The organism is Williamsia sp. Leaf354, from assembly GCF_001424365.1.
Classification (GTDB): Bacteria; Actinomycetota; Actinomycetes; order Mycobacteriales; family Mycobacteriaceae; genus Williamsia_A.
The window spans coordinates 461,374-920,857 of record NZ_LMPL01000005.1; the positions used below are offsets into that span (position 1 = coordinate 461,374).

A 459,484-nucleotide genomic window follows, 5' to 3' on the forward strand; every position below is an offset into this window, starting at 1 on the left:
TCTCTCATAATTCTCGTTCTGAGCGGAGCGCGTGCATTAATCGGAATACCTTTGATAGCGGTCGCCTTCATCTACATAGAATTGAGGCGTCCTTCCATTCTTAAGGTGCTTGGGGCACTACTGGCTGGGTTGATGCTTTTTGGCATAGCTGGCCGACTAAGACTCGGTACGGCTGTAACACCTGATGCTGAGGTATACCTAAAGTCAAGAGGTCTCGACGGTTGGTTTGGATCGCTTGATCTGTCATTGCAGACCGGACCCCGCGTTTTTACGCGCGTCGCCAATACTGGAATTCACGCAAACGGGAGTTTCTTGTTCGGCGATCTTGGGAGTTTTCTCAAGCTTGGGTTTAGTCTCTCTGATCGATATGTGAATGAAATCCTTCAAGCGGGTTCCGCACAGCTGGGAGGCTTACCACCAACCCTATTCGGCGGCTTCTACTTGGACTGGGGCTGGCCGGGTGTCGTTATAATGTCGATTCTGCTCGGCGTTGTTTGCGCAGCAACGTTTGCTTGGGCGAAGCGCCGTCCCGGTTTGGGTTCGTATTTGTGGTTTGGCTATTTCGCAGCGTACTTGGTCACTTCGAGTTACAGCTATATCAGCGCGAAACCGACGTGGATTGTCGTGCTGCTAGTGGCGGTCTTCATCGACAGTAGGTCGACTCAGCAAGGTAACTACACCCTGAAAAAGATGACCAGGAGCCGTGGCGCTCCTTCGTCACCTGAAAGAATAAAGATGGAGTCTCATAAGTGGTGACGAGTGACCTGAGGGTTCTTATGGTGTCCAAGTTCTGGCACATTCAGGGCGGAGTCGAAGTTCACCTTCGCGAGTTGGCAAGCTCTCTTGTGTCGGAGGGCGCGTCTGTGTCCGTGTTCAGTTCCGAGGACATGGAGGGCCCCGACGCACCGGGGTTCGATTCGTCCGCTTCCGATCTCGGCGGCAAGATATCGTCCATTCGCTCTTTAATCTGGAACCGCTACGCGCGAGAGAAGTTGAGAGATCGTGTCTCCAAGTTTCAACCTGACATAGTTCATTATCACTCCATTTACCATCAGCTGAGTCCGTCGGTCTTGGGCGTAGCCGACGTCCCGTCGGTGATGACCCTTCACGACTTCAAGCTTGTGGCGCCCTGCTACACACTGGTTCGCGACGGTGCCGCTTGTACACGCTGCGTCACTTCTTCGACGAACTTCGACGCAGTCCGATTTCGCTGCATAAAGAATTCAATATTCGCGTCCGCGGTGTGTGCTTCCGAGACTGCCATGTTTCTCCCGCACTACGTTTCTCGCGTAAATCGCTTTATAGTTCCATCAAACTATTCAAAGCAGATCTTGACAAGTGGCGGGCTTCCTGTCGAGAAGATTTCCGTCATACCGTGGGGGATGGCGGAACTTCCTGCCGGGTCGGATCATCTCGGTCTGGGTTCTAGAGGGCGTTACTGGATATTCACTGGACGCCTACATCCGGCGAAGGGGGTCGAGCAGCTTTTAGATGCTTGGCAAGGCTTTCCTAAGCCCGAGGATTTGAGGCTCTTGCTCGCCGGCGATGGCGAATTGGCTCCTGTTGTACGAGCACGCGCTTCTTCGGACAGTTCAATTGTCGCCCTTGGCCATCTGGAACGGACTGACCTGAACAAGCTTATTCGAGGTGCTGAGTATTGTTTAATTCCTTCTATTCAGCCAGAGACCATGGGGCTATCTGCTATCGAGTCTCTTCAGGCGGGTACGCCCTTGATTTCATCTGGCGCGGGCGCATTAGACGATCTTAACGGGCCAGGAGTGCTAAATATCGGAACCGACACGAGCAGGTGGATTGACAAGTTGAAACCCCTTGCCTTCGATCCTGGTTGTGGAACGACGTCGCGACACGAACTTCGAACACGCGACCTGTCTCGATTCGAGCTCGGCCGGATGCGCGACGGTATTCTGTCGGTGTATAAACAAGTACTAGATGCCTGACACCTCAGACCTAGGAAAATCGGAGAGTGAATTTCTCATCCGGTGGCGCTCTCCTCGCGCCAACCAGCTTGCACCTAGCAACACTCCCACCAGATCGGCCCACACTGCTACTTGGGCTGGCGAGAACAGGTGACGACGTCGGAGTCTCACCGACGGTGTGGGAGATTCGAAACCGGTTCAAAGGTCTTTGGCAGTGAAGTTTCAGCGCCTAGGCAGGAAGTTGGGTACCAGCCCTTGCTTTGCGCAGGCCCGGCTATTGGAAGTACATTTCGCACTCCCTAGTGGTGTCCGCCATGCCGCCATGGCGGCACAGATGCTGCACAGGTGCAGGTATCAGAGGCCGTTTTGCGACTCTCTGCTTGCAGACGCTTTGCTTGTTCGCCTTCGGCCCTCCAGAGATCTCGGAGGTACATGACGGCGGTAGTCATCAAGTTGTTCTTCACCGACTTCGCGAAAACCGCTGTCAGTCTTGGGCCGTGCCGCGATGGCCTGCGGCGCGGCGTTGGCTGGTATTGACCGCCGTCGTAGCCGATGACACTCTATGCCGCCGCGAGCAAGAGGGATACCGGTTCGGGCGAGTTTTACGCTACGACGGCCGGTCGCGATTGCGGCTGTCGGTATCACTGAATAGCCGGTGGCTAACTGGTCTTCCGCCATGCACAGGCCGAACTGACGGAGCCTGTGCGGACTTTGCGTCTGTCGCAACACGACGACGCCACTACCGTCTCTTGAGGCTTGGCAGGCCTGAGCTGAGCGGTGAGTGCAATACTCGGATAGGTAGTTTGCGTCGACGAGCACGGCAACTAATCGCTGGGGCGGTAAGACTGGCGATATTTTTCTTGACGCGACCATCATCAGTCTTTCCGCCAGGCCGGAATGCGACACCGCCGCCACTTGGGCGCCACAACTCAGTCTTCGCTCCTCGCGCCTTCCGTTAGATCGCGTTGCGAATGATTAGGGCCGATGTGCGATCCTCACTTTCGTGAACAGAAGAGTGAATTGTGGATTAGAGTTTTCATAGTTATCCGTGACCGACACGGATCCCAGTGCACTGAAGGTCAAGCGCATGGACTCAGCACTCTTCGCCGATCGAGCGGTCTCCTCTGATGCCCGCGTGTATGTCGCCGGCCACCACGGGCTCGTGGGCTCCGCGGTGTGGCGGGCGTTCGAGGGCCGCGGCTTCACGAACCTGATCGGTCGTTCGCACGCCGAGCTCGAGCTCACCGATCGCGCTGCGGTTTTCGACTTCTTCGCCACCGAGCGACCCGACGTCGTTGTGCTCGCCGCGGCAAAGGTCGGCGGGATCATGGCGAACAGCACGTTCCCTGTCGACTTCATCAGCCAGAACCTGCAAGTCCAGGTCAATGTGCTCGATGCCGCTCTCGCGCAAGGGGTTGAGCGCCTGCTGTTTCTCGGCTCCACGTGCATCTACCCTAAGTTCGCGGAGCAGCCGATTCGCGAGGACGCACTCCTCACAGGCCTACTCGAGCCGACCAACGACGCTTACGCAATCGCCAAGATCGCCGGCATCCTCCAGGTACAAGCCGTTCGCCGGCAGTACGGGCTGCCATGGATCTCGGCCATGCCCACCAACCTCTACGGTCCGGGCGACAACTTCTCCCCCACCACCTCGCACGTGCTCCCGGCCCTGATCCGCAGGTACGAAGAGGCGCGACTCTCCGACGCCAAGCGTGTTGTCAACTGGGGTACCGGAACACCTATGCGTGAATTCCTCCACGTGGACGACATGGCCGCTGCGTGTCTGCATCTGCTCGACACCTACGACGGACCACAGCAGGTGAATGTCGGCAGTGGCAAAGACCTCCCGATCAAGGACATCGCCACCATGGTCGCCGAGGCCGTCGGCTACGTCGGCGCCACCGAATGGGACACCAGCAAGCCCGACGGCACGCCGCGAAAGTTGATCGACGTCAGCACTTTGCTGGGCAGCGGCTGGGAACCGACGATTGAACTGCGAGAGGGGCTTACCTCTACCGTTGAATGGTTCCGGCAGAACGAAGACGCGATCCGCGAGTAGCCCTCTTCAGATGTCGCCGGACCGTCGTTCCCGAAATCCGCTTATTCTTGCTTCGGGATCGCGAACGGTGCCGTTCAGGACGAGGCCGAGCACTCGCCCAGGCCCTTCGGAGAGTTCGGCGATCGTCTCGCCGAGATCGCCGAGTCGGGATACCCCCGATCGTGCTACCAACACCACGCCGTCGGCAACCCCGGCCATGATCGCTACGTCCGCGTCAGAATTCACGGCGGATGTGTCCACGATGATGAATTCGAAGTGGTCGCGCAGCGTGTGGAAGAACATCGCTGCGGTATCCGACGTCAGGATGCGCGCTTTGTCGACCACGTCGGTTCCTGCTGTCACCACCGACAGATTGGTGACAGGGGTCGACTGCACCGCAGCGAGCGGATCGTGCGTTCGAAGCGCGTCAGTCAACCCGCCCACGCGATCGATGCCCATCACCGCATGGAGGGACGGCCGCCGCAAATTCGCGTCGACCAGCGCAACTCGGTGCTCGCCGAGGGCAGCGAAGGCCAGCGCGAGGTTGACGGCGATCAGGGATTTGCCCTCCCCTGCTACCGCACTCGAGACGACAAGTAGACGAGGTGGTTCGTCCACCGCAGCGAAACTGAGTGCAGTACGAATTCGACGGACAGCCTCGATCACCGCAGTCGATCGCTGGGTGAAGTCCAACTCGACGTGGCCGGCCAGCGCTGGGTCGAATGGGACCTCGCCCAACAGGGCGATGTCGGGCAACGACGCCAGATCCTGCGGCCGCCGAATCCGGGAGCTCAGGCGATCCAACGCGACCGACACAGCGCAAGAGATCAGTAGAGCGGCCGCCATGGCCAGGGGAATCTGCACGGCGCGATCGGGAAACAATGCAGAATCAGGCGCCGCGGCACCATCCACCGGCACGATCTTGACCGTCGGACCGTCAGTCGAATTCTGTTCCAGAACAGCCACGTACGCCGTCACAGCCGACGCCACTGCATTGGCGAGTTCGACCGCTTGGCGTCTATCAGCTCTCCGCACGCTGAATTCGATCACGGTGGTTCCGGGATCCACGGCGGCCGACAACGCGCCTCTGGCCTCATCGATCGACATCGCAGGACGCACCCCGCGCACGGCACGATTCAACACCTGCTCCGACGACGCCAGACCCGCATACGAGCGGGCGCGTTCCACCGACGACAGCGAACCCGCGTACACGTCCGCGGCCGTTTGCGTCGACTGTTGCGTATCGACAGTCACATACACACTTGCGCGGGCCTCGTAGACCTTTTGCTGCTGACCCGTGAGGAGATAGGCCCCTACCCCACTCAGCAGGGTGAATATGAGGAGCAGGGGCCAGCGCCGGCGCATGTTGCGTACCAAGAGGTTCAGGACTGGATCGTTCGCAGGATCGCGTCGGCCTTGGAGGACCGGACCGCGCCGGCTGTAGGCGAACGTCATGACAACGCATACCGCCGATAGCGCGAGCGCATCAGTGACGGTCGTTCGGGATCGTCGCCGATCGTCCGCGACGATCCTGCGCCACCGGCGATCACCGTGGCGCGGAAGCCGAGTTCACGGGCATACCCGCCGTTGACCACTTTGCTCGCAACCCTCACACCGCGCGCGTATCGCGCCCGCCAAGGCCCGGGAGTGATCCCGAACTTCTCGTCGAGTGCCGCGTGCTCGCGCTGAACGAGATCGGCCAGCCGCGCGGACGCCTGCTGATCGTGCCGTGTGAAACCCGCGTGAGCTCGCCCCGTGTAATGAAACCGACCGCCCGCCCGAAGGATCTCGAGCCAGAGTTCCCAGTCCATCATTGTCTTGTTCTCAACGTTCCACCCGCCGGCACCTTCGATGAAAGACCGGCGAACGAAAGCGGTGCACGATGGCAGGCTCAAACCGAAGTGCTCCAGCACGATCGGGCGCATTGCGTGCTGGGTCACGAGGCGAATCACTCGATTTTCCGGGGTCACCTCGACGAAGTCCCCGTAGATCAGGTCGCATGAATCGCTTTGGATGATCGTCAGGATCTGTTCCAGCACACCATCGAAGTAGAACTCGTCACAGTTCAGCCAACCGATCCATTCGCCTGCGGCCATGTTCAGCGCGGTGTTGAGTGCATCGGATTGCCCTCGGTCGCGCTGCGAGACCCACCGAGTGTCGGTCCTCTCGAGGTACGCGAGCGAACCGTCCGACGAGCCACCATCGGCCACGATGTGCTCGACTCGCCCGTCAAGGGCGCTCGGTAACACCGAGTCGACGCACCGGGGGAGGAATGGCATGCCGTTGAAGGTCGGGGTGAGAACGGACAAGACCGGCGTGAGTGTCACGACCTGGCCACCGTTGACCGTCGTCGTGTTCTGCCGGTCCCGATCGGTCTGGGCAAGCGCGACCCCGTCGTCCCGCCGCCTGAAACTCGGAGCGAGCAAGGCCGCCGGATCACCACCAGGGCTCCGGCGAGGAAAGTGAAGATGATCGCACTCGACGTCGGATTAACCACGATGGGATTGACCAATCCTCCGAACAGACCCGCGTTCGCCACCATCACCATCACGACTGCGGCGCGAAACCGCGGGGCCGACACCATCGCCCGTGACCTCGAGACGGCGTACGTGGTCGCTCCGAAAACGCCCACGAACAATGCCGCGGCCACTACCCCACCACCCAGGTACATCGTGAGCACATCGCTGTGGGCCGGCACCACGCGACGCTCACCGGACAACACTGCGACGATGGACAGATTGTTGGTGAACAGCCTCGACACGATCGGGTTGTGCACTTCGGTGAAAACTTGATTGTAGAGATTCTCCCGAGTCACGGAGTTGTCGACTTTACCCACGGTCACGAAGTAGGACGAGCTCGCTTTTAGCAGGTAATCGACGTTGAAGGCCACGAGAAGAAGACCGACGACGAAGCCGCCCGACAGAAGCGCAGGCATCAGAGGACCCCGGTAACGGGGCAGCACAATGACGGCTGTCACTACCACCGAGATGACAACCAGCACGTATGTGCCGGCCGGGTTCTGGATGAACGCAAACAATGTCGCCAACACCCCGAAAGCAGTGAGCGAGGGCGATCGCGCAGCCAACCCGAACCCGATCGCCCCGACGAACACGATCGACTTCTCGTGGTTGAACACCAGGTCCGACACAGGCGAACCAGGCGTATACGCCAAACCCACCAGGATGATCAAGACCCCACACCCCGCACCCGCGTATTTCATCCACCGGCGGAACTGGTCTGGGGTCGAGGAATCGGCGACCGTGAACGGCACCGCGACAAGCAACATCGGAAGGAGCACGGGCAGTGCGGTGTTCGGAATTCCCGAGGCCAGCCGTCCCCACAGACTCCCGCCGATGCCGACCACGCACAGCACGAGAGCAAGGCCGCTGGGGAGTACAAAAGCGCTGGACAGTGCTGGGCGAAGCGCGAGCACCGTCGCCGCCACCGCGAACAACGCCAGATACTTGCCGCCGGGGAAGAGGAACACCGCGCCATTGAAGTTCGCAAACGTGCATGCAATGACAACGAGGACGAGTGCGAACACACAATGATTCGCAACCGCGTCAGCGCAGTACAGCCATGTGGCCCCGGCGAAGACAGCGCCTGCCACCGCCAGCGCAGCCAGAGCCGGCGACGACGCGACCACCGCGCCGAAGCCGAGGCCCGAGGCAACGAAGACGACGATCGCCGCAACGATTTTTGTGCGGCTGCGATGCGGATCAGGCTGAAGAACGAGCCGAATCTCCGATCGGAGGGACCGCGGATCGAAGCGATAGTTCTTCCGGCTCACGGTCTCGCGTGCATGCCGACCCCGAGGGGGCTGCGACCGGTCCGCCACGTCCCCCTTCCCGAACTCGAAGATCGGCGTCGCAGTCATCGCACAGTTCCGAAGGGGTCGCCGTGGCGGACCATCTTCCGCCCGAAACCGCGTCTCACCACGATCGACAGGAACACTGCGTTACCGATCAGGTAACGCCGCCAGAGGCGCCGCGGGTCGCTACCCAGGCGAAACGCCCATTCCAATCCGGAGTTCTGCAGCCACAATGGAGCCTCGGGCATGGTTCCAGCGAGAAAGTCGAACGCGGCGCCGACGGCGACGAAGGTCGCGTCCACGCGATCGGCCAAGCCCACCACCGCTTCGTCCTGCTTGGGTGCACCGAGTCCCACCCACACGACGTCGGCGCGCGACTGCGTCACCACCTCGGCTCCGTAGCGGAAGAACTCCTCATCGAGCGGCGCGAACGGCGGAGCCCACGACCCGACAATCTGCAGGCCCGGGTACGCGGTTTCCGTAGCAGTGATCAGCTTCGTCAGGGTCTCCGGAGTGGTACCGAGAAAGAAGTGCCGGACATCCATGGCTCGGCCCGAATCGAGGGCGGTTCGAAAGAGGGTGGCGCCGCGAACGCGATGTGCTCGGTGCCGGAGGGAACGAGAACGCAGTTTCATCACCCAGACAACCGGTAATCCGTCCGGGAAGTTGATACCCGGGCTTGCGAGCAAGTCACGGTAGGCGGCGTCTCGTGAGGCAAGGGCGACTTCCTTGGCGCCTACGAGCCGTACGGCCCAACCAGTACGAACACCGCCTCCGCGACATTCACGGCTCGTGAGGAATTGCGCCGCATCTGCGATGTCGGTGACCACCACCGGGACATCCCCGACCCACGCTAATTTCTGCCCACCGTAAGAGGGCTTTCCACTCTGCGGATGAAAGGTCTTCTCCATCAGGTCCCGTGGTTTCGAAGGGGTTTGTGGGCAGTCGCGCCTTTCACGATTTCCGGAAAGCAGACCACCCGAACATTACTCACCTGAACGCCTCCCTGGGGCGTCGAAAGCCGCAGAGTGTTCCCCGATTGACCAATATTGGCCGATGCCAGACACTGGGCGAATGCCACGCCTCCGCGAATCACCACGCGGAGTCATCGTCGCCTTTGCACTGCTGTCACTGGTTCTGTTCGCCTACGCGGCGACTGCTGGTTCCCCACTCCGTTTTCAAGACGAGCTGGATTACCGCGCTGTCGCGCACGCGATCGCAACCGGTAAGGGGTTCGCTTTCGAGGGGCACGCGAGTGCATATCGGCCTCCCACGTGGCCGCTTGTCCTTGCCCCCTTCATCGTCCTCGGACTCCCCATGCAGGCTCTGGTCCTCATATCGCCGGCGCTGCTCATCGCGGCGGGTGTCTTCGGTGCCGCCATCGGGCTGCACGTCACCGGGAATCGTTGGGGTTCGGTTGCGGGGATAGCGGTGCTGGTCTATCCGCTCAACGCCTACGCATCGGCAACGTTGTACCCACAGGCGCTGGCCACCGCCCTCGTCCTCGCATTGGCTCTCTTCGGCCTGACTCTCGACAGCAGGCGCAACGATCACGGCGGCGGCGCTGCGGTCATGGTCGGCCTGGCGGGTGCCGCGCTGACGCTCGCCGTGCCCGTGCTCGGTTTCACGGCCGTCGCCATGATCGCCGCGATGGCGTGGAGGCGCAGAAGCCGGCGAGCGCGTTTCGCCACCCTGTCCGTTCTCGCGTTCGCGCTACCGATCGCAGCGTGGACGACCCGCAACTGGATTCAATTCCATAAGTTCATACCTGTCAGTTCTTCCAGTGGCTTGAATCTTCTCATCGGCAACAATCCGGCGGCCACACCCACTTCCGGGGTCGATGTCGACATCACCAGCTATCGCGAACGCCTGTCTTCGATCTTTCCTGAGCGGTTCGACGACATCTCCGCAGACGGCCGGTATCAACACGCTGCGATCGAGTGGATCACCGGCCACCCAGGAGACGCGGCCGTCCTGTTCCTGGGTAAAACAGCCAACTACTTCGTCCCCTACAACGCGCCGGTGACCACAGCTCAGGGAAGCTCTCTTCAAGAGCTGATCGCCTACGCTGCTTTTGCCTTGCTGTTGGCAGGCGTCGCCTGCCGGATCGCTCTCCGCAAGTCGTTACCCGTCACGTTTCCCGAGAAGCTATGGCTGTGGCTGTTCGTGGCCAACGCGCCGGTGATGGCTGTCTTTTTCACCCGTGTTCGATTCCGCCAGCCGCTCGACGCGCTGCTCGCGGTCGAGTTCGCGGTCGGGATGGTTGTGCTGATCACGGCGATCAGAGCCCATCGGAGCGGGTCGGCGAAGGGCGGGCAACGTGCGAGTCACCTATGACGACCAGATTTTCGTCAGTCAGCGTCGCGGCGGGATCTCGAGATACTTCAGCGAGCTGATCGACCAGTTCAGCACACGTGAGGATTTCGGAGTCGAGCCGCTGTTGGATTTCCGCTTCACCGCGAACGAGCACCTCCTCGGAGTGCCCGGCACCGGGGTCCGATCAAGCCCGCTTCCCGCACGCCTCGACAAGGCGCGCCTGCTGCGCCAAGTGAACCGGTACACGTCGCGTCGGCGTCCAGCGGAAATCCTTCACCACACCTATTACATGCGCGACGCATTGTCCCGAAGCACCCCTCGCAGGGTGTGCACCGTCTACGACATGATCCCCGAGCTCTTCCCCGAGAACTTTCCGCAGGGAAACCCCCATCAGGCAAAGCGCGCGGTGGTGGACGCCTGCGACGCCGTCATCTGCATCTCGGACACAACGCGGCGTGATCTCGTCCGCATCTACGGCCCCATCGACAAACCAGTGATCGTCACACCCCTCGCCGTCGGGGCCGACTTTCACCTCGCAAGTCGGCCACCGCCTCCGCGTCCGCAGGTAAGGCCGTACGTGCTGTTCGTAGGCCAGCGCGGAACGTACAAGAACTTCACCGTGCTGGCGCGAGCCTTCCGTGACATCGCGCACGAGTTCCCACGGCTGGACCTGCTGTGTGTGGGAGGAGGCCCCTTCACCGCAGATGAGGCCGCCGGACTCGGCGAACTTCTCGTGAGCGGCCGAGTTCGGCAGACGCACGTGCCCGACGCCGCCCTCCCCAACATCTACCGCGACGCCCGCTGCTTCGTCTTTCCCTCTCGCTACGAGGGTTTCGGGCTGCCGGCGCTCGAGGCCATGGCAGCGGGGTGCCCGGTGATCGTTGCCGACAACGATTGCCTCGCCGAGGTCGTCGCCGATGCAGCGGTGCGATTCGACGCCGACGACTTCGAGGCGCTCGCCGAGTTGTTACGAGTCGCCGCCGACGACGGCCCGTGGTCGACGGCGCTTCGAGAGAAGGGCCGCTCCCGCGCGCGCGCGTTCACCTGGGAAGCCACGGCCCTGGCGACAGCAGAGGTGTATCGACGTGTTCTGTGAAGCCGGGTACCCCCCGTCACCCGCGGGCGACCTATGACCCGCGACGCGCCCGACCCTGTGGAACTACTACCCGGGGCGACCAGCTCGGGCGCGGTCAACCGCGCGATCGTCGCCGGATTCGGCGGCAAAATCGCCATGACCGTCCTCAACCTCCTCGTCGTCGCGATCGCCGCGCGATCGCTCGGTACGGCCGGATTCGGTGTCGTCGCCATCCTCACCGGCCTGGTCACCACGCTCGGCTTTCTCGATCTGGGGATCGGGAACAGCACCATCTCGACGATCTCTTCGAGTCTCTCCGCCGGAGACCTGTCCCGCGCGAGACGCGATATCGGCATCGCAGTGGTGACCACCGCGGCGATAGGGGCAGTGGTCGCTGTCGCCGGAACGCTGGTGGCACTCGCCGTACCCCGCGCGCTCCTCTTCGAGACTCCCGGCATCACCGATCTCGATCTACGGCTGTCGATCGTGGTGTTCGCCCTCGCGCTCGGCATCGCCATCCCGGGAACCCTGGGCTCGCGGATCTGTCTTGCCCGTGAACGCGGCGCGGTCAACAACTGGTATCTGGTCGCGGGGGCGGCCGCCGGCGTCGCAGCGACCGGAATCTGCGCTCTTCTCAACGCGTCGCTCTGGCTCTTCGTGGTCGCGACCGTACTCGTGCCCACCATCGCGTTGGCGGTTCAAACCGGCGTCTACCTGTCGGTTGCCGACGGTGCGATCTCGCCGCTCTGGGATGCGGTGTCGTGGAAAGCGGTTCGGGCCGTCGGTCATTCGAGTTTCTACTTCATGGTTCTCGGGGCCTGTTCAGCCGTGTCGTTCCAGACCAACACCCTTGTGGTGGCCTACGTACTGGATTCCCGAGCCGCAGGCATTCTGGGGATCGCAACTCGCGCGTACTCACTCGTATCGACGCTGTTCGTCGGGGGCCTTCAGCAGAGTTGGGCGAGTTCGGCGAGGGCGATGGCACAGGGAAACATCACGTGGGTACGCGTGAACTTCTGGCGCGTCTTTCGCGTCACCGGTATCCCCGTCCTCGTGATCTCCGCGGTCCTCGTCGTCATCGGTCGTCCGGTGATCGAGCTGTGGGCGGGCGGGGACTCGATTCCACCGCTCGCGCTTCTGGTCGCCTTGGCGGCGTGGACCTGCTACAGCTTCGTGATGACGCAGATCAGCTTCCTGCTCAACGCCGCTGACGTGTTGCGTCCGCAGGCGATCCTCTCTGCCGTACTGCTTGTCGCGACAATTCCACTGTCTGTCTATATGACCCGGCACTTGGGACTGGAGGGCTCCACATTGGCGATGCTCCTCGCGCATCTCTGCATCGCCGGGTTCCCCTTCGTTGTGATGGGCCGCAATGTCCTGCGCCGACCCGATGGTATTCCGCAACGAAACTCCTGGAGCGCCACATGACGAACCCCCCGGCGCTCGCGGCCGACCAACTCTGGCCCACCACCTCGACCGTGCGCGAGTTCATCAGACGCGACCGCGCCGCCAATCCGCGAGACCCGAAGGCGCAACTGGTACTCGTTTTCCTACGCGCCTGCCAGGTGGTGATGCGCGATCGCCGGAATCCGACACTGCCGGGGAAGGTGCTCAGCGCCGCGTATCGCGCGCTGACCGAGATGGTGTTCGGTATCGAATTGCGACCCAAGACCCGTGTGGGGCCGGGCGTGAGCATCTATCACGGCTACGGATTGGTAGTTAACGATCAGTGCGTCATCGGCTCCGACGTGAAGCTACGGAACGGCGTGACCATCGGACACGCACATGAGGGCGGACCGGTGCCGACCATCGGCGACGGTGTGTCGTTCGGCGCCGGCGCTATAGCCCTCGGAGGAATCACCGTCGGACGGGGAGCGACCATCGCAGCAGGTGCCGTCGTGGTCAAGAGCATTCCTGACGGGGCCACAGCAATCGGGAATCCCGCCGCCGTCCGGCCCTCGCCGATGCGATGATTCGCCAGGCCAAACTACCTATTCAGTAGCTAGAATCACGCGATGGCAGCGATCGTCGGTTCGGACAGACCACACATCCGGCATCTGACCGGGCTACGTGCCATTGCCGCTTTCGCCGTCATCACGGTTCATTATCAAGAGATCCTCTACGCCCTCGCACCCATTAGTCGGCACGCGACAAAACTGATCAACGGCGGAGGGCTGGGTGTGATGGTGTTCTTCACCCTCAGCGGTTTCATCATCGCCTATACCTATCTCGATCGACTCCATCCGTTTTCCTGGGCCGAATACGGCAGGTTCATGTGGGCGCGGTTCGCCCGTATGTACCCGATCCACCTCACTGTGCTGCTCGGGATTCTCGTGCTCTGGCTCGTTGCAGGTCATGTGGGTGTCACACTCCCCAACCCGGAGTACTACCGCGCGAGTTCTTTCGCCGTGAATCTGGCACTGCTTCAGGGGGCCTTCCCGGCGAACCCATGGAACGCGCCGGCGTGGACACTCACCTATGAGATGGCCGCCTACATTGCTTTCCCACTGCTCGCAGCACTACTGGTGAGGATCCGCTCGGTCTCCCAGGCCTACACGGGCGCCACGATCGTCGCACTCGCCGGCACGGGAGCGCTCATCGGCGCCTACAGCTATACCGGCAACCAGAACATCGGCGGTCCGATGTTCTGGATTCACGTCGCCACCGAGTTCGCCTGCGGCGCACTCATGTACGTCGGCTGGCAGAAGGCAGGATTTGGTGTGTCGATCCGGTGGGATGTCGCGGGCGTGATCGGAGCCGTCGCGCTTGCGGTGGTTCTGTGGGAACGCGGGGATTCGATCACCTTGCAGCTCGCGGTGGTTCCACTGGCCATCTTCAGCGTGATGGCGGTGGCAGGCTCATCCGGTCCCCTGCGTGGCTTCCTCAGCTCCCGCCCGCTCGAGTGGCTCGGGCGCATCTCCTTCTCGCTGTACCTTCTGCATGTGACCTGTCGTAGCGTTCTACGACAGCTCATCGACCCGAACGATTTCGTTGATTCGTCGCTGGTCGTGCGTCTGGGCGTCATCATTTTGTTCTTCGGCGCATCTGTGGTCTGCGGCGCTCTTCTGTACCACCTTGTCGAGGAGCCCGCCCGAAAGTGGCTACGGAACTGGCTGGCTCGGAGAACAGCCGCGCAGGCCGCCCCGGTTGACCGAGAAGCGACCGCTCAGCGGTGAACCACTCACGACCTGCCGGCGTCCTGATGAATCTCCTGGCGGCTGAGATTTCCGCATCAGATCGCGCGGTCGTGCGAAAATTGCTGCACCTTCTCCGGAGAACGGTTGTCAAACTCCATGATCCGCCGATCTCGTACCGCCTCGGCAGGGTCGACATCCTCATACCTCTGAGCCACGACCTGCCGATCAACCGGGCCTACTTCCCGAAGTATTCGGCCAACTTGGGGGTGGCCGCCGCCGGCATCAGCCGGGTCCGCAATTTGGACCGCCCACTGCGCGTCATCGATATCGGGGCGAACGTCGGCGATTCTGTCGCCATCATCGAAAGCCACACCGCAACAGAGGCTCTCTGCGTCGAAGGCGACCCGGTGTACCTCCCCTACCTGGCCTGGAACGCCTCGGCGTTTCGATCGGTGGCGATCGAGAACTGCTACATAGCCTCTGCAGATGTCGAACTCGCGACCACCTCTGTCAATCGAGGCGCCGGGACCGCACGACTGGTCACCGAGTCGACTGCTGCAGAGTCGATCCCCGTGCGCACCATCACCCAGATCCTGCAGGATCACGTGCAGTTCGCCGATGCCGATCTCGTGAAGATCGACACCGACGGACACGACGTCGGCATCATACGATCGATGTCGCCCTGGCTTAACGCGGCGCATCCTGTCGTGTTCTTCGAGTTCGACCCCCGGCTCACCGAGGAGGTGAGCGGACACGACGCCGCGGCGATCTTCCACGAACTCGAGGAGCTCGGCTATCCGGAGGTCGCCGTCTACGACAACCTCGGAGCGATGGTGGGCAGATTCGCCTCCGGCGACCCCAGTCTGCTCGAGATGAGCTCGACTCTCGGCAACCCCGGACAGCCGCCCTACTGGGACGTCGTGGCAGTGTCCTCGGTGGACCGTGGAGTCCTCGACACTCTCCGCTGAGGCCGGCTCACGACGCCCACGGCTGCGCGTCGATCACCGCGACAAGGCGGTCACGAAAGCTCTGTGCGCCGAATTCGCGCTGCGCCGTGGCGAACGCGTTGTCGGCCCGGGTGCGCGCGCCCACTGCATCGGTCAACACTTCACGCACCTTCTCAGCAAGGTCCTCGGCATCACCCGGAGCGAAGAGCAAACCGTTCTGCCGATCAGACACCACCTCCGGGATCCCGTTGATGCGACTGGCCACGATCGGCGCACGGGAGAACATCGCCTGCGATACCACCGTTGGCAGGTTGTCGTACCACTCGGAGGGAACGACGAACATCCCGGCAGACCGCAGTTCATCCCACACCTGCTCGCCGTACTGGCTACCCAGCCAGACGACGTTGCCCAGACGTAGACGCTCGGCATAGGCCTGCGCCTCGTCGAGATGGTCACCGACCCCGACGATCCGGAAAGTCACCTCTGGATCGCTCACCTGAAGTCGGCCGGCGGCGTCGAGCAGCGTGAAGATGCCCTTCTCTCGAACGATGCGCCCGACGAACAGAACTGTTCGGCCACGCCCGTTCGGGGCCGGGACGTCCTCGGGCGGTTTCGGCGCCCGCACCCGAACTGTGATGCGTGGATGCGCCGCCAGCCACGGACGAAGCTTCTCGATGAGGAAGTCTGTCGAGGGTAGGTATGTCTGGGCCCCCCACCGCCACAGCCCGAGCACCTTCCACAAGCGGAGACTCGAGGCGAGCAGCGCTGATTGGACCCGGCTCCCGCGGTAGCACCGATAGCGGACCGCGTTCGTGAAACTCCCACCGAGACAGCGCTCGCAGATCGAGCCCTCGGTGAAGAGGATGCCGTTGGCGCACATCACTCGGTAGTTGAGGAGCCGTTGCATGACGGGAACACGCGCGAGTCGGAGTGCGACGTACACCGAGGGTGACAGGAGCGGGAAGACGTTCTGCACGATCGCGACATCGGGGCCGAATCTTCGAGCGGCCCGGAACACTCGCACGAAGCTTGCCGGGTTGAAGTAGATGGACACGAGCAGATAGGGAGCGAACACCATGCGCCGCAGACGTGACGACGGGATCTCGTCGTTGTGTTTCGTCAACACCAACGTCTCGTGCCCGAGGTCGTCGAGTGCGGCAACAGTCTCCTCGAAGGCGTTGTCCTCTCCGGCGTAGAGCTGATAGAAGTTGTGAATCAACAGTATTCGCATCAGTGTGTCCGAACCTGCGCCGTGTCGGATTGCATCCAATTCCACACGTTCGCCACACCCGTCGAGAAAGGCGTATCGGCAACCATTCCGAAGTCTGTGGCCAGCCGCGAGCAGTCGAGAACCACGTGTTGAACGAACGAGCTGGGGACCGGCCTCCGGGTCAGTTCCGCCGAATACCCTGTCACCGCCTCGATAGCCGAGATCACCTCCAGCACAGTCATTCCCACGCCTGATCCGCAGTTGTACAGATCGTGCGGCAGATCAGGTGTATCGAAGATCGACGCCATGCACGTCACGAGGTCACGAACATATATGTAGTCGCGCACCATGTCGCCTTCGCCCATAACGGTGAGCGGCCGACCCGACACCAGCAGATCGAGAAAGGTGGGCACGATGCCGAACTGGCCGTTCTTGGAGGCCTGGCCCTCACCGTAGACGTTGGAGATCCGGAGGCTCAGCGAGTCGAGTCCGTGGCGAGCCCTGAAGTAGCGGAGGTAGCTCTCGATGGCACTCTTACCGATCGCGTAGGGCGACAGCGGCTCTATCCGATCCGTCTCGGAATGTCGTTCTCGCTGGACATCTCCATAGATCGCTCCGCCGGTGGACGCATAGATGACCCGTCTGACCCCTTGTTCGACGCATGCCTCCAACAACAGGACCGACATGCGAACGTTCGTCTCCACGTCGATGAACGGGTTCTCATCCGAGCTGGCGGGCGTGGTCAGGGAGATCAGATGGAAGACGTAGTCCGCTCCGGTGATCGCCTCGTTGATCGTGCTGCGGTCCAAGAAGTCGCCAACAACGTGCTTGAGTACGTCGGAATCCGGCTGTGGGGCACGTCGTCGTCCGAAGGTGGTCACGTGGTGGCCACGCGCGAGAAGTTCGTTCACGAGATGAGTTCCGATGAATCCCGACCCGCCCAGCACTGCGCACCGCGTCATCTGTGTCGTCCTCCGTTCGCCCATGCAGACGCCGAGTGATCCGCCAGCGCTTCGGGTGTTCTGAGGCTACGCGCCGGGTCTCCAGTGCGGCGCCCATCGGGCGCACCTCATCCGTGTGGTCTGTCCGATGGACAGTTTTCGAGATGTCGAACCGTGCTGCATAGGTGACGATTCATCCATGCGATCCGGCTTCCCCGCGACGAGATGGGCGTTCCAGCTCGCAGTGGTCGCCTGCGCTCTGGCCCTGCTCACGGGAGTCGTGGTCACGGAGGGTCGGGAGTTGAGTCCGACCGATCCTTCGCTCTCCGCAGCACAGATCGACGAGCTCACAGACCCCTGGGCCGGGCAGGTACACGCGCTGGCTTTCGGCGATTCGTACTTCACCGGTTCTGACGGGGTGACCCGGTCGCAGACGTTCGGCCGGATCGCGCTCAACGGACTCGGCTACACCGTCACCCAGTCCGGCCATGGGGGAACTGGATACGTTGTCGAGTCACGCGTCGACGGATGGCCCAACTTCGTCAGTCAGGTGAGCGACTCCGCGCTCGGCGAGTTGCCAGTGCCGCCGATCTCGGTGGTGTTGCTCGAAGGTGGGGTCAACGATGCTCTGAGCAACGTGCCTGCCGCTCTGATACGAACCAACGCGGCTTGGGTGATGGCCAGCCTGCGGGATCGCTACCCTCTCGCGAAACATGTCGTCCTCGGTGTCCCACCCGACCGTGCGGGTCGCCTGACCGGCCCCCGCGTCGCGATCAACGTCGCGATCCGCGCCGCGGCGCTCGCCACGCGATGGACCTTCGTCGACATGCGTTCGTTCATCACGCCCGCAACGGCGCCGACGATCATCGGACCGGACCGACTGCACCCGACTCTCGTGGGACATCAAAAGCTGGCGGCTCAGCTGTCCGCACAGCTTGCAAGGGCCGGCATCGGACCCGTCAGGGTTCCGCGATAAGCACCGCCTCGGACCGGTCGCGAAAGCGATGTCAGGCCCGGAAGATCGACCGCGGGAGCTCTCGATTGCGGCGATGGATCACCGCGATCGAATCGTAGAACTCGACCTTGCCCACGATGGTTGTCGCGAAGGGGACCTGAATCGCATTTTCCCGCTTCGCATCTCCCGCGTGGAAGAGTTGCTCCCCCACGGTCGAGAAATAGTGGGCGTGCATCGCGTCGATGAGCGATGTGGTGAAGTCGACGAACGTCTCCGGTTGGTCGGCATGTGTCCACCAGTAGTTGGCGTGGATGTCCTCCACCATGTAGGCCCCGCTGTCCGCCAACGCATTCGGGAACAGATAGGTGAACGAGTCGATGATGTGGGAGTTGACGTGTGAACCATCGTCGAGGATCACGTCGAACAGGCCGAATTCGTCGATCACACCCCGGAGGAATGCCGTGTCCTGCTGGGGGCCGATGCGCACGTAAATGTTGCGATCCGGGTCGTCGAACGTCGCACAGTCGGGATCGATGTCGACACCGACGATCAGCGACTCCGGGTGAAGGTACTTCCGCCACATCTCGAGCGATCCACCGCGAAAGACGCCGATCTCCAACATCCTGATCGGTCGATCTCGCAGCGGGGCGAGCACGGCGTCGTAGGCCTCGAAATACTGCGACCACTTGTGCACGTCATGCGACGACTCGAAGATCGCGGCGGTCTCCCCCACCAACGGATTGTCGGTGGCCTGCCACGAGACCGGGCGGCCGAGATCGGGCCCGAGAACGCGACGGAGCTTGCGTTCACGGAGTCGGTTGCGAGTCGCGACGCGGAGGAATGGGAGTGTGTTCCTGTCCATTCCGCGACCCTAGATCCGAGCGAGCTGTACGAAGGTACGTTTGAAGGACTCGCTCGTGGCGTTCTCGCTCAGCTGCCTGCGGAGGTCATCTCTTGGTACGTGCTGAACATTCGCCGACCGATGATGCGGCCTGCTTCGGCCGTGAAGTGGGGATCTTCTACGACGCCGGGAACACCGGGCGACCCGTTGAGCATGCCGTCGGGCGGCTCGACGAACCGCGCGTTCGGGTGTCGGTTGGGGGTGTCCTTGTGGACGGCGTCGATGCCGGCGAGTTTCGGCGGACCGAAACGCATGTACTCGGGGCTCAGGCCTCCGAGGATGAACGGTACCGGCCCGTAGCGGACCCGCAGCGTGGCGATCAGCAGGTCGAACTGCTCTTGATAGAGCTCCGCAGGCGTGAGCGGTCCATCGGATTCGCCCTGGTGCCACAGGATTCCGCTCAGCGGCTGGCCACTGAACTTCAACGCGGAGTCGATCTGCTTGCAGGCGTACTTGAACAGGTTCACGCGCACGTCGGTGTTCGCCGGGTTCCACGAGTAGCCGTTCTTCGGCCAGAACGACGTATCGCCCCGCGCCGTCGGCACCAGCAGCACCGGCTTGCCGGAGGCGTCGGCGAGCAGCGATCCGAACTCGGTCGCGAAGCCCACACCGTTGGTGGGCACCTCGTGCAGCAGCGGATCGACCGCCGCGAGTGGCTTACGCCCGCGGTACCGCCCGCACCCCGGCCACTGATGGACCCGCGGGTTCGGCGGCGTGGGCGTGGTCCCGCCGACCTCTTTGCCTGCGCCTGCCGCGTTCGACTGCCCGAGGACCGCTATCACCGTGTACGGCTCGTCGTACGGTTCCACCGGCGTGCCGGTCGCGATGGCCTTCTTGACGATGGTCTTCGCCCGCATCAGCATCTGCAGCTTCAGCGGATAGTCGCCGTGGATCGCGCGGTCCTCGTCGTAGGTGCGCAGTTCGGGGTCGAACGGTGACGGCATCGAGTTCCTTCGCGGGGTCGGGCAGTTGGCGTGACTAGCTGATCATCTCCTTCAGGAGACGGATCTGCTGAACGTTGGCGGCATGGTCGACATCCATCGGTGTGGCCAGGGCCATCGTGACACCGCCGGCCTCGAACGCCTGGACGCGGTCCTTGACCTCCGACGCCGATCCGATCAGCGAGATCTGGCGCACCAGGTCGTCGGGCACGGCGTCGGCGGCCTCTTGCTTCTTGCCGTCGAGGTAGAGGTCCTGGATGGTCTTGGCCTCGTCGACGTAGCCGTAGCGGACGGCGAGATCGTTGTAGAAGTTCTTGCCGCGGGCACCCATGCCACCGACGTAGAGCGCCACCTGGTGCGAGACCAGCGCGCGGGCGTTGTCCTTGGCGGTCTCGTCGTCGCTGATGAGCAGCGCGGTGGTCACCGAGATCTGCAGCTCCCCCAGCTCTGCGTCGCGCTTGGCCTTGCCGGCCTTGAGCGGCTCACCGAAGGCGGCGTCGACGTGGTCGGGGTGGAAGAAGATCGGTTGCCACTCCTCGAACTTCTCCGCGGCCAGCGCGACGTTCTTGGGTCCGATGGCGGCCAGGGCCATCGGGATGCGGTCGCGGATCGGGTGGTTGATGAGCTTGAGCGGCTTGCCGAGTCCGGTGCCGCCGTCTTCCTTGGTGAGCGGGAGCTTGTAGTACTTGCCGTCGTACTCGACGCGCTCGCGCTTCCACACCTTGCGGCAGATGTCGGCGTACTCGCGGGCACGACCCAGCGGGGCGTCGTACTTCACGCCGTGGAAACCCTCGATGACCTGCGGACCGGACGCACCGATACCGAGCACGGCTCGACCACCGGAGATGTAGTCGAGCCCGGCCGCGGTCATCGCGATGTTGGTGGGCGTGCGGGTGAACAGCGGCAGGATGCCGGTGGCGAGCTCGAGGGTTTCTGTCTTCGCCGCGATGTAACCGAGCTGGCTCACCGCGTCGTAGCTGTAGGCCTCGGGAACCGCGACCCGGTCGAGGCCGGCGGCCTCGAACTCGAGCAGGTTGTTGATGGTCTCGCTGAAATCTCCGGCGTAGTTGATGCCCATACCGATTCTCATGCGACTGCCCTTCCTCGACGTTGAGGTCGATGATGCCCGACGCTCCATCCGCGTCGATCGTCACCCGCGACCATAACTCGACTTATGCTCGATGTCTCGAGGTTCACCCGGTAGACAGTCCACATGGAGATTTTGAGTGCCCGCGTCCTTCTCCGTCCGCGCGATCCCGAGGCGACGTTGGCGTTCTATCGAGACACACTCGGCCTGGCGATCGCTCGCACCTATCCAGGCGGGGTCGTGTTCTTCGCCGGGTCGACACTAATCGAGGTCGCGTCGCACATGACCTCGGACAGCGACGAGTCGACCACCGCGTTGTGGCTGCAGGTGCGCGACATCGAAACGACACAGCGCGTCCTCGAGTCTGCCGGCGTCTCGATCGCCCGTGAAGCTCGCACAGAGCCGTGGGGCCTCCGCGAGATGCACGTCCCGGATCCCGACGGTCGTCAACTCATCTTTGTTGAGATTCCGGCGGATCACCCGTTACGCGCTGATCAGCGGGCGGTGAAAACCGAGTTCGTCTCGCGCACATAGCTCGCGTTATGCCGGCCGAGAAGACCGCCTTAACAATCTCCGAGCCGAACCCTCGTTGCTGCGCTTACGACTATCGTGGCCGTCATGCCTTACAGCGACAGTCCGGCGCTCCCAGACCTGCCGGATGACACCATCTTGTGGCGCTACCTCGACCTTTATCGATTGCTCGATTTGCTGCAGACTTCAGAACTGCATCTGGCGCGCGTCGGATAGATGGGAGGGTGCATCCAGCGCGGTCAATAAAGCGAGTCGCCCGTCGATGTATGGTGACGACTATGAGCTTATACGGGAGAAATTCCTCAGGTTTACGAATACCTTCGTCTACGAACTTTCTTAAACTGTTGGAACATTGGAGCGCATGAGTCGTACGCGCTGTGGAAACTTTACGACGCCGCGGGTAAAGATGTGGCGGTGCGGTCGACGGTCGGCAGACTAAAAAAAAGCGCTGGTAGGAACTAATTTATCGCCTCCGCGGCTGTCCAATATATAGGCTACAACACATCGCTTATACCCGAACGCAACGGGTTTGCTCCCTACATCTTCAAAAGGCTTAGCTTTCAGTACGAGAACGAATATCGGTTAATTGGGGGGCACGGTTTTCCGCTTCCGGGTGAGTCGATGGAAGACGGCAGCCATTTCGAAGACCCCCCGCAGTTCATGCGTGAGTCGGTTGATCTCGCAATTCTGGTCGAATCGATCTTCGTTTCGCCAGACGCGCCAGGCTGGGCGGCTAGCGCCGTTCGGAGTCTGGTTGCGGAAGTCCTACCGAGCGTGTCCGTTCCGCATTCCGATTTACGTTCAGATCCGATTATCTGATTTCGAGAGCGACGTCCCACGCGGCTTATGGTTTAGGACGACCGGCGGAGTCCAGGCGTCGTTCGAACGCGCGAACTCCGCGTTCTCGGCTGGTCACCGCAAGCAAACCTGTCCATCATCGCTCCATGACCGTCCGCACTCCACGGCAGATGACTCGCGACGTCCCGGTATCCATCAAGCTGCTGACGGCCTTTCTGTCGCTGGCGACGATTGCCTACGCGCTCAAGAGCGGTTACCCCTTGCGCTACATCGATGAGCGCGAGTACGTCGAGATCGCCCGGGGGCTTATCGACGGCAACGGGTATCAACTGAAAGGCGGGCCAACGGCTTACAAGCCACCCGCCTGGCCGCTGCTCCTCACTCCGCTGCTCGCGGTCGGGGCTCCGGAACGGCTGCTCCTACTGATTCCAGCGCTGCTGATGATCGTGGCGGCGGTGTGGGCTGGGAAGATCGCCTCAACTGTGTCGCAATCTCGCTGGGGGTGGGTTGCAGCTCCGCTCATGCTTGTCTACCCACTCAACCTCTACATCGGCACCACCCTATACCCGCAGGCCATCGCCACCGCGTGCCTGTTGGGACTGTGGCTCGCATGCAGTCATATAGACGAATCCCGATCGATGAGCGCCCAGCAGTGCATGGGTGCCGGCCTGATTGCCGCGGTCGCTGTCCTGTCGGTTCCGACCATGGTGTTTACGGTTGCCCTAGTCGGTGTGTGGATTGTCTGGAAAACGTCACCGGGGCGAAGGCTTCGGACGGCCGCGATTACCGGTGCTGCGTTCGTCGTCCCGCTGGCTGCCTGGGCCATTCGGAACGTCATCACACTCGGGACCTTCATCCTGCTCAGCACCAGTTCCGGAGGCAATCTCCTATATGGCAACAATTCGAACGCCACGCCCGACTCAGGCACGGCAGCAGACATCTCCACGTACACGTCCGCAGCTCGGGACATGTCCCCGATAAATGAGCAGAACTACTACAAATCGCAGGCGCTGCAGTGGATTCGCGAGAACCCACTCGACGCTTTACAGCTGTACGTCGGCAAAGTGGCAAACTACTTCAACGGGTACAACGCACCTGCCTCAGGGCAGACCGCAGGCACCGGCGCACTCCTTCTCGGCTGGTTCACGTTTATCGCCCTGGTAGCCGCCGTCGTCATCCGAATTATGTTGCGCAGGTATGTTGCGATTGCAGCTTCTGAGAAGCTGTTTCTCGCGATCTTTCTGCTCAACGCCCCCGTGATGGCGGTCTTCTTCACACGCACGCGGTTCCGTCAGCCGCTGGACGCAACCCTCGTAGTTGAAGCTGCAATCGCCGTTGCCGCACTCGTTGTCTACTTGGCTCAACGCCGTCGCGCCGAAGTACCCATCGAAACGCCATCCGGTCAGGTGTAGAGGTCGTCGTCCGAACGTTCGACATCCCCTGCGCTGGGCGTGCGGGCTGGTACCGATGTCCGGTTCAATGAACGCGTGACGAAACAGGGGCGGACCGCGGCGGTCGTTGCCATCCTCATCGGCGTTGTCGTGCTGGTGGCCGGGGTCATGTACGCGACCAGCTCAGACCGCAAGCCGGCCGACGAGAACACCACCGCCGGCCTCACGTTGCCGACGCTGTCGGTGCCCGCGGAGGCGGCGACAGCGGGGCGACTCAATGCTCAACGAGTCAAGGGCACGCTCACCACCCGGTACATCGGCGACTCCCTCACCGTGGGGTGGAACGCATCATCGGAGTCGTCAACGTATCGGGCGCTGATCGATTCGCGCATCGTGCAAGACGGGCCGATCGCCGACACCCAGACCTCAACGAAAGGCGCGACGCTCGCCGAGGTCGCCGCGCAGGTGAAAGCCCCCGCAAATCCGGGCGGTCTGCTCGTGATCGAGCTGGGCACGAACGACGTCAACAAGACCCCAGCGGCGACGTTCGCAAAGCAGTACCGGACGTTGCTCGACCAGCAGCAAGCGAAACGGTCGGTCTTGGTGTGCGTCGGCACCTGGCAGACCGGCACCACCGCGGGAATCGACCAAGCGATCGAACCCCTGTGTAGAGAGTACGGCGGCACCTTCGTTAAGATCGGCGACCTGCGCAAGTACCCGGCGAACGTCGCCCAGAACGGTCAGCCCGCCTACCCCGAGACCGCCGACGGCGCACACCCGAACGACCAGGGCCACAAGCAGATGGCGCAACGGATCCTCGCCGCGCTCGGCTATACCGACGCGATCTAAGCCAAACAGCGGGCGACGAAGGCCATCACGTCACGGGCATCGCCGACTGTGCAAAGAGGTGCCCGCTGGGGTGGGACACGACGCCGCACTAGGTGGCGACCGACGCGAATAAGGCCGCGAGCCCGATGCTGTTCGCGTCCGCGGCTTCACGATAAGACACCTGCTTTGCGGTTGGTGCGGTCGATGCCGAGGTTGCGCTTGCGCGCTTAGTAGGCGGTGATCTGGTGGTGAATCTCGTGGGTCAGCCGACCGCAGATCGCCATCACCGCGGCGATCTCACCCAACTCCAGCGGCGACAGGCCCGCGATGTCGCCACCGATGCCAAGACCGACCATGCTGATCGCCCCCTGCGAGACCGGCGTCGCGGCCATCCGCAGGATGCCGTCGGCTGAGTGCACACTCGGTCGACGCCATCATGGCCAAGAAGGCTTGCCACGCCCGTCGTTGGCCGGTCCCCGGCGCCGACACCGGTCGCCCCGGCGTTGACGTAGAGGCAGTTCGACGCGGGGTTGGTGCCCCAAATGGACCCGACTGGACGACGACGACCCGATCAGCCACCACTGCTAGCTCGCGGCGACCGGACACCACAGCGCGGCCTCGGTGCAGTCTTGGCTCGTGCGGGTGTTGCCGTCGGCGATACGGGAGATCGCGAGACCCCTCGGTCAGAGACGCACGGTGTCCGCGGTGACGTATTCGGTTGGCACCCACACTTGCCCATAGGTTTCCGAAGATGACCGTCTCGGCCTCACGCCGCTCCCCATAGCGCGGTGAGCACACGGTTACCGACTGCAGCCCACGACGTAACGCGGGTGATGCCGACTATTGGTCAACTGGAGACACCGCAGATCCCGACGGCGTGAAACGCGGTTACTCAATGCCGCACTGATCCGCAGGGGGATCCCATGCCCAATCTCTTCTCGCCCTACACGCTCAAAGGTGTCACCCTTCGCAACCGAATCGTCATGTCGCCCATGACGATGTACCGCTCCACCGACGGGAAGATGGACGACTTCCACGTCAGCTATCTCGGTGCCCGAGCCGCCGGCGGATTCGGTCTGGTGTTCCCCGAGCAAGTCGCCATCACGCCGGACGGTCGCACGTCGACAACCTGCTCGGGAATCTGGAAGGACGACCAGATCGAGGGTCACAAGCGCGTCACCGACACCATCAAGATGTTCGGCGGCGTCGCGGGCATTCAGCTCGGCCATACCGGCCGCAAGGGCAGCGAGGTGCCGAAGTACAAGACCATCGACGGGTACCCGGGCGGATCGCAGCTCCCACCCGACCACCCGCAGGGCTGGACCTGCCGCGCGCCGTCTGCGATCCCCTACGGCGGCGACCACTCGTTCCCGGTGCACGAGCTCACGAGAGACGAGATCAAGGATCTCTACAAGAGCTACGCGGACGCGGCTCTGCGCGCGGTTGATGCCGGCTACGAATGGCTTGAGATGCATTACGCACATGGTTATCTCGGGGCCAGCTTCTTCTCACCGCTGGCCAACCAGCGGACCGACGAGTACGGCGGCAGTCTCGAGAACCGGACAAGGTTCCACCTCGAGGCGCTCGACGCGGTACGTGCGGTGTGGCCCGACGAGTACCCGTTCACGATGCGTCTCGGGGCCGATGATCTGCACCCCGACGGCACCCAGTTCGAGGACGCGATCACAGCCATCGGGTGGATGAAGGAGCACGGCCTCGATCTCGCCGACATCTCTCTCGGCTTCAACACCGACGACATGCGCGACAACCCGATGGGCGAGCAGGCGTTCATGCTCTCGCGGGCCGAGCGCCTGAAGTCCGAGGTCGACATCCCGATTGCGACGAGCTGGAATCTCGGAGTGCCGGAGAAGGCCGATGAGGTCGTCCGGAGCGGGATCATCGATCTTGCCTTCCTCGGCCGCCCGGCGCTGTCGAATCCGCACTGGCCGGTATGGGCTGCTCGCGAACTCGGCTACGACAACCCGTTCGAGCTGGTGCCCGATGACTGGCGGTGGTGGCTGGAGAACTTCCGCGGCCACGAGCCCAGCATCGGACTACCCGCTGCCGCCGACATCACGCTTGACGAGGAGTCCGCCGCCTGACCGTTGACGCCACGAGCCGCCTCTCTCGTGCGATCTCGGCATCAGATGGCAGTGAGACCGAACGCCCGGTTGTACTTCTCCGTGGCCCAACGGATGTCGCTCCGCAGTGTCGACGCGAGGACCGCGAGCTCTGTTCGCTGTAGCGGTGGAGTGCTCGCCGAGGTCTGGAACTTCGTGCTGTCGGCGAGGTAGGTCGTGTGCGGGTGGCCGGAGATGTCGGTGCCGGCACGGAAGTCGCACACCGGATCCCTGGAGTGACAGACCGACATCCGCCGAACGTCGGCGAGGGCATAGAACGCGTCGGCGCTCCGATCATCGACACCGCTGACGAACGCACCGACCGGGTTTCGCCACACACCTTCGCCGCCGTCGCCTGTCCCCATGACCCCGTCGGCGCCGGGCTTCTGCAGGGGATCGCCCATCAACAACGCCGCCGCTACCGCTGAGCGTTTCGCCAGTTCGACCGCCACCCCGTGGGCGACCGCCGCGCCCTGCGAAAACCCGACGAGCACGGCCATCGGAGCGCACCCGGGGCTGCCCTCGGATCGCGCGGCGTCGTAGGCAGCGATTGCCGTCGCGACCCCGGATGCCACCGACCGCCCGAAGCTGCGGTGCCGGATCCCGTCCGCGGTGCCGACGGCCTGATACCCGCTGCCCACCGACAGGACCGGTACTGCGCGGATCGCCGTCTGATCGCGGTACGTCGCGGTGAGCAATCGGCTCAGCGTCGCGCCCTCCCAGCCGTCGGTCACCATGTCGCCGTACCGCTGCGGGCCGATACTGCCGTCGCCGCTCCCGCGAATCGGGATAACCACCGCCGGCGCGCACGACAGCGCGGTTGCCGTGGCCGGGGCCGCGGGAACAGCCAGGAGACACGTTGCGGAGAGCCCGGCCACAGCCGCCGCCCACAAACGAATCCTCCACCGCACCCCGCCGATGATGCCGCGCGACCGCTCGGCCAACCCACGCCTCAACTCGGCGACACAGCAGGCTGGATCACGCGTCGATCAGTCCCGGGTCCACGTGCAGGCCGCGCAGGTGCACTCGGGTTGAGGGGGCCGGCGACGCCGCCGTGGGACTCGGTCACCGTCGCCGACCCGCGGCGCGATCAACGCGGCCACCAGAGCAACGAACCGATGCACGAACATCCCTCCACAATCCTCCGTTCAACCGACAATTGCGAGTAACAAATCGGTCTCTCAGTAACTCTTAAGACCCGAGCGAGAGGCCGCCGTCCGCCCACTCGCCATCCGGTCAGATGAACAATCGGTAAACGGGGGTTGTAGTAAGCACAAAGAGCCAGGTCAGACCGTGAGTAACAGTCACCATCCCTTAGACATTCGCCCAGTCGTGACCCCACAATGAGCGTCATGAGCGCAGAGATGCTGATCCTGGTTTTGCTGGTCGTCACGGCACTGGGATTCGACTTCACGAACGGCTTCCACGACACCGGAAACGCGATGGCGACCTCGATCGCGACCGGTGCACTCAAGCCGAAGGTCGCGGTGACCATCGCGGCGGTACTGAACCTCGTCGGCGCCTTCCTGTCGGTTCAGGTCGCGGCCACCATCACCAAGGACGTCCTCAAGATCCAGCAGACCAAGGGCCCGAGCGCGGGCGACCTGGTCAGCGGTCTCGACGGCCAGAAGGCACTGGTCATCATCTTCGCCGGCCTCATCGGCGGCATCCTCTGGAACCTCTTCACCTGGCTGTTCGGCCTGCCCTCGAGCTCTTCGCACGCGCTGTTCGGTGGCCTGATCGGTTCCGGCCTCGCCGCCATCGGCACCTCGGGCGTCAACTGGGAGGGCATCACCCAGAAGATCATCATCCCGGCGCTGCTCGCCCCGGTGATCGCGCTCGTCGTCGCCGCACTCGGCACCTGGTTGATCTACGCGATCACCGCCAAGATCGCCGAGAACAAGAAGGACAGCGGTTTCCGCGCCGGCCAGATCGCGACCGCATCGCTGGTCTCGCTGGCCCACGGCACCGGTGACGCACAGAAGACCATGGGCGTCATCGCCCTCGCGCTCATCGCCACCGGCCACCTCTCGGCCGGCTCGGTCAGCGAAGGCCTGCCGGTCTGGATCGTGTTCTCGTGCGCCATCGCGATCGCCGCGGGCACCTACCTCGGCGGCTGGCGCATCATCCGCACCCTGGGCAAGGGCCTCGTCGAGATCAAGGCACCCCAGGGTCTCGCCGCCGAAGCTTCCTCGGCCGCGATCATCCTCACCTCGAGTGCCGCGGGCATGGCGCTGTCGACCACCCACGTCGCGACCGGCTCCATCCTCGGTTCCGGTGTAGGCAAGCCCGGCGCATCGGTGCGCTGGAGCGTCGCCGGCCGCATGGTCGTCGCCTGGGTCACCACCCTCCCGCTGGCCGGATTGGTCGGCGCCGCATGCTTCTTCATCGCGAACGCCATCGGCGGTGCCCCCGGCGCCATCGTCATCTTCGTGGTCCTGGTCGCGCTCTCGGGCTACATGTACTGGCGCGCACAGCAGCAGAAGGTCGACCACAACAACGTCAACGCCGAATGGGACGAGTCGTCGAACACGGTCATCCCGGCCGAGATCGCCGCCGAGTCGCCGTCCACTGTCGGCTCGCGCTGATCGCCGGACACACAGAGAACCAGGGAACCTGAGATGGAAACCTTCGAAGCGATCTTCAAAGTCCTCGTGATCGGCCTGATCCTCGGCGCCGGACTGCCCGCCGTCTTCGCCATCGGCCTGCGCCTCTATGCCGCCGGATCCGGCGACGTGAACGCCGACGGCAGCACGTCCGCCTCGAATCCCGCTCTGCGGGCTGCGGGTATCGCGCTGTTCGTGCTCATCGCCGCGGTGATCGTGGTCGGGATCCTGTGGATCACGCGCACTACCATCAACTACCACTTCGGGGTGAACCTCTTCCCGTTCGCCCCGGTGAAGTGAGGACCCGATGACCGAGAGCAACACCTTCGAATCAATCCTCGGCTGGTTGCGCGAGGGATACCCCGAGGGCGTGCCGCCCAAGGACTACTTCCCGCTGCTCGCGCTGCTCAAGCGCTCGCTCGACGAGGAGCAGGTCACCCGCGCGATCCTGACGGTGTTCAAAGAACACGGCACCGATGACCCGGTCACCGAGGACCAGATCCGCGGTGCGATCCACAAGGTGATCGAGATCGAGCCGAACCCCGAGGAGATCAACCAGGTGGCGTCCCGCCTGGCGTCGGTCGGGTGGCCGCTCGCAGTGCCTGCTCGGTGACGCCCCCGCAGCTCACGGCAGCTTCTTCAACGTGAGTTTCGCCTGTTTGCGCACCTCACTATCGGGGTCATCCAGGTACGGTTCGATCACCGGGCGCAGACCTGTCGGCAACGGCCGGAACTTGCGGAGGTGCTTGATCGCCAGAGGCCGAACCTTCGGGTCCTCGATCTCGCGGACCACAATCTGCAGCCCGTCCTCACGCCCCTGCTGAATCAACCAATCCAACAACGGCGACCGCCCGCCGATCGATCGATCCTGAGCCAGTCTCGCAATATCGTCGAAGTTCGACGGCATCGCCAAATACAGCAGCGCGTTCGACAATCCGTAAGAGTTGAAATCGCTCAACAGCGGATCGACCTTGTACTGCGTCAGCAGCAATGGAACCGCCTCAGTGCCCAACGCATCCAACGTCGTCAGAGCACGGTACAGCGATTCGCGCAGATCACCGAGATCACGCGGATCCGTCAACGAGGTCCGCTCGTCAACAGTCTTGACCCACTCGATCAGCACTGGAACAAGCGCCGGATACCGCTTCTGAGTGTTTATGAGTTCGACGAGTCTGCGGAACTCGTAACCCGCACGCTCGCTCACCGCTGCAATATCTGCGTTCACCAGAGCGAACGCGGCAAGCCGCTGTTCGGATGGGCCGGGCATCAGTTCAACTCCATTCGGGTGATTGAGAGGCCATTCTCATCGAGTAACTTCTGCAGTGGCCCACTCACCGTTGTCCGGCTGTCCACTACGAGTTCGAAGCGATATCCTCTCTGATTCGCAATATCGATCATGTCCTTGATTTGTTGTGTCGCGCTGAGCGAATTGACATTCTTCACTTCTTTGATGGTCATGGCTTGGGGGTCAAGTTCGTCAGGTATCCTGGTTCTACCATTGATCTCAATTGGCGTTTTGGGAACGTTCGGGTCGATTCCTGCCTTCAACTCACCGATGCGGCCACTCACATTGTTTCGCTGTCCTTGACTGGTGGCGTCTTTCAGTTCCATTCGGAGGAATCGAAGGATTCGCTGACTTTCAGATTCGATGTCAGCTACATGCTCGCCAGCCTTTTCGATCTTGCGGCCGCCGTTGATCTTGCGCACAGCCGACACCACGTTTTTGATCTTCTCGCCATAGCGCGCGACAGTGGCCGCCAGTTTTCCGCCGGCTACAAAACCCCCGAAACCGGCGGTCAAGGCAGTTATTCCGATGCTGATCACGGCGTCGACAGCCAGTTGTTTCGCCATGTCCTCGAGCAGGTCGCTCATCTGCGATCGGACATCGTCGAGGTATTTCTTGTGCTCGTTGACCGCTTCGACAAGTGCAGACGCGGCACCGATGTAGGAGTCGACCGCCGAACTCAGCTCTTCCAGGTCTTCGACGATGGCGTCGACCTCGACACCGTTGAGCTCACTGAAGGACTCCGACGCCGATTGCAGCTGATCGCGCGCCGCGGGGGCCTCGCCGCTCGCGACACGCGACAGCGCATTTGCCACAGCATTCAGCTTGTCGGTGTCTCCGTTCGGAATCGGGATTCCGGCGGCCTGTAGGAGCCCGATGACTTCCTCGAGGCCGTTGCCTACGCCACCTTTTGCACTCTGCACCGCCATGCACTGAGTGAGTGGCGAGCGACCAGGATCTGGAGGAGGGGCTGGGGGCGGTGGAGCACCGATGTTTGATTGTGCCTCCGCAGTGGCGTGGTTGATTCCGGCCTGCCGCAAAATGCATCCGTAGTTGTGCACGCCGTCGGCCAGATTCCGGCCCAGCGATTCGAAGGCACCCGCCAGTGAGTCGTACGCAGTCGCAAACTTGTCGCCGGTCTCATCCGTACCGGCCATCTCGCTCGCTCCCGCGATCGCACTCATTGTCGCCGAGTGGACGTGGGCGATGGAGGCGGCGGCGCCGATAACCGTTGTCGACGCGGCGCAATAGTTCTGGGGCCGGACTACATCCACCATGTTAGCGACCCAGCATCGACAGGTTGGCCGCCCGCGCCGCCGAATAGTTCGAATGCGCTGTCTGGGCGGCGAGCCGCATTTCCTCGAGCTCACCCCTCGCCCGCGACATGGCGGCCTCCCAACGGCTTTGGTGCTCGGTGAAGGCTTTCGCCGCGTCACCCGACCATGTCGTCGAGCACTGTTTCGCAACATCGCGTTCTACGTCGTCCACCAGGCTCGAGAGCTTGCCGAGGAACCGCGAGACCTCGGCGGTCGTCTCGTCCAAGAGCTGCAGGTCAACTGCATACCCGTCGTCCGGACTGCCGCCACTCACAGGTTGAGCCTCGGGCCCGGGGCATCGCGAATTGCGGCCGCCGTTCCTGTGTCGGTCTGCATGTATCGGGTCGCAGACGCTCCGAGCCCGTCGCCTATCGACGACAACTCCGAGATGATGAGCTCGACCGCCTCGTGGAGCTCGCGCCAACTCTCGCCGTACGAGGTCGCCGCGCCTCCCTTCCAGATATCGAGCAGATCGTCGACCTTTCGAGTGATCGCCGTCAGTTCAGTGTTCATCGAGTCCGCGTGTTGACGAGCAGCAGACGCCGCCGAGAGCTGAGCGTCGATCGATACGCGTAACGGATCCATTCACTCGACTCCCGGTCAGGTCCACACGAGATGCGTGGACTTTGCGGCTCTCATGGTTCCGAGGTTGAACGTGGTCGAATCGGGCATCTCATACGGGACGAGGATCTGGAGCGCGAATTCACGATGCTCGAGCAACACCTCGATCTCGGTGTCCTTCGAACCTTCCGGGATAACCTGCGATACGACAGCGACGGACCGAACCTCGTCTCGCAACGACGCCACCCGATCGACGACCCGATCGCGAATGGGAGTGTCTGACATCGTGACACCGTCGGCGTCGTCGTCAAGCGTGCCGACCAAGCCCTTTACCCCGCGCGCATCTACGACGAGCGCGAACGGCGTGAGGCCCCAGTTGGTCGCGATCCGCTCGGCGGCAAGACCGATCACCTCGTCGAGAAGCGAATCGAAGTCAGCCTGGCACTCTTTGCTGGTCTCATCCCTCCAACGCATTGCAGAACCGTACCGTTGAAAAGTGTCGACAGCACGATGGCACCGGTGTCTCGCGGGCCTGGTTCGCACGGCTCGGGGAGTCATCGATGTGGGAAGATTTTGGGGAGTACGTGGAGACCAACCGCCACGTCTTCAACCGCTTTGGGGAGGGACCCATGGACCGACCGCAACTGATGCGCTCGATCATGAACTGGCTGCGCGCCGGATACCCCAACGGCGTGCCGCAGCAGGACTATGTTCCGCTCATGGCTTTGCTACGCCGACAGCTCACCGACGACGAAGTCCACGAGATCGCCGACCTGCTCGTTGCCGAGTTCGACGCTGACCCCACCCACGAACCGATCAGCCGGATCGATGTGGGCGTCCTGATCACGAAGGTGACCGACGAGATGCCGTCGGATGCTGATGTCGAGCGAGTGCGCGCGCTCCTCGAGAAGGCCGGCTGGCAGTTCGACACCGACCACCCCGGCGAAGCTCCGGGTCCGTCCTGAGAACCCTCACCGCACTTCCCCTCGCGTCGGGGCCGTCGGTTCTCGACGTCGTCGACGACCTGCACGCCATCATCGACGGCTCGATCGCTGCGCTGCCCGTGCCCGCCGGCGATCCCCGCGAGATCGAACGACTTGAGTCGGCATTGGGCGCTGGGGAGCAGATCGATGACGACATCGCGTTGGTGATCGCCACCTCGGGCACCACCGGCGTCCCCAAGGGTGCGCTTCACACCGCCGCCACCCTGGCCGCGTCGGCGGCCGCCACCGACGCACGACTCGGCGGGCCCGGCGGATGGTTGCTCGCGCTGCCGGCCCACCACATCGCCGGCCTGCAGGTGCTGTTGCGGTGTCTGCGGGCCGGCTTCACACCAGTCGTCATCGACGTCGCCCGTGGTTTCGACCCGGCAGACATGATCCGCGGTATCGACACGATCGACGGTCCTCGGCGGTACACCTCCCTGGTGCCGACGCAGCTCATCAAGGTGCTCGATGACCCGAATGCGACTGCTGCGCTTCGCGAGGTCGACGCCGTGCTGATCGGCGGAGCCGCGACGCCACAGTTGTTGCAGCAGCGAGCGATTGATGCCCAGCTACCAATTGTGCGTACCTACGGGATGAGTGAGACCTGCGGAGGCTGCGTCTACGACGGCGTGCCGCTCGAGGATGTCGAGATCGTCCTGGACTCGGCGAACGTCGACGGTGTCGGACGGGTGCTCCTACGGGGACCGATGGTCGCTCGCGGATACCGGAACGTGCCGGACCACAGCGCGTTCGCCGTCCCAGGCGAGTACCGCACCGACGACCTTGGCCGCCTCGACGACGGCGTCCTGTCGATCATTGGCCGCGCCGACGAGGCCATCACCACCGGCGGCCTCACCGTGGTCCCCCAGGTCGTCGAAGCGGCCATCCTCAGCGATCCCGCGGTCGCCGAATGCGCCGTGTTCGGCCTACCCGATGAGCGCCTCGGCGAGAAAGTCGTTGCGGCAGTGGTCCCGTCGATCGGCGCCACCATCGACCCCGAACGCGTGCGCGCCGCGGTCACCGAAAGGCTCGACCGGTCTGCTGCGCCGCGCGATGTCCATATCGTCGACGCGCTCCCCCTTCGCGGACCGGGCAAGATCGACCGGGCAGCGCTGCGGCTGTCGCTGAGCTGACGCTCGAATGGTCGCTAGTGCACGCCCCCTGCGCGGATGCGCAGTACCTCGTCGACACCTGCGATCACATTGCCGCGATCGACGTTGCACAGCTGGTCGACGCACCCGAACGGTTGGGTACTGTGCGCCGCTGCATCGTCAAAGGTCAGGATGTGACCTGGTAGTTCGCCGTGCTTGATGCGGTCGTCGATTTCGGAAACGACCCGTTCGACCATCTCTGTCCATTGCCCATGATTCATAGAGCCCCTCTCCCCGGCCGCGATGATAGCGACCGAATGCCGCGATGGCGATCGCCAGAACCCGACATTCCACCCCGGGAGTTCTCATCAAGCACACTGGTCACATGCCCATCGACCCGGACTTCTTCTACGCACTGGTCGTCATGAACCTGCTGTTCGTGACCGCCGCGTGGTCGCTGGCACGACCCAGCGTGATCTCCTCGGCAATCCTGACAACCGTCGCGGTCGTGTGGGTGCTCGCGAACGGCCCCATCGAAGGCCACGTGATCCTCAGCTTCAATCTCCACCACGGCGTCACCGAATCGGACCTGTTGTCGGTGATCGCCGTTCTGATCGCCGGCGTCGGCGGCTGGAGAGTTCGGCGATCACAGAAGTAGCCGGCACGGCACATCGGGGGCGCGCACACGACAACGCCCGCGCCTGACGAGCAGACGCGGGCGTGTCGTTTTCGCGCTCGCCTAGCGGCCGGGCCAACTGGACGGGGCCATCGCCCATCCGAGATAGGTGCCGGAGCGCGCCGGGCTGGGCGAACTCATGTAGTTGACGGTCGGCCCTGGCATACCGCCGGAGACGTAACGCCCACCACCGATCGCGAGGGCGACGTGGCCGTACCCCTTGTCGAACGAGCTCTTCGAGAAGACCAGCGCGCCTGCGGGCGGAGTGCCGGTTCGAATCGCACCGGATGACCGCAGGGCGTTGAACATCTGGATCGCCGAGCCATAACGACCGCGCGTTCCGAATGCGTTCTCCACGAACTGCTGGCAGGCAAAGTTGTATGCCTGCGAACCCACCTGGCTGACCGCCCAGGAGATGGCCTTGCTCTCACGTGAGCCCGACGATTGCGCCGGAGCAGCAGGCGCGGGCTGTGACGACACACCGCAGGGCCCTGTCACGGTGTTGTTCGTGCCGGTCGAGATGTCGATGTCGGCGACGAAGCCGCCATCGTTCACCTGATACCAGATGTCGCTCTTCCCGCCCGGGACATACTTGCTGAACGCGCCCGAGACGGCCTGGCCGCGCTTGTAGCAAACCAGGGTGAGAGTGGAATTCTTGGCGTACCAACCGAGTTGGCGCGACTTGAGCGTGGCATCGGACATCTTCTGGGTTTGGACAACCGCGCGAGCGGTCGGGGCGGCCGCGGCCGTCCCGATGCCCAGCGTCGAGACCAGCCCCAAGCCGACCCCGAGTGTCACCACCGACACCGACGCCCGCCGAATGAGCCGTCTCGTCGAGAACTTCAGCATTGTGCCTCCGAATTGTTGCTGTGGGTCCCCTCTTCGACTCCGGTGGAATCGATCTCCCTTCAACCGGGGACAGCAAACGAAAGCTATCCGAGACAGCGCGCGATGACAGTCCTCCGATTTCACGACAGCTACGTCAAGCAATTGTGTAGCACCGCAAAGCAATCCGCGCACCAGAGCCCGTGGGCAGCGTTTGCTCATCGTGCTTCACACGTCGGAATTGGGCGCCGGCAAGCACTACGCCGACGAGTTCACCCTGCCGGCAGCAACCGCACCCTCCGCACCGCGTTTCGGGAGTTCGTAGACGCGACCCCGCGGCCCGGCGGTCACCACCGGTCGATGTGCCGGACCTCGCCCGCGTGAGCGCCCGGTGCCACTGTCGTGCGTTCGGGTGACGCTGAGCGAATGCGGTCGGAGTGACAATCGCGCAATGAGGAAGATCGCTGATCCGCAGGCACCGTCGTGGGGGTCACGCCTGGTCGGCATGGAAGGTCTGCGAGGGCTCGCGGCCACCACCGTCCTCATCCAGCACGTCAGCGTGAACCTTGCCGGGAGTGTCGACAAAGGGGCCGCCGACCCGCCGATCGCTCTGATGGACCAGGGCCTCACGCTCTTCTTCACCCTGTCGGGGTTCCTGCTGTACCGCTCGTTCGCGGCGGCGATCGTCACGGGCAGACGATTCCCCGTGATCGGAGGCTATTTCCGTAATCGCGCAGTGCGCATCTTTCCCGTGTACATCGTGATCCTGCTCGTGGCGTCGCTCGTGGTGGGCTCGGCCTTCCGTCGCGCGATACTCCCCGGCGATGGGCCCGAGGGCGTCCCCGACACCGTCGGCTACCTGACCGACCCGGTGAAGCTGCTCTCCAACCTCTTCATGGTGCAGACACTGTTCCCATCCACGATGAGGACCGGTCTGGGGGTGTCGTGGAGCCTGACGGTCGAGCTGATCTTCTACCTCGTGCTCCCGGTTCTCGCCTGGGTTGCGTTCCGACTGCGTCGCTCGAGACGCGGTGCCGCGCTTCTCGCCCTGGCCCCAGCGGTCGTACTGCTCTTGCTGGGTCTTCTCGGTAAGGCCGTGCTCGCGAAGGTGTCGAACCCGACATCGTTCGCCGACTGGTTCTACCTCGAATGGGGCGGCAGCTGGACGGCCGTGCTCGCTCGATCCTTCTTCGTCCACGCCGACCTGTTTGCATTCGGCATGCTGGCCGCGGTCATCGCGGCACTCTTCGCCGCCGACGTTCTGCCGCCCCATCTCGTCACACCGGCGCGCTGGACCGCGCTCCTCACCGGCGCCGTCGCGGCATGGCTGGCCCACGGGACCGTCCTCCAGAACACCGGCTTCGCCGTGTTGTTCGGCGCGGTCGTCCTTTTCGTAGCCCTACCTGCCGGTGCGCCGGGAGTGGCCGCGCGGGTGCTCGACTGGCTGCCGTTCCGGTTTGTCGGCGAGGTGTCCTACAGCGTCTACCTCTGGCACATGCCCGTCATCTGGACGCTGGCGCGCCATCACTGGGCTTTCCCCGCGACACTGCCCGGCTTCTACGCCAATGTCGTCCTCGTCTTCGTGGTGACGCTGCTCTTGTCGTCGGCGACATATCTCCTCATCGAGAAACCCGCGCAGCAACGATTCCGGCGCCGCACCGACCAGCAGACAGCACAGGGCGGTTCGGTACCCGCCACCGCAGTCGGTCGCGAGGTTTCTCGGAAGTAGTGTTCACCAGCGATCGATGTGGAGGACCTCGTCGAGCGAGCCGCGCGGGGCGGGCTTGAAGGTGTCGCCGGTGTAGAACGCGGTGGGCAGAAGGGCGCCCTGGTGGAAGCCCTCGGGAATCCCGAGGATCTCGGCGACCTCGGCTTCGCGATTGAGATGCAGTGTCGTCCAGGCTGTTCCGAGTCCCCGGGCGCGGGCGGCCAGGGCGTAACTCCACACCGCCGGCAGGAGTGATCCCCAGAGTCCCGCCTGGTTGCCGGCGGGCAACTCCTTGCCCGCCTTGATGCACGGGATCAGCAGCACCGGCACCCGACCCATGTTCTCCCCCAACACCTCCACGCTGGTGCCGACGCGGCGCTGCACCTGCGAGCGATCGGGGTCATCGGCGAACAACTTCGCCGCCGACGCCTGCGACGCCAGGTACTTCTCGGTCTCCTGCCGATAGATCTCCCCGACCTTCGCGCGCTGCTCGGCGTCGGTGACCACCACCCACTGCCAGCCCTGCCGGTTCGAACCGCTCGGCGCCTGCAACGCCACCTCGAGGCATTCGCGGATCAGCGCAAGAGGCACATCACGCTCGAGGTCGAGACGCTTGCGCACGGTGCGCGTGGTGGTGAGCAGCTCGTCGGGGTTCAGATCCAGAATCGTCATACGTCCACAGTGCCAGTCCGATCGCCGAGCCGGTCGGGCGCTGCGCGTACGCACGGTGCATCAGAATCCGAGTCCGGAACCCACTTCTTGTGAGAAAGCACAGAACCCATGTAGTTCGTTCTCACTACACCGGGGCCTCGTCGCCGGGTACAGCCGGCTTGTCGCAGGTCAGCGGGCGAGAATCGTCCGGTGATCTCGATGATGCGGCGCACTCGCGGCCGCCTGCGCACGCGCCTGCCCTATGAACACGCGATTGCCACCGGTCACCCCCGCTGTCACCCTCGATGCACGGCGGCAGGAGCGTCCGGGACAGGCACCCGATGACCGACAGCGCATCGGGAACTGCCGGTCAGCCCGCCCGGATCGGAGTCATCGATGATCACGAGATCGCCATCCTCGGGCTCAAGGCGATGATGGAGACCACCTCCGACCTCGCATTCGTCGGCGGCGGCGCAACGGTGAAAGAACTCCTCGCGATCACCACCGACCTCGATCTCGCGGTGCTCGACCTGCGCCTCGACGACGGCAGCTCCCCACGCAAGAACGTCGAGGAACTGCGCGCCCACGGCATCGAGTGCCTGGTGTACACCTCGGCCGAGGAGGCCTACCTCGTCCGGTCTGCCGCTGCCGCAGGCGTTCTGGGTGTGGTGCGCAAGTCACCGCGTGCGGTGGAGATCCTCGAGGCCATCCGCGCGGCCGTCCGCGGCGAGACCATCGCGACCATGGACTGGGCCGCCGCCATCGACGCCGACGAGGAGTTCGTGGAGGTCAACCTCAGCCCGCGTCAGCGAGAAGTGCTGGAGCTGTACGCATCCGGGGAGGCCAACGCCCGCGTGGCGAAGCTGACCGGCCTCTCGGTCGACACCGTCAGCCAGTACCTCGGCCGCATCCGCAGCAAGTACGCCGCGGCCGGACGTCCCGCCCCGACGAAGACCGACCTCTACAAACGCGCAGTGGAGGACGGATGGCTACCGATGCCTCGCCGGCCCCGCGACTGACCGACCGCTCGGCGCGGACCGGCGAACGAACACCCGGCGACGCCGAACTGCGCATCACCCGACAGTTCGCGATCTTCGTCGGCGCAGGCTACTTCGCCTACGGGGCGTTGTGTCTCGGCAACATCGCGAAATCGTTCGACTACATGGCCGGCTGGTGGGCGTTCGGTGCGCCGATCGTGGTGTTCGGCAGCGGCATCGCCGTCGGCGTCGTCGCGGCCGTCAACGCGCGACACCTGGTCCGCCCCGCCATCATCGTGGCCGTCATCGCCTATCTCGTCGCGGCCCTCCTGGTTCCGGTGGCGTGGAAGAACGGGACGTACAGCGACGAGCGGGGTCTGTGGTTCTCGCAGTTCCCGGGTCTGGTGGGTGTCGCGATCGGTGTCGGCTGGCCACGGGGACGAGCACTGCTGTATCTCCTCGTCCTCACCACCGTGGCCACGTTCATGTCGCGGGTCGTGCGTCCGTCCGACCTCGTCGTGCCGTTGGGACCCGACCTCGCCTTCGCCTTCGCCTACTCGATGACGTTCACCGCCGCGGTCATCATCGGTGCACGCACGGCGCGACTGCTCGACGAAACCCGCGCGGACGCCTTTCACCTGGCCGCACGCGCCGCCGCTGCGCGCGCCCGTGAGTCCGAACGCGCCCGCTTCGACGCTCTGACCCACGACGGCGTGATGACGGCGCTGCTGGGCGCGGCCCGGATGGGTAACACCGATTCCCTGCGGTCACTCGCCTCGAACACGATCGCCGAACTCGGTGTGGAACAGAGCGCCTCGTACTCCGTGCCCGCCTCCGCGGCCATCGCCCAGTTGCAGAGTGCCGTCACCGACATCGACGACACCGTCGCGTTCACCGACACGCGACACCCTCCGCTCGGTCTCACCACCTACCCCCAGGATGTGGTGCGCACGATGTCGGCGGCGATGGCCGAGGCCGTGCGCAACGCGCTCCGCCACGCCGGCGCCGATGCGGTCATCGCTGTCGAGGTCACGGTCTCGGCGAATCGGCTGAACATCCAGATCACCGACAACGGAGTCGGATTCGACCTCGGCCGGGTGCCACCGCACCGTCTCGGTCTCGCGGTCAGTGTGCGCGGCCGGATGGAGCAGCTCGGAGGAGGCGAGGCCACCATCGACTCCGCGCTCGGACGCGGCACGCGGGTCACCCTCACGTGGGCCCGGCCGTCATGACCATCGCCTCGAGTACACGACTGACCGCCGAGGATCTCCGCGACGCGGGTTCGCTCATCGGCCTGCACACCAGGGGAGCGAAACTTCTCACCGCGTTGTACATGGTGCTCGTATCGGCCGCGATCTTCTTGGTGTCCCCTGGCGACGCCACATCCGTCATCGGCACCGCTGTGTCACTGGTGGTGTTAGGGGCGGCGACGGCCGGCATCGTCGTGGCCCGCCAGGACCCGCTGCCGTTGCGCGCCGCGATCCCCATGGCCTGTGCAGGTGCTGTCGGCTGCGGTATCGCGCTGGCCACCCTCGATGTGTCCGCGAGGGCTGCCACCTTGAACTGGATGCACGGTCTGGGCACCGCGGTGCTCTGTTTCCTCTGTGTGCGTGGTCGAACGGCGCTCGCATGGGCCGGAATGGCTCTCATGCTGGCCGCCTACCTCGTGGCGGCGATCGTCGGACCGATGCGTGTCGGGGTGGGACCGCAGGTCACCCTGATCGACGTCGCGCCGCTGTCGATGGCGACGGTGTTCAGTCTGACGTTGCGCCCCAGCGCGACACTGATCTTCGATCTCCGGCGGTCGGGCGCACGGCGCAGCGCGGAACTCGCCGCCCAGACCGCCGCGGCGGCCGAGCGCGACGCGCAGCTCGCCGAACTCGACAAGCTGGCGCGACCGATGCTCGACCGGATCGCGGCCGGCGACGAGCTGACCCCCACCGAGCGGGAGACCTGCGAGCTGCTGGAGGCGCACCTGCGGGACCGGCTGCGCGCACCCGGACTCGCGACGCCGGAGGTGGCCGACGCCGCACGTGCGGCGCGCAGCCGAGGCGTCGAGGTGATCCTCCTCGACGACGACCCCCTGCGGTCGGCCTCGGAAGACGCCCTGGTGCGGGTACGTGCGGCGATCGTCGACGTCCTCGAGTCGGCGACATCGGGTGACGTCCGCGTGCGGCTTCTGCCGCCCCATCGATCGGCCATGGCGTCGATCGTGAGGCGCGACGGCGGCGACATGTACCGCCGCGATTTCGGTTCCGACGGCATCGAGATCGTGCGCTCGACGATCGACGTCGACGCCTGATTGTGTGCCCATCTAATGGTGACCCCGGTTTGGGGGACACCAGATGATGTGTCTGTCCGATGTCGGTACGGCTTATTACCGTTAACTCATCGCGTCGGAACCGTCGACGCCCCCGTGATCGGACACACCACCATGACCGCAGTTCTCGATCCCTCGCCTCTGCGAACCCTGACCCCTCCGGCGCTGAGTGACCGCGAGAAGGAGGTACTGCGCGCATGGGTTCTCGCCGACAGCAAGGTCGGCGTCGGCAAGCGGCTCTACATCTCCGAATCCACTGTCAACACTCACATCACGCGCATCCGCGCGAAGTACGCCGCCGTGGGGCGCCCGGCGCCGTCGAAGGCGTCGCTGCTCGCCCGCGCTCTCCAGGACGGCATCGTCGACATCACCGAGCTCTGACCGTCAGTTCACGCAGGGCACTCCCGACGCCGTGCTGACGACGGGCGCGCCCTGATCGGGAGCGGGATCCTGCGACGCCTGGCCTGCCGTGTCGGTGCTCGGGGTGTCGCTGCCCGAGGTGTCGGAGGTGGATTCGAGCTGCCTGGTGGTGGTCGCGGGCGGTTGCGGCGGGGTGATCCCGAACGCGGTCTGGACCTGGCTGCGGATCGCGGCCGGGTCGACGATGTTGACGTCCTGGTTGTCGACGGTGTCGTACCGGAGCACCGGCAGCGTCCGGAACGCAAGGTTCTGACCGGAGATGTCGCCGATGCGGTGCGCGTAGTCGACGATGTCCCAGCCCGATGAGAGCACGATGTCGCGCTGCGCCACCGTCACCAGCGCATTGAGTTTGTCGAGGTCGCCGAAGATGCCCGACGACTGCAGTGAGTGCGCCACCGAGATCAGGAACGCCTGCTGGCGGTGGGTGCGGTCGAGGTCGCCGTTGTCGAGTCCGTGTCGCTGCCGGACGAACGCCAACGCCTGCGACGCGTTCAGCGTGTGCACCCCGGCGCTGAAGCGGGCGCCCGAATAGCTGTCGGACACAGCATGATTGAGACACACCTTCACGCCGCCGAGGGCCTTGGCGATGTCGTAGAACCCGACGAGGCTGACCTCGGCGAACCGGTCGATCGGCACCCCGGTGAGTTCGCGCACCGTCTGCAGGGTCTCGGCGCGACCCGCATCGCGGCCGTCGGTCTCGAGCGTCGCCTGGTCGGTGACGCCCTCGTCGGCGAGCTTCTGTTCGGCCTGCGCCTTCATCAGGCCGTAGGCCTCTTTGATCTTCGCGTGGTCGTACCCGTCGATGCCGTGCACCGCGACGTAGTCGTCGCGCGGGATCGAGAACGCCACGATGTGCTGACCGTCGGCGGGCACGTGCACCAGGATCAGGGTGTTGGTGTTGTAGCCGCCCTCCTCCCCGTCGCCGGCGTGCAACGCGGAGAGCACCGACGCCGGCAGGTCGTTGCCGTCGCGGTCCTTGCGCGAGTCCAGCCCGATCAGCAGGATGTTCTCGGCGCTGCCCGTCGACTTCGGCGCCCCGGCGAGCACATCGGACGTGTGGAACCCGCCGCCGATGTGTTGTGCCTCGCCCCAGGCGAGCCCCGATCCGAGCAGCACGGCGGCCGAGGCCAGAGCCACGAGAGGACGCACGAGCCGACGGCGGGAGCGCCGCGGCGGTGCGGGACGTCGCGCCGGACGTCGGTGGTGTCGCGGAGGTACCCGGGCGATGACCTCGGTCGGCGCGTCACCGAGGTGACGACGGTGCGGAGAGGTGCCGGAGTATCTGCGTGAACGCTCGGGTGGCATGGCTGGTGTCCCACTGTCGATCAGGTGGCCCGATCCAGTGGGTCGGTCGCGTGCGAACCACCGAATGTATCGGAGGGATGGAACGGCGGCGACTCGCGCAAACACCGGATACGTTGCGAAACAGACGCTTCGGGCGATTCTGTAGCGGTCGCTGGTCACGCCCGACCCCCGCGTCGATCGGGCAACTATTCGCATCGATCGGGCAGTTGTTCGGATCGAGTGGGCACTTCGTCTCCACAGCCTGTGGATGGGCGCAGTGCTCGTGCCCATTCCTGTCGGAGCCATCCGCTAGCGTGGTGATCGGGGGCGTCGCCCACACGCAATCTGCATGTGCATCAACATAATTCGCAGAATTGGCCCTTGCGACGGTGTTCGAACGTGTGTACGGTCGAAGCATGACCGGGGGATCATTCATCGAACTCGTCGACCTGGTGGTCGACGAGTTCGGTTCACAGGGAACAGTTGTCGCCGATGTCGACTCCGAGATCGTCGCCGCCATCCGTGGCGCCGTCGCTCTCCGGGCGGTGGCCGATGGGATGCTGGCGCGGTTGGCGTCCCAGGCCGAGCGCGTCGGGGTCGCGACACACTGCGGGATGTCGTTGCGAGAACTGTTGATCGCCAACGGTGTCGCACCGGCCGTGGCGTCACGGTTGATCCGGCTCGGACGGGCCGTGGAGGTCCTGCCACTGCTCGCTCGCCACTCCCGTGACGGTGACCTGTCGGCCGAACATCTCGATGCGGTCGCGCGCGGAATCGAACACGTCGCGCGCCGCACCGGCGAATCACTCGATTCCGATGTGGTGTCGAACCTGGAGCAGCGGCTGATCGGGGCCGCGATCGCCGGAAAGAGTCCCGCGGAGATCGTCGACGACGCCCGCGCAGCGGCGATCGCCCACTCACCCGCCGAGCCTCCCGCGGTACCGGCCGCGGAAGACCCCGCCCTCAACGAACTGGGCTGGTCGCAGACCGGCGACGGCCGACTACGCGGCGAGTTCGACCTCGACGCGGTCACCGGCGAACGACTCATCACCGCCCTCGACACGGCGTCACGTCCCCGCCCCGAACCCGACGGATCGCCCGACCGGCGGACGGCGTGCCGGCGACGGGCCGATGCGTTCGCCCAGCTCCTCGAGGCCGGCACCCGCGGACTCGCACCCGAGGCCCTGTCAGGTCCGGCGTCCACCGAGTTGGTCGTCACGATCCCGCTCGAGGGATCGGACCCGCCGGACCCCGCGCGCCTGAACTGGCTCGGACCGGTCTCGGACCTGTCGGCACGACTCCTGGCCTGCGACGCGAAAGTCCTTGGGATCGGGGTCGACCTCAACGGCGCACCCGTCTCCGTCGCCGCCGAGAAGCGACTCTTCACCGGCGCGGCACGCAAGGTGATCCTCACCAGAGACCAATGCTGCATCAAGTGCGGCGCCCCGGCCTCGTGGACCGACGTCCACCACATCACCCACTACGCCGACGGCGGCAAGACCGTCGTCGACAACGGATGCCTCCTGTGTCGCCGCTGCCACGTCGCCGTCCACACCGCAGGCTGGGACATCGTCATGGGCCACGACCGACACCCCTACCCACGCCGAACTCCGTTACCCGCATACAACAGAAGAACTTTGACGGAGATGGAACCGGCCGCGGCATAGCCCCGTCAGAGAACCAACGCCCCGCACACCTGCGGGAGCGCTACGAACATTGACAACTCCACAGGGTGAATCGGGGCCGGGCGACAGGCCACGACAGTCCGCGACAGCGTCACGACAGAGCTGTCGCGGACAGTCGTCGGCATGACAACACCTCGCACCACCGACGCGCCGGCCATCGAGGCCCGCGGGTTGGTGAAGCATTTCGGCAACACCCGCGCGGTCGACGGTGTCGACCTGGTCGTACCCACCGGATCGGTGTACGGCGTGCTGGGCCCTAACGGCGCAGGCAAGACCACCACCGTCCGCATGCTCGCGACCCTCCTGCGACCCGATGCGGGATCGGCACAGGTCTTCGGCCACGATGTGGTCGCCGAACCTGTGGCGGTCCGGTCGTTGGTCGGGGTCACCGGTCAGTACGCCTCGGTCGACGAGGACCTGTCCGCTCGCGAGAACCTCATCATCTTCGCGCGGCTGCTCGGCAAGTCCCGTGCACAGACGCGGACCATCGCCTCCGACCTGCTCGAGGAGTTCGGGCTCGAAGAGGCCGCGAGCCGACCGCTCAACGAGTTCTCCGGCGGTATGCGACGGCGGCTCGATCTCGCGGCCAGCCTGATCTCCGCTCCCCCGCTGCTGTTCCTCGACGAGCCCACCACCGGCCTCGACCCGAGGACCCGCGCCCAGATGTGGGAGACGATCCGTCGCCTCGTGTCCGGCGGGTCGACGGTGTTGCTGACGACGCAGTACCTCGACGAGGCCGATCAGCTCGCCGATCGGATCGCGGTGATCGACCGCGGAGTAGTGATCGCCGATGGCACGGCCGACGAATTGAAGGACTCGGTGGGCGTCAACACCCTGCAGGTCCGTCCGACGTCGCCGTCGGATTGCATTGCGGCGCTGGAGATCGTCGAGCGGGTCACCGGGGAGAAGGGGTCGCTGAGCCCCGAGGCCGGGCGCGTCACGGTTCCCCTGTCCCGACCCGATGCGGTGTCGGACGTGATGACCGCCCTGGTGGCGGCCGACATAGCGATCCGCGAACTGTCCGTCGCCAAACCCAGCCTCGACGAGGTGTTCATGACCATCACCGGCAAGCCCGCCGACGGCACCGAAACCGGTTCCGCCACCGAGTCCGAGGAGGACGCAGCATGACCGCCCAGGCCCTCGATCGCCCCGCCGTCGCATCGCGCGACACACGGTCGGCCCCGCGTTCGGTCGGACTCGCCGACACAGTCCGTCAGTCGTTCACCATGGGCTACCGCGGAATGCTCAAGATCCGCCACAACCCGGAGCAGTTGTTCGACGTCGTGTTCCAGCCCGTCGTGTTCACGTTGATGTTCACCTACATCTTCGGTGGCGCGCTCGCCGGCAGTGTGTCGCAATACCTTCCGATCATCATCCCGGGCATCCTCGTCCAGACCGTGATCACCACCTCGGTGGTGACCGGCACCCAGCTCCGCGAGGACATGAACAAGGGCGTGTTCGACCGCTTCAAGTCGCTACCGATAGCGCGGACCGCGCCCCTGGCCGGCGCGCTGCTCGCCGACGTCGTGCGATACCTCATCGCCACGGTCATCACGTTCGTGGTCGGCATCGCGATGGGCTGGCGGCCCGACCCGCTGGGCCTGATCGGCGCCACCGTCCTGGTCATCATCTGCAGCTTCGCGGTGTCGTGGATCTGGGCGCTGATGGGCATGCTGGTGAAGAAGGCCTCTGCGGTGCAGGGCTTCTCGCTGATGATCCTGTTCCCGTTGACCTTCGTCTCGAACGCCTTCGTGCAGCCCGAGACGATGCCGGGCTGGCTGCAGGCGTTCGTGAAGGTGAACCCGGTGTCGAACCTGGTGACGTCGGTGCGCGAGCTGACCAACAACGGTCACATCGGTATCCACGTGCTGTGGTCGCTGCTCGGCGCGGCCATCCTCGTCGCGGTGTTCGCGCCGCTCACCGTCCGGGCGTACATGCGCAACGCCTAGGCGAGAGCACCACGCATGGTCTGCAGGATGGTCTCGGCGGCGTGCCGTCGGGACATCCTGCTGATCTCGGTGTCGAGTTCCTCCCAGACGTCGGCCGCGACCGCGCTCAGGGACCGGGCCGTGGTGACGGCGTGGTCGAGGATCGGGAAGTCGAGGCGGGCGCGCGAACGGACGCCGAGCAGGTGCAACCGCGCCGCGGTCACCGATCCGGCGTCGTGGCTCGTCAAGGCGGTGGCGAAGGCGACGGCGCAAGCGCCGATCTGCGGGATGTCCTGGTAGCCGGACGGTTCGAACTGTGCGGCCACGAAGTCGCCGAGCAACGGGAGCCGCTCGTGGGCGGCGCCACCGTTCCCGGTCACGGCCGCCATCGTCACCGCGGAGCTGAGGACGAGAAGCATCGTCGGGTCCGATGTCGCGCCCGCCATGCCGCCGAGAACCTGGTCGAGGACGCGCACCGCGATCGCCCCCGCCGTCGCGGGATCACCGCCGGCGTGGGCCACCTCGGCGCTGGCCATCATCAGCGTCCCGACCGCCTCGACACTGCCCGCCGGCACAGGTTGGTCCACCGTCCACCCATCGGAGAGTTCGGCCACGATCTCGCGTCCACGGTCGATCTCCCCGACGCCGATGAAGCTGCACGCGAGATAGATCCGGACCTGGACGACCTCGTCGACGGAACCGAGTTCGGTGAGCAACTCCACGGCCCGGGTGTAGCTCGCGATCGCGTCGCCGTACCGTGCGCTCTGGCCGTGGATGTTGCCGATCTCCATCGCGCCGGTCGCGGTGATCCAGAGATCGCCCCGGTAGACGGCCAGCGCCTGGGCATCCTGCGAATCGCGCAGTGCGCCACTGAGGTCACCGACGTTCTCCCGGGCGTTCGAGCGCACCGACAGTGCGATCGCCCGAACCAGCGGAACGGGGGACCGAGCACCGCGGGTGAGGATGCGTAAGCCGCTGTAGGTGGTGCGCGACAACAGGATCGCGCTCACGAAGTCCGCGGGCAGTGCCATCACCTCGTCGGGGTGGAAGATGGCGCGGATGGCGACGCGCGCCCGAGCCAACAACCGCATGTCGGGCGCGATCATGATCAGATGGCCGGCCACCATCAGGAGGGCGACCTGCCACAGCTCGCGTTGGTCGTCGGGGAGGTCGCGCGGCGGTCGGCCCAGCAGCCCGACGATGCGGGGCGCCCAGTTGCGGATCTCGACGTGCAGTCCGCGTGCCACCCACCCGGATGTCATCACCGGGAACACCGCGACCACGGCCGAGACGGCGTCGGCGGGCCGCTCGGCGACGTCGATCTCGGTGCAGCGTCGCAGGATCCACACGATGTTGTCGTTGTCGGCGACCACGTTCGTCATCGCGGCCGCCTGCTCGCCCGTGTCGTAGAGGGCGCGGGTGTCCTTCGCCCACCCGATGGCCCAGCGGATCATGGCCGCGTCGACGTCGTCCGCCTCGCCCGACGCGAGAAGTTGTTCCTCACCGAACTCGCGCACCATCTCGAGCATGCGGTAGCGGATGTGGCCGTCGACCTCGGTCACGGTGAGCAGCGACTGGTTGACCAGCTGTTCGAGGACGTCGTCGACCAGGGTGAGACCCGCGCCGCCGGAGACGACGACATCGGCTGCGGCGACGGTGAACCCGGCCGGGAAGCGGCACAGGCGCCGCAGGGCCGCCCGGGCATCGTCGTCGAGGAGATCCCAGCTCCACTCGATGACGGCGTGCAGCGTCCGATGCCGTCGGGGTGCGGTGCGATCTGCGGTGCGCAGCAGGCTGAGTCGACCACGGGCGAGGCGCTGCGACAGCAGACGGGCGATCTCCGGCACGCTCAGGGTGCGCACCCGCGCGGCGGCGAGCTCGATGGCCAACGGCAGGCCGTCGAGGTCGCGGCACAGTTCGGCGACGACGTCGAGGTCGATGGCCACGTCGGAGCGAACTGCTCGTGCTCGCGCGACGAACAGTTCGACCGCCGGTGAGTCGGTGACGTCGCTCGACAGCGGCGCCAAGCGGTGGATGACCTCGCCCGCCACCATGAGCGGTGCGCGCGACGTGGTGAGGACGGTGAGGTCGGCGACAGCACCGATGAGGTCGGTCACGACCTGCGCGCTGCCGTCGATGATCTGCTCGCAGTTGTCGAGTGCGAGAACGGCGTTGCGTCCGACGAGGGTGTCGGCGAGGCGGTCGGCCAGGTCGCCGACGGGGATGCGCGGCGCACCCGACGGGGTGAGCTCGGACTCCCCGACACCGAGGGACGCGGCGATGGCCGCCACGACGTCGTCGTCGTTGCGCACTGACGCCAACTCGACGAGGTAGATCGTCCGGCCCGCCTCGGCGATCCGGCGGCCGACGGCGTGCACCATGCGGGTCTTGCCGGCGCCACCGGGGCCGGCGATGGTGACCACCCGATGCTGATCGATCGCGGTGAGCACGGCGGCGATGTCGTCTGCGCGGCCGAGTAATTCGTTGGGTTCCGACCGCAGCCCGACGGCACGGGTGGAGACCGACGGCCGCGGGATCACCGTCGGCGGTGGCGTGAGGACCGGGGCGGGGGCCGGGGTGAGCAGCTCGCGATGCAGTGCCTCGATCTCGGCGCCGGGGTCGACCCCGAGTTCGGCCGACAGCGCGCGACGCAGTCGGGCGTGCACGGCGAGTGCATCGGCGGTGCGGCCCGACGCCGCCAACGCGCGCATGAGGAGCAGGTGCGCGGGTTCGTCGAGGGGATCGCGTTCGCAGAGGTCCCCGGCGATGCGGCGGGCGGTCTCGTGGTCGCCGGCCGCCGACGCCGCGGCGGCCCGCGCCTCGTCGAGGCGGCGACGCAGATCGTCACCGAGAGTGCGCAACTCGCCGGCGAGCGGGTCGCCGCCGGGGGTGTCGGGGCCGAGGTCGTCTCCGGGGACACCGCGCCACAGGGCGTCGGCCTCGGCCAGAGCCTCGGGGGTTCCGACTGCCGCGAGTGCTCGGGCCCGGTCGACGTCGAGGGCGTCACCGCTCAGGTCAAGGCGGTAGCCGGTCGCCGCGCCGGCGAGCATCCCCGACGGCAACACCTGTCGGAGACGGGAGATCTGGGTGTGCAGGGCGGCCTGCGGCGACTTGGGGCGGTCGTCGCCCCACACGAGGTCGATGAGGGCGGACGCCGACCGGACACCGCCCCGGGCCAGGGCGAGAGCGACGAGCAGTCGCCGGGCACGGACGCCGGGGACTTCGACCATCGCACCGTCGGCAGCGACCGCGACCGGACCCAGGAGGCCGATCGTCACCGCCGACGCGTCCACCGACACCTCACCTCTCCGGCCGTCTGTTCGGCGCAATCCGCTCGTGGCGCCCAGGTGTCCACAGTAGTGGCGACCACCTGCGACGACTCGTCGCCCGTACAGCGGTTCGGGCAAAACGGACCGCACGCGTCGGCCGCACATCGAACCACCGCCGAGTGACGCCACGGGGGTAGGTCAAGATTGTCGACATGGCTACCCCGAAGCAGTGGTTCGACGGTGCGCGGCCGCGCACGTTCCCGAATGCGATCGCCCCCGTGGTGGCGGGCACCGGCGCGGCGGGCTGGCTCGGCGACGCGGTGTGGTGGAAGGCGCTGCTGGCGCTCGCGGTGTCGTTGTCGCTGATCGTCGGGGTCAACTACGCCAACGACTTCTCCGACGGCATCCGGGGCACCGATGACGACCGCGTCGGACCGATGCGCCTCGTCGGGTCGAAGGCCGCCCCCGCGGTGGCGGTGCGCAACGCCGCGTTCGCGGCGTTCGGTCTGGCCGCGGTCTGCGGTCTGGTCCTGGCGCTGAGCAGTGCGTGGTGGCTCGTCGTCGTCGGCGTCGTCTGCATCGCGGGCGCCTGGTTCTACACCGGCGGCAAGAACCCGTACGGCTACGCCGGCCTCGGCGAGGTCGCGGTGTTCGTGTTCTTCGGGCTCGTCGCGGTGCTGGGCACACAGTTCGTGCAGGCCGAGCGGATCGACTGGGTCGGCGTGATCTGCGCGGTCGCCGTCGGTTCCTACTCGAGCGCCGTGCTCGTCGCGAACAACCTGCGCGACATCCCGTCGGACACCGAGTCCGGCAAGAACACGCTCGCGGTCCGCCTCGGCGACACGCGCACCCGCACCACGCACCTGGCGTTGGTGGCCCTGCCGTCGGTGCTGAGCCTGGTGCTGGTCATCGCGACGCCGTGGGCGCTGCTCGGGCTGGTCGCCGCACCGCTGGCGTGGCGTGCCAACGCACCGGTCCGCGGTGGCGCACTCGGGCCGGCCCTCATCCCGGCGATCGCGCAGGCCGGCATGGCGATGGTGGCGTGGGCCCTGGCGACCGCGGTCGCGTTGTTCCTCGCCTGAGCAGACGAGACGACACTGCGCCCGCGAGAAGCTCGCGGGCGCAGCATGGTCGGTCACGGATCAGACGGTGGCGCTCAGGGCGTCGCGCAGCTTCTCCGGGGTGGTGACCGACTCGATCAGTGCGCGGGAACGCTTGTCGTCGGTCTTGAGGATGCCGAGCAGCACGTGCTCGGCGGTGATCCGGTCGCTGTCCGACTCGCGGGCGATCTGCACGGCGTTGGCGATCGCGGCCCGCGCGTCGACCGAGAACCGCGGCCGACCGAACGGGCCGCCACGTCCGCGGGGCCCGCGCCGGCCCCGGCCGCGCTCCCACGGGCCGTCCGCGGTGTCGGGATCGCCCAGCGGGCCCCCGAAACCGCGACCTGGGAACTCGCCGCCGGGGAAGCCGGGGCGGCCGAAGGCGTCATGCGGGTGGCCGTGGCCATGGCCGTGTCGGTGACCGCGGTGGCCGCGGGGACCGGAGTCCTCGCCGCGTCGCGGTCCTCCACGTCCGCCCCGTCCGCGCCGGTCGGCACTCCGCTGCGACCAACCGTCGGTGATGTCGGTGCCGAAGGCGTTCTTGATGGCCGTGGCGACCTTGTCGAGGTCGATGCCGACGGACTTGAGGGCCTCGCGGTCCTCGGCGACCTGTGACGCGTCGGCGTCGTCGCTGTCGTCGGCGTCGCCGCGCACCTCGCGGACGGTGTCGCGGGCCGCGTCGAGCGTGAAGCCCTCGGCGGTGAGCCGGGTGAAGATCGGGGCGCGTGCGTTGCACAGCATCCCGAGGATCAGGTGATCGTTGCCGAGTTGGGTGTGCCCGAGGTCGGCGGCCTCCTCCATGGCGAAGGACAGGATGTGCCTGTTCTCGCGGGTGAAGTGTTCGAACATGGTGTGTCTCTTCTCAGTCGTGTGGTGGGTGTTGATTCAGTCCCTCTCGCGAGCCGAGTGCTTCTGATGCACGGCCTGGCGGCTGATCTGCAGGACCTCTGCGATCGCCTGCCAGCTCCATCCCTGCTCGCGGGCACTGGCCACCTGCACCTCTTCGAGGCGGTCGGCCAGAGTTCGCAGGGCGCGCACCGCGGCCAGTCCCTGTGCGGGATCTGTGCTCGCCGCGGCCGTGGTGATGGTGTCGTTCTGTTCGGTGTCCACGTCGTCGCTCTGCATGGTGTCAGGTTAAGTTGACACTCACGGTGTTGTCAACATTTATTGACGACCGATATTCCGCGGGCTGGCCGCTACTCGTCGAGAACGGCTTCGCTGATGTTCATCCGCGCAGCGCGCGCGGCGGGCAGGAAGGCGCCCGCGGTGCAGAGCACGAATGCGACGACGACGTAGAGGATCGTCGAGGCCTGGGGGTGGTAGCCGATGTCGACCGAGGTGGTGGTGCCGAGCACCCGATCGCTCACGATGTGCAGCAGTTCGCCGCTCGCGACGCCGAGCACCGCCCCGACCGCGGCGATCGAGGCCGCCTCGGCCAGCACCATCCGCGACACGAAGCGCCGTGACGCACCCATCGCGCGCAGCACCCCGAGTTCGCGGCGACGTTCGATCACCGACAGCAACAGCGTGTTGAGCAGGGCGATCGCGGCGACCAACGCCACGATCCACTGGATCGCGATGGTGAACGCGCCCGACTGCTTGACCGAGGCCCGCGTCGCGTCGAGGGTCTCGACGCCGCTGTAGACGAACACCGGGTGCGACGGGTCGGCGTCGATCTGCGCGGCCGCGTTCACCGCCCGACGCACCTGCGCGCCGTCGACCCCGGGGTCGTACCGCACCTGCAGGAAGGTGTTGCCGGGCCGCTGGAACCATTGCGACAGAAGCTGATCGGACAGCGCTGCGGTGCCCGAGTCGAGGGTCACGTAGTCGACGGTCTGCAGGATCGGCAGCTCGTGGAACCCGGTGGGCGTCGCGAGCCGAAAGCGGTCACCGACACCCAGTTTCAGCGTCCGCGCCAACACCTTCGACACGACGACACCCTCGCCCGCGAGGACTCGGCGCAGCACCTCCGGCGAGGTCTTCTTCACGTACGGGGCCTGGATCCCCGGCGCGAGACCCTGGACGAGGATGCGCGCCTCGCCGACGTTCACCGTCGCCCACTGGCCACCGACGACCGCCGCGACACCGGGTACCGCGGCGACACGTCCGGCGACACCCGAGTCGAGGATCGGCCCACTGGGGATCTTCTCGACCGGCTGCGAGGAGACGTAGAGGTCGGGGTCGGCGAGACCGTCGAGCGCACCCGACACCGACCCGACAAGATCGTTCATCGCTCCCGACGTGCCGACGCCGACCGACACCGCGACGGTGACCGTCATCAGCGTCGCCCAGGCCCGGCGTGGGGAGCGTTCGGTGTTGACCGCGGCGAGCGTCCCCGGGCCACCGAGCCGCGCGGCCAACGCCGTGACCGCACGGATCAGCGGTCCGGTGACCGCGAAGAAGAACAGGAGCGTCCCGATGCTGGTGAGCACGGCGCCGCCGAACACCAGGCGACCCTCGACGGTGTGCGCGATCACCCACCCCGCGCCGACGAGCCCCAGACCGCCGACCCCGGCGAGCCACACCAGCAGCCCCGGAGCGCGGTCACGGGCGAGCACCTCGCCGGGCACCATCGCCTCGATCGGCGACAGCGCGAACACCGACCGCGCGGCGAGCACGCTCGCCGCCACGCACGACACGACGCACGCGATGACCGCGATCGGCCCGACGTACCAGGGCAGGTGGTACCCGACCGTCGCGCCCACGGCATCCGACGACACCTCGGGGAGCCTGCCGACGATCCACCGGCCGGCGAGCACCCCGACCGGGATGCCGATCAGGCCACCGACCAGTCCGAACAGGGCGGCCTCGCCGATGAGGTCGCGCACGAGTTGCCCGCGGCGCCCACCGATCGCACGGACCATCGCCAGCATCTGTCGCCGCGAGGCGACAGCCATGTTCATGGTGTTGAACACGAGGAACGCCGCGATCACCAGGGAGATGAGGGCGACGAGCAGCGTCGAGTCGCGGGTCACCGAGCTCGCCGTCTCGACCTGACCCGCCCGATAGTCGGGACGGTTCACCGCAGCGCGCCCGGCGACCACCCGGTCGATCGAGGTGCGCAGCGCGGCCTTGTCGGCTCCGGGCGCGGCGCCGATGAGGATCGAGTCGAGGCGGCCCTGCTTGTCGGTGAGTCGTTGCGCGAGCGGCAGATACGCCGCGATGAACCGGCCACCGTTGATGGGTCTCGCCGCCGCGCTGTCGATGACATCGACCACCGTCAGCGCGACGCCGTTGATCGTCACCTTCTGCCCCGCGGTGAACCCGAGGCCCGGGCCGACGGCGATCGACGTCGACGCATCGGGGCGGTTCGGCGACAACGCCTGCCCCGCACCCGATCCCCCGGCGAGCACCTGGCGCAGGGCACCCCCGAGACCGAGGATCGACACGTCGGCACCGAGCACGGTGACCGGTTTCGCGTCGAGGTAGATCGTGTCCTGGATCAGCGGCGCGACGGTTGACGCCTGCGGCACCTGCGCACGGATCTCACCGACGAGCGACTCGTCGAGTCCGCTGTCGCCGACGGAGGTGACGTCGAGATCGGCGGTCCCGGCGACCGTCGCCGACAGCTCACGCACCGAGGCGGTGATCGACCCGTAGGTGCCGAGCACGGCGACGAGCAGCGTCGACGACACCGTGATCACCATCAGCGAGGTGATCACCCGCAGCCGGTGGCTGCGCAGCTCGCGCAGGTTGAGCACCCGCACCCGTGTCCACGTCGCGACCGGATCGAACCGACGTCGCGCTCCCCCGCCTCCCGACATCTACGCGTCTATCCGCCCGTCGCGGACGGTGACGGTGGTGTCGGCGAACTCGGCGGCTTTCGTGTCGTGGGTGACCATCAGCACCAGTCGCCCGGAGTCGTCGTGCGCCAGTTCGGCCAGCAGCCCGAGGATCGCCGCGCCGGTGTGCGAGTCGAGGTTGCCGGTCGGTTCGTCGGCCAGCACGATCCGCGGATCCATGATCAGCGAGCGCGCGATCGCGACGCGCTGCATCTGCCCGCCCGACAGCTCCGACGGCCGGTGACCGGCCCGGTTGCCGAGCCCGACACGGTCGAGCAGCGCGACCGCGTCGGCCTTCGACCGCCGCAGCGACGTCCCGTCGAGCAACCGGGGCAGCGCGACGTTCTCCCACGCCGACATCGTCGGCACCAGGTTGAAGAACTGGAAGATGAAACCGATGGTGCGCCTGCGGAACTCGGACTGCTCGTCGTCGGACAGCGACCCGATGTCGGAGCCCGAGACCACGATGCGGCCCGAATCGGGGGCGTCGAGGGCGCCGATGACGTGCAGCAGCGTCGACTTGCCCGCACCCGAGGGCCCCACCACCGACACGAACTGACCGCCGTCGAGGCGCAGGGTGAGTCCGTCGAGGGCGCGGACGGTCTCCTCGCCCATGCGGTATTCCCGCACGAGGTCGGTCGCCTCGATCGCGGGCGCGTTCACGCCGGCCACCGGCCGTGGGTCCAGAACCCGTCGAGCACGGCGCGCGGCTCGTCGAGCGACCAGCCGCACCCGGCGACCCAGTCGTCGTCGAAGTAGGTGTCGCCGTAGCGGTCGCCGCCGTCACAGAGCAGCGTCACCACGCTGCCGCCGGTACCCGCGGCGAGCATGTCGGCGATGACGGCGAACGCGCCCCACACGTTGGTGCCCGTCGACCCGCCGACGCGGCGGCCGAGGTGATCGGAGACCAGCCGCGCGGTGGCCACCGACGCCGCGTCGGGGACCCGCAGCATCGCGTCGATCACCTGCGACACGAACGACGGCTCCACCCGCGGCCGCCCGATGCCCTCGATCTTCGACCCGATCGCCGAGGTCGCCGCGCCGTCGCCGGTGGCGTAGGCCGGGTGGAACACCGAGTTCTCGGGGTCGACCACGCACAGCCATGTGGGGTGGCGGCGGTAGCGGATGTAGCGGCCGATGGTCGCCGAGGTGCCGCCGGTACCGGCACCGACGACCACCCACGTCGGGATGGGGTGCCGCTCGAGGCTCAGCTGCTGATAGATCGACTCGGCGATGTTGTTGTTGCCGCGCCAGTCGGTGGCACGTTCGGCCATCGTGAACTGGTCGATGAAATGCCCGCCGAGCTCGTCGGCGAGGGCGGCCGCGGCGGTGTAGACCTCCGACGGCGAGTCGACGAAGTGACACCGACCGCCCTGACGCTCGATGAGCGCGACCTTCGCGGTGGAGGTGCTGCGCGGCATCACCGCCACGAACGGCACCCCGATCAGCGCCGCGAAGTAGGCCTCGGAGACCGCGGTGGAGCCCGACGACGCCTCGATGACCGGCGTCGTCTCGGTGATCCAGCCGTTGCAGAGTGCGTAGAGGAACAGCGACCGCGCCAGGCGGTGCTTGAGCGAACCCGTGATGTGGGTGCTCTCGTCCTTCAGGTAGAGGTCGATGGCCGTGGGTTCACCGTCGGCACCGACGAACCTCGACCACTCCGGCAGCGGGAACCGCACGAGGTGGGTGTCGGCGCTGCGGGTGGCGTCGGCCTCGATCAACCGGATCGCGGTGTCGACCCACTCGCGCGACGCCCGGTGGTCGACCAGCGGGCCCCCCGGCGTCACGATCGGGGGTCGCCCGAACCGTCGGGACGCTGCGATCCCTGCAACCGTGCCTGCAACGCGTCGCGCTTGGCGCGGCGGTCGGCATCGACCGCGGAGATGGCGGAGTTGACGTCGGTGCGCAGTCGCTTGAACAGCAACATGCCCAGCGGCAGCGCGATCACGACCGCGAAGATCGCGGCGACGAGGATCGGCACGTCGACCCCGGCGAGGTGTCCCACGCCGTAGATGATCGCGGCGAGCACGACGACAAGGCCAAGGCGCGCAACGGTGTACAGGATCAGCGCCGTCGCGAGGCCGCGTCCGGCACCGACCTGGTCGGCGCCCGACGGGGCACCGGTGGGGCCCGGCGCAGGAGCGGAGGAGTCACGTTCGTTCACCCCGTCAGCCTACGTCGAGAGGGGCCTGCGCCCGCGATGCCCGATTTTTACCATTGATTTACCAACAGCTGACCGTTCGAACACCTTGCATTCTCGGTGTAATCATGTTGTCGGGCAGCGAAACAACAGTTTCATCGGTCACAGCCAGATCAGATGCCCACCACCGCCGATCCCGGTCGACGGTCACCGGGCCCAGCACGAGGAGAACGACACATGACTGCAGCATTCAACGCCATGCCTGGGGGCGCACTCTCGTCGTCCATGCCGATCACGCCGCGGGTGGCCAGTCAGCACACGCTGACCCCCGGACAGGTCGCGGCGATGTTCAACGTCAACCCCAAGACCGTGGCCCGCTGGGCCAGCTCCGGCCTGCTCGGCGCCATCCGTACCCCCGGTGGTCACCGACGGTTCCGCGAGGCCGACGTCGTGGCCCTGCTCAACCGCAAGACCGACTGAGCGTCCCAGCACCACTCGTCGAGCCCGCGGGCCGCACCCGGACAGCCCCCGGGTGCGGCCCGCGCTCGTCGTGACGGCCGGCGTCGGTCGCCCCGCGACCAGCGTCGACAGCCCGATTCGTCGGACTCCCGTAACGTGGACCTACTCATACGTTCGTGGAGGTTTCTCGTGGTTGTCGTCGTTGCCCTGGTCGTCGCGATAGGTGTCGCCTATCTCGTGTGGAAGGCGTTCGGGCCGGACACGACGACGCGTAGCGCACCGACGTCGTCGCGGCGCGGCCCCATCGGCCCCGACGACGACCCTGACTTCCTGCTCGATCTCGGCCACGATCGCCGCACCCCGCGCAGCCCTCGACGCGACACGAACGGCACCGATCCGACCGGCGACGACACGGCCACTCCCCCGACCCCCGATGCCGACGATCCGCGTCCCGGGACCGGTTCCTGAGCGATGTTCGGCTCGTAGTACCTGATGAACGACCACTAAAGGTAGAGTTCACCGAAGAAATAATTGCTAGGTGGACACATTGTTGTCCGCACGGTGAGTTCAATCTGCTGCGAAGGTGATCTGGTCGGTCATCTTCACTAGATCGGGGAGCACGAATGACCACGACGAGCGACGTTCACACAGCCCGGTCTTTTGCCGAGAGTCTCAATGAACTGTTCGACACCGTTCGCGATGAGAACGGAATTCCCTACACCGGGAAAAAGATCGCACTGAAGGCGAATCGACTCGGCTACACCCTGAGCGACGCCTACATCTCACAGCTGCGCACCGGTAAGGCGAAGACACCGTCTTTCCGCACGGTGGAAGCGATTTCGCGCGCCTTCGAGATCAGCGTGACCTACTTCCTGTCCGACCCGGACGAGGATCTCAAGCGGGTCGAGCAGCAGCGCGAATACGTCGCGATGGCCGCCGAGACCGGTGCTCACCTGGCTGCGTTCCGGCACGGCGAGCTGTCGGTGTCGACCATCGACACCATCATCGAATTGCTGAAGGTGGTTCGTCAGCAGAATCTCCGCGACGGAGAATAATTCGTTCGCTCGCACACACAATCACAGACAGGTGTGGCCCGGTCCGATGGACCGGGCCACACCTGTTTCGCTAGCAGCGCGAAATGATTTACAGCCCCGCGTAGGAATGGAGTCCCGACACCACCAGATTGATGATGAAGAGGTTGAACAGCATCGCCACGAAACCGGCGATGTTGATCCACGCCGCCGACGTGTTGCGCCAGCCCGCGGTCGCACGGGCGTGCAGGTAGGCCGCGTAGATGATCCAGGCGATGAACGAGACCGTCTCCTTGGGGTCCCAACCCCAGAAACGCCCCCAGGCCGCCTCGGCCCAGATGGCGCCGCAGATGACGCCCAGGCCGAACAGCGGGAACGCGAACACGACGGTCTTGTAGGCGAGGCGATCGAGCGCCTGCGCGCTCGGCAGCCGGTCGAGGATGCGCCCACCGATCCCGTTCCCCGCCTCGGGGTAGCGCAGCTTGATCAGGTACAGCGCGCTGGCGACGCCGGAGACCAGGAACACCCCGGATCCGACCGACACGATGGAGACGTGGATGGCGAGCCAGTAGGACTTCAGGGCGGGCACCACGGGTGCGGCCTGCGTGTAGAGCCACCGGCCCGCGATGAACATCAGCAGGGCGACCGGGACCAGCACGAACGACAGCAGCGGCCGGTTCTCGGGGCGGCGCAGCACCACGATGCCGGCGACGACACCCGCCGCGCACGACAGGCTGATGAACTCGTACATGTTGCCCCAGGGCATGCGGTCGGTCGCCAGACCCCGGATCACGATCGACCCGATGTGGGCCAGCGCGCCGACGATCACCACCGGGAACGCCATCTTCGCGATGCGCTCACCGAACGGGGTGCGGACCTGCGGACCGATCTTGCCCGGCATCCGGACGTCGGCCACGGGCCCCGGGGTGCGGACGTCGTTGCCGCCGCCCGCCTTGACCAGCACGTTCTCCTCGGCCACGGCCGGCGAGGCGGTCGCGGTGCGCGACGACGCGAGGGCGGCCAGGAACATGATCATCGCCAGCACGTACAGCGTGAGCGTGGTGCCGAAGAGGAGGTCGGAGTACCGGGACAGGTTCTCGTCGATGTTCACAGGTGTCACCTTTCGCCGGTGCGCGTGGAGCGTGCGCCGGGTGGGTCGATCTCGAGGAGTCTGCGGACGAGGTCACCGAAACCCTCGCCCCACCCGGCCTGATCGGTCCGGGCGAGACCCGCCATCTCTACTACTGTAAGTCGTTTGTCGGTCGCGGCGGAATCCAGGCGCGAGGAATCCGCGGGGGTGATCCGCGCCCACACCCGACGTCGCTTGATCAGCAGCGACACCAACAGCCCGACGAGCATGGCGATCGCCGAGATCAACACGTACTGCTGCGCGGGGTCGTGACTGACCTGCAACGACACCCACTGCTGGTAGCCGTCGAAGCGGACGGTGGTGCCGTCGTCGATGGTGCTCGACTGCCCGACCGCGAGATTGACCTGCGCCTTCTGCAGCAGCCGGCCCTGGTTGATGAGGTTCTGGTCGAGCGAGTAGACGTTCTGCGGGCGGCCGGTGTCGAGGCCGGTGTCGCCCTTGTAGATGCGGATCGCGACCTGCGGGTCACGCGCCTCGGGGAACGACGACGACAGCAGCGAGCCGGTCGCGCCGGTGAGCAGCGCGGTCGGTGCGAACAGGCCCTCCACGGCGATCTGGTTCTTGCGACGGACATCGGCGTTCGGGTACAGCCCGGCGGGGGTGTCGAAGCGCGCGGCACCCGACGACAGCAGCGTGACCGCCTCGTTCGGGGTGAACGGCACGGTCTGGGTGCGCTTCTCCCCGCCCGGGAAGGTGACGGTGAAGGTGGGCGCGTAGCCGTGGCCGAGGAGGTAGACGCGGTCGCCGGCGACACGCAGCGGGTCGTTGACCTTCAGGGTCGCCGACGTGGTGCGGTCGTTCTCGAGGTCGGAGCCGGCCTGGTAGTCGACGCGGGCGGAATACATGTCGGCCTGGCCGCTGGGCAGGTACTTGGCGGTGAAGTCGTCGACCTGCACGCAGAACGGCGCGAGGTCGGTGCCGTCGACGAGGTTGCCGCCGCGGAACGAGTCGTAGACCGCGGTCGAGGTGTTGCACAGGCCCTGCTGGCCGTCGGCGACGAGGATGCGGGTGCCCTCGTAGCCCCACATCTTCCCGGCGGCGATCGACACCAACAGCGCGAGCAGCGCGAAGTGGAACACCAGGTTGCCGAACTCGCGCAGGTAGCCCTTCTCGGCAGAGATCTCGATGATCTCGATCTGCTCGCCGTCGGGCCCGGTGACACTGCGGGTGGTCTGGGTGCGTCGCCAGCCGCGCAGGTTGCCCATCACGCGGTCGGCGATCTCGGAAGGCGCACCGTCGACCTCGTGGCGGTCGTGGCGGGGCAGGCGGGTGAAGTTGCGGGGCGCGGCGACCGGCGTCGCGCGCAGGGCCTTGCCGTGCTCGATGAGGCGCGGGGTGAGGCAACCGACCAGCGAGATGAACAGCAGCACGTAGATCGCGGTGAACCAGACGCTGGAGAACACCTCGAAGAACTGCAGTCGGTCGAGGATCCGGGCCGGCAACCCGTGGTCGTCGATGTAGGCCTCGGTCTTCTGCGAGTTCAACGAACGCTGCGGCAGCAGCGCACCGGGGACCGCGGCGAGCGCCAGCAGGAACAGCAACGCCAGCGCGGTGCGCATCGACGTCAGCGACCGCCACAGGTTGCGGGCGGGCCATAGGAGGCGTCGTTTCCACACCGGCGGCGGTGACGAGGCGGCGGGGGTCGCGTCGCGGACGATGGTGTCGGTCATATCGGTAACTCCGTGTTGGTGACGAACGCGTCGCGCACCCAGGTGACGAACGAGTCCCACACACCGGTGACGAGTGCGATGCCGACCGCGATGAGCAGCACGCCGCCGACGATCTGGATGGTGCGGGCGTGGCGACGCATGAAGCCCACGGCGCGCAGTGCGCTGGCCGACCCGAACGCGAGGATGACGAACGGCAGGCCGAGTCCGAGGCAGTACGCGATGATCAGCGTGACCCCGCGGACGGCCGTGGAACCCTCTGTGCCGCTGGCGGTCGCGATGACCGCGGCCAACGTCGGACCCAGGCACGGTGTCCAGCCGAGTGCGAACACCGCACCCAGCAGCGGTGCTCCGACGAGGTTCGACACCAGCCGCGGATGGAATCGGGCGTCGCGCTGCAACATCGGGACGAGACCGATGAACACCAGGCCCATCGCGATGGTCACGACACCGCCGATGCGTTGCAGCACATCGCGATTGAGCACGAACGCCGACGTGATGCCGAAGACGGTGGCGGTGGCGAGCACGAACACGACGGTGAACCCGAGCACGAACAGCAGTGCGGCACCGGCCACCCGGGCCCGACCGGTCGTCTTCGGTTCGCCCGCGCGCACCGGCGGTGCCTCGGCGCCGACGAGCCCGGCGAGATACGACAGGTAGCCCGGCACCAGCGGCACCACGCACGGCGAGGCGAACGACACCAGTCCGGCGAGCGCGCAGGCGCCGAGCGCCAGGAGGATCGGGCCGGTGCTGACGGTGGAGGCGAAGGTCTCGCCGATACCCGAGGCCAGCACCACGCTGCTCACGACGGCACCGTCGCCGTCGACGGCGCGGTCGACGCCCGGGGACCGTCGTACGGCTCGGCGGCCAGGCGGCGGACCAGCGGTTCGAGTTCCTCGGCGGAGATCGTCCGCAGGAACACCGCGGCCGCGCGGTGGTAGCGGTCGAGGACGACGGTGGTCGGGACGACCGAGGTCGGCGTGGTCAGGCGGACCAGCGTGCGGCCGGGGTAGTCGAAGATCGAGGGGTAGCTGATCTTGTTGTTGGCGATGTAGTCCTGCGCGTCGGTCTGGTTGTCGCGGAAGTTGATGCCGAGGAACGCGACGCCGAGGCCGCGGGTCCGTTCGAAGGTCTGCTCGAGGTCACCGACCTCGGCGCGACACGGCGCGCACCACTGTCCCCACACGTTGACGACCACGACGTCGCCGGTGAAATCAGACAGCGCGAGCGGGCTGTTGTCGACGACGTTCTCGCCGCGCAGATCGGCGACGCGTTTACGCGCCGAAGGCGGGTCGTAGGTGATCGAGGTCTGACCGTTCGGCGACACGAACTCGAAGGTGTCGCCCTGGGCGACGGCGTCGTCACCGGTACCGCAGCCGGCGAGGACCACCACCAGCGCCACGATGGCCACGAGCACCGCGCCTGTCTTCACAGCTGGGGTCACGCCCCCGTGGCGAGTGGGTCGGACGCGCCGGCCGGCTCGGAGTACACGATGTCGACGAGGGCGTCGCCGTCGTAGAGGAGGCTGGTCAACGAGGCCAGCGAGCACTGGCGGCGCCGCGGGTCGTGCCACAGGCGCTGGCCCTCGAGGAACCGGCGCAGCGTGTAGACGGGCAGCTGGTGGCTGACGCAGACGGCCTCGTGACCGCGGGCGGCGTCGCGGGCCTTGGTGGCGACGGCCAGCATGCGGTGCGCGAGCTGGATGTAGGGCTCACCCCACGACGGCGTGAACGGGTCGCGCATCTTCGGCCAGTGCCGAGGGCGGCGCAGGGCGCCGTCACCGATCGACACCTTCAGTCCCTCGAAGACGTTCTCGGCCTCGATGAGGCCCTCGTCGGTGATGATCGACAGCCCGTGGCGCGCGGCGATGGGGGTGGCGGTCTCCTGCGCGCGCTGCAATGGCGAGGCGAAGACGGCGGTGATGTCGTGGTCGGCGAGCTCGTCGGCGACGCGACCCGCCTGTCGGGTGCCGGTGGTCGACAACCCGAAATGCGGCAGACGGCCGTAGAGGATGCCGTCGGGGTTGTGCACCTCGCCGTGTCGCATCATGTGCACGATGGTGCGCTGCATCAGTGGAGCTCCTCGCCGGACGTGGCCGCGGCAGCCGCGGCGGCCGCCGCAGGCATCGCGTCGGCCAGGACACCGAAAGCATCCTCGTCGAGCGCTGCCGACACAAACCACGCCTCGAACGCGCTGGGCGGCGGGTACACCCCGCGTGCCAGCAGTGCGTGGAAGAACGGCGCAAACCGCCAGGTCTCGCTGCTCTTGACTGCGGCGTAGTCGGTGATCGCCACCTCAGGTATGGAGGTGAAGAACACACTGACCATGTTGGCCGCGTACTGCACGCGGTGACCGACACCCGCGGCGTCCAGCGCACCGGTGATGAGGTCGCCGAGGCGGTGGGAGTTGGCGTCGAGTGCGGCATACACGGCGGCGTCGGCGGTGCGCAGCGTGGCCAGTCCGGCGGCCACGGCGACGGGGTTCCCCGACAGGGTGCCCGCCTGGTACACCGGCCCGGCCGGCGCCAGATATCCCATGATGTCGGCGCGACCGCCGAACGCGGCCGCGGGCAGGCCGCCGCTCATCACCTTGCCGAAGGTGTAGAGGTCGCCGGCGACACCGTCGATGCCGAACCAGCCCGACGGACTCACCCGGAATCCGGTCATCACCTCGTCGACGATGAGCAGTGCACCGTTGCGCGCGGTCAGCTCTTTGAGTCCGGCGTTGAACCCGGGCGCCGGCGCGATGGCACCCATGTTCCCGGCGGCGGCCTCGGTGATCACGCAGGCGATGGTGTCGGGGTTCTCGGCGAACGCCGCCTCGACCGCGGCGAGGTCGTTGTAGGGCACGACGATGGTGTCGGCGGCCTGGGCGCCGGTGACGCCGGGTGAGGTCGGCAGGCCGAGCGTCGCGACGCCGGAGCCCGCGTCGGCGAGCAGCGCGTCGACGTGGCCGTGATAGCAGCCTGCGAACTTGATGATCTTGGTGCGGCCGGTGAAGCCGCGGGCCAGCCGGACCGCCGACATCGTGGCCTCGGTACCGGAGTTGACCAGTCGCACCCGTTCGACGGGGGCGACGCGTCCGATGATCTCCTCGGCGAGTTCGATCTCGGCCTCGGTCGGGGCACCGAACGACAGGCCGGTGGTCGCGGCGCGCTGCACGGCCTCGACCACGGTCGGGTGGGCGTGGCCCAGGATCATCGGACCCCACGAGCTGATGAGGTCGATGTAGGTGGTGCCGTCGGCGTCGGTCATGCGGCAGCCCTGCGCGGAGGTGATGAACCGCGGTGTACCACCGACCGAGGAGAAGGCACGCACCGGCGAGTTCACCCCACCCGGGATGACACCACTGGCCCGCGCGAACAACTCGGCCGAACGCGCGGTCGGGGCCGGCGAGCCGTCGGTGGTGGGTGCTGCGGACGAGGAGGAGGGCGGGGTCACCTCCCCAGTGTTCCAAACTTTTCTCCCCCGCCGCCGTGAGGCCGGTCTCCGCCCCGGCGAGGACACCCACTCGGCGGTGTCGGCGGAACATGCGATTGCGACACGCGCCGACGTGCACGTTCTTGCGCGACCGGTCGCCGACAACGATGATCAACAGTGGTTCGGGAGACCGGCTAGAGACAGGCGTGACCTGCGATGACCTACGACCACCGGCGCGCCGAGCGCGCCCTCGCGTCTCCGGTCGTGCCCGTGTTCCAGCCCATCGTCGACCTCCCCACCTCCACGATCGTCGGGTACGAGGCGCTGTCGCGCTGGCCCGCCGAACCCGACGTCTCCCCTCTCGAGGTCTTCGACCATGCGCGCAGCTCCGGGCGCATCGCCGAACTCGACTGGGCCTGCCGCCGGGCCGCGGTCGTCACGTCGCTGCGCGAGGGTCTCGTGCGCCCGCTCAGCGTCTTCATCAACGTGGAGCCCACGGCGCTGGGGACGTCACCGACGTGGCATTTCCCCGGGGACCGGTTCCGGGAGATCACCAGCAACGACCTGCAGATCATCATCGAGCTGACCGAGCGCGACGTCCTCGCGAACCCGGCCGCGGTGATGGCCACCATCGACTGGGCCCGCGAACGCGACTGCGGCATCGCCCTCGACGACGTGGGCCCCAACCCGGAATCGTTGGCGCTGCTGCCGCTGATCCTCCCCGACGTGGTGAAGCTCGACCGACGGATCATCACCGATCCGACCGCGCCCGGTTCCGATGACACCATCTCGTTCGTCATCGACTACGCCGCCGAGACGGGCGCCCGCATCCTCGCCGAGGGCATCGAGGACGAGGGCGACATCGCCGTGGCGCGCGCCGTCGGCGCCACCCTCGGCCAGGGGTTCCTGCTCGGACGACCCGGCATCCCGCCGGCCGACGCACCTCTCGCCGACGAACGACGCATGATCCGGCCGTTCACGGCCGGTCCGCCGCCCCTGCAGGCGCCGGTCGACATCCTCGACCGGCTGCCGACCCAGGTCATCGACTACACGACGATCATGCGGGTCTTCGACACCGTCACGTCGCTCGGTGATCAGTTGATCACCCCGGGGTGCATGGTCGTGGCGGTGCAGAACGCCGACGCCTTCCAGGCCCGGTTCGGGCACCAGTACGCCGAGTTCGCGCGCAAACACACCCTCGTCGGGGTCGTGGGGGCCGGTGAGTTCGACGTGCCCGGGGTGCGCGGACCGATCGGCCCGAACGTCGGCTTCCCGCGCCAATTCGCGTTGGCGATCCTGACCCAGAACTACGCCGCGACCATCGTCGCCCGCGATCTCGGCGACAGCGGCCCCCTCGCACAGCGTCGGTACGCCTGGTACTACACCCACGACCGGTCGGCGGTTCGCGACGTCGCGCGGTGCATCACCTCGCGCCTCGCCCCGCGATCGTCGCCCACCCCCGTCGCGGCCGCCCCGCAGGCCTGAGCCGGGTCAGTAGTAGACGGGACCGGGCACCCCGCCGCCGGCAGCGATCGCGTCACCGGTGATCGCGATGCTGCGGGGCGAGGCGAGGAACGTGACGACGTCGGCCACCTCCGATGCGTCGACCACGCGCCTGATCGAGTTGGTCGCGAGCCCCTCCTCGAGGCTTTCCACCGAGACTTGTTCTCGCGCGGCCTGTTCGGTGAGGCGGTCGACAAGCCGCTCGGTCCGTGTGAGCCCCGGGTGCACCACCGTGACGTTGATCCCCTGCGGCCCGAGTTCGTCGGCGAGGTTCTTGGTGAGCGCCGACACGCTGACGTTGCGGACCGTGTGTGCGATCGACGTCGCCTGTCGCGCACCGAGTCCGCTGATGTTGATGATGCGACCCCACCCCTGCTCGACCATGTGCGGTGTCACCGCCCGCGCGGTCCGCAGATAGCCGAGCACCTTGATCTCGATCTCGGCGCGCACCACGTCGTCGGTGATGGCGTCGAACTCGGTCGGCTTCCCCGCGCTCCACGGGGTCGCTGCGCTGTTGACGAGGATGTCGACTCCACCGAGTTGGGCGACGGCCTGTTCGACGAGGCGGTCCACCGATTCCTGGTCGGCGGTGTCGACGGCGATCGCGAGGACGCGTCCATCGGTGTCGCGGCCGATCTCCCCCGCGGCGGCCTCCAGACGCTGCGGTTCGCGTGCCGCCACGACCACGTTCGCCCCCTCGGCGGCGAGGCCGCGCGCGATGGCCTTGCCGATGCCACTGCTCCCGCCGGTGACGATGGCGCGCTTCCTGCTCAGCTGGAGATCCATGGGTCTCACACTATGGAGTTGTCAAAGTTCGTACCGCACCAGCGGTGAGGTGGTGCGTTGGTTCTAGGACGCCGTTATGCCGCGATCGGTTCCACCTCTGTCAATGTTCTTCTGTTGTATGCGGGTAACGAGGTTCGTTTCGGGTCGATGGCCGCCGGCGGGATGAGCCAGGGGTGTCGGTCGTGGCCCATGATGATGTCCCAGCCTGCGGTGTGGACGGCGGTGTGGCACGACCGGCAGAGCAGGCATCCGTTGTCGACGATCGATGTCCCACCGTCGGCGTAGTGGGTGATGTGGTGGACGTCGCACCATGAGGCTGGTGCTCCGCATTTGATGCAGCCTTGGTCGCGGGTGAGGACCACTTTGCGTGCGTGACCGGTGAAGAGGCGTGTGTCGGCGGCGACGGAGACGGGTGCGCCGTTGAGGTCGACCCCGACACCGAGGAGCTTCGCGTCGCAGCGCAGCAGTTTCGCCGTGAGGTCGCTGATGGGTCCGAGCCAGGTGAGATGCGAGGGTTCGGATCGGTCGAGGGGGACGGTGACGACGATTTCGGTGGATGGCGGCCCGGAGAGGGCGTCGGGCGACAGTCCGCGGGTGGCGAGTTCGAGTAGCTGCCCGAAGGCGTCGGCTCGGCGTCGCGCAGCGGACCGTTCGTCGGGGGTTCCGTCGGGCCGGGGTCGCGGTTTCGATGCCTTGTCGAGGGCGGTGATGAGGCGTTCGCCGGTCGCGACGTCGAGATCGAATGCGCCGTGGAGTCGCCCGTCGTCACCTTGGTGGTAGCCCACCTCGTTGAGCGCGGGGTCTTCGGCGACAGGGATCGCTGCTGGTTCGGCCGGGGTGTGTGTGATCGCCGCGGTGCGGGCAGCGTCGACGATCTCCGCCGGTGATGCACCTGACAAGGCATGCGAGATCAGCCGGTGTTCGAGACCGGTGATCAGATCTGATTCGAGAGTTTCCCCGGTGCGTCGTGCGACGTGGTCGATCCCGCGGGCGACGGCGTCGAGATGTTCGGCTGACATGCCACCGTCGCGGGAGTGCCGAGCCAGCGCCTGCAGGACTTCGGTGGCGCGCCCGAGGCGGATCAGACGAGACGCGACGGCCGGCGCGACACCGTTGTCGACCAACAGTTCTCGGAGCGTCATGCCGCACCGTTTGGCGACGCCGACGCGCTCGGCCTGCGACGTCAATCGCGCCAGCACCCCGTCGACCACCGCCCGGAGAGCGACGGCGCCACGGATGGCGGCCACGATCTCGGAGTCGACGTCGGCGACAACTGTTCTCTGTGTGCCGAGTTGGTCGACCAGTCGGTCGGCGTACTCGATGTTTGATCCCCCGGTCATGCCTTCACCGTACACACCGTGCGAATGCGAGCGCAAGGACAAATACCACGAATCATGTTGATGCACATGCTAATTGCGCGTGGGCGACGCCCCCGAGCTCCAGGCTACCGGATGACTCCGACAGGAATGGGCACGAGCACAGCGACCATCCACGGGCTGTGCAGTCGAAGTGCCCATTCGATACGAACAACTGCACGATCGACGGAGATACGTGCACGATCGGCGCTCAGGGCCGCTGCGCGGGCGGGCGGTCGCCGCTGAGGAGGATGAGCAGGAGCTCGGCACGGGTGCGGGCGTCGGCGAGATCGATGCCGAGAAGCCCTTCGATCCGGGACACCCTCTGCCGCAATGTATGTCGGTGCACACCGATGGCCGCGGCCGCCGACTCCCAGTGGCCGTTGGCCTCGAGGTAGCGGCGCAGCGTGGTCACCAGGTCGGCACCGCCGGCGGCACGTATCTCGAGCAGTGGTCGCAACCGGATGTCGTGGAGTCCGCGCAGCCCGTCCTGGACACCGTCGATGGCGAGCACCGATCGCGTCGTCACCAGGTCGACCACCTCGCCGTCGACGGCGGCACGTGCGGCCTGGCGTGCCTGCCCGGTCGATGCGGCGATGTCGCACAGGCCGACTGGATCACCGAGACCGGCCCGCATCCGTAGGCCCGAGGCGAGCGACTGTGCGGTCGCGGTGTCGTCGTCGCCCCGCAGGAGCACCACCACCTCCCGACCGTCGTGCATGCAGAACACCGGACGCCACCTCTGCTCGAGCGCCGACGCGAGATGACCCACCGCGTCGGCGGCCACCGCGGCCGAACGGAACTCGAACACCACCACCCGGACGAGACCGTCGTCGTCGGCGGCGCGGACGAGCATGGTCTCGGCGGTCGTGGGAAGGGTGTCGCCGCGGACCGCGAACCCGAGGACGTCGGCGTGCAACTGCGCCCGTTCGGTGGCCACGTCTCCGGCGCCGTTGTGCTGCAGCGTGATCAACGACGACGCGTGGCCGACCAGGACGCGCTGCAGATCGCCGAGCGGCCGGTCGCCGATCACCGCGAGATGCCCGACCACCGCACCGCCGGAGCTGATGCGCTGCACGGTGATGGTGTGGTCATCGGTGATGGTCACCCCGGCCGCCGACATCGCGCCCGAACGCCAGTGGTCGGGTCCGATGGCCCGGCGCACGTGCGTCATCGCGGCGGGGTCCGCCGCGCGCGGGCGACTGCACACGACACGGCCGTCGCGATCGATCACCACCACGGTGTGGTCGAGCGCGGCGGCAAGCTCACCGGCGAGAGCGGGGACACCACCGGCGATGACGGCCCGCGTCATCGCCGGTTGGCTGCGGGCCGCGCGGGTGAACTGCGCGTAGCGATCGTCGGCGACGCGGTCGAGCAGGGTGCGCGCGATCGCGGAGAACGGGATGGGCAGGGGCACCTCGAAGACCGGCAGCCCGAGGTCGGTACCGATGTCGACGAGGTCGTCGGGCACGGTGTCGTAACCCAACCCGGTCCCGAACCCGATCGCCGCGACGCCGGCGTCGGCGAGGCTCGTGAGGTAGCGCTCGCGGCCGTCGCGATCGTCGGGCAACCGCATTCCCGTGGTCAGCAGCAGCTCCCCTCCCGACAGCCAGTCGGCGGCGTCGACGAGTTCCGACGTCAGGGCGCAGTCGATGGGCCTGTCGAGTCCGAGGCCTCCCGTGCACGACCGGAGGTCGAGAGCGCGTTGATCGAGGAGCCAACCGACTGTCGTCGCCATCGGTTCACCCCCTCGAAGTGCGCGGATACGGCGACGCTACTCCGTTTCGTCCACCCGGGAGCGTGTTGTGTGGACAGACTGTCAGGGGCACCCCGCCACCCACACGGGAAACACTGATCGACAAGCCACCCATCGTCTTCCAGGAGGCCGCCACCCGCATGACCACACCGACCGTGCTGAAGAACTGGATCAACGGGGAGTTCGTCGACGCGACGGGCACCGACGTCATCGACGTGGTGAACCCGATCGACGAGTCGGTCGTGGCCCGGTCCCCCATCTCGAGCGCGGCCGATGTCGATGTGGCGATGGCGGCGGCGAAGGCGGCCTTCGTCTCGTGGGGCAGCACGACACCCTCGACCCGCCAGAAGGCACTGCTGCGGTTGGCCGACGCGATCGAGGCCAACTCCGATCGGATCGTCGCCGCCCAGGCGCGCAACACCGGACAGCCCGCGCAGCAGATCGCCGACGAGGAGGTCACCGTCGGCGCCGATCAGATCCGGTTCTTCGCCGGCGCCGCCCGCATGCTGGAGGGCAAGTCGGCGGGGCAATACATGGAGGGCTTCACCTCGCACGTGCGTCGCGAGCCGGTCGGTGTGGTCGGACAGGTGACGCCCTGGAACTACCCGCTGATGATGGCGCTGTGGAAGATCGGACCCGCGCTCGCGGCGGGCAACACGATCGTGCTCAAGCCCAGCGACACCACGCCGGAGAGCACGTTGGTGCTCGCCGAGATCAGCAAGGGCATCCTCCCCGACGGCGTCCTCAACATCGTGCTGGGCAACGGCGAGACCGGTGCCGCTGTGGTGAGCCATCCGACGCCGGCCATGGTCGCCATCACCGGCTCGGTCCGCGCCGGGATCGCCGTGGCGGTCGCCGCGGCCCAGAACCTCAAGCGCGCCCACCTCGAACTCGGCGGCAAGGCACCGGCGGTGGTGTTCGCCGACGCCGATCTCGAGAAGTCCGTCGCGCCCATCGCCGACGCCGCATTCTTCAACGCCGGCCAGGACTGCACCGCCGTGACCCGCATCCTGGTGCACGAATCCGTCCACGACGCCTTCGTCGACTCACTCGTCGCCTACACCGCCGGCGTCACCGTGCCGCCGCTGAACAACATCAACCACTTCACGAAGGTCACCTCGATCCTCGACTCCGTCCCGCCCCACGCCACCGTCGCCATCGGCGGGAAGCGCAAGGGTGACAAGGGATTCTTCGTCGAGCCGACCGTGATCACCGGTGTGCACCAGGACGACAAGCTGGTGCAGGAGGAGACCTTCGGCCCGGTGGTGACGGTGCAGTCGTTCACCGACGAAGCCGAGGCGATCGCACTCGCCAACGGCGTCGACTACGGCCTCGCCTCGAGCGTGTGGACCACCGACCACGCCACCGTGAACCGCATGTCGGCCGCCCTCGACTTCGGGTGCGTGTGGATCAACTGCCACATCCCGCTGGTCGCCGAGATGCCCCACGGGGGCTTCAAGAACTCCGGCTACGGCAAAGACCTCTCCGGTTACGGGGTGGAGGACTACACGCGCGTCAAACATGTGATGAGCTCGGTCGACTAGGACCGCCACGAACCCCGCCTGCGCGGTCGTAACCCGGCCGCGCAGGCGTGTTTTCCCTCCCACCCCCAGGAGTCACCACTCGTGATCGCCCATCCCCTCGATCCGCTCGACACCGACGAATTCCGCTCGGTGACCGACGTGCTCGCCGAAGCACACGACGTCGGTCCGGGGTGGCGGTACTGCTCGATCGAGATGGCCGAGCCGAGCAAGGCCGAGCTCACCGCATTCGAGGCGCACGGCACGGTGCCTGCCCGACGCGCCCTGGTCACCCTGCTCGAATCCGCACGCAACGCCACCTACAAGGCGGTGGTGTCGCTGACCGACTCGGCCGTGGAATCGTTCGACCACATCCCCGGCGTTCAGGCCAATTTCACCGTCGACGAGTTCGAGGAATGCGACCGGGTGCTGCGCGCGCATCCCGATGTGATCGCCGCCCTCGCGCGTCGTGGGATCACCGATCTCGACCTCGTGTTCATGGACACGTGGACCTACGGCGCGGCGGTGATGCCGCCGGAGTGGGCCGACCGCCGACTCGGATGGTCGGACACCTGGTTGCGGTCGGAGCCCGGCGCGAACCCGTACGCGCACCCAGTGTCGGGGCTGCACTGCGTGATCGACGTGAACACGATGGAACTGTTGCGCATCGAGGACTCGTTCGACGGACCCGACGGCGCGATCGACCCGCCGGAGGTGATGGGCGAGTACGTGCCGTCGCTGATCCCCGAGCGCGTGCGGGCGCAGTCGCGGCGAGAACCGTTGAAGCCGTTGGAGATCACCCAGCCCGAGGGGCCGTCGTTCACTCTCGACGGCAATCTGCTGCGGTGGCAGAACTGGTCGCTGCGGGTGGGTTTCAACCACCGCGAGGGCATGACGCTGCACACCGTCACCTACCGGGACGGCGATCGCGAGAGGTCGGTCGCACACCGGATGTCGTTCGCGGAGATGATGGTTCCCTATCGCGACCACTGTGACGACCACTACCGACGCACCGCCTTCGACATCGGCGAGTGGGGGCTCGGCTTCATGACGACGTCGCTGGAACTGGGGTGCGACTGCCTCGGCGAGATCCGGTATCTCGATGCGACACTGCACAACAGCGCCGGCGAGCCGTACACGATCACCAACGCCATATGCATCCACGAGGAAGACGACGCGGTGCTGTGGAAGCACGTGGATCATGACGCGGGCGCCGAGGTGCGTCGGATGCGCCGGCTCACCGTCAGCTTCCACGTGACCGTCGCGAACTACGAGTACCTCGTCTACTGGCGGTTCCATCAGGACGGCAACATCCAGTGCGAGGTACGCGCCACCGGCATCATGGTGACCACGCCGATCGCCTCCGGAGCCGATCACCCGCACGGCACCCTCGTCGACGAGCGCACGTACGCCCCGTTCCACCAACACTTCCTGGTGGCCCGTCTCGACCTCGACGTCGACGGCACCGACAACACCGTGGTGATGAGTGAGACCGAGGCCGAACCGATGGGTCCGGACAACCCGTACGGGCTGTCGCTGGTGCAGCGCAACACGCCGCTGCGCACCGAGTCGCAGGGACGGCAGGACATGAACTGGGCCTCGCAGCGGGCGTGGAAGGTGGTCAACACCAACACGGTCAACGGCCTCGGCACCCACCCGTCCTACAAATTGGTGCCGGGAGACGCGATCCCACCGATGTTCGCGCCGGAATCACCGATCTTCCAGCGGGCCACCGTCATCGGCCACACCCTGTGGGTCACCCCCAACAGTGCCGAGGAACGATGGCCGGCCGGGGAATTCGTCAACCAGTCGTCGGGCGACACCGGCCTCGGCGAGTGGACGAAGGCCGACCGCTCCATCGACAACACCGACGTCGTGCTCTGGTACGTGTTCGGCGTCCACCACATCACCCGTCCGGAGGACTGGCCGGTGATGCCCGCCGACACGGTCTCGTTCTGGCTCAAACCCTTCGGGTTCTTCGACCGCAACCCGGCGCTGGACGTAGAGGCCTCGCCGCACGCCTGTCACTGAACGGCCTGACCTCCTACGGCAACTCAGTCCATCCGCGGACGCAGTGCGGCGAAGGCCGCGTCGAACAACGTCGGCAGGGAATCGGCCCCGTCGGTGGCGACCCAGGCCCTCACGGCGGCCAGGTACGCGCCCATGCCCGCCGCCGCGATGACCGCGGCCTGCAGGTGGGTGGCGGACGCCTGCCGCGCGTGCACGACGTCGGCCAGGCTGGCCCGCCACCGGTCGACACGGTCGAGGTAGCGCGCGCGCAGCGACGGCGAGTCGTCGATGAGACGCAGCATCGCGACCGCACGGACGGGGTCGTCGTCGGCCCACCGCGTCATCGGGGTCATGCTGTGCCGTAACGCGGTCCAGATGTCCTCGCCGGCCGGCCTGGCCACGAAGTGTGCGCATCCCTCGACGGCGAACGTCGAGAACAGCGACACGACGACATCTTCCTTGCCCTTGTAGTAGCGGAAGAAACTGCGCCGAGACAGTCCGGCGGCCTCGCAGATCTGGTCGACGGTCGTCTCGTCGAAACCGTGGGCGACGAACAGCGCGACCGCGGTCTCGGAGACCTCGGACAGCACGCGATCCCTGATCCGCTGCTGCAACGGTTCTGCAGAGGAAGGAACACCGGTCATCCGACCACCCTAGCCAGCGACGACACCCGATGCTACGTTGGCACTCGAACTCAGTGTGGCACTCAGTGCCACCATGGCATCGGAGGGTGGACATGCGGGCAGTGCTCTGTACCGGAACGAACAGCTCGGAGGATCTCACGGTCGCCGAGGTCGCCGACCCGACGCCGGGGGCAGGTCAGGTGATCGTGGCCGTCCGGGCGGCGTCGGTCGATTTCGTCGACACGCTGATCATCAGCGGGCGTTATCAGGTTCCCGTGCCCCGACCGTTCGTCCCGGGGAACAACCTGGCCGGTGTCGTCGTCGAGGTGGGCCCCGACTGCACCCGGTTCGCGGTCGGCGATCGCGTGCACGGCATGGCGTTCGTCGGAGCGTTCGCCGAGAAGGTCGCCGTCGCCGAACGGCAGCTTCGTCCGACTCCCGACGGCCTGGACCCCGCCGCGGCATGTCTGACCGGTGCGCCATGGCGCACCGCCTACGACTCGATCGTGTCGAGAGGGGAACTGCGTCCCGGGGAGGACCTCGTCGTACTGGGCGCGTCGGGCGCGGTGGGCAGCGCCGCAGTACTGATCGGAAAGGCGCTGGGCGCCCGCGTCATCGCGTGTGCATCGACCCAGGAAAAGCTCGACTTCTGTGGAACTCTCGGCGCGGACGCGGGCGTCCTCTACTCCGCACCGGGCTTCAAGGAGGCGTTGAAGGCGGCCTGCCCCGGCGGGGCCGACGTCGTGCTCGACATGGTGGGCGGCGAATACTCCGAACCCGCACTGCGCGCGACCGGTTACGGCGGACGCTTCGTCGTCGTCGGATTCGCCGCCGGCGCGCCGGCGCGGGTACCGCTGAACCTGCCACTGCTCAAGGGATCACGCGTCATCGGTTACGAGATCGCGGACTTCGAGAGCCGCGAGCCCGAGGAGGCCGCGCGCAACCGCGACGCCCTCGAGACAATGCTCGCCGCAGGCACATTCATCCCGCCGATCACCGGCCGGATGTCACTGGACACCGCGATCGAGGCCATCCGACTCGTCGGAGGTCGCGACAAACTCGGCGCGACGATCCTGGAGATGTCGTGACCGACTCGACCCCCGACATCCGGTCCGTCATCGACACGCGTCGGTCCGACCGCATCCCCGACGACGCCGCGGACACGCTGGCGCATCTGCTGGCCGTACGCGTCAGCTGTCGCGCGTTCCACCCCGAGCCGGTTCCGCGGGCAACGATCACCGACATACTCACCACTGCGCAGCTCACCGCGTCGTGGTGCAACAGCCAGTCCTGGCAGCTGGCGATCACCAGTGGCGCAGGCACCGAACGGCTGCGGGCGGCGTTGAACGCGGCCGCGACGAGTGGCGAGGCGCAGACGCCCGACTTCGAGTTCCCGCGTGAGTACCGCGGCGTACATCGAGACCGTCGCCGCGCGAGCGGCTTCGCGCTGTACGAGTCGCTCGGCATCGAGCGCGATGACCACGCCGGCCGCCTGCGGCAGACGATGCAGAACCTGAACTTCTTCGGCGCGCCGCATGTGGCGATCGTCCACGTCGACGAGGCGCTGGGCCCCTACGGCGCGGTCGACTGCGGCGGCTTCGTCAGCAACGTCCTCCTCGCCGCCACCGCGCACGGAGTGGGCAGCGTGGCGCAGGCCGCGCTGGCGATGTACCCGGACACCCTGCGTGCGGAGCTGGGTCTCGGTGACGACCGACGGATCGTGTGCGGCATCTCGTTCGGCTATCCCGACGTCGATCATCCGTCCAACGGGTACCGGACCACGCGGGCGCCGATCGAGGAGGTCGTCGACTGGGTGACCGACTGACCCGGTCCGGTTGGGTCAGGGCGTGACGATCACCTTGAGGGCCTCGCGGTCGGCCATCTGTTGGTAGCCGGTCGGGACGTCGTCGAGACCCATGCTCACGTCGAAGACCTTGCCCGGCTCGACCTTTCCGTCGAGCACATCGGGCATGAGCTCCTCGATGTAGGCGCGAGCAGGCGCGACGCCGCCGGTGAGCGTGATGTTGTTCATGAAGAACTGACTGCCCGCGGTCACCTTGCTGTACTGCGGGACGCCGACACGGCTGACCGTGCCACCGGAGCGGACCGCGCCCAACGCCATCTCCATCGCCGCTTCGTGTCCGACGCACTCGAGCACCTTGCGGGTGCCGTCGCCGCCGGTGAGCTCGCGGACCATCTCGATACCCTCGTCGCCGCGCTCGGCGACCACATCGGTGGCACCGAACTCACGTCCGAGGTCGGTGCGCGCGGTGTGGCGACCCATCAGGATGATCTGCTCGGCGCCGAGGCGTTTGGCCGCGAGCACCGCCGACAGCCCGACCGCACCGTCGCCGATGACGGTGACGGTGTCACCCTCGGCGACACCGGCGGTGACCGCACAGTGGTGGCCGGTGGAGAACACATCGGACAACGTCAGCAGCGACGGCAGCAGTGCGGAGTCCTCGGCGACCGGCAGCTTCACCAGGGTGCCCTGGGCCTGCGGCACGCGAACCGCCTCGCCCTGGCCGCCGTCGACACCATTCATGCCCCAGCCACCTCCGTGGCGACAGGAGGTCTGCAGGCCCTCGGCGCAGAAGTCACAGGTGTTGTCGGCCCACACGAACGGCGCGACGACGAGATCGCCGCGCTTGAGATCCCCGACCTCGGAGCCCACGTCCTCGATGACGCCGAGGAACTCGTGACCGATGCGGGCGCCCTCGTCCGACGGCTCCTTCGACCCGTAGGGCCACAGGTCGCTGCCGCAGATGCAGGAACGGACGACGCGGACCACGGCGTCCGTCGGATCCTTCAGTTGCGGATCGGGGACGTTCTCGATCCGGATGTCGCCCTTGCCGTAGATGAGAGTTGCCTTCATGGTGATCCTCCGAACAGCACGGGTGAGCCGTGCGCGATGCGTGTGAGGGCTGGGGTCTTCGCCGACAGCCGCTCTGACCAGTCTACGGAAGACGCGGGGGTCGCTACTGTGATCATGTGCCCCGCCCGAGTACACCGCTGCTGTCGGTCGACCTCATCGTCGACACCGCGCTGCGATCGGTCGACTCGACCGGCGACTTCACGATGCCCGGTGTCGCTGCGGCACTGGGAGTTCGACCGTCGTCGCTGTACAACCACATCGGTGGCCGCGGCGAGATCATCGAACTGCTGCGCGACCGCGCCATGGCCTCGGTGCAGATCGACACGGCCGTCGACAAGGGATGGGCCGACACCGTGGCCGCCATCGCACGGTCGTATCGCGACGCCTACGCCGCCCACCCGCGCCTCATCCCTCTGCTGACCACCCACACTGTGCGCAGCCGCGCCGCGCTCGCCATGTACGAGGCGCTGGCTCGCGCCTTCGACGCCGCCGGCCTGACCGCCACACAGACTCTCGACGCGATCACCGTGCTCGACGCGTTCGTCCTCGGTTCGGCGCTCGATCTCGCTGCCCCGCAGCAAGTGTGGGCACACGACGACGTGACCGAACCCGCGTTCGCGCGCGCACTCGACCACGTCGACACCCCGGACCGCGCCCACCGCGCCTTCGAATCCGGCCTCGCCGCACTGATTGTCGGCTGGGGTACCTGACAAACGAACGAGAACGCCCCATATGTTCGTGAGCCGGGCAAAAAATTTGTGACGCTCATATATTCCGAGGAAACACCACGGAAACACCGATGGGTGCATAGTGAGTGAAGCAGTGGCACGCACCGTGATGGCCACCGACAGAAGGGGCTTGACAGACGGTGATCGGCTTTCTGTTCCGTAAGGCGCTGGGTTGGGTGGCCCTCATCGTGGTTGCCACCAACCTCGTCTTCTTCCTCGCCAGCGCGCTCCTCGAGCCGAGATCGAACTACCTTGCGCGACGTCCCCCACTGCCCGAGGCCGTCGTCGACTCGACGCTCGATCGCTACAACCTCAACGACAAGGTGTCGATCTTCGAGCGGTGGTACCACTGGATCTCGGGCATCGTGCTGCACTGGGACTGGGGACAGTCGCCCGTGGGCGATTCGGTGAACGGCCAGATCGGGTTTCGCGCCTGGACCAGCTTCCAGTTGGTCATCGGCGCCACGCTGCTGATGACCGTCATCGGTGTCGGTCTCGGGGTGTACGCCGCGGTGCGCCAGTACCGGTTGTCCGACCGACTCCTGCAGGTCACGTCCTCGTTCGCCCTGGTGGTCCCGGTCCCCGTCGTGGCTCTGGCACTGGTGATCCTGGCGATCTCGATCAACGAGTCGGCCGGCTCCACGATCTTCTACGTGACCGGATCGTCCGGCGTGGGCGTGACCGGATTCTGGTCGGTGGTGATCGACAAGGCTCAGCATCTGATCCTGCCGTCGCTGGTCCTGATCATCACGGGATACGCGGGGACTCAGATCCTCCAGCGCAGCCTGCTCCTGGACACCCTCAACAGCGACTACGTGCGACTCGCCCGCGCCAAGGGCCTCACCCGCGGGGTTGCGGTCCGTCGGCACGCACTGCGCACGTCACTCATCCCGGTGGCGACCAGTGTCGCGTTCGCCGTGCCCGCCGCGTTCACCGGAGCCGTGCTCACCGAGTCGATCTTTGCCTGGAACGGTATGGGCAAGTACTTCGTCGACACCATCGCCAAGAACGATGTCTACGGTGTGGTCGCCACCGCGGCCTTCGGCGCCGCCCTCACTGCTGTGGGCGCCATCCTGTCGGACTTCCTCCTCGTCTACCTCGATCCCAGGATTCGGCTGAACTGATGACTCGGAAAACCTCATGACACTTCCCGACAACACATCTCCGAGCACCAGCGGCTCGCTGGCCAATGCCGTTCCTGCCGTGGGAAACCCGGTCGGCGCGGAGACCACTGCCCTGGCCATCGAGGGGGCGGGTACCGACCGCAGCTCCGGCCGGAGCGCGGTGATCACCCGCCGATTCGCGCGGAACGGGACGGCGATCGTCGGTCTGATCATCCTGGTTGCGCTGATCGCCTTCGCCCTGCTGGGGTCGCTGTTCACCTCCTACGACTACAAGACGCCGGACTTCGCCGCCCTCGGCGTGTCTCCCGGTGGCGAGCATCTGCTGGGCACCAACGACGCGGGAGTCGACCTCTTCGCCTCCTTGGTCCACGGCCTGCAACGCTCCCTGGTGATCGCATTCGCTGTCGCGTTCGGGACCACGATCATCGCCACCGTCATCGGTACTGTCGCCGCGTACACCGGCGGTTGGGTCGAGCGGATCACGTTGCAGTCCATCCATTTCCTGCTCGTGGTGCCGTCACTGCTGATCATCGCGCTCGTCGCGAACCGGTACGGCGGCGACTGGAAGGCACTGATCGTGGTGCTCATCATCTTCGGATGGCCCTTTCAGGCCCGCGTCACATGGTCTCTGGCGCAGTCGGTGAGCGAGATGGACTACGTGCGCGCCGGAAAGTTCCTCGGGCTCGGTCCGTTCCGGATCTCGTTGCGCCACATCATCCCGAACATGTCGTCGCTCATCATCGTCTCGACGGTTCTCGGTGTGGTCACCGTGGTGCTCACCGAGACGTCGCTGTCGTTCCTCGGATTCGGCGTGAAGATCCCGGACGTGACGCTGGGGTCACTCATCTCCGACGGCCAGTCCACGATCACCTCGTCACCATGGCTGTTCTGGTACCCCGCTGCGGTGCTCACGCTGCTCACCATGTCGTTGTCGCTGATCGGTGACGGCCTGCGCGACGCATTCGACCCGGGATCGGCGGGCGGGCGACGGAAACGGCGCGCCCGCACCCTCCGTCGCGAGAAGGCAGCGCACGCATGACCGCCGGCGATCCGATTCTCTCGCTCACCGATCTACGAGTGTCGTTCCCCACCGAGTCCGGGGTCCTCGACGCGGTGCGCGGACTGGATCTGACCATCTCCGCCGGTCGCTGCACCGCGATCGTCGGCGAGTCCGGGTCGGGCAAGTCGGTGACGTCGCTGGCGGTCATGGGGCTGCTTCCCGACACCGCGGAGGTCACCGGTTCGATCCGCTTCGCCGGCACCGAACTCGCCGGTCTCGACGACCGCGCGATGTCGACCATCCGCGGGTCCGAGATGTCGATGATCTTCCAGGATCCGCTGACCGCGCTCACGCCCGTCTACACGATCGGCGATCAGATCGTCGAGGCGCTGCGCGCGCACTCGTCGACACCGAAAGCGCAGGCCCGCATCCGCGCCGCCGAACTGCTGGAGTTGGTGGGGATCCCCGACCCTGCGCGCCGGATGACGTCGTTCCCCCATGAGTTGTCCGGCGGGATGCGCCAACGCGTGGTCATCGCGATCGCCATCGCGAACGACCCGAAACTGATCATCGCCGACGAGCCGACCACTGCGCTCGACGTCACCATCCAGGCACAGGTCATCGATCTGCTCACGACCATCCGACGCGAGACCGGTGCCGCATTGCTGCTGATCACCCACGACCTGGGTCTGGTCGCTGGGACGGCCGACGATGTGGCGGTGATGTACGCGGGTCGGGTCGTCGAACGGGCGAGCGCGACAGACCTGTACGCCGGACCTCGGATGCCCTACACCGCAGGTCTACTCGCATCGATCCCACGCATCGACCGCGATCAGGCCGGGCCGTTGGTACCGATCCCCGGACAGCCGCCGGTGCTGATCGACGTCGCCGATGCCTGCCCCTTCGCACCGCGATGCCCGGCCGTCGAGACCGCCTGCACCACCACCGAACCAGCGCTCGTCGAGATCGGCACCGACCATCTCGCCGCATGCCACCGATCCGCCGAGATCTCCGGCGCCGGTCTCATCGACGGGTCCGCGATCTTCGCCGCGGACACACCCGGTGAGAAGATCTCCGATGCCGGGGTGTCGGATGCGGCACGCGATGTCGTGTTGAGTGTGCGCGGGCTGACCCGCGAGTTCCCCATCCTCACCGGACTGTTGCGCCGTCGGATCGGATCGGTCTACGCCGTCGACGGTCTCGACTTCGACGTCCACCGGGGCGAGACGATGGCGATCGTCGGTGAATCGGGTTCGGGCAAGACGACCACGTTGCTCGAGATCCTGCGGGCCGAGCCGGGCACCACCGGGACCGTCGAGATCGGTGGCACCGACTTCTCGACGCTGTCGCGTCGCGCGCTGCGGACGGCACGCAAGGCCGTCCAGATCGTATTCCAGGACCCGATGGGATCACTGAACCCCCGGATGACGGTGCGCGACATCATCGCCGAGCCGCTACGGGCCTACCGGGACACGACGTCGGACCTCGACGCCCGGGTGTCGGAGCTGATGCGCCTCGTGGGTCTCGACCCCGCCCACGCCGCACGCTTCCCGGCCGCGTTCTCCGGCGGGCAGCGCCAGCGCATCGGGATAGCACGTGCACTCGCGGTCAATCCCACACTCGTGGTGCTCGACGAGCCGGTGTCGGCACTCGACGTGTCGATCCAGGCCTCGATCATCAATCTCCTCGACCGACTCAAGCGCGAGATCGGCGTGGCCTACCTGTTCGTCGCGCACGACCTGTCGGTGGTGCGGCATCTCTCCGATCGCGTCGCGGTGATGTATCTGGGGAAGTTCGTCGAGATCGGCACCGTCGCCGACATCTTCGATCGACCCACCCATCCGTACACGCGGGCGCTGCTCTCGGCGATCCCCATCCCGGACCCTGCGCTCGAGCGCACACGCGAGCGGGTGGTGCTGACCGGAGAACTTCCCAGCCCGAGTGCACGGCCCGGGGGTTGCTCGTTCCACAACCGGTGTCCCCTGCGGCCCACACTGCCCGAACGCGACCAGAAGACCTGCATCAGTGAGGTTCCGGTGCTGCGGTCGGTCGACGCAGGGTCCGCCCACCAGCACGCCTGCCACTTCGCCGACACGGTCGTCCCCGTCCGTTCCTGATGCCCGCCAGCTCGTGACCATCCCTCGAAAGGATCACCCATGAAACGCCAAATGTTCGCCGTCGGCGCGATCTCGGTCGTCGCCACGCTGGCACTCGCCGGTTGTGGCGGGTCGTCGAGCTCGAGTTCGTCGGACACCAACGACTCGCTGTCGAAAACGGCCGCGCAGATCAATGCCCAACCGCGCGACAACATCGCCGACGGAGGGAAGCTCACCACGGCTCTGCCCGAGGTGTCCCCCCAGTTCAACCCGTTCCAGGCCGACGGCACGCTCTACACCACCACGCTCTGGCGGTGGAGCAACCCGTCCCTGTTCACCTTCAGCCCCGACGGCACCGCGTCGGCCGACCCGGATTACCTCACGGGGTACTCGAAAGCCGAGGTCGGCGGCAACACCGTGGTGACCTACACGATCAACCCGAAGGCGACCTTCAACGACGGCACGCCCATTGACTGGACCGCCTTCGAGGCGACCTGGAAAACGAACAACGGCAGTGACCCTGCGTATGCGGCGTCGAGCACCGACGGCTACTCCCAGATCGCGTCGGTGGTGCAGGGGACGAACTCCAAGCAGGCCGTCGTCACCTTCCGCGGCACCTACGCCTGGCCCGACAGCCTGTTCAACATCATCCTGCACCCGAAGGCCGCCAACCCGACGTTCTACAACACCGGCTACGTCAACTCCCCGCACCCCGAACTGGGCGCCGGGCCGTACGCGTTGAAGTCGTTCGACAAGACATCGGGCACAGTCATCTTCGAGAGGAACCCCAGGTGGTGGGGTGACGCCGGCAAGCTCGATCAGCGCGTGTTCCTGCAGATGGACAGCCAGGCATCGATCAACGCCTTCAAGAACGGTCAGATCGACGCGGTGTCGGCGCGGACGAAGGACCGGCTTGCCCAGGTCCAGGGGGTCGGCGGAACACAGATCCGCAAGTCCGCGACGCCGTCGCAGGACCTCGCGACCCTCAACTTGGCCTCGCCGCCGTTGCGCGACATCAAGGTACGCAGCGCCATCCTCAAGGCAATCAACCGGAAAGTCGTCGCCGATGTGCTCTTTCAGGGCCTTGGGTACAGCGAGACCTTGCCAGGGTCGTTTGGGCTCTACCCTTTCCAGAAGGGCTACGCGGACAACGTCAAGGGAGTCATCGACTTCGACACCAGCGCGGCCAAGAGTGAACTCGACTCCGCCGGATGGGTGACGGGTGGAGACGGCATCCGAACCAAGGACGGGCAGAAGCTGTCCTTGAGCTTCCCGCTCACCGGTGACGATCCGACGATCCTGAACCTGGCACGGGCCATTCAGGCCATGGAGAAGTCAGTGGGTGTGGATCTGCAGATCCAGCAGAAGTCGTCGAGTGAGTTCTCCGATGTCGTGACGAACAAGAAGTTCGACTTCTTCCTCTCCGGGGTGAGTTCGAGCGACCCGTTCGGCTACGCGTACTTCTGCCAGTTCTGGTGCTCGGGTTCTCAGCTGAATCAAGCCGGCGCAGGAACCCCCGAGTTGGACAAGCAGATTCGGGCCGTCGGCGAGATCGCCGATCCGGCCGCTCAGATCGCCGCAGGAAATACCCTCGAGCGCACGCTGCTGGCTCAGTACTCCAATCTCCCGCTCGACAACGGGCCGACCATTGTCGCCACCAAGGAAAAGCTGGCGAACTACGGCGCGGGCCTGTTCTACATCGGACGCGTCCAGGACATCGGCTACCAGAAGTAGCCGGCCTCGACCGTGAATCCGAACGCACCCCGGCCCAGCGCCGGGGTGCGTTCGGCATTGCGGGCCGAGGACTGCGGGGTTATCGTTTAACGAATAGCATTCGTTAAACTCGAAGGAGACCTGATGCGCACGATCGTCGCCCCCGCGGTGCCCGCGCCGCCGTGCCGGTACGAGGCGCCGACGCGCGATCCGTTGCGGGTCGCGCTGGTCCAGCATCGGTGGCACACCGACCCCGACGACCTGCGCGCCGAGCTCGCGGACGGGATCGCCGCGGCGGCACACGAGGGCGCCCGAGCGGTGTTCCTGCCCGAACTGACCCTGCGGCGCTATCCCGCTTTCGAACGCGCCGGCACCGACCCGGGCGCCGACGCCGAGGACCTGAACACCGGACCCACCGCGACGTTCGCCGCCGAGATGGCCCGCGCCCACGACCTCTTCGTCCACGCGTCGCTGTATCAGCGAGCGCCGGCCGACCCGAGCGGTGTGACCGACGGGCTCGGCCTGAACACCGCCATCCTGGTTTCGCCGCGGGGCGAGATCGTCGCGCACACCCACAAACTGCACATCCCGATCAGCTCGGGCTACTACGAGGACACCTACTTCCGTGCCGGACCGGCCGATGACCCGTACCCGGTGCACCGACCCGAGGGACTCGACGCGGCCATCGGACTGCCGACGTGTTGGGACGAATGGTTCGCCGAGGTGACGCGCAGCTATTCGCTGGCCGGAGCGGAGATCCTGGTCTATCCGACCGCGATCGGTTCCGAGCCCGACTTCCCCGACTTCGACACACAGCCGCTGTGGCAGCAGGTGATCGTGGGCAACGCGATCGCGAACGCGACGTTCATGGTCGTGCCGAACCGACACGGCGACGAGGGCGCGATCACGTTCTACGGGTCGTCGTTCATCTGTGATCCGTTCGGGCGCATCCTCGTTGCGGCCCCGCGGGACGAGTCGGTGACGCTGGTCGCCGATCTCGAACTGGATCAGCGGCGCGACTGGCTCGCACTGTTCCCGTTCCTCGCCACCCGTCGACCCGACACCTACGGGTCACTCACGGCACCGGTGACACCGTGACCTCCGCCGAGCGGAACTGGCGGATGCCCGCCGAGACCGTTGCGCAGGAACGCGTCTGGATGGCCTACCCGGTGGCGGGGTATTCCCTCGGCGACACCGAGACCGAACACGAAGAGGCACGGGCGACATGGGCGGCGGTCGCGCACGCGGTCGCCGACTTCGAACCGGTGACGGTGATCGTCGATCCCGGCGAGATCAGCCACGCGCGACGCCACCTGTCGAGCGAGATCACCCTCGTCGAGGCCCCGCTGGACGACGCCTGGGCCCGCGACATCGGCCCCACCTTCGTGCTCGACGAGAACGGGGCGCTCGGCGCGGTCGACTGGGTGTTCAACGGCTGGGGCGCCGCCGACTGGGCGACCTGGGACAGCGACCAGCACATCGCGACACTCATCGCCGAACTCTCCGGCGCGGAACTCGTCGACTCGCCGATGATCAACGAGGGCGGCGGTATTCAGGTCGACGGCGCGGGGACCGTGCTGCTCACCGAGACCGTGCAACGGGGCGAGGGCCGCAACAGCACCTGGACGCGTGAGCAGGTCGAGGCCGAACTCGCCCGTACGATCGGCACCACCACCGCGATCTGGTTGCCGCGCGGGCTGACCCGCGACAACGACACCTTCGGCACCCGTGGGCACGTCGACATCGTCGCGGCCTTCCCGACACCGGGCACGGTGCTCGTCCACGATCAGACCGACCGCGGCCATCCCGACCACGCCGTGACCGCCGAGATCATCGAGCTGCTCTCCGCCGCCACCGACGCCGCCGGTTCGGTGCCGGCGATCGTCCGGGTCCCCGCACCGCGGAACCTCAGAGACGCAGGCGGATTCGTCGACCACAGCTACATCAACCATCTCGTGGTCAACGGCGGCGTCATCGCGTGCGCCTTCGACGACCCGTCCGACGCGCCGGCGGCCGAGATCCTCGGCGCGGCCTATCCCGGACGCGAGGTGGTCACCGTCGACGCGCGACCGCTGTTCGTCCGTGGCGGTGGCATCCACTGCATCACCTGCCAGCAGCCGACACGGCGGTACCCGTGAGCCGCCCGGCTCACGGGTACCGCCCTGGGTGAGGGACTCGTCAGGTCGCCGATTCGGCCTCGATGGAGCGAGGCGAATCCTTCTGCCGCACTTCGATGGTGCGCGGCTTGGCACGCTCGGCGACAGGAATCGTCACGCTGAGGACACCGTTCTCGTAGGTGGCCTCGATCCCGGCGGCGTCGATGTTGTCGCCCAGGCTGAGCTGACGCCGATAGGTCCCGGAGAACCGCTCATTGGCCAACCACTGCACCGAGTCGTCCGAGCGCGCGGTGCGCTGCGCGGCGAGGGTGAGAGTCCCGTTGTCCACACTGACATCGACCGATCCCGGGTCGACGCCCGGGAGGTCGGCGGTCAGCAGAAAGTGATCGTCGACCTTGCAGAGGTCCATCGGCATGAACCTCGGGGTCCGCGTCGATCCCGTCGGCTGACCGTCGAGCAGACCGCGGGCGAGTGCGTCCATCTCGGTGAAAGGATCAAAACGAAGCACAGCAACCCACCTCCTGTGTCGCCGTGGCCCGTCCCGGTGACGAGCCCTCCATCACTGTGCGACACCGAATTTAGCACTCGATCATGCCGAGTGCCAGACCCGATTCTGAACTTTTTTGCCGAGTCACGCACCTGCACAGCAGCTTCGGGGTGAATCGGACAGCGCGCGGCTGTCGTCGTTATACTTTCGTTATCGAATCTCGATCGACCGCCACAAATCGACCGCAACTGTGACCATCAATGCAGTGTTGACCCCCCTACCGCTGAGTAACGTGGGTATATGTCAGTCACCGATAGGGCAGTAACCGAAGAAGTCACCCCGGACCCGAGTGAGACCGGCGCCGGCGACACCGCCGATCGTGAACTCCTGGTCGAGAATCTGCGGTACACGCTCGACGGCCGCTGGCGCGAGACGCGGCAGTACGCGCGCCGGAACATGGACCGCACCGACCTCCTGCCCGACCCGACCCTGACCATGCAGGAGTCGCGCGACCGGACGTTCGAGCACATCCGCGAACTCAGCGAGCTCGATTTCGCCGCCGCCGGTTTCCGCACCGAGCACGGTGGCACCGGCGATGTCGGCGCATCGATCACCGCGATCGAGATGCTCGGCTATGCCGACCTGTCTCTGATGGTGAAGGCCGGAGTCCAGTGGGGCCTGTTCGGCGGGGCCATCGAGAACCTCGGCACGAAACGTCACCACGACAGGTACGTGAAGCCGCTCATCGACCTCGATCTGCTCGGATGCTTCGCGATGACCGAGAAGGGTCACGGCTCCAACGTGCAGGCGCTCGAGACCGTCGCCACCTACGACCGTGAGTCCGACGAGTTCGTGGTGCACTCCACCACCCCCTCGGCGACCAAGGACTACATCGGCGGTGCGGCACAGCACGCGTCGCTGGCGACGGTGTTCGCCCAGCTCGTGACCGCGGGCCCGGGACAGGAGCCCGAAGACCACGGTGTGCACTGCTTCGTGGTGCCGATCCGTGACGACAAGGGCGAGACGATGCCCGGTGTCACCATCGAGGACGACGGCCCCAAGGGCGGGCTCGCCGGAGTCGACAACGGACGCCTGAGCTTCGACCACGTCCGCATCCCGCGGGAGAACCTGCTCAACAAGTACGCCGACGTCGACGACGACGGCAGCTACCACTCCCCCATCGACAACCCGAACCGTCGGTTCTTCACCATGCTCGGCACCCTGATCCGTGGCCGCGTGTCGGTGGCGGCCACCGCGGGCGCAGCCGGACGCAAGGCCCTGGCGATCGCCACGCGCTACGGGCTCGAGCGTCGCCAGTTCGAGGCGCCCGACTCCGACGACGAGATCGTGATCATGGACTACCTGGCACATCAGCGGAAGCTGTTGCCGCTCATCGCCAAGTCGTACGCGCTGGCCTTCGCACAGAACGAGGTGGTCGAGGAACTGCACGAGGTCCAGACGGCCAACCCCGAGGACACCGAGGGCGACGACTCGATGGCGGGCCGTCAACGCCAGCTCGAGAGCGCGGCCGCCGGACTCAAGGCGATGACCACCTGGCACGCATCGCACTCGATCAACGTCTGTCGTGAGGCCTGTGGTGGCAACGGCTACCTCGACGAGAACCAGCTGTCGATCATGCGCGGCGACATCGACGTGTTCACCACGTTCGAGGGCGACAACACCGTGCTGACGCAGCTCGTCGCGAAGGAACTGCTCTCGGCCTACGCCGAGGACGTCCGCGGGCTGAACACGGTGGGCTGGGCGCGCTTCATCGCCGACATGGCCCGCGACGTCATCCTCGAGAAGTCGGCCGCCCGCCAGGTGGTGCAGACCCTGCTCGACTCCTCCGGCGAGGATCCCGAGGAGTCGGAGCTGTCGAACCGCGCCACGCAGATCCGCCTGTTCCGCAACCGCGAGGATCACCTCCTGCGCACCTGCGCCAACCGGCTGCGCCGCGCGACGGCCGAGGACGCCGACGCGTTCGAGGTGTTCAACAACGCCCAGGATCACCTGCTGAAGGTGGGCCACGCCCACATGGAGCGCGTGGTTCTCGAGGCGTTCATCGAGGGCATCGAGAACTGCGACAGCAAGGCCGCCGCCGACCTGCTCGGCACCGTCTGCGACCTGTTCGTCTACTCCGCGCTCGAGGACGACCTCGACTGGTTCCTCATGCACCGCCACGTGTCGGTGGAGCGCGCCAAGGCGATCCGGCGTGGCGTGAACGAACTGTGCAAGGAACTCCGGCCGCACGCGCAGACCCTCGTCGACGCCTTCGGCGTTCCCGAGGCGCTGCTCACCGTGGCGATGGAGGGCTGAGAGCCCCTGCTCCCGTGTCGCCGCGGCGGCGCGGGAGCACCCGGGTGACCGCGACGTAGGTGGCGATCACGGCAGCGAGCACGCACGCCGTCGCGCCGCCGATCCTGTTGCCGCTATACGTCGTCAACGAATACGGGCCACCCACCGTGCGGTCGTCGATGGTCAGCGGCGGGTAGTCCGCGGTGGTGACCGAGGTGAGTGCCAGCCACACCGCCAGCGCCACGAACACCAGCGCGACGACCACCGCCACCCCGGCGACCAGATGTCGTCGGGCGTTCACGACGTCTCGTCGGAGTCGTCGAGGTCCGGCGTGGTGTCGGAGGGCTTCGTGAGGTCGGGCCCGCTCGGGTTGCGTTCAGCGCCGCCACGCGGGCCGAGGCCCATCTGCACCGCGAGGAGCGCCTCGGTCAGTTCCTGACGAAGGCGTCGGTGATCGCGAGCCCAGGCCTGGGTCAACTTCCCCGAGGTGAGGGTCAGGCCGATGCCGGTGCGCCGACGCGGCACACCCGACAGCTCACCGAGCGCCGAGGCGCTTTCCCAGTCCTTCGGATCGGGGGCGTTGTTCTCCGGGTGGATCTTCTCGATGTCGGTGAGCGGGATCGTCTTCACGCCCTGGCGCAGCGTGGTCTCGGTGAGGCACACACTGACGTGTTGGCGCGCGGCGTAGACCTGGATGAGCGCGAAACCCGTGAGCACCACGAAGAAGATCGACAGCACCGGCCAGTGGATCTGACCCGGGCCGGTCGCCTCGACCGCGACGACCGCCGCGATGAGCAGCGGCCCGATCGACACCACCCACCAGCTGCCGCCGTTCTCACGGAACAGCACCGTGCCGGCGTCCTCGTCGGATCCCTGGTCGGAGTCTTCCTTGCGGCCGGGGTGGCGCGGATCAGCCACCGATCGCACCCCCGCTGAACCACTTCTCGGCCGCGGGCCGGTACGCCATCATCGATCCGACGAGACCGACCAACCCGCTGACCAGCAGGAACGGGTCGAAGAACAGGACCGCGACCAGCATCCCGGCCATGGTGACCACGAGGGTCAGCACCGACACCGTCGACCGCCAGCGCGCGTCGGGCGTCGCGGCCCGGCGACCCAGGATGTAGACCGCTGCGGCGATCGCGATGCTGATGACGCCCAGGCCTATGCCGAATGCGCTCGCACTGCCGATGCCGATCCACAGGAACCACACCGCCGAGACCCCGAACAACACCGCCGAGGCCAGCCACAGCCGCGCGGCCCACACCGCCATCGTCGGGACGGCGACGTCACCGCCGCTCATCGACGTGACTCGTCGTCGGACGGGGCATCTCCGGACGGGGTGTCCCCGGATCGATCGTCGGGCGCGGACAGGTCGCGCTCGCGCACGTTCTCCCCCGTCGCCGGCCGCGCGGATGCGCGGTCGTCGGCGGGCGGTGACGGTGGCGACTGCTGATACGCCTGCGGATCGAACGTCCGGGGGTCATAGGCGTGCGGGTCGTAATACGGGCTCGGTTGCTGTCCCTGGCTGTGCTGCTGTCCCGGGTACGGCTGCGTCGGTGGCTGGTACCGGTTCGGGTCGTACTGCGGCGAGGGCGGGTACGGGGCGGGCGGGTACTGACCCGGCTGCTGCGCGCCCGGCGAGTGCTGGGCCGGTGGGTACTGGGCAGGCGGGTACGGGGCGGGCGGGTATCCGGGCGTGGGGGTGGCGCCACCGCGGCGGTGGACCGCCATGTCGCGGCAGTACTTCTCCGAGTCCTTCTGCAGCAACAGGTATCCCGCGCCGAGAGCCGCGACCCCGCTGATGACCGACGGGATGGTCGTCCACGCGGGACCCCCGTCACCGAAGAGCGAGAACACCGCCTGCACCACGAGGAAACCGCTGAGGAACGACAGCACCAGGCGCGCCCAGTTGTGGCCCGACCGCGCCAGCCACACCAGCAGCAACGACACCGCCGTCACGACCACACCGACACCCACGAACACCCCGACGATGAGACCGGTCGACGCCATGAGGTCGGACTGCTCGGTCGACGCCTCGCGCGCCGCCCTGCGCACCGAATCGGCCGCGGCGGAGTACTGACCGCCGTAGGCGATGGCCTGCATCACGATCACGACGAGCCACAGCTCGGTCCCGATCGCCATCGGCGTGGCCAGGGTCGGCTTCGTGTTCTGCGGACCGGACTCCGGATGGGTGCCCTGGTTCGGCGGCCCCGGCTGAGGCGGCCGCGGATTCGACGGGTACGACATGGCACACAGAGTAGTGCCCCACCCGCATCCGACAGTGTCCGCCCAGCTCAGGTGGCCGAAAGAGGGTCAGCCCAAGCGCTGTGCGACCTCGGTGGCCCAGTAGGTGAGGACGATCGAGGCGCCGGCCCGGCGGATCGAGGTCACCGACTCCATGATCGCGGCGTCGCGGTCGATCCAGCCACGCTCTGCCGCGGCGGTGATCATCGAGTACTCACCCGAGATCTGATAGGCCGCGATCGGTGCGTCGGTCGCGTTCGCCACGTCCCGCACGATGTCGAGGTAGCTCATCGCCGGCTTCACCATCACGATGTCGGCGCCCTCGGCGAGATCGAGTTCGAGTTCCCGCATCGCCTCGTCGCGGTTCGCCGGATCCTGCTGATAGGTGCGCCGGTCCCCCTGCAGCGTGGAGCCGACGGCCTCGCGGAACGGGCCGTAGAACGCCGAGGCGTACTTGGCTGTGTAGGCGAGGATGCCGGTGTCGGTGTGGCCGGCGTCGTCGAGCGCGTCGCGGATCACCCCGACCTGGCCGTCCATCATCCCGCTCGGACCGAGTAGGTGCGCGCCCGCGTTCGCCTGCGCGAGCGCCATCGACACGTAGCGGTCGAGCGAGGCGTCGTTGTCGACGCGACCGGAATGATCGAGCACGCCGCAGTGCCCGTGGTCGGTGAACTCGTCGAGACAGGTGTCGGCCATCAGCACGGTGGAGTCACCGAATTCGTCTCGCAACGCCCGCAATCCGCGGTTGAGGATCCCCTCGGGGTCATCGGCCCCGGAACCGGTGGCGTCCTTGTCCTCGGCGCGCGGCACACCGAACACCATGAGCCCCCCGACACCGGCGGACACGGCCTCGGCCGCGGCTGCGCGCAACGAATCGAGCGTGTGCTGCACGACGCCGGGCATCGACGAGATCGGCTGCGGCTCGTCGAGGCCGTCGGCCACGAACATCGGGAGCACGAGATGCCGTGGCTCCAACGATGTCTGGGCCACCAACCGACGCATGGCCGGAGTGGTGCGCAGCCGACGCGGCCGGATGTAGGGATGCGGGGTCATGAGATCAGGACCGGGAGCGCCGGGCCTTCTTGCGCGGCGGGGGCAGAGCACCCTCGGCACGCAGACGCGAGGCGTGCTCGGCGAGCGCGTCGACGAGATCGGGCACCGACGCCGACTCGGGCTGGACATCGACCCGCAGGCCGAATTCCGTTGCCGTCTCGGCGGTCTTGGGTCCGATGCACGCCACGATGGTGCGCGCGTGCGGCTTGCCCGCGATGCCGACGAGATTGCGGACGGTGGAGCTCGAGGTGAAGCAGACCGCGTCGAACCCACCGGTCTTGATCATCTCGCGGGTCGTCGCCGGCGGCGGTGCCGCCCGCACGGTGCGGTAGGCGGTGACGTCGTCGATCTCCCAGCCACGGTCACGCAGACCCTCCGAGAGGGTCTCGGTCGCGATGTCGGCGCGCGGCAACAGGATCCGGTTCACCGGGTCGAACACGTCGTCGTAGGGCGGGAAGTCGTCGAGCAGACCCAGCGACGACTGCTCGCCGCTCGGGATGAGTTCGGGGTTGATGCCGAAGGTACGCACCTTCTCCGCGGTGGCCTCGCCGACGCAGGCGATCTTGACGCCGCTGAACGCGCGTGCGTCCAAACCGAATTCGGCGAACTTCTCCCACACCGCGCGCACGGCGTTGGTGGAGGTGAACACCACCCACTGGTAGCGGCCGTCGACGAGACCCTTGACGGCACGTTCCATCTGCGCGGGACTGCGCGGCGGCTCGACGGCGATGGTCGGCACCTCCATGGGGATCGCGCCGTGGACGACGAGCCGATCGCTCATGTCGCCGGCCTGATCCTTCGTGCGCGGCACCAGAACGGTCCAGCCGTACAGGGCGCGCGACTCCCACCAGCTCAGCTTGCCGCGCTGGGCGACGACCTTGCCGATGGTGACGATGAGCGGTCCCTGCAGACCCGCGCCCTTGTCGTTGAGCGTGGCCAGCGTCGCCTCGATGGTGCGCTGCTGGCAGGTGGTGCCGTTGACGGTGACCGCGACCGGCGTCTGCGCCGCGACACCGTGCTCGGTGAGGGCGCTGGCCGTCTCGGCCAGGTGACCTGCGGTGGCGTGGAGCACGAGCGGGCCGGGGGCGGCCGCGAGCGCGGCCCAGTCGACCTCGCCGCGGACGTCGGCCTCGGTGTGCGACGAGCCCAGCGGCATGCCCGCGTAGCTCGGCACCGCGGCGGCGGCCGGGAGTCCGGGGATGACCTCGAAGCCGACCGAGGTACGGGCGACGGCGGTGACCTCGGCGAGAACGGAATCGGTGGTCAGCGGATCGCCGGAGACCAGGCGGACCACGTCGTCACCGGCCTTCGCGGCGGCGAGCAGCGTCTTGGCGACCTCGCCCGGATCACCGAGTGCCGGACGGATGCGTGCACCCGAGGGGTCCTGATCGTCCGCGGCGGGCGGGGTGTCGACGGGGGCGTCGTCACCGTCGACGGTCGCGTCGGCCGACGAGGGTTCGGGCCGGCGGACGACGGGCTCCTCGACCGGGATGTCGGCCCCGATGAGAGCGGTGACACCCGCGGGGACGTCGGCGTCGACGAACACGGTGCTCGCCGAGGCGATGGCGTCTCGGGCGCGAAGCGTCAGCAGTGCCGGATCTCCGGGGCCCGATCCGACAAACAGGATCCGACCCGGACTGGCCTTCTTCGTACGGCTCATTCGTGCGCTCTCCTGACCCGTGCGGGGGTCCGTTGCGTTCGGTGGCTACTGAGAACGCATGACCTCCGCGGCCCCGCGATCCAGCAGTTCTACGGCGAGTTCCCGCCCGAGATCGGCAGCGCGTTCGACCGGTCCCACCAGCGACGACCGGATCACATCGGATCCGTCCTCCGCAGCGACCGCAGCGCGCAGCGACAGCTCGGTGAAGATGCGCCCGTCGTCGTCGATCGACTCCACCACCTCGGCGATCGCTCCGACCGGGGCCGTGCAGCCGGCTTCCAGGGCTGCCAACACGGCTCGCTCGGCATCGACCGCCGCCCGTGTGGGGGCGTCGTCCAACTCGGCGAGAATGCTCACCAGTTCGGCATCATCGGAGCGGCACTCCACAGCGAGGGCACCTTGTGCAGGTGCCGGAAGCAACACGACCGGGTCGAACGCCTCGGTGACCTCATCGGCACGACCGATACGAACCAGCCCGGCACGGGCCACCACCACTGCGTCGAGTTCGCCGCTGGCGACTTTGCCCAACCGAGAATCTAGGTTGCCTCGTAGGGGGCGGATTTCCAAACCGAGACCCAGTGCGTTAAGCTGCGCGATCCTCCGCGGCGCCGAGGTCCCCACGGTCGATCCCGGTGGCAACTCGCCCAGCACCCGGCCACCCGACGCGACCAGCGCATCACGCGAATCCTCGCGCGGCGGGACGGCGGCGATCGTGAGCACCGGGTCGACCGCGGTCGGCAGGTCCTTGTAGGAGTGCACGGCGACGTCGATGTCGCGGGCGTGCAGGGCGTTGCGGATCGCGGTGGTGAACACACCGATACCGATCTTCTCCACCGGCTCGGCCGACATGTCGCCCGCCGTGGTGATGACGACGAGCTCCGCCTCGTGGCCGGCCGCGATCAACTGGTCACGGATGACCCCCGACTGCGTCGTCGCCAACAGCGATCCACGCGTTCCGATACGGATCAACGGTCGCTCCCCGTGACCGGCAGGCCGGTCTCGGGAGCCGACACCGATTCGGCCGCACCGGGAGTCAGTTCGAACAGCTCGCGCAGCGCCTCGGCGTAATGGTCACCGTTGGGGGTCGAGGCGAGCTGCTTCACGCGCACCGTCGGCGCGTGGAGCAGTTTGTCGACGACGCGCCGGACGGCCTTGGCGACCTCGTCGCGCTGGGGGTCGTCGAGTCCGGGCAGCCGGGTCTCGAGGCGCATGATCTCGGCCTCCACCATCTCCGCGGCGCGCTGGCGCAAGGCGGTGACGGTCGGGGTGACCTCGGCCTGGCGCTGCAGGGTGAGGTACTCGGCGAGCTCGCCGGCGACGATGGCACGCGCGGCGGAGGCGTCGGCGGCCGCGGCCTGGGTCGCCCCGTCGGCGCGCAGGCCCTCGATGTCGACGATGTGGACGTGGGGCAGCTTCGCCGCGGCGGGATCGACGTTGCGCGGAAGTCCGAGGTCGCAGATGACGAGCGGCGTGGTGCGGGTGCGCCGCGCCAGGGCCGAGTGCACCTCACCCACACTCACCAGCGAACCGACGGTGCCGGTACAGCTCACGAGGACATCAGCCTCGGCGACCGCGGCGGCCAGGTCGGACATCGGCACCGACGTCGCCCGCACACCGTGGTTCTTCGCGACGTTGGCCGCGAGGTGATCGGCCTTCTCGGCGGTGCGGTTGACGATCGACAGGTCGAGGACGCCATCGCGGGCGAGGTGGGCCGCGGCGAGCGCACCCATCGCGCCGGCGCCCAGCACGACCGCCGACCCGATGGTGCCTGGGGTCTCACGGGTGCCCAGGAGCGCGCGGGCGCGGTCGAGGGCGACCGACACCACCGACGCACCGGCGCGGTCGATACCCGTCTCGGTGTGCACGCGCTTGCCGACACGCAACGCCTGCTGGGCCAGTTCGTGCAGGACACGTCCGGCCGAGGAGTGCTCGTCGGCGCTGGCGTAGGCCGATCGGATCTGGCCGAGGATCTGCTGCTCGCCGACGACCATCGAGTCGAGTCCGGCGGCCACGGTGAACAGGTGCTCCACGGCGGCCTCGGAGTACCGGACGTAGGCGTGCTGCGTCATCTCGTTGACGGTCATGCCGGAGTGCTCGCCGATCACCGCACCCACCGCCTCGAGCGCGGGGTGGAACGCGTCGACGACGGCGTAGATCTCCACCCGGTTGCAGGTCGAGACCATCATGACCTCGGAGATCTGCGGGGTGTCGAGGAGTTGGTCGACCAACTTGGGTCGGTCACCGTCGGACACCGCGAGGCGTTCGAGCACCGAGACCGGCGCGCTGCGGTGGGACACTCCGAACAGGAAGATGCTCACACTGACACTGCTTTCTGGGTCGCTCCGCTCACGGCGTTCTCGGTCGACGAGTCGCGCCGCGAGGCGTTGAACGCGAGGACCTGGAGCTCGAGAGCCAGGTCGACGGGTCGGACGTGCACCGACGGCGGCGTGTGCAGCGCCACGGTCGTGAAGTTGAGGATCTGTCGCACGCCCGCCAGCACGAAGGTGTCGCAGGTCTGCTGCGCGATCGCGTCCGACGTCGCCACCACGGCGATATCGACGTTCTTCGCCGCGCATTCGGCGGACAGTTCGGTCATCGGTGCCACGACCATCTCAACGCCACCGGTACCGAATGTGGTGCCCACGAGGTCGGGATCAGTGTCGAACATCGCAACCACGCGGAAACCGCGTCCGAAACCCGTATGAGCGAGAAGGGCTCGCCCCAGGTGACCGGCGCCGGCGAGTGCGACGTTGTGGGTGTCGGACGTGCGCAACGCCAGCGCGATGCGGGCGGTGAGGCGACCGACGTCGTAGCCGACGCCGCGCACCCCGTTCGCGCCCACATGGGAGAGGTCCTTGCGGAGGATCGCGGGGTTCACGCCTGCCGCGGTGGCCAATTGCCCGCTCGACGCCACCACGACACCGTGCTCACTGAACGACCGCAGCACATGCAGATAGGCAGCCAACCGCGCCACGGAGGCAGCGGGGATCAACGATGTCACGTCGTCGTCGGCATGAGGCACGGATCGAGGGTATACCGCTTGTGAACGCGTTCACAAAGAAGGGCCGACTCACCTCGCGGCATCGAGGTCGGCCCGCAGTCGGGGCATGTCCACCTCGCCGTAACTGTGTTCGCGCTCGTCGAGCAGCACCACGGGCAGACGGTCACCGAACTCGGCGCGCAAGGACGGATCGTGGGCGGCCGCGGCATCGACGTCGACGATCTCCAACGCTGTGTCGTACTCGACAGAGATCGGCTGCAACTCCTCGAGCGCGCGGGCACACGCCGGGCAACCCGCGCGGGTCAGCAGGGTGATCACCATGGACACCGATTGTGCACCCGAACGCGCCGGGCCGATCGGATGTTGTGGGCCGGGTGCGGTGGGCGGGGTGCGCCGAGCGGGTGCGGCTAGGCTTGGAGGCCGAGGAGCAGGAGGCGATCTGGTGACCGATACGCCCGGCGACACCGACCCCGAGAGGTCGATGCACACCGGCCCCACCGGCGATGGTGAGCACGAGCCCGATGCCATCCCGCCGGTGCCCGCCGAACAGTCCGTCGACGCCGTGACCAGCACAGGTCCGGTCGGTGCCGAGGACCGCGAACCCGGTGGCACCGTCAGCAACTGGATCTCCTCGCGAGCCAACCGCTCGGCGCAGTCGGGACGGGTCGGCCGGTTCCGTCAGTCCGCCGCCGAACTGCGGCACTCGCTGGCCGGTGAGGCGAGCGCGCAGGCCGCCTACGCCACTCTCGAACGTCGCGGCCGACTCGCCGGACCCGTGCACGACGACGACGAGCCCGGCGCCCCCACCGACGTCCCACCCGACCTCACCGCGGCGGCCTTCTTCGACGTCGACAACACCCTCGTGCAGGGCGCGTCGATCGTGCACTTCGCGCGCGGTCTCGCCGCACGCGACTACTTCTCCTACCGCGACATGGCCGAATTCGCCTGGGCGCAGGCCAAGTTCCGCATCAGCGGGCGCGAGAACGCCGACGACGTCGCCTCGGGTCGGGAGAAGGCCCTGGCCTTCATCGCCGGCCGCTCGACGGAGGAACTGCGCAGGCTCGGCGAGGAGATCTTCGACGAGACCATCGCCGACAAGATCTGGCCGGGCACGCGCACCCTCGCGCAGATGCACCTCGACGCCGGACAACAGGTGTGGTTGGTGACCGCCACCCCGCTCGAACTCGCACAGACCATCGCCGACCGCCTCGGCCTCACCGGCGCCCTGGGCACCGTCGCCGAGAGTGTCGACGGGAAGTTCACCGGGCGTCTCGTCGGCGACATCCTCCACGGACTCGGCAAGGCCCACGCCGTGCGACAACTCGCCGTCCGCGAGGGTCTCAACCTCAAGCGCTGCACCGCCTACTCCGACTCCCACAACGACGTCCCGATGCTGTCGCTGTGCGGGACCGCCGTCGCGATCAACCCCGACGCAGACCTCCGCGACGTCGCCCGCGTGCGCGGCTGGGAGATCCGCGACTACCGCACCGCCCGCAAGGCCGCCAAGATCGGCCTGCCCACCGCGGTGCTGTTGGGTGCCGCCGGCGGCGGCGCCGTCGCCGCGGCCCGTCGCCTCCGCGACTGACCGCTTCTCGCGACCGTTTCGTGCTCGCGCGACCGTCGCAACGGTCGCGGGAGGTGCAACTGGTCGCGGGAGACGTGACGGGATCCGATCGGTTGTCGGCCGCGTCCAAGCTCCATGACCACATTTCCCGTCGACGACATGGGTCTCGTACACCGCGACTCCGTCCTGCGCGTCGGCCTCGCTGACAAACACCTCGCGGCCGCAGTCCGCGAGGGCCGCCTCAAGCGCCTGCGCGCGGGGACCTATCTCCTCACGACCCCCTCGTCGCCCGAGCACCGACACCGCTTGCGTGTCGTGGCATCGACGCAGCCCGACACCGTCGTCAGCCACCATTCGGCGGCGGTCCTGCACGGGTTCGCCATGCTGCGACCGGCATTCGAACGGGTGCACACGACGTCGGGTTCCTCGGCCGGCGGCCGGATCTCGCGCACCCGTCACATGCACGCGGGTCCGCTCGACGACGTCGACGTCGTCGGTCACGACCGACTCCTCGTCACATCCGCGGCGCGGACGGCGGTCGACGTCGCGTGCCACGGCGACTTCGATCAGGCGCTGGTCGTCTTCGACTCCGCACTCCGCGGCGGAGTGGAGGCCGTAGATCTGGCCGCCGAGGTGGCTGGCCGCCGCCGTCGCGGGATCGGCGTCGCTCGACGAGCCCTCGCCGTCGCCGACGGGTCCTCGGCATCGGTGGGCGAGTCGTGGAGTCGCGCCCAGATGATCACCGCCGGACTCCCCATCCCCGTCCTCCAGCGTGAACGCCGACTGTCGGGACGGCGCATCATCACCGATTTCGACTGGGACGACCGCCTGGTCGGGGAGTTCGACGGGCAGATCAAATACGGCCGGTTGCTCGCTCCGGGGCAACGTATCGAGGACGTGATCGCCGACGAGAAAGCCCGAGAGGACCTGCTGCGGTGGAGCGACCGGATGGTGATCCGATGGGTGTGGGCTCAGCTCGTCCGACGCGAGGTCGTCGGGCTCATCCGTCCGTGGCTCGATCGGCTGGAACGCGTGTGACCACGTTCCCGCGACCGACTCGGCCACCGGCGACCATTGCGACGGTCGCATGAGGCGGGAACGGTCGCGTGAATCGTGGAGTCAGCCGAAGTAGACCGAACCGCGACGGGAGAGCATGCGGAAGAGGGTCTGTTGGATCTCTTCGCGGACGTGGTCGGTGAGGTCGAAGACGACCATGGGGTCCTCGGCGGCCTGTTCGTCGTACTGGCTGGTCTCGATGGGCTTGCCGAAGTGGATGTGCCACTTCGAGGGCAGCGGCACCAGGCCGAGCGGGCCGAGCAGCGGGAACGTGGGCGTGACCGGGATGTAGGGCAATCCGAGCACGCGGGCGAGCGGCTTCAGATCGCTGAGCATCGGGTAGATCTCCTCCGACCCGACGATCGAGACCGGGATGATCGGCACGGCCGCGCGCAGAGCGGTCGTGACGAAGCCGCCGCGACCGAACCGCTGCAGCTTGTACCGGTCCTTGTAGAGCTTGCCGACACCCTTGAACCCCTCGGGCCACACCGCGGTCAGTTCACCGCCACGCAGGAGTCGTTCGGCGTCGGCGGTGCAGGCCAGGGTCGAACCGGTGCGGCGCGCGAGTTGCCCGACGAACGGTGATTCGAAGGCGAGATCGGCGGCGAGCATCCGGAGGAACCGCGCACGGGGGTGGTGATCGTGAACGGCGACCGAGGTCATCAGCGCGTCGATGGGGATGGTGCCGGCGTGGTTCGCGACGAGCAGCGCGCCGCCCTCGTCGGGGATGTTCTCGATGCCGGTGACCTCGACGCGGAACCACTTGTCGAACAGCACACGCATCGCGGGCAGGAACACGCCCTCGGTGAAGTGGGGGTCGAAGCCGAAGTCGTCGACCTCGTAGTCACCGGTCAGTCGCTCGCGGAGATAGCCGGCTCCGGAGACCACCGAATCGGCGACCGCGGACCGCAGTCCGGTCAGGCTGAACAGTGGGCTGCCGGTACGTCCGACGGGCAGCCCCGACGCGTCGAGGCGTGCGACGACATCGGCGTTGATCGGGGTGATCTCGGCGGTCGTGGCGTCGGCATCGGTCGGGGCGACGATGTCGGAAGACGTTGGGGGCGAGGGTGTTGCCGGCTTCTGCTGCGACGGATGACGACGACGGACCTGCTCACGACTGGGCGCGTCGGGTGGGGTCGCGTACAGCTGGATCACCTTGGCGGTCCGTGCGTCGGATGCGCCGTTGTTCTTGACCACTGTGCCGACACCCTTCCGCTAATCTCGCCGCGCTCTCCCCGACAACGTTTTCAGCCCCCGGCCGTGCAACCGCCTGCTCAGTGTAGAAGGTGCGGCAAGTCGATGTCGGCTCAGACCAGCGAGCGAGCGGTCTCGGCGATCCGCTGCTCGAGGCGATGCCACGCCCCCGCCGACACCACCGGCTCCAGGGGCCGGCGGGCGATGAAGTCGTCGAGCGTCTCGAGGCTCGAGTACTTCGGCGCGAAGCCCAACTCGGCGCGCATGCGCGCGGTGTCGAGGACGCGACCGTAGGTCAGGTACGACGCCTGGTCGCCGTGCAGCGTCGCCACGCGCATCCCGCGGAACACCCCCGCCACCGAGCCCAGGAGGTTCGCGGGCACCGGCAGTTCGACACGACCGGCACGACGGATCGCCTGGGTCAGTGTCACGACACCGTCGGCGGCGAGGTTGAACGTGCCGGGTCGGCCGAGCAGCGTCGCGTGCTCGAGCGCGGCCAGCGCGTCCTCCTCGTGCAGGAACTGCAGTCGCGGCTGGTAACCGATGACGACCGGGATGATCGGCGACGAGAAGTAGATGCTCATGCGGGTCGAGATCTTCGGGCCGAGCATGGCCGTGGGCCGCAGGATGGTGACGTCGATGTCCTGACGTCGGCGCGCCAGCCCGCGGGCGTACGACTCGACGTCGAGCAGGTCGCGTCCGTACCCGGTGGTCGGTTCGACGCGGGCGCGGTTGTCCTCGGCGAAGTGCGCGGGGTCGGCGGCGCTCGAGCCGTAGACCATGCCGGTCGACCGCAGCACCAGTCGCCGCACCGACGGTGCCCGCTGACACGCGGCGCACACCTGCATCGCGCCGATGACGTTGAGTTCCTTGATCGCGGGCGAGTGCGCCACGGTGTCCATCACCGACGTCGCCGCGTGCACGACGGTGTCGACGCGCGCGTTCTCGATGACCTTCGCGATGGTGGGGCGTCGGATGTCGGCGCGCACGAACTCGGCGCGCCCCATCCTGCGGATCATGTCCTTGCTGGGGACGCGCGCATCGACGGCCAGGACCCGTTCGATCGACGGGTTCTGCGCGAGGCGGGTGGTGAGATAACCGCCGAGAAAGGTCGACGCACCCGTCACCAACACCACCTTCGGTGCATCCGACCGTGCGTTGGCGTCGCTCATGGGGTCACCCTAGCCATCACGGGCGCCGGGCGCAGATATGAGAAAACCCGCCGACCAGCGGCGGGTTTCGTCATCGGAGAACTCGGTCGATCACTTACCGAGTTTCCTGCGCTGCACTCGCGTGCGACGCAGCAGTTTGCGGTGCTTCTTCTTCGACATGCGCTTGCGGCGCTTCTTGATGACTGAACCCATCGGGGCACCCTCACGATCTGACCTGGTGGTCCTTGCGGTCTGCGGACTGCACTCGTTCCGCAGAACCGCGGGGCCGATGGCCGTCGAGCACAACAATGGTCCACGTTACCGAACAGCGGCCCGGAGATGAAATCGCGGGCCTGCGACGACGGCGACCGTGGACTCGGTGGGCGCCGAACGACACGGAGGTCGCAGGCGCCCGGGGACGTCGGTGTCAGCCGACGTCGAAGTACGACGTCTCGAGGTAGTCGTGAACCGCCTTGGCGTGCACCCGGAACGAGCGCCCGACACGCACCGCGGGCAGCTCGCCGCTGTGGACGAGCCGGTACACGGTCATCTTGGAGACACGCATCAACGCGGCCACCTCGGCCACGGTCAGGAACTGGGTTCCCGAGCCGACAGCATTGAGTTGGCCGCCAGAGGCGGGAGTGCTCGAGCCGCTCGAGGCCGGGGTGACCGGTGACCCACTGGGGCCGTTCCGGTCGCCGGCATTACTTGCAGGCGCCATGAAATTCTCATACCTCCGGTGCACGCGTCGCGGCCGCGGGCTTCCCCTCCCGCGGACACCAGACACGCACGTGCTCCAGGGAGCTTAGCGTGGCGCGTGGGAAAGATGCGACGTGAGTGGGTAACCATTCTGAGATTGACCAGTTAGCGAACCGACATACGGCGTGTCGCGGCCAAACGTCGGCGTGGCGTGTGCAGACGCACGTGCCGCAGGGGTCAGTCGCGGTCGGAGATGTCCGATGTCGAGGGCCCGGAACCACCCGAAACGGGCCGCGCGTCGGCCGCGGCCATCGCCACACTCGCCGCGACGTTGGCCCGCATGGCCTCGTAGAACGCGTGTCGGAAGCCGTTCGCCTCGAGCTGACGGATCGCCTCGGCCGTGGTCCCGGCCGGCGAGGTGACGGCCGCGCGCAGGTCGACCGGCGACACCTTCGAATCGGTCAGCAGCACCCCGGCGCCGCGAATGGTCTGACCGGCGAGTTCGGTGGCGACGGCCCGGGTCAGCCCCAGCCCGACACCGGCGTCGATCATCGCCTCGGCCATGAGGAACGCGTACGCCGGACCCGACCCGGACAGCGCGGTGACCGCGTCCATCTGCTTCTCGGCCACGACGACGACCCGCCCCACCGACTCGAGCAACCCCACCACCGTCGCGACGTGGTCCTCGGTCGCATACCGACCGGGAGCGACCGCCGACATCGCCTCGTTGACGAGCATCGGCGTGTTGGGCATGACCCGTACGACCGGCGCTCCGGCGGGCAGGGTGTCCTCGTAGCGACGGGTGGGCAGGCCGGCCACGAGGGTGACGGTGAGCCGTTCCACCTCGGCGTTGTCCTCCACCGCGGCGACCTTGGCCACGACGGCGTCGACGTCGGCGGGCTTGATGGCGAGCACCACGATCGCCGCACCCTCGACGGCGTCGGCGACGTCGGTGACGCGGACGCCGTACTCCTCGACCAGTTCGGCCCGGCGCTCCTCCGATTTCTCCGCGACCACCAGGTCACGGGTCGGTCGGCCCGAACGGATCAGTCCGGCCAGCAGTGCCTCCCCGATCTTGCCGCCGCCGATGATCGCCACCCGCTGAGTCACACGCATCCCTCTCTGAACGAAGTCGGTCCCCAGCTGATCACGGCGCGCCCTCCGGGATCAACGCGAGCTGTCGCGACTGCGCGACGAGCGCACCGGTGGAGTCGATCACCCGATGATCCTCCTCGAACCAACCGGCACCGACCTCGCTGGTCGACGACTCGATCCGCAGCCACCCCGGTGCGGGTGCGCGACGCAGGTAGGAGGTGAGCTGCAGGGTCGGGGCCCAACCGACCAGGCCCAGGTTCATCACCACCGGCGCCGACAGGTCGCCGCACAGCACGGCGAACGGTCCGTCGGGATCCGAGCCGCTGGGTCGGGCCCAGATCCGCATCAGCGGCGCACCGGTCTCGCCGCGTGCCATGGGTGTGGTCGCGGGGTCGTAGGCCATGTCGATGGCCCCGGTCAGGTGCACGATGTCGGCCATCACCGAGTCCTTCGTCCACTCGACATCGGCGGGCGGTTCGACCGGCATCTCGGTGATCGCCTGCGGCGCGACGTAGTGCGGCTCGGCGGTGTCGGGGCGTCCGAGCGTGATCGACGACGACACCCGGGTGCGACCGCCCTGCACGATCTCGACCTCGACGAGCGAGATCCGACGCCCCCGTTTGCGGACCCACACCACGACCTCGACCTCGGCGGGGTCGGGGGCACCGAGGAAGTTGCTCGCAACCGCGATCGGGGCCAGGTCGGCGGGGATCTCAGCCCCATCGGGCGCGGTGTCGGCGAAGGCGCGCAGCGCCGCGTACGACGAGATGGCCTGCAGCGCACCGCCGTGCACCTTGCTGCCGATGGTGAACACCGGATCGATGGTGATGAGGTAGGTGCGGCGGTCGGCGGTGGCCTCCGCGGTGTCGCTGGGGCGTAGGTCGGCGAGCCGTTTCACCGGCGGTCTCCTTCAGGTCAGGTTCGGGCCAGATGCTCGCGCGCGAACGCGAGCGACCGGGCGAGGATCTCACTGCGTTCGGGTTTGGTGCGCGCCGAGCCCGTGGTGACCTCGAGCACCACTCCCCCGGCGAAGTCGCTCTCGGCGAGCCGACGGCACACCTCGACGCAGGGCTGGTTGCCGTCGCCGGGCACGAGGTGCTCGTCGACCGCGGCCCCGACACCGTCGGTGAGGTGCAGGTGGTTGAGGTTCGAGCCCATGCGTTCGAAGAGGGCCAGGGCGTCGACGCCGGCGGTCGCGGTGTGCGACAGGTCGAGCGTGTAGTGCGCGAACCCGTCGTCGGTGGGGTCGATGGAGGTGCCGAAGGCCGAGACGTTGACGCCCGGCCCGCCGCGGCGCTGCATCCGTTGCGCGGCCTCCTCGTACTTGCCGAAGACGCGGTCGGCGCGCATCGGGAACATGTTCTCCACCGCCACCGCGACACCGCTGTCGGCCTCGAGTTCGGCGACCAGGGTCGAGAACTGCTTCACGTACCGACGCTGCCACCGGAACGGCGGGTGCACCACGACGGTCGAAGCGCCGAGCTCCTGCGCGGCGGTCACCGATCGCGCGAGCTTCGCGATGGGGTCACGGCCCCACACCCGCTGCGAGATGAGCAGACACGGCGCGTGCACCGACAACACCGGCATGGCGTAGCGGTCGGACAGGTAGTGGACGTGGTCGATGTCCTGGCTGACCTGTTCGCCCCACACCATCAACTCGACGCCGTCGAAGCCCAGCTCGCTCGCGTACTGGAACGCGGCCTCGGTGTTCTGCGGGTAGACCGAGGCGGTCGACAGTCCGATGGGGATGTCGACCTTCACCGGCCCCCGTTCGGCCATCAGTTGCCCGAGGCGAGCAAGGCGAGGGGTCCGATGGTGACGACGAGACCGACGGCGAGCGCGAGCAGGGTGCTGATCAGGTCCTGGCTGCGGCGGACCACGTGCACGAACGTGACGAGTCCGAAGATGACCACGACGCTGAGCACGAGCGCGAAGTAGACGTTCCACCGCCACAGTTCGGTGAAGCCGAGGAACAGTCCGACCCCGATCACCAGACCGGCGAGGACCTGCAGGCCGAGGACGACCCACTGCCGTGTCGGTGACGCCTCCTCGGTCGCGGCGGCCCGGCGCGCGGCCCGGGTCGGTGCCGATGCGGTGTCGTCGACGGTGTCGGCGGTGTCGGTGTCCTCGATCGGGTCGAGAGACCTCGCGCCGAATGCCGCGGTGGGCGCGGGCGGCCGCGGGGCGACGGTGTCGTAGCCACCGAGCTGCGCCCGATCGAGATCGACCACCTCGGTGTCGGGGTCGTCGTCCACGCGGTCGTCGGCGAGGGCACGGGGCTCGATGTGGTCGTACGGCAGATCCGCGGGCGGGAGTTCGTCGAGATCGACGTGGTCGCGTTCGGGTTCGGGCGCGAAGCGGTACGGGTGATCGCGGGGTGCCTCGGCGACCGGTTCGGCCGGCATCTCGTCGGTCGGTGTCGCGTCGGCGATCGGGGCGGGCTCGGCGGGGGCACGGTCACCGCTCAGGCGACGCAGCACGCCGCGCAGGCCACCGGTCTTCGCCGGCGGCTCGACCTCCTCGGCGGGGATGTCCTCGAAGTTGCGGTAGCGCTCGAACGCCCGCTCGCGTTCCTCGGGCGACAGGTCGTCGAGGTCCTCGTCGGCGGGCAGCGTCGGCCACGCCACCAGCGGGCCGTCGGCGTAACGCGGGATGATCCCGGTCGCCTCCTCGCCTGCGGGCGGGTCGGCGTCGAGTCGGTCGCGGACCGCACCGGCACTGATGTCGCGGGTCGCGGGGTGCACGGGGCGAGCCGACCCGGGACGGGCGGAGTCGGGGGCGGACCAGCGACCGGTGTCGGCGGCAGGCGGGCGACCCACGGGAGGCTCCGAGCGGGGGTACGGATCGGGGTCGGCGGCCGGGCGCGGCGCCTCCGACCGCGGGAACCGGCTCGCGCGCGGTTCGTACCGGGGAGTCCCCGACGGCGCGATGCGCGCCTCGCCGGGGTCCGGGACGAACGAGGACTCGGCGGCCAGGGTGGCGTCGTCGGGTACGGCGTCGCCGCTGGTCACGTCGCCGAACGCGGTCGCACGGTCGATGGCGGCGAAACTGCCGGAGTGCGCCGAGCCGCCGCCGATGCGGGGCTGCTCGCCGGTCAGTTCCGACACGGAGAACGAGCCGGCGCCACCGCGACGTCGGCGCCCACTGCCCGAATCGGCGGCGTTCGACGTCGCGGCGTCTGTGTTCGCGGCGTCAGCGGCATCCGCCTCGGCCCGCCGGGCGAGGATCTCCGCGACCGAGATCGGGCGCGAATCCGGATCGGGTTCTCTTGCCATCACGTACTGCCCTTTCTCACGAGCGAGATCAGCGTCATCGGGTGCCGGGCGCCCGCGGATCACCGACAGGTGCCATCGGCTCCACGTCGAGCCTGCGCAGGATCACACCCTCGCGCAGGGCCCACGGACAGATCTCGAGGGTATCGACCGACAACGCCCGCATCGACGCCTCGGCCACCAGCGCGCCCGCGACCAGCTGCCCGGCGCGGTCGTCGCTGACCCCCTCCAGTTCGGCGCGGTCGCGCACCGACATCCGCGAGATGAACGCGATGAGCTGGCGCAGGCCGTTGCTGGTCAGGGTCCGGGTCACCCGCGGACCCGCGCTCGACGGCGCGGCGCCGGTGAGTCGCGCCAGCGACCGGAAGGTCTTCGAGGTCCCGACCGCGAGATCGGGGGCGCCGGCGTCGGCGAGCGCCTTGGCGGGGCCGGCGAGTTCGGCGTCGAGCCAGTCGCGCAGGACCGCGACCCGTCGTTTGCCGGGCGGGTCCTCGGTCAGCCATTCACGGGTGAGACGCCCGGCGCCCAGCGGCAACGACAGCGCGACGTCGGGTTCCTCGTCGACACCGTTCGACAACTCCAGCGACCCGCCGCCGATGTCGAGGGCCAGGATGCGGCCCGCGCTCCAGCCGTACCAGCGTCGGACCGCGAGCGACGTCAGCCGCGCCTCGTCCTCCCCGGTGAGGACCTCCACCTCGACGCCCGTCGCGGCGGCGACCTCGGCGAGCACGTGGTCACAGTTGGTGGCGTCGCGGACCGCGGATGTCGCGAACGCCATCACCTGTTCACAGCCCGAGGTGCGGGCGATCGTGGTGAACTCGTCGACCGCCTCGACCAGCGCGCGAGCGCCGCTGTCGGACAGGCGGCCCGAGCTGTCGATCTGCTCGGCCAGGCGCAGCGTCGATTTCGTGGAACTCATCGGCGTGGGGTGCCCACCGCGATGAGCATCGACCACCAGCAGGTGGACGGTGTTGCTTCCCACGTCGAGAACTCCTAAGCGCACGCAGTACAACCTAGTGCGTCTACCGTTGGCTGTTGTGCAGGCAGCCACCGACAAGATGACACCCGCTCCCGAGGTCGAACTCGACTTCCCCCGGGAATGGTTCGATTTCTTCGATCCCGACGACCCCGAACACCTCATCAGCGCCGACCTCACGTGGTTGCTGTCGCACTGGACGTGCGTGTTCGGGACGCCCGCGTGCCAGGGCATCATCGAAGGGCGAGAGAACGACGGATGTTGCAGCCACGGGGCGTATCTCTCCGACGACGACGACCGCAAGCGGCTCGAGCACGGGATGTCGATGCTGACGCCGGCCGACTGGCAGTTCCACAGCAAGGGCACCGGCAAGGATCCGCTCGGAAAGCGCGGGTACCTCGAGGAGGACACCCTCGACGACGAGCCGGCCATCAAGACCCGGAAACACAAGGGCGCGTGCATCTTCCTGAACCGTCCCGGCTTCGCGGGCGGCGCGGGGTGTGCGCTGCACGCGATGGCGCTGCGCAAGGGGCTCGAGCCGCTCACCGTGAAGCCCGACGTGTGCTGGCAGTTGCCGGTGCGCCGCGAACAGACCTGGGTCGACCGCCCCGACGGCACCCAGATCCTCAAGACCACGATCACCGAGTTCGACCGTCGCGGTTGGGGTTCGGGTGGCGAGGACCTCGAGTGGTACTGCTCGGGCTCACCCGACGCCCACGTCGGTGCCACCCAGGTCTGGCAGTCGTACGCCCCTGAGCTGACCGAACTGCTCGGCCAGGCCGCCTACGACGAACTGGCCGCGGCCTGCCGTCGCCGTAACGGACTCGGCCTCATCGCCATCCACCCCGCCACCGCCGCGGCCACCACCCGCCGCGACACCGACATCAAGTACGTCGAACTCGACGCCGAATAGGTGCCGCTGCTGCTGAGATCGTCCCCCTGACGGGTTGCCGAGGGCATATCGCCGCCGGACCCCGCTCACGGGGACGATCTCGGCAGGACGTCGTCGGAACCGTCCGGTCCTCTGGCCCGTCAGAGCGAGATGACCAGCGGCGTCCACTCCCGAATCCGCCTACTCGCGCAGGGTCACACCGACTCCGACATCCGGCGGGCCGTGCGCTCGGGGGATCTGATCCGACTCCGACCCGGTTGGTACGCGACGACGATCGCCGACCCCGACACCGTCGCGGCGGTGCGCGCCGGCGGCGTGCTCGGGTGCGTGTCCGCGCTGAGGTTCCACGATCTCTGGATCCCACCCGGCCACGAGGGACTGCACGTGCGGACCAGCAAGTACGGGAAGCGACGACGGCCGGGTTCGTGCCAGGGCGTCGGGCGGCCACTCCCCCTCGACGACGCCGTCGACTCGATCCCGGTCGCACTGCACTGCGCGGCCGACTGCCTGCCCGACGACCACTGGGTGGTGGTCTGCGACTCGGCGTTGAACTCGAGGTCGGTCACCACCGACGAACTTCGAGCGTTGCTGCCGAAGGCGACACGTCGGATCGACGACTTGTTGGCGCGATGCGACCCGCGCTCCCAGTCCGGCACCGAGACACTCGTCCGTCTGCGACTGCGCGCCGCGGGGTACGAGGTCCGCGTCCAACCGCGCATCCGCGGCGTCGGGAAGGTCGATCTGCGCGTAGGCCGTCTGCTCATCGAATGCGACTCGGTGTCGCACCACACCGGTCTGGCCGAGTACCGGAACGACCGCAGACGCGACCGGAAAGCCCTGGTGGGTCGATGGCTCAAGCTGCGGCTGACCTACGAGGAGGTGATGTTCGGCTGGGAGGAGGTGTTCGCCGACATCAGGGCCATCACCCGGGCCGACCGTCACCGTCGACGCGGCCGACATCGTCCCCGTGAGGGGTGACCGGCGGCGATATGCCCTCGGTGACTACTCAGGGGGACGATCTCAGCAGAGGTCGACGCCGCCTACGGCTCGAGCTTGTAGCCGAGTCCGCGGACGGTGACGAGGTGTTCGGGGTTGCCCGGGTCGGATTCGATCTTCGATCGGAGGCGCTTGACGTGGACGTCGAGGGTCTTGGTGTCGCCGACGTAGTCCGCGCCCCACACCCGGTCGATCAACTGCCCGCGGGTGAGCACCCGACCGGCGTTGCGCAGGAGGTATTCGAGGAGGTCGAACTCCTTGAGCGGCAACGTGACCGGCGATCCACCGACCTGCACGATGTGGCGGTCGACATCCATGGTCACCGGCCCGGCCTCGAGCAGGCCGCCGTCGATGCCGAGGTCGTCGCCGGTGTCGACCCCGCGTCGCAGCACCGCGCGGATGCGGGCGATGAGCTCGCGGGCCGAGTAGGGCTTGGTGACGTAGTCGTCGGCGCCGAGTTCGAGACCCACGACCTTGTCGATCTCGCTGTCGCGCGCGGTCACCATGATGACCGGCACGCTCGACTTCTGCCGCAGCGCCTTGCAGACCTCGGTGCCCGAGACGCCGGGCAGCATGAGGTCGAGCAGCACGATGTCGGGCGACACGCGTTCGAACTCGCCGATGGCCCGGGTCCCGTCGTTCACGACGGTGGTCTCGAAGCCCTCCTTGCGCAGGAGAAATGCGAGCGGATCGGCCAAAGACTCCTCGTCTTCGACAATCAGGACATGCGTCACCGGTGGGATTCCTTTGTCTCGAGAACCCGTGTGGACGGGTTCGGGGTGTGGCTGAGGGCCGAGCGGGCGCGGGCGGCGGGTCCGTGTGAGGAGGCGTCGCCGACGCGGGGTGTGGACCGGCGCGGTGCGCGGGCCATCGGCACGGCGAGGGTGAAGGTCGAGCCGGTGCCGGGCTTGCTCCACAGCGTGATGGAGCCGTCGTGGTTGGCCGCGACGTGTTTGACGATCGCGAGTCCGAGCCCGGTACCGCCGGTGGCACGCGACCGGGCCTTGTCGACCCGGAAGAACCGTTCGAAGACCCGCTCCTGATCACGCGGGGCGATCCCGATACCGCGATCGGTGACCGCGATGGCGACCATGTGCTCGTCCCCTGCGACGACGCGTCGGCTCACCGACACCGGCGAGTTCGCCGGCGAATACGCGATGGCGTTGGCGATGAGGTTGTTGAGCGCGGTGAGCAGCAGGGTGCGGTCGCCGCGGACCACGAGGCCGCTCGGCGGGTCGGTGGTCAGCGCGATGCCCGCGGCCTCGGCCCCGACCTGCGCACGGTGGATGGCCTCGTCGACGAGGTCGTCCACGTCGACGTCGTCGGCGTCGGGCAGCTTCTCGGCACCCTGCAGCCGGGACAGGGCGATGAGCTCGTTGACCATGTTGCCCATGCGGATCGACTCGGTCATCACGCGCTCACCGAAGTGGCGGACGGCCTCGGGGTCGTCCTGCGACTCGAGCAGCGCCTCGGTCAGCAGCCCGATCGCCCCGACCGGGGTCTTCAGTTCGTGCGACACGTTGGCGACGAAGTCGCGCCGGGTCGCCTCGAGTCGCACGTTGTCGGAGTCGTCGTCGCCGTAGACCACGGCGTAGCGCTCGTTGCCGTCGGTGACCAACCGGATGATGCACCGCACCGCGACGGGTGGGTTGATCGCGCGTCCGGTGGAGACGAAGCCGTTGATCGGGTGGTCGGGGACCAGCTCGACATCGCAGTCGGTACCGGTGTCGAGGACCGTGCGCGCGGCCTGCCACACGTGGTCGTCGAGGAGGTGGTCGTGGACGAGTCCGAGGGCGTCGGCGCGCTTGTTGAACAGCACGACGTCGCGATGCTCGTCGACGACCGCGATCCCGGTCTCGGTGGACTGGACGATCAACGCCAGCAACGCGGCCTTCGACATGCGTCCGTCGACGATCTCGGTGCCCGGCTCGAGGAGCTCGGCCGGACTCGCGACCTGGTTGCGCAGGTCGGCGTTCTCGCCGGGAAGGATGGCCTCGGGTTCGCTGCTCGTCGCGCTGCGCAGTGTGCTCACGGCGTCGGCGGTACGCGCGCCACCCCGCCCGATCCGCCAGCCCACGTACGCGGCCACGCACACCGCGACGACGGCGACCACGATGACGACCACCGATGCGGTCATGTCACCCACCGTGCCCGCCGGGCGGCGAGCTCACTCCTGGCTGAACACGACACTCCGCAAGAATGCGTGCTGCGCCCGTAGGTAACAAGCCAGGTGGACCTTGTTGGGATGGTGTTCACCGTGATTTCGCCCTCCCGCCCTCGCTTTCCGCCGCGAGGGGGGCGTCGGCGGCCGCACGGGCGACGGTCAGGCCGAGGCCATCATCGGCGCGTACGCGGGGTTGTCGTGCACGAAACCGCGGACGAACGTGCAGACCGGCACCACCGGGCGTCCGGTGCGCGCGATGTCGTCGAGCACGTGGCGGACCAGGGCCGCCCCGAAACCGTGGTGGGTGTAGCGGTCGAAGATCACCGTGTGGGTGATGACGACCTGGTCGACCTCGCTGAGATAGTCGAGATACCCGACCAGTTCATCGTTGCCGTGCGCATCGAGGACGAACGCCTCGTAGCGCTCCTGGGCGGGCGAGTGTGCGAACCGGACCTGTGGGGTGTCACCGGCACCGGACGACGGGGTTGTGATCTGGGCCATATCCCAGGGTACCGCCGAATGCCCGGATCGTGGCTACTTCTTGTCCCCCTGGGCCTTGACCGCGGCGGCGCCGGCCTCGGCGGCCTCGGGGTCCAGGTAGGCGCCCTCGCCGATCGGCATGAGGTCGTCACCGAGGTTGTAGCGACGCGGGTTCCCGGTGGGGATGTCGAGCCCGGCGATGTCGGCGTCGGAGATCTGCTCGAGGTGCTTGACCAGCGCCCGCAACGAGTTGCCGTGCGCGGCGATCAGAACGGTCTTGCCCGCCCGCAGGTCGGCGGCGATGACCTCGGTGAAGTACGGGATCATCCGCTCGACGACGTCCTTGAGACATTCGGTCAACGGCACCTCGGCGAGGTCGGCGTACCGCGGGTCGGCCGACTGGCTGTACTCGGCGTCGGGCTCGATCGCCGGCGGCGGGGTGTCGTAGCTGCGGCGCCACAGCATGAACTGCTCGTTGCCGTACTTCTCCTTCGTGGCCGCCTTGTCGAGACCCTGCAGCGCGCCGTAGTGCCGCTCGTTGAGGCGCCAGTCACGGACGACGGGGATCCAGTGCCGATCGGCGGCGTCGAGGGCGATCTGCGCGGTGGCGATCGCCCGGCGCAACAGCGAGGTGTAGAGGACGTCGGGCAGCAGGTCGTGCTCGACGAGCAGTTCCCCGGCCCGCTTCGCCTCGGCGCGACCCTTGTCGGTCAGCGCGACATCCACCCACCCGGTGAACTGGTTGGACTCGTTCCACACGCTCTCGCCGTGCCGCATCAGGATCAGGGTTCCGGTAGCCATGCCGAGCAGTTTTCCACATCGAGGCCACGCGCTCGTGCCCCCGAAACCGAGCGCACCCGGTGGCGCCGCAATATTCCCGGTTGTCCGCTTTATCCGTATGTAGACGTCGTCACACGATTTCGGATTGATTGCGCTCCACCACTACGTGCATGATGCAAGTAATGAGTACTTTACGCCTGGAGCCCACGCGCAAGCCCTCCCCGACGATGCTGATCGCGGTGCTGTGCTTCGGCGGCCTGTTGGCCTCCTACATGCAGACCCTCGTGGTCCCCATCGTCGGCCTGCTGCCGACGTACCTCCACACCTCCGCCGACAACGCGTCGTGGGTCATCACCGCGACCCTGCTCGCCGCCGCGGTCGTCATGCCGATCGCCGGTCGCGTCGCCGACATGTTCGGCAAGCGGTCGGTGATCCTCGCCAGCATCGGCCTGATGGTCATCGGCTCGGTCATCAGCGCCGTGTTCGACTCGCTGATCCCCGTCATCATCGGTCGCGGTCTGCAGGGCATGGCCATGGGCGTCATCCCCGTCGGCATCAGCCTCCTGCGTGACGAGCTGCCGCCGAACAAGATCGCCGGCGCGATCGCGACGATGAGCGCCACGCTCGGTGTCGGCGGCGCCATCGGTCTGCCCGTCGCGGCGTGGATCTCGCAGAACTTCAGTTGGCACGTGCTGTTCTGGACCTCGGCCGCCCTGGGCACCGTCGCGTTCCTGCTCGTGATCACCCTCGTGCAGGAGTCGCCGGCCCGATCGGGCGGCACGTTCGACAGCGTCGGCGCCGTCGGCCTCACCATCGCGCTCGTCTGTCTGCTGCTCGCGCTCAGCAAGGGTCGGTCGTGGGGCTGGACGAGCGACCTCACCCTCGGACTCGTCGCGGCCGGACTCATCGTGTTCGCCGCGTGGGTCGTCTACGAACTGCGCACCAGCTCACCGATGGTCAACATCCGGATCTCGGTGACCCCGCGCGTGGCGCTGACCAACATCGTCTCGGTGGTCATCGGGTTCGCGCTCATGGGCATCAGCCTCGCGTCGCCCCAGCTCCTGCAGCTCCCCCACATCCCCGGCGTCCTCGACTACGGCATGGGCCGCAGCATCATCGAGGCCGGCCTGTGGATGGCTCCGGGCGGACTGATGATGATGTTCCTGTCGCCGGTCTCGGCCCGCCTGAACGTCACCATCGGACCGAAGTTCACCCTCCTCATCGGCACCGTCGTGATCGCGCTGGGCTACGGCCTCGCGATCGTGGCCGCCGCCGCACCGTGGCAGGTCGCCCTCGCGGTCATGGTCACCAGCTCCGGTGTGGGTATCGCGTACTCGGCCATGCCGTCGCTGATCATGTCGGCCGTCCCGCTGAGCGAGACCGCGTCGGCGAACGGGTTGAACTCGCTGATGCGCTCGATCGGTACGGCCATCGCCTCGGCGCTGCTCGCGACGATCCTCGCCAGCTCGACGGTGAACATCGGCTCGACGAGCGTGCCCGACCGCTCGGCCTTCCAGATGGTGTTCATCATCGGCGCCGTCGCGTCACTCGTGGCCGCGGCTCTCATCCTGCTGATCCCGGGCGACACGAAGAGCTCGTTGCCGGGCAACCAGCCCGTCGACCTGCCCGAGCACAAGGACCGTGCCGACGAGTCGATCGCCGAGGAGATCCTCGGCGGCGAGCTGCCGGTCGACGGCAGCGCCGACTACGGACGGCACGCCGCGCCCGCCGCTCGCTGACACCTCCCCAATTGCCACCGAGCAATCGATCGGTCAGGCTGTCTGCGTGACAGGTGCAGCCGAAGTGGAACGCCGAGTGCGTCCGGGCCTCATGGTCGCGGTGTTGTGCTTCGCCGGTGCGGTGTCCTCGTACTCTCAGAGCGTCATCCTGCTGCCGATCGTCGGGCGTCTCGACGAGTACCTCGACACCAGCGCCGACAACGCCGCCTGGGTCATCACCGCGACCCTGCTCGTCGCCGCCGTCGCGCTGCCGACCGGTGGGCGTCTCGCCGACCTCTTCGGCAAGCGCCGGGTGATCCTCGTCGCGCTCGGCTCGCTGCTGCTCGGATCGGTCATCGCGGCACTGTCGGACAGCCTGGCGCCGCTCATCGTCGGACGCGCGCTGCAGGGCGCGACCCTGGTGGTGATCCCGGTCGGGGTCAGCCTGCTGCGTGACCTTCTTCCACCGGAACGCGTTCCGGGCGCGATCGCGACGATGGGCGCGGCGCTCGGCCTCGGCGGAGCAGTCGGTCTGCCGCCCGCGGCGTGGATCCCCCAGCAGTTCGACTGGCACATGCTGTTCTGGGTCTCGTCGGTTCTGGCCGCCCTGGCACTGCTGGCGGTGCACACGCAGATCCCCGAATCGGCGCGCCGATCACCCGGCACCGTCGACGTCGTCGGGATCATCGGGCTGACCATCGGTCTGGTGTGCCTGCTGCTGGTGATCAGCAAGGGCCGCGTCTGGGGCTGGGGCGACCCCGAGACCATCGTGACCGGCGTCGTCGGTGCGGTGACGCTGATCGCCTGGGCCGCATACGAGTTGCGGCGCGCCTCGCCGCTGGTGAACCTGCGCCTCGCGGCCCGCCCGACGGTGCTGGTGACCAATCTGGTGTCGGTGCTCATCGGGTTCACCCTGCTCGGGATGCTCCTGGTGTCACCGTGGCTGATGCAGGTCGAGATGGACCAGACGGTGCTGTCGGCCGGATTGTGGGTCGCACCGGCGGGTTTCGCGATGCTGGTGATGTCCCCGGTCTCGGCGCGGTTGGTCACCGCGTTCGGCGCGCGGTCGACCCTGCGCGGTGGGACCGCGGTGATGGGCCTGGGCTATCTGTTCGTGATCGTGTGGATGGACTCGCCGTGGCAGGTCATGGTCGGGGTGACCATCACCTTCGCCGGCCTCGGCGTCGCCTACGCCGCGATGGTGGGACTCATCATGGCGTCGGTGCCGCTCGGCGAGACCGCGGCCGCCAACGGACTCAACTCGCTGATGCGGTCGATCGGCACCTCGACGGCGTCGGCGGTGATCATCGCGGTGCTCGCCGCATCGACGGTCACGCTGACGACGGACGGCGGGATGCGCACCGTGCCGAGCCGCTCCGCGTTCGAGCTGGTCTACGTCATCGGTGCGATCGCCGCCGTCGTCGGGGTCGCGCTGATCACCGCGATCCCGCGGGTCAGCTCCGCGTCCGCAGATCCTTCCGAAGAATCTTCCCCGACACCGACTTCGGGATCTCGTCGATGAACTCGACCTGACGGACCTTCTTGTACGGCGCCACCTTGCCCGCGACGAACTCCATCACGGCGTCGGCGGTGACCTCGGTCCCGCTCTGGCGCACGACGAACGCCTTGGGGATCTCCTCGCCCGACTCCGCGTCCACGACACCGACGACGGCCGCGTCGGCGATCTCGGGGTGGCTGAGCAGCAGGGCCTCGAGCTCGGCCGGCGGCACCTGGTAGCCCTTGTACTTGATGAGCTCCTTGAGCCGGTCGACGATGAACACGCATCCGGTCGGATCGACCTGCGCGAGGTCTCCGGTGTGCAGGAAGCCGTCGGAGTCGATGGTCTCGGCGGTGGCGGCATCGTTGTTGAGGTAGCCGGCCATCACGTTCGGGCCGCGGAACCACAGTTCGCCGGTGTCACTGAGACCCTCACTGGGCAAGGGGATCTCGTCGCCGGAGACGGGATCGACGAGCTTGCTCTCGGCGTTGGGCACCGTCCAGCCCGACGAGCTGAGCTTCGCGTTCTCGCCGTCGAGCAACGACTGTCCGCCGTCGAAGGGGATGACGTGGCTGACCGGGCTGAGCTCGCTCATGCCGTAGCCCTGCACCATGCGGCACCCGATGCGCTTCTCCACCGCGTGGCCGAGTTCGGCGTCGAGCGGCGCCGCACCCGACATGATCGTGTGCATCGACGACAGGTCATAGGAGTCGACCAGCGGGTGCTTGGCCAGCGCCACGGCGATCGGCGGCGCGATGTAGCCCATGGTGCACTTGCGATCCTGGATGTTCTCGAGGAACTCCGTGAGATCGAAGCGCGGCATGATCACCAGGCTCGCGCGGGCGTGCAGCGCGGCGTTGAGCAGCACCGTCATGCCGTAGATGTGGAAGAACGGCAGCACCGCGAGGATCGCGTCGTCGGCGGTCATGCCCTGCAGCGGGCGGATCTGGCAGACGTTCGACACCAGGTTGCGATGGGTCAGCATCACGCCCTTGGGGTTGGCCGTGGTGCCCGAGCTGTACGGCAGCACCGCGAGGTGCGTCGCGGGATCAAAGCTGACCTCGGGGGCAGCGTTGTTCTCCCCCAACAGATCTGCCGCGTTGGGGTGTCCGCTGGCCTCGAGGCCCTCACCGTCGAGCACGATGAGGTGGTCGTCGGCGATCCCGAGCTTGTCGATCGCCTCCTTGGCGCCGGGCGCGAGCACGCTCACCGTCACCAACATGGTCGCCTTGGCGTCGGTGAGCTGCTTGGCGATGTCGTTCGGCGTGAACAGCGCGTTGATGGTGGTGGCGGTCGCGCCGGCACGCAGGATGCCGTGGAAGGCGATCGCGAAGGCCGACGAGTTGGGCGAGAGCAGTCCCACGACGTCGCCGACGCCGATGCCGCGCGCGGCCAGCGCACCGGCGAACGCGTCGATGCGGCCGACGAGGTCACGGTAGGTGGTGGTGACGTCGGCCTTGGCGTCGATGAGTGCCGGGCGATCGAGGTCGGAGTCCGTGATACCTCCGAAAAGGTAGTCGTAGACGGTCGTCTCGGGGACGGTCACCGCGGGGAACGGACTCGCGAAACTCATGGAACCTCCGTTGATCGGCACGACCGGAGACGTTGGTGAAACCGGCCGTCACAGCTAGCTGCCGCCCAGACTAGCAACGGCCACAGTGCGCCGAGGCGGGGTTCACCCAGATACCGCGGTCGAACCCTCGCTCTCCTGCGCACGCTCGGCGACCGGGGTCACGGTCTTCTCCGGGGCGATGTACGGCAGCGATTCCTCGTCGATGAGGTGCTCGAACGCGAGGAGGTTCTTCAGTGACTCCCCGCGCGACACCCGCCACGCCCATTCGCGCCGGATGGAGGTGTAGAAGCCCAGCTCGAGGAGGGTGTTGAAGTCACCGTCGGCCGCCTCGAGCACCTGCCCGAGCACGCGGTCGAGTTCGTCGGGGGTCACCGACTCGGCCGAGAACCGGCCGACGAGGTAGATGTCGCCGATGTTGTCGATCGTGTAGGCCACGCCGTACATCCGTCGGTTGCGCTTGAGCATGAACTTGTAGACGCCCTCGTGGTTCTCGTCGGGGCGACGACACACGAACGCCTCCACCCGCACACCGGGTTTGCCGACGGTGAGCAGGACGGTGGTCTTCAGCTTGCGTTCGCCGGGCAGCTCGATGACGAGGTGCTCGGTGTCGGCGCCGCCGGAGTTCTTGAGCGCGAACGTGACCCCGCGTTCGCGCAACGCCTTCTGCAGCGAATCGGACTGCTCGACGATGCCCGGGGGGCGCACCTGCTGGCTCATGCTCGTACTCCTGACCGGCGACGTGACCATCGCCGAGTTCCACGGGTGGACGGGGTGGGGATCTGTTCGGGGCGCGAGACGGCACCGTCGTAGGTGGCCACCGCGCGGTGGTAGCTCTCGAGGAGCTGGTCGGCGGTGTGGTCCCACGAGAAGCTCTGCGCGTGGGTCACCGCGGCCGCGCCCATCTCGGTCAGACGCCGCGGATGGGCGAGCAGGCCGTCGATCGCCGCGGTCCAGTCGTCGATGCGGTGGCCACCGACGAGCAGCCCGGTCACGCCGTCGGCGACCGCGACGCCGAGCCCGCCCACGTCGGCCGCGATGACGGGCACGCCGCTGGCCTGCGCCTCGATCGCGACGAGGCCGAAGCTCTCCGAATAGCTCGGGACGGCAACGAGATCCGATGCGCGGTAGACCGTCGCCAGCATCTCGGGTCGCTGCGGGGGCAGGAAGGTGACCGCGTCGGCGATTCCCAGTTCGGCGACGAGGTCGATGAGTGCGGTGGGTCGGGCGAGGCCCGAGCCCGACGGCCCGCCGACCACGAGGACACGCACCCGGCGGCCCGATGCGCGCGCACGGTCGATGATCGGCGCCGCCGCGCGGATGAGCACGTCGGGCGCCTTGAGCGGTTGGATCCGGCCGACGAAGGTCACCACGACCTCGCCCGCGTCGAGGCCGAGCTCGGCGCGCGCGACGTCCCGCGGTCCGGGCCGGTAGGTCGTGAGATCGACTCCGGGCGTCGCGACGTCGACGCGGTCGGGGTCGGCGTGGTGGATCGAGATGAGCTGCTGCGCTTCGGCATCGGTGTTCGCTACCAGACGGTCGGCCTCGGCGACGACCTGCTGTTCGCCGACCTGACGGAGCATCGGCTCGGGTTCGTCGCCCGCGGCGAGCGCGAGATTCTTGACCGCGGCGAGGGTGTGGGCGGTGTGGACGAGCGGCACGCGCCAGCGGTCACGGGCGAGCCAGCCGACCTGTCCGGACAGCCAGTAGTGCGAGTGCACGAGGTCGTAGTGACCCGGCGGGTGCATCGCCTCGGCGCGCAGGACACCCGCGGCGAAAGCGCAGAGCTGCGTGGGGAGATCGCGTTTGTCGAGGCCCTCGAAGGGCCCGGCGACCACGTTGCGCACCAGCACCCCGTCGGCCGCGCGCACCGAGGGCGCGTCGGTCGACGACGTCGCGCGGGTGAAGATCTCGACGTCGATGCCCCGCTGGGCGAGCGTCCGGGCGGTCTGCCACACGTAGACGTTCATGCCGCCCGCGTCGCCGGTGCCCGGTTGCGCCAGTGGCGAGGTGTGCACCGAGATCAAGGCGATACGGCGCAGTTCCGGTCGCTTCATACCGTCGCCCCCACGTCCGAGCCGATCGATCCGGTGAACGCCAGGACCGACTCGGCGAAGCGATCGGGGTCCTCCAAGAACGGCGCGTGCCCGGCGTCGTCCCAGAGATCCACGCGCGCATGGTCGACGAGGTCGGCCGCGTGTCGGGCCGCGGACACGTCGACGACGGCGTCGGCGGTGCCGTGGACGATCAGCACCGGGATCGTCAGATCGCGCAGCATCGGATCGTGGTCGGCGGTGCGGGCGAAGAGCCCGGCGCGGGCGCTGGGCGCGGTGGCGAGCGAGGTGCCGAACAGCTGTTGGCTCACCGCGCCGAGGTCGGGCCGGTGGGCCGGGACGAGCGCGGTGCCGAACGACCCCAGCGCGCGGATCGCCGTGCGCGGGTCGGCCGAGCACGCGTCGGGCAGGGCTGCGCGCATGGCCGGACCGATGCGTCCGCCGGCCGCCCCGCGACCGAGCGAGCTGATCGCACCGACGAGGACGAGGCCGACGACATCCCCGACACCACCGGTGTTGTCGAATCGGGCGGCGAGGACGTCGCACGACACGAGGCCGCCGTAGGACCAGCCGGCGAGCACGACACCGGCGTCGGCGACGGCAGGCCGGTCGAACGCCGACGTCGTCGGGGACGCCTCGGCCGCCAGAACCGCCTCGATGTCACCGGCGAAATCCTCCGCGGAGTACGAGACACCCACGGCCTCGCTGCCATGCTGCGCGGGTACCGCCGAGGCCCCGTGTCCGCGGAGGTCGACGGCGATCACGCGATGGGTCTCGGCGAGACGGTCGAGGAGACCTGTCCCCCAGGCCGCGGCCGACTGCGCCCAGCCGTGGATCAGCACCAGGGCGGGTGTCGACTCGGCAGGCGGCGCGCTGACCCGGTAGGCGATCTCGACACCGCCGGGGCCGGTGGCCGAACGCGTGCGGAAGTGCGTCATCCACTCAGCGTATCGCCGGAACAAATCGGACCGCGGTCCGGTTACATGGGCATACGATCGATCAGCACGAGGAGGACACGATGCCCGCGATCACCGCAGACACTTTGACCCTGGACCGGTTGGCACAGGCCGCCCCGTCCGACACCGAACGCCCCGTGCGTGCGGTGACCACCGGACCCCGCGGCTACGAGGGCGAGGGCTTTCCCGTCGTCCGTGCGTTCGCCGGCGTCAGCAAGGCCGATCTCGACCCGTTCATCCACATGGACCAGATGGGCGAGGTCGATTACGAGCCGGGCGAACCGCGTGGCACCAGCTGGCACCCGCACCGCGGGTTCGAGACCGTCACCTACATGATCGACGGCCGCTTCCAGCATCAGGACAGCCACGGTGGCGGCGGCCTCATCGAGAACGGCGCCACCCAGTGGATGACCGCCGGCTCGGGCATCCTGCACATCGAGACCCCGCCCGCCGAGCTCGTGGCCAGCGGCGGCGTGTTCCACGGCATCCAGCTGTGGGTGAACCTGCCGAAGTCGGAGAAGTTCACGACACCGGCCTACCAGTCCATCGAGGGCACACAGGCGACACTCGTGTCGTCGTCCGACGGTGGCGCGCTGGTGCGGATCATCGCCGGCGACATCGGCGGTCACCACGGGCCCGGGTCGACCCGCACGCCCATCACCCTGGCCCACGCCACCATCGAGCCCGGTGCACAGCTCAACCTCCCGTGGAACCGCGACCACAACGCACTGGTCTACGTGTTGAGCGGCGACGGGACGGTGGGGCCGCTGCGCAACCCCATCTCGGGCGGTCAGCTCGCGGTGCTCGGCCCGGGCGACCGGATCAGCGTGAGCGCCGACGGAACCCAGGACTCGAACCGCCCGGCGATGGAGGTCCTCCTGCTCGGTGGCCGGCCCATCCGCGAGCCGGTGTTCGCCTACGGCCCGTTCGTGATGAACACCAAGTCGGAGGTCATCGCCGCGATCGAGGACTTCAACGCGGGCAAGTTCGGCGTCATCCCGCCCGATGCGCTGATGCCGCACACGTGATCTGACCAGCCCTCGGCGACGCAAGGTGTGATGGACCACAGCTCTGACGCTGTGACATCTCCCAACATCGGGCGTCGCTGTTCGGTGCCCGGACCAGACTTGAGGTCTTTTCTGTCGCTTGGGAAACAATTTAAGGTCCCTTTAACAATCGCTGGCTAGGTTGACGCCCATGCACATGCCAGCCGCACTGACATCGATCAACGTCCGCGACGTACTGCGGTACGACGTACCGGCGTCGCTCGTCGTGTTCCTTGTCGCACTGCCACTCTCGTTGGGCATCGCCATCGCCTCCGACGCCCCGGTCATGGCGGGTCTCATCGCCGCCGTCATCGGCGGCATCGTCGCCGGCGCACTCGGAGGATCGATCCTGCAGGTCAGCGGCCCGGCCGCCGGCCTCACCGTCGTGGTCGCCGAGTTGGTCGCCACCTTCGGTTGGAAGGTGACCTGTTTCATCACCGTCGGCGCCGGTGTCCTGCAGATCGTGTTCGGCCTGAGCCGGATCGCGCAGGCCGCGTTGGCGATCGCGCCCGTGGTGGTCCACGCCATGCTGGCCGGTATCGGCATCACCATTGCGCTGCAACAGATCCACGTGCTGCTCGGCAGCGACTCGCAGAGCTCCGCGTGGGAGAACCTCAGTGCCATACCGGGTTCGCTCATCGACATGGACTGGCACACCGTCGTCATCGGCGGTCTCGTCGTCGCGACCATGCTGGCGTGGCCGTCGCTGCCCGCGCGCTACCGCAAGGTCCCCGGCCCCCTGGTCGCGATCGTCGGTGCCACCGTCGTCGCCTTGGCCGCCGGCTTCGACATCGACAAGATCTCGTTGGACGGCAACTTCTTCGACGCCCTCGCCCTCCCCGAACTGCCCAGTGGCAACTGGGGTGCCGTCGTCCTCGGCGTCATCACCGTCGCGTTGATCGCGAGCGTCGAATCGCTGTTGTCGGCGGTCGCCGTCGACAAGATGCACACCGGTCCGCGCACGAACTTCAACCGCGAGATGCTCGGTCAGGGCAGCGCGAACATCCTGTCGGGCATGGCCGGCGGCCTGCCGGTGACCGGTGTGATCGTGCGCAGCTCCACCAACGTCGCCTCCGGTGCCCGCTCGCGCGCCTCGGCCGTCCTCCACGGCGTCTGGATCCTGGTGTTCGCTGTGCTGTTGACCTCACTGGTGCAACAGATCCCGATGGCCGCGTTGGCCGGACTGCTCGTCGTGATCGGCATCCAGCTCGTCAAGACCGCGCACATGAAACTCGCCCTGCGCACCGGTGACCTGTGGGTCTACGTGATCACAGTGCTCGCCGTGGTGTTCCTGAACCTGCTCGAGGGTGTCGGCATCGGTCTCGCGGTGGCCGTCGCGATCGTCGTGGTCCGGGTGGTGCGCGCCAGCATCACCTCCGCCCCGTTCGGCACGCCCGGTTCGCGCCAGTGGGAGATCCGCATCCACGGATCGTTGAGCTTCCTGATGCTGCCGCGGCTGAACAAGGCGCTGGCGAAGGTGCCCGCCGGCGCGCACGTCACCATGCACATCGACGCCGACTTCCTCGACAACGCCGCCTCGGAGATGATCGCCGACTGGCAGTGGGCGCACGAGGCCGTCGGCGGCACCGTGGTCATCGAGGAGACCGGGCACGCGTTGCTCGTCGACGCCCCCAAGGCGCCGCCGCGCCGCCACCAGGTCGCCACGCGCGTGCTGGGTCTCGCACCGTGGAAGGCGCAGGCGTCGAGCCGCGGCGTCGACACCGACGAGTCGCCGACCCTGCGGTCGATCAAGAGCGGCGTGCACGAGTACCACCGGCTCACCGCCGACGCGTTGCTCGAACACATGGAGGGACTGAGCGATGCGCAGGATCCCGACTCGCTGTTCCTCACGTGTTCGGACTCGCGGGTGGTGCCGAACGTCATCACCGCCAGCGGCCCCGGTGACCTGTTCACCGTCCGCAACATCGGCAACCTCATCCCGACCGCGCCCGGCGCCGACATCTCGGTCGAGGCGGCACTCGAGTTCGCCGTCGACACCCTCGGCGTCAGCTCGATCGTGGTCTGCGGACACTCCTCGTGCGGCGCGATGAAGGGACTGCTCGCCCCATCCGGTCCGGGTGGCGCGGTCGGGACGTGGCTCGAACACGCCGCGCCCAGCCTCTCGGCGTTCCGCAGCGGGCACCCCGCGGGTCGCAGCGCCGCCGAAGCGGGCTTCTCCGAGGTCGATCAGCTCGCAATCGTCAACGTCGCGGTGCAGATCCAGACGCTGCAGCGCCACCCGCTGGTGGGTCGCGCCGTCGCCGACGGCCGACTCCGCGTCGCCGGGCTGTTCTTCGACATCGCCACGGCGCGGGTCATCGAGGTGTCCAGCACGGCGGTCACCGTCCCCGCCTGATCGCGTCGGCGACGCTCGAGTTGGTGGGTCTTTTCGATAACGGTTACCATTTGCGTCGCAGTTGTCGAGGAGTGGAGTAGGCGATGAGTTCGAAGACCGTTCGTGGGGTGTCAGCCCGGGTTGCGGGGCTGGCCGCAGCAGTGATCGCCGCGACGGTGGTCGCCGGGTGTTCGGGCGACACCACCGAGTCCGCAGGCGCCCCCGGGGAACCTGTCGTCGTCGCCTCCACCGACGTGTGGGGTGCGGTCGCCGCCGCCGTCGCGGGCAAGGACGCCGGCGTCACCTCGCTCTACACCTCACCCGACGGTGATCCGCACGAGTTCGAGGCCACCGCACGCGACACCGCGAAGGTGTTCGACGCCGACGTCGTGGTGCTCAACGGCGCCGACTACGACGCCTATATGGAGAAGGCGCCGAAGAACCCCGACGCCAAGGTGATCAGCGCGTACGACGCCTACAAGAAGATCAACCCGAGCGCACCCACCGGCGCCGGCGAGGTCAACGAGCACTTCTTCTACGACTTCGACGTCGTGAAGGCCGTCGCATCCGACATCGCCGACGCCTTGGCCGAGAAGTTCCCCGCCGACAAGGACGCCTTCGCCGCCAACGCGAAGCAGTTCGAGGACAAGGTCACCGATCTGCAGACCACCTTGGCCTCGATCAAGGCCGCCCATGCCGGCGCGAAGGTCGCCCAGACCGAGCCGCTCGCGGCGTACCTGCTGGCCGAGGCGGGCCTGGTCGACGCGACGCCGTCGTCGTTCACCGACGCCGTCGAGGCGGGCAACGACCCGCCCGCCGCCGCGGTCGCGACCACCGAGGACCTGGTGCGCAACAAGACCGTCTCGGCCCTGCTCTACAACACCCAGGCCGTCGACGAGACGACCAAGCGCCTGCTCGCCGCCGCCGACTCCGACGGTCTCCCCGTCGTGAAGTTGACCGAGACCCTGCCGTCCGGAGTCACCGACTACGTGGCCTGGCAGAAGGCTACGGTGGATGCGATCGCGGCCTCCCTGTCGCGCTGATCCATCTCCACTCGCCACTTCTCGACACCGGAGCATCGCCATCACCGCCAGCGTCCCTGCCATCGACATCCGTGGTGCGCGACTGCGCTTCGGTGACCGCGTGCTGTGGTCGGATTTCGACCTGACCGTCGCCCCCGGCGAGTTCGTCGCGGTTCTCGGGCCCAACGGGTCGGGCAAGACCTCGCTGCTGCGGACCCTGCTCGGCCAGTACCGGCTGGACGCGGGCACCATCTCCATCGACGGCCGCAACGGCACCGACCGGTCGAAGATCGGGTACGTGCCCCAGCAGCGCCCGCACGACGAGGGGGTGCCGCTGCGCGGACGCGACCTCGTGGGCATGGGTGTCGACGGCCGCGCGTGGGGTGTGGGGTGGCGCAACCGTAAGGCCCGAAGGGCCGCAGTCGATCTCGCGATCGATCAGGTCGATGCCCGCGCCTTCGTCGACGCACCGCTCGGCCTGCTCTCCGGTGGCGAGCAGCAACGGATGCGGGTGGCCCAGGCCCTCGCGAGCGACCCCGTCGTGCTGCTGTGCGACGAGCCGCTGCTCAGTCTCGATCCGGCGAATCAGGCACGCGTGGCGCAGCTGATCGACCGGCGACGTCGCGCGGCGGCGACCGCGGTCGTGTTCGTCACCCACGAGATCAACCCCGTTCTCCCCTACGTCGATCGCGTCGTCTACCTCGTCGACGGCCGGTTCCGGATCGGCACCACCGACGAGGTCATGAACTCCGCGGTGCTCAGCGAGTTGTATCGCACGAAGGTCGACGTGCTGCGCGTGCGCGACCGCCTCGTCGTGGTGGGTGCCGACGAGGCCGCCTGCCACGGCGCCGAGGCGCTGTGAGCACCGTCGACTGGGGCAGTTTCTTCGACGTCGGTCTCGCAGGAGACCTGCTCGCGCGGCCCTTCGTGCAGCAATCGCTGCTGGCGTTGGCGCTGCTCGCGCTGCTCGGTGGCCTCCTCGGCCCGACGGTGGTCGCACGCCAGATGTCGTTCGCCGTGCACGGCACCGCCGAGTTGTCGTTCACCGGCGCGGCGTTGGCCCTGCTGCTCGGCGTCAGCGTCAACATCGGCGGCGTGGTGGGTTCCATCGTCGCCGCACTCATCTTCGGGTTGCTCGGCAGCCGTGTGCGCGAACGCGATTCGGTGATCGGCGTGGTGATGGCGTTCGGACTGGGTCTCGGTGTGCTGTTCATCGCGACCTACGGTCGTACCGGCACCGGGTTCGCCCTCTTGACCGGCCAGGTGGTCAGCGTCGGGGCCGACGGTCTGACAGCCGTCGCGATCACCACCGTCGTCGTGGTCGCCGTGCTCGCGGTGATCTATCGCCCGCTGCAGTTCGCGAGCACCGACCCCACGGTCGCCGAGGCGCTCGGGGTGCCCACGCGCACACTGTCGTTGGTGTTCGCGGTCCTGCTCGGCGCCAGTGTCGCGCAGGGGGTGCAGATCATCGGCGCCCTGCTGGTGATGTCGCTGTTCATCACCCCCGCCGCCGCGGCCACCCGCGTGACCTCCACCCCGACCACGGTGGTGCTGCTGTCGATCCTGTTCGCCGAGATCGCCGCGGTGGGCGGACTGATCCTCTCGCTCGCACCCAACCTGCCGGTGTCGGTGATGGTCACCACCATCTCGTTCGCGATCTACGTCGTCTGCCGCCTCGTCGGTGGCCGCAGACTCCGCTCGGCCGGGCGTCGCTGACCGTCTGCCGTACGCTCGTCCCGTGCATCCGTACGACGGCCCGGAATGGGCGGCCCCGTTTCCCGACCTCGCACATCACACCCTCGTCGTCCTCGGCAACGCGACGGTCGAGGATGTGTACAGCGCGCTCGGCGAGGACTCGACCTTCGCGTCAGCCGGGTTCGCGACGACCGGCATCGACGGATTCCTGGCCTCGGCGCGGGCGGCGCGCCGCGAGGGCGGCACCGCGTTCGCGGTGGTCGGGATCGGTGACGCCGTCGGCATCCTCGCCGCGGACGCGAGCGCGATGCTCGATCCACTGTGCGAACGCACGGCCGCCGAGCACCCTCTCGTCGCCTACCGCATCGGTGATCGCGCGGGCGACACAGCGCTGATGTGGTCAGACGGTGGCGGCCTGTGTTCCGAGCACGATGTCGCCGGGCCCGACGACACCGCGGCCCGCGCCACCGGCCTGACGAGCCGCGTGATCGGCGTCGGCCTCACCTCGACGATGCTGCGTGAAGCCGACTTCCGAGTCGAGGTCCTCTACCCGGCACCTGCCGTGGAGCACACCCTCAACGGTCTACGGGCGCCGGTCTCACGACGTCTCCCGAACCCGCGCGGCACCTCGTTCGATCGTCGGCCGCCCCCGGACATCCCACGCCGGCATGGCTGGACCGATCACGAGCCGCTGCTCGCCGACCACTGCACGACGATCATCGAGAGCGCGACCGTTGCCGAAGTCGTGTCGGCACTCAACGTGGCCGGCCCACCGATGACGTTGGACCTCGCCGAACTCATCGCTCACGATTCGGAGGTCCGCGCACACCACGGCGCGTCGGTGGCGGTGGCGGCGATGTTCGAGATCGACTCGTGCACGGTCATGTTCGAGTTGTCGGGTGGGGCGGGGCTCCTGCGCGAGGTGATCGTCCCACTCACGGTGGGCCGCGATGTGGTCAGCTGCGCCCGCACCATGGCGACGTCGCTGTCACGCGTCGTACATCATCGTGATGGCGTGGTCCGGACGTCGGTGTCCGGGCAGTATCCGACCATCACCCACGGCTCGGTTCCCGACGGACTCCGTCCCGAACTCGAGGCCCTCGGGATCATCCCGCCCCACCACGACGACACCACCGAACGCGACACCCCGACGAGTGCACTGTTCGACCTTGCCGCATCGCTCACCGGTATCGACCTGTCGCGAGAGATGCTGCTGAACAGGCAGTTCACCGTCGTCGACATCGCACTGCGCTCACCGACCGGCGACGGCTTCCACCTCGAGACCATCGTCGCCGCCGGCGACATGCCGCCGAGAGCTCCGTTGCGGCTCCGCTGCGCACCGCGCCCGATCTCGGACTTTCTCGAGTTCGCGGATCCGCGTGCCGATCCCGATGTCAACCCGTACGACCATCCCGGAGGGGCGACCATCACGGTCATCCTCGACTGCACCGTCGACGACGTGCTGACCCTCATCTCACCGACCCCTGTGATGACCGACATCGATCACGACCGTCTCTGCCGCGAGGTGTGGGACGAGGATCAGGACATGATCGCGATGGGGATTTTCGCGGTGAACACCCACACGGGTGGCGCCGCCACCATCCTGTACGAGATCAACGGCTACCTGGGTTGCGACTCAACCTTTCTCGGGCCGTTGACGACGGGCCGAGAGGCTGTGTCGGTCTACCTCAACGGCCGCGGCGGTGACGCATCGATGCTGTGGATGGACGACGAGAAGGTGCGGGCCGAGGTGCTCTCGCTGCCCAACCAGGGAGTCAGCGGTCCGGACGCATCGGCGCTGATGCCGCTGCTGTGTGCGCTCGGGGACTGCGAGCCCTACGAACTCCCCCTGAGTTACCCGTACGGGTCGCGCGACGAACAACACTCGCGGCACACGACCGGCCTCGCTGTCGTCGAGGCGCTCGCCGGAGTCCGCCTCGACGTCGACCTGTTCTTGTCGGCGCGGTTCACCGTTGCCCTGCTGCCCTATTCGTGATGCCCCGGGTAGGCGTGCACCTGGGCGGTGGCCAGGCGCGGGACGCCGTCGATGAGTGCGTGTTCGGCGCGGTGGGCGAGCGCGTGGGCGTCGCGCAGTGCGGTGTCGGGCGCGACATCGAGATCGGCCTCGGCGTGCAGGGTGTGTCCCACCCACCGCATCCGTAACCCGGCCACGCCGTCCACGCCGGGCACCGAGGCGAGTACCTCCTCGGCCGAGCCGACGATCTCCGGGTCGACGCCGTCCATGAGGCGCCGGAACACATCTCGCGCCGCGCCGACGAGCACCATGAGGATGGCCGCGGTGATCACCAACCCGACGATCGGGTCGGCGATCGGGAAGCCGGCCGCCGCACCGGCGGCGCCGACGAGCACCGCCAGCGACGTGAACCCGTCGGTGCGTGCGTGTTTCCCGTCTGCGATCAGCGCGACCGATCCGATGCGACGGCCGATGGTGATGCGGTACCGCGCGACGATCTCGTTGCCGACGAACCCGATGGCACCGGCCGCGGCGACCCACGGCAGATGCGACAGGGGCGCGGGCTCGATGAGACGCCGCACCGCCTCGACCCCGGCGACCACCGCCGACGCGAGGATCATCAGCACCACGAACAGCCCGGCGAGATCCTCCGCGCGGCCGAACCCGTAGGTGTAGCGCCGAGTCGGCGCGCGGCGCCCCAGGACGAACGCGATCCACAGCGGCACCGAGGTGAGTGCGTCGGAGAAGTTGTGGATCGTGTCGGCGAGCAGTGCAACCGACCCCGACACCACGACCACGGCGAGCTGCACGACCGCGGTCGCCAGCAGCACCGCCATGCTGATCTTCACCGCACGGATGCCCTGTGCGCTCGACTCCATGGCGCTGTCGACCTTGTCGGCGGAGTCGTGGCTGTGGGGCGTGAACGCGTGTGTCAGTGCATGCCGCCACCCACCGTGGTGGTGATGGTCGTGATCGTGGTGATGGTGGTGGGAATGGTCGCCGGTCATGCGCCGCCGGCCTTCTCGGACGCCACGATGGAGATCGGGGCGTCGACGTGGGCGTCGGGACGGTGATGCCCGGGGGTGCCGGGTCCAGCGTGTTCGGCGTTGAAGACCGCGTCGACCACCATCTGCCGCACGTGGTCGTTCTCGAGGCGGTAGAAGACCGAGGTCCCCTCCTTGCGGGTACGCACCAGGCGCGCCATGCGGAGCTTGGCGAGGTGCTGACTGACCGACGGGGCCGGTTTGCCGACCTTCTCCGAGAGCTCGTTCACCGAGCACTCGCGGTCGACCAGCGCCCACAGCATCTGCACACGGGTGGCGTCGGAGAGCATGCGGAACACCTCGACCACCAGGGCGACCTGGTCGTCGGCGAGTGTCCGACGGCAAACACCCTTATCTGCATTCATACGCAGATAGTAGCGTTCACTCCTCGGCGCCACCAGGGTTGCAGCGGTCGTCGATCATCTGTTGGGCGCTGACCACCGGACGCCACGGTTCGAGATTCCAGCTCGGTTTGTCCGGCGCGACGATGCGCGCGAACGTCCAGTGACAGTCGAACTGCGCGCGCATCCCTGGGGTGTCGGCACCGGGATCGTCGGCGAGCACCTCGGCCCAGGCGACGGCGTTGTCGCCCGTGCCCTGCGCCGCCCGTCCCGACGCCGTCGGGTACACCTGCACGCTTGTGCCCGAGGGAAGCCGAACGACCTGCACCCGGGCGATGAAGGGCGGCACCGCCGGGGCCTGCGAGGCGGTGATCACCTCGGGCGTCGTGCTCGGTGGAGGTGTCGACACCGCCGCGTCGGTGCCACTGTCGGTCGAGCATGCCGACGCCGCCATCGCGGCGCCGAGGACCAGGACGCAGGCGGCGCGGTGGCGTCGAGTTGACATCGATTGAGCCTCGTTTCGGTGATCGCGGCACCGCCTCTGCGAGCATGGGGCGCATGTCCAGCCTGTCCGGTGCCGACGATACGCACACACTGCGACCGGTCGATGGGGGCGAATACATCGACGTCGCCGGTCATCCCGTGTGGCACTTCGTCGACGGCGAGGGCTCCCCTGTCGTGCTGCTGCACGGCGCGTTCGCCGGGGCGTCGTCGTTCGGCGCCCAGATCCCCGAGATCCTCAAGGCCGGGTGGAAGGTCTACGCACCCGAGCGGTGCGGGCACGCCCACTCCCCCGACACCGACGCCGCCTTCAGCTATTCGACGATGGCCGACGAGACGATCGCCTACCTCGAGGCCGCGATCGGCCGCCCGGCACACCTGGTGGGGTGGAGCGACGGTGCCGTGGTGGCCCTGCTGGTCGCCCGGCGCCGCCCCGACCTCGTCGACCGGATGGTCCTCGTCGGGCAGTACTTCAACAGTTCCGGACGTGTCGCCGACGGCATCACCGACGGACTCCTCGCCGACAGTTCCGCGATGACTTTCCTGCGCGCCGAATACGATTCGGTGTCGCCGGATGGTCCGGAACACTTCGAGACCGTCTACCGCAAGACCATCGACATGATCGCCGCAGAGCCCGAGATCGATCTCGCATCACTCGCGTCGGTCACCACACCCACCCTGGTGGCCCAGGGTGACCGCGACGAGGTGACCGTCGCGCACAGCGTCGACGTGGTGGCCGCGCTCCCCGCGGGACGCCTTGCGGTCCTGCCCGGCACGCATCTGTTGCCGTTGGAATCGCCCGACGTGTTCAACCCGCTGATGCTGTCATTCCTGGCCGGGGATCCCCCCGCCCAATGGGACCTCTGAGAACTCGCGGTAGCGGCTCCACGCCTCACGGCGCTGCGCGTGCGGATCCAGTTCGATGCGACTCGGATCGTCGATGACCTTCACCGCACGCGTGGTGGTCTCGTAGCGACGCCATCCTGATCGGGGTGCACCGGTGGCCGCGAACGACGCCCAGTCCGACTGCATCTCGGCGGTCACCCGGCGCGCCGAGCGGCGGTCTCCGGCGAACGTCAGCAAACCGCCGACACGGGAGGTGAACAAGCCGAACACCGCGAACAGTTCGATGCCGTGGGTGGCACCGAATCCGCTGATGTCGAGCAATCGGGTGGAGTAGTCGAACCGATACATGTAGGTGGGCGCGTGGGCACTGTGCCCGTCGGCGATCGCGACCGACGGCGCCCAGAAGATCATGTCCGCCATGATCTGTCGGCAGGCCTCGGGTTCGGGGTAGTCCGGGTAGGAGTCGAGGATCGCAGCGCGTGCATCAGGATCGGCGCCGGCGAGCACCCGCTCGAGTGCCGAGGGCGAGGTGGGCAGCACCGGGAACACCTTGGCGAACAGGTTCGCCTCGGCCAGGTTGCTGCCGAGCAACAGCGGCACCGCGTGGGTCTCGCCGCGATCGGCGGCCTCGATCGGGTCGATCGGCAGCAGCTCGCCGTCGACGGTCGGGCCGAAAGGCAGTGCACCGGGGATCATCCTCGAGACGCGACGCGACAGCTCGTCACCCGCGCGGCCCAGTTCGGCGGGGGTCGAGGTGTGCAGGGCCGCCACCGGGTCGTCGTGGGTCTCGCCGAGGATGTCGACGAACGTCGACGCGAACTGGGTCGCCCACTCGGTCTTCAACGTCAGCGCAGGAGCCGAACTCTCGGCGATCGCCTTGTGGAACAGGCCTGCCGCGGAGGGGACGGCGAGCAGGGTGGTGATGGCGTTGCCCCCGGCACTCTCACCGAAGATGGTCACGTTGCCGGGATCGCCGCCGAACCCCGCGATGTTCCGCTGCACCCACTGCAGTGCGGCGATCTGGTCCCGAAGCCCGAGGTTGCTGTCGAAAGTGCGGGTGTCCGAGGAGTATTGGCTGAGATCGAGGTAGCCGAGGGTGCCCAGCCGGTAGTTGATCGACACGTAGACGACGCCGCCCGCGCGGACCAGGGAGTCGCCACGGTAGGTGAGCGACGAACCCAGGATGTAGGCACCGCCGTGGATGAACACCATCACCGGCAGCGGCCCGGACCGCTTCGCCGGCGCGAGCACGTTGAGGGTCAGGCAGTCCTCGCTGACCGGCTGGTGCTTGTTGATGCCGATCGTCGTGTACCGACGCGCCTGCGGGGCGGCGTTGCGGAAGCTGTGTGCGAGTCGGACACCCTCCCACGGCGTGGCCGGCTCGGGCGCGCGGAACCGCCGATCACCCATCGGGGGCGCGGCGTAGGGGATGCCGCGCCAGCTGTGCAGACCGTCGTGATCGACACCCTCGACGACGCCGTCGGTGGTGGTCACGCGTGTATCGGAGTGGGACATCCCACGACATTAATCGCTACCCTCGGCTGATGACATCGTCGGACACCCGTGTCGATCTCAACGCCGATCTCGGCGAGGGGTACGGGGTGTGGCGTCTCGGCGACGACTCCGCGATGCTCGAGGTGGTCACGAGCGCCAACATCGCCTGCGGGTTCCACGCCGGGGACCCCACCTCGTTGCGGGAGACTTGTGCCGCGGCGGTCTCGGCCGGGGTCTCGATCGGAGCGCAGGTGTCCTACCCCGACCGCGTCGGTTTCGGGCGCCGCTTCCTCGACATCGCCCCCGGGGATCTCACCGCCGACGTGATCTACCAGATCGGCGCCCTCGACGGCATCGCGCGCTCGGTCGGCGGCGCGGTCTCCTACGTCAAACCGCATGGGGCGCTGTATAACAGCATCGTCTCCCATCGGGCGCAGGCGCAGGCGGTGGTCGATGCCGTCGTCGCGCTGGACCGCGATCTGCCGCTGTACGGGCTGCCCGGATCGGTGTCCGCGCGCCAGGCGGAGGCCGCGGGGCTCGCCACCGTCGCCGAGGCCTTCGCCGACCGCGCCTACCGCCCGGACGGCTCGCTGGTCCCGCGATCCGAGCCGGGGTCGGTCATCACCGACACCGCCACGATCTGCGCCCGGGCGTTGCGGATGGTCGTCGGCCACGAGATCGTCGCCGACGACGGCACGGTCGTGGCGGTCGTACCGTCGACGCTGTGTCTGCACGGTGACACCCCCGGCGCGGTCGAGCACGCGCGAGCGGTCGCCGCAACCCTGCGTGAGCAGGGTGTCACCGTCGCTAGAGTGACGTGATGGCCGGTCTCGACACACCCCTGACCCCACTACGGTTCCTCGAGCGTGCCGCCGAGGTGCACCCCGACGCGATCGGGATCGTCGACGGTGACCGCCGGATGACCAACCGCGAGTTCGCCGATGCGGCGCAGTCGCTCGCCGCGGCGGTGCGTGCCTCGGGTGTCGCTGCCGGCGAACGGGTGGCGTTCCTCGCCACCAATCGCGCCGAGCTGCTGATCGCCCACTTCGGTGTGCCCCTCGCGGGCGCGGTCCTCGTCGCCGTGAACACCCGCCTGTCGCCCGACGAGATCGCCTACATCTGCGAGCACTCGGGCGCGAAGATCCTCATCGGCGAATCCGACCTGCTCGCACCGCTCGCGGATCTGTCCGTCGACGAGGTGATCGACCTCGATTCGGGGTACGACGCGTTCCTGGCCCGCGGTGACGGAGCAGCGCTGCCGTGGGAGGTGGACGACGAGACCGCCACGATCACCATCAACTACACCTCCGGGACCACAGGCCGTCCGAAGGGCGTGATGTACACCCACCGCGGCGCCTATCTGAACGCACTGGCCGAGGTGGTGCATCAGGGCTTCGAGCACGCGAGTCGCTACCTGTGGACGTTGCCGATGTTCCACTGCAATGGCTGGTGCACCACGTGGGCGGTGACCGCGGTGGCCGGTCGGCACGTCTGTCTGCGCGCTGTGCGCGGCGACGACATCTGGCGGCTCATCGACACCGAGGGCGTCGACCACATGTGTGGTGCGCCCACCGTTCTGTCGACTCTGGCGACCGCACCCGAAGCCCATCAGCTCGAGGGACCGCTGACCGTCGTGACCGCCGGGGCACCGCCCTCGCCGACCGTGGTGGGCCAGATCCGTTCCCTCGGTGCCACTCTCGTGCACGTCTACGGACTCACCGAGACCTACGGTCCGTACTCGATCTGTGAGCCGCAGGATTCGTGGGCCGACCTCGACTCCGACGAGCTCAACGTCGTGATGTCACGGCAGGGCGTGGGGATGGTGACCGCCGATCGTCTGCGCGTGGTGCGCCCCGACGCCGCCGACGACGGATCGCTCGTCGATGTCGAGCCCGACGGAGTCGAGATGGGCGAGATCGTGATGCGCGGGAACTGCGTCATGAAGGGCTATTTCGCCGATGACGACGCGACCGCCGAGGCCTTCGCCGGCGGCTGGTTCCACAGCGGGGATCTCGGGGTGATGCGCCCCGACGGCTACGTGAAGTTGCTCGATCGGGCGAAGGATGTCGTCATCTCCGGTGGCGAGAACATCTCCACGATCGAGGTGGAACAGGCCCTCGCCAGTCATCCCGCCGTCGCCGACGTCGTCGTCATCGGTGTCGCCGACGACAAGTGGGGCGAACGCCCGAAGGCGTTCGTGGTCCTGACCGATGGCGCCTCGGTCGAGGCCGCGGAACTCACCGCGCACGTGAAGACACTCCTCGCCTCGTTCAAGGCACCCCGCGACATCGAGTTCACCGACGCCATCCCCCGCACCTCCACCGGCAAGGTCCGCAAGAACGAGCTCCGGGACGCCGAGCGCGCGAGGTCGTGAGGCCGGCCGAGGTCTACGACCTGCTCAATCCGTGGGATGCCTCCGACGAGTTCTATCTGGAGCTGGTCATGGCGTCCCGGATGGTTGTCGACATCGGCTGTGGCACCGGCACTCTGCTGCATCGGGCGCGCACCGGCGGCCATGTCGGACGTCTCGTCGGCGTCGATCCGGATCCCGACATGCTCGCAGTCGCTCGAGCGACATCTGACGATGTGGAGTGGGTCCGGGCCACGGCCGCCGAGGTGGGCGCAGTGGGCGCGGATCTCGTCGTGATGACCGGGCATGCATTCCAGACGCTGGTGACCGACGACGACATCGCCACCTCCCTCCAGGCAATCCGGCGCGCACTCATCCCCGGCGGCCGCTTCGCCTTCGAGACTCGCAACCCGCGAGCCACACCGTGGCTGAGGTGGGACGGCGAAACGCTGGTCAACCATCCGACGGCCGGTGTCATCAGGCTGACTCGACGAGTTCGGGAGGCGACGTCGCGTGTGGTGACCTTCGACGAGACCTTCAGCGGCGCTGGGATTCCTGACGCGATCACGGTGTCGAACACCTTGCGCTTCTGCAGCCGGTCCGAACTCACCTCACTGCTCGGTGACGCGGGATTCGCGATCGCAGAACAGTACGGTGATTGGTCTCGGTCACCGGTCACGGCGTCGTCGCCGGAGATCATCACGATAGCGATCGCTCGGTGAAAGATAGTGCAGTGCAACATTTTCCTTGATCTCAAGGCCTACGTTCGATAGACTCGAACGTAGATTCGATCCGGGAGGATTCCAATGAGCGCAACGACTGACGACGTGGGTGTCGTTGCGGTGCAACAGATGCTGTCCGCACTGAGCGAGATGGCACCCGCCTCCAGCGAGACGGACACCATCGATCAGATCGCCGCACTGGAATCCCTGAAGGCGGCATGTGCTGCAACGCAGGCGAAGCAGACCATCCGTCTCGAGGAACTCCGCGTCGAGGCCGAGTCCGCGGCGGGTGTTCCGGTCGCGAGGCAAGGACGCGGATTGGCCGCCGAAGTCGCACTGGCCCGCAAGGCCTCCGGGTCCGCCGGCGGCCGGTATCTCGGGTTCGCACGCGCGGTGATGCGCGAGATGCCACACACACGAGCGGCGTTGGCCGCAGGTGTCCTCACCGAATGGCGGGCGACGATCCTCGTGCGGGAGACCGCGCACCTCACCCCGCATGATCGCGGAGAGATCGACCGTCGTCTCTGCGCTGACGTGTCGGTGCTCGAGGGTGTCGGTGATCGGGCGTTGGACGCCGAGGTGAAGCGGCTCGCCTACGAACTCGATCCACAGGCTGTAGTCGACCGGCACGCGCATGCGGTGAAGGATCGCCGGGTGTCGACCCGGCCCGCGCCCGATGGGATGGTGCGCCTGTCGGCATTGCTGCCGTTGGTGTCCGGGATCTCGGTGTACGCGGCGCTGAAGAAGCACGCCGACGCCACCGTCGGGGCCGACGACCGCACGCACGCGCAGGTCATGGCCGACGCCCTCGTCGAACGGGTGACCGGTGTCGCGGACGTCGATGCCCTGCCGGTGGCGGTGAATGTCGTGATGTCCGACGAGGTTCTGGTCGGCCACGGTGGTGCAGCCGCCCATGTCACCGGGTACGGCCCGGTCCCCGCCGCCACCGCCCGCGACATGGTGGCCACAAGTCTCGACGCCGACGCCGCCACCACGTTGCGGCGGCTCTACAAGGCTCCGTCGAGTGGAGCGCTGGTGGCGATGGACTCGACCGCGAGACTGTTCCCGACCGGACTCAAACTCTTTCTCGACCTGCGCGACCAGTCGTGCGGCATCCCGTACTGCGATGCACCGATCGCCGAATACGACCACGCCGATCCACACGCACAAGGCGGCGACACCTCAGCCGCCAACGGCGGCGGAATGTGCCTGGCCCACAACCGGGCCAAACAGAACCCCGGCTGGCGGATGACCACCGCCGATCACACCGACACCGCTCGCCATACCGCGACCGTCACCACACCCACCGGGCACAGCCACGTCTCCCGAGCCCCGGCGCCGCCAGGTCACCACGACGAACCCGTCAGCCTCATCGAACGACGACTCCGCGCTCTGCTCGACGCCGCCTGACCTCGACGCCGGCATAATCGACGTCACCATGCGCGAACTCGTCTACTACGTGGCCGTGAGTCTCGACGGCTTCATCGCCGACCCCGACGGTGGATTCGACGCCTTCCCCATCGACGGTGATCACGCGGCGGTCGTGTTCGAGGAGTACGCCGATGCATTACCCATCCACGCGATGACGGCACTCGGGATCGAGCCGCCACGAACACGATTCGACACCGTCATCATGGGGTCGAACACCATGGCACCTGCCCTGGCCATCGGGATCACGAGCCCGTACCCGCACCTGCGGCAGTTCGTCGCCAGCAGACGAGCGCCTGATCACGACCCTGCGATCACCGTGACCGACGATCCCCTCTCCACCGTTCGGGAACTGAAGGCGCACAACGGCCTCGACATCTGGTTGTGCGGCGGCGGTGAACTCGCCGGCGCACTCCTCCCCGAGGTCGACCGTCTCGTCCTGAAACGACAGCCACTCGTCTTCGGCTCCGGTATCCCGCTGTTCGGACGCGCGCCCTACAAGCCACGCGCCTTCACCCGAATCCGAACGCGCCCGTTCGAGTCCGGTGTCGTCGTGGAGGAGTACGCCGCTTCCAGGCCTCGTCACACCTGACGGCGCCCCGTGGAGAGTCCGATCGAACGTCATCTCGCGGCACTGCTCGCTGCCTGACAGCGGCCGGCACAACGGCCGCGGCGCAGAGACTGGCCGCGAGCACGAAGGCCGCCGCGTATCCCAGCGTCCCGACCATCCCACCCAGCGCCGCCGAACCGACCGCCTGTCCCAGTACCAACGCGACGAACAGCAACGCCGTCCCCTGCGCCGCGCCGGCGCGATCGATCCTCGCGCTCCAGGCGATGAGCGATGACGTGGCTGCCGTGAACCCCCAGCCGAAACAGGCACACGCCACGAGCGCTGTCACGATCTGTTCACGGCCCACACCCAGCGCCGCGACCGAGACCACCAGCACCCCGCACGTCACGATCCACGCAGACCTCGGCGCGAGACGGCTCATGGCACCCGACGTCGCGATCACCGTCGTCGCACCGATGCCCAACAGCACCCACGCGCCGACACTGCCCCGCTCTCCGACGACACCCGCATCGACGAGAACACCACGCCCGTACGTCCACACCGCGCTCGACCCGGCCCCCATGAGGACCGCGGCCACCGCGGGTGCTGCATGAGCGCGCAACCATGCCGAGTTCATCCGCGTGGAGACCGTCGCAGGCGCGGACCCCGTTCCGCGATCGGCCGCGAGCAGCGCCACGGCGATCACCGTCGTCACTGCACCGACCACCCACCACGCCGTCCGCCACTCCGGCAGCACGACCAGCGCCAGGACACCGGCACCGACCACCCCAGGCCCCGTTCCCGCATTCACCACCGACTGCGCGCGACCGACGCGACCCACCGCCACCGATCGCCCGACGATCGTGACCAGCGCAGGCGACGCCAGCCCCGCACCGGCCGATCCGACGATCGCGGCCACCGCGAACCAGACGACGTCACCGGCCACCGCCATCCCCCACACGCCGACAACCGCCGACACGGCCGCGGCGGTGACCTGACGTCGCACCCCACGGCCGCCGAGCAGAAGACCCACGAGCGCGGCACCGCAGTAGACCAGCGACGACCCCGACGACACCATCCCGGCCAGGCTCGCCGACAACCCGAGGGCGGCCTGTACGTCGGGCAGGAAGAGCCCGTACGCCAGGCGCACCAGTCCGTACGTCGCGGCGATGAACCCGACGCCCGCGACCACGACCGACGTCTCGGATACACTCACAAACGAAAACGATCGTTTCATATCTGCGAGCCTAGTCTGAGAGGCGTGCCCATGCGCAAGAGCTCCGAGCAGAAACTGCTCGACGCGGTCGACGACCTGCTGTTCACCCGCGGGATCGAATCGACCCCCGTCGACGCCGTGCTCGCCCGCGCCGGCGTCTCGGCAGCAACGCTCTACCGCGGCTTCCGGAGCAAGGAAGCACTCGTCGCGGCGGCACTGGAGCGGCGCCACTCACGGTGGCGGGACGAGTGGGAACGCGCAATCGACGCGGCACCCGACGCGCAGGGGCGCGTACTCGCGGTCTTCGACGCGCTCGAGGCGTTCCGTGGTCGAACCGACAGCGCGCGCTGGTGCGCCTTCCTCGGCGCGGCCGCCGAATACTCCTCGCCCCCCGACGAACTGGCCGAGGCGATCGGCCGCGACACCGACCACTTCCGCACCCGGCTCCACCAACTGATCACCGCCGCCGGGTGCAACGAATCGTCAGAACTGACCGAGGAGATACTCCTCGTGATCAGCGGCGAACTCGCCATGCGCTTGCGGGAGCCGAAGGGATCCGCCGGGACCGGCCGCCGCGTCGCGACCGCGCTGGTTCGCGCGTCGCTACCTGCGGCGCCCTAGACCGCTCGGCGCTGGCGGGCGAAGTCGGCGAGCACGACACCCGCGGCGACCGAGGCGTTGAGGCTCTCGACCGGGCCGGCCATGGGGATCGACAGGATCGAGTCACAGGACTCGCGAACCAGACGCGAGAGGCCCTTGCCCTCCGAGCCGACCACGATCACCGTCGGACCAGTGCCGTCATAGGAATCGAGCTCGGTGTCGCCGTCGGCGTCGAGACCGACGAGCTGTGCACCCTCGGCTGCCCAGTCCTTGAGCGTACGAGTGAGATTGGCGGCCTGCGCCACCGGCAGACGCGCCGCCGCACCGGCACTGGTCCGCCACGCCACCGCGGTCACGCTCGCACTGCGGCGCTGCGGGATCACGACTCCGTGCCCACCGAACGCGGCCACCGAACGGATCACCGCACCGAGGTTGCGGGGATCGGTGATGTTGTCCAGGGCCACCAGCAGCGGCGGGGTGCCACTGTCGACGGCGAGCTGCATGAGATCGGACGGGTGGGTGTAGCGATACGGCGGCACCTGCAGGGCGATGCCCTGATGCAGCCCGTTGGTACTCATGCGGTCGAGCTCGGACTTCTGTGCCTCGAGGATCGCGATCCCCTTGTCGCCGGCCATCTTCACGGCCTCCGACACCCGCTCGTCGGGCGTCCCGCCGATCATCACGTACAGCGCGGTCGCGGGGACCCCGGCGCGCAGACACTCGACGACGGGGTTGCGACCCAACACGTACTCGGGGCCCTCCTCGTCACGACGCTTCGCCGCGGTCGACCGTCCACGACCGGCACCGGTCGCCGACGCGCTCGCGGCCTTCGCCCGCTTGTGCGCCGCGTGGTAGGGCCGGTCCACCGCCTTGGGCGTCGCGCCACGGCCCTCGAGACCACGACGACGGTTGCCGCCGGATCCGGCGACCTGCCCCTTCTTCGTGCCGTCCTTGCGGACCGCACCCTTACGTTTCGAGTTGCCTGCCATCAGTTGCGCCCCTTCAGATTCCACTGGGCGCCGTCGGCGGTGTCGGTCACGTCGACACCGGCCTGGGCCAGTCGGTCGCGCACCGCGTCCGCGGTGGCGTAGTCCTTGTTTGCGCGCGCCGTCGCCCGGCGATCCAGTTCGGCGCGGATCAACACGTCGAGAGCCGAGATGGCCTGCGAGTCGTCGTCGGCGGTGTGCCAGCGCTCGTCGAGAGGATCGACCCCGAGGACACCCATCATCGCGCGCACCGACGACGCGGCCGCCCGCGCGGTGTCGCTGTCACCGGCCTCGAGGGCGGTGTTGCCCGCACGCACGGTGGTGTGGACCACGGCCAGCGCGGCGGGCACCCCGAGATCATCGTCGAGCGCCGCGGCGAAATCTGCGCCCACCTCGCCGACGACAACCGGTCCGAATCGCGAATCGACGCGCTGCACAAAGGATTCGACGCGGCGATAGCCGGCCGCGGCCTCGTTCAGCGCACCCTCGGAGTACTCGAGCATCGACCGGTAGTGCGCACTGCCGAGGTAGTACCGCAGTTCCACCGGACGCACCCGCTGCAGCATCGCCGGGATGGCGACCACGTTGCCCAGCGACTTGCTCATCTTCTCGCCACCCATGGTGACCCAGCCGTTGTGCAGCCAGTACTGCGCGAAACCGTCTCCGGCGCCGTGACTCTGGGCGATCTCGTTCTCGTGGTGCGGGAAGATGAGATCCATCCCGCCACAGTGGATGTCGAACTCGCCACCGAGCAGCGACGTCGCCATGGCCGAGCACTCCAGATGCCATCCGGGGCGACCCGGTCCCCACGGCGTGGGCCACGACGGCTCGCCGGGCTTGGCGGCCTTCCACAACGTGAAGTCGCGGTCGTCTCGTTTGCCGGTGCCCGCGCTCTCACCCTGGTGCACGTCGTCGAGGCGGTGACCCGACAGGGCGCCGTACCCGGGGAGGCTGCGCACATCGAAGTAGACGTTGCCGTCGGAGGCGTAGGCGTGACCGCGGGAGATGAGACGCTCCATGTACTCCACCATCTGCGTGATGAAGCCGGTCGCGCGCGGTTCGGCCGACGGCGGCAGCACACCCAATGCGTCGTACGCCGAGGAGAACGCGCGCTCGTGGGTGGCCGCCCACTCCCACCACGGACGGTCGGCGTCGGCGGCCTTGGTGAGGATCTTGTCGTCGATGTCGGTCACGTTGCGGACGAACAGCACGTCGAGACCGGAGTGCAGCAGCCAGCGCCGCAGGATGTCGAACGCGATGCCGCTGCGGACATGGCCGATGTGCGGGACGCCCTGCACGGTGGCGCCGCAGAGGTACACCGATGCCTGTCCGGCGTGCAGCGGTGCGAAATCACGCACGTCACGCGCGGCGGTGTCGTACAGGCGAAGGGTCACGACGTGCGATCCTACTCAGTCGGCGACGAGCAACAGTGCGGTGGCGACCGCGGCGACACCCTCGCCGCGCCCCGTCAGGCCCAGTCCGTCGGTGGTGGTCGCCGACACCGACACCGGTCCCCCGGCCAGATCCGACAGCAACCGCTGCGCGGCCTCGCGGCGAGGACCGATCTTCGGACGGTTGCCGATCACCTGGACCGCGGCGTTGCCGACGGTGAACCCGGCGTCGGACACGAGCCCGCGCACATGGGTGAGCATGGTGGCGCCGTCGACGCCGTCCCACTCGGGACGGCCGGTGCCGAAGACCGCACCGAGGTCGCCGAGCCCCGCCGCCGAGAGCAGCGCGTCGCACAGGGCGTGTACCCCGACGTCGCCGTCGGAGTGACCCTCGCACCCGTCGTCGTCGGGGAAGTGCAGGCCCACCATCCAGCAGGGTTTACCCGGCTGGACGGGGTGGACGTCGGTACCGATCCCCACGCGCATCTACCGGACTCCTGTCGACTCGAGCAGCATGCGGGCTATCCGCAGATCCCACGCGGTGGTGATCTTGAAGGCCATCAGGTCGCCGGGCACCACGTGGACGGCGTAACCGGCGGCCTCGGCCAGGCCGGCGTCGTCGGTGGCGTCACCGGCCGCGGCGTGAGCGCGCCGCAGCGCCTCGGGACGAAAGCCCTGCGGGGTCTGTACCGCGCGCAGCGGTGTGCGGTCGACGGTGGCGACAACGGTCTCGGCGGCCCCGGACTGCTGTGGATCGACCCGCTTGAGGGTGTCGGTGACCGGGACGGCGGGGACCACGACGTCAGAGCCCTGGGTCACCGCGTCGATCACGCGGGTGAACACCTCGGGTGGGGTGAGGGCGCGGGCGGCGTCGTGGATCAGCACGACATCCGAGGCGGATGGACCGACCTCGGCGAGACAGGCTCGTACGGAATCGCTGCGCACCGACCCGCCGACCACGACGTGGACACGCGGGAGCATCGAACGGGTGGTGTCGAGCAGTGCGGCCGGGACAGCCACGACGACCTCGTCGACACCGGCGGCGAACACACCGTCCACCGATCGCTCGAGGATGGTGCGGCCGCCGAGGTCGACGAACGCCTTGGGCATCCCCGCACCCAAACGGGTACCGGACCCCGCAGCCGGGATCAGCGCGACGGTCGTCACGGGTGGGGGATGAGCGGCCTAGGAGGCCGCTGCGAGAACCTCGTCGAGGATGATGGCGGCCTTGGCGTCGTCGGTGCCCTGGGCGAGCGACAGCTCGTCGACGAGGACGCGACGGGCGCGGGTCAGCATGCGCTTCTCACCCGCGGACAGACCGCGGTCCTGCTCGCGACGCCACAGGTCACGCACGATCTCCGAGACCTTGATGATGTCGCCGGAGATGAGCTTCTCCTGGTTGGCCTTGAAGCGGCGGGCCCAGTTCGTGGGCTCCTCGGTGTGCGGGGCACGCAAGACGTCGAACACCTTGTGCAGACCCTCCGAGCCGACGACGTCGCGGACACCGACGTACTCGAGCTTGGTGGACGGGATCTGGACGGTCATGTCGCCGTCCGCGATCTTCAGGACGACGTACTCGACCTGTTCTCCCTTGATGGTGCGGATGACGATGTCTTCGACCTTCGCGGCACCGTGATGGGGGTATACAACGGTGTCACCGACTTTGAAATTCAATGTTCCAAGCCCCTTTCGATTTGCCCAGTCTAACACGGGGCTGTTTCCTTCATCACACAACAGTGCAGGTCAGCGGCCTACCAGCAGCGATCACCCGTGAAGTGTCGATGATCGGTCCACAGCACACCCGTGGTGGCCGCCGCCAATTCGCCACCCGAACGCGCTCGAAGCGGTCACGGCCACTACGCTCCGTAGTGCAAGATCGGCGCGACCCGTCAGGGTCGACGAGGCAGAAGAGGAAACCCGGTGTCTGTGCTCACTCCCGCGAAGGTCCCCGCTCGCATCCACGGCCATCGCGCAGCGCGCGTCGTGGCGATCGCGGCGCTGGGCGGCGCACTGGCACTCGGGGTCTCGGCCTGTGGCGCCGGCCAGATCGCGCAGACCGCCAACCAGGCCGCGGCCGTCAACGGTTCGTCGGCGACGCTCGGCGACATCGCCCTGCGCGACGTCCACATCGTGTTCCCGAGCCAGGGCACGCAGGCCTTCGCCAACGGCAGCCCGCTCGAGGTCGCGTTCCTCATCTCGAACAACAGCCCGTACAAGGACGACAAACTCGAGTCGATCACGCTGCCCGGCGGCGGGAGCGTCTCGTTCTCCGGCGCCACCGACATCCCGGCCACGAAGTCGCTGCGCGCGGGTCAGCCCTCGCAGCTGCTCGTCGCCGCCGAGTCGTCGGTCACCTCGGCCTCGCCGACCAGCCCGTCCGCCCCGGACAACAACGCGTCGGACCCGAGCGAGACCCGCATCACCGTCACCGTGAGCGGATACGGCAAGCAGATCACCCCCGGCCTCACCGTGCCCATGGAGTTCACGTTCGCCAAGGCCGGCAAGACCACCGTCCGCGTCCCGATCGACGCCGGCTCCGAACTGCAGCGTCGCGCCGACCAGCTGCTCAACCCCGAGCCCGCCGAGGGCGGCGAGGGCTGATCCACTCGGCACTCGCCCCACCCACCCCTGTCACACCCCGCATCTAGGGTTCACGAGTGGCCAAACCCCGCTCGTCGTATCGCTGTCGCTCGTGCGGCCATCAATCGGCCAAGTGGGTCGGCCGCTGCCCGGAGTGCGGCGAGTGGGGCTCGATCGACGAGGTCGCCACCGCAGCGAGCGCGAGCCGTGGATCGACCGCCGTCGCACCATCGTCGCCGGCCCGCCGCATCACCGAGATCGACCCGACCGCGGCCGCGGCGTTCCCCACCGGCATCGGCGAACTCGATCGTGTCCTCGGTGCGGGTGTCGTGCCTGGCTCGGTGGTCCTGCTCGCGGGTGAGCCCGGCGTCGGCAAGTCGACGCTGCTACTCGAGGCCGTGAAGCGCTGGGCCGAACAGGGCAAGCGGTCGCTCTACGTGACCGGCGAGGAATCCGCGGCGCAGGTGCGTCTGCGCGCCGAACGGACCGGCGCTGTCCACCCCGAAGTGTTCCTCGCCGCCGAGTCCGATCTCGACACCGTGCTCGGCCACGCCGAACAGGTCGGGCCGACGCTCATGATCGTCGACTCGGTGCAGACGATGGTCGCGTCGGGGTCCGACGGCGTGAACGGCGGTGTCACGCAGATCCGTTCGGTCACCACGGCACTCACGTCACTCGCCAAGAACACCGGCATCGCGATCGTGCTGGTCGGTCACGTGACCAAGGACGGCGCCGTCGCCGGCCCGCGATCACTGGAACATCTCGTCGACGTCGTGCTGGCGTTCGAGGGCGACAAGCACTCGTCGCTCCGCATGGTCCGCGGCATCAAGAACCGCTTCGGCGCGTCCGACGAGGTGGGCTGCTTCGAGCAGCGCGGCGACGGCATCCACGAGGTCCCCGACCCGTCCGGGCTGTTCCTGCACCACCGCGACTCCGACGTGCCGGGCACCGCCATCACCGTGGCGATGGACGGCAAGCGGCCCATGGTCGGCGAGGTGCAGGCGTTGGTCGCGCCGACGCAGAACGGCTCGCCGCGGCGCGCCGTGAGCGGCCTGGACTCGCAGCGGGTGGCGATGATCCTCGCCGTCCTCGAGGGGCGGATCGCGGTGAAGGTGTCCGACGTGGAGGTCTACGTCGCGACCGTCGGCGGCATGAAGCTGACCGAGCCCGCGGCCGATCTCGCGGTCGCGCTCGCCGTCGGGTCCATCGTCCGCAAGAAGGCCCTGCCCCGATCGACGGTCGCGATCGGCGAGGTCGGTCTGGCCGGCGAGGTCCGACGGGTCTCCGGCGTCGGCCGACGGGTCGCCGAGGCCAAACGGCTGGGGTTCCGACACGCGATCGTGCCGGCGGGCTCACCCGACCTGCCCAAGGGCATCAAGATCACCGAGGTCGCCGACCTGCACGAGGCGGTACGCGCGGCACTCGTGACGAGCGTGGACACCTACACCTTCTGACCGAGATCTCGCGTCGGACCGAAGTGTGCGTGCGGGTCGACGATCACGAACAACCCGTGGGCACCGGCAACGGGTTCCCCGGCCGCGCCGTCGGCACCGAGGACGGTCGCGGTCGCCTCGGCGTAGACCTGGCGGCGTCGGGTCCCGAGCACGCGGGCGTCGAGACGCAGTCGGGTACCGATGGGAACGGGTCGGGCGTAGTCGATGTCGAGGACCACGGTGACCGCGGTGAGGCCCATCAGCATGAGTCCGAGGCCCATCGACTCGTCGAAGACGCTGGCCAGGATGCCGCCGTGGATCACGCCGGGGCCACCCTCGAATCGCGGCTCCACCAGCAGTTCACCGGTCGCGGTGACGCCCTCGCCCGCGGTCATCGACAGGTGAAGACCGTGCGGCGAGCGCGGGCCGCAGCCGTAACACATGGGGTTGTGCGGGGGGATCGTGTCGCCGGGGGCGACGACGTCGCCGCCGCGGCGGGGGGCGTCCAGATCGTCGGGCACGACGAAGGTTGTTCTCACCCGCAGTTAATCTAGTGCACGGTAAACACCCGTAACGAAAGGCTGTCGCGATGGTGGACACGGCGCACGGCGATCTCCTGCGCGCCACGATCGGCCGGGTGGCACCCGGAACCGGTCTGCGCGACGGGCTCGAACGCATCCTGCGCGGACGCACCGGCGCGCTGATCGTGCTGGGGTACGACGAACTCGTCGAACGCATCTGCGACGGCGGTTTCCACCTCGACGTGGAGTTCGCACCCACCCGCCTGCGTGAGCTGTCGAAAATGGATGGGGCGGTGGTCCTCTCGACCGACGGCACCCGAATCCTGCGCGCCAACGTGCAATTGGTGCCCGATCCGTCGATCCCGACCGAGGAGTCGGGCACGCGCCACCGTGCCGCCGAACGCACCGCGATCCAGACCGGGCACCCGGTGATCTCGGTGAGCGCGTCGATGTCGATCGTGAGTGCCTACGTCGACGGCATCCGACACGTGGTGGAGGGGTCCGATCCGATCCTGTCGCGTGCCAACCTCGCGGTGGCGACGTTGCAGCGCTACAAGACCCGACTCGACGAGGTCAGTGCCGCGCTGTCGCGCGCCGAGATCGAGGACTACGTGTCGCTGCGGGAGGCGATGACCGCGGTGCAGCGCATGGAGATGGTGCGTCGGGTGTCGGTGGAGATCGAACAGTACGTGCTCGAACTCGGCGCGAACGGACGCCAGTTGTCGTTGCAGCTCGAGGAACTCGTCGGCGACAACGACTCGATGCGCGAACTCGTGGTGCGCGACTACTACTCGAGCCCGGAGCCCGCGACCATCGAGGAGGTGCGTCAGGCGCTCGAGGCGATCGAGGCCCTCAACGACACAGACCTGCTCGACTCGACGCTGCTGGCCGGGGCATTCGGCTACCCCACCACGCTCGACGCGCAGGACACCACGATGAGTCCGCGCGGCTACCGCCTGCTGGCTCGCATCTCCGGGCTGCAGTTCGCGCACCTCGACCGCCTGGTGCGCAGCTACGGGACGTTGCAGTCGTTGCTCGCGACGAGCGCGTCGGACCTGCAGGCCATCGACGGCATCGGCGAGATCTGGGCCCGACACATCCGAGAAGGACTGTCACGCCTGGCCGAGACGACCATCGAGCGGTTCGACTAGCCCCGGTTCTACTGGCGCGGCGGATCGGCGAAGTTGAACGTGATGGGGGCGCTCAGCTTCTCCCCCAGCGATCCGACCGCCTGGTACGGCCCGGCCGCGGCCACACGACGCGGGGTCTTGCACCCCGGCGTGCTGGTGGTCCCCGACCACACGATGGTGTCCTTGAACTGCTGGGCCGGCTTGAGTAACTGGTTGTTGATCGTGTTGATCGGTGAGCAGTCGGTCGCCGACCAGATGTAGCGGGTGCCGTCGAGACTGCGGACGGTCACGTTCTGCATGTCCTTGCCGACGTCACGGGTGCACTCGGCGAGGCCTGCGTTCGTGATGACGATCGTGAAGACCGGCTTGTCGCCGACGGTGTACGTGGGCTTGTCGGTGTAGAGGACCGCGGAGATGTTCTGGTCGGGGCACAGGCCGCTCGCGGGCACCGCAGTCGGTGCGGCCGACGAGGACGAGGATGCGCCGGGCACCACGCCGGAGGCCGCCGAGCCCGACGCCTGCGTCTGGCCGGGCACACCGTTGCCGCCCGAACCGGATCCGCCCGACCCGCCGGCGATGCTCTCCGAGGCGTCGGCGCTCGAGGGCACCGAGGTGAGCGACGGACTCGAGGAGGCGCTCGCGCTGGTGTTCCGAGGGGACTCGTCGGAACCGCCGGAGGCCCAGATGATCAGACCGATCACGACAATGAGGGCGAGGACGACCACACCGACCGCGAGCGCGCGCCGACGCCAGTAGATCTCGGGTGGCAGCGGGCCCTGCGGTTCCAACACACACCAACGCTAACGGTCGAGTGGTCCGCCCCGTCCGACCCGCGGCGGCGTGTCGTCGCCGCGGGTGCACATCACACCTTCTGCAGGGCGTGATCGCTGTCGGGCTGATCCTCGATCTCGCCCACCGATTCGCGGAGGTGTGCCTTGCCCTCGGCGAGGCTGTAGGTTAGGCCCACGATGCCCAGGGTGCCCGCCTCGATCGCGTCGGCGATGATTTGGCTGCGTTCGGTGAGGAGCTTGGTGGTCTCCTGCACGTGTCGCGCCTCGAACTCGTCGACGCGGGTCAGGCCCTCGGCCTTGCCGGCCAGGACGCTGGGCGTCACCTTCTCGACGATGTCGCGGATGTAGCCGCCGGGGATCTGCGCCTGGTCGACGGCCTTGATCGTGGCGCCGACCGCGCCGCAGCTGTCGTGGCCGAGCACCGCGATCAGCGACACCTTGAGCACGGCGACCGCGAACTCGATCGACCCGAGGACGGCGGAATCGATGGCCTGCCCGGCGGTGCGGACGACGAAGAGATCCCCGAGCCCCTGATCGAACACGATCTCGGCGGCGACGCGGGAGTCCGAACAGCCGAACAGGACGGCCTTCGGGGCCTGCCCGCCGGTGAGCCGGGTCCGGTCGTCGATACCCTGACTGGGATGTTTGGGTTCACCACCGACGAATCGGTCATTGCCTTCGCGCATCTCGCGCCACGCCTGTGCGGGAGTCATGGTTGTCATGGCTGACATTGTGCCGAATTCGGACGTGACGCGCCGCCTGCTGTCGTGGTTCGACGACCACGAGCGCGATTTGCCCTGGCGCGCAGAGGGAGTCACACCCTGGCAGATCCTCATGAGCGAGATCATGTTGCAGCAGACACCGGTGGCGCGCGTCGCACCGATCTGGCTCGAGTGGGTCGCGCGGTGGCCGGTGCCGTCGGCGATGGCCGCCGCCGGGGTCGGCGAGGTGGTGCGCGCCTGGGGCAAACTCGGCTATCCGCGACGCGCGATGCGCCTGCACGCCTGTGCGACGGTGCTCGCCCAGGAGCACGGCGACGTGGTCCCGTCCGACGTCGGCACCCTCCTCACCCTGCCGGGTATCGGCGACTACACCGCGCGGGCGATCGCGTGTTTCGCCTACGGCCAGTCGGTGCCGGTGGTCGACATCAACGTCCGCCGCGTCATCGCCCGCGCCCTGCACGGCCGCGACGCCGGCAACCCGACCCGGTCGGACATGGACGACGCGGCCGCCCTGCTCCCCCGGGATCGGACAGTCGCGCCGCGCTTCTCGGCGGCGCTGATGGAGCTCGGCGCGCTGGTCTGCACCGCGCGCAACCCACGGTGCGGGGATTGTCCGCTGCCGCACTGTCTCTGGAACGAGATCGGCCGGCCCGCGCTCGACACCCCGCGCAAGGTCCAGAAGTTCGCGGGCACCGACCGTCAGGTCCGCGGCCTCATCCTCGACCAACTCCGCGCCGCCGACGGTCCGGTCGGACGCGACCGCATCGACGCGGTGTGGCTCACCGACATCGGCCAACGCGAACGGGCCCTGGACTCACTGCTCGCCGACGGTCTCATGGAGACCACCTCCGACGGCCGCTTCTGCCTCGCCGGCGAAGGCGGCTGACCCCGACCCGCTGCGGCCCGCTCAGTCGAACATCGACGACAGGAACGCCTCGACCGCGCCGCGGTACATCCCCGGTCGGTCGTCGTGGGCGAGGTGCCCGGCTGCCGGGATCACGAGATGGTGTGCACACGAGTTCATCTCGGCCATCGTCGCCATCTGACCCGGCGGGGTGACCCCGTGTTCGGCCTCGAGCAGAAGGGTAGGCACCTCGACCTGACGCCACTGCGACCAGAAGTCGCGGCCACCCCACTCCTGGGCGATGGCGGCGAAGATCTCGACGTCACCGTGCAGGCGACCGTCGTCGAAGGCCTCGTAGAAGTAGCGGCCGGCGATCGGACCGAACATGTCGTCGGCCGCCGACCGGGAGGCGAACCGCTGCGGCCACGACGCGAACCACGGTGTCCAGTCCGCGGTCGTGCGGCCGCGGAAGTCCGGTGCCATGTCCTCGATCACGAGCGCGGAGACCAGTTCCGGGTACTCCGCGGCAGTGCACCAGGCGTGCAGGCCACCCATCGAGTGGCCGATCAACACCGCCGGTCCACGATCGATCCAGACCAGGGTCTCGGCGACGTCGGCCACGAAACGTTCGGTGGCGATCTCGTCGGCGGCCACGTCGTCGATGTCGAACCCGGCGTCGGCGCCGGTGTGGAAGGCCGCGTCGACGGTGAACACACGCCCGTGTCTGCGCAGCCAGGGGATCTGACGTCGCCAGGTGCGTCCGCGCCCCATGAGCCCGTGCAGCAGGACGATCGTGGGGGCGTCCGCCCCGAGGTCGGAACCGTGGTCCCGCAGGCCCGTCTCCGCCCACCGCTCGTCGGCTGTCACGACCGATACGATAGCGACCATGGCCGTGGTGAAGATCAACGCGATATCAGTGCCCGAGGGTGCCGGACCCGAACTCGAGAAGCGGTTCGCCAACCGAGCACACACCGTCGACGGGACGCCGGGCTTCCTCGGCTTCCAGCTGCTGCGCCCGGTGAAGGGCGAGGACCGCTACTTCGTGGTGACGCAGTGGGAGTCCGACGAGGCGTTCGAGGCATGGTCGGGTGGACCCGCTCGCGCGGCCCACGCCGGCGAGCGCGCGAACCCGGTGTCGAGCGGCGCCGACCTGCTCGAGTTCGAGGTCGTCCTCGACGCCAAGCCGAGCTGACCGTCGTTACGCCCACGTGCCGATGACGAACCCTTGAGGGTGTCGATCGCCGGCGCGTGGCTCCCGCTCGGAACCCGACAAGGACGCAGCCGCCCGGGCTCAGCACCCGAGCGAACTCGGCGAGAGGGGCATGACGATCCTCGGGCGCGGTGTGGATCACACCGGATACCACGCGAGGACTCAGTCGAACGCGTGATCATCACAGGTGGATCCGCGCGATGTCGCCCTGGTCGACGCGACACGTCGGGTGGCGGCTCCGTGAGATGCGCACCACTTCCTCGGACACATCGATCCCACGGACATCCAGGTCGCTCGGAGACTCGAACGAGCTGTCGGGCAGCAGTTTCGCGTACGAGTCGGCGACCACGTCGTAGGCCGCTCCGATCGCCGCGCGTGATGACCCGTCCATGTCGATGACTCAACCAGAAATTCTCGGCGCGCGACGGGAACCGGATCGAGGTTCGGAACGTCCAAGTAGCGGCGACACTGGGATCTGCGAATTCAACTGTCCCCCAACATTTTTCATCTTCAGAGGCCTTGCGCAACCACTCTGACGCATATACGATCGAATGCATGTTCGGGGGAACTCTCACAGAATTCGCGACCTCTCTGGTCGATGACATCGCCACACGCGAGACCGTCGTGGCCGATGTCGACGAGGACATCGTCGACGCCATCCGTGGCGCGTTGTTGCTGCGATCGGTGGTCGATGACGCACTCGCACGACTGGCGGCGCAGGCCGCGCGCGTGGGGACCGCCAAGCGATCGGGAATGTCCGAGCGTGAAGTGTTGTGCCGCAACGGCGCCGCGCCCGCAGCGGCATCGCGATACATCCGCGTCGGTCGCGCGATCGGAGTGGTCGAGGGACTCACCCGCCTCAGTCGCGACGGGTCGCTGTCGTCGGAACACGTCGATGCGATCGTCCGCGGCATCGATCACGTCGCGCGGCGGACGGGCGAACCGATCGGATCAGATCTCATCGACCGGGTCGAACGCAGCCTCACCGCCACGGCGACGGCCGGCGCGAGTCCGGCAGAAGTACTCTCCCGTGCTCGCGCCGCCGCGATCGAGCACACCGCCACCGCGGACCCCGAGGACGAGTCGATCCCGGTCGCCGAGAATCCGGTGCTCAACGACATGGGGTACACCCGAACTGCCGACGGTCGACTCCGCGGCGAATTCGACCTCGACGCCGTGACCGCCGAACGGTTGGTGTCGGCGATCGATGCGGGGTCGAAGCCGCGCCCGGAGCCCGACGGATCGGACGACCCGAGGCCGGCCGCGCTTCGACGCGCCGACGCATTCGCCCAGCTCATCGAGTGCGGGACACGGAACTTCGCGGTGGAGTCCGCGCCCGCGCCACCTCGGTCGGAACTGATCCTCACCATGCCCGTCGGCGTGGCGGATCTCGATTCCGAGAGCACCGCCGCACGGTTGCAGTGGATGGGACCGATCAGCGACTTCGCCGCGAAACTGGCCTCCTGCGACGCCGCGGTGACCGGAATCGGTCACGACCTCGACGGCGCGCCGCTGGACATATCGGCCACGAGGCGACTGTTCACAGGCGCAGTCCGGAAACAGATCGAGTGGCGCGATCAGTCTTGTGTGAAATGCGGAGCGCCCGCGTCGTGGACCGATTGCCACCACATCGTCCACTTCGCCGACGGCGGGCCCACCACCGTCGACAACGGCTGCCTGCTCTGTCGGAGCTGCCACACCGCGGTGCACCACTCCGGCTGGGACGTCGTCATGGGGCACGACCGCCACCCGTGGCTGATCCCACCCGCCTCGATAGATCCATTCCGACGACCCCTACCCGCGTACAACCGGCGAACCCTGCAGCTCGACGACCGGCTCACCGCCGCCTGACATCTCGGCCCGAAAGTGCACTCGGACAACGAGATGCACTCGAACCTTGACAACTTCACAGTGTGACTTCTCGCAGGTGGGTTACTCGAAGCGGCGAGCAGGTCTACCGTTGACCCATGGCAGTGTCACCCGGTTCGCCGACGCCGATGTTCCCACTCGGCATGGCGCTGCTGCCCGGTGAGATCCTGCCGCTGCAGATCTTCGAGCCGCGCTACCGCGAGATGCTCGCCGAATGTCTTCGCTCGGACAATCCCTCGTTCGGCGTGGTGCTGATCGAGCGTGGGCGTGAGCTCGGTGGTGGCGACGAACGGCATTCGGTGGCGACGGATGCGAACATCGTCGAACACCACATCAAGGACGATGGCCGCGCGTTACTGCGTTGCGTGGGCACCGACCGCGTCCGCGTCCTCGAATGGCTGCCCGACGATCCGTACCCCAGGGCGATCGTCGAGGACTTCCCCGACGAGGCGATCACGACCGTCGGTGACTCGGAGAGCCTGGAGGCGCAGTACACCGAGGTCGCCGCGAGCATCCGGTCCCTCTTCGAGCTGGTGCGTACCGCGGGTCGATCCGACGCGGTGTTCGACGACACCGTCTACGGAGACGTCGACCGGTCGTTCGGCTGGGCGGGTCAACTCCCCCTCGGGCAGGCCGACCGGTACGCGATCCTCGCCGCGCCGTCGCCGCTCGAGCGGATCGCCGTGCTGTCGGAGGCGGTCGAATCGGTGTCCGCCGCGATCCAGTTCCAGTTGATGGACTGACCCGGGACCAGAAAACTGGAACGTGTTCTAGTATCGGTGTGAGCAGGACCACCCTCGACCGCACTGGAGCATCCCGCAATGACCGACACCGTCGCGACCGCCCCGTCTGATCCCCGCGCCGATTCCGCGCACGACCACGACACCCTCTACATCGGGGGAACGTGGACTGCACCGCACTCGACGGCCACGCTCGACGTGTACTCCCCCGCGACCGGTGAGCGGGTGGGTCGCGCGCCCGACGGCGACGCCGTCGACATCGACGCCGCCGTCACCGCGGCAAGACGCGCCTTCGAATCCGGTGTGTGGAGCCGACGGTCGCCCGCAGAACGCGCCGACGTGCTCGACCGGGTCGCGGACCTGATCGACGAGCGCGGCGAGGCGATCCAGGCACTGGTCTCCGCCGAGATGGGCGCGATGCCCTCCGACGTCGGCATGCTGCAGCAGCTCCCCGGCACCGGTGTGCTGCGCGCCTACGCCGCCGCCGCCCGCGAGTACCCGTGGGTCGAGCATCGCACCGGCCTGTTCGGCACCACCCGCATCGAGCGCGAGGGCGTCGGGGTCGTCGGCGCGATCACGGCGTGGAACGTGCCGCTGTTCCTCATGTGCAACAAGCTCGGTCCCGCGCTCGCCGCCGGTTGCTCGGTGGTCCTCAAACCCGCACCCGAGACACCGATCTCGGCGCTGTACCTCATCGAGATCTTCGCCGAGGCCGGCGTCCCCGAGGGTGTCCTGTCGGTGGTCACCGGCGGCGTCGAGACCGGCAAGGCGCTCGTCGAGCACGCAGGCGTCGACAAGATCACCTTCACCGGCTCCACGGCGGCCGGCCGCGTGATCGGGTCGCGCTGCGGTGCACTGCTCAAGCGCTGCCAGCTCGAGCTCGGCGGCAAGTCCGCAGCCATCGTGCTCGACGACGTGAACGTCGACGAGATCGCCGCGATGCTCGCCTTCTACGGCCTGTTCAACACCGGGCAGGCGTGCGTCGCACAGACCCGCATCCTGGTGCCGCGCTCACGCCACGACGAGATCGTCGACGCCGTCGTGGCCGCGGCCGCCGCCATGACCCCGGGCAAGCCGGGCGACCCGGAAGCGCGACTGGGACCGATCATCACCGAGAAGCAGCGCGACAAGATCGAGGGCTACATCCGCACCGGCACCGAGGAGGGCGCCACGCTCGCCCTCGACGGCGGGCGGCCCGAGGGCCTCGAGTCGGGCTACTTCCTGAGCCCGACGGTGTTCACCGGCGTCACCAACGACATGACCATCGCGCGCGAGGAGATCTTCGGGCCGGTGCTGTCGATCATCGACTACGACACCGTCGACGAGGCCGTCGACATCGCCAACGACTCCGAGTACGGGCTCGCCGGGGCGATCTGGACCGCCGACGTCGAGCGCGGCATCGAGCTCGCCGGACGGATCCGCACGGGCACGCTCGGCATCAACTGGTATGCGATCGACCCGGCGTCTCCGTTCGGCGGCTACAAGAACTCCGGCATCGGCCGCGAGAACGGTCGCGAGGGACTCGAGTCCTACCTCGAGCACAAGTCGATCATCCTGCCGATGGGCTACACCCCGGAGAGCTGAACCCCTCCGCTGCGCTACCGTCGCAGGCGACATCTGATCCTGCGACGAAATGGACATCCCTGTGCGGCGAAGTGTGACGATCTCGAGTTCGGTTCTCGCAGCGTGTGTCGCGATGGGCGTCCTCGCCGGGTGTGGCGACGACTCGTCGGACTCGGCGTCGGCCTCGTCCACCGCGGCGACATCGGCCACCGAGACCACCGCCGCGTCCGACGGCGGCACGCAGGCGACCACCCCGGCCGCGGCACCGCGCAGCGGCACCCCCGGGTCGGCCGGCATCCCGGCGATCACCGAGAACGCGACCGACACCTCCAAGGAGGCGAAGATCGCGGCCGGCACCGGGACACCGTCGTCCGATCTGCTGATCGCCGATCTCGTCGCGGGTAACGGCAAGGTCGCCGCGTCGGGCGACACCGTCAACGTGCGCTACACCGGCGCCCTGTACACCAACGGCGAGGTGTTCGACGCGTCCTGGAAGAGCGGCGACGCACCCGTCGAGTTCCCGCTGAGCGGCGTGGTTCCCGGCTTCGCCCAGGGCATCGAGGGCATGAAGGTCGGCGGCCGCCGCGAGATCGTGATCCCGCCCGCACTGGGCTACGGCGCCTCGGACTCCGGGCCCATCCCCGGCGGATCGACTCTCGTGTTCGTGGTCGATCTGGTCGGCATCAGCTGATCGCCGGCGACGCCGTGCACGATCTCAAGGTCTGTTACGACGCCGAGCGCGGCGTCGAGCGATGGTTGCGTCGCGGTTCGGCGGACGGCCAGGTCCCCGATCTCTGGCCCTACGGGCTGAACCAGTTCGCCGACCTCGGCGTGGACGTCGTCCACAAGGACAACGCGCCGCTGTCGGCCGGCGAGGAGATCCGCCAGCTGATCGCGCCGACCACATCCACGCGCACCGGCGATCCCACCGCGCGCGTGTCGATCGCCTGGGACGAGGGTGCGGCCAAGCGCCTGCTGATGCGCGACCGGTCCGAGCGCAACCACTGCGGGGCCATCTGGGTCAACGACATGATCAAGCGGACCGACCCTCCGCTGGTGTGGGCGGCCACTCGGGTCCTGCGTCAGATGGACTCGATCTTCGTCAACTCCCGGGCACAGGTCGATCCGCTCGAACAGATGCTGCCCGGTGTGCGTGTGGACTTCGTGCACTTCGGTATCGACGCCGAGTTCTTCACGCCGACGCCGTATCCCGATGCGCAGACCGTCGTCAGCCTGGGGGTCGATCGTCACCGGGACCCCGACGTCCTGTTCCGCGCCCTCGACCGAGTGCGCGACAGCCATCAGCACAGCGAGTTCCTCATCCAGAGTCGTGCGACGGAGACCCCGGACTGGCTCGAGTTGGTGCCGATGATGAGTGCCACCGAGGTCCGCGACCTCTATGCGCGTAGCGCCGTCGTGGTCGTCAGCACGACACACAACGTGCACGTGTCCGGTGTGACGGTCGCGATGGAGGCCATGGCGTCAGGACGCCCCGTCGTCATCACGCACACCCCCGGCCTCGAGGACTACGTCATCGACGGCGTGACCGGCACGATGGTCGCCGAGGGGGACGACCGCGGGCTCGCGCAGGCGATCGGGCGATACCTCGACGACCCCGCACTCGCCGCCGAACACGGTCACAACGGGCGTCGCCGCGTCGAGGAGCTCCTCAACACCCGGCGGATGGTCGGCGACCTCTACCGCGTCCTCGAACTCGATCGGGTGCTCGGCAGCAGCTGAGTCCGGGACCTCAGGGCGCCGGGGCGGGCGCGCTACTCGACGGTGCCGGGGTCGGGGCCGACGAGGTCGAGGGCGGCGGGCCGAGATGGAGCTTGTCGCGCAGCGAGTCGTCGGTGATGACGGCGATGTCGTCGATCAGCCAGCGGTCGCCGGACTTGCGCATCGAGTACTGCACCCGGCTCGGCTCGACGCGCACCAGCTGGGTGTCGCCGCGCACCACCGACTGGTTCATGAAGATCAGCACCACGGCGCGATTCGCGTCGGCCGACACCACGCCGGCCTGCTGGATCGAGACCGTCGAGTTCACCTTCTGCTTCTTCACCTGTGCAGACAGGTCACTGCCGGCCATGATCTGGTCGTAGGTGGTGCGGGCGTTGCCGACCAGGGCGCTCTTCGCGGCCGCGACGTTGGCGTCGACATCGGCCGGGGTGAAGCCGAACATGACCGTCGCATAGCGCTTTCCGGCGTCCAGCGCGGAGGTGCGTGCGTCCCGGTCGTCGACGGCGGACGACCATCGCAGACCCAGCACCGTCGTGGCGGCCGCGGCGGCGATGATCAGGACCACCATCACGCCGGTCACGATCCGCGCCCGCGTCGACCGCAACACCTGCGGTGCCATCACGTCACCCACTCGATGTCGGTCAGCTTCATCGCGCCGTTGATCTTGGTGACGACCACCTTCCAGCGGAAGGTCTGCACCACGGTGTCGTCACCCGTGACCGGCGGGACCGACGAGCCCTGAGCCGGCGTCGGATTCTGCTGGGTGGGATTCTTCATGGTCCAGCCCGAGACGATCAACACGGTCGCGGAATCGGCATCGCTGTCGACGACCGCGTCGGAGAGGATCGTGCCCTTGGTGCTGACGCCTTGGGTCTTGATGAGGTCGGTCGTCTGCTGCATGGTGTCCTGCAGCTGCTGCAGGGCCTTGCCGCTGGTGTCGTTCTGGAACGTGTCGACGGCGGTGTCGATGGTGGTGGGGCTCAACGAGGTCAGGTTGACGATCATCTGACGCGCGAACGCCGCGTACTGCGCCCGCTGCGTCGACGCCTCGTCGATCGACGAGGTGTTGACCGCGAACAGCGTGGAGGCGACGACCAGCGCGACGAGGACGACCGCACCGAGACCACCCGCGAGGAGCAGTCCGAGTCGAGACCGGTCGATGCCGCTGCGGGCCGTGGTGACCGCCGTGCGGCGCTGCCGGTAGCCGAGCGCGGCACCCCGCGTCGTGGTCACGGCCGACTCCGCGACCGCCGGCGCCGTGGCCACCGGAGCGGTGGCCGCGGGTGTCGCTTTGCGCAGCTTGCCGACGGGCGAACTCTTGCGCGGCACCGTCGTCGACGACGGACGCGCGGTCGGGGCGGTCATCGTCGATCCCGGGGCGCCGCCGACGGGCGGACCCGCGGGCCGTCGCACCCGGCGTCGGGTGCGTGAACGGTCGGCGTCGTCGCTCATCGCTGCACGGTCCCGGTGATGAGGCTCTGCAATGTGGCGCTTCCTCCCTGCGACGATGTCCCCGCGCCGAGTCCACCGACGGTGTAGGTCTTGCCGTCGGGACCGATCGCGGAACCCGACCCCGGATCGTACGCCGCACCGTAGACGGCTGGAGCGCCGTCGAACGACGACGGCGTCGCCGGGGTGAGCTGTCCGTTCGGCAGTCCGGTGACACCGGGGATCCCCTTGGGGAACGGCACGTTCTCCGCGAGCGGCTTGTACCCCTCGCGGCATTCCTCCGGGGTCGACGCCCGGCGCCCGGGGAACTCGACGCACGGGAAGTTGCGGCTGCCGCGCACCGCGAGGTTCGAGTCCTGCGGCACCCGGCACAGCAGCCCCGGCGGCAGATCCCGCGACGTCATCGTCGAGGCCGGGCGGCGGTCCTCGGCGGGCAGGAAGCCGACGGTGCACACACCCGGGTCCTGGAACCCCAGGGCGAAGTCGACGTTCGCGCCCTTGCGGGGGTCCTCGGTGTTGATGGCGGTGATGAGCGCCTGGATCAGTCGCGGGTACAGCACGAGCACCTGCTGCAGGTTCGGCAAATACACGGCGAGGGTGCGACCGGCGGTGGCGAGGTTGTCGAACAGCAGCGGCAGGCTCTGGTCCATCGAGGCGAACAGTTCCTGCGCCTGATCGGTGACGCCGGGCCCCTTCGCGAGGATGTCGCGCAGCTGGGGGTCGTTCGCCCGCAACTGGTCGGTGAACCGCGCGACGTTCGACGTCCACTGCCGGATGGCGCCGACGGTCGCCGTCTGTGTCTCGAGGAGCGGCGCGGCCTGTTCGACGAGCTTCGCGGTCTGCTCGGAGTTCTTGTTCGCCTCGTCGGCGAACAGCGTCAGCGAGTCGAGCAGGCGCTGCAGATCCTCGCCGGAACCGTTGAAGGCGTTGAACGATTCGTCGAGCACCCGTCGCAGCTTGGTGCTCTGCACCTTCGCCAACAACGCGTTCGACCGGTCGAGCAGCGTCGACACCTCGGTCGGCACCTGGCCGTCGCGGACCACCGACCCGTCGACGAGGTCACGCGAGTCCCCCGACGCGTCGGCGTCGGGCATGAACTGCACGAACTGCTCACCGACCGCCGAGACGCTCTGCACCGACGCCGTCGACGAGACCGGGATCTTCCGATCGCTGTCGATCGACAGCTCGGCGCGGACCCCGGTCGAGGTCAGCGTCACCGACGACACCTTGCCGACGGTGACACCGCGATAGGTGACGTTGGCGTTGGGATAGATGCCGCCTGTGCTCGGCAACTCCACGGCCACCGAGTAGCGGCCGATGCCGAACATGGCGGGCACCTGGATGTAGAAGAACCCGACGACGACGAGCGAGATCACGGTGATGATCGAGAAGATGATCAGCTGCATGCGTACGAATCGTGAGATGGTCACCGGCCCTTCACCTCCGGCGCGTCCTCTCGCAGAGGTGCGGTGAACGGGTTCGCGCCTCGCTTGGCCGCGCCCGCCGGGCTGCCGAGCACCGCCTCGGGTCCGTAGACGGCCGACGGTGCCGCCGCGCCGATGCTGGCGAACACTCCCCGCGAGAGCCTGCCGTTGGTGAGGTCGAGATTGATGACCGCGTTGACGTAGTCGCCCTTGACGATCTTCGGGATCACCGATTCGGCGAACGGGAAGGTGACGAGGATGTTCAGCGACTGCGTCAGCGATTTCCCGCTGGCCTGCAGCTGATCGAGCACCGGCACGAGGTTCTTCACGATCGTGGTCAGGTCGTCGCCGTTGGCCTTGAGGATGTCGTCGGTGTTGCGGCTCAGGCGCCCGACCGAGGCCAGGGTGTCGGTGAGGTGGACCCGCTGGTCGACGAGCACCTTGAGGATCCGCGGACCGTCGGCCAACGCCCGGTCGATGGTGTCGCTCTGGGCGTTGAAGCTGCTGCTCAGTCGATCGAGTCCCTCCACCGCGCTGATGATGTTGCCGCGCTGGCGATCGAGGTCGGTCACCAGTGTCGTCAGTCGCGGTATCAGTGCCCGGATGGTCTCCTGACGGCCGCCGAGCGTCGCGTTGAGTTCGTGGATCACGTCGCCGATCTGCGAGAGACCGCCACCGTTGAGCACCACCGACAGCGAGCTGAGGACCTGCTCGACCGTCGGGTAGGTGCACTGGGCGACCTGCTGCGCGGAGGTGATGTCGGCGACCGGCTTCGCGGTGGTCGGCGCGGCGATGTTGTCCTGCGTGGGGCACTGCGAGGCGGGGATCTCCTGACCGTCGCGCAGGAAGCCCTGCGTCGGCGAATCCGGTTGCACCACCTGCAGGTTCAGCGATCCGAGGACGCTGGTGATCCCGACCATGACATGCGAACCGACCGGGATGCGCGTGCCCTTGTTGAGCCGCAGCGTCACCAGGGCCTTCCAGTCGCGCACGGTGATGGCACCGACACTGCCGACGGTGGCGTCGTTCATGAGGACCGGCGCGTTCTGGACGAGGTTGGCGGCGTTGGGGATCAGCGCGGTGACACGGAACGAACCGTCGCCGGTGCCCTGCGCGCCCGGGACGGGCAGCGAGTTGAGGCCCTGGAACGAGCACGCCGACGTGGCGAGGACGGCGGCACACGACACCGCCACGGCGAGACGGCGCATCACAGCGCCCCGCCGCGTCATCCCTGGCCCCCGAACGGGACAAGCAGGTTCGCCAACCCGACGTTGCCGCCGTAGGAGCGTCGCGTCGCCGCGTCCTGCTGGACGATCCCCTGCTGGGCGCGCGCCTTCACGCTGGAGTTCTGATATTGGATCTGGTTGGGCCGGGCGTTGATCCCGCTCACCGGGTTGATCAGCGCCGGTGGGTAGTTGATCGAGATCGACGACAGGATGGGCCCGAGCACGTCGACGCATTTCGTCACGTCGGCCTGCGATGTCCCGGGGCGGTCGTTGCCGGCCAGGGTGCCGCACAGGAGGTCGACGAGGTTGCCGAACTGTCCGAGACCGAAGACGCCGCTGAGGGAACCGGTCAGCGGGTTGTAGATGTTGTAGAAGTTCGACAGCTGCGTCGGTGCCGAGTGCAGCAGACCGCGGATCTGTTCGTCCTTCTGCGCGAGGATCGACGTCGCGTTCGACAGCCGCCCGACCGACTCGCTCAGTTTCTGGCCGTTGGTGTCGATGAACGACTTCAGGTCGGTGAGCGCGGAGTCGAGGTTGGTGAGCGCGCCGTCGAGATTGGCCGTGTTGTCGGCGAGCACCTGGCTCACCGACGCGATGCGGCCGTTGAACTGCACCAGGTCCTCGTGGCTCTTCGAGAGCGCATCGGTGAGCGTCTGCAGGTTGCGGATGCTGGCGAAGAGGTCGCCGCGGCTGTTGGCCAGTGTCGAGGCGAGGTCGGACAGCTGCGCGACCGAACCGCGGATCGCGGTGCCGTTGCCCTCGAGGTTGGCGTCGGCGGTGTTCACCAGTCGCGCCACCGACCCCTCGTCGGCGCCCTTCGGGCCGACGGCGGTGGTGAGCTGGGTGAGCTCGCGTTTGATGTCGTCCCACTCGACCGGCACCGCGGTGCGGTTCATCGGGATGTCGGAGCCCGTGGCCAGCTGCGGCCCGCCCGCGTACACCGGCGAGAGCTGGATGAACCGGCCCGTCACCAAGCTGGGCGCCACGATGACCGCCGAGACCGTGCGCGGGACGTCGACATCGCGGTCGACGTCGAAGCGCACCTTCACGTCTCCCGACCGCGGCGTCACCGAACCGACCGTGCCGACGTCGACACCGAGCACCTTGACGGGATCACCGGGATAGAGGTTGTTCACCTCGGTGAAGTACGCGGTGTAGCTCTTGTAGAAGGCCTTCTGGTAGCCGATGTAGCCGGCGAGGGCGAGCACGACGATGATCAGCAGCGCGATGGCGATCTGCCACAGGCGACGGCCCGGTAGGTACCTGCTCATGACGGACCCCCGTCCCGTGGGGTGCCGTTCTCGGGGATCGACCGGTCCGGGTCGCTCTCCTGATCGGGGCGCAGGAACAGCTTCGGCGGGAAGAGCCCGGTGTAGCCCAGCGCCTTGGCCGCCTCGGGGTACTTCTGCTGCAACAGGTTCAGGAACAGCGAGGTGTAGTCGCCGAAGCTGGGCACACCGACCAGCGACGAGAAGTAGGGGCCGCTGGAGACGGCCTCACCCAGGACGTTGGCGTAGGGGCCCAGCCGATCGAGGGTCTGCTTCAGGTTGTCGCTGTTGTCGGTGAGGATCTTCGTCACCCCGTCGAGCTTGGTGAGCACGGGCGTGAGCTGCGCGTTGTTGTCGGCGATGAACCCGCTCACCTCGGCGGTGACGTTCTTGATCCCCTGCAGCAGTTGGCCGATCGCGAACCGGCGGGTCTGCAGTTCGCCGAGCAGCGCGTTCGCGTCGACGAGCAGCTCGTTGATCTGACCGCTGCGCTTGGCCACGACACCGGTCACGCTGTCGGCGCGCGAGAGGAGTTGGCGCAGTGCGTCGTCGCGGTCGTTGATCGACTTCGACAGCCGCGCGACACCGTCCACCGCGCCCCGCACCTCGCCCGGGGTGTCGGCGAAGGCCGCCGACACCGTGTTCAGCGCATCGTTGAGCTGCGCGGGGTCGGTCTGTTCGAGAGTCGTCGTGGTGTCGTCGAGGGCGTCGGTGAGCGAGTACGGCGCCACGGTGTTGCGGTTGGGGATCTCGCCGCCTGGTTCGAGGCGTCCCGACCCCCGTGGGGTGATCGTGAGATTGCGGCGGCCCAGCACGGTCTCGGTCTTGATCGACGCCTGGCTGTCGAGTCCGACCGCGACGGTGTCGCTCATGCTGAAACTGATCTTCGCCTTGGTGCCGTCGCGCGTCGAGGCGAGACCGATGCCCGCGACGGTGCCGACATCGACACCCGAGACCACCACCACGTCACCGGTTCTCAGGCCACCGGCGTCGTCGAAGTAGGTGGTGTAGACGCTGCCCGTCGACAGATAGGGCAGCTTGTCGACCTGGAGCGCGACGATCACCACCAGGGCGGTGACGACCACGCCGATGATGCCGATCCGGGCGCGGGAACGAGGGGTGTCGAACTTGCTGACGGTGGTCATTTCGGGGTCGCACACCTCCCGCCCGGGTTGACGTTGTTGCCGGTGTTGTCCAGCGAACGGTAGACGATCTCCTTGTGGTCGGGACCGGTGAAGAAGATGTCGACGCGGCACAGCCAGATCTGCAGCCACGCACCGTAACTGCCGAGATTGCTCAGGGCCTTGAAGTCGCCGGGGAACCGTTGCAGGAGCCCACGGACGAACGGCTCGTCGGAGAGCACCTGCTCGGACACCTGACCGGTCTCGGACACCACACGTTTGAGGTTCGGGCGGTTGGTGTCGAGCAGGCCCGCGAGGTCGTTGGTGAGCGCCGAGGTGTCGGTGATCGCCCGACCGACGGTGTCCCGCTGCGACGACAACCCGGAGATCAACTGCTGCAGCCGATCCAGCGAGGTGTCGAGGCCGGACTTGTCGTCGTCGATCGTGCCGAGTGTCGCGTTGAGGTTGTCGACGACCTCGCCGATCAACTGGTCGCGGTCGGCGAGGGTGTTGGTGAACGACGCGGTGCTGGCGAGGAGCTGGTTCAGTGCCGGCCCCTGCCCCTGGAACACCGCGATGAGCGATCCCGACAGTTGGTTGACCTCGGCGGGCTTGAGGGTCTTGAACAGTGGCTTGAAACCGCCGAGCAGTTTGTCGAGGTCGAGTGCGGGTTCGGTCTGCGACTCGGGGATGTGGCCACCGTCGGGCAACAGCTGCGAGGGGTTGCCGGTGCCCTCACCGAGTTCGAGATATCGGTCGCCGGTGAGGTTCTCGTACCGGATCATCGCCTGCACCGAGGTCGGGAGACGGTACTGGCGGTCGACGGTGAAGTCGACGTTCGCGGCGTTGTCGCGGGTGAGGGTCACGTCACCGACGGATCCCACCTCGACGCCCGCGATCCGCACCTTGCTGCCCGGCTTGATCTGCGAGGCACTGCTGAAGGTCGCGCTGTAGCCGTTGGTCGACCCCGACCGGTACTGACTGAACACCACCACCAGACCGACGAAGATGAGCAGCATCACCACAGCGAACACACCGAGCTTGATCGCGGTCGCACGGAACACGCGGTCACGCCGCGTCCGGTACTCAGCCACGGGGCACCGGTCCGAACATGATCTGGAACAGCTTGCGCGGGTCGGCCTTCGGCGTGGTGCGGGGCTGGTAGGGCTGCGGAGCGGTGTCGCCCACGTAGAACGGGGCGTGGGCGGTGGCGTTGATGTCCGACAACCCCAACGCGCACGTCGGCGGGCCCTGCACGCCCACCTTCGGCAGGTCCTCGGGGTAGCGGTAGGGCTCCTTGCCGGGCAGCACGCCGGCGTTGAGCGAGAGGTAGCCGGTCTTGTCGCCGAAGATGGGCAGCGCCTTGCGGCCGGCACCGTCGGTGGCACGCAGGAAGCAGGCGAGTCCCGGCGAGTAGTAGCCGAGCAGCTGCGACACCGGGTCGAGGTTGCTCAGCGCGGTCATGATCGTGGCCTTCTTCGGCGCGACGATGCCGTTCACCGTGTCGGCGAGGCCGGTCGTGTTCACCAGCAACGCATCGAGGTTCGTCGAGCGATCGGCCAGGGTGTTGCCCGTGCGGGTCAGGTTGTCGATGACGCGGGACAGGTCGGGGAAGGCGTCGGCGTAGGTGTCGGTGACGGTCGCGGTGGCGCGGATGGTGCGGTTCAGTTCCGGCAGGGTCGGATTCGTGCGCTGCAGCAGCTTCGACAGGTCGTCGAGCCCTTGACCGATCTGATCGCCCTTGCCCGACAGCGCCGTGTCGATGGCGCCGAGGGTGGCGTTCAACTTCTCCGGCTGCAGTTTCGCCAGCACGTCCACGAGCCGCGCGAACACGGTGTTGAGTTCCACCTGCACCCGGTCGGCGGCGATGGTCGACCCGGCCCGCAGGCGTGCCGGCGACGGATCGGCGGGCAGGGCGAGATCCACCGATTTGGCGCCGAACACGGTGTTGGAACGGATCTGGGCCTCGACGTTGGCGGGGACCTTGTTCAGCTGGTCGGTGTCGATGTCGAGGTCGAGCTGCACGCGATCGCCCTGGGGGCTGATCCGCGTGACGCGCCCGATGGTCACCCCGCGCAGTCGCACCTTGGCGTCGGGGTTCATCACGAGCCCGGTGCGGTCGGCGGTCAACGTGACACCCGACGTCGAGCGGAAGGTGTTGTTGAACTGCATGACCGCGAGCGCGAACGCCGCGACGATGACCGTGACGAGGACCAGTGCACCGATGCGGCGCTGCGTCGTCGAGTGCTCGGTCCTCATGCGCGAGGTCCCGGCGCCGGCGTGGGGTGTGTTGTCGTCATCATCTGCCTACCCCGAGAGGTTGAACTTCCCGTCGGCGCCGTAGATGGCGAGCGAGAGGAGCAGGGTGATCACGACGACGACCACGAGCGAGGCGCGCACGGCGTTGCCCACCGCGATGCCGACACCGACCGGGCCGCCGGAGGCGTTGTAGCCGTAGTAGGTGTGGATCATCATGACCGCCACGGCCATACAGATCGCCTGCACGAAGGACCACAGGATGTCCGAGGGTATGAGGAACGTCGAGAAGTAGTGGTCGTAGACGCCCGAGGACTGGCCGTAGATGAACACCGTCGCGAACCGGCTGGCGAGGAACGAGGCGACCGAGGCCAGCGCGTAGAGCGGGATGATCGCGATCAGGCCCGCGACGATGCGTGTGCTCACGAGGTACGGGATCGACGAGATCGCCATCGACTCCAGCGCGTCGATCTCCTCGCTGACGCGCATGGCGCCGAGCTGCGCGGTGGCCCCGGCCCCGATCGTCGCCGCGAGCGCGATCCCGGAGATCACGGGCACGGCGATGCGCACGTTGATGAACGCCGAGAAGAACCCGGTGAGCACCTCGACGCCGATGTTCGACAGCGAGCTGTACCCCTGCACCGCGATGGTGCCGCCGGTGAAGAGGGTGAGGAACCCGACGACGACCACCGTGCCGCCGATCATCGCCAGCGCACCTGTGCCCATGGAGATCTCGGCGATGAGACGCAGCGTCTCCTTCTTGTACAACCGCACCGCGCGCGGGATCGCCGCGATGCTGTCGTAGTAGAACATCGCCTGGTCGCCGATGCGATCCCACTCACCGGTCGCGCGTGCGCTCGAGCGCGAGGCGCGCACGAAGATGCTGTGTCCCAGGACCATGGCGCTACCCCGTCGCCTTCAGGCCGACGGCGGTGACCACGACGTTGACCACGAACAGCGCCATGAACGAGTAGACGACGGTCTCGTTGACCGCGTCGCCGACGCCCTTGGCGCCGCCCTTGACGTTGAGGCCGCGGTAGCAGCCGACGAGGCCGGCGAAAAGCCCGAACAGGGCCGCCTTCACCATCGAGATGACGAGCTCGCCGAATCCGGTGAGCAGCGTGAGGTTCGCGATGAAGGCACCCGGGTTCACATCCTGCAGATACACCGAGAACACGAAGCCGCCGCCCAGACCGATGGTGCACACCAGGCTGTTGAGCAGCACCGCGACGCCGGTGGAGGCGATCACTCGCGGCACCACCAGACGGTGGATCGGGTCGATGCCGAGCACCTTGAGGGCGTCGATCTCCTCGCGGATGGTGCGGGCCCCGAGGTCGGCGCAGATGGCGGTCGCGCCGGCACCGGCCACGATGAGCACGGTGACGATGGGGCCGATCTGGGTGATGGTGCCCAGCGCCGCGCCGGCACCGGAGAGGTCCTGCGCGCCGATCTCGCGCAGCAGGATGTTGAGGGTGAAGCTGACGAGCACGGTGAAGGGGATCGCGACGAGGACGGTCGGCACCATCGAGACCCGGGCGATGGCCCACGACTGCTCGATCGTCTCGCGGGTCTGGAACGGTCGCCGCGGCAACTCGCGGGCGGTCGCCACCGCGAGGGCGACGAAATCGCCGACTCCGACGAAGGGAGCCGCCAGGCGTGCGTTCACCGACTCTCCTCACACAACGGTGTACCGCGGGACGTACCCCGGATCGGCCCCGCTCCGCCTGAGGTCCGGCAACTATAACGTGTTCTAGTTACGTTCATGACCGTTTTCCGATTGCCGCCGATAACGGCCTGAACTGCAGTGATCGGCGCATCGTCGCGATCGACGATCTCCGACGAGCTGAACTTAGCATGCGTCCAATTGGTGGCCGGGCGGTTCACCGGCTCACTGCGCAAGAGCCTGGGCGGCGGAGAAGGTGACGCCGGCGTCGCGGCCGTCGAAGTACCGCCCGACCGTGGATGCGAGATCGTCGGGATCCCACGCCGCACCCGGTGCGGTGAACGTCTCGGCGACGGTCGGCGCGGCCATCAGGGTCACCTTCGGGCCGTAGACGACGAACACCTGTCCCGACACCGACGCCGACTCGGGGCCGGCGAGGAAGCCGACGAGGGAGACCACGTGGTCGGTCGACAGGGGGTCGACCTCGCCCTCGGGCGCCTCCCCGAACACCGCAGCCGTCATCGCGGTGCGGGCACGCGGACAGATGGCGTTGGCGGTGGGGCCGTACTTCGCGAGGACGCGCGAGGCCGACAGCGTCAGAGCGGTGATGCCCGCCTTCGCGGCGCCGTAGTTGGCCTGCCCCTCGGGACCGAGCAGCCCGGCCTCCGACGAGGTGTTGATGATGCGCCCGTACACCGGGGCGCCCGCCGCCTTCGAGGCCGACCGCCAGTGCGCGGCGGCGTTGCGGGTCAGCAGGAAGTGCCCGCGCAGGTGGACCGCGACCACGAGATCCCAGTCGTCATCGGACATGTTGAACAGCATCCGGTCGCGCACCACACCGGCGTTGTTCATGACGATGTCGAGCGCGCCGTTGTCCTCGACGGCGACACGCATGATCTCCGTCGCGGTCGCCGAGTCGGAGATGTCGCCCGCGACGGCCACGGCCTTGCTGCCGTGCGCCGCGATCTCGTCGACGACGTCGCTGGCGTCCAGCGCCCCGGCGAGGTCGTTGACGATGACGGTGGCGCCGAGCGCGCCGAGCCCGATCGCCTCCGCACGGCCCAGGCCGGCGGCAGCGCCGGTGACAACAGCTACGCGTCCCTCGAGTGCACCCACGGGCTAGAACCTGTTCTAATTTCGCCCGAATGTCAAGCGTCTGGGGTTGCGTCGCCCGGTCGCGGGCAGCCCTGAGACGTCACTCGATCGACAGTGCCGCCTTCGGGCAGTTGGCGACCACCTGACGCATCTCGTCGAGACGGTCCTCGGGCACCTCTTCCTGCAGGATCACCAGGTAATCGTTGTCATCGAGATCGAACACGTCGGGTGCCATCCCGACACACACGGCGTTGGACTCACAGAGGTCGAAATCGGCCTTGATACGCATCTTGTTCAGACTCCTCGGATCACGGCGCGGTGTTGACGCGCTACGCTGACAAACGCTAGAACGTGTTACAGAACTGCGCACACTCAGGGCTGGTGACCGCAGTTGGAACGTCCGAGTCCAATCGTCTCATGGAGCACCGATGCGCATCGCCTATACCGAGGCACAGGAAGAGCTCCGTCGCGAACTGCGGACCTACTTCGCCGCACTGATGACGCCGGCGCGGCGCGCTGCGCTCGCGTCGGACTCCGGAGAGGTCGGCGAGGGCGACGTCTATCGCGAGGTCGTGGCCCAGATGGGCGCCGACGGATGGCTGGCCCTGGGCTGGCCCACCGAGTACGGCGGCCAGAACCGGCCGATGATGGATCAGCTCATCTTCACCGACGAAGCCGCCATCGCCGGTGTCCCGGTGCCGTTCCTGACCATCAACTCCGTGGCGCCGACGATCATGAACTTCGGTACCGACGAGCAGAAGTCGTACTTCCTCCCCCGCATCGCCGCGGGCGAGCTGCACTTCTCGATCGGGTACTCCGAGCCAGGGGCCGGCACCGACCTGGCGTCACTGCGCACCACCGCCGTCGCCGACGGCGACGAGTTCGTGATCAACGGCCAGAAGATGTGGACCAGCCTCATCCAGTACGCCGACTACATCTGGCTGGCGTGTCGTACCGACCCTGACGCCTCCAAGCACAAGGGCATCTCGATGCTGATCGTGCCCACCGACGCCGAGGGCTTCGGTTACACTCCGGTGCACACGATGGCCGGGGTCGACACCAGTGCCACCTACTACTCCGATGTGCGCGTACCGAAGTCGGCGCTCGTCGGCGAATTGGGCGGCGGCTGGCCGCTGGTCACCAACCAGCTCAACCACGAGCGCGTCGCACTGTGTTCGGCGGCACCGATCCAGCAGGCACTGCTCGAGACGCGACGCTGGGCGCAGGAGACCAAGCGGGCCGACGGTCAGCGGGTCATCGACGCCGAGTGGGTGCAGCTCAATCTCGCACGGGTCCACGCCAAGGTGGAGTTCCTCAAGCTCATCAACTGGAACATCGCCTCGGAGGCGACCCAGGGAGGTTCGCCGTCGCCGGCCGACGCGTCGGCCACGAAGGTGTTCGGCACCGAGTTCGCCACCGAGGCCTACCGATTGCTGATGGAGGTGCTCGGTCCTGCCGCGACCCTGCGGCGCGGGTCACCGGGCGCGGCGTTGATGGGACGGATCGAACGGTTCCACCGCTCGTCGCTCATCCTCACCTTCGGTGGCGGCACCAACGAGATCCAACGCGACATCATCGCGATGCTCGCGCTCGGCCAACCTCCTCAAAAGCGTTAGGGCGCAACATGGATTTCCGACCCACCGAGGCGAGTACCGATCTCACCGGCCTCGCCCGCGACATCGCCGCGAAGATCTCGACCCCGGAACGGATCGCCGAGCTCGAGACCTCGGGCGCCGCGGTCGACGACCAGCTCTGGCGCGCACTCGCCGACGCCGGACTCCTCGCGCTGGAGGCGACCGAGGACGCCGGGGGTGCCGGACTGGGTGCGGCCGAGAACGTCGCGGTCGCCGAGGAGCTGGGCCGGCACCTCGCCGTGGTCCCGTTCGGTCCGCACTCGATCGCGGCGCTGCCCGCGGTGGCGGCCGCCGGCGGCGCGCTCGCCGACCGCTGGCTGAGCGGTATGTGCGACGGGACCACCGTGGTGACCGTCGCGATCGACGACGAACTCGCCGACGATCCCCTGGCCCCGACGACCTCGGCCCGCCGCCAGGGCGACCGGTGGGTGATCGACGGGTGCAAGGTGTCGGTGCCGTTCGCCGAGACCGCCGCGGCGGTCATCGTCACCGCCGCGAGCGACGACGGCCTCGTCGCGGTCATCGTGCCGACCGACGCACCGGGCGTGACGATCAGTGCGGCGCGCACCACGGGACTGGTCCCGACGGCGTTGATCGAGTTCGCCGATGTCACCCTCGGCGACGACGCGGTCCTGGGTCGGCGTGAGGCCGTGGTGGCGCTGGTGGACCGTATGACGTTGGCGCAGTGCGCCGAACAGGCCGGTGTCGTCGCAGGCGCACTGGATCTCACCGCCACCTACGGCCGGGAACGCACACAGTTCGGGCGACCGATCGGCTCGTTCCAGGCGGTCGCGCAGCGTCTCGCCGATGCCTACATCGACGTGCGGGCGGCGAAGCTGACCGTCGTGCAGGCGGCGTACCTCGTCGGCGAGGGACTGCCCGCCGAGACCGAGCTCGCCACGGCGAAGTTCTGGGCCGCCGACGCCGGACACCGGGTGGCGCACACCGCGGTCCACGTCCACGGCGGTGTCGGCATCGACACCAGCCACCCGTTGCACCGCTACTTCCTGCGGGCCAAGCAGAACGAGTTCGCACTCGGCTCGGCCACCGCGGCGCTGCGACGCATCGGTCACGTCCTGGCGGCGGAGCCGGCCTGACCACGCCCACCATCGCCGACCTCCTCGCGCAGCTCACCGACACGGAGACCTCGGGCGTCTGGTTCGAGGGCGAGTTCACCTCGTGGCGTGCCCATCTCGCGCAGGCTCGCGTGTGGTCGCGTGCGGTGCGGGCGCGTCTCGACCCGGATCGACCGCCGCATGTCGCCGTGTTGCTCGACAACGTGCCCGAGTTCGGACTGTTGCTGTGTGCGGCCGCCCTCGACGGCCTCGTGCTGGTCGGGCTGAACACCACGCGACGCGGCGCGGCGCTGCACCGCGACATCGTGACCGCCGACTGCGGGCTCGTCCTGCACTCCCCCGACACCGCGCATCTGCTCGGCGACATCGACCTGGGGCCGTCGGTGCCGGTCATCGACATCGCCTCTCCCGCATGGGCGCATCGGCTGCATCAGGCTGCGAACACACCGGCGGATCGCCGCGATGCAGCACCGGCGCCCGCGGATCTGTTGATGTTGATCTTCACCTCGGGGACCAGCGGTGAGCCGAAGGCGGTGCGCTGCGACCACAGCAAGTTCGCCGGTGCCGGGGTGATGCTGGCCGAGCGGTTCGCGCTCGGTCACGACGACGTCGTGTACCTGTCGATGCCGATGTTCCACTCGAACGCGATCATCGCCGGCTGGAGCGTCGCGGTGGCCGCGGGAGCGTCGATCGCCCTGCGACGTCGGTTCTCGGCGAGCAATTTCCTCGACGACGTCCGCCGCTACGGCGTCACCTACGCCAACTACGTGGGCAAACCGCTGAGCTACATCCTCGCCACCCCCGAGCGAACCGATGACGCCGAGAACCCGCTGCGCGTGGTCTACGGCAACGAGGCCTCACCACGGGACATCGTGGAATTCGAGCGCCGTTTCGGGGTGAGGGTGGTCGACGGTTTCGGGTCGACCGAGGGTGGCGTCGCGATCGCGCGGACCCCCGACACCCCACCCGAGGCACTGGGCCCCCTGGTGGCGCCCGTCGCCATCGTCGACACCGAGACCGGGACACCCTGCGGCACAGACGAGATCGGCGAGATCGTCAACACCTCCGGACCTGGACTCTTCACGGGGTACTTCGGAGATCGCGATGCCTCCGACGAGCGGATGCGCGGCGGGATCTACCACACGGGCGATCTCGGCTGGGTCGACGCCGCGGGCTACATCCACTTCGCCGGCCGTCTCGGCGACTGGGTGCGCGTCGACGGCGAGAACCTGGCCACCGGACCGATCGAGCGAATCCTGCTCCGCCACGACCGGATCCGGCTGGCCGCGGTCTACGGCGTGGGCGCCGACGTCGGCGACGAGATCGTCGCGTCACTGGTGGGCGACGCACTCGACCCCGACGACCTTGCGGAGTTCCTCGCCTCCCAGACCGATCTCGGCCCCAAACAGTGGCCCCACCACGTCTGTGTCGTCGACGAGCTACCGCGCACCGCGACGTTCAAGGTCCTCAAACGGGAACTGGCCGGTGCCGCGATCGACCCCACGTGGACGCTCGACCGCGGCACCCGCCGCTACCACCCGTCAGGCGGGTGAACGCTCGGCGACCGTGGTCGACAGGCGCGCCACGGTCTGCTCGTACTCGGCGACGAGTCCGTCGATGAGTTCGGCGACCGGCGTGATGGCGTTCATCCGCCCCACGATCTGACCCGCCGGCATGGCCACGACGCTGGCGTCGTCGGCGGCCGAGATCCGGGCGTGGGCCTCGCTCACGAGGATGTTCTGCAGCGGCATGGGCAGCGGTTCAGGCGCATCGGCGGCGTCCCAGGCGTCGGTCCATTTGGTCTTGAGCAGGCGTGCGGGTTTGCCCGAGTAGATGCGGCGGCGCACCGTGTCGTGTGATGTCGCGGCGAGCAGCGCCTCCTGGATGACGGTCGGACCGTCTCCGTGGGCGCCGAGTCGGTACTCGGCCGCGGTCAGCCAGTACGAGCCCATCCACACACCCTGGGCACCCGAGGCGAGTGCGGCGGCCATCTGCCGTCCGCTGCCGACGCCACCGGCGGCGAGGACCGACGCATGGCCCTCGACCGCGTCGACGATCTCGGGCCACAGCACGATCGAGGTGATCTCGCCCGTGTGGCCGCCCGCCTCGTATCCCTGGGCGATGACGATGTCCACCCCCGCGTCGACGTGATGCAGCGCATGGGCTTTCGCGCCCGCCAGCGCGGCGACCGACACCCCGTGGTCGTGCGACTTGTCGATGACGTCCTTGGGCGGTGAGCCCAGAGCGTTGGCGATGAGCTTGATCTGGCCGTAGCGGTCGGCGTGCTCCATCGCGATGTCCACATGCGATCGGGCCACCGAGTGCAGCCACCCGAGGACGCCGGCGTTGACCCGTTCTTCGCCCGGCAGTCGCGGCACCTTCAGTTCGTCGAGCGTGCGCTCGACGAACGCGCGGTGCTCGTCGGGGATCATCGAGTCCAGATCGACCTGTGTTCCCTCGGTGGGGATCTTGGCCGGCATCACGATGTCGACACCGAACGGCTTGCCGTCGGTGTTCTCGTGCATCCACTCGAGCACGCGGTTGAGTTCGTCGGCCTCGTTGAACCGCACACACCCCAGCACACCCATGCCACCGGCTCGACTGATCGCCGCGGCGACGTGCTCGGACGGGGTGAACCCGAAAATCGGGTACTCGATCCCGAAGCGTTCGGTCAATTCTGTTCTCATCGTGGATCTCTCGTTTCGTTGATACGCGGTCTAGACGCGGGTCGAACTGACCGCGAGGGTCTCGTCGGCCTCACGCGATTCGGTGATCCCGGTTCCCCACCGATAGTCGGGTTTGCCGGCCGGTGAGCGCTTGATGGTGTCGACGAACCAGACGCTGCGAGGGCACTTGTATCCGGCGATCTCGGTGCGGGCGACCTCGTTGATGCTCGCCAGAGACGGTCGGGCGCCGTCACGCGTGGCGACCACCGCCGACACGCGCTGGCCGTAGCGCTCGTCGGGAACGCCGACGACGACGGCGTCGAACACGTCGGGGTGGGCCTTGAGTGCCTGTTCCACCTCTTCGGGGTAGATCTTCTCGCCACCGGAGTTGATGGACACCGAGCCGCGACCCAGCATCGTGATCGCGCCGTCGGACTCGTACCGGGCGAAGTCGCCGGGGATGGAGTAGCGGACACCGTCGTAGACCTTGAACGTCTTGTCCGACTTCACCGGATCGTTGTAGTAGCGCAGCGGGATGTTCCCGGTGCGGGCCATCACGCCGACCTCCTCGGAGCCGACCGGGATCACCGTGCCGTCTTCGCGCAGCAGCACCGTGTTCGGGTCGGCCTTCACGCGAGGTCCACCGGCGTGGTCGGCCCCCTTGGTGATGGCGGCAAGGCCGCCGAAGCCGGTCTCCGACGAACCGATCGCGTCGATGATCATCGCGTTGGGGAACCTGTCGACGTACTGGTCCTTGACGCTCTGGGAGAACAACGCCGCCGACGAGGCGATCGAGAACACCGAGGACGTGTCGTAGTCCTTCTCCAGCAGCGCGTCGATCATGGGACGCGCCATGGCATCTCCGGTGATGAAGATGACGTTGACCTTGTGGCGCTCGACGATCTCCCACGTCTGGTGGGCCCCGAACTCCGGATAGATGATCGCCTTGCCGCCGCCGTAGAGCGCCTGGAACACCGCCCACTGCGATCCACCGTGGATGAAGGGCGGGATCGGGAAGCGCACCAGCTGGCCGCCGGCGGCGCCGTCGTTGGCGAACTTCCACTCGTCGTCGATGGGGACGCCGTTGAACCAGTCGGTGCCGCCACCGAGGACGCGGTAGACGTCCTCCTGGCGCCACACCACGCCCTTGGGGTGTCCGGTGGTGCCACCGGTGTAGAGCATGTACAGGTCGTCGTTGGAGCGTTCCTCGAAGTCGCGTTCCGACGAGTTGTTCGCGATGGCGTCGGTGAACTCGATCGCATCGGCCGTCAGGTGCCCGTGGTTCAGAGCATCGGCGATGTCGGGGCTGACGCCGTCCTCTATGACGATCAGGTGCTTGAGCTTCGGCGCCTTCGGCAGCACCTTGGCGACCTTCTGCGTGAACTGGCGCTCATAGATGAGCACCTTCATCTCCGAGTCGGTGAAGATGTGCTCGAGTTCGCTCTCCACGTAGCGGAAGTTGACGTTCACCATCACGGCACGCGCCTTGAAGATCGCGACCATCGCCTCGACGCATTCGAGGGTGTTGCGGCTGTAGACCCCGACGGTGTCGCCGGGAGCGATACCGAGGGCGCGCAGCTGGTGGGCCAGCGCGTTGGCGTCGGCCTCGAGCTGGGCATACGTCCGCGCATCACCGTCAGTCTCGAGCGCCGTGCGCTCGGGCATCAGGTCGACCGCGTGCTCGATGAAGTCGGCGATGTTGTAGGCCATGACCACAAAACTAGAACGTGTTACCGTTTTGGGCAAGCGTCCGATCACCCACGTTGCCAGCGGGAAGAAGTGAGCATGTCCGTGTCGACACCCGAGACCCCGACCACCGCGACAGGCGGGGCCGACGCGCAGCCCCACTGCCTCGTCGAGCAGCGCGGACACACCCTGATCGTGACCATGAACCGACCGCAGGCCCGCAACGCGCTCTCGGGCGAGATGATGGAGATCATGGCCGACGCCTGGGACCGCGTCGACGCCGATCCGAGCATCCGCACCGCGATTCTCACCGGTGCCGGCGGCTACTTCTGCGCGGGCGCCGACCTGAAGGCCATGAACAAGCGCGCGCCCGGCGACGGCTTCGCCTCCGGTGGCTGGGATCTCACGAAGATGCCGGCGCTGCTCAAGGGCCGGCGCCTCACCAAGCCGCTCATCGCCGCGGTCGAGGGCCCGGCCATCGCCGGCGGCACCGAGATCCTGCAGGGCACCGACATCCGCGTCGCCGGCGAGAGCGCCAAGTTCGGTGTCTCCGAGGCCAAGTGGGGCCTGTTCCCCCTCGGTGGCAGCGCCGTGCGCCTCGTCCGCCAGATCCCGTACACGATCGCGGCCGACATCCTGCTCACCGGCCGCCACATCACCGCGACCGAGGCGCTCGACTACGGACTGATCGGCTACGTCGTCCCGGACGGCACCGCCCTGGACAAGGCGCTGGCCATCGCCGACCTCATCGCCGCCAACGGTCCGCTCGCCGTGCAGGCGATCCTCAAGACCATCCGCGACACCGAGGGCATGCACGAGGAGGAGGCGTTCACCGTCGACGCCGAACTCGGCAAGCAGGTGTTCATGAGCAAGGACGCGAAGATCGGGCCGAAGGCGTTCGCCGAGAAGCGGACCCCGGAGTTCACCGGGGAGTGACGTCGCGCTCCGCGAGGATCTCGCGCAGTCCCTCGGGGAGGACGTCCGGCGAGAGTCCGGCGACCGCACCGAAGAACGCCGACATGCACATCGCCATGACGTCGTCGGTGCGGACGCGCTTGTCGGACAACATCTCGTAGCTCGCCGCGCGCAGCAGGTAGATCCAGCTGCGCAGCGCCACGAGCACCATCGGCGCCGGATCGTTGCCGCCGCCGGTCGCGACGAGAATGCGTTCGACCTGACGATCGATCGAATTCGCCACGATCGCGACGATCTCGGGGTCGCTGCTCACCGCGCCCCGGAACACCGCCCGCACGCCGAACTCGTGTCGCACGCAGTAGTCGAGAAAAGCGTCGACACCGTGGCGCAGTTGCTCCACAGGTGTGAGTGCCGGGTCGGGCGCGGTCTCGTCCAGCAGGGCCGCGTCCTCACGGACCAGCATGGCGACGAAGAACTCCCGTTTGCCGGGAAAGTAGTGGTAGAGCAGCCCCCGCGAGACACCGGCGAGCTCGGCGACGCGTTCGATGTGGACCTCGTCGTACGGGTGCGACGCGAACAGCTCAGCACCCAGATCGAGCAGCTGATCCCGACGTTGCTCGGGGGTCATGCGTGTACGGGTGGCCACCGTGTCGAGCCTAGTCCGCCCGGGGATCCGACTACTTGACACGGGTTCAGTAGCGGAGCATCCTCGGGTCGTGGTCTGGAGAATTCGCAACAACTGGTCCGGTCAGCAGTTCCCGCATGCCGGTAGGCGCCTCCCCCTGGTCGGTGATCTGCTCACCTTCCAGCCGAGCCGTCCGATCCAGAGCATGCTGGAGAACTCCGTCGGCCTCGGACCGATCTTCGAGTTGCAGGCGTTCCGCCAGAAGATCGTGTTCGTCGGCAGTGCCGAGCTCGCCGCGGAGCTGTGCGACGAGACCAGGTTCGGCAAGGCCCTGCCGCCGGCGGTGGAGGCGCTGCGCGACTACGCCGGCGACGGTTTGTTCACCGCACACAGCGACGAGCCGAATTGGCAGCTGGCGCATGAGCTCCTCATGCCGGCGTTCACGAAGTCGGCGATGGCGTCGTATCACCCGATCATGGTGGAGACCGCGACCGAACTGTTCGACTACTGGCGCCCTCGGATCGCCGACGGCCCGGTCGACATCTCGCGGGACATGACCAAGCTGACCATGGAGACGTTGAGCCGCAGCGCGTTCAGTCACGACTTCGGTTCATTCAGCACGGCCAAGCCGCATCCTTTCGTGAAGGCGATGGTGAGTGCTCTCGAGAACGGGCGTCGCAAGGGGGCGTTCCGAGCGATCCCGGGCGGTGAGGTGCTCGCCCGCCTCGCCGATCGCCGGTACGCGCACCATCAGGCCTACAACGACCGGATGCTCGACGAGTTGATCGCCGCGCGCGACGGTTCGACCGACCAGCACGATCTCCTGGGCATCATGCTGAACGCCGCCCATCCGGAGACCGGCGAGAAGCTGTCGCCGGTGAACATCCGACACCAGATCCTCACGTTCCTCGTCGCAGGCCACGAGACGACCTCGGGCGCACTGTCGTTCGCGTTGTACTTCCTGGCCCGCAATCCACACTGCCTGGCGCGCGCCCAGGCCGAGACCGACGAGATCCTCGGCGACGACCCCGCGGCGATGCCGTCGTTCGAGCAGGTCAGCAAGTTCCGCTACATCCGGCGGGTTCTCGACGAGTCGCTGCGGATCTGGCCCACGGTCCCCGGTTTCGCCCGCAGTCCCCGCGAGACCACCACGCTCGCCGGCAAATACACGATGCGGCCACAGGACTACGCCGTCGTCTCACTCGGTCTCGTGCACAAGGATCCCGCAGTGTGGGAGAACCCCGACGAGTTCGATCCCGACCGCTTCCTCGCCGTGAACGTGAAGAAGCGACCGGCGCACAGCTACAAGCCTTTCGGTGCCGGAGCGCGTGCCTGCATCGGTCGCCAGTTCGCCATCCACGAGGCGGTGCTGGTGCTGGCCTCGATGCTCCACCGGTTCGACCTCAGCGGCGATCCCGACTACCAGCTCGACGTCGACGAGCGTCTCACCATGCTGCCCAGGGGTTTCGAGCTCAGCCTGCGAGCGCGCTCGCCGCAGATGGCCGAGTCGACGACCTCCTAGGCGGCGTCGAGCAGCGCTCGGAGTTCGACCTCCTCGTCGTCGGTGAGCCCAGCCGGTCGGGCGCCCGCTCGCTGGTGCTCGTATCGCAATGCTGCCGCGAGTGTCTCGCGCAGTGGCCTCGACTCGAATCCTCGACTGCGGGCGAGGTCGGAGTTCAGCGTCGCCACGAAGCGCATATCGGGATCGGGAACCCACAGGGGTAACGATCGCTGCCCCGCCCAAGGGGCGACTCCCTGCGCGAGCAGGGCATCGTCGGCGACCGACCGAACCCGGGCCGGCGAACCGACGATCACCCGACAGGTTGCGAACACCCCCGCGAGATCGGTGGTGCGACCCGCCACGTTGAAGATTCCGCGGTCGGAGCGCGATGCGCAGAGAAGTAGCCACTCCGACAGATCGTCGACGTCGACGAGAGCTGTGGGGAAAGCCCCGTCGGGGACCAGGACATCCGCGCCTGTGGGGTTCGCGAACCGCCAGGGGTAATAGCCGGACCGACCCGACTGGTCCCCGAACCCGCCGATCAGTGCGGGACGGACGATGGTCGACGACTCGCCCGCGTCGGCGTAGATCTGCTCGCACGCGGCCTTTGCGGCGCCGTAGTCTTCGAGGCTCGTCATCACTCCGCTCGCCAGGGGTCGGTGTATGGGTGCCGACTCGGATCGGTCCGGCACGTTCGACTGCGCGTACACACTGCTCGACGAGACATAGACCCGATGCCGCGCTCGGACGTCTCGCACCGCTCGTCTGGCGTGCACCGGTTGTGAGGTGAGGTCGATGACGGCATCCCACGTCCGGTTCGAGACCGCTGACAACCCGTCGTCCCGGTCGCGGTCGGCGCCGACGAAGCGAACACCGGGGCGCGGTGGTTGTGTGCCTCGGGCCAAGCAGGTGACGTCGTGGCCGAGATGCTGGGCGCGGGCGGCCAGTGCGCGCCCGAGGAAGCCGGTTCCACCGAGGAAGAGCAGCTCCATCTCTCGACTGTGACAGCGTGAACGTCTCGCTGACCAGCACTTACGCGCAGAGCGAAGCGATCACCGGCTGTGGTCTAGGCGGCGTCGAGCAGCGCTCGGAGTTGTCGTTCGATGAGACTGACGGGTTCGTCGTGGTGACCCGGGGGCGCCGGGGCTCGGGAGACATGGCTGTGGCCGGTGGGTGTGGTGACGGTCGCGGTATGGCGAGTCGTGTCGGTGTGGTCGGCGGTGGTCATCCGCCAACCAGGATTCTGTTTGGCCCGGTTGTGGGCCAGGCACATGCCGCCGCCGTTGGCGGCTGAGGTGTCGCCGCCGCGGGCGTGGGGATCGGCGTGGTCGTATTCGGCAATCGGTGCATCGCAGTAGGGGATGCGACACGATTCGTCGCGCAGATCGAAGAAGTGCTTCAATCCGGTCGGGAACAGGCGCTCGGTGGAGTCCATCGCCACCAGCGCTCCACTCGACGGGGCCTTGTAGAGCCGCCGCAATGTGGTGGCCGCGTCAGCATCGAGGGAGGTGGCCACTATCGCGCGGGCGGTGGCGGCGGGGATCGGTCCGTAGCCGCTCACGTGCGTGGCGGCCGTGCTGTCGCCGAGGAGAACGTCATCGGGCACAACCAGATTGACCGCCACCGGCAGGGCGTCGACTGTCGCGGCGCCGGTGACACGTTCGACGAGGGCGTCGGCCATGACCTGCGCGTGGGTGCGGTCGTCGGCGCCGACGGTGGCATCGGCGTGCTTCTTCAGCGAGGCATAGACCGAGATCCCGGACACCAGCGGCAGCAGCGCCGACAGGCGCACCATCCCGTCGGGCGCGGGTCGGGTCGACACGCGGCGGTCCTTCGCTGCCTGGGCGTGCCGGTCGACTACAGCCTGCGGATCCAGTTCGTAAGCAATCCGTTTCACCTCGGCGTCCAACGCGCGGTCCCCGACACCCTCAAGCACCGACACATCGGCGCACAGGCGGCGGTCGATCTCTCCGCGATCGTGCGGGGTGAGGTGCGCGGTCTCCCGGACGAGGATCGTCGCCCGCCATTCGGTGAGGACACCGGCCGCCAACGCCGCTCGTGTGTGTGGCATCTCGCGCATCACCGCACGCGCAAACCCGAGATACCGACCACCAGCAGAGCCGGACGCTTTGCGGGCGAGTGCGACCTCTGCGGCCAATCCACGGCCCTGGCGCGCCTTCGGTACGCCGGCGGCGGACTCGGATTCGACGCGGAGTTCCTCGAGTCGCATCGTCTCCACGGCCTGTGCCGCAGCGCATCCCGCCTTGATCGCCTCGAGGAGCGAGATGCGTTCGACTGCTTCGGACTCGGTGGAAGCGCTACCCAGATCCCGCAACGACGACACCACGCGCTGCAGAGCAGCGACATCGGTCTCGCCGAGCGCGATCATGAATCCCCCCGGATCTCGAATACATGTTCGAGACTACCGAACACGTGCCAGCATGTCCAGTAAGTGGTTGTCATACAACATGTTTGAGCGAACATGCGTGATCGCGCACATCACGGTGATGACACCCGGGACATACCGAACAGCTCAGTAGCCGTGTCCGGACCGCTCTCCGTCATGCTCGACGCGAATGCCCGGTAGGTACCCGAATCGGTATCCGGCGCGAAGTAGCTTGCGGCGTTTCTTGTTCTCGGACCAGCGGCGGCGGGGCCAGCCGGCGGCGAACACCGATCCCCGCCACACGGACGGGTTGCCGGTGAAAGTCGCCGTGTGTTCGATGACACCGTCGACCTCGCGGAACTCGTGGCCGTCGGCCTGGAGCGCTTCGATCACCCCGCCGTGCTCGTGCTCCACGGGGAAGTGGGGCCCGCGGAGCAGTGCGAGCTGTGCGAGGTACGGCCGGCGGGTGAGGATCTCGGCCATGTGATCGAGGTCGATGTCGGTCACGGCGGTGAAGTCCTCTTCCCACCACAGGGACATCTCCCCCTCGGCCGCGGCACAGGCGGCCCTCATCGCGCGTCCGTAACCGGATCCACCGGTCTCCACGACCGTGCCGAATGTCCGCAAATAGTCGGCGTTCTCACGGTCACCGGAGTCGTCGATGAAGACGAACTCGGTGACACCTGCGACGTGCGCGCGGAGGGAGTCCAGCGCACGGTCGATGTACTGCCGTTTCCGATACGTTCCGATGATCGCCTTCATCGGACTCGTGAACCCATCTGAGCAGACGGGCCCTGAGCCCTCTCGACGATGGACATCTCTCGGCGTCGTTGCATCAGGGCCGAGCCTGACATGTGTACGACGGGCGGTCAAGGGAGCAGGGCCCACTTCGGGGTTACCGCGTCACCGTGGATCGTCGTCCGCGACGATCGAGGGAAGACCCGATCCGACCGGGTCGAGGACGGCGCGGGCTCGCGCCCCCCACCGTTCGTGCGCCGACTGACGACTCATCCCGGTCGCCCGACCGATGGCCGCCCACGGCGCGCCCTGCACCCGGAGCACCACCACCGTCTCGATCCCGTCGAGTCCGGCGGCGACCTGAATGCGCAGGCTCAGCAGGTGCCAGGCGATCGACCTCTCAGCAGGCGTGGCGGTGGCCTGCTCGGCATCCCACTCGGGGGTGCCGGGGAGAGGGCCGGTGCCGATGACATCGTCGGCACAGCGACCCGCTTCGATGGCCGCCGCCGACGTGACCGCTCGGACGTGAGCGGCGACGTCGGCATCGCAGGCCGTGTCGATGTAGGACATTGCTGATCTCCTTCGTGTCAGGTTCAGCCTGACGCACGAAAGGGACCTCTGTCAAGCATTGCCTGACAGTCAGATGGCGCGTTCGGCGCGCTCCCAGTACGGGTCGCGGAGCTTGCGCTTGTACAGCTTGCCATTGTCGTCGCGGGGCATCTCGTCGACGTAGTCGATGGAGCGCGGGAGTTTGAACTTCGCCAGGCGTGCGCGGGCGTAGTCCATCAGCTCCTCGCTCAGCACGTCGTCACCGACCACGCCGTCGGCGGGCAGCACGACGGCCTTGATCTCCTCACCCCAATCGGAGTGCGGGACACCGAACACCGCGACGTCGGCGACCTTCGGGTGCACCACCAGCTCACCCTCGATCTCGGCCGGATAGATGTTGACCCCGCCCGAGATGATCATGTCGTTCTTGCGGTCGAGCAGATAGAGGAAGCCCTCGTCATCCATGTACCCGATGTCGCCGGTGGTGAACATGTTTCCCACCCTTGCCTTCTGGGTCTTCTCCTTGTCCTTGTAGTACTCGAACGAGGAGCCCTTCATCTCCATGTAGACCTGTCCGCTCTCGCCGCGCGGCACCTCGTTGCCGTCGTCGTCGAGAACCTTGACGATCGAGTACGACCACGCCTTGCCCACCGAGCCGGGGTGGGTGAGCCACTCGTCGCCGAAGATGGTGGTCCCGCCGCCCTCGGTGGCCGCGTAGTACTCAGTGACCACCGGGCCCCACCACTCGAGCATCTGTTGCTTCACCTCACGCGGACACGGCGCGGCTCCGTGGATCATGTTGCGCAGCGACGAGACATCGTATTTCGTGCGCACCCCCTCGGGCAGCGCGAGCAGGCGGCGGAACTGGGTCGGCACCATGTGGCTGTGGGTCACGCGGTGCTCCTGGATCAGTCGGAGCATCTCCTCGGGATCCCACTTGTCCATCAGAACGACGGTGTGGCCCAACTGGATCGAGATCATCACGAAGTTGACGACAGCCGTGTGGTAGAGCGGGGATCCACAGATGTGCACGTGGTCGTCGTGGGGCACGAGTCCCATCACGCCGAAGAAGCCGATGCCGCCCATCGCCGCCTGCTCGGGTGCGACACCGGGCAGCGGTCGCCGGACACCCTTCGGTTTGCCGGTGGTACCCGAGGTGTAGAGCATGGGCGCACCGGTGGTCCGGTCGGAGGGTTCGGAGTCGTCGACGTCGGTGACCAACTCGTCGAGATCACGGAACCCGTCGATGGACCCGTGCGCGAAGAGGTCTGCGGCAGCCATGCCGGCCTCGCGGGCCGCGATGACCGCGGACTCGGCGAAGCGCTCGTCGGCGACGAAGATCTTGGCCTCGCTGTCGCCGAGGATGTACGCGATCTCGGGTCCGGTGAGGTGCCAGTTGACCGGCGCGAGGTAGAGCCCGATCTGCAGAGCGGCGAACTGTAGGCACACCGTCTCGATGCAGTTGGGCATCGCGATGACGAGGGTGTCGCCGGTCGACAGACCGTGCGCACGCATCCCGTTGGCGAGCCGGTTGGCCCGCGAGACGAGCTCGCCGTAGGAGATCTGCGAGCCCGACGGATCGATCAGAGCGACCGCGTCGGGTGTTGCGCGAGCGATGTTCCACAGACCGATCGGAGCTTCGTTGTCCGCCATCTGCGACCTCCAAAATGAGAACGTGTTCTACCTGTCGGGGTCAGAGTAGACCAGAGCACCCAACTCGCGAACAAGGTCGACCGAGCGGGCGGTCACCATGAGCATCGAGACCCCCGCCGATTCCCACCGACCGATCTCCGCGCGCACCTCGTCGGCGGTGCCGACGATCATGGTCTCGCGCACCATCTCGTCGGGGACCGCGGCGACGGCGGCCTCCTTCCGACCGGCCCGGAAATGGGCCCCGATCTCGTCGACGGCGTCGCCGTACCCCATCCGCCGATAGACCTCGGCGTGGAAGTTGAGCTCCTCGGCGCCCATACCGCCGACGTACAGCGCGGTGCTGGGCTTGTAGCGCGCGATCGCGGCCGGCACGTCGTCGGTGATCTCGACCTGCACCGTTGCCGCCACCTCGAACTCGTCGCGGGTGCGTCGCGCACCCGGGCGTGCCATGCCCTCGGCGAGGCATTCCTCGTAGTGGTCGGCCAGTCGCGGGGTGTAGTAGATCGCGAGCCACCCGTCGGCGATCTCGCCGGTCAGAGCGATGTTCTTCGGTCCCTCGGCCCCCAGCCAGATGGGGATGTCGCTGCGCAACGGGTGCGTGATCGGCTTCAGGGATTTGCCGAGACCCGTCGACCCGGGCGCATCGGCCGGGTACGGCAGCCGGTAGTGCGGGCCGTCGTTGACGACCTTGCCCTCACGTGTCAGGACATCGCGGATGACCTGCACGTATTCGCGCGTGCGGGCCAGCGGCTTCGCGAACGGCTGGCCGTACCACCCCTCCACGACCTGCGGACCGGACACACCGAGGCCGAGGATGTGCCGGCCACCGCTGAGGTGGTCGACGGTGAGCGCGTGCATGGCGACCGACGTCGGCGGCCGGGCCGCGATCTGTGCGACGGCGGTCCCGAGCCGCACCCTCGACGTGGCGCTCCCCCACCACGCGAGCGGGGTGAAGGCGTCCGACCCCCACGACTCGGCCGTGAACACCGCGTCGAACCCCGATTCCTCGGCCGCGGCGATGAGCTCCGGGGCGTTGTCGATCGGGCCCGCGCCCCAGTAGCCGAGTTGGAGTCCGAGCTTCATGTCCGACCGTCTTTCCGTCGAGGCGAGGGCGCTTCCTTGCGCCCAATTCTAGAACCTGTTCTACTCCATTGGTGACCATCAGTGAGACCACGCCCGGGTACGTCGCCGCGGCGAGAGCAGAGGTGCCTCCACCGGCGACACCGGTGCTCTCCGCGCCGTTGAGGAACAGCTTCGACTACACCCGCTCGCTCGGCCCGGTGTTGACGAGATTCGCCGAGGGACTGCTCGCCGGCGAGATCGTCGGCGGTCGGTCCGCGGACGGTCGCGTGATCGTCCCGCCGAGCGAGTTCGATCCGGCGAGCGGCGCCCCGACGACCGATTTCGTCACCGTCGGCCCGGCCGGGGTGGTCACGACGTGGTCGTGGCAACCCGAACCGCTGCCCGGGCAGCCGCTGTCCGAGCCGTTCGCGTGGGCGCTGATCCGCCTCGACGGCGCCGACACCGACGTCCTGCACGCGGTGCGGGTGTCCACACCCGACGAGATCACCTCCGGCGCGCGGGTCGTCCCCGTGTGGTCGGAGCAACGCACCGGCCGCATCGACGACATCTCGTGGTTCGTGCCCGGCGACACGGCCACCGACGCCCCGGCGAACGCCGGCGAGGGCCCGGCCACACCGGGCATGATCACCACCCCGATCGGCCTCGCGATCGACCACACCGCCACCGTCGAGGAGAGCTGGTACCTCGAGGGCCTCAAGAACGGCAAGTTGTACGGCAACCGCACGGCCGACGGCGTGTACTTCCCTCCGCGACAGGCGAGTCCGGCCACCGGCGAGCCCGCGGGTGAGCGGGTGGAGTTGCCGGACCACGGCATCATCACCACGTTCTGCATCGTCAACGTGCCGTTCCTCGGTCAGCAGATCAAGCCGCCCTACGTCGCCGCGTATGTGCTCCTCGACGGCGCCGACATCGGCTTCCTGCACCTCATCCTCGATGTCGAGGCGAGCGAGGTGCGGATGGGGATGCGTGTGCAGGCGGTGTGGCGTGACGAGTCCGAATGGGACCACACGCTGCGCAACATCAGTCATTTCCGTCCGACCGGGGAACCCGATGCGGACTACGACTCCTACAAGAGCCATCTGTGAGGACGCGACCGTGACCATGCCCCGTATCGCGATCATCGGTTTCGCGCACAGCCCCCACGTCGAGCAGACGTTCGGCACCACCAACGGCGTCGAGATGTTGATGCCCTGCTTCGCGAAGCTCTACGCCGAGCTCGGCATCAGTCGCACCGACATCGACTTCTGGTGCAGCGGATCGTCGGATTACCTGGCGGGACGGGCCTTCTCGTTCATCTCCGCCATCGACTCGATCGGCGCGGTGCCGCCGATCAACGAATCACACGTCGAGATGGACGCCGCGTGGGCGGCGTACGAGGCGTGGGTGAAGATCGCCACCGGCGAGGTCGACCTCGCCCTGGCCTACGGTTTCGGCAAGACCTCCGCCGGCACCATGGATCTCACCCTCGCACTGCAGACCGACCCGTACACCGTCGCGCCTCTGTGGCCCGACGCGCGGTCGTTGGCCGCACTGCAGGCCCGCACCGGACTGGAGTCGGTGGCCTGGACCGAGGCCGACATGGCCGCGGTCGCCGCGCGCACCACCGGCGCCTCGGTCGACGAGCTGCTCGCCGCTCCCCTGGTCGCCGATCCGCTTCGTGCGCACGACCTCTCGCGCTACACCGACGGCGCGGCCGCGGTGATCCTCGCCTCCGAGGACCGTGCACGCGAACTGGTCGCGAACCCGGCGTGGATCACCGGATGGGACCACCGCATCGACTCGCCCAACTTCGGTGCCCGCGACCTCACCGACTCCCCGTCGACGAGGCTGGCGGCCGACGCCGCGCTGGGTGACCACCGCGCGGTCGACGTCGCCGAGATCTACGCGCCGTTCACTCATCAGGAGCTGATCCTGCGCAGGGCGATGAAGCTGCCCGACTCGGTGCGGATCAACCCGTCCGGCGGCGCCCTGGCCGCCAACCCGATGTTCGCCGCAGGACTCGAGCGGGTCGGTTTCGCGGCCTCGTCCATCCTCGCCGGCGAGGCGAACACCGCGGTGGCCCACGCCACCAGCGGTCCACTGCTGCAACAGAACATGGTGGTGGCGCTCTCGAGCGATGCTGCTGCGGGAGATGAGAACTGATGGGGCGCAATCGCGCGGCGGTCATCGGGACCGGCCAGACCAAGTACGTGGCCAAGCGACACGACGTGACCATGGCCGGGATGTGCCGCGAGGCCATCGACGCCGCGCTCGCCGACTCCGGCTACACGATGGACGACATCGACGCCGTGGTGGTCGGCAAGGCGCCCGACCTCTTCGAGGGCGCCATGATGCCGGAGCTCGCGATGGCCGAGCACCTCGGTGCCGTCGGCAAGCGACTCATCCGCGTGCACACCGCCGGGTCGGTGGGTGCGTCGACCGCGGTGGTGGCGTCGTCGTTGATCAGCAGCGGTGTGCATCGCCGGGTGCTCGCGGTGGCGTGGGAGAAGCAGTCGGAGTCGAACGCCATGTGGGCGTTGTCGATCCCCGTCCCGTTCACCATGCCGGTCGGCGCGGGGGCCGGCGGGTTCTTTGCTCCCCACGTGCGCTCCTACATCCGGCAGTCCGGCGCACCCGAGCACATCGGCGCGATGGTGGCGGCGAAGGATCGCCGCAACGGCGCCAAGAACCCCCTCGCACATCTGCACCAGCCCGACATCAGCGTCGAGTCGGTGATGGCCTCGCAGATGCTGTGGGACCCGATCCGCTACGACGAGACCTGTCCCTCGTCGGACGGCGCATGTGCGGTGGTCATCGGCGACGAGAAAGCCGCCGACGACGCCGTCGCGGCGGGGACTCCGGTCGCGTGGATCCACGCCACGGCGATGCGCACCGAACCGTTGTCGTACGCCCACCGCAACCAGGTGAGCCCGCAGGCCGGTCGTGACGCCTCGGCAGCTCTGTGGAAGGCCGCCGGTATCACCGACCCCCTCGAGGAGGTCGACACCGCCGAGATCTACGTCCCCTTCTCGTGGTTCGAGCCGATGTGGTTGGAGAACCTCGGTTTCGCCGAGCAGAACGAGGGGTGGAAGCTCACCGAGAAGGGCGAGACCGACTTCGGCGGACGCATGCCGGTCAACACCTCCGGCGGCGTCCTGTCGTCCAACCCCATCGGGGCGTCGGGCATGATCCGCGTCGCCGAGGCGGCGATCCAGGTGCAGGGCAAGGCGGGCGATCACCAGGTCCCCGACGTCCGCAAGGCCTTCGGCCACGCCTATGGCGGTGGGTCGCAGTACTTCTCCATGTGGCTCGTGGGTGCGGAGAAGCCGTGATGATGTCGACGACGGAGTTTCGGAGCAGCCCACGACTCGATGTCACAGTGGGTGCGGAGAAGCCGTGAGCAACGAAGCAGCGAACAAGCCCGCCTATTTCGACATCGATCGCGAGAACAACCCGGCCGTGGTGGCGGGCAGGATCTCGCGGGAGATGGTCGCCGTCCGCGACAAGCAGGGGTGGCTGGACAACTTCGCCGACGACGCCGTGGTGGAGGATCCCGTCGGCCCGTCGATGTTCGACGAGCACGGTGCCGGCCACCGTGGCCGCGACGCCATCTCGGCGTTCTGGGACATGACGATCGCGACCACCGAGCGGCTCGATTTCGAGTTCGACGAGGAGATCATCTGCGGCGACGAGGTCGCCTACATCGGGCGCATCGTCAGCCACATCGGCGGCCATGTCACCACCTCGCGCGGTGTGTTCACCTATCGCGCCGATGCGAGCGGCAAGCTCGTCGCCCTGCGCGCCTTCTGGGAGGTCCAGAAGACGATGGAGTCCCTCCGGCCCGAGTGAGAGCCTTCAGGCGGCGCGCGCGACGAGCGACGCCACCCGGGCGATCACCGTGTCGGCGGCCGTGGCGTCGGGGACGTCGCGGGCGTTGCGGGTCTGCACGACCAGCAGGATGCGTCGGCCGCCTGGTCCGATGAGGAGTCCGGCGTCGTCGGCGCTGCCGTAGTCGCCGGTCCCCGTCTTGTCCGCCGTGGTCCACCCTGCGGGCAGATCGGCTCGGAACCGCTTGTCCGACGTGCGGGTTCCGCGCATCCACCCGACGAGTGTGGTGCGATCCCGCGGATCGAGACGGGTGCCCACCATGACCGCCCGCAGGCCCGCGGCCCACGCCTGCGGGACGGTGGTGTCGCGCACGTCGCCGGGGAACGCGGTGTTCAGTGCCGTCTCCTGTCGCACCATCAGCGTGGCCGGGTCGCCGGTACTGCGGGCGAACGCGGTCAGCGCGCGCGGGCCGCCGATCGCGGCGAACATGAGGTTCGCCGCGGTGTTGTCGCTGAGCTGCAGTGCGGCGACGGCGATCTCGGGATAGGTCATGGTCCCGCCGACGTGCTTCCCGGTCTCCGGCGAGTTGGCGACGATGTCGCTCGCGCGTACCGGTACCGGCCTGGTCAGCAAGAGGCGTCCGTGGCGTGCGGCGTCGAGGACGGCCGCGGCGAGGTACACCTTCGACATCGACAGGACCGGGAACCGCTCACCGGCGTTCACCGCCGCGATCACCCGACCCGTCCGCAGGTCACGAGCCCACACCCCGATGGTCGTCTCGGCCCGCTTCGCCGACGCCACGATCTGCGCGTCGATCGAGATGGGTTGCGGCGCCGCGCTCGCCGACGCGGCGAGCACCCCTGAGATCAGGGACACCGAGACGAGGACGACGGCGAGACGACCGAACATGCGCATGGCGAACAATCTGCCACCGCACCGGCGCGGTGTCGAGGCTCAGGTGTAGCGGACCTGCATCTCCTTGATGCCGTTGATCCATCCGTGGCGCAGGTAGCGCGGATCGGTGACCTTGGTGATGTCGGGCATGTGGTCGGCGATGGCGTTGAAGATGAGGTTGATCTCCATGCGGGCCAGGTTCGCGCCCACGCAGTAGTGGGCGCCGTGGCCGCCGAACCCCACGTGCGGGTTGGGATCCCGGGTGATGTCGAAGGTGAACGGGTCGACGAACACCGCCTCGTCGTAATTGGCGGAGCCGTAGAACATCCCGACCCGCTCGCCCTTGCGGATCTGCACGCCCCCGAGCTCGAGATCGCGGCGCGCGGTGCGCTGGAAGCAGTTGACCGGCGTGGCCCAGCGGACGATCTCGTCGGCGGTCGTGGTGGGCCGCTCGCGCTTGAACAGCTCCCACTGGTCGGGGTGGTCGAGGAACGCGTCCATGCCGCGCGAGATCGCGTTGCGGGTCGTCTCGTTGCCGGCGACGGTCAACATGATGAAGAAGTAGCCGAACTCGATCTCGTCGAGGGCGAGACCGTCCATGTCGGCGTGCACGAGCTCGGTGACGATGTCGTGCATCGGGCAGGCCTTGCGCGCCTCGGCCATCTGGTAGGCGTAGCCGAGGATCTCCGCGGCCGCGATCTGACCGTCGTCGGCGAACTCGGGATCGTCGTAGTTCATCATCGCGTTCGACCACGCGAACAACTTCTGCCGGTCCTCCTGCGGCACGCCCAGCAGATCGGCGATCGCCTGCAGGGGGAGCTCGACGGCGACGTCGTGGACGAAGTCGCCGACCCCGCCCTTGGCCGCGGCCTCGGTGACGATCTGACGCGCCCGGTCGGCGAGGCCCCCCTCGAGCGCGTGCACCGCCTTCGGGGTGAACGTCTTCGACACCAGCTTGCGCAGACGCGTGTGCTCGGGCGGGTCGTGGTTGATGACCAGCGCCTTGGTGATCTCGAGCTGTTCGGGATCCATGTCGTCGTCGTACCGGATGATCACGCCGTTGTCGTTGGCCGACCACAGCTCGTTGTTCTTCGAGATGGCACGGATGTGTTCGTGTTTGGTGACCACCCAGTAGCCGCCGTCGCGGAACCCGCCACCCTTGCCGTCGGCCTGGGCGTTCCACCAGATCGGCGCGGTCTGGCGCAGCTGCGCGAACAGCTCGGCGGGGATCCCCTTCTGCAGCAGGTCGGGGTCGGTGAAGTCGAACCCGTCGCCGAACACGGGACAGGAATTCTGTGTGCTGGTCACTGCGACCACCTCTTCAGGTCTGGGTGAACGTGTTGCAGTTTCGATTGAAACACTGTTTGCCCAGCTTGACCATGGGTTGGCGGCGCCGAGATGGACTCGAATGGAAACTTGTTCTAGTTTTGCCAGACAACCGATACAGAGATGATCGAGAAGAGGATCCACGATGGGCGTGCCGGTGATCGTCGAGGCAGTACGGACCCCGATCGGGAAGCGGGCCGGGTGGCTGTCGGGGCTGCACGCCGCCGAGATCCTGGGAGCGGCCCAGCGCGGCGTCATCGAGCGTGCGGAGATCGACCCGGCCCTCGTCGAGCAGGTGATCGGCGGGTGCGTCATGCAGGTCGGCGCGCAGGGGAACAACATCACCCGCACCGCCTGGCTGCACGCCGGACTCCCGTGGCAGACCGGCGCCACCACCGTCGACTGCCAGTGCGGATCGGCGCAGCAGGCCAACCACCTCGTGGCCGGCCTCATCGCCACCGACACCATCGACGTCGGGATCGCCTGCGGCATCGAGGCGATGTCGCAGGTCCCGTTGGGCGCCAACGTGATGCTCGAGGGTGCCGGGGAACGCCGTCCCGCGTCGTGGGACATCGACATGCCCGATCAGTTCACCGCCGCCGAGCGGATCGCGGCCCGCCGCGGCATCACCCGCGCCGACACCGACGCCCTCGGCGAGCGCAGCCAACGGCTGGCCAAGCAGGCCTGGGACGAGGGGCGGTTCGACCGCGAGGTCATCGCGATGAAGGCACCCGAACGCGCGAAGTCGGGCGAGCTGACCGGCGAGATGCTCGATGTGACGCGCGATCAGGGGCTGCGCGACACGACCCTGGAATCGCTCGCGAACCTCAAGCCCGTCATCGACGGCGGGATCCACACCGCGGGGACGTCGTCGCAGGTGTCCGACGGTGCCGCGGCGGTGCTGCTGATGGACGAGAGCAAGGCCCGGGCCCTGGGTCTCACACCGCGCGCCCGCCTGCGGGCGCAGGTCCTCGTCGGCGCCGAGCCGTACTACCACCTCGACGGCCCGGTGCAGGCGACCGAGAAGGTGCTCGCGAAGGCGGGGATGTCGATCTCCGACATCGACCGCTTCGAGGTGAACGAGGCGTTCGCCTCGGTGCTCCTGAGCTGGGCGTCGGTGCACAAGCCCGACATGGACCGCGTGAACGTGAACGGCGGGGCGATCGCACTCGGACACCCGGTCGGCAGCACGGGATCGCGACTGCTCACCACCGCGCTGCACGAACTCGAGCGCAGCGACTCGCAGACCGCGCTCATCACCATGTGCGCCGGCGGGGCCCTGTCGACCGGGACGATCTTGGAACGAATCTGAGAGACTGTTCCAATGAGTGCCGAGAACCGCAGTAAAGACACGCCCCGCGCGAAGCCCGATGCCCTCGACTCGGCGGCGGTCGGGGCGATCCTCAAGTGGGGATCGAGGGCCAACACCGCCCTCTACAAGGCGACCGGCGGTCGACTCGGCGCGAAGTGGCGCATCGGTGGCGGCTTCCGGAAACCGGTACCGGTGTGCCTGTTGACGACGACCGGCCGCAAGACCGGCGAGAAGCGCACGGTGCCGCTGCTGTGTCTGCGCGACGGTGACGCGGTGGTGTTGATCGCCTCGCAGGGCGGCCGGAAGAACAACCCGCTCTGGTACCTCAACCTCGTCGCCGACCCGGACGTGACGATCCAGATCAAGAACGACACCCGGCGGTACATCGCACGCACCGCCGACCCCGCCGAACGCGAGCGACTGTGGCCGCGATACGCCGAGATCTACGCCGACGTCGACCAGTATCAGGAGTGGGCCGACCGCACGATCCCGCTGGTGATCTGCGAACCTGCGGGCTGAATCCGACAATGTTCGTCGTGGCCGATCGTTTCGGTCACACGTTGCGGAAACCACGTCGGCGTCGTCGGGGAACGGCCACAATGGCACGGGTGAACTACATGCCACCGACAGACGCCATGTTCCTGCTGGCCGAATCACGCGAGCACCCGATGCATGTCGGTGGACTGCAGCTGTTCACCCCACCCGAGGGCGCCGGGCCCGATTACGTGATGAACATGATCAGCGAGATCCGGTCACGGACCGAGGTCTCGTCCCGTTTCGCGATGCGCCCGGCCGACCCGGTGAGTTCGGTGGGCAACCTGTGGTGGGCGCAGAACGAGACGATCGATTTCGACTACCACATCCGACACTCGGCGGTCCCCCGCCCGGGCCGCATCCGCGAGCTGTTCCAGCTGACCTCGCGCTGGCACGGAACCCTTCTCGACCGGCATCGCCCCATGTGGGAGATGCACGTGGTCGAGGGCATCGAGGACGGCCGGTTCGCGGTCTACACCAAGGTGCACCACTCGTTGTTCGACGGCGTCTCGGCGCTGCGCAACATGCAGAACACCCTCACCGAGGACCCGAACGACACCGAGCTGCGCGTGCCGTGGACCCCGAAAGAACGTCGCCCCAAGCCCTCCGGCGGCGGTTCGCGGAACCCGCTCGCGCTCGTCGGCGATGCGTTCTCCCTCGGCACCACCGCCGCGGGTCTCGTACCCGCCGGCCTGAAGATGCTGCGACAGGCCCTCGGCGACCACAACTTCACCACCCCGCTCGACGCCCCGCGCACGATCTTCAACACCCCCATCGGCGGCGCCCGGCGCTTCGTCGCGCAGTCGTGGGAGATCGAACGGGTCAAGGCCGTCGGCGACGCCGTGGGCGCGACCCTCAACGACGTCGTGCTCGCGATGTGCAGCGGCGCACTGCGCCGCTACCTCACCGAACTCGGTGAGCTGCCGGAGAAGTCGCTCACCTCCATGGTCCCGGTGTCGTTGCGGCCGGGTGAGTCCGCCGACGGCGGCGGCAACGCGGTCGGCGCCGTCATCGCCTCGTTGGCGACCGACGTCGACGACCCGGTCGATCGCCTGATGGCGATCCGCGAGTCGGTGCAGGCCTCGAAGAACCTGATGAAGGAACTGAGCCCCACGCAGATCCTGTTGTTGAGCGCGGTGAACATGTCGGCGCTGGCGCTCTCGCCGGTGCCGGGGTTCGTGAGCCTCACCAAGCCGCCGTTCAACGTCATCATCTCCAACGTGCCCGGTCCGCAGAAACGCATGTACTGGAACGGTTCTCGTCTCGACGGCGTCTACCCGGCGTCGATCGTCCTCGACGGTCAGGCCCTCAACATCACGTTGACGAGCAACGACGATCAGCTCGACTTCGGGATCATCGGATGCCGCCAGACGCTGCCCAGCCTGCAGCGCCTCATCCATCACATCGAGGACTCGTTGACCGAACTGGAGAAGGCCGTCTCCGCCTGACGCGACACCCCTCTGCGTCCGGTGCCGCTGATCTACGATGACGCCATGACCGATCACGATCGTGCCGCGACCCGTCGCGAGATCACCACTGCCCTGTCGTCCGCATTCGAGCGTCGCCACGAGGTGCTCGACGCCATCGTCGACGCGCCCGACCGCGCCGCGTCGGTGACCGCCATCGCCGAGCTGTTGTCGGTGTCGGCCCTCGGCGCCGAGGCCGTGATGGGAATGTCGTTCGAGCAGTTGACCGTCGAGGCTCGGCGCGCCAACCAGGCGGAGCTCGAGGATCTCGACAGCCAGCTCACCTTCACCCTCACCGAGCGTCCCGCGGCGACCGGCGACTCGGTCACGCTGCGGCAGTTCGACACCTCGGCCGACGCCGATCTGTTCTCTGCGCGCACCGCCGAGATCGGCGCAGCCGGCGACGGGTCGGGCAAGCCCGCGGCCGGCCTCGACGACGAGATCGCCTCCGCCTCGGATCGCATGTTCGCCGAGGAGGCGGCGTGGTTCGTCGCGCACGAGGGCTCGGAGAAGATCGGCCTGGTGTTCGGCGAGCTCGTCGACGGCGAGGTCAACGTCCGCATCTGGATCCGCCCCGAGCACCGCAAGAAGGGTTACGGCACAGCCGCTCTGCGCGCGTCGCGGTCGGAGATGGCGTCGCAGTTCCCCGGCGTCCCGATGGTGGTCCGCGCACCGGGCGCCCAGGCCTGACGTGCCCGTCGCCGCCGCGGTCTTCGCGGCCCTGGCCGCGGTCCTGCACGTCGCCATCTTCGTGATGGAGTCCGTGCTGTGGACACGACCGGCCGTGTACCGCCGCTTCGGCCTCGCCTCCGCCGACGAGGCCGCGGCCACCCAGTCGATGGCCTACAACCAGGGCTTCTACAACCTCTTCCTCGCCCTGGGCATCGTCATCGGCATCGCGGTGGGCGGCAGCGTCGGTACCGCGCTCGTGGTCTTCTGCTGCGCGTGCATCGTCGCGGCGGCGGCAGTACTGCTCACGACAGGACTGTCGTATCTGCGCGCCGCCGCGACGCAGGCGGTGTTCGCCGTCGTCGCACTGGTGCTGTTCGCGGTCCTGTAGACCCGATCAGCCCTTCACGACGTCGTAGCGGTCGGACATCATCACCTTGTCCCACACCGCGACGAAGTCGTGCACGAACCGCTCCTGGCCGTCGCTGCCGGCGTAGACCTCGGCGACCGCGCGCAGTTGCGAGTTCGACCCGAACAGCAGGTCGCTGCGCGACGCCTGGAACCGGGTCTCACCGGTGTCGCGGTCGTCGACGGTGAACGCCGTCGGACCCGACGCGCCATCGGACCCCGCGACGGGATTCCACACGTAGTCCATGCTCGTCACCGCGTCGAAGAAGTCGGTGCTCAGCGTCCCGACGCGGTCGGTGAAGACACCCGTCGACGAACCGTCGTGGTTGCAGCCCAGGACCCGGAGACCGCCGGTGAGTGCGACCCACTGCGGCGCCGAGAGATCCAGGAGCGCGGCGCGGTCGAGGAACATGCGCTCGGGCGCCACCGACGACACCGAGTGGTACTCGGGCAGCACGTAGTTGCGGAACCCGTCGACGACCGGTGCGAGCCACGCGAACTGCTGCGGGTCGGTCTGTTCCTGGGAGGCGTCGACACGTCCGGGGGTGAACGGGACGGTGACCGTGACCCCCGCTGCGGCCGCGGCCTTCTCGACCGCGACGCAGCCGCCGAGGACGATGACGTCGGCCAGGCTGACCGGCGTCGGGCTCGAGTCGGCGATGCCGCGCAGCGCGGCGACGACATCGACGGTGCGGGCGTTGACGGCCCAGTCCTTCTGCGGCGCCAACGCCAGGCGGGCACCGTTCGCGCCGCCACGCTTGTCGGAGATGCGGAAGGTGACCGCCGACGAGAACGCCGTGTAGGCGAGGTCGGACACCGACAGTCCCGACGCCTCGATGGCCTGCTTGAGGGCGGCGATGTCGGAGTCACCGAGGGCCGGGCCGTCGGCGGCGGGCAGCGGGTCCTGCCACGAGAAGTCGTCGGCGGGGACCTCGGGGCCGAGGTAGCGCGACTTCGGTCCCATGTCGCGGTGGGTCAGCTTGAACCACGCCTTGGAGAACTGTTCGGTGAAGTAGTCGAAATCGGACAGGAACCGTTGGCAGATCTCGCGATACACCGGGTCGACCTTGAGGGCGATGTCGCTCGTCATCATCATGAGCGGTTCGCTGCGACCCTCGATGTGGGCGTCGGGGGTCTTCGGGGCGTTCGGGTCGACCGGCGTCCACTGCAGGGCGCCGGCCGGGCTCTGGGTCTTCTCCCACTCGAATCCGAAGAGGTTCTCCAGGTACGTGTTGTCCCACTGCGTCGGGTTCTGGGTCCACGAACCCTCGATGCCGTTGGTCATCGTGTTCTCGCCGTTGCCCGCACCGCGGGGGTTGTGCCATCCGAGACCCATGGCCTCGATGGGGGCGATGTCCGGCGGCGCGCCGATCTCCTCCGACGGCACCTTGCCGTGGCTCTTGCCGAACGCGTGTCCGCCGGCGATCAGCGCGACCGTCTCCTCGTCGTTCATCGCCATGCGGCCGAACGTGATCCGGATGTCGACGGCCGACGCGGCGGGGTCACCCTCCTGATTCGGACCCTCGGGGTTCACGTAGATCAGGGCCTGGTGCGACGCGGCGAGCGGCTGCTCGAGCTCGTAGTCGGCGTCGCCGGGCTGCCCGGTCCAGCGCTTGCTGCGGTCGACCATGGCGTCGTACGACTCGGGGCTGGTGTTGTCGATCCACTCCGCACCCCAGTAGGTGGCGTCGTCGGCCTCCCACGCGTCGCGGCGACCGCCGCCGAAGCCGTACGTGGGGAAGCCCATGATCTCCAGCGAACAGTTGCCGGCGAGGATCATGAGGTCGGCCCACGACAGCGCGTTGCCGTACTTCTTCTTGATCGGCCACAACAGGCGACGGGACTTGTCGGTGTTGCCGTTGTCCCACCAGCTGCTGATCGGCGCGAAGCGTTGCAGCGCCTGCCCGGCGCCGCCGCGACCGTCGGCGATGCGGTAGGTGCCCGCGGAGTGCCACGCCATGCGGATCATCTGCGGGCCGTAGTTGCCGTAGTCCGACGGCCACCACGACACCGAGGTCGTGAGGAATGCCTTGATCTCGGACTTCAGCGCCTCGAGGTCGATGGCGGTGAAGGCGGCCTCGTAGTCGAAGTCGCGCAACGGGTTCGCGGCCGGGCCGTCGGCGTGGAGCTGCTCCACGCGCAGGCGGTCGGGGTACCAGTCCGACAACGTGGGCTTCGAGGTCTCTGCCCCGCCGATCGTGTTGCCACCGAAGGGACACTTCCCCTCGAGGACCTCGGAGTATTCGGAGTAGGTGGTCATGGCGCGGACCTCTCGTCGAGCGATGGTGTGCGGGGGCTTGCCTCCATTCATACCCATCCGCGCGCGAGGGGGTGAGGAAAGTTGCGACCCTGTGCCCGAGGTATCGGTTCGGACACAGCGCCTAGCGGCGGCGCGGCGTCGAGATGCGTGCGGTGATCCGGGTGATCGCGCCGCCGGCGTCGAGATCGAATCGTTCACGCACCCGCGCGGCGAGTCCGAGTGCCACGACCACCCGGAAGTCGGCGTGCACCGCACGATCGCGCTCCACGATCTCAGCGATCTCGACACGCTTGATCACCCGATATTTCCGGCTGCGGTCGAGATCGCGGATGATCGCGGGCCCGCTCGATCCGGTGGGGATGCCGTTCTCGACGCGACGACACCCGTCGGCGAGACGGACCGCCGACACATCGTGACTGGCCAGCGCCTCGATGTAGGCGCGTGCCGCATCGACCGGGGTCGTCGAGGGCATCGTCACCGGGCTCCGTACACCGGGAACGGTGTCGGCGCCTCGGCGAGGATCTCCGCGATCACGGGACCGAGTTCGGCGGGATCCCACCGGGAACCCTTGTCGCGCAGTGCGCTGCGTTGCCATCCGTCGGTGACCGACACCGTGCCGCCCTCCACCTCGAACACGCGACCGGTGACGTCGCGCGACTCCGGCGAGCCGAGCCACACGACGAGCGGCGAGACATTCGCCGGGTCCATGGTGTCGAACGAGCCGTCGATCGGCGGGGCCATCTGGGCGGCCATCGCCTCCCCGGCACTGGTGGTCATACGGGTGCGGGCCGACGGCGCGATCGCGTTGACCGTGATCCCGTAGCCACCGAGTTCAGCGGCGGCCTGAATGGTCATCTGCGCGATCGCGGCCTTCGCCGCGGCGTAGTTGCCCTGTCCCACCGAGCCGTACAGGCCGGCCCCCGACGAGGTGTTGACGATGCGTGCCTCGCGCTGCGCGCCGGCCTTCGACTGTTCGCGCCAGTGGGCCGCGGCGTGGCGCAGCATCGCGAAGTGTCCCTTGAGGTGGACGCGGATGACGTCGTCGAAGTCGTTCTCGCTCATCGACACCAGCATCTTGTCGCGCAGGAAACCGGCGTTGTTCACGAGGACGTCGAGCGCCCCGAACTCGTCGATCGCCTGGGCCACCAGGTGGGCGGCGCCCTCCCAGCTCGCGACGTCGTCGCCGTTCACCACGGCCTCACCACCGGCCGCGATGATCTCGGCGACGACCTGCTCTGCGGGGGACTCCCCTGTTCTGCTGCCGTCGAGGCCGGCGCCGATGTCGTTGACGACCACCTTCGCGCCGCTCGCGGCGAACGCGAGTGCGTGTTCGCGGCCGATACCGCGGCCGGCGCCGGTGACGATCGCGACGCGTCCGGAATTGATCGTGCTCATGGTCTGGTCTGTTCCCATCGGTTGTCGGTGGTGGCGGCGTCGAGGAACGCGGGGCGCTCCCCTCCGCCGTGCACGGTGAGGGTCGATCCGGTGATGTAGTCGGCCATGGGTGAGAGCAGGAACGCCACGGCGCGGCCGACGTCGGCGCCGGTCGCCATCCGGCCCATGGGGATGGTGGCGCCGACCGCGGCGATGCCCTCCTCGTCGCCGTAGTGCAGCGCGGACTGTTCGGTGCGGACGGGACCGGCGATCACCGAGTTGATCCGCACCCGTGGCGCCCACTCGACGGCGAGCGATCCGGTGAGGCTGTCGAGACCGGCCTTCGCCGCGCCGTAGCCGGCGGTGCCGGGTGACGGGCGGTGGCCGCTCACGCTGGACACGTTGACGATCGAGCCGCCCTCGTCCTGGTAGCGCATCACGCTGTAGGCGGCCTGCGCGACCACCAACGGCGCCAACATGTTCAGCTCCACGATCTTGCGGTGAAAGTTCGGCGAGGCGTCGGCGGCCGGCGCGAAGGGTGAGCCACCCGCGTTGTTCACGACACCGTCGAGTCGGCCGTGGCGTTCGGTGATGCGGTCGATCATCGCGTCGACAGCGTCGGGGTCACGCACGTCGCACGAGACGAACTCGACCGCGCTGTCCGCATCGTCGGCCGTGCGGCGGGCGCAGGCGATCGGGACCGCCCCCAGTGACGTGAGCACCTCGCAGATCCCGGCGCCCACACCACGGACACCACCGGTCACGACGACCACCTTGCCGGCCAGTCCGATGTCCACGCAGTCTCCGATCGTCGCTCTCACCGCCTGCTACGCTACCAAGCAAGTGTTTGGTTGGTAACCACCAGCCGAGCCACAGTATGCGAGAGAGGACGTGGGAGCGCACATGCCGATCACGACATCGACGATCGAGCCGGGCGTCGTGGCCGTCACGGTCGATTTCCCGCCGGTCAACGCCCTGCCCAGCGCCGCATGGTTCGACCTCGGCGACGCGATCATCGCCGCGGGCGCCGACCCGACGACCCACGTGGTGATCCTGCGGGCCGAGGGCCGGGGCTTCAACGCCGGTGTGGACATCAAGGAGATGCAGGCCACCGAGGGGTTCGACGCCCTCATCGGCGCCAACCGCGGCTGTGCCCACGCCTTCGGTGCGGTGTACGACTGCGCGGTGCCGGTGATCGTGGCGGTCAACGGGTTCTGCGTGGGCGGTGGCGTCGGCCTCGTCGGCAACGCCGACGTGGTGATCGCCTCCGACGACGCCGTCTTCGGACTCCCCGAGGTCGACCGCGGCGCACTCGGCGCGGCCACGCATCTCGCCCGATTGGTACCGCAACACCTCATGCGGACGCTGTACTTCACCGCCCAGAACGTGACCGCGCAGCAACTCGAGCACTTCGGTTCGGTGTACCGGGTGGTGCCGCGCGAGGGGCTGCTCGACGCTGCACTCGAGGTCGCCCGACTCATCGCCGCGAAGGACACGCGGGTGATCCGCGCGGCGAAGGAGGCCATCAACGGCATCGACCCGGTCGACGTGAAGACGAGCTACCGCCTCGAGCAGGGCTACACCTTCGAACTCAACCTCGCCGGTGTCGCAGACGAACACCGCGACGCCTTCGTCACCACAGGAAAGGCCCGCGCATGACAGCGGCCGTGCGGACGCAGACCGACAAGAGTTGCTCGCTCGAGGAGGCCGTGGCCGAGATCTCGAGCGGGATGACGATCGGGATCGGTGGATGGGGATCGCGGCGCAAGCCGATGGCCCTGGTGCGGGCGCTGGCCCGGTCGGGGGCCACCGACCTCACCGTGGTCACCTACGGCGGGCCCGATCTCGGGTTGCTGTGCGCCGCAGGCAAGGTCAGCAAGGCCTACTACGGGTTCGTGTCGCTGGATTCGCCGCCCTTCTACGATCCGTGGTTCGCCCATGCGCGCACCACGGGCGCCATCGAGGTCCGCGAGATGGACGAGGGCATGGTGAAATGCGGGCTCGAGGCGGCCGCGTCGCGACTGCCGTTCCTGCCGATCCGTGCCGGCCTGGGATCGTCGGTGCTCGACTTCTGGGGTGGCGAGCTGCGCACGGTCGCCTCGCCCTATCCCGACGCCGACGGTCGCGTGCAGACGCTGATCGCCATGCCCGCCCTCGACCTCGACGTCGCGCTGGTGCATCTCGACATCGCCGACGTGCACGGCAACGCGGCCTACACCGGTGTCGATCCGTACTTCGACGACCTGTTCTGCGGGGCCGCGCGGCGACGCCTCCTGGAGGTCGACCGGGTGGTCGAGACCGCCGAGCTCGTCGACGAGGTTCCCCTGCAACGCATGCTGCTCAACCGCATGAACGTCGACCGGGTGATCCACGCGCCGGGCGGTGCGCATTTCACCTTCGCCGGCGACTACGGCCGCGACGAGGCCTTCCAGCGTTTCTACGCCGAATCGGCGGCCGACCCGGCGTCATGGGAGGCCTTCTCCGACCGCTTCCTGCGGGTCGACGAGGCGACATATCAGGAACGGGTGCTCGAATGGGCGGCCCGGCGAGACGCCGAGCAAGCGGGAGGAAAAGCATGAGTGACGTGACCCGCGCGGAGATCTGCGTGATCGCCTGCGCCGAGATCTTCAGCGGCGCAGGGGAGATCATGGCGTCACCCATGGCGACGACCCCGCTCATCGGTGCACGCCTGGCGCGGCTGACCACCGAACCCGACCTGCTGATCACCGACGGTGAGGCGTTGATCTTCGCCGACACCCCGGCCGTGGGACGTTCGGCGCCCATCGAGGGGTGGATGCCGTTCCGCAAGGTGTTCGACGTCGTCGCATCGGGTCGGCGTCATGTGGTGATGGGCGCCAACCAGATCGACCGCCACGGCAACCAGAACCTGTCGGCGTTCGGGCCGCTGCAGCACCCGACCCGCCAGATGTTCGGCGTGCGTGGGGCTCCCGGCAACACCCTCAACCATCCGACGAGCTACTGGGTGGCCAAGCACTCGTCGCGCGTATTCGGCGGCGAGGTCGACGTGGTGTCCGGGGTGGGCTACGACCAGGTCGACCCGAACAACCCGGCGTACCGATACCTCGACATCCATCGCGTGGTCACCAACCTCGGTGTGTTCGATTTCGGCGGGCCCGACCACACGATGCGAGCGCGCTCACTGCATCCGGGTGTCACGGCCGAGGAGGTCGCCGCGAACACCGGCTTCGAGATCGCCGACCTCGAGTCGGCGGGCGTGACCCGCGAACCCGACGCGGACGAACTCGAGTTGATCCGCACGGTGATCGACCCGAAAGGCCTGCGCGAGCGAGAGGTCAAGCCGGTCGAGGTCAGCCGATGACCGGTCGGGCGGCGCCGATGCGGACCGCCTTCACCGAGCTGGTCGGATGCGACTACCCGATCGTGCAGACCGGCATGGGGTGGGTGTCGGGGGCATCGTTGACCTCGGCGACGTCGAATGCGGGGGGGCTCGGGATCCTCGCCTCGGCGACCATGACCTTCGACGAGCTCGAGATGGCCGTGAAGAAGACGAAGTCGTTGACCGACAGGCCGTTCGGGGTGAACATCCGTGCCGATGCCACCGATGCGGGCGAACGGATCGACCTGCTGATCCGCGAGGAGGTGCGGGTCGCCTCGTTCGCGCTGGCGCCGAAGAAGGACCTCATCAGCAAGCTCAAGGACCACGGCATCGTGGTGATCCCGTCGATCGGCGCGGCGAAACACGCGGTGAAGGTCGCCTCGTGGGGTGCCGACGCGGTGATCGTGCAGGGCGGCGAGGGCGGCGGTCACACCGGTCCGGTCGCCACCACGTTGTTGCTGCCGTCGGTCCTCGACGCTCTCCAGGGAGGAATTCCCGTCGTTGCGGCGGGTGGGTTCTTCGATGGTCGTGGTCTCGCCGCCGCACTCTCCTACGGCGCGGCCGGTGTCGCGATGGGCACCCGCTTCCTGCTCACCTCCGACAGCACCGTGCCCGATTCGGTGAAGCAGGAGTACCTGGGCCGCACCCTGAACGACACCGTCGTGTCGACCAAGGTGGACGGCATGCCACACCGGGTGCTGCGCACCTCGCTGGTGAACAAGCTCGAGGGCGGCAACCCGGTCAGCGCGCTCGTCGCCGCCGCGCGCAACGCCAACGAGTTCAAGCAGATGACCGGCATGAAGTGGACCGCGATGCTCACCGACGGCCGCAGCATGCGGAAATCCGGCGAGCGCAGTTGGCAGCAGATCATCATGGCCGGCAACACCCCGATGCTCCTCAAGGCGGGTCTGGTCGACGGAAGCACCGACGCCGGCGTCCTCGCCTCCGGTCAGGTTGTCGGCATGATCGACGACCTCCCCAGCTGCGAGGCACTGATCCAGTCGATCGTCGGCGACGCCCGTGACCGGATCGCCGCACTCGCCCGAATCGACTGATCGAGCGCGGCGACCCCCTCGCGCCGCTGGTTACGCTGGACGCCGTGGCCGACTCCGATCCCCTGTACGCACAACGTGATCGCGCGGATTCGTTCGGTGCGGTGGCGCGCGCCTACGACGCCCACCGCCCCCGATATCCCGATGAGGTGATCGACGACATCGCGGCCGCGGCCGGAGGTGGGCTCGTACTCGACGTCGGGGCGGGCACCGGCATCGCCTCGGCACAGCTCGCCGATCGCGGACTCGAGGTTCTCGCGCTCGAGCCGGATGCGGCGATGGGGGAGGTGGCCGCGGCCAAGGGGATCGCGGTCGAACAGGGCACCTTCGAACAGTGGGACGCCGCGGGACGGACGTTCGATCTCATCCTGTTCGCTCAGTCGTGGCACTGGGTCGACACCGCCGTCGCCATTCCCACGGCGATGTCGCTGCTGAACCCGGGCGGTCGGCTCGTGTTGTTGTGGCACATGACCAATCCCGAGTCGCCGTCGGCCGAGGAGTTCGACGCGGTTTATCGGCGGTACACCCCCGCCACCGCTCCGCGCAGTTCGAGCGACGACGTCTCGCTGGCCGACGCGTTGACCGCGGGCGGCTTCACCGTGACGGAGAAGACGTACCCGGTACGCGCGGAGTACACGACCGACGACTGGCTCGACATGGTGTTCACCTTCTCCGCGCAGATCGTGCTCCCCGACGCCGACAAGGTCTCGCTGCGCAGCGATCTCGCCGCGCTCGTCGGTCCCGACGGGGTGACCGTCGCCGGCGTCGCCTACGTGGCGACCGCCACCGCACCGACTCGTCCGGTGCACACCGATCGCAGGCTCGCCCTGAGTTTCGGGGCCGAGGCCGACAACTACGAGCGGCATCGACCGGACTTCCCGGGCGAGATGATGGACGCGGTCGCCGAACTGGGTCCGCGGGTGCTCGACGTCGGGACCGGCACCGGGAAGGCCGCGGCCGCACTCGTCGCGCGGGGATGCGAGGTGCTCGGCGTCGAACCCGATCCGCAGATGGCCGCGATCGCCCGCGCGAAAGGTGTTGTCGTCGAGGAGGGTACGTTCGAGCAGTGGGATCCCGACGGTCGGCAGTTCGACCTCGTGGTGTTCGCGCGGTCCTGGCACTGGGTCGATCCCGAGGTGGCTCTTCCGCGGCTCGCCGCGATCGTGCCGCCCGGCGGCCACGTGGCGCTGCTCGCGCACGAGGCGAGTTGGCGCTCGTTCGACGATCCCCGGATACGGGCGGTGATCGAGCGTGTGATGCCCCTCGGCGACACCGCCGCCCGCCGCGCGACCGACGAGGTGGTGGGGCGGTTCACCGCAGCCGGATTCGACGTGCGCACCGAGGAGTTCCCGATGACGCAGTCGGTGTCGACCGAGGAGTGGCTCGACTCGGTCTTCACCTACTCGCGGTTCCTCGTGCTCGAAGAGACCACGAAGATCGATCTGCGCCACGAGCTGATCGACGCCGTCGGCGCGAGCGAGATCACCGTCTCCGGCACCCCCCGCGCCATGATCGCGCGGCGACGCTGATGTCAGTCGACGTCGTCGGTGCGGTGCGCGAGTCCGATGGCGATCTCGTGCAGCACCGGCAGGGCATCGGCGACCGCGGTCAGTTGCGCGGTCGTGAGCCCGGACAACACCGTGTCGATGAGCACCGAACTCGCGCGGTCGTACCGCTCCAGCAGATCGCGCGCATGGTCGGTGGGCGCGATCCACGCCTGGCGCATGTCGTCGGCCCCGGGCAACCGGGTGACCAGACGGGCGGTGGTCATCGCCCGGAGCACATTGCTGATGGTGGGGCGGGCCAGATTGAGGCCGGCCGCGAGTTCCCCGGAGGTCTGCGGTGATCGTTCGGCGAGGGCGCGCAACACCTGGATGTGGGCGTCGGGCAGGTCGGGAAGGCCTTCCGCCGATCGCGCGGACCGCAGGATCGCGCGCCGCAGCGGGCCGATGACCCGACCGAGGTCGGTCGCGATCTGCGACGTCGAGGGTGCCGATGCGTCGCCGTTCACCGCTGTTCCACTGCCGGACACGTCAGACCTCCCCTGGTGAGGAGACAGTAGCCATCGCGAAGGACTATTGCCACAGGTAATGATTTTGTGACAAAATTATCGACATGACCACCACATCCGTTGCGCACCCCATCCCCACCCAGGACCTGTCCGCCATCGTCGGGCACCGGTTCATCTACACCTACGCGAACTCGTGGCAGTACGAGATGTATGTGAAGAACGCGACGACGATCGACTACCGCATCCACACCGGCATGGTCGGCGGCCGCTGGGTGAAGGACCAGGGGGTCGATCTCGTCGCCCTCGACGACGACGTCTTCAAGATCTCCTGGAACGAGCCGACCGGCACCTCGGTCGTGGTGAACGTGCTCCCCGGCAAGCGCCGACTGCACGGCACGATCTTCTTCCCGAAGTGGGTCGAGGACGCCGGTTCCAAGACCGTCGTGTTCCAGAACGACCACCTCGACGAGATGCGGACGTTCCGCGACGCCGGGCCCACCTACCCGATCTACGTCGTCCCCGAGTTCGCCTACATCACGCTGTTCGAGTTCGTGGGCGCCGACGACGAATCGGTGATCTCCGTCGGTCCGTCGGACCTGCCCGAGGGATTCGCCGACCGCACCAACTGATGGTCACCCGCTCCGCACCGCCCCTGGAGTTCGTCGCGCACCTCGCGATCGACGTGGGGCCGGCGATCGATCTCGGCGACCTCCCCGACGGCCATCGGCGCATCGTGCCGATCCTGGGTGGATCCGTCACCGGCCCGCGGTTGCGCGGGCGGGTGCTGCCGACCGGCGCCGATCACCAGTACCTGCGCTCGGAGCGGGTCACCGAACTCGACGCGCGGTACGCCCTCGAGACCGACGACGGCGCACGTGTCGCGGTCGAGAACGTCGGTCTCCGAGTGGGCAGCGCGGACGACGTCGCCGCGCTGCTCCGCGACGAGCCGGTGGATCCGGATCGCATCTACTTCCGCACCCAGCCACGCCTGTCGAGCGCCCATCCGGAGTACGCCTGGCTCGGCGACACCCTGTTCGTCGCCACGGGGGAACGCACACCGACCACGGTCGAACTGGACGTGTTCGCCGTCGGGTGACCGGTGTTCAGTGCAGGACCTTCAGTCCCACAACACCTCCCACGATGACCGCGAGGAGGACGATCTTCGTCCACGAGGCCGACTCGTCACCGGTCAGCATGGCGTAGGCGACGGTGAGCACCGCGCCGATGCCCACCCAGACCGCGTACGCGGTGCCGATCGGGAGAGCGCGCATCGCGTAGGCGAGACCGGCCATGCTCGCGACGAGCCCGATCGCGAAGACGACGGACGGCGTCAGACGACTGAAGCCCTCGGACTTCCCGAGCGCCGTCGCCCAGATCGCTTCGAAGACACCGGAGATGATGAGAACCAACCACGCCATGACGGACTCCTGAGCACCGTCTTGTCGCTGGTCGGGTACGGCGCGCTCGTCCGAGTGCCGTTGTGACTGCCGTCCACGGTAGCAAATCCGGGGTCGGGGCCGGTCTCAGCGATCCAGCCAGTGGTCGACCGTCAGATCGGTCCCGGCGGCGAGAGCCTGGGCCTGCGCGCCGAACCCGACGATGTCGGACCCGTCGGCGAGCTCGATCGATCCCAGCAGCATCGGCGACGGCAGCTCCGCGAGGAAGCCACCCAGTGCGGCCGACGACAGCACCCACTTCTCGCCGCGGATCGCCCGCCCGTCGACATCGTCGCGGACCAGTCCGGGTTTCGGCGGCGTCGTGTCGAGTGCGACGAGACGATAGGCCGGTGCGGTGAGCAGCTCACCCGCCCACCGGGCGCCGCGATCGATGAGCTGATGATCGAGCGGTTGCCCCCGCAGGTGTGCGCCGAACACGGCGAGTTCGACCGTGTCGCTGACCTTCTCGGCCCAGCTCGCCTCGGTCACCGCCCCGGCGATACGGCGGGCGAGATCGACGAGCACCGCGTCGCGATGGGCCCCCGAGAGCAGCGTGACACCGAACTGTGCGGGCCCGGCCGTGCCGGCGGGGACCGCGAGGGCGCACATGTCGAAGAGGTTGCAGAAGTTCGTGAACGTGCCCATGCGCGAGTTCACGCCGACGGGGTCGGCGGCCACCTCGGCCAGCGTCGGATGCGCCGGGGCGGTCGGGACCACGAGTGCGTCGACGCCGTCGAGGAGTGCGAGTGCGGAGGCCGCGAGATCGGCGACGCGTCTGCGGTCGGCGAGCAGGTCGGTTGCCGAGAACCGTGACGCCGCACCGATGATGCGCGCCACGGTGGGATCGAGATCCGGTGCACCCGTCCCCACGAACGCACCGACGGCATCGTGGCGTTCGGCGACCAGCGCACCGTCGTAGAGCAGCGCGGCCGCGGCGAGGAAGTCGCTCATGTCGATCTCGCGGACCGAACAGCCTGTTGCCGCTGCTGTCTCGACGAAATGTCTGAACGCCGCCCGCCACTCCGAGTCGAGCATCGACAGGTCGGCGGGAACGGCGATCACCGGATCACGGGTCGCGGCGAGTGCCGTGTCGGAGGGGAATGGCCGCGGGCCGGCCGCCGTCGCCATCACACCCATCGCCCGGTCGGCGGTGTCGAGGTCGGCGGCGAACACCGTGACGCAGTCGTAGCTGGCACACGCCGGCACGACACCCGCGGTGGAGACGACCCCCACCGTGGGCTTGATCCCGACGATGCCCTGCAGACCCGCGGGCACCCGACCCGAGCCGGCCGTGTCGGTGCCGATCGCGATGTCGGCGAACCCGAGGGCCACCGCCACCGCCGACCCCGAGCTCGAGCCACCGGAGATGTGATCGGGTCGACGCGAATCCCGCACAGCACCATAGGGGCTGCGCGTCCCGACCAGACCGGTCGCGAACTGGTCGAGGTTGGTCTTCCCGATCACGACCGCACCCGCGGCACGCAGGGCGGCCACGGCCGGCGCGTCGGTGTCGGCGATGCGCGCGAACGACGGGCACCCGGCCGTGGTCGGCAGGCCGGCCACGTCGACGTTGTCCTTGACGGCGAGCACGACACCGGCGAGCGGTCCGGCGGCGGCCACCGATGCGGCCAGCTCGGCCTCGACCTCACGTTCGGGGCGCAGGTGGATGAACACCTCACCGCGCCCGGTGCGTGCGATCTCGGCGTGGATGTCGGCGATGCGGCCGGTCGCGACGGTCGCGGTCACGCGACACGCTCCCGGGCGACGGAGACCTCGCCGCCGTCGGACCAGCGCAGGCGTTCGAGCGCGCGTGCGGCCTCCATCGCCGCCCGCGATGCCGCGATGTCCTCGGCGTTCGCGTCGAGGAACGCCTGGTGCTCGGCGATGGAGAACCGCCCGTCTTCGATCCGGATGTGGCCGCGACCGGCGGCGGTGTCGGCGCGCATGTCCAGCAGTTCCTCCGCGCTCACCGGGTACCAGCGGATGCGGTCGAAGAACCGCAGCAGCCAGGGGTTCTCGGGATCGAAGCCGACGGTGGCCTGCGGGTGACGGTGGTTCCAGACCTGCGTGGTGCGACCCACGAACTGGTAACCGCCGGGACCCTCCATCCCGTAGACACACAGGTACGCGCCGCCGATGCCGACGGCGTTCTCCGGCGTCCACGTGCGGGCGGGGTTGTACTTGGTGGTGACCAGGCGGTGTCGCGGATCGGTCGGGACCGCGACCGGCGCACCGAGATACACGTCTCCGAGGCCGAGGACGAGGTACTCGGCGTCGAACACCACGCGGTATACGTCGTCGACCGACGGAAGTCCGTTCATGCGTCGGATGAACTCGATGTTCCACGGGCACCACGGCGCATCGGCGCGGACGCCGTGGATGTAGCGCTCGGTGGCCTCGCGCGTCGCCGGGTCGTCCCACGACAGGGGCAGATGCACGGTGCGGCTCTCGACGACGAGATCGGTGACCGACGGGAGTTCGGCCTCGCACTCACGCAACCACGCGAGCACGGTCTGCTGCCCGATGCGGGACGGATCGAACTTGACCTGCAGCGAGCGGATGCCGGGTGTGAGATCGACGAGGCCTGCGGGACGGTCGTGCTCGATCCGTTCGGCCAGCGCGTGCACCCGTGCCCGTGATGCGAGATCGAGTGCCATGTCGCCGTATTCGACGAGCACGTTGTCGTCACCGCTGCGGCGGTAGGTGACGGTGGATCCGCCGTCGACGGTGTCGGCGGTCGCGAGCACGCCGTGGTCGTCGTCGCCGCCGGTGGAGACCACCGGGATGTACTGCGAGCGTCGCGATCCGCCGATCGACCGCGGATCGGCGGCCTCCGACGCGCGCACGGGGACGAACCGCACGCGGTTGCCCGGGGCGATCTGGCCCAGCTTCCATCGGTCGGCAGTGGTCACGGTCACCGGGCACACGAAACCGCCCAGGCTGGGGCCGTCGGGGCCCAGCAGGATCGGGGTGTCGCCGGTGAAGTCGAGGGCGCCCACCGAGTAGGCGGTGTCGTGGATGTTCGACGGGTGCAGGCCCGCCTCTCCCCCGTCGTCGCGCGCCCATCGCGGCTTGGGCCCGATCAGGCGGATGCCGGTGCGGTCGGAGTTGAAGTGCGCCTCGTAGTCGGTCGCGTACAGGGTCGCGATGTCGTCGTCGGTGAAGAACTCCGGTGCACTGTGCGGACCGACGGTGACCGCGAGCTCCCAGCGCGACCCGATGGCGGGTTCCTCCTCGTACTGGATGCGTCGCGCGGCACCCGCGGGGGCGTGATCGGCGACGGTGAGCTGATCGCCGTCGCGCAGGGAACGTCCGTCCTTGCCGCCGAAGCGACCGAGGGTGAACGTCGCTGCGCTGCCGAGGAACTCCTGTGCGGCGAACCCTCCGGCGACGGCGATGTACGCCCGCATGCCGAGGGTGACCGCGCCGACCGCCAGCACCGATCCCGCCGTGACGGCGATGGGGGCGCACTGCGCGACCGGCTCGCCGTCGAGGGTGACCGGTGCCGGGGCGCCGGTCACGGCGACGACGGCGTCGCCGGTGAAACGCAGGGTCGGGCCGATCATGGTCGCCTCCAAGCCCGGCGCGCCCTCGGGATTGCCGACGGCGATGTTGGCGAGCCGGAACGACAGGTCGTCCATCGGCCCCGACGGCGGCACGCCGACGTCCCAGTACCCGATCCGACCCGGCCAGTCCTGCACGGTGGTCATCGGTCCGGCCCGGTCGACGACGATCGTCGACATCAGCCGGCCTCGGGACGGGTGACGATCACACGCACGGCGGTCGGGTCGAATCCGTTGCAGGGGTTGTTGATCTGCGGACAGTTCGAGATCAGGACGAGGGTGTCGACCTCGGCACGCAGGGCCAGTCGCTTGCCGGGCGCCGAGAGACCGTCGACGATGCCCAGCGCGCCGTCGGGATCGACCGGGACGTTCATGAAGAAGTTCACGTTGCCGACCATGTCGCGCTTGCCCAGGCCGTGCCGTGCGCCCTCGATCAGGAAGTTCTCGACGCACGCGTGCTGATGCTTCGTGTGGTGGCCGTACCGCAACGTGTTCGACTCCTGCGAGCAGGCGCCGCCGAGGGTGTCGTGATTGCCGACCTCGTCGGCGACGATGGTCATCAGCGGGTTCGACTCCTGGTCGCGGATCACCGAACCGGTCGTCAGGAACACGTTGCCCTGCGCGCTGATCGTCGCCTGCGCCGAGTAGCGGGCCACGGGATCGACCGTCCCGCCGGCGGTCACGCCGTAGAACAGGGTGTCGACGGCCTGGTTGCCGTACAGATCGACGATCGTGAGGACGTCACCGGCGGCGACGACCTGCGACCACGGGCCGCGGGGGTCGACCTCGGAGTCGGTGATGACGGTGCCGGGGACCAGCGCCTGATCGGCGGCGGTCGCTACAGCGGGGGCAGACATGGTGAGCTCCTCTGGTCAGGACGCGGCGAGGGCCGCGTCCTCGGAATTGGCCACGGCGCGTCGGTATTCGGGATCGGCGTCGGCGGCGCGGGCGATCAGGTCGGCGAGGTCGGCGTGGGCACGCCAGGCCAGCACCTCGAGCGGACCGGTGTCGAACTCCGGCGCCGGGTCGACCGGGTGTGCGGTGTTGGCGATCGCGACGATGCACGGCAGGTGCAGGACGAGGTCGACGCACTTGTCGAGTCCGGCCGACCCCTTCGAGGTGAGGTTCCCGTCGGATTCGACGACGACCCCGTGGAAGAACGACACCGACGGCGCGACGTCTGCGGGGGTGAGTCCGTGTTTCGCGGCGGCGACAGTGAACAGCTCACGCCCGGCCGGGCTCTGCGAATGCAGTTGTCCCGAACCGTACTTCGCCGCGTTGCCGGCGAGGGTGGTGGTGCCGCAGAGGGCGTCGTGGTGGCCGGAGTCGTCGGCGACCACGGTCGCGAGCACCCGACCCTGGTCGCTCAGCAGGGGGTGACCCTCGCCGAGGTAGGCCTGCCACGGCACCTTCACGGTGTCGGCGACGTTGAGTCGCTCCCACGGGGCGTCGGCGCGCCACAACAGGATGTGCGCGCACGCGCTGCCGGTGACGTCGCGCAGACGCAGGCGGGTCCCGCGGGCGAGGACCTTGGTGGCGTAGCGACCGCCGGGAACGGTCTCGGCCCAGGTCATGGCGTCGGGCGCGACACCGCTCGGAGGCTGCGGCCAGCGCGACGCAGGCACCACCGGCATCGAGTCGGTGATCGCACCCTCCTGCGCGCGTGCGTGGGCCTTGGCGCCGGTGGTGGAGGCGGTGGGCGCGCTCATCGCGACCGCTTCGCGCCGACGAGGGCGTCGGTCGGGACCGGTGCGCCGGGGAGGTTGCGGACCCGCAGGTAGGCCGCGGCCCCGACGACGAGGGTGAGCGCCACGAAGATGATCGCGAAGTAGTGCAGGAACCACGACGTGCCGTCGGGGTCGTACACCTCGGCGCGTGGCCAGGCGATGTTGATCATCAGCAACGTGCCCATCACCACGGCGATGACGTTGACGAGGATCCCCCATCGACCCAGGTCGAAAACCGGGCGACCGAAGCTGAGGCTGGTGCCGCGGAGCCGGTGGATCAGTGCGGGGATCGTGACCATCAGGTAGGCGATGTAGACGATGACCACCGAGACGCTGGTGATGGCGGCGAACACGCTGGCCTGCCCGAGGTTGACCAGCAGGACCGCGATCGCCAGTGCGCTCACCACGATGCCGGTGTTGACGGGGGTCCCGGTGCGGGAGTTGACCTTCGCCAGGAACGAGCCGAACGGGAGTCGGTTGTCGCGGGCCATGGAGAACATGACGCGCGACGCCGAGGCCTGGATGGCGAGGGTGGCCGAGAAGATGGCGATCGCGACGATCGTCAACAGCGTCTTCCCCATCCACGTGTCGAGCTGGCTCGTGATCACCCAGGCGATGCCGTCGGCCGACAGCTCGGGAGCACCCAGCGAGGGGGCCGCCATCAGTGCGCCCAGGATCATCAGGCCGCCACCGATGAACGAGACCAGCAGCGCGTTCACGATCGCCTTCGGCGCGGTACGGCGCGGGTCGCGGGTCTCCTCGGACAGCTCTGCGGCAGAGTCGAATCCGTACATCACGTAGGCGGCCATCAGCATCGAGGTGAGGAACCCGGGCAGGTAGCCCAGACCCGTGCCGTGACCTCCGGTGTCGAGGACGGCCTGCGCGGGCGTGCGCTCGGAATGGACGAACATGAGCACCACGAGCAGGACCACACCGATGATCTCGATGGTGACGCCGATGATGGTGATGCGGCCCATGAACGACACACCCACGGCGCTGATGACGGTGCACAGCGCAATCGTGATGCTGCCCAGGATGATCGCGTTCGTCGCGCCCGAGACCGAGGCGAGTGCGGTGTCGCTGCCGACGAGTTGGAAGCCCGACCAGATCGACGGGAGCACACTCTGCATCGCGATCGCCAGCGCCGAGACGCTGACGATGTAGCCGATCAGCATGAACCACCCGGCGAACCAGCCGACCCCGTTGCCGGCCAGACGCCGCGACCACTGATAGATGGCGCCGGCGACCGGGAACTTGCCCGACAGTTCGGCGAACACCAGGCAGACACAGAACTGGCACACGAACACGATCGGCCAGGTGAAGAAGAAGCTGGGCCCACCGAGCCCGAATCCCAATGCGAACAGGGCGAACACGGTGGTGAGGATGGACACGAAGGAGAACCCGGAGGCGAAGGCCGCGTATCCGCCGATGCCTCGGTGCAGCTCCTGGGTGTAGCCGAGTTGCGAGAGGGCCTCGGCGTCGGCGGCCGAGGAGTACTGCTGGTTGCCGTCGTCTCGCGTGGCCATGGTGGGTGGTTCGAGGGCGGTCATGTCAGCACTCCTGTGTCTCGTGCCCGCTGCATCACCGGAGCGGTTTTCTATCGGATGATCGAAATGTAACGACCTCCGGGTTTCCGGCGGTTTCGCGTCTGTGAACACCGTGTCAACGAGTGCTCACCGCCGAGACGAGGGCTGTTCGGCAGTAACCTCGGGCGGGTGAGCATCCGTCAGCCCGCCACGACGGGACCCGGTCGACCGCGCCTGGTGGCGCAGCGCCGCGTCGGCGGCAACCCGCGCGAGGAGATCCTCGACGCGGCCGGGGAACTGTTCACCACACAGGGTTTCGCGGGTACGTCGACCCGCGCGATCGCCGAGGCGGTGGGACTACGCCAGGCGTCGCTCTACCACCACTTCGGGACCAAGGAGGACATCCTCGCGGCACTGCTACAGGAGACCGTCTCCCCCACCATGGACTTCGCGCTCGCGCTGGATCCCGACGCCGACGCGCGGGACCGGATGACCGACCTGGTCCGCTTCGACGTCGACCAACTCGTCACGTCGCGATGGAACCTCGGTGCCCTGTACCTGTTGCCCGACGTGCGCGGTGAGCGGTTCGAGGACTTCCGGTCGGCACGCCTCGCCCTGCGCGACGTCTACGCGGCGATCGCCGGCGAGATCGTGGGCCACGACGACCCGCGCACCGCGGTGCCGTTCCGCCTGGTGGAGTCGGTGATCGCCCTGCGGTCCGACGGGGAGCTGGGCGCGAACGAGCCGGCCGGTCGTGCCGCCGTCACCGATCTCGTCGTCGGCGCGGTGCTGCGGATCCTGCGCTGAGCCACTCGCGCCCCACGCATCCGCGCGACCGGTACGTTCGAGGCGAAGGTGTCGGCGCCCGCCGAGACCTCGAGCGCGAAGGAGCGTTGTCGATGAGCGATCTGCATGTGGTGGCGACCATCCCGGCCAAGCCCGGTTTCGAGAAGGAGGTCGGAGACGCACTCGCCGAGCTCGCCGCCGCCACCCGCGAGGAAGCAGGGTGCATCTCCTACGACCTGTACGAATCACAGGCCGAGCCGGGCACTTTCGTCACCGTCGAGCTGTGGAAGGCGCAGTCCGATCTCGACGCCCACATGTCCTCGCCGCACCTGACCGCCGCCATGGGCAAGGTCGGCGAGCATCTCGGCGCACTCAAGATCCACCCGCTCACCGCGAAGTAGCACCGCGGCCCGCTGATCGGGCGACCAGCGATCGATCAGCGCGGGACGAGTCCGTGCAGGACGACGCCGAGATACTGATCGGCCACCGTCTGCGCGGGCATCGTCCCGCCCGGGCGGTACCACCGCACGGCCACCCACACGGTGTCGCGGAGGAAGCGGTAGACCAGCTCGACGTCGAGATCGGCCCGAAAGGTGCCGTCGCGTACGCCCTTGGCCAGGATCGTCTCCCACAGTCCGCGGAACTCGCGGTTGCGTTCGGCGATGTAGCCGAACCGTTCCAGCGACGACAGGCGCTTGGCCTCGTCCTGATAGATGGCCACCGCATGGTGGTCGCGATCGATCGACTCGAACGACGCGACCACCAACCGGGTCAGGGCCTCGTCGGCGGGCGGATCGGCGTCCACGATCTCGTGATAGCGCGCGAACAGGTCGTCGAGGAACTGCCGCAGGATCTCGTCGACCATCGACTCCTTGGAATCGAAGTGGTGATACAGACTGCCCGACAGGATCCCCGCCGCGTCGGCGATGTCGCGGACGGTGGTGGTGCGCAGACCCTGCTCGGCGAACATGCGCCCGGCGAGGGCGAGCAGCTCGTCGCGTCGTGACGAGGCCACGGGCGGCCACCTTCCCGATCGAGGGTCGATCGCATCGACCCTAGCAAGCGCTCGGTTTGGTGACCTGCCCGTCAGCGGTCAGCGGTTCTTGCGCGTCGCCCGTCGCGTGATCCACTTCCACATCGACAGCTGCAGATTCGTCGATCGGCTGTCCATGGAGGTGAACGGCGCCGACATCAGCTGTCCGAAGCTGATCGGCATCCGTGAGTGGGTGACCGCGCGGGCATGCGAGAACGTCGCGAAGCCGAATTTGCCGTGATAGCTGCCCATTCCGCTGCCGCCGACACCGCCGAACGGGAGTTCGGCGCTGAGCAGGTTGAGCGCGAAGTCGTTGCCGTTCACCGATCCCGAGCGTGTGGACCGCTGCAGCGCCTCGTACCGCTCGTTGTCGGGGCCGAACCAGTAGATGGTCAGCGGGTGTCCGTGGCCGTTGATGTGGTCGACGGCCTCGGAGAGGTCGCGGTAGGGATAGAGCGTCAGCACGGGCCCGAAGACCTCGTCCTCCTCGATCTTCATCCCCGCCTTCACACCGGTCAGCACGGTCGGCGGGATCTTGCGCGCGTCGGCGTCGGGCAGCTTCTCACCCGGCGGGACGACCTGTCGCTTGGTGGCGCCGAGGCTGACGGCGTCGTCGATGAGATCGACGATGCGCGTGTAGTTCTTCTCGTTGACCGTCGAGGTGAACTGCTCGTTGCGCAGGATCGAGGGGTAGTTCTGTCGCCACCGCGCGACGATGAGATCGGTGAAGCGCTGCAGGTGAGCCTCGGGCACGAAGGCGTAGTCGGGGCAGAGGCAGACCTGGCCGCTGTTGACCATCCGGGCGTCGGCGAGACGCTTGGCCGCATCATCGATGTCGGCGTCGATGTCGATCACGACCGGGTTCTTGCCGCCGAGCTCGAGGGTGACGGGCACCAGGTTGCGGCCGGCCTCGGTGGCGACCGAGGCGCCCACCCCGGGCGAACCGGTGAAGAACATGTGGTCGACCTTGAGCTTCGCGAAGTCCGAGCCCGAACCGTGTGCGCCGGTGAGGACCGCGAACTCCTCCAACGAGAAGTAGTCGGGCGCGTGCTTCGCCAGCACCGCGGTGGTGCGGGCGGTCACCGACGATGGGCGCATCATCACGCGGTTGCCGGCGGCGAACGCCGAGCCGGCGGGGACCACGGTCAGCTGCAACGGGAAGTTCCAGGGGCCCATGATGCCGACGACTCCGAGCGGATCGTGCCGGATGCGCTGCGAGAACCCGGCGGCGCCCATCGCCTTGGCTACCTTCTCGGTGCGCATCCACTGTGCGACGTGCTTGCGCTGATGGGCGAGGTCGATCATGCAGCCGGCCACGTCGGTGGCGATCGAGAGGTCGCGCGGTCGGGTGCCGAAGTCGGCGTCGAGCGCCTCGGCGATCTCCTCGGCGTTGTCGAGCAACAGGGCCGACAGACGGTTGATCCGGTCGATACGGGTGGCCGCGTCGGGGATGCCGTCGCGCAGGAAGGCCGCGCGCTGCAGTTCGAGGAGCTCGTCGAGCGACCGCTCGTCGGCCGACCGGAAATGCGCGGCCGGGGCCTTCTGCGTGCTGGGTGTGCTCATGGGGGTCGATCTCCTTCGATCGTCAATGACACAAACTCATCGATGTGTTGCTTTGCAGTATGCGCCACATCACACCTCCCGCGCCACCGGGTGGACCCGGACCGTAGAGTTCGGCCTCATGAGAGACCTGCTCCCGGTCATCGGTCTGTGGTCGCTCGCCGTCGGCGCGCTGTCCGGCTTCGCGATGGTGCTCGTCGTCGACAAACCGCAGTGGCTGCACAAGGTCGGCATCAAGCACCACCGTCGCGTGTTCCAGACGCACCTCGACTGGATCCTCATGGGCCTGCTGCTGATCGCCGTCGGACTCGTCGCGACCGACACCCCTGCGTGGGTCCTGGTGCTCGTCACCATCGGCGCGATCGTCAACCCGCTGCTGTTCGTGCCGCTGGCCTTCGAGGAGAAGATCCAGGAGACGCTCGTCTACCGCACCGCGTCGGGGCTGTCGTTCGTGTCGCTGTCGGCAGGCCTCGTCGCCGTCGCCATCGCGCAGACCATCGCCTACTGACAGCGCACGGCGACTGATGGTGCCGAGTGCGTGAGCCACAGGTGCTGACTGTGACAAAACTCGAGTCGAGTGTGCAGACAACACAGCGCTCGCCGAAAGCGAAACGACGCACACTCGGCGAAGAGTTTCGGCACAGTCACTGCGCGACATGAGCCGGAGATGCTGACTGGACGGAAACGGCCGTCGAGTGTGCAGACCGCGCAACGCGGGACGACGACGAAACAACGCACACGCGGCGCCTGGCTTCCGCCCCGTCAGCGACAGGAGAAGACGACCACACCGCGACGGGAGTCGAAGTGCCGACTGTGCTTGGTGCCGAAAGTCGGGTCGAGTGTGCAGACAACACAGCGCTCGCCGAAAGCGAAACGACGCACACTCGGCGAAGAGTTTCGGCACAGTCGGCGGTAGTAGACGGCAACCGAAGAACCCCAAATATGCTCACAGCGAACAACATTCGCGAAAATCAATCTAGCACACCTCGAACACGCGTGCTAGAATAGACGTACAGTCACACCTGGGGAGGGGGCAGTCCGTGAGCGATCTCGTGGCGAAATACGCTGCCCTGCAAGCCCTGGTGAAGGAGATCGCCGAAGAGACCGCAGACGCCCACGACGACGAGACCGTCGCACAACTTGCTATCGACCACCACACCGTTGTCCGCCAATTCGAATCCATCGGCAACCAGCGCATCCTCGAGGTCTCCGACCGCGACGCCCACCGGACCGTGGGATGCGTGACCGTCACCGAGTTCCTGCAGACGAAACTGCGGATCAGTCAGCCGAAGAAGCGGTTACAGGCCGTGCAGGCGTTGGAGCCGATGCACGCGATGACCGGTGAGAAGCTGCCACCGGTGTGCCCGAACACGGCTCGCGAGTTGGCGGCCGGTTCAATCGGGCCAGATCACGTGCACGCGGTGTTGGACGTAATGAAGAAGATCCCCTCGGCCGTCGATGTGGAACAGCGAGCGCGGGCAGAGGAAGTCCTGGCCGAATTCGCAACCACACTGACCCCGAAAGAGATAGGCGCCGCCGGTGTACGGATCTTGGCTCACCTCGATCCCGACGGCACCCTCACCGACGATCGCGACCGCGCACGCAACCGGAAACTGAACCTCGGTTGCCAAGACTCGCAGCTGATGTCGAAACTGACCGCAACGCTCGACCCGATCACTCGCGCACTGTTCGACGTCGTCCTCGCCAAATGGGCCGCGCCCGGGATGAACAATCCCGACGACGATCAGTCACCGAAAGGCGATCACGCCGACGCCGACCCGCAGTTGCTGAAAGAGGCAGCTGACCGAGACTGCCGCAGTCAGTCCCAGCGCAACCGTCGGCTAGGTGCGCGACGATGCGCTGACCGTGCCGAAAAGCGCGATCGAGCGTGCTCTGTTCGGAGGTGACCTGCGCGTGTTCGAAGCACGCTCGATGTCGCTTTTCGGCACGGTCAGCGGTTTTTCAGAACCAATGACGTCATCAAGCTCGCTGCTGAAGCGCAAACCCACCCCGCGGTGTTCAGCGACGTCACGAACGAGCCCCTGTTCTTCGGCCGCGGCCGGCGTCTCGCGTCGCAGACGCAGCGCTTGATGGCGTTCGCCCAGTACAGGGGATGCAGCAAGGACGACTGTCGTGTCCCGTTCGCCCACACAGAAATGCATCACGCGGAAGCTGATTGGGCCGACGGCGGACTCACCGATGCGACCGACATGGCACCCGCCTGCGGACGCCACAACCGGGCCGTCGGATCCGAACCGCATCAGTGGAGCACCGAGAAGATCACCGAAGGCCCCGACCGCGGCCGCTACGGCTGGCGCCGCAACACCGACCCACCGGAAAAGCTCCGCGCCAATCACCTACACCGCATCGACGAACTGCTCCAACAGCATTCGACGAGTAGTGACCCGTGGGTCGAACTTCCAGACATCGAAGGACCATCGCCACAGGTCATCGATGTCGAACACCAGCGTGCGCCACGCATCGACATCACGTGGCCAGACGCTCCGCTGTACCCCGCGGCCTAGCGGTCGACCCGTTCTGTACGACAGTACGATCGGATGTCGTGAGAAAGCGCCCACGTTTCCTGTCGGCAGACCCGGCCGAGAGTCCACGGTGGAACCACAACATCCACTACCACCGGCTGATCCTCGACACCGTGCCGGCCGATGCTCAGACCGCACTCGACGTCGGGACCGGGAACGGGCTGCTCGCTGCCGACCTCGCCGAGATCGTCCCCGAGGTGACCGGGATTGATGTCCACGCGCCGGTCGTCGAAACGGCGAAGGCCGAGAGTTCCGACGTGCAGTGGATCGTCGACGACGTGATGACCCATCCGTTCGAGCCCGGGTCGTTCGATGTGGTGGCCTCGATCGCGACCCTGCACCACATCCCCGACGTCGATGCGGCGCTGCGACGGTGCGCGGAACTGACCGCCCCGGGCGGGGTGGTCGCGATCGTCGGCCTCGGTCGCACGTCACGGCCGAGGGAGATGGCTTTACACGTCGCCGGACTCGTGCAGCACCAATACCTGTCGCGCCGACGAGGACTGTGGGAACACACCGCGCCGATCGTCTGGCCGCCTCCGCACACCTACACCGAGATCGACGCTGCCGTCGCGCGCGTCATGCCCGGCGCGACCTTTCGCCTTCTCCCCATGTGGCGGTACATCGTCGAGTGGCACAAACCGAGATAGTCACATGCCCAACTGCGGGCGTTACCTGCCCAACTGCGGGCGTTACGTGCCCAACTGGCGTCAGAGGCGTTCGATGATGGTGACGTTGGCGGTTCCGCCGCCCTCGCACATCGTCTGGAGGCCGTAGCGGCCGCCGGTGCGCTCGAGTTCGTGCAGCAGGGTCGAGAAGAGTTTCGCGCCGGTGGCACCGAGGGGGTGACCCAGGGCGATGCCGCCGCCGTTCGGATTGACCCGGGCGGGATCGGCGCCGGTCTCCTTCAACCAGGCCAGCACGACCGGAGCGAACGCCTCGTTGATCTCGACGACATCGATGTCGTCGATCGACAGTCCGGTCTTCTCGAGCGCCCACTTCGTGGCCGGGATGGGCGCCGAGAGCATCATCACCGGGTCGTCACCGCGCACCGACAGGTGGTGGATCCGGGCGCGCGGGGTGAGGCCGTGCTGCTTCAGCGCCGCCTCCGACACGACCAGCGTGGCCGCGGCGCCGTCGCAGATCTGTGACGCGACAGCGGCGGTCAGCGACGATCCCTCGGCCAAGACCTTGAGCCCGGCCATTTTCTCGAGCGAGGTCTCGCGGGGACACTCGTCGACGACGCACTCCCCCAGCGCCACGGTCTCCTTCTCGAAACGACCCTCGGCGATGGCGGCCAGCGCACGCTGATGCGACTGCAGGGCCCACCCCTCCATGTCCTCGCGGCTGATCTCCCACCGCTTGGCCATCATGTCCGCACCGGTGAACTGCGAGATGTCGGCGTCGCCGAAACGTTCGGCCCAGCCGTTCGATCCGCTGAACGGGGTGTCGAACCCGTACTCGCGCCCGGCGAGCATCGCCGACGAGATCGGGATGGCGCTCATGTTCTGGATGCCGCCGGCGAGCACCACGTCCTGGGTTCCGCTCATCACCGCCTGGGCGGCGAAATGGATTGCCTGCTGCGATGATCCGCACTGGCGGTCGACAGTGGTACCGGGTACGTCCAACGGCTGACCGGCCGCCAGCCACGCCGAGCGGGCGATGTTGCCCGCCTGCGGTCCGATGGTGTCGACGCACCCGAAGATGACGTCGTCGACGACATTCGGATCGATGCCGGTGCGCTCGAGGACGGCGTTGATGACGTGGGCACCCATGTCGGCGGGGTGCGTCTTCGCCAGCGACCCGTTGCGTTTGCCGACCGGGGTCCGGATGGAGTCGACGATGTAGGCCTGCGGTTGTGACATCGAGAATTCCTTTTCGCTCAGGCGCGTTGGCTGGAGATCGAGACGATCTCGCCGGTCAGGTAGGTGGTGTAGTCGCTGGCGAGCATCGCGATGGTGGCGGCGATCTCCCACACCTCCGCGGCCCGGCCGTAGGCCTCCCGGGAGGCCAGTTCGTCGAGCAGTTCGTCGCTGGTCACCTTGGCCAGGAACGGGTGCTTCGCGATCGACGGCGCCACGGCGTTGATGCGCACGCCGTACTCGGCCGCCTCGATCGCCGAGCACCGGGTCAATGCCATCACACCGGCTTTCGCTGCGGCGTAATGGGATTGACCCTTCTGCGCCCGCCAGCCGAGCACCGAGGCGTTGTTGACGATGACACCACCGTGGGGCACCGAGGCGAAATACCGCAGCGCCGCGCGGGTGGCGCGGAAGGTGCTGTTCAGCGTGATGTCGAGGACGCGGTCCCACGCCTCGTCGGTCATCTCGACGATCGGCGTCTCACCACCAAGGCCGGCGTTGTTGACCAGGACGTCGATCCGGCCGAGTTCGCGGGCCGCGACAGCGATGAGCTCGTCGACCTGGCTGGTCTCGGAGACGTCGCAGACCGCCTGGGCCACGGTCTGATCCGGGAACTCGCCCACGAGTTTCTCGACGGTCTCACCGAGCCGGCGCTCGTGGAAGTCGCTGACGAGGACGTCGGCGCCCTCGAGCAGCGCACGACGTGCGGTGGCGAAGCCGATGCCGGTCCCCGCCGCTGCGGTCACCACGACCTTGCGGCCCGCGAGCAGTCCGTGGCCGGGGATCTCCGCGGGCGGCTGCGACAGATCCACGGGCGACAGATCAGAAGTCATGGTCGCGCCTCTCGCGGCAGGCCGAGCACCCGTTCGGCGATGATGGTGCGCTGGATCTCGTTCGAGCCACCGTAGATGGTGTCGGCGCGGGTGAAGAGGAACAACCGTTGCCAGGGACCGAGTTCGACACGTTCGGGGGTGGTGATGTCGTTGACGACGCCCTCGCTGGTGTGGTCGGGGGCGATGAGCGCCGGAGCCCCCGAGATGGCCATCGCGAGTTCGCCGAGATCGCGATGCCAGTTGGCCCACAGCAGCTTCGACACCGACGCCTGGCCGCCGGCGCCTCCGGTGTCGACCGTGGCGAGGGTGCGCAGGGCGTGGGCGCGCATCACCCGCAGGCCCACGTGCGCGGACACGAGTCGCCCGCGGATGTCGGGATCGGACGCGGCGCCGGTGGTCTTCGCCAGGTCGATCAGTCGGTCGAGTTCCCGGGCGAAGCCGACCTGCTGGCCGAGGGTCGAGACGCCGCGCTCGAACTCGAGGAGCCCCATCGCGACCTTCCACCCGTCGCCCGGTGCACCGACGATGAGGTCGGCGTCGGTGACGGCGTCGTCGAAGAAGACCTCGTTGAACTCCGATGTGCCGGTGAGCTGTTGGATGGGTCGCACGGTGATGCCGGGCTGGTCGAGCGGCACCAGCAGGAAGCCGAGGCCGTGGTGGCGCGTCGACCCGCGCTCGACGCGACACAGCACGAACACCCACTGCGCGACGTGGGCGAGTGAAGTCCAGATCTTCTGGCCGTTGAGGACCCAGCGTCCGTCTTCGAGCCGTGCGGTGGTGGACACGTTCGCGAGATCGGATCCGGCGCCGGGTTCGGAGTATCCCTGGGCCCACAACTCGGAGACGTCGGCGATCGGTGGGAGGAACCGTTCCTTCTGGGCGTCGGTGCCGAAGGCGATGAGCGTGGGACCCAGTAGTTCCTCACCGAGGTGGTTGACCCGGGCCGGGGCGTCGGCGCGGGCGTACTCGGTGTGGAACGCGATGCGCTGGGCGAGAGTGGCGTTGCGGCCGCCGTGTTCGGTCGGCCAACCGAGGCAGGTCCAGCCCGCGCGGGCCAGGTGCCGGTCCCAGTCGAGGCGTCGGTCGAAGAACTCGTGTTCGCTTCCCGGTCCGCCACGTCCGACGAGGGACGCGAACTCCCCGGTCAGGTTCTCGCGTAGCCAGGTGCCGACCGACGACGCGAAGTCGTCCACCGATCCCGGATGTCGACCCAGGTCGACACCTCGGTCGGCAAGATTGGTCGCAGTCATGAGCCCTAGCGTAACCTACCAAGCACTTGCTTGTTTTTGCTGTCTCGTGACCCGAAGGAGAGCCGCGTGACGAATCACCAGACCAGCGTGGCCGCACTGCGCGCGGTCGCCGCCGAGCACCCCGACGGTGTCGCGATCGTCGACGACCAATGGGGCGAGGACGTCACGCTGACCTGGTCGCAGTTGCTGGCGGCGGTCCGCACGTTCGCCGGAGCGCTCGTCGAGAACGGTGTCGCAGCGGGCGATCGGGTCGCGATCTGGTCGCCCAACAGCGTGCACTGGCCGGTCGCGGCACTCGGGGCGCACTACGCGGGCGCGACACTGGTCCCGCTGAACACCCGCTACACCGCCACCGAGGTCGTCGACGTGCTCGTGCGCACCCATACCCGCGCCCTGGTGGTGGCCGGGACGTTCCTCGGCACCGATCGGCTCGCCGAGCTGACCGAGCAGGTCGACCTCGCCGTCGACACCGACGTGCGGGTCGCGGTCCGGATCCGACTCGACGACGAGCCACACGCCACGGTCGACCACAGCCGCGGCGCGGGGATCGACTGGGACGACTTCCTGGCCGGCGCGACCGACGGGTCGCGTGCGCAGGCCGACACCCGCGCCGACGCGGTCGCGCCGGAGGACCTGTCCGACATCCTGTTCACGTCGGGCACCACCGGGCGCAGCAAGGGCGTGTTGGCCGAGCACCGCCAGTCGATGGCCGGCGCGTACGCGTGGGGCGCCAACGGGCGACTCTCCCACGACGACCGCTACCTGATGGTCAATCCCTACTTCCACACGTTCGGTTACAAGGCCGGCATCCTCGCGTGCACGATGTTCGCGACCACGATGGTGCCGCTCGCGGTCTACAGCGCCCAGGCGGCGATGACCGCCGTGGAGCGACACCGGGCGACGGTGTTCCCGGGAGCGCCGACCATCTTCCAGACCATCCTCGACGACCCCGGTCGGTCGGCCGCGGACCTGTCGTCGCTGCGGCTGGTCGTCACCGGCGCGGCGATCGTGCCGGTGGTGCTCGTCGAGCGCATCCAGCGCGACCTCGGCGTCGACACCGTCATCACCGCCTACGGGCTGAGCGAGGCGAGCGGGTTCGTGTCGACATGCACCCCCGCCGACGACGACCTGACCGTCGCCACGACGTGCGGCCGGGCGTTCGAGGGCATGGAGATCGCACTGTCGGATGCCGGTGAGGTGCTCACCCGCGGCGCGATGGTGATGCGGGGTTACCTCGACGACCCCGTCGCGACGGCCGAGACCATCGACGCCGACGGGTGGCTGCACACCGGGGACATCGGCACCCTCGACGACCGGGGCAATCTGTCGATCACCGACCGACTCAAGGACATGTACATCTGCGGCGGATTCAACGTCTACCCCGCCGAGGTCGAACAGACCCTGACGCGCATCGCCGACGTGACCGAGGCCGCCGTCGTGGGGGTACCCGACGAACGACTCGGAGAAGTGGGGCGCGCATTTCTCACGGTGCGATCAGGAGCGACCATCGACGTCGACTACGTGATCGAACACTGCCGTTCCACTTTGGCGAATTTCAAGATCCCACGCAGCGTGATCGTGATCGATGAATTCCCGCGTAACGCAGCCGGAAAGATTCTCAAACGCGAACTTCTCGGCGGGACGGCGAATTCGGGGGCGAAATAGCCCGGCCGAAAGAGGGGGTCAGTGGGCCGCGTTGTAGAGCTCGACGATGTCGCTCGACACCCGGCCCCGGGCCGACACCCCGTGTCCGTTGCGCCGTGCCCATTCGCGGATCGCGGCGCTGTGGCCTGCGTCGACACCGGTCGATGCGGACGACGAGCGGCCTCGGCGCTTCCCGCCGACCCGGCGCGCGTGCTCGACCCACGTGTCGATCTCGGCGCGCAGGCGTGCCGCGTTCTCGGCGGAGAGATCGATCTCGTAGCTGATGCCGTCGATGCCGAATTCCACGGTCTCGTCGGCCGATGCGCTCTCGTCGACGTCGTCCACCAGGGTGACCGTCACCTTTTTCGCCATCTTGCTGCCCCCACCATGAATTGTTCGACTCGTGCATTGCCGCGGGTGGTCAGGGAGAACACTCGTGAGTGCCCCCGGTTACAGCCCCCCGGCCGAAACCCACTGTAACCACATATTCCGGGTACGACAATTGTCACCGGGTAATGACGACAGAATTCATTCGTTCGGCTTCACGAACGGAAACAGGATTGTCTCCCGGATTCCCAATCCCGTCAGCGCCATGAGAAGTCGGTCGATACCCATTCCGGTACCGGTGGTCGGCGGCATTCCGTGTTCCATCGCGGTCAGGAATTCTTCGTCGAGGACCATTGCCTCGTCGTCCCCCGCCGACGCGAGTCGCGCCTGGTCGACGAACCGCTCCCGCTGGATCACGGGGTCGATCAGCTCCGAGTAGCCCGTGGCCAGTTCGAACCCGCGGACATAGAGGTCCCACTTCTCGACCACGCCGGGGATCGAGCGGTGATCGCGGGTGAGCGGCGAGGTCTCGACCGGGAAATCGCGGACGAAGAACGGGCGGTCGATGTGTCTACCGACCTGCTCCTCCCACAGTTCCTCGACGAGCTTGCCGTGCCCGTAACCCTTGTCGCGCGGGACGGCCAGGCCGACCTTCTCGGCCAGTGCCAACAGGGTCGGCACCGATGTCTCCGGGGTGATCGCGGTACCGACCGCCTCCGACAGCGACGGGTACATCGAGATGGTGAGCCATTCGCCGGACAGGTCGTAGACCGTGCCGTCGGCGAGCGTGGGGGTCAGGGTGCCCAGCGCCCGCTGCGCCACGTCCTGCACCAGTTCACGGGTCATCACCGCCGAGTCGTCGTAGGTGCCGTAGGCCTGATAGGTCTCCAGCATCGCGAACTCGGGCGAATGGGTGGAGTCGATGCCCTCGTTGCGGAAGTTGCGGTTGATCTCGAAGACGCGCTCGAGCCCGCCCACCACACAGCGCTTGAGGAACAACTCCGGCGCGATCCGCAGGTACATGTCGATGTCGAGGGCGTTGGAGTGGGTGACGAACGGGCGGGCCGCTGCGCCACCGTGTTGGGCCTGCAGCATCGGCGTCTCGACCTCGATGAAGTCGCGCTCGGCGAGAGCCGCACGGAGCTCGCGGATCACCGCGACCCGGGTGCGGGCGGTCTCGCGGGCGGACGGACGGACGATGAGGTCGACGTATCGCTGGCGGACGCGCGCCTCCTCGCTGAGTTCCTTGTGCGCGACGGGCAACGGCCGCAACGCCTTCGAGGCGATCTGCCAGGCATCGGCCATCACGCTGAGCTCACCGGTGCGCGAGCTGATCACCTCGCCGTGGACGTAGACGAAGTCACCGAGATCGACATCGCTCTTCCACGCCGCGAGCGCCTCCTCGCCGACACCGTTGAAGCTGATCATCACCTGCAGCTGGGTCCCGTCGCCCTCCTGCAGGGTGCCGAAACACAGCTTTCCCTTGTTGCGCACGAACATCACGCGCCCGACGACGCCGACCTGCGTCCCGGTGGCGTGGTCGACGGGCAGGTCGGGGTGCTCGGCGCGCACCTGCGCGAGTGAGTGCGTGCGCGGGATCGACACGGGGTACGCCTGGCCGCCGTCGGCGAGGATCCGGGCACGCTTCTCGCGTCGGATGCGCAGCTGCTCGGGCAGGTGGTCGATGTTGTCGGGCGAAGTGTCGGTCACCCGCACGACCCTATCGGCACCGGAATCAGTGGGCCGAGATCACCGCGAGGTCGCGGCGCTGCGATGCGCTCAGCGGTCGATGACCGAGGTCACGGGCGCTCCGCAGGGCACGGTGACCACCGAGCAGGAACCGGGCACCCGGTACCCCACGGGCGTGCAGGTGCCAGGTGAGCCACTCGGCGTCGTGCCCGTCGGCGCCGACGAGCAACCAGCGGGTGTCGGCGGTGACGCCGCGCAGCGATTCGGCGGTGTCGGGGACGAGGCGGTCGACGACGATCGCGGCGTCGATGGCCAGCGCGCCGGCGATCACGCCGTGGGTGTCGCGCTCACGCTGATCGCGGATGTCGACGACGCGGTGACCTGCGGCGACGGCTGGCAAGAACTCGTCGACGCGGAGCGACAACACGCCGATACGACGCGTGGTGACGGGGTGGGAGATGTGCGCACGGGGTGCCAGGACAGGCATGGGATACCTCGAGGTGAGATGTGGGGACAGCAGGAGTCGATGAGGGCTTTCTCAGCCCCGACAACACTCCGCGCCACGACACGTCTTCACGGGGCAGAGTCTGCCACAGGTCCCCGCTTGCGCGCACGCGCAACGTCGTTCTGCCGTTCGAACACCAGCCGTAGTCCCTCGAGGGTGAGGTGGCCGTGGTGGACGTCGAGGGTGCGGCACTCGTCGAAGACGAGCGGCGCGAGGTAGCCCGTCGCGACCACGGTCACCTCGTCGGTGTCGGCGAAGCCGGGGATCTCGCGACGGACCCGGGTCACCAGCCCGTCGACCTGCCCGGCGAAGCCGTAGAGGATGCCCGACTGCAGCGCCTCGACGGTGTTCTTGCCGACCACGCTGCGCGGCGGAAGCAGTTCGACGGTGCGCAGGGTGACGGTGCGGGCCGCGAGCGCGTCGACGGCGAGGTCGATGCCGGGGGCGATGGCCCCACCGAGGAACTCCCCCTTCGCCGACACCACGTCGACGAGAGTCGTGGTGCCGAAATCGACGACGATGCAGGCGGTCCCGTAGGTGGCGTGCGCGGCCAGCGCGTTGGCGACGCGGTCGGTCCCGACCTCTTTGGGGTTGTCGACGAGCAGTGCGACACCGGTGCGCAGCCCCGGCTCGAGAAGGACATGCGGGCCCGGTCCGAAGTACTTGCCCACCACCACACGCATCTCGCGCAGCAGCGACGGGACCGTGGACAGACCCACCACCGACACGACGCGGTCGACGTCGTCGCCGAGCAGACCCCGCAGGGTGAGAGCGAGCTCGTCGGCGGTCATCCGCGGTTCGGTACGGATCCGCCAGTCGCGCACCAGATGTGCGTGGTCGCCGCGGCCGGCGAACACACCGAGGTGGATGTTGGTGTTGCCGACGTCGAGGGCGAGGAGCATCTGACGCTATCCGACGAGTTCGCGGGGATCGAGCAGGCCCGACCCGGCCGGCGCGTGGGCCGGGTCGGCGCCGGAGGAGACGATGCGGTTGTCCTCGTCGACGAAGACCACGTGGGGACGGTACGTGGTCAGTTCCTCGGGGCTCAACACGCCGTAGGCGATGATGATGACGAGATCGCCGGGGTGGACGAGGTGGGCTGCGGCCCCGTTGATCCCGATCACACCGCTGCCCCGGGGCCCGGCGATGGCGTAGGTCTCGAGGCGGTTGCCGTTGTCGATGTCGACGATGGTGACCTGCTCGCCCTCGAGGATGTCGGCGGCGGTGAGCAGATCGGCGTCGATCGTCACCGAACCGACGTAGTGCAGATCGGCCTGCGTGACCCGCGCGCGGTGGATCTTGGAGGTCATCATGGTGCGGAACATGGTGTCTCAGTGCCCTTCCGGGTGATCGGCCGACACGGTGTCGGGGTCGCCGCTGCCGCGGTTGAGGAATCCGGTGCCGACCGCGACACCGACGTTGTCGAGGAGTCGGGTGGTCCCGACGCGGGCGGCCACGAGAAGTCGGCCGTCGCCGTGCTCGGGTGGCGGACCGAGGTCCACGCCGCGCACCTCGAGGTAGTCGACGTCGATGTCGGGACGCTCGGCGAGCACGCCGCGGGCCGTGGACAGGATGGCCTCGACCCCACCGGCGGCCGCGTAGGCCCCGGCGACCAGGGCCGCCGACAGCGCCGTCGCCGATTCTCGTTGCGCAGGTGTGAGATAGCGGTTGCGGCTCGACATGGCCAGCCCGTCGGACTCGCGCACCGTGGGCACCCCGACGATCGCGATGTCGAGGTTGAGGTCGGTGACCATCTGCCGCACCAGGACGAGTTGCTGGTAGTCCTTCTCGCCGAAGTAGGCGGCGTGCGGCGCGGCGATGGCGAGCAGTTTCGCGACGACGGTGAGCATGCCCGCGAAATGCGTGGGCCGGGAGGCGGCCTCGAGTTCGGCACCCGCCGGCCCGGGGTGCACGGTGGTGCGGGGGCCGTTGGGGTACATGTCGGCCGCGGTGGGCGCGAACAGCAGTTCCACACCCATCTCCTCGCAGATCGCACGGTCGGCGTCGAAGGTGCGCGGGTAGGCGTCGAGATCCTCACCGACCCCGAACTGCAGGGGGTTGACGAAGATCGACACGATCACGACGGTCGGCCCCTGCGCCTTCGCCGCGCGGATGAGCTCGCGGTGGCCCGCGTGCAGGGCGCCCATGGTCGGCACGAGGACCACCCGTTTGCCGGTCGATCGCAGCGCCCGGCTGATCTGGGTGAGCGTCGCCGGGTCGCGGTGCACGGTGAGCGATCCCGCGACGTAGGGGCGTCCGGGTGTCGTGGAGGCGGGCGGAGCGGGCGGGGTCACAGGTCACCTCGAGGTGGGGTCGAACCGGTCAGGACGTCGATCAACGCCGACGGGGCGTCGGTGCGGGCGGCGGCGCGCAGCGACATGGCGCGATAGGTCTCGGCGAGATCGGGATCGGCCGCGCCCAGGGCGGCGAGGTGCGCGGCGACCGCGGCGGCATCCCCCCGGGCGACCGGCCCGGTGAGAGCCGACGGGCCGAGTTCGAGCACGTTGGCCAGCGCCGCCGACACCAGCGGACCGAGGATGCGCTCCGGCACGCCGGACGCGAGTGGATCGGAATCGATGGCGGAGAACCCCTCGCCCGCAGACTGTTCCAGGGCGATGCGCAACGCGGCGACGGCGTCGGACACCAGCGCCACAACATGATTCGCGCCGTGGGCCAGCGCGGCGTGGTAGAGCGGGCGGGCCTGCTCGGCGACGGCGACGGGTTCGCCGCCCATCTCCAGCACCAGGGAGGTTCCGACGGCGTGGCCGATCTCGTCGGCAGCGGTCACACCGAAGCAGGCCGAACGCAGTCGGGTGATGTCGTCGTCGCTGTCGACGAAGGTCATCGCCGGGTGCAGGGCGAGCGGCGTGGCGCCGAGTGCGGTCAGGGGTTCGAGGATCGCGACGCCGCGCGCGCCGGCGGTGTGAGCGACGATCGTGCCCGGGCGGACCGCGCCCGATCGTGCGAGATCGGCGATCACGGTCGGCAGGGCGGCGTCGGGCACGCTGACGATCAGCAGTTCACTGCGGGACGCGACGGCGGCGAGGTCGAGGACCTGCGATTCGGGCAGGCGGCGGGCGGCACGCGATCGGGACTGCGGTGAGCGGGCCACCACCGCGCCGACCACGTGGTCGGCGCGTTCGAGGGCTGCACCGAGGGCGGTGCCCACCCGACCGGCCGACACGATCCCGACGGTGAGTCGGGCCGGCGCGGGCCAGTTGGCGATACCCGGTGAGGTCACCGATGTCCTCCGATGCTCGTTCCGGTCCCAGCGATCGGGTACCGGACGTTCCTGGGCGAGGATAGGTCGCCGACCACCTCAGCAGCCAACGCGTGTGAGCGGGGTCACCGCCCCGACGGTGTCGTTCAGTCGCGACGACGGCGGCGACCACCGGGGGTGGGCGCACGGAACTGCTCGATGAGTTCCGACACCGACCGACCGTTGGCGTGCGCGCCCGGCTCGGTCTCCGGTGCGCGGTGACGATCACGACCGCGGGTCGAGGCCGAGGTGTCCCACGCGGCGGTGGTGTCGGCGACGGCCTCGGGCTCGGGCTCCGACGCCGTCTCGGGCGCGACGACCGGCTGGGGTTCGGGTTCCGGCGCGGACCCGGGGGCCGATGCGGCGACCGCGGCGGATCGACCGTGGCGACCGCTGCTCGCGGCGGGGGTCTCGACCGGCGGGGTGGTGACCGGCGGCTGGGGAGGGCGCGGGGTCGCGACCGGCGGCGGCTCCGGGGCCGCGGTCGGCTCGGGTGTGAGCGGCGCGGGAACGGACGGGGCGGGAGCGGACGGGGCGGGAGCGGACGGGGCGGGAGCGGACGGGGCGGGGGTGGCCCACTCGTCGGTCGGGGTCTCGTCGGTGAAGACAGGGGCCTCGGTGAACGCAGGGGCCTGGGGTGATCGGGACGCGGGCGTCTCGGTGGGTGCGGTGCCCGCGAAGTCCCGCTCGGCCACGACGCTGTCGTCGAGGATCGCGGTCTGCTGCTGGGGTCCGCGGGTGCGCTCGAGTTCGGGGTAGCGCTCCGTCGACAGGGCGACCCGCTGCTCGGGCAATTCGCCGACCAGCAGCTCGAGGCTCGACCGCAACGCCGCGACCTGTGCCTGGAGCTCGTGGAGTTCCTCGTTGGTCTCGGCGCGCACCTCTTTGCGGATCTGGGCCTCGACGCCGAGTTCGTACTGCCGACGCGCGGTGATCTCGCGTTCGAGCTGCAACTCGTAGACCAGTCGCAGGTCGCGGGTCTTCGCCTCGGCCGAATCGGCCTGGCGGCGGAACTTGGTCACCAAGATCGCCCCGATCACCGCGGCCCACAGCGCCGCGATGACCGCGAGACTCGCGACGATGCTGCGGGTCGGGCTGAAGATCATCGCGACGCTCGCACCGATGGCGAGGGCGAGCAGCAGACCGAGCAGATACTGGGCCGGACCACGGCGCTGACGGCGTGCGTCGGCCTTGCGGCCACCGGAGGTCGTCATGGGCGTCAACATACCTGCGTTCTCGTGACGGTTGTGCGAGGTCGATCGGTGGTTCCCCGACCGAAGTTCACGAGGAGTCGAACCGGAGGGTCAGACCGCGGGTCCCGAGACGCCGGCGTCGGTCGGATCGTCGGGTGTCCGACAGCAGTATTCGAGCCACAGGGCCGCTGCGCCGAGCGCCACCGCACCGACCAATCCGACGACCGCCGACGGGGTGTCGTGGTCGGCGGCCGAGGAATCGTTCTGCGCGAGCAGGTATGCCAGCAGTCCGACCCACACGCCGAGCGCGAGTGCGGCCAGCAGCGCCGACGATTTGGCCAGCGCGAGCACGCGGGCGGCGGTGATCGGGTGCAGTTGTTCGCGGCTCGAGCCGACCTGTGCCCGCGCCACGCGGGATCGGACGACGAATGCAATCACCACCTCGAGGGCGGCGAGGACATACAGGATGAGCCCGGCGAGCAGCGGCAGCGGCGGCAGTTCGCCGTAGCTGACGCGGACCAGCAGCCACACGACGACCGCGACGACGGCGGCGACACCGAGCAGATCGCGGACGCGAGTGGGCTTGAGGCCGGGTTCGTCGGGGTCGTCACCGCGACGGTTGCCGCGAGGCCCGGGGCCGCGGGTGGTCACGAGACACCCCGCACCGTCGTCGACCACGCCTCGACCTCGCGGCGACGGACACCGTCGCGGTCGGCGGGATCGAGGGCGGCGGCGAGGTCGGTCACCGCGCGCACACCGTCGGGGGTCCACAGTGTGGCGTCGGGATCGGCGTCGAGCCACGGGATGAGCACGAACGCCCGCAGGTGTGCGCGTGGGTGCGGGAGGGTCAACACGGGGTCGTCGCTGACGACGACATCGCCGTCGACGCTCGCGGTGATGACGTCGACGTCGAGTGTGCGCGGTCCCCACCGTGTCTCGCGGGTGCGTTGGGCGGCGCGCTCCAGGGCGAACCCGGTGTCGAGCCAGTCGGCCGGTGACCGGTCAGGGTCGTCGACCACGAGCACGGCGTTGTCGAAGTCGTCCTGGGCCACCGGACCCCACGGAGGGGTGGAGAACACCGCCGAGACCGCCAGGAGGTGATCGGCCAGGTCGTCGCGGACCGACGTCAGCAGCTCGAGGCGGTCGCCCATGTTCGACCCGATCGACAGGACCGCCCGACTCATCGGTCCCCTCGCGGTGAGCGCGAACGCCGCGCGACGACGGCGACGTCGGCGAAGGTGAGCGGGATGGGCGCCGACGGCTTGTGCAGCGTGACCTCGCAGGCTGCCACCCGGTCGTCGCGCATGGTGTCCTCGGCGATCTCGGCGCTCACCGTCTCGATGAGGTCGCGCGGTTCGCCCGCGACGATGTCATGGGCGCGCTGCGCGAGACCGCCGTAGTCGACGGTGTCGGCGAGGTCGTCGCTCGCGGCGGCCGGGCGCAGGTCGAGCCACAGCACGATGTCGACGACGAAATCCTGTCCGTCGCGACGCTCGTGGGCGAACACGCCGTGATGACCGCGAACGGCCAACCCGCGCAATTCGATCCGGTCAGCCATCCACTCGCCCTCGCCGTCCACCGTCGTTCCATGCCGTCGCGACGGCGATGGCGTCGCGACTCGAGACCACATCGTGCACACGCACGCCCCACGCCCCGTTCATGGCGGCCAGCGCACTGATCGCCGCGGTGGCGACCTCACGACCGGCCGGCGGGCGGGGGTCGGCGTCGCTGCCGAGCAGCGCACCGAGGAACCGCTTGCGCGATGCCCCGACGAGCACCGGGAATCCCAGACCGACCAGCGTTGGCAGGGCGTGCAGCAGAGCCCAGTTGTGTTCGGTGGCCTTGGCGAATCCGAGCCCGGGGTCGAGGATCACCGATCCGGGGTCGACCCCCGCCGACACCGCGGCGTCGACCTGGGAGAGCAGCTCGCCGCTGACCTCGGCGACCACGTCGCGGTAGCCGCCGACGTCGTCGACGCGGTGGGCGAAGCGTTGTTCGCCGGTGCGGTCGACCGCCGGTCGCCAGTGCATGAGGATCCACGGCACGCCCGCGTCGGCGACGACGCGCGCCATGTCGGGGTCGGCGCGGCCGCCGGACACGTCGTTGACGATCTGGGCGCCTGCCGCGACGGCGGCCTCGGCGACCGGGGCGTGCATGGTGTCGACGGAGACGATGATCCCGTCGGCCGACAGCGCGCGGACCACGGGGACGACTCGGGCGATCTCGGTCTCGGGATCGATGCGGACGGCGCCCGGGCGGGTCGATTCCCCGCCGACGTCGACGAGGTCGGCGCCCTCGTGGGTGAGGCGGCGCCCGTGCGCGACGGCGGCGTCGATGTCGAGGTAGCGGCCGCCGTCGGAGAAGGAGTCGGCGGTGACGTTCAGGACGCCGATCACCCTGGTCCGACCGCCGATGGTGGCGATGGACGCACGACGTGCGGGCTCCGGTGACACCCGGTCAGCGTAGGCGAGGGACACCGTCGTGCGGCTCGGTGGGACCGGGGAGCTAGCGCACCGCGGAGCGGCGTGCGATCAGGTCGAGTGCCTCACCGCGGCTCACCGCGCTCGTCTTGAAGATCCCGCGCACCGCGGAGGTGGTCGTCGAGGCGCCGGGCTTGCGGATGCCGCGCATCGCCATGCAGAGGTGCTCGGCCTCGATCACGACGATCACCCCGCGAGGATCGAGTTTGCGGACGAGGGCGTCGGCGATCTGGGTGGTGAGGCGTTCCTGCACCTGCGGGCGCTTGGCGTAGAGGTCGACCACACGCGCGAGTTTCGACAGGCCGGTGACCTGTCCGTCCTTGCCGGGGATGTACCCGACATGGGCGACACCGTGGAACGACACGAGGTGGTGTTCGCAGGTCGAGTACATCGGGATGTCCTTGACGAGGACCAGCTCGTCGTGACCGACGTCGAAGGTCGTCGCGAGGACCTCGTCGGGTTCGACGTGCAGACCGCCGAACATCTCCTGGTACGCCCGTGCGACCCGCGCCGGCGTCTCCTTCAGACCGTCCCGGTCGGGATCCTCACCGATCGCGACGAGCAGTTCGCGCACCGCCGCCTCTGCGCGGGGCTGGTCGAAAGGTGCGATGGCAGCACGGTTCTCTTCGGTTCTGGTCATCAGGAGCTCGCTCTTCTGTGAGTGCCCGGGGTGAGAGTGTTCGGGTGAGGGGTGGATGTGCGATGCGTCGCCGGCCACGGTGGGCCGACGACGCATGACGGTCATCGCGGCGGCTGGGATCCGTTGCCGTCGCGCGGGGGCCAGCCGGGAGCCGACCAACCGTCCGGGGCGCCGTAGTCGGGACGCGTCCCGCCATGGGGTTGGTCCGGGCGAGTTCCGCCGTTCGGGCCGGTGTCTGGCGCGGGGTACCCCGGGTTCTGCTGGCGCGGAACGGGTTGCGGCTCGGGCTGGTGGCCGGGGTTGCCGTATCCGGGTGCCTGGTAGCCGGGGGCGGGATAGCCCTGCGGGTACCCGGGGTAGGCCTGACCCTGCCCGTTGGGCTGGGGCTGACCGTTCGGCTGGGGTTGGCCATAGCCGTTCGGGCCGTAGCCGTTCTGGCCGTAGCCGTTCGGGCCGTTCTGCCCGTAACCGTTCGGCGCGTAACCGCCGCCGTTGTGGCCGTTGCCGTTCTGTCCGTTGCCGTTGTAGCCGTTCGGCGCATAGCCGGCCGTGACCGGCTCCTTGCGGAGATCGGGCGCGGGCTCGGGCGGCCACGGCTCGCCGCGTTCGATGGCGAGCTCGCCCGGCGTCTTCACCGGCGGCTTGTCGCTCGGCGTGCGGTCGCCGAACTCGTTGAACGTGGTGATGCGCGGACGCTTCTCGACGTTCGAGAAGATGACCTCGAGGTCCTTGCGGGTCAGCGTCTCCCGCTCGAGGAGCTGGGTCGCCAGCTCGTCGAGGGTGTCGCGGTACTCGTTGAGGATCGCCCACGCCTCGGTGTGTGCGGCCTCGATGAGGCGGCGGACCTCGTCGTCGATCTCGGCGGCGACCTCCGAGGAGTAGTCGCTCTGCGCGCCCATCGAGCGGCCGAGGAACGGGTCGCCCTGTTCCTGGCCGTAGCGGACGGCGCCGAGCTTGGCGCTCATGCCGTACTCGGTGACCATCGCGCGGGCGATCTTCGTCGCCTGGTCGATGTCGGACGAGGCGCCGGTGGTCGGCTCGTGGAACACGAGTTCCTCGGCGGCACGGCCACCCATCGCCATCACGAGGCGCGCGATCATCTCCGAGCGCGTCATGAGGTCCTTGTCCTGCTCGGGCACGGCCAGCGCGTGACCGCCGGTGCGTCCGCGGGCGAGGATGGTGACCTTGTAGATCGGGTCGAGATCGGGCATCGCCCACGCGGCGAGGGTGTGCCCGCCCTCGTGGTAGGCCACGATCTTCTTCTCCTGCTCGCTGATGATGCGGCTCTTGCGACGCGGTCCGCCGACGACGCGGTCGACCGACTCCTCGAGCAGCTCGGCGGTGATCGTGGTGCGGTTCTCGCGCGCGGCGAGCAGGGCCGACTCGTTGATGACGTTGGCCAGGTCGGCACCGGACATGCCCGGGGTCCGCTTCGCGAGGCCGTCGAGATCGGCGTCGGGGTCGATCGGCTTGCCCGCGGCGTGCACCTTGAGGATCGCCTTGCGGCCGGCGATGTCGGGATTGCCGACGGGGATCTGCCGATCGAAGCGGCCGGGACGCAGCAGGGCCGGGTCGAGGATGTCGGGGCGGTTGGTCGCCGCGATGAGGATGACACCGGAGCGCTCACCGAAGCCGTCCATCTCGACGAGCAGCTGGTTGAGGGTCTGCTCGCGCTCGTCGTGTCCACCGCCGAGGCCGGCGCCGCGCTGGCGGCCGACCGCGTCGATCTCGTCGACGAAGATGATGCAGGGGCTGTTGTTCTTGGCCTGCTCGAACAGGTCACGGACGCGCGATGCACCGACACCGACGAACATCTCGACGAAGTCCGAACCGGAGATCGTGAAGAAGGGGACGCCCGCCTCGCCGGCGACGGCGCGCGCGAGAAGCGTCTTGCCGGTACCGGGAGGGCCGTAGAGCAGCACGCCGCGCGGGATCTTCGCGCCGAGGGCCTGGTAGCGCGCGGGGTTCTGCAGGAAGTCCTTGATCTCGTAGAGCTCCTCGACCGCCTCGTCGGAACCGGCGACGTCGGCGAACGTGGTCTTCGGGTGGTCCTTCGAGAGCTGCTTGGCCTTGGACTTGCCGAAGCCCATGACCCCGCCCTTGCCGCCACCCTGCATGCGGCTCATCACGAAGAAGAAGAGGCCGAACAGGATCAGCATCGGGAGGATGAAGATCAGGATCTGCCAGAGGGCCGATTCCTGGGTGACGTTGGTCTGGTACTTCGCACCGGACTCGCGGACGGAGTCGAAGACGAACTCGCTCCCCCGGGCCGGGTACTTGGCGCTGATCTTGGTGGTGCCGTCGACCGGGTCGCGGAGTTCGAGACGGAGCTGCTGCTCACGGTCGTCGATCTCGACGTTCGACACGTTCTTCGTGTTCAGCTGGGTGAGGGCGACAGACGTGTCCACGCTCTTGTACTCGCGATCACCGTCGCGCAGGAAGGTCCACCCCCAGATCGCGAGCACGATGACGGCGACGATGGCCAAATTGCGGAATACAGTCTTACGGTTCATCACGTCCCAGCCGGCGCCGGCGCGTCCCTTCGATGTAGGTACACCTGAACTGTCAGGCTACCTGTCAACGTCGCGGCACGACGCAGCGTTCCCGGACGACGGTACGACCTTCCGGCGAAGCGGACTCGCAGGTCAGCGGTCGGCCGCGGCACCCACAGAGCCCGTCGGGCCGACCGGAGGAGACCCACCACCCATGACCGGACGCCGCATCGACGTGGTGACGATCCCCGGCGACGGCATCGGCCCCGACCTTCTCGCCGGCGCCGTCGCGGTGATGCGTGCGGCGGCGGCACAGGTCGGCGTCGCCCTCGACATCGAGACCATCGACGCAGGTGCGGAGGTGTTTCGGGCGACCGGCTCGGCGTTTCCCGCCGATCGTCTCGACCGGTTGCGCGCTGCCGACGGCGTGCTGAAGGGGCCGGTCGGGCTGCCCGAGGTACGCCACCCCGACGGCACCGAGGCGGGCGTGCTCGGCGGGATCCTGCGCCCCGAACTCGACACCTACGCCAACGTGCGACCGGTGCGGCTGCTGCCCGGGATCGCCGGCGCGACGCGGCATGCACCCGGTGAGATCGATTACGTCATCGTGCGCGAGAACACCGAGGGTCTCTACCTCTCGCGCGGCAACGGCGTCGCCACCGCCGAGGCCGCCGTCGACCAGTTGATGGTGACCCGGGTCGGCGTCGAACGCGTCGCGCGGTTCGCGTTCGAGCTCGCCCGCACCCGCGCCGGTGCACCCGCCGACGGCGTGCGCCGGGTGACCTGTGTCGACAAGAGCAACGTGCTGCGCAGCTACGCGCTGTTCCGGTCGGTGTTCGACAGCGTGGCCGCGCAGTACCCCGACATCGCCGCCGAGCACCTCTACGCCGACGCCGCCGCCCACGACCTCGTGGTGCGCCCCGGGCGGTTCGACGTCCTGGTGATGGAGAACTTCCTCGGCGACATCCTCAGCGATCTCGGCGCAGGGACGGTCGGCGGTCTGGGGATGTGCGCCTCGGGCAACATCGGCGAGCACGCCGCCTACTTCGAACCGATCCACGGCAGCGCACCCGACATAGCGGGCACCGACCGCGCGAACCCGATCTCGCAGATCCTCAGCGCCGCACTGCTGTTCGACCACGCCGGTGTCGGTGACGCCGCCGATCTGATCCGGACCGCCGTCGTCGGGGCGCTGGGCGAGGCGACGCTGCGGATCGGTTCCGACGGATGCCCGGTGGGCGGGACCGCCGCCGCGGTCGCCGAGATCCTGCGCCGCATCGACGGCTGAGCGGCGCGCCGGTCGCTACCGTGGTGTCGTGGCCAGAAACATAGCGACCAACGAGTTCGTCGAGCTCGACGAACTGCTCGACTTCGTCCGCACCCGACACAACCTCGTCCTCACGACGACCCGTTCGGACGGCACCCCGCAGATGTCGCCGGTGACCGGCGGTGTCGACGCCGAGGGACGCATCGTCATCTCGACCTATCCGGGTCGGGCGAAGACCCGCAACGCCGAGAAGCACCCGGAGGTGTCGGTGCTGGTCCTCTCGGCCGAGTTCAACGACGCCTGGGTGCAGGTCGACGGGACCGCCGAGGTGCTGCACCAGCCCGAGTCGCTCGAGGGACTCGTGGAGTACTTCCGGTCGATCTCCGGCGAACACCCCGACTGGGACGAGTACCGGGCGGCGATGGCGACGCAGAACAAGTCGCTCATCCGCGTCACCCCCACCCGCTGGGGCCCCATCGCGACCGGCGGCTTCCCCCAGGACGTCGCCGACAAGCTCGACGCCCAGGACTCCTGACCCCCGATCGGGCACTTATCCCTATCGATCGGGCAGTTACGCACGTCGATCGGGCAGTTACCCCCGTCGAACGGGCATTTCCGCACGTCGAACGGGCACATATCCGCATCGAGCGGGCAGAAACTCAGGAGCAGGGGATCTAACTGCCCGTTCGATCGATGTAGGTGCCCGATCGACGCACTTAAGTGCCCGATCGACGCGTATTAGTGCCCGATCGACGCAGTTAAGTGCCCGATCGACGGGGTTTACTGCCCGGTCGGCGGGGTGGGCCAGCGGTCGGTGAAGAGGAGGTCGTCGAGGGGGCGCTCGGTCGCCCATCCGGTCTCGACGAGCATCGGACGCTCGTAGAACTCCTCGACCGGTCCGAGGCACAGGATCGCGACCGGCTCGGCACCCTCGGGGAACCCGAGGAGATCGCCGAGTGCGGCCGGGTCGAACAACGACACCCAGCCCATCCCGTACCCCTCGGCGCGCGCGGCGAGCCACAGGTTCTGGATCGCACACGACACCGACGCGAGATCCATCTGCGGCATCGTGCGGCGACCGAACACGTGTCGTTCGCGGTGGTCCCCGAGCGCGACGACGAGCACCTCGGCGGCGTCGGATATGCCCTCGACCTTCAGCGCCATGAAATCGTCGGACCGCTCCCCCAGCGCGTCGGCAGTACGCATCCGCTCGTCTTCCACCAGGTCGCGGATCGACGCGCGGACCTGTGCGTCGGCGATGCGCACGAATCGCCATGGCTGCATCAGCCCGACGCTGGGCGCGTGGTGCGCGGCCGCCAACAACCTCCCCAACACGTCGTCGGGCACGACACCACCCGCGAAATGCCTGATGTCACGGCGCTTCTCGATCACCCGGTAGACCGCGTCGCGGTCGGCGGGCGGGAACCGATCGCACGGTCCGGGAGCGGTCACAGCCCGTCGAAGCCGGGTGCGATGCGGGGCCACGGTCGGGCCTGTTCGATCTGCGCGGCGAGTCCGAGCAGGGTCGCCTCGCTGCCCGGTCGGCCGAAGACCTGCACGGCCATCGGTGTCTTCGACGCCGGGTGCACACCGAACGGCACCGACATCGCCGGCCACCCGAGCAGGTTGATCAGTCCGGCGAACGGCGCGTAGCCGATGTTGGCGTACATGTTCGCGAGCCAGCCGCGCTCGCTCCACCGCGCGGCGTCGATCGGGGGTCGCGCGAGCATGGGGGTCATCGCCACGTCGGCACCGGTCTCGTCGAGGTAGCGCTCCACGCGGGCCACGGTCGCGGACTTCTGCTGCTCGGTGACGAGTCCGCGCCGGTTCACGATGCGACCCAACGCCGTGTGCCGGCGGCTGCGCTTCTGCAGCTTGCTCAGGTCGCCACCCTGCCCGGCGATGTCGTCGGCATCGGCGGCCGCACCACCCACCCACCGCAACATCAGTGGTGCGGGGTTCGTCGGGTACGGCAGGTCGGCGGTGGTGATGTGGTGACCGATCTCTGCGGCGACCTGCGACGCCGCGGTCAGTGTGGCGGCCCAGTGCGGGTCGGTCGACCCGATCGCGAGGGGGAAGTTGTCGGCCACCACGATGCGCAACGCGGAGGCGTTCGACCCCGTCGCGGCGGTGGCCAGGGACATGTCGTCGGCCATCACCGCGAGCATCAGCCCGGCATCGGCGACGGTGGTGGCGAGCGGGCCGTTCTCGGCCATCCCGTACCAGCCGTTGCCACCGACCTGCGGCGGGACGACGCCCGACCCGGGTTTGATGCCGAACAGTCCGCAATCGGCGGCGGGGATGCGGATCGACCCGAGACCGTCGTTGCCGTGCGCCAGCAGCACCTGCCCGCTGGCGACCGCCGCGGCCGAGCCACCCGACGACCCACCCGCGGTGAGGTTGCGGTTCCACGGGTTGCGGGTGATCCGATCCGGGCTGTCGGTCGCGCCGAACAGACACAGTTCGGGCACCGCGGTGATCCCGACGACCACCGCGCCGGCGGCGGTCAGCCTCGACACGATCGCGTGGTCGGCCGGTTGCGGATCGTGCACGGTGGCAAGGGATCCGATGGTCATCGGCTCACCGGCGACGGCGACGTTGTCCTTGATCGCGATCGGCACACCGGCCAGCGGCAGCGAGCCCAGGTCGGTCCGTCGGGAGAGTGCGGCGGCCTCGGCGCGGACGGCGTCGGCGCGCACCCGGACGAATGCGCCGACGTCGGAGTCGCGGGCCGAGATCCGTGCGAGCGCGTCGTCGACGGCCTGCTCCGGACGGACCCGACCGGCGGCGACGTCGGCGGCGAGAGCGATCGCGGTCGTCATGGCCATGCCGCTCAGCCCTGGTAGACGTTCGGGTTCAACCGGCCGATGTAGGGCAGGTCGCGGTAGCGCTCGGCGTAATCGAGTCCGTAGCCGACGACGAACTCGTTGGGGATGTCGAAACCGACCTCGGCGATCTCGACGTCGCGGCGCACGGCGTCGGGCTTGCGGAGGAGCGTGCACACGGCGATCGACTTCGGGTGCCGTGCGCTGAGGTTCTTCAGCAACCACGACAGGGTGAGGCCCGAATCGATGATGTCCTCGACGATGAGGACGTCGCGACCGGCGATGTCGCGGTCGAGGTCCTTGAGGATCCGGACCACACCCGACGACGACGTCGCCGAGCCGTACGAGCTGACGGCCATGAACTCCATCTGCGACGGGATCGGGAGTGCACGTGCGAAATCGGTCATGAACATGATCGCGCCCTTGAGGACACCGATGAGGACCAGGTCGTCGTCGATGTCGGGGTACCGGGCAGCGATGGCCTGCGCCAGCTCGTGGGTGCGTTCGGCGATCTGCGCCTCGCTGATCACCACGGCCTCGATGTCGTCGCCGTAGGGATCGATCCCGTAGCGGTCGCGGTTCTCGGTCACCCGTCAGCCCTCTCGCCGTCGACGCGCTTCTCGCCGTGGGCGCGTTCGAGGACAGCTTGTCACGTCCTGCCGTGAGGGCTGCAGACGAGGCCGGATAGTGGATAAGCTGCCCATCACGAGACGATCACGAGCAAAATTCGGGTTGGTACAACAGCGTGAATTTGCTGCAGCTAATATCGAATTTCTCCGACACCCCGGACGAACGCACGAGAACGCAGCTCTCGTGAGAAACCTCAACGGAGAGAACGCGAGATCGACACCGGAACACGTGTCGACCGAACGCTCGACAAGTGAACGGATGCACGGCCATGAAGATCAGAACCGCACTCGTCTCCGCAGCGGTGACCGTTGCCACCGCGACCGGCGTGGTGACCGCGACACCGGCGAACGCAGCTCCCGCAGCGACCCCGCGCGTCGATGTGTCGATCGCAAAGCAGTCCGTCTCGCTCTCCGCGAAAGACGGTTCACTGCGAACCAAGGACGACATGCTCGAGGTGCTGAACACGAACGGGCGCGTCGTGCGCTCGATGCCGCTGAAATTGACGATGAACAACGTGTCGACCCCGGTCAAGACCTCGATCAAGGGGCGCACCGCGACGCTGACGCCGCAGATCCCGGGGCGCGTGAACGCCAACGCCTACTTCAGTGATCCGCCGCGCACGCGCAAGCAGCGTGACGACCAGGCGCTGGCGACCCTCGCCGACAACCTCGGTGTCGCGACCGGCGTCGGCGGACTCGTCGGGTCGATCATCGGAGGCGGCCTGGGCTGCGTCATCCTGATCGCCACAGGTTGTCTACCCGGCCTCGTGACCGGTGCAGGTATCGGCGGCACCATCGGATCGCTGTCCGCCGGTGGACCGGTCCTGATCGGCAACATCAACGAGTACTTCAAGACCATCCGGTCGCCGTTCACCCCGCCGCCGGCCACGCCCGCGCCGGGGCGGCCGAATCCGGTGCCGCCACCCACGGTGCCCCGCCCGATCCGCTGACGCACTCCGCGATTCAGGTCTGATCAGCGCGGCGTCCGTTCGACGGTCAGCTCGACACCGTCGGCGACGACGCTGAGGCGGTGCGCGCTGTCGCCGCCGATGGCGACCGCGGCGTGCGGACGCGGGTCGAAGACGAGGTCGTCCACGGCCAGGATCAGTCGTTCCGTCGGTTCGGTCGCACCGACCGAGATCATCCATCGGCGGACCACCCTGCGCCGGATCGCCGCAGGTAGTGCCGCCAACACCGTGCGGTCGAGACCGTCCGTGCCACCACCTGCGTCGACGTCGTCGGCGAGAGCGTCGAGCACCTCGGCGTCCTCGCGGAGGCGGCGCGCGGTGCGCGCCAACGCGGGCGCCACACCCCCACCGAGGATGTCCTCGAGCACCGGCAGCACCTCGGCGCGCAGCCGGGCACGGGCGAAGCGCGGGTCGGTGTTGTGGGGGTCGTGCCAGGGTTCGAGGCCGAGCTCGTCGCAGGCGGCGTGCGTGACCGACCGGCGCAGCGCGAGGAGCGGCCGACCCCAGGGCGACGCCCACGCGACCATGCCCGCGATCGAGCGGGGCCCCGAACCGCGGCCGAGGCCCAGCAGCACCGTCTCGGCCTGATCGTCGAGGGTGTGGGCCAGCAGCACCGGCGCACCGTCACGGGCGTCGTCGAGGGCGTCGTGGCGTGCGCGGCGGGCCGCACCCTCCGGACCACCCCTGGTCGACACCGACACCCCGATCACCTGAGCCCGGGCACCGAGGCCGCGCGCCTGCTCGGCGGCGCGGTCGGCGACGGCACGCGAATCCTTTTGCAGCCCATGGTCGATGACGAGGGCGGTCACGGCCAACCCCGCCGCGACCGCGCCGGCGGTCAGCGCCAACGAGTCGGCGCCGCCGGACAGACCGACGCAGACCTCGTCGCCGATCGGGTGGCTGTCCGCGAGATCGACGACGGCGCCGACGATCTCGCGGAGCGGGCTCACAGGACCCGGTCGATCCATCGTCTCGGTTCGTCGATCTCCTCGGGGAGCGGCATCGTGTCCGGTCCGGTCCAGATCGCGTTGAAGCGCGCCATGCCGACCGTCGCGACGACCTCGTCGGTGAACGCCTTGCCCCGGATGTACTGCGCGAGTTTGGCATCCATGCCGATGAGCGACCGCAGCAGTTTCTGCAGCGGGTTCTGGGGACGCTTGCGGCGCTGGTCGAAGGCCGCGCGGATGCGTTCGACGGTGGGCACGTGGCCCGGCCCGACGGCATCCATCACGTGGTCGGCGTGCCCCTCGAGGAGGGTTCCCAGCATCATCAACCGGGTGAAGGCGTCGTACTGCTCGGGCGTCTGCAGCAACTGCATCGCACCGAGAACGCCCTTCTCCCGCGGCTTCTCGGACTTCAACGCCGCCGAGATGCGCGCGACCATCTCGCCGCCCGACTCCCCGTTGTCGGCGCTGATGAGCGCGATGTTGTCGAGCATGTAACCGCGCAACCAGGGGTTGGCCGAGAACTGGACCCGGTGGGTGACCTCGTGCAGGCACACCCACAGCCGGAAGTCCGACGGCACCACCTTCAGTGACCGTTCGACCGCGATGATGTTGGGCGTCACCAACATCAGCACCCCGTCGTCGCCGGTGCGCGGGTCGGGCGAGAAGGGGTCGTACTGGCCGAGGATCGCTCCCGACAGCAGCGCGAGCAGTCCACCCGCCTGCACGCCGCCGAGACGGCCCGCGAGGTTCAGACCGCCGGGCGATCCGGGTTGGCCGCCGCCGAGCATCGACGACATCGACCGGGCGGCGGCGTCGATCCACTGACCGCGATCGAGCACCGACGCGGTCGGGACGGGCAGGCCGTCGGCGAGACCGGTCACCTCACGCACCGGGGCCTCGGCGGCGACGGCGGCCGAGGCCAGCTCCGACCGCGCCGCCTCGAGGGTGTAGCGCGTGGTCAGCGGGCCGGGCCGGGCGATGCGGCGACCGATCCCCGCGGCCACGCCCCAGTCGATCTGCGCGCCGGGCGGCCGGGCATCGGGCGACGGGGCGGCGGACGCGTCCGGGGTGCTCACCGGCAGCCGCAGTCGCGCAGGCGGGTCACGACGGCGTCGAGGGCCGGGCGGGCCCGGTTCGCGTCGGTCCCGTTGGACAGCAGGGCGAAGGTGAGCACGCGGTTCTCCCGTGTCTGGACGATGCCGGCGAGGGTGTTCACGTCGGTGAGGCTGCCGGTCTTGGCCTTGATCCATCCGGCACCCGACCGGGCGCCGTTGCCGAAACGGTCGGCGAGCGTGCCGGTGGCGCCGGAGATGGGCAGCATCTCGACCAGCGGACGCAGTTTCGCGTTGCCGCTGCCGGCGGCTGCCCGCAGGATGCCGTCGAGCACCGCGGCCGAGAGGCGATCGCGGACCGACAGCCCGTTGGTGTCGCTCAGCGAGACCCCGGCGGTGTCGAGTCCGGCCGAGGCGAGGGTCGACTGCACGGCTGCGACACCACCGTCGAGGCTCGAGGGTCCGCCGGTGGCCTGGGCGACCTCGATGGCGATGGTCTCGGCGAGCACGTCGTCGGAGTCGACGAGCATGTCGCGCAGTCGGGTCTCCAGCGGTGCCGAGCGCACCGAGGCGATCTGCCGGGCACCGGCCGGGGCGGTCGCCTCGGTGACCGCGCTGCTCGGCACGCCGAGATCGGCGGCGAGCGCCTTGCCCGCGGCGACGGCCGGCGTCGCGCTGCGCGGGGAGTAGAGCGCGGTCGGGTCGATGCGTCCCGAATCGGCCATCACCGACTGGATCGGCGCGATGCTGCCGCCTGCGATGTCGGCGGTCTCCCACGACGGCGCGAACGACGTCCCGGTGTAGAGGCCGGTGTCGACGGCGACCGAGGTGACCCGGACGCCTGATCTCTCGATCTGCGCGGCGAGGTCGGAGATGCGGGCGGCGTCGGTGAAGAAGCTCGCGGTGCCGTCGGGCTGCACCGACAGGGTCGGATCACCGCCGCCGACGAGCACCACCTGACCGCCCGACCCCACCACGACCGAGGTGGTGATCTGCTTGTCGAGCGGAAGGGTTAGCAGCGCGGCGGCCGCGGTGAGGACCTTCGTGGTGGAGGCGGGGATGAACGACCGCTGCGGTGACGCCGACCAGAGCACCTGGCCGGTGACGGCGTCGGAGATCTGACCGCCGAGGTCGCCGAGCGCCGGGTCGGCCGCAGCCGACGCGATCTGGGCGGTGATGCCGGCGCCGGTGGGTTCGGGCGCGTTCGCCGCGACCGGTTGCACCACGGGCGAGACCGTGACCAGCGCGGGACGGGTGGGGACGTCGGCCGACGACGTGCTGCTCTCGGAGTCGACCGACAGCGCGACCACGACGACCACCGCTGCGACGACCACCACGGCCAGCAGAGGGATCACCGTCCACCAGACGTTGCCGCGCCTGCCCGCTCGTGCGTTCACACAACTCCTCATCGCGTCTCGCGGGCGACACCGCTCGCCACGGCCGATCCCGCCCTCGCCACACCTGCGACCAACAGTATCGTTGTCGACGTTTGCAGACGCCGGTCGACAGTGGGCCGGGTCCGCGCGCAGCGCAATCCGCCGGAACCGACCGGCGATCCCCACCGGAGAGGACACCAGTCGTGGAGTTCGACGTCACCATCGAGATCCCCAAGGGCGCACGCAACAAGTACGAGGTCGATCACGAGACCGGCAAGGTCTATCTCGATCGCTACCTGTACACCGCGTTCGGCTACCCCGCGGATTACGGCTACATCGACAACACCCTGGGCGAGGACGGCGACCCGCTCGACGCGCTCGTGCTGCTGCCCGAGTCGGTCTACCCCGGCGTGATCGTGCGCTCACGCATCGTCGGTATGTACCGGATGTCCGACGAGGCCGGTGGCGACGACAAGCTGCTCGCCGTTCCCGCCAAGGACGTCCGCTGGGATCACATCCAGGACATCGGCGACGTCTCGAAGTACGAACTCGACGCCATCTCGCACTTCTTCGAGCACTACAAGGACCTCGAGCCCGGCAAGGAGGTCACCCCGGGTGGCTGGACCGGCCGCGCGGACGCCGAGAAGATCGCCGAGGAGGCCATCGCGCGCCTGGCCGAGCAGCCCGATCACGCGAACGATCCCTCGCGCGGCTGACACCGTCCCCACCTACGACTCGACCCCGACACTCGCGTGGAGTGTCGGGGTCGAGTCGTCTGTGCGATCGGAGGGCCGCTCAGGCCTCGTGACGACCGGAGTGGTCGTTCCCGCCCAGCGGCGGCACGTTGTCGGCGCCGGGCGCGCGTCCCACCTCGTGACGGCCCGGTCCGGCCGCGTCGGCCTCGTGGCGGCCGTGGTCGGCGGCCGGTGTCGCGGCGGCCACCGATTCGGCCGGTGAGACCTCGACCGGCGCGGATTCCGCGTCGAGCGCCTTGGCGTCGGCGAGATCCTGTGCGGCGGCCTGCGATCCGGAACCCGAGCGCAGCGGCACCTCTTTCCAGGTGAACACCGCGATCAGCGCGATGATCGACATCAGCGACACCGACAGGAACACCAGGTCCATCGAGTCGGCGAAGCCGTCCTTGATGGGCGCGGCGATCGCACCCGGCAGCTTGGCGATGATCGAGGTGTCGTTGAGGACCCCACCCGAGGCGCCGGTGTTGCCCGACGCGAGGCCCTGACCGAACTGGGCGACCGACGGGTCGGAGCTCGCGGCGGCCTGGGCGATGCCCTGACGGAACTCGGCCGAGGGCGCCACCTTCTCTATCTGGTCCTTGATGTTCGGCCCCATCGCCGAGAACAACACGGAGAAGAACACGGCCACACCGAGCGTGCCACCGATCTGACGGAAGAACGTCGCCGACGACGTCGAGATCCCCATGTCCTTGGCGGGCAACACGTTCTGCATCGCCAGGGTCAGCGGCTGCATCAGATTGCCGAGGCCGAAGCCGAGGAAGAACGCCATCAGCATCACGAGCCACAGCGGCGTGGCGACGCTGACGTAGTGCATCAGGAACGTGACCACCGTGATCAGCACGACGCCGATCATCGGGAAGATCTTGTAGCGACCGGTCCGCGAGATCGTCTGGCCGGAGATGATGGAGGCGCTCATCAGGCCCACCACCATCGGCAGCAGCTGCAGGCCGGCGATCGTCGGGCTCGACCCGCGGATCACCTGGAAGTACTGCGGCAGAATCGAGATGGCGCCGAACATGACCGCACCGATGACCACCGAGATGACGATGCCCTGGCTGAAGATCCGGTTCTTGAACACCCGCAGCGGGATGATCGCGGCCTCGCCCATCGCCTTCTCGACCGAGATGAACGCGGCGATGCCGACGATGCCGATGATGTAGCAGACGACGGTCTTGTAGTCGCCCCAACCCCATTCGCGTCCCTGCTCGGCGGCGATCAGCAGCGGCACCACGCCGATGGCGAGAGCCAGTGCGCCCCACCAGTCCAGGCGACGACGCTCACCCTTGATCTGGTTGTAGTCGAGGACCTTGAACACCACGACGAGCGCGATGAGACCGATCGGCACGTTGACGAGGAACACCCAGCGCCAGCCGGTGATGAACAGGATGCTGTCCTGGCCGGCGAACAGGCCACCGAGCACCGGGCCGAGCACGCTGGAGGTGCCGAACACGGCGAGGAAGTAGCCCTGGTACTTCGCGCGTTCCCGAGGGGGCACGATGTCGCCGATGATGGTCAGCGCCAACGAGAACAGGCCACCGGCGCCGAGACCCTGCAGGGCGCGGTAACCGGCGAGCTCGTACATCGACGTCGCCGTGGAACACAGCAACGATCCGATGATGAACAGCGTGATCGCAGTCATGAAGAACGGCTTGCGGCCGTACATGTCGGAGAGCTTGCCGTAGAGCGGCGTGACGATCGTCGAGGTGATCAGGTAGGCGGTGGTGACCCACGCCTGGAGTGAATACCCCTGCAGGTCGTCGGCGATCGTGCGGATCGCGGTCGAGACGATCGTCTGGTCGAGCGCGGCGAGGAACATGCCGATCATCAGCCCACCCATGATGGTGAGGATCTGACGATGGCTCAGGCCACCGGGTTCGGTGGCGTCTGCTGCGCCCGCCTTCGGCTTGGCGCCGGAGATGGCTGCGTCGTGACTCATCGTGATGCCTTTGCGTGTCGTGACCGTGCAGCGAGATCGTCTGTCGTGTCGTGAATGTCGGAATCTGTGGTGGTCGTGGTCGGGTGGTCGGCGGGTGCGCCCACGGAGATGATCTGTTCATCATCGACCTGACCGGCGAATTGTTCGGCGGCATCGACGAAACGCGTCATGAGGCTCGCGAGGCTCCCGATGTCCCCGTCGGAGAACTCTCCGAGCATCGAGTCCATTCCGCTCATCCGATGGGCGCGGACCGCCTCGACCTGTCGACGACCCGAGTCGGTGAGGACGAGGATCGTGGCGCGGCCGTCGCGGGAGTCGGCCTCGCGACGGACGTATCCGAGCCCGACCAACGAGGCGATGTGCCTGCTGACCGTGGAGGGATCGGCGAAGAGCCGTTCGGCCAGCTCCCCGGAGCGCAGTGGCCCGACAGCGAGCTCGAACAGGCACTGGAACGCCGCGGTCTCGACCGTGCCGTCGGGCGTCCTGAGCTTGGTGACGACGAGACGCTCGCGGATGCGAGCCCACCGACCCAGCACCGCGATCAGCTCGTCCACGTTCTCGGGACGGGACATACTTCTCACCTCGAAAGAGTTTCATGCCGCAACTACTTGAACGGTGCAAGTATGCCAACGCACGGCGGAGCGCGCAAACGAGCTGCCGGCGCGGTACGGATCGGGCAGTAATCTTGGCGCTCGTGACCGACTCCACACCCCCCGCCGCGTTCACCGCGATGCCCGATCTCGCCCTGCGCAGCCTCGGCGGCGCCGTGATCACCAGGACCGACGCGCTGTTCGCCGAAGCGGAGAACCTGATCGTCCCCGCGGCGTCGGAGTACCGACCCGCCACCTTCGGGCACGTGGGCCAGATCTACGACGGCTGGGAGACACGGCGACGCCGACCGGGCGGCTCTGCGCCGGACGCGTCGGCGGTCGACCGCGCCATCGTGCGACTCGGTGTGCCCGGCGTCATCCACGGCGTCGTCGTGGACACCTCGTGGTTCGTGGGCAACTTCCCGCCGACGGTGTCGGTGGAGGCCGCCGTCGTCACCGGCTTCCCGCCGGCACACGAGGTCGTCGACGCGGACTGGCAGACCATCGTCGAGCGGCAGCCCGTCGCCGGCGACACGGCCAACCCGATCGAGGTCGCCTCCCGCGACCGGTTCACGCACGTGCGGCTGTCGATCTACCCCGACGGCGGTGTCGCCCGACTGCGCGTGCACGGACGCGGTGTCCCCGATCCGCAGTTCCTCGACCACGGGCCGTTCGATCTCGCCGCGCTCGAGAACGGCGCCCGGATCAGCGCCTGCTCCAACATGTTCTACGGCTCACCGAACAACCTGCTGATGCCCGGGCGGGCACGCTCGATGGGCGAGGGCTGGGAGACCTCACGACGCCGTGACGACGGCAACGACTGGGTCGAGATCGACCTCGCCGCCCAGGGCGTGGTCTCGCTCGTCGAGCTCGACACCAGCTGGTTCCTCGGCAACGCGCCCGGGGAGGCGAGTGTGCGCGGGCGCGACGGGGACGACGGCGAGTGGTTCGAGATACTCCCCCGCACCCCGCTGCAACCCGACACACGACACCGCTTCACCGTCGACGTCGATCGCCCGATGACGCAGGCGCGCATGGACATCCACCCTGACGGGGGCATGGCGCGGTGTCGGCTGTACGGCACCGCCACCGACGCCGGCCGCGCCGATCTGCACCGCCGATGGGATCACGGCGAGACACGCTGACTGTGACGACAATCGAGTCGAGTGTGCCGACAGCGCACCGCGAGCCGACGACGACACGACGCACACTCGACGACGGGTTTCGGCACAGTCGGCGGCACTGAGAGGCGAGCGGTCAGGTTATGTGCGAGAGACCAGATCGGCGAGCGCGGCAGTGAGACGATCGATGTCGTCGGACCCGGTGCCGACGCCGAAGCTGACCCGCACGGCGCCTTCGGGGTGGCCCAGGTGGTGCAGCAGCGGGTGGGCGCAGAAGCGGCCGTCGCGGACCCCGATGCCGTGGGCGTCGTTGAGGTGTTCGGCCACCGCGCGCGGTGAGTGACCGTCGACGGTGAACGCGGCGATGCCGACGCGGTCGCGGCTGTCGGACCAGATGGAGAGTCGCCTGACGCCGTCGATCGCGTCGAGCGCGTCGTCGAGACGGGTGCGCAGTCGGTGCTCGTGCAGCCCGATCCGCTCGAATCCGAGATCGTCGATCGCGACGCATGCCGCGGCGATCGCGATGGCACCCAACACGTTCGGGGTTCCGCCCTCGTGACGTGCGGGCCCGTTGCGCCAGGCCACCTCGACGGTGTCGTCGGTGGACGGATCGGTCGGGGGCACGTCGGCCGTCGCGCCGCCGCCGGCGAGGTAGGGCTCGGCGGCGTCGAGCCAGTCGCCGCGACCGACGAGGACGCCACATCCGAAGGGCGCGTACAGCTTGTGGCCCGAGAACACGAGGTAGTCGATGCCGTGTCCGGCGACGGTGATCGCGCGATGCGGGGCGAGCTGGGCGGCATCGACGAGGATGCGGGCACCCGCGTCGTGGGCGATGTCGGCGAGCTTCGCCAGGGGCAGCACCTCCCCGGTCACATTCGATGCGCCGGTGACGGCCAACAGCGCCGCGGGAGCACGGTGGAGTTCGGCGGCCAGCGCGTCGAGCGTCTCCGCGACGGTGGGTCGGCAGGTCACCACGCGGCACGTTCGGTCCAGCTCCGGCGTCGCCTTCGTGTCCGCCCCGGAACGCTGCCACGGCAACAGGTTCGCGTGGTGCTCGACATCGAGGACCACGGTGTCGCCGGGGACGGCACGGGCCAGGAGGTTGATGCCGTCGGTGGTGTTGCGGGTGAAGATCACGTGGTCGTCGGCGCGGGCACGCACGAACCCGGCCACGACCGCCCGGGCGTTCTCGTAGCGCGCCGTCGTGAGCTGCGACAGGTGCCCGGCACCGCGGTGCACGCTCGCGTACTGCGGCAGCGCCCGGGCGATCTCGGTGGCGACGGCGGTGAGGGCGGGTGCGCTGGCGGCGTAGTCGCCGTTGACGTAGCGCACGCGACCGGCGGCACAGTCGACGGTCTCGTCCGCACCGACGACGTCGGCGATCGGGTACACCGGCGCGAGCGCGGCGGGGGCGGGTGTGATGTCGGTGACAGACATGGTGGTCCTCGTTCTCGTCAGAGGACTCCGTGCGAGGAGTCCGCGCTTGCACACGTCCACCTCGGACGCGGCCTGGTCGTCACCCGGAGCACCCCACCGCGGTTGGAGGGTTGCCGGTCAGCAAGCCGGGGCTGTGCGCTGACACTCATGACCTGGCGACGAGAGTGACCGTCGGCCGCACCCGGTGTCAATTGCACTGTGGCGCGCGACACACCGCGGCGACCTCACGACGGCGTCGTGGTGGGCGGAATTGCGGTCACGGTGATCGCAATGCCCCCGGGTAGCGTTGATCGCGTGTCCTTCCATCTGTCCCGCCCGCACGGTGCCGTGCACGCGGGCACCCCGGTGGCGCGATTCGCCGACGCCGCCGACGCCGTCGCCGCGATCGCCCGGGGCCGCCGCGACGGCACCCCGATCGCGGTGGTCGGGGCCATCGCGTTCGACGAGGCCGCACCCGACGCGCTGATGGCCGTCGACACCCTCGAGCACCGCGAGCCCGATGCCGGCTCGGCCGCTGTACACGCCGTACCGGTCACCCTCACCGCGACGATCCCGACACCAGGGGTCCACGTCGCCCGCGTGGCCGCGGTGATCGACCGGATCGCCGCGGGCGCGGCCGACAAGGTGGTGCTCGCCCGGGCCATCGAGTTGTTCGCCGCCGCGCCCGTCGACATCGACGCGGTGGTCGCCGCGCTGGCGGCGGGCAACCACGAACACAACGCCTTCCGGGTCGACCTCTCGGCCGCCGGCGGCGACTTCGTCGGGCGCACCCTGGTGGGTGCGAGCCCGGAGTCGTTGGTGCACAAGACCGGTGACCGGGTGACGTGCCGTCCCTATGCAGGTTCGGCGCCACGGTCGAGCGACCCGGCGATCGACGCCGCCCGGGCGGCCGCACTGCTCGACTCGGCGAAGGACCGGCACGAGCACCGGATCGTCGTCGACTACCTGACGTCGGTGTTGGGACCGCTGTGCACGACGTTGTGCGTCCCCGACGAACCGATCCTGCTGAGCACGGGCGAGATGTGGCACCTCGCCACACCGATCGAGGGCGTGCTGCGCGACCCCACGATGACGTCGTTGGATCTCGCGCTGCGTCTGCACCCGACCCCGGCCATCTGTGGCACGCCGACCGCGGCGGCTCGCGATCTGATCCTCGTCACCGAGGAGCCCCGCGACTTCTACGCCGGGGCCGTCGGCTGGTGCGACACCGCCGGCGATGGCGAGTGGATGGTGAGCATCCGCTGCGCCGAGATCGCCGCCGACCGTCGGACGATCCGCGCGTGGTCAGGGGGTGGCGTGGTGGCGCAATCCGATCCCGAGGCCGAACTCGCCGAGACCACCGCCAAGTTCGGCACCATCCTGCGCGCTCTGGGCGCGATGGATCTGCTCACGGTCGACGACTGATCGCCCCAGATCACCGGGGCTGCGGGAGCAGGCGGATCAGCATCTCGTCACGAATGGCGGGCCGACTGGCGCAGACCGCGCAGAACAACGCCTCTCGGACGAGCCGAGCGGGCGTGGATCCCGTCAGCACCGAGCGACTGCCCGTGGCGGCGGCGACCGACGTCGCCAGTCGCATGGCGAGTTCATTGGCGGCGGCGCGATGTCGGTACAGCGCGTCGCCGTCGTCCATCGACGAGTCGAGATCGCGACGGATCCGCGACAACTCACGGTGGCCGGCGGCGGCGGTGTCGGCGAACTCACCGCGGCGCGCGGCCACCGCATCGAACTCACGAAGCGCCGACCGGCAGATGCCCAGCGCCAGCGCGGCATTGAGCCGGATGGTGATGTTGGCACCGCGGGGGCGCCGGTCGGCGGGCATGGAGGTGACGAGATCGTCGGCGCCGACCGCGACCTCGTCCCAGGCGAGGCTGACGGTGTTGCTGGCCTGGGCTGCGGCGAGATCGAGTGGCGTCGCGGCGAGACCCGCCGACGTCTCGGGACGCTCGATGGCGAACAGGTGCACCTGTCCGGTCGACTCCTCGTACGCCCAGACGCCGATCATGTCGATGATGCCCCATCCGGTGACGAGGGCCGACGACCCCGACAGCACGTACCCGGCATCGGCTCGGCGGGCGCGCAACGTCTGTCCGTGTGAGGCCATGCCCGCGTAGCTGACGCCGGCGATCATGTCCCCAGACCTCAACGCGGGGAGGAGATCGGTGCGTGCGCTGCCCGCCACCGCGAGCGCGACACCGTGGTGCTGCGCCCACACGAACCCGGTGGCCAGGCAGCCGGAGATGACGGTCTCGGCGACCTCCGCGAGGTGCGCACGGTCGTCGCCCAGCGCGACACCGAAGAGCCCGGCGCGGGCGAGTGCCTCGAAGTGGCCGGCCGGGATCGTGCCCGATGCGTCGACCTCGCCGGCCGCGGGAACCAATCGGGAGTCCACCAGCTCGCGGGCGGCGTCGATGCTACTGGGCATCGCCAGAGGATAGGGCATTCCGGTTGCGCCACCAGGCGATACCGACGTAGACCAGCACCGCTGCACCGACGATGAGTCCGCCGTAGAGCAGCAGTCGCGCACCGACGGCGGCTCCCACCAGATACCCGATCATCCCGACCGCGATGACCCAGATCAGTCCACCGATGACGTTCGCGGTCAGGTACAACTTCACGGCCATGCGGCTCATCCCGGCGACGAACGGCGTCAGCGTGCGGACGTATCCCACCCAGCGGGCGGCGATCACCGCAGGGATGCCCCTGTGCTGCACCGCGTGGGCGACCTTGTCCCACCGCTCAGCGCCGATGCGCCGCCCCAGTCTCGACTCGAGCATCCGCGGCCCGAAGTGCCGGCCGAGCGTGAAACCCGTTGCGTCGCCGCTGATCGCGGCCACACATGCGCCCGCGATCAGTACACCGATGCTGGTGTCGCCGACCGCGGCGGCCACCCCTCCGGTGAGCAGCGCGGTCTCACCGGGGAGCACGAGACCCACCAGTGCGGCGGACTCGAGGTACACCAGCGCCCACACCAGCAGGTACACGACCCAGGGCGGTGTCGTGGTGATGATCTCGACGATCCAGTCGATGACCGCCTGCATGAGGTGCGTCCCGCGGCGGCGGGTTACAGCGCCCGGTCGAGGTCGGCGAGCAGGTCGTCGACGCCCTCGAGGCCCACCGACAGGCGAACGACCCCGTCGGACAGGCCGATCGCCGCCCTGCCCTCGGGGCCCATCGCCCGGTGGGTGGTGGTCGCCGGGTGGGTGATGAGCGACTTCGCGTCACCCAGGTTGTTCGAGATGTCGATGATCTGCAGACCGTCGAGGACCTCGAAGGCGCGCGCCTTGCCGCCGATCCCGGTCGGGTCGCTGAGCTCGAAGGTGACCACGGTGCCACCGCCGGTCATCTGCGACGTCGCCAGCTCGTGCTGCGGATGTGATTGCAGGAACGGGTATTTGACCCACTTGACGCGCGGGTCGTCCTCGAGGAACTGCGCGATGCGCAACGCCGAGGCGACCGACGCGTCGACTCGCAGACGCAGGGTCTCCATGCCCTTGAGCAGGGTCCACGCGTTGAAGGGGCTCATAGCGGGTCCGGTATGCCGCATGAGGGTCTGCACCGGCCCGTCGATGTACTCCGTGGAACCCAACACCGCGCCACCCATCACCCGGCCCTGGCCGTCGATGTGTTTGGTGCCGGAGTACACGACGACGTCGGCGCCGAGATCGTGACCACGCTGCAGCAGCGGCGTGGCGAACACGTTGTCCAACACCACCTGCGCGCCGGCGGCGTGCGCCATCTCCGACACGCGCGCCACGTCGACGAGGGACTGCATCGGGTTCGACGGTGTCTCGAAGAACACCGCGGTGGTCGGCACCGACAACGCCTCTTCCCACTGGTCGAGGTCCTCGCCGTCGACGAAGACGGTCTCGACACCCCAGCGGGGCAGGATCTCGTTGCACACCACGAAGCACGATCCGAAGAGGCTGCGCCCGGCCACGAGTCGGTCGCCGGCCTTGAGCAGTGCGCCCAGGGAGACGAACACCGCGGCCATACCGCTGGCGGTCGCGAAGCACGCCTCCGACCCCTCGAGCAGGCGCAGTCGTTCCTGGAACATGGCGACCGTGGGGTTGCCGTAGCGGGAGTAGACGAAGCGTTCGTCCTCACCGGTGAACGCGCGTTCGGCGGCAGCGGCCGAGGAGTACACGTAGCCGGAGTTGAGGAACATCGCCTCGGAGGTCTCGTCGAACTGCGAGCGCATCAGCCCGCCGCGCACCCCGATGGTCTCTGGTGAGACGCCTTCGGGCAGTGGCGATCCCCCGCCGATCACCGTTGCGCGCCTGTCACGACCGACGCCCCGTCACGACTGGCGCCAGGGCAGGCCCTGGGCTTTCCAGCCCACGACGCCGCGTTGGCCGTCGGGGCCCAGACCGCCCTCGAAGCCCTCGGAGATGTTGTACGCCTGGGCGACACCGTCAGCGGTCGCGGCCTCGGCGGCACCCACCGAGCGCTGGCCCGACCGGCAGAGGAACAGGACCTGCTGGTCGTCGGTCACGCCCGCATCGCGGAGCTGGGAGACGAAGTACGGGTTGCGCTGCCCGTCGGGGAAGCCGACCCACTCGATCAGCACGACCTGCTTGCCGATCTCGGACAGCTCGGGAATGCCCACGTAAGACCACTCGGCGCGGGTTCGCACGTCGACGAGCACCGCGTCGGCGTCGGAACGAAGGATGTCCCAGGCCTGCTGGGGGGTCAGATCACCTGCATAGCTCACCGGAGAAGCGTTGCACACACCGCACCCGTCGCGCATCCGGGCACCGACCTCTGCCGGGTCGATCGGGTCACGGTCCCTTCGCGCCGCAGACCTTCCAGTCCTCGCTCGCCTTCACCAGCGTGATCGGCAGCACCTCGTCCTTCGGGTTCTTGGTGTAGCGCCAGTGCATGTTGGCCGTCGCCGACGACCCGGTGACCGCGGTCTCGGTGATGTCGGTGATGGTGATGTTCCCGTGCTCGGCGCGGGAGGCCTGGCCGCTCTTCTCGAAGGCCTCGTCGGTCGGGAACGAGGGTTGCAGCAGGTCGGCGGGGCAGCTCAAGGTGCGGAACTGGTCGTAGTTCACCGCGTTCTTCGCCGTGTAGTAGACGTTGATCGCCCTGGTGACCTTGGCGCTCTCGGTGAGACGCTCAGAACCGGGCTTGATCACGTGGAACAGCGCGATGGTCCCCACTGCGAGGACCACGATCACGACGGCCACCAGGAACGGCCACGCCGCCTTCCACCCGGGGTCGTCGGACGCGCCGGGATCGAGGGACGGCGAGGGAGTGTCGGTCGAGGCCATGGCAGCGATCCTATCGACGCGGCGGGCACGGCGGATTTGCCCGGATCGGCTCGCACCTGTCACTGTGGAGGTGAGGCTATCCTTAGGAGATTCGATGCACCGCCGCCGCGTACTCACCCCGCTCGTCGCCACTGCCACCGCTGTCGGTCTCGCGGTCGCCATCGGGGCGTGCTCGGCTCCGGACGACTCCGCGGCCCCGAGCAGCTCGATCTCGGCCGAGCCGAACGCACTGCCGGTGACGATCGACCACCGCTACGGCGACACCACCATCGACGCCACGGCTGCCCGCATCGCAACGCTGGGCCCCGGCGACGGCGACACGCTGCTGGCGCTGGGCATCACCCCGACCACGATGGTCCCGTTCTCCGACCCCACGGAGAAGACCGTGATCGCGCCCTGGAACGAGAAGATGCTGGAGGGCAAGGAGCCGGTGGTGCTCGGACAGGGGTCCCAGGACCTCTCCTCGGCCATCCCGAAGGCCCTGGCCACCGACCCCGACCTGATCCTCGCCGTGAACAACGCGGTGACGCAGTCGCAGTACGACAACCTCGCGAAGGTCGCGCCGACCGTCGTACGGCCCGCGCAGTACCAGGACTGGACGGTGCCGTGGACGGCGTCGACCACCGAGATCGGCCGGGCCGTGGGCAAGCCCGCCGAGACCGCGAAGCTCATCAGCGACACCCAGAGGGGTTTCGCCGACGCCAAGGCCGCGAACCCGCAGCTCGCCGGTCGTACCGGTGCGGTCGTGATCGGTTCGGCCGGCGGGGGCCTGAGCATCTACAGCCCCGGCGACGGTCGCGGCCAGATGCTCACCAACCTGGGCCTCGAGTTCCCCGCGTCGCTGCAGCCGAGCATCACCAACGGGTTCTACGGCTCGATCTCCGACGAGAACCTCGGCCTACTGGGCGGGCTCGACAAGCTCGTCGTCGTCGACTGGCAGGGCTCGACCGACGCCCTGCGTGCCAACCCCGCGTTCATGAACCTCGACGTCGTCAAGCGTGGTGACGTGGTCTTCCTCGACCAGGTGACCGGCAGCGCGATGTCGGTGCCGACCGTGCTGACCATCCCGTGGGTGCTGCAGAAGCTGGTGCCGCAGCTCGCGAGCTGAACCCCTCGACCGCAGGTGATTGGCACCGCACGCCGCCCGACGCCTACCGTGGAGGGCGATTGTCGGCCCCGGAAGAATGCGGCCCCAGCAGAACGAACAGAAGGTAAGCCCGAATCATGAGCGCAGACACACGTCCGTTGCGAGTCGCCATCGTCGGCGCCGGACCCGCCGGGATCTACGCGGCCGATGCGTTGATGAAATCCGACACCGCTTCCGAGCGGGGTGTGTCGATCGATCTGTTCGAGCGGATGCCGGCGCCGTTCGGCCTGATCCGCTACGGGGTGGCTCCGGACCATCCGCGGATCAAGGGCATCATCACCGCCCTGCACAAGGTCCTCGACAAGCCGCAGGTCCGACTGCTCGGGAATGTCGACTACGGCACCGACATCACCCTCGACGACCTACGCAGCTTCTATGACGCGGTGATCTTCTCCACCGGCGCCACCGACGACCGCGGAATGCAGATCCCCGGTATCGACCTCGACGGCTCCTACGGTGCCGCGCAGTTCGTCGCCTGGTACGACGGGCACCCCGACTTCTCCCGCACCTGGCCCCTAAACGCGGAAAAGGTCGCCGTCATCGGCGTCGGCAACGTCGCACTCGACGTCGCACGAGTCCTCGCGAAAACCGGTGACGAGCTGCTGCCCACGGAGATCCCGCCGAACGTCTACGACGGACTTAAGGCCAACAAGGCCGTCGAGGTGCATGTGTTCGGGCGTCGCGGACCCGCCCAGGCCAAGTTCACCCCGCTCGAGCTCAAAGAACTCGACCATTCCCCCAACATCGAGGTCATCGTCGACCCCGAGGACATCGACTACGACGAGGGCTCCGCCGTCGCGCGGCGCGGGTCGAAGATCACCGACCAGGTCGCCACGATCATCGAGAACTACGCCATCCGTGAACCCGGTGACCGCCCCCACAAACTGTTCCTCCACTTCTTCGAGAGCCCCGTCGAGATCCTCGGTGAGGACGGCAAGGTCGTCGGGTTGCGCACCGAACGCACCCAGTTGGATGGCACCGGGAATGTGAAGCCGACCGGGCGCACCACCGACTGGGAGATCGGCGCGGTCTACCGCGCTGTCGGCTATCTGTCGGACAACCTGCCGGCGATCCCGTTCGATGACCAGGCCGGGGTCATCCCCAACGAGTCGGGCCGCATCTTCGACGAAGGCCGACATTTGACCGGGCTGTACACCACGGGGTGGGTCAAACGTGGACCCATCGGGTTGATCGGGCACACCAAGGGTGATGCGAACGAGACCGTCGAATGCATCCTCGACGACATGAAGGCCGGGGCGCTCAACACCCCGGCGAGCCCGTCCGAGGCGTCGGTGGTCGAGCTCCTCGAATCCCGCAACGTGCCGTTCACGACGTGGGACGGCTGGTACCGCCTCGATGAACACGAACGCAAACTCGGCGAAGCCGAAGGCCGCGAACGCATCAAAGTCGTCGAACGCGAAGACATGCTCGCCGCCGCCGAACCCGACAAGGTCTGACCCCGCCAGTTGGGCACGTAACGCCCGCAGTTGGGCACGTAACGACCGCGGTTGGGCACGTAACGACCGCAGTTGGGCATCGGCCGCCGAGTAGTCGGCCGAAAATCACTGTCGCCGGGCGACATCGAGCCGCTAGCGTCTCGCATCATGCGCTCCACACTTCGAGCTGACCTGCGTACCGCACTCGCGGCCGGTGATCGGACAGCCGTCGCCGCACTGCGATCGGCGATTGCCGCCATCGACAACGCGCAGGCCCCCTCTCTCGACGGGACGGCGTCGTCGGGTCCCGCCGGGCCAGGCGGTGTCGGTGTGGGTTCGACCGAGGTCGACCGCCTCGAGCTCGACGACGACGAGCTGCGATCGGTGCTGCGCGCGGAAAGGGACGAGAGCCTCTCGGCGGCGGCGCAGTTCGACGCCCTCGGCCGACCCGACGATGCCGCGGCGATGCGAGCGCGCGCCGACGTCGTCGGACGCTATCTCGCCTGAATCCTCACCGCGACTGCCCAACTGCGGGCGTTACCTGCCCAACTGCGGGCGTTACGTGCCCAACTGCGGTCTTTACGTGCCCACCTGGCGGACGAGAACGGCGGTGACCCCCAAGGGGATCACCGCCGTCACGTCGGTCGCGGTCGGGACTCAGTTCGTCCAGTAGCCGAAGTTGTCGAACACGTTCTCGCGGATGTCGGAGATCGTGTATCCGGCGATCGACGACGGGAAGCACCCGCGCTGCTTGGTGGTGATGTTCAGGGTCTCGCCGGGCTTGAGGGCCGGGGAGAAGCGACGCTGCCCGTTGATCTCCTGCAGCGTCGTGTTGCGCATGGTCACGCCACCGACGTTGCGGGCGGTCATCGAACGGACCAGTGTCGGGACGAACTCGGTGCGGTCGCAGTACACGGCACCGGTGATGCGCAGCTCCGGCGGCGCGACGGCGTTCGCGGGTCCGGCCGCGATCATGCCCGCGGTACCGATGGCGGCAGCCGCCAGAACCGTGGCCGCCGCGCGTTGTGTCGTCTTGCGTGCGTTCTTCATCGAATCCCACTCTCTCGGCCTGGCCCGCTCGTGGTCGAGAGCAGGCGATGTGGACGGCCGGCTCGTCTCCTCGACCGGTCGCTGCTGACAGTTCACTGCCAGGCTGCTGTGTTCATCGCCACATCGTCCGTTTCGGTTACCAAATGTTGCGCTTTGGTTATCGAACCCTCCTGGCGACCGCCGAGCGGAACGCCGAATCGACTTAGGCTATCCTTGCCATACTGATGATCGATGTGGTCGAGGAGGGTCCGGCGGCGGTGGTGTCCCCACGCGCGAGGCGCGGTCGTGACCTGACCGTGCTGCTGGCCTTCGTGGGACTGCTCGCGGTTCTGGCCGTCGCGTCGATCGCGATCGGCTCGCGGGCACTCTCCCCGGGCATGGTCGTCGACGCCCTGTTCTCCCCGTCGTCGGCCCCCGCCGACGTCGTGGGCATCGTGCGCGACCTCCGCATCCCGCGCACCGTCCTGGGCATCCTCGTGGGGCTGGCCATCGGGGCGGCCGGCGCGCTGGCCCAGGCCCACACGCGCAACCCCCTCGCCGACCCCGGTCTCCTCGGCGTCAACGCGGGTGCGGCCTGCGCCGTCGTCGCCGGCGTCTACCTGCTGGGGATCACCGCCCCCATCGAGTACATGGGCTTCGGACTGCTCGGGGCGATGATCGCCGCGGGTCTGGTGTTCGGGACCTCGGCACTCACCCGCGGCGCCTCTCCGCTGACCCTGGTGCTCGCGGGCACCGGACTGTCGGCGATGCTGCTGGCCATCACCTCGGCGATCGTCCTCACCGACACCGCCTCGCTCGACGCCTGGCGCTTCTGGAACGTCGGATCGGTGGTGGGGCGCGGCACCGACGTCATCTGGGCCGCGACACCGTTCATCGCCGCCGGCCTCCTGCTCGCGCTCGGCAGCGGATTCTTCCTCAACGTGCTGAGCCTCGGCGACGACATGTCGCGGTCGCTGGGGTCGCGGATCGTGACCGTGCGCATCGTCGGCATCGCGGCCATCACCCTGCTCGCCGGCGCAGCGACCGCCGCCTGCGGACCGATCGTCTTCCTCGGCCTCGTGGTGCCGCACCTCGCACGCGCCGTGGTGGGCCCCGACTACCGGTGGATCGTGCCGTATTCGGCTGTGCTGGGGGCGATCCTGCTCGTCGCCTCCGACGTGATCGGACGGGTCATCGCGCGACCGGCCGAGATCCAGGTGGGCATCGTCCTCGCCGTCGTCGGCGCACCGATGCTCATCAAGCTCGTCCGCTCACGACGTCTGGTGGCCGTATGACCGAGACCCTCAGACACCCCGTCACGACGACGGCGACCGTCCGTCGACGCGGTGTGGTGCGCCTCGGGTCGTTCTCGTTCCTGGTGGCGCCGCGGACGGTCTTCGTCGGTGTCGTGGTCACCGCGCTGGCGCTGGTGCTGTTCGCCGCGGGCATCGGTGTCGGCGACTACCCGCTCTCGGCCATCGACGTCGGCCGGATCCTGCTCGGCGGCGGCACCCGCGTCGAGAACGTCATCGTCTTCGACGTCGGTCTGCCGCGGGCGCTGGTGGCGTTGCTCGTCGGCGTCGGACTCGGGCTGTCGGGCGCGCTCACCCAGACCATCGCCCGCAACCCGCTGGCCACGCCCGACGTCCTGGGCATCACCGCCGGCGCCAGTGCCGCAGCGGTGTTCGGCATCGCGTTCGGATCGGGTTGGGGGTCGTGGTTCGCCGACGTCGGCACCCCGATATCCGCGCTCGTCGGTGCGGGCATCGGCGCGCTGCTCATGTACCTGCTCGCCTGGCGCGGCGGCATCGACGCGTTCCGGCTCGTCCTCGTCGGTGTCGCCCTCACGTGGGTGTTCCAGGCGCTCGTCGCCTTCGGGCTCACCCGCGCGCGCATCAACGATGTCGGTCGCGCCCAGCGGTGGCTCATCGGATCGGTCTCCGACGCCACGTGGGCCTCGGTCACCACGCTGAGCGTCACGCTCGTCGCCGCGGTGATCGCGGTGACGGCCGTCCGACGCGGCAGCGGGGTGCTCGGGCTCGGCGAGGATCTCGCCCGCGGCCTGGGGGTGCGCACCTCGGGTGTCACCGCCGTCGCGCTGATCGTGGCCGTCGTGGTCGCGGCCATCACCGTCTCCGCCGCCGGACCCATCGCCTTCGTCGCGCTCCTCGCACCGCAGATCGCGCTGCGACTCTGTGCCACGCCGGCACCGCCACCGATCATCTCCGGCATCGTCGGCGGTGTCCTTGTGGTCGGCTCGGACCTGCTGTGCCGCAGCCTGTTGCCGCCCGGCCTGTCGGTGGGTGTCGTGACCGCGGGCATCGGCGGCCCGTTCCTGATCTATCTGATGATCGCCGTCTCGCGAAAGGCGTCCGCATGACACCCGCTGCCACCACCGACGCGCGGCTCACCTCGCCACGCCTGTCCGCGACCGGCCTCACCGTCGGATACGACGCCGACCCCGTCATCTCCGGTCTCGACGTCGCCATCCCCGACGGGCAGGTCACCACCGTCGTCGGGCCGAACGGTTGCGGCAAATCGACCCTGCTGCGATCGCTCGCCCGATTGCTGCGTCCACGGTCGGGGACGGTGCTGCTCGACGGCACCGACATCGCCGGCCAGAAACCGCGCGACGTCGCCCGCACACTCGGTCTGCTCCCGCAGAACCCCATCGCGCCCGAGGGCCTGACGGTGGTCGATCTCGTTGCGCGCGGGCGTCATCCGCATCAGAGCTGGTATCGGCAGTGGTCGGCCGGCGACGAGGAGGCCGTCGCGACGGCGATGGCGATGACCGGCACCGACACCCTCGCCGACCGGCCGGTCTCGGCGCTGTCGGGTGGGCAGCGCCAGCGGGTGTGGATCGCGCTCACCCTCGCCCAGGAGACCGACCTCCTGCTGCTCGACGAACCGACGACGTTCCTCGATCTGGCACACGCCGTCGACGTGCTCGACCTCGTGCACACGCTGTGCGCCGAGCACGGCAAGACGATCGTGATGGTGCTGCACGATCTCAATCTCGCCGCCCGCTACAGCGACCGGTTGATCGTGATGCGCGACGGCAACGTCCTCACCGAGGGATCGCCCACCGACGTGGTGACCCCCGAGCTGCTCGAGGCCGCGTTCGGACTGCGGTCGATGGTGCTCACCGACCCGGTGTCGGGCGGTCCGCTCATCGTGCCCCTGGGTCGACCGCACGCCGCCTGACCCCGCAGTCGGGTCGTCATTCCTCGCCGTGGGAAACGAGGGCCCATCTGGCGGGTGGGATTACAGGGCGATGGCTCCGGTGAGCCAGGTGCCGGCCGCGAACAGCGATGCGGTGAGCTCGATCCCGATCGCGACGACGGCGGCACGGGCCGCGGCGATCGCACCACGACGTCCGGCGGTGACGCTGCGGGCCGGGGCCCACTCGGCGGCGAACGCGCCGGCGAGGAAGCCGATGGGCAGGCCGATCACCGGGATGACGAAGAACCCGACGATGCCGACGAGACCGCCGATCATGATGGTGCGGTTGGAGATCCCCGACTTCTTCATCGACGAGCCTGCGACGAGGTACTTGAGCACCGCGGCGGCCACGATCAGCACGACCGCGACACCGGCGACAGCCCAGGCCCATCCGCCGTCGAAGGCTGCCCACACCACGATCGCCAGTCCCACGAGCGAGGGCCCGGGCAGCATCGGGATCACCGTGCCCACGAGGCCGATGGCGATCACGAGCGCGACGATCAGTTCACCGGCGACCGGCATCTACTTCTCCGCCGGTGTGTTGCGGCCCGACGGTGCCGGTTCGCGCGCCTCGGCGGCGGTGTCGAACAGGGCGGTCGTCGGCGAGTCCGCGTCGGGGCGATCCTGCTGCCCGTCATCGGATCCCGTTGCCTGCGTGTCGTTCTCGTCGGCATCGGGCCGCGCGAGCGGGCTGCGCTCGGTGTCGACGCCCACCGACGACACACCTGGGACATCCGGCGCCGGAGTCGCCGGTATCCGATCGGTGGTCGGCCCGACGGGCGGACCGTCGAGGACGGACGGCGCGGGGGGCGGTGGGACCGAGACGAATGGGGTGGCCGCGGTGCTGACCGGACGCACCAGTGCCGCAGCGTCGTTGGCGCGGCGACGCGCGCCGGCGATGTCGTCGGCCGTGGCCACCACGACCCCCATCCGCCGGCGGGTGTAACTCTCGGGTTTGCCGAACAGGCGGATGTCGGTCTCGGGGATCGTCAGTGCCGCAGCGACGTTCTCGAATCCGATGGCCGCCTCGTCGCGTCCGCCGTAGATCACCGCCGACGCACCCGGGCTCGCGAGGGTGACGTCGACGGGCAGTCCGAGGATGGCGCGGGCGTGCATCTCGAACTCCGAGAGACGCTGGGTCGCCAAGGTGACCAGGCCGGTGTCGTGCGGGCGGGGGCTCACCTCGGAGAAGTAGACGTCATCGCCCTTGACGAACATCTCGACACCGAAGATGCCTCGGCCGCCGAGCTTTCCGTCGCCCAACGCGGTGACGATGCGCGCCGCGATCGACATCGCCGCGCCGTGCGCCACCGGGCTCATCGGCTGCGGCTGCCAGCTCTCGACGTAGTCGCCGCGTTCCTGGCGATGACCGATCGGCGCGCAGAAGTGGGTGGTGAGGGTGCCGGTCGCGGGGTCGACCGCGCGCACGGTGAGCAGCGTTATCTCGTAGTCGAAATCGACGAATCCCTCGACGATCACGCGGCCCCCGGCCACGCGCGCACCCGACGCCGCCGTCTCCCACGCCGCGGCCAGATCCTCGGGACCCCGCAGCATCGACTGGCCCTTGCCCGACGACGACATCGTCGGCTTCACCAGACACGGGTACCCGACGCGATCGGCGGCGACGGTCAGCTGCTCGAGCGAATCGGCGAAGGCGTACGCCGACGTCGGCAGGCCCAGCTCGGAGTCGGCGAGGCGACGGATGCCCTCGCGGTTCATGGTCAGTGAGGTGGCGCGGGCGGTCGGGATCACCTCGGTGATCCCGCGACGCTCGGCCTCCTCGAGTGCACTGGTCGCGATGGCCTCGATCTCGGGCACCACGTAGTCGGGGCGCTGGTCGATGATGAGCCCGAGCAGCGCGTCGTGGTCGGTCATGTCCATCACGAAGCCGTGGTGGGCGACCTGATGACCGGGCGCATTGTGATAGCGGTCGACGGCGATCACCTCGACGCCGAGGCGCTGGAACGCGATCACGACCTCTTTGCCGAGCTCGCCGGCACCGAGCAGCATCACCCGCGTCGCCGAGGGCGAGAGCGGCGTGCCGATCCGCGGCGAGCCGGCGGGCACGGGCCCGATCGCGGCAGGCGGGATCGGCGCGGGCGGGGTGCCGGGCCGCTGCGGAACCGGGCCACGGCCGGTGGGCGGACGCGACACCGGCGGACGAGGGGGCGCACCGGGGACGGGCGCGCCGGGGCGCGGGGTGGGTCGCGGGCCGGGGGAGGTCATGGGTTTCTCGTTTCTCGGGCCGGCTCTAGCCGAGCTCGGCGTGCACGTAGCACCAGCGCCAGGTCTCGCCCGGCTCGGCGGAGCGCATCACGGGATGCTGTGAGCTCGCGTGGTGGGCGGTCGCGTGCTTGCGGGGGCTCGAATCGCAGCACCCGATGTAGCCGCAGGTCAGGCAGCGACGCAGATGCGCCCAGTGCTCGACGCCCTCGGCCTCACAGCCCTCGCATTGATCGGGGCGGCCACGCACGGGGTCGCCGGTGGGATCGGCCGAGGTCGCGAGCAGGTCCGCGCACGCCTCGGGTTCGGGCGTGCCGGAGGCCACATCTGACGGGCCGATCAGTCGGTGCATCACCGATCGTCGTATAGATCGCACCTGCACAGTGTCCCGTATCCGAAGGGCATTCGGCCACCTGGTCACCGAACGAGGTCCGGGCGAGAAGATCTCGGCGAACGGATACTGTCAGCCCTCATGGACGCCTCGATCCTCGTGGTGGTCGTCGCCGCGCTGGCTGTCGCGGCACTGGCCCGCCGCTATCAGCTCGCCTCACCACTCATCCTGGTGCTCGTCGGCCTGGGCATCAGCTGGATCCCCGGGCTGCCGATCGTGGGCCTCGATCCCGACGTCGTGCTGTTCATCATCCTGCCGCCGCTGCTCTATTCGGCGGCCCAGGACAGCTCGTATGTGGCGTTGCGCCGCAACGTGCGTGCCATCGGCCTGCTGGCGGTGGCGCTGCCGCTCGTGACCACCGTAGTGGTCGGATTCGTCGCGTACTGGTCGCTGCCCCAGCTGCCGTTGGCCGCCGCGCTCGTCCTCGGTGCGGTCGTCGCGCCACCCGACGCCGTCTCGGCCACGGCGATCGGCCGTCGACTCGGGCTGCCCCGCAAGGTCACCACGTTGCTCGGCGGCGAGAGCCTGCTCAACGACGCGACCGCACTGACCGCGTACCGGCTCGCGCTCGGTGCGGCGGTCGGGGCCACGACGAGCGTGTGGGGCGGCATCGCCCTGTTCGCCGAGGCCGCCATCGGCGGTGTCGTGGTGGGCCTCGTCCTCGGCGTGGTGGTGTCGAAGATCCGTCAGTGGCTCACCGACCCGCCGATGGAGACCGCGCTCGGCATCGTCATCCCGTTCGCCACCTACTTCGTGGCCGAGGAGGTGCACGCCTCGGGGGTGATCGCGGTCGTGGTCGTCGGGCTGTACCTCGGCCAGCGCTCGGCCCGCGAGGGGTACGCCACCCGCCTGCAGGACAGCGCGGTGTGGCGGTCGATCGACGTGATGCTCGAGTCGTTCGTGTTCCTGCTCATCGGGCTGCAGCTCCCCGAGGTCATCCGCGGTCTGCGCGGGCACTCCGTCGGCGCCATCATCTGGGCGGCCGTCGCCGTTCTGGCCACGGTGATCGTGGTCCGCATGATCTGGATGTTCCCGGCCACCTACCTGCCGCGGATGTTCTCCGCGACACTGCGCGAACGGGAGAGTGCCCCGCCGCCGGGCGCGGTGTTCGTCGTCGCGTGGTCGGGGATGCGTGGGGTGGTGAGTCTGGCCGCGGCGTTCGCGATCCCGCTGACCACCGACGACGGCTCGGCGTTCCCCGCACGCGACGAGATCATCTTCCTCACCTTCGTGGTGACGGTCGGCACGCTGCTGCTCCAGGGCACCACCCTGCCCTGGCTGATCCGACGGCTGGGTGTGCAGGGCAACGAGCGACGGTCGGACCTCCTCGCGCTGGCCGCCGCCCAGGATCGCGCCGGCCGTGCCGCCGGGGCCCGGTTGAACGAGTTGGCCGAGGAGATCCCCGAGAACGACGCGATGCACGAGCAGGTCGAGATCCTGCGCCGCTGGTTGCGGTCACGCAAGAACCTGGCCTGGGAGGAACTCGGCCGCGGCGAGGACGAGTTGGGCGAGAGTCCGACGGTCGCGGTGAACCGCATCCGCACCGAACTGCTGCAGATCCAGCGCGAGGTGTTCATCGCCGAACGCGACGCCGGACGCATCGACGACGAGGTGATGCGCCGCGTGCTCAGTCAGCTCGACCTGGCCGAGGGGCTCTCCGACCGCCGGTCGCGATCAGGCGAGTGACTCAGCCGAGCAGCGTCTTGCGGTCGGTGTGGAAGAACGTCACGAGCGTCGCCGCTCCACACAGCGCGGCCGCCCCGAAGAGCAGGTAGCCGCTGTCGATGATGGTCCCGACGATGCCGCCGAACACCGCGCCCGCGATGAACCCGGCGTAGAGCAGCGCGTAGCCCAGCCAGTCGTAGACGGTGCCGCCGCCGCGGAAGTGCCGTTCCATCCCCTGGCCGAGCTTCACCAGTGTCCCGGTGACATAGCTCAGCGGTATCGACACCTCGCCGTTCTTCACGAACGCCGCGTTGAGTGCGCCGACGGAGAACGCGACGATGATGATCGGCCAGTAGGTGACGTTGTTCTCCTTGAACCCGCTGAGCACCAGATCGGCCATCCCCGCGACGAACAGACCGATGGTGGTGAGCACCGTGGTGCCGTGCGGGTGGTTGGTCCAGAAGCGGCGGCGGCAGTACATCGCGACGAACACCCCGGCCACGAAGGCGACGATGATGAAGCCCGCGTTCAGGGCAGTGGGGCCGATCACACCGCGCGCGCGGGTCGTCTCGAACCCCTGGAGCGCCATGCGCTCGGTGTTGCCGGTCATGAACGTGACGAAATATCCGTCGGAGTCGAGAAACGCTGCCGCCCCGATCATCCCGGCCACGGCGGCGAGGACCCACGACAGCCGGGCGTCGGCGCCGACTGCATCTTCTTTGCTGATCATCAACCCGAATCTAGGACACTTCACGCGCTCCGGCACCACGGCCGGACAGCATCACAAAGTCAGACCGATGCGGCTGTGGAGGAGTCGATGTCCCCGTCGTCCGTCGCTGCGGCAGGGGGTGTCGCGGCGAAGACGATCGTCTCCGCGGTACGGCCCCGCAGGCTCACCGATTCCTGTTCCTCCCAGTGCCCCGACTCCGCGTCGGCGGCGCGCACCGCGCGTTCGGACGCGAGCGGTCGGGTCGGGTCGCGCTTGGCGAGTTCGCTCAGGCGGGCCGACTCGTTCACGGCGTCGCCGATGACGGTGTACTCGAATCGCTGGATGGCACCGACGTTCCCGGCGACCACCGGGCCGTAGCTGACCCCGATACCCGCACTCAGCTCGGGGACCTCCTGCGCCAGGCGCTGCGAGATCGCGCGGCTCGCCGCGAGCGCCGCGCCCGCGCAGTCGTCGAGGTCGATGGGCGCTCCGAAGACCGCGAGGACGGCGTCGCCCTCGAACTTGTTGACCAGGCCGCTGCGCTCCTCGACCTCCTGCACGATCACCGCGAAGAAGCGGTTGAGAATCGAGACGACCTCCGACGGTGAGCGTTCCGAGGCCAGCGTGGTGGAGCCGATGACGTCGACGAAGACCACGGCGACGGTGCGTTCGGTACCGCCGAGTTCGGGGTCGCTGGTGAGTGCCGCCTCGGCGACGTCGCGTCCGACGTGACGGCCGAACAGGTCCTGCAGACGCTCCCGTTCCCGCAGTCCGGTGACCATCGAGTTGAACCCGGCCTGCAGCTCACCGAGCTCGGTGCCGTCGAAGATGACGACCTCGACGTCGGTCTTGCCGTCGCTGACCTTCTTCATGCCCGCGCGCACACTGCGGATCGGGGCGACCACGTGCGTGGTGTTGAGGATGGTGAGCAGCAGCCCGGTGAACAGGGCCGTCGCCACCAGCACGGTGACGCCGGTGAAGATGTCGACCTTGTCGGTCTCGGAGCGGAACAACGAGAACCCGGTGACGAGGAAGATGCCGACGATGGGGATGCCCGACCCGACCGACCACGAGATCAGCGCGCGGGTACGCAGCGCGCTGCGCTTGCGACGCAGCTTCACGTCGGCGTTGATGACCTGCGCGGCGATGGGCCGCAGCGAGAACTCGCTGAGCAGATACGAGATCGCGCACACCACCGTGCCGGACAGACCCACGACGAAGAAGATCTTCGGGATCAGCGCGGGGTCGAGAACCCCGTAACAGATGGTGAACATGATCAGCGCGCCGATCCAGAACGACGCCTGCAGAGCGGTCAGCTTCCACGGGGTGCGGCGCGCGCGGCGGGCCTCCTTGCGGGTGGGCTCGCGGTCTTTGATCGCCCAGCGCAACTGCCGCACGATCGCGGTGGTGCCGATGATGACGCCGAAGACCAACGCGGCGAGAACGTAGATCGGCAGCGCGATGAAGTTGACCCACCAGAACTTCGACTCGAACACCGACGGTTCGGGGATGCCGACGCTCGCCAGCACCACGGCCATGATCGCGCCGATCGTGTTGGAGATGACGATCGACCCGGTCAGCAGGATCTGGATGCGGATGCGCTGTTTGCGCGGGCTGTCGTCGACCGAGCCCAGGATGACCGACCCGAAATCGGCGTTCCGGCGGTTGCGTCCCATGGCTCCCTGTTCCGACGTCCACCGCAGGCATCCGCCGGGGTGGCTTGGGAGCAATCTACCCCGGCGAGGGGCTACTCCCGGCGGATATCGGTGCGGTGCAGAACGCGACCACTGGTGTCACACAGGTCGACGGTCATGGTGGTGCCGAACCCGTCGATGCGGACCTCACCGAAATGCTGGAACTCCGTGGTGATCGGCGAGACGTTCGCGGTCGTCGGTGCATGGACGAACACCTGGTCGACGCCGAAGGTGCCGTCGAGCTTCCCGGCCGGGAACGCACCCGCGTGCAGCGGTCCCGAGACGAACTCCCAGAAGGGATGGAAGTCGGTGTAGGCCGCGCGCGACGGGTCGTAGCGGTTGGCCGCGGTGTAGTGCACGTCGGCGGTCAGCCACACCACGTTGCGTACCTTCTTGGTGCGCGAGAGGATCTGCGCCAGTTCGGTTTCCCGGCCCAGCGGCTTGCCGTTGTCGCCCTGGGCGACCGCCTCGATGCCGTCCTTGTCGCCGTAGGTCGTGTCGGGGACGACGATGCCGAGCGGCAGGTCGTTGGCGACGATCTTCCACACCGCACGCGACGAGTTCAGTCCATCGGTGAGCCAATGCGCCTGGCGTGCTCCCAGGATGTGGCCGGAGGTGTTGCGGGCGTGGGAGTTCGAGTCCTTGTAGCTGCGCATGTCGAGGATGAAGATGTCGAGCAACGGACCGTAGGACACCTTGCGGTACACGCGGCCGTCGACGGCGTCGACCGGGGTGACCGGCTGCCACTCGTGGAACGCCTGCAGTGCGCGACGCGAGAGGACGTCGGCGCGGCGCTCCTGCGTGTAGGCCGGGTTCGCGACGATCTCGCCGGGGAACCAGTTGTTGAACGTCTCGTGGTCGTCCCACTGCACCAACTGCGTGGTCGTGGCGGCGAACCGGCGGTAGTTGGTGTCGGACATGTTGTAGCTGTGGTTGCCGCGGAACTGCTCGAGGGTCTGTGCCACATCGGATTTGGCCTCGGTGACCACGTTGCGCCACACGCGTCCGTCGTCGAGGGTGACCGTCTCCTTCAGGGGGCCGTCGGCGTAGACGGTGTCGCCGGAGTGGATGAACAGGTCGGCGTTGCGGTCGGCGAGGGTGGAGAAGCCGTGCAGGCCGCCGATGGCCTCGTTGATACCCCAGCCCTGACCGACGACGTCGCCGGACCAGTTGATCGTGATCGCCCCGGGCAGGACGGGCGCGGTGCGGAAGGTGCCGGTGAGCGGCTGCGACCGGGTGCCGCGGTCGGATTCGAGGGTGACGCGGTAGTGGATGGTCGCGCCGGCGGGGTGCCCGGTGACCCGGACGCGTCCGGTGCCGTCGGTGGCGGGCGTGACCATCGGGCCCACGAAGCGGCGCGCGAAGGTGAAGTTCTCGAACAGCGACGTCTCGACGATCATCCGCGCCGGGGTGTCCGACCGCGCCCAGATCAGGGCGCCGTCGGGTCGCGGGTCGCCCGAGGCGATGCCGTGGGTGAGCGTCGGCCGGGCGCGGATCAGGGCCGGGCTCGCGGCCGCCTGGGGCGCGAGCAGTCCGGCGGCGGGGATCAGCAGGCCCGCGGCGGCGGAAGAGCGCAGGAACGTACGACGTGAGACAGACACGCTCGAATCCTTCCCCGGTGACACGAACACCGGGTTACAACCTGGTGGCCGCTGATGCTGACCGTGCGGAAAGCCGAGTCGATCGGCGGTGCTGACGGCGCGGAAAGCCGAGCCGAGCGGCGGTGCTGACGGTGCGGAAAGTCCAGTCGAGCAGCGGTGCTGACTGTGCGGAAAGTCGAGTCGAGTGTGCTTACCGGCTCACGTGAGCCGACATTCGGGCAGCGCACACTCGACGCCGACTTTCCGCACAGTCAGCGGCGGTAGAACGCAACCACCTACGAGGCAGCCAAATGCAGCGGCACCCGCGGCCAGGTGACATCCAGTCGCGGAGCACGAGGGAGCCGCTCGGCCGCGAGGTGGGCGAGCTGGTGTTCGATGTCGCTGACCAGTGGTGGTGGTTCGACGACGTCGGGCGGGTCGACCCACGGGTCATCACTCGTTGAATCCCGGTGCAGAAACTCGTCGATACGGTGAAGGTGATTGGCGCGCAGTTGATCGGGTGGGTCGGTGTTCGGTCGCCAGCCATAGCGGCCCTTGTCGGGGCCGTCGAGGATCTTCTCCGTCGTCCACTGGTGAGACTCCGGCCCTACAGCCCGGTTGTGGCGTCCGCAGGCCGGGGCCAGGTGAGGGGAGTCGGTGAGCCCACCGTCGACCCAATCGGTTTCGGCGTGATGCATCTCGGTGTGCGCGAACGGGACGCCGCAGTTGTCTTTGCTGCAGCCCTTGTACTGGGCGAAGGCCATCAACCGTTGCGCTTGAGATGCCAACCGCCGGCCGCGGCCGAAGAACAGGGGCTCGTTCGAGACGTCGCTGAACACCGCGAGGTGGGTTTGCGCTTCAGCAGCGAGCTTGATGACGTCCGACATCGGGAGGTCGGCACCGGTGGCGGTACGTGCGATGCCGGCATGCTCGCGCAACTGTCCGTCGGTGATGGAGACGATGATCTGCGGCGGCAACCCGCGATAGGTTCCACCGAGCAGTCCACCGTTCACCGCGGCATCCAGCAAAGCCTTGAAGGCGTCATGATTCCGCTGACTCTGGCTGCGGCAATCCCGATCAGCGGCATCCTTCAGCAACTGCGGGTCGGCATCGCCGTGATCACCCTTCAGCGACTGATCGTCGTCGGGATTGTTCATCCCGGGAGCCGCCCATTTCGCCAACACCACATCGAACAGAGCACGAGTGATCGGATCCAACGTGGCGGTGAGTTTCGACATCAACTGGCTGTTCTGGCAACCGAGGTTCAGTTTCCGGTTGCGTGCGCGATCACGGTCGTCGGTGAGGGCGCCGTCGGGGTCGAGATGGGCGAGGATTCGCACGCCGGCGGCGCCGATCTCTTTGGGCGTGAGTGTGATTGCGAATTCGGCCAGGACATCCTCTGCCCGCGCTCGCTGTTCCACATCGACGGCCGAGGGGATCTTCTTCAACACGTCCAACACCGCGTGCACGTGATCGGGGCCTATCGTTCCGGCGGCCAACTCGCGAGCGGTGTTCGGGCAGACGGGTGGCAGTTTCTCACCGGTCATCGCTTGCAAGGGCTCCAACGCCTGCACCGCTTGCAAACGTTTCTTGGGGTGGGTGATCCGCAGTTTCGTCTGGAGGAACTCGGTGACCGTCACGCATCCGACAGCCTTGTGAGCGTCGCGGTCGGAGACCTCGAGGATCCGCTGGTTGCCGATGGATTCGAATTGGCGGACAACGGTGTGGTGGTCGATCGCCAGTTGCGCGACGGTCTCGTCGTCGTGGGCGTCTGCGGTCTCCTTGGCGATCTCGTCGACGAGGGCCTGCAGGGCAGCGGATTTCGCCACGAGATCGCTCACGTACTGCCCCCTCCCCAGGTGTGACTGTACGTCTATTCTAGCACGCGTGTTCAAGGGGTGCTGGGTTGATTTTCGCGAATGTTGTTCGTTGTGAGCATATTTGGGGTTCTTCGGTTGCCGTCTCCTACCGCCGACTGTGCCGAAACTCTTCGCCGAGTGTGCGTCGTTTCGCATTCGGCGAGCGCTGCGCTGCCTGCACACTCGACTCGACTTTCGTCACAGTCAGCCCAACCAACACCTTCTCGACGGCCGTTTCCACACAGTCAGGCAACCGTTGCCCACGCACTCGACAGGAGCTAGAGGATCTCGCGGCGCACGATGGTCTGATCGCGTCCCGGGCCCACGCCGATGCACGAGATGTGGGCGCCGGCAAGCTCTTCGAGGCGCAACACGTAGTCCTGCGCGGTCTTCGGCAGATCCTCGAAGGTCCGGCAGCCGGAGATGTCCTCCCACCAGCCGGGCATCTCCTCGTAGATCGGCTTCGCATGGTGGAAACCGGTCTGCGTCATGGGCATGTCATCGACACGCTCGCCGTCGACGTCGTAGGCGACGCAGATCGGGATGGTGTCGAGGCTGGAGAGCACGTCGAGCTTGGTGAGGAAGTAGTCGGTGATCCCATTGACACGCGTTGCGTAGCGGGCGATCACGGCGTCAAACCAGCCGCAGCGACGGGCACGGCCGGTGGTGACACCCACCTCGCCGCCGGTCTTGGCGAGATACTCGCCCCACTGGTCGAACAGCTCGGTCGGGAACGGGCCAGACCCGACGCGGGTGGTGTAGGCCTTGAGGATTCCCAACACCGTGGTGATGCGGGTGGGCCCGATACCGGAACCGACCGAGGCGCCACCCGACGTCGGGTTCGACGACGTGACGTACGGGTAGGTGCCGTGGTCGACATCGAGCAGGGTGCCCTGCGATCCCTCGAGCAGCACGGTCTCGCCGCGTTCGAGTGCCTGGTTGAGCAGCAGTCGGGCGTCGGCGATCCGGTGCGTGAAGCCCTCGGCCTGGCCGAGCACCTCCTCGACCACCTGCTGCGGATCGAGTGCACGCCGGTTGTAGATCTTGGTGAGGATCTGGTTCTTGATCTCGAGAGCCGCCTCGACCTTCTGGGTGAGGATCTTCTCGTCGAGGACGTCGGCGACACGGACACCCACGCGGGCGATCTTGTCCTGATAGCAGGGACCGATGCCGCGACCGGTGGTGCCGATCTTGTTGTTGCCGAGGAATCGCTCGGTGACCTTGTCGATGGCCACGTGATACGGCATCAGCAGATGCGCGTCGGCGGAGAGGATCAGGCCAGAGGTGTCGACGTCGCGGTCCTCGAGGCCGCCGAGCTCGGTGAGCAGGACCCCCGGATCGACCACGACACCGTTGCCGATCACGTTCTTCACACCGGGCGTCAGGATGCCCGACGGGATCAGGTGTAGGGCGAACTTGTCGCCGTTGGGGAGGACGACGGTGTGGCCGGCATTGTTGCCGCCCTGGTACCGGACCACCCACTGCAGCTTCTCGCCGAGCAGGTCAGTGGCCTTGCCCTTACCTTCATCGCCCCACTGTGCACCGATCAGTACGATCGCAGGCATCTCCACGTGCTCCTTCCGGTTCGGGCATACCCGAACCGTGGGGTAACCCTACTGGCTTTGTACGGCAGATACCGCCTCGTTCGTCGCGCGTCCGCTGACGCCGACCACCCGCGAGGCGCTCGCTCCGACGTCCGAGAAGGCGACCGACACCCTCATGACCATCAGCGTGATGTGCGCGAACGATGCCGACCTGCCGGATGCGCTGGCACACCTCACGGTCACCCGGGCCGGCCTCGACCGCGACACCCTGCGCGCCGGTGTCGCCAAGGCCATGGCGCCGCTCGACGTCGACCGGGTCATCGTGGTGGGCGGCGCCGAGCTCTCCGACGCGTTCTGTGGTGGCGTGGTGTCGCGGCTGATGATCGCCGAACGGCTCGACGTCGAGATCGCCTATGTCGCGCCCGCCGCGACCCCGGGTACCGCGGCATGGGGCCTCCCCCACGGCTCGGCCGCGGTCGACCTCGCGCTCACCGGCACCGCCGTCGGCGTCCCGCTGATCCGTGACGACGCCGCGGTCGTGATCATCGGTGGCGCCCGCCACCTCGGCGAGAACGGTGCGCCGTTCACCGGCGAATCGATCGTCGACAGCGAGCGATTGGCCCTGGGTGAGATCACGACCGTGCTGATCCGTCCCACGAGGGCGGAGCCCGGTGTCGAGGGCGCGCTGCAGAAACGGTTCCGGCAGAAGTGGATCGCCGGACGCGCGGTGCAGACCGGTGGCATCGACATCGTCGTGGAACGCGACGGCGTGCGCGCAGACCTACCGGTGAAACGCTCCACCATCTATCGCCACCACGAGGACTGGAAGCTGGTGTCCCCATGAGCACGACGACCCAGATCGCGCGGGCGGTCCGCCCCGGGCCGGTGTTCCTCGGCGTGGTCGCCGCGACCGTCGCCGGTGGTGTCGTGCTGGCGAGTTCCGACCCCGGCCGCAACGCCACATCGATCATCGGCGCACTGCTGCTGGTCGTCGGCGGTTGGGTGATCTCGTTGTGCCTGCACGAGTTCGGGCACGCGGTGACCGCGTTCGCGTTCGGCGACGCAGGCGCCGAGAACCGTGGTTACCTCACCCTCGATCCGCGCAAGTACGCCCACCCTGGATTGTCCATCGCGTTCCCGCTCGTGCTCATCCTGTTGGGCGGCATCGGTTTTCCCGGCGGTGCGGTCTACGTCAACCAGGCCGGGTTCACGAAGGCGCAGCGGACGATCGTGTCGTTGGCCGGGCCGTTCGCGAACATCGTGGTGGCCATCGCTCTCCTGGCCTACATCCGGTCGCAGGTGGAGACGATCGACCAGTCGAGCATCAACCTCTACTCCGCGCTCGGGATGCTGGCCTTCCTGCAGATCACCGCCGCGGTGCTCAACCTCATCCCGATCCCGGGCCTCGACGGCTACGGCGCGATCGAGCCGTACCTGTCGATGCAGACCCGTCGCTCGATCGCACCGATCGGGCAGTACGGCTTTCTGGTCGTCTTCCTCATCCTCCTGCTACCTCCGATCAACCGGGCATTCTTCGACCTCGTCTACTGGCTCTTCGAGTTGTCGGGGGTCAGTTCGACACTGGCCTCCATCGGCTACGACCTGGTCGTCTTCTGGCGCTGAGTTCCCGCCACCAACACGCGAACCCGCCTCGTGTTGGAGGCGGGTTAGCGTGCTCGGGGCGGGTTTGGGAGTGTTGTCCGCGCTACGCGTCGCTTCCGGACGCGTCGGCAGTCAGTTCTCCCCGACGAGCCTCCGGACCGAGTCCGGCGGTTCATCTCCTGTCGAGGTGATCGGTGGGTCGTAGGCGATTCGAGCAGGCACCACGCCCGTCCACTGCGACGGGTCCTCGGGTTCGCCCGGCGGACCGCTGCGAGCCTTGGTGATCCACTGGCCCTCCCGGATCGGCAACGCCAGGACCGCGGTGGCGGCCATCTCCTTACCGGTGTGCGTACGCACCTCGTCGGGGCGACCCGGAATCAGCTTGTCCGACAGCACGTCCAGCGCGTGCGAGGGATCGACGTCGACCTCGTCGAGAGTCCCCCGCACAACCGCCGAGCGGTAGTTTGCCGAATGGTCGAACAGCGTGTCGGCGATGACGAGGCCGTCGAGGACGAAGGCGGTCAGCGTCACCGGCGCGCCGGTCGCGACGTGTCGCAGCGCGCCTGCGCCGGTCGATCCGTGGATCAGGATCCGGTCACCGTCGCGGGCGAACAACATCGGCACCGACCACGGCAGGCCGTCGATGACCGTCGACAGCGTGCCGACCTTCACCTCGTCGAGGATCTCGTCGAGCAATGCGCGGTCACCCGCGCGATCGGGCTTGCGGTGCAGGCGGGTCAGCGCGTCGGTGCTCATGGCGAACATCTTCGTGGCCCGCGGTCACGACCGCCACCGAGTTACCGCGGCCGCCCCGGATCACCAGGTGAGGTCGCGGTGGCAGCGCTTCTGGATCTCGATGGGGTCGACCTGCACGGTGGCGTGGTCGAGGCCGTGACGTTCGAGGACCTCGCGCGCCGCGGTGAGGACCTCGCCGTTGGGGTGGTCGCTGCCGAGGTGCACGGTCGTGACGTCCATCCCGGTGGTGAGCGTCCAGATGTGGAGGTCGTGCACGTCGTGCACCTGCGGCAGCGCCTCGAGTTCGGAGCGCACCGCCTCGACGTCGACATGGGCCGGAGCGCGCTGCGACAGGATCCGCAGCGCGTCGAGCGCCAGGCGGATGGCCCGCGGCGCGACCCACAGCGCGATCAACACGGCGACCACGATGTCGGCGTAGCCCCATCCGGTGGTGAGCGCGATGATGCCGGCGACGAGCACGCCGACGCTGCCGACCGCGTCGGCGAGCACCTCCATGTAGGCGCCGCGCACGGCAATACTGTCCTGCGAGTCACTGCGGAGCAGTTGCATGACAACGAGGTTCGCGGCCAGCCCCGCCAGTGCCACGATGATGAGCGTGAGCCCGGGGACCTCCGGATCGGAGCCGATTCGCTCGAACGCCTCGTAGAGCACGAACACCGCGACACCGATCAGCAGCACGGCGTTGGCGACGGCGGTGAACACCTCGGCGCGGTGCCATCCGAAGGTCTTCTCACCATCGGATTTCCCGTGGCGCGCCAGCAGCAACGCGACGAGTCCCATCGCCATCGCGACGACGTCGGTGAGCATGTGCCCCGCGTCGGCGAGCAGCGCCAGCGAGTTCGCCCACACGCCGGCGACGACCTCGACGACGAAGAACGTCGCGATGATCCCCATCCCGATCGCCATCGGCCAGAGTCGACGGGCGCTGCCGTCGGCCGCGGCCGGCGCGTGGGAATGACCGTGTCCATGACCCATCGCGCCAATATATGCGTGATTGCGCATATATGACAAGTGGGTCAGGCCGATCCGACCGCCGACCGCGTCGTCGTCCTTCGTGCGAGCAGGTCGGCGCCGCCCACCGCCGCCAGCGACACGACACCCAGGACGAGCCAGAGGATCGTCGATCCGGCCGACAACAGCGCCGTGAACAGCACCGGGGCCACAGCCATGCCGAGGTTCCACGAGAGTTGGAAGACACCCTGATACCGGCCGGCGATCTCGGGGCGGGCCAGGGACACACTCAGGTCGCTGATGGGTGGCGTCGCCACCACCTCGGCCAGGCTGTAGACCACGATCGCCACCAGCGCGAGCACTGCCCCGGCCACGTACCCACCGCCGGGCAGTGCCCCCGCGGCGGCGAACACCGCGTAGCCCACCACGTTCACCCCCGACGCGACCGCGATGACCCGTCCGGGCGCGAACCGTTCGGCGAAGCCGGCGATCGGGTTGTTGAGCAGGGCGACCATCGCGGTGTTGATCACCACGAGCGCCCCGGCGTACCAGGCCGGCGCCCCGATGGTGTCGGTCACGTAGATGGTGACGACGAGCGGCAGGACCATCGCCGCGAGGACGAAGGTCAGATTGATGCCGAGCAACAGCACGTAGTCGGCGTCGGTGACCACCGTGCGGAACCCGCCCCGCGAGGGTGTGCGCGCACTATCCTCGCCGACCGCGGCACCGTCGCCGTCGGAGGTGGTGGGTGGCTTCCACCGGCTCAGGAGGATCGCCGCGAGCAGGAACGCCGCACCGCTGGTCGCGACCACGACTCGCAGAGTGGTCGGCGATCCGAAACTCACGAACAGCGCTGTGATGGCCGATCCGAAGCCGGTGCCGACATTTCGGAGGGCGCCGAGCAGCGCGTACCAGCGACGTCGCGCCTCTCCCGCCGCGGCGATCTCGACCAGTCCGCGACTCGCGGTCCAGTAGGCGGTGATGCCCAACTGGGAGAGGAACTGACCCACCACGATCTCCGGGGCGTGCGCTGCGAACGCGCACACCACCAGTCCCGCGAACGAGACCACGTTGCCGATCATGACCACGCGACGCGGACCGATGCGATCGATGACGACGCCGACGAGTGGTGGGGTGGGCATCGCCAGCAGGCGTCCCACGGTCAGCGCCGCTCCGATGTCGACCAACGACAGGTCGGTCACCCGCTGGAAGTAGATGATCAGGAAGGCGAACACCAACCCCGCCGCCAGGCTGTCGACAACCGTCGAACCGACGAAGAGCCGACGACCCGACAGCGGCGGCAGGCCCAGGACATCGCGCCGGGTGGCGGTGGTGGTCATCGGATCCCGGAACCGGTCCGCGGGCCCCGACGAGGTGCGGCGTCGCCGCGGCGGCACACTAGGCGGCCCCCCGCACCAGCATCATCGCGCACGTCAGCGCCGACCTGGCCTCCATGCTGACCTCGGTCCGGATCTCGGAGGTCTCCGTTCCGCCGGCGATCATCTCCGCGGCGGATCGGGAGCATTTGATGAGGTGCAGCAGCGCCGACATCTCCGGCGTGTCCGACTCGTCCTCGACGATGCGCAGAGCGTCGGCCAGCAGGACCACCACCCTGTCCGCGGTGTCGATCATGTCGCCTCGATCAGGGTCGGGCGCAACCGGGGCTCATCAGCCACCAGCCGCGCGACAGCCGCGAAATGCGTTCGCAGGAACGACGCCTCGGCATCGGACAGGTCGAGACCGAGGTAACCCGGATCGTTCTGCTTCCACCGCCGCAGCAGGTATTCGGCACTGGCGGTACGCAGATCGGACGGCCGCATCTCGTTGATCACCTCGACGATGCGGCCGCGGCTCACGTCGTCGAGGAACATGTTGTAGGCCACCAGCATCAGACCCGCATCGCGCAGGAAGGCGTCGCTCACCGATCCCAGCTCGGCGATGGCCCGTCGGTGGTCACCGGCGCGGGCGGCATCCTCCACCGCGAAGACCGTGGCGAGATCGGCATCGAAGGCCGCGACCGTGTCCGAGGTGACCGGGAGGTGCTCGACGCCGAAGTCGTAGACGCTCGTCCCGCGGACCGCCTCGGCGATCTGCCACGCCTTCGAGTAGTGCCTCTCGTAGATGTGCAGCGATCCGGCGAACCACGAGAGGTTGCCGACGCTCGAGCCGGTGACGTTGGCCATCAGCTCGTGCAGAACACTCCACTCGAAGTAGTTGATCCCCGAGAATCCCCAGAAGGCGTCGTTGGCCCGCACCGACACGTTGAGGTGGAGGTCGATGCCGCGTCGGATGAAGTGCAACCAGTTGTTGCAGGGGACGTCCTTGGTGTCGGTGTAGTCGACGGCGGGGTCGAAGATGCTCATGACGGCGCGTTTGGTGTTCAGGTCCTGGCCGATCCGGTCGGCGACCGCGGTGACCTGATCGACCTCGCCGTTCCAGTTGCGCAGCCGCGGACCGTATCCGGCACGCCAGGTCCGGCCGTCGTCGGAGAACTCCGCTGCCCGGGGAAGGTAGCGCGACAGGTAGGCGATGTCGTTGCGGCCGTGCAGGACCCACAGGGTCTCGGCCACCTGTGCGAACACGTTGTTGTTGCGCACCGGGATGATCATCACGCGTTCGTGGGGATGGCTGATCGTCAGGAGTTGGGACAGCAGCTCTTTCTGATGCTGACCGCGGGCGACGACGTTCGTGCCCTCGGTGTGGATGCGCGCGACCACGTCGACGAATGCATCGGTCAGATTCCTATACATGGGCCAACTCCTGCGAGAAGTAGTCGTCGATGATGGTGAGGGCTTCGCTGATGTCGGTGTAGAAGTGGGTCGTCACTCCCCCGCTGCCGGCGATCATGGCCGACAGGTCTCCCTGCTCGCCGCGGTGCAGCGCGATGACCGGGATCCCGTGGGCCGTGGCGAGGGCGATCTCGTACCCCACCCCCAGACTGGGGACGGTGGTCTCGGCGATCACGACCTGCGACGAGAGCAACCACTCGACGTCCCGGTCGTGGATGAAGGTGTCGCTGAGCACGTGCTGCCCCTTCACCGAGAGCCGGTAGTCGCCGACGTGCTCGGTCAACACCTCGCCGTACCCCTTGATGCGACTGATCAACTGCTCGTAGACGGGCACGTCGTCGCGACCCGCACGGATGGATCCTGCGAAATAGACCTTCATGGTGGAACTCCGTTCTCTCATCGGATGATCGGCCTCGCGGCCGATCGGGTTCATGTCATACGGGGACGGGGATCGGTGACATCGAGTCCCACAGCGCGGCGATCTTCTCCAGCACGTCGTCGGCAGACCGGGAGTGCGGCCTCGTGTCACCCCGACACCAACCGGCGAAGTCATCGACGTGCCCGTGGTCGACACGCAGCAGCGTGTTCGCGTAGTCGAGGCCGTCGACCGAGAACGCGTTGTCCCGCAGGACCTCGACGTACGTCGGCAGGGCGAGCGGGTGCAGATCTGACGGCGATAGCGGGATCTGCCACGCCACATGCGCATTCGACCGGCTACCGGGGGCATCCCAGCGACCGTCGAGTCCGATCCGCGCGAGTTCCCAGTAGGTGTTGACTCCCGAGGCCGCGATCGACATGCCCGTCGAGCCCGACACCCGAGGGTTGACCTCGATGCAGAAGAAGACACCGCCGACCTCGATGAACTCGAACTCGAGAACGCCGTACACGGCCTCGGCGGCGCACAGCGTCGCGATACGCAGCTCGAGCTCGGCCACCTGACGTTCGAGTCCCGACGGGACGACACCCGCGATCCGCAGCTGCTCGAAGGCGAATTCCGGCCCGGCAGTGGTCGATCCCTTCCAGACCAGTGGTTGGCAGTGCACCGATCCGTGAGCCGCGATCACCTCCATCGAGCACAGACGCCCGTCGAGGCATTGTTCGAGGAGCACGTTGCCCGGAATGGACGACGACGTCAGGGCCTCGGCGAGCTGCGCCCGATCGGAGAGCACCGACATCCCGTTGGCGAGGCAATCCCAGATCGGCTTGACGATCACCGGGAAGCCCGACTCGGCCACGCGATGGACGATCGCCGTCGCGTAGTCGTCGTAGGCGGGTGAGCGCCCGTTGAGCAGATCGCCGTCGACGTAGACCGATGCCGGCGTGGCGATCCCGTATCCGGCCAACAATGCCTTGGTCTCGTGCTTGTTGGCGAACGTGGCGGCGAGGTCGACGGTGTGGGCGACGACGTCGATCGTGTCGCGGGCGCTGCTGATCTCACGCACCGCCGCGTCGCGCAGACTGCTGTTGTCGGGGATCGAGATCGACACCGCCACATCGACACCCAGGTCGCCGAGGGTGTCGGCGAGACGCTCGGACCGGATGCCGGGATCGAGGCGCAGCGCCTCCCCGGCGAAGTCCTCGGGTCCGACGTCGCCGTCGGTGTAGAGGAGGACAGGGGTCACCCCCGTGCGGGCGAGTCGCTCGCTCGCGAGACGGAGGAACGGTCGCGCCTGCTGGGTCTCGATCGACCGGATGTAGGCGAGCCGGGTCATCGCAGCTCCACGGTGATCTCGCCGAGGAGATGCTCGGCGCGTGTGGCCAGCGCGTCGGGGTCGTCACCGCGCAGCACGAAATGGCCCAAGCGCGACACGTTGTCGCTGACCGCGGCGATCTGGTCACCGGGCTCCTTGGCGAACACCGCGGTGACGACCTCGCTTCCGGTCGGCAGGTTGTCGAGCCTGGCCACCACTCCCTCATGCGGCGGAACGATAAAGCGCACGAGCGACGCCGTCGACGCATGCGGCTCCCGCGTGATGGACGGGCGTAGACCGGTCGCGGCGGCCACGTAGGCGTCGAGCAGGTCGACCTCGCCGGCCAGGTGCACCAGCACCGGGATGAGGTCGCCGCCGGGCCGCACGCCCGTCTCGATGATCCACGCCTCCCCGTCGTCGACCTTGACCTCGGTGTGGGCGACGCCGTAGCGGAACCCGACCGCCCGCAGCGCCGAGGTCACCTCGGCGACGATCCTCTCCCGGACATCGGGTGCGACCCGCGCCGGAACGAGGTGGCCCAGTTCGGCCCGGCTCGATCCCGTCGTCGTCAGCTTCTCAGTCACCGCGACGTGGTGGAACTCCCCGTCGAACGCCACGCTCTCGACGCTGTATTCGGATCCACCGACATAGGACTGCACCAGCACATCGGTGTCGAGGGGGATGTCGTGGGGGAACTCCGTCGGCCACGATCGCGCCCGGCGGATCGCGTCCGGCAGCTCGTCGAACGTCTCGACCACCGATACACCGCACGATCCGGCGTTGTCGGCGGGCTTGACCACGACAGGGAAGTCGAGCCCGGCCGCAGCGATGTCGATCGCATCGTCGGGACCGACGACGGTGGTGCGCGCGTGACGGACGCCGGCGTCGGAGAACGCCTCCGCCATCGCCTTCTTGTTGCGCGCCGCGAGAACCCGCGACGGATCGTTGGCGGGCAGCCCCAGGCCGTCGGCGACCACGGCGGCGAGCGGTGTGAAGAACTCCCACCCCGTCACCACCCCGGCGATGTCGACGCCCGACGACCGCTCGATCAACGATGCGGCGATGTCGGCCGCGCGGTAGTCGACCTCCCAGAACTCGTCCACCGCAGCGATCACCGCGGGAGAGAAGGAGTCGATGAGCGAGCGATGCGAGGCGACGATGACGCGGTGTCCGGCTCGCTTGACGGCGTCGATGATCGGCGGACCGTTGACACCGAAAGCTTCCAGTACGAGGACGTTCGACACGGGATCTCCTGAGCCAGTTGGACTGTTGTTCGGGGACCCGCCGAAGCTAGCGCTGTTACTTCGGCGAAACATACAGTTAGGTTCCGCGTGAACATAAGCGGGATGAACTCTTCGTCCGATCGAGCGCGGAGGCGTCGGTGCTGGTCGTCCGCGACGCCGTCACCGTCGTGTCGAACGGCGTTCCCCTCATCGTCGGCAGGACGACATGCCGGGGTCACCGGCACGCAGCACAGCCGATCCTCGATGTGGACGGCCGGTGCTAGCATCGCAGATTTCATCACCCGCACGAGCCGCTGTGAACGCCACACCACCGGCGTCGCAACAGGTTCCGACCAGTCGCCGCCACACGGTGGCCGAGAGGAGAACGAACCCGATGACCGCGTACGTCGAACTGTCCGATCCCGTCCTCGAGTACCTCCGCACGGGCACGCGCACAGCGCATCTGGGCTACCTCGGCTCCGACGGGCGGCCGCTGGTGGCCCCGGTGTGGTTTGTCATCGTCGACGACACCGTTGTTTTCGCCACCGGACGGACCACTGCGAAAGGCCGTGCGCTCGCACGCGATCCGAGGGTGACCGTATCCATCGACGCACCACACGCGCCCTACAGCTTCGTCCAGATCCAGGGACATGCCGAGTTCGACACTCGACCCGACCACGTCCTCGCCGTCACCACCGCGTGCGGGGCCCGCTACATGGGGGCAGCCAGGGCGCAGGAGTTCGGCGATCGCAATGCCGACGAGAACGAGGTCGCGATCCACATCCGACCTGTGCGTGTGCTGTTCAACCCCGACGTGACCGCCTGATCGCGGCCGCACGGCCCCGTCAGCGCAGGGTGGCGATCGCCGATTCGCGTTGGAGGCCGGCGACCATCAGCAGGTCGACGAGAATCGACCGCAACTGACCGAGGATCACCGTCTCCGACAGACCGCTGTCGGCGACGAGTTCGGGCTTCGCCTTGCGGGCGATGGTGCGCAACACGCGTGCGGCGTCGGCGGCGTCGGGCTTGTCCCCCGGGTCGGCCAGCAGCATCTGCCGAACGACATCGAGCGCGCCCACCACCTCGGCGAGGACGTCGACGACGTCGTCGTGCATGGTCTCGCCGTGCTGGATCCCCGAGAGCGCGCGTCGCGCCATCACCCGAATGTTGCGCACGGCGTTGTCGATGGGGTCGGCCGTCGCCTCCAACCGCGACAACCGGTCTCGCGAGTTCCAGTACAGCGGCGAGATGTGGCTGATCTCGCGACCGCCGCTCATGTCCGAGCGCATTGTGTCGATCGCGCCCTGCGTTCCGCGGGCGCGGGTCAGCGCCTCGGAGATCAGCTGGGCGTCGGAGGCGCGCAGACCGTCGACGACGCCCTGGACCACGAGACCCATCGTCGCCAGGACCGACGCGGCGTCACGACGGGCACGCAACACCGGATGGGTGGGTATCAGCGCGACGATGACCAGTCCGACCAGTCCCCCGATGAGCGCGTCGATCATGCGGTTCACCCCCGCCGGCCCACCCGGCGGCAGCAGGGTGGCGACGAGCACCGCCGAACTGGCGGCCTGGATGGGAACCAGCGGACCGCGGTCGAGGGAGACCGCGACCGTCATCGCGAGAGCGACGACCACCGTGATCTGCCAGGCGCCGGTGCCGATGACGCTGATGATGAGGTCGCCGACACCGATGCCGACGGTGACACCGCCGACCATCTCCACCGCCCGCCGCCAGCGCTGACCCAGCGACAACCCGAGCGACAGCACCGCCGCGATGGGTGCGAAGAACGGGCGCGAGTGGCCGACGAGGTCGAAGGCGATGAACCAGGCGACACCCGCGGCGATCGAGCACTGGGCTATCGGCAGCAGCGAGTACCAGACCCGCCGCGTGCGGGTACGGATCGCGGGCGGCAGCCGGTTGTGACGGGTGCGCAGCGATGCCGCAACAGCGTCTCGACTCGCCGCACCGGAGGCGCCGCGATCGGCGCGACCGGGATCAGGCGAGGCCGAGTTCGGCTGCCGCCGCCGGGTCACTGTCGTTGAGCAGGTCGAGGCAACGCAGGTACTCGTCTTGTTCACCGATGGTCTGGGCGGCGCGCGCGAGGACGGCCACGCAGCGCAGGAAGCCGCGGTTGGGCTCGTGGCTCCACGGCACGGCACCGAACCCCTTCCATCCGTGGCGACGGAGCTGGTCGAGTCCGCGGTGGTAGCCGGTGCGTGCGTAGGCGTAGGCGGTGATCGTCTCGCCCGAGTCGATGGCCGCCTCGGCGAGGTACGCCCAGGCGATGGAGGCGGTGGGGTGTGCGGCGGCGACCGACTTGGGGTCGGTGCCCGCGAGCAGGTCCGATTCGGCGTCGTCGTCACCGGTGAGCAGGGTGGGCTGGGGGCCGAGGAGATCTCCGAAGGACGTCACCGCCCCATTGTGCACACGACGCAGCTGGTCGGGGTACTCCGGGACCTCACGATCACCGCGTCCTTCGATAGGGTGAGCGACGCGGTCGACACCTCCCGGCGCGCGGTGCGTCAGGAGAGGCGACCCGACACGCGAGCGTGATGACGAAGGCGAGGCAGCACGGATGTCGCATCCCGATGACACTGGTTCCACAGGAGTCGGCAAGGCCCTCTCCGCTCTGCGACGACTGCGCCGCACCCCGTCCGAACCCCCCGTCCCCACCCCGAAGTCCGAGCAGGGGGTCCCGTCGACGCCGCGCGCCCAGGCCGAGGACGCCTCTGCCGTCGAACCGGAACCCTCCGACGTCGACCACGCGCCGCGGGCCGATCACGAGGACGCCACCGGGACCGACTCCGATGACGAGGACGCCGACCCCGACGACGCGGATCCGGTCGCGAAAGATCCCGTCGAGCCCGAGTCCGAACCCGCCGAATCCGCGGCTGCCGGTGGCGAATCCGAGGCCGATGCCGGGTCCGATGACGATGTCGAGGCCGATGACGACGCGGTGACCGACGAGCCGGAAGCCGCGGCCGAGCCGGACACCGACACGGATTCAGAGCCGGAGCCGGAGCCGACACCCGCCGACGAGCCGCCTACCGAGCCGGAGGCCACCCTCGTCACGGAGCCGGAGGCGACCGACGACGCGGAGCCGGAGGCAACTGTCGACACCGAGCCGGAGACGACCGCCGATGAGCCCGTGGCGACCGTGGAACCGGAGCCGACCCCTGAGCCCGAGAGCGACGCCGAGTCGAAGCCGGAACCCGAGCCCCAGCCCGAGCCCGAGACGCAGGCGGCGCCGACACCCGCGCCCGTGGACCAGCCGGAAGCCGTACGTCCCGACGACGGGCCGTGGCGATCGGACACCGTTGCGCCGCAATACATCCCGCCGTCGACGACGCCGAAGCCGGAGAGCAACACCGGCCGTTCGCGGCGGACGTTGCTGTGGGTGTCGTCGATCGGGGTGATCGTGGTCGCCGTCGCGGCGGTGGTCATCGCGGTGTTCGCGACGCGGGGCGAGCCGAGTGAGCCGCAGGCCGATCGTGCCGCGTCGTCGGCGATGAAGTACGCCACGGCGCTGGGCGACGGCGATCTCGCCACGCTGCGGTCGGTCACCTGCGGTGAGCGCAAGCAGTTCTACGACGGTGTCGCCGACGACGCGTTCCGCCAGCAGTTCGAGACGCAGAAGGCGAACAACGAGCTGATCGTGGTCCGGAAGGTGCAGGCGTCGAAGATCGTCGATCCGAACACCGCGGTCGTCGAGCTCCTCGCGGCGAGTGCACGCACCCCGAACACGACCACGCCGGTCTCGGTGCGGCTGCGCAACGAGAACGGCGACTGGAAGGTCTGCACCGCAGGCTGATCCGCCCACCCCACGCAGAACGCGGCCCCCGATCGGATCGATCGGGGGCCGCGTCGCGTCGTGCGGGAGATCAGGCGCTGATGGACTTCCCGGCCGACTTGAGGTCGTTGCAGGCCTCGATGACGCGCTCGGTCATCCCGGCCTCGGCCTTCTTGAGGTAGCTACGTGGGTCGTAGACCTTCTTGTTGCCCACGTCGCCGTCGACCTTGAGGACGCCGTCGTAGTTGGCGAACATGTGCCCGGCGAGCGGACGCGTGAACGCGTACTGGGTGTCGGTGTCGACGTTCATCTTGATGACGCCGTAGCTCAGCGCCTCCTCGATCTCGCTCTTCAGCGAGCCCGAGCCGCCGTGGAAGACGAAGTCGAACGGCTTGTCGCCGGCGCCGGAGCCCAGCTTCTTCACCGCGACCTCCTGGCCGGTCTTGAGGACCTCGGGCTTGAGCTTCACGTTGCCCGGCTTGTAGACGCCGTGGACGTTGCCGAAGGTGGCGGCCAGCAGGTAGCGGCTGCCCGCGTCACCGGCGCCGAGCGCGTCGACGGTCTTCTCGAAGTCCTCGGCGGTGGTGAACAGCTTGTCGTTGATCTCGTTCTCGACGCCGTCCTCCTCGCCGCCGACCACACCGATCTCGATCTCGAGGATGATCTTCGCCGCGGCCGACTTCGCGAGCAGGTCCTTGGCGATCTCGAGGTTCTCCTCGAGCGGCACGGCGCTGCCGTCCCACATGTGCGACTGGAACAGCGGGTTCTGACCGGCGTCGACGCGCTCCTGGCTGATGGCGATCAGCGGGCGGACGTAGGTGTCGAGCTTGTCCTTGGGGCAGTGGTCGGTGTGCAGCGCGACGGTGACGTCGTACTTCGCGGCCACCACGTGGGCGAACTCCGCGAGCGCCACCGCGCCGGTGACCATGTCCTTGACGCCGAGACCCGAACCGAACTCCGCGCCACCGGTCGAGAACTGGATGATGCCGTCGCTCCCGGCGTCGGCGAAGCCCTTGAGGGCCGCGTTGATCGACTCCGAGGAGGTGCAGTTGATCGCGGGGAACGCGTAGCCGCCCTTCTTGGCGCTGTCCAGCATCTTCGCGTACTGCTCGGGGGTGGCGATGGGCATCGGGGTCGTCCTCCAACCGGTAGGTCTTCGTGGTGCTCGCGTAGGTCTCGCGTCCGCAGACAGTATGGCAAGTCACCTGCGGTGCGGTGCAGGTCCGGTGGACACCGGCACCGCACGCACAGCGTTTCCTCAGGCCCGACCGGCTATCGTCAGGGCCGTGAATTCCACCGCGCTCGCCGATGCCGCGAGCACCACCACCGTGAACACCGCCCTCCTCCCGGGCTTCCTGGACCCGATCACCCTCCTCGGATACTTCGGGACCTGGGCGTTGGTGGGGTTGCTGGTGGTGATCCTCATCGAGTCGGGCGTGCTGTTCCCGGTGCTGCCGGGCGATTCGCTGCTGTTCGTCGCCGGCCTGGTCGCCGCGGGCGAGTCGGCCGAGGTCGAGAAGTTCGCGTCGCTGTGGCAGCTGCTGCTGTTCATCCCGATCGCGGCAATCATCGGCGGGCAGATCGGCTACTGGATCGGTCGGTACGCCGGCACCGCGATGTTCGCCGAGGGCAACCGCTTCCTGAAGAAGCGCTACATCGACGAGGCGCACGCGTTCTTCGAGAAGCGCGGACCGGTCACCATCTTCCTGGCGCGTTTCGTGCCGATCGTGCGCACCCTGGCGCCCATCGTCGCCGGTGCCGCCCGCATGAACGCGGCCCTGTTCACCGCCTACAACGTGCTGGGCGCCATCGTGTGGGGCTGCGGCATCACGCTGCTGGGATACTGGCTCGGCCAGTTCGAGATCATCCAGAAGCTGATCGAGCCGATCTTCATCCTCATCGTGCTGGTCTCGATCGTGCCGATCATCTGGGAGTACTACAAGCGCCGCAAGGCCTCCGGTCCCCCGCCGCCCGTCGAGGCCGACGCCCCCTGATCATCGGCCGCTGACCGAGATCGTCCGAATACAGCCGAGGTTCCGGCCATACGCCGGAACCGACGCTGTGACCGGACGATGTCCGTCGATCCGCGGCTACCAAGCCTGGTCGAGATCGGCGTGCGCGCGGATCCAGCCGTGCATGGCGATACCCGCTGCGACGCCGGCGTTGATGCTGCGGGTCGACCCGAACTGCGCGATCGAGACCGTCAGGTCGGCGGAGGCGTGCGCCTCCGGGCTGACGCCGGGGCCCTCCTGGCCGAACAGCAGCACGCAGTCGCGCGGGAGGTCGGTCGTCTCCAGCGGAATCGAGCCGGGGGTGTTGTCGACGGCGACCACCCGCAGTCCCGCCTCGTGCGCCCAGGCGATCAGCGATGCGACATCGGCGTGGTGCGAGATGTGTTGGTAGCGATCGGTGACCATGGCGCCGCGTCGGTTCCAGCGCTTGCGACCCACGATGTGCACGGCGGCCGCCCCGAAGGCGTTGGCGGTGCGCACGACGGTGCCGATGTTGGCGTCGTGGGCGAAGTTCTCGATGGCGACGTGGAACGGGTGGCGACGGGTGTCGAGATCGGCGACGATCGCCTCGCGCCGCCAGTAGCGATACCGGTCGACCACGTTGCGGCGATCACCCTCGGCGAGCAACTCAGGATCGAAATGCTCCTCGGTCGGGAGCGGCCCGTCGCGCTCGATCGACCACGGTCCGAGCCCGACCTCCTCATCGGCCGCGGTGGCCCATTCGGTCGGTCCCTGCTCGTCGGTGGGACCCGACTCAGGCGAGTCCGATGTCATCCAGGCCCAGCAGTGACCGGTACTCGACACCCTGCGCCTCGATGACGGCGGCGGCACCGGTGTTGCGATCGACCACCGTGGCGACACCGACGACCTCGGCCCCGAGGTCACGCGCTGCTGCGACCGCGGTCAGCGGGGAGTTGCCGGTGGTGGTGGTGTCCTCGACGATGAGGACGCGCTTGCCGACGATGTCGGGGCCCTCGATCTGTCGTTGCATCCCATGGGCTTTCGCGGCCTTGCGCACCACGAACGCGTCGATGTCCCGCCCGGGGGCGTGCATGATCGCCGTCGCGACGGGGTCGGCGCCGAGGGTGAGACCACCCACGGCCGCGAAATCCCAGTCGACGGTGAGCTCACGCATCAGCACACCGATGAGCCGAGATGCCTCGTGGTGCAACGTCGCTCGCCGGAGATCGACGTAGTAGTCGGCCTCCTTGCCCGAGGACAGCGTCACCCGACCGTGGACCACGGCGAGTTCGGCGACCAGTTCAGCCAGTCGCTGCTTGCTCACTCGCGTCACTCCGATCGGTCGTCGCGAGAGAAGCCCTCGCGGGGGATGTCGCGATCGGGATCGACGCGACGACGCACGGGCATCGGCTGGACACCGCGACGCGGGGCATCGGACGACGGCGCAGCCGCGCGCGGCCGGTCCGCCTCAGCCGCCCGCGGCTGGGGACGGGGCGGGAGGGTTCGCGGCGGGCCACCGGCGACATCGACCGGCGAGACCGGCCGTCCCGCAGGCGCTTCGGTACGCGCGTTCTCGGCCCGCACTCGGTCACCGCGGGGACCCTCGGGGCGAGGGCTGTCGACGCGAGGACCATCGGGACGGGGAGCAGCGGCGCGCGCACCCGCGGTGGCCTGGAGCTGTTCGCGCGCAATGGCTTCGGTCTTCGGCTCCGCCAGTCCACGACGTGCACGTCCGGTGGGGCTCGAGGGATCGCGCGGGTCGGGACGCGGCGCCGGATCGGTCGAGGGCGGCAGCACGCGGAGCAGATCGGTGAAGCGACGCACCGTCTCCAGCGCGGTGTCGAGTCGGTCGGGATCGTTGGTCAGCGGCATCGACGCGACCGACCAGTTGCCCTCGTTCCAGATGATCTCGATGTAGTCGGGGGCGTTGGTCGCCAGCGCGATCATGCGGCGGTCGCAGACGCGGCGGGCGATGTCGAGGTGGGTAGAGAACATGACGCGTCGACCCATGGCGCCGAGCAACTCGACGTCGTCCTCGGCGGGGGCGAGCACCTTCTCCTGCCGCACGTCGATCACGACCGACGACGCGACCGACCGGCGCACGGCGACGATGGTGCCGATGTCGACGAGATCGAACACGACGGCCTCGTCGCCGAAGTAGCGGCCGTGGGTGATGTCGACGATCTCGACGTGCTCCTCGATGTCCATCGCGGCTCGGTGCAGCTCCGAACGGAGGTCGCGCACCTCGTCGGGCGCGGCGCGCTCGGTGGCGACGAATCGGAACCCATGGCCGTCACCCCACACCGCGCGCTCACGACGGACCACCGCGGCACGACGGCGGTCGAGCCACAGGAGTACGGCCGCACCGGCGAGGGCGAGAGCGGCGATCACGAAGTAGACGGCGGTCATCGCGCTACAGCCTAGTCACTGGTGACCGCGGAGGTCAGTTTCCCGGACGCGACGCGGTCACGCGTCCGTCGACCACGAGATCGGCGACCATGCGCTCGCCGTCGATCAGCACGTGGACGACCACCAGATCGCCGAGCTTCAACGGCGAGGCGGCGGCCTTGTCGGCGGTCTCGTAGTGGGTCGAGTCGGTCAGCGCGATGCGGTGTCGCCGACCGTCGCTCATGTGGATGCCCATCTCCGACGTCGACAGGCTGTCGACCGTCCCGAGCAGCATCTTCGAGCGGCTGATGGCTGTCGGGGTCACACCGCCGGCCGCGCTGCCCGAGGCGGGGGGTTCGACGGGCGCGGGGCCCACCGTGTCGGGGACGGCCGGGGTGGAGGTGGGCGGGCCGATGAACTTCATCGCCGCGGCGGAGGTCGATTCGGCCTCGGAGTCCTCACCTCGATCGGCACCGAGATGAACGCAGTAGGCCAGGCCGATGCCGGCGACCATGAGACCAGCCACACACAGCAGCGTCGTGCGGGTTCCGCTGTTCGGTTTCCAGGTCAGTCGCAGTCGTCGCTTCATGACGCGCTGACCTCCTTCTCCATGTCCTCCGGGATACCGCCCCGAGGCTAGGAGCCGAGCCTGAGATACGTCTGTGAATACGCCTCGAGCACGGCGCGTCGGCGTGCCCGGCGGTCAGCGCACGTAGCCGCGTTCCTTGTCGACCGGGTGGTCGGGAGCCTGCCCCGCCGCGTAACGCCGCAGATGCGCGAGAAACTGGTCGGCGAGTTCATCACGCCAGCCGACGACGTCACCGCTCATGTGGGCCGAGATCGCGACCTGTTCGAGGTCCCACAGCGGGCTGTCTGCCGGCAGCGGTTCGGTCTCGACGACGTCGAGCGACGCCGCCGCGATGGCCCCGTCCCGAAGGGCCTCGATCAGATCGGCCTCGACCACCAACTGCCCACGTCCGACGTTCACCAGATGCGCCGAGGGCCTCATCGCGGCCAACACTCGCGCGTCGACGAGTCCGGCGGTCTGCTCGGTCAGCGGGGCGATGAGGACGACGTTGTCGAAGGCGCCGACGTGCTCGGTGAGGTCGTCGGTGTCGATCACGGTGCCGAAGTCGGCGTCGTCGGTGCGCGCGGTACGACCCGCGCCGGTCACCTGCAGACCCGCCGCGCGCAGCAGTCGGGCGACGGCGCGACCGATGGCACCGGTTCCGATCACCAGGGCACTCGATCCGGTGGTGCGCCGCGTCTCGCGCCACACCCACCGGTGCTCGCGCTGCAGTGCACGGGACTCGTGCAGGGATTTGTCGCGGGCCAGGATCGACGCGAGGACGAACTCGGCGATCGGGCCGTCGAACACGCCGCGGGCGTTGGTCATGACGACGTCGGAGGTGCGCAGCTCGTCGAAGAGCATGGCGTCGACGCCGGCGGCGCACACGTGGATCCATCGCAGCGCCTCGGCGTGCGGCCACGCCTCTCGGAGGGCCGCAGAGAAGTAGTCCCACAGCATCAGCACGTCGGCCCCGGCGACGGCGTCGGCGAGGTCGTCGGCGGTACACAACCGCACCTGAGCCAGCTCGGCGATCGCGTCGAGGTTGTGCGGGTCGGCGAGCCCGTCGCGGGTCAGGACGGCGACGCGGATGGGGCGGTCCGCCGGGGTCGCTTCTGGGGTCGGATCTGCGGTCACGCCGCCCACCGTAGACAACGCCCCGGCCCCGCCCTGAACCGGATAGTCCAATTGTTGACAATCCGACCATCCAACGGTCACCGTGTACCCATGACCTCCACCCTGGGCACCGTCGCGCACACCTCGAGCGGCGACAACACGACCGAGATCCACCGTGCTCGCGCCACTCTCAGTCCGGCGCTGAAGCAGGCCACGCCGGTCGTGGTCGACCACGCGACGGGGTCGTGGATCCACGGCACCGACGGGCGTTCCTACCTCGACTTCACCACCGGCATCGGCGTCACCAGCACCGGTCACTGCCACCCCCGCGTGGTCGCCGCCGCCCAGGAACAGTGCGGCAAGATCATCCACGCCCAGTACACGACCGTGATGCACCAGCCGCTGCTCGAACTCACCGATGCCCTCGGCGAGGTGCTCCCCGACGGCATCGACTCCGTCTTCTACGCCAACTCGGGTTCCGAGGCGGTCGAGGCGTCGATCCGGTTGGCGCGCATGGCCACCGGCCGCCCGAACATCGTCGTGTTCCAGGGCGGGTTCCACGGCCGCACCGTCGCCGCGGCCAGCCTCACCACCGCGGGCACCCGCTTCTCGGCCGGGTTCTCCCCGCTGATGAGCGGCGTGCACATGGCGCCCTTCCCCTACGCCTACCGCTACGGGATGGACACCGACACCGCCGTCGATTTCGCGCTGCGCGAGCTCGACTACCTCTTCGCCTCGCGGGTCGCCCCCAACGACACCGCCGCCATGCTCATCGAGCCGGTCCTCGGCGACGGCGGCTACCTGCCGACACCCCCGGCCTTCCTCGCCGGCCTCCGTGAGCGCGCCGACCGCCACGGCATCGTGCTCATCGTCGACGAGGTGCAGTCCGGCGTCGGACGCACCGGCAAGTTCTGGGGTCACGAGTTCTGCGACGGTCTCGTCCCCGACATCCTCATCACCGCCAAGGGCATCGCCTCGGGCTTCCCGATCTCGGCGATCGCCGCACCCACCGAGCTGATGGCCAAGGCGTGGCCGGGTTCGCAGGGCGGCACCTACGGCGGCAACGCCGTCGCCGCGGCCGCCGGTGTCGCGACACTGGCCGTCCTTGCCGAGGAGAACCTCGTCGACAACGCCCGCGAGCGCGGTGATCAGCTGCTCGCCGGTCTGGCGACCCTGGCCGAGCGGGTCCCCGCCATCGGCGACGTCCGCGGACAGGGCCTGATGGCGGGTATCGAGTTCATCGACCCCGATGCGTCGGGCTCCGTGCCGACCGCGAACGCGGCCGCCGCGGCCAAGGTGCAGCAGGCGTGCATCGATCAGGACCTGCTGACGCTGACCTGTGGACCGCTCGGCAACGTCGTGCGACTCATCCCCGCGCTGGTCGTCACCGCCGACGAGATCGACTCCGGGCTGGCCCGATTCGGCGCGGCGGTCGACGCCGTGCTGGGCTGAACCGCGCGGTGACCCTCACCCCGCACCGCGAGACCACCGGGGACGCCTCCCGGACCGCCACCGCGCTCCGGGGGCTCGGCCTCGACGCCGACGACTCGTCGCGTCGCCGGACCGAGTACTCCTACGACGCCTCGAATTACCGGCTGTCCCCCCTGTGTGTCGTGTTCCCGCGCACCGACATCGACGTCGCGACGGCCGCTCGCTGGTGTCACGAGCACGGTGTGCCGATCATCGCCCGCGGCGGCGGGACGGGTATGGGCGGCAACGCCATCGGCGAGGGCGTCGTGATCGACTTCTCCCGACACATGGACGTCGTCACCTCCGTCGACGTCGAGGGGCGCACCGCCGTCGCCCAGTCGGGCGTCGTGCTCACCGCCCTGCAGAAGCGGGTCCGCGAGATCAGCGGCGGTGCCCTGACGTTCGCGCCCGATCCATCGAGCCAGTCGCGGGCCACCGTCGGCGGCGCGATCGGCAACGATGCCTGCGGTAACCACTCGGTGCGCTACGGCCGCACCACCGATCACGTCGTCGCGATCTCGCTGGTGACCGCGGACGGGGTGCGCCTCACCGCCACCAGAACGGGCTTGACGGCCACCGATCCCGCTGACAGCGCCGCGGTCCGCCGCGCCGAGGATCTCACCGACGCCCTGCGTGATCTCGTCGGCGACAACCTCGCCCCGCTGCGCACCGAACTCGAACGCATCCCACGACAGGTGTCGGGCTACCACCTCGCACACCTGTTGCCCGAGCGCGGTTTCGACGTGGCCCGCGCGCTCGTCGGCAGCGAGGGCACCTGCGCGATAGTGGTGTCGGCGACGGTGTCGCTGGTGCCCGTCGCGGCGCACCCGCAGCTGCTGTGCCTGGGGTACCGCGACGTCGTCGACGCCGCCCGCGACGTCCCCACCATGCTGAGCTTCTCCCCCTCGGCGATCGAGGGCATCGACGAACGCATCGTCGCCACGATGCGGGCCCGGCGCGGCCGGTCGTCGGTCGAAGGCCTGCCGGACGGAAAAGCCTGGATATACGTCGAACTCGACGAGTTCAGTGCCGGCGATGTCCCCGCGGCGATCTCGGATCTGCTCGAGAAGTTGCGCGCGGAGGGTCGTCTCGTCGACGCGCGCACCGTGAGCGATCCGACGGCGCGTTCGATGCTGTGGCGTGTGCGCGAGGACGGCGCCGGGCTCTCGTCACGTCTGGTCGATCTCGACGACCCGGATGCGGGCAGCGGATACGAATCGTGGCCGGGTTGGGAGGACTCGGCCGTCGCACCGGAGAACCTGCCCGAGTACCTCGAGGGTTTCCAGGACCTGCTCGCCCACCACGGCCTCACCGGCGTGATGTACGGCCACTTCGGCGCCGGCTGCATGCACGTGCGCATCACCTTCGACCAGCGCACCGCATCGGGTCGGGAGACCATGCTCGCGTTCTGTCGCGACGCCGCGCACCTCGTGGTGGCCCACGGCGGATCGCTCTCGGGCGAACACGGCGACGGCCGCGCACGGTCGGAGCTGCTGCCGATCATGTACTCGCCCACCATGATGTCGATGTTCGCCGCGTTCAAGGACATCTGGGATCCGGCGCGCGTGCTCAACCCGGGCAGCATCGTCGACCCCGACGCGATCGGCGACCACCTCGCCCTCGACGGCATCCCGGCCCGCAACTGGACCACCGCGTTCGATCTCGGCATCCCCGGTCCCGGGGACAACGGTCGCGCCGATCACCCGCTCGAGGCCCCCGGACTCGATCCGTTCGTCCATGCGACACAGGCCTGTATCGGCGTCGGTCGGTGTCGCTCACACTCCGGCGGGGTGATGTGCCCCAGCTACCGGGCGACGCGCGATGAGAAGGACTCGACCCGCGCCCGCGCCCGGGTGCTGCAGGAGATGACGCGCACCGCCCCCGACATCAAGAGCGGGTGGCGCTCGAAGGACGTCCGCGAGTCCCTGGACCTGTGCCTGTCGTGCAAGGCGTGCTCCACCGACTGCCCCACCGGTGTCGACATGGCGACCTACCGGTCGGAGTTCTTCTCCCACCACTACCGCCACCGCCTACGGCCGATGTCGCACTACGCGTTGGGGTGGATGCCGGCCTGGCTACGACCCGCCACCGCCATGGCCCCGATGATCAACGCCGTTCTGGGAAGCCGGTTGTCGGTACCCGCCGCGCGTGTCGCCGGCCTCGACGCGCGGCGATCGATGCCCCGTTTCGCCCGCCGGAAGTCGGTGCGGGCGGCTCTGGCACCCCTGGTCCGCCGCACCGACGCACCGGTCGTGTTGTTCCTCGACTCGTTCACCAAGGCCTTCCGGCCCGACGTCGCCACCGCCGCCGCCCGCGTCCTCGGCGGCGGTGACACCGAACAGGTCAGCTGCGAGAAGGACAACTGCTGCGCACTGACCTGGATCTCGACCGGCCAGCTCGATCACGCGAAGAAGGTCCTGAACCGCACGGCCACTGCTCTCGACGACGGCACCGACCGACCGATCGTGGTGCCCGAGCCGAGTTGCGCTGCGGCACTGCGCAAAGACCTCCCCGAGCTGGTCCACACCGACGCCGCGAAGCGAGTCGCGGCGCGCGTCCGGAGTTTCGCCGCGCACGTCGGCGAGATGCTCGACGACGGCTACACCCCGCCGCCGATGCCCGAGTCGGTGACGGTGCAGACCCACTGCCACGAGTACGCGGTGTTCGGTCCCGCGACGCAGGTGTCGGTGCTCCGGCGACTCGGTGTCTCCGAGGTGACCTCGGCCGACGGATGCTGTGGCGTAGCAGGCAACTTCGGCTTCGAACGCGGACACTACGAGGTGAGCATGGCCGTCGGCGAACAGGCGTTGGCTCCGGCGCTGCGGGCACGCTCCGACGGCGCCCCCGTGCTCACCGACGGTTTCAGCTGCGCCATGGCCGTCGACCACCTCTCGGGCGTCGACAGCGCGATCACCTCGGTCACCGGAACCCATCTCGCCCAGCTCCTCGATCCCCGTACCGATACCCTGCGCCCCGACCCCCTGCGCACCGCACCCTCACGAAAGGATCCGACGTGACCGACCCCCGTGCCGCCGAACTGATCGGTAAGCTGAACACCGGACTGTTCATCGGCGGCAGCTGGAGCGCCGCCGAATCGGGCGCCACCTTCGCCGTGGAGAACCCCGCGACCGGCGAGCAGATCGCGACCGTCGCCGACGGCGGGGCCGCCGACGCGCAGCGCGCCATCGAAACCGCCGCGGCCACCCAGAAGAGCTGGGCGGCCACATCTCCCCGGTCGCGCAGCGAGATCCTCTACCGGGCACACCGGTTGATCCTCGAGCGCGCCGACGATCTCGCGTTGATCATGACCACCGAGATGGGCAAGCCGCTCGCCGAGGCCAAGGGGGAGGTCGCCTACGGCGCGGAGTTCTTCCGGTGGTTCGCCGAGGAGGCCGTCCGCATCGGGGGCGACCACACCACCACCGGCGACGGTGCCAACCGCATCGTGGTCACCAAGGAACCGGTCGGGCCCTGCGTGCTGATCACGCCGTGGAACTTCCCCCTCGCGATGGGCACCCGCAAGATCGGCCCGGCGGTGGCCGCCGGATGCACGATGGTGTTCAAGCCCGCCGAGCTGACCCCGCTGACCGCGCTCGCCCTGGCCGACATCCTCACCGAGGCAGGGCTTCCCGAAGGCGTGCTCAACATCGTGACCACCAACACCCCGGGTCCGGTGGTGACCACCTGGATGGACTCGGGACTGGCCCGCAAGCTCAGCTTCACGGGGTCGACCCAGGTCGGCAAGCTGCTGCTCGAGCAGGCGTCGCACACCGTGATGCGGACGTCGATGGAACTCGGGGGCAACGCCCCGTTCATCGTGTGCGCCGACGCCGACATCGACCGCGCCGTCGAGGGCGCGATGGTGGCCAAGATGCGCAACATGGGCGAGGCCTGCACCGCCGCCAACCGGATCTTCGTCGACCGTTCCGTCGCCGAGGAGTTCGGCACCAAACTGGCCGAGCGCATGGGTGCGCTCGTCGTGGGTGACGGTGTCGTCGAGGGCACGCAGGTCGGCCCGCTCGTGGAGGACAAGGCGCTGACGAAGGTCCGTGACCTCGTCGCCGACGCCGTCGAGCGCGGCGCGACGGTCATGTGCGGCGGTACCGCACCCGACGGCCCCGGCCACTTCTACCCGCCGACCGTGCTCAGTGGCGTGAGTCCCGAATCGGACCTGATGGCGACCGAGATCTTCGGTCCGGTGGCACCGCTCATCCCGTTCGACAGCGAGGACGAGCTGATCGCCATGGCCAACGACACCCCCTGGGGACTGGTGGGATACCTCTTCAGTCAGGACATCGACCGCGCGCTGCGACTGTCGGCGGCACTCGAGGTCGGCATGGTGGGTCTCAACACCGGCCTGGTCTCGAACCCGGCGGCGCCGTTCGGCGGCGTGAAGGAGTCGGGCCTGGGCCGTGAGGGCGGCCGGGTCGGCATCGAGGAGTTCCTCGAGACCAAGTACCTGGCCATCCCCAAATCTGCTCCTGTGTCGGGCACCTGAGAGGCGAGAACCCGTGTACCTCGGATCCCAGCTCTTCACCGACGACGAATACGCCACCCGGCTCCATCGTGTGCGCGAACTGATGGAACAGCAGGGACTCTCGGCCGTCATCGTCACCGACCCCGCGAACATCTTCTACCTCATCGGCTACAACGCGTGGTCGTTCTACACGCCGCAGATGTTGTTCGTGCCCATCGAGGGCGAGATGGTGTTCTTCCTGCGCGACATGGATGCCCATGGAGCGCACCGCACCACGTGGCTCCCGGCCGACCAGATCGTCGGCTACCCGGAGAGCTACGTGCACCGGCCGCACGTCCACCCCTTCGACTGGGTGGCATGGGCGCTGCGCCAACGACATCAGATCGCCCCGGCATCGCGGCAGGGCTCGGTGGGCCTCGAGATGGACTCGCACTTCTTCTCGCCCAAGGCCTACCGGGCGCTGTACAACGCGATCCCCGAGTGGAAGCTCGTCGACAGTTTCGAGCTCGTCAACTGGGTGCGGTCGGTGAAGTCCGACGCCGAGATCCAGCTGATGCGACAGGCCGGGATGGTCTGCTCGCAGGCCATGCGCGCCGCGATCGACACCATCGACGTCGGTGTGCGGCAATGTGATGCGGCGGCTGCGATCTCGCAGGCACAGATCACCGGCACCGACGACTTCGGCGGCGACTACCCGGCCATCGTGCCGATGATGCCGACCGGCGCAGCGGCCGACACCCCGCACCTCACCTGGCACCAGGGCACGTTCAACGACGACGAGGCCGTCGTGATCGAGCTGACCGGCGCGCACAACCGCTATCACTGTCCGCTGGCGCGCACGGTGTCGCTGGGGACGCCGAACAAGGATGTCGACTACGTGGCGGGCGCCACCGCCGAGGGCCTGAACAACGTCCTCGACGCGATTCGCCCCGGCGTGCCCACCCGTGAGCTCGCCTCCACGTGGAACTGGACGCTGGCGAAGTACGGGCTCGAGAAGCCCTCGCGTCTGGGCTATTCCATCGGGATCGGCTACCCACCCGACTGGGGCGAGCGCACCATCAGCATCCGCACCGAGGACGAGACGATCCTCGCCGAGAACATGACGTTCCACATCGTGTGCGGGATGTGGATGGACGGCTACGGATTCGAGCTGTCGGAGTCGGTTCGCGTGAGTGCGACCGGCGTGGAGACGTTCACCAGCTTCCCGCGTGAACTGATCCGCAAGTGACCTGATTTCTCTCTCGATCGAAGGAGCACGCCATGACCGCCACCGAGATCGCACGGACCGCCCCCACCCTGCCCCTCGCCGGACGGGCGAAGGACCTGGTGGGTTCGATGATCGACTCGTCGACGTCGCTGCTGGCGGCGCAGACCCACGACATCGTGCGCTTCGCGATGGGGTCGCCCGCCGACGAGGCGGTGCCGTCGGAGGAGTTCCGCGAGATCGCCGGGACGATCCTCGACGCGTCGTCGTTCACCTACGGCGCCACCGAGGGCGAGCCCCGTCTGCTCGAGCTCTTGGTGAAATACCTGGCGGGAACGCCGGATCCGTCGAGCGAGGACCGACTCGTCATCACCACCGGCGGGATGCAGGGCCTCGACCTGGCGTGCAAACTGTTCATCGATCCGGGTGATCTCGTGGTCGTGGAATCGCCGACCTACACCAACGGCAGCGCCACGGCGTTGTCGTACGGGGCGCAGCTCCTCGAGGTCCCCGTCGACGACGAGGGCATGCGGGTCGACATGATGCAGGATCTGGTCGCCCACCACCACCGGCCGCCGAAGGCGATCTACACGATCCCGACCTTCCAGAACCCGTCCGGCGTCACGATGTCGCTCGAGCGGCGGAAGGCGTTGCTGGAGTTGGCGCATCGGTGGGGCTCGGTGATCATCGACGATGACCCGTACGGCCTGCTGCGCTTCTCCGGGCAGGACATCCCGACCTTCCAGACGCTCAGCCCGCAGGACCCGCTGCTGTTCTCGGTGCGCACGTTCTCGAAGATCCTCGCGCCCGGTTGGCGAGTGGGGTGGGTCGATGCCGATCCGTCGATCCGGCAGCTGCTCATCAATGGCAAGCAGGCCATGGACACGTGTACCAATGTGCCCAACCAGCACATCGTCGCCGAGTACATCGCGCGCGGCGGCCTCGACGATCACCTCGCGTCGATCCGGGTGCTCTACCGCGAGCGCAAGGACGCGATGCTCGACTCCATCGCGCGACATCTCGGCGATCGGGTGACCACCACCAACCCCGAGGGCGGGTTCTTCCTCTGGTTGACGCTCGCCGGCGAGTTCGGCGAGATCGACACCCGGGAGCTGTTCGAGGTCGCGTTGGCCGACGGTGTCGCGTTCATCCCCGGTCCGGCGCTCTCGCCCGGCGGGCGTTTCCGCAACGCCCTGCGGCTGTGTTTCGCCTCGAGCACCCCCGAGCGGATCGACGAGGGCATCAAGCGGCTCGCCGGAAGCCTTGAGAAGATGGTGGCGTGACCGACGCGCTCCCCCTGCTCACCGCACAGAACGAACGCGAACGCGCGGTGTGCGCGACGATCACCGCGGAGTCGATCGTCGAGCTCACGCGCGCGCTCGTCGAACAACCCAGCGTCAACCCCGGCGGCACCGAGGCCTCGACGGTGGCCGTCCTGGCCGAGGCCGCCCGTGGCGCGGGTGCCTCGGTCGACGTCGTCGAGGTGGCGCCCGATCGCCCGAACCTGGTCGCCACCCTGCCCGGCGGGGACGGGCCGGGACTGATGTTCCTGGGCCACTCCGACGTGGTACCCACCGGGCCGGGCTGGACCGCCGATCCGTTCGTGTCGCGCGTGGTCGACGGCAGGATCATCGGCCGCGGGGCCACCGACATGAAGGGCGGGCTCGCCGCGATCGTCGTCGCCATCAACGCGTTGCGCGACGAGACGCTCAGTGGCCCGGTGCGTCTCACGTGCACGGTCGACGAGGAGGAGCACGGGATCGGTGTGCGCGACCTGGTGTCGCGGCCCGACGGGGTGTCGTTCCTCGGCTGCGTGGTGGCCGAACCCACGGGCCTCGACACCGTGATCGCGTGCCGCGGAGCGTCGTACATCTCGATCGAGATCTGCGGGCGGGCAGCGCATTCCGGTAGACCCGCCGACGGGCGTAACGCCATCAACGCCGCCGCGCGCATCATCGAGATCATCCGCGCCGACCACGACGCCATGCAGACCGAGCTCGACCCGCTGCTCGGCGCGGGCACCTGGAACGTCGGGACGATCACCGGCGGTCAGGGCATCTCGGCCGTCGCACCCGACGCATCGATCGGGATCGACCGACGACTCATGCCCGACGAGGACGCCGAGGCGATCGCCGCCGCGTTGCGCGAGCGGGTCGCGGCCGACGGCATCGACACCGACGGCATCGAGGTCGACATCGCGGTCACCATGCAGATGCCGGGCTTCCGCACCGCCGAGGACCATGCATTGGTGACCTCGGCCGTCGACGCCGTCCGCGACGCCGGCGGCACCACCTCGATCGGCGGCTGGACCGCGGCGTGCGACGGCGGGTTCGTCACCCGCGACCTCGGGATCCCGTGCATCGTCCTCGGTCCCGGCGACATCAACACCCAGGCCCACCAACCCGACGAATCGGTCGTCATCGACGACCTCGTCACCGCCGCGCGCGCCTACGCCCTCATGGCCCTCCGCCTGCTTTCCTGACCCCCACCCGCCAGTTGGGCACGTAAAGCCCGCAGTTGGGCACGTAAGGCCCGTCTGTCGGGCCGACGTTCGGCGCCGGGTCGCTACCCGACGACGATCTCCGGCAGGTGTGCGATCGCGACGTTCACCGATCGCGCGATGAAGCACATTCGACCGACGTCGTCGTGCAGCGCCAACGCGGTCGAGGAATCCGACGACGGACTGACCGTCACGGTCGGTCGCAGTGTGATGGCCGTGAATTCGCCCGAGCCGTCAGGGTTCACCCCCATCGTTCCCGTCGGATGGTCTCGGTAGTCCGTCACCACGACCCCCGCCCGAGACGCCAGGTGGAGGTACCAGAGCAGGTGACAGTTCGCGATCGACGCGAGAAACAGTTGTTCGGGGTTCCACCGCGAGGGATCACCCAGGAAATGCGGGTCCGCGGACCCCATGATGGCGTCGGTGAGGGGCGAGCTGACGATGTGGTCCCGCCCGTATGCACGGTAGCTCTCGGTCCCGAGACCGCGATCACCCGTCCACAGCAGTTCGAGCTCGTAGCTGTGTTCTGCCATCGTCACCCCATCCCGTCGTCACCCGCCGACATGCCATTCATCCCGGACATGTCACATACTGGTCGATTCACGACACGGTCCGCGATGTGTTTTCGCCGGCGGGGGTCCGCAGCTGAGCGATACCCGGTGAACGATTCGAAGGGGCCCGAACAATCTCGGGCAGACTGGAACCATGAGTTCATCGAGCGACCGCATCGTGCACGATCCCGCCACCGTCGATCCGGGCGATTTCTACAAGCTGTTGACCGCGTCGGTCGTCCCGCGGCCGATCGCGTGGGTGTCGAGTCGTAGCTCCGACGGCATCGACAACCTGTCGCCGTACAGCTTCTTCTCGGTGTCGTCGACGAGTCCGCCGGTCGTGCAGTTCACATCGGTCGGCGGCGCGAAGGACAGCGCGCGCAACGCCATCGACACCGGCCAGTTCGTGATCAACATCGTCTCGACGTCGTTGATGCACCTCGCCAACGACAGTTCGGCCGGGTTCGATTCCGACGTCGACGAATTCGTCGAGGCGGGCATCCCGTCCACACCGGCGACCGTGGTCGATTGTCTGCGCGTCGCCGACTCCCCCATCGCGATCGAGTGCCGCCTGCACAGGTCGATCGAGGTCGGGAACAGCGTCGTGATCATGGGCGAGGTCGTCGCGCTGACCGTCGATCCCGCGATCGTCGCCGACGACGGACTACCCGACTACGACAAGCTCGCCGCCGTCAGTCGCCTCGGCCGCATCGAGTGGGGTATGCCGGGCGAGACCGTCGACCTCGACCGCCCCCACTAGGGCCCACTCGACGCGAACGTCCGCCCACCTGCGGTCGTCACGTGCCCAACTGCGGTCGTTACGTGCCCAACCGCGGGCGTTAGGTGCCCAACTGGCGGGGGTCAGGCGTGGGTGAGGGCCTTCTCGGCGTCGGACTCCTCGCCGGGGATCTCGGTGCCGCGGATCGAGCATCCTGCGGTCTCGCGCAGGAACAACAGGGCGACCATGCCGATCGCGCAGGCGATCATCATGTAGCCGGCCGGGAAGAGGTCCCAGCCGTCGTTGTTCTCCACGACGGCGTCGTTCACGAGCGGCGCGGTACCGCCGAACGCCGCGGTCGCGACGTTGTAGGAGATCGCGAAGCCGGCGTAGCGCACCTGGGTGGGGAACATCGCCGGGAACGTCGCCGAGATGGTGGCCAGCTGCGGGATGTAGAGCACACCGAGGACCACGAATCCGATGATGGCCCAGACGAATCCCTGACCCATCAACCAGAACATGGGCAGCGCGAACACGAACAGACCGATCAGCGACACCCACCACATCGGTTTGCGGCCGGTGCGGTCGGAGAGCCGCCCGACGAACGGGATCAGCGCCATCATCACCAGCTGACCGATCAGCATGGTCACGGTGCTGTCGTTGCCCTCGAGCCCGATGGTGTTCTTCAGGTACGTCGGCAGGTAGGCCAGCAGCGTGTAGTTCGCGACGTTGAGCGCGATCACCATGCCGAACATGATGATGATCGGCCGACGGTAGTCACGGAGGAGATCGACGAAGCGCGTCCACGCGGTGCCCTCGATCTCGCCCTTCTGTTCCATCTCGCGGAACACCGGGGTGTCCTCCATCTGATTACGGAGGTAGAGACCCACGAGACCCAGTGGCAGCGCGAAGAAGAACGGGATGCGCCAGCCCCAGGTCTGCATCTGATCGTCGGTGAGGTTCAGTTCGAGCACCAGCACGAACGCGGTACCGAGCACGAAGCCGGCGAGCGTCCCGAACTCCAGGAACGATCCGTACTTGCCGCGCTTCTTGTCGGGGGCGTACTCGGCCATGAACGTTGCCGCGCCGCCGTATTCACCACCGGTCGAGAAGCCCTGCACCACACGGAGAACGATCAGCAGGATCGGCGCCCACACACCGGCGACGGCGTGCGTGGGCAGCACGCCGATGAGGGCGGTGGCGATCGAGATGAGCATGATCGTCATGGCCAGCACGGCTTTACGGCCGATCCGGTCGCCGATCGGTCCCCACACCATGCCACCCAGCGGTCGCAGCGCGAACGACACCGCGAAGCCGAGCATGGTGCCGATGGTGCCGAGATCGCCCGGGAAGAAGGCCTGCGTCAGGTAGGTGGCGGTGGCGGCGTAGACGCCGTAGTCGTACCACTCGGTCGCGTTGCCGATCGCCGATGCGCCGATCGCCTTGCGGAGCAATTTCTTGCCCTCGGGGGTCTCGGGATCGGGCAGACCGGGAGCATCTCCGGCGTTCGCGGTCTTGGTGGTCATGTGGTGCCTCCGGCGTCGGGAACTACGCGGGTCGATGTGGGCGCTCGGTGTGCGCTCTCGTTGTCGGTGCGCGTTGTTGCACACCCGAACAGGTGAGGCAACGGTAGCCGGTTCGCGGTGCTCACGAGGCGGATACCCCCGTCCTCGCAGGTAGATCGACCGCCCACGACGGCGTGGCGCCACCGATCACGGTGCGTGGCCCGGCGGAACGGTCTGCGCGACCACCGCGGACTCATCGGGCATGAGGCGCGCCAACCCGTCTCGCATGTGCGCGATCATCAGTTCGTCAGCGGTGGCGAGGTCGCCGGTGACGATGGCGTGGACGATCTCGGTGTGTTCGTCGATGCGCGCCTGCGCCGACGCGTAGGTTCCACGCATGGCGCCCAGGCACATCCGTGTCTCGACCAGGATCGTCTCGTGGATGCGCGAGAGTCGTGGACTGCGAGCACATTCCACGAGCTTGGCGTGGAAGGCCATGTCCGCGTCGGCGATCTCGCGGCCGTTCGGGTCGTCGGCGAACGCCTGCATGTGGTCGATCGTCGCCTCGAGAGCAGTGATGTCGGCGGGATCTCGCCGCGCCACCACCTGCGCCAGCGCCGCCCGCTCGATCGCCGAGCGGGCCACGTACATGTCGTTGATGTCGTCGTCGTCCATCGAGATCACGAAGAGCCCGCGATTGCGGTAGCTGACCAGCAGCCCTTCCTGCGTGAGACGCTGCATGGCCTCACGTAGAGGACCTCGGCTCACACCGAGGTCGGCGGCGAGGCCGGACTCGGTCAGCTGGGTCCCGGGCGCGAAGTCTCCCGCCGCGATGGCCGCGCGCAGCTTGCGCGCGATGATCGCCGGCGTCGACTCCTGCACCAGCGGGTCGAGGACCCGTTTGCGGGTGCTCGGCCCTCCCTCGAGGTCAGTCATGGCCCGTCACATTCATGCACCGATGGTGCGAGCTGAATCGGTAGATTGTCAACAATCTACGTCGTGGACGCCCGCGGTGCTCACGGGGGCTCGGCGACAGCGCCTCTATATTCGAGCGATGAGTGGATCGCACCGCCGCCACGCCTTCACCGACGACGCCCTCGGAGACCTCGACGCCACCGGGGTGGCCGCCGCCATCGCCTCAGGTGAGATCTCGTCCGCCGAGGCCGTGGCCGCCGCCATCGCACGCGCCGAGGCCGTCAATCCGCACCTCAACGCCATGCAGACACCCGACTACGACCGTGCGACGGCCTTCGCGCGCAGTCCGGGCACCGGGGTGTTCGCCGGCGTCCCGACGGTGATCAAGGACAACACCGACGTCGCCGGACTCGCGTCGAACCAGGGATCGCTGGCCGTGAACGCCACTCCCGCGAAGCGCAACGCCGCCGTCACCGACCAATACCTCTCGACCGGTCTCATCAGCCTCGGCAAGTCGACGATGCCCGAGTTCGGGTTCAACGCAAGCACCGAGTACGAGGATCTGCCACCCACCCGCAACCCGTGGGACACCACGTTCTCGGCCGGTGCGTCGTCGGGCGGATCGGCCGCGCTGGTCGCCGCCGGGGTGGTGCCGATCGCGCACGCCAACGACGGCGGCGGCTCCATCCGCATCCCCGCCGCGGCGTGCGGACTCGTCGGCCTGAAGATGACGCGGGGGCGCGAACTCCCCGACGCCCACGCGAAGGATCTGCCGGTCAACCTCGTGTCGAACGGCGCACTGACACGGTCGGTACGCGACACCGCGCACTTCGCCGCACAGATCGAGCGGTACCGACCCGCGCCGTCGCTGCGGCCGATCGGCCTCGTGGAGGGTCCGTCGCCGAAACGACTGCGCATCGGTGTCGTGAACCGCTCGCTGAGCGAGTTCCCGGTCGACGCGGCCACCAGCGCCGCCGTCACCGAGACCGCCCGGCGCCTTGCCGATCTCGGCCACGACGTCCGCGAGATCGGACTGCCGCTGCCCGAACGCGATCTCACGCGGTTCAAGGACGACTTCATCCACCTGTGGGGGCTGCTGGCGTTCGGCGTGCAGAAGTTCGGGTCGCGGGTGATGAGTCCCGATTTCGACGGCGACCGCACCGAGTCGCTCACCCGCGGACTGTCGAGCCAGTTCCTGCGCAACGCCTGGCGTACACCGACCGCGCTGTGGCGTTTGCGAGCCGCTGAGGCGAAGTACCACACCAGCTTCGCCGATCTGGACGCGATGGTGTCGCCGGTGGTCGCGCACACGACACCCGAACTCGGATACCTCTCCCCCGCCAACGGTTTCGACGTCCTCTTCCCGCGTTTGATCGCCTACGTCGCCTTCACCCCACTGAACAATGCCGCCGGCGGGCCGGCGATCTCGTTGCCGCTGGGCCGCACCGCCGCGGGAATGCCGTTGGGCGTGCAGATCTCGGCCGACCACGGCGACGAACGGACGCTGCTCGAGCTCGCGTGGGAACTCGAGGCGGACCGGCCCTTCGCCCGGATCCAGGATCCGGTGTCCGAGGGGGCTTGACCCTCACACCGTGTGAGGGCTCAGCGTGGACAGCGTCATGATCACCATCGGAGACCTCGCCTCACTCGCCCGGGTGTCGGTGCGGATGTTGCGGCACTACGACGCGATCGGGCTGCTCACGCCCGCACACGTCGACCCACACACCTCGTACCGGTACTACGACCTCGATCAACTGCGTCGGCTCAACCGGATCGTCGCGCTGAAGGACCTCGGGTTCACCCTCGAGGCCGTCGGACGCATCGTCGACGACGAGCTGACCGGTGACGATCTGCGGACCCTGCTGCGCACGCGGCAGGCCGAGATCGCCGCCTCGATCGCGGCCGAGGAACACCGCCTGGCGCGTGTGGCGGCGCGGATCCGCATCATCGAGAGCGAGAACGCAATGACCACCGCACACATCACCACCACCGTCGTCACACCGGTCCGCCACGTGGGGCTGACCGCCGTCGCCGAGAGCGCGACGAGCGAGGCCGTCGGGCCGGTGATCCAGCCGATGTACCCGCGGATCATCGAGGCGTTGACCGCGGCAGGCGCGACGCCGACCGGGCCCAGCGTCGCCTACTACCGACCCGAGCCGACCGCCGGAGAGGAGGCGGTCCGGGTGCACGCCACGTTCCCCGTCGGCGACGTCGACATCGCCGGCCTGGCGACCATCGACCTCCCCGGCGGTGAGTACGCGTCGATCATCCACACCGGCTCGATGGACACCGTCGACTCCGCCTACCAGCAGCTCAACCGCTGGGTCACCGATCAGGGACTGCACCTCACCGGCGAGGGCCGCGAGATCTACCTCGAGATGTCGGACGACCCTGCCGACTGGGTGACCGAGGTGCAGGTCGCCTTCACCCGCTGAGGCCAGCGGTCACTTCTTCTTCGTGCCCGGGAGGACCCCGGCATCGATGACCGCCTTCACGAACGGTCGCGCCGAGGCCATGAGGTCGTCGAAGTCGTCGACATCGGCCCATGCTGCGGCCGCGGAGTCGTCGGTGATCTCCTCGATCTCGGCGTAGAGCGCGGCGCCGGCGTCGGTGAGGGTGTCGGTCACCTTGCCGGCGTCGTCGGTCGAGCGCGACAGCAGTCCGCGGTCCACGAGGCCGTCGGCGGCGGTGTCCCACTGCTCGTCGGACCAGCCGCGCGTCAGCTGCGACATCCGACGCCCGAGTCCGCGTTTGCGGATCGCCGGGTCGGGGTGTCGGGCCTCGTGGAACACGACGGCCTCGAGCCGGTCGAGGGTCGCGCCCACCAGTGCGGCGATGTGGCCGTCGCCGCGCCATTCACGCAGGATCGCGACGGCGTGCCACAGCGCGACGGCCGGGTCGTCGGGGCGCGGGACGTGCGCCCACGCCGAGGCCAACGTGCGACCGGCCATCGGTGCGCGGGCGGCGATCGCATAGAAGCGGTCGGCGAGTGCGGTCAGTGTCGCGGGGTCGGCGGCGTCGCCGTAGACGTGTGCGAGCGACTCGGCCAGCATCGCGTCGCGGCGTCGCGCCACGTCGTCGAGTCCGACCGCCTTCGCCGCCTCCCAGCCGGGGTGCACGATGTCCTCGCTGAAGTTGTAGAACGCCGCCGAGACCACCGACGGCACACACTCGCCGAGCGGCGCCCCGCGGGCACCCACGTAGAAGGCGTAGGCGTCGAGTCCGGTGTCGGCCTGGGCGGCGCCGAGCCCCGGGTTGAAGTAGCACAGCACGTGCATCGGTTCGAGCGTCTCGTAGGCCGTGCGCGCACGTGCTCGCGCGGTCGCGTCGAATCGGTGCGCCATCTGCAACTCCTCGTGCCAGCATGAGTGGGAACCATCTCACGGTAGCCACACCGCCTGCCGCGACGCGCTCGACCTCACACGAAGGGCCTTTGTGACCACCACCCCCACACAGCCCGCCTCTCTCGGCGCGAACCTCAAGCCGCGTCACATCACGATGATCTCCATCGCGGGCGTGATCGGCGCGGGACTGTTCGTCGGGTCGGCGACGGCGATCAAAGAGGCCGGCCCCGCCGTTCTCATCTCCTACGGCCTCGCCGGCACGCTCGTGGTCCTGGTGATGCGGATGCTGGGCGAGATGGCGACCGCCAACCCCGACACCGGTTCGTTCTCGGTGTATTCCCAACGTGCGCTGGGTCGTTGGGCCGGCTTCTCGGTCGGATGGCTCTACTGGTGGTTCTGGGTGTTGGTGATCCCGGTGGAGGCCACGGCCGCGGCCGACGTGCTCAGCCGACTGATCGGCAGCGAGCAGTGGGTGTGGGCGCTGGCCGTCACACTGCTGCTCACCGCCACGAACCTGGTCAGCGTGGGCAACTACGGCGAGTTCGAGTTCTGGTTCGCGCTGATCAAAGTCGTTGCCATCGTGGCGTTCATCGCGATCGGCCTCGTCGCGATCCTCGGCATCTTCCCGGGCTCCGACGTGAGCGGGGTGAGCAACCTGTGGCAGCCCGACGGGTTCTTCGCCAACGGCTACTCCGCGATCGTCGCGGCCATGCTCACCACGATGTTCTCGTTCATGGGCACCGAGATCGTGACCATCGCCGCCGCCGAGTCCCCCGATCCACGCAAGGGGATCAGCCGCGCGGTCAACTCCGTGATCTGGCGGATCTTCCTGTTCTACATCGGCTCGATCTTCGTCGTCGTCGCGCTGGTCCCCTACGACCGCCTCGACGACGGCTCGTATCAGACGGTGTTGCAGGCCATCGGCATTCCCGGTTCGGCGCGCATCATGGACATCGTGGTGCTGACCGCCGTCGCGTCCTGCCTGAACTCGGCGCTCTACACCGCCTCGCGGATGCTGTTCTCGTTGGGCGAGCGCAACGAGGCGCCGTCGGTGGTCCGTCGCCTCACCCACAACGGTGTGCCGTGGGTGGCGGTGCTGGCGTCGATGGTGGTGGGTTTCCTCGCCGTCATCGGCAACTATGTGTTGCCCGACAAGATCTTCGGATACCTGCTCGCCACGAGCGGCGCGGTGGCGCTGTTCGTCTACCTCGCGATCGCGGCCAGCCAGTTCGTGCTCGGCCGGCAGATGCGCGCCGCGGGTGACCTCCCGCCGGTGCGCATGTGGCTCTTCCCGTATCTGACCGTCGTGGCGATGGTCTTCATCGTGGCGGTGCTGGTGCTGATGGTCTTCGACGACAACCAGCGTGAGCCGATCTTCTTCTCGGTGATCTCGGCGGTCGTCATCGTCGCGATCGGTGTGTGGCATCACCGCCGCTCCGACGCCCCGAAGGATCTCGTGTCGGGGTCGACCCGTGGCTGACCCCGACGCGCGGCCGGTACACCGCTACGTCAGCGGCGACCCCCGACGGTTCCTCACCGACGCCCTCGCCGGCTTCGTTGCCGCGCATGACCACATCGCATGGGAACCCGACCCAGGCTTCCTGTACCGGACCGATCGCGAGGGCGGCGGGGTGGCGCTGGTGTCGGGCGGCGGATCGGGTCACGAGCCGATGCACTCGGGACTGGTCGGCGCCGGCATGCTCGACGCCGCCTGTCCCGGACTGGTGTTCACCTCCCCGAACGCACTGCAGGTCGCCGCGGCGACACGGCATGTCGATCGTGGCGACGGTGTGCTGCACATCGTGAAGAACTACACCGGCGACGCCATGAACTTCCGTGTCGCCCGCCGACTCGTCGACGGTGACGTCGAGACCGATCACGTCCTCATCGACGACGATGTCGCCACCGACTCCGATCACGACGGTCCCGGTCGCCGCGGTACCGGTGCCACGGTGATCGTCGAGAAGGTCTGTGGCGCAGCCGCTGCGCGCGGCGACAGTCTCTCCGCGGTCGCCGATCTGGGTCGCCGCGTCGCGGCGGGTGCCCGCAGCTTCTCGGTGGCGTTCGCGCCGTGCACCGTCCCGGGCGCCGACCGTACGAGTTTCGACCTCGCTCCCGACGAGATGGAGTACGGGGTCGGGATCCACGGCGAGAGCGGGGTCGACCGGATCCCGCAGCAGCCCGTCGACGAGCTGGTCTCCGGCATGCTGGGGCGCATCCTCGACGCGTTGGCACCCGACGACGGTGAGCCGCTGATCGTGTTCGTCAACGGGTTGGGATCGACCCATCCGCTCGAACTCGGCGTGGTGTTCGACCAGGTGGTGCGACAGCTGACCGCGCGTGGTCTCGAGGTGCGGCGCAGCCTCGTCGCGACGCTGGTGACCGCGCTCGACATGGCCGGCTTCTCGCTCACCGTGGTGCGCTGCGACGACGAGGTCGTCGAGCTGTTCGACGCCCCCACCGACGCCCCGGGATGGCCCGCGCGCACCGCCACGACGTCGGCGCATCCGGTCGATGTGGCGTTCGCCGAACCCGACGACGCCGCCGACGACGGGCCCGAATGCGGTTGGCTCAGTGCGTTCGTCGAACGTGTGCAGGGCTCGATCGACGAACTCACCGACCTCGACCGCCGCGCCGGTGACGGCGATTTCGGCGCGAACATGGCTGCGGCGCTGGATCATCTGGATCTGCCGTTGCGCGGCTCGGAGGCATCGGTCGCTCGGGCATTGAGCACGTCGTTCCTGGTGCGTTCCGGTGGCACCTCGGGAGCGGTGTTCGGCACCCTGTTCGCCGAACTGGCGACCGCCGCTTCGGATTTTGGCGGTGCCGATGTCCTGGCGAACGGCGTGGCGAACGCCCTGCGCGAGATCACCGACCTCGGGGGTGCACGCGTGGGCGACAACACCCTGGTCGACGCGCTGGCGCCCGCGTCCGATGCCCTGGCCTCCGGGGCGTCGCTCGACGATGTCGCCGCCGCGGCCGAGGCCGGTGCCGAGTCGACGCGGGACCTGGTCGCGTCACGGGGGCGCGCGAGCTACGTGGGCGACCGGGCGCGCGGCGTGGTCGATCCCGGTGCGCTCCTGATCGCCTGGCTGTTCCGCGCCGCCGCCGACCACCGGTGAGGCCTCGACCACGGACCGGGGGCGATCCGGTCCGCGTCGCGGCATGTCTGTGGCTTGTCGGCGGGGTGGTCTACGTCGTGTCCGAGGTGCTCGCGGTGGCCGCGTATCCCGGCTTCAGCCTGACGCGGGACTACATCAGCGCACTCGGCATCCCCGGCGACTCCCCGCGGGCGACGACGATGAACGTCGGTGCGTTCATCGTGCACGGTGCCCTGTTCGCGGTCGCCGGTGTCGTCGCAGCCCGCGGTCTGAGCGGAACGCGGCGCGCGCGTGTGGCTTTCGCGGGGCTCGCGGTGACGAACGGTGTCGGCAACGTTCTCGTCGGCGTGTTCCACTCGGGGACGAGTCCCCTGCACGGAGTCGGCGCGTTCCTCGCGATCGTGGGCGGCAACGCGGCGATCATCGTCGCCGGTGGGCTGTTGCGGACGTGGGATGCCCCCGCGGTCCACTGCGTGGCGAGCCGCGCGGCGGGTGTGATCGGCATCGGATGCTTCGTCGCGCTGCTCGCGGTGAGCGGGGCCGACACCGGGATCGAGGGCGCCATCGAACGCGGCAGCGTCTACACGATCATCGGGTGGGACCTCGTGACCGGTGTGGTCCTGCTGGTCAGCGGGCGTCGAAGCCCATCACGGGTTTCGGCCGCCGCACGACGGGGCACTATGGAGAGATGACTGATATCTCGGGCAAGGTGTACGTCGTCGTCGGTGCCAGTGGAGCCCTCGGTTCGCGGATCGCGCGGTCGCTGGCCGAGCAGGGTGCGACGTTGACGATCAGCGGCCGGTCGACCGAGACGCTCGACGGGCTCGGCATCGACGGCGCCCACGTGGTGGCGGCCGATCTGCGCGAACCCGATGCCGCGCGCACCGTGATCGCCGAGGCGAAGGCGAAACACGGTCGCATCGACGGCGTCGTGAACGCGGCGGGTGTGGCCGCCTTCGGTCCCGTCGCCGACATCGACGACGACACCGTCGACGATCTCGTGCTCATCGATTTCCTCGGCCCCCTGCGCCTCCTGCGTGCCGCGCTCGGCGAGATCGAGGAGGGCGGTGTCATCGTCGGGATCAGCGCCGTCCTCGCCGAGCAGCCCGTCGGCGGGATGGCGACCTACTCGGCGGTGAAGGCGGCCGCCTCCACCCTCTATGTCGCCGCGGCAAAAGAGGCGCGGCGCAACAAGATCCGCGTCGTCGACGTCCGGCCGCCGCACACCGAGACCGGCCTCGCCGACCGCGCCATCGCGGGCGATCCGCCGAAGATGCCCGAGGGCTTGAGCCCCGACACCGTCGCCGACCGCGTGATCGCGGCGATCACCGGCGGCGAGCGCGAGGTCGCCAGCTCCGACTTCAGCTGACGTCTACCTCCGCAGCGACGACCGTGCGACGGGGAAGTCGAAGTAGGTTTTCGGGAACCGTTCGGGTTTGTAGGTGAAGTGCCACCACTCGTAGGGATACGGGGCGAATCCCTGCTGCACCAGTCCGTTGAGGAGCAGGACGCGGTTGCGCAGCTGCTGCCCCTGGACGCGGGAGTCGAGTGGCCACGCGAGGGTGTTGAAGCAGTCGAAGCCGGTGCCCATGTCGATCGAGTTGTCTCCGAATCGTTTCGCCTGTGGCGCCGTGCAGTCGACGAGCCGCTGTCCGCGGACGTACGGCGGGGTGGGCCGGGCCGGCAGGCGGACGAGGGTGAGGTCCATGGTGCTGCCGCGACTGTGGCCGGATTGCTCGGCGATGTAGCCGTCGCGGAACAGGTTCGACTTGTCGACGCCGGTGTAGAAGTCCGCCTTCATCCGTTGATCGTCGAGACGCTTCGCCCACGCGACGAAGTCGTTCACCGCGCGCTGCGGGCGGTAGCAGTCGTAGACCTTCAGCGAGTAACCCTGCAGGAGGAATTGCAGCTGCGCTCGGTGCAGTCCCTCGGCGGCCTCGCGGGTGAGGATGCACATCGGCGCGCGGTAGCCGTCGACCGGATCACCGGTGAAGTTGTGCGGCGTGAAGTACCGGATCTCCTGCAGGATGGTCGGATCGACGTCGCTCAGCGCGACGAAGTCGCTCGGCGCGCGCGTGGTCGAGGGTGTCGCGGGAGCGGCCGCCGCGGTCGGCGCCGCCAGGGAGAGCGCGACGAGAACGGCGGCGCCGAGGCCGAGGAGTCTGGATCTCATACCTCCGATTACCTCACGAACGAGGTGGTGGGCGCCGACTTCGGCCGAAAACTGCTCCGAGACCGATGCCCGAGGGGAATGGTCCCTCGGACCGTCGACTGGGGGCAGATTTCAGTCGAAAGCCGGCAGCACGTCGGTGATCGGGGTGTTCTGACCGGCGGCGAGCCACCACATGCCGTCACGGCGGACGAGCACGTACATCGCCATCTCCGAGAAGGCGCCGTTGATGGCACGCCTGTGGATCTGCGCGATCACGACGTCGTCGGTGGGTACCGACGCCTGCGCGAGTTCGAAGACCGAAGCCGGAGATGCCGGCGTCCTTGTCAGCTGGGTGTGATGGATGGCGTTGAGGCTCGCGAAACCCTGCAGAACCCGGCCTTTCGGCGAGCCCCAGAGGACGTCGCCGGCGAACACAGCGTCGTAGGTGTCGGCGTCCCCGGTGTCGTGACCACGCTGGAGGTGGTCGATGAGGTCTGCGATCGCGTCGCGGTGTTCGCCGCTGTCGAGCGTCGGGCGGAGGGTTCGGTCGTTGTCGATGTCCATGGTCGAGACGGTAGGACCTCAACCTTACTTCGGGTCAAGAAGGCCTTTGACCGATGAGTTCCGGTAGCCCGGCGAGTCGATACATGGGTACCCGTTCCCCAGCGAAAGGCAGACCCATGTCCATCGAGCATCTGCTCGCCGTCGTGCGCGTGACCGACCTCGCGGCCGCGAACAGCTGGTACGAGAAGCTATTCGGCCGACACGCCGACAACAACCCCATGCCGAGCCTGGTCGAGTGGCAGGTCGTCGACCACGCGTGGGTGCAGGTGTTCGTCGACGTGGACCGCGCCGGATCGAGCCTGCTCAACCTTGCCGTCGACGACATCGACACCCACATCGCCGAGCTGGCCGATCGAGGAATCCATGCCGGCGAGGTCCAGACCGTGACGAAAGGCGTTCAGCTGTCGAACATCAGCGATCCCGACGGCAACGCGATCACCCTGATCGGCCGGTTTCGTGTGGCCTACTGAGACTCAGATGTCCTTGACCGCAACGCGGAACGCGTCGTAGGTCGACTGCAGCGCCTCGGCGCGCGCGGCCTGGCTGCCCACCTGCGAACCCGCACCGCACAACTTGTCCATGGCGAGGTGCATCAGCGACAACCACACGGTCGCGATGACGCGGACCTGCATGTCGTCGGTGCTCGCGCCGGTGCGCTCGGCGATCTTCTCGCTCAGGCGGCGGAACTTGATCTCACCCATCTCGGCGCTGCGGCCACTCACCGACGGCGACGACTGCGCGATGCGGTTCATCACCTCGAAGCGGTTGAGGTCGACACTGGAGATGTCCGGACACCCGCCGCACATCACCGACAGGTGCGCGTCGAGCAGGGCCTGGAACTCGTTGCCGGTGCGCGGCTGAGCGTCCATCGCTGCCGCGACCGCGGCGACCATGTCGTCGATGGGGGCGAGGATGACGTCCTCTTTGGTCGCGAAATAGCGGTTGAACGTGCGCGGTGAGATGTCGGCGGCGTCGGCGATCTGCTCGACCGTGGTCGCGTCGAATCCCTGCGAATCGCACAGTTCGAGCGCGACATCGATCAACCGAGCCCGCGTCTGTACCTTCTTGCGCTCACGCAGACCGGCTCTGGCCTGCGGATTCTCGGTCTCCACCACTGTCACGAGCCCCATCGTACCCGTCCGCTCGCGACAAGCGCCGCAAACTGCCAAATGTCACACGGCGCCTTCTGTCGCTTGACGCCAAGTGTCTGGCTCTGCCACTATTGCCGAGCGCCGCCCGGCACACCCTCTCCAGATTCGAGGAATCGTGGCAATCACCAGTCCCCCAGAAGTCGACAACACAGAACTCGACCGCACCGACCTCGTCGACACGACGCAGGCCGGCACGTCGACCAGCAACCGCAAGTGGTGGGCCCTCGGCGTCATCGCCCTGGCCCAGCTGATGGTCGTGCTCGACGCGACGATCATCACCATCGCTCTCCCCTTCGCGCAGACCGATCTCGAGATCTCCGACGCCAACCGCCAGTGGGCGCTGACGGCCTACACGCTGCTGTTCGGCGGGCTGCTGCTGCTCGGTGGCCGGATGGCCGACTACCTCGGGCGCCGCAAGATGTTCCTCATCGGCCTCGCCGGCTTCGCTTTGTCTTCTGCCGCAGCGGGTTTCGCGTGGAACGGCGCCTCGTTCTTCGCCGGCCGTGCCCTGCAGGGTGTCTTCGCCGCGATGCTCGCACCGGCCGCCCTGTCGCTGATCACGGTCACGTTCGTCGAGCAGAAGGAACGAGCGCGCGCACTCGCCGTGTACGCCGGGGTCTCCGGCGGCGGTGCTGCGATCGGCCTCATCGCCGGCGGCGCCCTGACCGAGTTCTTCTCGTGGCGGTGGACGTTGCTCATCAACACACCCATCGCACTCGTCGCCGCCATCGGCGGACTGTTCCTCGTCGTCAAGGACAAGCCCAGCGCTCGCACCGGTGGGTACGACCTGCCCGGCGCGGTCACCGTGACCGCCGCATTGGTCAGCCTGGTCTACGGCTTCACCAAGGCTGCCGAATCCGGTTGGGGCGCAGCGTCGACGGTGTCGCTGCTGATCGCCGGCGTGGTGCTCCTCGCGGTGTTCATCGCCATCGAGATGCGGGTGTCGAACCCGCTGCTGCCGTTGCGTATCCCGGGTGAGATCAACCGCGGTGGCGCGTTCCTCATCTCGTTCATCGTGCCCATCCCCATGTTCGCGATGTTCCTGTTCCTGAGCTACTACTTCCAGAAGACCCTCGGCGAGACCCCCTTGCGCACCGGCGTCCTCTTCCTGCCGTTCCCGATCTTCATCGTGATCGGTGCGGGCGTGGCCAGTTCGCTGCTGCCGAGGTTCGGTCCGCGTGCACTGCTGGTGGGTGGATCGGGACTGGCCACAGCGGGCCTGCTGTATCTGGCCCAGCTGGACGTGGACTCGACGTGGTTGGTGGACGTGCTCCCGGCGATGATCCTCATCGCCGCGGGCATGGGACTGGTGTTCGTCTCGATGCAGACCGTCGCACTGCACCGTGTCGACGCCGACGACTCGGGCGTGGCCAGCGCGTTGGTCAACACCACCCAGCAGATCGGTGGCTCGATCGGCCTGGCGCTGTTGAGCACGATCGTGGCGCAGGTGTTCGCCGGACGGCCGAACACCGACACCCCGGCGGGCCTGAAGGAGGCGGACATCTTCAGCTACGACGTCGCCTTCTACTCCGGAGCGGGATTCATGGCCGTCGCCCTGGTGGTCGCGCTGTTCACGATTCGGATGCGCAAGGAGGATCTGGCCGACGAGTCACCGGATCCCCTTCTCGTCGGCTGACGCCGCGGCCACCCGCACTGCTGAGAACTGCCCCGAGAGCGACGTGCGAGGGAACATTCCCCTCGGACGTCTGCCTCGGGGCAGTTTTCGGCAGATGGGCTACTCGACGTGCGGCTGACCGGTCGAGGCGCTGGTTCCGCCGTCGACGGTGAGCATGGTGCCGGTGATGTAGCGGGCGTCGTCGGAGGCCAGGAACAGCACCGCGGGTGCGACGTCGTCGGGCTCGCCGGGGCGGCCCAGCGCGATGCGGTTCACGAACGGCGCCAACGCCTTCTCATCGCGGCCCATGCCCTCGGTCATCTCGGTGAGGGTGAAGGCCGGACCGACCGCGTTGATCCGCACGCCGCGGCCGCCGTAGTCGAGGGCCAGGGATTCCACGAACCCGTTGACCGCGTGTTTGGTCGCGTTGTAGGCCGCCTGTCCCCAGTCGCCGGCGATCCCGGACACCGACGACACCGCCACGAGGTTGCCGCCGGTCTTGACCAGTTCGGGCAGCGTCGCCTGTGCGACGTGCACGAAGCCGTCGATGTTGACCCCGCGCAACAGCGCCCAGCTGTCGTCGGACATCTCGGTGATGTCGCCACCGCCATCGTGGACGCCGGCGTTGCTCACCACGATGTCGATGCGGCCGAACCTGTCGAGGGTCGCCGCGACGAGCGCGTCGACGTCGGCCCGCTGTGCCACGTCGGCGGTGACGACGAGGGCGCGGTCATCGCCGGCGTCAGCGACGGCCTCGTCGAGGGGTTCGCGTCGGCGGCCGGCGGCCACGACCTTCGCGCCGTTGGACAGGAACGCGCGAGCGATGGCGCGCCCGATACCGGTTCCGGCGCCGGTGACGACGACGACCTTGTCGGCGACTGCGTAGGTGTTGTTGGTCATGCGCTGCGTGCGCCTCCCTCGACGTGGATGGTCTCGCCGCTGACGAATCCGGCGGTCAACAACCATGTTGCCGCATCGACGATGTCGGCCGTCGCGCCGACGCGGCCGGCCGGGATGCTGCCCGCGACGCCGTCGAAGAGTGCGGCGCGGTCGGAGTCGGGCATACCGTCCCAGGTGCCGGAATCGATGATGCCCGGCGAGACGGCGTTGACCCGGATGGGTGCCAGCTCCTTCGCCAGGTGGCTCGCGGTGAACGACACCGCGCCGTTGGTGATGCCCATGATCGCCTTGCCGGGCGACGGCTTCCACGCCGCGACCCCGGAGAACAGGACGATCGAGCCCGACGCAGGCATCGACGGCGCGAAATGCTTGGCCAGCAACAGCGGACCGATCACCTTCGCCTCGAAGGCGGTCACCGTGCGGTCGTGGTCGAGATCGGCGACGGCCACGTTATGGTGCGCCGCGGCCAACGACACGATGTGGTCGAGCGCGCCGAGGTCGGCGGCCGCCGAGGCGATGGTCGCCTCGTCGGTGACGTCGATCGCGATGCCACGGGCGCCAGGCAGGGAGGCGGCCGCCTTCTCCGCAGCGTCACCGTCTCGGGCACCGATCACCACGTGTGCCCCGAGTTCGGCTGCGCGCGTGGCGATCGCGAGTCCGAGATTCTTCGCACCGCCGACCACCAGGACGGTCGCTCCGGTCAGGTTGTCGCTCATGGGTGTCCCCTGTCGATGTCGTCGTAGACTTGCACGAGCAACGGTATGGATTTGATACCGGTATCTACAACGAAACCGACTCCCACCAGGAGGGACACCATGTCGAAGGCCTACACCGTGATGGCGCCGACCTGTCCGAGCCGCGTGGTGCTGCACCGCATCGGGGCGCGGTGGACGGTCTTCGTGGTCACCGCACTGGCAGACGGCCCGATGCGTTTCACCGAGCTCAAGGCCCACATCCAGGGCATCACCCCGAAGGTCCTCACCGAGACCCTGCGGGCGCTGCACCACGACGGGCTCCTCGAGCGCACCGATCTCGGTGGTCAACCACCCCACGTGGAGTACGCGCTCACCGACCTGGGCCGCTCGCTGCTCGAGCCGTTGGCCGCCGTCCGGGAGTGGGCAGAGACCCACGTCCCGGACGTGCAGGCGGCCAACGCCCGACACAGCAGCTAGCCCAGAACCAGACTCTCACCGTCGGCGGAGACGTTCACCGGCACGACGTCGCCGTCGTGGATGTCGCCGGCCAACAGGCCGCGGGCGAGCGAGTCGCCGATCGACTTCTGCACCAGCCGTCGCAGGGGCCGAGCACCGTAGAGCGGATCGAATCCTCGTGCGGCGAGCCACTTCTTGGCGTTGTCCGACACCTCGAGGTCGAGGCGTCGCTGCGCCAGCCTGGTCTTGAGCTGACCGATCTGGATGTCGACGATCGATGTCAGCTCGTCGGGGTCGAGCCCGTCGAAGATGAGCACGTCGTCGAGCCGGTTGATGAACTCCGGCTTGAACGCCGAGCGCACCGCCGCCATCACCTGCTCCTCGCTGCCACCGGCACCGAGGTTCGAGGTCAGGATCAGGATCGTGTTGCGGAAGTCCACCGTCCGCCCCTGGCCGTCGGTGAGGCGACCCTCGTCGAGCACCTGCAGCAGGATGTCGAACACGTCGGGGTGGGCCTTCTCGATCTCGTCGAAGAGCACCACCGTGTAGGGACGGCGGCGCACCGCCTCGGTGAGCTGGCCACCCGACTCGTAGCCCACGTAGCCCGGAGGGGCACCGACGAGCCGTGCGACGCTGTGCTTCTCGCCGTACTCGCTCATGTCGATACGCACCATGGCGTGTTCGTCGTCGAACATGAACTCCGCCAACGCCTTCGCGAGCTCGGTCTTGCCGACACCCGTCGGTCCGAGGAACATGAACGAACCCATCGGACGGTTCGGGTCGGCGACACCGGCACGCGAACGTCGGACCGCGTCGGACACGGCCTCGACGGCCTTGCGCTGACCGACGACGCGCGCACCGATCTCGTCCTCCATCCGCAGGAGCTTGGCGACCTCACCCTCGAGCATGCGGCCGGCGGGGATGCCGGTCCACGCCGAGACGACCTCGGCGACGTCGTCGGGGCCCACCTCCTCCTTGAGCATCACCGATTCCCCTGCCGGGGTGCTCTTCTCGGCAGCGACCGCGAGTTCCTTCTCCAGGGCCGGGATCTGGCCGTAACGCAGTTCGGCGGCCCGGCCGAGATCACCGTCGCGTTCGGCGCGATCGGACTCACCACGCAGCGCCTCGAGCTTCTCCTTCAGATCACGGACACCGTCGATGGCCTGCTTCTCGCCCTGCCACCGCGCCGAGAGTTCGTTGAGCTTCTCGCGCTGATCGGCCAGTTCGCGACGCAGCTTCTCGAGCCGCTGCTTCGACGCATCGTCGGTCTCGTTCGACAGTGCGACCTCCTCGACCTCGAGACGGCGCACGATGCGTTCGACCTCGTCGATCTCGACCGGACGCGAGTCGATCTCCATGCGCAGACGCGATGCGGCCTCGTCGACGAGGTCGATCGCCTTGTCGGGCAGGAACCGCGACGTGATGTAGCGGTCGCTGAGCGACGCCGCGGCCACCAGGGCCGAGTCGGTGATGCGGACACCGTGGTGCACCTCGTACCGCTCCTTGAGTCCACGCAGGATCCCGACGGCGTCCTCGACCGAGGGCTCACCGACGTAGACCTGCTGGAACCGGCGCTCGAGGGCGGCATCCTTCTCGATGTACTTGCGGTACTCCTCCAGCGTTGTCGCACCGACCAGCCGCAGCTCGCCGCGGGCGAGCATCGGCTTGATCATGTTGCCCGCGTCCATCGCCGAATCGCCGGTCGCGCCGGCACCCACGATGGTGTGCAACTCGTCGATGAACGTGATGACCTGTCCGGCAGACCCTTTGATCTCCTCCAGGACGGCCTTCAGTCGTTCCTCGAACTCGCCGCGGTACTTCGCGCCGGCGACCATCGAGGACATGTCGAGGCTGACGACGGTCTTGTCGCGGAGGCTCTCCGGCACGTCGCCGGCGATGATGCGCTGGGCGAGGCCCTCGACGATGGCGGTCTTGCCGACGCCGGGCTCGCCGATGAGCACCGGGTTGTTCTTGGTACGACGGCTGAGCACCTGCACCACGCGGCGGATCTCGGTGTCGCGGCCGATGACCGGATCGAGCTTGCCCGCGCGGGCCTGCGCGGTGAGATCGGTGGAGTACTTCTCCAGCGCCTGGTAGGTCGACTCGGGGTCGGGTGAGGTGACGCGGGCATTGCCGCGCACGGCGACGAACGCGTCACGCAGGGCCTGCGGGGTGGCGCCGACATCGGCGAGGAGCTTCGCGACGTCACCGTCGCCGGTCGCGAGACCGACCACGAGGTGCTCGGTCGAGACGTACTCGTCGCTGAGCTCACCGGCGAGCTGTTGCGCGGCGGTGATGGCCGCGATCGTCTCGCGGGTGAGTTGCGGCGCGGAACTGCTGCCCGATGCCGTCGGCATCCGCGACACCAGGTTCGCGGCCTGGGCCTTCACCGACGCGGGATCCACGCCGACCGCGCGCAGCAGCGGCGCGGCGATGCCGTCGGGCTGGTCGAGGAGTTCGACCAGCACATGGGCCGGTCGGACATCGGGGTTGCCGGCGGCGGTGGCCGCCTGCACCGCGGCCGACAGCGCGGCCTGGGTCTTGGTGGTGGGGTTGAACCCGCCGGAGTTGGGGTTGGTCATGGGCTCACCTTTCTTGAGTGAGGTTGGTGCAAGTTTGTAAGTCTGTCGGGCTTCTGTGGCCCGTCATTGACCTCAACGCCTTTTCACTTGAGTCTGTTCCGCTCAAGTATGCGGATCTGGCCCTGTTCGTGCAACCACGCCCACCGCACCTCGATCAGCCCGCCGGCGATCGGATCATTTCGATCCGCGTGCCCACTTCATGCCCCACCCGTAAGCCTCGTCGAGCTTGCGCTGGCCACCGTTGATGTAGCGGACCTCGCGGGTGATGCTCAGCTCGCCGTCGCGGACCTCGAGCATCGCGATGGCACAGGTCATGGCGGTGTTGTCGGCGCTGTCGAGGCGGACCTCGACCTCAGCGCCTCCCGGCGGGAACAGCGTGACCACGCCGTCGGCGGCCGACCAGTTCGGCGTGCCCTCGTAGATGAACGCGAACACGAGGATCCGACGGAACTCGGCGAGGCGGGACAGGTCGATGAGGAGGTTCTCGCCGCCGGACACGGTGCCACTGCGGTCGTCGCCGTCGAGCAGGATCCAGGGCGGTCCGTTCAGGCTGCCGAAGGAGTTGCCGAGCGCCTGCACCACGCTCTTGCTGCCGTCGGCGAGTTCGTAGAGGCATCCGAGGTCGAGATCGACGCCGGTCTGTTTGCGGAAGAGCCCGCCCTTGGCCGCGCCGCGACTCCAGTTCAGGTTGATGCGCATGGTGCCGCTCGGTTTGTCGCGCACCTTCGCCAACGAGATGGTCGGTGCCGACTTCGTCAGCGTGATCTTGCCCAGGTTCACCGGCGGTGTCGCGGGAGGCGGGCTTGCAGGAGGCGGGGCCACCGGTGGCGCGGTGGCGGCGGGCGCGTCGTCGACGCTGACGCCGTGCTCGGTGACCAGGGCCGTGAAGCCGGCGTCCCAGCCGGCGGAGACGTTGCGGACCTTCCACGCGTCGCCGCGCCGGTAGATCTCGGTGAGGACGGCCGCGCGTTCGGTGGTCAGGCCCTCGGCGGGCAGGTCGAGGGCTCCGATCGCGACCGACAGTCCGCGTACGTCGGCCAGCGTGCCGGGCGCCGAGTCGTCGAGAACCACGGCCAGTCGCAGTGTGTGCACGTCGGTCGGCACAGCGGTGAGATCCACCTCGACGGCGTCGGTTCCCGCGAGTCGTACCGCACCGCCCGGCGCCACCGGGTTGTTGAAGAACACGAAGTCGTCGTCGGAGCGGACACGGCCGGCCTCGGTCACCTGGAACACCATGAGGTCGCACGTCCCCGCCGACGGTCCCGACACCGTCGCCCTGAAGCGGCGATCGCTGAGTGGGGCATTGGCACCGCGGCTCAGCGTCGTCATGTTTCGACCGTAGCCGCTTCGGTCAGGTGCGCGGGGCGGCGGACGGGCGACCAGGGCGAGCGGGAACGTGGGGGTGAGCGCGAGCGGTCAGCAACCCCAACCGCAGACCGCGACACCCTTGATGGTGCCGTCGAGATGCGTCACGAGATGCGAGTCGATCCCGATGTCGTTGACGCCCATCCAGATCTCACCGCCGTCGTCGCCGCCCACGGTGACGCGGAACTGCTCGCGCGCGGAGTTCGCGGGGGTGAGCCGCAGACGCGCAGGCGCCGAGGCTATGAGCGACACCACCTTGTCGACGTCGATGCGGGCGAGATCGACCGGAGCGCTCGAATTGCTCACCGCCAGGCCGCCGTAGAAATCCGGCGAGTAGAACTCGCCACCCGGGGAGTAGTCGTACTGCGTGCTGCCGTTGGGTGATGCGGGATCGAACACGTTGAGTACGGCGCGGCTGCCGTAGAGATGGATGCCCTCGACGGTGGTGGTGTGGAAGCGATCTCGTGTCGCCTTCACCACCCCGCGGATACCGTCGGCGGTGAACATGCCGCCCGCGAGCATCGGATCAGCGGCGATCGCCGCGGCCGGCGACGGCGAGTCATCGCCGGGCACCACGACCACCACCCCGACGACGACGGCCGCGACCACGGCGACGACACCGGACCCGATGAGCACGCGACGGCGTCGCCACCACGACTGCGTCACGGCCGCGTCGGGGACCCGGTCCACTCGTTGCAGATCCGCGGCCAGGGCCGCGAGCTCCCCGAGGGTGGTGGCCGACTCGGCAAGAGCGACGCGTCGGCGGTACTCGATGAAGTCGATCTGCCCGTCTGCGAGGGCATCGTCGAGGATCGCGAGGTGCGAGACGCGATCGACGTCGCGGGCACGGGTCCGATCGTCCGGGCCGGTGGTCATCATCGGGTCGCCTCACTGTCGCGGGTAACGGGCCGTACCGGGTAGTCGCGCAGGTGGCGGCAGGCGTTACGGCCGTTCGTACGTCACGGTAACGGAGATGTCGTGGTGTACGACACAGTCGGTACAGGATCGTTCCACCACCGTCACGCCCCCGGAGGCACCGTGAACTCTCGCGCCATCGCACCCGTCATCGTCGGCCTCGCGGTCGTCGCTCTCGCGGGATGCGGATCATCCGACGACAGCGCCACCACCGCGACATCCGCGGTCACCGTGACCCGCACGGTCACACCGTCGGCCCCGTCCACCACCGTGCCGACGCCGGTGGTCACCGAGACGGTGACGAGCACCGAACAACCCGCTCCGGTCACCACCGTCGCGGGCGGCGGGACATCCAGTTCTTCCTACGCCGGCAAATACGGGCGCCACGAGAGCCTCATGACCCTCAATGCCGACGGCACCGGCGACACCGTGCAGGGAGCGAACGCGGCCGACGTCGAGGACTGGGCCATCACCTGGCAGCCCGTCGACTCGGGTATCGCCATCACCTATCGAACGCTCACGAAGTCCTACGGCAAAGGTCTCGAGGGCTACCTGTATCCCGGACTGCGGTGGCTCGCCCACTTCGACACCGGCGAAACCGGCAATCGCGTCCTGAACGTCACGAACTCCGGTCCGCGACCACTGATCTGGTGTCTTCCCGGCGTCTCGTCGCCCGAGTGCGGGGCCTGACGGAGAACCTCAGGCGGGCACCTGATCCGCGGTCTCGGCGCGGCGCGCGGTCACGGCGTCGACGACGGCGATGAGCAACCCGACGCCGACGAGCGCGGCGGCCACCGACAGGCCGAGCTGGAAGGCCGGCGCGAAATCGCCGCGTGAGTCGGCGATCTGGGCGAAGAACACCGCACCGACGAGGGCGATACCGGCGGCCGACCCGATGCGCTGACCGGTCTGCAGCACGCCCCCGGCGATGCCTGCCTGCTTCACCGGCACGTCGTCAAGGGTGAGGGTGACGTTCGGCGAGATCACGAAACCCGAACCGACGCCAGCGATCAGCAGCGGCACCGCGGCCGCCCAGCCGACACCGGACCCTGGGACGATCACCGACGCGACGACCGCGCCGATCATGCCGACGAGCACCATCGCCAGCCCGACGGCGACGAGGCTGCGACCGAATCGACCGACGATCGCACCTCCTACGCGCGCCGACACCGCCGACCCGATGGCGAACGGCGTCACCGCGAGACCGGCCTGCAGGGCCGAATAGCCCAGGCCCTGTTGCACATACAGCGTGTAGACGAAGAAGATCGTGGTGAACCCGGCGAAGTAGACGGTGCCGATGACGCATCCGAGGGTGTAGGAGCGCATCGAGAACAGCGAGAGATCGACGAGCTGCTGGTGCCCGCGTGTGCCCTGGCGCCGCTCCCACAGCACGAACGCCGCCAACAGCAGTGCGGCCGGGATGAACAGCAACCACTTCGCCGACCCCTGCCACTGCTGCTCCTGCACCAGCGGCAGCATCACCGCGAGCACACCGAGGCCGAGGAGCACGACGCCGACCGGATCGAACGACGACGCGCGCAGCGGCTGCAGGGACTCGGCGTCACGCGAGGGCAACAGCTTGACCGCGGCGACGAGTGCGACGGCGCCGATGGGCACGTTCACCATGAACACGTAGCGCCATCCGTGCTCGACACCGCCGAGTTCGATGAGCACCCCGCCCAGCAGCGGACCGACGGCGGTTGAGATCCCGATGGTCGCGGCGAACAGACCGAACGCCTTGGCGCGCTCAGCGCCGCGGAACAGCTGCTGGATCAGACCCGACACCTGCGGGCTGAGGATGCCGCCGGCGAGGCCCTGGACGAGGCGGGCGATCACCAGGGTGAGCGGGCCGGTCGCCAACCCGCACGCCGCCGAGGCGACCACGAACAGGATCAGTCCTACGATGAAGGTGGTCTTGCGGCCACGCGCGTCGCCGATGCGACCGGCCGGCACCAGGAACAGGCCGAACGCGAGCGCGTACCCCGACACCACCCACGACAGGTCGGCCGAGGACGCACCGATCCCCTTCTCGATCGACGGGAGCGCCACGTTCACGATCGACACGTCGAGCAGGGTCATGAAGCCGACCGCGAGGCAGACCGTCAGGGCGGTCCACCGCCGCGGATCCGGTTCGTAGTCCTCGGCGGGTGCGGGTCGGGAGGTCATGGTGTCGTGCAACACCGATGTCCGTTCTGGTCTTCCCGACCACTACTGCACGGCTCGAACGGCGGGTCACATGGTGGTGCGGCCGTCGATGCTCTCGCGGATGATCTCGGCGTGGCCGGTGTGCTGGGCGGTCTCCGACACCAGGTGGATCAGCACCCGGCGGATGCTCCACGACGCACCCGGGGTGTTCCACGGCGCCTCGGGCAGCGGGGTCGACCGGGACAGATCGCCGGCGGAGGCGATGACGTCCTCGGTGCGTGCCGCGACGGCGGCGTACTCCGACAGGATGGATTCGCGCGAGTCACCGGGCAGCATCTGGAATTCGTTCTGACGGTCGATCGCCCACTGCGGGTACGTGTGCGCAGTGCCCGACATCAGGTCGTCCCAGGTCACACCGTCGGGCAGCACGAGCTCCATGCCGGAGGTGCCCTCGACGACGAACCTCGTCCACGCGGCCTCGGTCGAGGCGACATGCTTGATCAGCCCGCCGAGGCAGAGCGCGCTCGCGGTGGGCGTCAGGCCGAGTTGCTCGTCGCTGAGGCCCTCGACGGTCCCGATGAGGAAGGCCCGTGCCTGCGCCAACTCGGCAAGCAGTTCGCCGCGCTCGTCGATGGTCGTGGCGGTGGTGTCGGTGGTCATGGTGGCTCCCTGCGTCTCGGTGATGATCATGGTCTCGGTGGTCGTCATGGAGAGAGCTTCACAGCCATTGCGGACAGCTACGGTCCTCAACTCTCACGCGGTGTCGATCGACTTCTGTCGGGCGCCAGACGGGTCAGCAGCGCGACCGCATCTCGGCTGCCGACGGGCGCGAAGAAGTCGTGATCGATCGCCTCGACCACGGCGACGGCCTCTCGCGCCAGTCGCTCGCCGGACGGGGTGGGTCGCACCGACCTCGCCCGGGCGTCGACCGGATCGGGCCGACGCTCGACGAGGCCCCGCGCCTCGAGTGCGCGCAGCACCTGCGACGTCATCATCGCGTCGGTGCCGGCGTGATCGGCGATGCGACGCTGGGTGGGCGGCACCGACTCGTTCTCGGTGAGCCACCACGTACTCGCCAACAGTACGAACTGCACGTGGGTGAGGTCGAGGGGTCGCAGCGCGGCGGTGATGGCGCGCTGCCAGGCGAGCGTGACCCGCCACAGGAGCAGTCCCGGACTCTCCGCGGGAGGGAGGCTCGCGCTCACCGGCCCTCGACGATGCGTGCGAGACCATCGATCACGGCACCGAAATCCTCCGACACCCCGGCCCCGACAGCCGCGCAGGTGTCGTCGTCGGCGCCGGTGACCTCACACCGGTAGGTGATCCGCGTCCGGTCGCCATCGGGTTCGGCGGTGTGTCGAACCCGGACCGCGACACCGGCGTCGGGGATCTCGGTCAGGTCCTCGTACCCGCGACCGGGCTCGACCCAGGTGATCTCGAACGGCAGCGACGAGCCGTCGCCGAACACCATCTGCGCCCGCGCCCCGGGCGCGAACGCATCGGTCATCTCGATGCGCGCGACGTCGTCGTTCCACTCCGACCAGGTACCGACATCGGCCCACCGTGCGTACAGCGCATCCGGGGACGCCGTGCTCTCACCGGCGATCTCGACACTCCACATGACCGCTCCTTCGTTCGGCAGTTTAGTATGCGCGCATACTATAACGGACTTCGCCGACACCGCATTCCCGTCGCAGGCCTCAGGGCGCACAATCGCCGACATGACCGATCGCGACACCGGGGACCGTCACCTGAGCCGGCGCATCGAGGCCGAGGCACTGCCCGCCTGGCGTCGCATCACCGAGGGCGAGCCGCGATGGGCGGCCGCGGCGGCCATCGTCGCCGTGATCGCCCTGCAACTCGCACTGCCGCAACGACTGAACCTGTCGTCGCGCTATCTGCTGCCGGGGATCGAGCTGGCGCTGCTGGCAATGCTGGTGATCGCGAACCCACTGCGGATCGACCGGGCATCGCGGCCCCTGCGTTCGGCGAGCCTCGCACTGATCGCCGTCGCCAGCCTGGCCAACGCCTACGCGGCGGTGCGGCTGGTGACCGACATCATCTCCGGCGACCACAAGGTGTCGGCCGCGGCGCTGCTCGCCACCGGCGGGGCGGTGTATCTGACCAACATCATCATCTTCGGGCTCTGGTACTGGGATCTCGACCGTGGCGGACCGGCCACCCGTGCCACGGGCACCCGGCAGTACCCCGATTTCCTGTTCCCCCAGATGACGACGCCCGACGTCTCCGATCCCGACTGGGAGCCACGCTTCGCCGACTACCTCTACGTGTCGTTCACGAACGCGACCGCCTTCAGCCCCACCGACACGATGCCGCTCAGCCGCTGGGCGAAGCTGGCGATGATGATCCAGTCGGTGATCGCGCTCGCCACCGTGGCGATGGTGCTCGCCCGCGCGATCAACATCCTGAACTGACCGGACTCACCCGATCACATAGACCAGCCCCGAGTCGGCATCGGCGAGTGCGCACGCGAATTCCTGCGCGGCCGCCAGGTACCGGCCCACGTAGTCGGCCTCGAACAGGACGCGCTCGGGGCGTCCGGGGACGGCGATCGGAGGCTCGATCAGCACCACGTCGCGGGCCACGTCGGCGACCTCGTCGGGATCGAGGACCCCGAGCCAGGGGTCGTACTCGAAGCCGTTGCCGCACATGGTGACCTGGCCGCGCACCAGCGCCGCGCAAGGGCGGTCACCGAATAGTTCCTGCAGGGCCCGCCACGCCTTGTCGAGATAGAGCATCGGTGGACGATCGCCGGGATCACCCCATGCGTCCATCAGCGGGTCGTCGGAGATGAACAGCCGAGGATCGGAGCGTGCGTGCTCGATCAGTTCGGCGCGGACCGGATAGGCGTAGTAGCGGATTCCCATGCACGCCAACGTCGCAGTGGGCACCGACCGCGCCGTGACGTGACCGCCGCCGAACCGGGAGTTGTGCACAGGTAGGGGGTGATCCCCAAAGATCAGATCTCGATGACCGTGCCCGGGGTCGGCTGCTCCAGCGACACCTCGGTGAGACCGTCGGTGCCGAGGAAGTTGTCGGCGAGACTCTTGCCGACGTCGGACAGCAGCATCTCGTGGATCGCGATGGACCGGCGCGGCGCCACCGCGCGGATGAAATCGGCCGCCTCACCGATCTTCATCCACGGTCCACTGATCGGGACCAGCAGCACCTCGACGTCGGCCTCGGGCACCTCGTAGGAGTCGCCCGGGTGGAAGATGCGCCCGCCGAAGAGGTAGCCGACGTTGTCGATGACGGGGATGTCGGGGTGGATGACGGCATGGCGCTCGCCGTGCACGGTGACGTCGACGTCGCCGACGGAGAAGGAGTCGCCCGCGGTGACCGTGGTGATGCGGTCGGCGTGGCCCTCGATCAGACCGGCGATCGACGGCGGACCGTAGAGCGGTAGGTCGGGTCGCGCGGTGAGGGCATCGCCGATCTTCTCGACGTCGAGGTGGTCGAAGTGCTCGTGGGTGATCACCACGGCGTCGGCGGTGGCGAGCAGGTCGGCCGATTCCGATCCGAACGCACCGGGGTCGACGAGGATCGTCGCCGATTCCGACTCGACGACCACACAGGCGTGGGTGTGTTTGGTCAGCTTCATTGCGGGCTCCTGACTCGGGCAGCGGTTCTGAGATGGGGCTGATCACGAACCTACACACGGCTCCGACGGATAACGGGTTTGTCGCATTCGGCGAAGGCGCCACACCGCTGGGCGATACTGATGGCCGCCGTCGAGATCCGCCGGCGACGACAGATGTGGGGCACACATGAAGAAGCTGATCTTCGCCGCGATCGCCGCGAGCGCGCTGGTCCTGGCCGGATGTTCCGACTCCGACACCGGCAGTGCCGCCGACTCGGCGACGAGCGCCGCCAACAATGCCGCCGACGACATCGGCAGCGCCGCCTCGAAGGCCGCCGACTCGGCAGGCAACGCCGCATCGAACACCCGTGACGCCGGATTCGTCGCCGCACTCGGTGTCGCGAACCTGAAGTTCGGCAGCGACGACGACATGGTCGACGAGGCCAAGGACGTGTGCGAGGACCTCAAGGGCGGCAAGAGCGCCGCCGAGGCCGCCGACAGCGTGAAGGACAAGTACAACGACGACGCCGGCAAGGCGCTCAACTTCGTCCGCACCGCGGTTCCGCTCTACTGCGCCACCGAGACCGGCAAATTGATCGGCTGATCGACCCACGCTCGAGGCCGTCGCCTCACCCGACCATGGTCGCCATGGTGTCGCGGAAGGCGACGGCCGCCGGCGGGAGATAGCGGTCGCCGATACACCCGACCCCGATCACCCGCACCACCCCGGCGTCGCCCAGCGGGATCTCCACCACGTCGTCCCGCGGCGCAGGCGCCGACGGCAGGAGCGCCACCCCGAGTCCACCGCCCACCAGTCCGCGCAACGTCCCGATGTCGGTGCCCTCGAACGTGATCCGCGGCGCGATGTCGAATCGGGCACACGCCGCGTCGAAGACGTGGCGCAGTGTGTGTTCGCCGTCGAGGGCCACGACGGCCTCGTCCGCCAATTCCGCGAATCGCAGTCGCTTCCGGGTGGCGAACCGGTGTCCGCGCGGGACCACCACGAGCAACTTCTCGGTGTAGAGCGGCGTCCACGAGACGTCGAGCGATTCGTCGAACAGTCCCGGCACACTGATGCAGAGGTCGGTCACCCCCGCGGCGAGATCGCTGATGACGTCGCGCCCCGACCGTTGATGGAGTTCGAATCCCACGCCGTCATGCGTGCGGCGGTGCTCATGGATCGCCCTCGGGACAAGGGTCGCACCCAGCGAGTGCAGGAACCCGACCGAGACGGTGCCCGCCGCGACCCCGGCCAGTTCACGGACCGCCGACACCCCGATGTCGATGGTGCGCGCGACATCTCGGGTGGACTCGCGGAACGCGGCCCCGTAGCGGTTCAGTTCCTTGACGCGACCGCGACGGGTGAACAGCGGCACCCCGATCTCACTCTCGAGCGCGGCGATGGCCCGACTCACCGCGGACTGTGACACCACGAGGTTCTCGGCGGCCGCGCGAAGGCCGCCGAGATCGGCCACCGCATGGAAATACCGCAGTTGGTACAGCTCCACGGCACCCCCCTTTAGTTGCGTTTCACGCAAGCATACGATGCACAACTATCGATGGACGCGACAGTCCGGCCGGTCGTAGCGTCGACGTCATGACAACGAACCGGCAATCCCCCACCCTTGGGATCCCGACCTCGTGGCTGTTCACCCCGGGCACCGATCCCCGCCACTTCGACATCGCCGAGCGGGTCGGTGCCGGTGTCGCCCTCCTGGATCTGGAGGACGCCGTCGCCCCCGGCGACAAGGATCGCGCTCGCGCACTGGTGGTCGACGAGCTGACGGCCCTGCGCGACAGGGACATCGACACGCGACGTGCCGTCCGGATCAACACACCCGGGTCGACTGCAGGTCTCCGCGATGTCCTGGCCATCACCGAGAACAACCGGGCCCCTCACTATCTCGTGGTTCCGAAGGTCGAATCGGCTGCGACGGTGGATCTGATCGCGGACGTGTTCACCGAGGCAGGGGTGGTCGCCGATCTGGTCGTGATGATCGAGTCCGCCCGCGGGGTCGTCGACATCGCCTCGATCCTCGGCGATGGCCGAGCACCCATAGCCGCAGTGATGTTCGGGGCCGCCGACATGGCCGGCGATCTCGGGGCCGAGCAGACGAGCACCGTCGTGGCGCAGGCGCGGAACACGGTCCTGCACGCGGCCGCGGCCGCCGGGGTACCCGTCATCGACAGTCCGTTCTTCGACATCGGTGACGCCGACGGACTCACCCGGTCGGTCGACGACGCCGTGCGCAGCGGCTGCGCGGCGAAGGCGGCCATCCACCCCGGGCAGATCGCGACCATCACCGCCGGCTTCACGCCGCCCGCCGAGCAGATCGCATGGGCCACCGAGGTTGTCGACGTCGCGTCTCGCGGCGTGGGCACCGTCGACGGCCAGATGATCGACGAGGCCGTCGCACGCCGCGCACGCCGGATACTCGCCCGCGCCGGGCGCTGACATCACACCCACCGCATCACAACAGCAAGGAGTAGCACATGGATCCGATCCTCGCCGCGTATCGGGAGACCGGCCCGAACACCTATCGCGAGACCTCTGGTCTGTTCTTCGAGGACTTCGTGGTGGGCGACACCTTCGAGCACCGCCCGGGTCGCACCATCACCGACACCGACAACATCTGGATGACGTTGTTGACCATGAACACCCAGCCGGTCCATTTCGACGCCGCCTACGCCGCGGCGACCGAATGGAAGAAGATGCTCGTCGACTCCACCCTCACGATCGCGATGCTCACCGGGATGAGCGTGCGCACCGTGAGCGCGAAGGTGGTCGCGAACCTTGGGTGGGACAAGGTGCGAGCCACCCATCCCGTGTTCGCCGGCGACACCCTCTACGCGTCGAGCACCATCCTCGCCACGCGGGAGTCGAGGAGCCGCCCCACCCAGGGCATCGTCACCGTCGAGACGACCGGCACCAACCAGGACGGTGACGTGGTGATGACGTTCGAACGAACCATGTTGATCCACAAGCGCGGTCACGCGCCCGAAGAGGAGGCGAACTACTGATGACCACCACGACACCCGGACGGACAGCCACCGTGTACGCGTCCAAGCTCACCGACGCCCACACCGCGGTGGAGCAGGTCGAGAGTCGGTCGACCGTCGCGTTGGGCCAGGCCGCCGGACAGCCACCCGCATTGATGCGCGCGCTCGCCGACCGCGCCCGCGCCGGCGAGATCGACGAGGTGAAGCTCTACTACTTCCACGCCGAACAACCCATGCAGGACAGCCTGCTCCGCTATGAACTCATGGGGGCGCTGCGTCCGCACTCGATGTTCCTGCAGCGCGCCGAGCGGGAATTGATCGAGCAGGGCGATCGCGACGGACGCAAGGTGGTCTCGTTCGTGCCCACCGCGTTCAGCCAGTCCATCCGCCTGTTCGCCGATGCGATCCCGGTCGACACCTTTCTCGTCACGGTGTCGCCGATGGACTCCAACGGCTACTTCACCTTCGGGACCAACAACGACTACACCAGTTCGGTTGCCCGACAGGCGAAACGACTCGTCGTCGAGGTCAACTCCCACATGCCGCGGGTGTTCGGCGCCTCGGCACTGCACGTGTCGGAGGTCGATGCCATCGTCGAGCACGACGAGGATCTCCCCGAACTGCCGCAACGCCCGATCGGCGACATCGATCGCACCATCGCACGCCGTGTCGCCGAACTGGTGCCCGAGCACGCCTGCCTGCAGATCGGTGTCGGTGGACTGCCGCAGGCGGTGTGCGAGGCACTCTCCGATCGAACGGATCTGGGTATCCACTCCGAGGTGCTCACCCCCGCGCTCGCCGGGCTCATCGAATCCGGCGTGGTGACCAACAGGTACAAGACCACCCACCGGGGCACGTCGGTGTTCACCTTCGCCATGGGGGACAAAGCCTTCTACGATTTCCTCGACGACAACCGGGGAGTGGAGAGCCACCCCGTCGACCACGTGAACGACCCCGCGGTCATCGCCCTCAACGACAACGTCGTCTCGGTGAACTCGACCCTGGAGATGGACCTCACCGGTGCCTGCAACTCCGAGTGGATCAACGGCCACCAGTACAGTGCGGCCGGCGGTCAGGTCGACTTCGTGCGCGGTGCCTACAACTCGACGGGCGGCCTGTCGGTGATCGCCTTCGCCTCGACCGCGCGCGGCGGGACGATCAGCAAGATCGTGCCGCGGTTGTCCGGACCGGTGACCACCGCACGAAACGACGTCCACCACGTGGCCACCGAGTACGGCATGGTCGATCTCAAGGGGCTGTCGTCCACCCAGCGGGCCCAGTCGCTGATCGCCCTGGCCCATCCCGATCACCGCGCCGAGCTCACCGGGGCCGCGCGCGAACGCCACCTCATCTGATGTATCGCCGATCCGAAGGAGCCACCTTGCAGATCGAAGCGCTCGACCATCTCGTCCTCACCGTCGCCGATCCCGCCGCGACCGTCCGGTTCTACACCTCGGTTCTCGGGATGACCGAGCACACCTTCGGCTCCGGTCGCACGGCACTGACGTTCGGTCGGAGCAAGATCAACCTGCATCAGGCCGGCCACGAGTTCGAACCGAAAGCCGACCGGCCCACCCCGGGTAGCGCCGATCTGTGCCTGCTCGTCTCGACACCCATCGACGAGGTCGTGTCCGAACTCCGCGCGGCCGGTGTCCCTGTCGTCGAGGGTCCGGTGGAACGGACGGGCGCGACCGGGGCGATCCTGAGTGTCTACGTCCGCGACCCGGACGAGAACCTGATCGAGCTGTCCCACCCGATCTGACCCGCACCCCCATCTGATCCCGACCACGAGGAGCGCACCATGGCGACCACCATTGCCGACCAACTCATCTCCGGCCTCATCGACGCAGGTGTGACGCGGATCTACGGGATCGTGGGCGACAGCCTCAATCCCGTCGTCGACGCCGTCCGCCGATCCGGCGGCTCGGCCAAGGGCGGCATCGACTGGATCCACGTCCGCCACGAGGAAGCGGCGGCCTTCGCCGCCGCCGCCGATGCGCAGACCACCGGGCAGCTCGCCGTCTGTGCCGGATCGTGCGGCCCCGGAAACCTGCATCTCATCAACGGTCTCTACGACGCCCACCGCTCCGGTGCACCCGTGCTCGCCATCGCCTCGCACATCCCGAGCAGCGAGATCGGCTCCGGCTACTTCCAGGAAACGCATCCGGACCGGCTCTTCGGCGAGTGCTCGCTGTTCAACGAGCTGATCCTGACCACCGATCAGGCGCCGCGGATGTTCCGGGCCGCGATCCAGTCCGCCGTCACCGGCAACGGTGTCGCGGTGCTCACCCTGCCCGGCGACATCGCCGAGGAATCGGCCACCGCGGCCATGGATCCCGTATCGATCCCGGCGACGCCGACCGTCACCCCGCCGACCGACGTCATCGAGAAACTCGCCGACGCCATCAACGCCGCCGAGAAGGTCGCGATCTTCGCCGGCTACGGCGTGAAGGGCGCCCACGACGAGGTCGTGGCGCTGGCGGAGAAGATCGGTGCACCGATCGGACACTCCCTGCGCGGCAAGGAGTTCATCCAGTACGACAACCCCTTCGATGTGGGCATGACCGGACTGCTCGGGTACGGCGCCGCACACGCGGGCATCCACGACGCCGACCTGCTGATCCTGCTGGGGACCGACTTCCCGTACGCACAGTTCCTCCCCGACGTGACCACCGCGCAGGTCGACATCGACCCGACGAAGATCGGTCGACGCACCGCGGTGACGCTGCCCGTGTGCGGCGATGTGGGTGCGACGGTGCGCGCGCTCGAACCGTTGGTGACACGCAAGACCGACCGTCGCTACCTCGACACCTGGCTGACCAAGCACGACCATCTGATGAACAACGTGATCGGCGCGTACACGACGAAGGCCGAGAAGCTCGTCCCGATACATCCGGAGTACGCGGCGTCGATCCTCGACGACCTTGCGGCCGATGACGCCGTGTTCACCACCGACACCGGCATGTGCAACGTGTGGACCGCGCGGTTCATCAACCCCACCGGGCGACGGAAGTTCATCGCGTCGATGCTGCACGGATCGATGGCGAACGCGCTGCCCCACGCGATCGGTGCGCAGAGCGCCGCACCGGGTCGTCAGGTCATCTCGATCTCCGGCGACGGCGGCCTGTCGATGCTGCTCTCGGAGATCCTCACCGTCGCGATGTACAAGCTCCCGGTGAAGATCATGCTGTTCGACAACGCGACCCTGGGCATGGTCAAGGCGGAGATGCTGGTGGACGGCCTCCCCGACTTCGGCGTCGACGTCGCGCCGGTCGACTACGCGGCCATCGCCAACGCCGTCGGCATCCACGGCCGACGCGTCACCGAGCCCACCGACATCTCCGGCGCCATCGCCGAGGCCCTCGCACACGACGGCCCCGCCCTGGTGCAACTGATCACCGACCCGTTGGCGCTGTCGGTGCCGCCGAAGCTCACCGGTACACAGCTGAAGGGCTTCGCGCTCGCGATGAGCAAGGTGGTGCTGAACGGCGGGGTGGGCGAGGCCATGAAGATGGCGAAGTCGAACCTGCGCAACGTGCCGCGCCCCTGATCATGCCGCTGTCGTCGTCCACCGGCGAGAATCGGCGCTTGACCCTCACGTTGCGTGCGGCTCTAGCGTCGATCTCCTCGGCCACACCCGGTGGCCGACTCAGGAGAAGGTGACGGGGGAGAAGGTGTTCGGAAATGGGTGAGTCCGAGAAGCTCTATCGCGTCGGACAACTCGCGGAGCTGACCGGACTCACGGTGCGGACCCTGCACCACTACGACGAGATCGGGCTGTTGAGTCCGTCGCGCCGCAGCGGTGCGGGATATCGCCTCTACGGCGGCGAGGACGTCACGCGGCTCTACGAGATCCTGGCGCTACGGCAGCTCGGGTTGTCGTTGGACCAGATCAGTGACGCGATCAACGGCGAGACATCGCTCGAGGCGATGCTCGTCGCGCACGCCGACCACGTCGATGCGCAGCTCGTGGCGATGCAGAAACTGCAGACCCACATGGCGACCGTCCTCGCGACGGTGCGTCGACGCACCCGACCCACCGACACCGACCTCCTCGACCTCATCAGGAAGGTGATGACAGTGGATGCACGAGTGGAGAACTATTTCGACGCCGACCAGCTCGCAGCGTTGGCGGTCCGACGAGAAGAGTTGGGCGAGGACCAGATCCGCGCGGTCGAGAACCGGTGGCCGTCGCTGATCGCCGAGGTGGACGCGGCGATCGCGGCCGGGATGGACCCGGCGTCGGAGAAGGCCGGCGCGTTGGCGGCCGAGTGGATGGGACTGCTGGAGCAGTTTCACGGCGGCGACCCCGGACTGCGCGACGGTATGTACCGGATGCAGGAGGAGAACACCGAGGAGATCCAGAAGAACTTCGGTGGCCCCACCCCGGAACAGATCGATTTCATCCGCCGCGCGAACCAGGCGGACTGATCGACAGGTAACGTGGTACGGGTCGGTACCGATAGGGTCGGTGGAGAGAACCCCACCGCCTCGAGGAGACCGCATGGCATCGTCACCGAACGCCCTGATCCGCACGATCGCCGCGACCCTGACCGTGGCCGGTGGTCTCGTCGCTGCCGGAGCGGGTCCCGCTTCGGCAGCGCCGGCGTATGTGTCGCATCCGATCCGATACGACTTCTTCGGCGGCGAGATAGCGGCCGCCCACGTCATCGTGGACGCTGCGACCAACGGGACCGGAACGGTCCGGTTCACCGTCGGCGCTCTACGCGCATCGTTCGACCGGTCCGGACGCACGTTCGGAAATCGTCGAGAGACGGTGTCGTGGCTCAACGTCGCCAACGGTCGTGCAGGTTCGGCCCGGGTCGGCGCAACCCCGACAACAGCAGTCACCGGTCGCGGACCGGTGGTGGTCACGGTGACCGGGGAGTTCGGTCTACCCGCGGTCGGTGTGGTCGATTCCTGACGAGGGACGCGTATCGGTCGGGTGGTCCACCTCGGCGATGTCGCGCGCGGTGCGGGCCACCCGGTCGAGGTGTGACAGGTCGTGCGCGACGAGCGCCGTTCCGAAGTCGGCGGCGACCACGAGCCGAAGCCGGTCGACGGTCTGCTGGTCTGCGATTCCCGGCACGGTGGCGAGGGTAGTCGGCACCCCCGACACTCATGGACCCCTCAGGCGCCGTCACCGAGGAGTTCGGTCAGCGCGCCCGATGCGATCCCGAACCGGGCGAGCCGGTCGAGGGGCATCGAGCCCATGATCTTCACGATGTCGGTGCCGAGCGCATCACCGCCGTCCGACGCTCCGGCGGGCATCATCCCCGCGATGGCCTTCCCGATCACCGGGTCGGTCAGGGCCTCGGCGAGGGTGGACTGCCAGGTGATCGGGACCGAGTCGTCGTCGCCCATGATGTGCACGGTGTCGGTGACGCGGAGGTCGCGACTCGATGCACCCACGGCGACAACGTAGTCGCCGTCCTCGACGGTCCAGTCGTCGCGGCGCACATCCCAGTAGGCGAGGTCGGAGCGGTCGATCCGTATCGAGACGCGCTCGGACGCAGCGGGTTCGAGGAGGGGCGTGGTCGCGAAGCCCTTCAGTTCACGAGGTGGCCGGGTCACCCGCGAATCGGTTGTCGTGACGTAGACCTGCACCACCTCGCGTCCCGCCCGGTCACCGGTGTTCGTGACGGTGACGTCGACGTCGATGCCGGTGTCGTCGGCGGTGACCGACAGGTCGGTGTGGTCGAAGTCGGTGTAGGACAACCCGTGTCCGAAGGGGAAGGTGACATCCAGCCCGCGGGCGTCGTACCCGCGATAGCCGACGTGGATTCCCTCGCCGTACCGGACGTGCGAGTTCTCGCCGGGGAAATCGAGGTACGACGGGCAGTCCTGCAGGCGGACCGGCACCGTCTCGGTGAGGCGCCCGGACGGGTTGACGGCGCCGAACAGCACGTCGGCGATCGCGCCGCCACCGGCCTGGCCGAGCAGGGCGCCGTCGAGGATGGCCGGGACGACCTCGGCGATCGGCGCCAGGCGCAGCACGCCACCGTGAGCGAGCACCACGACGGTCCGCGGCTGCACCTGCACCACCGCGGAGACGAGTTCCCGCTGATCGGAGGGGATCTCGATGTGTTCGCGGTCGAATCCCTCCGACTCCTGGTCATCACCCAGACCCAGGAACAGCACCGCCACCTCGGCGTCGGCCACGGTGCGGACCGCGTCGTCGCGCAGGGCCGTGGCGTCACCGGACCCGTCGGTGGTGAAGCCGGGCGCGAAGGTCACCGCGTCGGTCCCGGCCTGCGCGCGGATCTCGTCCAGGGGGATGTCGAGACGGGTCGGGTTCACATGCGAGCTGCCGCCACCCTGGTAGCGGGGTGACTGCGCGAACGCGCCGAGGACGGCGATCGAGGTGCCCGGAGCAAGGGGCAGCAGGTCGGTGTCGTTCTTCAGCAACACGATGCTGCGGGCGGCGGCCTCACGGGCGAGGCGGTGATGGGCGTCGAGGTCCGCGGCGACCGAGTTCTCCCGTCCGCGATGCACCCGGTGCGCCAGTCCGGCCACGGCGGCAGCGGCACGGTCGACCGCGTTCGGAGACAACTCACCGGCACGGACCGCCTCGACCACCTCTGCATCCGCCGCGGTACCCGCTCCCGGCATCTCCAGGTCGAGACCCGCACGGACCGCGGCGACGCGGTCGCGCACCGCACCCCAATCGCTGACCACGGCACCATCGAAACCCCATGTCTCACGCAGGAGTTCGGTCAGGAGCCACGGGTTCTCGGCGGCGTAGACGCCGTTGATGCGGTTGTAGGAACACATGACCGTCCACGGGCGCGCGGTCCGGACGACGTGGGCGAACGCACGGAGATAGATCTCGTGCATCGGACGCGGGTCGATGTCGGAGCTCGAACGCATCCGATCTGTCTCGGCGTTGTTCAGGGCGAAGTGCTTCAGCGACGTCCCGACACCGACGCTCTGGACGCCCGTCACCCACGCGGCCCCGAGGACACCGGCGACCACGGGGTCCTCGGACAGGTATTCGAAGTTCCGGCCGCAGCGCGGATCGCGTTTGATGTTGACGCCCGGGCCGAGCAGGACGTCGACGCCGAGCGCCCGCGCCTCCCGGCCGAGCGCCTCCCCCACCCGGTGGACCAGATCGGTATCCCAACTCTGGCCGAGTCCGACCGCGGGCGGGAAGCACGTCGCGGGTTCGCTGCCCGCGAGACCGAGATGGTCACTCGCGCCGGTCTGTTTGCGTACGCCGTGTGGGCCGTCGGTCAGCATGAGCGACGGAACCGACCCGACCGCCTTGGTCGTCCAGAAGTCGGCGCCGCTCCCGAGGGCGGCCTTGTCCTCGAGTGACAGGTCAGACAATGCGGGTTCGGTCATCAGGGCACCTCCACCTGCAACCCTACGGACGGACCCGTGTCGGGACCTGGTACGTGGGGTGGTGAACCCGGCGACGTCAGACGCCCAGTCCCGAACGCACCGAGTCGTCGATGGTGGAGTTGACGCCGCCGACGCGGTAGGACGCGCCGCGGTGACGATCGGGTAGCCGATCCCCCTCGCCGAACAGCTTGTGCCGCAGTGTTCCCGGGGTGTACTCGCGCTCGTACGCGCCACGACGCTCGAGCGCCGGGATGACGTGCTCGACGACATCGCGGAAGGTGCCCGGGGTGACGGCGTAGGCGAGGTTGAAACCGTCGACGTCGGTCTCGTCGACCCAGCTCTGCAGCTGGTCGGCAATGCTCTCACCCGACCCGACGAGCACAGGGCCCATCCCACCGATACCGCCCCACGCGGCGATGTCACCGACGGTCCACTCCTTGCCGGTGTCGGACGCCTGCTGGAACGACGCGACGGCGGACTGGATCGCGTTCGACTCGACGTTGCCGATCGGCTCGTCGAGGTCGTAGCTCGACAGATCGATCCCCATCCAGCCCGACATGAACACCAGCGACCCCTCGGCGCTGGCATAGCTGCGGTACTCGGCGGCCTTGGCCTGCGCGGCCTCCTCGGTGGCGTCGGTGATGATGGTCAGCAGCGTGTAGATCCTGGCGTCGTAGGGCTTGCGCCCGGCGTCGACGAGTGCGGCGCGGACCCTCGAGACCGTCTCGCGCAGCAGCGGTTTGGTGGGAGCCGCGACGAAGATGGCCTCGGCATTGCCGGCGGCGAAGGCGAGTCCCCGCGGTGAGGCGCCGGCCTGGTAGATCACCGGCGAACCCTGCGGCGACGGCTCGGAGACATGGATGCCCGGCACGGAGAAGTGTTCTCCGCGATGGCCGATGTGGTGGACCTTCGCCGGATCGGCGAACACCCCGGCTTCGCGGTCGCGACGCACGGCGTCGCGTTCCCACGAGCCCTCCCACAGCTTGTAGAGCACCTCGAGGTATTCGTCGGCGTGGTCGTAGCGGGCGTCATGGGCGAGTTGGTCGGTCTCACCCATGTTGCGGGCCGCCGACGGCAGGTAGCCGGTGACCACGTTCCAGCCGATCCGGCCCTTGGTCAGGTGGTCGAGTGTCGACATGCGGCGCGCGAACGGGACGGGATGCTCGAACCCGGTGCCGGTGGTGATCCCGAACCCGAGGTGTTCGGTCGCGTACGCCATCGCCGACACCAGCAGCAGCGGGTCGTTGACCGGGGTCTGCGCGCCCTGGCGGATGGCGGCCTCGTCGGTGCCGGCGTAGACGTCGTAGGTGCCCAACACATCGGCGATGAACAGTCCGTCGAAACCGCCGGTCTCGAGCAGCTTCGCCAGCTCCACCCAGTAGTCGAGGGTGGTGTAGTCCCAGGATCGGTCCTGCGGATGGCGCCACAGACCCGGCGACTGGTGGGCGACACAGTTCATGTCGAAGGCGTTGAAACGGATGGGACGCGACACGGACGACTCCTCGATAGACAGACCTGGGTCCATCGTCGCGGCGATCATCGTTTCGCACCACGATTGCGCTCAGCGTGGGTCGGAGGACTCCTCATCGAGGCGGTACACCCGAACGGCGTTGTCGCGGAACACCTTGCGCAGCAGTTCCGGGCCACGCGGGGCCAGCACGTCGAGGAGCGTTCCGACGATGGTGGCGACACTCGCGTTGGGCTTGTCGATGGGGAAGTTCGATCCGAACATCAGTCGGTCGGGGCCGAACAGGTCGGTGGTGTGGGCGATGAGCGGCCCCATCATGTCGGTCAGCGTCGCCTGACTGCCGATGTTGCCCGACGACTGGTGGCCGTACCCGAGGAACGAGAAGGCGACCCCGGAGTGCTTCGCGACAACGTTGCGGCAGGCGGCGACCTCGGCCATCCCGTCGCGCCACCGGGCGAGGATGTCGGCGCGGGCGGCGGCGGTGTGACCGGTGCGGGCGCCCATCGGACCGAACACACCGACCGGGGTGGCGTAGTGGTCGAGGACGATCGTCGCCTCCGGGTACTCGCGCGCCAGCACGGCGACGTCGTGCAACTGATGCGAGTAGACCCACGCCTCGAAGGACAGACCGCGCTCGGCGACCCGCGCGAAGCCGTGGAGGAAGTCACGCGACGCCAGCAGGTGCGGGGTGTCGGTCCAGTCGCGCACCTTCGGGTCGGGGTGGTGCGCCGCCATCGTGCGGATCCCACGGAACGGCGCCCGCTGCGCCGAGCGTTCGTGCATCGACAGCAGCGCCCCGAGGTGGGAGTCGCGGGGTTGCGCGTGACCGACGATGGCCGCGAGGGCCGGGGCGCCGGCGACGCCGAAGGGCAGCGCGTCGATCCAGCGGGTCTCCCCGGCGGGCGCCATCGGATCCGACCCCTGCCACGACGCCTCGATGTGGACCGCCGAGGAGATCGGTGCGCCGGCGGTGGCCTCGACGTCGGCGACGTCGCGCAGATAGTGCTCGGGGAGATAGGGCCGCAGCAGGAAGCGCGGGGTGAGCGCCATCTCGCGATCGGCCTGGTTCGCGAGACGGAAGAGTCGGTCGCCGACGGCGGGCGCAAAACGGTAGACCCGCGCCACGCGGTTCGACTCCCGCGGGGTGGTGACCGGGTCCCACTGGTGCATGTGTGCGTCGACGATGCCCGACACCACACCGGCGAGTGCACCGCGTCCCGAGGTCGCCGACGCGCTATCGTCCACCGACGCAAAGGGTTCCGAGACGCCGGTCGCGTGCTCGGTGTCGTCGTCGGATGGCTCCATGATGTGACTGTACTAACGTGGTGACGGCCCACGCGCGGTGGGCGCGGCGAGATCTGCGGCGAGAGACGACGAAGGGCGAGTTCGGCGATGGGTGGTCACACGCGCCGGGGACTGGCGCTGGTGCGTGAGCGGATCGAGGCCGAGCCCGACCGTTTCGTCGCCGACTTCTACACCCGCCTGTTCACCATCCGCCCGGCCCTGCGCGACCTCTTCGGAGCCACCATGGCCCACCAGCGCGCAGCCCTGTTCGGCGTGCTCGACCACGTGCTGGAGGTCTTCCCCGACACGGCCTCGCACGAGGATCTCGTCGCGCTCCTGGCGCAGCTGGGTCGCGACCACCGCAAGTACGGGGTCGCGCCGGCCGACTACGACGTGTTCTGCAACGCCATGCTCGCCGAGATCTCGGCGACGATGGGCGACGACTACGACCACGAACTCGCCACCATCACCACGCAGGCCCTGATGCTCACCACCGGCGTGATGCGCGGGGCGGCGCAGACCGCGCCGGGGCCGGCGACCTGGACCGCGCGGGTGGTCGAGAAGTTCCGCATGTCGCGCGACCTCGCGGTGGTCCGACTCGTCGCCGACCATCCGCCACCGCACGTGGCCGGCCAGTACCTCGAGGTGTCGATCCCGCAGTGGCCCCGGATGTGGCGACACCTGTCACCGTCGACACCGCCGAACCCGCACGGCGAACTCGAGTTCCACGTACGGGCGATCCCCGGCGGGACGGTCAGCTCGGCGATCGTGGGCGAGACCGCCGTCGGTGACGTGTGGCGGTTCGCCCAGAGTCACGGGACGCTGACGATCGACCCCACACGCGAATCGGTCCTGGTCGCCGGCGGCACCGGCATCGCGCCGATCCGCGCGTTGCTGTTGCAGATGGCACGCCGCGCCGACACCCCGCCGACACGGCTCTACTACGGCACGCGCTACCCCGGCGAGCTCTACGAGGCACCGAACCTCGCCAGGCTGGCCGGTACCAACCCGTGGCTGTCGGTGACGGTGGTGTCGGAGGAGGACACCAACCCGTGGTGGCTGACCCGCACCATCGACGCCGACGCGCTGCACATCCGCCATCGGATCGGCCGTCTCGACGACGTCGTCGGATCGGAGGTCGGTGCCGCGCTCGACGCGGGAGCACCCCCCGACACCCAGGTGGTGATCGCCGGATCGGCACCGATGATCGAGAACACCCGTCGCACCCTGATCATCGCCGGGATACCCGGACGCATGATCGATCACGACCCGATCTGAGCTGAACTGTTACTGCTGAACGGCCGATTCGCCGACCGGCGGCTTGGGCGACGTGGTCGTCGTGGACGTTGTCGTTGATGTGGTCGTGGTGGTGGTCGGCGGGGTCGTGGTGCGGGTGATGGTCCGCGGGGGCTGGGTGACGGTGACGGTGTCGCGCGGGGGCGGTGCCTGCTCGGCGGTCTCGGGGACCTGCTCGACGGGTGCCTCGGCGGTCGTCGTGGTGGTCGAGGGACGTCGCGAGGTGCTGCTCGGCGTCGACGACGTGGTGGTCGGCGCGCTGACCGTCTCGCTCACGACGGCCGGTGTGGGCGAGTCGTCGCCACCGGAGAGCAGCACGACGGCCACCACGATCGCGGCGAGTACCGCGGCGGCGGCCGCCGCGGCGCCGAGGATGAGCCATCGGTTGCGGGCACCGGCGCCCGTGCCGCGGTTACGTCCGTGCAGGGCGGCGCCGTGGGCCGCCGAGAAGGTCGGCTCGTCGGCGATCTGTACGGGCAGCTGCGTCTCGTACTCCAGCGCCGGACCGACACCGGCGAGCGACGCCCCCGGACCCACGACGAACACGCCGCGCCGACCGGCGTCGGTGGTGGGCAGCAGATCGAACGCCGCGGCCACGGTGGCCGCACCGGTCGGTTCGGTGACCGGTTCGCGCTCACCACCGGCCGGCAGTTGCACGGCCCCGACCACGCTGGCCGATTCGGTGTCGACCGCCGCGATGGACAGTTCGTTGAACGGGATCGCGTTCTCGGCGAGATCGATGACGACGACCACGCCGCGCTGATCGGATTGTGCCGCAGCGACATTGGCGAAAGCGAACGGGGTGTCGGTGATGGTGGTGCGGGCGTACCAGTCCGGGGCGCCTGCGGTACCGCCGGTGATCGTGTTGTGCAGCGCGACCTGCATGCTGCGGCGCGCACACGCGACGGTGATCGACTCGACCTCGAACGGGGCGGTCTCGACGAGCTGCGAGATCGCGTCGAACACCGACTCAGGCGAGTCGTCGGCGAGATCGACCACGTTGCGGGCCAGCACGTTGCCGGTGGAGACCTCCATGACCACCGAGGCGATCTGGAGATCGGTGACCGAGACTCCCAACACCTGAGCCATGACCGGGGTACCTCGTTCTCATCGGTGATCTCACCGTCGGTTGCGGCCGACGCTGCTTTCCTGCGCAGACCCTATCGTGATGCCGTGTCGCGGCCGCGGCACATCTGTGGCGTCGTTACGCTCAGGTGATGTCCGACGTCCGCGATGAGCCCGACCACCCGGGTGCGCCCGACGACCGTCGGCCCGCGATCCGCCCGTCGACCGCAGCGGGATCCCTCGGTGACCGATCGCGTGGGGACGAGGCGCCCCGTCCGCAGCGGCCGCAGGTCGCCGTCACGCCGATGCGCGCCCCCGTCGACGACCGCCGACCGCGGGTGATCGACCTCGGCATCGTTATGTGGGTGCTCGCGCTCGTGGCGTTGGCGGCCACGGCCGCCCTCGTCGCCCTCGACCAAGGCCCCGCACGGTCTGAGCTGCGCCGATCCCTGGCCTCGGACAATCCGACGACGGCGCCGCGCGACATCGCCAACACCGTCGACATCGCGATGGTCGCCGCCGGCGGTGTCTGCGTGATCGTGCTGCTGCTGGTGATCTACGGATCGATCCGTCTGCGGGAACGCGTGATCGGCGGTCGCGGGACACTGACGACGATGGGCGTCATCACCGTCGTCGGGTCGATCGCGTTCTGGACCGTGCTGTCGCCCGCGCGCGACGTGCTCAACCCGGCGGTGACGTTCCTGCCCTTCGTGGTGGCCGTGCTCGCGGCGGTCGCGACCGGACTCATGTTCACCGGCGACGTCACCCGCTGGTTGAAGGCCGCGCCGACACGCTGAAACGCTGCATCGATCCCGGGTCAGCGGTCTGTCGGCAGCGCGGCGAGCACACCTTCGGCGCTGCGTGCGGCGACACCGCAGGCCAGGGCGGTGGGCCGGTCGAGCAGGGGGTGCGTCGCGCGCGCCCGCCACGTCCGGATCACGTCGAGCGCCGCGGTGCGCACGGCATCGGTGCCCGCGTCGGGATCGAGACCGAGCCGCACCACCGGATCGATGCCGACACCGCCGACGACGCGGGTCAGCTCCTCGAGGTGGTGCTCCGGCAGGTGGATGGCCCCGGCGCGTACCCGCCCGAGCAGACGCAGCTCGGTGAAGCCGTGGACGTCGGCGAGCATCCGGTGGACGTCGGCGGCGATGGCCGCGGAACCGGGGGCGTCGCTCCCGTCGAGGATGCGCCCGAGGGTGACCAGCGCGGTGTGGCTCTTGAGCTGGTCGGTGCGCTGACCGAACTGCACGTCGATGACCGCGCGGAGTTCGTCGAGCCCGCTGCGCTCGACGAGTTCGGCGGCCAGCGTGGGGCTGTCGGGGCTGCCCAGCCGGATCAGCGTGACCGCCATGCGGACCCCGAACACCCCGAACCGGTCGAGCAGGGCCGCGCGGATCTCCGCCGCGACGGGCAGGTCGGTGGTCGGCGCGGAGAACCGGTCGGCCGACAGCATCGCCAGGGCGAGGTCGTCGGGCGCGACGCCGGCGAGGGCCACCAGGGCGCGGTACTCGACCTCGCGCAGGGTGCGGGCGCCGAGCGCCAGCAGTCCGGCGACCGGGACGACCGCCTGACACAGTCCGGTCCGTTCGAGTTCGGAGGCGAAGCGAGCCGCGACGTCGCGCGCCGACATCATCGCGTCCATCCGGCCGGCACCGATCTCGTCCGCCCGGGACACGACACCCACCACGCCCAGCGGACCCGATTCGCGGCCGATGGCCTGGCCGATGCGTCCCAGCATCGCGGTGTCGGTGTGGGTGAGCGAACGCAGCAGGTAGACGACGGCGTCGGCACCCGACTCCCCGTTGTCCGGGGTGAGCATGTCGACGGTCTGCGCCGAGACCTTCCGCGACAGCGATGCGGTGCCCGGCGTGTCGATGATGGTGGTCGACTGCAGGGTGCGGGCGGGCCACGCGACGTCGAGGCGGTCGACGCGATCGGCGGTGAGCGACCCGAAGTCGAAGGTGAGCCGACCGTCGGGCCGCAGCACGGGGATGTCGATCCGGCGATCACCGTCGTAGGTCGCGGTGACCGTCGGTGTGGTGCCGCGGCGGTACCAGGTGACCACGCGGGTGCACTCGGTCGCGTCGGTCGGTGCGATGTCCTGGCCGACCAGCGCATTGAGAAGCGTCGACTTGCCCGCCTTCAGCGAGCCGGCCAGCGCCAGGCGCAGCGGTTCGTCGAGGCGGTCGGCGCACTCGGTGAGGCTGCGGTCCATCCACGGGTCGTCGTGATGGGCGGCGCGTGCGGCCTCGATGAGCGCTCGCGTCCGGTCGAGGGTGCTCACTGCTTGCGGTGCCGCGCGATCGATCGCGTCGGTGTCGGCTCCGGTTCGCCCTGCGCGACCGGCTGGGCCCGTTCGACCGGGCGGGTCTGTTCGACCGGCCGGGTCTGTTCGACCGCGATCGCACCGGGCGGGGGTTCGAGCTGGTTCGCGACGGTGCGCAGGGCACCGACGGCGTGCAGTTGCGCCTCGAGTTCGGCCATCCGCGTGGTGCGGCGCGCGCTCTGCGCCGAGGCGGCCTCCTGTGCCGACCTCAGCGAATCGTTGACCGATCGCGCGGTCTGGTCGGCGACCGCGGCGAAGTGGTCGCGCAACGCGCGCTGGGTGTGGCGCAGTCGGTCGCGTGACTCCTTGCCGACCTGGAAGCTGACGTCGTCGGTGAACTTGCCGATGGCCTGGCGCGCCTTGGCCCGCCGGCCCTCGATGCGGCCCTCCTTCTCGTCGCGATAGGCCTTGGTGCCCAACAGGACTCCGGCGCCGACCGAGATCGGGTTGATGAGGGTGAGCCCGACGACGGTGGTCAGCAGACCGAACATGAGCACGCCGCCGTACGACCCGCGCATGCCGATGAGCATCTTCTGACCGATGCCGATGCGGCCCGATTCGAGGTCGGAGAGTTCGGTGACGGTGTCGAAGACGCCGTCGAGATCGGAGATGTCGAGATCGGGCAGCACCACCTCGCCCGCGGCCGCGAAATGGTCGGCGACACGCTGCGCGAGCCACACCGTCCGCTGTTGCGCCCACACGAAGTTGTCGCCGACCGCGAGCCCGATCTGGTCGGCGAGCCAGTCGCTCAGCTGCGGCCAGTCCTTGCCGGGATCGCCTTCCTCGACGGCCTTCTCGGCCTCGCGGGTCACCGCGCGCAACCGGTCGCGCAGGTCGTGGTCGATGTCGGAGGCGAGGTCGCCGATGCCGTCGGCGAGGGTCTGCTGCCACAGCGCCGAGGTGGTCTGCATCTGCGCCGCCGCGGCCTGCGCGCGCTGCAGTCCGGCGACCGCGGCGGCCGCGGTCTCGGGGTCGCGCAACGCGGCGAGCTCGCTGCCCAGGGTCAGTGCCAGGTGCTCGGACACCGACCGCAGATCCGACGCCACCGAGGCCCGGGTCATGGTGTCGGCGTGGGCGACGACCCGCTCGCGCAGGTACGCGTAGAGATCCGCGAAACCCGATTCGGCGTTGAGAGCATCGTCGTTGCGGCGCAACGCATGTGACCGCAGCACCGACGAGATGGGCAGCAGGGGGACGTCGATGCCCTCGCGCTGCAGGTGCGCTCGGTCGGCGTCGACGACGGCACGCCAGTGCGGGTACAGATCGGTCTTGCTGATCAGGCACGCCACCGTGGGGCACAGCGCGGTGACCTGCCGCAGGAAGGCGACCTCGGGTTCGGTGAACTCCTGACTGGCGTCGGAGAGGACGAACACCGCGTCGGCGGTCGGGATGAGTCCGAGCGTGGATGCGGCGTGCGGGTTGCCGTGGCCGCCGACCCCGGGGGTGTCGACGAGGACGAGTCCATCGGCGAGCAACGCGCTCGGCGCGGCGATCTCGAGTCGCAGGACGGTGCGGCCGCCGGCGAGCGGACTGCGCGGCGTCACCGCGTGGATGTCGGCCAGCGGGACGGGCACCCGGATGGGCTCGTCGGTCCCGCTGTCGAGGACCAAGTGCGCGGCGGGTTCCGCCGCGTACGACACCAGCGTCGGCACCGCGGTCGTCTCGTCGTCGCCGACCGAGCAGACGTCGACGCCGAGGAGCGAGTTCACGAACTGGCTCTTGCCCTGTTTGAGCGGTCCGACGACGACGATCCGCAGACGCGGGTCGGTGACGCGGGTGCGGGCACCCGCGAGACGCTCGGCGAGGTCGTGGCGATCGACCCCGATCGCGATCTGGGCCATCTGCCCGAGGAGGTCACCCAGCTGCGCCCCCGACGCGTCCTGCTGCGCCGCTGCTCCGTCGGAGCCGGTCGGGATGACGTGCATGGGGAGTCGACGACCTCAACCTGTCGCGTCCACCGGCGGTGCCCGACCGCCGCATGGCCTGTCTGATCTGGGAGTTTGTGGTGCTGTCGGGCCCGCGAACCGCATCGGCCCCGCACGCAAGCGTACGGGGCCGACGCTGTCACACGGTCGTGGGCGGCAGTTCGGGGCAACCGCCCACCGTCGGTGACGAGCTCGCGGTGGTCTCGGTCAGGGCAGCAAGCCGTGTCCGAGGTCCAGATGGTGGTTCTGTGTGGCGGCGGCGTCGGTGTGCGACGCGGTGTCGGCGGTGCCGCCCAGTCCGGTCGACAGACCGTCGGTGAGACCGCCGGTCAGACCCGAGTCGTGCAGGGCCGACCCGTGCGCGCTGCCGTCGGCCGCGGTGGACGAGGTGGTCGCCGCGCCGAAGGTGTGGTCGGCGTCGAGACCCGACCAGCCCTGGTGCGCGGTGAGACCGCTCGTGGCGCCGCCCGTGAGGCCCGCCGCGCCGCTGCCTGCGAGGCCGGCCGTGGTGCCGGTGAGACCATGCAGCGCGCCGTCGACACCACCGGTGCCCGCGGCCGCGCCGGACGCGTCGCCGGTGAGCCCCGCGGTCCCGGTGGTCGAGCCCGCGGAGAGCGAGTGCACCGAATCGAGTGCGCCCTGCAGATTCGCGGTGGCGTCGCCGCCGAGTGCGCTCTGGACACCCGATCCGAGCCCCAGCCCGCCGGCGAGCGATGTACCCGCCCCGGCGAGACCGTGCAGACCGGAGGTGGCCCCGGCGGCGCCACCGGCGTCGAGCGCGGTGGTCGCCGCTCCGCCGATGGCGCCGTCGATTCCTGCGCCCAGGTTCGGCGTGGGGTCCGATCCTGCGAGTCCGAGTCCGCTGGTCAAGGATCCGGCGAGTCCGGTGTTCAGCGATCCGGCGAGGCCGGTGCCGAGCGACGCGGCGCCGGCGAGGCCGGCACCGGGGTCGGCGAGTCCCGCGAGCCGGCCACCGAGATCGCCGCCGAGGTCGCCGCCCGCGGCGAGGGCCGTGGTGAACGCGGTGCCGAGGCCACCCGCGGCGTTCCCGTCCAGCGACAGGGCGCCGCCGAACGCCGAGCCGAGCACACTGCCGGCGTCGAGTCCGCCACCGAGGCCGGCGAGGAGGTCGGTGCCGAGGCCACCGGCGAGCGAGCCGCCGAGCGAACCCCCGAGGGATCCGTCGAACGCCGAGCCGACGACCGCGCCGAGGGATGCCCCGAGGGCGGCAGCGCCGCCACCGCCGAGTCCGAGTGCCGCACCGAGCGCGCCGCCGAGGTCGGCGGTGCCGCCGAGCACACCGGCGAGATCGACGGAGCCACCGAGCGCGGTGGTGAACGCCGCACCGAGCTGCGAGACGAGCGCCGGGTCGACACCGAGTCCGGCGGTGAGCCCGCCGGCGAGGACCGAACCGACGTCGAGACCCAGCGACGGGTCGATCGCACCCGCGGCCACGGCCGCGGTGACCGCGCCACCGAGGGCGGTGCCCAGTCCGGCGGCCGCGGAGCCACCCGCACCGAGGGCGGTGGCGAGCGATCCGGACAGGTCGGCGGCGAGGCCACCCGAGACGAGTGCGGTGAGGTCGGTGGTCGCGAGGCCGCCGACACCGAGCGCGGCGACGAGATCGGTCCCCAGCTCCGCGGCCGCGCCGAGGCCCAGGGCGCCGGTCGCGTCGAGTCCGACGGCGCCGCCGAGCACGGTCGACAGGGCGGTCCCGAGGTCGAGACCGCCGGAGAGGAGACCCGAGACCTGCGCGCCGAGCGAGCCGGAGAGCGCGGTGCCCAGGACGGCTCCGAACGATGCGCCGAGGTCGGCACCGAGGGCGCCACCGGCGCCGAGCGCGGTGCCGAGGATCGCCGACAGGTCGGTGGTGCCGGCGAGAACGCCGGCGAGGTCGACGCCGCCGCCGAGGATCGCGTCGAGCGCCCCGCCGAACTGGCCGATCACGAGGCCGTCCACACCGAGTGCGGCGCCGAGGCCCGCGGCGAGCGTCCCACCCACGCCGAGTGCGAGCGCGGGGTCGATGGTCGCGAGACCGCCGAGGCCGGCCGCTGCTGTCAGCACCGATCCGAGTGATGCCCCCAGGCCGGCGCCGAGTGTTCCACCGGCCGACAGCGCGGCACCGAGGGCGCCGGAGAGCTGGGCGGAGATGTCGCCACCGAGGACGGCCGCGAGGTCGGTCGACAGGACGCCACCGGCGCCGAGGGCTGCGGCGAGGGCGCCACCGAGGTCCACGCCGCCCCCGAGACCCAGTGCACCACCGAGGACGGTCGACAGGGCGGCGTCGAGTCCGACACCACCGGCGAGCAGGCCGGACAGCTGGGCGCCGAGGACGCCGGTGAGCCCGGTGCCGAGCACCGCGCCGAGGGTCGCACCGAGATCGGCCGCTGCTGCGCCACCGAGACCGACGGCGCCGCCGAGCGCCGCTGCGAGGTCGGTGGTTCCCGCGAGCACCGCGGCCACGTCGACGCCCGCGTCGAGCAGGGCGTCGAGGGCGCCGCCGAGTTGGCCGACGAGGAGTCCGTCGAGCCCCAGTGCCGCGCCGAGCTGGCCGGCGAGTGCGGCGCCGGCGGACAGTGCGACGCCGCCGTCGAGCAGACCGCCGACGGTGACGAGGCCACCCAGTGCGCCACCGAGCGCGGCGCCGAGATCGGCGGCGACCGCACCACCGGCGCCGAGGGTGGCTCCGAGCGCGCCGGAGAGCTGCGCCGCGAGACCGGTGTCGAGCAATGCCGCGAGATCACCGGTGAGCAGACCGCCGGCGCCGAGGGCCGCGGCGAGCGAGCCACCGAGGTCGAGGGCACCGGAGAGGTTCAGCGCCGAGGACAGATTGAGGGCCGACGACAGGTCGAGGGCACCGCCGAGGACGGTCGAGAGGGCCGCACCAAGACCGACACCGCCGGCGAGCAGGCCCGACAGCTGGGCGCCGAGGGCACCGGAGAGGCCGGCCGCGCCACCGAGGGCTCCGCCGAGCACCGAGCCCAGCGCGAGACCGAGGTTCGCCGCGACCGCACCGCCGGCACCGAGAACACCCGACAGGGCCGTGCCGAGCGCCACACCGAGGTTTCCGCCTCCGGCGAGGATCGCGCCGAGGTCGATGCCGCCGGCTGCGGCCAGCGCGGCGTCGAGGGATGCCGCCAGGGCTGCGGTGATGCCGCCACCGAGTTCGAGCGCGCCGGTGAACGCGGCGGCCAGGGCGCCACCGGCTCCGAGGACGGCGCCGAGGTCGAGCAGTCCGGTCACGTCGGTGACCGCGCCGAGCGCCGCTCCGAGGGCGAGACCGAGGTCGGCACCGAGCGCACCGCCGGCACCGAGCGCCGCGGAGAGAGCGCCCTGCAGCGAGGCGGTGAGTCCGCCGACGAGTCCCGCGACGACCGAGGCGTCGAGCAGTCCGGTCAGTGCGCCGCCGAGGCCGGCGGTGACACCGAGGGCCGACCCGAGAGCGCCGCCGAGCTGTGCCACGACACCGCCGAGCAGGTTCGCACCGAGGCCGAGCCCGCCACCGAGGACCGCGGCCAGGGAGCCCGCGACACCGAGTCCGGCCGACAGCGCACCGGCGAGATCGGCGGCGAGCGCGCCACCGACACCGACGGCACCGCCGAGCGCCGCCCCGAGGGCTGCGCCGACGTTGGCGGCCAGCGATCCGCCGACGGCCAGGGCGCCGCCGAGCGCGGCACCGACGGTCGCCGTGCCGCCGGCGACCACGACACCGGCCGCGCCGAGCGCCGCGTTGATCGTGCCGGCCAGCTGCACACCGAGACCGGCGGCCAGGCCGAGTCCACCGGTGAACACACCGGCGATGGTGGCGCCGATGTTCAGGAGGCCGTTCGCGTCGAACACGGCGCCCAGACCGCCACCGACGGCCAGGGCCGCGTCGACGAGGGCACCGAGTGCGACTCCGAGTGCGGCCGCGATGTCGCCGCCGACGGTGAGTGCGCCGGCGAGAGCGGCGGCCAACGCGGCCGACAGCTGCGTGCCGATGGCCAGGTCACCCAGGGCCAGGCTGCCCAGCGAGAGGCTCCCGAGGCCCAGGTCGATGAGGTTGTTCGCCGAGATGAGGTTGCTCAGGTCGATGCCACCGAGCGCGATCCCGCCGAGATCGATGTTGCCCAGCGCGAGCGACCCGAAGTCGATGCCGCCCAGGTTCAGTCCGCCCAGACCGCCGACGTTGATGCTGCCGAAGTCGACGCTGCCCAGGTTGATACCGCCGAGGTTGACGCCACCCAGTCCGACCGCGACCCCACCGAGTCCACCGAGGGCCGCCCCGCCCAGGCCGCCGACGGAGATCCCCCCGAGGCCGCCGCCCAGTCCACCGAGCCCACCCGCGGCGGGGGTTCCCGCACCGACGATGGACGCCAGCCGCGATCCCCCCGGGAACAGTCCCGACTCGGCGACCGCCGGCGCCGCGGCGACGATGTCGGCCGGGCAGAGATCGCCCAGGCCGGCGGTGTCGAGGGCGCACTGCGGGTCACTGAGGTACGCCGCGGCGGCCTTGTCGTCGCGCAGCAGGTTGAGGATGAAGTCGAGAACGGCGTTCGTGGGCATCGGGGCTCCTGGATCATTCGAGGCGGCGGTCGACGCCACCTGACTGCTGACCACGCTAGGGACGGCGACCCCCGGGCCCAACGGGGTGAAGCCCCCTGTCTCGTCGGGGGCATTAGGGGATGCCCCCGCGACCTCCCCGAGGGGCGCCGGAGGGGGTAACGCGATGGGCCCCGATGGCGACATGCGGGAGAAGAATCGGTGGGGTCACGACCCCACCCCAGCGACGAACGGGAGTCGACCTCATGGCCGGAGGCCACCACAATTCCACTGCCGGAGGCCACCACATGTCCACAGCAGACACCCGTCGGCCGTCGGGCCTGGGTATGAAGATCGGCGCCACGATGTCGGTCGCCGTCTCGTCCACCCCGTCGGGTACCTACGACGCGCTGGTCCGGCCCACCGCACTCGATGTCGCGCCCGGTCGTGAACCGGTGCTGGCGTCGGCACGGCAGGGCGCCGGCGCCGAGGGATCGGCCCGACTGTCCGGCTTCACCGAGCGCGTGGGCGATCCGGTGGAACTCGTCGCCGACGACGGCCGTCGTTTCAGCGGCGAGGACCTCTACGCGACGGCGCTGGCGTGTCTGGCCGCCGAGTCGCGCTCGGACGCCACCAGCATCGTCGTGACCTGCCCGAACGGGTGGCAGCCCTACACCGTCGACGTGGTGCGCGCCGCAGCCGACGCCCACGGCCTCTCCGACGTCACCTTCGTGCCCGAGGCCATCGCGAGCGTCGCGGCGGCGCAGGCCACCGGCCGTGACCTGCCGTCCGACGTCGTCGTCGTGTTCGACCTCGGCGGGTCGGCACTCGACATCACCGTCGTCCGCACCGGCGACGAGTCGCAGATCCTGGGCCGACCGACACGGTCGGAGGAGATCAGCGGCGACGCGTTCGATCAGCTGCTGCTGGCCCACGTGCTGCAGTCGGTCGACGCGGTCGACTCGATCGATCCGTTCGAACCCGCGACGATCGAGGCGCTGACCGCACTGCGACGGCGCTGCACAGCGGCGAAGGAGACGTTGTCGGTCGACACCGACACCACCCTCACCGTCGATCTGCCCGGGCTGCACACCGAGACCCGGCTGGTGCGCTCGGAGATCGAGTCGCTGCTGCACGACCAGATGTTCGCGGCGGTGTCGTTGCTGCGTGACGCGGTCACCGCCTCGGGCCACAGCCTGCGCGACGTCGGTGCTCTGCTGCTCACCGGCGGCGGCGCGGCGATGCCGCTGGTGACCGAGATGCTCTCCGGTGTCCTGCGGATCCCGGTGGTCGTCGATGCCGACCCCGCCACCACCTCGGCGTTCGGGGCCGCCATCCTGGCCGCCGAGATCGACGCCGCACCCGGGGTCCTCGACGCCATGCCCGCCAACGCCGCCGCGGCCGCGGCCGAGGTCGCGGGTGCCGCGTCGAACGCCTCGGCCGAGACGGTCGTCTCCCGGACGGTCTCCCCCGCCCCGCGGACGCCGGTCGCCGCGACGTCGACCTCGGGTCGAACCCGTCGACTCGCGATCATCGGTGGTGTCGCGGTGGCGATCGCGCTCATCACCGCGGGCGGGTTGTCGGTCGGTACCGCCCTGAGTTCGTCGGAGAGCCCGGCCGCGACGCCCACCACGGCCACGACACCCTCGGTGTCCACGCCGTCGTCGTCCCCGTCGGCCGCGGCTGCGCGATCGAGTGCGCCCGCCTCCGGGGCGGCGACGTCCGCAGCGGACGACGCGGGGTCGAACGGCTCGGCGAACGGGACCTCACGCGGCTCCACCTCCGGAGGCACCGGTTCGGGTTCGACGGGCTCCGGCTCGGGCGGAACGCGGTCGGGGGGCTCGTCGACGGGCGGCTCCACATCCGGCGGCACCTCGAACGGCGGCTCGGGCGGGGGCACGACCGGCGGCGGATCGACCGGTGGTGGATCGACCGGTGGTGGTTCGACGGGTGGCGGATCGACCGGTGGATCGACGGGGGGCGGTTCGGGTTCCGGTGACACCGGTTCGGGTGGCGACACCGTGCCGGAGCAGACCTTCAACCCCATCCCCACCGTTCCCTCGCTGCCGACCGTGCCCGGCCTCGGCGGCCTGCTCGGCCGCTGAGCACGCCACACGGCCAGGGCCTGCGATGACCGCGGATCGAGACCTTCTCCGCCGCGGCGAACTCGCCGCAATCGGTGGCGAGCGGTAACGGAAGGGTGTTCGATGGCGACTAGGAAGATGACCGTGGAGTCACGACCGGCCGGGGGGTCGTCGTCGATACGTGCTCCCCAATCGGACGGAGCGACCCCCATGGCTGCTGGCCTCGGTGTGAAGATCGGTGCGACCACCTCGGTCGCGGTGTCGGCGACGCCGACGGGCTCCTACGAGGCCCTCGTCCGCCCGACACCTGCGGACGCGGCCTACGCGGCCGCGATCGTCGACCTGGCCGACGAGTCGGGCGCAGACGCGAACGACGTCGTCGTCGCCGGACCCAACGAATGGCAGGGCGCGGAGAACGACGAACTGCGCGACGCCGTCGCGGCGCACGGCCTCTCCGACGTCCGCGTCGTCCCCGAGGCCCTGGCCAGCCTCGCCGCCGCCACCGCTGCGGGCGGCGAACTCGATCACGTGTCCGACGGTTCCCTGGTCGTCGTCTACGACCTCGGCGCCACCGCCCTCGACATCGCCGTCGTCGAGACGGGCGCGGACCCACAGATCATCGGTACGCCCACGCGATCGCACGAGATCAGCGGCGACGCGATCGATCAGCTCGTCGTCGACCACGTGCTCGCGGCATCCGGCGCGAGCGCCGTCGACCCGTCGGACCCCACCGCGGCTGCCGCGATGGCACGCCTCCGCACCGACGCGCGAGCAGCGAAGGAATCGCTGTCGACCGACACCGACGCGTCCGTCGCCGTCGATCTGCCCGGCGCCGCGCCGCGGGCGACCCTGAGCCGTTCCGAGCTCGAATCGCTCGTACAGAACCAGATGTTCGCGTCGATGACGATGCTGCGCGAGGCGGTGACCGCGTCCGGACACCGCTTCCGCGATGTGGGGGCGCTGCTCCTCACCGGCGGCGGGTCGGCGATGCCCGTTGTCGCCGAGATGCTCTCGGGCGTGCTCCGTGTTCCGGTCGTCGTCGATTCCGACCCGGCCACCACCTCCGCCTACGGTGCGGCGATCCTCGCGTCGGGGTCGGGGGCAGCGGCGGTGCCCGCCAAGGCGGCCGCGGCGGCCGGTGGCGCCGCGATGGCGAGCCGAATCCACACCGTGCCCGCCGCGACACCGGCGCCCAGCGCCGTCGATGCGATCGAGAACTCCGGCCGCCGGAAGCGGTTGGCACTCATCGGCGCGTTCGTCACCGTCGCCCTGCTCTCCGCGGGCGGACTCGCGGTCGCCGCCTCGTTGAACTCGGGTTCGGATCCGGCCGACGATGCCGTCGCCACCGCGATCAACCCGCTGGCCGGTTCCAGCTCGTCGACCTCGGCGGCGGCAACGGTCGGCGTCCCGACCATCGTCGAATCACGGATCACCACCACGCCATCGGCCGGACGCACCGATGGCGGCGCGCAGGCTCAAGCTCAGGCCCAGGCACAAGCCCAAGCGCAGGCTCAAGCCCAGGCCCAGGCGCGGGCGCAGGCCCAGGCGCGTGGCGGCAACGCCGCTCCGGCCCAGACCGCCGCGCCTGCCGCACCGGCCGCGCCATCCACCGTGGCGCCGAACCCGCTGCCCAGCAACCCGCAGACCGTGGTGCCCACGGGACGCGGGACCGGCCCGGACCCACTCGACGTCCCGAAGATCACGATCCCGAAGCTGCCCAACCTGCCCGGGATCCCCGGTCTGCCCTGACCTGTCCTCGCCGATGATCGATCACGCCGTGCACGGCGTCGCCCTTGTGGGCATGCCCGAAGCCGGGGCTCTGCTGTCGGCACTCGCCGCCGACGAGCAGCCCGCGCACATCGGGATCAGTGCGGTGGCCGGGGGCGGCAAGACCCTCCTGTTGTCCGCGATCGCCGACCGCCACCGCAGTGCCGGCAGAGCAGTGATCACCTCCGTGTCCGCGGCAGCGGACGCCGGGACCGCGCTGGTGATCGACGACGCCCACGATCTCGACGACACGACGCTCGCACGGCTGGCCTCGATCGCCGCGACCGGCGAGGTGACCGTCGCCGTCGCGGCCGAGCCCCGCGATCACCGACCACTCCTGCGAGATCTGTTCACCGCGATCGGTTCTCACGGTCGGGTCGTCACCCTGTCCGCTGTCACCGCGACCGGGGTCGTCGAACGATCCGGGCGGCGACTGTCACCTGCGGTGGCCACGGCGATCGCGCGGATGAGCGGCGGGAACCGAGCCGCGATCGACGCCGCGATCTCCGCGGTCACCGCGCACGACGCGACCGACTCCGAGCCCCGAACGATGATCGACGTCGCGGCGGAAGCCATCTCGGCGTATCACCACCGCACACTGCGGCGTCTCGACCGGGCCACACTGGGTGTCCTGACCGTCGCCGCCGCCGGTTCCACCCTCGATCCCGACACCGTCGCCCAGACATGCGATCTCGGCACCACGGCCGCGACATCGGCGATCGACGCCTCTCGCGGATCGGGCTTCCTCGGCGACTCCGACACCTTTCTCGCCGATGCCACCCCGGCGCTGACCGCCGTGGTCGGCGCGCACCAGATCGCGTCCACCCACACCGCACTCGTACGGGTACTGCTGGCGCACAACGCACTTCCCCTCGAGCGGGCGCTGGCCGCGGCTGCCGACGGGATGGTCGACCCCGCCCTGGCCGAGACTCTCGTCGACCACGCGCGCGCCGCACGCGGTCACCGGGCGGTCACGATCTGGTCGGCAGCGCGTGCGGCCGGCGCCGACAGGTCGATCTGCGATCGGCCGCTGGCCGCTGCAGCGCTGGGATCCGACGATCTCGACGCGGCCGACCGCATCGCCGACGAGGCGCTCGGCGCCGATGACCGGGCCACGGTGGCGACGGGCGTCCGCATCGCGGCATCGGTCGCGGCCCGCCGCGGAACCTACTCTCGCGCAGCGCAACTCTTCCGCTGGTTGGGATCCGACAGGGCCGGAACGGACGCCGCCGCCGGGGCCGTGGCACTCATCGCCGCGGGTGACCGACCCTCGGCCGAGGACTTCCTCACCGTTGCCGAACAGGCGCCGCCCACCACCGACAACACCGCGGCCGCACATTTGGCCGCCGGTCTCCTGGCCTCGGTCACGGATTCGCCCGCGACAGCGGTCGGCGCGGTGCTGCGATCGGTGTCGACCGCCGCCGACAGCGATCGCATCGAACTCGAGTCCGCCGCCGGCGTCGCCGTCCTGTTGATGCTGCACACCGGGGATCTGGCCGGCGCGACATCGGTCCTCGCCCGGCGCGAGGTCAGGGCCGACGGGGCCGGCGACGCCCGCGGTGACGCACGACTGCTCCTCCTCGACGCCTGGACCGCCATGACCGCCGGCGACCTGTCCCGCGCGGCCGCGCTGGCGTCGTCGGTGACCGTGGGATGCCACCGTGAGCGCCTCCTCGCGCACGCGCTGCGCGCCGGTATCGCCCGTCGCCGAGGCGATTCGGGTGCACTGGCCGGCGCGTGGCGCGACGCGCAGCCGGCGGTCGCGGAGGCAGAGGCCGACCTGTTCGCCCTCCTGCCACTGGGCGAGCTGCGGTTGGCCGCGGTGCGCTGCGGCGACACCGATCGCTTCGCACACCTGGCCGCCGAGGTCGACGGACTACTCGCCGCGCTGGGCGATCCACCGATCTGGGCCGCGGCGTGGCACTGGTACGGCGTACAGGCGGCCATCCTCGCGGGGACCCCGGATGCGTTGGTGCCGCACGCCAGAGCACTCGGGACGGCTGCCGATGCGCACCCCTATGCCGCGGCTCTGGCGCGGGCGGGTCGGGTGTGGCTGCGCGTGCTGCAGGGCGACGACGCCGATCCCCCGCTGTCGGGCGACGAGATCGACCTCGCCGCACACGATCTGCATCGCATCGGTCACGGGTTCGACGGTGCTCGGCTCGCTGCGGAGGGCGCACTGCGCGTGTCCGACACCCGCTCGGCCACCTCCCTGCTGCAGACCGCGCGCACCATCGGGGGAGCACCGTCGGCAGGCGCGTCCGCGGGTCCCGAGGCGCCCGCCGTCCCGGCACCCGGTGCGATCGGCCTCGCCACCCTGTCCGAACGAGAGGCCGAGATCGCCGAGAAGCTCGTGCTGGGCCTCACCTATCGCGAGATCGGGGCGGCGTTGTTCATCTCCGCGAAGACCGTCGAACACCATGTCGCACGCATCCGCCGTCGGCTCGGCTCGACCTCGCGATCGGAGATGCTCTCGACTCTGCGCGCCGCCGGGTACGGCGCCACCGCCTCACAGCCCTGAGACGCGCCCCTCGAGCGTCAACTCCGAGCGTTACTCGACGCCGCGTGATGCCGGTCGTCGCAGACCCGACACCCGCGGGGAGCCGACGGGGTCCTGCGCGAATCCCGAGCACTCGTCACATTCGCTGATCAGGTCGTGTCGGCACCCGATCACGTGGGTGAGGAACTGTTCGGCGCGGGACAGGCGTCGTTGCTGTTCTCTGAGGTGGTGGAGTTGCTCGTACAGCACCCTTGTGCGGTCGGCAGACCCACGATGGAGCACCTGCCGGATCTGCGACAGGCTCATACCGATGCGCTGACAGGCGCGCACCACCTCGACGCGTCGGAGGTGCTCGTCGGTGTACCGCCGGTGGCCCGACGCGGACCTGTCGGCCACCACGACACCCTGGGCGTCCCAATGCCTCAGGACGTGCTCGGCGATTCCGACATGCTCGGCGAGCTCCCCGATCCTCACCCCTACAGTCTCGCAGCTTGACCTCAGGTCGACCTGAAGTTCTACGTTCTCCGACCATGACCACGCAGATCCCGCACCTGCCCGACCCCGTCCACGTCACCGTCGACGGGACATCCATCGCCACCTACGTGCTCGAGAACCGTGGACGCGCCCCCGTCGGGGACGTCGTCTTCTGTCACGGCACGCCGTGGTCCGCGCAGGTCTGGGCCGAGGTCGGCCGGGCGGTGAGCGGGCGTCGACGAGTGTTCCTGTGGGACATGCCCGGATACGGCCACTCGCAACGGGACACCGACGTCCGGATCGATCTCCCGGCGCAGATGTCCCGTTTCGCGGCCCTGCTCACGACGTGGGGGCTCGCCCGCCCGCATGTGATCGCCCACGACATCGGCGGCGCGGTCGCTCTCGGTGCACACCTGCTCCACGGAGCCGAGTACGCGGGCCTGTTCCTCTGGGACGTGGTGACGCTGCACCCCTGGGGCTCAGCATTTTTCGAGCTCGTACGGGCACACGGCGACGTGTTCGCCCAGCTGCCCGCACCGCTGCACCTGGCGTTGGTGGGCGAGTACATCGCGGGTGCCGCACACAGCCACCTGTCCGACGAGTGGAGCAGCGTGCTGACGCGAACCTGGTCGGGACCGTCGGGACAGAGATCCTTCTACCGTCAGATCGCCTCGCTGCATCCGGAGGACACACGACCCGTCGCAGAACGGCTCCACACCGTCCGATGTGCCACCGCAGTCGGGTGGGGCGCTGACGATCCATGGATCCCGGTGGAGCAGGCGCATCGTCTGAGCGAGCTCCTGCCGGGCAGGGGATCGCCGGTCATCCTCGACGACACAGGACATCTCGCGCCCGTCGAGTCACCCGCGCGCGTCACGTCCGCGATCGACGAGTGGCTCGACGCCACCTGAGCGAGGGGTCAGCGAGTGCGTTTGCTGCGGGGTTGCCAGACCACGAGGGCGCTGGTGCGCGGTACGGGGACGAGTTCTCCGCCGTGCCCGCGATGACGCAGATCGTTGCGGGCCGAGGCGAGTTCGCTCTCGAGTTCGCGGACACGCTGCGCGAGGGCGTCGACATGGTTGGTGAGATCGATGATGCGTTTGATGCCCTCGAGATTCACGCCCTCGTCCTGCGAGAGACGCTGCACCTCGCGCAGCAGCTCGACGTCACGCGCCGAGTAGCGCCGGCCGCCGCCGGCGGCGCGCTGCGGACGCACCAGGCCCAGACGGTCGTAGGTGCGCAGGGTCTGGGCGTGCATGCCCGCGAGTTCGGCGGCGACGGAGATCATGAAGACCTCGTCGTCGCCTCCGCCGGCCGATCGGCTCATCACTGATCACCCCATCCGTCCCTCGGCCGGAAACCACTGGCGCGCTCGGCATCGGCGTACTCGCGGAGCTTCTCGACGGCGGCGTCGTCGAGCTTCTTCGGCACCGCGACCTTCACCGTCACCAGCAGGTCACCGGCACCGCCGGCCCGCTTCGTGACACCGCGGCCGCGCACCCGCAGCGTCCTGCCGTCGGCGGTGTTCGGCGGGATCTTCACCCCGACGGTCCCCTCCAGCGTCGGCACCGACACCGTCGCGCCGAGCACCAGTTCGCCGAAGCTGACCGGCAACTCGACCTTCAGGTCGTTGCCGACACGGGTGAACACCGTGTCGGGGCTCACCGTGACGGTCACGTAGAGGTCACCCGACGGCGCGCCACGCAGACCGGCCTCACCCTGTCCGGCGAGACGGATCCGTTGCCCGTCCTCGACGCCGACCGGGATGCGCACGTTGATGGTGCGCGTCCGTACGGTGACGCCGTTGCCCGAACAGTCCGAGCACGGCTCGTCGATGCGCGAACCGGTGCCCTGGCAGTCGGTGCAGGGCTCGCTGAACCCGAACGCACCCTGGTTGCGGCTCACCACGCCGGCACCGTTGCAGGTCGAGCAGACCTTCGGACTGGTGCCGGGTTTCGCGCCGCTCCCGTGGCATGTCGTGCACGGCGACGGCGATGTCAACGACAACGACACCGTCGTGCCGAGCGCGGCGTCGCGGAACGACAACGTCGTCTGCGTCTCGAGATCGTTGCCCCGACGCGGTCGTGTCGCGGTCCGGGGCGCCCGGTTGAACAACCCGCCGAACAGGTCACCGAACGCGCCGTCGCCGCCCGCGGTCGTGCCGGCGTTGCCGAACAGGTCACCGACGTCGAATCCGCCACCGGCGCCGGGTGTCGCCCGACCGCCGCCTCCGTTGAAGCCGCCGCCGAAGCCTCCGCCCGCGCCGTTGCCGCGGAATCGTCCGCCGGCGAAGGCGCTGCGCGTCTCGTCGTACTCCTTGCGTTTCGCGGGATCGGACAGCACGCTGTGCGCCTCCGACACCCGCTTGAATCGCTCCTCCGCCGCGGCATCGCCCGGGTTGGCGTCGGGGTGCAACTCCCGGGCCAGCTTGCGGTACGCCTTCTTGATGGCGTCGGCCGAAGCGTCCGAAGCGACGCCCAGATCCTTGTAGAAGTCGTGTTCCAACCATTCCCTCTGTGGAGCCATAGGGCGTCACCTCCTCTTTCGTGAGAATCGTTGCCCCTGTTGGGGCGAAAAGTTCTGTGTTCGTCGTGATCATGCCCCGAAACCGGACCTCGCACCGCCGAGACGGACCCGGTGGGGGTCGTCGCGGCGGCGCGAGGTCGGTGTCAACTGCTCAGGCGTCGGCCGGGGTGCCGTCGGTCACGGTGACCATCGCGGTCCGCAGCAGGCGGTCGCCGAGGCGATATCCCTGTCGGTAGACCGCCCCGATCACCGGGCTCGCGCCGTCACCGTCGTGCTGCACGGCCTCGTGCAGCGCCGGATCGAACGCATCACCCTCGGCGCCGAAGGCACTGAGCCCCTGCGCCGTCAGCGTGTCGACGATCTTGTCGGCGACACCGCGCAGCGGCCCGCTCTCGAGATCGCCGTGGGCACGGGCCCGGTCGAGGTCGTCGAGCGTGGGCAACAGCGCGTTGATCAACGTCGCCTTGCCCTGTTCGACCGCACCCTGGCGTTCCCGCTCGGCGCGGCGCCGGTAGTTGGCGTACTCGGCCTGCAGTCGCTGCAGGTCGGCCAACAGCTCGGCCTCCTTCGCCGACGGTGACACAGAATTCGGCTCCGCCGAGGCCTCCTCCGGTGTCTGCTCGGCACCGTCGGCCTCACCGGCCTCGGCCGGATCGGCGTTCGCCGCGGCCTCGGCCGCTGCGGACACGTCCTCCGGGTTCACCTCCCCGAGGTCGACCGGATCGCCCGGCTCCTCCTGCGGTGTCCCCGGCTGATCAGCCGTCACTTCTTCTCACCGTCGGTGTCGGTGGGCTCGTCCACGACCTCGGCGTCGACGACGTCGTCGGCACCGGCCGATGCACCCGGAGCGCCCTCGGCGCCACCCTCGGCCGCGGCGTTGGCGTAGATCGCCTGTCCCAGGGCCTGCGACTCGGTGGACAGGGTCTCGACCGCGGTCTTGATCGCGGCGAGATCGGTGCCCTTGAGCGCCTCGTTGGCGCCGGCGATCGCGGCTTCGACCTTCTCCTTGGCGTCGGCGGGAACCTTGTCCTCGTTCTCCTTCAAGAACTTCTCGGTCTGGTTCACCAACGACTCCGCCTGGTTGCGGGTCTCGGCCTCTTCCTTGCGCTTGCGGTCCTCGTCGGCGTGCGCCTCGGCATCCTTGATCATGCGGTCGATCTCGTCCTTCGAGAGGCCCGAGCCGTCCTGGATCCGGATGGTGTTCTCCTTGCCGGTGCCCTTGTCCTTCGCGGTGACGTGCACGATGCCGTTGGCGTCGATGTCGAAGGTCACCTCGATCTGCGGGACACCCTGCGGCGCAGGCGCGATGCCGGCCAGCTCGAACGATCCGAGCAGCTTGTTGTGCGACGCGATCTCACGCTCACCCTGGTACACCTGGATCTGCACCGACGGCTGGCTGTCCTCGGCCGTGGTGTAGGTCTCCGACCGCTTGGTCGGGATGGTGGTGTTGCGCTCGATCAGCTTGTGCATGACGCCACCCTTGGTCTCGATACCGAGGCTCAGGGGCGTGACGTCGAGCAGCAGAACGTCTTTCACCTCACCGCGCAGCACACCGGCCTGCAGTGCGGCACCCACGGCGACGACCTCGTCGGGGTTGACGCCCTTGTTGGGCTCCTGTCCACCGGTGAGCTCCTTGACCAGCTCGCTGACCGCGGGCATACGGGTGGAACCACCGACGAGCACGACGTGGTCGATGTCGCCGACCGAGACGCCGGCGTCCTTGATCACGGCCTGGAAGGGCGCACGGGTGCGCTCGAGCAGATCCGAGGTGATCTTCTGGAACTCGCTGCGGCTCAACTGCTCGTCGAGGAACAGCGGGTTCTTGTCGGAGTCGACGGTGATGTAGGGCAGGTTGATCGAGGTGGACTGACCGGACGACAGTTCGATCTTCGCCTTCTCGGCCGCCTCACGCAGACGCTGCAGCGCCATCTTGTCCTTGGTGAGGTCGATGCCGTTCTGCGCCTTGAACTTGTCGACGAGCCAGTCGACGACGCGCTGGTCCCAGTCGTCGCCACCGAGGTTGTTGTCACCGGAGGTCGCGCGGACCTCGACGACACCGTCACCGATCTCGAGCAGGGACACGTCGAACGTGCCGCCACCGAGGTCGAAGACGAGGATGGTCTGCTCGGACTGGCCCTTGTCCAGGCCGTACGCGAGTGCGGCCGCGGTGGGCTCGTTGACGATGCGCAGGACGTTGAGGCCGGCGATCTGGCCGGCTTCCTTGGTCGCCTGACGCTGCGAGTCGTTGAAGTACGCGGGGACGGTGATGACCGCCTCGGTCACCTCGTCGCCGAGGTAGCTCTCCGCGTCGCGCTTGAGCTTCATCAGCGTGCGGGCGCTGATCTCCTGCGGGGTGTAGTCCTTGTCGTCGATCTTCTGCGACCAGTCGCCCTCGCCCATGTGGCGCTTGACCGAGCGGATGGTGCGGTCGACGTTGGTGACGGCCTGGTTCTTCGCGGGCTGACCCACGAGCACCTCGCCGTTGCGCGCGAACGCCACGACCGACGGTGTGGTCCGCGAACCCTCGGCGTTGGCGATGACGGTGGGTTCTCCACCTTCGAGAACCGACACCACCGAGTTGGTGGTGCCGAGATCGATACCGACAGCACGTGCCATGTTTGTTGCCTCCTTGACGATGCCGCGCGGGGCGCGGCGTTGCTTTCTCCGTTTGCCGAAACCGGGATGAGCGTGCACCCGGATGTCCGTGAACCTCAGCGCGGATGACTCAACTACTACCTGTCGTCAAACTGGTCGTCAACTCAGTTGAGTCGATCTCACTCAGGTTTCGAAGTGTCCAACGGCGCGGACGCGAGATCTGTTCCCGACACCCGCGCCGCCCCGCCGGTATCGTCGGCGCCGATGATCGGTCCCCGTCTCCGCAGCCGCCGGCCGATCGTCGACCCGCGGGGCTTCGTCGCACTGTGCGGCGTGATCGCCCTGGTGGCCGCGATCGCGGTCGTGGTCGCCCTCCCTGTGACCAGCCAGGACGGTCGACATCGGCAGATGAGCCCGGCGTCGGCGGAGGCGTCGCGCACCGCGGCGGCACCGGCCCTGGCCGCGATGAACGCGGTCACCGTGCGCCGATACGTCTACCTCGACGCCACCGCCGGCGACCCGGGTCAGGACTACGGCGACCTGTTCCTCCCGCCCGGACCGCACGCCCGGGGATCGCTCCCGTTGGTGGTCCTGGTGCACGGCGGTGGATGGAACTCGCGGTACGGCGCGGGGACGTTCGTACCGTTCGCGCGCACCCTCGCCGCGCGCGGGCTCGCCGTCTACAACCTCGAGTACCGCAGGCTGGGATCCGGGGGCGGATGGCCGACGACGTTCACCGACGTCGCCGCCGGTGTCGACTTCGTCCCGACCGTGCTCGCCGACAACCCCGCCATCGCCACGGCCGACAGCACCATCGTCGGACACTCGGCCGGCGCGCAGCTCGCGGTGTGGGCGGGCACGCGGCGACCGAGCACGACGCAACCCCCACCCGTCCGCGCGATCTGGCGCCCGACCCGCATCATCTCCCTGGCCGGGCCCCTGAACATGCGGGCCGCCGCCGACACCGGCGACCGACGCGTGATCCGCGCTCTCGGGGGCACGCCGACGCAGGTGCCCGACCGGTACCGAGCCGTCGACCCCATCGAGAACCTCGACCCGAGCGCGTCGATCACGGTGGTGCACGGCACCGCCGACACCGTCGTGCGTCCCAGCCAGTCGACGACCTACGTCGAGGCACTCACCCGCGCCGGCGGCCGTCCGCGCCTCGTGCTGCTGCCGAGACAGAGCCATTCCGCGCTGGTCACCTCGACCTCGTCGGCGTTCCCCCGTGTCGTCGACCTCATCGTCTCGGCCGCCCGGCCCGTGCCCTGAACGAAGCGAACGGGCACTGTTCTGACAGCTCGTTCACAGGTCCGCCCGCCATCCTGGAGACCATGACATCAGCCGACGGGATGCACTCGTGGCCCAGATCACGATTCTGGGTCTGTTCCGATGCCACTGGTAGCGTCGCGGCGATGCTCACCCCCGCCATGCGAGCAGATCGATGACGTCGACGCTCGCCGACGCCGCCCACCGACAGGCGACCGCACCGGTCGCCGAGTCGGCGCCGCGTGGTCGCCGGGGACACCTCCACCAGCTCGATTTCCTGCGCGGGAGCACGTTCCTGCTGGTCATCTTCTGTCATGTGTTGACGAACACGAACGCGTCGGACACCTCGTTCGCGACCAACGCGCTCGGCATGTGGGGGCACTTCACCCGCAACGCCTTCTTCTTCCTGACCGGGTTCGTGCTCATGTTCGGCAACTACGACAAGGCCGATTTCGCGTCGATCCGGTTCTGGCGACGCCGCCTGAAGCTCGTCGCGATCCCCTACCTCATCTGGTCGGTCGTCTACTGGGCGTTCTCGGTCGTCGCGGCGAGCGGGTGGTCGCAGCTGCCGTTCTCGCTCGACACCCTGTGGAGCGGTCTGGCGTGGGGCACCGCGGGCTTCCACCTCTACTTCCTGTTCGTGATCATGCAGTTCTATCTGCTGTTCCCGGTGATCCTGTGGATCGTCCGGGCCACGCGGGGACATCACCTCGCGTTGCTGATGGTCAGCGGCGCGGCGCAGCTCGCGATCCTGTGGTCGCTCAACCACCTCAGCGCCCCGGAGGGCAGCTGGCTCTACGTCAACTGGTGGCACGCGTACTCCACCTTCATCCCGTACCAGTTCTTCGTGTTCCTGGGCGGGGTGGCGGCGGTGCACCGCGACCGCGTCGACGCCTGGGTACGCGCCCACGGGTGGTGGATCGTCACCGGTCTCGTCGCGAGCGCCGTCTTCGCCTACGTCACGTACACCCAGCGCGTCGACAGCGGGCAGACCCCCGTCGATGCTGGCTTCGCGCTCAACCCGACGCTGCAGCCCTTCATCTTCTTCGCCATCACCGCGCTCTACAGCGTGGCCGTGCGCTGGTCGGATCGCCGTGACCGCACGCCGCGGTTCAATCGCGTCGTCGCCTACGCCTCGAACCGCTCGTTCGCGATCTTCCTCGCCCACGTCCTGGTGCTGCAGCTGCTGATCCTGCCGCGCATCGATGTCACCTCGAAGGGCTGGTTCGAGCAACACCTGGGCGTGCCGTGGGCCACGATCGTGGTCTACGTGCTGACCGTCGCGATCACGCTCGTCGTCGCCGAGGTGTTGCGGCGCGCACCGTTTGCGCTGTATCTGACGGGCCGCCCGAGAATTCCGTTTCGCCGTGATCGCGCGTCGGCGGCGGCGGAGCGGAAGGGTACCGAGCGAGCGCTCGAACCTACTCGCGGGTAACCAACATCACCCCAGGTGAGAACTTAGGTGAACCTTCGCTGCGCGCACCGGCCACCAGGCCTTAACGTTTAGGCAAGGACACCTGGGCATCGGCCGCGATCGCCCTGGAGAGAAAGGCCCCTCGCCTTGAGCGCCACGACGATCACGATCGGCTCCATCGCCGCACTCATCAGCCTCGGCTGCTGGGCTCTGTTCTTCTCGGGTGTGTGGAAGATGATCCGCACCATCGCCCAGGGACAACGCGACACCACCCGGCTGACGCCGGTCATCCCCCGCTTCAAGCAGATGATGATCGAGTTCGTCGCCCACACGCGGATGGTCAAGTTCCGCACCGTCGGCTGGGCGCACTGGCTGGTGATGATGGGCTTCGTCGTCGGTTCGCTGCTGTGGTTCGAGGCCTACGGTCAGACGTTCAACCCGGAGTTCCACTGGCCGCTGTTCGGCGACACCTTCGTGTGGCACCTGCTCGACGAGCTGCTGGGCATCGGCACCGTCGTCGGCATCGTGACCCTGATGATCATCCGCCAGCTCAACCACCCGCGTGTGCCCGAGCGGCTGTCGCGGTTCGGTGGGTCGAACTTCCGCGCGGCCTACTTCGTCGAGGCCGTGGTGCTGCTCGAGGGCCTCGGCATGATCTTCGTCAAGGCCGGCAAGATCGCGACCTTCGGCGACGGGCACGTCGGCTCGGACTTCTTCACGATGCAGGTCGCGAAGCTCCTGCCGGAGAGCCCGCTGCTGGTGTCGATCTTCGCCGCCATCAAGCTGCTGTCGGGCATGGTGTGGCTGGCCGTGGTCGGCCGTCGCATCACCTGGGGCGTTGCGTGGCACCGTTTCTCGGCGTTCTTCAACATCTACTTCAAGCGTGAGGACGACGGCGGCGTCGCGCTCGGCGCGGCCAAGCCGATGATGTCGCGCGGCGAACTGCTCGTCATGGAGGAGGCCGACCCCGACGTCGACGCCTTCGGCGCCGGCAAGATCGAGGACTTCACCTGGAAGGGCTGGCTCGACTTCACCACGTGTACCGAATGTGGTCGCTGCCAGAGCCAGTGTCCGGCGTGGAACACCGGTAAGCCGTTGTCGCCCAAGCTGTTGATCACCTCGCTGCGTGACCACGGCTACGCCAAGGCGCCCTACCTGCTGGCCGGTGGACGCACCGATTCCGCCGGCGACGAGGTCGGACTCGTCGACGCCGACGGCAACGTCGACCAGGCCCGACTCGACAAGATCCCGGCCGCCGCGCGCGCCGAGGCCGCACGTCCCCTCGTCGGACCCAGCGAGGGCGAGGGCGCCGGCGGCGTCATCGACACCGACACCCTGTGGAGCTGCACCAACTGCGGTGCCTGCGTGGAGCAGTGCCCCGTCGACATCGAGCACGTCGACCACATCATCGACATGCGCCGCTACCAGGTGCTCATCGAGTCCGACTTCCCGTCCGAGCTCGCCGGCCTGTTCAAGAACCTCGAGAACAAGGGCAACCCCTGGGGTCAGAACTCCAAGGACCGCACCAACTGGATCGACGAGATCGACATCGACATCCCCGTCTACGGACAGGACGTCGACACGTTCGAGGGCTTCGAGTACCTCTTCTGGGTCGGTTGCGCCGGCGCCTACGAGGACCGCGCGAAGAAGACCACCAAGGCCGTCGCCGAGCTCCTCGACATCGCCGCGGTGAACTTCCTCGTGCTCGGCGAGGGCGAGACCTGCACCGGTGACTCGGCGCGCCGCTCGGGCAACGAGTTCCTGTTCCAGATGCTCGCGCAGCAGAACATCGAGACGCTCGGCGAGATGTTCGCCACCGCACCCGGTCAGCGCAAGAAGATCGTCGTCACCTGCGCGCACTGCTTCAACGCCCTGGGCAACGAGTACCCGCAGGTGGGTGGCGACTACGAGGTCGTCCACCACACCCAGCTCCTCAACCGCCTGGTGCGCGACAAGCGACTCATCCCCGTGGCCCCGGTGGCCGAGGACGTGACCTACCACGACCCCTGCTTCCTGGGCCGGCACAACAAGGTCTACGAGGAGCCCCGCGAGCTGATGGCGGCGTCGGGGTCGGCGCTGCGCGAGATGCCGCGCCACGGCGAACGTTCCATGTGCTGCGGCGCCGGTGGCGCCCGCATGTGGATGGAGGAGTCGATCGGCAAGCGCATCAACCTCGATCGGGTCGACGAGGCCCTCGAGACCCTCGACGGGTCGGGCGAGAAGAACCAGAAGATCGCGACCGGCTGCCCGTTCTGCAAGGTGATGCTCAGCGACGGCACCACCGCCAAGACCAGCGGCACCGACCTCGAGAACAAGGTCGAGGTCGTCGACGTGGCGCAGCTGTTGCTGGAGTCGGTCACCCGCGGCGCCGCCGAGATCAAGCGTGGCGGACGCTTCCTCGGCCCCGCCCTGAGCGGAGCGAGCGTCAACGCCACGGTCGGTACCGCGACGCTCGACAAGACCGACGCGAAGGCGGAGGCGGTGACCGAGCAGACGACCGCGGCCGAACCCGCCGAGGCCGCCGCGCAGGCGACCGGCACCGCCGTGAAGGAGAAGCCGAAGGTCGGGCTCGGCATGGGCGGCGGCATGAAGCGTCCCGGCCAGGCCGCCAAGGCCGACGCGCCCGCCAAGGACACCTCCACGGAGTCGAAGGCCGCGCCCGCCGAGGCGTCGTCGACCGTGGCCGCACCGGAACCGAAGGCCAAGGGCTTCGGCATGGCCGGCGGCATGAAGCGACCGGGTCAGGCCGCGAAGGCCGCACCGGCCGCCGAGTCGACGGCGCCGGCCGAGACATCGGAGGAAAAGGCAGAGCCCGCAGCCGATGCGTCGGCGTCCGCACCGGAGAAGTCGGAGTCGGTGGCCGCACCGGAACCGAAGGCCAAGGGTTTCGGGATGTCCGGCGGGATCAAGCGCCCCGGTCAGGCCGCCAAGGCCGCACCGGCCGCGAAGGCCGAGTCGACGGCCACGGAGCCGCAGGCCGAGCCCGCCAAGGCCGAGTCCGCAAAGACCGAGCCCGCAGAGACCGACTCGGCGGCGGCCGAGCCTGCGAAGGCCGAGTCCGCACCGAGTGATTCCGCGTCGGCCGAATCCGCGGCTCCCGCACCGGAACCCAAGGCCAAGGGCTTCGGGATGGGTGCGGCGAAGCGTCCGGGCCAGGCGGCGAAGACGTCGGCTCCGGCCGCACCGAAGGCCGAGGCCACACCGGCCGAACCCGAGAAGACCGAACCCGAGAAGACCGAGCCCGAGCAGACCCAGCCGGAGAAGACCGAGCCCACCAAGGCCGAGTCGAACGGGGCCGAGTCGAACGGGGCTGAGTCGAACGGGACCGCCGAGTCGAACGGGAACGCCGAGTCCAACGGCACCCCCGAGTCGAACGGGAACGCGGAGTCCGCGGGGAACGGCAGCTCGTCCGGCGACGCGAAGGTGATCACCGAGACCGGCGCGTCGAAGGCGGCGGGGTTCGGTATCGCGGCGGGGAAGAAGCGCCCCGGCGCCTGAGACCTGCGCTGTCTGTTTCGGGACAGACGTCGTGTTGTGAGTAACACCAAAAGGTGACGCCAGACGGTGGTCCACCGCATAGCGACCGAGACCGGCCGGTGCACGCGCCCGCGTGCGCCGGCCGGTCTCGTCGTCGGTGGGGTGATGGCGCACCGTGTCGATGACCGCGATCACGACACCCGGCCGCCGCGTCGCCGTGAATCGTTGCCGCCCAACGTCTTCGGAACTCCCGGCGCACCGACCACCCGACTGTCGCGGATGCGGACGGACATCGCCACGATGCACCCGGACCCGCTCCCGACCGCACGCACCCCGACGGCCACGTCGAGCGTGGTCATCACCACATTGCGTCGATCTGCACGTTTTCGGAGGTCCGCAACACGACACGCCTGGCTATCATTTCGCGGTACGTTCGATCGACAGCGGGTGTCGCTGTCGTCATCGCGATCGACGAGAGGGGCGCCGCGTGTCAGCGCAGCACGGCGTGCCCGGTTCCTCCGAATCGGCCCCGACTCCCGTCGACCCCGGCGCGGACGCCGATCTACAGCAATCGGCCGTCTCGATTCCCGATGAACATCTCGCCGTGGTGGCGATCCGCATGGAAGCCGCCGACCGCATCGCCGCGGCGTTCGGTCCCGGCGCCGGATCGGCGGTGCGTGGGGCCACGATGACCGCTCTCGCCGAGCTCGTCGGCGACCGCGGCGCGGTCCTGCGGGCGACACCCGATCACGTCGCGATCCTTGTCGACTCCTCCACCGCCGACCTCGACGACCTGGTGAAAGCGCTGAGCCGGCGCCTGGCCACCACCATCGACGTCGACGACGTCTCCTACTTCGTGCAGACCCACATCGGTGTGGCACTCCCCGGTGACGTCCCGCTGGACTCCCCCACCTCCCCATCGAACGGCATCGACGCGATCGGATCCCGCCGGGCCGACGACCTCATGCAGGCGGCCATCGCGGCCGTCCACTCGGCGTTCACCCGCGGAGCCCATCTCGCCTATGCCTCCGAGGTGTCGATCACGAGCCTGCAGCGCGAGGTCGAACTGGCCGCCGAACTGGCGACGGCGGTCGGCGAGGCGTTCACGCTGCACTATCAGCCGATCGTCACCGTCGACGGCCTCGAGGTGGTCGGCTACGAGTCGCTGCTGCGGTGGACCGTCGACAACCGCGTCCGTCTACCGGGCACGTTCCTCGACGCCGCCGAGGAGACATCCCTGATCGTGCCGATCGGCCGGTGGGGGGTCGCCGAGGCCATCCGACAGCTCGCCGTCTGGCAGGCCCAGACCGGCAACCCACGGTTGTTCATGTCGGTGAACTTCTCGTCACAGCAGCTGTTCGACCGCGACCTCGCCGCGCACATCTCCGCCATCCTCGCCCAGCACTCCGTCGCCGGCGAGACCCTGTGGATCGAGGTGACCGAACGCGACATGATCACCACCGACTCCCCCGCGTCGGCGACGATCCACGAGCTCGCGGCGCTGGGCTGCATCATCTGCGTCGACGACCTCGGTACGGGATACGCCGCGCTGCGCTACATGGTCGATCACCCGATCAGCGTCGCGAAGATCGATCGGTCGCTGGTCGCCGACATGGGCGACGACCCGACCAAACGGAGCATCGTCGAGACGGTGTGCCGCCTGTCCGACGAGCTCGGCATCGTCAGTGTCGCCGAGGGCGTCGAGGACCGCTCCCAGGTGGCGTTGCTGCGGGAGGTCGGGTTCACCCACGCGCAGGGATACCTCTTCGGCCGTCCGCAGCCCGCTCCGGCGATCACCCCGCCCGCCGCACGCGTCTGACCGACCACGCCGCCCGTGGCGTTTATCGCGTTGCGCGGGGTGCGATCATGGATCGGTGAGCAGACCGCGCGTACCCCACGTCACCACCACCCTCAAGCCACTCGAGCAGTCCGCGAAACTCCGCGACGTCTGCTACGAGATCCGTGGACCGGTGCACGCCCACGCAGCACGCCTCGAGGCCGAGGGACACCGCATCCTCAAGCTCAACATCGGCAACCCGGCCCTGTTCGGCTTCGCCGCCCCCGACGTGATCATGCGCGACATGATCCACGCGATGCCGTACTCGCAGGGCTACTCCGAATCGGCCGGCGTCCTCTCGGCCCGACGTGCCGTGGTGACGCGCTACGAGACGATCCCCGACTTCCCGTACTTCGACGTCGACGACGTCTTCCTCGGCAACGGCGTCTCCGAGCTCATCACGATGACCATGCAGGCGCTGCTCGACGACGGCGACGAGGTCCTCATCCCGGCGCCGGACTATCCCCTGTGGACGGCCATGACCGCGCTCGGCGGTGGGAAGCCCGTGCACTATCTGTGCGACGAGGCCAACGAGTGGAATCCCGACATCGCCGATCTCGAGTCGAAGATCACCCCCCGGACGAAGGCCCTGGTGGTCATCAACCCGAACAACCCGACCGGCGCGGTGTATTCGCGTGAGATCCTCACCCAGCTGGTCGATCTCGCTCGCAAGCACTCACTGCTGCTGCTCGCCGACGAGATCTACGACAAGATCCTCTACGACGACGCCGAGCACATCAACATCGCGTCACTGGCCCCGGATCTGCTGTGCCTCACCTTCAACGGACTCTCGAAGGCGTACCGGGTGTGCGGCTACCGCGCGGGATGGGTCGCGATCACCGGACCGAAGGACCACGCGAAGGGGTTCATCGAGGGCCTCTCCCTGCTCGCGTCGACCCGACTGTGCTCGAATGTGCCCGCCCAGCACGCGATCCAGGTCGCACTCGGCGGGTACCAGAGCATCGACGACCTCGTGAAACCCGGCGGCCGCCTGCTCGAGCAGCGGAACGTGACGTGGCAGAAGCTCAACGAGATCCCCGGGGTGTCGTGTGTGAAGCCGATGGGTGCGCTGTACGCGTTCCCGAAGATCGACCGCGAGTACTACGACATCCACGATGACGAACTCTTGGTGCAGGATCTGTTGTTACGCGAGAAGATCCTGGTCGTGCAGGGCACCGGGTTCAACTGGCCGACACCGGATCATCTGCGGATCGTGACGCTGCCGTGGTCGCGTGATCTCGTCGACGCCGTCGAACGACTGGGCAACTTTCTCTCCGGGTACCGGCAGTAGCGCAGGCGGCGATCCCGGGTCGCGGCGCGTCAGTCGCCCGTGCACGCGCATCACGAAACGGATCGGCGCCGGGATGTGTTGCCGGAGAACGGCGTGTTTGCGCACGTAGACCGGTATCTCCCACAGCGCCCAGGTCCCGGCGGCGAAGACCGCGGAATCACCGGGGTGCAGCACGCGTGAGGGGCAGCCGGGGGCCGAGACACGTACCGCACCATCGATGATGTGCACGGTCTCGTCCGCCGGGAAGTACCAGTCGAAGACACCGGCCGTGCAGTCCCACACCCAGGTCGTGGTGCTGCCGTCGCGGCTCGAGTCGCACCGCGCCTCGCGCGCGACGGGTGACCCCGAGCGGATCCACGCCGGATTGACCGGGGAGACAACCATGTCGACGTCGTCGGGTGTGTAGGCCCTGATCGCAGGTACGGCGGTCGGGTGTCGGCGGGGCATCGCGGCTCTCTCGGTTGTCGAGGACGGGAGGGTACGCCACGGTATCGGATAAATCGGACGTCGGAAACTTCTGTGGTGTGTTCGTACTCCCGGGGCGAGTCATGCACTTCACTCCACACTGGACATTCTCACTAGTGAATCTGTGCCAAGATGTACTCGGTAACGCGGTTCGTGTGGGGACACGTGCGTTCCAGGGGGAAGGTGATCCGCGTCGTCGGGTCACGGAGTTCCATGTTTTGGGGGAGTCATGAGCGTCAGGAATTTTCGTGGCGTGGCCGAGGTCACGTCGCCACCGCGACGTGTCCGTCGTGTGGCTTTCGGCCGCCAGCGCATCGACGCGTTCCTGGTCGCGCTGGAACTGGTCATCGTCACGATCCTGCTCGCCACCGCCACGCAGCAGCGGTGGCCCATCCCCGAGGCGGCGGTCTTCGTCGCCCTGCTGGGCACCGGTGGCCTCTACCGTTCGCGCCTCAACGCCTCTGCGCTGGAGGTACTTCCGCGTCTCGCCGGCTTCTGCGTGCTCGCCACCCTCGCCGTCGTCGTGGTGTTCGATCCCACGACACCCATCCTGCGCGCGGGCATCGAGGCCCTCGGTGTCGCGTCGGTGCTGTTCGTGCTGCGGGTCCTCTACTACGCGGTCGTGCGGGCGAGACGCCGCAGCAGCCCCGCCATGCGTTCGCGCACCGCGATCGTCGGCGGCGGCATGGTCGCCTCGAAGATCCTGCAGAACCTCGAGCAGCACCCGGAGTTCGGGCTCGAACCGGTCATCGTGGTCGACTCCGACCCCCTCCCCGAGATCGTCGAGTGGGGGACGCCGGTCACCGACGGTGTCGAGAACCTGCGTGAGATCGTGATGCGTCACGACGTCGAGACGGTGATCGTCGCGTTCAGTCGCACCACCGATCAGAACTACGTGTCCCCGCTGCGCCAGTGCGACGACCTCGACTGCGAGATCTTCATCGTCCCGCGCCTGTTCGAGTTCGTCCATCTCACCAACGACATGGACCGTGTGCACACCGTCCCACTCGTCCACGTCCGCCGCAGCGCCCAGCGCGCATGGTGTTGGCACGCAAAACGTCTCGTGGATCTCGTCGTCTCGTCCCTGGCCCTCCTCCTGGTGTCCCCGGTCCTGCTCGTGTGCGCGCTGGCCGTCGCGGTCACCGACCGCAGCGGGCCGATCATCTTCAAGCAGCAGCGCACCGGACGCAACGGAACCCTGTTCAACCTGTACAAGTTCCGGTCGATGCGACCGGTGTCGGCGGCGACCTCCGACATCGACTGGAGTCCCGACCGGACCCTGCGACTCACCGCCGTCGGACGCTTCCTGCGCAAGACCTCGATCGACGAGTTGCCGCAGCTGTGGAACGTGGTGCGCGGCGACATGTCGCTGGTCGGTCCGCGCCCCGAACGGCCGCACTTCGTGGAGCAGTTCGAGAGCACCGTGCCGTCCTACCAGCACCGCCACCGTGTACACGTCGGTCTCACCGGCTGGGCCGCGATCAACGGGCTGCGCGGCGACACGAGCATCGACGACCGCGCGATCTACGACAACTTCTACATCGAGAACTGGAGCATCTGGCTCGACGCCAAGATCGTGCTGCTCACCTTCAAGGCGATGCTGCGCGGTACCGGCTCCTGACCCCTCAGTGGGTCTCGGCCAGCACGACCGCCATCGCGTGACAGTCGGTGTGCGACAGGGTGAGGACGATCTCGCCCCACCTCTGCGCCCGCGCCCGACGCGCCATCTCACCGTGGAGTCGCAGCGTGGGTGCGACACCGGCTCCGACGACCTCGATCTCGGTGGGCACCGTCGCCTCGTCGGTGACGGCGAGCGCCTTGATCACCGCCTCCTTGGCCGCGAACCGCGCCGCGAGTCGCGCGGTGTCACCCCCTGCCGCGGCGAGCTCACCCGCGGTGAACACCCGTGTCAGGAACCGGTCACCGAACGCCTCCACCGATTCGACGATGTCGGACAGGGACACGAGGTCGCATCCGAGTGCGTGACTCACCGCGCCACCGAGTCGACCAGGGTCCGCATGGAACGCCGGAAGGTGCTGCGCGAGAACATGTCCGCGTGACGGGCGATACCGGCAGGATCCAGGGCGCCGTCGTCGAACGACGCCATCGCCTCGGCGAGACGGGCAACGACCTCGTCGTCGGAGCCGCCCGGCACCAGGACACCCGAGACGCCCGGCACCACCGTGTCGAGCGCACCACCGTCGGCGAGGGCGATCACCGGGGTACCGCTCGCCATCGCCTCCACCGGGACGATCCCGAAATCCTCGACACCGGGCATGACGAGGGCGCGCGCGGTCTGCTGCAGCCGCGTCATCTCCGCGTCGTCGACACGTCCGAGGAACGTGGTCTCCGGTCCGGCGAGGCTCTCGCACAACGCCTGCCAGCGCCCGGACCCGGCGACGACGAGACGCACACCGGCGAGGCGGGCGGCACGGACGGCGAGATCGGGGCGCTTGTAGGGCACGAGGCGGCCGGCGAGCAGGAAGAAGTCACCCCGCGTCGCGCCGGGGTCGACGGTGAAGCGCTCGGTGTCGACCGGCGGATGGATCACCACCGCCTCGCGACCCCACCACCGTTCGATGCGGGTAGCGACCTCGGTGCTGTTGGCCACGACCGCCGTGAGCCTCGGCGCCGCGCCGGATTCGGCCCGCCGCGCCACCGCCGCGAGGGCGGCCAAAGCAGTCCGTCCCGCCGGACCCGAGGCCTCTCCGGCGCGCATCTCCCGATCCCAGGCCCACCGGGCCGGGGAGTGGACGTAGGCGATGGTCGGGATGTCGCCGGCGGCATGCGCGGCCGACACCGCGAAGGCGTGGTGGCTGATGACGACGGCATCGACGTCGGCGAAGGAGCTGCGGCGCAGTGCTGTCGGGACGAGCGGCAGCAGCGGCGCGTAGGTGCGCCGACCGATCATCCGGTGGACCGCATCGAGTCGGGACACGTCGACACGTCCCCGTAAGACGTCGACGACGGCGTCGGGGTCGGAGATCGGCACCCGCAGCTGCGCGTCGGGCCATTCGACGGCGAGTTGTTCGACGACGTGTTCGCTGCCCGCTATCTCGGTGAGCCGCTCGTGGACGAGGGCGATCCGCGACCCGCTCACGTGGACACCGCGACGGTCACCGGCGCCGAGAGGTCGAGGCTGTGGACGCGCCCCCGGGGACCACGTACGACGTCGGTCCCGTCTGCGGGGGTGAGCGTGACCTCGTAGGGTCGGCCGGCGGCGAGATGGAAGACCGAATCGGCCGGAGTCCATCCGGGGCAGTCGATCTCGACCCATCGTGCGGTGACCGACGACTCCAGCCGCACCGACCACCCTCCGTCGACGACGAGGGCCGACGCCTGCAGTGTGCCCGCGGGGATCACGACGGTCTCGGTGGCGGGGCGCACGGCGAACACCTCGCGGCACCGCGGCGCGCCGTCGACGCCGAGCACCACCTCCACGGCGTCGGCGGTGCGCGGCCCGAACCGATGGGCGTCGGAGAGGTCACGGAAGACGCCGGTGATCTCGCTGTCGTACAGCCGCACCGACCCGTGCGGGCCGACGGTGACCTGCGCGACGCCCTCGGCGACCACCGATCCACCGTCGGTGGTCGCGCACAGCGACACCTCCCCAACCACCGGCGCCCCGGTGTCGTTGAGGACGTCGATCACGATGCCGGCGAGTCCCGCGTCGCGCACGAGCACCGTCACCGGGGCCCACACCCGACGGAGAACCGACAGCGGCAGTTTGGGGTCGCCGTCGACGTCGATGAGGCCCCATCCCGCGCCGGGCGTGGTGTCGGCCGCGGTCAACACGAGCGCACCGCCGCAGCGGGGGTCGGTGCGCCAGTGGGCATGACAGGCGGCCATCGCCTCGGCGATCGCGACGCGACCGAGCTGCAGGTGACGCTCGTGGTCGCGGCTGCGCACCGCCGACGGATCGACGCCGAACAGTGCGGCGACGTAGTGGTCTCGGACGTCCTCGAAATCCCAGGTTGATCCGCGGTCACGGGGCACCGCGGCCTTCCACTCCGGGGTGTGCCCCGCGGCCGCCGCGGCGCCGAAGTGCCGCTCGATCGCCGCGGGCGACGGTGGGATGGAGAACGCGAGACACTCGGCGGCGAAACGGACGTCGGCACCGACGACGTCGGCGACCGGGCGTCGGTACCCGCCCACGCCGAACCAGTGGCTGACGCCGGTGTCGGGTCGGAGCGGGAACGCGTCGCTGCCGGGCGGGGCGCTCGGCGACGACTCGACATAGGGCAGACCGTACGCGGCGGCCCGCTCGGCCAGCGTGGTCTCGATCAGGGGCATCGTCCGGCCCTCACGCGGGAGTCCGAGCATCACCGGTTGCTGCACCGTCTCACTCCCGCCGCTGACCACGGCGATCGACGGGTTCCCCGACACCGCGCGCAGCATCGCGTCGAGTTCGGCGGCGACGGTGTCGTCGAGATCGGGCGGCGGGTCGAAGGTGGCGAGCATCGCGTCCTGCCAGATGAGCAGTCCGAGTTCGGCGCAGGCGTCGGCGAACTCGGCGTCCTCGGGCAACAGCCCGCCCGGTATCCGCACCATCGTCGCGCCCGCGTCGGCGAGCAGGTGCAGCCGCCGCCGGATCGCGGCGGGGACGTCAGGCACCGCGCCGGGGCGCACCGGGGTCCACACGGCGCCGCGGGCGAAGATCGGGACGCCGTTGCCGACGAGGGTGAAGCCGCCGTCGGTGGTGTCGACGGCGAGTGTGCGGAAGCCGACGGTCCTCGTGAGACCCGGATCGTCGGCGGTGGCCGCCGTCAGCCGGTAGAGGGGCTGCTCGCCGTACCCGTGGGGCCACCAGAGTCGGGGCCGCGCCACGGTGAGCGTGGTGGAGAACGTCCCGTCGGTCACCACGGCGGTCGACTCGATCGCCTGACCGTCGGGATCGACCAGACGCACGGCCACGGTCGCGGCGTCGGCGTGGTTCCCGTCGGTGTCGAGGCAGCGACCGCGCACGGCGACGACACCCGTGGTCGGGTCGGCGTGGACGTCGAGATCGGTGACCGCGGGCGCGTCGGCAAGCGTGACGCCGCGCCAGAAACCCACCGGCGCGGGCACATCGCCGTAGACCTTCGCGCGACCGAGCAGCGTGGTGCGCGCCCAGCGCAAGCCCTGGGTCGCCACCAGCGACGACCGCCAGCGGCCGCGGGGGCGCCGCGTCGACGCCCACGCGGTGAGCGACCCGAAGCGCACCACGATCCGGTGACGACCCGGACCGACCGTGGTCGCGACGGGCAGGAACATCGACGCCGCGGTCGCCACCTCGACGCCGTCGACGAACACCGAGGCCGGAAAACTCAGTCCCTCGAACACGATTCGTGTGGTCGCCGCGACGTCGGTGTCGGTGACGAACCACCAGTCGACGTCGTCCACCGAGGCGTCCGCGGCGCACAGCGAGCGCCATCCGTCGACCGCGTCGACCACCGTCGGCCGCGGCATCGGTACCCCCGCGGTGAGGACGTCACCGGTGAGGCCGGCGGGGTCGATTACGGCGCCGGCGGTGGTCGCCACCAGCAGACCGCCCGGCAGGGTCGTCGCGACGGCGCTCACCCCACGGAGGTGTCGACGATGTGCAGCGCCGCGTCCCACGCGGTGGCCATCGCCGCCAGCGTCTCGCTCGGGTCGACCGCACGGCCGCGGGCGGCACGCGCCATCCGGAACTGCACCGACTTGGCCCCGGATGCCACCTCCAGGAACGGATCCCGTGCCGCAGCCGCGCCCACCGCGCCCTGCGACTCGAGCCACACCACCACGTCGGCGGCGAGCTCGGCGGTCGAACCGCACTGGCGCAGGGTGGCGAAGGCCCATCGGTGGAAGGTCTCGAGGCCGGCGTCGGGCAGCCACGCGACGGCGTCGCGCACCGAGTCCGCGAGCCGGTCGACCGGGTTGCCCGGGGCACGCCGATCGAGATGCGCGCGTACGAGTTCCAGCGCACGCTCGGGCGCCGCGGGAGTGACGGTGCGGCGGATCTGCTCGGTGTAGGGCGGCAACTCGGGGTGCACACCCGGCCCGAGGCCGAACACGCCGTCGAAGTCCTCGCCGGCGAGGCGGTGGGCTCCGGCGTTGTGCAGGTACACCATCTCCCGTGCGGCGCGGTCCACCGACAGCGGGACGATCGTGGTCTTCACGTGGCCGCTGCGGTAGTCACTGCCCGCGGTGTCGGGCAGCCACCAGCTGTCCACCTCCACGGTGTGCATCAGCCCGCGCTCCGGTCCGCTCTCGACGGTGTCGAGCACCGGACGCCACAGGGCCTCCTCGGTGACCTCGATGCCGTAGAGGACACGCAGGTCGTGCTGTTCGGGCTTGATGAACGTCCACTGCCCGCCGTCGTGGTCGGCGGCGAACACCGAGATGAGCGACGGCACCGGGTCGTGGCCGAGCAGATGCAGGGCCTCGACCCACAGGTCGACGTAGCAGTTCGTCTCCGGCCAGATCCGTTCGGCGTCGGTGTGGATCCGGTGCGCCACATGATGTTCCGGGTCGGCGATACCCGCCGACATGATCATCGGCGCGGCGGTCATGCCGGGACCAGCCTCCCGACGACCGCGGCGAGGCTGTCCACTGTCGCGAATGTCGACTTCTTGAGATCGGTGTCCGGGAATTCGATGTCGAACTCGTCCTCGAGCGCGAGCATCACGTTCACACTCGCGTGCGAGGTGAGACCCAGCTCATAGAGATCGACGGAGCTGTCGACCGACATGGCGTCGACGGCCATCTTGCCGTGCGACACGAGAATACGACGGATCTGGTCCTGCATCGTGCACTTCCCCCTGAATCAGTTGTTGCCGTGAGAACTGTTGCCCGGCCGGGTCTTCCGACCGGCGCGGTGTGACGTCGGGACTCCCCCGCCCCGTGTGACGTCGATCCGGTCGCCCAGTGTGCCGATTGCCTCACCCTCGATGAGGCATCTGCAACTCGTCAAACCTCGACCTTTGCGATACCGTACCGAGGAACGTACCGCAGCACCACGCGTCGGGTCCACGCGCGCTGAGGAGACGTTCACCATCGCCGGGGTCGTTGCCGATGTCGCCGATGCGCACGGCCCACAGATCAATATTTCCGATCACCCGGGGGGGTAAGTTCGGTGACAATCACCGCTGTACGCACGTCCGAAGCCGTCGAGGCACCCGATCCGACCAGTACGGTCGCGGTCGCCGCCGCACACGCCGACGATGTCGATCGCAACGCACGATTCCCGTTCGAGGCCGTCGACGAGATGCGCTCGTCGGGACTGCTGTCCTGCTCACTGCCCGTCGAACTCGGCGGACGCTCCACGTCGATCACCGACCTGTGCGCCATCGGCCGCAAGCTCGGCGCGGTCTGCAGCTCGACGGCCATGATCTTCGCGATGCACCACACCCAGGCACTGTCGCTGCGCTTCCACGCGACCTCGGGTGCGGCCGCCGAGCTCACCCGTGTGATCGCCGAGTCCGACGCGCTTCTGGCCTCGGCGACCACCGAGATCACCACCGGTGGTGACGTCGGCAGCTCCACCTGCGCGGTTGTCGTCTCCAGGGACACAGCCGGGGGCGACACCGTCGTCCTCGACAAGAACGCACCGGTCATCTCCTACGGCGAGTACGCCGACTACGTCTTCGCGACGGCGCGACGCACCCCCGACAGCCCGAGCACCGACCAGGTGCTCGTCGCGTGTCCGCGCGCCGACACCCGGCTCGAGAAGACCGGCACCTGGGACGTTCTCGGCTTCCGCGGCACCTGCAGCCCCGGCTTCCAGCTCCACGCGCAGACCTCGGCCGCCCATGTGCTGCCCGTCGACTACGCCACCATCTCCGCGCACACCATGCTGCCCGCGTCGCACACCCTGTGGGCGTCGGTGTGGCTCGGCATCGCCGACGCCGCGATGACCAAGGCCCGTGCCCAGGTCCGCTCGGCCGCGCGCAAGTCGCCCGGCGGATCGCCGCCGCCCCAGGCGGTGAAGTTCGCCGACCTCACCGTGGTGCACCAGCGCTTCGTGTCGTCGGTGACCCGCGAGATCGACCGCTATGAGGCGTTTCTCGCCAGCGGCGAGGAGCACACCACGGTCGGCTTCACCCTCGCGATGAACAACCTCAAGCTCGACGCGTCGACCACCATCGTCGACGTCGTCATCGGTGCCCTGCAGCTCTGCGGCATCAGCGGATACCGCGAGGACCACCCCGCATCGATGGGGCGCCTGCTCCGCGACGCGTTCGGCCCGCAGCTGATGGTGTCCAACGACCGCATCCGCGCCAACAACGCCCAGCTCGTGCTGGCCTACCGGGGGTGACGGACATGACCGTGATCACCGAATCGGGGACCGCCGAACCCACCACCGCCACAACGGCTCCGCCCGTCAGCGAGCTCGACCGGGCGCGCGCACAGTTCCGTGACGACCTGATCGACGCGGGGCTCCTGGTGCCCTCGGGCATCGACGGCCTCTACGGCCGCGGTGCGATGTTCGAGGACGTCATCGACGCGATCGACGAGGTCGTTGTGGCGGCCGGCCGCGCCGCGCACGCCGACGCGCCGCGCCGACTGCGGTTCCCACCCGTGTTCCCGCGTGAGTCGTTCGAGAAGACCGACTACATCGCGTCGTTCCCGAACCTCACCGGCGCCATCTCCACCTTCACCGGCGACAACAAGGCGCACCGCGCGCTGCTCGCCGACCGCGAGTCGGGTGCCGACTGGGACCACCATCTCGCCTCGGCGGGAACGATGCTCGTCTCGGCCGCATGCCATCCGAGCTACTCCACGCTCACCGGCACGCTGCCCGACGGCGGTGTGCTGATGGACGTCTACGGATACTGCTTCCGGCACGAGCCCGCCGTCGATCCCGCCCGCATGCAGGCGTTCCGCATGCACGAGTTCGTGATCGTGGGGACGCCGCAGCAGGCCGAGAACCACCGCGACAGCTGGGTGCCCCGGGGCCTCGACGTGCTCGATCAGCTGGGCCTCGCCGCTCGCGACGTCCCCGCCAACGACCCGTTCTTCGGGCGCGCGGGAAAGATGCTGGCCGCCAACCAGCTCGACGAGAACCTCAAGACCGAACTCGTGGTGTCGCTGTACGGCGATCTCGACGACGGGACGGCCGTGGTGTCGTGCAACTGCCACCGCGACCACTTCGGTGAGACGTTCACGATCGCGACCGCCGACGGCGATGTCGCACACAGCGCCTGCGTCGGCTTCGGCATGGAGCGCATCGCCCTGGCGATGTTCGCCACGCACGGTCTCGACGTGTCCGCCTGGCCCGCGCAGCAGCGCGGCCTCATCGCCTGACCCGCGCCCACGGAGTCGAGACGAGACTCCGATGAGCCTGCCCGACGAGACCCGACCGACGATGGCGCCCGTCGCCACGACACGGGTGACCGCTTCCCAGTTCGAGTCGCGCATCGACGCGACCCCGGCCGAAATGACCACCACCGCCATGACTTCTGCACCGATCTCGTCCGCCACGACCTCCTCCACCCCTCGCCTTCTGCCGTCCTCGGCGACGACGTCGCCGCGCCGGCCCCTCACCAGCCGAGCCGCGGTGTCCACCCCGGCGCCCCGGGCGACCGACGTCCACGACGTGGTCTTCGGGGCACTGGCGCTGCGGCCCGGCGGCAGCGGGGTACAGACCTACGCACGCGAACTCGTCGCGGCGGCAGCCAGCCTCGCACCGGAGTTGTCGATGGCCGCGGTCGTCCAGAGCGACGCCGTGGGCGAGCTGCCCACCTCGGTCGAACCGCTGACCCGACCGGTCAGTTCCGGTGTCCGTCGGGCGCTCTCGGGTCTGCGGCCGGTGCACACACCCGGCCGGGTCTTCCACTCCCTCGACGTGGACCTGCCGCTGCTGCGCGACGGGATCACGGTGTCGACGGTGCACGACCTGTCGGTGTTCGACACCCCGTGGGCGTCGTCGGCACTGCGCGCCCGCGGTGAACGGGCCCTGCTGTGGCGGGCGCTGAACCGCGCCGACGTGCTCATCGCGGTGTCGTCGTTCACCGCCGAGCGGATCGCCGACATCTTCGGTCGCGGCGCACACGTCATCCCGCTGGCCCCCGCGTCGTGGGCGACCCCGCCGAGCGCCGAGGCGGTCGCGGAGGTCCGCGATCGTCTCGACCTGCCCGAGCGCTTCGTCCTGCAGGTCGGGACGGTCGAGCCGCGCAAGGATGTGGCGCTGCTTGCCGAGGCCTGCGCCGAGGCCGACATCCCGCTGGTGCTGGCCGGCGCCGGCTCGACCGGACCGGACGCACCGGCGTCGGCCCACGGTCTCGGATACGTCGCGACCGCCGCCCTCCCCGCGTTGTACGCCGCGGCGACGGTCACCGCGTACTGCTCGCGCTACGAGGGCTTCGGTCTCCCGCCGATCGAGGCGATGGCCTGCGGCGGCGCCGTCGTCGCCAGCGCGGTCGGCGCCCTGCCCGACGTCGTCGCCGACGGTGCGCTGCTCGTCGCCGGCCATGGCCCGCTGGCGTGGGCCCGCACCCTGCGCGAGGCCGCCGACCCCGAGACAGGAGCCCATCTGCGTGAGCGGGGCCCGATCGCGGCCGGCGCGCTGAGCTGGGAGGCCACCGCCGCCGCGACACTCGAGGTCTACGAGAGCACCCGGTGACCGCGACCCTCGACACCCGCCCGGGAGCCGCCGGTGCGGCTGAGGTGTCCGCGGTCGACCCGGGGGAACCGGGTTCGGCCACCCCCACCCCGAAGGGCTCGATCGCCCGCAACATCGGCTCGATGTTGTTGGGACGCTTCTTCGTCGCCGGACTCGGGTGGGCGGGCAGCATCGCCATCGCCCGCTCGCTGGGCAGTGAGGAATGGGGTCAGTACTCGTTCGTCTTCGGTCTGCTCGGGTTGCTCAGCGTCATCACCGACCTCGGCGTCGGCCGTGTCGTGCTCAGCCGCCTCGTCGGCGACAGCGAGAGCGAGACGCGTCTCGTCGCGAGCTCCTTCATCGCCCTGCGCCTCGGACTGGGGCTCATCGGGTACGCCGCTGCCGTCGGATTCGTCGTGCTCGCGCACTACCCGGGCGTGGTCGTCACCGCCACCGCCATCGCGGGGCTCGTGGTCGTCATCGCCACACCGAGCCACTCGCTCACCGTGCTGTACCAGAGCCGCCTGAAGCTCACCGTCGTCTCGGTCATCGAGTCGCTGAGCCAGATCGTGCAGCTCGCGGCGACCGTCATCGCGGTCATCGTGGCGCCGGTCCTGCTCGTGGTCGTCATCCCGGCCGTCCTGTTCGAACTGGTCTCCCTCATCTCCAAGGGCGTTGTACTGCACCGCGGCGGGCTCGGCTTCCGCCCGGCCAAGCGCATCGAGATCTGGCGCTGGTCGGAGATGCTGCGCGAGGCGTTCCCGCTCAGCGTCGGTTTCGCACTGACGGTGCTGCTGACCAAGATCGACATCCCGCTGCTGTCGAAACTCGACTCGTTCGACGCCGTCGGGCACTACGCGATCGCCTACAAGTTCTCCGATCTCGTCTCGATGATCGGGATCGCGGTGACCACCCCGTTGGTGACGGTGCTCGTCGCCAGCTGGCCCGAACGGCTCGAGGAGTTCCGCGGTCGCATGCGCGACGCCGCCGTCCTCACCACCCTGCTCGGCGGCATGGCCGTGATCGGCATCTGGCCGTCCGCGGCACCCCTGGTCCGACTGCTCTACGGCCCCGACTACGCCGACGCGGCCACCGCGACCCGGTTGCTCGTGCTGGGCGCCGGCCTGAGCAGCTTCACCCTGCTCGGCGTCATGACCCTGGTCAGCACCGGACGCCTGCGCACGTTCCCGGTCATCGCCGCATTCGGGTTGGTGCTCAACGTGATCGCCAACGTCGTGTTGATCCCCCGGATGTCGTTCGAGGGATCGGCCGTCGCGACCGTGGGCACCGAGATCGTCGTCTGCGTGCTGATCTGGGCCACGGTCCTGCGCGAGGTGGCCATCGGAGATCTCTTCCCGTGGCGCACCATGCTCGGGCTGGTCGGGCTGATCGCCGTCCTCACCGCCGCCGTCGCGCTGCTCGCCCCGGCCGACTCGGTGGTCGGCATCGTGCTCGGCGTCGTCGGCGCCCTGGCCCTCCCGGTCGCCGCGCGTGTTGTCGGGATCACCGACAGCATCGACCCGCGCCGCATGCTCTCCGGCCCCGCCCCGACCGATTCGGGGCCCGACCCCACCGGTTCCGGTCCCGACGGCGGCGGCCCCCACGGTGATGGCCCCGACACGGTGGGACCCGACCTCGTCGACACCGCGACCGTCGTCGAGCCGACCTTCTTCGGCCCCGCGTCGACCCCGCTGTTCGGCACCGTGCACCGTCCGGTGTCCGGGGTGGCCCGGGCCGGGGTCGTGATGTGCCCGCCGCTGGGCAAGGAACAGATCGACACCACCCGCGGGGTGCGGATGCTCGCCGAGGACCTCGCGCTGTCGGGGATGGTCGTGTTGCGGATGGACCATCTGCACACCGGTGAGTCGTGGGGAGAACAGGATTCGCCCGACGCGGTCGAGAACTGGCTCGCCGGGATCGGTCATGCCGTCGACCATGTGCGTGGCACCGGTGTCGGCGAGGTCGTCCTCGTCGGTCTCCGGGCCGGCGGTCTGCTCGCCACCGCCGCCGCCGAGCGCATCGACGGTCTCGCGGGTCTCGTGCTGTGGGATCCGGTGCTGCGGGGACGGACCTTCGTCCGGGGCCAGACCCAGCTGTTCCGGATGGCCGTCGCCGCCGACTCGGCCGGGTCGTCGCTGCGCGGCCACACCGACGACGTCGTCGACATCGTCGGGGCCGGCTGGCACCGCCACACCGCACAGGCGTTGTCGGCGATGTCGATCACCCTCGAGTCGCTGCCCGACTGCCCCGTCCTGCTCGCGACATCGGATGCCGATCTCGCATCGGCACCCGCCCGCGCCCTGCTGCACGACGAACGCCCTGCCGGGCGCGTCGAGGTGGTGCGCACGGTCGACCCGACCGCCTTCGTCACCCCGCCGAGCTTCCTGGTGGAGCTGCCGCACGAGTCGGTCCACGCGATCGGCGCCTGGATCGATCAGCTGCTGCCCACCGAACCCCTCGTGGTGCAGCACCGGACACGGTCGTGGGCCGTCGTCGACGGCGAACCGGCTGCGCCCGGCTCGACGTCGGTGATCACCGAGATCGTCACCGCCCCCGACCGTCCGCTGGTGTGGATCACCCGCCCGGCCCACGGCGTCGCCCACAGCGGGCTCGTCGTGCACTCGACGGCCGCCGACATCCGCACCGGCCCCGCCCGACTCTGGCGCGATCTCGCCGTCGAGGCCGGACGGCTCGGCGCGGTCACCGTGCGGTACGACCGACGCGGTGTCGGCGAGAGCGGACGTGTCCAGCGTGCCGACGACTTCGCACCGCTGCACTCCCCGACGTCGATCACCGACGCCCGCGAGGTCCGCGATCTCGCGCGGTCGCTCACAGCCGGACCGCTCACCCATGTGGGGATCTGCTCCGGGTCGTGGTCGGCGTCGCGTGTCGCCCTCGACGTCGCCGACGACACACCCGAGCACCTCGACCGGGTCGTGCTGGTCAACCAGCTCACCTGGCGGCGTGACGCCCCGGTGCTGGGCGGCGACGCCCCCTTCAGCGCCGAGGTCGCCGGCACGACCGTCGACACGGCACCGTCGCTGCGCGGTCGGCTCAAGCCGATCGTGGCGCGCTTCGCGCCGTACCCGCTGTTCGACGCGGTCGCCCGACTCGGCGTCATGCAGAGCCCGCGCCTGCTGCTGCGTCCACTGGCGAAGGCCGGGATCGAGACGCACCTCGTCTTCGGTACCCGCGACTACGAGCACTTCCTCAGCCAACGCGGCCTGCAGGCGCTGAGCAGCGTCAGCCGCAGCGGTCGGGGCCCTTCGGTCCACGTCGCCCCGGGCGGCGACCATCCCGGATTCCATCCGGTGGTCCGCGAGGCGGTGCTCACCGAGTGCCTCCACGCGGTCGCCCTCGACGGTCGGGAGCAGTCATGATCGACAGTGGTGAATCGGCCGTCTCCGACAGCATTCTCTTCGTGACACATTCGCCGCAGCGCTCGGGCGCGGAGTCGGTGATGCTCGATCTCGCCGCGGAATGCCACCGGCGCGGGATGTCGGTGTCGGTGGCGTGCCCGGTCGGTCCGCTCTCGGAATCGTTCCCGCCGTGGGCCGTCCACGTCGAGATCCCGCACCTCGGTCGCGACCACGGTCGTCGCACCCGCGCCGGCGCGGCGTGGGGGATGGCCCGGTCGATGGTCGTCGCCGCGCGGACGCTGCGGGCCCACCGCGGCACCGCGATCGTCGCGAACTCGGCCCACACCCTGCCCGCGCTGCGGCTCGCCGGCGTCCGGTCGGTCGCCTGGCTCGTCCACGACCACCTCGTGAGCCGGAAGACACGCGTGTTCATCGGCGCGGGCCGCCCACTGCTGCATCACGTGGTCGCGGTGTCCCCGACGACCGCGTCGGCCCTCGACGGTCTCGTCGACCACGTCGCCGTCGGTCGCCTCGGCGTCGACATCCCCGACGACGCACCCACGGGCGCCCTGCCGACCGGACCGCTGCGGGCCGGAACCCTGTCGGTGCTCACCCCGTGGAAGGGCGTCGACGTCTTCCTCGAGGCGGTCGCCCGACTCGACGACGCGACCGCGGTCGTCGCGGGTGAGGCCTTCCCCGGCGACGTCGGGTACGCCGCGCAGCTGCGCGAGCGTGCCGGACACCCTGATCTCGCCGGGCGCGTGACGTTCCCGGGTCGGGTTCGTGCCGCCGACGCGCTCGCGCAGTGGACGGTGCACGTCTCGGCGAGCATCGCGCCCGAAGCCGGCCCCCTGACGGCGATGGAGGCGATGGCCGCAGGCGTTCCCGTCGTCGCCACCGACCACGGGAACCCGCGAAACCTGTTGGCGGACCGCCGCGGGGTGTTGGTACCCCCGGGCGATCCGGTCGCCCTCGCCGACGCCATGTCGTCGATCGCCGCCGACCCGCACGGCACCGCGGCGATGGTTCGCCGCGCGTACGCCCATGTCGCCGAGCACCACGATCGCCGCGAAACCGTTCCGGCGCTGCTCGACCTGCTCCTCGGCACGACATCCTCGAGCGCTCCGGCCGCACCCGCCGACGCCGTCGCGGCACCGTCGCGCGGTGGGGGCGGGTCCCGATGAACCCCGCCCTGATGAACGCGGCGACCTACGGTGTCGCCGGGATCGTGGGACTCGCTGTCGCGGCATGGATCCTGATCCGACCGCAGCGCGGCGTCCTGTTGTTCGCGGCGATCTCACCGCTGCACTACATCCTGATCTTCGCGCTCGGCGCCGGCTTCCCCAACGGCTGGAAGGAAGGTCTGCTGGGCTTCACCGCCGTGTGCGCGGTGATCCGGACACGCTGGTCGGCGGTCCCGCGCTTCACCCAACCGTGGGCCTACCTGTTCGCGGCGTTCGCCGTCATCGGGATCGTCAGCGCCCTGGTGACCCTCCCGGTGAATGTCGCGCTGTCGCCGATCAAGATCACGTTCTTCTACGGCCTGGTGTTCCCGATCATCATCTGGCTGCGTCCGCTCGACGCCGGCGACCGCGATCACCTGATCACGATCATGATGGTGCTGGGTCTCGGCACCGGCCTCTATGGCATCTACCAGCAGTTCGTTGGCGCCGACGCCCTCGCCGCACAGGGATTCGCCTACAACACCGACATCCGTTTCGCCGGTGGGCTGTTGCGATCGTTCAGCACGTTCGGTCAGCCCTTCCCGTTCGCGCTGTTCATGATGCTCGTGCTCCTGGTCTGCGGATCGGTCGCCGTGGCGCAGCCACGGCGCCCCCGCAACCTGGTGTTCCTCGTGCTCACCCCGATCTACCTCGCCGCGATGTCCACCGCCGTGGTGCGCGCCGCGTTCCTCGGGTTGCTGATCGGCCTGCTGTGGATAGGTTTTCATCGCTACCGGAAGCTGTTGACCGCGCTCGGGATCGGCGCCGTCGTCGCCGCGGCGATCACCGCCGTCTTCTCCGGTCCGGTGCTCTCGACGTTCCTGTCGTCGAACAGTCTCGGGGAACGCGGGACCGGGTGGAGCGACTCGATCACCTCGATCCTCGGTCATCCCTTCGGGATCGGGCTCGGTACCACGGGCTCGGCCGCCGAGGTCGTGGCGATTGCGACCCGATCGTCGTCGGCGCCGTATCAGCCCGACAACTACTACATCAAGGTGGCGATCGAGTTGGGTCCGTTGGCCCTGTGGGTCTTCGTCGGCGTGATCGTCGTCGCGGTGCTGCACACCGTGCGCGCGTCGCGCGTCGCGACCGACCCGGTGGATCGCAATCTGTGCGTGGGTGTCTCGGCGGCCGCGGTGGCCGTCGCCGCCGCCGCAGTGGTCTCTACGTACTTCGAGATCTTCCCCGACGACGCCTACTTCTGGCTGCTGCTCGGCGCCGCGGCGTCGACGGTGGTCGCGCCCCGCCGTGACGCGGAGAACGGCGAACTCCGGGCCGGGGATCGCCACGACGCAGACTCCGCACCCGTCGACGCCCCGCCCGACACCACTACCCTTGTGCGGTGACCCGCAGCAGATTCGGGGTCCGTCGACTGATCGCCACCACGCGACGACGGACCATGGTGATCGGTGCGCTGGTCGTCGTCGCCCTTCTCGCCGTGGCCGTCGGGCTCACCGTCGCCGTGATGCCGGCTCCGCTCGCCCGGGTTCTGGGCATCCATGACACCGGGATCGACCACACGTGCGTAGCGGCGACGCCACAGACCCCGATCGGGGTCGCCGCGGGCAGCGGACTCCTGTCGCTGTCGGACGCCGATCTCGCCCGGACCCTCGACTTGACCGTCGCCGGAGGCATGCGGTGGATCCGGTTCGACGTGCCGTGGAGTTCGGTGGAGGCCACCCGCGGCCAGTACGACTGGGCCGCCACCGATCGTGTGGTCGACGCCGCGCGTGCCCGCGGTCTGACCGTCCTCGGCATCGTCGACACGACACCCACGTGGGCGCGGCTCCCGGGCGCGCTCGACAAGGAGTTCTCCCTGCCGAACGACACCGCCGCGTTCGGGAACTTCGCCGGGCTCGCGGCGCGGCGCTACGCCGACCGGATCACCGCCTGGGAGGTGTGGAACGAGCCGAACATCGTCAACTTCGCCGCGCCCGCACCCGATGTCGCGGTGTACGGCCGGATGCTGACGGCGGCGTCGATCGCCATCCGCACCAACGCCGCCCCGGGCGTCACGATCGTCACGGCCGGGCTCTCACCCGCGGTCGACGAGGGCGGCAACATCGCGCCCACACGGTTTCTGAGCACGCTCTACCGCGTCGCCAACTCGTCGACATGGGACGCCGTCGGCATCCACCCCTACAGCTATCCCTATCTGCCCCTGGACTCCTCGTCGAAGTCGTTCAACGCCTTCGCGCAGTTGCCGGCGCTCTACGCGACGATGCGGCGCAACGGTGACGGCGCCAAGAAGCTGTGGGTCACCGAGTACGGGGCACCCACGGGCGGCACCGACAAGCAGAAGGTCTCCGAGCAGTTCCAGGCCGATTCGCTCTTCTCGGCCATCATGTCGACACGGTCGCGCGGACACTTCGGACCGTTCTTCGTCTACAGCCTGCGCGATGCCGGTACCGATCGCTCCGACGCCGAGGACAACTTCGGGTTGCTGCGCAATGACTTCAGCCCCAAGAAGGCCTACGACGAGGTACGCGCCGCCGCCGACTGCCGCTGAGGCGGTGGTCCGCTGCTGAGAACTGCCCCGAGAGGACAGTCCGAGGGGAATGGTCCCTCCGACTGTCGCCTGGGGGCAGTTCTCAGCAGCCGAGCCTCACCGTTGCCGCGGATCGCGAGGTCCACACAGACGACCGCCGCTGAACCGACAGGCGGCTCAGCGGCGGTGGTTCGCTCGGTGTCTCCTCAGCTGTGCGCCGACTGGGGCGTGCGCTCGGACTCGTCGATGCTCTCGGAGTCGGCGTCGGTGTCCATGTCGGCGTTTACCTCGATGTCGGCGTCTGCGTCATCCGAGAAGCTCTCGGCCGCAGCCTCGTCCGGCCACTCGGCGTCGTCGGATGCGGTGTCCTGATCGGCCTCGACGTCCCGCTCCGACACCGCGTTCTCGTCGGGCACCTGGTCCTCGACGGACGCCACGTTCTCGTCGGCGCTCGGCTTCTCGTCGGGCGCTGCGTTCTCGTCGGGCACTGCGTTCCCGTCGGCCGCAACCGGTTCCGACTGCTGAACCGGCACCGGCTGCGCCGAACCCGCATGCGCCTGGGCACCGTTGGTGGCGCGGGTCGGCACGGCGGACATACCGCCCGCACCCTCGGCGGCGAGGGGCCGGTAGGGCAGATATCCGGCGGCGGGATCGTTCGGGGTGATCGGCGGGGGCGGTGTGACCGGCGCGGGCGCGGGCGCCGGGGTCTGCACGGGCGCAGGCGCGGCAACGGAGGGACGCACCGGCGCCGCGGCGTCGGAGGGCTTGCGGAACGCGACCGCGAGACCGCCTGGCAGGCGGAAGCTTCCGCGACCGCTCGGCGCGACCACGAGGATCGACGGGATGTTCCACGCCGCGAGCGTCTCGAGCGCCTTCGCCACGCGTGCGCGCTCGACCTGACCGTCACGGACCACCACGACGGCCAGCGAATGGTCGCGCTCGTCCGGGGTCCAGTCGTCGTCGTCGATGTCACGACCGTCGACCCGGCCGTGGACGTGGGCGACGATGCGTGCCACGACACCGCGTACCTGCTCGGAGGCGACGATCAGCACCGGACCCGAGACACGCGCCACGGCGGCCAGCGTCGAGGTCGAGATCTCCTCGCCGCGACGCGGGATGTCGACGACGGCGTGTGCGCGACGACCGATGCGACGCGACCACTCGCGGTTCACCGAACGGCCGAGGAACGACCGGGCGAACACGAGCAGTTCGGCCGAGAGGATCAGTGCGAGAAGCCCGGCCACGCCGGCGATGGCGATCGGCGGGATGCTCGCGGCCTTCGGACCGCCGGCCGGCTGCGACAGCAGGATGAGACGTTGGGTGGCGGCGGTGATCGGCTGTGTGGCCGAGGCCGCGGTCTGCTGCTGCTGCCGGAGCTGGTCGATCTGCGACTTGAGTGCGGTGAGGATCCCCGCGGCCGGTCCGTCGGCGGTGATGACACCGTCGAGTTGCGAGGTGAGCGACTCCAATTGTGTGGTGAGCGCCTGTAATCCGGTACTCATGCCGTTGCTCGCCGGGGCCGAGGCAGCCGACTGCTGGCGTTGCACGTAGGTCGAGTCGAGCGTGGAGACCACGGCCTTGGCCAGGGTCGAGGCGTCCTGCGCCGAGTCGGCCTCGGCGGTCACGTCGACGATGCCGGGCACCGTCGACGCGGCGACGACGATGTCGGCCGACAGCTGCGACGGGTCGAGGCGCAGGCCCGAGGTCTTCGCGATCTGTTCGAGAACCTGCTGGTCGGAGGCCAGCGCGACGAACGGGCCGGCGGCAGTCGCGGCGTCGGTGGAGGTCGGACCGGACTGGCCACTGGCCGCGGCACCCGGCGTGACGATCTGTGCGACGACAGACGCCTGATAGCGCTGCGCGGCGACCGATTGGTAGCCGAACACGCCCAGGGCCACCACGATCGCGACGACGATCGCGACAGGTGCGACCTTCAGCAGTCCGCGCAGGTGTCCGACGAGATCTACGGTGGGCTCATTGCCCATCGACGGCGTGCGTGTGTTTTGCTTCATGCGAACATCAACTCCCCCTGCAACACGCCTCCCCAGCGGTTGCTCCCCGTGCCCCCTCCCCGAGGGCGATCGGTCATGCCGATCCACATGCTACTGCACGCTGGCGAAGGGGGCGTTCACTCCAGTCGTGTAGTGCCTCCGACCGCCGATGACGCGGGCGGCGAACAACTTGTCCAACACCACGATCACGCACGACAGACACGAGGACATGATGCAGCTCACACTTCGATCACGCTGGATGCGACTGGTGATGACCGCGGCGACGGTCGTCGGCGTCGCCACCACCGCCGCGGCCCCGGCCGCCACCGCCGCCGGATGCGCGACCACGGTGGGTGTGTCCCCCGGCGCGTCCATCTACGGATACTCCGACGCCGACCTGAACCAGACCTTCGCCCAGATGCGCGCGCTCGGCGCGACCTGGACCCGCATCGACATCGCGTGGAGTTCGATCGAGGCCGACCGCGGCGTGTTCACCTGGGGCACCACCGACCGACTGGTGAACGCCGCACGCGCACAAGGCCTCAAGGTCCTCGGCATCGTGGCCTACACCCCGCGATGGGCGCGCGCGGCGTCGCCGGTCGACTCCGACAAGGTCGTACCGGCCAACCCGGCCGACTTCGGGGCGTTCGCCGCACGCGTGGCCTCGCACTACGGGAATGCGCTGTCGGCGTACGAGATCTGGAACGAGCCGAACCTGCAGGCCTTCTTCATGCCCCGCGTCGACCCGGGACGCTACGTGCAGTTGCTGGCCGCGGCGAGCACCGCCATCCGGAGCGTCAACGGCGGTGCGCTCATCGTCGGTGGCGGTGTCACCGGCGCGGGCAACGGCGGCGGCAACATGAACCCGGTCGATTTCGTGCGGGCCATGTACGGCGCGGGCGCCGCGCCGTTCCTCAACGTCGTGTCGGTGCACCCGTACAGCTATCCCATCGATCCGTCCGACACCCGACCGAACCCGTACAACTACTTCAACGCGATCCCGGCGGTCCACGCGACGATGGTCGCCGGCGGCGACGGCGCCAAGCCGATCTGGATCACCGAGTTCGGTGCGCCCACCGGGTCGGGTTCCAACGCGGTCAGCCCCGCGGCGCAGTCGGCGATGATCGTCCACGGCGTCGCCCGGGCCAGGCAGTTCGGCTACGTCGGCAACGTGTTCGTCTACTCGCTGCGCGACGCCGGACCGAACGTCTTCGACCGCGAACAGAACTTCGGACTCCGCTACTCCAACGGCAGCCCGAAGCCCGCCTACAACGATCTGCGCGCCTACCTGGCCCGATGCGGGGCGCCGCGCTAGCGCGGGTTCTCCGGCACGATTCGTGCCCCAAGTACCTGTAACTGGGTGTAACGTGCAGATCCGTGGAGTCATCCGAACGTGATCTGTGGCGGCGTCGCACCGTCACCCGCGACGGTGTGCAGCTGGCCGTCTTCGAGGCCGGCGACGCCGACGCGCCGACCGTCGTGCTGGTCCACGGGTGGCCCGACACCCACCACCTGTGGACCCACGTGGCGCCGATCCTGGCGCAGCGCTACCACGTGGTCGCCTACGACACCCGCGGCTACGGCGAGAGCGACGCACCCTCGGGCGATGCGCCGTACCGGCTGGCCGAGCTCGCCGCCGACCTGTTCGCGGTCATCGACGCCGTCTCCGACGTTCCCGCCCACGTGGTCGCCCACGACTGGGGTTCGGTGCAGACGTGGGAGGCGGTGACCACCGCGGGCGCCGATGACCGGATCGCCTCGTTCGTCTCGGTCTCGGGCCCCAACCTCGACCACCTCGGCACCTGGGCGCGCGAGAAGCTCGCACACCCCACCCCGACGGCACTGAGGCAGGCGCTGTCGCAGATCGCATCGTCGGCCTACACCGTGATGTTCCAGCTCCCCGTGGTGCCGAAGGTGTTCTTCGGCGCGCTCGGGTGGGCGCCGGTGTGGCGGCAGTTCCTGCACCGCGTCGAGGGCACCGCACCCGGCGACGTCGCCGTGGGACCCACGCTGCACCACGACATGATCTCGGGCCTGCGCTACTACCGGGCCAACATCCGCGCGCACCTGTTCTCGCCGGACGCCCGGTCGACGACGGTGCCGACCCTCGAGATCGTCAACACCCGCGACATCGCGCTGCGGAGCGCGATCTTCGACAACACCCCGCGCTACACCGACGGCCTGTGGCGGCGCGACCTGCCGACCGGACACTGGCTGCCGTATTCGCGCCCGGAGCTGTTGGCCGAGAACGCGATCGACTTCATCGAGTCCATCATCAGCGGGGAGCCGAGCGCGACCGTGGCCCGCGCCCGCGTCACCGGCGACAGCCGCGGCGCCGTCGAGGGGACGCTGTCCGTCGTCACCGGCGGTGGCAGCGGGATCGGGCGCGAGACGGCCCTGCTGCTGGCCGCCGAGGGTGGCGAGGTGGTCATCGCCGACATCGATCTCGGCGCCGCCCAGAAGACGGCCGACGAGATCACCGGCTCCGGCGGCACGGCCCGCGCCTACGCCCTCGACGTCGCCGACAGCGACGCCTTCGCCCGGTTTGCCGCCACCGTCGCCGAGACCCACGGCGTCCCCGACATCGTCGTCAACAACGCCGGGATCGGCTTGGCGGGCGCACTTCTCGACGCCACCGACGCCCAGATCCGACGCCTGGTCGACATCAACCTCGTGAGCGTGGCCACCGGCAGCCGCGAGTTCGGCAGGCTGATGGTCGCCCGCGGACTCGGCGGCCAGATCGTGAACCTCGCCTCGGCCGCCGCGTTCACCCCGCAGCGCGGGCTCGGCGCGTACGCGGCCACGAAGGCCGGGGTGCTGCTGCTCAGCGAGTCGTTGCGCGCCGAACTCGCCGAACACCACATCGGCGTCTCGGCGATCTGCCCCGGCATCGTCGACACCAACATCATCTCCGCGACCGAGTTCGCCGGCGCCACCGGCGACAACCAGGAGCGTCTGCGCGACCGGATGAACGGCATGTACCGACGCCGTGGATTCACCCCGGACCGTGTCGCGGTGGAGATCCTCGACGCCATCACCCGCAACCGTGCCGTCGTCCCGGTGACCATCGAGGCCTCGGTGGGATACCGCGTGTACCGATTCCTGCCCGCACTCTCGCGCCGTATGGCGCGGACGTCGTTGTTCTAGAGGAGTTCGCCATGACCGATCTGTCCACGCGGGTCACCCACGACCCCCACGACCCCCACACCGACCCGGGCCCCGTCACCCTGCACGCACGCGACGTGGCGTTCGACTTCGACAAGACGCCGCTGCACTGGATCCCCGGTCACCCCATGGCGTCCAACGTGATCAGCATGCTCAACCTGCTGCTCCCCGAGGGCGAGCGATGGTTCGTCGCCACCTACAACGAGGCGTTGCCGCTGGTCGCCGACGAGGAGCTCGCCGCCACCATGCGGGGGTTCATCGGTCAGGAGGCCATGCACGCCGAGGCCCACGACAAGGTGCTGTGGGACTTCCTCGACCGCCACGGTCTCGACCCGCGTCCGTTCCAGCGGCAGATGCAGTGGCTGTTCCGGAAAGTGCTCTCCCCCAAGACCTCGTGGACGCCCGACGCCCAGCGCAAGGATCTCGTGGAGCGGCTGTGGCTGATCGCGGCCATCGAGCACTACACCGCGATCCTCGGCGACTTCGCGCTCAACAACACCTGGCGCGCACACGGTTCCGACCCGGCGATGACCGACCTGTTCACCTGGCACGGCGCCGAGGAGGTCGAGCACCGCTGCGTCGCCCACGACGTGGCCGCCTACTTCGGTGACGGCTACCTCCGCCGCGGGCGCGCGATGTTCATGGCCCTGTCGGGGCTGCTGCTGCTGATCCATCGCGGAAGCCGCTTCATCGCCAAGAGCGACCCGTACCAGAAGTACTCCTACCGACGGATGTGGACCGAGTACGCCCGTGGTGCCCGCGCCGGTGTGCTGCCGACGCTGCGGTCGATCGTGTTCGCGACGTTCAGCTACTTCAAGCCGACGTTCTATCCCGACCAGATCGGTTCCACCGCACAGGCCGTCGCCTACCTCGCCGCCTCCCCGGCGGCCCGCGGCGCGGGACGGTGACCTCCGAGCGCGCCGGGCGCATGGAGGTCGGCGATCTCGAGCAGACCCCGGCCCACCTCTACGGCCGATACCGCCACGATCCGGCGATGAAGGCCGTCGAGATCCTCAGCCGCGCATACCCGTTCTTCGTGCGGTTCATGCGTGAACCCCACATCCCGCCGCCCGACGCCGGCATCACGACGGTGCGGATCACCGAGCGCACGGTCGTCGCCGAGGACGAGAACGTCGTGTCGCTGCGGTTCGAGTCGCTCGACGGCGCCGAGCTCACCCCCTGGTACCCGGGCGCGCACCTCGACCTGCTGTTGCCGTCGGGGCGCATGCGGGAGTACTCGCTGTGCGGCGATCCCACCGACCGCACCCACTACCGCATCGCGGTGCGTCGCATCCCCACCGGTGGCGGCGGGTCGATCGAGGTCCACGACACCCTGCGCGTCGGCGACACCCTGGAGATCAAGGGGCCGCGCAACGCCTTCCCGCTGGCCCTGCCCGGCCGCGGATCCCCCGCACAGCGTCTGAGGTTCATCGCCGGCGGCATCGGCATCACGCCGATCCTGCCCATGGTGGCCGCCGCCGACCGGCTCGATCTGGACTGGTCGATGATCTACACCGGCCGCAGCGCCGACTCGCTTCCCTTCATCGAGGCGCTGCGCAGCCACGGTGACCGTGTCACCATCCGCACCGACGACGACGGCGGGATCCCGACGGCCGACGAACTGCTCGGGCCGATCGCGCCGAAGACCGCGGTGTACTGCTGCGGGCCCGTCCCGATGCTCGAGGCGATCCGTACCGCGATGCGCGATCTCGACGACACCGAACTGCACTTCGAACGGTTCAGTCCACCTCCGGTTCTCGACGGGCACGCGTTCGAGGTGACGTTGTCCTCCACCGGCGAGCGGGTTCCGGTCTCGGCCACCGAGTCGACCCTCGCCGCGCTGCGACGCACGCGGCCCGCGGTCCCGTACTCGTGCCAGCAGGGGTTCTGCGGGACCTGTCGGGTACGCGTCACCGAGGGTGTTGTCGACCACCGCGACACCCTTCTCACCGAGCCCGAGCGGGCGGCGGGCTGGATGCTCAGTTGCGTCTCCCGCAGCGACGGAACCGATCTCACTCTCCAGATGTAGTCGCGCGCTCGCGCAAGAACCATCCGCAGACCGGTGCGGCGATCAGTGCGGTGCCCACCGCGACCCACACCGACTGGTGCAGACCGTCGACGAAGGCGTCGCGTACCGCGGCGAGGACCGGCTCGGAGAACTGCGCGGGCACACCCCGCGCCACCTCGACCCCGGCCATCACCGAGGTCTCGGCGGCGGCGCGGACCGGTTCGGGGAGCCCGGCCAGCGTCGGTGAGTCGACGACCGCGGCGGCATAGACACTCGACAGCGCCGAGCCCAGCACCGCGACGCCCAGGGCGCCGCCGAACTCACGGGTGGTGTCGTTGACCGCGGCACCCGCGCCGGCCTGCGCCGGGGGCAGCGCGTTCATCACCACGTGGGTGCACGGGCCGGAGATGAGGCCCAGGCCCGCGGCCATCAGGCTCATCGACCAGACGATGAGACCCCAGTAGGAACTGTCGATCCCGGCCGCGAGCACCAGGGCGAACCCGCCGCCCATCATCACCGCGCCGGTGGCGGAGACCACCGCGACCCCGAGGCGGCCGACCAGCACCATCGCCACCGGCGAGACCACGGCCAGCACCACGGCGAACGGCAGGGTGTGCAGGCCGGCCGAGAGCGTTCCGTATCCCTTGACCGCCTGGAAGTACTGCGTGACGAGGAAGATGAAGCCGAACAGGCCGAAGAACGCCAGCGCGATCATCGCCGACGCCGCCGAGAACTGCCGGTTCCGGAACACGCGGACGTCGAGAATCGGATGGGCGGAACGGGATTCGCGGCGCACGAACACCGCGACCAGAGCCACTGACACGAATATGCCGCCGAGGGTGCGGATGTCGGCCCACCCGTGGTTGGGCCCCTCGATGACCGAGTAGATGAGCAACCCCATGCCCGCGATCGACAGCGCGAGACCGATGACGTCGAACGCACCCGGCTCGCGCGCCGATGCGCCCGCGGGCACCAGTGCCACCACGGCGACGGCCACCAGGGCCGCGAACGGCAGGTTGACCCAGAACACCGACGCCCACGAGTAGTGCTCGAGCAGCCATCCGCCGAGCACCGGGCCGATCGCGACCGCGACACCGGTGATCGCCGCCCACACACCGAAGGCCGCGGCCCGCTCCCTCGCGTCGGCGAAGATGCCGGTCACCAGGGCCAGCGTCGCCGGGAACACCAGCGCGGCGAACACACCGAGACCGACGCGGGACGCGATGAGCATCCAGAGCGACGTCGACTCGGCGGCGATCACCGACACCACCGCGAAGCCCGCGACGCCGACCAGCAGGGCACGCCGGCGGCCGAACCGGTCGCCCAGGTGGCCGCCGGTGATGAGCAACCCGGCGAACGCGAGGGTGTACGCGTCGACCACCCATTGCAGACCCGAGTTGCTCGCGGAGAGATCGCGACTGATGGTCGGCAGCGCCACGTTCACGATCGTGTTGTCGATCATCACCATGAGGGTCGCGAGACACAGTGCGCCCAGCGCCCACCAGCGGCGGGAGGATCGGATCGGGGCGGTTGCGTCCCGGTCGAACTCGGGGATCACCGCGATGGACGGGGACGAGAGTGCATCGGCCATGGCCGCCTCCTGGTACGTCGTGCCATTGTTGTAGTACATCGTTCTATCTAAGAAGAACACTGTTCTAGTAGGCTGTCAAGATGGTTGCCAAGCGGACCCCGGCCGCAGATGTCCGGGCCGCACTGATCGCCGCGGGTCATCGCGTTCTCGTCGAGCACGGCGTCGCGGGCCTCACCGTCCGCGCGGTCGCCGCGGAAGCCGGCGTGGCACCGATGGGTGTCTACAACCACCTCGACGGCAAGGACGGGCTCGTCGGGGCGATCGTCTCCGACGGGTTCGACCGGCTGCGTACGTACCTCACCGCCGTCGTCGACACCGACGCCCGCACGCGCTTTCGCGCTTCCGGTCGCGCGTATCGCCGCTTCGCGCAGGACAATCCGACGCTCTATCGCCTGATGTTCTCGCCCGACTGCGATCTCGGCGGCGAGGCCGGGCTCCTCGCGTTGTCATCGCTCACCGAGATCATCCGGTACGCGCAGGCGTCCGGGATCGTGCGTGCCGACGACCCGTTCGAGCTCACCCTGTCGGTGTGGTCCTGTGTCCACGGCGCCGTGAGTCTGGAACTCGATGCGTCGTCACCGATCCCGGTCGACCGGGACGCCGTCTACGAATCGATCCTCGACGTCATCGAGCGGGGCGTCGCGCCGACCTGAGGGCTGCACCCGGCCCGGTGTCGGCGGTCAGGGCAGCAGGATGGGCGGCAACCCCGGGATGGGGTTGGGGATGCTGCGTCGACGCGGAGGCGGCGGGGCCGCACGGCGAGTCGGTGCGCTGCGTTGCGCGGTCTGCTGGTCGGCCGTCGGCGGCGGCGGTGGTGTGTAGCGCAGCAGCGGGGCCTGGGCGGCACGGGTGTCGAGCGGTGGCCGCGAGGTGGGCGCGGGACTCACCGGCACCGTCGAGGTCTGGGCGACCATGCCCTGCGCAGCCGCCGACGCCGGGCGCTGCGCGTCGCTGTCGCCACCGAGCCAGGACAGCCCGATGATGAGGCCACCGACGACGGCCGCCCCGATGACCGCGGCGACGCCGAGGAGTACGCGGCGGTGGTCCGCTCGGGAGCCCTCGGTCATCGCGCGGGTCTGGTGTGCGGGCGGCGTGTAGTGCCGCGGGCCGGGTGCATGCATCACGTCACGATTTTCCTGTACGGGGGCCGGTGTCCGCTCGCCGAGATCGGCGGAACGGTAGACGTCCTGTTCGCCGGTCGCTCCGGCCAGGGCGTACGGGGACGGGTCCGGGAGGAAGCTCCCGGTCGGCAGGCGAGCCCCGGACACGAGGCTGTCATGGGCCTGTTCTACCGCATGACCACGGTGTCCGGACGGCGCGGGTAGGACCTCGATCGGCGGCGGGACGGCCGCCACGAACGGGGCCGGGGGAGCGGTGGGTGCCGCCGGGACGGGCAGCGGGGCCGGCGGCAGCGGGCTCGGCATCACCGGTGCCGGCGCGGGGTCGTGGTCCGGTGCCGCCGAGACGGGGACGGCGGCGGCGTCAGTCGGTTCGTCGTCCTGGTGGCGCCGGGCGCCGACCGCGGGGACAGCGGTGTCGGGCCCGGGGTCGCGCAGCGCGACGGCCGGGATCGGGGCGAGGTGCGACAGCGTCGGGAACAGCCCCGGCCACTGCTCGTGCTCCGGCATGAAGACCAGCGCACCGACCGGCGGCGCGGAGTTGAGAGCGACTGCCTGCCACAGGCTCTGGGCCGCGAGCAGGTGCGGCTGCAACCCCGCGTAGTAGTCGCGCCGCGACACCCGGAACATCGCGACGTGGCTCGCACCCATCGCGAACGCGCCGTCGGTGACCGCCAGCCGCGCGCGGACGTCGGGCATCAGGTCGATCAGCTCGGTCGCCCAGTCGAACGATGCGGGACGCTCGACGCGTCCCGAACGCACCAGGTGGTCGGCCATCGACAGATCGAGCATCCGCGGGCACAGTTTGCCGTCGCCGCGCTCGACGAGACTCGCACCGGTCGAGCTGTCGACGACCGCGGTCCGCAGACCACCCTCGTTGAGCTCGACCAGCACGAAAGCGGCGCAGTCGGTGATGCCCGAGGCAGCGAGCGTCCGCTGCACCTCGTGCAGCAGCGACTCGTCGAGCATGACCGCACCGGAATGCGGCGCGCGTTGCGCAGTGGACATTTCCCCCCCGAGACACGACCGTCGCCATCCCCACGGCGCCGATCGCGTTCGAGATTATCACTCAGACGCGCGACGCCCGGGCGTGCGATGCGCGCTCGCCGAGGGCGACCGCGGTGAAGTCCGTGGTGAGATCGACCCCGCGCATCTGTGCGACGTACTGGGTGGCGAAGCCCGGGTACATGGTCGCGTTGAAGCCGTCGTCGGTGAGATACCAACTGCTGCATCCGGAGTTCCAGGTGGTCTTCGTCAGGCGACGCTGGATGTCGGCGTTGTGCCGGTCCTGGACGTCACGTCGCACGTCGAGCACCGCGAGTCGCCGTCGCAGCACCGTGGTGACCGCCATGACTATCGCGTCGATCTGCGCCTCCATGTACACCAGGGCCGAGCTGTGCCCGGGGCCCGAATTGGGGCCGAAGGTGAAGTAGAGGTTCGGATATCCCGACACCGCGAAACTCCGGTAGGCGTAGGCGCCACGTGCGAACTCGTCGCCGAGCACCCGTCCCTCGCGACCTGTGATCGGGATGGGCGACCCCTGCTTGGACACCTCGAAGCCGGTCGCGAACACCAGGCAGTCGAACTGGTGCTCCACACCCTCCACCGTGCGCACGCCGCGCTCGCTGATGCGGGCGATGGGCCAGGTGATGAGGCGGCAGTTGTCCTTCTGCAGTGCGGGGTAGTACTTGCTCGTCATCAACAGACGCTTGCATCCGGCGCGGAAGTCGGGGGTGAGCTGGCGTCGCATCCACGGATCGCTCACCTGCGCGCGCATATTCGCCTTGGAGACCGCCTCGACGACCCGGGTGAGCGGCGAGTTCCACACGACACCCAGTGCCACCGACTCGTGTCCCCAGTACCAGGCGGTGCGTGCCGCCGACTGCAGCAGCGGGATCCGCTTGTAGGCCTTGCGGGTTCGGGAGCTGACCGCCGGGTTGAGGCGCGGCAGCACCCAACCGGGGGTCCGCTGGAACACCGACACCTGCGCGGCCTGCTCGACCAGTTCGGGGATGATCTGCACCGCGCTGGCACCGGTGCCGATCACGCCGACCTTCTTGCCGGTGAAGTCGTAGTCGTGGTCCCAGTCGGCGCTGTGCATGCGCTTACCCGTGAACTCCTCGATCCCGCGGATGTCGGGGTAGCCCGGCGTCGACAGCGGACCCGACGCGACGACGATCGTGCGCGCGAAGACGGGTTCGGCGCCGGAGATCGCCACCTCCCACACCCCGTTCGGCTCGTCGAACACGACGCCGGTCACGGTCGATCGGTAGCGGATGCGGCGGTCGAGATCGTGATCGGCGACCATGCGGTCGATGTAGCGCAGGATCTCCTCGCTGCCCGAATAGGTGTGTGACCAATCGGGATTCGGCGCGAACGAGAACGAGTAGAGCCGGGACGGGATGTCGCACGCCGCGCCCGGGTAGGTGTTGTCGCGCCACGTGCCGCCCGGTCGGGTGTCTCGTTCGATGAGCACGAAGTCCTCGACTCCGGCCTGCTGCAGTCGGATCGCGGCACCGATGCCGGCGAAACCCGCGCCGATGATGACCGTCTCGTAGACGGGTGAGTCCACGAGGTCGCGGGGACGGGTGGTGGGATCGCTGGCCATGGTGGTCACGCTCCTGGGGCGGTGGTCGTGGATGTCGGATGTGCTGCTCCCGCGGTCGGCGCCGTGGTGGGGGCGACGGCCGGAAGCAGACGGTTCAGCAGACCCGCACCGGCGGTGTAGGTCCGGGGCAGATGGCGTTTGGCGGCCCAGATGGCCTTGGCGTCGAGCTGCGGCACGACGTAGAGCTGTCCGCGGTCGTGGGCGTCGAGGGTGCCGCGGGCGACGCGCTCGGGCGACAACCCGGTCCAGCGCATGAGCGTTCCGGCCAGTCGGCCCGCCTCGGCGGTGATGCGGCCGTCGACGGCGACGTTGGTCTTCACGAACGTCGGACACAGCACGGTGACCGCGAGGCCCGTCCCGCCGAGTTCGGCGGCGATGGTCTCCGACAGCGCCAGGACCCCGGCCTTGCCGACGTTGTAGGCGGCCATACCCGGGGCGGCCGAGAAGGCCGCGGTCGAGGCGACGTTGATCAGGCCGCCGCGACCCGCGCGCCGCAGCTGCGGGACGAACTTCTCCGAGCCGTAGACCATGCCCCAGAGGTTGATCCCCAGCGCCCACTGCCAGTCCTCGAGACCGATCTCCCCCACCGGCCTCCCGCCGATGCCGACGCCGGCGTTGTTGATCATCAGCGAGGTCGGTCCGCCCAGCAGTTCCTCGGCGCGCTCGGCGAGGGCATCGATGTCGTCGGTGCGAGAGACGTCGCAGAACACCGCGTGCGCCGTTCCCTGCCCTGCTCGCTCGATCATCTCGACGGTCTCGGCGATGCGGTCGTGATCGATGTCGGAGCAGACGACCTGCCCGCCGCGGCGGGCGAGTTCGAGGGCGAAGGCGCGACCGATGCCGCTGCCCGCGCCGGTGACGACCGCGCGCGCCTGTCGCGTGCGGGGGATGGTTCGACCCATGTCATGCACTCCGTCGGTTGCCGGTGATCGAATGGTCGCGTCGTAACGCGGTGCGCAGGAAGACCGCGGCCGCGGCGACGGCACGGTCGGCCTCGGGGATCAGGCGGTCGAAGGCCTGGAAGACGTGCATCTGACCGGGCCAGATCTGCAGTTCGCACCGGCCGCCGGCCGCGGTCACGACCCCGGCGACCCTGCGCGCGTCGGCGCTCAACATCTCCGCGCCGCCGGCCTGCACCAGCATCGGCGGCAGCACCGACCCCTTCGCCAGGTCGAGCCGCAGGCGCGGGCCGTCGTGATCGGCGCCGCGCGTGTAGTGGCCGACCAGGCGGGCCGCGGCGTTCGCGGAGATCATCGGGTCGCGGCGTACGCGTTCGCGTTCGGCGGCCAACGCCAGGGTGAGATCGAACAGCGGCGACATCATCACCACCGCCCCGGGCTGGGGTGCGTCCTCGCGGGCGTTGCAGGCCAGCAGGTCGAGGATGAGGTGACCACCGGCGGAGTCTCCGGCCAGCACGATGTCGGCGGGCTCGTGCCCGGTGGCGATCAGCCATCGGTAGGCCGCGGCGACGTCGTCGGCGGCGGCCGGGAAGAGATGCTCGGGGGCCAGGCGGTAGTCGACGCTGAACGCCGCGAGCCCTGATGCCTTCGACAGGCGTGCCACGAGCGCGCGGTGGGTGGCCGCCGAACAGATCGCGTACGCCGAGCCGTGGACGTAGAGGATGACCCGGCGGGTGTCGGTGACGCTGCGGTGGCGCACCCACTCGCCGCGGATCGGTGACCCGTCGTCGGTGGCGGTCCGGACCCGGTCGACCTGGGTGCCGGCTGGCACCCGTCCACCGAGTCGCATGGTGGTGGCGACGAGTCGTCGGGTGAACCGGACGCCCTGCGGTGTGGCGGGGACGCGCTCGGCGAGCGGCGGCAACCACAGCGCGGTCGAGGTGACCAGGACGCGTGATCGGAGGGAGCTTCTCACGCCGACGAGATCACCACAGATGGTGACACTTGTCAATGTCACGGTTTTCCATGAGACAAAGACAAATGGCAGTGACGAACCTGGCGGTATGCTTCTGCGCTGATGACTGAGTATCGGATCGACGACCTGGCCCGCGCCGCCGGGACGACCACGCGCAACGTGCGTGGCTATCAGGACCGGGGGCTGCTACCCCGTCCTGCGAAGCGTGGTCGGATCGCGATCTACACAGACAACCATCTCGCGCGGCTGACCCTCATCAACAACCTCCTCAAGCGCGGCTTCACCGCGCGCCACATCGCCGATTTCATCCGCGGGATGCAGCGTGGCGACGGCCTGGCCGAGGTGCTCGGCATCGAGGAGATCCTCGCCGAGCCGTGGGCGAAGACCCCCACCGAACGGATCTCGGCCGAGGCACTGGAGTCGATACTCGGTTCCTCCGAGGCCGCCGACTACGCCGCCATGGTCGATCTGGGCCTCATCGAGCGCGACGGCGACGACTACATCCTGCTCGACCGCGACACCGTCTATGGCATGGGCCGACTCATCGAGCTGGGTCTCGCGCTGCGATCGCTGGTCACGGTGTTCGGCAAGCTCGACGAGAACCTCGACGGCGCCGCACAGACCCTGATCTCGGCGGCGCGCGACGAGTTCGTGGCCCGCCGCGGCGACGGATGGATCCCGCGCGGCGACGAGGAGTCGGAGTGGGCCGCGGTGCTCGTCACCGAGATGCGCGCGGTCGCCACCAAGACCGCGCACAACGCGCTCAACCGTGCGCTCGACCGCACGCTGAAGGAAGAACTGAAGGACTACCTCGGGAGCTGAGCGGTCAGCGGGTGTGCGAGGTCGGCGCGACGACGCGCGGTGTGCCGCCCAGGCCGTGGTACTCCCACCCGGCGTTCATCCACACCGCCGGATCGAGGCAGCGCCGCCCGTCGATGATCACCTTCTTGCGCACCACCGGCTCCAGGTCGGCCGGCTTCAGTTCGAGGAACTCCGCCCACTCGGTCAGCACCAGCACCGCATCGGCGAGGTGGCACGCCTCGCGCGCCGTGTCGGTGTAGTCCAGCGTCGGGAAGAGCTTGCGCGAGTTGGCCATCGCCTTCGGGTCGTAGACGCTCACCGCGGCACCCTTGAGCTGCAACTGTCCCGCAACGTTGAGGGCGGGCGAGTCGCGCACGTCGTCGCTCTCGGGTTTGAACGCCGCGCCGAGAACCGCGATGTTCGACCCCAGGAGGCTCCCGCCGCACGCCATGGTCGCCAACTCCACCATCGCCGTACGGCGGCGCATGTTGATCGAGTCGACCTCACGCAAGAACGTCAACGCCTGCGACGCACCGAGTTCACCGGCACGCGCCATGAACGCCCGGATGTCCTTGGGCAGACATCCGCCACCGAAACCCAAGCCCGCGTTGAGGAATCGGCGTCCGATGCGCTGGTCGTACCCGATGGCGTCGGCGAGGGTCGAGACGTCGGCGCCGGCGGCCTCGCACACCTCGCTCATCGCGTTGATGAACGAGATCTTGGTGGCCAGGAACGCGTTCGCCGACACCTTGACCAACTCGGCGGTCGCCAGATCGGTACGCAGGAAGGGGGTTTCGGCCGCGAGGATCGGCGCGTAGACCTCCTCGACCTTCGCCACGACGGCATCGGGGTCGCCGTCGGGGTCGAGTCCGAGCACGATGCGGTCGGGCCGCAGGGTGTCGGCGACCGCGAAGCCCTCGCGCAGGAACTCGGGGTTCCAGGCGACGGAGATGTCGGCGGAGGTGCCGGTTGCGGCGATCCGCTTCTTGATCTCCACGGATGTCCCGACGGGCACCGTCGACTTGCCGATCAGCAGGTGCGAGCCCGTGAGGCGCGCCGCGAGTTCGTCGACCACCGAGAACACGTACTTCAGATCGGCGGCGTACTCACCGCGCTTCTGCGGCGTACCGACGCCGAGGAAGTGGACGTCGGCGAACGCGGCGGCCTCGTCGAAGTCGGTCGTGAAATGCAGCCGACCCGATTCGAGGCTGCGGGCGAGCACCTCCGGCAACCCCGGCTCGTAGAACGGCACCTCGCCGCGGGCGAGCATCGCGACCTTCTCGGCGTCGACGTCCACACCGAGGACGTCGTGGCCCAGCTCGGCCATACAGGCGGCGTGGGTGGCGCCGAGATAGCCGCACCCGAAGACAGTCATCCTCATGAACCGCGACTGTACAAGGCGAAACTCGTTGGTCGCCAACCCAACAGTGCGGTGTGGAACGTACGCGTGAACGCGGTCCGACGCCGGCGTTACCGGCGTGTGTCATCGGGTCAGGAATTGCCGAAGTTCAAGTACGCCTTCGACGGGGTCGGGCCGCGCTGGCCCTGGTACTTCGATCCGACCGATGCGCTGCCGTACGGGTTCTCGGCGGGGCTGGAGAGTCGGATGAGGCAGAGCTGACCGATCTTCATCCCGGGCCACAGGGTGATCGGCAGGTTGGCGACGTTCGACAGCTCGAGAGTGATGTGTCCGGTGAAGCCCGGGTCGATGAAGCCGGCCGTCGAGTGCGTCAGCAGTCCGAGGCGTCCCAGCGACGACTTGCCCTCGAGGCGACCGGCAAGGTCGTCGGGAAGGGTGCAGACCTCGAGGGTGGAACCCAGCACGAATTCGCCGGGGTGCAGCACGAACGGTTCGCCCTCGGGGGGCTCTACGAGGCTGGTCAGCTCGTCCTGGCGCTGCGCCGGGTCGATGTGGGTGTAGCGGGTGTTGTTGAACACCCGGAAGAGACCGTCGAGGCGCACGTCGACGCTCGACGGTTGCACCAACGCCGGGTCGTAGGGGGCGAGCGCCAACCGGCCGCTGTCCAGCTCGGCACGGATGTCACGATCGGAGAGCAGCATGCGCACGAGGTTAACGCAGCGGTTCAGGTGACCCACGGGTCGCGCCGTGCGGGGCCGGCACGGTCGTCGCAGACGCGTTCCCACGCCTGCGCGAGCAGCTCGTCGGGGTGATGGGCGTGGTTGATGCGCGGCCGTCTCTCGGGGTCGATCGAGGCGGGCGGGATCCATGCGACCCGGCCGCGGTATCGCCCTTCGGTGACCAGCTCGGTGCGCCACTGGTGTGGCGCGTCGCCGGCCATCGGGTGGTGGTCGAAGCACGCGGCACCGAGGTTCGTGAGGTCGGTGGGCCCGCCGTTGCGCCACTCGTCGAGGTGGTGGGCCTGCGTTCGGGTCTGTGCCACCCGGCACCCCGGGAAGGTGCAGCCTCGCGATCGCAGCCACTCGGCGATCCGCTGGGCCACCGTGGCCAGTCGCCTGTGCGACCGAGGTAGAGCGGCATCCCTGTCGGGTCGAGGATGCCGAGCAGCGCGTTGTTCTCCTTCGCGAGGTCCACGAGGTCCTCCACCGGCATCTGCGACGCGGTCATCGTGTCGGCGACACCCGACATCGCGATCAGTTCGTCGAGTGTCATGGTGGCGACGACCTGGGCGGGCGAACCGCCGTGCGAGCCGAGCGTGCCGGTCGCGATCACGCGGGCCAGCATGGCCGAGAGCGCATCGTGTCGGCGCTGCGGGGCCGAGCGGGTGTCGCGTCCGGCGGCGGCCTCGGCCAGGTCGCGATCGGTGTCGGGGTCGGTGCGCGATCCGGCCGGTGACTCGGGGTCGTCGGGGTTGTTCATCCCGGGCGCGGCCCAGGCATCGAGGAGGACGTCGAGCATCGCGCGGGTCGCGGGATCGAGGGTGGCGGTCAGCTTCGACATCAGCGCGGCGTCCTGCTGCGACAGCGACAGTCCACGGTGCCGCGCGCGGTCGCCGTCGCCGGTCAGCGTGCCGTCGGGATCGAGGTGGGCCAGCAGTCGGTCGCCGACACCGCTCACCTCTCGCGGCGAGAGGTCACGGGCGAGCTCGACCATCGTCGCCTCGGCGGACGCACGGACGTCGTCGTCGACCGCCGAGGGGATCTTGTCGAGGACGGTCAACACCGCATCGGCGCTCTGTTCCGACAACGCGCCGTCGTAGACGCCCATCGCGACATCGAAGTGTCGCGGTTCGGTGACCTCGCCGGTGATACCGGTCGTGGGGCAGGTCGCGGCGGCCACGCGGACGCGGCGATGCGCCTCGGACGGGGACGGGTGGAGTTCACCGGTGAGCATCGATGTCACCCTGCGATAACCCCATTCGGAGTACGAGCCCCGCGAGGCGACCTCGGTGACCACGTTGTGCGACACGACTCCGAGCTTGCGTCCCACCCGCTCCACGCCGTGCATCAACTCGCGCAGCTCGGCGTCGGTCAGGACCGACATCGATGTCGACTGCATCTCCTCGACCGTCTCCTCGAGCGCGCGGAGCATGTCCGAGACCGCGAAAGGTTCGACAGGCCAGGCGATCACCGACATCTGTCCATCCCCTCTCGACCGGAACCGCTCCCCCGAGCGACTCCCATCAGTGTAGAAGAGGGGTCCGACAACGCCCGAAAACCGTTGCCCAGCCTGTGGACAACGCCGATCGGTGCACTACCGATCCGACGCCCACTCGAGTACCCGTTCCACCGGCCACGTGGTGACGATGCGCTCGGCCGGGATCCCGTGCTGCTCGGCCCGTTCGCATCCCAGCGACTTGAAGTCGAGCTGCCCCGGTGCGTGGGCGTCGGAGTCGATGGCGAACAGGCACCCGAGGTCGCGGGCGATCTCGATGAGGTCGTCGGGTGGGTCGACGCGCTCGGGTCGGGAGTTGATCTCGACCGCGGTGCCCGTCAGCGCGCAGGCCTCGAACACCACGTGCGGATCGAAGCGGGATTGCGGACGCTGGCCGCGACCGCCCGTGACCAGGCGTCCGGTGCAATGGCCGAGGACGTTGACGCGCGGGTCGCTCACCGCGGTCAGCATGCGTCGGGTCATCGGTCCGCGATCCATCTTGAGGTTCGAATGGACTGATGCGGTGACGATCTCGAGGCGGTCGAGCATGTCGTCGGTCTGGTCGAGGGCGCCGTCGTCGAGGATGTCGACCTCGATGCCGGTGAGCAGACGGAAGTCGTCGTCGCGGGCGGCGTTGATGTCGGCGACGACCTCGATCTGGTGGGTGAGCCGCTCTGCCGAGAGCCCGTTGGCCACCCGCAGCCGCGGTGAGTGGTCGGTCAGGGCCATCCACTCCTGGCCGAGTGCCGCTGCCGCATCGACCATCTCGTCGATCGACGCTCCCCCGTCACTCCAGTTCGAGTGGGCGTGGAGATCGCCGCGCAGCGCCTCGTAGAGATCGGCACCGCCCTCGGCCAGTGGGGCGGTCTCGGTCTGCAGGGTGTGCAGGCGAGCCGGCACCTTCCCGCGTATCGCCTCGTTGATCACCGTCGCCGTGGACGTGCCGATCCCGCTGATCTCACCGATCGCGTGACGCTCCACCCGCGCGCGGGTCTCGTCGAGACCCAGCTGCGCCACGATCCCGGCCGCCTTGCGGAACGCCTCTACACGGTAGGTGCTCGCACGGGCACGCTCCATGTGGAACGCGACCCGCAGCAGCGCGTCATACGGCGTCATGGGGGCGGTCAGGTCGGAGACGGGCCTCATGCGTCCAGTCTCCCACCGCCCTCAGACGCGCTGTGCTGCCCTCGTCCGGGGATTCACGCTCCCCAGACCCCGCAGTGGTGCAGCGCGTCGAAGCCGGTGCGCATCGACGACCCCGAGGTGTCGATCGAGAGGAATCGCCGGTCGGGCGTCCACGAGGGCAGACCGGCACCGGTGGGCCGGCCTGTCCGGGCGAAGGTCGTCCACTGCGCCTTCATCTGTCGGGCCAGCGCCGCCGAGGCGCCGGTCCACGGGATCGGCACCCCGCCGAGGCGCGAGAACAGGAACGGGATCTCCGAGGCGTGGAACGCCCCGGACAGCAACGGATTCGACCGTCCGAAGGGCGCCGCGGTGAAACGGTACTGCCACACCGTCGCGCCGCCCGCGCGTGCCGCCGCGGTGGTCGCCGAGGCGGCGCAGGCGAACAGGGAGTCGGTGTAGACCGCGGCCAGCGCGTCGGCCGGTGTGCGATATCGCGAGAGCGGGTAGGCGGCGAGCACGGCGTCGGTGCGATCGGGGTACACCGTGCGCACCGTCGAGCGGAAGCTCTCCGCCGTCGGGATACGACCGTTCGCGTAGTCGAACAGCGCCACGAACAGACGGCCCTCGTCGGCATTGCTGCCGATGATCAGCGGTATGTCGGCCGCGGCGCCTTCGCGCAGTGCCTCGTCGGGGGTCTTCGTCAGCACGACGTCGTCGATGAACGGCGTCCACGTGGCCAGCGGTGAGTCGAACTTCGTCGTGGGCGAGTCGAGGAGCTTGTCGATCGGCAGCGAGCGCAGGCATGCGAGGCGGGTGCGCGCGTCGGCGCATCCCATGCTCGCCGCGTACTTCTCCGACCGCTGGTAGCCGATCTCCTTGCGGGGCGGCACGAGCGGGCTGCGCACGCACGGCCCACTCTCGATGATGGCCTTCTGGAACAGTCCGCGCGATCCGGGCGCCGAGATCTGGGTGCACACGCTCATCGCACCGGCCGATTCACCGAAGATGGTCACATCGTTCGGATTGCCACCGAAGCGGCCGATGTTGTCGCGCACCCAGCGCAGCGCGAACTGCTGGTCCTGGGTGCCATATGTGCCGGTGGCGCCGCCGGATTCGGCTGCGAGTTCCGGTAGGGCCATGAAGCCGAACGGTCCGAGACGGTAGTTGGGGACCGCGATGATGACGTTGCCGGTGCGGGCCATCTCGGCCGGCGAGTCGTACTGCTGGTTGGAGCCGAGTACGTAGGCGCCGCCGTAGAGGTAGACCATCACCGGGAGTTGCTGCGTCGCCGCCGAATCGGGGACGTAGAGATCGACGCTGAGGCAGTTCTCGCTGTTGGTGAACGGCGACAACGCCGGCGGGATGCCCCCCGGAAGCGACTGCGGGCACTGTGCGCCGTGGGTGGTGGCGCGCCTGACCCCGGGCCACGGCGCCGCAGGGCGCGGTGCGGAGAAGCGGGCCGCCTGGGCGAACGGCACCCCGAGGTACTGCGTGATGCCGTCGACGCGCGCGCCGCTCACCGCGCCTCCGGCCACCGACACCACCGGCGTGCGCGCGGATGCCACCGGCGCGACGAGAAACGAACAGATCACCGCGCCCACCAGCGCGAGACAGAGTCGAGTACGCATGCTGCTCCCCACGTCGAGTGCGACCATCAAGCCACGGCAGGCGTGCCTCAGGGAATGGTTTTGTCGTGAAACTACTACCGGTCACACATCGACGAGCGGCGCTTGTCACATCGCACAGTCGGCTCGAGCCGCCCGCCTGAGCAGCGCGATCGCCGACGCGCACCTCGGGCTTTGCTAGGCTTTCACGGCGCGGTCACCGCGCACGCCGATGTAGTTCAATGGCAGAACATCAGCTTCCCAAGCTGAATACGCGGGTTCGATTCCCGTCATCGGCTCCACGTTCACCCGGGCTACCTTCGCCCCGGCCGCCGCGAGATGCTGCGTCACGGTTCATCCGCGAATCACATTCCGCGTCCCGATCACGAACGCGATCCGCCTGTTCTTCGTCACGGCTCACAGACCGCCTTCCCCACGGATGTCATCCGAACGCGTTAAACGCTCTGACCGCCGCTTTCGCCGGTCATGCGTGTATTTCGATTTTAGGTACTACCGCGTACTAACGGTGCTACGTTCCGCTCGCCCCCCAGGTCAGAGCGAAAGGTCCCCCTCCCCATGTCTGCCATCCTCCGAAGCCGTAGGACACTCGTCCCCCTTGCCGCCGCAGCTGCCGCCGGCGCCATCCTGCTGCCCGCCGCGATCCCCGCATCCGCCGCCAGTGGGTTTGCCACACAGGTGGTTTCCGAATCCCAGGCGCTCGTCGGATCGGCGACCAACACCGTCGTCACGTCGGCGGCGAGCCTCCTCGCCGAGACGCCCACCCTGCTCCGCACACTCCCCCTCAACGACACCGCGAGCATCGTCGCCGCGCCGGCGAATCGCGCACTGCTCGGACCGGCCCTCGCAGCCGCATCCGATCCGACGGCCGACCTGATCGCCGCACTGCAATCCGCGATCACCAAGCTGGGTACCGCGCTGTCGGACGCACCGCGCAACCTCATCATCACGGGAGGACAACTGCTCGACGGCAACGTCCGGGCCGCGCTGCAGACGTTCTCCAACATCCTGATCCAGCCGCTGGTCCTCATCGGCCTGCTCGACCTGCCCAACATCGCCTCGGCGTCGGCGCAGCTGAACCCGTTCCTCGCACCGGTGTTCAACGCGCTCCCCAACATCGCGATCAACATCGTGGTGACCGCGATACAGCTGTTCACCAACGCCCGCGAAGGTGTCGCCACCATCTACGAGGGCATCCGCGACGGACTGAAGGCGGGCGACATCGGCGCTGCGGGCGCAGCCATCACCACCGGGATCTCGAACATCCTGGCGCAGGGCAACACCGACCTGTTCGGTGAGAACGGCGTCATCGCCGCCCTCAAGCAGTCGGGCGACGACTTCCTGAACGCGCTCGGCCAACTCGGCAAGCCGGCACCGACCGACACGAACACACTGCGCGCCGCGAGCACCGCCGCCGTCGCACCGTCCGCTGAGAGCACGACCCCGGCGACAGAAGCGTCGGCGCCGACCGAGATCGGATCGACGTCGTCGAAGGCCGCTGCCACGTCGACGGTGACCGCGCCTGCCACCACCGCACCCGCGGCGACCACGCCGGCCACGTCGAAGCCCGAGACCTCGACGCCCGAGACCACCACACCCGCTCCGTCCACGTCCGGCGCGGCAACCACCGAGAGCACCTCGACCGGCAGCGCGGCAGGCTCGACCCCCGTTGCGACCCAGTCGGACACGGCGGGAACCACATCCGGCACGGGAACATCCGGCGCCAGCGCGACGGGGTCCACCGCCACGGCGACCTCACCGGAGTCGGCCGCACCCGCGGCGTCGAAGGCGGGGGCTGCCGCACCGGCGGCCGCATCGGCGTCCGAGTGACACCTCTCCGTCTGGGCTGACACGACCCGACACCGGACGCGGCGTCGTCCGCCTGCGTGGGAACCTCCCACGTCAGGCGGGCGACGCCGCGTTCGTTTTGTGACCAGTGCCCAAGCGATCTCGAGAACCGCTGTTCGTCGCCACGAACCAGCACCGGTTCCTCGATGACAGGCCACACACGGACCGTGAGCCTGTCTTATAGTCAGCGCGAAATCTGAGACCGCTGACAATGTGAGGGCCACACCATCGTGACCGACGATCGACTCCTGCTCCGACGAGCACGCACCGCATGCCTGGCCATCGTGACCGCGACCGCGCTCACCACAGGCGTGGCGGGCGTGGCGCAGGCGGCTCCGGCCCCCGCACCCACCCCGGCCGCCTCGCCGGTGAACGACTCCTTCTACACCCCGCCGAGCCCGCTCCCGGCGGGCAAGCCCGGCGACATCATCCGGTCGGAGAACCTGCCGACCGCGATCACCCTCCCGAGTCCCGAGGGAGCGGTGCCCGCGAAGGCGACTCGCATCATGTATCTGAGCATCGATGCGAACGGCGACCCGATCGCGGTCACCGGGTACTACCTGCAGCCGGTGAGCGAATGGAAGGGCCCGGGCCCACGCCCGGTCGTCGCCTACGCGGGAGGCCTGCACGGCCAGGGTGACCAGTGCGCCGCCTCGAAGTTGCTGCAGGAGGGCGTCACCTTCTCCTTCCCCGGCGGGCCGATGGCCGAGATCGAACAGATCGTGACCCTGAACCTGGTGAAGCTGGGCTACGGGGTCGTCTCGAGCGACTACATGGGTGGCGGCACCCCCGGCACCCACACCTTCGGCAACCGCGTCGATCAGGCACACGCCGTCATCGACGCCGCGCGTGCCGCCCTGCATCTGCCCGAGGTGTCCCCGGACGCGAAGGTCGCCCTGGCCGGCTACTCCCAGGGTGGCGGCGCGACCGCTGCCGCAGCCGAACTCGTCGGCACTTACGCCCCGGAGCTCCCGCTCGTCGGCATCTACACCGGCGGCGTCCCGGCCGACCTTCTGCGCGAGATGAACTACCTCGACGGCAACCGACTCGGCGGTGTCATCGGCTACGCGCTCAACGGCGCGAGCTACCGCTACCCCGAGTTCAAGGAACGCGTCTCGACCGTGCTGAACGACTACGGCAAGCAGACCATGGCGCAGGTGTCGGGGGAATGCATCGTGTTGACCTCGGCACGCGGCAAGCCCAGCACCCGTGACTGGACCGTCTCCCACAAATCGTTCGGGCAGCTCGTCACCGAGGACCCCATCCTCAGCAAGTACGTCCACATGCAGGACATCGGAAACCTGAAGCCGACCGTGCCGGTGCTGCTCACAGGCAATCCCGACGATCCGACCGTGCCGATCGTCCAGGAACGCGAGCTGTACTCGAAGTGGTGCGCGAAGGGCGCGACCTCGCTCCGGTACGAGGAGATCCCCTTCCCCGTCCGACTGATCGGCGGCTCCACCTTCGGCCATGTCGCCGGCGGCATCAGCGGCTTCCAGCGCGCGGTGTCGTGGCTGTCGGATCGCTTCGCCGGCAAGCCCGCGGTCACCGGCTGCTCGCGCGGCTGACACCCTCCGAAACCTCGCTGACCGACCTGGGACCCGTCGACCTTCGACCGGGTCCCAGGTCGCGATCGTTAATCGGCGTGATCACTGGTTCGGCGCGAGAAGCCCGCGCGCACAAGCCTTCCCCCGTTCGGCGGTGTCGGCTCCAGCCGGCGGAAAGTCCTGCTACATTCTCGCCGGGAACGGACACGGGGTCCGCTCATCGCAGTCGGGAGCGCACGTGGCGTCGTCAGTGTCACCAGGTAAGAACCGTCGACCGAAGGGACGTCACCGCGTTCGCACGCAGTCGACCGCGGTGACCGCCGCGGCGTCGGCCGCCATGGTCGCCGGGCTCGTCTCCGGGGGTGGGACCACCGCAGCGGCTGCGCCCTACCAACTCCTTCCGCAGGACTGCATCGCGGGCAGCAACGCGGTGAAGTCGAACGTCGACTGCTCCGGATCGACCGCACCCGTCATCGGCACGCTCGTCAAGCAACTGGTCCCCTCGCAGGTGTCGCAGGTTCTCACCGCACTCGGCATCGGCGTCGACAGCAAAGCCGTCGTCGTGGCGGGCAACGGCACCGCCTCGATCAAGGGCGGCGGCTTCACGATCGCCGCGAACACGCTCTCGGGCTTGCTGTTCCCGTCGGGCGGAGCCGCGAAGGCCACCGCTGTCGACCCGTTCAGCGGCGCCGTCGCCATCAGCACGGGCAGCGGAAACGCCACGTCCACCGGCATTCTCGGCGTCGCGATCACCGCGGCGAGCACAGGCCAGACCGCCGACGCGTTCGCCCTCGGCGGTCTCGCGAGCGCCATCAACGTGAGCGTTCCGCTGCTCTCGCCGGTCACCAACGTCAGTTGCCTCGCGGTGTTCGGCCAGGCGAGCGCGAGCGGCGTCGGCAGCTGCACCAGTGTGCTGTTCATCTTCACCCAGAAGAACGCCGCAGGATCGCCCATCACCTACTTCTCGATCGCGGACCCGACGTCGTTCACCCTCGGCGACGGCGTCATCCCGATCCCGCGCTTCACCCGAGATCTGGTCCGCATCGGCGTCGGCGGCCCGAACGGCATCACCGTCGAGAGCGGCCTCGCCCCGCAACTCGGCACCGGCGGCGGCACGCTCGTGCCGTCGATCCCCGGACTGCCCGGTCTCCCGGGCTTTCCCGGATTCCCGGGCTTTCCCGGATTCCCGGGACTTCCCGACTTCACGACCGTGTCAGCGAAGCAGGCTCTCGCAAAGACGGCCTCCACGAACCTCCGGACGGCCATCGTGCCTGCGGCGCACACGGATCCGGCGCCCGACGACGACTCCACCGCGTCGACCGACACGACCACCGAGACCGGTCCGGTCATCACGACACCGATCACGCCCCCTCCGGCTCAACCGTCGTCGATCACCCCCGGGCCCGGGGCGGGCACCATCACCACCACGGAGACAACGGACTCGACGACGGGCAACCACCGCAAGCCCGACACCGACACGTCGACGGGCTTCACCATCACTCCCCCGAGCACCACCCCAGGACCAGTGACAGCGGGCAGCACCTCTGCCGCAACGGGTTCGGACACCACCGGCGGCACCTCGACCACCACCGCGTCGGCGTCGCAGGCCCCGGCCTGATCAGCCGACGCCGGTGAAGGTGCGTCGGTAGGCCGACGGCGACATACCGATGCCACGACGCAGGTGGTGGCGGAGGTTGTCGCCGCTCCCGAGCCCCGCGAGAGTCGCGACGGCGTCGATCGAGAGGTCCCTGCGCTCCAACAGCTCACGGGCGCGGTCGATCCGGCGTTTCCGGACCCAGGTGCCGGGTGCGTCGCCGGTCTCCTCGCGGAATCGCCGGTTGAAGGTGCGGGTGCTCATCTGTGCGTGCGCGGCGAGTTGGGACACGGTCAGGGGTTCGGTGAGGTTCGCCAGAGCCCAAGCGCGCGTCGCGGCGGTCCCCTGGTCGTCGGCGTCGGGCATCGGCGCCGAAATGAACTGCGCCTGACCACCTTCCCGCCAGGGCGGTACCACGCAGTAGCGCGCGACATCGTTGGCGACGGCGCTGCCGTGGTCGGCGCGGATGATGTGGAGACTCAGATCGATGCCGGCGGCGAGACCCGCCGAACTCAACACGCGACCGTCGTCGACGAACAGGACGGCCTCGTCGAGCTCGACGTCGGGATAGACCGCGCGGAAATCGTCCGCGGCACGCCAGTGGGTGGTCGCGCGGCGACCCGCGAACAACCCGGCCGCGGCCAACACGAACGCGCCGGTGCAGATCGACACGATCCGCGCGGTGGACGGGATACGGGCCAGAGCCGCACCGAGTTCCGGGGAGAGGACGCCGTCTCGGCGCGCCGAGGGATAGCGCGTCCCCGGGACCACCACGGTGTCCGCGGTCGCCAGCAGCTCGGCACCGCCCGTCGGCACGAGACCGTATCCGGTGGTGGTCGCCACCGGACCCTCGTCGAGTCCACAGGTCACCACGTCGTAGAGCGGATGACCGGACGCGTCGACCGCCTGGCCGAACAGCGCCGAGGGGATGGTCGCGTCGAACCCGACCGCAGGGGCGAGAAGCAGGACCACCACGCGGTGCGGGGTCGGCGGATGTGTCGGGACAGCCATGGCACGATCTTCACACATTGTGGCATTGCTGCCAATGGCGCGCGGGAGGACCGGGCGCATATTTGTCCGATGACAGTCACTCCGCGACACTCGATCGCACCGGGCCGACCCCGCCTGCACCGGGCGTGGATCGTCGCCGCGGTCAGTTTCGTCGCCATCCTCGGTGCCGCGGGCTTCCGCGCGGTCCCCAGCGTGATGATGGACCCGCTGCACATGGAGTTCGGCTGGTCGCACGCCACGGTGGGCGCCGCGATGTCGGTGAACATGATGCTGTTCGGTCTCACGGCACCGTTCTCGGCGGCGTTGATGGACCGTTTCGGGGTACGACCCGTCCTCGCGGCCGCACTCGTGCTGATCGCGACGGGCACCGGGGTCGGCACGCTGATGACGGCGAGCTGGCAGATGCTGCTGCTGTGGGGCGTGCTGGTCGGCCTGGGCACCGGATCGATCTCGATGGGCTTCGTCGCGACCGTGTCGACGCGGTGGTTCGTGGAGAAGCGCGGACTGGTCACCGGCATCCTCACCGCCGCGAGTGCCACCGGCCAGCTGATCTTCCTGCCTGTGGTGGCCGCGGCCACCGACCGCTTCGGCTGGCGCTGGGCGTCGCTGATCGTCACCGCAGCGGCACTCGCCGTCGTCCCGCTCGTGCTGGTGTTCATCCGCGACCGACCGGGTGACGTCGGGTTGCGCCCGCTCGGCGCGACCGCCGACGACGTGCCAGCACCGCTCGCGGCGGGGACCTTCTCGGCGGCGTTCGGCGGACTTCTGCGCGGTGCGCGGGTCCCGGTGTTCTGGCTCCTGGCAGGCAGTTTCGCCATCTGCGGCATGACCACCAACGGCCTCATCGGGACCCACTTCATCCCCGCTGCACACGATCACGGCATGCCCACCACCGTTGCCGCCGGTCTCCTCGCGACCATCGGCATCTTCGACGTCGCCGGCACCATCTTCTCGGGCTGGCTCACCGACCGCGTCCGACCGCAGGTGCTGCTCGTCGTCTATTACGTGGGCCGCGGGGTGTCGCTGATGCTGCTGCCCTCGCTGTTGTCGCCGCACGCCGAGCCGAGCACCTGGGTCTTCATCATCTTCTACGGACTCGACTGGGTCGCGACGGTACCGCCGACCATCGCGATCTGCCGGGCCTACTTCGGCGACGCGACGCCCGTCGTCTTCGGGTGGATCTTCGCCGCACACCAGATCGGCGCCGCCATCGCGGCTTTCGGGGCCGGCGCGATCCGCGACGCCCACGGGAACTACGACCCCGCGTTCTGGGTGGCGGCCGGGCTGTGCGTGGTGGCCGCGGCCCTGTGCCTGGCGATCCGCCTGCCGAAGGACGATGCGACAGGCCCCCACGATGTCGGGGAACCAGGTCCCCCGAAAGCTATGTATCGCTCTACGTTGTCACGTTAGGGTGACGCATGGTCAGTGGACACAGCAGTATCGACATAGCAGCCCCGATTCCCGAGATCCTCGACGCGATAGCCGATCTCGACTCCTATCCCTCGTGGTCTCCGATCCACAAAGAGGTCGAGGTCCTCGAGCGCGACGACAACGGGCGCCCCGCCAAGGCGCGGATGACGGTGTCGTTGATGGGTATCAACGACGAGCAGGTGCTCGCCTACACATGGTCGGACACCGGTGTCAGCTGGGATCTGGTGGAGGGCACCCAGCAGAAGGCGCAGCACGCCGAGTACTCGCTCACCGAGTCCGACGGCGGCACCCACGTCGAGTTCGAGATGAGCCTCGACCCGAAGATCCCGGTGCCCGGCTTCCTCATGAAGAAGGGCAAGAAGACCATCATCGACATGGCCACCGTCAGCCTGCAGGAGCAGGTCGCCGCCCGCGCCTGAACCAGGATCTGCCCCGGATCACACTTCGACACACCAGTTCTCCGTAGACGGTCGTCCCGCCCCGCCGATCAGGGGACCAGGGCGACCGTCTTCGTCGTCGTGGGATCGACTGTCGTGGTCGACGAGCGTGTGCCGGAGGTCGTCGAGGTGGACGAACCGGTGGTCGCGGCACTCGTCGACGGCGACGTGGGAGTCCCCGAGGTCGTCGTGTCCTCGCCGCTCGGCGAAGTGGTGGTCGACGAGGTCGAGGTCGTCGCCTCGGTGGTCGAGGTCGCCGGGGTGCTCGGCGCGGAGCTCGACTCGTCCTCCGTGGTGGGCGACTTCTTCTTCGGCGTGGACTCCGGCGTCGCGGACGTGGTGGTGGCCGACACCGACGACATCTTGCGCGCCGCGGTCACCGTCGAGACCACAGGCACCGAGCGGTCGTAGGCCTTCTCGATCTCCGAGCGCAGGAAACTGTCGAGCCCGGTCAGCAACTGCGGCGGGATGCCGAGTCCATAGAGCCCGGCCAGCAGCGGCAACGAACTCTTCAGCGTGATGTACCGGGTGTTGTTGTCGACGTAGTCACTGACGATGTTGTCGGGATTCGACGGATCGGCGTCGTCATAGAAGCCATGCAGCGTCACGATGCCGATCAGCGCGTTGGCGACCGCGAGCAGGTTACGGGTGTCCTTCGGGAAGTCGGCGTAGCCGTCGTACTGCCAGGCGATGTCGGTGACCTTGTAGTTCGAGGGGGCGCTCTCACCGTCGAAGGTGATGCCGAACGGGAACGGGATCTGCGTTCCGGCGAAGCGGCCGAGCAGACCACCGTTGGGGCGGTTGGGGTTGCCGAACACCAGGAAGCTGAGGTTCTCCGGCGACGGGGTCCCGGACTCCCCACGCTCGGCCTGCAGCTTGCGGACCAGCTTGGTGACGACGTTCGCGCTCGAGGAATACCCGACAACGACGATCTGACCCTCGGGGTCGGCCGCGAGGGTGCGCGCGATGGCGGCCGAGATCTTCTCGAGGCCGTCGGCCTGCGAATCGTCATAGGTCTTGCCACCGAACAGCAGGGAGACGCCGCCCGACGTCGCGGTCCACGGGACTGTGGTGAAGGTATAACCGGGGTACGCGGAGTTCGGCTCTCCGGAGAAGTAGCCGCTGAGCTTCTTCTCCATGTTGGCGCCACTGCCGTTGTCGTTGCCACCCATGATCAACAGGGTGTCGGCGCCGGCGGTCGCCCCGAGCAGTGTCTGCAGTGCGAGGAGAACTGACGCGGCCAGTGCGACGAGCGCCAACCCAGCTGTCCGTACGAGTCGCTTCATCGGTTTCCCCCACCGTTTCGGTCACGCGCGACATCAACGATGCGTCGCGACTGATCGAATATGCCACAACTCGGGCCTGCTCATGTACGTATGAGCAGGCCCGAGCCGTGAATGCGTGCGTTCAGGGGACAGATGGAGCGTCAGGACACCGGGGTCGTGGTGGCCACCTTTCCGGAGGTCGACGTGGCGGCTGTCGACGGCGCACTCGTCGACGGCGTGCCCGTGGACGTGGTCGTCGAGGGCGAACCGGTCGCGGTGGTCGACGCGGAGGTCGACGAGGTGGTCGCCGGCGGTGCCGATGTCGTCGTCGCCGTGGTGGTCGGCGACGAACCGGAACGCTGCTCGGTGGTCGCCGCGGTGGTGGGTGCCACCGAGGCGGTCGTGCTCGGCGGGGTGGTGCCCGCCGGTGCGGTCGACGACGAGGGTGCGGTCGAGGACGTACTCGGCGAGGACGTGCTCGGCGAGGTCGTCGCGGTGGAGGTCGCGGCGGTCGTCATCGTCGACGCGATCGCCACGGTGTTCGCGGCGGCGACGGTGGTGGCCGGTGCGGCGGCCACGGTCGCGGTCGGCGGTGCGAACGCGGCGGCGAAGGCCGCTGCGAGCGCCTGCAGCCACTGCTGCAGTGCCGCACCGAGAGCCGCGGCCAGTGCGTCGGCCGGATTCGCCGGCGGGGTCACGACCGGCGGCGTGGTCGGGGTCGTGGGGTGCGCGGCGATCCAGTCCTTCACGACCTGCGCGGCGGGCTTCATCGTCCAGTCGTCGCGGTAGAGGCCGAACGTCGCCTCACCGTCGGTGGTGTTCGACGAGGACCGGTCGACCGTCGAGTACAGGAAGGCCTTGCCGGCGTACGACAGCTGGTTCCAGGCGTCGAGGAAGTCCTTGATGTAGCTCGCCTGCTGGGCCTCGGCGACGGGCATGCTCGGGTTGATGGTGCCGGTGGGCAGGCCGTACTCGGTCGCCCAGATCTGCTTGGCCGCATCACCGTTGCCCTGCATGAGGGCGCGGATCGCGTTGAGCTGGTTCAGCGGCGACTGACCGAGAGTGGCTCCCTGCGAGAACGGCGTCGTGTACTGGTACGGGTGGAACGACAGGGCGTCGAAGTAGCCCGCAGCACCCGCGGCGTACATGCCCTTCACGAAGTCCACCGGGTTCACCGAGAAGCCGCCCCACGAGATGACCGAGCCGAGGACGCCGCCGATGACAGTCGCCTTCGAGTCCGCGGCCTTGATCGCGGTGTAACCGGCCTTGAGCATCTGGGTGTAGAGCGCCGGGTCGGGGTTGCTGAGTCCGAGCGCCGAGTTGGGCTCGTTCCACACCTCGTAGGCCGAGACCTGGCCGGAGTAGCGCTTGGCCAGGACCGACATGAAGTCGCCGTAGTCGGAGATGTTGGCCGGCGGCGCGTAGTAGTCGCCGTACCAGGTGGAGGGACGAGCCCATGCGGGCGTGGTCGTCACGACGCCGAGGATGGTCATGCCCCGCGCCTTCGCGGCGTTGACCATGTTGTCGATCGACGACCAGTTGTACTGATTGTTCGCCGTCTCGGTCAGGCCCCACGGGATCACGATGCGAACGTCGTTGACGCCCAACGCCTTCATCTGGTCGAGGGACTTGGCGACCTTGGCGGGATCCTGCGCCTCGAGGAAGAGGTCGGAGTCGGAGATGCCGACGGTCATCGACACCTGTTTGATGGCCGCTACCTCGACGCCGGTGTACCGCACCTCCGACTTCGCGAGGAACGCGACCGAGGTGAAGGCACAGACCATGGCGGCGAGCACGACCAGAACCGTGAGTTCCAGCCGGGACATCCGGACCGAGGAGAGAATTCGACGTCGCACTGTGTTTCTCCGTTCATCGACGTCGGACAAGGCTGATCGCCGCGTCCGGATTCCCCCCGGTTGCGTTGTTCAGGTCATCAAAAGCGCACGATTCGTCGGAAGAACCCTCGACAACTCGTCATGAACGAGCGAGCCGAACGGTTGCCCCGTGAACCGTTGGAAAGGTGTGTCGGCGTGCGTGAAGAGCCGCGCCTGCGAACGCCTTGCCGCTATTTCGACTCTATAACGCTCGCTGTGGGGAATCGTAACCACAAATTCCATAACTCGGCAAACAATGGCGAAATTCGCCCAGACTCCATGGAATGACTTCTCTGTGATTCGTTACGCGGTCCGGCGAACGCCGAGTCCCTGAACTGGGTCGAAACCCGACATCTGACGCCGTTTTACGTGGCAATGGGGGATCAGCGATCGCTTACACAGCCCCTGCCGTGCCGAATTCGACAATGCCCAGCGGCACATCACGACGCCACTCGCGATGCAATACATCTGAACGATTGGAGGCATTGTTGATCTTTTGCTCAGTCCAAATTTTCGTTACACGAACCGTTACACAATTCATTACAGACTGGAATGTAATTGACGGTTCGAGTTCCGTCTGATTCCCGGACGTGCGCACGACATTCCCGACTCACGATGTCGCGGAGAGACCGATCAGTGATCGATGTCGCGACCGTCGGAGAGGTCGCCGCATTCGACGTCGACGACATCTCCCCGCCCGACCAGGAATGCCCCGGCACCCCGGTCGCCGGCGAGGCCGGCACGCACCGCTGCGAGGTGGCTCGCCCCGAGGTAGACGGGGTGGCCGGGCCGGCCATCGAACACTGCTCGCGCCAACGACTCCGGGTCGCGGCGCGAGGCGGCGAGCACCCGGCTCACGTGGTCGGCCCGTGTGTCGGGGGTGTCAACAACGAGTAACACCACACCGGCATCCGCACCCTCGGCGACGGCGGCATCGAGCCCCGCACGCACCGACGCCGACAACCCGTCGGCCCAGTCATCGACCACCACGGACATGGCCGGATGGGGCACGTCCACCACCGCCGCCCCGAGCGTCACCACCACATGGTCGCAACCCCCGACGACCAGCGCATCGACCGCCGAGCGTAGCCACAGCCCTTCTGCGGCAAGCACTTTCGGACCGCCGAAGCGTGTACCGGCGCCGGCGGCGAGGACCACGCCGACCACCCGTTCGACGCCGTCGCCTCGGCGCCCGGCTGCTCTCACACCGACACCGCGCGGCATCGACGTCGGCACCGCCGAGGCGTTCGCCGCGCGCCTCCACGGCGAGTTAACACGCGGGGCGTCCATGACAGGACATTGTGCCGCCCACCGCGCGCGGACGGGGTGATCGGTTCATCCTGATCTCGGAGTCGAGGTGACGTCAGGGGTGCGCCACCAGATCGGGAGGTACGACCATGACCAGATCCGGTGCCGGGACGAAGCCGACCGCGCGCACGAAACGCGTCCACCCGGTCGACCAGGTGCCCCCCGCGGGCAAACTGTTCACACTCGGCCTGCAGCACGTCATCGCGTTCTACGCGGGCGCCGTGCTCGTGCCCCTGCTGATCGCCAACGCGATCGACCTCGACGGCGAAGCGCTGACCATGCTGATCACCGCCGACCTGTTCACGTGCGGCATCGCCTCGTTACTGCAGGCGGTCGGTATCTGGAAGATCGGCGTGCGACTCCCGCTGCTGCAGGGCATCACGTTCGCGACCCTGGCGCCGGTCATCAAGATCGCCAACGACCACGGCGGTGGCCGCGTCGGTCTGCTCACCGTCTACGGCGCGGTGATCTCGGCGGGCGTGTTCACGTTCCTCATCGCCCCGTTCTTCGCCCGACTGATCCGCTTCTTCCCGCCGGTGGTGACCGGGACGCTCATCACCATCATCGGGATCTGCCTCATCCCGGTCGGCGCCGGCGACGCGACGCGCGACCCGGCGAGCCACAACCCCGATCCCGGCAACGGTCGGTGGCTGCTCTACGCGATCGGCACGATCGTGATCATCGTGCTGATGCAGCGATTCTTCCGCGGCTTCTGGGCGACGATCTCGATCCTGCTGGGCCTCGGCGTCGGCACGGTGATCGCGTGGGCGGTGGGCGACACGAACTTCGACAGGGTCGGCGAGGCGAGCTGGGTCGGGTTCACCAACCCGTTCGCCTTCGGCTGGCCACGGTTCGACGTGATCGCGATCGTCTCGATGATCGTGGTGCTGCTCGTGGTGGCCGTCGAGTCGACCGGGTCGGTGTTCGCGACCGGCGAGATCGTCGGCAAACGCATCCGCAAGGAGGACATCGCCGCGACCGTGCGCGCCGACGGCCTGGCGACCATCATCGGCGGATCGTTCAACTCGTTCCCGTACACCGCGTTCTCCGAGAACGTCGGACTGGTGCGCCTCACCGGCGTGAAGAGTCGGTGGGTGGTCGCCGCGGCGGGCGGCATCATGATCGTGCTCGGCGTACTCCCCAAGACCGCGAAGATCGTCGAGTCGATCCCGTCGCCGGTCCTCGGCGGCGCGGCGCTGATCATGTTCGCCACGGTGGCCATCGTCGGCATCCAGACGTTGACCACCGTCGACTTCACCGACCACCGCAACCTCATCATCGCCAGCACGTCGGTGGCCATGGGCCTCTACGTGCAGTTCTCCCAGGCCGCCGCACCCGCGACGGTGCTCGAGAACGGGGTCGAGGTGAAGGTGCCCGCCCTGCCCGGCGTCGACGAGGCCGTACCCGGGCTGCTGCAGATCCCGTTCAGCACCGGCATCACGATGGGTGCCATCACCGCGATCCTGTTGAACCTGTTGTTCTTCCACACCGGCAGCCGCGGGCCCGCCGTGGCCGGCCGCGGATCGATCCGACTCGCCGAGGTCAACGAGATGACGATCGAGCAGTTCCGGTCGACGTTCGGCGGCGTGGTCCAGGGTGCGGGATGGGTGGTCGACCGCGCCTACGCCCAGCGCCCGTTCGAGACCGTCAACGACCTGCGCGCCTCGTTCCAGGAGGCCATGCTCACCGGCAGCGACGACGAACAGTTGACACTCATCAACGCGTTCCCCGATCTCGGTGCCGAGGACGAGTCGGGCGACCCGATGGCCGTCGACCACACGGGGCTGTCGCATCTCGACGAATCCGAGCACGCCGACGTGGTCGCGCTGGCGGGCGCCTATCGTGAGCAGTTCGGCTTCCCGCTCGTCATCTTCGCCCGCGAGGCCGAACGGTACGAGAGGGTGTTGCGGAACGGATGGACTCGCATGGACAACTCACCGGCCGGCGAACGCGCGTTCGCGCTGATCGAGATCGCCAAGATCGCCAACCGTCGCTTCGACGACCTCGTGGCCGACGCCAACCCCATCGCCACCGCGCGATTCAGTCGGTTCGACGAACTGGTGCGCTGAGGATGCGTCGACCCAACTGGCGTGGAATCGACAGCTTCAACGACCTCACGCAGACACAGGCGGTGCACTCGCTCTACGAGTGCTGCTCCTCGCGGATCTGGGCGATCCGGGTGGCGGCCGCACGCCCCTACCCCGACGCCGAGAGTCTCCTCGACGAGGCCGACCTCATCCTCGCCGAGCTCACCGACACCGACCTCGACGAGGCCCTCGAAGGCCATCCGCGCATCGGGGAGAGGTCGACGAGTGCGGCGTCGACCCGCGAACAGTCCGGCGTCGTCGGTGCCGACGCGGAGATCCTGCGGGAACTCCGCGTCTCGAACGCCGAGTACGAGAACCGTTTCGGCCATGTCTGTCTCGTGTTCGCCGACGGGCGGCCGGCCGAGGTGCTGCTCGACATCCTGCGGCAGCGACTGCACAACGATCCCGAGACAGAACGTCGGGTGATGCGCGGTGAGCTGGCGAAGATCAACCGCAGTCGGCTGGTGCGCATGCTGAGCCCGGTGTCGGAGGGCAGCCTGCAGTGAGTGAACACTCGTGAGCACGCTGAGCACCCACGTCCTCGACGCCGTCGCCGGCCTGCCCGCAGTCGGTGTCGCTGTCTCGCTCACCAGCGCGGACGGTGACCAGATCGCCACGGGCACCACCGATTCCGACGGACGGATCGCTGCGCTGGCCGAGGGCCTCGAGGCCGGCGTGTACCGGATCACCTTCGACACCGGTGCGTGGTTCGCCGAGCACGGGGTCGACGGCTTCTATCCCGAGGTCGTCATCTGCTTCACCGTCGTCGACGTCGCCCGGCACCACCACGTTCCGGTGCTGCTGAGCCCGTACGCCTATTCCACCTACCGCGGGAGCTGAGAGGGACACCATGGGAATCCGCCTGGGCGAGAACCAATACGGCAAGGCCGAGAACCGGGTGGTGCGGATCTACCGCGACACCCCGCGTCACGAGATCGTCGACATCAACGTGGGTACCGCTCTGCGTGGGGATTTCGAGGCCGCGCACACCGTCGGCGACCAGGGCGCGGTGCTGCCCACCGACACCCAGAAGCAGACCTGCTACGCCTTCGCCAAGGAGAAGGGCATCGCCACGATCGAGCAGTACGCGCTCGATCTCGCCCACCACTTCGTGGACGAGAACGACCCGGTGCACGGCGCGCGGATCGAGGTGGAGCGGTACGGCTGGGAGCGGGCGACCGTCGACGGCGCCGACCACGACCACACCTGGGTGCGCAGCGGCGCGGAGGTGCGCACCGCCGACATCACCGTCGAGGGAAAGGGATCCGATCAGACGACGTGGGTGATCGGCGGGCTGAAGGACCTGACGATCCTCAAGTCGACGGGGTCGGAGTTCCACGGCTTCCCCACCGACCGCTACACGATCCTCGAACCGACCACCGACCGCGTGATGGCGACATCACTGGTCGCGAAGTGGCGGTTCACCACGACCGATGTCGACTGGGATGCCGTGTACGCCGACGTGAAGCAGCTGATGGTCGCCGCGTTCGCGACGCTGCAGTCCCTGGCGCTGCAGCAGACGCTGTACGCGATGGGCACCGCGGTGCTCGAGGCTCATCCGGAGATCGCCGAGGTCCGCCTCTCGGCACCGAACAAGCACCACTTCCTCTACGACCTGGTCCGCTTCGGCATCGAGAACCACAACGAGGTCTTCCACGCCGACGACCGCCCGTACGGCCTCATCCAGGCGTCGGTGATCCGCGACGACGCCCCCGACGCCGGACCGGCCTGGACCATGCAACGCGGCTGGCTCGCCTGACCCACCCCACCCCCACCCCGCCAGTTGGGCACGTAACGCCCGCAGTTGGGCAGATAACACCCGCAGGTGGGCACGTAACGACCAGTGGGGCACCTCAGGCGACGACGCGACGGCCGCGGACCCACACCTGAGCGATCGCCGGTTCGCGGATCCCCATCAGCAGGGCGAACAAGGTCTGCGCGGTGGCGGTCTCGACGTCGTCGGCGCGGATGCCGAACTCCAGTGTCGCGGCCAACGGTTCCCATCCCTGCGGGTCGATCACCACGAAATCGGCGTCCTTGCCGACGTCGAGGTTGCCGAAGTCGGCCTCGCGGTCGAGTGCGCGGGCGCCGGCCAGTGTGGCGGTGAACAGCAGCTCGGCCGGGTGCAACGACACCCCCGCGTCCCCCGGCTCGGACATGTGGACCCCGAAGCAGTCCGACGCCACCTGTGGGATCAGCCATTCGTCGCCGGCTCCGATGTCGGTGCCGAGTGCGACGGTCACGCCCGCTGCGATGGTGCGGCGCCACGGCATCGTGCCCGAGCCCAGGAACAGCTGCGAGGTGGGGCAGTGCGCGATCGAGGTTCCCGTCTGCGCCATCCGCGCCAGTTCGGTGTCGGTGCAGTGCACCGCGTGCGCGAGGATGCTGCGTCGCCCGAGCAGTGACGCACCACCCTGCGCCGATCCGGGGAGGAACCGACCGTCGTAGGTGTCGAGGTAGCTGTCGGTGCCGTAGGCGGCCTTCGTGGCGTCGATCTCGCCGGTGCGCGGTCGGGCGTTCTCGTTGAGGTGCGAGTGGAAGTAGACGCCGCGGTCGCGGACGGCGTCGTAGAGCTCGCCGAGCGCCACGAAGGTGTCGGGGGTGACCGACAACGAGAACCGCGGGACCACGGCGACATCGACGAGTTCCCGCCCGTGCCAACGGTCGATCTCGGCGACGCTGCGGTCGATCGCGGTGTCGATGTCGGTGACGAGGTCGGCGGTCGCCGCGCTGCCGACGGTCTGGATGCCCCGCCCCGACACCATCCGCAGGCCGACCCGTTCGGTCTCGGTGAACAGGGCATCCTGGGCGGCGGGGAACGCCGATCCGAACACCATCGCCGCGGTGGTGCCGGCGGCGATCCGTCGACGACAGAAGTCGATCGCGGCGCGGTGGGCGAAGGCGGGGTCGCGGTAGCGGGCTTCGGCCGGGAAGATGCAGTTCTCGAGCCACTCGAGCAGTTGGCCGCCGCCGTATGCGTCGGTGGAGTACGTCTGCGGGAAGTGGATGTGGGTGTCGACGAAACCCGGCAGGATGAACCCGCCGCGATGATCGTGCTGCGTCCATTCCCGTTGCCCCTCAGGGAGATCAGCGGCCGGACCGGAGTACACGATGCGCCCTCCGGCATCGACGGCGAGCGCACCGTCGGGCACCGACACGAGGTGTTCGCACGCGCTCTCGATCGTCGGCGCACCACCGATGTGGAACAGGTGCGCCCGGTGGACGACGCCGGGTTCGGTTCCCATGACTGTCCATCCTGCCCCGAGAACGCATCGGAAGTACGGTGAGGAGATGGACCCGTCCGGCGCCCTGACCGTCATCTCCCACGCCCATGTGGTGACGATGGACGCCGCGGATCGCGAGTGGGCCGACGCCATGGTGGTGCTGCGGGACAACCGGATCGTGGCCGTCGGCGACGCTCACGAGGTCGACACCGCGGCATGGCCCGACGCCGTGCACGTCGACGGGCGTGGCTGCGTGCTCACCCCCGGCCTGGTCAACACCCACCACCACCTCTACCAGTGGATCACCCGGGGGCTCGCCGCCGATCACACGTTGTTCGAGTGGCTCACCACGCTGTACCCGGTGTGGGCCGGCATCGACGCCGCGGGCGTGAACGCCGCCGCCCGAGGCGCATTGGGAGTACTCGCGACGTCGGGGTGCACGACGTCGACCGATCATCACTACGTCTTCCCGGTCGGCGCCGGCGACCTCCTGGCGGCCGAGATCGAGGCGGCGGCCGCGGTGGGTCTGCGTTTCCATCCCACGCGCGGATCGATGGACCTCGGTCGGAGCGACGGAGGACTCCCTCCCGACGCGGTGGTCGAGTCGATCGACGACATCCTCACCGCGAGTGCCGATGCCGTCTCCCGCTGGCACGACCCCTCGCCGGATGCGATGCTGCGCATCGGCCTCGCTCCGTGCTCTCCCTTTTCGGTCACATCGGATCTCCTGGTCGCCTCGGCGGCGCTCGCCCGCGACCTCGGGGTGCGTCTGCACACCCACCTCGCCGAGACCGAGGACGAGACCGCCTTCTGCGCTGAGCGTTTCGGTTGCACTCCCCTGCAGTACATGGAACGACTGGACTGGCTCGGCGACGACGTGTGGTTCGCCCACGGGGTGCACTTCACCGACGACGCGATCGCCGACCTCGCACGCACCGGGACGGCGATCGCACACTGCCCCACCTCGAATGCACGACTCGGCGCCGGTGTCGCACGTACGCGCGATCTCGTTGCGGCCGGTGTGCCCGTGGGGCTCGGTGTGGACGGCGCCGCATCGAACGAGTCGTGTCGGATGCTCGAGGAGGCACACATGGCGGTGATGATGGCCCGGGCGGTCGGTGGACCCACCGCGCTCACCACACGACAGTCATTGCGCCTGGCCACCATGGGCGGCGCGCGGGTGCTCGGACGCGACGCCGAGCTCGGGTCGATCGAAACCGGGAAACTCGCCGATCTGGTCCTGTGGGACCTGACCACGCTGGCCCACAGCGGGATCGACGATCCGGTCGCGGCCCTCGTCCTCGGCGCGCAGCCACCGATCCGCCGCTCCTGGGTCGACGGACGCGTCGTCGTCGCCGACGGACACTGCACCACCGTCGATGCCGAGACGGTCGCCCGCGATGTGGCGTGGGCGCATCGACACCTGCTGGCCAGGGCCGATCGGTGACGGGCTGATGGACCAGCACTGGGTGACCGAGGTCCTGGCGCCACGCACGCGCGCCGACCTCACCGGGATCGTCGACACCGACGGCGTGTTGGCCGGCGGCACCTCGTTGATGAGCGAACCGAATCCGGGGATGACTCGGTTGATCGACCTCGCCGCCCTGGACTGGCCCGACCTCGTCGTGCGCGACGACGGTCTCGAGATCGCCGCGACGTGCACCATCGACACCCTCATCCACGCCGATCTCCCCCGAACCTGGATTGCCACACCGCTGTTCGATGCCGCAGCGCGCGCCCTGCTGGCGTCGTACAAGATCTGGTACTCGGCGACCGTGGGCGGCAACGTCTGTCTCGCCCTCCCCGCCGGTGCGATGACCGCGATGTGCGCCGCTCTCGACGCCCGCCTGCTGATCTGGCGGGCCGACGGCACCGACGCACTGCTCACGACCACCGACGTCGTGGTCGGCAACGCGGAGAACTCCCTCGGCGTGGGTGACGTGCTCCGCTCCATCCACCTGCCCACCGCGGCTCTCACGCAGCGGGTGTCGTTGCGGAAGGCCTCCTACGCGCACCTCGGCCGCAGCGGTGCGGTCGTGGTGGCGCGCTCCGACGGCGAGTCTGTGGTCGTGACGGTCACCGCGGCCACGGTCGCCCCCGAGGTGATCACCGTCGCCTCCACCGATCCCGAGCAGGTGGCGCGCGACGTGCTCCGCGCGATCCCACCGGAGCATTTCCACACCGATGCCCACGGCACCGCCCGGTGGCGCATCGCGGTCGTCGAGTACCTCGTCGCCCAGGCCGTGCGGGACGTGATCGCATGAGGGTCAACGGGATCGACGTCACCACCGCGCCGCGGCCCGGTCAGTGCCTGCGCACCTACCTGCGCGAACACGGCAACGTCGAGGTGAAGAAGGGATGCGATTCGGGCGACTGCGGGGCGTGCTCGGTCATCGTCGACGGGCGGGTGCAGCACTCCTGCCTCGTCCCGGCGTTCCGCGCCACCGGCGCCGAGATCACCACCGTCGCCGGACTCGGCACCGCCGAGGAGCCCCATCCGCTGCAGGAGCGGTTCGTCGGCGCCGGCGGCTTCCAGTGCGGCTTCTGCACCGCCGGGATGATCGTCACCGCATCCACCTTCGATGCCGCCGACATCGACGATCTCGAGTCGTCGCTCAAGGGGAACCTGTGTCGCTGCACGGGGTATCGGCCCATCCGCGCCGCGATCGCCGATGCCGCACCCGACGCAACACGTGACCCACGATCGGCGCCGGCACCCGCGGGCCCCGCGATCACCACGGGCGCCGAGCACTACACCATGGACGAGATCCCCACCGACGCCGGACACGTCGCGGTCCTGGGCAGTCCGCACCCGCACGCCGTGATCACCGCCATCGACATCACCCGCGCACAGGCGCTGCCCGGAGTCCGTGCGGTCCTCACCCACCACGACGATCCGGGTGTCGCGTTCTCCACCGCGCGTCACCGGGAGCGTGTCGACGATCCCGACGACAGTCGCGTCTTCGACACCCGCCTGCGATTCGTCGGGCAGCGGGTCGCGGCGGTGGTCGCCGACGACCTCGACACCGCACGGCGCGCAGTCGAACTCGTCGACGTCGCCTACGAGGTCCTGCCCGCGGTCTTCGACCCGGTGCAGGCGCTCACCGAGGGGGCACCGACGGTGCACGGGGACAAGGACGGACCCGCATCGCGGATCGCCGATCCGACCCGCAATCTCGTCGCCGATCTGCACGGTGAGGTCGGTGACGTCGACGCCGCGGTCGCCGACGCCCGCGTCTCGGGTGGCGCGGCGGTACACGGGGTGTGGCAGACCGCGCGCGTGCAGCACGCCCATCTCGAGACCCACGGCACCGTGGGCAGTCTTGACGAGGATGGTCGCTACGTCATCCGTTCCAGCTCGCAGGTGCCGTTCCTGGTGCGCCTCGAGCTGTGCCACATCTTCGGTCTGTCGCCGGACCGGGTACGTGTGTACGCGCCTCGGATCGGCGGCGCCTTCGGCGCGAAGCAGGAACTCATCACCGAGGACCTCGTGCTGCTGGCCGTTCTGCGCACCGGGCGGCCCGTCGTGTACGAGATGACGCGCACCGATCAGTTCACGATGGCCCCCTGTCGCCACCCGATGCGGGTGAAGGTCACCGCCGCGGCCGACGCGAGCGGCACGCTGACCGCTCTCGCGATCGATGTCGTGTCGGATGCGGGCGCCTACGGAAATCACAGTCCCGGAGTCATGTTCCACGGGTGCAGTGAGTCGATGGCGCTGTATCGCAGCGCGAACAAGCGCGTCGACGCGCAGTGCGCCTACACCAACAACCTCCCCTCGGGCGCCTTCCGCGGGTACGGCCTCGGCCAGGTGGTGTTCGGGATCGAATCGGCGCTCGACGACCTCGCCCGCGAGCTGGGTGTCGATCCCTTCGACTTCCGACGGCGCAACGTGGTGGTGCCCGGCGACGACTTCGTGACCTGGGAGGTCGAGGAGAGCGACCTCGAGTTCGGTAGCTACGGCCTCGACCAGTGCCTCGATCTCGCCCAGGAGGCGCTGGCCGCCGGTGCCACCGACCCGGCACGCAACGGGGCGGAACTCGAGGACGACCCCGAGTGGCGTATCGGATCGGGGATGGCGCCGGCGATGATCGCCACCATCCCGCCTCGTGGCCACTTCGCCGATGTGCGTGCCGACCTCATCGTCGACGGGCGGTATGTGGTGTCGGTCGGAACCGCTGAGTTCGGCAACGGCACGACCACGGTGCACACGCAGATCGCCGCCGACGCCCTCGGGGTCCTGCCCGAGTCGATCGTCGTGCGCCAGGGCGACACCGACGTCGTCACCTACGACACCGGCGCGTTCGGTTCGGCGGGGACGGTCGTCGCCGGTGCCGCACTGCAGCGGGCGTGTGTGGATCTGCGTGCCGCGGTGGTCGCCGCCGCGCGCGACAACGGCGTCGACGCCGACGATCCCGTCGCGGTCGGACGCGCGACCGGTGGTCTCTCGGCCACCGGGCGGCACGAGGGCACGCCGCGGTCGGTCGCGTTCAACGTGCACGCCTTCCGGGTGGCGGTGCACCTCCCGACAGGCCGCGTGCGGATACTGCAGTCGATCCAGTCCGCCGACGCCGGTGTCGTGCTCAACCCCGCGCAGTGTCGGGGTCAGGTGGAAGGCGGTGCGACGCAGGCGATCGGCTCGGCGATGTTCGAGCAGATGCTCCTCGACGACGGTGTCGTGACCACGCGCGTGTTCCGGAACTATCACATCCCGCGGCTGTCGGATGCCCCCGAGACCGAGGTGTACTTCGCCGACACGTACGACCGATTGGGTCCCTCGGGCGCGAAATCGATGAGCGAGTCGCCGTACAACCCGGTGGCCCCGGCGTTGGCCAACGCGATCCGCGACGCCATCGGGGTCCGCGTCCACGAACTCCCGATGAACCCCGCCCGCGTCTGGGCCGCCCTGCACCCCTGACCCCAGTTGGGCACGTAACGCCCGCAGTTGGGCACCTAACGACCGCAGTTGGGCACGTAACGCCCGCAGTTGGGCACCTGAAGACCGCGGTTGGGCGGGCGGAACGTCAGACCTTGCGCGGCAGCGTCAGGAGGTTCACGACGCTGACGATGATCAGCAGGATCGCGCCGAAGGTGATGAACGTGCTGATGGCGAAGCCCGGCAGGGTGATCACGACGACGCCGGCGATGATCGACACGATGCCCGAGAGCACCAGGACCCAGCGGGGCACATTGTGGGTGCCCGCCCGGTCCGACATCAGGTCGTGCACGCCCTGGAAGATCCAGCCGACGCCGATCACGATCGCGAGCAACACGAGTGACTCGGCCGGATCGAAGAGACAGAGCACACCGGCGACGAGGATGATCGCGCCGATGACGCCGAACACGACGCGCAGTCCGGTCGGCAACCCCTTGGCCGAGAACGCGATCGACAACCGGTAGGCCCCGGTCAGGATGAGCGAGATGCCGAACAGCACCGCGACGACCACCAGGGTCGGTCCGGGCCACACGAGCGCGATCACACCGAGGACGATGCCGAGCACCGACGTCGAGATGAGTCCGGCGCGCACGGCGTTGCGGATCTGGTCGGGGAAGTGCGGCGTGGTGATCGGCGTCGTCATGGCACCACCATATCGCCGGACGTCGTCAGCTTCGGCGCGTCACTACGTGCCCAACCGCGGTCGTTACGTGCCCAACTGCGGTCCTCAGGTGCCCAACTGCGGTCGTTACGTGCCCAACTGCGGTCGTTACGTGCCCAACTGCGGTCGTTACGTGCCCAACTGCGGTCGTTACGTGCCCAACTGGCGGGGTTGGGTCGAGAGGAGTCAGACGTCGGCGCGATCACCGACGGCGACGACGGCGATGAGGTCACCGCCCTCGACCTGGGTGACCCCACTGATTGCGACACGGGTGACCGTGCCGGCCCGGGGCGCGGTGATCGCGGCCTCCATCTTCATGGCCTCGATGGTCGCGATGGTGGCGCCGGCCTCGACGCTGTCGCCCTCGCCCACCACCAGGGTGACCACACCGGAGAACGGTGCCGCGACATGCGACGGGTCGGTGCGATCGGCCTTCTCCAGCGTCGGGACGTCGGCGGTGATCGAACGATCGCGCACCGACACCGGTCGCAACTGGCCGTTGAGGATGCACATCACCGTGCGCATACCGGCCTCGTCGGGTTCGGAGATCGCCTCCAACCCGATGAGCAACTCGACGCCGCGCTCCAGCGAGACGCGGTGCTCCTCGCCCTGGCGCAGGCCGTAGAAGAACTGGTTCGCCGACAGCGACGAGGTGTCGCCGTACTGCTCGCGGTGGGCGAGGAACTCCGACGTCGGGCCGGGGAACAGGAGTCGGTTCAACGTGGCGCGGCGGCCGGTCGAGTCGGCGCCGAGCAGTTGCTGGTCGTGCTCGGAGAGCTCCACCACCGCGCGGGCCTTGCCGCGGCCCTCGAGTGCCTTGGTGCGGAACGGTTCGGGCCAACCACCGGCAGGCGTACCGAGTTCGCCACGCAGGAAACCGATCACGGAGTCGGGGATGTCGAAACGTCCCGGGTCGGCGGCGAACTCGTCGACCGACACCCCGGCACCGACGAGGTGCAGCGCGAGGTCGCCCACCACCTTCGACGACGGCGTCACCTTGATGACGCGACCCAGCAGGCGGTCGGCGTCGGCGTAGGCCGATTCGACGAGCTCGAACTTGTCGCCGAGACCCAACGCGATGGCCTGCTGGCGCAGGTTCGACAACTGGCCGCCGGGGATCTCGTGGGTGTACACGCGCCCGGTCGGTGACGGCAGTCCGGATTCGAACGGCGCGTACACCTTTCGCAGCGCCTCCCAGTACGGCTCGAGGTCGCAGACTCCTGCCAGGTTCAGGCCGGTGTCGCGGTCGGTGTGCGCCGCGGCGGCGACGATCGCCGACAACGCCGGCTGCGACGTGGTGCCGGCCATCGCCGCACTCGCGCCGTCGACCGCGTCGGCGCCGGCCTGCCATGCCGCGAGGTAGGTCGCGAGCTGGCCGCCGGGGGTGTCGTGGGTGTGCACGTGGACCGGCAGGTCGAAGCGAGATCGCAACGCCGACACCAGGGTCGTCGCGGCGGGGGCGCGCAGCAGCCCGGCCATGTCCTTGATCGCCAGAATGTGGGCGCCGGCCTCGACGGCCTGCTCGGCCAGGCGCAGGTAGTAGTCGAGGGTGTAGAGGTCCTCGTTCGGGTTCGCGAGATCGCCGGTGTAGCTCATGGCGACCTCGGCGACCGCGGTCCCGGTCTCGCGCACCGCGTCGATCGCGGGTCGCATCTGCTCGATGTTGTTGAGCGCGTCGAAGATCCGGAAGATGTCGACGCCGGTCGCCGCGGCCTCGGAGACGAACGCCGACGCGACGGTGTCGGGGTACGGCGTGTATCCGACGGTGTTGCGGCCACGCAGCAGCATCTGCAGACAGATGTTCGGCACGGCCTCCCGCAACGCCGCGAGCCGCTCCCACGGATCCTCGTGCAGGAACCGCAGTGCCACATCGTAGGTCGCGCCCCCCCACGCCTCGATCGACAACAACTCCGGGGTGAGGCGTGCGACGTGCCCGGCCACACCCAGCAGCCCGGTGGTGCGCACCCGCGTCGCGAGCAGCGATTGATGCGCGTCCCGGAACGTGGTGTCGGTGACCGCCAACGCCGACTGCTCGCGCAACGCACGCGCGAAACCCTCCGGCCCGAGCTCGGTGAGCCGCTGCTTGCTCCCCGACGGCGGCGGGACACTCAGGTCGATGTCGGGCAGCTTGTCCTTCGGGTACACCGCCGACGGCCGCTCACCGTGCGGCTTGTTCACCGTCACGTCGGCGAGGTAGGTCAGGATCTTCGTCCCGCGGTCGCTCGAGGCGTGCGCCGTCAGCAGAGACGGGCGCTCCTCGATGAACGACGTCGTCACCTTGCCCGCCCGGAAGTCCGGGTCGTCGAGGACGCTCTGCAGGAACGGGATGTTCGTCGACACACCGCGGATCCGGAACTCCGCCAACGCCCGCTGCGCTCGCGCCACCGCACCCTCGAACGTCCGGCCGCGACAGGTCAGCTTCACCAGCATCGAGTCGAAGTACGCCGAGACCTCGGCACCGAGGGTGGTGCCCCCGTCGAGGCGGATGCCCGCACCACCGGGGGTGCGGTAGGCGGTGATGCGGCCGGTGTCGGGGCGGAACCCGTTGGCCGGGTCCTCGGTGGTGATGCGGCACTGCATCGCCGCACCGCGGATCACCATGTCCTCCTGGCGCAGTCCGAGATCGGCCAGCGACTCCCCCGCCGCGATCCGCAGCTGCGACTGCACGAGGTCGACGTCGGTGATCTCCTCGGTCACCGTGTGCTCCACCTGGATCCGGGGGTTCATCTCGATGAACACGTGGCGACCCTCACGGTCGACGAGGAACTCCACGGTGCCGGCGCACGAGTAGTTGATCTGTTTGGCGAACGCGACCGCGTCGGCACAGATCCGCTCGCGCAGAGCGGGATCGATGTTCGGGGCGGGTGCGAGCTCGATGACCTTCTGGTGACGACGCTGCACCGAGCAGTCCCGCTCGAACAGGTGCATCACGTTGCCCTGGGTGTCGGCGAGGATCTGCACCTCGATGTGACGGGGCTCGATGACCGCCTGCTCGAGGAACACCGTCGCATCGCCGAACGCCGATTCCGCCTCGCGGGCCGCGGCCTCGATCGCCTCCCGAAGCGCGTCGGGGTCGCTGACCCGCCGCATGCCGCGACCACCGCCACCGGCCACGGCCTTGACGAACACCGGGAACGTCATCGACTCTGCGGCAGTGAGCAGTTCGTCGACATCGGTCGACGGCTCCGACGACGCCAGCACCGGTAGGCCCGCCGCCTTCGCCGCCGCGATCGCCCGCGCCTTGTTGCCCGTCAGCTCCAGGACATCGGCCGAGGGACCCACGAAGGTGATGCCCGCATCGGCGCACGCACCGGCGAGATCGGGGTTCTCCGAGAGGAATCCGTAGCCCGGGTAGATCGCGTCGGCACCGGTGCGCCGGGCCGCGTCGACGATCTCGTCGACCGACAGGTACGTCCGGACGGGGTGGCCCTCGGTACCGATCTGATACGACTCGTCGGCCTTCGTGCGATGCACCGAGTTGCGGTCCTCGAACGGGTACACCGCGACCGTCGCCACCCCGAGCTCATAGGCGGCTCGGAACGCCCGGATCGCGATCTCGCCGCGATTGGCCACCAACACCTTGGAGAACATGAGCGCAGACTATTCCGGAGCGCCGATGTTCATCTCGTCGGGATGCGCCCCGACGCGGCCGTTCGGATCGGCCAGCCGCGAGATCTCCAGGATGTCGTCTGCGTCGAGATCGAAGTCGAACACGTCGATGTTCTGCGAGATGCGTTTCTCATGAACCGATTTGGGGATCACGATCAACCCGTTGCTCAGATGCCACCGGATGATGACCTGCGCGATCGACTTGCCGTGCTTCTCGCCGATACCGGCCAGGATCGGGTCATCGAGCAGGGTGTTCGGCTTCGAGGCGCGGCCCCACCCCGAATTGCTGGTGCCGCCGAGCGGGCTCCACGACTCGACCGCGATCTCCCGGTCGACGGCGAACGCCCGCAGATCGTTCTGCGGCAGGTGCGGGTGCAGCTCCACCTGATCGACCGCGGGCACCGTCTCCCCGTGGCCGCAGATCGTGTCGAGGTGGTGGGGCTCGAAGTTGCAGACGCCGATCGCCTTCGCCTTGCCCGATTCGGCGATGGCCTCCATCGCCTCCCAGGTGCGCTTCATACGGTCGCTGTCGAGCAGCGGCCAGTGCACGAGGTAGAGGTCGACGTACTCGACGCCGAGCTTGCCCAGGCTGGTGTCGCACGCGGCGATCGCCGACTCGTATCCCTGGTCGGCGTTCCACAGCTTCGTGGTGAGGAAGACGTCCTCGCGTGCCACACCGGATGCGGCGATACCGCGGCCGACGCCCTCCTCGTTGCCGTAGGCGGCGGCGGTGTCGATGTGTCGGTAGCCCGCCGCATCGAGCGCGTGGGCCACCGCGCGCTCGGTCTCGTCGTTCTCCGCCTGCCACACACCGAGACCCAGTTGTGGGATGGACGTACCGGAATTGAGGTCGATCATCGCAACCGCGGGAGTCATGGGTGTCAGGCTAGCGACTTCACTGCGTTCGCGAGCCAGGTCCGCGGACGGGCCAGGTGTAGCGCACCTGTGGGCGCCCGGCGCGGCCGTATTCGGTGGTCCGGTCGAGCACCCGATCGTCGGCCAACCGCTCCAGGTATCGCCACGCCGTCACCCTCGACACCCCGGCCGCAGCGGCCACCTCACCGGCGGTGAGGCCGGCCTCGCTGTCGCGGATGTGTCGCGCGATCTGTTCGGTGGTGTGCGCCGACGCCCCGGCCGGCGCGGCGGCCTTCTCGTCGGATCCCCTCAGCACCGCCATCGCGCGGTCGACCTCGGCCTGTCCCGCCGCGTCGGTGCCCGCGGGCAACGCCTCGCGATAGTCGCGGTAGCGCTCGAGCTTGTCGCGGAACGCCGCGAACGTGAACGGCTTGAGCAGATAGAGCAGCACGCCGTGCGCGACGGCCGATCGCACGACCGACAGATCGCGCTCGGAGGTGATCGCGATGATGTCGGGCTCGGGACGCTGACCCGACAGCGCCGACGCCAGTTCGATACCGCTGGCGTCGGGGAGTCCGATGTCGAGGAGCACCACGTCGACCGGATCGCCGTCGGCGGCGCGGCCGGCCACGATCCGCAACGCGGCCTGCGCGGTGCCCGCCATCCCGACGACCTGGAACCCGGGTATGCGGCCCACGTACTCCTCGTGCGCCTGGGCGATCAACGGCTCGTCCTCCACGATGAGAACGGTGATCATGGGGCGCGCCTCCGGCACGGGATCATAGGGCGCGCCTCCGGCACGGGATCATGGCGGCGGTCGGGGACGTCGTCACGGGGACACCGCCTCACGATCCCGCCGTGCGGGGAACCGTCACGATGACGACCGAGCCGTAGGTGACCTCTGCGGTGATCGTGCCGCCGTGGCGCTCCACCGTCTGCGACACCAGCGCCAGCCCCAGACCGCGTCCGGGGTCGAGCGCGCCCTCGACGGCGGTCTTGGTGGAGTACCCGCGGCGGCGCGCACGGGCGAACTCCTCGGCGTCCATGCCCGGCCCGCTGTCGGCGACGCGGATCAACAGACCCGAGGAGTCCTCGTGCACGGTCACCTCCACCCACGGGTCGTCGCGATCACAGGCATCGAGTGCATTGTCGATCAGATTGCCCACGACCGTGACCAGTTCGGTGCTGCTGAGCACCGAGTCGGTGTCGAGCAGAGAATCCCCTGTCGGAGACAGGTTTGTCTCATCGGTCACGGTGAGCTCGATCCCGCGTTCGTTCGCCTGCGCGCTCTTGCCGAGCAGCAGGGCGACGAGCGCGGGTTCGCCGACCGCGGCGGTCAACCGGTCGACGAGGTGTTGGGACAGTTCGAGTTCGGTGGTCGCGAATCGCACCGCCTCGTCGCCGCGGCCCATCTCGACGAGTCCGACCACGGTGTGCAGGCGGTTCGCCGACTCGTGCGCCTGGCTGCGCAGCGACTCGGCGAACGACCGCATCGAGTCGAGCTCACCCATCGCGCCCTGCAGTTCGGTGCGATCCCGCAGGGTGATCACCGCACTCGTCGCGGCCGCCGCACCCTGGCCGTCGCGATCGTCGGACCCGCTCACCCCGGAGCGGTTCACCACCAGCACACGATCTCCCGCGAGGTACAGCACGTCGCGTAATTCCTCTGCGTTACCGGCGAATTCGGGGAGGCGCTCGAGTGCGACCGGGCCGTCGCCGAGATCGAGGAGGCGGCGGGCCTCGTCGTTGACGAGCGCGACCCGTCCGTCGTCGATGACGATCAGTCCCTCCCGGACCGCGTGCAGCACGGCGTCGTGGTGCTCGTACATCACGCGCAACTCCTCGGGCCTCAGGCCACGGGTCTGGCGGAGCAGGCGTCGGCGTACCGCCCAGGTGCCGGCCACCGACAGCAGCAACGCGATCACGGTGACGACCGCGATCATCGGCAACTGCCCGAGCCAGCGGTCGGCGAGCCCGGACAGCGTGATGCCCGCCGACACCAACCCGACGATCCGCCCGTCGGACGCGCGGACCGGGGCGACCGCTCGGATGGAAGGTCCGAGTGTGCCGGTGTAGGTCTCGGTGAACACCCGGCCCGCCAGCGCGGGACCGATGGTGCCGACGAACTTCCCACCGATACGTGCCGGATCGGTGTGGGTGAAGCGGGTCCGGTCGGGAGCCATGATGGTGATGAACGCGATGTCGGTGTCGGCGCGCACCGCCTCGGTGACTGGTTGCAGACGCGCGGTGGCCGAGCCGGAGGTGATGGCCTCGGCCGTCGAGGACGAGTCGGCGAGGGCGACGGCGATGGCCACGACCTGGTCGCGGGCCGACCGTTCGGAGTCACGGCGGGCGTCGTAGGCGGCCAACGACCCCGCGACGATGACGAGCACCAGGATCGCGACGACCTGCAGGAGGAACGCCTGCCCGGCGAGCGTGCGGGGCACCAGCCGTCTCACCGCCACCCCGCCTTCCGCCCTGAACGTAATGAAACTAATCGTGACGCCAGTCACATCGACGGTCCATGATCCTCACAGACCCCTTCCGGCGCCACCGGAGGACATCACCACCTGGAGGATCCCATGACCACGACCGACGACCGACCCCCGACGATCCCCGATCCGCCGGCGGACACCGCGACGAAGCCCAAGCGCGATCGCACGCACTGGCTCTACATCGCGGTCATCGTGGCCGTCGTCGCCGGTGTCGCGGTCGGCATCGCGGCCCCGAGCTTCGGCAAGGAACTCGGCGTGCTCGGCACGATGTTCATCGACCTCATCAAGATGATGATCTCGCCGGTCATCTTCTGCACGATCGTGTTGGGCATCGGCTCGGTCCGCAAGGCCGCGACCGTCGGCAAGGTCGGCGGGCTCGCCTTCACCTATTTCCTCGGGATGTCCACCGCGGCACTCGGTATCGGCCTGGTGGTCGGCAACCTGATCCAGCCCGGCAACGGACTGAACATCACCCCCGAGGTCGCGGGCAAGGGCGCCGATCTCGCCGAGAAGGCGCATGAGTCCGGCGGCACCCTCGACTTCATCCAGGGCATCATCCCCGACACCCTCGTGTCGTCGCTGACCGCGGGCAGCGTGCTGCAGACGCTCTTCGTCGCCCTGCTCGTCGGCTTCGCCATCCAGGCCCTCGGCACCCAGGGTGAGCCGGTGTTGCGCGGTGTCGCCAGCATCCAGAAGGTCATCTTCAAGGTGCTCTCGATGGTGCTGTGGCTCGCCCCGATCGGCGCGTTCGGCGCGATCGCCAACGTGGTCGGTCAGACCGGCTGGAGTGCGGTGACCCACCTGCTGATGCTGATGGTGGCCTTCTACCTGACCTGCCTGGTGTTCGTGTTCGGCATCCTCGGCACGATGCTGCGTTTCATCGCGGGCGTCTCGATCTTCAAGCTGGTCCGCTACCTGGCGCGGGAGTACCTGCTGATCGTGGCCACCTCGTCGTCGGAGTCGGCCCTGCCGCGACTGATCGCGAAGATGGAGCACCTCGGGGTGCAGAAGTCGACCGTCGGTGTGGTCGTCCCGACCGGCTACTCGTTCAACCTCGACGGCACCGCGATCTATTTGACGATGGCGTCGCTGTTCGTCGCCGAGGCGATGGGCAACCCGTTGAGCCTGGGCGAGCAGATCAGCCTGCTGGTGTTCATGATCATCGCCTCGAAGGGTGCGGCCGGCGTCTCCGGCGCCGGACTGGCCACGCTCGCCGGCGGCCTGCAGAGCCACCGCCCCGAGCTGCTCGACGGACTGGGACTCATCGTCGGCATCGACCGGTTCATGTCGGAGGCCCGCGCGGTCACCAACTTCTCCGGCAATGCCGTCGCCACGCTGCTGGTCGGCACCTGGACCAAGACGATCGACAACGCCAAGGTGAAGTCGGTGCTCGACGGCAACGATCCCTTCGACGAACTGAACATGGTCGACTCACACGACTTCGAGAAGACCGAGGCGGTGTCGATCACGAAGGCTCCCGCCTGACGTCAGCGGACCAACGCACGGTTCCTCCACGGGCCCTGCGGGTAACCTCGAGACCATGTCGATCAGCAAGGGCGACGCGGTTTCCTGGAACACCCCGCAGGGCCCGACCCATGGGAAAGCCGTCGAGAAGCGCACGAAGGAATTCGAGTTCGACGGCCAGAAGTTCAAGGCCAGTGACGACGAGCCCTACTGGATCGTCGAGTCGGACAAGAGCGGCGCGAAGGCCGCGCACAAAGAGTCCACGCTCGAGAAGAAGTAGGTACCGGTGATGAGCAGCGGCGGCGCGAACCCGTTCGGCGACATCGGCACCGCCAAGTACGTCCAACTCACCACGTTCACCAAGGCCGGCGACGCCAAGCCGTTGCCGATCTGGGCCGCGCTCGATCAGGGTGAGCTGCTGATGTGGACGCAGGCGTCGTCGTGGAAGGTCAAGCGGATCCGCAACACCCCACGGGTCCTGCTCGCGACCTGCGACCGCGCCGGCAAGAACGTCGGCCCCACCATGGAGGCCACCGCCCGCGTCCTCGACGAGGCCGGCACCGCGCGCACCCGCGACGCGATCAACCGCAAGTACGGACTGGTCGGTCGCTTCGCCACCACCGCCAGCAGCCTGTTCAAGGGCAAGAGCTCGACCATCGGGATCGCGGTCACCGCGAACTGACGGCCCGGACGGATCAGTCGCTCCGCGAGTGCCTGCCCGGCTTCTCGTCGCGGTGACCGGGATGGATCGGGACATGCGGTTCGCCGGTGCGGACGTTGTCGGGCCGTTCGTGTCGGTGCACGAGCGCGACGGCGATGGCCGTGGTGAGCGGCACCGACAACGCGATCGCGATACCACCGACAAACGACCGCCCCAGCTCGACGGCGACGGTGTCGGTGGTGACGAGGTTCGAGAACGACTGCCCGGCCACGGAGAACAGCAACAGCAGCGGCAGTGCACTGCCCGCGTAGGCGAACACGAGCGTGTAGACGGTGCTGGCGATGTGGTCGCGGCCCACACGCATGGCCGCGGCGAACGTGGCCCGTCGGCTGCGGCCGCCCGCCGCGAGTTCGAACACCGCCGACGCCTGGGTGATGGTGACGTCGTTGAGCACGCCCAACGCGCCGATGATGAAGCCCGCCAACAGGATCCCCTGGGTGGAGATGCCGTTCTGGTACACCTGCAGGTTCGTGGTCTGCTCGCCGGACAGACCCGTGATGTTCATCGTGTGGATCGACACGTACGACAACACCGCGGCCACCGCCAACGACGACAGTGTCCCCAACAGCGCGGCGCTGGTGCGCAGACTCACCCCGTGCGCGAGATAGATGACCACCAGCAGGATCGCCGCCGACGACGTGATGGCCACGGCCACCGGCGATTTCCCGTCGAGGATCGCCGGGAGCGTGAAGCCGAGCAGCACCGCGAACGCGACCACCAACCCGATCACCGATCGCAGGCCGCGCCACGACGCGACCAGCACGATCGCCACGACGAACAGCAACGCCCACACGATCGTCGACGTACCTCGGCTGTAGTCGTAGAACCCGTAGGTCGTCGCCCCGTTGTTGCCCGGCGCCACGGCGAGCCGGATCTTGTCGCCGACCTTGAGGTCGGGCTGTCCCGGCTGGGGTCGGCTGAGCTGGTCGGCGGACAGGTTCTGGGTGACCGCACCCGGCGCGGTGCCCGACTGCGCCCGGTTCGTCGGTACCTCGATGAGCGTGTTGGCGTCGGCGTCCTTACCGGAGGTGATCGCGACGGTGCTCTCGATGCAGGGGCCGTCGGCGACGGGGGTGACGTCGGCGGCACCGCCGAACACCGACCCCGACGCGCGGTTGAGGCACTGCGCACGCGCCTGCGCGATCACGGTGCCGGTCGCGGTCTCGAGCTGGCCGTTCGCCGCGGCCGACTGGAACTGGATCGGGACCTGGTGCTGCCGCTGCGACGGCCACAGCACCACGGCCCCGATCGCGACGGCCACCGCGACGGCGACGAGCACCCCGACGACGATGCGGGCCGCCATCGGACGCATCTGCACCGCGATCGCGGCCGGGGAATGCGTGTGGGTGTGCGGTTGCGGCTGGTTCACGGCCGCAACTGTATGCGGCCAAACGCCGGTGTCGCCGCCGTGGCGTGGGTCATCATGATCGGGTGATCGACGAGTTGCAGGAGGAGGCGACCGCCGCACTGGCGGCCGGCGACTACACGCGTGCCCTCGCCGAGTTCAGCGTGCTCCGCGAGATGCGGTCGCGCCGCGACGGTCCGTACTCGGTGCACTACCTCGCAAACCTGCACGACGCCGTCCGCTGCATGTGTCACCTGCAGCGATGGTCGGATTCCGAACCACTGTGCCGCGAGCTGTACGGCAAGTACCGACGCACGCACGGCCCCGGCGACTGCGACACCGTCGACGCCGCGAAGTTCTACGCCTGGGCGCTGGTCCACCTCGACAAGGCCGACCCGGCCGCCGAGCTGTACCTGACCACCGCCGACGCCCTGTGGACCCTCGGCGATCGCGAGCAGGCCCTGACCCTGCTGGGGGCCGCGGTGACACAGCGCCAGGACCTCTGCTTCGACACCCTGCGCAACCGTGTCGACCTCGCCGCCGCAGCCGTCGCCCTGGGCGTCGCGTCGTCGATGAGTCTGGTCTCACCACTGGCCTGACCGGGTGCGACGGCCCCGGGTGGCGGGGTGGTTCGATGAACGACATGTCCGACACCCCCGCCGCCTCGCCGCAGGTGACCGTCGCCGACCCCTCGGCCGCCCGTGGTGTGACCGGCCGGTGGTGGGGTGTCGCGGCGGCGATGTTCGCGATCGCGTGGGGCGGGAACGAGTTCACCCCGCTGCTGGTGATGTACAAGAGCGACCACGGACTGTCCGGCCCGGTGGTCGACGCGCTGCTGTTCGCCTACGTGCTCGGCATCGTGCCCGCACTGCTCATCGGCGGCCCGCTGTCGGATCGGTTCGGACGTGCGCGGTTGATGCGCCCGGCCCCGGCGGTGGCCGCGATCGGGTCGATCATCCTCGGGCTCGGCGCCGACCACGTGGCCCTGCTGGTGATCGGACGCATCGGCAGCGGGATCGCACTGGGGTTGGCGATGGCCGTGGGCAGCAGCTGGATCAAGGAGCTCTCGTCACCCCCGTTCGAGACCGACGCCTCGGGTAGTCGCGGGGCCCGCCGCTCGGCGATGAGCCTCACCGCGGGGCTCGGCATCGGCGCCGCGATGGCCGGCGTGCTGGCCCAGTGGGCGCCTCTGCCCGCGACGCTGCCCTACCTCGTGAACGTGGCGCTGTGCGTGGTCGCGACCGCCTGGGTGGTCCGCGCCCCGGAGACCGTGGCGCGGGCCGGGGCACCGGGACGCCTGCGCGACGATCTGCGCATCCCGGCCATCGGTCACCGACGTTTCCTGCGGGTCGTCGTGCCCGTCGCGCCGTGGGTGTTCGGGTCGGCCGCGGCCGCCTACGCGGTGTTGCCGACGCTGCTCGCCGACGAGGTCGGTGGCCTCGACATCGCCTACGCGGCGCTCATCACGTTGGTGACGTTGGCGTCGGGATTCGCCATCCAGTCGGTGGCGCGGCGCATCGACCGACCCGATTCGGCCCGTGGTTCGGTGGTGGCGATCGGATTCCTCGCGGTCGGCATGGGCATGGGTGCCTGGGCCTCGAGCACGCTGAACCCGTGGGTCGCCCTCGTCGCCGGCGCGGTGCTCGGCGGCGGGTACGGCATGGCACTCGTCGCTGGGCTGGCCGAGGTCGGGCGCATCGCCGGACCGAAGGACCTCGCCGGCCTCACCGCCGTCTTCTATTCGCTGACCTACCTCGGCTTCGCGGCGCCGGTGGTGCTGGCCCTGGTCCATCAGGCCGTTCCCGCCCTGACCTACCCGGTGCTGTTCGGACTCGGCGTCCTGCTCGCGATCGTCTCGCTCGCGGTCGTCGCCACCGAGTACCGCACCCGCGAGATCACGACAGCAGACAAGGTGACCAAATGACCTCTCCGACCCCGAAGGCCCCGGACCGCAGGTACTTCATGTTCACCCTCGACGACGAGGGTCGATACGTGCCGTCGAAGTACGCCTTCGGTCGATGGGGTCCGGACATGCTCAACGGGCCCGCGGTGTGCGCCGCGGCCGCCCATGCGGTGGAGGCCGAGCACGGTTCACCCGAGCTCGTGCCGGCCCGCATCACCATCGACCTGTTCAAGGCCGCCCGTGGCGAACCCCTCGTCGCACGTACGCGGTTGGTGCGATCGGGACACCGGATCCGGGTGTCGGAGGTCGAACTGTCCCAGGGCGACACCGTTGTCGCTCACGCCACCCTCGTCGCGCTGCGGCCGTCGCAGGAGCCGCCGGGCGAGGAGTGGCACTCCGAGCACCCCTTCGACCCACCGACCGACGACAGCCGCTTCCGCTGGTACGGCAGCGACGACATGGGGTGGACGCCGGTGATGAGCGAACATCAGAACGCGGGCCGCAAACGGTTGTGGGCCACGATGATCCCCGTGGTCGACGGGGTCGAGAACACGCCGTTCGTCACCACCGTGATGGCTGCCGAGGCGACGAGCCTGGTGACCAACTGGGGATCGAAGGGCATCGGTTACATCAACTGCGATCTGACGGTGGCGATCTCACGTCTGCCGGTCGGTCAGTACATCGGCCTGCAGGCCGACACCCACATCACCGACGCCGGCCTGTCGGTCGGCACCGCCACCCTGTTCGACACCCGCGGACCGATCGGGACCGGCATGGTCACCGCCGTCTCCAACGCCGCCGCGCAGATCGACTTCAGCGGCGCGTCGGACCTGCGCACCGAGGTCTCGCAATGACTCTCGTGGATGTGGGCAACGGCGTCTCCCTCGAGGTCACGCGGACCGGCGAGGGTCCGGCGGTGCTGCTGGTCGGCGGTCTGGGCCAACCCGCACAGGTGTGGGAGTACACCGGCGTCGTCGAAGCGCTGACGTCCGCGGGATTCGAGACCATCGCCTACTGCGCCCGCGGGGTCGCGCCGTCATCGGCGCCCGAGCCGCCGTATGCCGTCGACGACCTGGCGTTCGACGCCCAATGTCTGGTGCAGACACTGGGACTCGAGCAGGTGCTCGTCGTCGCCTATTCGATGGGCTGCTACACCACGCAGGCGCTGGTGCGCCGACAGCCGGGCATGGTGCGGGCCGCGGTGCTGCTCGCGGGCCTGCAGCCCTCGCCGATCGGCGAACTCGTCGGCCGCATGGAACTGGGGTTGCTCGAGAAGTACGGCGAGATCCCCGCCGACGTCATGCTCTTCGAGCAGTTGATGACGACGCTGCAACCGTCGCTGCTCCAGGATCCGGCCTCGGTGGTGGGCTGGGAACAGGTGCTGGGCGCCTCGGGTGAGGTGTGGACGAGCGCGGAAGGCATGAGAGGTCAACTGCAGGCGTCGTATTCGTGGATCACCGCGAACGAGCCATTGCCTGAACACCTCGCGGCCTTCGATCTACCGGCCCTGGTGCTCGCCTTCGAACACGACCTGTTCTTCCCCCCGCAGGGGTGTCGTGCCGCGGCGGGACAGATGCCGAACGCGGAGTTCACCCAGATCGACGGCGTCGCGCACGGCGGGCTGTTCACCGGTCAGACCGACACCGTCGCGCGCATCGTCGCGTTCTGCACCGCGCACCGCCCCGCCTGAGCCGGCTTTTCGCACGTTCACGCACCGCTCGCACGCCCACTCATCGTTCGCATGCTGCCGGCGGCATGCGAACGATGAGCGACCGTGCGAACACGGCAACTGCGGGCGGGAGGCGACCCGTAGGTGAGGCTGCGCCCTGGCCAACTCACGGCTCGATCGGGACGCCGTCCCACTCGTGGTCGTGCATGAACGCCTCGGCGAGGCCGACGCGGTACTTGAGACACATGCGGGCGATGTCGAGGTAGGCGATCGGCATCATGAACGCGGGCAACCGGTCGTGGCGGTTGGTGATCACGTCGTCGTAGGCGCGGAAGTCGCGCAGGAACCCGCGGAACGTGTTGCCCTTCAGTGCCGACTTCTTCCAGCCGTAGAGCCCCATCCCGAAGCCGATCATCTTGCGGGTGCCCGGGTCCGGGGTGATCATCTCGGTCGTCTGGCCGGTGAACGCCCGGTCGACGCGGTTGTGCGGCTCGAACAGCATGATGCCGCTGGTGCCACGCGGGTTGCACTCGATGGTGAACAGCGTGCCCTCGTCGTCTTCGATGAAGTCGAAGCCGACCTGTCCGGTGAAGTTCATCTGTTTCACGAACGAGGTGATCCAGTCGAGGATGCCCGCGTGCTCGATCGCGTCGAAGGCGATGCAGGAGCGTCCGTCGATCGCGTAGCCGACCGGGTACACGGTGTGCGCCAACACCTCTCCGTCACGACACACCGAGTACGAGCAGTACGGCGTGCCCTTCATCCACTCCTGCGCTATCCAGGGGTTGGTGGGCGAGAACTCGATGTCGGTGGGCAGGTCGCCCGGGGTGACCTTGTAGACCTTCTGCGATCCCCGCGAGTAGCACTCCTTGAGCGCGAACGGGGTGTCAAAATCGAGGGCGTCGAGATCCGCTTGTGTCCGCACCTGTGCGAACTTCAGCGTCGGGACACCGCGCTCGGCGAGCACCCGCTGGAACTCGTATTTGTTGTGCAGGTTGTTCTCGACCTCGAAATCGGAGAGGAACAGCTCGCAGGTGTCGGGGAAATCGGCACGCAACATCGCGATGATGTCGGTTTCCTCGTGCACCGGGATCAGCAGGTCGATCTCGCGTTCGGTCACGATGCGGGCCAGCTCGCGGCAGTAGGCACGCGGCTCGAACGTGGGCGACGGCACCTTCTCGAAGGCCGAGATCGCGTTGGAGAAGCGGCTCACGGGCAGGGAGATGCTGTCGACGATGGTCACCTCGTGGCCTCCGGCGGCCATCAGGCGCGCGAGGTCGAGCGTGAGGAAGGAACGACCAAACGTGATGAGCACGCGCTTGGACCCTGGGCGAGACATGGGACCCCGTTAACTCTGCACCGCAGATATAGGACAGAACATCGAACATGGTAGCTTAGCCAACGGTTGGAAATCGACCGGAAAAGTCCTGGTGAGGGCCTATTTCACAATCACCATAGCGCGCGTGGAGGAGGCTGCGATGTTCGTGATCGGCATCGTCTTCGCGTCGCTCGCCGCGGTCGGATACGGGTTGTCGTCGGTGCTGCGAGCACTCGGCGCCCGTCGCGCCGCGGTCGCCGCCCGTGACGCCGGCGGCGATCCCGCGGTCAACTCCGCCGGCGGTCCCTCGGTCGCCTCGACCGCGGCGACCCTGCGTGATCCGGCCTTCCTCGTCGGCACGGCGCTGGTCGTCCTCGGCTTCGGCGGCGGTGCCATCGCGGCCCGTCTGCTCCCCCTGTTCCTGTCGCAGACCATCGTCTCGGCCAACCTCATCGTCACCGCACTGCTCGGTACAGCGGTCCTCGGCATCCGCCTCCACACCCGCGACTGGATCGCGATCTGCGCGGTCATCGCGTCGCTGTGCATGCTCGGCGTCGCGTCCACGCGACACAAGACCGAGGGTGCCGACAGCTTCGCCTTCCACTGGGGTCTGTTCGGCGCGACCGTCGTGATCGCGGTCGCCGCCGTCTACGCGATGTACCGCCTCGGTCCCCGCGCGGCGATCTTCGGCGGCGCGGCCGCGGGAGTGCTGTTCGGCGTCATCGCCATCGCGGTGCGCATCCTCCGCGGCATCGATTCGTTCGATCCTGTCGAGCTCATCACTGACCCGGCCGCGTGGACCATCGCCATCGCCGGCGCCGTCGGCTTCTACGTGCAGACCGTCGCGTTGCAGCTCGGCGCGGTCAACGGCGTCACCGCGGTGCTCGTCGTCGGTGAGACCGCGATCCCGGGCATCATCGGGGTGCTCTTCCTCGGCGACAAGGCCGAACCGGGCCTCGGCTGGCTCGCCATCGTCGGCTTCATCGGTGCGGTGATCGGCGCCATCGCCGTGGCGTACTACGGCTCGGCCGAGGCCGACCACTTCGGCGAGGCGCCACCCACCGAGGGTGGATGGCGCCGTCGCCGGCAGGGATCAGATCAGCTCGAGGCGAGCTGACCACACCGCTGCCGGGCCCCCTCAGTCGGCGAGCATCGCGCGCATGCGGTTCAGTTCCGCCTGCTGACTGCCGATGATGCTGCGCGCCAACGCGATCGAGTCGGCGTCGAGTCCCTTGTCGACCTCGGTGCGCGCCATCGTGATCGCGCCGGAGTGGTGGTCGATCATCATCGTCAGCCACCGCTGGTCGAACGCCCGCCCCGACAACGACCGCAGCTCCGACATGTCGGCGTCGCTCATCATCCCGCTCATCGACATGTCCCCGGACATGGGCATGGAGTGGCCGGTCCCGGTGGGCACCGGCTCGCCCCACGAGCGCAGGCGGGTGCTGAGCTGATCGATCTCGGGTTGCTGGGCGGCGGCGATCTCCCGAGCGAGGCCCACCACCTC

The 459,484-nt window shown here is 68.6% G+C and carries 429 protein-coding genes, 1 tRNA gene, 1 pseudogene and 2 riboswitches (2 of these 433 running past the window's edge); of the genes and pseudogenes, 193 read left to right on the top strand and 238 right to left on the bottom strand.

Annotation, left to right across the window (positions count from 1 at the left end; translation table 11 throughout):
* The 3 genes from ASG12_RS21415 to ASG12_RS18730 form a co-directional block, all read left to right on the top strand.
* Positions 1–756: the 3' portion of an O-antigen polymerase gene (locus tag ASG12_RS21415; RefSeq protein ID WP_162243443.1), read on the top strand. Its footprint begins 408 nt before the window's first position; the window shows 756 of its 1,164 coding nt (coding positions 409–1,164); its start codon lies beyond the left edge, outside the window; the stop codon is at positions 754–756.
* 23 nt (positions 757–779) lie between these two features.
* Complete coding sequence (locus ASG12_RS21420) at positions 780–1,958, top strand: glycosyltransferase family 4 protein (protein ID WP_162243444.1); 1,179 nt, start codon at positions 780–782, stop codon at positions 1,956–1,958.
* A gap of 1,066 nt (positions 1,959–3,024) precedes the next feature.
* Positions 3,025–3,996, top strand: a complete 972-nt coding sequence (locus ASG12_RS18730) for a GDP-L-fucose synthase family protein (protein ID WP_055792962.1) — start codon at positions 3,025–3,027, stop codon at positions 3,994–3,996.
* Positions 3,997–4,002: 6 nt separating this feature from the next.
* On the opposite strand, the gene ASG12_RS18735 is transcribed toward ASG12_RS18730, so the two are convergent.
* The 4 genes from ASG12_RS18735 to ASG12_RS21425 form a co-directional block, all read right to left on the bottom strand.
* Entirely contained in the window at positions 4,003–5,430 is a 1,428-nt protein-coding gene (locus ASG12_RS18735) for a polysaccharide biosynthesis tyrosine autokinase (RefSeq protein ID WP_082080349.1), read from the bottom strand.
* A complete protein-coding gene (locus tag ASG12_RS18740) occupies positions 5,427–6,302 on the bottom strand; it encodes a glycosyltransferase (protein ID WP_055792965.1) in 876 nt (291 codons plus the stop codon). The genes ASG12_RS18735 and ASG12_RS18740 overlap by 4 nt, the downstream gene beginning before the upstream one ends.
* Positions 6,299–7,765 carry a hypothetical protein gene (locus ASG12_RS18745; RefSeq protein ID WP_156378183.1) on the bottom strand — a complete coding sequence of 489 codons (1,467 nt, stop codon included), beginning with the start codon at positions 7,763–7,765 and terminating at the stop codon, positions 6,299–6,301. The genes ASG12_RS18740 and ASG12_RS18745 overlap by 4 nt, the downstream gene beginning before the upstream one ends.
* Positions 7,766–7,848: 83 nt before the next feature.
* Positions 7,849–8,619, bottom strand: coding sequence for a WecB/TagA/CpsF family glycosyltransferase (locus ASG12_RS21425; protein ID WP_162243445.1), 771 nt, complete (start codon positions 8,617–8,619; stop codon positions 7,849–7,851).
* Between the two features lie 241 nt (positions 8,620–8,860).
* Between ASG12_RS21425 and ASG12_RS18755 the strand changes: the two genes are divergently transcribed.
* The 5 genes from ASG12_RS18755 to ASG12_RS18775 are packed head-to-tail and all read left to right on the top strand — an operon-like array spanning position 8,861 to position 14,353.
* Positions 8,861–10,123 carry a hypothetical protein gene (locus tag ASG12_RS18755; RefSeq protein WP_055792973.1) on the top strand — a complete coding sequence of 421 codons (1,263 nt, stop codon included), beginning with the start codon at positions 8,861–8,863 and terminating at the stop codon, positions 10,121–10,123.
* The gene (locus ASG12_RS18760) at positions 10,107–11,198 is read left to right on the top strand and encodes a glycosyltransferase family 4 protein (RefSeq protein WP_055792975.1); all 1,092 of its coding nucleotides are present in this window, start codon (positions 10,107–10,109) and stop codon (positions 11,196–11,198) included. Before ASG12_RS18755 ends, ASG12_RS18760 begins: the two co-directional genes overlap by 17 nt.
* A 33-nt stretch (positions 11,199–11,231) precedes the next feature.
* Positions 11,232–12,605, top strand: a complete 1,374-nt coding sequence (locus ASG12_RS18765; RefSeq protein ID WP_055792978.1) for a lipopolysaccharide biosynthesis protein — start codon at positions 11,232–11,234, stop codon at positions 12,603–12,605.
* A 50-nt stretch (positions 12,606–12,655) separates the two neighbouring features.
* On the top strand, positions 12,656–13,150 hold the full coding sequence (locus ASG12_RS18770) for a serine O-acetyltransferase (protein WP_162243446.1): 495 nt from the start codon (positions 12,656–12,658) through the stop codon (positions 13,148–13,150).
* A 42-nt stretch (positions 13,151–13,192) separates the two neighbouring features.
* Positions 13,193–14,353, top strand: coding sequence for an acyltransferase family protein (locus ASG12_RS18775; RefSeq protein ID WP_082502153.1), 1,161 nt, complete (start codon positions 13,193–13,195; stop codon positions 14,351–14,353).
* Between the two features lie 56 nt (positions 14,354–14,409).
* Here ASG12_RS18775 and ASG12_RS22170 read toward each other — a convergent pair whose 3' ends face one another.
* On the bottom strand, positions 14,410–14,685 hold the full coding sequence (locus ASG12_RS22170; protein WP_235457846.1) for a hypothetical protein: 276 nt from the start codon (positions 14,683–14,685) through the stop codon (positions 14,410–14,412).
* On the opposite strand from ASG12_RS22170, the gene ASG12_RS18780 reads away from it, so the two are divergent.
* On the top strand, positions 14,581–15,282 hold the full coding sequence (locus ASG12_RS18780; RefSeq protein WP_235457805.1) for an FkbM family methyltransferase: 702 nt from the start codon (positions 14,581–14,583) through the stop codon (positions 15,280–15,282). The genes ASG12_RS22170 and ASG12_RS18780 overlap by 105 nt on opposite strands.
* Before the next feature lie 7 nt (positions 15,283–15,289).
* Here the strand turns inward: ASG12_RS18780 and ASG12_RS18785 are convergent, their stop codons facing one another.
* Together ASG12_RS18785 and ASG12_RS18790 are read right to left on the bottom strand one after the other, a co-directional pair.
* On the bottom strand, positions 15,290–16,492 hold the full coding sequence (locus ASG12_RS18785; RefSeq protein WP_055792988.1) for a glycosyltransferase: 1,203 nt from the start codon (positions 16,490–16,492) through the stop codon (positions 15,290–15,292).
* A complete protein-coding gene (locus tag ASG12_RS18790; protein WP_082502154.1) occupies positions 16,492–17,457 on the bottom strand; it encodes an NAD-dependent epimerase/dehydratase family protein in 966 nt (321 codons plus the stop codon). Before ASG12_RS18790 ends, ASG12_RS18785 begins: the two co-directional genes overlap by 1 nt.
* A 154-nt stretch (positions 17,458–17,611) precedes the next feature.
* Here ASG12_RS18790 and ASG12_RS18795 point away from each other — a divergent pair, with 154 nt between their 5' ends.
* Positions 17,612–18,388 (top strand): SGNH/GDSL hydrolase family protein, encoded by a 777-nt coding sequence (locus ASG12_RS18795; RefSeq protein ID WP_055792993.1) that lies wholly within the window; start codon positions 17,612–17,614, stop codon positions 18,386–18,388.
* Positions 18,389–18,419: 31 nt separating this feature from the next.
* Here ASG12_RS18795 and ASG12_RS18800 read toward each other — a convergent pair whose 3' ends face one another.
* The 3 genes from ASG12_RS18800 to ASG12_RS18810 all read right to left on the bottom strand — a co-directional run bounded on the left by ASG12_RS18800 (position 18,420) and on the right by ASG12_RS18810 (position 21,299).
* Positions 18,420–19,229: a class I SAM-dependent methyltransferase gene (locus tag ASG12_RS18800; RefSeq protein ID WP_200932812.1), complete on the bottom strand. Its 810-nt coding sequence runs from the start codon at positions 19,227–19,229 to the stop codon at positions 18,420–18,422.
* Between the two features lie 68 nt (positions 19,230–19,297).
* Entirely contained in the window at positions 19,298–20,212 is a 915-nt protein-coding gene (locus tag ASG12_RS18805; protein ID WP_055792996.1) for a sialate O-acetylesterase, read from the bottom strand.
* Between the two features lie 34 nt (positions 20,213–20,246).
* On the bottom strand, positions 20,247–21,299 hold the full coding sequence (locus tag ASG12_RS18810) for an LLM class F420-dependent oxidoreductase (RefSeq protein ID WP_055792999.1): 1,053 nt from the start codon (positions 21,297–21,299) through the stop codon (positions 20,247–20,249).
* A 123-nt stretch (positions 21,300–21,422) separates the two neighbouring features.
* On the opposite strand from ASG12_RS18810, the gene ASG12_RS18815 reads away from it, so the two are divergent.
* From ASG12_RS18815 to ASG12_RS18825, 4 genes are all read left to right on the top strand, one after another.
* Entirely contained in the window at positions 21,423–21,830 is a 408-nt protein-coding gene (locus ASG12_RS18815; protein ID WP_055793001.1) for a VOC family protein, read from the top strand.
* 84 nt (positions 21,831–21,914) lie between these two features.
* Complete coding sequence (locus ASG12_RS22280; protein WP_268810457.1) at positions 21,915–22,043, top strand: hypothetical protein; 129 nt, start codon at positions 21,915–21,917, stop codon at positions 22,041–22,043.
* A gap of 728 nt (positions 22,044–22,771) precedes the next feature.
* Entirely contained in the window at positions 22,772–24,037 is a 1,266-nt protein-coding gene (locus ASG12_RS18820; protein WP_156378184.1) for a hypothetical protein, read from the top strand.
* 75 nt (positions 24,038–24,112) lie between these two features.
* Complete coding sequence (locus ASG12_RS18825) at positions 24,113–24,865, top strand: SGNH/GDSL hydrolase family protein (RefSeq protein ID WP_156378185.1); 753 nt, start codon at positions 24,113–24,115, stop codon at positions 24,863–24,865.
* Positions 24,866–25,071: 206 nt separating this feature from the next.
* Here the strand turns inward: ASG12_RS18825 and ASG12_RS18830 are convergent, their stop codons facing one another.
* A complete protein-coding gene (locus tag ASG12_RS18830; protein ID WP_055793011.1) occupies positions 25,072–25,263 on the bottom strand; it encodes a hypothetical protein in 192 nt (63 codons plus the stop codon).
* A gap of 504 nt (positions 25,264–25,767) precedes the next feature.
* On the opposite strand from ASG12_RS18830, the gene ASG12_RS18835 reads away from it, so the two are divergent.
* Positions 25,768–26,946 (top strand): NADH:flavin oxidoreductase/NADH oxidase, encoded by a 1,179-nt coding sequence (locus ASG12_RS18835; RefSeq protein ID WP_055793014.1) that lies wholly within the window; start codon positions 25,768–25,770, stop codon positions 26,944–26,946.
* 41 nt (positions 26,947–26,987) lie between these two features.
* Here ASG12_RS18835 and ASG12_RS18840 read toward each other — a convergent pair whose 3' ends face one another.
* On the bottom strand, positions 26,988–27,761 hold the full coding sequence (locus tag ASG12_RS18840; RefSeq protein WP_156378186.1) for a cutinase family protein: 774 nt from the start codon (positions 27,759–27,761) through the stop codon (positions 26,988–26,990).
* A gap of 555 nt (positions 27,762–28,316) precedes the next feature.
* Here ASG12_RS18840 and ASG12_RS18845 point away from each other — a divergent pair.
* From ASG12_RS18845 to ASG12_RS18855, 3 genes are read left to right on the top strand one after another with little or no spacing between them, the layout of a single operon-like run.
* Complete coding sequence (locus tag ASG12_RS18845) at positions 28,317–29,552, top strand: inorganic phosphate transporter (protein ID WP_055793018.1); 1,236 nt, start codon at positions 28,317–28,319, stop codon at positions 29,550–29,552.
* A gap of 33 nt (positions 29,553–29,585) precedes the next feature.
* Positions 29,586–29,870: a hypothetical protein gene (locus ASG12_RS18850; protein WP_055793021.1), complete on the top strand. Its 285-nt coding sequence runs from the start codon at positions 29,586–29,588 to the stop codon at positions 29,868–29,870.
* 7 nt (positions 29,871–29,877) lie between these two features.
* Positions 29,878–30,183: a DUF3349 domain-containing protein gene (locus tag ASG12_RS18855; RefSeq protein ID WP_055793024.1), complete on the top strand. Its 306-nt coding sequence runs from the start codon at positions 29,878–29,880 to the stop codon at positions 30,181–30,183.
* A 12-nt stretch (positions 30,184–30,195) separates the two neighbouring features.
* Here ASG12_RS18855 and ASG12_RS18860 read toward each other — a convergent pair whose 3' ends face one another.
* From ASG12_RS18860 to ASG12_RS18880, 5 genes are read right to left on the bottom strand one after another with little or no spacing between them, the layout of a single operon-like run.
* Positions 30,196–30,837, bottom strand: coding sequence for a hypothetical protein (locus ASG12_RS18860; RefSeq protein ID WP_156378187.1), 642 nt, complete (start codon positions 30,835–30,837; stop codon positions 30,196–30,198).
* Positions 30,837–32,132 (bottom strand): putative toxin, encoded by a 1,296-nt coding sequence (locus tag ASG12_RS18865; protein ID WP_055793029.1) that lies wholly within the window; start codon positions 32,130–32,132, stop codon positions 30,837–30,839. Before ASG12_RS18865 ends, ASG12_RS18860 begins: the two co-directional genes overlap by 1 nt.
* Before the next feature lies 1 nt (position 32,133).
* Entirely contained in the window at positions 32,134–32,445 is a 312-nt protein-coding gene (locus ASG12_RS21920; RefSeq protein ID WP_055793031.1) for a WXG100 family type VII secretion target, read from the bottom strand.
* On the bottom strand, positions 32,442–32,756 hold the full coding sequence (locus tag ASG12_RS18875; protein WP_082502157.1) for a WXG100 family type VII secretion target: 315 nt from the start codon (positions 32,754–32,756) through the stop codon (positions 32,442–32,444). The genes ASG12_RS21920 and ASG12_RS18875 overlap by 4 nt, the downstream gene beginning before the upstream one ends.
* Positions 32,757–32,771: 15 nt before the next feature.
* Positions 32,772–33,206 (bottom strand): hypothetical protein, encoded by a 435-nt coding sequence (locus tag ASG12_RS18880; protein ID WP_055793036.1) that lies wholly within the window; start codon positions 33,204–33,206, stop codon positions 32,772–32,774.
* Between the two features lie 155 nt (positions 33,207–33,361).
* Here ASG12_RS18880 and ASG12_RS18885 point away from each other — a divergent pair, with 155 nt between their 5' ends.
* Together ASG12_RS18885 and menE are read left to right on the top strand one after the other, a co-directional pair.
* Complete coding sequence (locus ASG12_RS18885) at positions 33,362–33,697, top strand: DUF3349 domain-containing protein (RefSeq protein WP_055793848.1); 336 nt, start codon at positions 33,362–33,364, stop codon at positions 33,695–33,697.
* Positions 33,694–34,851 (top strand): o-succinylbenzoate--CoA ligase, encoded by a 1,158-nt coding sequence (gene menE, locus ASG12_RS18890; RefSeq protein WP_082502158.1) that lies wholly within the window; start codon positions 33,694–33,696, stop codon positions 34,849–34,851. The genes ASG12_RS18885 and menE overlap by 4 nt, the downstream gene beginning before the upstream one ends.
* Before the next feature lie 14 nt (positions 34,852–34,865).
* Here menE and ASG12_RS18895 read toward each other — a convergent pair whose 3' ends face one another.
* On the bottom strand, positions 34,866–35,066 hold the full coding sequence (locus tag ASG12_RS18895) for a hypothetical protein (RefSeq protein WP_055793042.1): 201 nt from the start codon (positions 35,064–35,066) through the stop codon (positions 34,866–34,868).
* A gap of 128 nt (positions 35,067–35,194) precedes the next feature.
* Here ASG12_RS18895 and ASG12_RS18900 point away from each other — a divergent pair, with 128 nt between their 5' ends.
* Positions 35,195–35,467: a hypothetical protein gene (locus ASG12_RS18900; protein WP_055793044.1), complete on the top strand. Its 273-nt coding sequence runs from the start codon at positions 35,195–35,197 to the stop codon at positions 35,465–35,467.
* Between the two features lie 81 nt (positions 35,468–35,548).
* Here the strand turns inward: ASG12_RS18900 and ASG12_RS18905 are convergent, their stop codons facing one another.
* Positions 35,549–36,334 (bottom strand): CHAP domain-containing protein, encoded by a 786-nt coding sequence (locus ASG12_RS18905; RefSeq protein WP_055793047.1) that lies wholly within the window; start codon positions 36,332–36,334, stop codon positions 35,549–35,551.
* Positions 36,335–36,761: 427 nt separating this feature from the next.
* Here ASG12_RS18905 and ASG12_RS18910 point away from each other — a divergent pair, with 427 nt between their 5' ends.
* Entirely contained in the window at positions 36,762–38,039 is a 1,278-nt protein-coding gene (locus ASG12_RS18910) for an acyltransferase family protein (protein WP_055793051.1), read from the top strand.
* A 3-nt stretch (positions 38,040–38,042) separates the two neighbouring features.
* Here the strand turns inward: ASG12_RS18910 and ASG12_RS18915 are convergent, their stop codons facing one another.
* Positions 38,043–38,690: a nitroreductase family protein gene (locus ASG12_RS18915; RefSeq protein WP_055793054.1), complete on the bottom strand. Its 648-nt coding sequence runs from the start codon at positions 38,688–38,690 to the stop codon at positions 38,043–38,045.
* Positions 38,691–39,010: 320 nt separating this feature from the next.
* On the opposite strand from ASG12_RS18915, the gene ASG12_RS18920 reads away from it, so the two are divergent.
* From ASG12_RS18920 to ASG12_RS22175, 4 genes are all read left to right on the top strand, one after another.
* Positions 39,011–39,688 carry a response regulator transcription factor gene (locus ASG12_RS18920; protein ID WP_055793055.1) on the top strand — a complete coding sequence of 226 codons (678 nt, stop codon included), beginning with the start codon at positions 39,011–39,013 and terminating at the stop codon, positions 39,686–39,688.
* Positions 39,655–40,878 (top strand): sensor histidine kinase, encoded by a 1,224-nt coding sequence (locus tag ASG12_RS18925; RefSeq protein ID WP_055793058.1) that lies wholly within the window; start codon positions 39,655–39,657, stop codon positions 40,876–40,878. The genes ASG12_RS18920 and ASG12_RS18925 overlap by 34 nt, the downstream gene beginning before the upstream one ends.
* Positions 40,875–41,948 (top strand): hypothetical protein, encoded by a 1,074-nt coding sequence (locus tag ASG12_RS18930; protein WP_162243451.1) that lies wholly within the window; start codon positions 40,875–40,877, stop codon positions 41,946–41,948. The genes ASG12_RS18925 and ASG12_RS18930 overlap by 4 nt, the downstream gene beginning before the upstream one ends.
* A gap of 132 nt (positions 41,949–42,080) precedes the next feature.
* The gene (locus ASG12_RS22175) at positions 42,081–42,347 is read left to right on the top strand and encodes a LuxR C-terminal-related transcriptional regulator (protein ID WP_055793850.1); all 267 of its coding nucleotides are present in this window, start codon (positions 42,081–42,083) and stop codon (positions 42,345–42,347) included.
* A 3-nt stretch (positions 42,348–42,350) separates the two neighbouring features.
* On the opposite strand, the gene ASG12_RS18940 is transcribed toward ASG12_RS22175, so the two are convergent.
* Positions 42,351–43,535: an LCP family protein gene (locus tag ASG12_RS18940; protein ID WP_235457584.1), complete on the bottom strand. Its 1,185-nt coding sequence runs from the start codon at positions 43,533–43,535 to the stop codon at positions 42,351–42,353.
* A 551-nt stretch (positions 43,536–44,086) separates the two neighbouring features.
* On the opposite strand from ASG12_RS18940, the gene ASG12_RS18945 reads away from it, so the two are divergent.
* The 3 genes from ASG12_RS18945 to ASG12_RS18955 all read left to right on the top strand — a co-directional run bounded on the left by ASG12_RS18945 (position 44,087) and on the right by ASG12_RS18955 (position 47,304).
* Positions 44,087–45,337 (top strand): HNH endonuclease signature motif containing protein, encoded by a 1,251-nt coding sequence (locus ASG12_RS18945; RefSeq protein ID WP_156378188.1) that lies wholly within the window; start codon positions 44,087–44,089, stop codon positions 45,335–45,337.
* Positions 45,338–45,478: 141 nt separating this feature from the next.
* Positions 45,479–46,483, top strand: coding sequence for an ATP-binding cassette domain-containing protein (locus ASG12_RS18950; RefSeq protein WP_055793067.1), 1,005 nt, complete (start codon positions 45,479–45,481; stop codon positions 46,481–46,483).
* Positions 46,480–47,304 carry an ABC transporter permease gene (locus tag ASG12_RS18955; RefSeq protein ID WP_055793069.1) on the top strand — a complete coding sequence of 275 codons (825 nt, stop codon included), beginning with the start codon at positions 46,480–46,482 and terminating at the stop codon, positions 47,302–47,304. Before ASG12_RS18950 ends, ASG12_RS18955 begins: the two co-directional genes overlap by 4 nt.
* Here ASG12_RS18955 and ASG12_RS18960 read toward each other — a convergent pair.
* Positions 47,301–50,576, bottom strand: coding sequence for a BTAD domain-containing putative transcriptional regulator (locus tag ASG12_RS18960; protein WP_055793853.1), 3,276 nt, complete (start codon positions 50,574–50,576; stop codon positions 47,301–47,303). The genes ASG12_RS18955 and ASG12_RS18960 overlap by 4 nt on opposite strands.
* A 188-nt stretch (positions 50,577–50,764) precedes the next feature.
* Between ASG12_RS18960 and ASG12_RS18965 the strand changes: the two genes are divergently transcribed.
* Positions 50,765–51,634, top strand: coding sequence for a 1,4-dihydroxy-2-naphthoate polyprenyltransferase (locus ASG12_RS18965; RefSeq protein ID WP_055793073.1), 870 nt, complete (start codon positions 50,765–50,767; stop codon positions 51,632–51,634).
* Positions 51,635–51,694: 60 nt separating this feature from the next.
* Here ASG12_RS18965 and ASG12_RS18970 read toward each other — a convergent pair whose 3' ends face one another.
* The 6 genes from ASG12_RS18970 to ASG12_RS18995 form a co-directional block, all read right to left on the bottom strand.
* Positions 51,695–52,501, bottom strand: a complete 807-nt coding sequence (locus ASG12_RS18970; protein WP_055793076.1) for a Clp protease N-terminal domain-containing protein — start codon at positions 52,499–52,501, stop codon at positions 51,695–51,697.
* Between the two features lie 36 nt (positions 52,502–52,537).
* Positions 52,538–52,777, bottom strand: coding sequence for a hypothetical protein (locus ASG12_RS18975; protein ID WP_045823907.1), 240 nt, complete (start codon positions 52,775–52,777; stop codon positions 52,538–52,540).
* 71 nt (positions 52,778–52,848) lie between these two features.
* Complete coding sequence (locus ASG12_RS18980) at positions 52,849–55,359, bottom strand: FtsX-like permease family protein (RefSeq protein ID WP_327197963.1); 2,511 nt, start codon at positions 55,357–55,359, stop codon at positions 52,849–52,851.
* Between the two features lie 57 nt (positions 55,360–55,416).
* Positions 55,417–56,049, bottom strand: a complete 633-nt coding sequence (locus ASG12_RS18985) for an ABC transporter ATP-binding protein (protein WP_055793855.1) — start codon at positions 56,047–56,049, stop codon at positions 55,417–55,419.
* 44 nt (positions 56,050–56,093) lie between these two features.
* Positions 56,094–57,221 carry a PLP-dependent cysteine synthase family protein gene (locus ASG12_RS18990; RefSeq protein ID WP_055793083.1) on the bottom strand — a complete coding sequence of 376 codons (1,128 nt, stop codon included), beginning with the start codon at positions 57,219–57,221 and terminating at the stop codon, positions 56,094–56,096.
* Positions 57,218–57,598, bottom strand: coding sequence for a DUF4229 domain-containing protein (locus tag ASG12_RS18995; protein WP_055793086.1), 381 nt, complete (start codon positions 57,596–57,598; stop codon positions 57,218–57,220). Before ASG12_RS18995 ends, ASG12_RS18990 begins: the two co-directional genes overlap by 4 nt.
* A gap of 213 nt (positions 57,599–57,811) precedes the next feature.
* Between ASG12_RS18995 and ASG12_RS19000 the strand changes: the two genes are divergently transcribed.
* The 3 genes from ASG12_RS19000 (at position 57,812) to ASG12_RS19010 (ending at position 59,088) form a co-directional block, all read left to right on the top strand.
* Positions 57,812–58,054 (top strand): BldC family transcriptional regulator, encoded by a 243-nt coding sequence (locus ASG12_RS19000; protein ID WP_055793089.1) that lies wholly within the window; start codon positions 57,812–57,814, stop codon positions 58,052–58,054.
* 168 nt (positions 58,055–58,222) lie between these two features.
* Positions 58,223–58,501, top strand: coding sequence for a hypothetical protein (locus tag ASG12_RS19005; protein ID WP_055793092.1), 279 nt, complete (start codon positions 58,223–58,225; stop codon positions 58,499–58,501).
* 155 nt (positions 58,502–58,656) lie between these two features.
* Complete coding sequence (locus ASG12_RS19010; protein ID WP_045823913.1) at positions 58,657–59,088, top strand: helix-turn-helix domain-containing protein; 432 nt, start codon at positions 58,657–58,659, stop codon at positions 59,086–59,088.
* Between the two features lie 88 nt (positions 59,089–59,176).
* On the opposite strand, the gene ccsB is transcribed toward ASG12_RS19010, so the two are convergent.
* The 6 genes from ccsB to hemL are packed head-to-tail and all read right to left on the bottom strand — an operon-like array spanning position 59,177 to position 65,321.
* Complete coding sequence (gene ccsB, locus ASG12_RS19015) at positions 59,177–60,175, bottom strand: c-type cytochrome biogenesis protein CcsB (RefSeq protein ID WP_055793857.1); 999 nt, start codon at positions 60,173–60,175, stop codon at positions 59,177–59,179.
* Between the two features lie 5 nt (positions 60,176–60,180).
* Positions 60,181–61,884 carry a cytochrome c biogenesis protein ResB gene (gene resB / locus ASG12_RS19020; RefSeq protein WP_055793095.1) on the bottom strand — a complete coding sequence of 568 codons (1,704 nt, stop codon included), beginning with the start codon at positions 61,882–61,884 and terminating at the stop codon, positions 60,181–60,183.
* On the bottom strand, positions 61,881–62,687 hold the full coding sequence (locus tag ASG12_RS19025; RefSeq protein WP_055793097.1) for a cytochrome c biogenesis CcdA family protein: 807 nt from the start codon (positions 62,685–62,687) through the stop codon (positions 61,881–61,883). The genes resB and ASG12_RS19025 overlap by 4 nt, the downstream gene beginning before the upstream one ends.
* The gene (locus ASG12_RS19030; protein ID WP_235457587.1) at positions 62,684–63,325 is read right to left on the bottom strand and encodes a TlpA family protein disulfide reductase; all 642 of its coding nucleotides are present in this window, start codon (positions 63,323–63,325) and stop codon (positions 62,684–62,686) included. The genes ASG12_RS19025 and ASG12_RS19030 overlap by 4 nt, the downstream gene beginning before the upstream one ends.
* Positions 63,322–63,951: a histidine phosphatase family protein gene (locus ASG12_RS19035; protein WP_045823918.1), complete on the bottom strand. Its 630-nt coding sequence runs from the start codon at positions 63,949–63,951 to the stop codon at positions 63,322–63,324. The genes ASG12_RS19030 and ASG12_RS19035 overlap by 4 nt, the downstream gene beginning before the upstream one ends.
* Positions 63,951–65,321, bottom strand: coding sequence for a glutamate-1-semialdehyde 2,1-aminomutase (gene hemL / locus ASG12_RS19040; RefSeq protein WP_082502162.1), 1,371 nt, complete (start codon positions 65,319–65,321; stop codon positions 63,951–63,953). The genes ASG12_RS19035 and hemL overlap by 1 nt, the downstream gene beginning before the upstream one ends.
* Positions 65,322–65,516: 195 nt before the next feature.
* Between hemL and ASG12_RS19045 the strand changes: the two genes are divergently transcribed.
* Positions 65,517–66,785 (top strand): EAL domain-containing protein, encoded by a 1,269-nt coding sequence (locus ASG12_RS19045; protein WP_055793102.1) that lies wholly within the window; start codon positions 65,517–65,519, stop codon positions 66,783–66,785.
* A gap of 6 nt (positions 66,786–66,791) precedes the next feature.
* On the opposite strand, the gene ASG12_RS19050 is transcribed toward ASG12_RS19045, so the two are convergent.
* From ASG12_RS19050 to ASG12_RS19060, 3 genes are all read right to left on the bottom strand, one after another.
* Entirely contained in the window at positions 66,792–67,589 is a 798-nt protein-coding gene (locus ASG12_RS19050; protein WP_055793105.1) for an SDR family NAD(P)-dependent oxidoreductase, read from the bottom strand.
* Between the two features lie 74 nt (positions 67,590–67,663).
* Complete coding sequence (locus ASG12_RS19055; protein ID WP_156378190.1) at positions 67,664–68,929, bottom strand: HNH endonuclease signature motif containing protein; 1,266 nt, start codon at positions 68,927–68,929, stop codon at positions 67,664–67,666.
* Positions 68,930–69,155: 226 nt separating this feature from the next.
* The gene (locus ASG12_RS19060) at positions 69,156–70,682 is read right to left on the bottom strand and encodes a PucR family transcriptional regulator (protein WP_055793111.1); all 1,527 of its coding nucleotides are present in this window, start codon (positions 70,680–70,682) and stop codon (positions 69,156–69,158) included.
* 158 nt (positions 70,683–70,840) lie between these two features.
* Between ASG12_RS19060 and ASG12_RS19065 the strand changes: the two genes are divergently transcribed.
* Together ASG12_RS19065 and ASG12_RS19070 are read left to right on the top strand one after the other, a co-directional pair.
* Positions 70,841–72,244 carry an aminobutyraldehyde dehydrogenase gene (locus ASG12_RS19065; RefSeq protein WP_055793114.1) on the top strand — a complete coding sequence of 468 codons (1,404 nt, stop codon included), beginning with the start codon at positions 70,841–70,843 and terminating at the stop codon, positions 72,242–72,244.
* An 84-nt stretch (positions 72,245–72,328) separates the two neighbouring features.
* Positions 72,329–74,251 (top strand): primary-amine oxidase, encoded by a 1,923-nt coding sequence (locus tag ASG12_RS19070; RefSeq protein WP_055793861.1) that lies wholly within the window; start codon positions 72,329–72,331, stop codon positions 74,249–74,251.
* Positions 74,252–74,274: 23 nt separating this feature from the next.
* On the opposite strand, the gene ASG12_RS19075 is transcribed toward ASG12_RS19070, so the two are convergent.
* Positions 74,275–74,874 (bottom strand): acyl-CoA-like ligand-binding transcription factor, encoded by a 600-nt coding sequence (locus tag ASG12_RS19075; protein ID WP_055793116.1) that lies wholly within the window; start codon positions 74,872–74,874, stop codon positions 74,275–74,277.
* A gap of 92 nt (positions 74,875–74,966) precedes the next feature.
* On the opposite strand from ASG12_RS19075, the gene ASG12_RS19080 reads away from it, so the two are divergent.
* Positions 74,967–75,941: an NADPH:quinone oxidoreductase family protein gene (locus ASG12_RS19080; protein WP_055793863.1), complete on the top strand. Its 975-nt coding sequence runs from the start codon at positions 74,967–74,969 to the stop codon at positions 75,939–75,941.
* Complete coding sequence (locus ASG12_RS19085) at positions 75,938–76,678, top strand: nitroreductase (protein WP_235457589.1); 741 nt, start codon at positions 75,938–75,940, stop codon at positions 76,676–76,678. Before ASG12_RS19080 ends, ASG12_RS19085 begins: the two co-directional genes overlap by 4 nt.
* A gap of 15 nt (positions 76,679–76,693) precedes the next feature.
* On the opposite strand, the gene ASG12_RS19090 is transcribed toward ASG12_RS19085, so the two are convergent.
* Positions 76,694–77,728 (bottom strand): zinc-dependent alcohol dehydrogenase family protein, encoded by a 1,035-nt coding sequence (locus tag ASG12_RS19090; protein WP_055793118.1) that lies wholly within the window; start codon positions 77,726–77,728, stop codon positions 76,694–76,696.
* A 116-nt stretch (positions 77,729–77,844) separates the two neighbouring features.
* On the opposite strand from ASG12_RS19090, the gene ASG12_RS19095 reads away from it, so the two are divergent.
* From ASG12_RS19095 to ASG12_RS19125, 7 genes are all read left to right on the top strand, one after another.
* On the top strand, positions 77,845–78,438 hold the full coding sequence (locus tag ASG12_RS19095) for a TetR/AcrR family transcriptional regulator C-terminal domain-containing protein (RefSeq protein ID WP_055793120.1): 594 nt from the start codon (positions 77,845–77,847) through the stop codon (positions 78,436–78,438).
* Between the two features lie 158 nt (positions 78,439–78,596).
* Positions 78,597–79,580 (top strand): ABC transporter permease, encoded by a 984-nt coding sequence (locus ASG12_RS19100; RefSeq protein ID WP_055793124.1) that lies wholly within the window; start codon positions 78,597–78,599, stop codon positions 79,578–79,580.
* Between the two features lie 79 nt (positions 79,581–79,659).
* A complete protein-coding gene (locus ASG12_RS19105) occupies positions 79,660–80,619 on the top strand; it encodes an ABC transporter permease (RefSeq protein ID WP_235457591.1) in 960 nt (319 codons plus the stop codon).
* Positions 80,616–82,697, top strand: a complete 2,082-nt coding sequence (locus ASG12_RS19110) for an ABC transporter ATP-binding protein (RefSeq protein WP_055793127.1) — start codon at positions 80,616–80,618, stop codon at positions 82,695–82,697. The genes ASG12_RS19105 and ASG12_RS19110 overlap by 4 nt, the downstream gene beginning before the upstream one ends.
* 39 nt (positions 82,698–82,736) lie before the next feature.
* Positions 82,737–84,410 carry an ABC transporter family substrate-binding protein gene (locus tag ASG12_RS19115; protein WP_055793129.1) on the top strand — a complete coding sequence of 558 codons (1,674 nt, stop codon included), beginning with the start codon at positions 82,737–82,739 and terminating at the stop codon, positions 84,408–84,410.
* A gap of 123 nt (positions 84,411–84,533) precedes the next feature.
* The gene (locus ASG12_RS19120) at positions 84,534–85,487 is read left to right on the top strand and encodes a nitrilase-related carbon-nitrogen hydrolase (protein ID WP_055793131.1); all 954 of its coding nucleotides are present in this window, start codon (positions 84,534–84,536) and stop codon (positions 85,485–85,487) included.
* A 23-nt stretch (positions 85,488–85,510) separates the two neighbouring features.
* Positions 85,511–86,527, top strand: a complete 1,017-nt coding sequence (locus ASG12_RS19125) for an agmatine deiminase family protein (RefSeq protein WP_055793869.1) — start codon at positions 85,511–85,513, stop codon at positions 86,525–86,527.
* A gap of 40 nt (positions 86,528–86,567) precedes the next feature.
* On the opposite strand, the gene ASG12_RS19130 is transcribed toward ASG12_RS19125, so the two are convergent.
* The gene (locus ASG12_RS19130; RefSeq protein WP_055793135.1) at positions 86,568–87,014 is read right to left on the bottom strand and encodes an Hsp20/alpha crystallin family protein; all 447 of its coding nucleotides are present in this window, start codon (positions 87,012–87,014) and stop codon (positions 86,568–86,570) included.
* 279 nt (positions 87,015–87,293) lie between these two features.
* Between ASG12_RS19130 and ASG12_RS19135 the strand changes: the two genes are divergently transcribed.
* Entirely contained in the window at positions 87,294–89,309 is a 2,016-nt protein-coding gene (locus ASG12_RS19135; protein ID WP_055793138.1) for an acyl-CoA dehydrogenase family protein, read from the top strand.
* Here the strand turns inward: ASG12_RS19135 and ASG12_RS19140 are convergent.
* From ASG12_RS19140 to ASG12_RS19185, 10 genes are all read right to left on the bottom strand, one after another.
* Positions 89,287–89,589 (bottom strand): hypothetical protein, encoded by a 303-nt coding sequence (locus tag ASG12_RS19140; RefSeq protein ID WP_055793141.1) that lies wholly within the window; start codon positions 89,587–89,589, stop codon positions 89,287–89,289. The two genes, ASG12_RS19135 and ASG12_RS19140, sit on opposite strands and share 23 nt — an antisense overlap.
* Positions 89,586–90,206 carry a DUF3093 domain-containing protein gene (locus ASG12_RS19145; protein ID WP_200932813.1) on the bottom strand — a complete coding sequence of 207 codons (621 nt, stop codon included), beginning with the start codon at positions 90,204–90,206 and terminating at the stop codon, positions 89,586–89,588. Before ASG12_RS19145 ends, ASG12_RS19140 begins: the two co-directional genes overlap by 4 nt.
* Complete coding sequence (locus tag ASG12_RS19150) at positions 90,199–90,591, bottom strand: hypothetical protein (protein WP_055793143.1); 393 nt, start codon at positions 90,589–90,591, stop codon at positions 90,199–90,201. Before ASG12_RS19150 ends, ASG12_RS19145 begins: the two co-directional genes overlap by 8 nt.
* Positions 90,588–91,538: a hypothetical protein gene (locus ASG12_RS19155; protein WP_156378191.1), complete on the bottom strand. Its 951-nt coding sequence runs from the start codon at positions 91,536–91,538 to the stop codon at positions 90,588–90,590. Before ASG12_RS19155 ends, ASG12_RS19150 begins: the two co-directional genes overlap by 4 nt.
* Positions 91,539–91,604: 66 nt before the next feature.
* Positions 91,605–92,588: a porphobilinogen synthase gene (gene hemB, locus ASG12_RS19160; protein ID WP_055793149.1), complete on the bottom strand. Its 984-nt coding sequence runs from the start codon at positions 92,586–92,588 to the stop codon at positions 91,605–91,607.
* 4 nt (positions 92,589–92,592) lie between these two features.
* On the bottom strand, positions 92,593–94,248 hold the full coding sequence (locus ASG12_RS19165; RefSeq protein WP_055793151.1) for a uroporphyrinogen-III synthase: 1,656 nt from the start codon (positions 94,246–94,248) through the stop codon (positions 92,593–92,595).
* 45 nt (positions 94,249–94,293) lie between these two features.
* A complete protein-coding gene (gene hemC, locus ASG12_RS19170) occupies positions 94,294–95,217 on the bottom strand; it encodes a hydroxymethylbilane synthase (RefSeq protein WP_200932816.1) in 924 nt (307 codons plus the stop codon).
* Complete coding sequence (locus tag ASG12_RS19175; RefSeq protein ID WP_055793156.1) at positions 95,214–96,566, bottom strand: glutamyl-tRNA reductase; 1,353 nt, start codon at positions 96,564–96,566, stop codon at positions 95,214–95,216. Before ASG12_RS19175 ends, hemC begins: the two co-directional genes overlap by 4 nt.
* Positions 96,563–97,270: a redox-sensing transcriptional repressor Rex gene (locus ASG12_RS19180; RefSeq protein ID WP_082502165.1), complete on the bottom strand. Its 708-nt coding sequence runs from the start codon at positions 97,268–97,270 to the stop codon at positions 96,563–96,565. The genes ASG12_RS19175 and ASG12_RS19180 overlap by 4 nt, the downstream gene beginning before the upstream one ends.
* A 48-nt stretch (positions 97,271–97,318) precedes the next feature.
* Entirely contained in the window at positions 97,319–97,570 is a 252-nt protein-coding gene (locus tag ASG12_RS19185; protein WP_055793159.1) for a glutaredoxin family protein, read from the bottom strand.
* Positions 97,571–97,691: 121 nt separating this feature from the next.
* On the opposite strand from ASG12_RS19185, the gene ASG12_RS19190 reads away from it, so the two are divergent.
* Positions 97,692–98,834, top strand: coding sequence for an HAD family hydrolase (locus tag ASG12_RS19190; RefSeq protein ID WP_235457594.1), 1,143 nt, complete (start codon positions 97,692–97,694; stop codon positions 98,832–98,834).
* A gap of 114 nt (positions 98,835–98,948) precedes the next feature.
* The gene (locus tag ASG12_RS19195; protein ID WP_055793162.1) at positions 98,949–99,851 is read left to right on the top strand and encodes a type IV toxin-antitoxin system AbiEi family antitoxin domain-containing protein; all 903 of its coding nucleotides are present in this window, start codon (positions 98,949–98,951) and stop codon (positions 99,849–99,851) included.
* 81 nt (positions 99,852–99,932) lie between these two features.
* Here the strand turns inward: ASG12_RS19195 and ASG12_RS19200 are convergent, their stop codons facing one another.
* From ASG12_RS19200 to ASG12_RS19235, 9 genes are all read right to left on the bottom strand, one after another.
* Entirely contained in the window at positions 99,933–101,066 is a 1,134-nt protein-coding gene (locus tag ASG12_RS19200; protein ID WP_055793165.1) for a lysophospholipid acyltransferase family protein, read from the bottom strand.
* 110 nt (positions 101,067–101,176) lie between these two features.
* On the bottom strand, positions 101,177–102,235 hold the full coding sequence (locus ASG12_RS19205) for an NAD-dependent epimerase/dehydratase family protein (RefSeq protein WP_055793167.1): 1,059 nt from the start codon (positions 102,233–102,235) through the stop codon (positions 101,177–101,179).
* Between the two features lie 90 nt (positions 102,236–102,325).
* Positions 102,326–102,427 (bottom strand): 30S ribosomal protein bS22, encoded by a 102-nt coding sequence (locus tag ASG12_RS21430; RefSeq protein ID WP_003402602.1) that lies wholly within the window; start codon positions 102,425–102,427, stop codon positions 102,326–102,328.
* 214 nt (positions 102,428–102,641) lie between these two features.
* Positions 102,642–102,935 carry a helix-turn-helix domain-containing protein gene (locus ASG12_RS22305; protein WP_082502166.1) on the bottom strand — a complete coding sequence of 98 codons (294 nt, stop codon included), beginning with the start codon at positions 102,933–102,935 and terminating at the stop codon, positions 102,642–102,644.
* A gap of 215 nt (positions 102,936–103,150) precedes the next feature.
* On the bottom strand, positions 103,151–104,023 hold the full coding sequence (proC, locus tag ASG12_RS19215; protein WP_055793875.1) for a pyrroline-5-carboxylate reductase: 873 nt from the start codon (positions 104,021–104,023) through the stop codon (positions 103,151–103,153).
* A gap of 37 nt (positions 104,024–104,060) precedes the next feature.
* Entirely contained in the window at positions 104,061–104,906 is an 846-nt protein-coding gene (locus ASG12_RS19220) for a thioesterase family protein (RefSeq protein WP_055793169.1), read from the bottom strand.
* Positions 104,907–104,923: 17 nt separating this feature from the next.
* Positions 104,924–105,787 carry a sugar phosphate isomerase/epimerase family protein gene (locus ASG12_RS19225; RefSeq protein WP_055793173.1) on the bottom strand — a complete coding sequence of 288 codons (864 nt, stop codon included), beginning with the start codon at positions 105,785–105,787 and terminating at the stop codon, positions 104,924–104,926.
* Positions 105,787–107,283, bottom strand: a complete 1,497-nt coding sequence (locus tag ASG12_RS22005) for a hypothetical protein (protein WP_200932817.1) — start codon at positions 107,281–107,283, stop codon at positions 105,787–105,789. Before ASG12_RS22005 ends, ASG12_RS19225 begins: the two co-directional genes overlap by 1 nt.
* Before the next feature lie 34 nt (positions 107,284–107,317).
* On the bottom strand, positions 107,318–108,283 hold the full coding sequence (locus tag ASG12_RS19235) for a Ppx/GppA phosphatase family protein (protein ID WP_055793176.1): 966 nt from the start codon (positions 108,281–108,283) through the stop codon (positions 107,318–107,320).
* Positions 108,284–108,338: 55 nt separating this feature from the next.
* Here ASG12_RS19235 and ASG12_RS19240 point away from each other — a divergent pair, with 55 nt between their 5' ends.
* Positions 108,339–109,169: a hypothetical protein gene (locus tag ASG12_RS19240; protein ID WP_055793877.1), complete on the top strand. Its 831-nt coding sequence runs from the start codon at positions 108,339–108,341 to the stop codon at positions 109,167–109,169.
* 129 nt (positions 109,170–109,298) lie between these two features.
* Positions 109,299–110,126 (top strand): hypothetical protein, encoded by an 828-nt coding sequence (locus ASG12_RS19245; RefSeq protein ID WP_055793178.1) that lies wholly within the window; start codon positions 109,299–109,301, stop codon positions 110,124–110,126.
* A 62-nt stretch (positions 110,127–110,188) separates the two neighbouring features.
* Here the strand turns inward: ASG12_RS19245 and ASG12_RS19250 are convergent, their stop codons facing one another.
* The 4 genes from ASG12_RS19250 to ASG12_RS19265 all read right to left on the bottom strand — a co-directional run bounded on the left by ASG12_RS19250 (position 110,189) and on the right by ASG12_RS19265 (position 113,589).
* Positions 110,189–110,878, bottom strand: a complete 690-nt coding sequence (locus tag ASG12_RS19250) for a response regulator transcription factor (RefSeq protein ID WP_045821892.1) — start codon at positions 110,876–110,878, stop codon at positions 110,189–110,191.
* Entirely contained in the window at positions 110,875–112,281 is a 1,407-nt protein-coding gene (locus ASG12_RS19255) for a sensor histidine kinase (protein WP_082502229.1), read from the bottom strand. Before ASG12_RS19255 ends, ASG12_RS19250 begins: the two co-directional genes overlap by 4 nt.
* Before the next feature lie 186 nt (positions 112,282–112,467).
* Positions 112,468–112,809 (bottom strand): GNAT family N-acetyltransferase, encoded by a 342-nt coding sequence (locus tag ASG12_RS19260; RefSeq protein ID WP_045821891.1) that lies wholly within the window; start codon positions 112,807–112,809, stop codon positions 112,468–112,470.
* Between the two features lie 33 nt (positions 112,810–112,842).
* Positions 112,843–113,589: a phosphoglyceromutase gene (locus ASG12_RS19265; RefSeq protein WP_055793183.1), complete on the bottom strand. Its 747-nt coding sequence runs from the start codon at positions 113,587–113,589 to the stop codon at positions 112,843–112,845.
* A gap of 161 nt (positions 113,590–113,750) precedes the next feature.
* Between ASG12_RS19265 and ASG12_RS19270 the strand changes: the two genes are divergently transcribed.
* Both ASG12_RS19270 and ASG12_RS19275 read left to right on the top strand, forming a co-directional pair.
* Positions 113,751–115,307 carry an MFS transporter gene (locus ASG12_RS19270; RefSeq protein ID WP_082502167.1) on the top strand — a complete coding sequence of 519 codons (1,557 nt, stop codon included), beginning with the start codon at positions 113,751–113,753 and terminating at the stop codon, positions 115,305–115,307.
* Positions 115,308–115,353: 46 nt separating this feature from the next.
* Positions 115,354–116,808, top strand: a complete 1,455-nt coding sequence (locus tag ASG12_RS19275) for an MFS transporter (protein WP_235457596.1) — start codon at positions 115,354–115,356, stop codon at positions 116,806–116,808.
* Here the strand turns inward: ASG12_RS19275 and ASG12_RS19280 are convergent.
* The 4 genes from ASG12_RS19280 to ASG12_RS19295 form a co-directional block, all read right to left on the bottom strand.
* Positions 116,741–118,357 carry a 4-coumarate--CoA ligase family protein gene (locus ASG12_RS19280; protein WP_055793189.1) on the bottom strand — a complete coding sequence of 539 codons (1,617 nt, stop codon included), beginning with the start codon at positions 118,355–118,357 and terminating at the stop codon, positions 116,741–116,743. The genes ASG12_RS19275 and ASG12_RS19280 overlap by 68 nt on opposite strands.
* Positions 118,358–118,459: 102 nt before the next feature.
* Positions 118,460–119,074: a YbjN domain-containing protein gene (locus tag ASG12_RS19285; RefSeq protein ID WP_055793192.1), complete on the bottom strand. Its 615-nt coding sequence runs from the start codon at positions 119,072–119,074 to the stop codon at positions 118,460–118,462.
* On the bottom strand, positions 119,071–120,411 hold the full coding sequence (mshA, locus tag ASG12_RS19290; RefSeq protein ID WP_055793195.1) for a D-inositol-3-phosphate glycosyltransferase: 1,341 nt from the start codon (positions 120,409–120,411) through the stop codon (positions 119,071–119,073). The genes ASG12_RS19285 and mshA overlap by 4 nt, the downstream gene beginning before the upstream one ends.
* Positions 120,408–121,346: an alpha/beta fold hydrolase gene (locus tag ASG12_RS19295; protein ID WP_055793197.1), complete on the bottom strand. Its 939-nt coding sequence runs from the start codon at positions 121,344–121,346 to the stop codon at positions 120,408–120,410. The genes mshA and ASG12_RS19295 overlap by 4 nt, the downstream gene beginning before the upstream one ends.
* An 80-nt stretch (positions 121,347–121,426) precedes the next feature.
* Between ASG12_RS19295 and ASG12_RS19300 the strand changes: the two genes are divergently transcribed.
* From ASG12_RS19300 to ASG12_RS19325, 6 genes are all read left to right on the top strand, one after another.
* Positions 121,427–122,392, top strand: a complete 966-nt coding sequence (locus ASG12_RS19300) for a pirin family protein (protein ID WP_055793200.1) — start codon at positions 121,427–121,429, stop codon at positions 122,390–122,392.
* 169 nt (positions 122,393–122,561) lie between these two features.
* Positions 122,562–124,766 (top strand): SulP family inorganic anion transporter, encoded by a 2,205-nt coding sequence (locus ASG12_RS19305; RefSeq protein WP_055793203.1) that lies wholly within the window; start codon positions 122,562–122,564, stop codon positions 124,764–124,766.
* An 83-nt stretch (positions 124,767–124,849) separates the two neighbouring features.
* Positions 124,850–125,788 (top strand): metal ABC transporter solute-binding protein, Zn/Mn family, encoded by a 939-nt coding sequence (locus ASG12_RS19310; RefSeq protein WP_055793206.1) that lies wholly within the window; start codon positions 124,850–124,852, stop codon positions 125,786–125,788.
* Positions 125,760–126,629 carry a metal ABC transporter ATP-binding protein gene (locus tag ASG12_RS19315; RefSeq protein WP_082502168.1) on the top strand — a complete coding sequence of 290 codons (870 nt, stop codon included), beginning with the start codon at positions 125,760–125,762 and terminating at the stop codon, positions 126,627–126,629. The genes ASG12_RS19310 and ASG12_RS19315 overlap by 29 nt, the downstream gene beginning before the upstream one ends.
* Positions 126,626–127,483 (top strand): metal ABC transporter permease, encoded by an 858-nt coding sequence (locus tag ASG12_RS19320; RefSeq protein WP_055793209.1) that lies wholly within the window; start codon positions 126,626–126,628, stop codon positions 127,481–127,483. The genes ASG12_RS19315 and ASG12_RS19320 overlap by 4 nt, the downstream gene beginning before the upstream one ends.
* 22 nt (positions 127,484–127,505) lie before the next feature.
* A complete protein-coding gene (locus ASG12_RS19325) occupies positions 127,506–129,458 on the top strand; it encodes a DUF6461 domain-containing protein (RefSeq protein ID WP_156378192.1) in 1,953 nt (650 codons plus the stop codon).
* Here the strand turns inward: ASG12_RS19325 and ASG12_RS19330 are convergent.
* The 3 genes from ASG12_RS19330 to ASG12_RS19340 are packed head-to-tail and all read right to left on the bottom strand — an operon-like array spanning position 129,449 to position 131,326.
* Positions 129,449–130,444 (bottom strand): cation diffusion facilitator family transporter, encoded by a 996-nt coding sequence (locus ASG12_RS19330; protein ID WP_055793216.1) that lies wholly within the window; start codon positions 130,442–130,444, stop codon positions 129,449–129,451. The genes ASG12_RS19325 and ASG12_RS19330 overlap by 10 nt on opposite strands.
* Positions 130,441–130,845: an ArsR/SmtB family transcription factor gene (locus tag ASG12_RS19335; protein ID WP_055793881.1), complete on the bottom strand. Its 405-nt coding sequence runs from the start codon at positions 130,843–130,845 to the stop codon at positions 130,441–130,443. The genes ASG12_RS19330 and ASG12_RS19335 overlap by 4 nt, the downstream gene beginning before the upstream one ends.
* Positions 130,846–130,861: 16 nt before the next feature.
* Positions 130,862–131,326 carry a DUF2599 domain-containing protein gene (locus tag ASG12_RS19340; RefSeq protein WP_055793218.1) on the bottom strand — a complete coding sequence of 155 codons (465 nt, stop codon included), beginning with the start codon at positions 131,324–131,326 and terminating at the stop codon, positions 130,862–130,864.
* Positions 131,327–131,379: 53 nt separating this feature from the next.
* On the opposite strand from ASG12_RS19340, the gene ASG12_RS19345 reads away from it, so the two are divergent.
* Positions 131,380–132,189 carry an alpha/beta fold hydrolase gene (locus ASG12_RS19345; protein ID WP_055793221.1) on the top strand — a complete coding sequence of 270 codons (810 nt, stop codon included), beginning with the start codon at positions 131,380–131,382 and terminating at the stop codon, positions 132,187–132,189.
* Here the strand turns inward: ASG12_RS19345 and ASG12_RS19350 are convergent.
* On the bottom strand, positions 132,148–133,662 hold the full coding sequence (locus ASG12_RS19350; protein ID WP_327197966.1) for a carboxylesterase/lipase family protein: 1,515 nt from the start codon (positions 133,660–133,662) through the stop codon (positions 132,148–132,150). The two genes, ASG12_RS19345 and ASG12_RS19350, sit on opposite strands and share 42 nt — an antisense overlap.
* 50 nt (positions 133,663–133,712) lie before the next feature.
* On the opposite strand from ASG12_RS19350, the gene ASG12_RS19355 reads away from it, so the two are divergent.
* The 5 genes from ASG12_RS19355 to ASG12_RS19375 all read left to right on the top strand — a co-directional run bounded on the left by ASG12_RS19355 (position 133,713) and on the right by ASG12_RS19375 (position 138,754).
* Positions 133,713–134,483 (top strand): LamB/YcsF family protein, encoded by a 771-nt coding sequence (locus ASG12_RS19355; RefSeq protein ID WP_055793226.1) that lies wholly within the window; start codon positions 133,713–133,715, stop codon positions 134,481–134,483.
* The gene (locus ASG12_RS19360; RefSeq protein ID WP_055793229.1) at positions 134,483–136,036 is read left to right on the top strand and encodes an AMP-binding protein; all 1,554 of its coding nucleotides are present in this window, start codon (positions 134,483–134,485) and stop codon (positions 136,034–136,036) included. The genes ASG12_RS19355 and ASG12_RS19360 overlap by 1 nt, the downstream gene beginning before the upstream one ends.
* Positions 136,033–136,734, top strand: a complete 702-nt coding sequence (locus ASG12_RS19365; protein ID WP_055793232.1) for a class I SAM-dependent DNA methyltransferase — start codon at positions 136,033–136,035, stop codon at positions 136,732–136,734. The genes ASG12_RS19360 and ASG12_RS19365 overlap by 4 nt, the downstream gene beginning before the upstream one ends.
* A gap of 84 nt (positions 136,735–136,818) precedes the next feature.
* Positions 136,819–138,144, top strand: coding sequence for an HNH endonuclease (locus ASG12_RS19370; RefSeq protein WP_235457598.1), 1,326 nt, complete (start codon positions 136,819–136,821; stop codon positions 138,142–138,144).
* 28 nt (positions 138,145–138,172) lie between these two features.
* Complete coding sequence (locus tag ASG12_RS19375; protein WP_055793233.1) at positions 138,173–138,754, top strand: dihydrofolate reductase family protein; 582 nt, start codon at positions 138,173–138,175, stop codon at positions 138,752–138,754.
* Here the strand turns inward: ASG12_RS19375 and ASG12_RS19380 are convergent.
* Complete coding sequence (locus tag ASG12_RS19380; protein WP_235457608.1) at positions 138,675–139,928, bottom strand: MFS transporter; 1,254 nt, start codon at positions 139,926–139,928, stop codon at positions 138,675–138,677. The genes ASG12_RS19375 and ASG12_RS19380 overlap by 80 nt on opposite strands.
* 45 nt (positions 139,929–139,973) lie before the next feature.
* Here ASG12_RS19380 and ASG12_RS19385 point away from each other — a divergent pair, with 45 nt between their 5' ends.
* On the top strand, positions 139,974–140,549 hold the full coding sequence (locus ASG12_RS19385; RefSeq protein WP_055793236.1) for a TetR/AcrR family transcriptional regulator: 576 nt from the start codon (positions 139,974–139,976) through the stop codon (positions 140,547–140,549).
* Here ASG12_RS19385 and rlmB read toward each other — a convergent pair.
* The 5 genes from rlmB to ASG12_RS19410 are packed head-to-tail and all read right to left on the bottom strand — an operon-like array spanning position 140,546 to position 144,579.
* On the bottom strand, positions 140,546–141,517 hold the full coding sequence (gene rlmB, locus ASG12_RS19390) for a 23S rRNA (guanosine(2251)-2'-O)-methyltransferase RlmB (RefSeq protein ID WP_055793239.1): 972 nt from the start codon (positions 141,515–141,517) through the stop codon (positions 140,546–140,548). The genes ASG12_RS19385 and rlmB overlap by 4 nt on opposite strands.
* Positions 141,517–142,908, bottom strand: coding sequence for a cysteine--tRNA ligase (gene cysS / locus ASG12_RS19395; RefSeq protein WP_055793242.1), 1,392 nt, complete (start codon positions 142,906–142,908; stop codon positions 141,517–141,519). Before cysS ends, rlmB begins: the two co-directional genes overlap by 1 nt.
* A 15-nt stretch (positions 142,909–142,923) precedes the next feature.
* Complete coding sequence (gene ispF, locus ASG12_RS19400; protein WP_055793245.1) at positions 142,924–143,391, bottom strand: 2-C-methyl-D-erythritol 2,4-cyclodiphosphate synthase; 468 nt, start codon at positions 143,389–143,391, stop codon at positions 142,924–142,926.
* Entirely contained in the window at positions 143,392–144,072 is a 681-nt protein-coding gene (ispD, locus tag ASG12_RS19405; protein WP_055793248.1) for a 2-C-methyl-D-erythritol 4-phosphate cytidylyltransferase, read from the bottom strand.
* Between the two features lie 18 nt (positions 144,073–144,090).
* A complete protein-coding gene (locus ASG12_RS19410) occupies positions 144,091–144,579 on the bottom strand; it encodes a CarD family transcriptional regulator (RefSeq protein ID WP_045821876.1) in 489 nt (162 codons plus the stop codon).
* Positions 144,580–144,825: 246 nt separating this feature from the next.
* Between ASG12_RS19410 and ASG12_RS19415 the strand changes: the two genes are divergently transcribed.
* Positions 144,826–145,506, top strand: a complete 681-nt coding sequence (locus tag ASG12_RS19415; RefSeq protein ID WP_156378193.1) for a hypothetical protein — start codon at positions 144,826–144,828, stop codon at positions 145,504–145,506.
* Positions 145,507–145,562: 56 nt separating this feature from the next.
* A complete protein-coding gene (gene radA, locus ASG12_RS19420) occupies positions 145,563–146,939 on the top strand; it encodes a DNA repair protein RadA (protein WP_055793252.1) in 1,377 nt (458 codons plus the stop codon).
* Here the strand turns inward: radA and ASG12_RS19425 are convergent.
* Positions 146,927–147,457 (bottom strand): PaaI family thioesterase, encoded by a 531-nt coding sequence (locus tag ASG12_RS19425; protein WP_055793255.1) that lies wholly within the window; start codon positions 147,455–147,457, stop codon positions 146,927–146,929. The two genes, radA and ASG12_RS19425, sit on opposite strands and share 13 nt — an antisense overlap.
* 50 nt (positions 147,458–147,507) lie before the next feature.
* Here ASG12_RS19425 and disA point away from each other — a divergent pair, with 50 nt between their 5' ends.
* Positions 147,508–148,590, top strand: a complete 1,083-nt coding sequence (gene disA, locus ASG12_RS19430) for a DNA integrity scanning diadenylate cyclase DisA (protein ID WP_045821872.1) — start codon at positions 147,508–147,510, stop codon at positions 148,588–148,590.
* Between the two features lie 8 nt (positions 148,591–148,598).
* Here disA and ASG12_RS19435 read toward each other — a convergent pair whose 3' ends face one another.
* Together ASG12_RS19435 and ASG12_RS19440 are read right to left on the bottom strand one after the other, a co-directional pair.
* Positions 148,599–149,360, bottom strand: coding sequence for a hypothetical protein (locus ASG12_RS19435; protein WP_055793258.1), 762 nt, complete (start codon positions 149,358–149,360; stop codon positions 148,599–148,601).
* Between the two features lie 71 nt (positions 149,361–149,431).
* Positions 149,432–150,082: a carbonic anhydrase gene (locus ASG12_RS19440; RefSeq protein WP_055793261.1), complete on the bottom strand. Its 651-nt coding sequence runs from the start codon at positions 150,080–150,082 to the stop codon at positions 149,432–149,434.
* Between ASG12_RS19440 and ASG12_RS19445 the strand changes: the two genes are divergently transcribed.
* Positions 150,081–150,968, top strand: coding sequence for an A/G-specific adenine glycosylase (locus tag ASG12_RS19445; RefSeq protein ID WP_055793263.1), 888 nt, complete (start codon positions 150,081–150,083; stop codon positions 150,966–150,968). The two genes, ASG12_RS19440 and ASG12_RS19445, sit on opposite strands and share 2 nt — an antisense overlap.
* Before the next feature lie 21 nt (positions 150,969–150,989).
* On the opposite strand, the gene ASG12_RS19450 is transcribed toward ASG12_RS19445, so the two are convergent.
* Complete coding sequence (locus ASG12_RS19450; RefSeq protein ID WP_082502170.1) at positions 150,990–151,814, bottom strand: alpha/beta fold hydrolase; 825 nt, start codon at positions 151,812–151,814, stop codon at positions 150,990–150,992.
* On the opposite strand from ASG12_RS19450, the gene mhuD reads away from it, so the two are divergent.
* A complete protein-coding gene (mhuD, locus tag ASG12_RS19455) occupies positions 151,813–152,118 on the top strand; it encodes a mycobilin-forming heme oxygenase MhuD (RefSeq protein ID WP_055793265.1) in 306 nt (101 codons plus the stop codon). The two genes, ASG12_RS19450 and mhuD, sit on opposite strands and share 2 nt — an antisense overlap.
* 199 nt (positions 152,119–152,317) lie before the next feature.
* Here mhuD and ASG12_RS19460 read toward each other — a convergent pair whose 3' ends face one another.
* Positions 152,318–152,527 (bottom strand): hypothetical protein, encoded by a 210-nt coding sequence (locus tag ASG12_RS19460; RefSeq protein WP_055793267.1) that lies wholly within the window; start codon positions 152,525–152,527, stop codon positions 152,318–152,320.
* A gap of 164 nt (positions 152,528–152,691) precedes the next feature.
* On the opposite strand from ASG12_RS19460, the gene ASG12_RS19465 reads away from it, so the two are divergent.
* From ASG12_RS19465 to ASG12_RS19485, 5 genes are all read left to right on the top strand, one after another.
* Positions 152,692–153,987 carry an HNH endonuclease gene (locus tag ASG12_RS19465; protein ID WP_055793269.1) on the top strand — a complete coding sequence of 432 codons (1,296 nt, stop codon included), beginning with the start codon at positions 152,692–152,694 and terminating at the stop codon, positions 153,985–153,987.
* 116 nt (positions 153,988–154,103) lie between these two features.
* A complete protein-coding gene (locus tag ASG12_RS19470) occupies positions 154,104–154,748 on the top strand; it encodes an LON peptidase substrate-binding domain-containing protein (RefSeq protein WP_235457620.1) in 645 nt (214 codons plus the stop codon).
* Positions 154,749–154,826: 78 nt separating this feature from the next.
* Entirely contained in the window at positions 154,827–156,329 is a 1,503-nt protein-coding gene (locus tag ASG12_RS19475; protein ID WP_055793271.1) for an aldehyde dehydrogenase, read from the top strand.
* A 112-nt stretch (positions 156,330–156,441) separates the two neighbouring features.
* On the top strand, positions 156,442–156,999 hold the full coding sequence (locus tag ASG12_RS19480) for an FKBP-type peptidyl-prolyl cis-trans isomerase (protein WP_082502234.1): 558 nt from the start codon (positions 156,442–156,444) through the stop codon (positions 156,997–156,999).
* Between the two features lie 14 nt (positions 157,000–157,013).
* Positions 157,014–158,048, top strand: a complete 1,035-nt coding sequence (locus tag ASG12_RS19485) for a glycosyltransferase family 4 protein (protein WP_055793276.1) — start codon at positions 157,014–157,016, stop codon at positions 158,046–158,048.
* 10 nt (positions 158,049–158,058) lie between these two features.
* Here ASG12_RS19485 and ASG12_RS19490 read toward each other — a convergent pair whose 3' ends face one another.
* The 12 genes from ASG12_RS19490 to ASG12_RS19545 form a co-directional block, all read right to left on the bottom strand.
* A complete protein-coding gene (locus ASG12_RS19490; protein WP_156378194.1) occupies positions 158,059–158,670 on the bottom strand; it encodes a hypothetical protein in 612 nt (203 codons plus the stop codon).
* Positions 158,667–159,500: a hypothetical protein gene (locus ASG12_RS19495; RefSeq protein ID WP_055793279.1), complete on the bottom strand. Its 834-nt coding sequence runs from the start codon at positions 159,498–159,500 to the stop codon at positions 158,667–158,669. The genes ASG12_RS19490 and ASG12_RS19495 overlap by 4 nt, the downstream gene beginning before the upstream one ends.
* Positions 159,497–160,927: an MCE family protein gene (locus ASG12_RS19500; protein ID WP_055793281.1), complete on the bottom strand. Its 1,431-nt coding sequence runs from the start codon at positions 160,925–160,927 to the stop codon at positions 159,497–159,499. The genes ASG12_RS19495 and ASG12_RS19500 overlap by 4 nt, the downstream gene beginning before the upstream one ends.
* Positions 160,924–162,129, bottom strand: a complete 1,206-nt coding sequence (locus ASG12_RS19505) for an MCE family protein (protein WP_156378195.1) — start codon at positions 162,127–162,129, stop codon at positions 160,924–160,926. The genes ASG12_RS19500 and ASG12_RS19505 overlap by 4 nt, the downstream gene beginning before the upstream one ends.
* Positions 162,130–162,146: 17 nt before the next feature.
* Positions 162,147–163,418, bottom strand: a complete 1,272-nt coding sequence (locus ASG12_RS19510; RefSeq protein ID WP_055793287.1) for an MCE family protein — start codon at positions 163,416–163,418, stop codon at positions 162,147–162,149.
* Positions 163,415–164,560 carry an MCE family protein gene (locus tag ASG12_RS19515; RefSeq protein WP_055793290.1) on the bottom strand — a complete coding sequence of 382 codons (1,146 nt, stop codon included), beginning with the start codon at positions 164,558–164,560 and terminating at the stop codon, positions 163,415–163,417. Before ASG12_RS19515 ends, ASG12_RS19510 begins: the two co-directional genes overlap by 4 nt.
* On the bottom strand, positions 164,557–165,630 hold the full coding sequence (locus ASG12_RS19520) for an MCE family protein (RefSeq protein WP_055793293.1): 1,074 nt from the start codon (positions 165,628–165,630) through the stop codon (positions 164,557–164,559). The genes ASG12_RS19515 and ASG12_RS19520 overlap by 4 nt, the downstream gene beginning before the upstream one ends.
* Entirely contained in the window at positions 165,623–166,795 is a 1,173-nt protein-coding gene (locus ASG12_RS19525; protein WP_082502172.1) for an MCE family protein, read from the bottom strand. Before ASG12_RS19525 ends, ASG12_RS19520 begins: the two co-directional genes overlap by 8 nt.
* A gap of 48 nt (positions 166,796–166,843) precedes the next feature.
* On the bottom strand, positions 166,844–167,692 hold the full coding sequence (locus tag ASG12_RS19530) for an MlaE family ABC transporter permease (RefSeq protein ID WP_055793296.1): 849 nt from the start codon (positions 167,690–167,692) through the stop codon (positions 166,844–166,846).
* A 4-nt stretch (positions 167,693–167,696) separates the two neighbouring features.
* Complete coding sequence (locus ASG12_RS19535; RefSeq protein WP_045821859.1) at positions 167,697–168,458, bottom strand: MlaE family ABC transporter permease; 762 nt, start codon at positions 168,456–168,458, stop codon at positions 167,697–167,699.
* A 222-nt stretch (positions 168,459–168,680) separates the two neighbouring features.
* Complete coding sequence (locus ASG12_RS19540; RefSeq protein WP_055793299.1) at positions 168,681–169,571, bottom strand: 3-oxoacyl-ACP reductase; 891 nt, start codon at positions 169,569–169,571, stop codon at positions 168,681–168,683.
* A gap of 79 nt (positions 169,572–169,650) precedes the next feature.
* Complete coding sequence (locus ASG12_RS19545; RefSeq protein ID WP_045821857.1) at positions 169,651–169,839, bottom strand: ferredoxin; 189 nt, start codon at positions 169,837–169,839, stop codon at positions 169,651–169,653.
* Positions 169,840–169,978: 139 nt separating this feature from the next.
* On the opposite strand from ASG12_RS19545, the gene ASG12_RS19550 reads away from it, so the two are divergent.
* Genes ASG12_RS19550 through ASG12_RS19560 form a run of 3 tightly spaced genes read left to right on the top strand, consistent with a single transcriptional unit; the run spans position 169,979 to position 173,813 of the window.
* On the top strand, positions 169,979–171,166 hold the full coding sequence (locus ASG12_RS19550) for an acyl-CoA dehydrogenase family protein (RefSeq protein ID WP_055793302.1): 1,188 nt from the start codon (positions 169,979–169,981) through the stop codon (positions 171,164–171,166).
* 8 nt (positions 171,167–171,174) lie between these two features.
* A complete protein-coding gene (locus tag ASG12_RS19555) occupies positions 171,175–172,281 on the top strand; it encodes an acyl-CoA dehydrogenase family protein (protein WP_055793305.1) in 1,107 nt (368 codons plus the stop codon).
* Positions 172,278–173,813, top strand: coding sequence for a long-chain-fatty-acid--CoA ligase (locus ASG12_RS19560; RefSeq protein ID WP_055793892.1), 1,536 nt, complete (start codon positions 172,278–172,280; stop codon positions 173,811–173,813). Before ASG12_RS19555 ends, ASG12_RS19560 begins: the two co-directional genes overlap by 4 nt.
* On the opposite strand, the gene ASG12_RS19565 is transcribed toward ASG12_RS19560, so the two are convergent.
* The gene (locus tag ASG12_RS19565) at positions 173,802–174,947 is read right to left on the bottom strand and encodes an NAD(P)H-dependent flavin oxidoreductase (protein WP_045821854.1); all 1,146 of its coding nucleotides are present in this window, start codon (positions 174,945–174,947) and stop codon (positions 173,802–173,804) included. The two genes, ASG12_RS19560 and ASG12_RS19565, sit on opposite strands and share 12 nt — an antisense overlap.
* 30 nt (positions 174,948–174,977) lie before the next feature.
* Positions 174,978–176,636, bottom strand: coding sequence for an acyl-CoA synthetase (locus tag ASG12_RS19570; protein ID WP_055793308.1), 1,659 nt, complete (start codon positions 176,634–176,636; stop codon positions 174,978–174,980).
* 75 nt (positions 176,637–176,711) lie between these two features.
* Between ASG12_RS19570 and ASG12_RS19575 the strand changes: the two genes are divergently transcribed.
* Complete coding sequence (locus ASG12_RS19575; RefSeq protein ID WP_055793894.1) at positions 176,712–177,548, top strand: crotonase/enoyl-CoA hydratase family protein; 837 nt, start codon at positions 176,712–176,714, stop codon at positions 177,546–177,548.
* Here ASG12_RS19575 and ASG12_RS19580 read toward each other — a convergent pair.
* Complete coding sequence (locus ASG12_RS19580) at positions 177,535–178,173, bottom strand: TetR/AcrR family transcriptional regulator (RefSeq protein WP_200932819.1); 639 nt, start codon at positions 178,171–178,173, stop codon at positions 177,535–177,537. The two genes, ASG12_RS19575 and ASG12_RS19580, sit on opposite strands and share 14 nt — an antisense overlap.
* 70 nt (positions 178,174–178,243) lie before the next feature.
* On the opposite strand from ASG12_RS19580, the gene ASG12_RS19585 reads away from it, so the two are divergent.
* On the top strand, positions 178,244–179,674 hold the full coding sequence (locus ASG12_RS19585) for a cytochrome P450 (protein WP_235457623.1): 1,431 nt from the start codon (positions 178,244–178,246) through the stop codon (positions 179,672–179,674).
* On the opposite strand, the gene ASG12_RS19590 is transcribed toward ASG12_RS19585, so the two are convergent.
* The 6 genes from ASG12_RS19590 to ASG12_RS19615 all read right to left on the bottom strand — a co-directional run bounded on the left by ASG12_RS19590 (position 179,671) and on the right by ASG12_RS19615 (position 186,062).
* Entirely contained in the window at positions 179,671–180,600 is a 930-nt protein-coding gene (locus tag ASG12_RS19590) for an NAD-dependent epimerase/dehydratase family protein (protein ID WP_235457821.1), read from the bottom strand. The two genes, ASG12_RS19585 and ASG12_RS19590, sit on opposite strands and share 4 nt — an antisense overlap.
* A gap of 119 nt (positions 180,601–180,719) precedes the next feature.
* Positions 180,720–182,042 carry an HNH endonuclease gene (locus tag ASG12_RS19595; protein WP_082502173.1) on the bottom strand — a complete coding sequence of 441 codons (1,323 nt, stop codon included), beginning with the start codon at positions 182,040–182,042 and terminating at the stop codon, positions 180,720–180,722.
* A 144-nt stretch (positions 182,043–182,186) separates the two neighbouring features.
* Positions 182,187–182,801 (bottom strand): glycosyltransferase, encoded by a 615-nt coding sequence (locus tag ASG12_RS19600; RefSeq protein ID WP_055793319.1) that lies wholly within the window; start codon positions 182,799–182,801, stop codon positions 182,187–182,189.
* Positions 182,802–182,942: 141 nt separating this feature from the next.
* Positions 182,943–183,347 (bottom strand): hypothetical protein, encoded by a 405-nt coding sequence (locus ASG12_RS19605; protein ID WP_055793323.1) that lies wholly within the window; start codon positions 183,345–183,347, stop codon positions 182,943–182,945.
* Positions 183,348–183,416: 69 nt separating this feature from the next.
* Positions 183,417–184,979 (bottom strand): acyl-CoA synthetase, encoded by a 1,563-nt coding sequence (locus ASG12_RS19610; protein WP_055793326.1) that lies wholly within the window; start codon positions 184,977–184,979, stop codon positions 183,417–183,419.
* Positions 184,980–185,006: 27 nt separating this feature from the next.
* Positions 185,007–186,062, bottom strand: coding sequence for an LLM class F420-dependent oxidoreductase (locus ASG12_RS19615; RefSeq protein WP_055793329.1), 1,056 nt, complete (start codon positions 186,060–186,062; stop codon positions 185,007–185,009).
* Positions 186,063–186,139: 77 nt separating this feature from the next.
* Here ASG12_RS19615 and ASG12_RS19620 point away from each other — a divergent pair, with 77 nt between their 5' ends.
* The 4 genes from ASG12_RS19620 to ASG12_RS19635 all read left to right on the top strand — a co-directional run bounded on the left by ASG12_RS19620 (position 186,140) and on the right by ASG12_RS19635 (position 189,890).
* A complete protein-coding gene (locus ASG12_RS19620; RefSeq protein WP_055793898.1) occupies positions 186,140–187,147 on the top strand; it encodes a Zn-ribbon domain-containing OB-fold protein in 1,008 nt (335 codons plus the stop codon).
* Positions 187,148–187,157: 10 nt separating this feature from the next.
* Positions 187,158–188,204, top strand: a complete 1,047-nt coding sequence (locus ASG12_RS19625) for a thiolase domain-containing protein (protein ID WP_055793331.1) — start codon at positions 187,158–187,160, stop codon at positions 188,202–188,204.
* Positions 188,204–189,373, top strand: coding sequence for a thiolase domain-containing protein (locus ASG12_RS19630; RefSeq protein ID WP_055793334.1), 1,170 nt, complete (start codon positions 188,204–188,206; stop codon positions 189,371–189,373). The genes ASG12_RS19625 and ASG12_RS19630 overlap by 1 nt, the downstream gene beginning before the upstream one ends.
* Positions 189,374–189,437: 64 nt before the next feature.
* Complete coding sequence (locus tag ASG12_RS19635; protein ID WP_055793337.1) at positions 189,438–189,890, top strand: nuclear transport factor 2 family protein; 453 nt, start codon at positions 189,438–189,440, stop codon at positions 189,888–189,890.
* Between the two features lie 6 nt (positions 189,891–189,896).
* Here the strand turns inward: ASG12_RS19635 and bla are convergent, their stop codons facing one another.
* A complete protein-coding gene (bla, locus tag ASG12_RS19640; RefSeq protein WP_055793341.1) occupies positions 189,897–190,784 on the bottom strand; it encodes a class A beta-lactamase in 888 nt (295 codons plus the stop codon).
* 39 nt (positions 190,785–190,823) lie between these two features.
* On the bottom strand, positions 190,824–192,080 hold the full coding sequence (locus tag ASG12_RS19645; protein ID WP_055793344.1) for a cytochrome P450: 1,257 nt from the start codon (positions 192,078–192,080) through the stop codon (positions 190,824–190,826).
* A 154-nt stretch (positions 192,081–192,234) separates the two neighbouring features.
* On the opposite strand from ASG12_RS19645, the gene ASG12_RS19650 reads away from it, so the two are divergent.
* The 5 genes from ASG12_RS19650 to ASG12_RS19670 all read left to right on the top strand — a co-directional run bounded on the left by ASG12_RS19650 (position 192,235) and on the right by ASG12_RS19670 (position 196,461).
* Positions 192,235–193,401 carry a steroid 3-ketoacyl-CoA thiolase gene (locus tag ASG12_RS19650; protein WP_055793347.1) on the top strand — a complete coding sequence of 389 codons (1,167 nt, stop codon included), beginning with the start codon at positions 192,235–192,237 and terminating at the stop codon, positions 193,399–193,401.
* Between the two features lie 12 nt (positions 193,402–193,413).
* Complete coding sequence (locus ASG12_RS19655; protein ID WP_055793350.1) at positions 193,414–193,920, top strand: nitroreductase family deazaflavin-dependent oxidoreductase; 507 nt, start codon at positions 193,414–193,416, stop codon at positions 193,918–193,920.
* Between the two features lie 98 nt (positions 193,921–194,018).
* Positions 194,019–195,383, top strand: coding sequence for a WS/DGAT/MGAT family O-acyltransferase (locus tag ASG12_RS19660; RefSeq protein ID WP_055793900.1), 1,365 nt, complete (start codon positions 194,019–194,021; stop codon positions 195,381–195,383).
* Between the two features lie 45 nt (positions 195,384–195,428).
* Positions 195,429–196,091: a GNAT family N-acetyltransferase gene (locus ASG12_RS19665; RefSeq protein WP_055793902.1), complete on the top strand. Its 663-nt coding sequence runs from the start codon at positions 195,429–195,431 to the stop codon at positions 196,089–196,091.
* 1 nt (position 196,092) lies between these two features.
* Positions 196,093–196,461 (top strand): DUF1304 domain-containing protein, encoded by a 369-nt coding sequence (locus ASG12_RS19670; RefSeq protein WP_045824383.1) that lies wholly within the window; start codon positions 196,093–196,095, stop codon positions 196,459–196,461.
* A gap of 6 nt (positions 196,462–196,467) precedes the next feature.
* Here ASG12_RS19670 and katG read toward each other — a convergent pair whose 3' ends face one another.
* From katG to ASG12_RS19690, 4 genes are all read right to left on the bottom strand, one after another.
* Complete coding sequence (gene katG / locus ASG12_RS19675) at positions 196,468–198,738, bottom strand: catalase/peroxidase HPI (RefSeq protein WP_055793353.1); 2,271 nt, start codon at positions 198,736–198,738, stop codon at positions 196,468–196,470.
* A gap of 121 nt (positions 198,739–198,859) precedes the next feature.
* The gene (locus tag ASG12_RS19680; RefSeq protein WP_055793356.1) at positions 198,860–199,210 is read right to left on the bottom strand and encodes a hypothetical protein; all 351 of its coding nucleotides are present in this window, start codon (positions 199,208–199,210) and stop codon (positions 198,860–198,862) included.
* 2 nt (positions 199,211–199,212) lie between these two features.
* Positions 199,213–200,133, bottom strand: coding sequence for an SDR family oxidoreductase (locus ASG12_RS19685; RefSeq protein WP_055793360.1), 921 nt, complete (start codon positions 200,131–200,133; stop codon positions 199,213–199,215).
* Entirely contained in the window at positions 200,130–200,909 is a 780-nt protein-coding gene (locus ASG12_RS19690) for an SDR family oxidoreductase (RefSeq protein ID WP_082502175.1), read from the bottom strand. The genes ASG12_RS19685 and ASG12_RS19690 overlap by 4 nt, the downstream gene beginning before the upstream one ends.
* A gap of 106 nt (positions 200,910–201,015) precedes the next feature.
* On the opposite strand from ASG12_RS19690, the gene echA20 reads away from it, so the two are divergent.
* The 5 genes from echA20 to ASG12_RS19715 are packed head-to-tail and all read left to right on the top strand — an operon-like array spanning position 201,016 to position 206,051.
* Positions 201,016–201,771: a (7aS)-7a-methyl-1,5-dioxo-2,3,5,6,7,7a-hexahydro-1H-indene-carboxyl-CoA hydrolase gene (echA20, locus tag ASG12_RS19695; RefSeq protein WP_055793363.1), complete on the top strand. Its 756-nt coding sequence runs from the start codon at positions 201,016–201,018 to the stop codon at positions 201,769–201,771.
* The gene (locus ASG12_RS19700) at positions 201,768–202,691 is read left to right on the top strand and encodes a CoA transferase subunit A (protein ID WP_055793366.1); all 924 of its coding nucleotides are present in this window, start codon (positions 201,768–201,770) and stop codon (positions 202,689–202,691) included. Before echA20 ends, ASG12_RS19700 begins: the two co-directional genes overlap by 4 nt.
* Positions 202,688–203,452 carry a CoA-transferase subunit beta gene (locus ASG12_RS19705; protein ID WP_235457633.1) on the top strand — a complete coding sequence of 255 codons (765 nt, stop codon included), beginning with the start codon at positions 202,688–202,690 and terminating at the stop codon, positions 203,450–203,452. The genes ASG12_RS19700 and ASG12_RS19705 overlap by 4 nt, the downstream gene beginning before the upstream one ends.
* Positions 203,449–204,525, top strand: coding sequence for an NAD(P)H-dependent flavin oxidoreductase (locus ASG12_RS19710; protein ID WP_055793372.1), 1,077 nt, complete (start codon positions 203,449–203,451; stop codon positions 204,523–204,525). Before ASG12_RS19705 ends, ASG12_RS19710 begins: the two co-directional genes overlap by 4 nt.
* Positions 204,526–204,569: 44 nt before the next feature.
* Positions 204,570–206,051, top strand: a complete 1,482-nt coding sequence (locus ASG12_RS19715) for a methyltransferase domain-containing protein (protein WP_055793375.1) — start codon at positions 204,570–204,572, stop codon at positions 206,049–206,051.
* A gap of 2 nt (positions 206,052–206,053) precedes the next feature.
* On the opposite strand, the gene ASG12_RS19720 is transcribed toward ASG12_RS19715, so the two are convergent.
* Positions 206,054–206,554, bottom strand: a complete 501-nt coding sequence (locus ASG12_RS19720; protein ID WP_200932821.1) for a MarR family winged helix-turn-helix transcriptional regulator — start codon at positions 206,552–206,554, stop codon at positions 206,054–206,056.
* A gap of 83 nt (positions 206,555–206,637) precedes the next feature.
* Between ASG12_RS19720 and ASG12_RS19725 the strand changes: the two genes are divergently transcribed.
* Both ASG12_RS19725 and ASG12_RS19730 read left to right on the top strand, forming a co-directional pair.
* A complete protein-coding gene (locus tag ASG12_RS19725; protein WP_055793378.1) occupies positions 206,638–207,162 on the top strand; it encodes a phenolic acid decarboxylase in 525 nt (174 codons plus the stop codon).
* Positions 207,162–207,629, top strand: a complete 468-nt coding sequence (locus tag ASG12_RS19730; RefSeq protein ID WP_055793382.1) for a DUF3237 domain-containing protein — start codon at positions 207,162–207,164, stop codon at positions 207,627–207,629. The genes ASG12_RS19725 and ASG12_RS19730 overlap by 1 nt, the downstream gene beginning before the upstream one ends.
* Before the next feature lie 7 nt (positions 207,630–207,636).
* Here the strand turns inward: ASG12_RS19730 and ASG12_RS19735 are convergent, their stop codons facing one another.
* The 6 genes from ASG12_RS19735 to ASG12_RS19760 all read right to left on the bottom strand — a co-directional run bounded on the left by ASG12_RS19735 (position 207,637) and on the right by ASG12_RS19760 (position 214,809).
* Positions 207,637–207,951: a DMT family transporter gene (locus ASG12_RS19735; protein ID WP_055793384.1), complete on the bottom strand. Its 315-nt coding sequence runs from the start codon at positions 207,949–207,951 to the stop codon at positions 207,637–207,639.
* Between the two features lie 10 nt (positions 207,952–207,961).
* Positions 207,962–208,026: riboswitch (guanidine-III (ykkC-III) riboswitch) on the bottom strand.
* A gap of 30 nt (positions 208,027–208,056) precedes the next feature.
* A complete protein-coding gene (atzF, locus tag ASG12_RS19740) occupies positions 208,057–209,715 on the bottom strand; it encodes an allophanate hydrolase (RefSeq protein WP_055793385.1) in 1,659 nt (552 codons plus the stop codon).
* On the bottom strand, positions 209,712–211,712 hold the full coding sequence (locus ASG12_RS19745; RefSeq protein WP_055793388.1) for a 5-oxoprolinase/urea amidolyase family protein: 2,001 nt from the start codon (positions 211,710–211,712) through the stop codon (positions 209,712–209,714). Before ASG12_RS19745 ends, atzF begins: the two co-directional genes overlap by 4 nt.
* Positions 211,712–212,389, bottom strand: a complete 678-nt coding sequence (locus tag ASG12_RS19750) for an urea amidolyase associated protein UAAP2 (RefSeq protein WP_055793390.1) — start codon at positions 212,387–212,389, stop codon at positions 211,712–211,714. Before ASG12_RS19750 ends, ASG12_RS19745 begins: the two co-directional genes overlap by 1 nt.
* A gap of 15 nt (positions 212,390–212,404) precedes the next feature.
* Positions 212,405–213,241, bottom strand: a complete 837-nt coding sequence (locus ASG12_RS19755; RefSeq protein WP_055793393.1) for an urea amidolyase associated protein UAAP1 — start codon at positions 213,239–213,241, stop codon at positions 212,405–212,407.
* Positions 213,238–214,809 carry an amino acid permease gene (locus ASG12_RS19760; protein ID WP_082502176.1) on the bottom strand — a complete coding sequence of 524 codons (1,572 nt, stop codon included), beginning with the start codon at positions 214,807–214,809 and terminating at the stop codon, positions 213,238–213,240. Before ASG12_RS19760 ends, ASG12_RS19755 begins: the two co-directional genes overlap by 4 nt.
* 165 nt (positions 214,810–214,974) lie before the next feature.
* Between ASG12_RS19760 and ASG12_RS19765 the strand changes: the two genes are divergently transcribed.
* Positions 214,975–215,592 (top strand): TetR/AcrR family transcriptional regulator, encoded by a 618-nt coding sequence (locus tag ASG12_RS19765; RefSeq protein ID WP_055793396.1) that lies wholly within the window; start codon positions 214,975–214,977, stop codon positions 215,590–215,592.
* 92 nt (positions 215,593–215,684) lie between these two features.
* On the top strand, positions 215,685–215,972 hold the full coding sequence (locus tag ASG12_RS19770) for a putative quinol monooxygenase (RefSeq protein ID WP_055793399.1): 288 nt from the start codon (positions 215,685–215,687) through the stop codon (positions 215,970–215,972).
* A gap of 35 nt (positions 215,973–216,007) precedes the next feature.
* Here the strand turns inward: ASG12_RS19770 and ASG12_RS19775 are convergent, their stop codons facing one another.
* Positions 216,008–216,616 (bottom strand): TetR/AcrR family transcriptional regulator, encoded by a 609-nt coding sequence (locus ASG12_RS19775; RefSeq protein ID WP_055793402.1) that lies wholly within the window; start codon positions 216,614–216,616, stop codon positions 216,008–216,010.
* 48 nt (positions 216,617–216,664) lie between these two features.
* A complete protein-coding gene (locus ASG12_RS19780; protein ID WP_055793405.1) occupies positions 216,665–218,167 on the bottom strand; it encodes an aldehyde dehydrogenase family protein in 1,503 nt (500 codons plus the stop codon).
* A 118-nt stretch (positions 218,168–218,285) separates the two neighbouring features.
* On the opposite strand from ASG12_RS19780, the gene ASG12_RS19785 reads away from it, so the two are divergent.
* The gene (locus ASG12_RS19785) at positions 218,286–218,672 is read left to right on the top strand and encodes a hypothetical protein (RefSeq protein WP_055793408.1); all 387 of its coding nucleotides are present in this window, start codon (positions 218,286–218,288) and stop codon (positions 218,670–218,672) included.
* 508 nt (positions 218,673–219,180) lie between these two features.
* Here ASG12_RS19785 and ASG12_RS22185 read toward each other — a convergent pair.
* Positions 219,181–219,390 carry a hypothetical protein gene (locus ASG12_RS22185; RefSeq protein WP_235457856.1) on the bottom strand — a complete coding sequence of 70 codons (210 nt, stop codon included), beginning with the start codon at positions 219,388–219,390 and terminating at the stop codon, positions 219,181–219,183.
* On the opposite strand from ASG12_RS22185, the gene ASG12_RS19790 reads away from it, so the two are divergent.
* The 3 genes from ASG12_RS19790 (at position 219,361) to ASG12_RS19800 (ending at position 221,357) form a co-directional block, all read left to right on the top strand.
* Complete coding sequence (locus tag ASG12_RS19790) at positions 219,361–220,071, top strand: DUF222 domain-containing protein (RefSeq protein WP_235457823.1); 711 nt, start codon at positions 219,361–219,363, stop codon at positions 220,069–220,071. The two genes, ASG12_RS22185 and ASG12_RS19790, sit on opposite strands and share 30 nt — an antisense overlap.
* Before the next feature lie 108 nt (positions 220,072–220,179).
* Positions 220,180–220,689 (top strand): HNH endonuclease signature motif containing protein, encoded by a 510-nt coding sequence (locus tag ASG12_RS19795; protein WP_055793412.1) that lies wholly within the window; start codon positions 220,180–220,182, stop codon positions 220,687–220,689.
* 38 nt (positions 220,690–220,727) lie between these two features.
* A complete protein-coding gene (locus ASG12_RS19800) occupies positions 220,728–221,357 on the top strand; it encodes a class I SAM-dependent methyltransferase (RefSeq protein WP_235457644.1) in 630 nt (209 codons plus the stop codon).
* A gap of 60 nt (positions 221,358–221,417) precedes the next feature.
* Here the strand turns inward: ASG12_RS19800 and ASG12_RS19805 are convergent, their stop codons facing one another.
* Genes ASG12_RS19805 through ASG12_RS19815 form a run of 3 tightly spaced genes read right to left on the bottom strand, consistent with a single transcriptional unit; the run spans position 221,418 to position 224,652 of the window.
* Complete coding sequence (locus tag ASG12_RS19805) at positions 221,418–222,572, bottom strand: acetyl-CoA C-acetyltransferase (RefSeq protein WP_055793415.1); 1,155 nt, start codon at positions 222,570–222,572, stop codon at positions 221,418–221,420.
* 17 nt (positions 222,573–222,589) lie between these two features.
* On the bottom strand, positions 222,590–223,402 hold the full coding sequence (locus ASG12_RS19810; RefSeq protein WP_055793418.1) for an SDR family oxidoreductase: 813 nt from the start codon (positions 223,400–223,402) through the stop codon (positions 222,590–222,592).
* Complete coding sequence (locus tag ASG12_RS19815) at positions 223,399–224,652, bottom strand: acyl-CoA dehydrogenase family protein (protein WP_055793420.1); 1,254 nt, start codon at positions 224,650–224,652, stop codon at positions 223,399–223,401. Before ASG12_RS19815 ends, ASG12_RS19810 begins: the two co-directional genes overlap by 4 nt.
* Before the next feature lie 66 nt (positions 224,653–224,718).
* Between ASG12_RS19815 and ASG12_RS19820 the strand changes: the two genes are divergently transcribed.
* Positions 224,719–226,317 carry a FadD3 family acyl-CoA ligase gene (locus ASG12_RS19820; RefSeq protein WP_055793423.1) on the top strand — a complete coding sequence of 533 codons (1,599 nt, stop codon included), beginning with the start codon at positions 224,719–224,721 and terminating at the stop codon, positions 226,315–226,317.
* 18 nt (positions 226,318–226,335) lie between these two features.
* On the opposite strand, the gene ASG12_RS19825 is transcribed toward ASG12_RS19820, so the two are convergent.
* The 14 genes from ASG12_RS19825 to ftsH form a co-directional block, all read right to left on the bottom strand.
* A complete protein-coding gene (locus ASG12_RS19825) occupies positions 226,336–226,668 on the bottom strand; it encodes a histone-like nucleoid-structuring protein Lsr2 (protein WP_055793426.1) in 333 nt (110 codons plus the stop codon).
* Positions 226,669–226,824: 156 nt separating this feature from the next.
* A complete protein-coding gene (gene lysS / locus ASG12_RS19830; protein ID WP_055793428.1) occupies positions 226,825–228,333 on the bottom strand; it encodes a lysine--tRNA ligase in 1,509 nt (502 codons plus the stop codon).
* A gap of 25 nt (positions 228,334–228,358) precedes the next feature.
* Entirely contained in the window at positions 228,359–228,799 is a 441-nt protein-coding gene (locus ASG12_RS19835) for a rhodanese-like domain-containing protein (RefSeq protein ID WP_156378197.1), read from the bottom strand.
* Positions 228,800–228,885: 86 nt separating this feature from the next.
* Positions 228,886–229,719, bottom strand: a complete 834-nt coding sequence (locus ASG12_RS19840) for a type III pantothenate kinase (protein WP_055793430.1) — start codon at positions 229,717–229,719, stop codon at positions 228,886–228,888.
* 6 nt (positions 229,720–229,725) lie between these two features.
* Entirely contained in the window at positions 229,726–230,142 is a 417-nt protein-coding gene (panD, locus tag ASG12_RS19845) for an aspartate 1-decarboxylase (protein ID WP_055793433.1), read from the bottom strand.
* 6 nt (positions 230,143–230,148) lie between these two features.
* Entirely contained in the window at positions 230,149–231,111 is a 963-nt protein-coding gene (gene panC, locus ASG12_RS19850; RefSeq protein ID WP_055793435.1) for a pantoate--beta-alanine ligase, read from the bottom strand.
* The gene (locus ASG12_RS19855) at positions 231,108–232,058 is read right to left on the bottom strand and encodes a Rossmann-like and DUF2520 domain-containing protein (RefSeq protein ID WP_055793437.1); all 951 of its coding nucleotides are present in this window, start codon (positions 232,056–232,058) and stop codon (positions 231,108–231,110) included. Before ASG12_RS19855 ends, panC begins: the two co-directional genes overlap by 4 nt.
* 125 nt (positions 232,059–232,183) lie before the next feature.
* Entirely contained in the window at positions 232,184–233,290 is a 1,107-nt protein-coding gene (locus tag ASG12_RS19860; protein ID WP_082502237.1) for a DUF6779 domain-containing protein, read from the bottom strand.
* Positions 233,291–233,380: 90 nt separating this feature from the next.
* A complete protein-coding gene (locus ASG12_RS19865) occupies positions 233,381–233,920 on the bottom strand; it encodes a DUF3180 domain-containing protein (RefSeq protein ID WP_055793912.1) in 540 nt (179 codons plus the stop codon).
* The gene (gene folK / locus ASG12_RS19870) at positions 233,917–234,453 is read right to left on the bottom strand and encodes a 2-amino-4-hydroxy-6-hydroxymethyldihydropteridine diphosphokinase (RefSeq protein ID WP_055793441.1); all 537 of its coding nucleotides are present in this window, start codon (positions 234,451–234,453) and stop codon (positions 233,917–233,919) included. The genes ASG12_RS19865 and folK overlap by 4 nt, the downstream gene beginning before the upstream one ends.
* On the bottom strand, positions 234,450–234,827 hold the full coding sequence (gene folB / locus ASG12_RS19875) for a dihydroneopterin aldolase (protein ID WP_055793915.1): 378 nt from the start codon (positions 234,825–234,827) through the stop codon (positions 234,450–234,452). The genes folK and folB overlap by 4 nt, the downstream gene beginning before the upstream one ends.
* On the bottom strand, positions 234,820–235,722 hold the full coding sequence (gene folP, locus ASG12_RS19880; RefSeq protein ID WP_443089107.1) for a dihydropteroate synthase: 903 nt from the start codon (positions 235,720–235,722) through the stop codon (positions 234,820–234,822). Before folP ends, folB begins: the two co-directional genes overlap by 8 nt.
* Positions 235,723–235,774: 52 nt before the next feature.
* Complete coding sequence (folE, locus tag ASG12_RS19885; protein ID WP_045824517.1) at positions 235,775–236,389, bottom strand: GTP cyclohydrolase I FolE; 615 nt, start codon at positions 236,387–236,389, stop codon at positions 235,775–235,777.
* 101 nt (positions 236,390–236,490) lie between these two features.
* Entirely contained in the window at positions 236,491–238,902 is a 2,412-nt protein-coding gene (ftsH, locus tag ASG12_RS19890) for an ATP-dependent zinc metalloprotease FtsH (protein WP_055793443.1), read from the bottom strand.
* Between the two features lie 193 nt (positions 238,903–239,095).
* Between ftsH and ASG12_RS19895 the strand changes: the two genes are divergently transcribed.
* Both ASG12_RS19895 and ASG12_RS19900 read left to right on the top strand, forming a co-directional pair.
* Positions 239,096–240,169 (top strand): isocitrate/isopropylmalate dehydrogenase family protein, encoded by a 1,074-nt coding sequence (locus ASG12_RS19895; RefSeq protein ID WP_055793445.1) that lies wholly within the window; start codon positions 239,096–239,098, stop codon positions 240,167–240,169.
* Positions 240,170–240,197: 28 nt separating this feature from the next.
* Positions 240,198–240,683, top strand: a complete 486-nt coding sequence (locus ASG12_RS19900; protein WP_055793447.1) for a PPOX class F420-dependent oxidoreductase — start codon at positions 240,198–240,200, stop codon at positions 240,681–240,683.
* A gap of 245 nt (positions 240,684–240,928) precedes the next feature.
* Here the strand turns inward: ASG12_RS19900 and bluB are convergent, their stop codons facing one another.
* Genes bluB through hpt form a run of 3 tightly spaced genes read right to left on the bottom strand, consistent with a single transcriptional unit; the run spans position 240,929 to position 243,563 of the window.
* Positions 240,929–241,600 carry a 5,6-dimethylbenzimidazole synthase gene (gene bluB / locus ASG12_RS19905; RefSeq protein WP_055793449.1) on the bottom strand — a complete coding sequence of 224 codons (672 nt, stop codon included), beginning with the start codon at positions 241,598–241,600 and terminating at the stop codon, positions 240,929–240,931.
* Entirely contained in the window at positions 241,597–242,976 is a 1,380-nt protein-coding gene (locus tag ASG12_RS19910; RefSeq protein ID WP_055793450.1) for an amidase, read from the bottom strand. The genes bluB and ASG12_RS19910 overlap by 4 nt, the downstream gene beginning before the upstream one ends.
* A 5-nt stretch (positions 242,977–242,981) precedes the next feature.
* Positions 242,982–243,563 (bottom strand): hypoxanthine phosphoribosyltransferase, encoded by a 582-nt coding sequence (gene hpt, locus ASG12_RS19915; RefSeq protein ID WP_200932823.1) that lies wholly within the window; start codon positions 243,561–243,563, stop codon positions 242,982–242,984.
* Between the two features lie 308 nt (positions 243,564–243,871).
* Here hpt and ASG12_RS19920 point away from each other — a divergent pair, with 308 nt between their 5' ends.
* Positions 243,872–244,552 carry a hypothetical protein gene (locus tag ASG12_RS19920; RefSeq protein ID WP_156378198.1) on the top strand — a complete coding sequence of 227 codons (681 nt, stop codon included), beginning with the start codon at positions 243,872–243,874 and terminating at the stop codon, positions 244,550–244,552.
* Positions 244,553–244,575: 23 nt separating this feature from the next.
* Here the strand turns inward: ASG12_RS19920 and tilS are convergent, their stop codons facing one another.
* The 3 genes from tilS to dacB are packed head-to-tail and all read right to left on the bottom strand — an operon-like array spanning position 244,576 to position 247,966.
* Positions 244,576–245,538, bottom strand: a complete 963-nt coding sequence (tilS, locus tag ASG12_RS19925) for a tRNA lysidine(34) synthetase TilS (protein WP_055793454.1) — start codon at positions 245,536–245,538, stop codon at positions 244,576–244,578.
* Positions 245,517–246,593, bottom strand: a complete 1,077-nt coding sequence (locus tag ASG12_RS19930) for a zinc-dependent metalloprotease (RefSeq protein ID WP_235457663.1) — start codon at positions 246,591–246,593, stop codon at positions 245,517–245,519. The genes tilS and ASG12_RS19930 overlap by 22 nt, the downstream gene beginning before the upstream one ends.
* Positions 246,590–247,966, bottom strand: a complete 1,377-nt coding sequence (gene dacB / locus ASG12_RS22190; RefSeq protein ID WP_162243453.1) for a D-alanyl-D-alanine carboxypeptidase/D-alanyl-D-alanine endopeptidase — start codon at positions 247,964–247,966, stop codon at positions 246,590–246,592. The genes ASG12_RS19930 and dacB overlap by 4 nt, the downstream gene beginning before the upstream one ends.
* A gap of 182 nt (positions 247,967–248,148) precedes the next feature.
* On the opposite strand from dacB, the gene ASG12_RS19940 reads away from it, so the two are divergent.
* The gene (locus ASG12_RS19940) at positions 248,149–248,661 is read left to right on the top strand and encodes an inorganic diphosphatase (protein WP_055793458.1); all 513 of its coding nucleotides are present in this window, start codon (positions 248,149–248,151) and stop codon (positions 248,659–248,661) included.
* Positions 248,662–248,740: 79 nt separating this feature from the next.
* Here ASG12_RS19940 and ASG12_RS19945 read toward each other — a convergent pair whose 3' ends face one another.
* The gene (locus ASG12_RS19945; RefSeq protein ID WP_082502179.1) at positions 248,741–250,636 is read right to left on the bottom strand and encodes an MDR family MFS transporter; all 1,896 of its coding nucleotides are present in this window, start codon (positions 250,634–250,636) and stop codon (positions 248,741–248,743) included.
* Complete coding sequence (locus ASG12_RS19950) at positions 250,633–251,208, bottom strand: MarR family winged helix-turn-helix transcriptional regulator (protein ID WP_082502180.1); 576 nt, start codon at positions 251,206–251,208, stop codon at positions 250,633–250,635. The genes ASG12_RS19945 and ASG12_RS19950 overlap by 4 nt, the downstream gene beginning before the upstream one ends.
* Before the next feature lie 158 nt (positions 251,209–251,366).
* On the opposite strand from ASG12_RS19950, the gene alc reads away from it, so the two are divergent.
* Positions 251,367–252,371, top strand: coding sequence for an allantoicase (gene alc / locus ASG12_RS19955; RefSeq protein WP_055793920.1), 1,005 nt, complete (start codon positions 251,367–251,369; stop codon positions 252,369–252,371).
* Between the two features lie 117 nt (positions 252,372–252,488).
* Here the strand turns inward: alc and ASG12_RS19960 are convergent, their stop codons facing one another.
* Positions 252,489–253,784: an aminotransferase class V-fold PLP-dependent enzyme gene (locus tag ASG12_RS19960; RefSeq protein ID WP_055793460.1), complete on the bottom strand. Its 1,296-nt coding sequence runs from the start codon at positions 253,782–253,784 to the stop codon at positions 252,489–252,491.
* Between the two features lie 37 nt (positions 253,785–253,821).
* Positions 253,822–253,937: riboswitch (SAM riboswitch) on the bottom strand.
* A 141-nt stretch (positions 253,938–254,078) separates the two neighbouring features.
* Between ASG12_RS19960 and ASG12_RS19965 the strand changes: the two genes are divergently transcribed.
* Positions 254,079–255,188: an isochorismate synthase gene (locus ASG12_RS19965; RefSeq protein WP_235457665.1), complete on the top strand. Its 1,110-nt coding sequence runs from the start codon at positions 254,079–254,081 to the stop codon at positions 255,186–255,188.
* Between the two features lie 10 nt (positions 255,189–255,198).
* Here ASG12_RS19965 and ASG12_RS19970 read toward each other — a convergent pair whose 3' ends face one another.
* The 5 genes from ASG12_RS19970 to ASG12_RS19990 form a co-directional block, all read right to left on the bottom strand.
* The gene (locus tag ASG12_RS19970) at positions 255,199–256,209 is read right to left on the bottom strand and encodes an acyl-CoA dehydrogenase family protein (protein WP_156378200.1); all 1,011 of its coding nucleotides are present in this window, start codon (positions 256,207–256,209) and stop codon (positions 255,199–255,201) included.
* Positions 256,199–256,825, bottom strand: a complete 627-nt coding sequence (locus ASG12_RS19975; protein WP_055793464.1) for a DedA family protein — start codon at positions 256,823–256,825, stop codon at positions 256,199–256,201. Before ASG12_RS19975 ends, ASG12_RS19970 begins: the two co-directional genes overlap by 11 nt.
* Before the next feature lie 23 nt (positions 256,826–256,848).
* On the bottom strand, positions 256,849–258,051 hold the full coding sequence (locus ASG12_RS19980) for an O-succinylhomoserine sulfhydrylase (RefSeq protein ID WP_082502239.1): 1,203 nt from the start codon (positions 258,049–258,051) through the stop codon (positions 256,849–256,851).
* Between the two features lie 33 nt (positions 258,052–258,084).
* Positions 258,085–258,498 (bottom strand): rhodanese-like domain-containing protein, encoded by a 414-nt coding sequence (locus ASG12_RS19985; protein WP_055793924.1) that lies wholly within the window; start codon positions 258,496–258,498, stop codon positions 258,085–258,087.
* A gap of 67 nt (positions 258,499–258,565) precedes the next feature.
* Positions 258,566–259,060 (bottom strand): Rv0361 family membrane protein, encoded by a 495-nt coding sequence (locus ASG12_RS19990; protein ID WP_055793468.1) that lies wholly within the window; start codon positions 259,058–259,060, stop codon positions 258,566–258,568.
* A gap of 94 nt (positions 259,061–259,154) precedes the next feature.
* Here ASG12_RS19990 and ASG12_RS19995 point away from each other — a divergent pair, with 94 nt between their 5' ends.
* From ASG12_RS19995 to ASG12_RS20005, 3 genes are all read left to right on the top strand, one after another.
* Entirely contained in the window at positions 259,155–260,168 is a 1,014-nt protein-coding gene (locus tag ASG12_RS19995; protein WP_055793470.1) for an ABC transporter substrate-binding protein, read from the top strand.
* 116 nt (positions 260,169–260,284) lie between these two features.
* Complete coding sequence (locus ASG12_RS20000) at positions 260,285–261,664, top strand: FAD-dependent oxidoreductase (RefSeq protein ID WP_055793471.1); 1,380 nt, start codon at positions 260,285–260,287, stop codon at positions 261,662–261,664.
* A 147-nt stretch (positions 261,665–261,811) separates the two neighbouring features.
* Positions 261,812–262,150 carry a hypothetical protein gene (locus tag ASG12_RS20005; protein ID WP_055793473.1) on the top strand — a complete coding sequence of 113 codons (339 nt, stop codon included), beginning with the start codon at positions 261,812–261,814 and terminating at the stop codon, positions 262,148–262,150.
* A gap of 150 nt (positions 262,151–262,300) precedes the next feature.
* Here the strand turns inward: ASG12_RS20005 and ASG12_RS20010 are convergent, their stop codons facing one another.
* Positions 262,301–262,693: a hypothetical protein gene (locus tag ASG12_RS20010; RefSeq protein ID WP_156378201.1), complete on the bottom strand. Its 393-nt coding sequence runs from the start codon at positions 262,691–262,693 to the stop codon at positions 262,301–262,303.
* A 224-nt stretch (positions 262,694–262,917) separates the two neighbouring features.
* Here ASG12_RS20010 and ASG12_RS20015 point away from each other — a divergent pair, with 224 nt between their 5' ends.
* The 3 genes from ASG12_RS20015 to ASG12_RS20025 are packed head-to-tail and all read left to right on the top strand — an operon-like array spanning position 262,918 to position 265,876.
* Positions 262,918–263,967 carry a FecCD family ABC transporter permease gene (locus ASG12_RS20015; RefSeq protein WP_082502183.1) on the top strand — a complete coding sequence of 350 codons (1,050 nt, stop codon included), beginning with the start codon at positions 262,918–262,920 and terminating at the stop codon, positions 263,965–263,967.
* The gene (locus tag ASG12_RS20020) at positions 263,964–265,052 is read left to right on the top strand and encodes a FecCD family ABC transporter permease (RefSeq protein WP_055793475.1); all 1,089 of its coding nucleotides are present in this window, start codon (positions 263,964–263,966) and stop codon (positions 265,050–265,052) included. Before ASG12_RS20015 ends, ASG12_RS20020 begins: the two co-directional genes overlap by 4 nt.
* Positions 265,049–265,876, top strand: coding sequence for an ABC transporter ATP-binding protein (locus tag ASG12_RS20025; RefSeq protein WP_055793477.1), 828 nt, complete (start codon positions 265,049–265,051; stop codon positions 265,874–265,876). Before ASG12_RS20020 ends, ASG12_RS20025 begins: the two co-directional genes overlap by 4 nt.
* A 60-nt stretch (positions 265,877–265,936) precedes the next feature.
* Here the strand turns inward: ASG12_RS20025 and ASG12_RS20030 are convergent, their stop codons facing one another.
* The 3 genes from ASG12_RS20030 to ASG12_RS20040 are packed head-to-tail and all read right to left on the bottom strand — an operon-like array spanning position 265,937 to position 268,469.
* Positions 265,937–266,416, bottom strand: coding sequence for a DUF456 domain-containing protein (locus tag ASG12_RS20030; protein WP_055793479.1), 480 nt, complete (start codon positions 266,414–266,416; stop codon positions 265,937–265,939).
* Positions 266,417–268,120, bottom strand: a complete 1,704-nt coding sequence (gene purT / locus ASG12_RS20035) for a formate-dependent phosphoribosylglycinamide formyltransferase (protein WP_082502184.1) — start codon at positions 268,118–268,120, stop codon at positions 266,417–266,419. It lies immediately after the preceding gene.
* Positions 268,121–268,145: 25 nt separating this feature from the next.
* On the bottom strand, positions 268,146–268,469 hold the full coding sequence (locus ASG12_RS20040; protein ID WP_045824529.1) for a UBP-type zinc finger domain-containing protein: 324 nt from the start codon (positions 268,467–268,469) through the stop codon (positions 268,146–268,148).
* A 120-nt stretch (positions 268,470–268,589) separates the two neighbouring features.
* Here ASG12_RS20040 and ASG12_RS20045 point away from each other — a divergent pair, with 120 nt between their 5' ends.
* Complete coding sequence (locus ASG12_RS20045) at positions 268,590–270,194, top strand: Na+/H+ antiporter (RefSeq protein ID WP_055793481.1); 1,605 nt, start codon at positions 268,590–268,592, stop codon at positions 270,192–270,194.
* 1 nt (position 270,195) lies between these two features.
* On the opposite strand, the gene ASG12_RS20050 is transcribed toward ASG12_RS20045, so the two are convergent.
* The 5 genes from ASG12_RS20050 to ASG12_RS20070 all read right to left on the bottom strand — a co-directional run bounded on the left by ASG12_RS20050 (position 270,196) and on the right by ASG12_RS20070 (position 277,580).
* A complete protein-coding gene (locus tag ASG12_RS20050; protein ID WP_055793483.1) occupies positions 270,196–270,903 on the bottom strand; it encodes a YoaK family protein in 708 nt (235 codons plus the stop codon).
* A 59-nt stretch (positions 270,904–270,962) separates the two neighbouring features.
* Positions 270,963–272,558, bottom strand: coding sequence for an adenylate/guanylate cyclase domain-containing protein (locus tag ASG12_RS20055; protein ID WP_055793485.1), 1,596 nt, complete (start codon positions 272,556–272,558; stop codon positions 270,963–270,965).
* A 71-nt stretch (positions 272,559–272,629) separates the two neighbouring features.
* A complete protein-coding gene (locus ASG12_RS20060; protein ID WP_055793929.1) occupies positions 272,630–274,177 on the bottom strand; it encodes an alkaline phosphatase D family protein in 1,548 nt (515 codons plus the stop codon).
* A gap of 275 nt (positions 274,178–274,452) precedes the next feature.
* A complete protein-coding gene (locus ASG12_RS20065; protein WP_055793486.1) occupies positions 274,453–275,997 on the bottom strand; it encodes an HNH endonuclease signature motif containing protein in 1,545 nt (514 codons plus the stop codon).
* 296 nt (positions 275,998–276,293) lie between these two features.
* Complete coding sequence (locus tag ASG12_RS20070) at positions 276,294–277,580, bottom strand: adenylosuccinate synthase (protein ID WP_055793931.1); 1,287 nt, start codon at positions 277,578–277,580, stop codon at positions 276,294–276,296.
* A 169-nt stretch (positions 277,581–277,749) separates the two neighbouring features.
* On the opposite strand from ASG12_RS20070, the gene ASG12_RS20075 reads away from it, so the two are divergent.
* Together ASG12_RS20075 and ASG12_RS20080 are read left to right on the top strand one after the other, a co-directional pair.
* Entirely contained in the window at positions 277,750–278,403 is a 654-nt protein-coding gene (locus tag ASG12_RS20075) for a hypothetical protein (protein WP_055793933.1), read from the top strand.
* Complete coding sequence (locus tag ASG12_RS20080) at positions 278,400–279,182, top strand: site-2 protease family protein (RefSeq protein ID WP_055793489.1); 783 nt, start codon at positions 278,400–278,402, stop codon at positions 279,180–279,182. Before ASG12_RS20075 ends, ASG12_RS20080 begins: the two co-directional genes overlap by 4 nt.
* Before the next feature lie 111 nt (positions 279,183–279,293).
* Here ASG12_RS20080 and ASG12_RS20085 read toward each other — a convergent pair whose 3' ends face one another.
* From ASG12_RS20085 to ASG12_RS20120, 8 genes are read right to left on the bottom strand one after another with little or no spacing between them, the layout of a single operon-like run.
* Positions 279,294–279,917 (bottom strand): pyridoxamine 5'-phosphate oxidase family protein, encoded by a 624-nt coding sequence (locus ASG12_RS20085; RefSeq protein WP_156378202.1) that lies wholly within the window; start codon positions 279,915–279,917, stop codon positions 279,294–279,296.
* Between the two features lie 60 nt (positions 279,918–279,977).
* Positions 279,978–280,892 (bottom strand): cation diffusion facilitator family transporter, encoded by a 915-nt coding sequence (locus ASG12_RS20090; protein ID WP_055793492.1) that lies wholly within the window; start codon positions 280,890–280,892, stop codon positions 279,978–279,980.
* 41 nt (positions 280,893–280,933) lie between these two features.
* Complete coding sequence (locus ASG12_RS20095) at positions 280,934–282,208, bottom strand: MFS transporter (RefSeq protein ID WP_156378203.1); 1,275 nt, start codon at positions 282,206–282,208, stop codon at positions 280,934–280,936.
* A gap of 58 nt (positions 282,209–282,266) precedes the next feature.
* Entirely contained in the window at positions 282,267–282,500 is a 234-nt protein-coding gene (locus ASG12_RS20100) for a hypothetical protein (protein ID WP_055793496.1), read from the bottom strand.
* Positions 282,497–283,618, bottom strand: a complete 1,122-nt coding sequence (locus ASG12_RS20105) for a thymidylate synthase (RefSeq protein ID WP_055793498.1) — start codon at positions 283,616–283,618, stop codon at positions 282,497–282,499. The genes ASG12_RS20100 and ASG12_RS20105 overlap by 4 nt, the downstream gene beginning before the upstream one ends.
* Positions 283,611–284,036, bottom strand: coding sequence for a nucleoside 2-deoxyribosyltransferase (locus tag ASG12_RS20110; protein WP_055793935.1), 426 nt, complete (start codon positions 284,034–284,036; stop codon positions 283,611–283,613). Before ASG12_RS20110 ends, ASG12_RS20105 begins: the two co-directional genes overlap by 8 nt.
* A 55-nt stretch (positions 284,037–284,091) precedes the next feature.
* The gene (locus ASG12_RS20115) at positions 284,092–285,369 is read right to left on the bottom strand and encodes an ATP-grasp domain-containing protein (RefSeq protein ID WP_055793500.1); all 1,278 of its coding nucleotides are present in this window, start codon (positions 285,367–285,369) and stop codon (positions 284,092–284,094) included.
* On the bottom strand, positions 285,366–286,592 hold the full coding sequence (locus ASG12_RS20120) for an ATP-grasp domain-containing protein (protein ID WP_055793502.1): 1,227 nt from the start codon (positions 286,590–286,592) through the stop codon (positions 285,366–285,368). Before ASG12_RS20120 ends, ASG12_RS20115 begins: the two co-directional genes overlap by 4 nt.
* A gap of 373 nt (positions 286,593–286,965) precedes the next feature.
* Here ASG12_RS20120 and ASG12_RS20125 point away from each other — a divergent pair, with 373 nt between their 5' ends.
* Complete coding sequence (locus tag ASG12_RS20125) at positions 286,966–287,397, top strand: PPOX class F420-dependent oxidoreductase (RefSeq protein WP_055793504.1); 432 nt, start codon at positions 286,966–286,968, stop codon at positions 287,395–287,397.
* A gap of 19 nt (positions 287,398–287,416) precedes the next feature.
* Here ASG12_RS20125 and ASG12_RS20130 read toward each other — a convergent pair whose 3' ends face one another.
* Together ASG12_RS20130 and ASG12_RS20135 are read right to left on the bottom strand one after the other, a co-directional pair.
* Positions 287,417–288,508: an FUSC family protein gene (locus ASG12_RS20130; protein ID WP_055793936.1), complete on the bottom strand. Its 1,092-nt coding sequence runs from the start codon at positions 288,506–288,508 to the stop codon at positions 287,417–287,419.
* 61 nt (positions 288,509–288,569) lie between these two features.
* Positions 288,570–288,986, bottom strand: coding sequence for a DUF3151 domain-containing protein (locus tag ASG12_RS20135; protein ID WP_055793938.1), 417 nt, complete (start codon positions 288,984–288,986; stop codon positions 288,570–288,572).
* Between the two features lie 163 nt (positions 288,987–289,149).
* Here ASG12_RS20135 and ASG12_RS20140 point away from each other — a divergent pair, with 163 nt between their 5' ends.
* Positions 289,150–290,385 (top strand): Rv0361 family membrane protein, encoded by a 1,236-nt coding sequence (locus ASG12_RS20140; protein ID WP_055793506.1) that lies wholly within the window; start codon positions 289,150–289,152, stop codon positions 290,383–290,385.
* A 70-nt stretch (positions 290,386–290,455) separates the two neighbouring features.
* Here ASG12_RS20140 and fbaA read toward each other — a convergent pair whose 3' ends face one another.
* Complete coding sequence (gene fbaA / locus ASG12_RS20145) at positions 290,456–291,493, bottom strand: class II fructose-bisphosphate aldolase (protein WP_055793509.1); 1,038 nt, start codon at positions 291,491–291,493, stop codon at positions 290,456–290,458.
* 157 nt (positions 291,494–291,650) lie between these two features.
* Here fbaA and ASG12_RS20150 point away from each other — a divergent pair, with 157 nt between their 5' ends.
* A complete protein-coding gene (locus ASG12_RS20150; protein ID WP_055793510.1) occupies positions 291,651–292,358 on the top strand; it encodes a DedA family protein in 708 nt (235 codons plus the stop codon).
* Between the two features lie 96 nt (positions 292,359–292,454).
* Here ASG12_RS20150 and ASG12_RS20155 read toward each other — a convergent pair whose 3' ends face one another.
* From ASG12_RS20155 to ASG12_RS20175, 5 genes are all read right to left on the bottom strand, one after another.
* Complete coding sequence (locus tag ASG12_RS20155; RefSeq protein ID WP_055793512.1) at positions 292,455–293,150, bottom strand: TrmH family RNA methyltransferase; 696 nt, start codon at positions 293,148–293,150, stop codon at positions 292,455–292,457.
* Positions 293,131–293,661 carry an orotate phosphoribosyltransferase gene (gene pyrE / locus ASG12_RS20160; protein WP_235457680.1) on the bottom strand — a complete coding sequence of 177 codons (531 nt, stop codon included), beginning with the start codon at positions 293,659–293,661 and terminating at the stop codon, positions 293,131–293,133. Before pyrE ends, ASG12_RS20155 begins: the two co-directional genes overlap by 20 nt.
* A 5-nt stretch (positions 293,662–293,666) precedes the next feature.
* A complete protein-coding gene (locus tag ASG12_RS20165; RefSeq protein ID WP_055793516.1) occupies positions 293,667–294,746 on the bottom strand; it encodes a hypothetical protein in 1,080 nt (359 codons plus the stop codon).
* 34 nt (positions 294,747–294,780) lie between these two features.
* Positions 294,781–295,314, bottom strand: coding sequence for a hypothetical protein (locus ASG12_RS20170; protein WP_055793518.1), 534 nt, complete (start codon positions 295,312–295,314; stop codon positions 294,781–294,783).
* Positions 295,315–295,428: 114 nt separating this feature from the next.
* Positions 295,429–296,430 (bottom strand): D-2-hydroxyacid dehydrogenase, encoded by a 1,002-nt coding sequence (locus ASG12_RS20175; RefSeq protein ID WP_200932825.1) that lies wholly within the window; start codon positions 296,428–296,430, stop codon positions 295,429–295,431.
* Positions 296,431–296,520: 90 nt separating this feature from the next.
* Between ASG12_RS20175 and ASG12_RS20180 the strand changes: the two genes are divergently transcribed.
* Genes ASG12_RS20180 through ASG12_RS20205 form a run of 6 tightly spaced genes read left to right on the top strand, consistent with a single transcriptional unit; the run spans position 296,521 to position 306,042 of the window.
* A complete protein-coding gene (locus ASG12_RS20180) occupies positions 296,521–297,861 on the top strand; it encodes an aspartate aminotransferase family protein (protein ID WP_055793520.1) in 1,341 nt (446 codons plus the stop codon).
* An 8-nt stretch (positions 297,862–297,869) separates the two neighbouring features.
* Complete coding sequence (locus tag ASG12_RS20185; protein WP_055793522.1) at positions 297,870–300,896, top strand: FAD-binding and (Fe-S)-binding domain-containing protein; 3,027 nt, start codon at positions 297,870–297,872, stop codon at positions 300,894–300,896.
* A complete protein-coding gene (locus tag ASG12_RS20190; RefSeq protein ID WP_055793523.1) occupies positions 300,893–302,377 on the top strand; it encodes an NAD-dependent succinate-semialdehyde dehydrogenase in 1,485 nt (494 codons plus the stop codon). Before ASG12_RS20185 ends, ASG12_RS20190 begins: the two co-directional genes overlap by 4 nt.
* A gap of 13 nt (positions 302,378–302,390) precedes the next feature.
* Positions 302,391–303,584 (top strand): M24 family metallopeptidase, encoded by a 1,194-nt coding sequence (locus tag ASG12_RS20195; RefSeq protein WP_045824447.1) that lies wholly within the window; start codon positions 302,391–302,393, stop codon positions 303,582–303,584.
* A 32-nt stretch (positions 303,585–303,616) separates the two neighbouring features.
* Positions 303,617–304,843: an aminotransferase-like domain-containing protein gene (locus ASG12_RS20200; RefSeq protein WP_055793525.1), complete on the top strand. Its 1,227-nt coding sequence runs from the start codon at positions 303,617–303,619 to the stop codon at positions 304,841–304,843.
* Positions 304,844–304,857: 14 nt separating this feature from the next.
* Positions 304,858–306,042, top strand: a complete 1,185-nt coding sequence (locus ASG12_RS20205) for a M20 family metallopeptidase (protein ID WP_055793942.1) — start codon at positions 304,858–304,860, stop codon at positions 306,040–306,042.
* Positions 306,043–306,125: 83 nt separating this feature from the next.
* Here the strand turns inward: ASG12_RS20205 and ASG12_RS20210 are convergent, their stop codons facing one another.
* On the bottom strand, positions 306,126–306,593 hold the full coding sequence (locus ASG12_RS20210; protein WP_055793527.1) for an OsmC family protein: 468 nt from the start codon (positions 306,591–306,593) through the stop codon (positions 306,126–306,128).
* A 172-nt stretch (positions 306,594–306,765) separates the two neighbouring features.
* On the opposite strand from ASG12_RS20210, the gene ASG12_RS20215 reads away from it, so the two are divergent.
* Entirely contained in the window at positions 306,766–307,371 is a 606-nt protein-coding gene (locus tag ASG12_RS20215; RefSeq protein ID WP_055793529.1) for a flavin reductase family protein, read from the top strand.
* Positions 307,372–307,472: 101 nt separating this feature from the next.
* Here the strand turns inward: ASG12_RS20215 and ASG12_RS20220 are convergent, their stop codons facing one another.
* Together ASG12_RS20220 and ASG12_RS20225 are read right to left on the bottom strand one after the other, a co-directional pair.
* Positions 307,473–308,855 carry an MFS transporter gene (locus ASG12_RS20220; RefSeq protein ID WP_055793531.1) on the bottom strand — a complete coding sequence of 461 codons (1,383 nt, stop codon included), beginning with the start codon at positions 308,853–308,855 and terminating at the stop codon, positions 307,473–307,475.
* Positions 308,856–309,041: 186 nt separating this feature from the next.
* Positions 309,042–309,770: a GntR family transcriptional regulator gene (locus ASG12_RS20225; protein WP_055793532.1), complete on the bottom strand. Its 729-nt coding sequence runs from the start codon at positions 309,768–309,770 to the stop codon at positions 309,042–309,044.
* A gap of 118 nt (positions 309,771–309,888) precedes the next feature.
* Between ASG12_RS20225 and ASG12_RS20230 the strand changes: the two genes are divergently transcribed.
* On the top strand, positions 309,889–311,331 hold the full coding sequence (locus ASG12_RS20230) for an amidase (protein ID WP_055793534.1): 1,443 nt from the start codon (positions 309,889–309,891) through the stop codon (positions 311,329–311,331).
* A 37-nt stretch (positions 311,332–311,368) separates the two neighbouring features.
* Positions 311,369–312,184 carry a MerR family transcriptional regulator gene (locus ASG12_RS20235; protein WP_055793947.1) on the top strand — a complete coding sequence of 272 codons (816 nt, stop codon included), beginning with the start codon at positions 311,369–311,371 and terminating at the stop codon, positions 312,182–312,184.
* Positions 312,185–312,193: 9 nt separating this feature from the next.
* On the opposite strand, the gene ASG12_RS20240 is transcribed toward ASG12_RS20235, so the two are convergent.
* Positions 312,194–313,093 carry an SCO6745 family protein gene (locus ASG12_RS20240; protein WP_055793537.1) on the bottom strand — a complete coding sequence of 300 codons (900 nt, stop codon included), beginning with the start codon at positions 313,091–313,093 and terminating at the stop codon, positions 312,194–312,196.
* A gap of 154 nt (positions 313,094–313,247) precedes the next feature.
* On the opposite strand from ASG12_RS20240, the gene ASG12_RS20245 reads away from it, so the two are divergent.
* The 4 genes from ASG12_RS20245 to ASG12_RS20260 all read left to right on the top strand — a co-directional run bounded on the left by ASG12_RS20245 (position 313,248) and on the right by ASG12_RS20260 (position 317,563).
* A complete protein-coding gene (locus ASG12_RS20245) occupies positions 313,248–314,573 on the top strand; it encodes an amino acid permease (protein WP_200932853.1) in 1,326 nt (441 codons plus the stop codon).
* Positions 314,566–316,215 carry a dihydroxyacetone kinase family protein gene (locus tag ASG12_RS20250; protein ID WP_055793542.1) on the top strand — a complete coding sequence of 550 codons (1,650 nt, stop codon included), beginning with the start codon at positions 314,566–314,568 and terminating at the stop codon, positions 316,213–316,215. The genes ASG12_RS20245 and ASG12_RS20250 overlap by 8 nt, the downstream gene beginning before the upstream one ends.
* A gap of 65 nt (positions 316,216–316,280) precedes the next feature.
* Positions 316,281–316,886: a DUF998 domain-containing protein gene (locus ASG12_RS20255; protein WP_055793544.1), complete on the top strand. Its 606-nt coding sequence runs from the start codon at positions 316,281–316,283 to the stop codon at positions 316,884–316,886.
* Positions 316,883–317,563: an SDR family NAD(P)-dependent oxidoreductase gene (locus ASG12_RS20260; protein ID WP_055793546.1), complete on the top strand. Its 681-nt coding sequence runs from the start codon at positions 316,883–316,885 to the stop codon at positions 317,561–317,563. Before ASG12_RS20255 ends, ASG12_RS20260 begins: the two co-directional genes overlap by 4 nt.
* A gap of 3 nt (positions 317,564–317,566) precedes the next feature.
* Here the strand turns inward: ASG12_RS20260 and ASG12_RS20265 are convergent, their stop codons facing one another.
* Together ASG12_RS20265 and ASG12_RS20270 are read right to left on the bottom strand one after the other, a co-directional pair.
* A complete protein-coding gene (locus ASG12_RS20265) occupies positions 317,567–318,367 on the bottom strand; it encodes a M15 family metallopeptidase (RefSeq protein WP_055793548.1) in 801 nt (266 codons plus the stop codon).
* A 111-nt stretch (positions 318,368–318,478) separates the two neighbouring features.
* On the bottom strand, positions 318,479–318,910 hold the full coding sequence (locus ASG12_RS20270) for an SgcJ/EcaC family oxidoreductase (RefSeq protein WP_055793551.1): 432 nt from the start codon (positions 318,908–318,910) through the stop codon (positions 318,479–318,481).
* A 116-nt stretch (positions 318,911–319,026) separates the two neighbouring features.
* Between ASG12_RS20270 and ASG12_RS20275 the strand changes: the two genes are divergently transcribed.
* The gene (locus ASG12_RS20275) at positions 319,027–319,380 is read left to right on the top strand and encodes a VOC family protein (RefSeq protein ID WP_055793553.1); all 354 of its coding nucleotides are present in this window, start codon (positions 319,027–319,029) and stop codon (positions 319,378–319,380) included.
* A 3-nt stretch (positions 319,381–319,383) separates the two neighbouring features.
* Here the strand turns inward: ASG12_RS20275 and ASG12_RS20280 are convergent, their stop codons facing one another.
* Positions 319,384–320,031 carry a TetR/AcrR family transcriptional regulator gene (locus ASG12_RS20280; protein ID WP_235457684.1) on the bottom strand — a complete coding sequence of 216 codons (648 nt, stop codon included), beginning with the start codon at positions 320,029–320,031 and terminating at the stop codon, positions 319,384–319,386.
* 145 nt (positions 320,032–320,176) lie between these two features.
* Here ASG12_RS20280 and ASG12_RS20285 point away from each other — a divergent pair, with 145 nt between their 5' ends.
* Complete coding sequence (locus tag ASG12_RS20285; protein WP_235457686.1) at positions 320,177–321,697, top strand: MFS transporter; 1,521 nt, start codon at positions 320,177–320,179, stop codon at positions 321,695–321,697.
* Positions 321,698–321,796: 99 nt separating this feature from the next.
* On the opposite strand, the gene ASG12_RS20290 is transcribed toward ASG12_RS20285, so the two are convergent.
* Complete coding sequence (locus ASG12_RS20290) at positions 321,797–322,576, bottom strand: SDR family NAD(P)-dependent oxidoreductase (protein WP_055793556.1); 780 nt, start codon at positions 322,574–322,576, stop codon at positions 321,797–321,799.
* Positions 322,573–323,292: an SDR family oxidoreductase gene (locus ASG12_RS20295; protein WP_055793558.1), complete on the bottom strand. Its 720-nt coding sequence runs from the start codon at positions 323,290–323,292 to the stop codon at positions 322,573–322,575. Before ASG12_RS20295 ends, ASG12_RS20290 begins: the two co-directional genes overlap by 4 nt.
* 99 nt (positions 323,293–323,391) lie before the next feature.
* Between ASG12_RS20295 and ASG12_RS20300 the strand changes: the two genes are divergently transcribed.
* Positions 323,392–323,748 (top strand): winged helix-turn-helix transcriptional regulator, encoded by a 357-nt coding sequence (locus tag ASG12_RS20300; protein WP_055793561.1) that lies wholly within the window; start codon positions 323,392–323,394, stop codon positions 323,746–323,748.
* On the opposite strand, the gene clpB is transcribed toward ASG12_RS20300, so the two are convergent.
* From clpB to ASG12_RS20315, 3 genes are all read right to left on the bottom strand, one after another.
* On the bottom strand, positions 323,745–326,309 hold the full coding sequence (gene clpB, locus ASG12_RS20305) for an ATP-dependent chaperone ClpB (protein WP_055793563.1): 2,565 nt from the start codon (positions 326,307–326,309) through the stop codon (positions 323,745–323,747). The genes ASG12_RS20300 and clpB overlap by 4 nt on opposite strands.
* 174 nt (positions 326,310–326,483) lie before the next feature.
* Positions 326,484–327,638 carry a TerD family protein gene (locus ASG12_RS22310; protein ID WP_055793565.1) on the bottom strand — a complete coding sequence of 385 codons (1,155 nt, stop codon included), beginning with the start codon at positions 327,636–327,638 and terminating at the stop codon, positions 326,484–326,486.
* Positions 327,639–327,725: 87 nt separating this feature from the next.
* Positions 327,726–328,553, bottom strand: coding sequence for a DUF1707 SHOCT-like domain-containing protein (locus ASG12_RS20315; RefSeq protein WP_055793567.1), 828 nt, complete (start codon positions 328,551–328,553; stop codon positions 327,726–327,728).
* Positions 328,554–328,652: 99 nt separating this feature from the next.
* On the opposite strand from ASG12_RS20315, the gene ASG12_RS20320 reads away from it, so the two are divergent.
* Complete coding sequence (locus tag ASG12_RS20320) at positions 328,653–329,279, top strand: hypothetical protein (protein ID WP_055793569.1); 627 nt, start codon at positions 328,653–328,655, stop codon at positions 329,277–329,279.
* Between the two features lie 9 nt (positions 329,280–329,288).
* On the opposite strand, the gene ASG12_RS20325 is transcribed toward ASG12_RS20320, so the two are convergent.
* The 4 genes from ASG12_RS20325 to ASG12_RS20340 form a co-directional block, all read right to left on the bottom strand.
* Entirely contained in the window at positions 329,289–330,755 is a 1,467-nt protein-coding gene (locus ASG12_RS20325; RefSeq protein ID WP_055793571.1) for an MFS transporter, read from the bottom strand.
* Positions 330,756–330,821: 66 nt separating this feature from the next.
* Positions 330,822–331,442: a DinB family protein gene (locus ASG12_RS20330; protein WP_235457689.1), complete on the bottom strand. Its 621-nt coding sequence runs from the start codon at positions 331,440–331,442 to the stop codon at positions 330,822–330,824.
* Positions 331,443–331,480: 38 nt separating this feature from the next.
* Complete coding sequence (locus ASG12_RS20335; protein WP_055793573.1) at positions 331,481–331,939, bottom strand: MarR family winged helix-turn-helix transcriptional regulator; 459 nt, start codon at positions 331,937–331,939, stop codon at positions 331,481–331,483.
* A complete protein-coding gene (locus ASG12_RS20340) occupies positions 331,936–332,355 on the bottom strand; it encodes an SRPBCC family protein (protein WP_055793575.1) in 420 nt (139 codons plus the stop codon). The genes ASG12_RS20335 and ASG12_RS20340 overlap by 4 nt, the downstream gene beginning before the upstream one ends.
* A 100-nt stretch (positions 332,356–332,455) precedes the next feature.
* Between ASG12_RS20340 and ASG12_RS20345 the strand changes: the two genes are divergently transcribed.
* Positions 332,456–333,169 (top strand): DUF1345 domain-containing protein, encoded by a 714-nt coding sequence (locus ASG12_RS20345; protein WP_055793577.1) that lies wholly within the window; start codon positions 332,456–332,458, stop codon positions 333,167–333,169.
* A gap of 6 nt (positions 333,170–333,175) precedes the next feature.
* Here ASG12_RS20345 and ASG12_RS20350 read toward each other — a convergent pair whose 3' ends face one another.
* Positions 333,176–333,622 (bottom strand): hypothetical protein, encoded by a 447-nt coding sequence (locus ASG12_RS20350; protein ID WP_156378205.1) that lies wholly within the window; start codon positions 333,620–333,622, stop codon positions 333,176–333,178.
* Between the two features lie 92 nt (positions 333,623–333,714).
* Positions 333,715–334,356 carry an MBL fold metallo-hydrolase gene (locus tag ASG12_RS20355; RefSeq protein WP_055793580.1) on the bottom strand — a complete coding sequence of 214 codons (642 nt, stop codon included), beginning with the start codon at positions 334,354–334,356 and terminating at the stop codon, positions 333,715–333,717.
* Positions 334,357–334,522: 166 nt separating this feature from the next.
* On the opposite strand from ASG12_RS20355, the gene ASG12_RS20360 reads away from it, so the two are divergent.
* Positions 334,523–334,939 carry a DUF732 domain-containing protein gene (locus ASG12_RS20360; protein WP_055793582.1) on the top strand — a complete coding sequence of 139 codons (417 nt, stop codon included), beginning with the start codon at positions 334,523–334,525 and terminating at the stop codon, positions 334,937–334,939.
* Positions 334,940–334,964: 25 nt separating this feature from the next.
* Here the strand turns inward: ASG12_RS20360 and ASG12_RS20365 are convergent, their stop codons facing one another.
* Entirely contained in the window at positions 334,965–335,843 is an 879-nt protein-coding gene (locus ASG12_RS20365; protein WP_055793583.1) for a LysR family transcriptional regulator, read from the bottom strand.
* Positions 335,844–335,932: 89 nt separating this feature from the next.
* Between ASG12_RS20365 and ASG12_RS20370 the strand changes: the two genes are divergently transcribed.
* The 7 genes from ASG12_RS20370 to ASG12_RS20400 all read left to right on the top strand — a co-directional run bounded on the left by ASG12_RS20370 (position 335,933) and on the right by ASG12_RS20400 (position 342,259).
* Positions 335,933–336,790, top strand: coding sequence for an aldolase/citrate lyase family protein (locus ASG12_RS20370; RefSeq protein ID WP_055793585.1), 858 nt, complete (start codon positions 335,933–335,935; stop codon positions 336,788–336,790).
* Positions 336,791–336,828: 38 nt separating this feature from the next.
* The gene (locus ASG12_RS20375; protein ID WP_055793588.1) at positions 336,829–337,356 is read left to right on the top strand and encodes a MaoC/PaaZ C-terminal domain-containing protein; all 528 of its coding nucleotides are present in this window, start codon (positions 336,829–336,831) and stop codon (positions 337,354–337,356) included.
* Positions 337,356–338,690: an acetyl-CoA hydrolase/transferase family protein gene (locus tag ASG12_RS20380; protein WP_055793590.1), complete on the top strand. Its 1,335-nt coding sequence runs from the start codon at positions 337,356–337,358 to the stop codon at positions 338,688–338,690. Before ASG12_RS20375 ends, ASG12_RS20380 begins: the two co-directional genes overlap by 1 nt.
* A gap of 26 nt (positions 338,691–338,716) precedes the next feature.
* Positions 338,717–339,097: a VOC family protein gene (locus ASG12_RS20385; RefSeq protein ID WP_055793954.1), complete on the top strand. Its 381-nt coding sequence runs from the start codon at positions 338,717–338,719 to the stop codon at positions 339,095–339,097.
* 39 nt (positions 339,098–339,136) lie between these two features.
* On the top strand, positions 339,137–340,885 hold the full coding sequence (locus tag ASG12_RS20390; protein WP_055793592.1) for a pyruvate dehydrogenase: 1,749 nt from the start codon (positions 339,137–339,139) through the stop codon (positions 340,883–340,885).
* A gap of 134 nt (positions 340,886–341,019) precedes the next feature.
* Entirely contained in the window at positions 341,020–341,766 is a 747-nt protein-coding gene (locus ASG12_RS20395) for a MerR family transcriptional regulator (protein ID WP_055793594.1), read from the top strand.
* Between the two features lie 73 nt (positions 341,767–341,839).
* Entirely contained in the window at positions 341,840–342,259 is a 420-nt protein-coding gene (locus ASG12_RS20400; protein WP_055793595.1) for a hypothetical protein, read from the top strand.
* Here ASG12_RS20400 and ASG12_RS20405 read toward each other — a convergent pair.
* The 4 genes from ASG12_RS20405 to ASG12_RS20420 form a co-directional block, all read right to left on the bottom strand.
* Positions 342,230–342,424 (bottom strand): hypothetical protein, encoded by a 195-nt coding sequence (locus ASG12_RS20405; RefSeq protein ID WP_055793598.1) that lies wholly within the window; start codon positions 342,422–342,424, stop codon positions 342,230–342,232. The genes ASG12_RS20400 and ASG12_RS20405 overlap by 30 nt on opposite strands.
* Before the next feature lie 41 nt (positions 342,425–342,465).
* A complete protein-coding gene (locus ASG12_RS20410; RefSeq protein WP_055793600.1) occupies positions 342,466–344,679 on the bottom strand; it encodes a glycoside hydrolase family 3 C-terminal domain-containing protein in 2,214 nt (737 codons plus the stop codon).
* A gap of 76 nt (positions 344,680–344,755) precedes the next feature.
* Positions 344,756–346,204, bottom strand: coding sequence for an LLM class flavin-dependent oxidoreductase (locus ASG12_RS20415; protein ID WP_055793956.1), 1,449 nt, complete (start codon positions 346,202–346,204; stop codon positions 344,756–344,758).
* 36 nt (positions 346,205–346,240) lie between these two features.
* Positions 346,241–347,452: an amidohydrolase family protein gene (locus ASG12_RS20420; protein WP_082502191.1), complete on the bottom strand. Its 1,212-nt coding sequence runs from the start codon at positions 347,450–347,452 to the stop codon at positions 346,241–346,243.
* Positions 347,453–347,539: 87 nt separating this feature from the next.
* On the opposite strand from ASG12_RS20420, the gene ASG12_RS20425 reads away from it, so the two are divergent.
* Entirely contained in the window at positions 347,540–348,709 is a 1,170-nt protein-coding gene (locus ASG12_RS20425; RefSeq protein WP_055793602.1) for an FAD-binding oxidoreductase, read from the top strand.
* 9 nt (positions 348,710–348,718) lie between these two features.
* Here ASG12_RS20425 and ASG12_RS20430 read toward each other — a convergent pair whose 3' ends face one another.
* Positions 348,719–349,816: a rod shape-determining protein gene (locus tag ASG12_RS20430; protein ID WP_055793604.1), complete on the bottom strand. Its 1,098-nt coding sequence runs from the start codon at positions 349,814–349,816 to the stop codon at positions 348,719–348,721.
* A gap of 128 nt (positions 349,817–349,944) precedes the next feature.
* On the opposite strand from ASG12_RS20430, the gene ASG12_RS20435 reads away from it, so the two are divergent.
* Positions 349,945–350,589 carry a hypothetical protein gene (locus ASG12_RS20435; RefSeq protein WP_055793606.1) on the top strand — a complete coding sequence of 215 codons (645 nt, stop codon included), beginning with the start codon at positions 349,945–349,947 and terminating at the stop codon, positions 350,587–350,589.
* A 20-nt stretch (positions 350,590–350,609) separates the two neighbouring features.
* Here ASG12_RS20435 and ASG12_RS20440 read toward each other — a convergent pair whose 3' ends face one another.
* The 3 genes from ASG12_RS20440 to ASG12_RS20450 all read right to left on the bottom strand — a co-directional run bounded on the left by ASG12_RS20440 (position 350,610) and on the right by ASG12_RS20450 (position 358,591).
* Positions 350,610–352,079: a dynamin family protein gene (locus ASG12_RS20440; protein WP_055793608.1), complete on the bottom strand. Its 1,470-nt coding sequence runs from the start codon at positions 352,077–352,079 to the stop codon at positions 350,610–350,612.
* Positions 352,076–354,046, bottom strand: a complete 1,971-nt coding sequence (locus ASG12_RS20445; RefSeq protein ID WP_082502192.1) for a dynamin family protein — start codon at positions 354,044–354,046, stop codon at positions 352,076–352,078. Before ASG12_RS20445 ends, ASG12_RS20440 begins: the two co-directional genes overlap by 4 nt.
* 207 nt (positions 354,047–354,253) lie before the next feature.
* Entirely contained in the window at positions 354,254–358,591 is a 4,338-nt protein-coding gene (locus ASG12_RS20450; protein ID WP_055793610.1) for an IniB N-terminal domain-containing protein, read from the bottom strand.
* A gap of 284 nt (positions 358,592–358,875) precedes the next feature.
* Between ASG12_RS20450 and ASG12_RS20455 the strand changes: the two genes are divergently transcribed.
* From ASG12_RS20455 to ASG12_RS20465, 3 genes are all read left to right on the top strand, one after another.
* On the top strand, positions 358,876–360,672 hold the full coding sequence (locus ASG12_RS20455) for an Hsp70 family protein (RefSeq protein ID WP_162243454.1): 1,797 nt from the start codon (positions 358,876–358,878) through the stop codon (positions 360,670–360,672).
* Between the two features lie 189 nt (positions 360,673–360,861).
* Positions 360,862–362,400: an Hsp70 family protein gene (locus ASG12_RS20460; RefSeq protein ID WP_055793614.1), complete on the top strand. Its 1,539-nt coding sequence runs from the start codon at positions 360,862–360,864 to the stop codon at positions 362,398–362,400.
* Between the two features lie 13 nt (positions 362,401–362,413).
* Positions 362,414–364,939: a LuxR C-terminal-related transcriptional regulator gene (locus ASG12_RS20465; RefSeq protein WP_055793616.1), complete on the top strand. Its 2,526-nt coding sequence runs from the start codon at positions 362,414–362,416 to the stop codon at positions 364,937–364,939.
* Between the two features lie 30 nt (positions 364,940–364,969).
* Here ASG12_RS20465 and ASG12_RS20470 read toward each other — a convergent pair whose 3' ends face one another.
* On the bottom strand, positions 364,970–365,392 hold the full coding sequence (locus ASG12_RS20470) for a MerR family transcriptional regulator (protein ID WP_082502195.1): 423 nt from the start codon (positions 365,390–365,392) through the stop codon (positions 364,970–364,972).
* A 56-nt stretch (positions 365,393–365,448) separates the two neighbouring features.
* On the opposite strand from ASG12_RS20470, the gene ASG12_RS20475 reads away from it, so the two are divergent.
* Positions 365,449–366,303, top strand: a complete 855-nt coding sequence (locus ASG12_RS20475; RefSeq protein ID WP_055793618.1) for an alpha/beta fold hydrolase — start codon at positions 365,449–365,451, stop codon at positions 366,301–366,303.
* Positions 366,304–366,311: 8 nt separating this feature from the next.
* Here the strand turns inward: ASG12_RS20475 and ASG12_RS20480 are convergent, their stop codons facing one another.
* The 4 genes from ASG12_RS20480 to dnaK all read right to left on the bottom strand — a co-directional run bounded on the left by ASG12_RS20480 (position 366,312) and on the right by dnaK (position 370,534).
* A complete protein-coding gene (locus ASG12_RS20480; protein WP_055793620.1) occupies positions 366,312–366,719 on the bottom strand; it encodes a heat shock protein transcriptional repressor HspR in 408 nt (135 codons plus the stop codon).
* On the bottom strand, positions 366,719–367,918 hold the full coding sequence (gene dnaJ / locus ASG12_RS20485) for a molecular chaperone DnaJ (protein ID WP_055793622.1): 1,200 nt from the start codon (positions 367,916–367,918) through the stop codon (positions 366,719–366,721). The genes ASG12_RS20480 and dnaJ overlap by 1 nt, the downstream gene beginning before the upstream one ends.
* 151 nt (positions 367,919–368,069) lie before the next feature.
* Positions 368,070–368,684, bottom strand: a complete 615-nt coding sequence (grpE, locus tag ASG12_RS20490; protein ID WP_055793624.1) for a nucleotide exchange factor GrpE — start codon at positions 368,682–368,684, stop codon at positions 368,070–368,072.
* Positions 368,681–370,534, bottom strand: a complete 1,854-nt coding sequence (gene dnaK, locus ASG12_RS20495; protein ID WP_055793626.1) for a molecular chaperone DnaK — start codon at positions 370,532–370,534, stop codon at positions 368,681–368,683. The genes grpE and dnaK overlap by 4 nt, the downstream gene beginning before the upstream one ends.
* Positions 370,535–370,777: 243 nt before the next feature.
* On the opposite strand from dnaK, the gene ASG12_RS20500 reads away from it, so the two are divergent.
* From ASG12_RS20500 to ASG12_RS20510, 3 genes are all read left to right on the top strand, one after another.
* Positions 370,778–371,785: an alpha/beta hydrolase family protein gene (locus ASG12_RS20500; RefSeq protein ID WP_082502196.1), complete on the top strand. Its 1,008-nt coding sequence runs from the start codon at positions 370,778–370,780 to the stop codon at positions 371,783–371,785.
* A gap of 172 nt (positions 371,786–371,957) precedes the next feature.
* Positions 371,958–373,217 carry an acyltransferase gene (locus ASG12_RS20505; RefSeq protein ID WP_055793628.1) on the top strand — a complete coding sequence of 420 codons (1,260 nt, stop codon included), beginning with the start codon at positions 371,958–371,960 and terminating at the stop codon, positions 373,215–373,217.
* Between the two features lie 126 nt (positions 373,218–373,343).
* Positions 373,344–376,694 (top strand): (Fe-S)-binding protein, encoded by a 3,351-nt coding sequence (locus tag ASG12_RS20510; protein ID WP_055793630.1) that lies wholly within the window; start codon positions 373,344–373,346, stop codon positions 376,692–376,694.
* Between the two features lie 170 nt (positions 376,695–376,864).
* Here the strand turns inward: ASG12_RS20510 and ASG12_RS21830 are convergent, their stop codons facing one another.
* Positions 376,865–377,032 carry a hypothetical protein gene (locus tag ASG12_RS21830; RefSeq protein WP_156378207.1) on the bottom strand — a complete coding sequence of 56 codons (168 nt, stop codon included), beginning with the start codon at positions 377,030–377,032 and terminating at the stop codon, positions 376,865–376,867.
* 128 nt (positions 377,033–377,160) lie between these two features.
* On the opposite strand from ASG12_RS21830, the gene ASG12_RS20515 reads away from it, so the two are divergent.
* Together ASG12_RS20515 and ASG12_RS20520 are read left to right on the top strand one after the other, a co-directional pair.
* Positions 377,161–378,492 carry an EAL domain-containing protein gene (locus ASG12_RS20515; RefSeq protein ID WP_156378208.1) on the top strand — a complete coding sequence of 444 codons (1,332 nt, stop codon included), beginning with the start codon at positions 377,161–377,163 and terminating at the stop codon, positions 378,490–378,492.
* A 55-nt stretch (positions 378,493–378,547) separates the two neighbouring features.
* Positions 378,548–379,801 carry a pyridoxal phosphate-dependent aminotransferase gene (locus tag ASG12_RS20520; RefSeq protein ID WP_055793634.1) on the top strand — a complete coding sequence of 418 codons (1,254 nt, stop codon included), beginning with the start codon at positions 378,548–378,550 and terminating at the stop codon, positions 379,799–379,801.
* A 153-nt stretch (positions 379,802–379,954) separates the two neighbouring features.
* Here ASG12_RS20520 and ASG12_RS22375 read toward each other — a convergent pair.
* A pseudogene (locus ASG12_RS22375) lies at positions 379,955–380,083 on the bottom strand (cupin domain-containing protein); the annotation flags it as partial.
* A 475-nt stretch (positions 380,084–380,558) separates the two neighbouring features.
* On the opposite strand from ASG12_RS22375, the gene ASG12_RS20530 reads away from it, so the two are divergent.
* Positions 380,559–381,887 (top strand): sugar transferase, encoded by a 1,329-nt coding sequence (locus ASG12_RS20530; protein ID WP_235457699.1) that lies wholly within the window; start codon positions 380,559–380,561, stop codon positions 381,885–381,887.
* A gap of 4 nt (positions 381,888–381,891) precedes the next feature.
* Here ASG12_RS20530 and ASG12_RS20535 read toward each other — a convergent pair whose 3' ends face one another.
* From ASG12_RS20535 to ASG12_RS20555, 5 genes are read right to left on the bottom strand one after another with little or no spacing between them, the layout of a single operon-like run.
* Positions 381,892–382,257, bottom strand: a complete 366-nt coding sequence (locus tag ASG12_RS20535; protein WP_055793640.1) for a holo-ACP synthase — start codon at positions 382,255–382,257, stop codon at positions 381,892–381,894.
* On the bottom strand, positions 382,254–383,366 hold the full coding sequence (locus ASG12_RS20540) for a glycosyltransferase (RefSeq protein ID WP_055793642.1): 1,113 nt from the start codon (positions 383,364–383,366) through the stop codon (positions 382,254–382,256). The genes ASG12_RS20535 and ASG12_RS20540 overlap by 4 nt, the downstream gene beginning before the upstream one ends.
* Entirely contained in the window at positions 383,363–385,825 is a 2,463-nt protein-coding gene (locus tag ASG12_RS20545) for a hypothetical protein (protein ID WP_055793644.1), read from the bottom strand. Before ASG12_RS20545 ends, ASG12_RS20540 begins: the two co-directional genes overlap by 4 nt.
* Entirely contained in the window at positions 385,822–386,796 is a 975-nt protein-coding gene (locus tag ASG12_RS20550) for a DUF1839 family protein (RefSeq protein ID WP_327197968.1), read from the bottom strand. Before ASG12_RS20550 ends, ASG12_RS20545 begins: the two co-directional genes overlap by 4 nt.
* Positions 386,793–387,032 carry an acyl carrier protein gene (locus ASG12_RS20555; RefSeq protein ID WP_055793646.1) on the bottom strand — a complete coding sequence of 80 codons (240 nt, stop codon included), beginning with the start codon at positions 387,030–387,032 and terminating at the stop codon, positions 386,793–386,795. Before ASG12_RS20555 ends, ASG12_RS20550 begins: the two co-directional genes overlap by 4 nt.
* A 327-nt stretch (positions 387,033–387,359) precedes the next feature.
* Here ASG12_RS20555 and ASG12_RS20560 point away from each other — a divergent pair, with 327 nt between their 5' ends.
* The 7 genes from ASG12_RS20560 (at position 387,360) to ASG12_RS20590 (ending at position 397,918) form a co-directional block, all read left to right on the top strand.
* Entirely contained in the window at positions 387,360–388,541 is a 1,182-nt protein-coding gene (locus tag ASG12_RS20560; RefSeq protein ID WP_235457709.1) for an acyl-CoA dehydrogenase family protein, read from the top strand.
* A 5-nt stretch (positions 388,542–388,546) separates the two neighbouring features.
* Complete coding sequence (locus tag ASG12_RS20565; protein WP_055793966.1) at positions 388,547–389,530, top strand: amino acid--[acyl-carrier-protein] ligase; 984 nt, start codon at positions 388,547–388,549, stop codon at positions 389,528–389,530.
* A 394-nt stretch (positions 389,531–389,924) separates the two neighbouring features.
* A complete protein-coding gene (locus ASG12_RS20570) occupies positions 389,925–390,848 on the top strand; it encodes a glycosyltransferase (RefSeq protein ID WP_235457840.1) in 924 nt (307 codons plus the stop codon).
* Positions 390,845–394,207: an oligosaccharide flippase family protein gene (locus tag ASG12_RS20575; RefSeq protein WP_055793648.1), complete on the top strand. Its 3,363-nt coding sequence runs from the start codon at positions 390,845–390,847 to the stop codon at positions 394,205–394,207. Before ASG12_RS20570 ends, ASG12_RS20575 begins: the two co-directional genes overlap by 4 nt.
* Complete coding sequence (locus tag ASG12_RS20580; protein WP_055793650.1) at positions 394,204–395,370, top strand: glycosyltransferase family 4 protein; 1,167 nt, start codon at positions 394,204–394,206, stop codon at positions 395,368–395,370. Before ASG12_RS20575 ends, ASG12_RS20580 begins: the two co-directional genes overlap by 4 nt.
* On the top strand, positions 395,367–396,755 hold the full coding sequence (locus tag ASG12_RS20585; protein ID WP_055793652.1) for an O-antigen ligase family protein: 1,389 nt from the start codon (positions 395,367–395,369) through the stop codon (positions 396,753–396,755). Before ASG12_RS20580 ends, ASG12_RS20585 begins: the two co-directional genes overlap by 4 nt.
* Positions 396,752–397,918 carry an endo-1,4-beta-xylanase gene (locus tag ASG12_RS20590; RefSeq protein ID WP_055793654.1) on the top strand — a complete coding sequence of 389 codons (1,167 nt, stop codon included), beginning with the start codon at positions 396,752–396,754 and terminating at the stop codon, positions 397,916–397,918. Before ASG12_RS20585 ends, ASG12_RS20590 begins: the two co-directional genes overlap by 4 nt.
* 185 nt (positions 397,919–398,103) lie before the next feature.
* Here ASG12_RS20590 and ASG12_RS20595 read toward each other — a convergent pair whose 3' ends face one another.
* On the bottom strand, positions 398,104–399,909 hold the full coding sequence (locus tag ASG12_RS20595) for a hypothetical protein (protein WP_082502198.1): 1,806 nt from the start codon (positions 399,907–399,909) through the stop codon (positions 398,104–398,106).
* A gap of 208 nt (positions 399,910–400,117) precedes the next feature.
* Here ASG12_RS20595 and ASG12_RS20600 point away from each other — a divergent pair, with 208 nt between their 5' ends.
* From ASG12_RS20600 to ASG12_RS20615, 4 genes are all read left to right on the top strand, one after another.
* Positions 400,118–401,203, top strand: a complete 1,086-nt coding sequence (locus ASG12_RS20600; RefSeq protein WP_162243455.1) for a cellulase family glycosylhydrolase — start codon at positions 400,118–400,120, stop codon at positions 401,201–401,203.
* Between the two features lie 62 nt (positions 401,204–401,265).
* The gene (locus ASG12_RS20605; protein ID WP_235457710.1) at positions 401,266–403,035 is read left to right on the top strand and encodes an SDR family oxidoreductase; all 1,770 of its coding nucleotides are present in this window, start codon (positions 401,266–401,268) and stop codon (positions 403,033–403,035) included.
* A gap of 11 nt (positions 403,036–403,046) precedes the next feature.
* Positions 403,047–403,961, top strand: a complete 915-nt coding sequence (locus ASG12_RS20610) for a metal-dependent hydrolase (RefSeq protein WP_055793662.1) — start codon at positions 403,047–403,049, stop codon at positions 403,959–403,961.
* A 20-nt stretch (positions 403,962–403,981) separates the two neighbouring features.
* Positions 403,982–405,082 (top strand): PDR/VanB family oxidoreductase, encoded by a 1,101-nt coding sequence (locus tag ASG12_RS20615; protein ID WP_055793664.1) that lies wholly within the window; start codon positions 403,982–403,984, stop codon positions 405,080–405,082.
* Here the strand turns inward: ASG12_RS20615 and ASG12_RS20620 are convergent.
* Positions 405,066–406,652 carry a DHA2 family efflux MFS transporter permease subunit gene (locus ASG12_RS20620; RefSeq protein WP_082502246.1) on the bottom strand — a complete coding sequence of 529 codons (1,587 nt, stop codon included), beginning with the start codon at positions 406,650–406,652 and terminating at the stop codon, positions 405,066–405,068. The two genes, ASG12_RS20615 and ASG12_RS20620, sit on opposite strands and share 17 nt — an antisense overlap.
* Before the next feature lie 80 nt (positions 406,653–406,732).
* Between ASG12_RS20620 and ASG12_RS20625 the strand changes: the two genes are divergently transcribed.
* Positions 406,733–407,305 carry a TetR/AcrR family transcriptional regulator gene (locus ASG12_RS20625; RefSeq protein ID WP_055793668.1) on the top strand — a complete coding sequence of 191 codons (573 nt, stop codon included), beginning with the start codon at positions 406,733–406,735 and terminating at the stop codon, positions 407,303–407,305.
* A 27-nt stretch (positions 407,306–407,332) separates the two neighbouring features.
* On the opposite strand, the gene ASG12_RS20630 is transcribed toward ASG12_RS20625, so the two are convergent.
* The 4 genes from ASG12_RS20630 to ASG12_RS20645 all read right to left on the bottom strand — a co-directional run bounded on the left by ASG12_RS20630 (position 407,333) and on the right by ASG12_RS20645 (position 412,253).
* Positions 407,333–408,778: a hypothetical protein gene (locus ASG12_RS20630; protein WP_055793670.1), complete on the bottom strand. Its 1,446-nt coding sequence runs from the start codon at positions 408,776–408,778 to the stop codon at positions 407,333–407,335.
* Between the two features lie 61 nt (positions 408,779–408,839).
* Positions 408,840–410,378: a flavin-containing monooxygenase gene (locus ASG12_RS20635; protein ID WP_055793969.1), complete on the bottom strand. Its 1,539-nt coding sequence runs from the start codon at positions 410,376–410,378 to the stop codon at positions 408,840–408,842.
* Positions 410,379–410,383: 5 nt separating this feature from the next.
* Positions 410,384–411,280: an SDR family NAD(P)-dependent oxidoreductase gene (locus ASG12_RS20640; RefSeq protein ID WP_055793672.1), complete on the bottom strand. Its 897-nt coding sequence runs from the start codon at positions 411,278–411,280 to the stop codon at positions 410,384–410,386.
* Position 411,281: 1 nt separating this feature from the next.
* A complete protein-coding gene (locus ASG12_RS20645) occupies positions 411,282–412,253 on the bottom strand; it encodes an alpha/beta hydrolase (protein ID WP_082502247.1) in 972 nt (323 codons plus the stop codon).
* A gap of 102 nt (positions 412,254–412,355) precedes the next feature.
* Between ASG12_RS20645 and ASG12_RS20650 the strand changes: the two genes are divergently transcribed.
* Positions 412,356–413,075 (top strand): MerR family transcriptional regulator, encoded by a 720-nt coding sequence (locus tag ASG12_RS20650; protein ID WP_045821362.1) that lies wholly within the window; start codon positions 412,356–412,358, stop codon positions 413,073–413,075.
* Positions 413,076–413,079: 4 nt separating this feature from the next.
* On the opposite strand, the gene ASG12_RS20655 is transcribed toward ASG12_RS20650, so the two are convergent.
* The 5 genes from ASG12_RS20655 to ASG12_RS20675 all read right to left on the bottom strand — a co-directional run bounded on the left by ASG12_RS20655 (position 413,080) and on the right by ASG12_RS20675 (position 419,381).
* On the bottom strand, positions 413,080–414,435 hold the full coding sequence (locus tag ASG12_RS20655) for a UDP-glucose dehydrogenase family protein (RefSeq protein ID WP_055793673.1): 1,356 nt from the start codon (positions 414,433–414,435) through the stop codon (positions 413,080–413,082).
* A 110-nt stretch (positions 414,436–414,545) separates the two neighbouring features.
* Positions 414,546–415,115, bottom strand: coding sequence for a dCTP deaminase (gene dcd / locus ASG12_RS20660; RefSeq protein ID WP_045821360.1), 570 nt, complete (start codon positions 415,113–415,115; stop codon positions 414,546–414,548).
* Positions 415,116–415,125: 10 nt separating this feature from the next.
* Positions 415,126–416,610: a DUF222 domain-containing protein gene (locus ASG12_RS20665; protein WP_055793675.1), complete on the bottom strand. Its 1,485-nt coding sequence runs from the start codon at positions 416,608–416,610 to the stop codon at positions 415,126–415,128.
* 117 nt (positions 416,611–416,727) lie between these two features.
* Positions 416,728–417,774, bottom strand: coding sequence for a PHP domain-containing protein (locus ASG12_RS20670; RefSeq protein WP_055793676.1), 1,047 nt, complete (start codon positions 417,772–417,774; stop codon positions 416,728–416,730).
* Positions 417,775–417,827: 53 nt separating this feature from the next.
* The gene (locus tag ASG12_RS20675) at positions 417,828–419,381 is read right to left on the bottom strand and encodes a carboxylesterase/lipase family protein (RefSeq protein ID WP_162243456.1); all 1,554 of its coding nucleotides are present in this window, start codon (positions 419,379–419,381) and stop codon (positions 417,828–417,830) included.
* A 204-nt stretch (positions 419,382–419,585) separates the two neighbouring features.
* On the opposite strand from ASG12_RS20675, the gene ASG12_RS20680 reads away from it, so the two are divergent.
* The 4 genes from ASG12_RS20680 to ASG12_RS21835 all read left to right on the top strand — a co-directional run bounded on the left by ASG12_RS20680 (position 419,586) and on the right by ASG12_RS21835 (position 424,388).
* Positions 419,586–419,659: transfer RNA gene (locus ASG12_RS20680), tRNA-Gly, on the top strand.
* 274 nt (positions 419,660–419,933) lie between these two features.
* The gene (locus tag ASG12_RS20685; RefSeq protein ID WP_156378209.1) at positions 419,934–421,205 is read left to right on the top strand and encodes a hypothetical protein; all 1,272 of its coding nucleotides are present in this window, start codon (positions 419,934–419,936) and stop codon (positions 421,203–421,205) included.
* 248 nt (positions 421,206–421,453) lie between these two features.
* The gene (locus tag ASG12_RS20690) at positions 421,454–422,791 is read left to right on the top strand and encodes a lipase family protein (protein ID WP_235457729.1); all 1,338 of its coding nucleotides are present in this window, start codon (positions 421,454–421,456) and stop codon (positions 422,789–422,791) included.
* 292 nt (positions 422,792–423,083) lie between these two features.
* Positions 423,084–424,388, top strand: a complete 1,305-nt coding sequence (locus ASG12_RS21835) for a hypothetical protein (protein WP_055793682.1) — start codon at positions 423,084–423,086, stop codon at positions 424,386–424,388.
* On the opposite strand, the gene ASG12_RS20700 is transcribed toward ASG12_RS21835, so the two are convergent.
* On the bottom strand, positions 424,389–425,375 hold the full coding sequence (locus ASG12_RS20700; protein WP_055793683.1) for a GlxA family transcriptional regulator: 987 nt from the start codon (positions 425,373–425,375) through the stop codon (positions 424,389–424,391).
* A gap of 69 nt (positions 425,376–425,444) precedes the next feature.
* Here ASG12_RS20700 and ASG12_RS20705 point away from each other — a divergent pair, with 69 nt between their 5' ends.
* Together ASG12_RS20705 and ASG12_RS20710 are read left to right on the top strand one after the other, a co-directional pair.
* Positions 425,445–426,785 (top strand): MFS transporter, encoded by a 1,341-nt coding sequence (locus ASG12_RS20705; protein ID WP_082502203.1) that lies wholly within the window; start codon positions 425,445–425,447, stop codon positions 426,783–426,785.
* An 8-nt stretch (positions 426,786–426,793) separates the two neighbouring features.
* The gene (locus ASG12_RS20710) at positions 426,794–427,225 is read left to right on the top strand and encodes an SRPBCC family protein (RefSeq protein WP_055793685.1); all 432 of its coding nucleotides are present in this window, start codon (positions 426,794–426,796) and stop codon (positions 427,223–427,225) included.
* A 68-nt stretch (positions 427,226–427,293) separates the two neighbouring features.
* Here ASG12_RS20710 and ASG12_RS20715 read toward each other — a convergent pair whose 3' ends face one another.
* From ASG12_RS20715 to ASG12_RS20725, 3 genes are all read right to left on the bottom strand, one after another.
* Positions 427,294–428,529: a PE-PPE domain-containing protein gene (locus ASG12_RS20715; RefSeq protein ID WP_082502204.1), complete on the bottom strand. Its 1,236-nt coding sequence runs from the start codon at positions 428,527–428,529 to the stop codon at positions 427,294–427,296.
* Positions 428,530–428,669: 140 nt separating this feature from the next.
* Positions 428,670–430,334, bottom strand: a complete 1,665-nt coding sequence (locus ASG12_RS20720; protein ID WP_055793689.1) for a cellulase family glycosylhydrolase — start codon at positions 430,332–430,334, stop codon at positions 428,670–428,672.
* Between the two features lie 681 nt (positions 430,335–431,015).
* Complete coding sequence (locus ASG12_RS20725; protein WP_055793691.1) at positions 431,016–431,606, bottom strand: nucleotidyltransferase family protein; 591 nt, start codon at positions 431,604–431,606, stop codon at positions 431,016–431,018.
* Between the two features lie 173 nt (positions 431,607–431,779).
* Here ASG12_RS20725 and ASG12_RS20730 point away from each other — a divergent pair, with 173 nt between their 5' ends.
* From ASG12_RS20730 to pucL, 4 genes are read left to right on the top strand one after another with little or no spacing between them, the layout of a single operon-like run.
* Complete coding sequence (locus ASG12_RS20730) at positions 431,780–433,759, top strand: solute carrier family 23 protein (RefSeq protein WP_055793693.1); 1,980 nt, start codon at positions 431,780–431,782, stop codon at positions 433,757–433,759.
* A 2-nt stretch (positions 433,760–433,761) separates the two neighbouring features.
* Positions 433,762–434,283: a 2-oxo-4-hydroxy-4-carboxy-5-ureidoimidazoline decarboxylase gene (gene uraD, locus ASG12_RS20735; protein WP_055793695.1), complete on the top strand. Its 522-nt coding sequence runs from the start codon at positions 433,762–433,764 to the stop codon at positions 434,281–434,283.
* 10 nt (positions 434,284–434,293) lie between these two features.
* Entirely contained in the window at positions 434,294–434,617 is a 324-nt protein-coding gene (gene uraH, locus ASG12_RS20740) for a hydroxyisourate hydrolase (RefSeq protein ID WP_055793697.1), read from the top strand.
* A 10-nt stretch (positions 434,618–434,627) separates the two neighbouring features.
* On the top strand, positions 434,628–435,536 hold the full coding sequence (gene pucL, locus ASG12_RS20745; RefSeq protein ID WP_055793699.1) for a factor-independent urate hydroxylase: 909 nt from the start codon (positions 434,628–434,630) through the stop codon (positions 435,534–435,536).
* 94 nt (positions 435,537–435,630) lie between these two features.
* On the opposite strand, the gene ASG12_RS20750 is transcribed toward pucL, so the two are convergent.
* Positions 435,631–437,022 (bottom strand): guanine deaminase, encoded by a 1,392-nt coding sequence (locus tag ASG12_RS20750; protein WP_055793701.1) that lies wholly within the window; start codon positions 437,020–437,022, stop codon positions 435,631–435,633.
* 46 nt (positions 437,023–437,068) lie between these two features.
* Between ASG12_RS20750 and ASG12_RS20755 the strand changes: the two genes are divergently transcribed.
* From ASG12_RS20755 to ASG12_RS20765, 3 genes are read left to right on the top strand one after another with little or no spacing between them, the layout of a single operon-like run.
* Positions 437,069–438,448: an 8-oxoguanine deaminase gene (locus ASG12_RS20755; protein WP_055793704.1), complete on the top strand. Its 1,380-nt coding sequence runs from the start codon at positions 437,069–437,071 to the stop codon at positions 438,446–438,448.
* A 7-nt stretch (positions 438,449–438,455) separates the two neighbouring features.
* Positions 438,456–439,265, top strand: a complete 810-nt coding sequence (locus ASG12_RS20760; protein ID WP_055793977.1) for an FAD binding domain-containing protein — start codon at positions 438,456–438,458, stop codon at positions 439,263–439,265.
* Positions 439,262–441,919 carry a molybdopterin-dependent oxidoreductase gene (locus ASG12_RS20765; protein WP_055793706.1) on the top strand — a complete coding sequence of 886 codons (2,658 nt, stop codon included), beginning with the start codon at positions 439,262–439,264 and terminating at the stop codon, positions 441,917–441,919. Before ASG12_RS20760 ends, ASG12_RS20765 begins: the two co-directional genes overlap by 4 nt.
* Before the next feature lie 106 nt (positions 441,920–442,025).
* On the opposite strand, the gene ASG12_RS20770 is transcribed toward ASG12_RS20765, so the two are convergent.
* The 5 genes from ASG12_RS20770 to ASG12_RS20790 form a co-directional block, all read right to left on the bottom strand.
* A complete protein-coding gene (locus ASG12_RS20770) occupies positions 442,026–442,580 on the bottom strand; it encodes an HdeD family acid-resistance protein (protein ID WP_055793708.1) in 555 nt (184 codons plus the stop codon).
* Positions 442,581–442,784: 204 nt separating this feature from the next.
* Positions 442,785–446,189, bottom strand: coding sequence for a pyruvate carboxylase (locus tag ASG12_RS20775; protein ID WP_055793710.1), 3,405 nt, complete (start codon positions 446,187–446,189; stop codon positions 442,785–442,787).
* Positions 446,190–446,198: 9 nt separating this feature from the next.
* Positions 446,199–447,083, bottom strand: a complete 885-nt coding sequence (locus ASG12_RS20780) for an aldo/keto reductase (protein ID WP_055793713.1) — start codon at positions 447,081–447,083, stop codon at positions 446,199–446,201.
* A 19-nt stretch (positions 447,084–447,102) separates the two neighbouring features.
* Positions 447,103–447,819: a response regulator gene (locus tag ASG12_RS20785; protein WP_055793715.1), complete on the bottom strand. Its 717-nt coding sequence runs from the start codon at positions 447,817–447,819 to the stop codon at positions 447,103–447,105.
* Positions 447,820–447,907: 88 nt separating this feature from the next.
* Positions 447,908–449,509 carry a sensor histidine kinase gene (locus tag ASG12_RS20790; RefSeq protein ID WP_235457731.1) on the bottom strand — a complete coding sequence of 534 codons (1,602 nt, stop codon included), beginning with the start codon at positions 449,507–449,509 and terminating at the stop codon, positions 447,908–447,910.
* A 135-nt stretch (positions 449,510–449,644) separates the two neighbouring features.
* Between ASG12_RS20790 and ASG12_RS20795 the strand changes: the two genes are divergently transcribed.
* The 3 genes from ASG12_RS20795 to ASG12_RS20805 are packed head-to-tail and all read left to right on the top strand — an operon-like array spanning position 449,645 to position 451,703.
* Positions 449,645–451,042: a cation:dicarboxylate symporter family transporter gene (locus ASG12_RS20795; RefSeq protein WP_055793717.1), complete on the top strand. Its 1,398-nt coding sequence runs from the start codon at positions 449,645–449,647 to the stop codon at positions 451,040–451,042.
* A gap of 55 nt (positions 451,043–451,097) precedes the next feature.
* Entirely contained in the window at positions 451,098–451,301 is a 204-nt protein-coding gene (locus ASG12_RS20800) for a DUF2945 domain-containing protein (protein ID WP_055793719.1), read from the top strand.
* Positions 451,302–451,310: 9 nt separating this feature from the next.
* The gene (locus ASG12_RS20805) at positions 451,311–451,703 is read left to right on the top strand and encodes a PPOX class F420-dependent oxidoreductase (RefSeq protein ID WP_055793722.1); all 393 of its coding nucleotides are present in this window, start codon (positions 451,311–451,313) and stop codon (positions 451,701–451,703) included.
* A gap of 13 nt (positions 451,704–451,716) precedes the next feature.
* On the opposite strand, the gene ASG12_RS20810 is transcribed toward ASG12_RS20805, so the two are convergent.
* Entirely contained in the window at positions 451,717–453,054 is a 1,338-nt protein-coding gene (locus ASG12_RS20810; protein ID WP_055793982.1) for a YibE/F family protein, read from the bottom strand.
* 119 nt (positions 453,055–453,173) lie between these two features.
* On the opposite strand from ASG12_RS20810, the gene ASG12_RS20815 reads away from it, so the two are divergent.
* The 4 genes from ASG12_RS20815 to ASG12_RS20830 are packed head-to-tail and all read left to right on the top strand — an operon-like array spanning position 453,174 to position 456,680.
* A complete protein-coding gene (locus tag ASG12_RS20815) occupies positions 453,174–453,686 on the top strand; it encodes a hypothetical protein (RefSeq protein ID WP_052688665.1) in 513 nt (170 codons plus the stop codon).
* Positions 453,687–453,721: 35 nt separating this feature from the next.
* Positions 453,722–455,011 carry an MFS transporter gene (locus tag ASG12_RS20820; RefSeq protein ID WP_082502205.1) on the top strand — a complete coding sequence of 430 codons (1,290 nt, stop codon included), beginning with the start codon at positions 453,722–453,724 and terminating at the stop codon, positions 455,009–455,011.
* A complete protein-coding gene (locus ASG12_RS20825) occupies positions 455,008–455,844 on the top strand; it encodes an acyl-CoA thioesterase domain-containing protein (protein WP_235457733.1) in 837 nt (278 codons plus the stop codon). The genes ASG12_RS20820 and ASG12_RS20825 overlap by 4 nt, the downstream gene beginning before the upstream one ends.
* Positions 455,841–456,680: an alpha/beta fold hydrolase gene (locus ASG12_RS20830; protein WP_055793723.1), complete on the top strand. Its 840-nt coding sequence runs from the start codon at positions 455,841–455,843 to the stop codon at positions 456,678–456,680. The genes ASG12_RS20825 and ASG12_RS20830 overlap by 4 nt, the downstream gene beginning before the upstream one ends.
* Positions 456,681–456,825: 145 nt before the next feature.
* Here ASG12_RS20830 and ASG12_RS20835 read toward each other — a convergent pair whose 3' ends face one another.
* Complete coding sequence (locus ASG12_RS20835) at positions 456,826–457,998, bottom strand: ATP-grasp domain-containing protein (RefSeq protein WP_055793725.1); 1,173 nt, start codon at positions 457,996–457,998, stop codon at positions 456,826–456,828.
* A 139-nt stretch (positions 457,999–458,137) separates the two neighbouring features.
* On the opposite strand from ASG12_RS20835, the gene ASG12_RS20840 reads away from it, so the two are divergent.
* Positions 458,138–459,094 (top strand): hypothetical protein, encoded by a 957-nt coding sequence (locus ASG12_RS20840; protein WP_055793728.1) that lies wholly within the window; start codon positions 458,138–458,140, stop codon positions 459,092–459,094.
* 21 nt (positions 459,095–459,115) lie between these two features.
* Here ASG12_RS20840 and ASG12_RS20845 read toward each other — a convergent pair whose 3' ends face one another.
* Positions 459,116–459,484: the 3' portion of a DUF305 domain-containing protein gene (locus tag ASG12_RS20845; protein ID WP_055793730.1), read on the bottom strand. It continues 198 nt past the right edge of the window; 369 of the gene's 567 nt are visible here — the last part of the coding sequence; its start codon lies off the right edge, out of view — the gene reads right to left on this strand; the stop codon is at positions 459,116–459,118.

What these genes read in the sequence shown, in the direction of transcription:
- ASG12_RS18730 (WP_055792962.1), top strand. Translation starts at nt 3,025, where the DNA reads ATGGACTCAGCACTCTTCGCCGATCGAGCGGTCTCCTCTGATGCCCGC.
- ASG12_RS18735 (WP_082080349.1), bottom strand. Translation starts at nt 5,430, where the DNA reads ATGACGTTCGCCTACAGCCGGCGCGGTCCGGTCCTCCAAGGCCGACGC.
- ASG12_RS18755 (WP_055792973.1), top strand. Translation starts at nt 8,861, where the DNA reads ATGCCACGCCTCCGCGAATCACCACGCGGAGTCATCGTCGCCTTTGCA.
- ASG12_RS18765 (WP_055792978.1), top strand. Translation starts at nt 11,232, where the DNA reads ATGACCCGCGACGCGCCCGACCCTGTGGAACTACTACCCGGGGCGACC.
- ASG12_RS18775 (WP_082502153.1), top strand. Translation starts at nt 13,193, where the DNA reads ATGGCAGCGATCGTCGGTTCGGACAGACCACACATCCGGCATCTGACC.
- ASG12_RS18785 (WP_055792988.1), bottom strand. Translation starts at nt 16,492, where the DNA reads ATGCGAATACTGTTGATTCACAACTTCTATCAGCTCTACGCCGGAGAG.
- ASG12_RS18790 (WP_082502154.1), bottom strand. Translation starts at nt 17,457, where the DNA reads ATGGGCGAACGGAGGACGACACAGATGACGCGGTGCGCAGTGCTGGGC.
- ASG12_RS18795 (WP_055792993.1), top strand. Translation starts at nt 17,612, where the DNA reads ATGCGATCCGGCTTCCCCGCGACGAGATGGGCGTTCCAGCTCGCAGTG.
- ASG12_RS18800 (WP_200932812.1), bottom strand. Translation starts at nt 19,229, where the DNA reads ATGGACAGGAACACACTCCCATTCCTCCGCGTCGCGACTCGCAACCGA.
- ASG12_RS18805 (WP_055792996.1), bottom strand. Translation starts at nt 20,212, where the DNA reads ATGCCGTCACCGTTCGACCCCGAACTGCGCACCTACGACGAGGACCGC.
- ASG12_RS18810 (WP_055792999.1), bottom strand. Translation starts at nt 21,299, where the DNA reads ATGAGAATCGGTATGGGCATCAACTACGCCGGAGATTTCAGCGAGACC.
- ASG12_RS18815 (WP_055793001.1), top strand. Translation starts at nt 21,423, where the DNA reads ATGGAGATTTTGAGTGCCCGCGTCCTTCTCCGTCCGCGCGATCCCGAG.
- ASG12_RS22280 (WP_268810457.1), top strand. Translation starts at nt 21,915, where the DNA reads ATGCCTTACAGCGACAGTCCGGCGCTCCCAGACCTGCCGGATGACACC.
- ASG12_RS18820 (WP_156378184.1), top strand. Translation starts at nt 22,772, where the DNA reads ATGACCGTCCGCACTCCACGGCAGATGACTCGCGACGTCCCGGTATCC.
- ASG12_RS18835 (WP_055793014.1), top strand. Translation starts at nt 25,768, where the DNA reads ATGCCCAATCTCTTCTCGCCCTACACGCTCAAAGGTGTCACCCTTCGC.
- ASG12_RS18845 (WP_055793018.1), top strand. Translation starts at nt 28,317, where the DNA reads ATGAGCGCAGAGATGCTGATCCTGGTTTTGCTGGTCGTCACGGCACTG.
- ASG12_RS18850 (WP_055793021.1), top strand. Translation starts at nt 29,586, where the DNA reads ATGGAAACCTTCGAAGCGATCTTCAAAGTCCTCGTGATCGGCCTGATC.
- ASG12_RS18855 (WP_055793024.1), top strand. Translation starts at nt 29,878, where the DNA reads ATGACCGAGAGCAACACCTTCGAATCAATCCTCGGCTGGTTGCGCGAG.
- ASG12_RS18860 (WP_156378187.1), bottom strand. Translation starts at nt 30,837, where the DNA reads ATGCCCGGCCCATCCGAACAGCGGCTTGCCGCGTTCGCTCTGGTGAAC.
- ASG12_RS18865 (WP_055793029.1), bottom strand. Translation starts at nt 32,132, where the DNA reads ATGGTGGATGTAGTCCGGCCCCAGAACTATTGCGCCGCGTCGACAACG.
- ASG12_RS18875 (WP_082502157.1), bottom strand. Translation starts at nt 32,756, where the DNA reads ATGGATCCGTTACGCGTATCGATCGACGCTCAGCTCTCGGCGGCGTCT.
- ASG12_RS18880 (WP_055793036.1), bottom strand. Translation starts at nt 33,206, where the DNA reads ATGCGTTGGAGGGATGAGACCAGCAAAGAGTGCCAGGCTGACTTCGAT.
- ASG12_RS18885 (WP_055793848.1), top strand. Translation starts at nt 33,362, where the DNA reads ATGGACCGACCGCAACTGATGCGCTCGATCATGAACTGGCTGCGCGCC.
- ASG12_RS18895 (WP_055793042.1), bottom strand. Translation starts at nt 35,066, where the DNA reads ATGGTCGAACGGGTCGTTTCCGAAATCGACGACCGCATCAAGCACGGC.
- ASG12_RS18900 (WP_055793044.1), top strand. Translation starts at nt 35,195, where the DNA reads ATGCCCATCGACCCGGACTTCTTCTACGCACTGGTCGTCATGAACCTG.
- ASG12_RS18905 (WP_055793047.1), bottom strand. Translation starts at nt 36,334, where the DNA reads ATGCTGAAGTTCTCGACGAGACGGCTCATTCGGCGGGCGTCGGTGTCG.
- ASG12_RS18910 (WP_055793051.1), top strand. Translation starts at nt 36,762, where the DNA reads ATGAGGAAGATCGCTGATCCGCAGGCACCGTCGTGGGGGTCACGCCTG.
- ASG12_RS18915 (WP_055793054.1), bottom strand. Translation starts at nt 38,690, where the DNA reads ATGACGATTCTGGATCTGAACCCCGACGAGCTGCTCACCACCACGCGC.
- ASG12_RS18920 (WP_055793055.1), top strand. Translation starts at nt 39,011, where the DNA reads ATGACCGACAGCGCATCGGGAACTGCCGGTCAGCCCGCCCGGATCGGA.
- ASG12_RS18925 (WP_055793058.1), top strand. Translation starts at nt 39,655, where the DNA reads ATGGCTACCGATGCCTCGCCGGCCCCGCGACTGACCGACCGCTCGGCG.
- ASG12_RS18930 (WP_162243451.1), top strand. Translation starts at nt 40,875, where the DNA reads ATGACCATCGCCTCGAGTACACGACTGACCGCCGAGGATCTCCGCGAC.
- ASG12_RS22175 (WP_055793850.1), top strand. Translation starts at nt 42,081, where the DNA reads ATGACCGCAGTTCTCGATCCCTCGCCTCTGCGAACCCTGACCCCTCCG.
- ASG12_RS18945 (WP_156378188.1), top strand. Translation starts at nt 44,087, where the DNA reads ATGACCGGGGGATCATTCATCGAACTCGTCGACCTGGTGGTCGACGAG.
- ASG12_RS18950 (WP_055793067.1), top strand. Translation starts at nt 45,479, where the DNA reads ATGACAACACCTCGCACCACCGACGCGCCGGCCATCGAGGCCCGCGGG.
- ASG12_RS18955 (WP_055793069.1), top strand. Translation starts at nt 46,480, where the DNA reads ATGACCGCCCAGGCCCTCGATCGCCCCGCCGTCGCATCGCGCGACACA.
- ASG12_RS18965 (WP_055793073.1), top strand. Translation starts at nt 50,765, where the DNA reads ATGGCTACCCCGAAGCAGTGGTTCGACGGTGCGCGGCCGCGCACGTTC.
- ASG12_RS18970 (WP_055793076.1), bottom strand. Translation starts at nt 52,501, where the DNA reads ATGTTCGAACACTTCACCCGCGAGAACAGGCACATCCTGTCCTTCGCC.
- ASG12_RS18975 (WP_045823907.1), bottom strand. Translation starts at nt 52,777, where the DNA reads ATGCAGAGCGACGACGTGGACACCGAACAGAACGACACCATCACCACG.
- ASG12_RS18985 (WP_055793855.1), bottom strand. Translation starts at nt 56,049, where the DNA reads ATGGGCGAGGAGACCGTCCGCGCCCTCGACGGACTCACCCTGCGCCTC.
- ASG12_RS19000 (WP_055793089.1), top strand. Translation starts at nt 57,812, where the DNA reads ATGACTGCAGCATTCAACGCCATGCCTGGGGGCGCACTCTCGTCGTCC.
- ASG12_RS19010 (WP_045823913.1), top strand. Translation starts at nt 58,657, where the DNA reads ATGACCACGACGAGCGACGTTCACACAGCCCGGTCTTTTGCCGAGAGT.
- resB (WP_055793095.1), bottom strand. Translation starts at nt 61,884, where the DNA reads ATGACCGACACCATCGTCCGCGACGCGACCCCCGCCGCCTCGTCACCG.
- ASG12_RS19035 (WP_045823918.1), bottom strand. Translation starts at nt 63,951, where the DNA reads ATGCAGCGCACCATCGTGCACATGATGCGACACGGCGAGGTGCACAAC.
- ASG12_RS19045 (WP_055793102.1), top strand. Translation starts at nt 65,517, where the DNA reads ATGACCTACGACCACCGGCGCGCCGAGCGCGCCCTCGCGTCTCCGGTC.
- ASG12_RS19050 (WP_055793105.1), bottom strand. Translation starts at nt 67,589, where the DNA reads ATGGATCTCCAGCTGAGCAGGAAGCGCGCCATCGTCACCGGCGGGAGC.
- ASG12_RS19055 (WP_156378190.1), bottom strand. Translation starts at nt 68,929, where the DNA reads ATGACCGGGGGATCAAACATCGAGTACGCCGACCGACTGGTCGACCAA.
- ASG12_RS19060 (WP_055793111.1), bottom strand. Translation starts at nt 70,682, where the DNA reads ATGGCGACGACAGTCGGTTGGCTCCTCGATCAACGCGCTCTCGACCTC.
- ASG12_RS19065 (WP_055793114.1), top strand. Translation starts at nt 70,841, where the DNA reads ATGACCACACCGACCGTGCTGAAGAACTGGATCAACGGGGAGTTCGTC.
- ASG12_RS19075 (WP_055793116.1), bottom strand. Translation starts at nt 74,874, where the DNA reads ATGACCGGTGTTCCTTCCTCTGCAGAACCGTTGCAGCAGCGGATCAGG.
- ASG12_RS19080 (WP_055793863.1), top strand. Translation starts at nt 74,967, where the DNA reads ATGCGGGCAGTGCTCTGTACCGGAACGAACAGCTCGGAGGATCTCACG.
- ASG12_RS19090 (WP_055793118.1), bottom strand. Translation starts at nt 77,728, where the DNA reads ATGAAGGCAACTCTCATCTACGGCAAGGGCGACATCCGGATCGAGAAC.
- ASG12_RS19110 (WP_055793127.1), top strand. Translation starts at nt 80,616, where the DNA reads ATGACCGCCGGCGATCCGATTCTCTCGCTCACCGATCTACGAGTGTCG.
- ASG12_RS19115 (WP_055793129.1), top strand. Translation starts at nt 82,737, where the DNA reads ATGAAACGCCAAATGTTCGCCGTCGGCGCGATCTCGGTCGTCGCCACG.
- ASG12_RS19120 (WP_055793131.1), top strand. Translation starts at nt 84,534, where the DNA reads ATGCGCACGATCGTCGCCCCCGCGGTGCCCGCGCCGCCGTGCCGGTAC.
- ASG12_RS19125 (WP_055793869.1), top strand. Translation starts at nt 85,511, where the DNA reads ATGCCCGCCGAGACCGTTGCGCAGGAACGCGTCTGGATGGCCTACCCG.
- ASG12_RS19135 (WP_055793138.1), top strand. Translation starts at nt 87,294, where the DNA reads ATGTCAGTCACCGATAGGGCAGTAACCGAAGAAGTCACCCCGGACCCG.
- ASG12_RS19150 (WP_055793143.1), bottom strand. Translation starts at nt 90,591, where the DNA reads ATGAGCGGCGGTGACGTCGCCGTCCCGACGATGGCGGTGTGGGCCGCG.
- ASG12_RS19155 (WP_156378191.1), bottom strand. Translation starts at nt 91,538, where the DNA reads ATGTCGTACCCGTCGAATCCGCGGCCGCCTCAGCCGGGGCCGCCGAAC.
- hemB (WP_055793149.1), bottom strand. Translation starts at nt 92,588, where the DNA reads ATGACCCCGCATCCCTACATCCGGCCGCGTCGGCTGCGCACCACTCCG.
- ASG12_RS19165 (WP_055793151.1), bottom strand. Translation starts at nt 94,248, where the DNA reads ATGAGCCGTACGAAGAAGGCCAGTCCGGGTCGGATCCTGTTTGTCGGA.
- ASG12_RS19185 (WP_055793159.1), bottom strand. Translation starts at nt 97,570, where the DNA reads ATGGTGATCACCCTGCTGACCCGCGCGGGTTGCCCGGCGTGTGCCCGC.
- ASG12_RS19195 (WP_055793162.1), top strand. Translation starts at nt 98,949, where the DNA reads ATGACCACATTTCCCGTCGACGACATGGGTCTCGTACACCGCGACTCC.
- ASG12_RS19205 (WP_055793167.1), bottom strand. Translation starts at nt 102,235, where the DNA reads ATGAGCGACGCCAACGCACGGTCGGATGCACCGAAGGTGGTGTTGGTG.
- ASG12_RS21430 (WP_003402602.1), bottom strand. Translation starts at nt 102,427, where the DNA reads ATGGGTTCAGTCATCAAGAAGCGCCGCAAGCGCATGTCGAAGAAGAAG.
- ASG12_RS22305 (WP_082502166.1), bottom strand. Translation starts at nt 102,935, where the DNA reads ATGGCGCCTGCAAGTAATGCCGGCGACCGGAACGGCCCCAGTGGGTCA.
- ASG12_RS19225 (WP_055793173.1), bottom strand. Translation starts at nt 105,787, where the DNA reads ATGGCCGAACGGGGGCCGGTGAAGGTCGACATCCCCATCGGACTGTCG.
- ASG12_RS22005 (WP_200932817.1), bottom strand. Translation starts at nt 107,283, where the DNA reads ATGGCAAGAGAACCCGATCCGGATTCGCGCCCGATCTCGGTCGCGGAG.
- ASG12_RS19240 (WP_055793877.1), top strand. Translation starts at nt 108,339, where the DNA reads ATGACACCCGCTCCCGAGGTCGAACTCGACTTCCCCCGGGAATGGTTC.
- ASG12_RS19245 (WP_055793178.1), top strand. Translation starts at nt 109,299, where the DNA reads ATGACCAGCGGCGTCCACTCCCGAATCCGCCTACTCGCGCAGGGTCAC.
- ASG12_RS19255 (WP_082502229.1), bottom strand. Translation starts at nt 112,281, where the DNA reads ATGACCGCATCGGTGGTCGTCATCGTGGTCGCCGTCGTCGCGGTGTGC.
- ASG12_RS19260 (WP_045821891.1), bottom strand. Translation starts at nt 112,809, where the DNA reads ATGGCCCAGATCACAACCCCGTCGTCCGGTGCCGGTGACACCCCACAG.
- ASG12_RS19265 (WP_055793183.1), bottom strand. Translation starts at nt 113,589, where the DNA reads ATGGCTACCGGAACCCTGATCCTGATGCGGCACGGCGAGAGCGTGTGG.
- ASG12_RS19270 (WP_082502167.1), top strand. Translation starts at nt 113,751, where the DNA reads ATGAGTACTTTACGCCTGGAGCCCACGCGCAAGCCCTCCCCGACGATG.
- ASG12_RS19280 (WP_055793189.1), bottom strand. Translation starts at nt 118,357, where the DNA reads ATGAGTTTCGCGAGTCCGTTCCCCGCGGTGACCGTCCCCGAGACGACC.
- ASG12_RS19285 (WP_055793192.1), bottom strand. Translation starts at nt 119,074, where the DNA reads ATGAGCCAGCAGGTGCGCCCCCCGGGCATCGTCGAGCAGTCCGATTCG.
- mshA (WP_055793195.1), bottom strand. Translation starts at nt 120,411, where the DNA reads ATGAAGCGACCGGAACTGCGCCGTATCGCCTTGATCTCGGTGCACACC.
- ASG12_RS19295 (WP_055793197.1), bottom strand. Translation starts at nt 121,346, where the DNA reads ATGACGCACTTCCGCACGCGTTCGGCCACCGGCCCCGGCGGTGTCGAG.
- ASG12_RS19300 (WP_055793200.1), top strand. Translation starts at nt 121,427, where the DNA reads ATGCCCGCGATCACCGCAGACACTTTGACCCTGGACCGGTTGGCACAG.
- ASG12_RS19305 (WP_055793203.1), top strand. Translation starts at nt 122,562, where the DNA reads ATGCACATGCCAGCCGCACTGACATCGATCAACGTCCGCGACGTACTG.
- ASG12_RS19310 (WP_055793206.1), top strand. Translation starts at nt 124,850, where the DNA reads ATGAGTTCGAAGACCGTTCGTGGGGTGTCAGCCCGGGTTGCGGGGCTG.
- ASG12_RS19315 (WP_082502168.1), top strand. Translation starts at nt 125,760, where the DNA reads ATGCGATCGCGGCCTCCCTGTCGCGCTGATCCATCTCCACTCGCCACT.
- ASG12_RS19330 (WP_055793216.1), bottom strand. Translation starts at nt 130,444, where the DNA reads ATGACCGGCGACCATTCCCACCACCATCACCACGATCACGACCATCAC.
- ASG12_RS19335 (WP_055793881.1), bottom strand. Translation starts at nt 130,845, where the DNA reads ATGAATGCAGATAAGGGTGTTTGCCGTCGGACACTCGCCGACGACCAG.
- ASG12_RS19340 (WP_055793218.1), bottom strand. Translation starts at nt 131,326, where the DNA reads ATGTCAACTCGACGCCACCGCGCCGCCTGCGTCCTGGTCCTCGGCGCC.
- ASG12_RS19345 (WP_055793221.1), top strand. Translation starts at nt 131,380, where the DNA reads ATGTCCAGCCTGTCCGGTGCCGACGATACGCACACACTGCGACCGGTC.
- ASG12_RS19355 (WP_055793226.1), top strand. Translation starts at nt 133,713, where the DNA reads ATGACATCGTCGGACACCCGTGTCGATCTCAACGCCGATCTCGGCGAG.
- ASG12_RS19360 (WP_055793229.1), top strand. Translation starts at nt 134,483, where the DNA reads ATGGCCGGTCTCGACACACCCCTGACCCCACTACGGTTCCTCGAGCGT.
- ASG12_RS19370 (WP_235457598.1), top strand. Translation starts at nt 136,819, where the DNA reads ATGAGCGCAACGACTGACGACGTGGGTGTCGTTGCGGTGCAACAGATG.
- ASG12_RS19375 (WP_055793233.1), top strand. Translation starts at nt 138,173, where the DNA reads ATGCGCGAACTCGTCTACTACGTGGCCGTGAGTCTCGACGGCTTCATC.
- rlmB (WP_055793239.1), bottom strand. Translation starts at nt 141,517, where the DNA reads ATGGCAGGCAACTCGAAACGTAAGGGTGCGGTCCGCAAGGACGGCACG.
- ispF (WP_055793245.1), bottom strand. Translation starts at nt 143,391, where the DNA reads ATGCGCGTGGGGATCGGTACCGACGTCCACCCCGTCCAGCCGGGTAAA.
- disA (WP_045821872.1), top strand. Translation starts at nt 147,508, where the DNA reads ATGGTGGACACGGCGCACGGCGATCTCCTGCGCGCCACGATCGGCCGG.
- ASG12_RS19445 (WP_055793263.1), top strand. Translation starts at nt 150,081, where the DNA reads ATGGCTGACATTGTGCCGAATTCGGACGTGACGCGCCGCCTGCTGTCG.
- ASG12_RS19440 (WP_055793261.1), bottom strand. Translation starts at nt 150,082, where the DNA reads ATGACAACCATGACTCCCGCACAGGCGTGGCGCGAGATGCGCGAAGGC.
- mhuD (WP_055793265.1), top strand. Translation starts at nt 151,813, where the DNA reads ATGGCCGTGGTGAAGATCAACGCGATATCAGTGCCCGAGGGTGCCGGA.
- ASG12_RS19450 (WP_082502170.1), bottom strand. Translation starts at nt 151,814, where the DNA reads ATGGTCGCTATCGTATCGGTCGTGACAGCCGACGAGCGGTGGGCGGAG.
- ASG12_RS19460 (WP_055793267.1), bottom strand. Translation starts at nt 152,527, where the DNA reads ATGGACGGGTCATCACGCGCGGCGATCGGAGCGGCCTACGACGTGGTC.
- ASG12_RS19465 (WP_055793269.1), top strand. Translation starts at nt 152,692, where the DNA reads ATGTTCGGGGGAACTCTCACAGAATTCGCGACCTCTCTGGTCGATGAC.
- ASG12_RS19470 (WP_235457620.1), top strand. Translation starts at nt 154,104, where the DNA reads ATGGCAGTGTCACCCGGTTCGCCGACGCCGATGTTCCCACTCGGCATG.
- ASG12_RS19475 (WP_055793271.1), top strand. Translation starts at nt 154,827, where the DNA reads ATGACCGACACCGTCGCGACCGCCCCGTCTGATCCCCGCGCCGATTCC.
- ASG12_RS19480 (WP_082502234.1), top strand. Translation starts at nt 156,442, where the DNA reads ATGGGCGTCCTCGCCGGGTGTGGCGACGACTCGTCGGACTCGGCGTCG.
- ASG12_RS19495 (WP_055793279.1), bottom strand. Translation starts at nt 159,500, where the DNA reads ATGAGCGACGACGCCGACCGTTCACGCACCCGACGCCGGGTGCGACGG.
- ASG12_RS19505 (WP_156378195.1), bottom strand. Translation starts at nt 162,129, where the DNA reads ATGCGCCGTCTCGCCGTGGCGGTGTCGTGTGCCGCCGTCCTCGCCACG.
- ASG12_RS19510 (WP_055793287.1), bottom strand. Translation starts at nt 163,418, where the DNA reads ATGAGCAGGTACCTACCGGGCCGTCGCCTGTGGCAGATCGCCATCGCG.
- ASG12_RS19515 (WP_055793290.1), bottom strand. Translation starts at nt 164,560, where the DNA reads ATGACCACCGTCAGCAAGTTCGACACCCCTCGTTCCCGCGCCCGGATC.
- ASG12_RS19525 (WP_082502172.1), bottom strand. Translation starts at nt 166,795, where the DNA reads ATGAGGACCGAGCACTCGACGACGCAGCGCCGCATCGGTGCACTGGTC.
- ASG12_RS19530 (WP_055793296.1), bottom strand. Translation starts at nt 167,692, where the DNA reads ATGGTCCTGGGACACAGCATCTTCGTGCGCGCCTCGCGCTCGAGCGCA.
- ASG12_RS19545 (WP_045821857.1), bottom strand. Translation starts at nt 169,839, where the DNA reads ATGCGTATCAAGGCCGATTTCGACCTCTGTGAGTCCAACGCCGTGTGT.
- ASG12_RS19550 (WP_055793302.1), top strand. Translation starts at nt 169,979, where the DNA reads ATGCGCATCGCCTATACCGAGGCACAGGAAGAGCTCCGTCGCGAACTG.
- ASG12_RS19555 (WP_055793305.1), top strand. Translation starts at nt 171,175, where the DNA reads ATGGATTTCCGACCCACCGAGGCGAGTACCGATCTCACCGGCCTCGCC.
- ASG12_RS19565 (WP_045821854.1), bottom strand. Translation starts at nt 174,947, where the DNA reads ATGAGAACAGAATTGACCGAACGCTTCGGGATCGAGTACCCGATTTTC.
- ASG12_RS19570 (WP_055793308.1), bottom strand. Translation starts at nt 176,636, where the DNA reads ATGGCCTACAACATCGCCGACTTCATCGAGCACGCGGTCGACCTGATG.
- ASG12_RS19575 (WP_055793894.1), top strand. Translation starts at nt 176,712, where the DNA reads ATGTCCGTGTCGACACCCGAGACCCCGACCACCGCGACAGGCGGGGCC.
- ASG12_RS19595 (WP_082502173.1), bottom strand. Translation starts at nt 182,042, where the DNA reads ATGATCGCGCTCGGCGAGACCGATGTCGCTGCTCTGCAGCGCGTGGTG.
- ASG12_RS19600 (WP_055793319.1), bottom strand. Translation starts at nt 182,801, where the DNA reads ATGAAGGCGATCATCGGAACGTATCGGAAACGGCAGTACATCGACCGT.
- ASG12_RS19605 (WP_055793323.1), bottom strand. Translation starts at nt 183,347, where the DNA reads ATGTCCTACATCGACACGGCCTGCGATGCCGACGTCGCCGCTCACGTC.
- ASG12_RS19610 (WP_055793326.1), bottom strand. Translation starts at nt 184,979, where the DNA reads ATGGCGGACAACGAAGCTCCGATCGGTCTGTGGAACATCGCTCGCGCA.
- ASG12_RS19615 (WP_055793329.1), bottom strand. Translation starts at nt 186,062, where the DNA reads ATGAAGCTCGGACTCCAACTCGGCTACTGGGGCGCGGGCCCGATCGAC.
- ASG12_RS19630 (WP_055793334.1), top strand. Translation starts at nt 188,204, where the DNA reads ATGGGGCGCAATCGCGCGGCGGTCATCGGGACCGGCCAGACCAAGTAC.
- bla (WP_055793341.1), bottom strand. Translation starts at nt 190,784, where the DNA reads ATGCGCATGTTCGGTCGTCTCGCCGTCGTCCTCGTCTCGGTGTCCCTG.
- ASG12_RS19650 (WP_055793347.1), top strand. Translation starts at nt 192,235, where the DNA reads ATGGGCGTGCCGGTGATCGTCGAGGCAGTACGGACCCCGATCGGGAAG.
- ASG12_RS19655 (WP_055793350.1), top strand. Translation starts at nt 193,414, where the DNA reads ATGAGTGCCGAGAACCGCAGTAAAGACACGCCCCGCGCGAAGCCCGAT.
- ASG12_RS19660 (WP_055793900.1), top strand. Translation starts at nt 194,019, where the DNA reads ATGCCACCGACAGACGCCATGTTCCTGCTGGCCGAATCACGCGAGCAC.
- ASG12_RS19665 (WP_055793902.1), top strand. Translation starts at nt 195,429, where the DNA reads ATGACCGATCACGATCGTGCCGCGACCCGTCGCGAGATCACCACTGCC.
- katG (WP_055793353.1), bottom strand. Translation starts at nt 198,738, where the DNA reads ATGACCACCTACTCCGAATACTCCGAGGTCCTCGAGGGGAAGTGTCCC.
- ASG12_RS19680 (WP_055793356.1), bottom strand. Translation starts at nt 199,210, where the DNA reads ATGCCCTCGACGACCCCGGTCGATGCGGCACGCGCCTACATCGAGGCG.
- ASG12_RS19685 (WP_055793360.1), bottom strand. Translation starts at nt 200,133, where the DNA reads ATGAGCACGATCAATTCCGGACGCGTCGCGATCGTCACCGGCGCCGGC.
- echA20 (WP_055793363.1), top strand. Translation starts at nt 201,016, where the DNA reads ATGCCGATCACGACATCGACGATCGAGCCGGGCGTCGTGGCCGTCACG.
- ASG12_RS19700 (WP_055793366.1), top strand. Translation starts at nt 201,768, where the DNA reads ATGACAGCGGCCGTGCGGACGCAGACCGACAAGAGTTGCTCGCTCGAG.
- ASG12_RS19705 (WP_235457633.1), top strand. Translation starts at nt 202,688, where the DNA reads ATGAGTGACGTGACCCGCGCGGAGATCTGCGTGATCGCCTGCGCCGAG.
- ASG12_RS19710 (WP_055793372.1), top strand. Translation starts at nt 203,449, where the DNA reads ATGACCGGTCGGGCGGCGCCGATGCGGACCGCCTTCACCGAGCTGGTC.
- ASG12_RS19725 (WP_055793378.1), top strand. Translation starts at nt 206,638, where the DNA reads ATGACCACCACATCCGTTGCGCACCCCATCCCCACCCAGGACCTGTCC.
- ASG12_RS19730 (WP_055793382.1), top strand. Translation starts at nt 207,162, where the DNA reads ATGGTCACCCGCTCCGCACCGCCCCTGGAGTTCGTCGCGCACCTCGCG.
- ASG12_RS19735 (WP_055793384.1), bottom strand. Translation starts at nt 207,951, where the DNA reads ATGGCGTGGTTGGTTCTCATCATCTCCGGTGTCTTCGAAGCGATCTGG.
- ASG12_RS19745 (WP_055793388.1), bottom strand. Translation starts at nt 211,712, where the DNA reads ATGTCGACGATCGTCGTCGACCGGGCCGGACCGATGACCACCGTGCAG.
- ASG12_RS19750 (WP_055793390.1), bottom strand. Translation starts at nt 212,389, where the DNA reads ATGTCTGCCCCCGCTGTAGCGACCGCCGCCGATCAGGCGCTGGTCCCC.
- ASG12_RS19755 (WP_055793393.1), bottom strand. Translation starts at nt 213,241, where the DNA reads ATGAGCGCGCCCACCGCCTCCACCACCGGCGCCAAGGCCCACGCACGC.
- ASG12_RS19760 (WP_082502176.1), bottom strand. Translation starts at nt 214,809, where the DNA reads ATGACCGCCCTCGAACCACCCACCATGGCCACGCGAGACGACGGCAAC.
- ASG12_RS19770 (WP_055793399.1), top strand. Translation starts at nt 215,685, where the DNA reads ATGAGCGATCTGCATGTGGTGGCGACCATCCCGGCCAAGCCCGGTTTC.
- ASG12_RS19780 (WP_055793405.1), bottom strand. Translation starts at nt 218,167, where the DNA reads ATGAGCACACCCAGCACGCAGAAGGCCCCGGCCGCGCATTTCCGGTCG.
- ASG12_RS19785 (WP_055793408.1), top strand. Translation starts at nt 218,286, where the DNA reads ATGAGAGACCTGCTCCCGGTCATCGGTCTGTGGTCGCTCGCCGTCGGC.
- ASG12_RS19805 (WP_055793415.1), bottom strand. Translation starts at nt 222,572, where the DNA reads ATGTCACAACCGCAGGCCTACATCGTCGACTCCATCCGGACCCCGGTC.
- ASG12_RS19810 (WP_055793418.1), bottom strand. Translation starts at nt 223,402, where the DNA reads ATGACTTCTGATCTGTCGCCCGTGGATCTGTCGCAGCCGCCCGCGGAG.
- ASG12_RS19815 (WP_055793420.1), bottom strand. Translation starts at nt 224,652, where the DNA reads ATGACTGCGACCAATCTTGCCGACCGAGGTGTCGACCTGGGTCGACAT.
- ASG12_RS19825 (WP_055793426.1), bottom strand. Translation starts at nt 226,668, where the DNA reads ATGGCGAAAAAGGTGACGGTCACCCTGGTGGACGACGTCGACGAGAGC.
- ASG12_RS19835 (WP_156378197.1), bottom strand. Translation starts at nt 228,799, where the DNA reads ATGCCTGTCCTGGCACCCCGTGCGCACATCTCCCACCCCGTCACCACG.
- ASG12_RS19840 (WP_055793430.1), bottom strand. Translation starts at nt 229,719, where the DNA reads ATGCTCCTCGCCCTCGACGTCGGCAACACCAACATCCACCTCGGTGTG.
- panD (WP_055793433.1), bottom strand. Translation starts at nt 230,142, where the DNA reads ATGTTCCGCACCATGATGACCTCCAAGATCCACCGCGCGCGGGTCACG.
- ASG12_RS19860 (WP_082502237.1), bottom strand. Translation starts at nt 233,290, where the DNA reads ATGACGACCTCCGGTGGCCGCAAGGCCGACGCACGCCGTCAGCGCCGT.
- folK (WP_055793441.1), bottom strand. Translation starts at nt 234,453, where the DNA reads ATGAGTCGGGCGGTCCTGTCGATCGGGTCGAACATGGGCGACCGCCTC.
- folB (WP_055793915.1), bottom strand. Translation starts at nt 234,827, where the DNA reads ATGGCTGACCGGATCGAATTGCGCGGGTTGGCCGTTCGCGGTCATCAC.
- folE (WP_045824517.1), bottom strand. Translation starts at nt 236,389, where the DNA reads ATGACCAGAACCGAAGAGAACCGTGCTGCCATCGCACCTTTCGACCAG.
- ftsH (WP_055793443.1), bottom strand. Translation starts at nt 238,902, where the DNA reads ATGAACCGTAAGACTGTATTCCGCAATTTGGCCATCGTCGCCGTCATC.
- ASG12_RS19895 (WP_055793445.1), top strand. Translation starts at nt 239,096, where the DNA reads ATGACCGGACGCCGCATCGACGTGGTGACGATCCCCGGCGACGGCATC.
- ASG12_RS19910 (WP_055793450.1), bottom strand. Translation starts at nt 242,976, where the DNA reads ATGGCCATGACGACCGCGATCGCTCTCGCCGCCGACGTCGCCGCCGGT.
- ASG12_RS19920 (WP_156378198.1), top strand. Translation starts at nt 243,872, where the DNA reads ATGAAGATCAGAACCGCACTCGTCTCCGCAGCGGTGACCGTTGCCACC.
- tilS (WP_055793454.1), bottom strand. Translation starts at nt 245,538, where the DNA reads ATGGATCGACCGGGTCCTGTGAGCCCGCTCCGCGAGATCGTCGGCGCC.
- ASG12_RS19945 (WP_082502179.1), bottom strand. Translation starts at nt 250,636, where the DNA reads ATGAGTCACGACGCAGCCATCTCCGGCGCCAAGCCGAAGGCGGGCGCA.
- ASG12_RS19950 (WP_082502180.1), bottom strand. Translation starts at nt 251,208, where the DNA reads ATGTCCCGTCCCGAGAACGTGGACGAGCTGATCGCGGTGCTGGGTCGG.
- alc (WP_055793920.1), top strand. Translation starts at nt 251,367, where the DNA reads ATGCCCGATCTCGCCCTGCGCAGCCTCGGCGGCGCCGTGATCACCAGG.
- ASG12_RS19960 (WP_055793460.1), bottom strand. Translation starts at nt 253,784, where the DNA reads ATGTCTGTCACCGACATCACACCCGCCCCCGCCGCGCTCGCGCCGGTG.
- ASG12_RS19970 (WP_156378200.1), bottom strand. Translation starts at nt 256,209, where the DNA reads ATGCCCAGTAGCATCGACGCCGCCCGCGAGCTGGTGGACTCCCGATTG.
- ASG12_RS19975 (WP_055793464.1), bottom strand. Translation starts at nt 256,825, where the DNA reads ATGCAGGCGGTCATCGACTGGATCGTCGAGATCATCACCACGACACCG.
- ASG12_RS19990 (WP_055793468.1), bottom strand. Translation starts at nt 259,060, where the DNA reads ATGGCCTCGACCGACACTCCCTCGCCGTCCCTCGATCCCGGCGCGTCC.
- ASG12_RS19995 (WP_055793470.1), top strand. Translation starts at nt 259,155, where the DNA reads ATGCACCGCCGCCGCGTACTCACCCCGCTCGTCGCCACTGCCACCGCT.
- ASG12_RS20000 (WP_055793471.1), top strand. Translation starts at nt 260,285, where the DNA reads ATGAGCGCAGACACACGTCCGTTGCGAGTCGCCATCGTCGGCGCCGGA.
- ASG12_RS20005 (WP_055793473.1), top strand. Translation starts at nt 261,812, where the DNA reads ATGCGCTCCACACTTCGAGCTGACCTGCGTACCGCACTCGCGGCCGGT.
- ASG12_RS20010 (WP_156378201.1), bottom strand. Translation starts at nt 262,693, where the DNA reads ATGAAGAACGCACGCAAGACGACACAACGCGCGGCGGCCACGGTTCTG.
- ASG12_RS20015 (WP_082502183.1), top strand. Translation starts at nt 262,918, where the DNA reads ATGATCGATGTGGTCGAGGAGGGTCCGGCGGCGGTGGTGTCCCCACGC.
- ASG12_RS20020 (WP_055793475.1), top strand. Translation starts at nt 263,964, where the DNA reads ATGACCGAGACCCTCAGACACCCCGTCACGACGACGGCGACCGTCCGT.
- ASG12_RS20025 (WP_055793477.1), top strand. Translation starts at nt 265,049, where the DNA reads ATGACACCCGCTGCCACCACCGACGCGCGGCTCACCTCGCCACGCCTG.
- ASG12_RS20030 (WP_055793479.1), bottom strand. Translation starts at nt 266,416, where the DNA reads ATGCCGGTCGCCGGTGAACTGATCGTCGCGCTCGTGATCGCCATCGGC.
- purT (WP_082502184.1), bottom strand. Translation starts at nt 268,120, where the DNA reads ATGACCTCCCCCGGCCCGCGACCCACCCCGCGCCCCGGCGCGCCCGTC.
- ASG12_RS20040 (WP_045824529.1), bottom strand. Translation starts at nt 268,469, where the DNA reads ATGCACCGACTGATCGGCCCGTCAGATGTGGCCTCCGGCACGCCCGAA.
- ASG12_RS20045 (WP_055793481.1), top strand. Translation starts at nt 268,590, where the DNA reads ATGGACGCCTCGATCCTCGTGGTGGTCGTCGCCGCGCTGGCTGTCGCG.
- ASG12_RS20050 (WP_055793483.1), bottom strand. Translation starts at nt 270,903, where the DNA reads ATGATCAGCAAAGAAGATGCAGTCGGCGCCGACGCCCGGCTGTCGTGG.
- ASG12_RS20055 (WP_055793485.1), bottom strand. Translation starts at nt 272,558, where the DNA reads ATGGGACGCAACCGCCGGAACGCCGATTTCGGGTCGGTCATCCTGGGC.
- ASG12_RS20070 (WP_055793931.1), bottom strand. Translation starts at nt 277,580, where the DNA reads ATGCCTGCGATCGTACTGATCGGTGCACAGTGGGGCGATGAAGGTAAG.
- ASG12_RS20075 (WP_055793933.1), top strand. Translation starts at nt 277,750, where the DNA reads ATGTGCGCGAACGATGCCGACCTGCCGGATGCGCTGGCACACCTCACG.
- ASG12_RS20080 (WP_055793489.1), top strand. Translation starts at nt 278,400, where the DNA reads ATGAGCACGACGACCCAGATCGCGCGGGCGGTCCGCCCCGGGCCGGTG.
- ASG12_RS20085 (WP_156378202.1), bottom strand. Translation starts at nt 279,917, where the DNA reads ATGAGCACCGACGCGCTGACCCGCCTGCACCGCAAGCCCGATCGCGCG.
- ASG12_RS20090 (WP_055793492.1), bottom strand. Translation starts at nt 280,892, where the DNA reads ATGGGTCATGGACACGGTCATTCCCACGCGCCGGCCGCGGCCGACGGC.
- ASG12_RS20095 (WP_156378203.1), bottom strand. Translation starts at nt 282,208, where the DNA reads ATGACCACCACCGCCACCCGGCGCGATGTCCTGGGCCTGCCGCCGCTG.
- ASG12_RS20100 (WP_055793496.1), bottom strand. Translation starts at nt 282,500, where the DNA reads ATGATCGACACCGCGGACAGGGTGGTGGTCCTGCTGGCCGACGCTCTG.
- ASG12_RS20105 (WP_055793498.1), bottom strand. Translation starts at nt 283,618, where the DNA reads ATGTATAGGAATCTGACCGATGCATTCGTCGACGTGGTCGCGCGCATC.
- ASG12_RS20110 (WP_055793935.1), bottom strand. Translation starts at nt 284,036, where the DNA reads ATGAAGGTCTATTTCGCAGGATCCATCCGTGCGGGTCGCGACGACGTG.
- ASG12_RS20115 (WP_055793500.1), bottom strand. Translation starts at nt 285,369, where the DNA reads ATGACCCGGCTCGCCTACATCCGGTCGATCGAGACCCAGCAGGCGCGA.
- ASG12_RS20125 (WP_055793504.1), top strand. Translation starts at nt 286,966, where the DNA reads ATGACCGCGTACGTCGAACTGTCCGATCCCGTCCTCGAGTACCTCCGC.
- ASG12_RS20140 (WP_055793506.1), top strand. Translation starts at nt 289,150, where the DNA reads ATGTCGCATCCCGATGACACTGGTTCCACAGGAGTCGGCAAGGCCCTC.
- fbaA (WP_055793509.1), bottom strand. Translation starts at nt 291,493, where the DNA reads ATGCCCATCGCCACCCCCGAGCAGTACGCGAAGATGCTGGACAGCGCC.
- ASG12_RS20155 (WP_055793512.1), bottom strand. Translation starts at nt 293,150, where the DNA reads ATGACATCGGACTCGCCTGAGTCGGGTCCCACCGACGAGCAGGGACCG.
- ASG12_RS20165 (WP_055793516.1), bottom strand. Translation starts at nt 294,746, where the DNA reads ATGACCGCCGTCTACTTCGTGATCGCCGCTCTCGCCCTCGCCGGTGCG.
- ASG12_RS20170 (WP_055793518.1), bottom strand. Translation starts at nt 295,314, where the DNA reads ATGAAGCGACGACTGCGACTGACCTGGAAACCGAACAGCGGAACCCGC.
- ASG12_RS20180 (WP_055793520.1), top strand. Translation starts at nt 296,521, where the DNA reads ATGACCTCCACCCTGGGCACCGTCGCGCACACCTCGAGCGGCGACAAC.
- ASG12_RS20200 (WP_055793525.1), top strand. Translation starts at nt 303,617, where the DNA reads ATGACCGCCACCGAGATCGCACGGACCGCCCCCACCCTGCCCCTCGCC.
- ASG12_RS20210 (WP_055793527.1), bottom strand. Translation starts at nt 306,593, where the DNA reads ATGGCAGAACACAGCTACGAGCTCGAACTGCTGTGGACGGGTGATCGC.
- ASG12_RS20215 (WP_055793529.1), top strand. Translation starts at nt 306,766, where the DNA reads ATGAGTTCATCGAGCGACCGCATCGTGCACGATCCCGCCACCGTCGAT.
- ASG12_RS20220 (WP_055793531.1), bottom strand. Translation starts at nt 308,855, where the DNA reads ATGACCACCAAGACCGCGAACGCCGGAGATGCTCCCGGTCTGCCCGAT.
- ASG12_RS20225 (WP_055793532.1), bottom strand. Translation starts at nt 309,770, where the DNA reads ATGACTGACCTCGAGGGAGGGCCGAGCACCCGCAAACGGGTCCTCGAC.
- ASG12_RS20230 (WP_055793534.1), top strand. Translation starts at nt 309,889, where the DNA reads ATGAGTGGATCGCACCGCCGCCACGCCTTCACCGACGACGCCCTCGGA.
- ASG12_RS20235 (WP_055793947.1), top strand. Translation starts at nt 311,369, where the DNA reads ATGATCACCATCGGAGACCTCGCCTCACTCGCCCGGGTGTCGGTGCGG.
- ASG12_RS20240 (WP_055793537.1), bottom strand. Translation starts at nt 313,093, where the DNA reads ATGGCGCACCGATTCGACGCGACCGCGCGAGCACGTGCGCGCACGGCC.
- ASG12_RS20245 (WP_200932853.1), top strand. Translation starts at nt 313,248, where the DNA reads ATGATCTCCATCGCGGGCGTGATCGGCGCGGGACTGTTCGTCGGGTCG.
- ASG12_RS20260 (WP_055793546.1), top strand. Translation starts at nt 316,883, where the DNA reads ATGACTGATATCTCGGGCAAGGTGTACGTCGTCGTCGGTGCCAGTGGA.
- ASG12_RS20265 (WP_055793548.1), bottom strand. Translation starts at nt 318,367, where the DNA reads ATGAGATCCAGACTCCTCGGCCTCGGCGCCGCCGTTCTCGTCGCGCTC.
- ASG12_RS20270 (WP_055793551.1), bottom strand. Translation starts at nt 318,910, where the DNA reads ATGGACATCGACAACGACCGAACCCTCCGCCCGACGCTCGACAGCGGC.
- ASG12_RS20275 (WP_055793553.1), top strand. Translation starts at nt 319,027, where the DNA reads ATGTCCATCGAGCATCTGCTCGCCGTCGTGCGCGTGACCGACCTCGCG.
- ASG12_RS20290 (WP_055793556.1), bottom strand. Translation starts at nt 322,576, where the DNA reads ATGACCAACAACACCTACGCAGTCGCCGACAAGGTCGTCGTCGTCACC.
- ASG12_RS20295 (WP_055793558.1), bottom strand. Translation starts at nt 323,292, where the DNA reads ATGAGCGACAACCTGACCGGAGCGACCGTCCTGGTGGTCGGCGGTGCG.
- ASG12_RS20300 (WP_055793561.1), top strand. Translation starts at nt 323,392, where the DNA reads ATGTCGAAGGCCTACACCGTGATGGCGCCGACCTGTCCGAGCCGCGTG.
- clpB (WP_055793563.1), bottom strand. Translation starts at nt 326,309, where the DNA reads ATGACCAACCCCAACTCCGGCGGGTTCAACCCCACCACCAAGACCCAG.
- ASG12_RS22310 (WP_055793565.1), bottom strand. Translation starts at nt 327,638, where the DNA reads ATGACGACGCTGAGCCGCGGTGCCAATGCCCCACTCAGCGATCGCCGC.
- ASG12_RS20315 (WP_055793567.1), bottom strand. Translation starts at nt 328,553, where the DNA reads ATGATGACCACCGGCCCGGACGATCGGACCCGTGCCCGCGACGTCGAT.
- ASG12_RS20325 (WP_055793571.1), bottom strand. Translation starts at nt 330,755, where the DNA reads ATGACCTCCCGACCCGCACCCGCCGAGGACTACGAACCGGATCCGCGG.
- ASG12_RS20330 (WP_235457689.1), bottom strand. Translation starts at nt 331,442, where the DNA reads ATGACGACCACCGAGACCATGATCATCACCGAGACGCAGGGAGCCACC.
- ASG12_RS20340 (WP_055793575.1), bottom strand. Translation starts at nt 332,355, where the DNA reads ATGTGGAGTGTCGAGATCGCCGGTGAGAGCACGGCGTCCCCGGATGCG.
- ASG12_RS20345 (WP_055793577.1), top strand. Translation starts at nt 332,456, where the DNA reads ATGACCGATCGCGACACCGGGGACCGTCACCTGAGCCGGCGCATCGAG.
- ASG12_RS20350 (WP_156378205.1), bottom strand. Translation starts at nt 333,622, where the DNA reads ATGGGAATCCGCTACTACGCCTATCCGGTCCGCGCCGAACTGATCGAG.
- ASG12_RS20355 (WP_055793580.1), bottom strand. Translation starts at nt 334,356, where the DNA reads ATGAAGCTGACCAAACACACCCACGCCTGTGTGGTCGTCGAGTCGGAA.
- ASG12_RS20360 (WP_055793582.1), top strand. Translation starts at nt 334,523, where the DNA reads ATGAAGAAGCTGATCTTCGCCGCGATCGCCGCGAGCGCGCTGGTCCTG.
- ASG12_RS20370 (WP_055793585.1), top strand. Translation starts at nt 335,933, where the DNA reads ATGACAACGAACCGGCAATCCCCCACCCTTGGGATCCCGACCTCGTGG.
- ASG12_RS20375 (WP_055793588.1), top strand. Translation starts at nt 336,829, where the DNA reads ATGGATCCGATCCTCGCCGCGTATCGGGAGACCGGCCCGAACACCTAT.
- ASG12_RS20380 (WP_055793590.1), top strand. Translation starts at nt 337,356, where the DNA reads ATGACCACCACGACACCCGGACGGACAGCCACCGTGTACGCGTCCAAG.
- ASG12_RS20390 (WP_055793592.1), top strand. Translation starts at nt 339,137, where the DNA reads ATGGCGACCACCATTGCCGACCAACTCATCTCCGGCCTCATCGACGCA.
- ASG12_RS20395 (WP_055793594.1), top strand. Translation starts at nt 341,020, where the DNA reads ATGGGTGAGTCCGAGAAGCTCTATCGCGTCGGACAACTCGCGGAGCTG.
- ASG12_RS20400 (WP_055793595.1), top strand. Translation starts at nt 341,840, where the DNA reads ATGGCATCGTCACCGAACGCCCTGATCCGCACGATCGCCGCGACCCTG.
- ASG12_RS20410 (WP_055793600.1), bottom strand. Translation starts at nt 344,679, where the DNA reads ATGACCGAACCCGCATTGTCTGACCTGTCACTCGAGGACAAGGCCGCC.
- ASG12_RS20415 (WP_055793956.1), bottom strand. Translation starts at nt 346,204, where the DNA reads ATGGACCCAGGTCTGTCTATCGAGGAGTCGTCCGTGTCGCGTCCCATC.
- ASG12_RS20420 (WP_082502191.1), bottom strand. Translation starts at nt 347,452, where the DNA reads ATGGAGCCATCCGACGACGACACCGAGCACGCGACCGGCGTCTCGGAA.
- ASG12_RS20425 (WP_055793602.1), top strand. Translation starts at nt 347,540, where the DNA reads ATGGGTGGTCACACGCGCCGGGGACTGGCGCTGGTGCGTGAGCGGATC.
- ASG12_RS20430 (WP_055793604.1), bottom strand. Translation starts at nt 349,816, where the DNA reads ATGGCTCAGGTGTTGGGAGTCTCGGTCACCGATCTCCAGATCGCCTCG.
- ASG12_RS20435 (WP_055793606.1), top strand. Translation starts at nt 349,945, where the DNA reads ATGTCCGACGTCCGCGATGAGCCCGACCACCCGGGTGCGCCCGACGAC.
- ASG12_RS20445 (WP_082502192.1), bottom strand. Translation starts at nt 354,046, where the DNA reads ATGCACGTCATCCCGACCGGCTCCGACGGAGCAGCGGCGCAGCAGGAC.
- ASG12_RS20450 (WP_055793610.1), bottom strand. Translation starts at nt 358,591, where the DNA reads ATGCCCACGAACGCCGTTCTCGACTTCATCCTCAACCTGCTGCGCGAC.
- ASG12_RS20455 (WP_162243454.1), top strand. Translation starts at nt 358,876, where the DNA reads ATGTCCACAGCAGACACCCGTCGGCCGTCGGGCCTGGGTATGAAGATC.
- ASG12_RS20460 (WP_055793614.1), top strand. Translation starts at nt 360,862, where the DNA reads ATGGCTGCTGGCCTCGGTGTGAAGATCGGTGCGACCACCTCGGTCGCG.
- ASG12_RS20465 (WP_055793616.1), top strand. Translation starts at nt 362,414, where the DNA reads ATGATCGATCACGCCGTGCACGGCGTCGCCCTTGTGGGCATGCCCGAA.
- ASG12_RS20475 (WP_055793618.1), top strand. Translation starts at nt 365,449, where the DNA reads ATGACCACGCAGATCCCGCACCTGCCCGACCCCGTCCACGTCACCGTC.
- ASG12_RS20480 (WP_055793620.1), bottom strand. Translation starts at nt 366,719, where the DNA reads ATGAGCCGATCGGCCGGCGGAGGCGACGACGAGGTCTTCATGATCTCC.
- dnaJ (WP_055793622.1), bottom strand. Translation starts at nt 367,918, where the DNA reads ATGGCTCCACAGAGGGAATGGTTGGAACACGACTTCTACAAGGATCTG.
- dnaK (WP_055793626.1), bottom strand. Translation starts at nt 370,534, where the DNA reads ATGGCACGTGCTGTCGGTATCGATCTCGGCACCACCAACTCGGTGGTG.
- ASG12_RS20500 (WP_082502196.1), top strand. Translation starts at nt 370,778, where the DNA reads ATGATCGGTCCCCGTCTCCGCAGCCGCCGGCCGATCGTCGACCCGCGG.
- ASG12_RS20505 (WP_055793628.1), top strand. Translation starts at nt 371,958, where the DNA reads ATGACGTCGACGCTCGCCGACGCCGCCCACCGACAGGCGACCGCACCG.
- ASG12_RS21830 (WP_156378207.1), bottom strand. Translation starts at nt 377,032, where the DNA reads ATGACCACGCTCGACGTGGCCGTCGGGGTGCGTGCGGTCGGGAGCGGG.
- ASG12_RS20550 (WP_327197968.1), bottom strand. Translation starts at nt 386,796, where the DNA reads ATGACCGCCGCGCCGATGATCATGTCGGCGGGTATCGCCGACCCGGAA.
- ASG12_RS20555 (WP_055793646.1), bottom strand. Translation starts at nt 387,032, where the DNA reads ATGCAGGACCAGATCCGTCGTATTCTCGTGTCGCACGGCAAGATGGCC.
- ASG12_RS20565 (WP_055793966.1), top strand. Translation starts at nt 388,547, where the DNA reads ATGACCGTGATCACCGAATCGGGGACCGCCGAACCCACCACCGCCACA.
- ASG12_RS20570 (WP_235457840.1), top strand. Translation starts at nt 389,925, where the DNA reads ATGGCCGCGGTCGTCCAGAGCGACGCCGTGGGCGAGCTGCCCACCTCG.
- ASG12_RS20580 (WP_055793650.1), top strand. Translation starts at nt 394,204, where the DNA reads ATGATCGACAGTGGTGAATCGGCCGTCTCCGACAGCATTCTCTTCGTG.
- ASG12_RS20585 (WP_055793652.1), top strand. Translation starts at nt 395,367, where the DNA reads ATGAACCCCGCCCTGATGAACGCGGCGACCTACGGTGTCGCCGGGATC.
- ASG12_RS20595 (WP_082502198.1), bottom strand. Translation starts at nt 399,909, where the DNA reads ATGAAGCAAAACACACGCACGCCGTCGATGGGCAATGAGCCCACCGTA.
- ASG12_RS20600 (WP_162243455.1), top strand. Translation starts at nt 400,118, where the DNA reads ATGATGCAGCTCACACTTCGATCACGCTGGATGCGACTGGTGATGACC.
- ASG12_RS20610 (WP_055793662.1), top strand. Translation starts at nt 403,047, where the DNA reads ATGACCGATCTGTCCACGCGGGTCACCCACGACCCCCACGACCCCCAC.
- ASG12_RS20615 (WP_055793664.1), top strand. Translation starts at nt 403,982, where the DNA reads ATGGAGGTCGGCGATCTCGAGCAGACCCCGGCCCACCTCTACGGCCGA.
- ASG12_RS20620 (WP_082502246.1), bottom strand. Translation starts at nt 406,652, where the DNA reads ATGGCCGATGCACTCTCGTCCCCGTCCATCGCGGTGATCCCCGAGTTC.
- ASG12_RS20625 (WP_055793668.1), top strand. Translation starts at nt 406,733, where the DNA reads ATGGTTGCCAAGCGGACCCCGGCCGCAGATGTCCGGGCCGCACTGATC.
- ASG12_RS20630 (WP_055793670.1), bottom strand. Translation starts at nt 408,778, where the DNA reads ATGTCCACTGCGCAACGCGCGCCGCATTCCGGTGCGGTCATGCTCGAC.
- ASG12_RS20635 (WP_055793969.1), bottom strand. Translation starts at nt 410,378, where the DNA reads ATGGCCAGCGATCCCACCACCCGTCCCCGCGACCTCGTGGACTCACCC.
- ASG12_RS20640 (WP_055793672.1), bottom strand. Translation starts at nt 411,280, where the DNA reads ATGGGTCGAACCATCCCCCGCACGCGACAGGCGCGCGCGGTCGTCACC.
- ASG12_RS20650 (WP_045821362.1), top strand. Translation starts at nt 412,356, where the DNA reads ATGACTGAGTATCGGATCGACGACCTGGCCCGCGCCGCCGGGACGACC.
- ASG12_RS20655 (WP_055793673.1), bottom strand. Translation starts at nt 414,435, where the DNA reads ATGAGGATGACTGTCTTCGGGTGCGGCTATCTCGGCGCCACCCACGCC.
- dcd (WP_045821360.1), bottom strand. Translation starts at nt 415,115, where the DNA reads ATGCTGCTCTCCGATCGTGACATCCGTGCCGAGCTGGACAGCGGCCGG.
- ASG12_RS20665 (WP_055793675.1), bottom strand. Translation starts at nt 416,610, where the DNA reads ATGTCGGTGATCGCCTGGCCTGTCGAACCTTTCGCGGTCTCGGACATG.
- ASG12_RS20670 (WP_055793676.1), bottom strand. Translation starts at nt 417,774, where the DNA reads ATGAGGCCCGTCTCCGACCTGACCGCCCCCATGACGCCGTATGACGCG.
- ASG12_RS20675 (WP_162243456.1), bottom strand. Translation starts at nt 419,381, where the DNA reads ATGCGTACTCGACTCTGTCTCGCGCTGGTGGGCGCGGTGATCTGTTCG.
- ASG12_RS20685 (WP_156378209.1), top strand. Translation starts at nt 419,934, where the DNA reads ATGTCTGCCATCCTCCGAAGCCGTAGGACACTCGTCCCCCTTGCCGCC.
- ASG12_RS20700 (WP_055793683.1), bottom strand. Translation starts at nt 425,375, where the DNA reads ATGGCTGTCCCGACACATCCGCCGACCCCGCACCGCGTGGTGGTCCTG.
- ASG12_RS20705 (WP_082502203.1), top strand. Translation starts at nt 425,445, where the DNA reads ATGACAGTCACTCCGCGACACTCGATCGCACCGGGCCGACCCCGCCTG.
- ASG12_RS20710 (WP_055793685.1), top strand. Translation starts at nt 426,794, where the DNA reads ATGGTCAGTGGACACAGCAGTATCGACATAGCAGCCCCGATTCCCGAG.
- ASG12_RS20715 (WP_082502204.1), bottom strand. Translation starts at nt 428,529, where the DNA reads ATGAAGCGACTCGTACGGACAGCTGGGTTGGCGCTCGTCGCACTGGCC.
- ASG12_RS20720 (WP_055793689.1), bottom strand. Translation starts at nt 430,334, where the DNA reads ATGTCCCGGCTGGAACTCACGGTTCTGGTCGTGCTCGCCGCCATGGTC.
- ASG12_RS20725 (WP_055793691.1), bottom strand. Translation starts at nt 431,606, where the DNA reads ATGCCGCGCGGTGTCGGTGTGAGAGCAGCCGGGCGCCGAGGCGACGGC.
- ASG12_RS20730 (WP_055793693.1), top strand. Translation starts at nt 431,780, where the DNA reads ATGACCAGATCCGGTGCCGGGACGAAGCCGACCGCGCGCACGAAACGC.
- uraD (WP_055793695.1), top strand. Translation starts at nt 433,762, where the DNA reads ATGCGTCGACCCAACTGGCGTGGAATCGACAGCTTCAACGACCTCACG.
- pucL (WP_055793699.1), top strand. Translation starts at nt 434,628, where the DNA reads ATGGGAATCCGCCTGGGCGAGAACCAATACGGCAAGGCCGAGAACCGG.
- ASG12_RS20750 (WP_055793701.1), bottom strand. Translation starts at nt 437,022, where the DNA reads ATGGGAACCGAACCCGGCGTCGTCCACCGGGCGCACCTGTTCCACATC.
- ASG12_RS20755 (WP_055793704.1), top strand. Translation starts at nt 437,069, where the DNA reads ATGGACCCGTCCGGCGCCCTGACCGTCATCTCCCACGCCCATGTGGTG.
- ASG12_RS20760 (WP_055793977.1), top strand. Translation starts at nt 438,456, where the DNA reads ATGGACCAGCACTGGGTGACCGAGGTCCTGGCGCCACGCACGCGCGCC.
- ASG12_RS20765 (WP_055793706.1), top strand. Translation starts at nt 439,262, where the DNA reads ATGAGGGTCAACGGGATCGACGTCACCACCGCGCCGCGGCCCGGTCAG.
- ASG12_RS20770 (WP_055793708.1), bottom strand. Translation starts at nt 442,580, where the DNA reads ATGACGACGCCGATCACCACGCCGCACTTCCCCGACCAGATCCGCAAC.
- ASG12_RS20775 (WP_055793710.1), bottom strand. Translation starts at nt 446,189, where the DNA reads ATGTTCTCCAAGGTGTTGGTGGCCAATCGCGGCGAGATCGCGATCCGG.
- ASG12_RS20780 (WP_055793713.1), bottom strand. Translation starts at nt 447,083, where the DNA reads ATGACTCCCGCGGTTGCGATGATCGACCTCAATTCCGGTACGTCCATC.
- ASG12_RS20785 (WP_055793715.1), bottom strand. Translation starts at nt 447,819, where the DNA reads ATGATCACCGTTCTCATCGTGGAGGACGAGCCGTTGATCGCCCAGGCG.
- ASG12_RS20795 (WP_055793717.1), top strand. Translation starts at nt 449,645, where the DNA reads ATGACCACGACCGACGACCGACCCCCGACGATCCCCGATCCGCCGGCG.
- ASG12_RS20800 (WP_055793719.1), top strand. Translation starts at nt 451,098, where the DNA reads ATGTCGATCAGCAAGGGCGACGCGGTTTCCTGGAACACCCCGCAGGGC.
- ASG12_RS20805 (WP_055793722.1), top strand. Translation starts at nt 451,311, where the DNA reads ATGAGCAGCGGCGGCGCGAACCCGTTCGGCGACATCGGCACCGCCAAG.
- ASG12_RS20810 (WP_055793982.1), bottom strand. Translation starts at nt 453,054, where the DNA reads ATGCGTCCGATGGCGGCCCGCATCGTCGTCGGGGTGCTCGTCGCCGTC.
- ASG12_RS20820 (WP_082502205.1), top strand. Translation starts at nt 453,722, where the DNA reads ATGAACGACATGTCCGACACCCCCGCCGCCTCGCCGCAGGTGACCGTC.
- ASG12_RS20825 (WP_235457733.1), top strand. Translation starts at nt 455,008, where the DNA reads ATGACCTCTCCGACCCCGAAGGCCCCGGACCGCAGGTACTTCATGTTC.
- ASG12_RS20830 (WP_055793723.1), top strand. Translation starts at nt 455,841, where the DNA reads ATGACTCTCGTGGATGTGGGCAACGGCGTCTCCCTCGAGGTCACGCGG.
- ASG12_RS20835 (WP_055793725.1), bottom strand. Translation starts at nt 457,998, where the DNA reads ATGTCTCGCCCAGGGTCCAAGCGCGTGCTCATCACGTTTGGTCGTTCC.
- ASG12_RS20840 (WP_055793728.1), top strand. Translation starts at nt 458,138, where the DNA reads ATGTTCGTGATCGGCATCGTCTTCGCGTCGCTCGCCGCGGTCGGATAC.